Source organism: Nonomuraea sp. MTCD27 (assembly GCF_041950495.1).
Classification (GTDB): Bacteria; Actinomycetota; Actinomycetes; order Streptosporangiales; family Streptosporangiaceae; genus Nonomuraea.
Map to the genome: position 1 here is coordinate 285436 of NZ_JBGNUW010000003.1, position 449488 is coordinate 734923.

Below are 449488 nucleotides of genomic sequence, written 5' to 3' on the forward strand. Positions count from 1 at the left end.
GTCGCGCTTGAAGATCAGCGGGTTGGAGGTCGAGGCGTTGGCCTCCCGTACCAGGGTCCGGCGGGCGTCGGCGAGCGCGTGCCGCAGCCCGGCCATGATGTGCGGCGCCGCCCGTACCGACACCGCGTCCTGGACGCGCGGGTGGTAGTTCGCCGGGTCGAGGCGCTTGCGGCCCTCCTCCGTCATCCAGCGCGAGCCCGCCACCATCGCGCGGAGCCGCGCGGCGACCGCGTTCTGCTCGGGGATGCGGCGCTCCCGGTGCGTACGCGCGTCCAGCGACCCGCGCTCGGCCCTGGTCGCCTCCATGAACAGGGCGAAGGCGCCCTCCGCCTGGTCGGCCAGCACGCTGGCCCGGTACACGGCGTGCATCAGCGAGGCGGCCAGCACGGTGCTGCCGCTGATGACCGGCAGCGCCTCCCCGGCCTGGAACACGAAGTCCCTGGGAAGCCCGGCCTTGGGCAGCAGCACCGAGGCGGGCCCCACCTCGCCCCGGTAGCGCACCGGCGCGTCCTCGCCGAGCGCCGCCAGGCCCGCCGCCGCCTGGGGCTGCAGGTCCCCGGTGCCGAGCGAGCCGATCTGCGGCATCAGCGGCACGACGCCGGCGTTGACCATGGCCAGCAACCGCTGGGGCACCTCGGGCCGTACGCCGACCGTCCCCCTGGCCATCTGGTTCGCCTTGAGGATCATGGCCAGCCTGACCACGTCGTCGGGCAGCGGCTCCCCGACCCCGGCGGCGTGCGAGCGCAGGACGTTGCGCTGGAACTGCTCCGCCTGCGGCGACGAGAGCGGGAGGTCCTTCAGCGGCCCGAGTGCCTGGTTCCAGCCGTACACCCGCTGGTCGTCCAGGACCGCCAGCGCACCCGCCCGCGTCCTGGCCATGTTCGCCCGCGCGGCCGGCGAGAGCCGCGCGGCGACCGGACGGCCCGAGAGGATGGCGAAGGCGTCGCGGAGGGAGAACGAGTCGCCGTCCAGCTCCAGGCTCAGCACCGGCGGCGCGGGTGGCAGGGCCGGCTCCGCGACCGCCTGGCCCGGCACGCACAGGGCGGCGAGCAGGGCCAGGCCGGTGGCGGTCCGTCGTACGCTGGTCATCAACATGCCCCCCGGCGAAGATCGATGCCGTCCGTTATAGCCGGGGGCCGTGGCGGGCCGGAGACGGCTCAGCGCCGGTGTGACGAGTGCTGACCCGGTCTCGACCGGCCCGATGGCGGGCGATTACCCACAGTTACCCACAGTTACCCGCAGTTGCCGCGGTTTCGCTAAGTCCGGCCGTTCAGGGTGTCGAGGAAGCGCTGCTCGAACGCGGCGGTGCCGGCCGTCGTGCCGTACCTGAGCGGGCGCCCCGACGGCGACAGGAACGTGCGCCCGGCGGAGGGGCCGCTCGGCACCACGTCGATCCGTCCGGAGGTGAACCCGACGTGCCCGGGGTGGACGGCGCTCATCGCGGCCAGCGGGTCCCACCAGTAGAGCAGGCCGGCCGCGATCAGGGGCTGGACCTCGGGATGCGTGACGATCTCCAGCACGGTGTCGGCGGCCGCGGTGCGGTGGTCGGCGCCGAGCCGGTCCAGGAAAGCGCCGGTGATCAGCACCTCGTTGGCGGCGTCCAGCGGCACCATCCGCACCGCGCCCCGGCTCCGGGCCAGCACCTCGCGCACGGCCGCCGGGTCGAGCCAGTAGTTGAACTCCTGCGTCCCGTCGAACTCGGGCGGCGTGCCGCAGCACAGGTTGCCGGGGACGTTCACGGCGCCGCCCATGGAGGTCAGCCGGGAGGCCGAGTACGGCAGCGCGCCGGCCAGGTTGGTCAGCGGTCCGGTCGCGATGATCTCGGTCGAGGGGTCGGCGCGCAGCACCTTCCTGATCAGGTCCGGGGCGCGCACCTTCGACGGCGTCTCGTCCCCGGAGCAGCCGGGCGTGGCCGCCGTGAGCACCCGGTCGAAGAGCTGCCTCAGCTCGGCGGGGAAGGAGTTGGCCCCCGTGGCGGTGCCGTCGGCGATCTGCACGGAGCGCAGCCCCAGGCGCTCGGCCAGGCACCTCGCGTGCCGGATCGCCCGGCCGGGTAAGCCGGCGCCGCTGCTCGTCACCGTGATCGCGCGCAGGTCGATGCGCCCGGCCCGGTGCTCCTGCGCGAGATAGGCCAGCGTGGCCGCGTCGTCGAAGTCCATGTCGGTGTCGAAGATGACGGCGGGCGGCCGGGTGTGGGCCACCGCCGGAGCGGCCGCCAGGGGGGTGGCCACGGCCAGGACGAGGGAGAGCAGGAGCCTTCTCATGGGTTTCCCGGGGGTGAGGCGATGCGGTCAGGGCTCCAGTCAAACCCGGATCGGCCGTTGTGGAGAATACCCTATAGGGGTATATTCCGGGGTGGAGGTGAGACATCGTGAAGGTCGAGGGGTTCGTCACTGACGGGTACGAGGCGGTGCGCGAGGTCTTCCAGAAACTGGTGGACGAGGGCAGGGAGACGGGCGCGGGCGTGTCCGTCTGGAAGGACGGGCGGGAGGTCGTCCGGCTCGACGGAGGGTGGGCCGATGCCGGGCGCAGCCGTCCCTGGGAGGCGAGCACGCTCGTGCAGCCGTACTCGCTGTCGAAGGCGTTCGTGACCATCGCCGCCCTGGTCGCGGTGCGCGACGGCGCGCTGGCCCTGGACGAGCCGGTGGCCACCTACTGGCCCGCGTACGGCGCCAACGGCAAGGAGGCCACCACGCTGCGCCACGTGCTCACGCACCGGGCGGGCCAGCCCCGGTTCCCCGCCACGGCCGCCGGCCTGGACCTGCTGGACGACGCCGGGCTGCGCGCGAGCCTGGTGGGGGCGGCGCCGGAGTACGCGCCGGGGACGTCGTTAGGGGAGCACGCGCTGACCTACGGGCACCTGGTCGACGGCATCCTGCGCGCGGGCGCCGGCACGACGCTGGGGGAGGTGCACGCCGAGGTGGTGCGGCCCGCGCTGGGCCTGGACGCCTGGTTCGGGGTGCCGGACGGCGAGCTGGACCGCGTCGCCGACCTGGAATACGCCGACCCCGCGTGGCCGCGCCTGCTGCACGCGGCCCCGTGGCTGCAGATCCCCGACGGGACCCTCGACGTCGAGCGGGCGAACTCCAGGGCCTGGCGGCAGTCCGTCTTCGGCGCGGTCAACCTGCACACGACCGCCACCGCCATGGCACGGTTCTTCTCGGAGCTGACCTGCGCGGACGGCCGCGTGCGCGCGCTGCTCGGCCCGCACCTGCACGCCGAGCTGCTCGCCTCGCAGGTCACCGACTTCGACGAGGTCTTCGGCACCAGGCTCACCTGGACGCTGGGCTTCGTCCGCGACCGCGGCAAGATCGCCAAGGGCGGGATCGGCGGCTCGGCCGCCTGGTGGTCGCTCCGGCACCACCACGGCTGCGCCTACCTGACGCGCCGCCTGGACGACCACTCCCGCGCCGCGGAGATCGCGGCCGCGCTGGGCGACGACCTCGCCGTGGTGGGCGAGGACTGAGCCGGCGCCCGAGGCACGCCGGCCACCGGCTCCTCGTGCGGGCTCGCTCGGGGAGGCCCGCTCCAAGAGGGCGGCTTGGCCGGGATGGCGCGGGGCCGGGCGGCGCGGGGCTGAACGGCGCGGGCTGGGCTGGGCGGGGCGGCGCGGGCGGTGTGTTGAGGCAGCGGCCGGGCCCCCGAGGAGCCCGGCCGGGGTCGAAGGGCCCGGCCGGGGAAAGGCCGTCAGCGGGTCGCGCGGGACCCGTCGGCGACCGAGCCGGAAAGAGCCGTCAGGAGGCCGTCCGGGACCCGTCGCCGATCGGCCGGCCGGCGGCCAGGTCGGTGAACAGATCGTTCCAGAGCGGCATGACGACGTGCGGGGTGTAGCCGTGGGCGGTCTCCGCCGCCGCGGCGCCCATGCGCTGCCGCAGCTCGCGGTCGGCCATCACCCGCCCGAGCGCCTCGCCCAGCGCGTCGACGTCGCGGGGCGGCACCAGCACCCCGTCCTTGCCGGGGGTGAGCACGTCGGCGGGGCCGGTGGGGCAGTCGAAGGCGACGATCGGCAGGGCGTGGCCCATGGCCTCGATCATCGCCATCGGCAGCCCCTCGATCCGCGAGCTCAGCGCGTAGATCGACGCCTTGGCCAGCTCCTCGTGGATGCGGTTGCTACGGCCCATCAGCCGGATGCGATCGCCCAGGCCCGCCTCGTCGATGCGGGCCTGCAGCCGCTCCTTCGACGGCCCGGTGCCGAAGATGCGCAGCTTCCACTCGGGGTGCTCGCGGGTCGCGGCGCCGAAGGCGGGGATGAGCATGTCGAAGCCCTTTTGGGGCACCAGCCGGCCCACCGCGATCACCAGCGGGTTGCTCTGGTCGGAGTGCTTGCGCCCGTCCATGTGGACCGCGTTGGGGATGCGCACCACCGGGGTGCCGGGCACCAGCGCGTGGTATTCGCGGCGGCTGGTCTCGGTCAGCACGGCGATGGCGTCGAACGCGCCGTAGTGGCGGCCGATCTGCTCGCGTACGGCCTCGTGGTAGGAGGCCACGTTCATGTGCTCCTGGGCGACCCGGATGACGCCGGACGGGGCGCGGCGGGCCGAGATGAGGTTGAGCGCGGGCCGGGTGGTGACCAGGATGCCGTCGCGCAGGCCGGAGACGTAGTCGATGACGGCCGACTCCACCCGCTCGGTGAAGTATTCGGCGGCGAACTCGCCGTACGGGACGATCTTGCCGCGGGCGCGCCGCCACACCTTGCGGGCCAGGGAGTCGGCCTCGATGCCGGAGCGCTGGTCCACCAGCGCCGAGAGCGTGATCCGCCGGTCGATGGCGAACTGGGGCTCGTCCCGGCGGCGCACGACGCTGACGATCTCGACGTCGTGCCCCGCCTCCGCCATCGCGGTGGCCTGGTTGACCACGGTGCGGATGGTGCCGCCCATCCCGTAGGCGTGCAGGAGCATGTAGCGGATCTTCACGAGAGGTACCCCCAGCTCCGGCACATGCTCTTCAGCACGTCGGGGACCTCCTCCGGGCGGGGCAGCTCGCGCCCCCGCTGCACCGTGCCCGACTGGATCTTGTCCTTCCAGTCGCCCAGGCCCTTGGTCACGACCTCCGGCTTGCCGTAGGAGAGCAGCTCGGGTGCCCAGGGCAGCTTGAGGAAGTCGCAGATGCCGCGCCCGATCTTCTCGGGCTCGGCGGTCAGCTCCTCGTAGCGGACGGTCAGGCCGGGCAACGCCGTACGTGCCCGCTGCACGGCCTTCATGTACCGCAGGGCGTCGGCGGCGGCCTCGGCCGGGGTGCGTTTGTCGGGGCTGGCCTCGTGCCAGGAGGTCGCGATCGAGGCGGGGTGGCGCAGCAGGAACACGAACCGGGCGTCCGGCCAGCACGTGGCCAGCCGCTCGTACGCGAACGCGTTGGCCGGGGTCTTCTCCACGATGAACCGCTTGCCGCTGCGTACCAGCTCGCGGTGGAGCACCCGGTCCCAGAGCAGATGCTCCAGGTCGGCCTTGTTGTGTCCCAGGGCCGCCATCGCCCTCTCGGCCAGCGAGGTATCGAATTCCACTCTCAGCCGGCGTACGTGCAGCTCGTGGGGAGCATGCAGGTCCGGGTGAGCGTTCAGCATCGCCCGCAGCAGCGTCGAGCCCGACCGGACCGGCGAGATGATGAAGACCGGCGCCGTCAGCAGGCGATCGGTCCCCGGATCCGCCGGCGGCCGGAAAGGCGTTTCCGGTCGCTTCTCCGGCACCGCCTTAGCCGCTTGTCCTGCTTTACCTACTCGGTTGACCTGGAATCCTGTATACCTGGCCAGCGCGCCGTTGAATGTGCGCTGCCACTTCATGCCGTGTGAGATTACCTGTCGTACCTGGAAATTGGCTGGAAGCGTGAGAATCGGAATCCTCGCAGCTCAGACCCTACCTCTCGCGGGGGACGATCGGGAGGGTGACGAAGGAGGAGGAGAAGACCCGCTGGTGCTGCACGACGAGGTCGGCCTCGGTGGCTCGGGCGGCGGGGCGGCCGGTGCCGGGGTTGCGGTCGAAGCGGGGGAAGTTCGAGCTGGAGATCTCCACCCGGATGCGGTGGCCGGCCTTGAAGACCTGGCTGGTGGCGACCAGATCGACGGTGTACGTCCCGGACGGCGTCGAGGTGCGTACGATGCCGTCGATCACGCTCATCGCCCGGCCGTCGGGATGGACGTTCACCAGCTTGGCCGTCCAGTCGGTGGCGGCCCCCGAGGTCTCGGCGCGCAGGGTCACGGACACCGGCCCGGTCACCTCGACGTCGGAGTCCAGCGCCTCGGTGGTGTAGCAGAGCACGTCGGGCCGCAGCTCGACGTCGCGCTGGTCCTGCGGGCCGGCGTTGGTCGGGTCGGACAGCAGCGTCGGGCCGCCGACGGTCGGGACCGGGTCGCGCGGGTCGAAGGTGAAGGCGGCCGGCTCGTCCGCGGCGGGCGGCTCGGGGGAGAGCAGGCCGCCGGCGTGCAGGTGGTAGCGGGTCTCGACGGCGCGGGCCAGTGGCCAGGCCTCCTCGTCCCGCCACACGTCGTCGCCCATCACGAAGATCCGCACCGCGGGCCCGGTGTCCCGGCCCCGCAGGAAGGCGAGCTGCCGCTGCTCCAGCTGGATCGCCTGCCCCGAGGCGGCGAACCCGAAGTCCAGCCGCCCGGTGCCGGAGGCGCCCGTGGTCAGGTGGGACCAGGGGCCGATGATCAGCGGCCCGCCCAGGCGGCGGTGGTTCTCCAGCGTCCCGGCCAGGAACAGGTCGAACCAGCCCGCCACGTGCATGACCGGCGCCTCGATCCGGTCGTGCCGCAGCGTCTCGGCCAGCTCCTCCCAGTACGCGTCGCGCTCCGGGTGCGAGATCCAGTCCCGCCACCACGGGATGCCCTCGATCGAGTCCAGCGGCAGCGTCCGCACGGCGGCGGCCTGGTCGCCCAGCACCGGGAGCAGCGCGCCGAACGCCGCCCCGACGTCCTCGCCCGCCTCCGCCGCGTGCATCAGCCCGAGCGCCGCCTGCATCGCGCCCCAGTTGAGCGCGGAGCCCAGCGCGAGCGCCCCGCCGTGGTACTTGAGGCCGTCGTGGAAGTCGTGCGGCGTCATGGAGGCCACCACCGCCTTGAGCCCCGGCGGGCGGGTGGCCGCCGCCTGGAGGGCACACCCGGCCAGGTACGACATGCCGGTCATCACGACCTCGCCGTTCGACCAGGGCTGCGAGGTGATCCAGACGATCGTGTCGTGGCCGTCGGCCCCCTCGTCCCGCCACGGCCGGAACTCGCCGTCGCTGCTCCCGCGCCCCCGGCAGTGCTGCAGCACCACCGCGAACCCGGCCTCCAGTGCCGCGGCCACCGGGATCATCCGGAACGAGCCCTCACCGTACGGCGTGCGCGCCAGCAGCGTGGGGTACGGCCCGCCCTCGGCCCGGCGGTGGACCGAGCCGCGCAGGACGCTGCCGTCGCGCATCGGCATCGGCGTGTCGTACTCGGCGGTGACGCGCAGCGGGGAGCGGTTCAGCTTCGGCATCGGGTCTCCAGCGAGGCGGGGGTCGGGTCCGGGGTCAAGCCCGAGATCAGGTCACGCTGTAGGCGTCGTAGCGGACGGCGGCGGCGGCGCGGGCGGCCGACGCGACGGCCAGCGTACGGTTGAGCCAGCGATAGCGCTCGTCGCCGGTCTCGAAGCGGCAGAACAGCCGGAAGTAGTAATCCGACGGGTCCACCTCCTCGCCCCGCGCGAGCCGGTCGAGCACCTCCGGCGCGCCGTACCGGACCCCGCTGGTGGCGATGTAGAGCAGCGCGCCGTCGTGGGTGCGCAGCGTGTAGCGGGTGTCGATGCTGATCGTGCCGTCGGCGTGCAGGACCTGCCAGTCGGCGCCGCCGGGCAGCACGGCGCCCGACAGGCGGGGGCCGTCGAACCTGCCGCCCACGATGTTGATCACGCGGCGCCGGCCCCAGTGCGAGTCGCCGAGGTCGAGGATGGGGTCGAGCTCGACGTGGAAGGTGGCGAGCGGTTCCAGGTTCACGACGCCGGGCTCCGATCTGCGCTCCGGGACGTGCGGGTGGCGTCCCAGGACGGGCGCTCGCTCAGCGCGGCCGGGTCGAATCCGGCCGTGCGCTTGTAGGAGGCGGCGATCTCGGCCCGCTCGGCGTAGGGGACGACCTGCTCGATGTCGTCGAACCCGCCGGGCGCGCGCTCGTGCGCCAGCTTCATGACGACCTCCGGGCCCATCTCCCGGTTGGACAGCTGCAGCGCCGTCGTGGCGGGCCGCCGCTGCGCCTCGTACGCGTCCAGGTCGTCGTGGGCGAGCGCGTGAGCCAGCACCCGGGCGTCGATGATCGCCTGGGAGGCGCCGTTGGAGCCGATCGGGTACATGGCGTGCGCCGCGTCGCCGAGCAGCGTGACGTTCCCGTACGTCCAGCGGGGGAGGGGGTCGCGGTCCACCATCGGGTACTCGTAGGCCGCCTCCGCCCCGGCGATGACGGCCGGCACGTCCAGCCAGTCGAAGCGCCAGTCCGCGAAGTGCCGGCCGACCCCGGCCGGGTCGGCGGGGCGGTTCCAGTTGCCGCGCTCCGGGGCCGCACCCTCCAGCGGCTGTTCGGCGATCCAGTTGATCAGGGTGCGGTCGCCGGTCTCGATCGGGTAGGCGACGAACTTCTTCGTCCCGTCCCCTGCCATGATCATGGATCGGCCGGTCAGGAACGGCTCCCCGTACGTCATGCCGCGCCACAGGACCAGGCCGTTCCACGGTGGCGGGCCCTCGCCGGGGTGCAGGTGGGCGCGGACGGCCGAGTTGATCCCGTCCGCGCCGATCAGCAGGTCCTCCGTCCCGGGCCCGGTGATCCGGCTCCCGGTCCGTACGCTGTCCGGCCCCAGCCGCTCGATCACCGCCTCCAGCAGGAGGTGCTGCAGGCGGCCCCGGTGCACGGAGTACTGCGGCCAGGCGTACCCGGCGGCGAGTCCCCGGGGCTCGGACCAGATCGGCGTGCCGTACCGGTTGAAGTAGGCCAGCTCGGCCGTGGCCACGCCGATCCCCGCCAGCCGGTCGGCCAGGCCCAGCTCGGTCAGCTCGCGCACGGCGTGGGGGAGGAGGTTGATGCCGACGCCGAGCGGCCGGATCTCGGGGACCGCCTCGTGCACGGTCACGTCCTCGAACCCGGCGGCGTGCAGGCTCAGGGCGGCGGCCAGCCCGCCGATGCCGGCTCCGGCAATGACGATGCGCACAGACCCCTCCCGAGGGTTGTTATGGCCATAACAATATTTCGGAAGGTGTCCGGCTGCGCAAGACTTGACCCGTGAGAAGAGCCGGCCACAGTGCGGAGACCCGGGCGAACGGCGTGCCCCCGGACCTCGAGTACGCCGCGTACGCGCGCGAGCGCCTGGCCGCCATGCCACCTCCGGCCGACCCCGAGGCGTTCGCGCTGGCCTACCACCTGCTCCAGCTCGCCTACCTGCTCGTGACGGACCTGGAGACCCGCATCCACCGCCCGCGCGGCTGGACGCTGCCCGGTTTCCGGCTGATGTTCAAGCTCTGGCTGCTGGGCCCCACCCAGCCCGTCCGGCTCGCCGAGATCTCGGCCATGTCCCGGTCGGCCGTGACCAACGCGGTCAACACGCTGGAACGCGGCGGCCTCGTCGAGCGCCGGTCGATGCCGGAGGACGGCCGCGCGGTGGTGATCGCGCTGACGCCGGCCGGCGAGACGGCCGTGCGGGAGGCGTTCGCCGATCAGGCCCTCAGGGAGCGGCAGTGGTTCGCGTCCCTGGACGACGACGAGCGCGAGCGGCTGACCGGGCTGCTCACCCGCATCCTGCGCGCCCGCCCGTCCGACCTGCCCTGAGGCGGGCGGTCAGGGGGCGCAGGCGACGGAGAACCACACGACCTTGCCGCCGTCCGCCGCCGCGACCCCCCAGTCGTCGGCGATCGCCGCGACGATCTGCAGCCCCCGGCCCGAGATCGCGTCGGCGTCGGGGGAGCGCCGGCGGGGCACGCCGCCGCCCGGGTCGAAGACCTCGCCGTAGAGGCGGCCGTCGCGGTCCTCCAGGCGCAGCGCGTACGCCGACCCGCCGTGCCGGACGACGTTCGTGATCAGTTCGCTGACGATGAGCAGGCAGTCGTCCACGCTGCTCGTGAGGCCCCAGCGGGTGAGTTCCGCGCGGACCAGGGAGCGCGCCTCGCCCACACCCGCGGGCACGGAGGGCAGCAGGTATTCGACCGTGCGGATCGGCGGGGCGGACAGGGACCCGGGGCGGAGGGGCATGTGCATCACATCTCTCGGGGGGTTGGGAGCGCTCCCAATTCCCACGATAAGCGCTCTCCTTCACTTTTGTGAATCCGCACTTTGAAATTCTCCGGAGGAGAGATCCTCAGGCCAGGTCCGCGGCGGCGAGCCAGGCGGTGATGGAGCGGTGCCGGGGACGCCAGCCGAGCAGGTCGCGGGCGCGGGTCGCGCGTACGCGGCTGTTCGATCCCAGGGCGTGCCGGGCGAACTCGTGGTTCCAGACGTTGTCCGGCGCGTCCGGGTCCCATGACCGCGGGCCCGGCAGGCCGAGGGAGCGGGCGATCGCCCCCGCCATCGCGCCGAACGACTCCTCGCCGCCCTCGACGAAGTAGAAGGTGCCGGGCGGGGACTTCTCCAGGGCGAGCAGGTACAGGTCGGCCAGGTCGTCGACGTGGACGTTCGACCAGAGGTTGGCGCCCGCGCCGACGTGCCGGACGACACCGCCGGCGCGGGCCTGGCCGACCAGGGCGGCGATCAGCACGCTGTCGCGCCCCAGGCCGCGGCCCCGCCCGTAGACCAGGCTGTTGCACAGGACCGCGGAGCGCACGTCCCGGTCGGCGGCGGACAGGACCAGGCGGTCGATGTCCAGCCGCGCCGTGCGGAGGGGGTGGGCGGGCACCCAGCCGGAGTCGAGGACGTCCTCGGTGAAGACCTCGTCCGACCGCTCCCCGGTGGTGCCGGTGGCCACGATGCTGGAGCCGCTGGTGTGGATCAGGGCCTTGCCGGTGCCGGCCAGGGCGGCGACGAGGGTCTCGACGGCCGGACGGTGATCGCTGTCGGCCGCGTTGACGACGGCGTCGGCGCGGGCGGCCTGCCCGGCGAGCACGCCGGCGTCGTCCAGCGTGCCCACCACGGGCTCGATGCCCAGGCCGGCGAGGGCCGCGGCCTTGGTGTGATCGCGGGTCAGGCCGGTGACGGTGTGACCGGCCGCCAGCAGGCGCATGGCGACGGTGCCGCCGATGAGGCCGCTCGCTCCGGTGACGAAGACGTTCATCAGATATCCCATCTGCTCGGGTCGGACGAGCTTCGGCCCGGAGGGTGAATGGCCTCAACTTCGTTTGCCGTTACGGCAAAGCCGGGCGCGCATAGCCGATATCGACATCCTGTTATCATCGATTCATGGGTGATCGGGAAGAGGTCCGGCGGCGCATCGTCGATGCCACGACCAAGCTGCTTCGGGACAAAGGCCGCGAAGGAGTGACGACGCGGACCGTCAGCGCGGCGGCCGGAGTGCAGGCACCCACGATCTACCGCCTGTTCACCGACATGAACGGGCTGCTCGAAGCGGTCGCGGCCGATGGGTTCGCGCGCTACCTCGCGCAGAAGCACGGCCAGACGCTCTCCGACGACCCCGTGGACGACCTGCGCCGCGGCTGGGACACGCACATCGGCTTCGGCCTGGAGAACCCGGCCCACTACCTGCTCATGTACGGCCAGCCCACGCCCGGGTCCCGGAGCCGCGCCGCGGAGCAGGGGCTGGAGCGGCTGCGCATGCTGGTCGGACGCATCGCCGTCGCGGGCCGGCTCTCGGTCGGCGTCGAGGCCGCCGTCAGCATGGTGCACGCCGCCGGTGTCGGCCTCACGCTCAACCTCATCGGCACTCCTCCCGAGGAGCGCGATCCGGCCCTCCCCGACCGCCTGCGCGAGGCCATGATCGCGTCGATCACCACGGCGGGCCCGGCCGGCGCCCCCGGCGCGGCCCAGCGGGCCGTGGCCTTGAAGGCCGTTCTCGGCGAGGTGGCGGACCTGTACAGCCCGGGCGAGCGGGCCCTGCTGAACGAACTCCTCGACCGCGCCGCGGACCACGCCCCCGCCCGCTGATCCGGCAGGCCGGCGCCGGCAGATGGACGTCGGTTCCGGGCGTCCGTCCCCTGCCGGCGCGTACGGTGATCAGAGCAGCTTGTCCTGGGTGAAGGGGACGTCCCTGAGGCGGCGGCCGATGGCGTGGTAGATCGCGTTGCCGATGGCCGCGGGCACGCCCGTCCCCGGCGTCTCGCCGAATCCGCGGACGCCGAGCAGCCTGCCGTCCGGCTCCGACCGGTCCACGAACAACGCCTCCACCGACGGCGTGTCCGCGCAGACCGGAACCAGGTAGGTGGACAGGTTCGGGTTGACGACCCGCGCCGTGTTCGGGTCCACCATCGTGTGCTCCATCAGCGCGAAGCCGATCCCCCACGTCACGCCGCCGATGACCTGCCCGCGCGCGGTCCGGCGGTTGAGCACCCGGCCCAGGTCGTGCGCGGTCACCACGCGGGTCACGCGCAACCTGCCCAGCCTCGGCTGGATCCGTACCTCCAGGAACACCGCGCCGAAGGAGTGCCCGGCCGTGTTGTCCTGGCGTCCGGTCACCTCGACGGAGCTGCCGTGGCGGGTCACGACGTCGCGGTAGGTGTCCCTGCGATCCCGGTCGTTCCGGGCGAACAGGTGGCCGTTCCCGGTCACGACCTCCTCGGCGGGCACGCCGTGCAGCGGGGAGCGCGGGTCGGCGACGGCGAGCGCGATCACGGCGTCCCGCGCGCGCCGCGCCGCGTCGGCCGCCGGGCCGGCCACGCTGGGCATCGTGGACGACCCCGCCGACAGGGACGCGTCGGGGTACGTGGTGTCGCCGAGCAGCGTCGTGACCTGGCCGAGCGGCATGCCGAGCCCCTCGGCGACGACCTGGGTGAGCACGGTGTAGGTGCCGGTGCCGATCTCCTGGGTGGCTGCCCGCAGGGTGGCCCGCCCGTCGGGGCCGATCGCGAGGTGGGCCTGCGACGGGATGTAGCCGTAGGTGTGGGTCTCGGTGGCCATGCCCCACCCGACGTACTCGTCGCCGTCCCTGGTTGTGCCCGGCCTGGGGTTGCGCCGGGCCCAGCCGAACGCCTCGGCCGCGGTCCGGTAGCACTCCAGCAGTTGCTTGCCGGCGTAGGCCTGGCCGGTCTCGCTCTGCTGGTCGATCTCGGTGTGGTTGCGGATCCGGAGTTCCACCGGGTCGATGCCGAGCTCGTGGCTCAGCTCGTCCATGGCGGTCTCGAGGCCGAAGTGCGCGGTCGTCTCCGGTGAGCGCATGTAGCTCGACGTCGGCAGGTCCAGCCGCACGCCCAGCTGCCGCACGTGGACGTTCGGGCAGGCGTACAGGCGGAGCGTGGAGTCGCTGCCGTTGTAGATGTTCTCGTCTATGCGGGTCACCTGGGCCGTCGAGGTGTCGACGATGGCGGTCAGCGTGCCCTGCCGGGTGGCGCCGAGCCGGAGGTGGTGGCGGTACTCGGCGCGGTGGCCGTTGGAGGTGTACATCTGCGCGCGCGACAGCACCAGCTTCACCGGCCGGCCGGCGAGTTGCGCCGCCGCCGCGGTGAGCAGCGTGTGCGGATAGGTGGGGCCCTTGGCACCAAAACCACCGCCCAGGTAGGGCGAGATGACCCGGACGCTCCCCTGACCCTTGCCGAACGCGAACGCCACGGCGTTGCGGGCGAAGACCACGCCCTGGGTGCTCTCGTACAGGATCAGCGTGCCGTCCTCCCAGACGGCGGTGGTGGTGTGCGGTTCGATCGGGTTGTGGTGCTGCATCGGGCTGCTGTAGGTCTGGTCGATGCGCACCTCGGCCTGTTCGAGCGCCGCGGCGGCGTCGCCGCGGGCGGCCTCGTTGGGCCTGTTGCGGAACTTCTCCGGCAGGAACGCCTCGCCGAGCACGTCCGCCATCCGCGCGACCGGATCCTCCGCCCGGTAGCGCACCTTCACCAGGTTCGCGGCCTCCTGCGCCTGCTCCAGGGTCTGGGCCAGGACGTACGCGACCGGCTGCCCGTGGTGGTGCACCCGCGTGTCCTGCATGGGAACGAACGGCCTGTTGTAGGGAAAGCTCGGCAGTCTCAGCCTCGGCATGTCGGCGTGGGTGTAGACCGCGACGACGCCCGGATGCGCCAGCGCCGCCCTCGTGTCGATCTCCACGACCTCGCCGCGGGCGATCGTGCTCATCACCAGGAAGCCGTGCAGCACGCCGGCCACCTCGTTGTCCGCGGCGTAGCGGGCCGCGCCGGTGACCTTCGCCCGGCCGTCCACCCGCGCCACGCCCTGCCCCACCAGCCCGCTCATCGAAGCCCTCCCAGATCGCTGAGGATGCTCACCAGCGCCCGCTGGACGAGCTCGACCTTGAACCTGTTCCCTTCGCGCGGCTCGGCGTCCCTGACCAGGAGCCGGCCCGCCTCGGCGATCGCCTGCCCGGTGAGCGGCCGGCCCCGCAGCGCCGCCTCGACCCGGACGTCACGCCACGGACGGGTGCCCACGCCGCCGAACGCCAGCCGTACGTCCTGCACCACGCGCCCCCTCGTCCGCAGCGCCGCCGCCACCGACACCACCGCGAACTCGAACGTGGCCCGGTCGCGCAGCTTCAGGTAGCGCGACTCCCCGGCCAGGGCTGTGCGCGGCACGTCCACCCAGGTGATCAGCTCGCCCGGCCGCATCGCGGTCTCCCGGTCCGGCGTGGACCCGGGGAGGAGATGGAAGTCGGCGATCGGGACGGCCCGCTCGCCACCCGGGCCGAGCAGGTGCACGGTCGCGTCCAGCGCGACCAGCGCCACCGCCAGGTCCGAGGGGTGCGTGGCGATGCAGTGGTCGCTCCCGCCCAGGATCGCGTGTCCCCGGGTGTGCCCCGTGATCGCCGGGCAACCGCTGCCCGGGACCCGCTTGTTGCACGCCGAGGCCGCGTCCCGGAAATAGCCGCACCTCGTGCGCTGCAACAGGTTCCCGCCGATCGAGGCCATGTTCCGTACCTGAGGGGAGGCCGAGGCCAGCAGCGCCTCCGACAGCACGGGGAACTCCCGCCGCACCCTGGGGTGCTCGGCGACTTGGCGCATCCTGGCCGATCCTCCGACGCGCAACCGCCTGGAGTCGACGGTGACACCGTCGGTGCCGAGGCGGTTGACGTCGACCAGGTGGTCATGGGCCTCCGCGCCGTCCCGCATCAGGTTCAGCAGATCGGTGCCGCCCGCCACGAAGGTCGACTCGGGGGTGCTCGCGGCGATCCGTACCGCCTCGGCCGGGCTGCCCGCGACCGTGTAACCGAAGGCCCTCATCGTCGCACCTCCTTCGCGGCGTCGGCGACGGCGGCGACGATGTTCTGGTACGCCGCGCACCGGCACAGGTTCCCGCTCATCCACTCGCGGATCTCCGCCTCGGAACCCGCATGCCCCTCGTCGATGCAGGCCACGGCGGACATGAGCTGACCGGGAGTGCACGCCCCGCACTGGAACGCGTCGTGCCGGATGAACGCCTCCTGCACCGGATGCAACTCCTCGCCCCGCGCCAGCCCCTCCACCGTGGTGACCTCGGCCCCCTGCCGCATCACCGCCAGCGTCAGGCACGACTTGACCCGCTCGCCGTCGACCAGCACCGTGCACGCCCCGCACTCGCCCCGGTCACAGCCCTTCTTGGTGCCGGTCAGGCTCAGCCGCTCGCGCAACGCGTCCAGCAGCGTCACCCTCGGCTCCAGGACGACCTTGCGCAGCTGCCCGTTGACCGTCATGGCGACCTCCACCGACGCACCGGGGGCGACGGCGTACGCCTGAGCGGCGGCGGTCCGGGGAGCCGCGGCAGCGGGAGCGGCGGCGATGCCCGTCCCCCCGGCGGCGGCCGTCCCCGCCGCGGTCACCGCGATGGCCTTGAGCACGGTACGGCGGGTGTGCACGGGCCCCTCGGGTAAGGGATCGTGCTCCGCCGGTGGCTCCAGGAGGCGTTGACGCAGCTCGTTGATCCGCGCGGCCGTCCCCGGATTCGGGTCGTCGGTCAGGTCGAAGGAGACGACCTCCTCGACCAGCGGCAGTGCGGTCCGGTCGGCGCGGCGGCGCGCGGGATGCGTCAGATACTCGCGGTAGCCGTCCAGGTCTTCGATCACGAAGATGGCGCCCCATTCGTAGGCGCCGCTCCCGTCGCGACCGACGGCGAAGGATCTCACCGACGGGATGGCCCTGCCCTGCTCACGCAGGCTTTCGAGAGCCTCCGCCCGCTGGCGCGGTGTCGTATCCGGCCTGAAGGTGAACCGGCTGCCGTGGTAGATCATCTCGCTCCCTTCTTCGTACGGATCGGTCTGGCGGCATGCGAAAGCCCCCGTGGTGCGGATCAGCCGGGCTCAGGTGCCTTCTCGGGCGAGCGGGAGAGGCGTCGCTAGCGTTGGTAGCAGTATTCCGTTATCAATTATCCATTGTCAACCAGTGCTAACGGAAATGTGTTAGCGCAGGGCTATCCCGGGCGCGAACCTCATGCGGCCGGGAGCGTCAGTCCAGGCAGAACTCGTTGCCCTCGGGGTCGGCCATCACGATGAACCCGCCGCTCATCGGGGGCTCGGGCTCGTGGCGGCTGATCCGCGTCGCCCCCAGGGCGACGAGCCGCTCGCACTCGGCCTCCAGCGCGGCCATCCGCTCGTCTCCCTGCAGCCCGGGAGCCGCGCGGACGTCGAGGTGGACGCGGTTCTTGGCCACCTTGTCCTCCGGCACCTGCTGGAAGAACAGCCGGGGGCCGTGCCCGGCCGGGTCCTCGATGGCCGACCTCGTGTTGCGCTGCTCCTTCGGTACGCCGACCCGATCGAGGAAGTCGTCCCACGCGGCCAGCGGGTCGGCGCCCTCGGGCAGGTCGACCCCGGGCGGGCCGGGGTGGACGTAGCCCAGGACGTCGCGCCAGAAGGACGACAGCGCCTGCGGGTCGTGGGCGTCGAAGGTGACCTGGATGTGGCGGCTCATCGGGTTGCTCCGTTCGTCGGGGTGTTCGTGTGCAGGTAGAGGTCGCGCAGCAGGCAGACCTCGGACAGATGGTGGATCAGCTCGCGGTTGACGTGCAGCACCAGGTCGGCCATCGGCGCGTCGGGGTAGGGCTCCTTCTCGCCGACCGGGGCCCGGAGCTCGGCCTCGCCGAGGCCGCGCACCCCCGCCAGCCAGCGGTCGAGCTGGGTCTCGAGCTGGCCGAGCGCGGTGGCCGCGCTGCCGGCGTACTCCCAGCTCTCGTACGACGCCGCCGGCGCGCCGAAGTGGGCCGCGTTCCGCGCGGCGAGCACGCCGACGACGACGTGACCGAGCCGCCAGGCGATCGTGGTGAAGGCCGCGGGGACCGGCTCGGGGTGGGCGTAGTCGATCGTGAAGTCCCCGGCGCCGGCCTGTACGGGAGCCGTCGAGCTGCCGCGCGGCCGTACGCTCCAGGCGCCCGGCACCGGCGACCAGAAGTACTCGTCGTCGGTGAGGCCGTCGAGCCTGGCCCGGAGCTGATGGCTCCAGTGGAACTCGAACTGCTCGCGCAGCGTCCGGTTCCAGTCGAGTTCGTCTGCGTCCATGGAGCCACTCTCACACCCATGGCGGACAGGATCGGTCCGCTATCTCTGGCAAGGTGAGTGTCATGGGAGCGGCGAGCGGTGAGGAGCGGGGCACGACGGAGCGGGTGCTCACCCTGCTCGGGCTGCTGCAGCAGCGCCAGGTCTGGACCGGCCCCGAGCTCGCCGACCGGCTCGGGGTCACGTCGCGCACGGTGCGCCGCGACGTCGAGCGGCTGCGCGCGCTCGGCTATCCGGTGCATTCCGGCCAGGGCGTCGGCGGCGGCTACCAGCTCGGCCCGGGGCAGGACCTGCCGCCGCTGCTGCTCGACGACGAGGAGGCGATCGCCACCGCGGTCTCGCTGCTCGCCGGGGCGGGTGGTGCGGTCGCCGGTGCCGGCGACGCCGCGCTGCGGGCGCTGACCAAGCTCGACCGGGTGCTGCCGGTCCGGCTGCGGCACGAGGTGCGCGCGCTCTCCGGCTCGGTGGAGTCCTTCGGCGGCGGTCGCACGCCGGTCGACCCCGAGGTGCTCATGACGCTGGCCAGGGCCTGCCGCGACGAGGTCGAGGCCGCCTTCGGCTACCCGTCCGGGGGCGAGGTGCGACAGCGGCGGGTCGAGCCCTACCGGCTGGTGGCCTCCGACCGGCGCTGGTATTTGCTCGCCTACGACCTCGACCGCGACGACTGGCGCAACTTCCGCGTGGACCGGATGACCGGGGTGATCGCACGGACCTGGCGCTTCCGCCCGCGCGCGGCGCCGGACGCGGCGGCGTACGTGCAGGAGAACGTGGCCAGCCGGGTCTACCCGCACCAGGCGCGCTTCCTGGTGCACGCGCCGGCCGACACGGTACGCGCGCAGATCCCGGCGTCGGCGGGCGTCGTACGGGAGCGCGGGAGCGAGCGCTGCGAGGTGCTCAGCGGCGCCGGCAGCCTCGACCGCGTGCTGGTCCACATGCTCCTGCTGGGGCACGACTTCGAGGTGCTCGACCCGCCGGAGCTCCGGGGGCGCTGCCGCGAGCTGGCCGGGAAGCTGCTGTCGGCCGGCGCCGGCGCGGAGGAGCCGTGAGCCGCGGACCCGGCCCGGGTCAGGGGATGCGGGCCACGGCCCCGTAGTTGCCCGACGTGCTCGGCTCGTCCCCGCAGGCCAGGTCGCCGCCGGCGGGGCGCCACTGGGGCACCCAGACCAGCCCGGGTTCGACCAGGTCGAGCCCTTCGAGCAGGGCCGCCACCTCCTCGCGGGAGCGGATCGCGAGATGGGGCAGGGTCATGGCGAGCAGGTCGCGGATGGCGGGCAGGAGCTCCGGCGGGATGCCGTCGAACGTGGTGTGCAGCAGGCAGAGGAAGCTGTCCGCCGGCGCCGTGTGCCGGATGCGCTTGACGACGTAGTGGGCGTGCTCGTCGTCGTCGAGGCTGTAGGCCGACAGCACCAGCACGGCCATGGGCCGGTCCCAGTCGAGGAACGTCTGCACCACGTGGTCCCGGAGCATCTCGTCGATCTCCCGGATGTCGCCCTCCACCACGCGCACCAGGTCGGTGAAGGGCTCGATGGTGGCCTGGGCCATGGCCACCACCATCGGGTTGCTCTCGACGTACAGGACCCGCGGGGCCGGGCCGGCGGCGTTGCGCGCCATGTCGTGCAGGCGGTGCCCCGCCGAAAGGCCGCTGGGGATCCCGCTGCCCACGATCATGAATTGGTCGACGCCTTCGCCGGCTAAATGGCTAATCACCCGGGAGAGGAACTCGAGCACCGAGCGGGCCGCTGTCGTGAGGGCGGGGGCCGCTTGATCGAAATGGCGTACCGTGTCCTTGTCGACCAAGAAGTTGTTCTTGCCACCGGCCGCCGCGTCGAATATCCGCGTGATTCTGGCCTGCGTGGTTTCGAGCTTGGCCAAGTTTCGGACAGCACGCTGGTGCATGAGCGTTGCCCCTTTCCCCTCGCCGCCGACCTTTTCTCGGTTAGCGATCTATGGACCTCACTCGATGACTCGAACCATATGTTCCAACAATTCCAGTCAATGACAACACGATAGACCGGTTATCTTGGGAAATGTTTGTTACCAGAATCGCCGTGGCAGGATACGATGACCGGCTTCCCATGTCAGGCCGCCTGCTTGTCCACGGTCGGCACCACGGCGGCGGCGCCGCCCGGATCCGGTCCCCGAGCTCCGCGGCCCCGCACCGGTAGGAGGGGCCGGTCACGGCGGCTCCGAGCGCGGTGGCCGGCCGATCGGAGATCAGGTGCCGGAACCGTACGGCGGCAGGCGCCACGCCGGTCGCGGCCGGCCGGGACGCCCATAGCGGCCGGTCGTTGAGCGCCGGCAGGCCCACGGCGGGGACACCGGCCCGCAGCCCGGCCTCCCGCGGCGCGCGTACCGCGAGGCCGGTGAGGTGATCGGCGCGTCCGGCCGCCCGGTTTCCGCACCTGCGGCCGGTCGGCTCCACCGGCTGCGGGCGCATGCTCGGCACGCCCATGGCCCCGGCGACGTGAAAGCCGGCGGAGGCGGGCACGTCCCCCCGGGTGCCCACTCCGACGATCAGGATTCGCATACGGCACTCCCGCCTCGTTGCTCGCATGGTAGAGCGGCGGAGTGCCGTTTCCCTAGGGCCGGTACCGGCATCGCTATGGCTGACACCGGCTTTTCCCGGCGCGACACCGGCCTTCCTCGGACCGGAACCGGCCATCCCCGGGACCGGAACCGGCTTTCCCCGGATCGGACCGGTCGACCGGTGCCGCCCTGGGCGGGCTGGGGTCGACCGGTGCCGCCTTGGGCGGGCGGGGGTCGGTCGGTTCCGATCCGGGAGGGCGGGGGGTCAGTCGGTGCCGGCCTCCATGGCCGCGTGGTCGAGCAGCTCGTCGTCCTCGGCGGCCTCGCCGCGGGAGGCGATCGCCTCGGCGCCGCCCTCGGGCATGGCGCCGATGAGCCCGGTCGGCGCGGCCTGCGTGGCGCCCAGCAGGGTCGCGTGCGGGCTGCCGACCATGCCGAGCCCCGCGTACTGCTCCAGCTTCGCGCGGGAGTCGGCGATGTCGAGGTTGCGCATGGTGAGCTGGCCGATGCGGTCGAGCGGCCCGAAGGCGGAGTCCTCGGTGCGCTCCATCGACAGCTTGTCCGGGTGGTAGCTGAACGCCGGCCCCGAGGTGTCCAGGATCGAGTAGTCCTCGCCGCGCCGCAGCCGCAGCGTCACCTCGCCGGTGACGGCCGCCCCGACCCAGCGCTGCAGCGACTCGCGCACCATCAGCGCCTGCGGGTCGAGCCAGCGGCCCTCGTACAGCAGCCGGCCCAGCTTCCGCCCCTCGGTGTGGTAGCCGGCCAGGGTGTCCTCGTTGTGGATCGCGTTGACCAGCCGCTCGTAGGCCGCGTGCAGCAGCGCCATGCCCGGCGCCTCGTAGATGCCCCGGCTCTTGGCCTCGATGATCCGGTTCTCGATCTGGTCGGACATGCCCAGGCCGTGCCGGCCGCCGATGGCGTTGGCCTCCAGGACCAGGTCGATCGCCGAGGCGAACTCCTTGCCGTTGATCGTCACCGGCCGCCCCTGCTCGAAGCCGATGGTGACGTCTTCGGCGGGGATCTCGATCTCGGGGTCCCAGAACCGCACGCCCATGATCGGCTCGACGATCTCGATGCCCGCGTCGAGGTGCTCGAGCGACTTGGCCTCGTGGGTCGCGCCCCAGATGTTGGCGTCGGTGGAGTAGGCCTTCTCCGTGCTGGACCGGTAGGGCAGGTCACGGGCGAGCAGCCACTCGGACATCTCCTTGCGGCCGCCGAGCTCGCTGACGAAGTCGGCGTCCAGCCACGGCTTGTAGATCCGCAGGGACGGGTTGGCCAGCAGGCCGTAGCGGTAGAACCGCTCGATGTCGTTGCCCTTGAAGGTCGAGCCGTCACCCCAGATCAGCACGCCGTCGTCGAGCATCGCGCGCACCAGCAGGGTGCCGGTGACGGCCCGCCCGAGCGGGGTGGTGTTGAAGTAGGTCCGGCCGCCGGAGCGGATGTGGAACGCCCCGCAGGCCAGGGCCGCGAGCCCCTCCTCGACGAGGGCGGCCCGGCAGTCGACGAGCCGGGCGACCTCCGCGCCGTACGCCGTGGCGCGCCCGGGCACCGAGGCGATGTCGGGCTCGTCGTACTGGCCGATGTCGGCGGTGTAGGTGCACGGCACGGCACCCTTCTCGCGCATCCAGGCGACCGCCACAGAGGTGTCGAGGCCGCCGGAGAAGGCGATCCCGACGCGTTCGCCGACAGGGAGGGAGGTGAGCATCTTGGACACGAGTAGAAGTATATACATACGACTGCATGACCATTCAAAGCCGGGGGGCCCGCGTGTCGCCACGGTGCAGGTGGGGCTATCCGGACAAGATTGTCCGGTTGGTACGATGGCCGCCATGCCTGCCGAGCGCCGACCCAACAGGGGACCCAGTGCCGCCGCCGAGAACCGGGCGGCGCTGATGGCGGCGGCTCGCGAGGTCTTCGCCACCGCCGGCTACGAAGCGCCGCTCAGCACGGTCGCCCGGGAGGCCGGGGTCGGGCAGGGCAGCCTCTACCGGCACTTCCCCGATCGCATCAGCCTCGCGCTGGCCGTGTTCGAGGAGAGCGTCGCCGAGCTGGAGGCGCTGGCCGCCACGCCCGGCTCGACCCTCGACGACGTGCTGACCGTGATCACCGAGCAGACCATCGCCTCGACCGCGTTCATCACGATGGTGAGCGTGCCGGACCGGCCCGACCCGCGCGTCATCGAGGTGCGTGACCGGGTGGCGCGGGTGCTGGAGGGCAAGCTGCCGCAGGCGCGCGCCGCCGGCCGCGTCCGCGCGGACGTGACGGCCGACGACCTGGTCCTGGTCGTCGGCATGCTGGCCAGCCTGCTGTCGAAGCTGCCGGCACCGGAGCGGGTCGTGACCGCCGGGCGGCTGTGGGACCTGCTCCGCCGGGGGATCGACGGCGCGGCGGCGCGGCGGGGCTGAGAGAGCCGCCCGTCACCTGGTGAGGCCTAGTGGTGGTGGAGGGCGGGCGCCAGCAGGTACTGGTAGAGCTCGTAACCTGCGAACGCGACCACCGGCAGGCCGACCGCGATCAGCAGGCGGCGCGGCAGCGGCGGACGGCCGGCGGGCAGGTCGATGTCCTTGATCGGCATGATCGGCACCTCGGCCAGCGGCTTAGGATCGGGCGCCGCCGTCAGCTCCGGGTGGCGCGCCAGGTAACCCGACGGGAACGAGGTGAGATGGAAGGCGCCGCACGCCGGGCAGCTCGTCCCCGACCAGGGCGGCTGCACGGGCACTCCGGAGCTGAGCCAGATCTCGACCTCGTTGCCGTGATCGTCGGACAGGTGGCGGACGACGTAGTCCTCCTCCCAGACGTACAGGCAGCGCAGGCATTCGAAGGGCCAGGATTCGCGGGATTCGAACCCGTCGCGCACGAGGAACCACCCCCGGGCAGGCGAAGAGCGTTCGACTCGAGTGTCCGCCCCGCCCCGTGCCCCCATGCAAGACGGGGGTTGTGCCACTTCCCGCCACAGAATGCTCACCTGGTGTCAGGTTAGGAGGCCGTCCCGCGTCCTCAGCCGGCGCGCACCCCGGACTGGATGTTCTCCACCACCTCCTGCGGGCTGATGTCCGCCGCCTGGGCGGCGCTCTGCAGGTCCTGCGCGGTGATGTTGGCGGCGTTGCCGTGATCCTCGTTGGGCTCCCCGCAGCCACAGCTCAGACACATGTCTGTCTCCCTTCTCCTGGCGGGCGTTATAGCCGGGCAGCCGGGGCCGAAACGGGCACGTGTCCCACCCGTACCAGAAGTTTGCCGGTGAAGGGGTCAGGATCCGTCACCGTCGATCACTATCTAAACTGGCTCGGTGCAGCCCGACGAGATCACGCTGACCGATCAGCACGACGAACACTGCCATCCCGAGATGGTCCCCGAGCCGCTGGCACGGTCAGAGGCCGAGCGGCTCGCGGGTGCGCTGAAGGCGGTCGCGGATCCGACCCGGCTCCAGCTGCTCAGCATGATCAGCGGCAGCGCCGCGGGGGAGGCGTGCGTCTGCGATCTCACCGCGCCCCTCGGGCTGACGCAGCCCACGGTCAGCCACCATCTGAAGATCCTCGTCGACGCCGGGCTACTGACGCGGGAGAAGCGCGGCAAGTGGGCGTGGTACTCGATCGTTCCCGAGCGGCTCGACGCCCTGCGCGGCCTGATCCCCTGACTCCCGCGTGGCGTCGCGACAGGCCATCAGGCGGGCGAACAGCTCCCGTCCTTCCGCCGTGGCGCGGTGGCCGAGCGGGGCGCTCCCGCCGCACGGCTCGATCAGGTTCGCCTCTCGCAGGATCTCCAGGTGATGCTGCTCGGAGCCGCAGGAGTCACCGTCCTGGCCGGCGAGCACGAGGCTGAGCAGGCGCAGCCGTACGGGGTCCGCCACGGCCTGCAGGCGCCGGGCGTACGCGATGGCGGTGGTCCGGGGAATGGGCCGGCCCGGTCGCGGGCCGGCGCATCCGCCGGTGGGAAGGAGGGGCAGCGACCCCTCTTTCATAGACACATGTCTATCTTTGTGGGCCCCGAGGGGGTTGTCCAGCCGCGGTTACAGCGGCCCGCGGTGCCAGGGGCCGCGGATGGCGTACGTACGGCCCGGCGGGTCCAGCGCGGCCGTGTCGCCGAGCTGGTTGACGAACAGGACCGAGCCGTCCGGGCTGAAGCACGCTCCCGCGAACTCGCTGTCGTCGGCGATGTTGACCGCGAACTCGAACGGCTGTCCCCTCCGCGGGTCCAGCCCGATCAGCCGGTTGACGTTGACCAGGCCGGGAGCCAGCGGGTGCGGGTCCGCGTCGGTCGGGCCGGCGTCGTCCTCGCACAGCACGATGCCGCCCCGGGGCGTGAACGTGAGGTTGTCCGGCGAGTCCAGCTCCTTGCGGCCGGGCGACTCGTACACGAGCACGAGCGTGCCCCCGTCCCGCCGGCCAGGGATGTACTGCCAGACCTGGCCGTAGCCCTCCAGGTAGCCGTCGGCGTTGGGCGGGTCGCCGTTCTTGACGTCGCCGCCGCTGGTGGAGTTGAAGAAGACGCTGCCGTCGCCGTACCAGCAGCCTTCGAGGCGGTTGAACTTCGCGCCGCCCTTGGCCAGGCCCTGCTGGGTGCAGGTCGGTGCGCCGCCTTCGAGGTCGGGGTCGGGGTCGTCGATGCGCACCCACTCGACCGGCAGGCGGGCGCCCATGGTCTGGCCCTCGCGGCAGTCGTAGCCGTCGACGCCCTTGATCTTGAGCATCTCCAGCACGCCGCCTTCGGCCAGGTCACGCGGGTCGCGGGGGCGGAAGCGGTAGAAGCCGTCGGGCTTGCCGGAGTCGTCCTCGGTCTCGTAGACGTACCCGGTGCGCGGGTCCACCGCGACGGCCTCGTGGGAGAAGCGGCCCATCGCCGTCAGCGGCTGGGAGGGCGCGGGGTGGCCGGGCCGGGGGCCGTGCAGGGGCACCTCGAAGATGTAGCCGTGCTTGCGCTGCCAGCCCTGCGCGGGGCCGGCGGTCGTCTCCTCGCAGGTCAGCCAGCCACGGTCGTGCAACATCCGGCCGCCCGCGCAGTTGATGATCGTGCCGTTGAGGCTCACGAAGTGGCGCAGCACCTCGCCGCTGCGTAAGTCCACCTCGAGGGTGGTGGTGCCGGCCACGCCCAGCTCGTCGTAGCGCTCCGAGCCCTCGACGTGCACGCGGCCGAGCGGCGAGCCGGGGGCGGTGCGCACCTCGTGGTTGCGGATCAGGCGGGCGGTGTGGCGGTGGGTGCCGGGGAAGGCGGCCATGCCGTCGTGGGCGATGGGGGTGGCGACGCCGTCGGTCATGGGGGTGCCGGTCCTGCCCAGCACGACGTACGAGAAGCCCGCGGGGAGGGCGAGCAGTTCCTCGCCGGTGTTCTTGGAGGGGGTGCGGCGCAGCGGGCCGTACCCCGTCTCGCCGGGGTCGGCGGCGGGGCGGCCGCCGTCGGCCCAGGACGCGTGCGCGGCCAGCGTCTGGATGGCGACGCCGCTGGCCAGCACACCGCCGGTGGTGGCCAGGCCGCGGCCGAGGAAGGATCGTCGATCAAGCTCGGTCATGGTGCTCCCCTCGGGGCGACTTATAGACATGTATCTATATGTCGCATGGGATGAACGAGTGCTTACGAAAGCGTAAACGGCGTCTTACGCGCAGAGGGGGCCCATTTATCCCGTTCGTCCGGCAGACCCGCCCCCGGCCTGCCGTTGGGCGGGGGCGGGCGAGTGAACGTCAGCGGCGCGCACGCACCAGCGCGACGAGCGCCGGGAGGAAGGGGATCGCCCCGGCGGCGAGCGCGGCGGCCACGGACACCAGCAGCGGCGGCAGGAACAGGGCTCCGGCGGCGCACCCCGCGCCCACCGCCGTCATGGCCAGCCCGCCCAGGCGCTGCGCCCGCCCCCACCCCGGCACGGGGAGCCGGGCACTGATCCTGGGCAGGGCCAGGCCCAGGCCGGCCAGCAGGAGCCCGATCGCGACGGCCATCCCCCGCTCCAGGGGGACGTCGTGGCCGGCGGTGCGCAGCAGCAGGCCGCCGTGCAGAACGGTCAGGAACGGCGGCAGCAGGACGAAGAGGACGTTCATCGACCTCGTCTGCCGGCTCGGGGACGCGACGAGCAGCGGAGGGAGGTGCGGGCGCAGCCGGTCCGCGACCGCGGTCGCGCCCGCCATGACGATGCCGATCACCACCAGGGTCGCCGGCAGCGCCGCCGCCAGGACGAGCCTCGGCACCCGGAAACCGGCCCGGCGCGGGGTGGCCTCCCGGGTCGTCACGAGCTCAGGCAGCGAATCCCACACCGCCCAGGAGATCGCGATCATCGCGACCAGGCTGAGCGAGGACACCATGATGCCGGGCCACGGTGCCCGGAGCCGTTCTGCGGTACGCATGCGGTGATCGTAAATTTGGCGATCAGGGCCGAACATCCCGCGCGGGGCACGTACCGGTCATGTCCGTGAGCATGACCCGGGTCATGCTCACGGACATGACCATCGGCACGCTGCCCTGCGGGAACGGAATGGTTATGCTCCCGCATATGCGGCAGGTGCGATCGATCCGGGACCTGGACGGCTGGGTGGGATTCTCCGGCGGCCGCCCGCCCCTCGTGTTCGGGCTCTTCTTCTGGGTCTCGGTCGCCGTCAGCGCCGCGGTGTTCGCCGGCGCCCTCCCGGTCGTGGGCGACCTGCCGCCGGACAGCCGGCTGCTGCACCAGGTGCTCTTCTACGCGGGCACCGCCGCCCTGTTGCCCGGCGCCGTCCTGTGGACGCTGCTGCCGTGGCGGCCGAGGGCGCCGCTCGCGCGCAGGGCGGTGACCGTGGCGTTCCTGGCCGTGTCGCTGCTGCTCATGTCGGCGGGCGGGGCCGCGGCCCTGCTGATCGTGGGGCTGGCGGTCGCGAACGCGCTGGTCGTGCTCGGGCTGCGCGGCGCCCTCGGCTACGCCGTCGTCGCCGCCCTGCTCAACGTCGTGGTCGGGCTGCTCAACCCCCGCCAGTCCGTGCTCGCGGCGGTCGCCGACGGCACGGTCATGCTGCTGCTGTGCCTGGTGCTCCTCGTGGCCGTGGTCGCGATGTTCGACTCTCAGCGCCGGGCGGAGGAGACCCGCCGCCTGCTGGCCGACCTCGAGCGGGCCCACGCCGAGCTGGGCCGGCACGCGGCGCGCTCGCGCGAGCTGGCCGTCGCCGAGGAGCGCGCGCGGATGGCGCGCGACATGCACGACTCGGTGGGCCACTACCTCACCGTCATCAACGTGGGCCTGGAGAACGCCCGGCGCTACCGCACCGTACGCCCGGAGGACGCCTGGGACGAGGTCGGCCAGGCGCAGGCCCTCACCCGGGAGGCGCTGACCGACACCCGCCGCTGGGTACGCGCGCTCAAGCCGCTGCGCATGGACGGCCTCACCGGACCCGCCGCCCTGCGGGCACTGACCGAGTCGTTCGGTTCGGGGGACACCGGCGTCGCCTTCACGGTGACGGGCACCTGGCCGGACGTGGACGAGAACCGCGCGCTGGTCTGCTATCGGGTCGTCCAGGAGGGGCTCACGAACGCCCTGCGCCATTCCCGTGCCCGGCACATCGAGGTCGCGCTCGACTGCACGGCCGAGCGGCTGGAGGTGACGGTCTCCGACGACGGCACAGGCGCGGAGCCCGGGGCCACCGAGCACGGGTTCGGGCTGCACGGCCTGCGCGAACGCCTGCGGGACGTGGGCGGGGTGCTGGACGTGGTCGGCGCCCGCGGCGAGGGGTTCACGCTCAAGGCGACGGTGCCGGTGTGATGGCGACGGCGATCCGCGTCCTGCTGGTGGACGACCACATCCTCATGCGCGAGGGCCTGCGCAAGCTCCTGGAGATCGAGCCCGGCATCGAGGTCGCCGCCGCCGCGGCCGGCGGCGAGGAGGCGCTGAGCTGGCTGGCCGGGGCCGCCGTGCGGCCGCAGGTGGCCCTCGTCGACGCCCGCATGCCGGGGATGGACGGCGTGGCGCTGGTCGCCCGGCTGCGGGCGGAGTTCCCCGAGGTCGCGCCGGTGATCCTGACCACGTTCGACGACGACGACTACATCTTCGGCGGGCTCCGCGCCGGCGCGAAGGGCTACCTGCTGAAGGACACGCCGCCGGACGAGCTGGTGGCCGCGATCAGGCGGGCCGCGCGGGGGGAGACCGTGCTGGGCGGGGCGGCGACCGAGCGGCTCGTCAGCGCGCTGCGCAAGACGACCGCCCCCGTCCCCGGGCGGGAGCCGGACGCGGCGGAGCCGCCGTGCGGCCTGTCCGCACGCGAGTACGAGATCGCGCTGCTCATCGGCACCGGCGCGGCCAACCGGGAGATCGCGCGCCGGCTGCACATCACCGAGGGCACCGCCAAGAACCACATCTCGAACTGCCTGCGCAAGCTCGGCCTGCGCGACCGCACCCAGCTCGCGGTCTGGGTGTCCCGGCACCCTCACCCGTAACCCGGATCGGGCCCGCGCGTATCGTGGCCGCATGGCTGACGCGATCTTCGAACACCCCCGGCTGGCCGCCGTCTACGACCCGCTGGACCCCGACCGCGGCGACCTGGAGGTCTACGCCGCGATCGCCGCCGAGCTCGGCGCGCGCAGCGTGCTCGACGTCGGCTGCGGCACCGGCACGTTCGCGCTGCTGCTGGCCGGCCGCGGCCTCGAGGTGACGGGGGTGGACCCGGCCGCGGCCTCGCTCGACGTCGCACGGGGCAAGCCCGGCGCCGAGCGCGTGCGCTGGATCCACGGCGACGCCACGACCCTCCCGCCGATGCGGGCCGACCTGGCCACGATGACCGCGAACGTGGCCCAGGCGATCGTCGAGCCGGCGGACTGGCGGGCCACGCTGGCCGCCGTGCGTGCGTCGCTGCGGCCCGGCGGGCACCTGGTGTTCGAGACCCGCGACCCGGCCAGGAAGGCCTGGCTGGAGTGGAACCGGGCGGCGACGTACCAGGTCGCCGAGCTGCCGGGGCTGGGCCGGGTGGAGCAGTGGTACGACCTGCTCGACGTCAGCGGGCCGCTGGTGACCTTCCGCGGCACGTGGGTGTTCGCCTCCGACGGGCAGGTGCTCACGTCGGACTCCACGCTGCGCTTCCGCGAGCGCGACGAGGTCGAGGCGGACCTGTCGGCCGGCGGCTACACCCTGGAGGAGGTACGCGACGCGCCGGACCGGCCCGGCCGGGAGTTCGTGTTCCTGGCCCGGCGCCCCGAGGACTGATCGGGGAGAACCCCTACGCCGCCGGGCGCAGCCCGCGATGGGCCGCCCGGCGGACGCGCGCCCACGGGTGCGGCGGGGATTCTGGGGGCTCACCGTCCCATCCCAGAACGGGGTCACCATGTTCCGTCTATTCGTCGCAGGCGTCCTGGCCGCGACCCCTGCCGCCACCCCTGCCGCCACTCCGGCCGCCCACCCGGAGGTCGTCGACTGGCTCAGGCAGAACGCCCGGCCGCAGGTCACCCGGGAGATGATCGGCGACGCGACCGTCGTCGGCCTGGGGGAGTCGTCCCACGGCACCCACGAGGAGTCCACGCTCAAGTTCCGCACCCTGCGCCTCCTGGTGACGGAGCTGGGGTTCCGCTCCATCGCCTGGGAGGAGGACTGGACGACGGGCGTGCGGGTCAACCGGTACGTCCTGACCGGCGAGGGCGACCTCGACGCCCTGATGCGCGAGCTGACGACCACCTGGCAGACGGCCGAGGTCCGCGAGGTGCTGGCCTGGCTGCGCGCGTACAACGCCGGCCACGACGACAAGGTCCAGTTTGTCGGCGTGGAGTACTACGCCACCCGCTCCCTCGCCTACGACGCCGTCTCCTCCTACGTGACGAAGGCCGCCCCCGCCCTGCTCGGCAGGCTGGGCCGGCACCTGGAGCCCATCCGCCCCCGCCACGAGGACACGCACCGGAACCTGATGTGGTACCTGGACGTGACCGACAAGCGCCCCTACATCCGGCACGCTCGCGAGGTGTACGAGCTGGTCGCGCGCCTGCCCCGGACCAGGGAGCAGCGACTGGCCGTGCAGCACGCCCGGCAGATCCTGTCCTGGTACGAGGGCTTCAGCCTCCGGGACAACTACGCCTACCGCGACAGCCGCGCGGCGGAGAACCTGCGCTGGTGGCAGCGCCACACGGGCGACAAGGTGGCCTACTGGGCGGCCTCCGCGCACACGGCCGCCGCGCCGCGCCTGCGGGTGACGCTCGGCGGGGAGGCGATCACGTTCGACAGCGCCGGCTCCCACCTGCGCCGCTGGTACGGCGACCGCTACCGGTCCGTCGGCGTCCTGTTCGACCACGGGACGCTGAACGCGGGACGCGGCTGCGGCACCGCCCCGGCGCCGGTGCCGCGCCCGGACCCCGGCTTCGCCAACCGCGTCTTCGGCGCCGCCGGCCTCGACGAGTACGCGGTGGACCTGCGCGCCGACGCCCCGGAGCCGGTGCGCGAGTGGCTGCGCGGGCCGGCGAAGGTGCGCGGGTACGCGGCCTACGAACCGGCGCGGCCGCAGGGCTCGTACATGTCCGGCGGCTCGCTGGCGGGGTGGTTCGACGTGATCGTGCACCGCCAGGTGATCACGCCCTGTACGCCCCTGCCTGCGCGGCCTTGAGAACCCGGCCTTAAGAACATCGTCGGGATTCGGTAAGCGGCTCGGGCCAGGCTACATTCCATCAGCCAGGCCGACCGAGAAGGAGACCACCATGAGGAAGCTCGTCGAATCGACGTTCGTCACGCTGGACGGGGTCATCGGTGACCCGCACGTCTGGGGTGCGCCCTACTGGGACGAGGAGCACCAGGGCTACGGCGCGAAGCTGCTGTTCGGGGCCGACGCGCTGCTGCTGGGCCGCGAGACGTACGAGGGGTTCGCCCAGGTCTGGCCCGGCCGCTCCGGCGACCCGTACACGGACCGGATCAACGGCATGCCCAAGTACGTCGCCTCCACCACGCTCAAGGACGCCGACGCCTGGAACGGCACCCTCATCCAGGGGGACGTCGCCGCCGCCGTCGCCGAGCTGAAGCGGCAGCCGGGGGAGAACATCCTGAAGTTCGGCACCGGCTCGCTCGACCGCACGCTGATCGAGAACCGGCTGGTCGACGAGTTCCACTTCTGGATGTTCCCCACCATCGCCGGCGGTGGCGACCGGCTGCTCGACGGCCTGGTGGACCTCACGCACCTCGACCTGCTGGAGACGACCCGCTTCAAGTCGGGCATCATCGTCCTCACCTACGGGCTCAAGCCCTAGGCCGGCCGGCGGCGGTGTACTAATATCCGCTGCACGGCGGCCCTCTCCCGCCGAACCTCCAGAGCGGGTCCCCACGCGACCCGCCCGACGCGGGGGCAAAGGGGACGTCAGGCGCCTCGGGAGCCGCGCTCCGACCGGTCCGCGTTCTTTCGCGGCCGCCACGGGCCGCGGGCGTGGGCCGGGCCCTGGCGATGGCCGCGGGAAGAGCCGTACATGACCAGCAAGAAGCAGCTCAAGGCGCGCATCCGGGCGCGGATGGCCAAGACGGGCGAGAGCTACACCACGGCCCGCCACCACGTCGTCGGCCCTGCGGTCGGTGCCGCCGCGACGGCCGCCGACGGCGGATGGCGCTTCTCGGGCGGGCGGCACCCGTCCAGCGCCGCGATCGCCGCCGTCCTGCTCAACCAGGGCGCCGTCGTCAGCGAGCCGCTGGTGTTCCTGGCGGGCGGGGGCATCGGAGCCGGGTACATCCTGTGGGAGTTCAAGCACGACGGGGCCCGGCACGTGACGCTGGGCTTCCGCAACCAGTGGCAGTACCACGACCGCTGGATGGCCAAGACGCTCGGCCGCCTCGGGGTGCCGTACGAGGAGCACCGCACGTCCGGGGTCCGCGCGGCGAGCCGGCGGCTGGCCGCGGAGCTGGACGCCGGCCGGCCCTGCGTGGTCCTGCCCGACCGCTACCACCTGGGCTACTGGCACCTGCCCGCCTCCCTGGACGGGCACGGCGGCCACCCGGTGGTCGCCTACCGGCGCGACGCGGACGGGGTGTTCCTGGACGACCGGGGCCAGGCGCCGATCCACATCCCCCAGGAGCGGTTCGACGCCGCGCGGGCCCGGGTCGGCTCGTACGGGAACGTGCTGCACGTGCTCGGCGAGGCCGAGCCGGACGAGGCCAACCTGGCGGGCGCCGCCCGCGAGGGGCTGCGCGACTGCGCCGAGCACCTGTCGGCCGCCTCCGACTCCTTCTCGCTGCCCGCCTGGCGCAAGTGGGCCCGGCTGCTGACCGACACCCGCAACGCCAAGGCGTGGCCGAAGGTCTTCGCCGACCGGCAGGGGCTGGCGGACGCCCTGCTGTCGGTCTGGGAGGGGGCGGAGCCGGTGGGCATGGACGGCGGGAACCTGCGCGACCTGTTCGCCGACGCGCTGGACGAGGCCGCCACGCTGCTGGAGCGGCCCGCGCTGGAGGAGCTGGCCGGCCGGTTCCGGGAGATCCACGCGCTCTGGCACGACCTGGCGGAGACCGCGCTGCCCGCCGAGGTGCCGGAGTTCGCGCGGATCCGGGAGCTGACCGCCGCGATCAAGGAGAGCGTCATGGCGGACGGCACCGCCGGCGACCCGGCCGCCGCGCGGGCGTCCCGCGAGCTGTGGGCGGCCCGCGCCGCCGCGAACGACTCCCTCGCCGCGGCCGGCGACCCGGCCCCGCTCTTCGCGGCTCTCGGCACCCGCCTGGGCGCCGTCCACGAGGCCGAACGGGCGGCCGTCGCCCGCCTGGCCGAACTGACGGCCTGACGGGGACGGGGCGGGCGTGCCGTTCCGGCACGGGGCCGGCACGCCCGCCACGATCCCGCCGAACTCGCGGCGTGCCGGTGGACGGGCGGCTACTACGGCTGCTCGTAGGGTCGCTGCTGCTAGGAGGCGTGGCCCTTGGGCGGGTAGACGCGCAGGGCCGCCTCCAGGGCGCCGGCCTCCTCGGGCGTGAGCCGTTCGAGGAAGTGCACCAGCGTGGCCGCCCGGTTGCCGCTCCTGGCCAGCGACTCGCGCATCATCTCGGCGGTGTACGCCTCCTTCGACGAGACCGCCTCGTAGATGTAGGCCCGGCCCACCGCCTCGCGCTTGAGCAGGCCCTTCGTGTGGAGCTTGTCCATCACGGTCATCACCGTCGTGTACGCGAGGGTGCGCTCCCGGCGCAGGTGCTCCAGGACGTCCCTGACCGAGGCGGGCTGCTTGGTGGCCCACAGGTGATCCATGATCGTGGACTCGAGCTCTCCCAGGCCGCGCGCCATGTGACAGGCCCCCCTCCAACCGCGCTGCGCCCAATGCTACCGGCGATCGTAGACGTCCGCCGGGACCTGCGGTTGACACCGAAACCAACCAAGCGCATGCTTCGGTACGGCGAGGGGGCCACCAGGCTCTCCCAGAGGTGAGGGGATCGATCGATGGGACCTGCCGTGCCGGCCCCCGAGGGCCTGACCGCCGCCGGGCACAGCCGCCGCACCCTGCTCGTCGCGGGCGGGATCCTGGTGACCGGAGCGGCGCTCGGGCAGACGCCCGCGTACGCCGAGGCCGACTACGACGTCGTGGTCGTCGGGGCGGGGGCCGCGGGGATGACCGCCGCGCTCACCGCGGCCAAGCGCGGCCTGCGCACCGTCGTGCTGGAGAAGGCCCCCACCTTCGGCGGCTCCGCGGCCCGGTCGGGCGCGGGCATCTGGATCCCGTGCAACGAGGTGATCCTCGCCGCCGGCGTGCCGGACACCCCCGCCAAGGCCGCCGCCTACCTCGCGCGCGTCGTGGGCGGCACGGTGCCGGTCGAGCGGCAGCAGGCGTTCCTCGCCGCCGGACCGGCCATGATCTCGTTCGTCATGCGCAACAGCCCGCTGCGGTTCCGGTTCATGCAGGGCTACTCCGACTACTATCCCGAGTTCCCCGGCGGGATGCCGGACGGGCGCTCCATCGAGCCGGACCAGCTCGACGGCCGCGTCCTCGGCGCCGAGCTCGCCCGCCTCAACCCGCCGTACATCCCCACCCCGGCCGGCATGGTCGTCTTCAGCGCCGACTACAAGTGGCTGACGCTCAGCGCGGTCCACCCGAAGGGGATCGAGGTGTCCGCCGCGTGCCTGCTGCGGGGCACCGAAGCCGCGCTGCGCGGGGAGCAGCCGCTCACCATGGGGCAGGCGCTGGCCGGCGGCCTCCGGGCCGGGCTGCTCGCGGCCGGGGTGCCGGTGTGGCTCAACACGCCCCTGCTCGACCTGCACGTCGAGGCGGGCCGGGTCGCGGGCGTGGTCACGTCCGCCGGCCTGGTCAGGGCGCGGCGCGGGGTGATCGTGGGGTCGGGCGGGTTCGAGCACAGCGCGGCGATGCGGGCCGAGTTCCAGCGCCAGCCCATCGGCACCGACTGGACGATCGGCGCCAAGGAGAACACCGGCGCCGGCATCGAGGCCGGCGAGCGGGCCGGCGCCGCGCTGGACCTGATGGACGACGCCTGGTGGGGCCCGGTGATCCCGCTGCCCGACGAGCCGTACTTCTGCCTGGCCGAGCGCACCCTGCCGGGCTGCGTCATGGTCAACGGCAACGGCGTGCGCTTCGCCAACGAGGGGGCGCCGTACAGCGACATCGTGCACACCATGTACGACCGCAACACCCCGTCCGCGCCGCACATCCCCGCCTGGCTGATCGTCGACCAGAACTACCGCAACCGCTACCTGTTCAAGGACGTCGCGCCGCTGCTGCCCTTCCCCGACGCCTGGTACGACAGCGGCGCCGTGCACCGCGCCTGGTCCATCGAGCAGCTCGCCGACCGGATCGGGGTGCCGAGGGCGGCCCTGCGCGCCACGATCACCCGCTTCAACGGGTTCGCGCTGGCGGGCCGGGACGCCGACTTCCACCGCGGCGACAGCGCCTACGACCGCTACTACGCCGACCCGTACGTCAAGCCCAACCCCTGCCTGGCGCCCCTGTGGCTGCCGCCCTTCTACGCCTTCAAGATCGTCCCCGGCGACCTGGGCACCAAGGGCGGCATGCGCACCGACGCCCGTGCCCGCGTGCTGCGGGCGGACGGCTCGGTGATCCCCGGCCTGTACGCGGCCGGGAACGCCAGCGGCGCCGTCATGGGCCACAGCTACGCCGGCTCCGGCTCCACCCTCGGACCGGCCATGACCTTCGGGTACGTCGCGGCGAACGACCTCGCCGGCACCCCCGTCGCCTGAAAACCACACGACTTCGGACCTGACCTCCCAGTAGCGTCGATCGACGGGGTGCGCCGTCCGCCCGCCGGAGGCAGGTCATGAAGTCCACCAGGGTCGTCGTCACCGGGTCCGCGAGCGGGATCCGGCGCGTGCCGGGCTGACGGGCGTGTGCATGGGCGTGGGCACGGGCATGGGCGCGGCGCGGACGTTCCTGCTCTGGACGTTCCTGCGGGCCATGTCCCACCGGGGCTACGTGCTCGCCTCCAGCCTCTACTTCGTCGTCGTCGCCCGGCTCTCCGCCGGAGAGCTGATCCTTCTCGGCACGGTCGTGGCCGCCACGATGCTGGTCTCCGACATCCCCGCGGGCGCCTGGTCGGACACCGTCAGCCGCCGGTGGTCGCTGGTCGCCGGGCACGGGCTGCTGGCCGCCGGCATGGTGATGACCGGCTTCGTGACCGCCTTCCCGTGGATCGTGGTGACGCAGGTGCTGTGGGGGCTGGGCTGGGCGCTGTCGGCCGGCGCCGACGTCGCGTGGCTCACCGACGAGCTCACCGGGCCGGACCGCGCCGCCGGTCGGCCCGCCGGCGACCCTGCCCGGCGGCCCGCCGGCGACCCCGCCGGGCGGCCCGCCGGCGACCCCGCCGGGCCGGACGGGATCGCGCGGGTGCTGGCCGCCGCGGCTCGCTGGGAGCTGGCCGGTGGGGCGGCGGGGATGGTGGTGTTCGGGGTGCTCGGCTGGGCGGCCGGTCTGTGGGTGGCGATCGTCGTCTCGGGCGCGGGCGTCGCGCTGGCCGGCCTGTACGTCGCCGCCCGCTTCACCGAGCGCGGCTTCACCCCCGTGACCCACCGCCGGCGGGCCGCCTCGCTGTCGACCCTCCGGCGCGGTCTCGCCCTCGCCCGCCGGGACCGCGAGATCCGGCTCGTGCTCGCCGCCACGATGATCGTCAACGGGGCCACGATGATCACCTGGATCTTCCCCAGGCAGCTCGTCGCCCTCGGATTCCCGGCCGGCGATCCCACGCTCTGGTACACGGGTCTCGGGATCCTCGCCTCGCTGGCCGGGGTCGTCGCGCTGCGGGCCGTCGAGGGCCGGATCGGCGGCGCGGGCGTCGTACGACGGGCCTACGTGCTCGCCTGCCTCGCCGGCGTGCTGGGCCTGCTCGTGCTCGCCTGGGCGCCGGTCGCGCTGCTCGGCGGGCTCGGCATGCTGCTCGTGACCGGGATCTGCGACCCCCTCACCCGGGTCGCGAGCGTGGTCTGGGTCAACCGGCGCACCACGAGCGACGTGCGGGCCACCGTGCAGTCGTTCCTCTCGCAGGCCGAGACCGGCGGCGAGATCGTCGGCGGGCTGGCGCTGGCCGCCCTCGCCCAGAGCGCCGGCCCGGTCACCGCCCTGCTGGCCGCGGGCCTGCTCATCGCCTGCGCGGGCGCCGTGATCGGTCCGCGGGCATCGAGGCGCCCTTCGACGCCGGACGGGCTAGGGTGAGCCCCGAAGGGAGGGGGTCCATGCGCACCAGGCTGCCCGCCGCGCTGCTCCTCCTCCTGTCCTGGTTCCTGCCGGCCGCCGCCCACGCGCAGACGGTCCAGCAGGTGACCGCCGCGCAGACCGCGACCTGGCGGGCCGAGCAGCAACATTCCGGGGTGCGGCAGGTCCCGCACCCGGCCCCCGCCGTACGCGCCTGGGCCGGCCCGAACACCGTGACCGGCGCGGCCGCCGCGCCCGGGTCCGGGTTGCCCGGCTTCCGGTCCCCGTGGGCCGTCCTCGTCCCCGACCGGGGCGCCGACGCCCCCGAGGCCCGCAGGCCGCCCGCCGCGGCGGCGCGGGCGCCTCCCTCCACAGTGCGCTGAAGATCCCTTTTCCGCACTTCCGAGCCTGTGGAGGCTTCCATGTTCCGTGCGCCGTTCTGGCGTGCGGTGGCGGCGTGTGCCGTCATCGCGATCTCATTAGCGATCACCCTTACCGCCGCCCCGCGCCTGGGCCTCGACCTGCGCGGCGGCACCCAGCTCGTCTTCGAGACGAGGGACTCGCCGACCGTCGGGGCCGACGCCGCCGCCACCGACCGGGCGCTCGACGTGCTGCGCCGGCGGGCGGACGCGCTCGGCGTGGTCGACCCCACCCTGGTCCGCTCCGGCGAGCGGCGGATCATCGTCGAGCTGCCCGGCGTGCTCGACCCGCGGCAGGCGGCCGAGGTCATCGGCCGTACCGCGCAGCTCGCCTTCCACCCCGTGCTCGGCGCGGCCGAGCCGGGCGACCGGTCGGCGTTCCGCGACGAGAACGGCGGCCTGCTGAAGCTCGGGCCCGCGGCCATCACCGGCGACGGGGTGAGCGACGCCGCCGAGCGGAGCGACCCCCAGCGCGGCCCCGGCTGGTGGGTGAGCATCGACTTCCGTGATGAGGGGGCCTGGCAGCGGCTGACCGGGGAGGCGGCCTGCCAACCTCCAGACGACCCGCGGCGCAGGGTCGCCATCGTGCTCGACAAGGAGGTCATCTCCTCGCCGCCGCTCGATCCGTCCGTGCCCTGCCGTACCGGGATCCCGGGCGGCAGCGCCGACATCACCGGCTCGTTCACGCACGAGGAGGCGCGCGACCTGGCCGTGCTGATCAAGGGCGGCGCGCTGCCGGTGCCGCTCCAGCTCGTCGAGCAGCGGACGGTCGGCCCGACGCTCGGCGCGGCGGCCATCGACGCCAGCGCCAGGGCGGCGGTCGCCGGGCTGGTCCTGACCGCCGTCTTCATCGTGGCCGCCTACCGCCTGGCCGGGCTGCTGTCGGTGCTCGCGCTGGCCTGCTACGGCCTGATCTCGTACGCGGCGCTGGTGGCGATGGGCGCGACCTTCACGCTGCCGGGGCTGGCCGGGTTCGTGCTGGCCATCGGCATGGCGATCGACGCCAACGTGCTGGTCTTCGAGCGGGCCAGGGAGGAGTACCAGCAGGCGCCCCGCCGCGGGCTGCGGGCGGCGCTCGACCGGGGCTTCCGGAACGCCTGGAGCGCGATCGCCGACTCCAACGTCACCACCCTTATCGCCGCCGGGCTGCTGTTCTGGCTGGCCTCGGGCCCGGTCAAGGGCTTCGGCGTGACCCTGGCCGTCGGCGTGCTCGCCTCGCTCGTCTCGGCCCTGCTCATCACCCGCGTGCTCGTCCAGGCCGTCATCGGCCGGATCCGGCCGCGCGTGTCGGGGCTCGGCTCGGCCGGGACCGTCCGGACGTGGCTGGCGGGCCGGAACCCGCAGCTCATGCGGGCCGGGAAGGTGTGGCTGGGGATCGCGGGCGGGCTGGCGGCGGTGGCCGTGGCCGGGCTGGTCGCCCGCGGCCTGAACTTCGGCGTCGAGTTCACCGGCGGGCGGCTGGTCGAGTTCGCCACCTCCAGGCCGATCTCGGCCGACGCCGCCGGGCAGGCGGTGGCGCGGGCCGGGTTCCCGACGGCGGTGGTGCAGGCGGGCGACGACGGGGTCTCGGTACGCGCCACGCGGCTCGGCATCGAGGACGTGGCCGGGATCGAGCGGGCGCTCGAAGGCCAGGCGGGCGAGGTGACCAAGCGGCGCGAGGAGTTCATCGGCCCGAGCCTGGGCGAGGAGCTGCGCCGCAACGCCCTCGTCGCGCTCGGCGTGGCCGTGGCGATGCAGCTGGTGTACCTGGCGGCCAGGTTCCGGTGGACGTTCGGCGTGGCGGCCGTGCTGGCCCTGCTGGTGGACGTGGCCGTGGTGGCGGGGCTGTTCGCGTGGCTGGGCAAGCCGGTCGGCGGCGTGTTCCTGGCCGCGACGCTGACCGTCGTCGGCTACTCGGTCAACGACAAGGTGGTGGTGTTCGACCGGGTCAGGGAGTTGTGGACGGCCCGCGTGCCGTTCGCGGCGGCGGTCGACGGGGCGATCCTGCAGACGCTGCCGCGTACCGTCAACACCGGGCTCGGGGCGCTGTTCATCCTGCTCGCGCTGATGGCCTTCGGGGGCGACTCGCTGCGTGACTTCGCGCTGGCGCTGGTGGCCGGGATCGTGACGGGCACGTTGTCGTCGGCCTTCGTGGCCGGGCCGGCGGCGATCCTGCTCGGCAGGTTCGACCGGCGCCCCCCGCCCGCGTCCGCGAAGCCGCAGGTGCCGCGGGGCGCGGTGGTGTGATGGCACCCGGCCCGAGCTCCGGACCGGGCCCCGGCGTCCCTGGCCGGCGGCGCGCATCCCGGGCCGTGATCAGGGAACAGGTCCGGCATGGAGGTGCTGAGCAGCCGCGTGCTGCTGCGCCCGGGTGACCCCGCGCGCAGCCGCCGCTTCTACGCCGAGACCCTCGGCCTGGCCGTCTATCGCGAGTTCGGCCCGCCCGACCATCCGGGCGTGGTCTTCTTCCTCGGGCAGGGCTTCCTGGAGCTCTCCGGGGCCGCGCGGGACGGTGCCGGGCCGGGGGTCTCGCTCTGGCTGCAGGTACGCGACGTGGCGCGCGAGGAGGAGCGGCTGCGGGCGGCGGGCGTCACCGTGCTGCGCGAGGCCCGCCTGGAGCCGTGGGGGCTGGTCGAGCTGTGGATCGCCGATCCCGACGGCCACCGCATCGTCCTGGTGCAGGTCCCGCCCGATCACCCCTTGCGCCGCGACACCCGCTGACCGCCGCGGACGGGGGTCACCAGGTCCACATCCCCACCCGTACCGGGACCCCGGAGGAGGCGTGCACGACGGGAGGGCCCTGCGGGGCGGGCAGGCCGGCGGCCTGGACCAGGTCCTGGTCGAGGCGGGTGAGCTCGGCCCGGCGCAGCGGCCAGGGCGGGTGCTCCACCCGCGCCCGGGCCGTCCGGCCCGCCACGACCGTGAACAGCCGGTAGCGGGCGGTCAGGAACAGCGCCAGCTCGTCCACCTCGCCGGCCGGCAGCAGCGGGCCCGTCGCCACCTCCGCGTCGCACCGGGCCCCGTTCCCATGACGCCGGCACCTGTACCGGACGCGGCCCCCGCCCACCCGCACCGACATGTCGGACCAGAAGTACGGCAGCCAGAAGCCCGCCCGGCCGCCCAGCGCCGCAGTCAGGCGCCCGGCGTCCAGCGACAGGAACCAGATCCCGCGGCGGCCCAGATCGTCGCGTACGTACGTCCGCACGTTCGTCTCCGGGAACCTCGACAACCACGGCACGGCGGGCAGGCCGGGCACCCGCACCCCCTCCATGAGGAACGGCGTCAGCCCCACCCAGGCGGACCCGTCGAAGGTCTCGACCGTGAGCGAGCCCGGCACCAGCGCCTGCACGACGGCCGGCGGACAACGCCAGTGGAGGAAGGTGATCTCCGACCACTGGTGGTACATCACCGGCCGGGCGACGTGAAGAGACGATGGCGCTCGCACACCCCGGCCCCTGCCCCCGGCGGCGCCCGGCATTCTGCCCGGGCGGCAAGCGGCGTACTGACGAGTTCCGTAAGCTTTCATGACACGAGCGGAGCGCAAGGAGGATCATGCCCCCCAAGATCACCACTGCCCTGGCCGTGGCCGCGTCCATCGCCCTCACCCCCGTCGCCGCCCACCTGACCGCCACGGGCGCGTCCGCCGCGGCCAAGCCCAACCTGCGCGCCTGCTACGACGGCAGGTGCGAGCTCACCCTCACCAAGAGCGTGTCGTTCCGGGTCAGCCCCCGCTTCGGCATCACCAGGCTGGCCATCGCCTTCACCGCCGGCACCGTGCGCGTGAAGGGCACCGGGCCGGGCGTGATGTCGCAGGCGCAGCTCGGCGAGGGCACGTCGGGGTCGGTCAACGGCATCGGCGTGCGCGTGGTCTCGCTGTCCTCGGGGAAGGCGGTGCTGCGCCTGGCTCCCGGGCGGTGATCAGGGCCTCCCGTCCGGGTGCGTGAAGGCGTCCCGCAGGAGGAGCACCGCGATGTCGTCCGTACGCCGCTCGATGGTGGCGGATTCGACGAGTGACTCCGCCAGACGGTGCAAGGGCTGCCCGGGCGTCGGGGCGAAGCGGGCGGCCAGGGCGGCGATGGCGTCGCCCAGGTCGAGCCCCGGCTCCTCGATGAGGCCGTCGGTGTAGAGGGCCATCACCGAGCCGGGTGGAAGGGACAGGTCCGTGGTCGCGTACTCGGCGTCGGGGTCGATGCCGAGCAGCAGGCCGGGGGAGGTGTCGATGACCCGGCCGGGGCCGCCGGGCGGGCCCAGCACCGGCGGCAGGTGCCCCGCGCTGGCCAGGCACGCGGCGTGCCGGCGCAGGTCGAAGCTGACGTACAGGCAGCTCGTGAAGCGGTCGGGGGCCAGCTCGGTGAGCAGCCGGTTGGTGTGCGCCAGCACGTCGCCGGGGGAGGCCCCCGCGGTGGCGTGGGCGCGGATGGCCGTCCGCACCTGCCCCATGAGCGCGGCGGCGGTCACGTCGTGGCCCTGCACGTCGCCGATGACCGCCGCGGCCATGGTGTCGCTGAGGCGGATCAGGTCGTAGAAGTCGCCGCCGATGTCCATGCCGGGGGTGGCGGGCAGGTATGTGGCGGCGACGTCCAGGCCGGGGATCTGGGGCAGGGTGTGCGGCAGCAGGCTGGACTGCAGGCACTGGGCGAGCTGGTGCTTGACGTCGTAGAGGCGGGCGCGCTCGAACGCCTGGGCGATCAGCCCGGCCAGCGCGGTGAGCGTGGCGCGCTCGTCGGTCCTGAACTCGTGCGGGCGGTCGTAGGCGAGGATGCAGGTGCCGATCGGCCGGCCCGAGGTCACCAGCGGCAGGAACGCCCAGGCGCACATGTCGTCGGAGCGGAGGGCGTCCGGGTAGGTGGCGCGCAGCTCGTCCCAGGTCGAGAAGAACGCCGGCTTGCCCGCGTCGAACGCCCGGCCGGCGGGGATCGCCGGGATGGCCGGGCGGCCGTCGAACTCGTCGATGGCCCGCCGGCTGTAACCGCGCGAGGCGGCGACCCGCAGCCGGCCGCCCTTCGAGGTGAGGATGGCCAGCGCCTGCACGTCGTAGACGGGCATGACGTGGTCGGCGACCAGGTCGATCACCTCCTGGGCGGTCACCGCCCGCGCGAGTGTGGTGGCCAGCTGCAGGATCTCGTGCACCGCGATGACCTTCGGCCCCTCGGGCGCGTCCGGTGCGGGGGCGCGCGACGCGGTGCCGGGGGAGATGCGCACGGTGATGCCGGTCAGCCCGGGATACATCCAGAAGGTGAGCTGCCGGCCCACGGGGTTGCGGGCGACGAAGTGGGTGACCTGCCGGCCCAGGACCGCGGCCCGGTAGCGGTCCTCGTACGACGGGTCGGCCAGCCACGGCAGCATCTCCCACGGGCGCCGGCCGATCAGCTCGGACGGGCTGCTGACGAGCAGGTCGGCGGCCGGCGCGCTGAGGAGGGTCACGCACCCGTCCACGTCCAGCGCCAGATAGCCCTCGGGCAGGCGGTTGAGGCATTCGAGCGCCACGAGGTCGGCCCTCGGGTCCCCCTCGGGCGTGCGGCGCGGGCCGAGGATGCGGGGCCGGGGCTCGGCGGCGATCGGCCGGCCGCGCTCGGCCGCCCGACACAGCACGTGGCCGAGCGCGGCGCAGGCCTCGTTGATGATGTCGATCTGGCGGGGGGTGAGCTCCGACACGTGGCCGGACGGCCACAGCAGCAGGACCCCGCCCCAGACGGCGCCCGCGGCGCAGATGGGGGACAGGGCCGCCGCGAAGTGGTACGGCAGGGCCAGCGCCGACCCCGGGAACTCGTTGGCCAGGTGCTCGCGACCGGAGAGCCAGATCAGCCGCTCCTCGCGGACCGCCGCGGCGATCGGCACCGGGTCCTGCTTCCTGACCCTGGCCCACGCCCTGGCGACGGGCGCCGGCATGCCGATCTCGGCCGCCATGTGCAGGACCTCGCCGTGCGCCTCCAGGAGGTACAGGGCGCCTATGTGGGCTCCGGAGCTGCTGACGGCTTCGACCAGCAGCGTGTCGAGGCGGGACGACTCGCTCGCCGCGCCGGGGATCAGCGTGTCCTCGTCCCGCACCGCCTCAGCACGCTCCGCTCACGCGACGTGAGCGCCATCGGCATCCGAAACCTCCCATATGGGCAGAATACACGCATTAGTGTAGTGAATTAGTTACGTTCCGCTTATTTCCACACAGCCTATGGGGCGGTGGCGGGCCCCCCGGGCTCCGGCTCGGGCAGGTCCAGCGCGCGGCCGAGCATCAGGTGCATGTGCGCGCGGAACCGCCCGAGCTGGCGGACGTCCTCGACACCGCACCGGTGGCCGGTCCCGTCGAGCACCCCGCTCAGCGCGAACCCGTGGATGCACCAGATCAGCGTGTACGTGGTGTGCAGCGGGTCGGCGCCGGCCGGGCGGGCGACCGTGGCGACGCTGTCGACGGCGAACTGGATGAGCGGCTGCGTGCTGTTGTCCTCCACGTCGGCGATGTCGCTGGCGTCGGACAACCAGCGGTGCATCCACAGGGCGGGCGCCTCCGGATGCGCCACGCACATGTCGAGGTACTCGTCGATGAACCGGTGCAGCGCCTCCGGCCGCCGCTCGGGCGGCGCGTTCAGCAGCTCACCGGCCCCCGCCTCGACGACGCACCCCAGGAGACCGCGGGCCTGCTCCATGACCTCCAGGTAGATCTCACGCTTGGTGGCGAAGTGCACGTGGACGTCCGCCGGTTCCCTGCCCGCCGAGTCGGCGATCTGCGCGATGGAGGTGCCGTCGTAGCCGAGAGCGGCGAACAGCCTGGTGGCCGCCCGGACGATCGGCTCCCGGCCGTCTTCTGGAGACTCCATGGTCGTGACCATAGGCGCGAAGGGCCGCGGGGCCTATCACTCGACCGACAAAGCCGGGTAAAAACGCGCCCCGGCCGCAGGCGGCTGCGAAAGGTTCGGTATTGTGCCGAAAATTTCGACTACCGAGTGGAGCCGTCTTCATGGGGGGATCGCCGAGCCTGCCGGCCGGTCACTGGGTCACGACGTGGACGGCGATGCCCCAGCTCACCGAGCCCGGCAACATGCCGCCTCCGCCGTACGCCAAGGAGGGGCTGGTGCTGGCCGACACGACGCTGCGGCAGACCGTGCGGGTGTCGGCGGGCGGGCGGTGGGTGCGGCTGCGCCTGTCCAACGCGTTCGGCGGGGCGCCGCTGCCGATCACCCGCGTGGCGGTGGCGCTGCCGGAAGGCGGGGCGGCGGGGGTGAGCGCCATCCGGCCGGGCAGCTCCCGGCCCGTGACGTTCTCCGGCCGTACGTCGTTCGTCGTCCCGATGGGAGCGCACGCCGTGTCCGACCCGCTGGAGCTCGACCTGGCACCCGGCTCGGTCCTGACGGTGACGGTCCGTCTCGACCGGGGACAGCCCTCCTCCGAGCTCACCTCGCACCCCGGCTCCAGGACCACCTCCTACCTCGCCACCGGCGACCACGTGGACGCCTCCGACCTGCCCGATGCCACCGCCGTCGACCACTGGTACCTCCTCTCCGGCGTCGAGGTCCGGGCCGGGCGCGACACCGGGACGCTCGTCCTGCTCGGCGACTCCCTGACCGACGGCCGGGGATCCACCACCAACGGCAACGACCGCTGGCCGGACCGGCTCTTCGACCGGCTCCCGGGCGGGGTCGCCGTCGCGAACCAGGGGGCGGGCGGCAACCGGGTGCTCGACGACGGGCTCGGCCCGAGCGCCCTGGCCCGGCTGGACCGCGACGTCCTCGCCCAGCCGGCCGCCCGGTGGCTCCTGGTCTTCGAGGGCGTCAACGACCTCGGCACCGCCGAGCCCACCCGGGACGCCCAGGAACGCACCGCCGCCGACCTCATCGCCGCCTACGAGCAGATCATCGTCCGGGCCCAGGCACGCGACCTCCTGGTGTACGGCGCCACCCTGACCCCCTTCGGCGGCCACGACCCGTACGACGACCCCCACGGCTTCCGGGAGTCGGCCCGGCAGGCGGTCAACGCCTGGATCCGCACGGCGGGGCGGTACGACGCGGTGATCGACTTCGACCGCGCCGTCCTGGACCCGGCCGCGCCGGGGCGGCTCTCGGCCGCGTACGACGGGGGCGACCACCTGCACCTGAGCCCCGCCGGCTACCACGCCCTCGCCACAGCCGTGCCCGCGACGCTCTTCACCTGACCCGCCCTCCGGCCGCCCCGCGCCAGCCCCGCCGCTTCGGGAACGCCGCACACCCGGCGCCCGCGTACGGCGCCCGCGCACGGGACGGGTGGAGGCGTGCCCGGGGTCAGATCTGGATGTAGTCGATGTCCAGCAGGTGGGCGAGGGCCTTCAGCTCGGCGCCGCGGTGGCCGGTGCCGAGCGCCCAGTGGTGGGACATGCCGGTGGCACTCCAGTCGTCGGTCCACTCGCCGGGATCCCGCCCGAAGTCGACGCGGCTGGTCGTGTTGCCGATCCGCAGGTGCGGGCCGTCCACCGTCTCGCCCTCCGAGGCCAGGAAGGCGAACTCGCCGCCGCGGCGCTGGATGATGCCGAACGCGGTGACCGGGCCGTGCCGGACGTCGAACTCGACGGAGACGCCCCAGCCCCGCTTGCCGTGGTAGACGCCCAGACCGCGCAGGAGCGGCTTGCGGGCGCTGATGGCCAGGTGGGCGGGCCCGTCGTGGCCCATCTCGACGTGGCCGCGCAGGAAGTCGAGCGCCTGGAACTCGGTGAAGGAGCCGCCCGCGCCCAGGCGGTCCATGATGAGCATGGCCAGGCTGGTGCGGAGCTCGTACTCGCCGGCGGCGGGGATGCCGCGGGCGGTGAGCAGGGAGGCGCCGAGGATCATGCCGGCGCCGAGCCGCTCGTGCGTCTCGCCGTCCAGGCCGCGGTGGTAGTAGGCGAGGCTGTCCAGGTCGAAGTCGGCCACCAGCCGGTCGAGGCCGACGGCGACGCGGCAGGCCCAGTCGAGGTCGGTCTCGTTGACGCTGTCGGCGAAGTCGAAGATCTTCTCGGTCTCGGCGCGCTTGTCGGCGGCCTCGGCGTCGGTGACCCGCTCCACGCGCACCCGAAGGTCGTCGAACTCCAGCACCTCCACGTGCCCGCCGAAGTTGGCCGGCACCAGCGTGAGGTCGGTGGAGACGTCCAGCATGCCCGGGTAGAGGTGGCCCATCAGGCCGTGCCGGCCGTGCCGCAACACCGCCCGGGCGGCCGCCGCGCGTACCCAGCCGCCGATCTTCGTCCAGGCGCGCTCGTCCTCCAGGTAGCCCGACACCGAGCGGAACGGGATGCCGCAGCGCTGGAAGGCGTTGGCCATCTCCGGCAGCGGGCAGGCGCCGCAGTAGGCCAGCCACTGGCCGGTGTCGAACGTCTCGTGGTCCATCGACTCGGTCGGCTGCAGGTTGATCAGCAGGACGGGCGCGCCGCTGCGCTGCGCGATCGGGACGAGCATGGTGGCGGTCATGTACGTGGTCAGGAAGCCGACGATGAGGTCGCAGTCGGCGGCCCGCAATCGCTCGGCCGCGGCCGCGCCCTCCTGGGCGTCGGAGATGAAGCCGACGTCCACGATCTCCGCGTCGAGCTCCCGCATCCGCTCGGAGACGCGGGTGGCCGAGCGCTGGAGCTGGGGGAGGAGGTCGGGGAACTGGGGCCAGTAGGCGCCCAGCCCTCCGGCGACGAGCCCGACGCGTACCTTCCTGGTGTTCGCCATGGTGCAGCCCTTCGATGCGCGCATCGCAAAAAACGTTTTAGAACGAACGTCTGTTGGGACGGTAATTGGGGCGCGCTGGATCGTCAAGATCGGCCGGTCTTCGCCTTTATACGTTTTAACGAATCAGGGTGGCTCGCCGGGCCACGGACCCGGGGAAGGCGTCTACGCGTGCGCCGGTGGCACGGACGTGGACTCGCGGACCACGAGCCGGCACGGATGCGCGTGCCTGCCGGGTGCGGGGTCGCCGTTGATGGCGGCCAGCAGCATCTCGGCCGCCACCCGGCCGAGCCCTTCGAGGTCCATGTCGACGCTGGTCAGCGGCGGCTGGCTGGCCTCGGTCATGACGCCCCAGTTGTCGAACCCGACCAGCGCCACGTCCTGCGGCACCCGCCGCCCCACCGACCGCAGCGCCTCGGCCACACCCCGCGCGATCTGGTCGCTGCCGCAGAACACCGCGTCGAACTCCGTCCCACCGGCCAGCAGCATCCCCACCGCCTGCCGCCCCCAGACCTCGCTCCACGCCCCGAACAACGCCGGCCCGGCCGGCGAGAGCCCCGCCTCGGCGAGCCGGTCCGCGGCCGCGGCGGCGCGGACCTGGGCCGAGTAGTGGTGCTCGGGCCCGGTGACGTGCGCGATGCGGCCGCGGCCGACGGCCAGCAGGTGCTCGACGGCCTTGCGCGCGCCACCCGCCTCGTCGGGCACCACCGAGCAGTCGTCGGGATCGGTCGAGCTGATGAACGCGTACACCACCGGCACGGGCAGCGACGCGGCGATCGGGGCGCGGGCCTGGGTACGCCGGCCGGTCACGATGATGCCGTCCACCCGCCGCCCGATCAACGTCTTGACGTGATACTGCTCCCGGATCGGATCATCGCGCCCGTCACACAGGAACACCGACATCTGCCCCGCCCCCAGCGCGTCCTCCGCACCCATCAGCACCGGGATGCTGAACCGCCCGATCGTATCCGTGGTGATCATGCCCACCGTGTACGTACGCCCCGAATGCAGACTCCGCGCCCCCGCGTTCACCTCGAAGTTCAACTGCCGGGCCGCCTCCCGCACCCGCACCCGCGTCTCCTCCCGCAGCGAACCACGACCGTTGAGAGCCTTGGAGGCCGTGCCCACCGACACCCCCGCCAGCGCCGCGACGTCGGTGATCGTGGCGTGCCGCGCCGGCTTTCCCATCGCCTTCCTCCGCCCCGCTGCCCGAAGACCCGCTACCCGAAGCCCTGCCGCCCGAAGCCCTGCCGCCCGAAGCCCTGCTGCCCGAAGCCCTGCTGCCCGGAGACCCGCTGCTCGAATGAGCCACCCGGATGCGCCGCCCCTGCGAGTCTCCCACGCCGCTCAGGGACGGGCGGCCGAGTCGAGCAGCGGTGCCAGCTCGGTGACCACCGTCTCCAGCGGCCCGGCGTCCCGGCGTATCCGGGCCCACATGATCGCACCCTCCAGCGCGCTGATCATCAGCGTCGCCAGCGCGTCCGCCCGCCCCGCCGGCACGCCCATCCGCGCCAGCTCGGCCGCCACCGCGTGCCCCCAGCCCTCCAGCGCGGCGCGTACGTGCCCGTTGACCGCCGAGTCGCCGCCCGCCAGGTCGGCGGCCGTGGCCATCACGGGACAGCCGCGCTCGAACCCCCGGGCCGTGAACTCCGCCTTCCACCCCTCCACCATGTGGGCGAAGAGCCCGGCCGGCGTCGGGTCGTCGGTGGTGGCCGGGTAGGAGGCGGCGCGCCGCTCCGCGAACCCGCCCGCCCACTCCAGTGCCTCGCCCACCAGCTGGTCCTTGCCGCCGGGGAAGTAGTGCTGGAACGAGCCGCGGGGCGCGCCGGCGCGCGCGACCACGTCGCGGATGCCGGTCGCCGTCGCCCCCCGCGCCCGCAGCAGCTGGGCCGCGCTGTAGACCATGCGCTCTCTCGGACTCCACGTTTCGCTCTGCATGAGACGACACCCTCTTGCTCGATATGACGCTTGTCATAGTATGGAGCCCGTGGACGTGGGTTTCATCGGGCTCGGTGTCATGGGCCGGCCCATGGCGCTCAATCTGGCCAGGGCGGGCACGCCGCTCGTCGTCTGGAACCGTACCGCCGGGCGGGCCGGGCCGGTGCGGGCGGCCGGGGCGCGCGTCGCCGGCAGCCCCGGCGAGGTGTTCGAGCGGGCGCGGGTGGTGTTCCTCATGCTCTCCGGCGACGCGGCGATCGACGCGACGTTGGAGCGCGGCACGCCCCGCTTCGCGGCCCACGTCGCCGGGCGCGTGATCGTCCACATGGGCACGACCTCGCCCGAATACTCGCGCGCGCTCGAGGACGACGTGCGCGCGGCCGGGGGAGGTTACGTCGAGGCGCCCGTCTCCGGCTCGCGCAAGCCCGCCGAGGCGGGCCGGCTGGTGGGCATGCTGGCCGGGGACCCGGCGCTCACCGCCGAGGTGCGCCCGCTGCTGCGGCCCATGTGCCATGAGAGCGTCGACTGCGGGCCGGTGCCGAACGCGCTGCTCATGAAGCAGGCGGTCAACCTGTTCCTGATCACGATGGTCACCGGGCTCGCCGAGGCGGCGCACTTCGCCGACCGGCACGGCCTGGACATGCGGCGCTTCCTGGAGGTGCTCGACGCGGGGCCGATGGCCAGCAGCGTGTCACGGGTGAAGGCGCTCAAACTGCTCGCCCGCGACTTCGACGTGCAGGCGTCGATCTCCGACGTGCTGGAGAACAACTGCCGCCTGATCGCCGAGACGGCGCGCAAGACCGGCATCGCCTCGCCGCTGCTCGACGTCTGTCACGAGCTGTTCGGCGAGAGCGCGGCCCTCGGGCTCGGGGGGACGGACATGGTGGCGGTGATCCAGGCGATCGAGCGGCGCAGCGCCGGCCTCGCGTGAGCCGGCGTAGTTAGTACCGTCCGGTACGATCCGGGGCATGCCCGTACCCAAAGGCGCCTCCCTCGACCCGGCGCAGACCCGCGCCACCATCCTCGGCGCCGCCACCCGCCTGCTCTACGAGCGCGGCATCGACGGCATCGGCGTGGCCGAGCTGTGCGCGGCCGTCGGGGCGTCCAAGGAGACGCTGTACCGGCATTTCGGCTCCAAGGACGGGCTCGTCCAGGCGGTGCTGGAGGCGCGCAGCGACCGGGTCGTGCGGTGGCTGCGCGAGGCGGCGGACTCGGCGGGGGAGGACCCCGCCGAGCAGCTCGCCGCCGTCTTCGACGCGCTCGGCCGCTGGTACGCCGAGCCCGGCTTCCGCGGCTGCGCGATCGTCAACGCGGCCGCGCAGCGGCACGACGGCGGCCCGCGGGCCGTGGCCGCCCGCCACCTCGGCCGCCACCTCGACCTGCTGACCGGCATCGCCCGCCGGGCCGGCGCGGCCGACCCGGACCGGCTGGGCAAGCAGCTCCTGGCGCTGGTCGAGGGCGCGACCGTGCTCGCCGACCACTACGCCGGCACCGATGCCCAGAAAGGTGCCGATACCGGCGCCGCGGGCCTGGCCAAGCACGCCGCCCTCGCCCTCCTCCGCCAGGAGACCGCGCCGGCGTCATCGTGAGGCCGCCTCGCCGTGTTGGGGCCGTCAGCGGGGTGGCGGGAGGGTGTGCAGGTTGCGCGGCGTGACCGAGCGCGCCAGCCGGTACGCCGCCTCCGCGTTCACCAGCCCCGACCCGGTGGGCCCGTCGTAGCCGTCGCCGGCCACCTGCCCCATCGCGCTCTTGCCGTCCACCACGTCCCGCGCCGACGCCTTGAGCACGGCCTTGACGAGGGCGGGCGACAGCCCCGGCTGCGCCTGCTTGAGCAGCGCGCACACCCCGGCCACCTGGGGAGAGGCCGCGCTGGTGCCGCTGATCACGGCCCAGCCGTCGTTGGGCGCCGTGCCGTCCTTGGTGGGGTACCCGGTCCCGGCCAGGCTGGTGTCGATCTCGTCGCCCGGTTCGACGGGCAGCATGATGTAGATGGCCCGAGGGGTCTTGCCGACCAGGCCGCACACGTCGGGCACGTGCCGCCCGGCGTAGATGAGGCTGTCGAAGCTGCTGGCGTAGTCGGACGCCTCCAGTCTGAACTCCCCGTTGACCTGGGTCTCGTCCACGAACACGCCGCCGACGGAGATCACGTCCGGCATCATCCCCGGGAAGGCGACGTGCCCGTTGCCCGCGGAGAAGCAGACGGTGATGCCGCGCTCGCGTACCGCCTCGATGACCGCCATCTCCAGCGGGCGCAGGAAGTTCGGCAGCGTGGTCACGCCGGGCAGGTGGTAGCCCCAGCTGTTGGTCATGACGGCCGGCGCCAGGTCGGAGGCCGTCTTGAAGGCGAGCGTGGCGTTGGCGCCCATCTTGACGCCGACGAAGTCGACGTCGCGGGCGCTGGCGAAGATGTTCGCCGCCTCTGCGGTGCCGTGCCCGTGCTCGTCGTGCTGCACGGCGGTGGCGTCGGGGGCGAGGGTGGCGTTGTAGTTGTAGCCGTGGTGGTCGTAGAAGGGGTGCCGGTAGAAGCCGGTGTCGGGCATCGCGACCAGCACGCCGCGCCCGGTCACGCCACGGTCGTGCACCTGGTGCGAGCGCAGGAGGAGCGCGACGTCGTCGGGCACCCGCAGGTGGTGGTAGCCGACGCGGGGCGGGATCGGGGAGGCGAAGAAGCGCGGGGGCGGCTGCGGGTAGGCCCGCTCGATGTACGGCTCCAGGTCCGGCGGCATCGTGAACGGCTCGCCGCTCACGTGCGCCAGGTACGGCACCTGCGTGCCCGGGGTGGCGGTCACGTCCGGCGGCCGTCCCTCCAGGTCGGCCTGGCGCACCTCGACGTGCGTGCCGAACGTGCTCTCCCACAGCGACCTCGGGCCTTCCGCGCTGATCGAGAAGGTGCCGACGTGCCGCACGGTGAAGCCCTTGGCCTGCAGCGCGCCGGCGGTGCGCTCGGCGAGCCCCGGGGCCGGCTTCAACTGGTCGAGTCCGGCGTTCTGCGTCGCGGAGGATTCGGCGAACATCGAGGCGCCGCTGTCCGGCCGCAGGGCCGCCTCGAAGTAGACGGTGTCCTCGCGTCGCTCGGTCATCGTGGTCATGTCGCTCCTTTGCGAGATGAGACCAGAAATGGACGTCAAAGGGGGTGGAAGTCGGGTGGCTCCGCGAGGTGGACGGCGACCACGAGCTCGCTCAGCTCCCCGGGGACCTCCACCTGGGGCAGGCCGAACACCCGCTCCCAGACCTCCCTGGGCGCGCTCACGCTGGTCGTCGTCCCGATGTGGAGCACCTTGAAACCGAGGCGCGTCAGGGCGGCCGCCGCCTGCTGCTGCCTGCCAGGCGCCGCTTCGACCTCGGCCGAGAGAACGTCACCCTCAGCGGCCATGCCCCAAGGGTCGCCCGTCCGGGGCGCCCGCGACACAGGGAGCGACCCAGGGATTACCCCAGGGGCGGGTGCGGCCGGACGTGCCCCCGCCAGGGGCCGGGGCCGTTTGGCGGCCGGTCGGCGGGTAGGGGCGGGATCGGTGGGCGACCGGGGGGTGCACCATGCGGATCGAGGACTACGCGCTGATCGGCGACATGCACACCGCCGCCCTGGTGGGCCGGAACGGCTCGATCGACTGGCTGTGCCTGCCCCGCTTCGACTCGGCGGCCTGCTTCGCCGCGCTGCTCGGCGACGCGCAGGCGGGCCGCTGGCTGCTGGCCCCCGCCGACGGGCAGGCCAGGGCCGCCCGCCGTTACCGGGAGGGCACGCTCATCCTGGAGACCACGTGGGAGGCGGACGGCGGGAGCGTGCGGGTGCTCGACTTCATGCCGCCGCGCGTGGAGGCGCCCGACGTCGTACGGATCGTCGAGGGGGTGCGCGGCCGCGTCGAGATGCGTACGGAGCTGGCGCTGCGCTTCGACTACGGCAGCATCGTCCCCTGGACCCGCTACGACGGCGGGGAGCTGGCGGCCGTGGCCGGCCCCGACTCCGCCTGGCTGGCCTCCCCCGTCCCGCTCGACGAGCGCGACGGCACCACCGCCGCCCGCTTCGCCGTCTCGGAGGGCGACCGGCTGCCGTTCGTGCTGACCTGGCAGCAGTCCTGGTTGCCCCGTCCGGCCGGCGTGGACCCCTTCACCGCGCTGGACGACACCGAGCGCACGTGGACCGGCTGGCTGGACTGCTGCGCGTACCGGGGAGGGTACGGCGAGGCCGTGCGGCGCAGCCTGCTCACCCTCAAGGCCCTCACGTACGCCCCCACCGGCGGCCTGGTCGCCGCGGCCACCACCTCGCTGCCGGAGCTGCTCGGCGGCGCCCGCAACTGGGACTACCGCTACAGCTGGCTGCGCGACGCGGCGTTCACCCTGCGCGCCATGCTGGCGACCGGCTACGAGGAGGAGGCCAGGGCCTGGCGCGACTGGCTGCTGCGCGCGGTCGCGGGCGACCCGGGCGACCTGCAGATCATGTACACCCTCGACGGCACCCGCCGCATCCCCGAGTGGCGCGTCGAGTGGCTGGGCGGCTACGAGGGCTCACGGCCCGTACGCGTGGGCAACGCCGCGTACGCCCAGATCCAGCTCGACGTCTACGGCGAGGTGCTGGACTGCCTGTACCAGGGCAGGCAGTCCGGCCTCTACCACGACGACGACGCCTGGGACCTGCAGCGCTCCCTCATGGACTACCTGGAGGGCCACTGGCAGGAGCCCGACCACGGCCTGTGGGAGGTCCGCGGCCCCCGCCGCCACTTCGTCCACTCCAAGGTCCTGGCCTGGGTCGCCGCGGACCGCATGATCCGCACCGTCGAGGGGCGCGACCACGCCGGCCCCGCCGGCCGATGGCGGGCACTGCGGGACGAGATCCACCGCGAGGTGTGCGAGCGCGGCTACGACGCCGGCCGCAACACCTTCACCCAGTTCTACGGCTCGCAGGGGCTGGACGCGGCCCTGCTCCTCATCCCCAGGCTCGGCTTCCTGCCCCCGTCGGACCCGCGCGTGGCCGGCACCGTCGAGGCCGTGCGGCGCGAGCTCGGCCAGGACGGCCTGGTGCTGCGCCACCGCCACGACCTGGACAACCTCGACGAGCTCACCGGGGGCGAGGGCACGTTCCTGGCCTGCTCGTTCTGGCTGGCCGACGCGCTGGCGCTGCTCGGCCGCGGCGGCGAGGCGCGCGAGCTGTTCGAGCGGCTGCTGGACCTGCGCAACGACGTCGGGCTGCTCGCCGAGGAGTACGACACCCAGCGAGGCCGCCAGGTCGGCAACTTCCCGCAGGCCTACAGCCACGTGGCCGTGGTGAACACCGCCGCCGCGCTGGCGGGATGATTCGCGGCTTTTGCCACTGAACGATAACGATTACCTATGAAAGTCTCCTCCGGCTGTCCCCCTGTAAGCCCGCCCATGGAACGCTACGAGCGGCATGCACAGCGTCGGAATCGGGTGAGGATCGGGTGGGATCGACTACCGGGGGATCGTTCTGGCGGCGGCTCGGCCGGGTGACCGCCTCGGCCGCGGGAGCCACCGCCCTGGCCGTGGTCGTGGCGAGCTGCGGGCCCGCGGGGCAGCCGGAGCAGGGGGCTCCGGAGCCGCGCGAATCCTCCGCCGCGCCGCAGGAGCAGACACAGGCGGCGAGCCCGGCGGTCACGCCGCCCGAGGTGGACGAGGGCTGGCCCCGTTGGGGCTTCACGCACACGGGGATCAGCGCGAACAACATCACCCAGGAGTTCGAGCAGGACGTGGCCGGGTCGCTCGCCCGCACGCCGATGCTGCAGAACCAGCACATCATGGGCTTCGGCGCGCTGAACCCCGAGCCGTACCCGGGGCGGTACTTCTGGGAGGACCTCGACAGCCGGATGAACCTCATGCGGCTGTCCAAGGGCACGCCGATCATCACGCTGTGCTGTGCGCCCGACTGGATGAAGGGCGGCCCCGAGGGGCCCACCGAGGACTCCGCCTGGGCGGAGCACCTGGAGGACGCGCCCTACCCCGAGTACTTCGACGACTTCGCCAAGCTGTCGGCGGCGGTGGCCGCGCGGTACAAGGACGTCAAGTACTTCATGGTGTGGAACGAGTTCAAGGGCTTCTGGAAGGACCACTCCAAGCCGGCGGACTACAAGGGCTACACCGAGATGTACAACAAGGTCTACGACGCCGTTAAGGCGGTCCGGCCGGACGCCGAGATCGGCGGCCCGTACATCGGCTTCGACAGCAACCGGACGGGCGACTCGGAGCTGCGCGGCGACTGGGGGGTCGTCAACCAGAACGTCCTGGACGCCTTCAACTACTGGTTCGAGAACAAGAAGGGCGCCGACTTCATCGTGGTGGACGGCGCCTCGGTCACCGACGCGCACGAGCTGCTGCCGGACGAGTTCGGGGCGCTGACCAAGTTCTCCGCGGTCACCGAGTGGCTGCGGAAGAAGACCGACATGCCGGTCTGGTGGTCGGAGTGGTACTTCGTGCCCGAGGACGGAACCAAGTGGGCCGAGCCCAAGCGGCTCGCCGTGCAGGCCGCGTCGATGATGGAGTTCGCCCGCAGCGGCGCCGCCACCGCGCTCTACTGGAACCCGCAGGCCAAGGAGGGCGCCTGCCCGGCCTGCCTGTGGGCGCCGCGCACCGGGGACGAGACGGGTACGGGCCGTCTCGTGAGCGGCTTCGCCAAGTGGTTCCCGGCGGGGGCGCAGATCGAGGACGTCGCCTCCTCCGACCCGGCGGTCCGGGTGCTGGCACAGCCGGAGCAGCTGCTGCTGGTCAACACGACCGACGGCGAGGTCACCACGACCGTGGACGGCAAGGAGTTCACGCTCAAGGCGTACGAGATCAAGTGGAGCGGCCGCTGACCGGGTGACGGGTCCGTGGCCGGGCGCCGCCGACCCTTCACCCGATTTTTCGGGCGATCTTTCGAGGCTCGTCCCCACAAGTCCTGACTTCGGGGGAAGGGCGCCCTTTCGGCGTGGTACGCGCGGACGGGACCGGGCTGGTGTTCGCGATCAAGGACGCGGGCAGGTTCACCGCGCGGCTGCGCCGCCTGCCCGTGGGCGCGACGGTGCCGGCCGACGGCCCGTACGGTGCCTTCACCTGGGAGGCCCAGCTCGACGACCGGCCCGCCGTGCTGGTGGCGGGCGGGATCGGCGTCACCCCGTTCGTGCACCTGGCCCTGCGCCACCCGGACGCCACCCTCTTCCACGCCGCCCGCCACCGCGACGAGGCCCTTGTACGCCCGCGACCTCGTACGCCGCGTACTTCCTCTGCGGCGGCCCCGGGTTCGTGACGTCGATGGTCCGGGACCTGCGGGCGCACGGCGTTCCGGGGGGACCGGCTGCTCAGCGAGCGCTTCGAGTGGTGATCTCCGGGAAGGTCCGATGTGATCCATATCTCAGCCTTCGCCTGCTCCGGACCTGAGCCGTCGCGGCCCCTACGATGATCAACGATCATCCTGAGGGAGCGGGGTCCGTTGTCAGGCCAAGAACGTGTCCGGGCCGTACTGGAGAGCAGTCTCGCGCAGCGGGCCGTCATCCTGGTCATCGTCGTCAACGCCGTCACCATCGGCTGCGAGACCAGCGCGTACCTGATGGAGCGGGCCGGCGGCCTGCTGCACGCCATCGACCGGATCGCGCTGGCGGTCTTCACCGCCGAGATCGCCGCCCGCCTCTACGCCTACCGCGGGAAGTTCTTCACCGACCCCTGGAACTGGTTCGACAGCATCATCGTGGTCGTCGCGCTCATCCCGGCCTCCGGGCCGACGTCGGTGCTGCGCGCGCTGCGGATCCTGCGGGCGCTGCGGCTGGTCTCGGCCGTGCCCAGCATGCGGCGCGTGGTCGGGGCGCTGCTGGCGGCCGTGCCCGGGATGGCCTCCATCATCGGCCTGCTCGTCCTGATGATCTACATCGCGGCGGTCATCGCGACCAAGCTGTTCGGCGACATCGTGCCCGAGCGCTTCGACGAGCTGCCGCGCTCGCTGTTCACCCTCTTCCAGATCATGACCGGCGACGACTGGGGGAACGTCGCCCAGGAGGTCATGGAGGAGAAGCCGTGGGCGTGGATCTTCTTCATCGTCTACATCCTGATGTCCACATTCGTGGCCCTGAACCTGTTCATCGCGGTCGTGGTCAACGCCATGAACGACGTCGACCCCGCCGAGGCCGACCCGCGTACGGAGCTCGAATCGGTCAAGCAGGAGCTGGCGGCCGTGAACGCGAAGCTGGATCAGCTGCTCATGAGGGAGCGGCCGCCGGAACTCCGGTCCCGGGTCGATCGTTGACGCGGGCGGCACACCATCGATCTTCGACTTTTCGACAGGAGAACAGAGCCGTGGTCTTCAAGAGGATGCTGGGTGCGTTCGGCGTGGGCGCTCCCTCGGTGGACACCGTTCTGTCCACCTCGCGTACCCGGCCGGGCGGCACGCTGGAGGGGGAGGTACGGCTCAAGGGCGGCGACTTCGACGCCGAGATCGAGCACATCACCCTCGGCCTGGTGGCCCGGGTGGAGATCGAGCACGGCGACGGCGAGGCGGCGGGGCTCAGCCAGTTCTCCAGCGCCCGCGTGTCCGGCCCCTTCACGCTGCGCAAGGGCGAGGAGCGCACCGTCGACTTCCGCATCCCGGTCCCGTGGGAGTCGCCGATCAGCGAGATCGGCGGGCAGCCGCTGACCGGCATGGCGGTGGGCGTACGCACCGAGCTGGCCATCGCCAAGGCCGTCGACAAGGGCGACCTCGACATGGTGGCGATCGAGCCGCTGCCGTCGCAGCTGCGGATCCTGGAGGCGCTCCTGCAGCTCGGGTTCGGCTTCAAGTCGGCCGACCTGGAGGCCGGGCACCTGTACGGGGTGCGGCAGGAGCTGCCGTTCTACCAGGAGATCGAGTTCTACCCGTCCGGCCGGTACGCCGGGCTGGTGGGCGAGATCGAGGTGACCTTCGTGGCCGACCCCGCCGGGCTGGCGGTGGTTCTGGAGGCCGACAAGCGCAGCGGCCGCTACTCCTCCAGCGACGCCATCGGCCGTTTCCACGTCAGCCACGACGACGCCCTGCGTACCGACTGGGCCGCGGAGCTCGGCCGCTGGCTCGACGGCCTCTCCCAGCACTCGGCGCCGGGCCACCACGCCCACTACGGTGACCACCACGGCGGGCACCACGGAGGTCACCACGGAGGTCACCACGGCGGTCGCCACGGCGGGCCGGGCCTGGGCATGGTGGCCGCGGCCGGCGCCGCCGGCGTGGTGGGCGGTCTCGTGGCCGGCGAGGTGGTCGATGAGGTCGTGGAGGAGTTCTTCGAGGGCGACGAGGGCGGCGGCGACGAGTGGTGACCCACCCCTGAAGGGCGACGAGGGGCGGCGGCGACGAGTGGCGACCCACCCCTGACGACCCCAGCCCGCCGCTGACTCCCGGCCACGGCCCGGCACCGATGCTCCGCAACCCGCCGCCGCACTTCCGCGCCGCGGCACGCACCGCGCCCGTGCGCCGGGCCGCCGCGCCGGCGGTGCTGCGCCGTCCTGCGCTGCGCCGAGGTTCGCGCCGCGTCCGGGCGCTGGGCCACCGTGCCGCGCCGTGCCGCGCCACGCTGCGCCGCGGATCGCAACCCTCCGCGCCGCAGCTCGCACCGCGCCTGGCGCTGTGCTGTGCTGTGCTGTGCTGTGCTGCGTCGCGGGTCGCACCTCTTCGCGTCGTGGGTCGCACCGCGTCGGTTGCTGGACGGCCGCCCGTGCTGCGCCGCCTGTGCTGCGCTGCGCCGTGCTGCGCTGCGCCGTGCTGCGCTGCGCCGTGCTGCGCTGCGCCGTGCTGCGCCGTCCGTGCTGGTCACGGCGACGCGGCGCTCGCTGTGCCGGTCGGTCGTGTGCCCGGCCGGGAGGGCCGGCGGTAGCGGCGCGATCGCGATGCTCGCGCCTAGCCCGCCCAGCCACGCCGCCGGCACGTCCAGCTCGATCGCCCGGTACGACGTCGTCGGCCGCAGCTCCAACGTCACCACCCGCGTGAGCGCCGAATGGGCCAGCAGTACGGCCGACGCGTGCCGCCGCTCAGACAGCGGCACGCAGACGTGCGGAGGGCGTCGGCTCCGCCATAACGCGCAAAACAAATATGACCGTATATCCGGGCAGATCGCAGCCACTCCCGTCATGGCGGCGCCCGCGTATTGAAACACGTTGCAGTTCATCCCTAGGCTGGCGGCATGATCCTGGACCGATTCCAGATTCCCGGCGCCGCGGCCGTCGTCACCGGGGCGGGCCGGGGCATCGGCGCCGCCACCGCGATCGCGCTCGCGCAGGCGGGCGCGGACGTGGCGCTCTGCGCCCGTACCGAGGAGCAGCTCCGCGCGGTCGCGGACCAGGTGGAGAAGGCGGGCAGGCGAGCCCTGATCGTCCCGGCCGACCTGGCCGAGCCGGGCGCCGCCGAGGCGCTCGCCGAGCGGGCCGCGCAGGCGTTCGGGCGGCTGGACGTGGTGGTCAACAACGTGGGCGGGGCGCTGCCCCGGGCCTTCATGGACACCAGCCGGGCGCATCTGCAGAACGCGTTCCAGTTCAACGTCGGCATCATGCACGAGCTGACCAGGGCCGCGGTGCCCCGCCTGCTCGAGACCGGTGGCGCGGTCGTGAACATCTCCTCCGCCATGGGCCGCCTGTCCGCCCGGGGCTACCTGGCGTACGGCACCGCCAAGGCCGCGGTCGCCCACTACACGCGGCTGGCCGCACAGGACCTGGCGCCCCGCGTACGCGTCAACGCGGTCGCCGTCGGCGCGGTGGCCACCTCAGCCCTGGACATCGTCATGAAGGACGAGGGCCTGCGCACCCGCATGGAGCAGGCCACGCCGCTGCGCCGGATCGGGGAGCCCGAGGACGTCGCGGCCGCCGTCCTCTACCTGTCCTCCCCGGCCGCCCGGTACGTGACGGGCACGGTGCTGGAGGTGGACGGCGGCATCGAGCAGCCCAACCTCGACCTCGGCCTCCCCGACCTGACGTAATCCGAGCATTCTTCGCAACCGTGCAATCGGACTGTAAGTCAGGAGAAAGCCACCGGAATAGGTTGACTCACTGCCCGATCGAGTCGACCCCAAGGAGCCGACGTAATCAGCCCGACTGTGTGGAGTGAGTTGCGTATGACCTCCGCGCCTCAGCTGTCCATCTCGATCTCCCCGCACCTCACGGCCCTGGCGGTGATCACCGACGCTCTCGCGGGCCGCCGCCGCGGCCTGCCCGAGCCGTGGCGCGCGGCCGTCGGCTCGCGCGTCGGCCGGCCAGGACACCAGGCGGTACGCCCGCTCGCCGCCCCCGGCTACTCCGTGGTCCCCGACAGCCTCGTCCCCCTCACTCCCGTAGGAGCCGACGTCTCCGTCGAAGCCCAGGTCAGCGCGCTGCACGAGCTGCCGCCCGACCGCCTGATCACGGACCTGGAGCAGGCGTTCGGCCCGGGCCCGCTGCCCGCCCACTGGCGCTCGGCCGCCGAGCGGCCCGCGAGCTGGTTCCACGGCTACGCCGGCGCCCTCGCCGACGTCTGGAGCACCGTCGAACCCCTGTGGAAGCGCGCCCGCGCCCTGCTGGACAGGGAGGTGCGGCGGGTGGGCGTCGCGAGCGTCCGCGGCGGCCCCGAGCTGCTGCTCGGCGCGCTCAACCAGCGCATCGTGCACGGCGGGAGCGGGCTGCTCATCGCCGACGTCGAGGCCAGCGCGTACGACCTGGGCGACCGGCGGATCGTCCTGGTCCCGATGCTGGCCGGCAAGGACGCGGTCATCGTCAGCCTGGACAACGAGGAGGCCGTCTGGATCGCGTACCCGGTGCCCGGCGCGGAGACGCTGTGGAGCCGGCCCGCCGCGCCCGCGCAGGACGAGCTGTCGGCGCTGATGGGCCCGGTGCGCGCCGGGCTGCTGTGCGCGATCGGCCGGCCGATGACCATGAGCATGCTGGCCGCGGACCTGAAGATCGCGCCCAGCAGCATCACGTACCACTGCGACCGGCTGCGGGCCGCGCGGCTCATCACCAGGGAGCGCCGCGGGCGCGAGGTGTGGGTGGGCCGCACCCACCGGGCCGAGGAGTTGCTGGAGCTGTTCCGCCGGTCGTGAGGGCGGGCGAGCCGGGCGTGAGGGCGGGCGAGCCGGGCGCCCGCCCTGATCGAGACGCCGGCCAAGCCAACAGCGGGAGATCATGACCAGAGATCACTTCGACGAACGTGGAAGGGACGCCGATCAGGCGGTGGGAACGTCGTCGATCGTCCCGTCCGGCCAGCCGATCTTCCCGTCCTCGACCGACGGCGCCGCGTCGCCGTGCCCGAGCAGCAGCGCGGCGGTGTACCAGCGGCCCGGCTCGGCCGCGCCCGGCGTCGCGCACCACGGGACCAGCGTGCGCTCGCCCAGCGGGGTGGCGGCCACGGCCGTGCCGGACTCGGTCAGCCCCGGCCCGCCGACCACGCGGGTGACGGCATCGCCCTCGGGTGACGGCCAGCCGCCCACCCGCAGCCTGCCGGGCTCCCCGGTCAGCCGGACGAACCGTACCTCCCACGCCCCGCGCACGGCGGAGACCACCTCCACCTCGGGCCCGTGCCGCATCTCCGCGCCCGCCCGGGCGTAGCCGTGGTCGGGCCCGGGGCCCTGCTCGCCCCAGTGCGCCCGCCACCGGGACGAGCCGGCCAGCGTGCCCGACGGCAGCGCGCGCACCGGCCCGGAGGTGAACCCGGTCCGGTGGCTGGCCCGTCCCTCCCCGTCCAGGACCACGACCGACTGGTCCAGCGGGTCGCCGGACAGCAGCGGGAAGGTGGCCGTGGAGTAGCCCAGCCGCGCGTAGAGGGGCGCGTCGGCCAGGTCGGAGCCCGGGTGCGAGTGGTCGGTGCCGTGGTTGACGACCCGGACGATCCCGTCCGCCCGCGTGCCGCTCACCAGCCACCCGGGGGCGCGTACCACCCGCCCGAAGTCGCCCGTCTCCACCGGCAGCGGCTCCTCCACCGCGGTCCACACCGGGTGATCGGCGGGCAGCGACAGCCCGAAGAGCCCCTTCGCGGCCCAGTACGGCGAGCCGGGGCCCGAATAGTCCTGCGCGATCGCCCGCCAGGGCCCGTGCCAGCCCAGGGTCAGCAGGCCGTCGCCGTCGGGCGCGCCACGGTCGGCGAAGTGCCGCACGATGCCGGACGCGGCCCGGCGCAGCAGCCCCGGCGAGCCCACCCCCGCCCTGGCGCCGACCCAGAACGGCGTCGCGGCGGCGAAGCGGTAGGCGAGGCTGCGGCCCTGGACCAGCGGCGAGCCGTCGGCGCCGACCAGGTGGACCGCGTCGTCCAGGAAGCGTTCGAGACGCGACAGGTAGACCGGGTCCGGCGCCACCCCGGCCATCTCGCTCCACAGCAGCGGATAGAAGTGCAGCGCCCAGCCGGCGTAGTGGTCGTAGGCGCGCTCGGGGCCGTCGGCGTACCAGCCGTCCGCGCGCTCGAAGCCGGCGGCCAGGGTGAGCCCGGCGTCGATGTCCTCCTGCGCGTACGGCCCCCCGACCGAGGCGAGGAACTGCTCCACGACGATCTGGAACCAGACCCAGTTGATCGGCGGGTAGTCCGAGCCGATCGCCGGCGCCAGATAGTCCACCACCTGCTCCCGCACCAGCGGCGTCAGCCGGTCCCACAGCCAGGGCCTGGTCAGGTGCAGGACGAGCGCGATGGAGGCGGCCTCCACCTTGGCCTGGCCGTGCTCGTCCAGGCGTACCCAGCGCTCGGGGGAGTGCGGGTCGGTGCCGGCGGCGATGCCCTCGGCGTACCACTCCATGAGGCCGAGCGGGTCGCGCCCGCCCTCGCCCGCGACGCGGAAGCCGGCCGCGAGGAACGTCCGCGCGAAGCCCTCCAGGGCGTCGACGTCCGGGCCGTAGCCGCCGGGCGGGCCGGGGAAGCTGATGCGCGCGTGGGAGGGGGAGGCGAAGGGGCGCGCCGACAGGAGCAGCCGGTCGGCCAGGCCCGCCCAGTGCTCCCTGGTCCAGCCCGAGTAGGGGGAGATCACCAAGCCAAGGAAACACACCACGGCCGCATCCCACAAGAAGCCGGTTGACAGGACCTCCCGCACCCCATGAAACTCTCCCGAAACAACAGGCCCATACGGTAAACGTTTACAGGAGCGGTCGATGCCCTTTCCCCGATGGATCGCCGCCGGCGCGTTAGCCGTCCTGACCGCGATCGGCCTGCAGGCCGTGCCCGGCGAGACGGACGTACGGGCGGGCGGGACCCTCACCACCGGCGAGGCCCCGTCGAGCGCCTTGGGCGAGAAGATCGCCTACAACGTCTACCTGCCCGCCGGATACGGCCGGGGCACCGCCCGCCACCCCGTGCTCTACCTCCTGCACGGCCGGGGCGACACCATGCAGGCGTGGACGAGGGTGCGGACGACGCTGGACGACATGATCCGGACCAGGCGGATCCCGCCCGTCATCGCCGTCATGCCGGACGCGCCGTGGAACGAGCGCGGCAACTGGTACGTGGACTCCCGCCACACCGACGGCCGGCCGGTCGAGACGGCGCTGACCCGGGACCTGGTCGCGCACGTGGACGCCACGTACCGTACGGCGCCCATCCGGCAGGCCCGCCTGGTCGGCGGCTACTCGATGGGCGGCGCGGGCGCGCTGCGGTTCGCGCTCGCGCACCAGGACCTGTTCGGCGCGGCCGCCGTGCTGAGCCCCGCGGTCTACACGCCGCTGCCCCCGTCCGACTCCTCGGCCCGCGATTACGGCGCGTTCGGCGACGGCGGCGAGAAGTTCTCCGACGAGGTCTACCGCGAGCTCAACTACCCGGCCCTGCTCCCGGACCTGGACCCGGACCTGCCCGTCCGGCTGTTCGTGGCGGTCGGCGACGACGAGTACGCCAACCCCGACCCCGCCGACGCCCGCCACGACATCGACTTCGAGTCCGCCGCCCTGTACAACGCCGCCAGGCGCTCGCCCGCGATCTCCGCCCAGCTCCGCGTCATGGACGGCGGTCACGACTGGACGGTCTGGGCCCCCGCCTTCGAGCAGGCCATGGCCGAGCTGGGCCCGGGCCTGAGCGTCACCCCGCCGGCCGGGCTGCCCGCCCCGCTGCACGGCACGCCCGCCACCGACTGGGCCGGCGGCGTCGCGGCCCACGCGGACGGCTCCCTGACCATCGGGTACGCCGCCGGCGGTCCCGTGAGCGGCCAGGAGCACGCGGGCCGGCTGGACGCCGTGGTGACCCGTACCGGGGGCTGGACCAGGCAGTTCGGCACGGCGGCGGACGAGCGCCTGTACGGCGTCGCGCCCCTGCCGGACGGGGGCGTCCTCGCGGCCGGCTACACCAAGGGCGACCTCGACGGCCGCCACGCCGGGAACGCCGCGGACGACGCGTTCGTGGCCAGGCTCGACGCGAGCGGCGAGGTCCGCTGGATCACCCAGTTCGGCGCCCCGGAGGCGGCCGACCGCCTGTACGGCCTGGCCGCCGCGCCCGACGGGGGCGCGTACGTGACGGGCTACACCAAGGGCGCGCTCGACGGCCCCAACAGCGGCGACAAGGACGCCCTGCTCGCCCGCCTCACCCCGGACGGCGAGGTGTCCTGGATCCGCCAGTACGGAGGCCCCGGGGAGGACAAGGCGTACGGCATCGCCGCGGACGCCACCACCCTCTACGTGACCGGCGGCGCCACCGCCGCCCTGCCCGGCACGACCGCGCTCGGCGGCCTGGACGCCTGGATCGCCGCCTACACCCCGGACGGCACCAGGACGTGGGCCACCACCGCCGGAGGGCCGGGCGACGACCGGCTGAACGCGGTCACGGTCACCACCACCGGCCTCGCCGTCGCCACGGGCGCCACGGCGGGCGACGCGCTCACCGTCGCCTACACCGCCCAGGGCAGGCAGCGCTGGCGGCACACCCTGGCCACGCCGGCCGCCGACGAGGGCGCCGCGGTGACCCCGCTGCCGGGCGGGGAGGTGGCGGTCGCCGGCTACACCCGGGGCCGCGTCGGGGTGCAGGCGGGCGGGGCCGACGTCCTGACCCTCCGGCTGGACGCCAAGGGCGCCCAGCGTGCCGCCGCCCAGCTCGGCACGGCCCGCGACGACGCCGTCGACCCGTTCGCCGAGCCGAACCTGTACGCCACCACGACGGCCTCGGGCCAGGTGGCGATCACGGGCCTGACGTACGGGACGCCGGAGGGCGGCCAGGCCCCGGGCAACGGCGACGTCTTCCTGACCACCCGGCCGAGCTGAAGGGCCCGTGGCGCGGCGACACACTCGTGCCGCGCGAAGGTGAGCACTACCTGACCCCGCGGCCCTCGCACGGCCACCGCGACCCTGAGCATGCTTGGCGGATAGCCGGAACCGGGGGGCGGAGTCGTGGATTGGATGGCGGCCGCGGGGCTGGGCGCCGTCGGGGGAGCGGTCATAGAGGTCCTGTACGTGTGGAGCTCGCTGACGGCGTGGCAGCAGGCCCGCAGGAAGGCCAGGGCGAAGAAGAAGGGCGCGAAGCTACCGCGGCTGGACGAATACCTCGATCCGGTCGCGGACTCGCTCGTGGCCGTGACCAGGCTGGGGCTCGGGGCGGCCGCGTGCCTGCTGTTCCGGGACCAGATCACCGGCACCATGGCGGCCATCGCGGTCGGCGCCTCCGCCCCCGCGCTGCTGCGCCAGGTCGGCACCCTGCGCGGCCTGCGCCCCGCCCCGGAGACGGCGCCGCAGGACGGGCCGCCGGACAGGGCGCGGGAAGCGACGCCATGACGGAGCGGCGCTCCCTCGCCCGCCGCTACTGGCAGGCCCTCATCGACACCAGGGCCTTCGAGCTGGACGACCGGGCGCTGCGCCCGTACCGGGACCTGAGCCTGTGGCAGCGCTACCGGGCCTCGCTCCTCGGCCTGCCGCCGTCCCCCGCCCGCGCGCCCCGCGGGCGCCGGAACTGGGCGGTGACGTTCAACCGGGTCCTGCTCCCGGTGGCGGTGGCCGGGATGGCGGTCGCCGTGGGCACCGTCGTGCTGCGGCTGCCCCCGTCCACCGACCCCATCGGCGCGGCCCCCGCCACGACGGCCGCGAGCCGGCACCCGCGGACGACCGGCAGGCAGCCCCTCTACCGCGGCACGGTGTCCCTGCCGCTCCCGGCGGACGGGAAGCTCCTGGGGTTCTGGATGCTCACCCGGCAGGGCCCACGGTCCGCCGAGGCGGACGACGCCGACTTCGCCCTCTCCGCGTACGGCTCCGGCGCCTACGTGGACATGACCCGCAGCCGCGTCGGCGCCACCCTGGCCCAGTGCCTCGCGAGCCCGCCGGAGACCGGCGGCCCCGCGGACCGGGCCGGGCCCGCGGAGCCGCTGTGCCTGCTGACCCGGGCCGGCGACCTGGCGTACCTGGTCCTCGGCGAGCCGGCCGGCGGGCACGTGCGGGCCGACATCCGGCTCTGGGAGAGCGCCTAGAACGTCACGAGCGGGTCGCCGATGAAGTCGGCGATGAAGTTGACGAAGAAGAAGCCGAAGAACAGGAAGTTGAGCACGAGGATGACGTAGTGCCACGGGCGCGGGCGGGCCGGGCGCGGGAGCTTGCTGTTCAGGTACATCAGCATGAACGGATACAGCAGCGCGCCCAGGTTGGACATGTTGGCCGACCATTCGACCAGGCCCACCGGCAGCGACTGGAAGATGATGATCGAGATGATGACCAGCAGCAGGAGCATGAACGGGTAGTAGAAGCGGCGCGGATCGCCCTCGATCAGCCGGCGCAGGCGCGGGCTGGTGGCGTTGGCCGCGTCCGTCGTCACCCGAACCATCGCCTCGAAGATGCCGAGCTGCGTGGAGAACAGGATCAGCACCCCCATCACGAGCGCGACGTAGAAGACCACCTGCCCGTACTCGTCGCCGAGCGCGCTGGCCACGAACGTCGGCACGTTCGCCCGGGTGGGCTTCTCGCCCGCCAGCGTGACCGCCTGTGCCATGAGGATCGTGGGCAGCAGCATGCCGAGGATGGCGCCGACGAAGAACACGCCCCACATGTCCACCATGAGCAGCCGGTACCAGCGCCGCCACAGGCCGCGGTTGAGCTCGTTGTCGGGGAAGGTGACGCCGCTGGCCAGGATCGGGCGCCGATCGCCGCGCAGGCCCGAGATGTAGCCGACGCGGTGGCCCATGCCGTAGCCCTTGTCGCGGTAGTGGCCCATGATGTACCAGTTCAGGCCGGAGGCCAGCGCGGTGAACCCGGCCAGGGCGCCGAGCTGGGTCGCGGTGATGCCGGCGGGCGGGGCGGCCGGGGTGACGAAGCCGCGGATGCCCTCCCACCACTGGCTGAACGGCACGACGAGCAGGTCCACGGCCAGCAGGGCGAGCAGGATGGTGCCGACCATCACCCAGTTGGCCAGCTCCAGGGCGCGGCTGATCCGGCGGGCGGCGGCGCAGATGAGGAAGACCAGCACCAGCAGGCCGATGGCCCACCAGCGCGGCTCGGCGTCCGTGGCCGCCGGTGGTACGCCGTGGACCAGCGCGTACACGCCCTGCCCCGCCGACGCGGCCCAGCCGCCCGCGATGAACGCGAAGATCACGATGAGGACCGACAGGGGCACCCACAGGGCCCAGCCCGGCGGTACCCGCCCCCAGCCGACCACCGGCGTCTCGCCGGTCGCGAGGACGTAGCGGGAGCATTCGACGTTGTAGAACGTCTGCAGCAGGGCCGACACCAGGATGACCCAGCCGACGCCGACAAATCCGTACTGCCCCACACTGAGGGGGCCGAGCAGCCACTCACCGCTGCCGATCGAGATGCCCAGGGCGATCAGGCTCGGGCCGACGGCGTATTTGACCAGTTCCTTGGGGCCGATCTTGGAGACCTTGAAGACCTCCTCCGGCGTGGGCAGGTCGATGACTTCGAGATCCGGACGGCTGACTCCGAGTGGGTGCGACATGTCACTGCCTCCTGCCGTTCAGGGTGATCCCGAAGGGCGGCCGCTACAAGACCCAATTGCCGCACACCGGGAGCTCCTGATCAGGCGTACTGGAGGTCGGCCCGGCCCACGCGCCCGTCCCGGACCGTGAAGTCGTAGTGCGCCCGCCACCCGTCGGAGCCCGCCGGAGCCCAGTGGACCAGCAGCTTCTGCCCGTCCGCCCGGTTCTCGGCGATCGAGACGACCCGCAGCGTCCCGCCGACCACCTCGTTGCCGGCCCACTCCCGGATGGCGTCGTGCCCCCGGATGCTCCGGGAGACGTCGACGATCTCGGCGTCGGGGGCGAACGCGGCGACGAGGGCGTCGAGGTCGCGCGCGTTCACGGCGTCCACGTACGCCCGCGCCGCCGCGGCCACCCCGGCCGGCGTCGAGGGTGCGGTCGAGGGTGCGGTCGAGGGTGCCGGCGCGGGCTGCGGCTCGGCGGCGGTGGCGCCGCACGCGGTCGCGACCAGGAGCGCGACGGCCGCGAGCAGGGCCGCCCACCTCCGGGTCGGGACGGAGCCGGAATGGGAACGTGCGGGCCGGGAGGGCTGCGTGCTCATGCCGACGATGATCCGGTTCCGGCGCCGGAAACGTCCAAGACCTGCGGCCATAACCAATGGCTATGCCCCCATGAACCCCGCATCGGGGCGGGACCGACAAAGGGGCGAGACGTTCCGGGCGTGGCGTTACGCGACGTTACGGGAGCGACTACGTACAGTGATGAACTGTTGTCACAAGGTGACTACAGGGGGAGATCATGAAAGGTAAGCTCATAGCGGCAGGTGGCGCGCTCGCCACCGCCGCCACGTTCATCGCGATGGCCACGCCGGCCAGTGCCGGTACGGCCCACTGCGACCTGAGCGTGGCGGACATGACGCACTCGCTGCGCATCGACAGCTGGGGTGTCTACGCCGGCCGCCGCGACGCGGATGCCTGCCAGGGCAAGCGCGACGAGAAGAAGGAAGAAAGCTGGAAGCCTGACTGGAAGCCCAGTCACGACGACAGCCACGACACCACCTGGAACGGCCACGGCTGGAACGGCCACGGCTGGAACGGCAACGGCTGGAACGGCAACAGCTGGGACAACGAGCACGACAACGGCTACCACTCCGACACGGTCTGGCCGGGTCACCACTGGGGCGTCGGGACCTATGGCGACCACACCCGTGGTGCCTGGGGCTCGCGCGGCTGGGACGGCTACGGCTGGCCCGGCACCTGGCTTGACCGGTTCTAGGACTCGGCACGGCCGGCTCTGAACATCAGTCCGGTTCGGTCCCGGGACACTGCCACGGTGACCCGGGACCCCTGGCCGGCCCTCGTGCCACCAACCATTCATGACCCCTCCTCACCCCTCCACCAACACCCCTCCACCACGCGCCGCTTTGGGCCGCGCCGCTTTGAGGGCCGCGCCGCTTCGAGGGCTGCGCTGCCTTGGACCCGCGCTGTCTTCGGGTACCGCTGCGTTCCCGCGCCACCGCGCCACCGCGCCACCGCGCCACCGCGCCACCGCGCCACCGCGCCACCGCGCCACCGCGCCACCGCGCCACCGCGCCACCGCGCCACCGCGCCACCGCGCCGAGTTCGGGCTGTGCCGCGCCTTCCGCCTCCCCGCCTCGGGGCCGTGCTGCGCTTGAGTCGTTTCGCGCGTGGGCGCGCGCGGCTTCCCACTGCGCCGCCCTAGGATCACGCCTCTTCCCGGCCACACCGCTTCCTGCCACGCCACTTCGGGGCCGTGCTGCGCGCGGCGTCGCGCTCGGCCGCGCTCCGCCGCCTCCGCCGCACAGCTTCCCCGCCGCGCTCCCTTCGGTCCTACTGCGCTTGGGCCGCGTCGCCGTTCAGGCTGCGCGGCTTTCCGCTGCGTCGCCTCCTACGGTGCCGACTTGGGTGCGCGGTCTTCGCGGTGAGTCGCTTCGCGGTGTGCTGCCTCGGCGCGCCCTTGGGTGCAGGGGCTGTCGCAGGTGGCGTCGATCGACCGGGGCCAAGCCGTGTGGCCGCGCTTGGACTCGGGCGGACGTCTGCAGTGGACGCGTGCGCTGGTCGGTAGCCGGACGGTCGGGAGGCGTCGCGGCCCGAGCGCGGCACCGCTGAGCGCGGCACCGCTGAGCGCGGCACCGCCGAGCGGGCACAGCCCGAAGGCGATGTGACGCCAAGGTGGCGCACCCAGGGCGACGTGACGCCAACGCGGCCCCAGGGTGACGTGACGCGAGAGCGGTGTGGCTCCAAGGCGACGTGACGCCCACGCGGCCCACCCCGAGGCATCCATCGGGCCGGGTGGGCGGGGTGGGCCGGGAACTCTCCGGGGATCGGCGAACCGGCCCCCGGAGGTGGTCAGCGGTCTACGATCTCGTTCTTCCCGATGACCACGACCCCGCCCCGCGTCAGCGCGAACCGGGTGCGGTCGTAGTCGAGGTCGAAGCCGATCCGGGCCCCGTCCGGGATCACCACGTTCTTGTCGATGATCGCCTTGCGGACGATCGCCCCCCGCCCGACCTTGACGTTCTCCATCAGCACCGAGTCCTCCACCAGCGAGTGCGAGTGGAGCACCACCTTGGGCGACAGGATCGACCGGATCGCGGTCCCGCCGGAGACGATCACGCCGGGGGAGACCAGCGAGTCGATCGCCCGCCCCACCCGGTCGCCGTCGTTGTGCACGAACTTGGCCGGCGGCAGCGGGTCGTGCCCGGTGAAGATGGGCCACTTGTCGTTGTACAGGTTGAACACGGGATGCGCCGAGATGAGGTCCATGTGGGCCTCGTAGTAGGCGTCCAGCGTCCCCACGTCGCGCCAGTAGCCCCGGTCGCGCTCGCTGGAGCCCGGCACGACGTTGTTGGCGAAGTCGTAGACGTCGGCGCCGCCCGACTTGACCAGCATCGGGATGATGTTGCCGCCCAGGTCGTGCTTGCTGGTGGGGTCGAGCGCGTCTTCTCGCAGCGCGTCGATCATCGACTGCGTCTTGAACACGTAGTTGCCCATCGAGGCGTACACCTCGTCGGGGGAGTCGGCCAGCCCCACCGCGTCCTTCGGCTTCTCCCGGAACGCCACGATCCGGCGCCCCTCGGGGTCGGTCTCGATCACGCCGAACTGGTCGGCCAGCGACAGCGGCTGCCTGATCGCCGCCACCGTCACGTCGGCGCCGGAGTCTTCGTGCTGCTCGACCATCTGCCGCGGATCCATCCGGTAGATGTGGTCGGCGCCGAACACGATCACGTGCTCCGGCATCTCGTCGTAGATCAGGTTCAGGTTCTGGAACAGGGCGTCCGCGGAGCCGGAGAACCAGCGCGGCCCGAGCCGCTGCTGCGCGGGCACCGGGGTGACGTAGTTGCCCAGCATCGCCGACAGCCGCCAGGTCCGCGAGACGTGCCGGTCGAGGCTGTGGTTCTTGTACTGCGTCAGTACGACGATCTTCAAGAACCCGCCGTTCGCGAGATTGGACAGCACGAAATCGATGAGCCGATACATCCCCCCGAACGGCACCGCCGGTTTCGCCCGATCCGCCGTGAGCGGCATGAGCCTCTTGCCCTCTCCACCTGCCAGCACAACCGCAAGCACCCTCCGGGACCTCATGTCCAGGACGCTACCCTCAAATGGCCGATCTATCGACGAAACCCCGCACGGTGAACTTCCTGCGTGTCCGGATTTGGTGCTCAATGTACGAAGCGGAGTTGCCGACGTTGGGCTTGTCGAAGTGTTCCAGGCGCTCCGGTTGATCGTAAGGTCTTCTCATGCGCGTTGATCTGCTCAGCCGGGAATACCCGCCCGAGGTGTACGGCGGTGCCGGGGTCCACATGGAATACCTGGCCAGAGAGCTGCGGAAGCTGGCCGACGTACGCGTGCGCTGCTTCGGGGCCGGCCGCGACGAGCCGGGCGTCTCGGCTTACCGCGTGCCGGGCGGGCTGGAGGGCGCCAACCCCGCGCTCCAGGTGCTCGGCGTGGACCTGGAGATGGCCGCAGCCTGCGAGGGCGCCGACGTCGTCCACTCCCACACCTGGTACGCCAACTTCGCCGGGCATGTCGCGAAGATGCTGCACGGCGTGCCGCACGTGATCACCACGCACAGCCTGGAGCCGCTGCGCCCGTGGAAGGCGGAGCAACTCGGTGGCGGCTACACGATCTCGTCCTGGGCCGAGCGCACCGCCCTGGCCGCCGCCGACGCGGTGATCGCGGTGTCGGAGGGCATGCGGCGCGACGTCCTGGCCGCCTACCCCGAGATCCCGCCGGAGCGGGTCAGCGTGATCCACAACGGCATCGACACCGCCCAGTACGCTCCCGACCCGGGTCTCGACGTCCTGGAGAAGCACGGGGTCGACCCGCGCAGGCCGTACATCGTCTTCGTCGGCCGCATCACCCGCCAGAAGGGCCTGGTCCACCTCCTGCACGCGGCGCGGGCCTTCGACCCCGGAGCGCAGCTCGTGCTGTGCGCGGGCGCGCCCGACACGCCGGAGATCGCGGCCGAGGTGACGGAGCTGGTGCGCGGCCTCGACCGCGACGGGGTGTTCTGGATCCAGGAGATGCTGCCCAAGCCCGAGGTGATCCAGCTCCTGACGCACGCCACGGTGTTCGTGTGCCCGTCCGTCTACGAGCCGATGGGGATCGTGAACCTGGAGGCGATGGCCTGCGAGACGGCCGTGGTGGCGACGGCGACCGGCGGCATCCCCGAGGTGGTGGCCGACGGCGAGACGGGGCTGCTCGTGCCGATCGACCAGGGCGCCGACGGCACCCCGCACGACCCCGAGCGCTTCGCCGCCGACCTGGCCGAACGCGTCAACGCCGTGCTGGGCGATCCCGGCCGGGCCAGGGAGATGGGCAGGGCCGGCCGGGCCAGGGCCGTCGAGCACTTCTCGTGGGAGCGCATCGCCCGGCGCACCACGGAGCTGTACGCGAGCCTGCGGGCCTGACGTCGTCGCCTGAGCCGCGCAGGAGGCCGTGCAGGGAGACCGTGCAGGTAGACCGTGCAGGAGGCCGTGCACGGGGGCGCCTCAGACGAGGCCCCGGCGGCTGGCCTGGGCGCCGGCCTGGAAGCGGGTCTCCGCGTTGAGCTCGTCCAGGAGATGGCGCAGGCGGCGGCGGAGGCTGCGCGGGCTGGTGCCGAGCTGGCGGGCGATGGCGTCGTCCTTGAGCCCGGCCGCCAGCAGCGCCAGCAGCCTGCGGTCCTCCAGGACGAGGTCCGTCGCCGGCTCCTCCTCCTGGGCGGGCTCGGGCGAGCTGTCGTGCGACCACAGCTCGGGGCGCACCGGCAGCGCCTCCCGCCACAGGCGCTCGAACAGCTCCACCAGCGCCACGACCATGGTGGACCCCCTGATGAGCACGCCGCGCGTCAGCGGCGGGTCCATGTACAGCGGCATGACCGCCCGCCGCCGGTCCACGAGCGCCATCTTGAACGGCAGCGAGGGCAGGATCCGCGCCTCCTCGCCCGCCCTGATCAGGCTGCCCACCTCGTCGAGCGCCCCGGTGTGGTCGAAGGCCTCCGGCACGTAGATGGTGCGGTAGCGCACGCCGTTGCGGAGCAGGTCGGTCTGCAGCGGGTTGTGGTAGTCCAGCACGTACGGGGGCCGGTCGAAGGTCAGCACCTCCTCCTTGGCCTCCTGCTGCAGCCGGACGTACCAGCGGGCCTGCTCCTCGGGCCCGGCCAGCACCTCGAACTGCCCGCTCCCCTCGGGGTCCGTGCCGACGTTGCGGAAGGCCGTCTCCAGCTCGTCGGCCGTGTCGGTGAGCAGGTCCAGCTCGCTCTGCATGCCCCGGACCAGCGCGCGGATCGCGGTGCCCGGGTTCGTCGCCGTCCAGCGGGGAGAGCGCCCCCACAGGCGGCTGACCAGGCCCTTGGCGCGGAGCCTGCTCAGCGACGACTGGACGCGCCCCGCGTTCTCGCCGCTCCTCATGACCAGCTCCTGCACCGTGATGCCGGGGCAGGCCAGCACGCCCCGGTAGATGCGCTCGTCGAACGCGCTGATGCCGACGATCTCCAGTGCGCGGGCGTCTTCTAGCATGGCCCCGATCTTGGCCATTTCCGGCAGTTGCCGCAATAGGCCACATCAACCACCTTGTCCCCAAAATTCACCGACAGTTAGAAAGCGGGGTGTGCAACAGAGAATCGCCCTTCTGGGCGCCGTGCTACTGGCCGTCACAACGGCAGCCGTACCGGCTCAGGCGGCACCCACTCCGCCCCCCGCCCAGGTAGAGCCCGCGAAGACGATCACCCTCATCACCGGGGACAAGGTCACCCTCCGCGCGCTTGCCGACAAGCAGACCCAGCTCGACATCGCTCCCGGCCCCGGCCGGGAGAAGATCGACTTCGTGCACCGCCGGTCCACCGACGGGCTCAGCATCGTGCCCGCGGACGCGATGCCCCTCCTGGCGGCGGGCACGCTGGACCCCCGGCTGTTCAACGTCACCCGGCTGGCCGAGCTCGGCTACGACGACGCCGCCAGCCCGCAGCTCCCGCTCATCGTGACGTACCCGGAGCAGGCCGATGCCGGCACGCTCCGCGCCGCCGGCGGGCGCCCGCTGCCCGCGATCAACGGCGTGGCCAGGAGCGAGCCCCGTACCGGCGCGCTGTGGAAGACGCTGACCGCGCAGGCGAGGACGGCGGCCGCGCCGGCCAAGATCTGGCTGGACGGCAAGGCCAAGGTGTCGCTCGACGTGAGCGTCCCGCACATCGGCGCGCCCACAGCGTGGGCGGCCGGCCACACCGGCAAGGACGTCCCCGTCGCGGTCCTCGACACCGGCTACGACCCCGGGCACCCGGACCTCCAGGGCTTGGTCGTCAAGGCCCAGAACTTCACCGCCGAGCCGGACACGGCCGACCTCCACGGCCACGGCACCCACGTCGCCGCCACGATCGCCGGCTCCGGTGCCGCCTCGGGCGGCAAGAACAAGGGCGTGGCCCCCGGCGCCAAGCTGATGGTCGGCAAGATCTGCGACCAGGGCGGGTTCTGCACCGACTCCGCCATCATCGAGGGCATGACGTGGGCGGCGGAGAACGGCGCCCGCGTCGCCAACCTCAGCCTCGGCGGCCCCGACGCGCCCGGAACCGACCCGCTGGAGCAGGCCGTCGACAGCCTCACCGAGCAGTACGGCACGCTGTTCGTGATCGCCGCGGGCAACGACGGGCCCCAGAACCTGGGCTCCCCGGGTGCGGCCGACCGCGCGCTGACGGTCGGCGCCTCCAACCGCGACGCGGACTCGGTCGCGAACTTCAGCAGCACCGGCCCGCGCGCCGGCGACGCCGCCGTCAAGCCCGACCTGGTCGCCCCGGGCGTCGGCATCGTCGCCGCCAGGGCCGCCGGCACCTGGGCCGGGATCCCGGTCGACGACTCCTACACGGCGATGAGCGGCACGTCCATGGCCACCCCGCACGTGGCGGGGGCGGCGGCGATCGTCGCCGGCCTGCACCCCGACTGGAAGGCCGACCGCATCAAGGCGGCTCTCATGGCCTCCACCGCTCCCGGCGCCGAGCTGGGCGCCTACGTCCAGGGCTCCGGCCGGGTGGACGTCGCCCGGGCCGTCACCCAGCAGGTCACCGCCGAGCCCGCCTCGCTCTCCATGGGAGAGGTCGAGCTGCCCGACAACGAGCCCAAGGAGCGCACGCTCACCTACCGCAACGACGGCGACGCCGCCGTCCGGCTGGAGCTGGAGGTGACGGCCAAGGACGCCCACGGCGAGCCGGCGACGCCGTTCACCCTCGGCGCCACCTCGGTCGAGGTGCCCGCCCACGGCACCGCGCAGGTCACGGTGACCGCCCGGCCGGGGGCGACCGGCATGTACAGCGGCACGGTCGTGGCCAAGGGCGGCGACGTCACCGTACGCACCGGCATCGGCATGCGCGTCCAGCCGGAGAGGCACGGCCTCAAGCTCGCCTTCACCGGCTCGGACGGGCAGCCCACCAAGCTCGCCTTCGCCGGCCTGATCGACCTCGACACCAAGGAACAGACCAACTACGACGTCGCCGGCGGCACCCTGGACCTGCGGCTGGAGAAGGGCCACCGGTACACGGTCGTCATCCTGATGGAGGACCACGACGGCACGCTGGTGATGGCGGCCGAGCCGGAGTTCACCCTCGACGCCGACCGCACCGTCACCGCCGACGCCCGCCGCGCCAAGCCGGTGGACGTGCGTACGGAGGAGCCGACCGCGCGGCTGGCCATCGGCATGCTGGGCATGCTGCAGCTGATCGAGGGGAAGCAGCCCCTCGGCGTGGACGTCGACCTGAACTCCATGTGGGGCGCCGACCGCGTCGAAGGCATCAAGGCCATCCCGACGACCCGGACGGCCAGCAAGAACTTCGCCTACTACCGCTGGACCCAGTGGGCCAAGCCGAACGGCGAGGGCCGCTTTGACGCCAGCCCGTACTTCTACCACCTGATGAAGGCCGAGCCGGGCATCCCCGCCGACCCCGGTTACCGGCCGAGCCGCCGCGACCTGGCCGAGGTCACCTCCACGTACGCCGCCCAGCAGGACGGCAAGCTCGGCGAGCACATGGCGCTGCCCGTGCTGTACGGGAAGGAGCTGGCCTGGATGCCGTACAGCCACGTGTCCCGCTTCCCGCTCCCGTTCCACCGGACCGAGTACTACTCGCCGGGTGACACCGGCTGGTACCCGTCCTTCGTCCAGTACAGGGACCCGCCGGAGGGGCTCAACGACCTCGACCAGTTCTTCTTCGGCCAGACCACCACCTACCGCGCCGGCCAGAAGACCACCGACCGCTGGAACAACGGCGTCTTCGGGGCCGGGCTCAACCCCGACAGCGACTACAGCTGGCGGGAGGAGAACATGCTCCAGTTCGCGGTGGGCATGTTCGAGGACCCGACGCTCGACCGGCACTCCGTCGGCGACTACTTCGCACCGCAGGCCAAGCTCTACCGCGACGGCAAGGAGATCCACTCCGCCGAGTTCCTGCCCGGCTGGGTCGACGTGCCCGCCGAGCAGAACGAGAGCGACTACCGGCTCACGATGACCGCCGACCGCGCGCCGACCCTGACCAAGTTCTCCACGCGGGTCAGCGCTGAGTGGCGGTTCCGGTCGAAGACCCCCGAGCCGGGCACCCGGCCGGCGCTGCCGCTGCTGACCGTCAAGGCCAGTCCGGAGCTCGACGACCGCAACCGGGCGGCCGCGGGCCACGCGCGCATCCCGCTCCGCGTCCAGCGCCAGGACGGCTCGCCCGACCTGAAGCTGCGCACGCTCAGCATGGACATCTCCTACGACGACGGCCGCACCTGGCTGCCCACGCTGGTGCACCCGTCGGCCAAGGGCGGCTGGTCCGCCGACACCTGGCACCCGGCCGGGGCGCGCGGGAAGTTCGCCTCGCTGCGGATCAAGGCCGTCGACACCGGCGGCAACGCCTTCGCCCAGACCGTCATCAGGGCGTACGAGATCGCCTGACGCGAATCAGGCCTGACGCGAATCAGGCCTGACGCAATCAGGCCTGACGCAATCAGGCCTGACGCGACCAGGCCCGCGACACAAGCCTGCAACCAGGAAGGCCCCGCCACGGCGGGGCCTTCCGTCCGCGGATCCCGGAGGACGTCAGCGGACGCGTTCGAGCACGACGACCGGGATCTCCCGGTCGGTCTTCTGCTGGTATTCGTCGTAGTCGGGCCAGGTCGCCGCCATCACCCGCCACATCTCCGGCTTCTCCTCCGGGCCGGCGGTGCGGGCACGGGCCTTGAACTTGTCGCCCTTCACCTGCACTTCGACGTCGGGCGCGGCCTGGAGGTTCTTGTACCACTGCGGGTGGTCCGGATCGCCGCCCTTGGACGCCACCACGAGGTAGTCGTCGCCGAAGCGCTGGTAGATGAGGGGCGTCGTGAAGGGCCGGCCGGACTTGCGGCCCTTCGTGGTCAGGAGCAGGACGACGGTGTTGTTCCAGTCGTGTCCTTCGGCGCCGTCGGTCTCCTGGTAACGCCGGACATGTTCCTTGCCATAGAGCATGCCCGTCTGACTACCCAGCGGTGGCGTGACCTCACCGTTACTCGACGGGGTCTGTACGAGAAGTTAACACGGCTGGCACACTGCATTTGTGTAAGCGCTTACAGCAGGCAAGGATGAAAGCGCTTACACGAAGGGAAGACACAGGCTCATGGACGTGACCATCTACGAAGTGGCCAAGCGGGCGGGCGTGTCGATCGCGACCGTGTCCAGAGCCCTGCGCGGCACCGGCCCCGTGGCCGCCAGGACGCGGGAGAAGGTGCTCCAGGCCGTCGAGGAGCTCAACTTCACGCCCAGCCGCCTGGGAGTCAGCCTCGCCGAGGGCCGCCACGCCGCCAACGGCATCGTCTTCCCCGACCTCGCGGGTCCCTACTACACGGAGGTCCTGCTCGGCTACGAGGAGGTCGCCTCGGAGCTGGGCCGGTCGGTGGTCATCCTGTCCACGAAGGGCCGCACCCGGGTCAACGACCTGGTCAAGGACCTGGCCGGGCGGGTCGACGGCATGCTGATCTTCGGTCACACCGTGCCCGATCCGCTGGTCGCCGAGCTGGTGCGGCTGGGCGTGCGGCTGGTGTTCATCTCCCGCGACCCGTTGCCCGGCGCCGACACCCTGCGCAGTGAGAACGCCGGCTCCGCGCACGCGCTCGCCCGCCACCTGACCGGCCACGGCTACGAGCGATTCGCCTTCCTCGGAGCGCCGCTGACCAGCCGGGACGACGTGGACGAGCGCTGGCAGGGCGTCCGGGCCGCGCTCGGCGGCGCCATCGACGCCGTGGACACCCGCCACTACACCGTGGAGTGCGGCTTCGAGGCCGCCGTCAGGCTGCTCAAGAGCAGGGGCAGGCCGCGGGCCATCGTCTGCTCCGACGACGAGGTGGCGCTGGGGGCGCTGCTCGCCGCCGAGGAGCTGGGCCTCGACGTGCCCGGCGACGTGGCCGTCACCGGCTGGGACGACATCATGGCCGCCCGGCACGCGCGGCCGGCGCTGACCACCGTACGTCAGCCGATGCGCGAGCTCGGCGCCCGCGCCGCCCGCGCCCTCGACGAGCTGATCACGGGGGTCCGCGACACCCCGAGCAACCTCATCCTGCCCACCGAGCTGGTCATCCGCTCCAGCTGCGGTCACCACCCCCAGGAGGCACGAACATGAACACCACCACCCGGCGCGCCGCCGTGGGCGTGCTGGCTCTCGCGATCCTGGCCGCGGGCTGCGGCCGCAGCGCGGAGCGGGCGCCCGAGCAGGCGCAGGACGTCACGACCGGCAAGATCACGGGGGAGGTCACGGTCTGGGCGATGGGGGAGGAGGGCAAGGCGCTCGGCGCGTTCGTCAAGGACTTCGAGAGCGCCAACCCCGGAGTGAAGGTCAACGTGACGGCCATCGGCTGGGACGTGGCGCACGACAAGATCACCGCGGCCATCGCGGGCGGCGCCACCCCCGACGTGAGCATGATCGGCTCCACCTGGTCGGGAGAGCTGGCCAAGACCGGCGCGCTGGAGCCGACGCCGGGCAACCTGGTCGACAAGGCGGCGTTCTTCCCCGGCGCCTGGCAGACCGTGGACGTCAACGGCACCGCGTACGGCGTCCCCTGGTACGTCGAGACCCGCGTCCTCTACTACCGCACCGACCTGGCCAGGAAGGCGGGGGTCGAGCCGCCGGGGACCTGGCAGGAGTTCACCGCGTTCGCCAAGGCGCTCAAGGAGAAGGGCGGCGCCGCGGACGGCTTCAACCAGAGCTACACCCTCGGCGCCTCCTGGCAGGAGGTGCTGCCGCTGATCTGGCAGGCCGGCGGCGAGATCGTCAAGGACGGGAAGTACACCTTCGACACCCCCGAGGCGGTGACCGCGCTCAAGCAGTACGAGTCGCTGTTCCGGCAGAAGCTGGCCCCCACCGACACCCCCGCCAACGCCTTCCCGCAGACGTTCATCAAGGGCCGGGTCGGCGGCTTCTTCTCCGGCCCGTGGATGATCGGCGTGCTCAACAACGACGGCGGCCCCGGTTTCGCGGACAAGTTCGACGTCGCCCCCTACCCGAAGGGGCCGGTGTCGGCGACGAGCTTCGTCGGCGGGGCCGACATGGCGGTGTTCAAGAAGGCGAAGAACCGCGACGCGGCCTGGAAGTTCATCCAGTGGCTGAGCGAGCCGCAGGTGCAGGCCAAGTGGTACACCACGGTCAAGGCCCTGCCGGCCGTGCAGTCGGCCTGGCAGCAGCCCGAGCTGACCGCGGACAAGCAGCTCGCGGTCTTCGGCGAGCAGCTCAAGGACGCCAAGACGCCGCCGCCGTTCCCCACCTGGGAGCAGGTGGCCCGGGTCCTGGAGGCCGAGCTGGAGAAGCTGGCCCGCGGCCGGTCCACGCCCGAGCAGACGGCCAAGGCGATCCAGTCGCAGGCCGACACGATCGGGACCGGCCTGTAGTGCCATGACGGTCCTCACGAGGCAGGCACCGGCCGCCCCGCCCCCGGTGAAGGTCAGGAGCGCGTTACGCCGGTCGGGCATCGGCTGGGTCTTCATCCTGCCGTTCGTGGTGCTGTTCGCGGTGTTCTACCTGGGGCCGCTGCTCGTCGGCATCGGGATGAGCTTCACCGACATGCGCAGCACCGACGTGGCCGACCCGCTGGCCGTCAACGTGGTCGGGATCGACAACTACCTGCGGCTCATCAACGACGGCGCCATGCGCAGGGCGGCGGTCAACACCGTCGTGTTCGTGGTCACGGCGCTGCCGCTGACCATCGGGCTCGGGCTGGCCGCCGCCGTGCTGCTCAACTCCGGCATCGCCCGCCTGCCCGCCGCCTTCTTCCGGCTCGGCTACTACCTGCCCAACATCACCAGCATCATCGGCATCGCCGTGGCCTGGAAGTTCCTGCTGGAGCCGGAGGCCGGGCTGGTCAACCGGCTGCTGGAGCTGGTCGGCATCCAGGGGCACAACTGGCTGGAGAGCGAGAGCACCGCGCTGCCGGCGATCATCGTGATGACGGCCTGGCGCAGCTTCGGCTTCGACATGGTCGTGCTGCTGGCGGCGCTGCAGAGCATCCCGAGGGAGCTGTACGAGGCGGCGGAGGTGGACGGCGCCGGCCGCTGGGCCAAGTTCCACTCGGTCACCGTGCCCTCGCTCCGCCCGGTCCTGCTGTTCTGCACGGTCTACAGCTCGGTGGGCTTCATGCAGTTCCTGGAGGAGCCGCTGGTCATGACCAGGGGCGGGCCGCTCGACGCCACGCTGTCGGCCTCCCTGGCCATCTTCAACCACTTCGGGGTCGGCAACTACGGCTACGCCGGGGCCGCCTCGACCGTGCTGTTCACCGTGATCGTGGCGCTCGCCGTACTGCAGCTCAGGCTGGGGAGGAACAGGTGAGAAGGACCCGCCGCCAGCGCGCGGTGATCTACCTCGGGCTCTCCCTGGGGCTGGCCCTGGTCGCCGGGCCGTTCCTGTGGACGGCGCTCAGCTCGCTCAAGCCGGAGCGGGAGATCAGGCGCGACCCGCCGACGTTCTGGCCGGAGACGTGGACGCCGGCCAACTTCACCGAGCTGTTCGAGCGGGTCAGCCTCGGCACCGCGTTCGCCAACAGCCTGATCATCGCGCTCGTCCTGGTCGCCACCAACCTGCTGTTCTGCTCGATGGTCGGATACGCCTTCGCCAAGCTCTCCTTCCGCGGCAAGAACCTGGCCTTCGGCCTGGTGCTGGTGCAGCTCGCGATCCCGGCGATCGTGCTCGTGGTGCCGCAGTTCGTGCTGATCGCGAAGCTCGGCATGGTCAACACCTTCATCGGGATCATCCTGCCGACCGTGGTGACGCCGCTGGGCGTGTTCATGATGCGGCAGTTCATCTCCGACCTCCCCGACGAGCTGATCGACGCGGCCAGGGTCGACGGCGCCAGGGAGTTCCGGATCTTCTTCACGGTCGTCCTGCCGCTGTGCGGGCCGCCGCTGGCCACGCTGGGGCTGATCACGTTCCTCGGCGCGTGGAACAACTTCCTCTGGCCGGCCGTGGTCGCCCAGAGCGAGGACATGTACACCCTCCCGGTCGCGCTGAACATCCTCAACGGCTTCGAGGGCACCCACTACAACCTGCTGGTCGCCGGATCGGTCGTGGTGATCGCGCCGATCCTGTTCCTGTTCGTCTTCCTGCAGCGCTTCTTCATCCAGGGCATCGCCACCACCGGCCTCAAGTAGAGGAGCACCTCCATGCGCAAGACGGTCCTGCTCGTGACGTCCTTAGCCGTGTCCGTCGCCGCGGCGCCGGCCCTGCCCGCGAACGCCGACAGCACGCTCCACCGCTACGCCAAGGACACCTGGAGATCGATGGCCGCCATGGTGGAGCCGGCCACCGGCCTGCCCGCCGACAAGGTGACCGGCGACCTCAGGACGCGGGCCAAGGTCACCTCGCCCACCAACATCGGCACGTACCTGTGGAGCACGCTCGTCGCCCGCGACCTGCGCCTGATCAGCGGCCGGGACGCCACCGACCGGGTCGGCAGGGTGCTCGGGGCCCTGGAGCGGATGGAGCGCGACACCCCCACCGGCCAGTACTACAACTGGTACGACCCCGCCACCCTCCAGCTCGTCCACACCTTCCCCGACTCCGGCGACCCGGTACGGCTGTTCGCCTCCAGCGTGGACAACGGCTGGCTGGCCACCGCGCTCATGATGGTCCGCAACGCCGTGCCCGCCCACGCCCGGGCCGCCGATCGCCTCGTGACCTCGATGGACTTCACGTCGTACTACGACCCCGCCGCCCGCCCCGACGCCGGCACCGGCCTGCTGCGCGGCGGCTTCTGGCCGGAGCGGCCGCCGGACGGCTGTTTCGTCGAGAGCGACTACGCCGGCACCGGCACGACCGTCTACTCGACCTGCCACCACTACGGCGCCCCCGCCGAGACCCGCATCGGCCAGTACGTGGGCATCGCGCTCGGCCAGCTCCCGCGCGAGAGCTACTTCGGCCCCTACCGCACCTTCCCGGACAACGCCTGCGACTTCGGCTGGCAGGAGCAGAAGCCGGTCGGGTCCTGGAAGCGGTACCTGGGCGTCAACGTCTGGGAGGGCACGTACGAGTACCGCGGCATGCGGTACGTCCCCAACTGGGGCGGCTCCATGTTCGAGGCCCTCATGCCCGACCTGGTGGTGCCCGAGGCCAAGTGGGCGCCCCGGAGCTGGGGCCGCAACCACCCGGTGTTCGTCCGGGCCCAGATCGAGCACGGCCTGAAGGAGGCCAGGTACGGCTACTGGGGCTTCTCGCCGTCCAACGACCCGCACGGCGGCTACCGCGTCTACGGCGTGGACCAGCTCGGCATGGACGAGCCCGGCTACACCTCCGACCGCGAGGAGACCCGCACCGACCCCGGCTACGAGGGCTGCCGCCCCGCCCAGCCGGCGCCCGAGACGTTCGGGGACGGCATCGTGACGCCGCACGCGAGCTTCCTGGCGCTGCCGTACGCGAAGGCCGCGGCGCTGGACAATCTGGCCCGGCTGCGCCGCGACTTCGACGCCTACGGCCCCGGCGGCTTCTACGACGCGATCGCGGTGCGCTCCGGGGTCGTGTCCAAGTGGTACCTGGCACTCGACCAGGGCATGGCCATGGCGGCCCTGGGCAACCTGCTCACGGGCGGCAACCTGCACCGGTACTTCGCCGGCTCCGGCGTGGAGGCCACGCTGCGGCCGGTGATGCAGCTAGAGGAATGGGACGTGCGATGAAACGGGGAAGCTCTTGATGGACCCTTCGACGGTCACCCCCTCGACCAGGCCCGCGCTGGAGGCCCCGTCCGGTCTCCGCGCGGTCCCGGGGGCCGGCCATGTGACGCTGACCTGGGATCCCGTGCCCGGCGCCATCGGTTACCTGGTGCACCGGGACGGGGTGCCGGCCGTGCTCCCGGACGTGGACGTGCCCGCCGTGCCCGCCTGCCGGTTCGTGGACACCGGGCACGGGGCGGCGGCGTACACCGTGGCCGCCGTCGCCGCCATGGACGCGACAGGCCCCTTCTCCCCGGCCGTCGAGGCGGCCCCCCTGCCCGCCGCGGCGGCCACGGTGTCGCTACGGGTGGACGCGCGGCGGGTGACCCGGGACCTGCCGCGGCCGTGGGCGTACATGGTGGGGTCCGAACACCTGTCACACCTGCTCAGCACCGACGAGACCGGCGGCCGCCCGATCGGCGAGGAGCTCGCGCGGGCGCTGCGGACGGTGCACGAGGAGCTCGGCGTCCGCACGGTCAGGGCGCACGCCATCCTCGGCGACGACCTCGGCGTGTACAAGGACGGCGCCTACGACTTCTCCGGCGTGGACGCGGTCTACGATCGCGTCGTCTCGCTCGGCCTGCGGCCCATCGTGGAGCTCGGCTACATGCCCCGCGACCTGGCCTCGGACCCGTCCGAGACCGTCTTCCAGTACGAGGCCGTCATCTCGCCGCCCAAGGACTTCGAGGCGTGGAGCGACCTGGTCAGGGCGCTGGTCGAGCACCTGGCGGACCGGTACGGCGTGCACGAGCTGATCGAGCACTGGGCCTTCGAGGTCTGGAACGAGCCGAACCTGGCGGTGTTCTGGTCCGGCACGCGGGAGGAGTACTTCCTGCTCTACGACGTCACCGCCGCCGCCGTGAAGAACGTGCACCCGGACCTGCGCGTCGGCGGGCCCTCCTCGGCCGCCAACGGCTGGGTGGAGGAGCTGCTCGCCCACGTCGCGGAGTCGGGCGCGGCGCTCGACTTCGTCTCCACCCACACGTACGGGAACGCGCCGCTCGACTGGCGGCCCACCCTGGCCAGGTACGGGCGGGACGTACCGATCTGGTGGACCGAGTGGGGGCCCACGCCGACCCACTTCCACGGCATCGGCGACGGCCCGTTCGGGGCGGCGTTCGTGCTGCACGGCATGAAGTCGGCGGCCGGCCGGATCGCGGCGCTGTCGCACTGGGTGGCCTCGGACCACTTCGAGGAGCTGGGCCGGCCGCCCCGGCTGTTCCACGGCGGGTTCGGGCTGCTGACCGTCGGCAACCTGCGCAAGCCCCGCTTCCACGCCCTCAGCCTGGCCAACCGGCTGGGCGACGCCGAGCTGGCGGCCGAGCTCGCCGGGGACGTGGCCGGCGTCGAGGCGTGGGCGGCGCGGCACGACGACGGCCGGGTCGGCGTGCTCGTCTGGAACGGCACCCTCAACGGCGCCCAGGCGGAGGGCGCCCCCGAGCTGACCCGTACGGTGGAGCTCACCGTCGAGGGGCTGGCCGGCACGTACACGCTCACCCACCACCGCATCGACCGCGACCACACCAACGTGGAGGCGGCCTGGGAGGCGATGGGCGGCGGCGACTGGCCGGTCGGCGGGCAGTGGGACGAGCTCCGGGCGGCCGACGGCCTCGACGAGCTCACCCCGCCCGCCAGCGTCACGGGCCCGTCGCTCACCCTGGCGTTCGATCTTCCCATGCCGGGCGTCTCGTTCGTCGAGCTGACCCCCAGCTGACCCCGATCTGATCCCGAGCTGGCCCCGAGCTGGCACTGCGGGCGGACTCGGGCCGGTGGTCCTGTACGGAGGGGCACGCCCGGTGAGAGTGTGTGCCCATGACGGATCCGGCCGTGGCGCTGGCGGCCCGCATCGAGCGGTTCGAGCGGGCCGCGGATCCCGAGCTGATCTGGGACCCCGCGGCCCTCTCGGAGGCCGAGCAGGCGATGCGGGCCTGCGCCGGGGACCGGTCCGACGCCACCACCTGGCGGCTGATCGGGATGCTGCACCTGGCCCGCTACCGGCTCGACCAGCGGACCACGCGGGACGCCGCGGTGGCGGGCGCCTTCTTCGCCGCCGTGGCCGTGGCGGACCCGGGCCGGCTGCCGGAGAAGCTGCGCGGCTCCAGGGTGCCGCCGGGCGAGTCGGCCGAGACCTGGGCCGGGCTGATCGAAGAGGTGTTCCGGCACGTGGACCCGGCCGCGTACCGGCATGTGGGGCTGCTGATCCAGGCGCTGGTCCGCCGCGCCATGGCGCACCCGACGCCGGAGGCGGCGGACCGGCTCGGGCAGTTCCTGCTGCAGGAGTCGATGCGCTCGCCCGACCCCTCCTGGGCGCCCGGCGCGCTGGGGCTGCTGGGCTCGGGTCTGGTGCGCCTGTACGGGCTGACCGGGGATCGGGACGTCATCGACGACGCGGTGCACGTGCTGCTGCGGGCGGCGCTGGGCGGGGACGGTGAGGCGGCCCCCGCCGGGGAGCTGGCCGCGGCGCTGGGGCTGGCGGCGCCCGACGACGAGGAGCTGGTCAGGGCGTACCTGGCGGCGGTCGAGACGCCGGCCGGCCGGGACCGGTCGCGGGCGCTGCAGGCGCTGGTCGACCTCACCGGGGCGCGGGCGGCCGCCTCCTGTGCGGACGCCGACCTGCTGGCGTTCATCAGGGTGGGGCAGTGCGCGCTGGACTTCTGGCACGAGCAGTGGGCGCATCCGGGGGTGCTGGCGCCGTACGCGGCGGGGCTGATCGAGTGGTACGTCGTCACGGGGAACGAGCGCTCGCTCGAAGCCGGCGTGGAGATGCTGGAGGCCCTGCACGTCACACCCGACGAGACGGCCCCGGGGCTCGGGACCGATCCCGTCGTACGGCTCCGGCTGCTGGGCGAGCGCCGCCGGCGCCGCTACGGCGTCACCGGCGACCCGGCCGACCTCGACGCGGCCGTGGACGTCATGCGCGACGCCGTCCGGCTCGCCCCCTCCGGTCATCCCGACCGGGCCGGGCTCCTGGCCGACCTGGCGAACGCGCTGCTGCGACGCGCCGTCGTGACGGGCGACGACCCGGCGGAGCCCGTCGCGCTCGCCCGCGCCGCCCTGACCGTCCTCGCCGACCACGACCCGGCCAGACCCGCCACCCTCCTGCTTCTCGCCCGGGCCCTCGCCCAAGCCCTCCCCACCACCCCCGTGGTGGCGAGTGAGGCCCCCGGCGCTCCTCCGCCTCTCACCGCCGCCGCGGCCGGTCACGCGGGCGTCGCCGTCGCCGACGAAGCCGTCGCCGTGCTGCGGGAGGCTCTTTCCGCCGGTGAGCGGCCGGACTTCCAGGTGGCGGCGTACGGGCTCGTCTCCGAGGTCCTGTGCTGGCGTGCCGTGCGGGTGGCGGGCGAGCGGCGGGCCGAGGACCTGCGCGAGGCGGTGCTCGCCGCGCGCCAGGGAGCGGAGCTGGCGCTGAAGGCCTCCCACGACCAGGTGCCCGCCCAGCGGGCGCTGTGCCGGGCCCTGCTGGCCCGTCATGCGGCGCAGGGCGACCCCCGCGACCTGACCGAGGCGCTGACCCTGGCCGGGGACGGCGACCCCGGCCTCCTCGCGGAGCTGAGCGCGACCCTCGACACCGTCCTGGACCCGGGTCGCACCCCCGGCCCGGGTGGCGGGTCGGGGGTGGATGAGCAGCTCGCGCTGGTCGCGACCGAGCTGGCGCTGCAGACACCGGACGAGGACGTGGCGCTCAAGCTGCTGCGTGTGGCGGAGCAGCAAGGGGCCGAGGCGCCGGGCGAGCGGGGTGAGTTCCTGCTCGGGGCGGCCGGGCGGCTGGCCGAGGCGGGCCGCGGGCGGATCGCGGGCGACGTGCTGGAACGGGCGGTACGGGCGTTCGAGGCGGCCGGGTCGCGGTCGCGGGCGGCGTACGCGCTGGCCCGCCTGGGCGGCGACCACGAGGACCAGGGGCGGCCGGAGCAGGCGCTGGCCGCGTACGCGCGCTCGGCGGCCGTCCACCACGACCTGGGCGACCCACGCTCGGAGGCGGCCCAGCTCGCCGCCATGGGCCTGGTACACCTGCGAACCGGCGACCCCGCCCGAGCCGTCGAGCACCACCTGCGCGCCATCGCCCTGTGCGAGGCGGCCGGGCTGGCCGCGGACGAGGCCGCCCACCAGGCACACGCGGCCGAGGCGTACCTCGCGGCCGGCGACCCCGCCGCCGCCGTCACCTGCGCGGCCCGGGCCCGGGACCTGCACCTGGAGCTCGGGCAGACCCGGGCCGCCGCCCTGGCGCTCGTCCACGCCGCCACGGCGGCCGTCGACCAGGACGACCTCACCGCGGCCGGGGAACGCATCGCCGCCTGCGCCATCGAGCTGGAGGCCGCCGGCGCCTGGGAGGACGCCTGCCGTGCGCTCGACGCGCACGCCGTCCTCCTCGCCCGGCGCGGCCACCCGGGCCAGGCCGCCGCCTGCGAGACCAGGCTGGTGGAGATCGTGCGGCGCCGCGGGCGCCGGCGCGAGCCGGCCGACGAGTGGTACCGCATCGCGCAGCGCCGCCGCGGCCACGGCGACACCGGCGGGGCCCGGATCGCCTTCGAGCTGGCCAGGCGCGAGTACGAGGCCCTCGGCCACCGCGACGGCGCCGCGTCCGTGGGGTACAACCTGGGCGCCCTCGCGTACGCGGAGGGGGATCCGGAGTGGGCGCTGGAGGAGCTGGGGGCGGCGGGGGAGACGTTCGCCGGGCTGCGGGCGCGGGCGAAGGAGGCGATGGCGCTGACCATGCGCGCCGCCTGCCTGACCGCCCTGGGCCGCGTCGACGACGCCCTGACCGACCTGGACCGGGCCCTGGAGCTGGCCGCCGGGCAGGGCGACCTGGAGGCGCTGCTGATCGCCACGCTCGGGCGCGCCGCGGTGGACGTGGAGCTGGGGGAGCTCCAGGAGGCGGAGGAACGGCTGTACTCGGCGCTCGGCCTGGCCGCCGGGGACGCGCTCAAGGAAGCCGTCGTACGCGACCGGCTGGCGGCGCTCGCGGGCCGTACCAGGGATTTGGGGGCGCGGGCGGAGGCGCTGGAGGCGGCCCTCGCGGGCTTCCGCGACGCGGGCCAGGACCGGCTGGCCGCCCTCGCCTCGATCAAGCTCGGCTTCACCTTGGAGGCACGCGGGGAGTTCCGCCGGGCCCGGGCCGCGCTGGAGGAGGGCCTCGCGGGTCTGGAGAAGGCGCCGGACCTCGGGACGGCCGGAGCGCCGTTCGAGGTGGTGGCGGCCATGGCCGGGGACCCGGACGGTACGGTCCTGGCTCGGGTGGCCGCCATCCAGCTCACGCTCGGCGACCCCACCCGAGGCCGCGCCACCCTCACTCAGGCCCTGGCGTCCCTGCGGGCCGGCGGACGGCGGAGGGACGAGGTGGAGCGGCTGGAGCGCCGGCTGCGCATGGAGGAGGCGCAGGCGGCGGGCGACCTGGAGACGGCCCGCGCCCTCGCCGAACAGGCCCTCGACCGGCCGGTGCCCGGGGAGCCGGACGACCGGTCCTACCTGCTGGCCAGGCTCTCGACGTACTGCCGCCGCCTGGGCGACCTGGCCGCAGCCTACGAGTACGCCGCCCGCGGGCACGAGTTACGCGACAGGCGCGTGATCGAGCACCTGCGCAACCTGGGCGCCGCCGCCGTCGGACTCGGCCGGGCGGAGACGGCGGTCAGGCATCTGACCAGGGCCGTCGAGCTGGCCCGCGACTCGGACTCCGCGCTCCCCGCCCAGCTCGTCCAGTCCCTCGGCCTGCTCGCCGCCGCCCTCACCGACGTGGCCCGCTGGCGAGAGGCCGCCCAGGCGTACGAGGAGGGGCTCGCCCTGGTCGAGGCCCCCGTCTGGCGGGCGCTGCGAGCCCCTTTGCTGGCCGGTCGCGCCGCCCTCCACCTCATGCTGGGGGAGCTGGACGCGGCCGGATCCCGCTACCGGGAGGCCATCGCGATCGGCGAGGAGCTGGGCCGCCGCGAGGACCTCGCCGCCGCCTACGCCGACCTGGGGCTGGTCCACGAGCTGCGCGGCGAGCCCGCCGAGGCCAGGCGGTTCGTGGAGCGGGCCCTCGACCTGGAACGCTCGCACGGCCGGGGCCGCGGCACGGTGCCGGCCCTGATCGCGCTCGCCGGCCTGGAGCGATCGGCCCTGGCGACGCCCGCCCAGGCCCGGCTGGAGGAGGCGCTCGCCCTGGCGCGGGAGCTCGGCTTCCGGGCGGGGGAGGCCGTGGCGCTGAGCCGCCTCGGCGCCCTCGACCTCGCCACCGCCTCCTACGCCCGCGCCCGGCGGCGGCTGACGGCGGCCATCGACCTGCTCGCCGGCCTCGGGCACGACCTGGAGCTCGCCACCGCCTGCCACCACCGGTCGATCGTCGCGGAGGAACTGGGCGACCTGCCCGGCGCGCTCGCCGACGCCGAGCGCGCCTGCGCCCTGGGCCAGGAGTCCGCCCGCGACCGGGCGGTCAGGCTCGCCGTACGCCTGGGCCTGGGGATGACCGCCTGGACGCACGCCGAACACGCCAAGCTCGACGCCTTGACGGCCCAGCTCGGCCACCGGCCCGATCCCGCGCCGCCCGGCGTGCCCGCCGACCTCCTGGAGGCCGAGCAGCGCGGCCTCGACGCCGTACGGACCCTCAGGTCGGCCGCCCGCAACACCCGCGACCCGGAGCGGGCCGCCCGGCTCCTCCAGCGCGCCCGCACCGCCCGGGCCGAGCTGGAGGAGCTGTGGCGGCGCATGGAACCCCTGGCCCCCGACCACGTCGCCACGCGCCTGGCCACCCCGCCCACCAGGGCACAGCTCGACGCCCTCGTCAGCGTCCCCGAGACCGGCGGAGGGGCGGTCGCGCTGCTGGGGTTCCACGTCTGCGCCGGTGAGGGGGAACTCGGCGGAGGCGGCACTCCCGGCGGTGGCGAGGCGGGGGACGGGGCTCCTGGCGGTGGCGAGGCGGGGGACGGGGCTGCCGGCGGTGGCGGGGGGAGCGTGGTCGTGCTCGCGCACCGTACCGGCTGGCCCGAGCCGCGCGCCTTCCTCACCACCGTGGACCGCGCCCTCCTGACCGACTTCCTCGGCACCGCCGACGGCCGCCGGCCGGACCTGCTGGACATCGAGGCCCGCCGCCGCCGCGCCGACCTCTGGGGCCGCCTGGCCGACCGCCTGCTCTCGCCGGCCCTCCAAGCCCTCGGCGACGACGTCAGCCTGCTCCACCTGTTCCCGCACGCCGAGCTCCACCGCGTCCCGCTCCACGCCCTCTCCCCGGGCGGACGCCCGCTGCTCGAACGCTGCCCCGTGGCCTACGCCCCCTCCGCCGCCGTCCTGGCCCGCCTGACGCGCAGGCCCGCGGCCCGGGGACGCGGCTCCCTGGTGCTCGGCCACACCCCGGACGCCGCCGCGCGACCCGTCGTGGCGGCCGAGGCCGGGGACGTCGCCACCCTGCTCGGCACCCCGCCGCGCACGGGGGAGGACGCCACGTCGGCCCTGCTGCCCGGCTCGTGGGACGTGGTCCATCTGGCCTGCCCCGGCGTGTTCGACGACGCCGACCCGCTCGGCTCGGGGATCCGCCTCTCCGACGGCCTGCTCACCGCCCGCCGGCTCATGGGCATGAGCGTGGACGCCGGCCTCGTGCTGGTAACCGCGCACGAGCCCGGCACGCCGGAGAACGGCCCGCGGGACGGGAGCGGGGTGGCCGCCCTGGGGCACGCCCTGCTGCGCGCGGGCGCCAGATCAGCCGTGCTCGCCCTCTGGCCCGTCTCTCCCGAGATCACCCGCGCCCTCATGCGCGACCTCCACGCCAGGCTCCGCGCCGGCGACGGAGGCGGCCAGGCCCTGCGCGCCGCCGTGCTCGGGCTGCGCGAGCTCTACGGCTCCGCCGAGCCCGAACTCTGGGCGTCGTACGTGCTCGTGGGCCTGCCGGACGGCTCGCCCGTCCACTTCGAGCCGGGCAGCAGCGTGACCAGCACCAGATAGCCGAAGAAACCCAGGGCCAGCCCCACCGCGTAGCCCCCGAACACCTCGGGCAGCTCCAGCGTCGCCGCCACCAGGCCCCCTCCGACCGTGGCCAGCACCGCCGCCAGGTCGGCCAGCCCCGCGCTGGTCTGCCTGCGGCGCATCGTCCCGTAGGAGATCCAGCCGATCACCAGCCCGAAGCAGATCGCGCCGAGCACCGCCATACGAGGGCCTCCAACTTCGCCGGGAGAGATCGCCGTTCACGATCGCACGCGCGGGGCCGAACTGGCTAGAGGAAGGAGCGGCATGCCCGGTCAGAGGTAGGACTTGGTCGCGCTCACCAGTTCGGCCGCGGCGTCGCGCGTGTCGACGTAGAGGGCGGACTCGGGGGTGCGCTCGCGCACGTCCTGGTCGCGGATGGCGAACACGGCCGGGGCCACGCCCACGTCGCCGTAGTGCTCGGCGACGGCCTTCCCGATCGCCTGCCGCACGTCGCCGACCACCTCGCGCGAGGTGTGGCCGGTCCCGGAGGCGGCGAGGTAGCCCAGCATCCCGGCGAAGCGCAGCTCGCCCTCGCCCGCCGGGCGCGGGTCGGGCTGGTCGAGCCAGAACACCTTGCCCGCCAGGAACGCCTCGTAGCCTGCGCCCTCGCGACCCAGCACGCGGGCCGTCTCGGCGAGCAACTCCCCGAACTCGGCCAGCTCCGCCGAAGGCGGCAGGTCCGTGGTGACGAACAAGGGCACGATCAGCGAGTCGAGCATGTGACTATCCCTCCGTGAGGTGCCTCATCGTAGGATGCCGCACCGACAATCCCCGCGCCCGCCACGCGTGCCGACCGGTAAGGTCACCGGCATGGCGGCGGCTCTCCTGATCACCGGCACCGTCGGCGCCGGCAAGACCTCCGTGGCCGAAGCGGCGGGAGACCTGCTGGCCGCCGCGGCCGTGCCCCACGCGGTCATCGACCTCGACTGGCTCCGCCGGGCCTGGCCCGCGCCCCCGGACGACCCGTTCAACGGCGGCCTCACCATGCGCGACCTGCGCGCCGTGGCCGCCGACTTCACGGCGGCGGGCGCCGAGCGGCTGGTGCCGGCCGGGGTCGTCGAGAGCCGGGCGGAGCGGCGGGCTCACGAGGAGGTGCTCGGCGTCCCTCTCGCGGTCTGCCGCGTCCACGTCGAACTTCGAGAAGTGCACCGGCGGCTGCGGGCCCGCCACTCGCTCGACCCCCAGGGGCTTGACCGGCACCTCAAAAGGGCGCGGGAATTGGCGTCCATCCTGGACGAGGCGCGGGTGGCGGACTTCGCCGTGGACGGCACCGAGGGCCTCCCCGCGCAGGTGGCGGCCAGAGTCGTCGAAGCCTGGCAGGCGGGCTAACGCTGCGTCCACTCGTCCTCGAGCGCCGAGTGCACGATCGAGTCACGCCACCCGTGCGGCGTGTGCACGTGGTGCCGGATGCGGCCCTCCTCGACCATCCCGGCGGTCAGCATCGCGAGCTGGGCGGGCAGGTTGGCGGGGGAGCGGGCGCCCCAGATGCGGTGCAGCCCGAGCTGCTTGAACCCGAACGCCAGCAGCAGGCGTACGAGGTCCGTGCCGATGCCCCGGCCCCACTGATCATGGCGCAGCCCGAACCCGATCTCCGCGCTGTGCGGATGGTCGGTCTCGATCTGCAGGCGGGCCACCCCGATGACGTCATGGCGGTCGGCGTCGACCACGGCCAGCACGTAGAGGTGGCGCGGCTCGGCGGCGGCGGCCTCCAGGGCGCGGTCGACGAGCACGGCCACCTCCTGCGGGCTGCGCGGGGCGAACGGCAGGTGCTGGGTGGTGGCGGGGTCGCCGTAGACGGCGTGCAGGGCGGGCACGTCGGCCTCCGTCACCTCACGGAGGCCGAGCCGCTCACCCTTGCAGACCACTCGGCGCATGCGCCGAAGGTAACGCGAGTCCCGCGATCTCTACAAGCCCTTGTCAAGTCGCGAGTTGACTCCCGTAAGCGCGCGCGACAAGTTCGGCGACAGCGCTGTGGGCGCCGAGCGGCTCGGCGTGGCCGGCGTTGATCGACGCCGCGGCCTGCCCCACGATGCCCTGCGGGGCCTCGTGGCCGATCATGCAGGGCGCGATGGCCAGGCGCTCCGCGCCCGCGCCCCGCAGCCGCTGGGCGGCCATGCCGACGCCGGGCTCGCTGTCCAGCGAGGCGGCCACGACCGGCAGCGTGAGCCTGGACGCCAGGAGCACCGCGGTGGCCTGCACGGCGTGCACCGCCCGCTCGCCGCCCACCGTGGCGAGGATGACGGCGTCCACGGGGCTGGAGACGTTCAGCAGGCGTACGCGGTCGGCCCGGGCCAGGCCGCGCTCGGCCAGCCGGATGTGCAGGGCCTCGGCCAGCAGCGGGTGCGGCCCGAGCGCCTCGGTCACGACGGCCCCCGAGCCGCTGGCGGCGACGGCCTTGCCGATCTCCGCCATGATGGCGGGATCTTCCCAGGTGAGCAGCGGGACGACGACGGCGTCCCGGCCGGCGGGCAGGGAGTCCGCCAGGTCGGTGATGCTGGTCAGCCGCACCTCGATCTGCGGGTTGTCCACGCGTACCACGGCCGCGATCTCCTCGGCCACGCCATCGGTGCCGCCGGGGGTGGCGAGCACGAGCATGGGGGCGTCCGGCGGCAAGGACGTGGGCACGGGACGGCGGTGTCGGCCGCCACCCGGCCGGGGGGAACGTTCTCGTACAGGCAGGCTCACAGGCGCGCAGTTTATGCCTATTCGGGGGCGGTTGTTCTGTGAATCGATGGCGATTGCGTCACAACGCCCGGCGTGTGACCGAGATTACATCGTGATCCCTGAGAACGTTGACTTATCTACACAAAACGGAAACCCTGGAGCAACTAGAAACGCGTTCTAGAGCGACAGCCACAGGACCGTCCCCGGAGGATGGGAATGAAGCCGTTCTATGTCCGCGAACTGAGCGTCTACCCGGTCGGCCGCCGGCGGATCCTGCTGCTGGCGGTGGCCGTGCTCGCCAGCCTGGTGGCCAACTTCGAGACCACGCTCGCCACGATCCTGCCGCTCCTCATGTCGGACCTCGACATGTCCCTCACCGTCTACGGGCAGCTCGCTGCGTTGTCGGTGCTGGTGGGCGGGCTCTCGGCGGGGTTCGGCGGCATCCTGTCCGACCGGTGGGGGCGGGTCACGATCCTCGTGCCGACCCTGACGATCACGGCCGCCTGCAACTTCCTGCTGGCCACCGTGGACAGCGTGGCGGGGCTGTTCTGGGTGCGCTGCCTGATGCTGTTCATCGAGGGCGCGGGCATCACGATCACCGCGTCGCTGGTGCGGGACTTCTCGCCGCGGCTGGGGCGGGCGCAGGCGTTCGCCTTCTGGACGTGGGGGCCGGTCGGGGCGTCGTTCCTGGCCTCGTTCATCGCGGGGTTCACGCTGCCGCTGTTCGGCAACGCGTGGCAGTCGCAGGCGATCATCATGGGCGTCGTGTCGCTGGTGATGTGCGCGGTCATCATCTGGAAGATCGCCGAGCCGTCGGCGGCGCTGCGGGCGCAGGTGATGGAGGCCGAGCAGGAGCTGGTGGTGGAGGAGGACGTCCGCCACGGCCGCGTACGCGAGCTGTTCAGGCACCCGCACCTGTGGGCCCACGTCCTCGGCAACACCGGCTGGCAGGTGCTCTACTGGACGTTCGCGATCTTCGGGCAGACCATCCTGGCCTCGGCCTTCGGCATGGACCCGGCCGCGGCCAACCGCGTGGTGGCGCTGGGCATCGTGCTCAACGCCCTGGCCGTGGTGGTCGTCGGGCGGCTGTCGGACCGGCTGCGGCTGCGCAAGCCGTTCACCGCCGCGGGCACCGTGCTCACCGCGGCGGCGCTGGCGTACTTCATCGCGCTGATCGGGCCGGGCGTGGCCACCGGGCACGTCACCGCCGTGTACGCGCTGCTCTTCCTGTTCATGGGCATCGCGTACGTGCCGTGGATGGCCAACTTCTCCGAGGACGCCGAGGACGTCGAATCCCGGCTGCAGGGCTCCGCGCTGGGTATCTGGGGCATGGTCGTCCGGGTCATGATCGTGGTCCTGCTGGTCGTCTCCCCGATGGTGGTGGAGTCGGGGGGCTGGCAGCTCTGGCTGGGCGTGGCGCTCGGCGGCCAGATCGTGTTCCTGGTCTCGATGGTGGCCTTCCGGGGCCGGTGGCGGCCCGCCAGGCCGGTGGCGCCGCCGAAGGTGCCGGTGTAGGCGCAGGTGTAGGCGCAGGTGCGCCCCGCGCGGGCGGCGTTGGCAGCCGCCGCCCGCGACTTCCGCGGCGTTTCCTGCGGAGATCAGGCGAAGGGTCCCACCTGCGGGGCCCTCCGGGTGGGTCCGGGCGTGGTGTCGGCCAGGTCGAGGTCGCGGGTCTCGGGGGCGATGGCCAGGCCCACGGCGGTGACGGCCAAGGCGATGACCACGTAGACGGAGACCGCGACCGTCGACCGGTACGACTCGAAGAGCTGGATCGCGATGATCGGGGCGAGCGCCCCGCCGACGATCCCGGCGACCTGGTAGCCCATGGAGGCGCCGCTGTAGCGCAGCCGCGTGCTGAACAACTCGGCGATGAAGGCCGCCTGCGGGCCGTACATCGCGGCGTGGGTGACCAGCGCCACGACGGCGGCCAGCGCGATCAGCGGGAACGACTTGGTGTCGAGCAGCGGGAAGAACACGAACACCCACACCGCCGCGCCGACCACGCCCGCGAAGTAGACCGGGCGGCGGCCGTACCGGTCGGACATGGCGCCGGCCAGCGGGATCAGCACGAGTTGCAGCGCCGAGCCGATGAGCACGGCGTTCAGCGCGTACGAGCGGGGCAGGTCCAGCACGCCGGTGATGTAGACGATGATGTAGGCGGTGAAGGTGTAGAACGCCACGTCCACCCCGATCCGCGCGGTGAAGGCCGACAGCAGCGCGCGCGGGTGCGTGCGCAGCACCTCGACCAGCGGCATCCTCGCCTTGGCGCCCTTCTGCTCGACCTCGGCGAACAGCGGCGACTCGGTGATCCTCAGCCGGACCCACAGGCCCACGAACACCAGCGCGCCCGACAGCAGGAACGGCACCCGCCAGCCCCATGACAGGAAGGCGGCGTCGGTCAGCGTGAAGGACAGGATGGTCAGCAGGCCGGTGGCCAGCACGTAGCCGGCGGGCACGCCGACCTGCGGCCAGCTCGCGTTGAAGCCGCGGCGCCGGCCGTCGCCGTGCTCCAGCGACATGATCACCGCGCCGCCCCACTCGCCGCCGAGCCCCAGGCCCTGCACGAACCGCAGCAGCGCCAGCAGGGCCGGGGCCAGCACGCCCACGCTGGCGTAGCCGGGCAGCACGCCGATGAGGAACGTCGCGACGCCCATCACCAGGAGCGTCACCACCAGCACGGTCTTGCGGCCCACGCGGTCGCCGAAGTGGCCGAACACGATGCCGCCGAGCGGCCTGGCCACGAACGCCACGGCATTGGTGGTCAGCGAGGCCAGCGTCGCGCTGACCGGGTCGAGGGAGGGGAAGAACAGCTTGGGGAAGACCAGGGTCGCCGCGGTGGTGTAGAGGAAGAAGTCGTACCACTCCAGCGACGTGCCGATCAGGCTGGCGAGGATCACCCGCCGGGTCTGTTGCGCGGAGCCTGACATCCGATCGCTCCTTGTAGTCGAGGGGGGATAATTATCAACGTAAGGATCGTTGAACAATTCGACAAGAGGTTTGCTCCATGATTCCCTGTTAAATGTGGATGACGCGGTTGCTGATCTCTCCCAGGACCGGCCCCGACTGGGACGCAGCAGCACGGCCGAGCGGGTGGCCGACATCCTGCGCGACCGCATCAGCGAGGGCTTCTTCCAGCCCGGTCAGCGGTTGTCGGAGGAGTCCATCTCGGAGGCGCTCGGCGTGTCGCGCAACACCCTGCGCGAGGCGTTCCGGCTCCTGAGCCACGAGCGGCTGCTCGACCACCGGCTCAACCGGGGCGTGTTCGTCCGCCTCCCGTCCGCCGCGGACGTGATCGACCTCTACCGCGTGCGCCGCGTGCTCGAAGGGGCGGCCGTGCGGCGCACCCCGCCCGAGCAGGCGCTGGCCCTGATCAAGGAGACGGTGCTCGACGCCGAGCGGGCCGCCGCCCAGGACGACTGGCAGGGCGTCGGCACCGCCAACATCCGCTTCCACCAGGCCCTGGTCTCCATGAACGAGAGCCCCAGGATCGACGAGACCATGCGCCAGCTCCTGGCCGAGCTGCGGCTCGTCTTCCACGTGATGGAGAACCCGCGGGCCCTCCACGAGCCGTTCGTCGACCGCAACCGCATCCTGCTCGGGCTGATCGAGTCGGGGCCGCCCGAGAAGGCCGCCGCCTATCTGGACGACTATCTCGACCACGCCGAGCGGCTGCTCGTCCACGCCTACGGGCCGAACCGCTAACGTTTGCGCATGGACCGGACCTTCACCCTGGACGAGGCCCGCGCGCTGCTCCCCGCCGTCATGGAACAGGCGGCCGAGGTGATCGCGGCCCGCGCCGACCTTGCCGAGATCGACTTCGAGCGGCGCTCCGGGGGCCGGTCCGAGCTCGGCGGCCTGCCCGAGCTCAAGGGGCTGCAGGCCCGCATCGAGGAGATCCTGAGCGGGTGGAGCGAGCTGGGGATCGAGGTCAAGGGCATCGCGCCGGTGCTCGTCGACTTCCCCTCGGTGCTCGACGGGGTGTCGGTCCGGCTGTGCTGGATCGAGGGGGAGCGGGAGCTCGCCTGGTATCACCGTACGGAGCTGGGCTTCGCCGGTCGCCGGCCCCTGTAGTTCCCGGTACGCCCTCGACGCGGCGGGCGGCAGGGAGTCCATGGACCGGCTCGCCGCGCTCGTGGCCGATCTGTGACCAACCGGCCACGAGGGGTGCGTGTCTAAGGGGGTGAGTGAAAGGACACGACCATGAGCCACTCCTCAGCGGCCGCCGCGCTCCTCGCGCCCGCGGTCGCCGGCGCGCTGGGACTCGCCCCCGCCGCCGCACACGCCCAGAACGCCCCACCGGCGGCCCGCGCCGCCTGGATCAAGGCGTGCTACGACAGGAAGCACCAGGAGTCCCTGCCCTGCGGCCACTGGCGGCTGCGGCTGCGCGACGGCCGCGATGCCGTCGTCCGCGGCGCGGCCGGGCGCGGGATCGACGGGAAGGGACGGGCCGGCGCCTTCGCCGGGGTGTTCGCGATCAGCGCGGACGGCCGCGTGATGGCCTACGAGCGGGCCGGTGACCACCGCCTGGTCGTCCGGCGCACCGCCGGCGGGCCGGTCACGGAGCTGCCGCGGGCGGCCAGGCCCAAGGGCGTCGGCAGCGACGAGATCGACCTCTCGCTGTCCCCGTCGGGCGACCGCGTGCTGATCGACTACTTCGACGCGCCCGACCGCCTGCCCACCAAGGTCATCACCGTCGCCACGGGGGCGATCACGGCGCTGTCCCCCAAGCACGGGGCGCTCGGCTTCAGCGCCGACGGCGACGAGGTGCTGACCACGCGCACGGTGAGCGACAACACCACCGCCATGTACGCCCACCGGCTCGGCGGCGGCGTCATCAGGCGGACACCGCCCACGCTCGTCATGAACGCCGCCACCCACGCGCTGGCCGCCGACGGCACCACCGTGGCGCTGTTCACGACGAGCGAGCAGAAGCCGCCCCGGGTGCGCACGTACGACCTGGCGACCGGGCGGCTCTCGGCGGGCGCGGAGCTGCCGCTCAAGCCGGACGCGACGCCGTACCTGGCCTGGTGGGACGCCGGGGGGCGGCTCACGGCCACGGTCAGGACCGGCGAGGAGGGGAAGGCGGCGGTGGTACGGGTGCTCACCGTCGACCCCGAGACCGGCACGGCCACGCAGGCCGACAAGTACACGATCGGCTCCAAGGGCAGCACATTCGTTCTGGCGGGGGAGTGAACGGCATGCGCGCGAAGATCCTCGTGGTCCTGGCCACGGCACTGGCGTTCTCGTGGCCGGCCACCGCCCACGCGGAGCCGCACGGCTCCCACTCCGGCTCCCACTCCGGCTCCCACTCTGGCTTCCACTCCGGCGACACGATCCGCTACGCCTCCATCAAGAGCTGCCCGGTCAAGGGCGGCGGCACCAGGGCGTGCGGCGACTGGCGGCTCGTCATGCACAGCGGCGAGCGGACGACCCTGCCCGACGCCCAGGGTGTCGCGCGCGAGGCCGACGGCTCCTCCAACGGCTACGTCCCGGCGGCCATCGCGGTCAGCGGGAACGGGCGGCGGGTGGCGTACTTCACCAAGAAGGGCCGCCTGGCCGTGCGGACGCTGGGTGGCGGGGTCAGGCAGTTCGCGCGGGACGCGCTGCCGAAGGCGGCCCAGTACGAGGTGACCCTGCTGCTCTCCGACGACGGCGCCCGGCTGGCGGCGGTCATCGGCGGCGAGCGGCCCGCCGACACCCGCGTCTTCGACACCGCGACCGGTGACCTGCTCGGCACCATCCCGGACGAGGTGTCGGTGCTGGGCTTCAGCGGCGACGGCGACGAGGTGTTCACCAGCGTCCCGGCCGACGAGTCCGTCACCGACCTGGTCGTCCACGGCCTCACCGGGGAGGAACTGCGCCGGGCCACGCCGCCGCAGGTCATCGAGGCCAACGTGCCGCAGGCGCTGGCGGCCGACGGGCGTACCGTGGCGAGCCTCGTGACCGGGTCCAAGGCGGAGCTGGTGACGTACGACATGGACGGCGACCAGATCACCGGCCGCAAGAAGGTCAGGCTGCCGGCCGGGGACCTGCACATGCTGGACTGGACCGGGGAGACGCAGGTGACGGCCCACCTGGCCGGCCACTCGTCGGGGGCCACCAGGGTGACGATCGTGCAGATCGACACGGTGACGGGGCAGGTCCGGGTCAGGGACCGGTACACCGTGCTGCGCGACTCGTACGTCTTCGCGGCCTGCGGCGGCTGAGGACCGCCGCGCCGGGCGGGCATACGCTGCTGGGGTGGAGGTTCACTCGACCAAGGCGATGGCCGCGCGGGCCGTCGACCTGTGCGTGGCGCTGCTGCACGAGCAGCCGTCGATCGAGTCGGTCTCGCGGGTCCTGCGCGAGCACGGCGAACTCGGCGACCTCGACCTGGGCGCGGACGACGTGACGGCGATGCGCGCGGCGGCGGCGCGCCTGCGGGAGGTGCTGGGCTCGGCCACCGTCGAGGAGGCGGTGGCCCGGCTCAACCGCCTGCTCTCGGGAGCGGCCCACGCCCCCCGGCTGACCAGCCACGGGGGCACGACGAGCTGGCACGTCCACGTCGACAGCGCGGACGACGCTCCGTGGGGGGAGTGGTTCCTGACCTCGTCGGCGATGGCACTGGCGGTGCTGCTCGCCGACCACCAGCGGGTGCCGGGCGGGCTGTGCGCCTCGGCGAGCTGCGGGCGGCCGTACCTGGACTTCGGCGGCGGCAGCCCGCGCCGCTACTGCAGCACCCGCTGCGCCACCCGCGAACGCGTGGCCGCACACCGCTCACGCACCTCCTCCACCATCGGCGACTGACCTCTGAGGAGCGTCGGGGGCAGGTCGCCGGGAGAGGAGGACGGCGAGCGCCAGCGCCTGCAGCGCCGCGCCGGCCAGCAGGGCGGCACCGACCGAGTACGCGGCCAGCGGCCCGGCCAGCGCGGCCCCGATCGCGTACGAGGTGATCTTCAGGCTGGCGCCCGTGGTGAACACCTGGCTGCGCAGCCGGGCGGGGGCCTCGCGGTGCCGTACCGCGAAGAGCGCGGTGAGCTGCGGCCCCTCGCCCAATCCGGCGACGGCGGCGGCCACCACCGCCGTCCAGAACGCCGTCGAGACGGCGGCCAGCACCATGCCGGCCCCCAACACCGCCGTCCCGGCCACCAGCACCACATCCCACCGCCGCTCCGGGGGCGTGGTGGCGGGCGCCGCATCCGGCCCGCGCCCGCGCGGCAGGGCGGCGAGTGCCGCGTTGGCGGCGAGACCGCAGGCGGCGGTGACGGCCAGGAGCAGCGTGCCGTGGCCGCTCTCACCGGTCAGCCGGGCGCCGAGCACGGGCGCGGACACGACCAGCATGGCCAGGCCGCAACACGACACCATCGACCCGAGGGTGGCCCGCCGCAACGCACCGTTCCGGACGATGGCCGCGAACCCCGCACCCATCTCGGCCCGGATCCCCCGCCCTCCACCCGGCCGTTCGCCCGGCCCTCCACCCCGTCCACCACCGGGCCCGGGGCCGCGGGCGGGGAGGCGCCAGGCGGCGGGCAGGGCGGCGAGCAGCAGCCCGGCGCACGCCAGCACCGTCGCCGGCCCGCCGCTCGCGGCCGCCAGCACCCCCACCACGGCGGGCCCAGCCAGCCCCGCCGCGTTGTAGCTCATCGAGTCGAGCGCCGTGGCCCTGCCCAGCCGCGCGGGCCCGGCCACCAGGGGCAGCTGGGCCGTCCAGCCACCCGTGAGCGCCGGCCCCAGCAGGCCGGTCACGACCGCAAGCCCGACCAGGACCACGTCCGGCGCCCGCACCTGCCCGCCCGGGACCAGCAGCCCGAGGAGGAGCAGGAGCCCGGCCGCGTACCCGAGCAGGCACGCCGCCAGCAGCCGGCCCGGCCGCCGGGCCCGGTCGAGCAGCACCCCGAGCAGCGGCCCCCCGGCGGCGGCCGACACGGTGAGCCCCGCCAGCAGCCACGAGGCCAGCAGCGGCGACCCTGTGACGGCCAGCCCCGTGACCAGGAGCGCGGGTCCGGACATCTCATCACCGGTACGGGCGGCGAGGGCCCCGGTCATGTAACGGGCTAACACCTTCAAGACGTTACAGGAAAGTGCCCTGGCGTGTTAGGAGTGCGGGCCATCGGGAAGAAGTACCCGCAGTCACACTCCTGAGCTGGGAAAATGGCTCACGCCGGGGAGGGTCGGCCTGCGCGAACTGCGTGCGTGCAGGCCGACCGGCTATCCACCGCGGCCGGGGCCGCCGCCGCTCAGGCCGAGCTGGTGATGACCGCAAACCGGGCGCCGAAGGGGTCGGCGAGGAACGCCATCCGCCCGACCCCCTCCGTCGACATCGGCGGAGCGTGCGTCGTGCCCCCGAGCCGCTGCGCCAGGGCCACCGTGGCATCGCAGTCGGGCACCTCGAAGTACGGCAGCCAGTGCGGGCTGTCGCCGGCCTGAAGCTGGGCGAGGCCGGCCATCGCCGACGACTCGCCGCCCTCGGCGGGGGAGATCACGGGGTACGACGCGTCGCCCATCGGCAGGTCCTCGATCCGCCAGCCGAAGACCGCCTGGTAGAAGGGGCGGATGCCGGCGGGGTCGGGGGTGTGGAGCTCGACCCAGCCGAGCGAGCCCGCCTCGGTGACCAGGCCGAGCCCCTTGGTCCGGCCCGGCTGCCAGACGGCGAACGCGGCCCCGGCCGGATCGGCGAACACCGCCATCCCGCCCTGCCCCTCGATGTCGATCGGCGGTGACAGGACCGTGCCGCCCGCCTGCTCGATCGTCTTCGCGATGACGCCGGCGTCGGGCGCCTGGAAGTACGTCAGCCACGCCGGAGCCCCTCGCCCCGGGGTCTCCGTGCTGATCCCGGCGACCGTCCGGCCGCCGACCTGGCAGAACCGGTAGTGCCTGTGCTCGGGCCCCAGCGAGATGGAATCCCAGCCGAACAGCCCGGTGTAGAAGGCGTCCGACGCCTCCGTGTCGGGGCTGCTGACGTCGATCCAGCAAGGGGTGCCCGGAACGTAGTCGGTGGTGAGCATGGCCTGCTCCTTCGCGTGACGAAGCGGTGGGTGGCCTCTTCACCTCTGGCGCGGTTGGAGGGCGATGCCACTCTTGTCCGGCGTCTCACAGCCTGGCACGTCCGGTGGGTGGAAGGCGACCCTTGACAGCAGTCGAATATGTGTTTGAACGATGGCGTAGACTCGGCACCATGACAGCCGCGTTCCAAGCATCATTGCTCGGCCTCGACGAGGAGCTCGGGCTCGGACCGCTCGCCGGCGCCGTGCGCAGGACGCACCTCGACCACGGCGCCTGGATCGACCTGCGGCCGGGCTGGCTGACGGGTGCCGACACGCTGTTCGAACGGCTGGCGGAGCGGGTGCCGTGGCGGGCCGAGCGGCGGCGCATGTACGACAAGGTCGTGGACGTGCCCCGGCTGCTGAAGTTCTACGACGAGGGCGAGCGGCTGCCCGACCCGGTGCTCGACGACGCCAGGAGGGCCCTCGACGCCCACTACGGGGCGGAGCTGGGCGAGCCGTTCCGTACGGCCGGGCTCTGCTTCTACCGCGACGGCCGCGACAGCGTGGCCTGGCACGGTGACACGATCGGGCGGGGCAGCACCGAGGACACCATGGTCGCGATCATCTCGGTCGGCAGCCCCCGCCCGCTCCTGCTCCGCCCACGCGGCGGCGGCCCCTCGATCCGCCGCGACCTCGGCCACGGCGACCTGATCGTGATGGGCGGAAGCTGCCAGCGCACCTGGGAGCACGCCATCCCGAAGACCGCCCGCCCGGCGGGCCCCCGGATCAGCATCCAGTTCCGCCCCCACGACGTCCGCTAACCCTCGCCCACCGACCGGATCCGCCCCACCGATCGGGTCCGCCCCACCGATCGGGTCCGCCCCACCGACCGGGTCCGCCCCACCGACCGGGTGCGGCCCGCTTATCGGGTCCGCCCCACCGATTGGGTCCGGCGCGCCGATCGAGTGCGGCCCGCTGATTCGTTGCGGCACGCCCGCAGGGGCGTAGCCGCGTAGGGCGGGTTGGCTCGCCGTCCGGCTTCCGGTGCTGATCGGACGGGCGCGTCCGACCCGGTGCGGCGCGCCCGTCCGGGCCGACCCGCCCATCGGAGTCCGCTCTGCCGATCCGCGTGGGCGTGCCGATCGCGTCCGGCCCGCCCAAAGCGCCCGGCCGCCTATCCGGGCCGCCCGCCAATCTGGTTCGGCCCGCCCAAGCAGGGCCGCCCGTCCTATCCGGTCCGGCACGCCCACAGGGGCGTGGCCCGCGTCTTATCCCGTTCGGGTTGGTGTGCTGGTCGGGTGGGGGGTGGGGTCGGGCGGTTGCCGGAGTACGAGCCCGCCCGGTGCGGCTTCGAGCGGGTTACCGCAGTACGAGCCGCCCGACGCGGCCCTGTTCGCCGGCGGCCCAGCACGAGCGGTCGTGTGCGCACGACACCGTGTCGAACGATCCGCCGTCGAACGTCTCCCAGCTCCGCCCGCCCGAATACGTCACGTCACTGCCGGTCGGCCCCACCGCGACGGCGGCGAAGGGCAGGTGCGGCAGCCAGGTCACGCCCGACCGGTACGCGGGCGGCGGCGCGGCGGCCGGTTGCCAGGTGGTGCCGCCGTCCCTGCTGACCGCCCCCGCGCTGGGCGACTGCTGCTCCGGCCGGTAGTCGCCGCCGACCGCGATGCCCCGGTGCCGGTCGCGGAAGGCCAGGCCGAAGACGCCGCGCGCCGGGTCCCCGGCCGGGATGGGCGTGTCGGCCACCGTCCACGTACGTCCCCGGTCGCCCGAGTGGAACACCCGCGACCGTTCCGCCCCGCCGGTGGCCAGCCAGACGTCCCGCCCGCCGGCCGTGACGAGGCACTGCCCGCTCGCCGCGAAGCCGGCCTCGCCCGGCAGCGCCGGCGGCATCCCGTCCGGGGGCAGCACCCGCCAGCTCCGCCCGCCGTCCTCCGTGGCCAGGATCCGGAACCTGCCGTCCACGGGGTCGCTCATGGCCAGCCCGTGCCGCCGGTCGAAGAAGGCCATGCAGTCGTAGAACGCCCGGGGCTCGTCGTTCCTGAACGTCTCCGCCCACGTACGCCCCCCGTCCTCCGTCCGGTAGACGCGCGAGTCCGTGCCCTGGCCGATGGACAGCGCCACGGCCCGGTCGGAGTCGAACGCCTCGATGTCGCGGAACTGGAGCGCGGCCGTGTCGGGCGGGGAGACGTTCTGCCAGCTCCGCCCGCCGTCCACGGTCCTCAGCACGGTGCCGCCCGAGCCCGAGGCCCACACCACGTTCCGGCTGACGGGCGACAGGCCGCGCAGGCGCGCCGTCACCCCGGTCTCCTTGAGCTCCCAGCTCAGCTTGGGCATGCCCGCTTGGGCGGGCAGAGGGGCGGCGAGCACGAGGGCGGCTGACAGCGCGCCCAACGCGATGCGAAGCTTCATGTCGGGCAAACTAGCCCAAAGGATCAACACCGTCCATGGCGTCGAGGAACTCGGGTCAGCCGTCGTCGGCGACGGCGCGGTGGGCACTCCATCGCAGCCACAGCGCGGGCAGCTCCTTCTCAAGGAACCTGTAGAGCTCGTGCACGTTCTCCAGCCGTTCCCGGCGCTCGGCCGGGCCGTCGGCGAGCACCCGCAGCCCGGCCTCGGTGAACTCCCGGAACGCGGACGTCTTCGCGTAGCGGGCGGCGAGCATCCGGCTCCACCCGTCGGGGGCCATGCGGAAGAGCTCCTGCCGCTCGCCCCGCCGCCGGACCCCCTCGATCAGGCCGCTCGGCGCCAGGAGCCGGGTCGCGCTGCTGATCGAGCTCCGGCTGACCCGCAGCACGTCGGCGAGCTCGGCGGCGCTCTGCTCCGGCGGGTCGCTGATGAGCAGCCAGCCGACCACCCGCCCGGCGATCAACGGCATGCCGTCCCGTGCGAAGAAGACCGCGACGTCGTCGACGAACTCGAGCTCGGCGTCCGTTGGGGTGATCATGTTCGGATATTACGGTCATTGCAGTAATGGCTGCTATGGCCGGAATCGGCGGGCGGGTCAGGCGGCCTGGCGGGAGGCTCCCCAGGACAGCAGTTCCTCGGCCGTGCTGAAGCGGCGGCTGGAGACGGACTCGTCGAGCAGCACGCCGACCAGCACCCGGCCGTCGGACTCCCCGGCGAACGCCAGGCAGTAGCCCGCCGCCCGGGTGAAGCCGGTCTTCAGCCCGATCGCGCCGGGCGTGCCGAGCAGCCGGTTGGTGTTGCGCCACTCGTACGAGCGGTGCCCGTCGCCGGCGTCGAGGTCGTGCCGGCGGGTCCCGGCCACCTGCTTGATCAGCGGCACCCGCAGCGCCTTGGCGGCCAGGAGGGCCTGGTCCCTGGCGGTGGAGTAGCCGTCACTGCCGGGCATGGGCAGGCCGTCGGCGTTGACGTACTCGGTGTCGTTCATGCCCAGCTCGCGGGCCGTGGCGTTCATCTTGGCCACGAAGCCCTTGACGCCGGGGCCGTACGTGCGGGCCAGCGCGTGGGCCGCGTCGGCGCCGGAGGGGAGCATCAGGCCGTACATGAGCTCGCCGACCGTGAGGCGGTCGCCGGGGCGCAGGTCCGCGGTGGTGCCGCCGCCGTCCTCGGCGTACTCGACGTCCTCGCGCGCGATCCGCACCACGTCCGTGGGCTTGGCGGTCTTCAGCACGACGTACGCGGTCATGGTCTTGGTCAGGCTGGCGATCGGCATCCGTTCGGTGCCGTCCTTGTCCAGGAGCACGTCGCCGGACGAGGCGTCCATCAAATAGGCGGCCCGGCCGTACACGGCGGGAGTGTCGGCGGACACGGCGGGCGCGGTCGTCGCCGTGGCATGCGCCGGCGCGGTGAGCCCTGTGACCAGGGCAAGTGCGCCTGCCATGGCAGTCAGAAAAGCTTTCCCGATACGCATGGCCCACAGACTGCCGCGCGTCTTGGGGTGCGTTTGACGAAATAACCGAAATTTCGTGACAAACTGGGCGGAAACCCCCATGTAGCCGGAAGATCTGGCTTGGTAAATCTTTAGCGAGATATACCGGAAGTCGGGGGATCGGCGGTCAATGGAGCTTCAGCGGGGGTTCCAGAAGTTGTCGGCCACCCGCTCGCCCGCCGCCAGCTCCGAGAACAGGTCCTCCCACAGCGGCATCACCTGCTCGGGCCCGTAGGCGCGCAACGCCCTCGCCGCCGCCCTCCCCATGCGCACCCGCAGGTCACGGTCGGCGATGACCCGGTTCAGGGCGGCGGCCAGCGCGTCCACGTCCCTGGGCGGCACCAGCACGCCGTCCACGCCGTCGGTCAGCACGTCCCCCGGACCGGTCGGGCAGTCGAAGGCCACCACGGGCAGCGCGTGCGTCATCGCCTCGATCATCACCATCGGCAGCCCCTCGAAGCGGGAGCTCAGCGCGTACACGGAGGCGTCGGTCAGCTCCCTCTCCAGCCGGTCGGTACGCCCCGGCAGCGACACGTGCTCGCCCAGCCCGTACTGCTCGACGAGCCCGGCGAGCTGCCCCCTGCGCGGCCCGGTGCCGAAGATGCGCAGCCGCCACTCCGGATGCTCGGGCACCACCTGCGCGAACGCCTGGACGAGCAGGTCGAACCCCTTCTGCGGCACCAGCCGCCCGGCCGCGATCACCACGGGATTCGCCTGCTGGGAACGTTCCTGCTCGACCTTGTGCACCGCGTTCGGGATCTGCACGATCGGGGTGCGCGGCAGCAGGCGCTGGTACTCCAGCCGGTTGGTCCGTGTCAGCACCGTGATCGCGTCGAACCGGTCGTAGCGGCGGGCGATCTCCCTGCGGATCGTGTCGGGGTAGGCCGACAGGTTCATGTGCTCCTGGGCGACCCGGATGACGCTCCTGGGGGCCCGGCGGGCGGCGATCAGGTTGAGCGCGGGCCGGGTCGTCACCAGGATGCCGTCGCGCAGCTTGGAGACGTACTCCATGGCGGCCCACTCCACGCGCTCGGTGAAGTAGTCGGCCGCGAACTCGCCGCGCGGCACGATCTTCCCGCGCACCCTGCGCCAGGCGCGGCGGCCGATCGAGTCCGGCCGGCGGCCGTCCCGCTGGTCCACCAGCGTGGTGACGGTGATCCCGGGGTCCAGCCCGAACCGGGGGTTGTCGCGCCGCCGTACGAGGCTGACCAGCTCGACGTCGTGGCCGGCGGCGGCCATCGCGTTCGCCTGGTTGACCACCGTGCGGATGGTGCCGCCCATGCCGTAGGCGTGCAGCATGAGGTAGCGGATCTTCACGCGGCCGGCCTCGTGCGCGGACGCGGCGATCGACCCGGGACGGCGCGGCAGGAAGGCGAATTCATGCCGAGGCAGACTACCTCGGGTTCCTGGCAGTTCCCTGGGAGAGCGAACGATGATCAAGAGCGTTAGCCTGGCAGGTGTCGAGGCGCGCGATTTCGGACCGAGGAGTGGGGCATGGACGGCGTACGGCCGGCGGACGACGTGGTTCTGGGCATGGTCGCCGAACAGCTGAGCACGGCCATGGGCCGCCCCTGGGAGGTCCGCGACGGCATGGCGAAGGGCCCCGGCACGGTCGCGGTGCGGCTGGGCGCCGACCACACCGGCAGCGCCAGCCACCTCGACCTCGACTTCGTGCTCAACGTCGAACGCCCGGAGGACACCACGATCAGCGACTGCGTGGCCGGCTACGGCGCCACCACCGAGGAGGCCCTCGACCGGGCCGTCCAGGTGTGGCTGGGCACGACCGGCAGCGCCCTGCTCGAACTTGTCGTCCAGGACGGCTCGCACGCCGCCCACTTCGCGCCCGGCGACCCCGACGGCTTCCCCGCCTGGCACGCCATCCACGGCGGCATCACCGGCTGGGGCACCGGCGACGACCACGACGCCGTGCAGCGCTGGGCGGTCCAGCACGTCCTCCTGCCGCACCTGGCCCCGGCGCTGAAGGGCACGCTCGAACGCGGACAGCTGGTCGGGGTGAAGGCGTTCTTCGGCGGGGGAGAGGGCGGGGAGACCGCCGAGATCCGGGTCGACGGCGCCTACCACGAGGCGGGCTCGCGGGCCCTGGCGGAGCTGGACTGGCCGCGACCGGCGACCGGCGTCTCGTACGCCCGCACGTTCGTGCTCCTCGTCCACCAGGAAGGCGACTGACCTCAGAGCCCCCGGCCGGCCCCCGCGCCTCGTCCGGGGATCCGGCCGCAAGACGATCCGCTGCTCGGGTCCGCGTAGCGGGCGGCGAATAATGATCGCGCGCTCGCCCCCTCCGCCTGTTAGCGTTACCGCTGAGGGGGTGAGCCGCGGTGAAATCCAAACCCGGCAGGCCTGCGGTGCTCATGGACGTCGCCGTGCTCGCCGGAGTCTCCACCATGACCGTTTCGCGCGTGCTCAACACGCCCGACCTCGTCCGCGCCGAGACCAGGGCCCGCGTGCTGGCCGCCGTGCGCGAGCTGGACTACCGGCCCAACCAGGCCGCCCGCCAGCTGGTCACCGGCCGCTCCGGCGTGCTCGGCGTGGTCAGCATCGACACCACCCTCTACGGCCCGGCCTCCACCCTCTACTGCATCGAGCAGGCCGCCAGGCACGCCGGCTACAACGTCAGCATCGCCAGCCTCAGCTCGCTCAACCGCAGGTCGATGGAGGAGGGCTTGCAGCGGCTGCGCACCCAGGCCGTCGACGGCGTGATCATCGTGGCGCCCCATGAGTCGGCCGCCGACGGGCTGCGCCACCTGCCGCCCGAGATGCCGGTGGTGGCGGTGGACGCCGGTGACGACATCCCCGTCCCCGTGGCCAAGGTGGACCAGAAGGCCGGGGCCGTCCGCGTCACCAGACACCTGCTCAGCCTCGGCCACCGGAGCGTGTGGCACGTGGCGGGCCCGGCCGACTGGCTCGACGCCAACGACCGCATCGAGGGCTGGCGCGGCGTCCTGGAGGAGGCCGGGCGAGAGGTGCCCGAGGTCCTGCGGGGCGACTGGAGCGCCCGCTCCGGCTACCAGCTCGGCCGCCGCCTCGCCGGGGATCACGAGGTCAGCGCCGTGTTCGTGGCCAACGACCAGATGGCGCTCGGCGTGCTGCGGGCGCTGCGCGAGGCCGGGCGACGGGTGCCGGAGGACGTGAGCGTGGCGGGGTTCGACGACATCCCCGAGGCCGCGTACTTCTGGCCGCCGCTGACGACCGTGCGCCAGGACTTCCGCGAGGTCGGCAGGCACGCCTTCCACATGTTGCTGGACCGGATGGCCGGCGTCGAGCCGGAGGCCCGGCGCCTGGTGGAGCCCGAGCTGGTCGTACGCGAGAGCACCGGCCCGGTCAGCCCAGCCTGATCACGTTCCACGACACCGGGGGCAGCAGGACGCGCATCGGGTCGTGCTCGACGTCGGCGTTCGGCCTGGGCGCGATGCGGCCGGGGTCGTCGGCGGTGTTGCGGGCGTAGACGTCGGGGTCGGTCAGCGTGGTGACCTCGACGATGCGCGCGCCGCCCAGCGCCCGCGCGTCGATCTCCAGCGACACCGGCCCGTCGGTCGAGCGGTTGACGGCGAACAGCGTCGTGCCGTCCTCCGAGTGCGTGGCCACCGCGTCCAGCAGCGGCACCTCGCCGTACAGCTTCGTCTCGTACGACGGCGACACCGGCTCCACGCGCAGCACGTCACCGGCGGCGTGCCGGGACGCCTGGGCGAACGGGTGGAAGGTCGTCTGCCGCCACGCCCGCCCGCCCGGCTCCGTCATGATCGGCGCGATCACGTTCACGAGCTGGGCCAGCGACGCGGCGGTCACCCGGTCGCTGTTGCGCAGCAGGCTGATCAGCAGCCCGCCGAACGCCACCGCGTCGGCCAGGTGGTAGTGGTCCTCCAGCAGCGGCGGCGCGACCGGCCAGTCGGCGGGCGGCTCGGCGTTCTGGAAGCGCGACAGGTACCAGACGTTCCACTCGTCGAACGAGATGTTGATCTTCTTGCGCGACTTCAGCCGGGCCGCGACGTGGTCGGCGCTGGCCACGACGGAGGCGATGAAGTAGTCCATGTTGACGGAACTGGCCAGGAAGCTGCCGAGGTCGCCGTCCTGCTCCTCGTAGTAGGCGTGGCAGGAGATGTAGTCCACCAGGTCGTAGGTCTCCTCCAGCACCGTGGCCTCCCACGCGCCGAACGTCGGCTCGTGGGAGCTGGAGCTGCCGCACGCGACCAGCTCCAGCTTGGGGTCCACCATGCGCATGGCGCGGGCGGTCTCGGCGGCGAGCCGGCCGTACTCGCGGGCCGTCTTGTGGCCGGTCTGCCAGGGGCCGTCCATCTCGTTGCCCAGGCACCACATGCGGATGTCGTGCGGCTCCTTGGCGCCGTTGGCGACGCGCAGGTCGGACAGGGCCGTGCCCGCCGGGTGGTTGCAGTATTCGAGCAGGTCGAGGGCCTCGGCGATGCCGCGGGTGCCCAGGTTGAGCGCCATCATGGGCTCGACGCCGGCCTTGCGGCACCAGCGGACGAACTCGTCCACGCCCACCTCGTTCGTCTCCGTGCTGTGCCAGGCCAGGTCGAGCCGGCGCGGCCGCTGGGAGACCGGGCCGATGCCGTCCTCCCATCTGTAGCCGGAGACGAAGTTGCCGCCCGGGTAGCGGACGGTGGAGATGCCCAGCTCCCTGGTCAGGTCGAGCACGTCGCGGCGGAAGCCGTCGTCGTCGGCCGAGGGGTGCCCCGGCTCGTAGATGCCGGTGTAGACGCAGCGCCCGAGATGCTCCACGAACGTGCCGAAGGTGCGCCGGTGCACCGGGGCGACCTTGAACGCGGGATCGAGGGTCAGCTTGGCCTGATGCACGGGGCTTCTCCTGTTTCGCGGGCGTTACGTGGTTCCCGATTGTTAGCGTTACCACCTACTCGGTCAAGGGGCCGGAGCTCCCGGCCACCCCTTGCCAGGGGCCCTTGACAGGCAGCTTGTTACCGCTAACACTCGGGTAACCCCGCCGAAACAACGGGGTACGCGCGGCGACCTCCGTGACCCCGGACGGCTCGCTCTGTCGCCTCTGTGAGAGGCCCCGTTAACGGCTGCCCTGAACCTCCTGGATGTTAGCGAGAACATGGCCAAGCGATAGCTCGGTGAAAGAAGAGGCCACAGTGCACGGTCCCCCCGACATAACCCGCCGGCATCTTCTTGCCGGCAGCCTCGCACTGCTCGGCGCCGCCGCCACGGGTTGCGCCATCCCCGTGGGGCTCGGCTCGTCCCAGACCCGCGTCCAGTACTGGCACTTCCTCGGCGCGAGCGACGGCATCATCATGAACCAGATGGTCGGGGCGTTCGCCAAGGACAACCCCGACATCTTCGTCGAGGAGAACGTGCTCGCCTGGGGCGAGCCGTACTACACGAAGATCGCGATGGCCGGCGCCGGCGGCCGCTCGCCCGACCTGGCCACCTTCCACCTGGCCCGGCTGGCCGGGATGGGCGCCGGGCGGATCCTCGACCCCATCGACGTGAAGCTGCTGGAGGAGGCCGGCCTGACGGCCGCCGATTTCAGCCCGCCGATCTGGGAGCGGGCCCATCTCGACGGCGTCCTGTACGCGATCCCCTTCGACGCCCACCCGATGGTGCAGTACTACAACACCGACATCTGCGGCAAGGCCGGATTGCTCGGCCCCGACGGGAAGCTCACCCCCACCAAGGGCGTGGACCAGCTGATCGCCCAGCTCACCAAGGCCAGGGAGGTGATGGGCGGCAAGCCGCCGCTGGCCTTCGACGCGCTCGGCCTGGGCACCGTGGGGCCGTGGCGCGTGTGGTGGACGCTCTACTCGCAGAGCGGCGGCACCCTGCTGTCGGACGACGGCACCAAGATCACCATCGACGACACGAAGGCGCTGGAGGGGCTGCGGCTCATGCAGCGGCTCGGCAAGGAAGGGCTGTGCGACTGGCGTACCGACTACGGCGCCTCCGTCGCCAACTTCACCAACGGGCAGGCGGCGTTCCTGTGGAACGGCGACTGGGAGACCACCGGGCTCAAGGAACGCAAGACGCCGTTCAGCATGACGCGCTTCCCCAGCGTCTTCGGCGGCTGGTCGGCGCAGGCCGACTGCCACGCGTTCGTCCTGCCGCACCAGCGGGTCCGGGATCCCGAGGTGGAGCGGGCCACGTACCGGTTCATCGCCTACCTCGTCAAGAACAGCGCCGACTGGGCGGTGGCCGGGCACGTGCCCGCGTACCTGCCCGCGCTGGAGGAGCCCGACTACCTCGCGCTGCAGCCGCAGTCGGAGTACCGCTCGGTCATCACCGACGTCGCCCTCGACCCGCAGGTGTGGTTCACCGGGTCGGCCTCGCGGTTGTGGATCGAGTTCGGTGAGGCGTTCTCCCCGGTCATCAGCGGGCAGCGCACGCCCGAGGAGGGCCTGGCGGCGGCCAAGGCCTCGCTGACCCGGCTGCTGGACGCCCCGAACCCCTTCCCCGACGAGGAGCGCTAATGACCGAGCTTGTCGAGGTCATCAATGAGCACAGCACCTTGGTCATGGGACCGACGAAGGAGGGAGCATGACTACGACCGTCGCGGCCCCCGCGACCGCCGCCCCTCTCGCCGAGGCGAAGGTGAAGCGCGGCTGGACCCAGCACGGCCTGCTGTTCGTGGCGCCGTTCCTGCTGGTCTACGTGGCCTTCCTGGTGTGGCCGACCGTGCTCGGCTTCCAGATGAGCCTGTCGAGCGTGAACATCGCCGGCGGCAACGACCAGCTCGTCGGGTTCGCGAACTACGCCGAGGCGTTCGCCGACCCGCGCATGTGGCGCTCGTTGTGGAACACGCTCGTCTTCACCGTCTTGAGCACGATCCCGCTGGTGTTCCTCGGCCTGGTGTTCGCGCTGCTGGTGCACAACCTGCGCTTCGTGCAGTGGTTGTGGCGGCTGTCGTTCTTCGGGCCGTTCCTGCTGCCCTCCGCCGTGGTGTCCATCCTCTGGCTGCAGATGATCTACCCGCCCGACTACGGCCTGCTCAACGGCACGCTCGGCACCGACGTGCTGTGGCTGGGCGACCCGTCCGTGGCCATGTGGTCGATGGTGCTGACCACGGTGTGGTGGACGGTCGGCTTCAACTTCCTGCTCTACCTCGCCGCCCTCCAGTCCATCCCGACGCACCTGTACGAGGCCGCCGACATCGACGGCGCCTCGGGCTGGGCCAAGCTGCGCTCCATCACCCTGCCGCTGCTCGGCCGCACCACGGCGCTCATCGTGGTGCTGCAGCTGGTGGCCTCGCTCAAGGTGTTCGACCAGATCTACCTGATGACGGGCGGCGGCCCGCAGGACTCCACCCGGCCGATCATCGAGTACGCCTACGACGTCGGTTTCACCGGTTACCGCATCGGTTACGCGTCGGCCGTGTCGTACATCCTGTTCGTCCTGATCGTCATCGTCTCCCTGGCGCAGCTCCGGCTGTTCCGCAAGCGTGAGGAGGTCGCGTCGTGACCAAGCGGTTCAGCTTCAGCCAGCTCGTCCTGCTGGTGGCCGCGGTGGTGCTGGCGGCGATCTGGCTCGCCCCCATCGCGTGGGCCGTGGCCACCTCGCTCAAGCCCGAGGACGAGACGACCAAGCTCCCGTTGGAGTGGATCGGCAGCGAGATCACGTTCGACTCCTACGAGCTGGTCCTGGGGACCGGCGGGATCGTGAAGTGGGCGATCAACTCGACGGTGACCGCCGTCATCGTGACGTTCCTGACCGTGCTGTTCTCGGCGATGGCGGCGTACGGGTTCGCGCGCACCCAGTTCAGGGGACAGCGGGCGCTGCTGGCGCTGATCCTGGCCGGGATCATGGTGCCCCCGCAGGTGCTGATCGCGCCGCTGTTCGCCGAGATGGTCGCCCTCGGCCTGGTGGACACCTGGTGGGCGATCATCCTGCCGCAGGTGGCGGCGCCGCTGATCGTCTACATCCTGTTCAAGTTCTTCCAGGACGTGCCGCCGGAGCTGGAACAGGCCGCCTTCGTGGACGGGGCCGGGCGGTGGCGGGTGTTCTTCACCATCGTGCTGCCGCTGTCGCGGCCGGTGCTGGCGGCGGTGTCGATCTTCACGTTCATCAACACCTGGAACAACTTCCTCTGGCCGTTCCTGGTGTCCACCGACCCGAACACGATGACGCTGCCGGTGGGGCTGGCCAACGTGGTGCAGGGGACGTTCGGCCTGCGGTACGCCCAGATCATGGCCTCGGTGGTGCTCGCCGGGCTGCCGCTGCTGGTGGTGTTCATCCTCTTCCAGCGGCAGATCATCCGGGGCGTGGCCCACACGGGCCTGGCCGGTCAGTGACGCTGCCGCGGACGAGCAGCTCGACGACCCGGCTGCCCGGGGAAAGCGAAGAAGCCCCGGCCGTCATGGGCCCGGGGCTTCCTTCGAGGTGGTGGACGATACTGGGATTGAACCAGTGACCTCTTCCGTGTCAGGGAAGCGCTCTCCCGCTGAGCTAATCGTCCTTGGAGGTGGCGACGGGATTTGAACCCGTGTGGACGGCTTTGCAGGCCGCTGCCTCGCCTCTCGGCCACGCCACCGAGTCAAACCTCATCTCCGAGCGGAAGACGGGATTCGAACCCGCGACCCTCACCTTGGCAAGGTGATGCTCTACCACTGAGCCACTTCCGCGTTGCTGCGTGGTTAACAATAGCGCGTTTCCGGACCAGATGCTTACTCGTGGCCGGCGCTAGCGTCCGTCCTTGCGGAGTTGGCGGGCCACGCTGCGCTCGGTGGCGGGCAGGCTGAGGAAGATCTCCAGGATCCTGGTGAGGCGGTGGACCTCGATGCGGTGGAAGGCGGGGCCCTCCGAGCGGGCCAGGAGCAGGGAGAGGGCCAGGGGCGGCAGCGGGGCGTGGATGAGGTGCAGGTCGCCGTCGAGGGTCAGGGCCGTGGGGCGGGCGGGCGTCTCCTCCGGGATGACGATCTCCTGCGGCGCCCGCCAGCTCGCGTAGACCACGCGGCGCTCCGCCGTCGTGGCCGCCCAGTCGGCGCTGAACAGCACCGGGAGCGAGTCGATCAGCGTGGTCAGGGCCCGGTCGCCGGCCGTGGTGATGTATTTGAGTATCTCCAGCTCCGGGTAGGTGCCGGGCGCCTCGCGGGTGGTCCAGATGCCTTCGACCGCGACGTTCTCGACGCTCTGCAGGCTCTTGACCAGGGCCTGCCGGGGCGTGCTGTCCGGGCAGAAGATGGTGATGTCGTCCACCGCCCGGCCCGCGCCCCGGTCGAGCACGGTCACCTGCGTGATGTCGGCCCCCGCCACCCCCAGGACCTTGGTCACCTGTGCCAGGGAACCCGGCCGGTCGGGCAGCGCGACGCGTACACGAAGAAGCATCCATCCCCCTCAACCGAAGATGCCGATCACAGACTATCCGCGAAATACCGGTTGCGGCCTGACCTGCGCTACAACTAAGTGAGTGAAGATTGGGCCGATTGGGGTGTGGCCGCCGGTGGTGCTCGCACCGATGGCGGGCATCACGAACGCGCCGTTCCGGGTGTTGTGCCGGGAGCAGGGCGCGGGGTTGTTCGTGTGCGAGATGATCACGACACGGGCGCTCGTCGAGCGCAATCCGAAGACGCTGCGGATGATCAGGTTCGCCGAGTCGGAGCACCCCAGGAGCATCCAGCTGTACGGCGTGGATCCCGACGTGGTGGGGCGGGCGGCGCGGATGATCGCCGAGGAGGACCTGGCCGACCACATCGACCTGAACTTCGGCTGCCCGGTGCCCAAGGTGACCAGGCGCGGGGGCGGGTCGGCGCTGCCGTACAAGCGGAACCTGCTGCGCCGGATCCTGCGGGAGGCGGTGGCGAACGCGGGGTCGTTGCCCGTGACGATGAAGATGCGCAAGGGCATCGACGACGACCACCTGACCTACCTGGACGCGGGCCGGATCGCGGCCGAGGAGGGGGTCGCCGCGATCGCGCTGCACGCCCGCACCGCCAAGCAGCACTACGGCGGCGTGGCCGACTGGGAGGCCATCGCGCGGCTGAAGGAGGCCGTGCCGGAGATCCCCGTGCTGGGCAACGGGGACATCTGGTGCGCCGACGACGCCGTCAGGATGGTGGCCCGCACGGGATGCGACGGCGTCGTGGTCGGGCGGGGCTGCCTGGGGCGGCCCTGGTTGTTCCGGGACCTGGAAAACGCGTTCAACGGCAGCCCCGAGCGGGTCCGGCCGACGCTCGGCGAGGTCGCCGAGGTGATGGCCAGGCACGCCGAGGGGCTGACCGAGTGCTTCGACATCGAGCGGTACGCGGTGGCCGACTTCCGCAAGCACGTCGGGTGGTACCTGAAGGGGTTCACGGTCGGGAGCGAGCTGCGGCGCGAGCTGGCCACGGCCGAGTCGCTCGACGGGCTGCGGGAGGGGCTGGCGAAGCTGGAGCGGGACCAGCCGTGGCCGCCGAACACCGACACGCCCCGGGGGAAGTCGGGGGAGCGGTCCAAGGTGCTCCTGCCCGACGGGTGGCTGGACGACCCGTGGGACTGCCCGGTCCCCGGTGACGAGGCCGAGTCGGACATCTCCGGCGGCTGACCGCCTCCCCCTCAGTGGGGGCCGATGATCTCCGTGCCGCAGGGGCCGCCGCCGACCGCCGCCTCGAGCCGGACGGGCTCGCCCGACATCGTCAGCGTCGGGTAGTACTCGGCGATCCGCTCCGCCGAGCGGCCGACGTAGTGGCAGATGAAGCTGCGCCGGAAGCGGTCCTCCGTGCTGTTCGGCTCCGAGCCGTGCACCAGGCTGCCGTTGAAGAAGAGCACGTCGCCCGGGTTCATGTCGACGGGCACCTTCTCCAGGCCGGGGGGCGGGGGGACGTACTCGCGGGTGAACGAGACGTCCTGGTCGGCCTCCTCCGGGCAGAACAGGTCCATCAGGTGCGTGCCCGGGACGACCTCGAGGCCGCCGTTGGCCCGGTCGACGCGGTCGAGCGCCACCCAGGCGGCCACGCAGGTGCCCGGCTCCACCCGCAGGTAGAAGTTGTCCTGGTGCAGCGCCTGGCCCCTGGCGCCCGGGGGCTTGAAGTAGAACATGCTCTGGGCTGCTATCGGCTCCTCGCCCAGGAGGTCGCGGAGTATCGCGGCGAAGCGCGTGTCGAGCAGGTAGCGCCGGGCCACGTCGTTCACCTGGTGGGGGTGCATGATCCGGGGATAGTCGCGCAGAATGTCGTACGGCTGCCCCGGTTCCTGCGGCTGCGGCGAGAAGTGACCCGGGATCGGGCCCCGGGCGTGCAGCGCCATGAACTCCTCGCGCAGCTCGGCCACCTCCTCCGGGGCGAGGAGAGCGGGCACCAGCACGTACCCCTGATCGTGGAAGTCGTTGAGCCTCATGTCTCTCACGCTAGAGAGCCGGATCGTGCAACGGTATGCCCATGACCGCTGAGGACCTGTCTGTTCCTGCTGCCGACCTGATGATCGTGGGCCACTACGACAAGGCGCCCGGCTACGCCACGCGCCGGGCGGGCGGGTCTCCCAGCTGGCTGCTGCTGTGGACCGAGGCGGGGGCCGGGTACGTCGCGCAGGGCGGCGCGTCGCGCGAGGTGGGGCCGGGTGACCTGGTGGTGCTGGGGTCGGGGGTGGCCCAGCACTACCGGGTGCCGCCGGGGGCGGAGCGGTGGCGGTTCTGGTGGGTGCACTTCCAGCCGCGGGCGTCCTGGGCGGCGTGGCTGGCGCCGTATGCCGGGGACGACGGCTGCCATGTGGTGGCGGGCGTGCCGCAGACCGTGCACGGGCGGATCGACCTGGCGTTCCGGCGGGCGCTCCGGGACGCGCGGTGGACGCCCGACACGCCGGTTCCCGCCGCGCCGCGCGGCCCGGCCGTCGTGGTCGGCGGGGCCGCGCGGGAGCTGGTCATGGGGGCCGTGGAGGAGGTGCTGGTGCTGGCCACCGCCTCGGCGCGGCCCGCGGGGCGGGGCGAGGAGGGGGACGAGCGGGTGCGCCGCGTGCTGGCGATCATCGCGGCCGAGCCGGGGGCGCCGCACTCGGTCGCCTCGCTCGCGCGCACGGTCGCGCTCTCGCCCTCCCGCTTCGCCCACCTGTTCGCCGAGGAGACCGGCCAGACGCCCATGCAGGCCGTGCGCCGGGCCCGGGTGCGGCACGCCGCGAGCCTGCTGGAGGTGACGGACATGGACGTCGGGCAGGTGGCGGCGGCCTCGGGCTTCGTCAGCCCGTTCCACTTCAGCCGGGCCTTCAGGAAGGAGTACGGCCTGCCGCCCCGCGACTACCGCGCCCGCGTCCGCCCCTGAGGCCACGCAAGGCTCTGACCTCGAAGGTTAACCAGAACTTCAGCGGAATGTCCCCCCGCGAACGCTCTGCGCAACCGGGCGCCCGTCAGGCTGTCGCCGCAGGTTACGCCACCCCCACGTAAGGACCCCCATGATCACCCGGCGTGCGCTTCTCGCCGGGGGCCTCGGCCTGGCCACCTTCGCCGCGACGGGCGAGAGCCCCGTGCGCGCGGCGGCCCGGCGCGTCCCCCTGACCGACCCCTTCCAGCTCGGCGTCGCCTCGGGTGAGCCCACGCACGACGGCGTGGTGTTGTGGACCCGGCTCGCCACGGATCCGCTCGCGCCCGACGGCCTGGGCGGCATGCCGGATCGCCGGGTGCCGGTGCAGTGGCAGCTCGCCCGAGACGAGAACTTCCGGCATGTCGTACGACGCGGCGTCCAAGAGGCCCGCCCCGGCGCGGCCCACAGCGTGCACGTCGAGCTCGACGGCCTCGACCCCGGCGCCGAGTACTTCTACCGCTTCCGGGCCGACCGCGAGATCAGCCCCGTCGGCCGCACCCGCACCACCCCCGCTCCCGGCACCCGCGGCACGCCGCTCAACCTGTCGTTCGCCTCGTGCGCCGACTACCAGTCCGGCTGGTTCACCGCCTACCGCAGGATGGCCGAGGACCAGCCCGACCTGATCGCCTTCCTCGGCGACTACGTCTACGAGTACGGCGACTACCGGCACCCCGTCCGCGACCAGGCCGGCGGCGAGTGCCTCGACCTGGCCGGATACCGCCTGCGCCACGCCCAGCACAAGGCCGACCCGGACACCCGGCTGGCCCACGCCGTCGCCCCCTGGGTGGTGGTGTGGGACGACCACGACGTGGAGAACGCCTGGGCCGGGGAGGTGCCCGAGCAGCCCGACGCGTCGTTCCTGGAGCGCCGGGCCGCGGCGTTCCGCGCGTACTACGAGAACATGCCGCTGCGCCGCGCGCAGAGGCCGGACGGGGCGGCGCTCAGGATGTACCGGAGCATCCGGTGGGGCGCGGTCGCCAACCTGCACCTGCTCGACACCCGCCAGTACCGCGACGTGTACGCCTGCACCGGCAAGAGCGGCACGGTCGGCCCCGACTGCCAGGAGCGTTTCGCGCCGAACAGGACCATCCTCGGCCGGGAGCAGGAGACCTGGCTCGACGAGCGGCTCAGACGCTCGCGCGCCACCTGGGACCTGCTCGGCCAGCAGGTCTTCCTCATGGAGATGGACTGGATCAACGGCGAGGGCAAGGGCTACTCGAACGAGGGCTGGGACGGCTACGTCGCCTCCCGCGACCGCCTGACCGCCGCCATCGAGGGCCACGGCCGCAACGCGGTCGTGCTGACCGGCGACGTGCACTCCCACTGGGCCGGCGAGGTCAAGCGCGACTACCGGGACCCCGGGTCCGCCTCCGTCGCCGTCGAGCTGGTCACCACGTCCGTGACGAGCGCGGGCGACGGCCTCGACGAGTACCCGAACACGGGCACCCTGCTGGCGGAGAACCCGCACGTGAAGTTCTTCAACGGCCGCCGCGGTTACGTGCGCGCCAGACTCACCCAGCAGGAGATGAGCGTCGACTTCCGCTCGGTGTCCCGGGTCAGCGAGCCCGGCGCCCCCGCGTACACCTCCGGCTCCTTCGTCATCGAGCCCGGCAGCCCCGTCCTCAACCTCGCCTAAGAGCCCGCCCAGACGTCCACGTGGCCGCCGCTGCGCCAGTAGACGTTGCCCTCACGTGACAGCAGGTCCTCGTCCACCAGGTAGCGGCGCAGCGCGGCGTAGTCGTCGTGGAAGGCGCGCAGGGCCACGTTCACGTCCTTCTCCGCGTAGCGGACGCCGGGCTCGAAGACCGTCGCGATGTAGCGCAGCACGACGAGCCGCTTGTCGCGCCGCATCGCCAGGGTCGTCAGCCGCCCGTCCACCAGGAACGTGCGCAGCACCCGCTCCTCGGGGCTCAGCTCCTGCGCCGGCTCGGCCCGCGCCCGCAGCAGGTCGCGGAAGCGCTCGGGCGTGGCCCGCCACGCGCCGCTCTCGTCGCACTCCGCCAGGCCGCCGCCGGCCAGCTTCCGCAGCGACTTCGGGGAGAGGTCGTCGGTGACGCCGAGCACCAGGGAGGCGAAAGTCCTTAGTGTGTCGTCCTGGTAGAGCAGCCCCAGGACGCGCCTGATCTCTTCGTCATTCACCCCTACCATTTTGTCCCATGATCACAGCATTAGTGCTGGCGGCCTCGCTCGCCGTCCCGAACAACTTCCTGCTGTACGAGAAGGCCGCCGCCAAGAAGGACAACGACCCCGAGACGAGCTGGTCGGCCAGCGGCAAGACGTCGGCCCGGCTGGTCGTCAACCCGTGCCAGAAGGCCAGGCTGGGCCAGGCGGGGCGGACGTCGGCCAGGACGCTCATCCACACGGCGGTGCCCGACTACTCCAAGTCGGAGCAGGTGATCCTCTACGCGTCGGCGGCCGCCGCGGGCAAGGCCATGCGTGACCTGGAGGCCGCCGTACGCGCCTGCGGGACCTCCGGCTACCGCTACTCCGCCGTCGCGATCAAGCTGGGCGACAAGGGACTGTCGGTCATCGGCCAGGCGTATCAGGGCAAGAAGCCGGCCATCGGTGGCGAGCGGGCCATCGTGACCCGCCGGGCGAACGCCCTGATCCTCTACACCGTGTCGGGCGAGTGGGGCAAGCCGGCCGCGGCCGACTTCAAGCGGCAGACGCAGGACAGCAAGCGCATGCTCGCCAAGGTCTGCACCATCGCCGACTGCTGATTGCCGGGAATGTCTCGATCTTGGGACATTGTCATGACACGACCCCGACGTTTCTCGGTCGAAACTGAATCGACAGGCCTGTGCCGGAACGCCCTTGCCAGTCCGTTCCGGCACACGGCTTGTCGCTCTTCCTACAGCCGGTTCATCCCCTGGACGTGCAGGACCGCGCGGCCCTCCTCGTCGGAGGCGGCCAGGTCGACCTGGGCGTCGATGCCCCAGTCACCGTCGCCGGCCGGATCCTTGATCGTCTGTCGCACCTTCCACAGCCCGCTCTCCTCCTCGATGCGCAGCAGCGCGGGCCCGCGCGCGTCGGCGTCGGTGAAGATCTCCTCGTGGTCGGCGTAGTAGGCGTCCAGCGCCGCGCCCCAGTCGACGTCGGGAGCGAGCTCCGCCAGCTCCTCCTCCTTCTCCACGGCGCACAGCTCGACCAGCCGGAACATCGCGTTGCGCACCAGCACCCGGAAGGCCCGCGGGTTGGCGGTGACCGGCCGCACCTTGGCCTCGAGCTGCTGCTGATCCTCCAGCGCCGCCGCCGGGTTGGTCAGCTTCTCCCACTCGTCGATCAGCGAGGAGTCGACCTGGCGGACCAGCTCGCCGAGCCACTCGATCAGGTCGACCAGGTCGTCGGTCTTGAGGTGCTCGGGCACCGTGCGCGACAGCGTCCGGTAGGCGTCGGCCAGGTAGCGCAGCACCGTGCCCTCGGAGCGGGCCAGCTCGTAGACCTGGATGTACTCGCTGAACGTCATGGCCCGCTCGAACATGTCGCGTACCACGGACTTCGGGCTCACCGTGTAGTCGCCCACCCACGGGTGGCCCCGCCGGTAGGTCTCGTAGGCGCCGAGCAGCAGGTCGTCGAGCGGCATCGGGTACATCACCTCTGCCAGCTGCTCCATGCGCTCCTCGTATTCGATCCCGTCGGCCTTCATCTGCGCGACGGCCTCGCCCCTGGCCTTCTTGAGCTGGGCGGACAGGATCTGGCGCGGATCGTCGAGGATCGACTCCACGATCGAGACCACGTCGAGGGCATAGGAGGGCGACTCGCGGTCGAGCAGGTCGAACGCCGCCAGCGCGAACGTGGACAGCGCCTGGTTGAGCGCGAAGTCCTCCTGCAGGTCGATCGTCAGCCGGGCCCGCCTGCCCTGCTCGTCGGGCTCGGTGAACTGCTCCACGATGCCGCCGGCCAGCAGCGACCGGTAGATGGCGATGGCCTGGCTGATGTGCCGCCGCTGCCACTTGCGGTCCTCGTGGTTGTCGGTCAGCAGGTGCTTCATCGCCTGGAAGCAGTCGCCGGGGCGGTTGATCACCGCGAGCAGCATGGCGTTGCTGACCTTGAACCGGGAGTTGAGCGGCTCGGGCTCGGCATCCTGGAGCTTCTGGAACGTGTCCTCGCTCCAGCCGACGAACCCCTCCGGCGGCTTCTTGCGGGCGTAGCCGCGCCGCCGCTTGGGGTCGTCGCCGATCTTGGCCAGCGCCTTGGCGTTCTCGATGTCGTGCTCGGGGGCCTGGCAGGCGACGTAGCCGATGGTGTCGAACCCGGCGCGGCCGGCCCGGCCGGCGATCTGGTGGAACTCGCGGGCGCGCAGCCGGCGCACCTTGTTGCCGTCGTACTTCGACAGGGCGGTGAACAGCACCGTGCGGATCGGCACGTTGACGCCGACGCCCAGCGTGTCGGTGCCGCAGATGACCTTCAGCAGCCCGGCCTGGGCCAGCCGCTCGACCAGCCGCCGGTATTTCGGCAGCATGCCCGCGTGGTGCACGCCGATGCCGTGGCGGACCAGCCGCGACAGGGCTCGGCCGAAGCGGGTGGTGAAGCGGAAGCCGCCGATCATGGCGGCGATGGCCTCTTTCTCGGCCTTGGTCGCCATGTTGATCGACATCAGGGCCTGGGCCCGCTCCATGGCCGCGGCCTGCGTGAAGTGCACGACGTAGACGGGCGCCTGGCCGGTCGAGAGCATCTCCTCCAGCGTCTCGTGCAGCGGGGTCATCCGGTAGGAGTAGACCAGCGGCACCGGCCGCTCGGCGTGCTTGACCACCGAGGTCGGCCGCCCGGTGCGCCGGGTCAGGTCGCGCTCGAACATCGACACGTCGCCGAGCGTGGCCGACATCAGGATGAACTGCACGTTGGGCAGCTCGAGCAGCGGCACCTGCCACGCCCAGCCGCGGTCGGGCTCGGCGTAGAAGTGGAACTCGTCCATCACGACCTGGCCGATGTCGGCCCCCGCGCCGTCGCGCAGCGCCACGTTGGCCAGGATCTCGGCCGTGCAGCAGATGATCGGCGCGCCCGGGTTGACGCTGGCGTCGCCGGTCATCATGCCGACGTTCTCGGTGCCGAAGACGGCGCACAGGTCGAAGAACTTCTCCGAGACCAGCGCCTTGATCGGCGCGGTGTAGAACGTGCGCTGGTCGCGCGTCAGCGCGGCGAAGTGGGCGCCCGCGGCCACCAGCGACTTGCCCGAGCCCGTCGGCGTGGCCAGGATCAGGTTGCTCCCGGAGACCACCTCGATGAGGGCCTCCTCCTGGGCCGGATAGAGCGTGAGCCCCCGCTCGGCGTTCCAGGCGACGAACGCGTCGAAGATTGCGTCGGGGTCGGCGTCGATCTCTTCGGGCAGGCGGTCAACGAGTAGGCTCACACACCTATCCTGCCGAAGTTTGCCGGGTGGTCGAACCGGTGGCGGCGAAGTTCGTAAAGGTCTGTGCCAGATCGAGCTGGAGCAGCGCGGTGTCGATCCACCGCCCGTGCTTGAACCCGACGGCCGTCAACCGGCCCACCGGCTGGAAACCGAACTTCTCGTGCAGCCGCGTCGAGGACGGGTCGCCCGAGTCGGCGATCACCGCGATGAGCTGGCGGGCCGGGGTCTCGCGGGCCCGCTCGACCAGCGCGCCGAGCAGCAACCGCCCGAGCCCCCGCCCGGTGTGGCCGGGGGCCAGGTAGATGGTGTCCTCCAGGGTGTGGCGGTAGGCGGGCTTGGGGCGATATTGGGCGAGGTAGGCGAATCCGGCCACCTCGCCGTCCGCCTCGGCCACCAGGAACGGCAGCCCGGCCCCGGTGATGCCCGCCGCCTTGGCCCGCCAGTCGTCGAGCGAGAGCGGCGTCTCGTCGAACGTGGCCACGGTGGTGGTCACGTAGTGGGAGTAGATGTCGGCGACGGCCGGGAGGTCGGTTCCGGCGAGGGCACGGATCTTCGTCATGCCGCAATTTTCCTCAACGGGAGATGACGCGCGTGTTTCCGGGTCCTCACGGGGTCGCGGTGGGCACCTCCCATTCGAGGAGGCCGGCGGAGAAGTCGTTCCGCAGGCGGGCCACGATCCGCAGGCCCTGCGTGGTGACCGGGTCGAAGGTGACGCGGTTGACCGTGTCCGGGGCCACGCCGTAGCCGGAGGGGGAGGTGACCGGGCGCCACTGGTCGCCGTCGAGCCAGCGCAGCTCCCACGACGCCGGGACGCGGCAGCGGCCGATGCCCGTGTCGTCGAACCAGTAGACCGCGCAGCCGGCGATCCGCCTGGGCTCCCGGTAGGCGTACTGCACCCACTCCTCGGTGCCCAGGTGGTCCCACCAGGTGAAGCGGGGGATGCCGTGGTCGGCGGAGCTGCTGGGCCACCTGCCGTCGTACAGGGCGAGCATGGAGCCCTCGGCGTGCGAGGCGGACGCCTCGAACTCGGGCAGCGTCCACTCGTGCGCGTCCGGGCCGTTCCCGGCGACCGGGAACGAGGTGATGCGCAGGCGGGCGGCGCCCATGGGGATCAGCCGGACCTCCTCCACCGGGCTGTCCGTGCGCGCCGGGCTGTCCTGCAGCTCGCGGACCACGCCCTGCGGGTCCGCCTGCCAGTTCCCGATCCTCCTGGCGCGGGCGCGCAGCTCCAGCGGGGCCGTCCGGGGCGTGAAGGGGTTGTCGGGGAGCGGGCCGCGCCGCCGCACCAGGCGCAGGCGGCCGGGCTGAGGCCGGTCGAGCGCGTAGTTCCAGGCCGTCTCGGGGAAGACCTCGAACTCGGGCCAGTCCGGCGTGCCGCCGGTGCGCCGCCAGCTCTCGCCGATCGCCAGGGAGAAGGTCAGCGGGCCGTGGTCCACCGAGACGGAGCCGTGGTTGCGCGTCCAGGTGCGTACGGACGTGCGCATCGGCAGCGTCAGCTCCACCCGGTCGCCCGCGCGCCAGGTGCGCTCGACGACGACGTAACCCGCGCCGTCCGTGGCGACCGGCTGGGCGCGCCCGGCCACGCGCAGCGCGGGGTTCCGGCACCAGCCGGGGATCCGCAGGTAGAGGGGGAAGGCGACGGGCTCGGCGGTGGCCACGGTGAGCCGGATCGTCTCGTCGAACGGGTAGCCGGTGCGCTGGTCGATCGTCACCTCCTGGCCGCCGGCGACGCGGGCGGTGACCGTGGAGTCGGCGTACATCGAGGCCGCCAGGCCCCGGTCGTGCGTGGCGAGCCAGAGCTCCTCGGCGTAGTAGGGCCAGCCCATGCCGTAGTTGTGCGGGCAGCAGCGGTAGTCGTGCACGCCCGGCAGGTACGCCTCCATGCCGAAGCCGTTCTGGAACTGGCCGTAGAGCTTGGCCGTCCGGTCGAGCCGGACGCTGTTGGCGCTGGTGATGTAGTGGACCGACTTCTGCTCGGGGTCGAAGGCGGCGGGCATGGAGTTGATCGCCAGCTCCTCGCACCTGTCGGCCCACACCGGGTCGCCGGTGAAGCGCGTCAGCATCTCGAAGCTGTGCATGAACTCGACGATCCCGCAGGTCTCGAAGCCCTGCCGGGGGTCGTCGAAGCCGTCCCTGGTGTTCTCGTCGCCGGCGAACCCGCCCCCGGGGAACTGCCCGAACTGCCCCATGACGGTGGCGTAGTTCCGGTACGTGGCCTGGGCGAGGGCCGGGTCGCCGGCGAGCAGGCCGTACTGGAGCGGCTCGCGGAAGCCCTGCGCGATGTTGACGTTGTGCCGGGTCGGCAGCCCGTTCACGTAGTCGGCCGAGCCGGAGTGCATCTTGCGCACCAGGTCCAGCAGCCAGCCCTCGCCGGTGCGGTTGTAGAGCCAGTAGACGCTGTCGATGTTGTCGCCCCAGCGGAAGGCGCCCCAGCTCCGGTTGAAGACCTCGGCGGGCTGGGCGGCCTGGAGCCGGAAGTATCCGGTCATGAAGGGCAGCACCCGCTCGTCGCCCGCGTACTCGTGCCAGGAGCGGAACGCCGACAGCAGCGGCATCCCCGGCCAGAAGTCCGGCCCGCCCTCCAGCGAGGTACGCAGCCGCGCCGGCCCGAACCAGCCGTCCGGCTGCTGGGTGGCGATGATCCCCGTCAGCCACCGCTCGGTCTTGGCCAGGGCGGCGGCGTCGCCGGTCACGTACGCCAGGTCGCCGAACCCGCGCAGCCAGTACGGCAGCTCCTCCCCGGCCCCCCTGTCCGGGTGCACCCAGCCGCAGGTGTCGTAGGCCAGGAAGTCGGAGACCTCGTCGTAGCGTCCGCAGAGCCCGCCGAGCTGTAACCGGAGCTGATGTCCCAGCCAGCCGCGTGCCCGCACGGCGCCGGGCGGCAGCTTGAGGAACGGGGTGGGGGAGAGGGGCGCGCGGTTCGGGGCGTACAGTCCGCCGCCGGTGGAGGCGGCCGGCCGTTTGACGAACCGGACCCGCGTGCCGTCTCCGGGTCCCTCCGCCAGGGCGGGGCCGCCGGCCGCCAGTGCCGCCGCCGTGACCCCGCCCGTGACGAGGAACCTGCGCCGCCCGATCGATGCGTCGTGCTCCATGTGGCCTCCCGCGCCTCGCTGAACCGCTCGACCGCAGGAAATATCAGAGAAACGATCTAGTCAAGACCGAACCGATCTGATTCAGTCAGAAACGTGCGGAAAGCGCCGACCGAGTATGTCCATAAGCGATCGCTATCCCCGTGTCCGCGGCACCGTCATCAGCAGCCCGCCGAGCAGCGCGAGCACCGCCAGGAACGGCCCGCCGCCGGGCGCGAAGCCGCCGACCGTCAGCGTCAGCACCCCGCCCCCGACCAGCCCGGTCGCCACGAGCGCGGCGCGCGGCCCCCCGGTCCCGTACGGCAGCGCCGGCGGCGTCTCGAACCGGGCGAACCCCTTCACCAGCGGCCACAGGACCAGGCACAGCAGCCCGAACCAGACCGGCCAGCCGGCGAACCACAACACGCTGCCCGGCCGCGGCGTGTCCACGCCCAGCAGCACCACCGTCACCCCGGTCACCGCGAACAGGGCCGGCATGTGCCACAGGTACACCGTCATGATCCGCGGGCTCGCCCAGGCCAGCAGCCGGGCCGTGGGCAGCCGGAGCAGCGCCGGGCGCAGCAGCGTGGCCAGGCCGATCTGACCGAGGCCGACGGCGAGCATGGCGAGCGTGGGCGGGGCCATGTTGGACACCTCGGCGCCCGGCAGGCCGATCATGCTGCCCGGGTACGGGCCCTGGGTCACCAGCAGCGCGGCCGCGCCGAACCCGCCCACCACCAGCAGCCACGGCCGCCGCAGGCGCCCCTCGGCGTAGAAGAAGCCGAGCTGGTGCACGGCCAGCCAGACGAACAGCACGTTCAGGTAGCCCACGGCCTCGAACCCGGTCGCGAAGCGGGCCACGTCCACCAGCACCGCCCCGGCCGCCAGCACGGCGGGCACCCGCCAGCCGTACCGCTCGTGCAGGCGCAGCGCGTACGGGGTGGCCGTGACGGCGATCAGGTACACGGCCAGGAACCACAACAGCTGGCCCGTGAGCTTGGCGCCCACGTCGAGCGGCTGCTCCGGCACCCCCAGCGTGAGCAGGATGTGCGGCAGCGGGATCCACACCGCCGCCAGCGGCAGCAGCGGCCAGGCCAGCCGGCGCAGCCGGACCGCCAGCCACAGCGGCGCGGCCTTGTCCGACCGGCCGAAGCTGATCGCGTTCGCCGCGCCGCCCGCGAAGAACACCAGCGGCATCACCTGGCTGATCCACGTCACCACCCACACGCCGGGCGTCGACAGCGCGTTGCCCGTGGTCAGCCGGTCGCCGTCGTAGGACAGCACGGGTATCGTCCAGTGCTGGAAGACGATGAGCGCCATGCCGAGCACGCGCAGCAGGTCGATGAACGGATCGCGGCCCGCCGGACGCGCACCTGCCGTACGGCGCGGCTCCGCGGGAGCGGCGATCGGGCGGTCCAGCAGGACGGTCATGGGAGCCTCGCTTCACGGGGGGAGCTGATGCCTCAAGGCTTCCGTCCGGGGCCTGCGCGCACATTGCCGCGAGCCGCCGTTCTCGTGTCCAGGACCCACCACCGGGCCAGGTAGGGCTGGCCCTACCCCCGCACACCTGCGCACCCGCTCGTGCCGCTCGCGGCGACGTCATACCGTTGGGCCATGCGCTCCCTGATGAGGCGTGTCCTCCTCGACACCCGCTACACCCTGGTCGGCCTGCCGACGACGCTCATCGGCTTCGTGCTCATGATCGCGGGCTTCGCCGCCGGCCTGGGCACCGCGGTCGTGTGGATAGGCGTGCCGCTGCTGGCGGGCACGCTGATGCTCGCGCGGGGTTTCGCCGACGCGGAGCGCGGCTGGCTGTCCGACGTGCTCAAGCGGCCCCCCGTACGGCCGCGCTACCGGCCCGCCCCGCCCGGCGCCGGCCGGTTCCGCCGGCTCGTCAACCCGCTGATGAGCGGGCAGTCCTGGCTCGACCTGCTGCACGGCATCCTCAACCTGCCGTTCGCGATCCTCGCGTTCGTGCTGACCGTCGTGTTCTGGTCGATCCCCCTGGCGGGGCTCACCTGGCCCCTGTACGGCATCATCACCTCGCGCATCCCCGGCAACTCCGAGCTGCCCGAGCTGCTCGGCATGGGCGACGGCTACCTGGTCAACTCGATCTTCTACGTGTCCCTCGGCGCCGTCTTCGCGCTGATCATGCCCTTCGCGGTGCGCGGCGCCGCGCTGCTGCGGGCCGGGCTGGGCCGGGCGCTGCTGACCGGTGTGGCCGAGCTGCAGGAGCGCATCGACGACCTGGCGGAGGGCCGCGCCGCCGCCGTCTCCGCCGAGGCCAACGCGCTGCGCAAGCTGGAGCGCGACATCCACGACGGGCCGCAGCAGCGGCTGGTATCCCTGGCCATGGAGCTGTCGAGGGCGCAGCGCCAGCTCGCCAAGGACCCCGAGGCCGCCCAGGCCACGATCAAGTCCGCGATCACCGCCACCCGCGAGACGCTCGACGAGCTGCGTGCCCTCTCCCGCGGCATCGCCCCGCCGATCCTGTCCGACCGCGGTCTGGCGCCCGCGCTGGCCGCCCTGGCCGGGCGCTGCACGGTCCCCGTCGACCTCGACGTGCAGACCGTGGAGCGCTACCAGGCCGCCGTCGAGAACGCTATCTACTTCGTCTGCGCCGAGACCCTCACCAACGTGGCCAAGCACAGCCGGGCCACCGTCTGCACGGTCCAGCTGACCCGCATCGGTGGCGTCCTCATGCTCTCCATCGGGGATGATGGGGTCGGCGGCGCACACGTCGCCAAGGGACATGGGCTCGCCGGGCTGGCCGACCGGCTCCGCGCCGTCGACGGGGAGCTGAGCGTGCACTCGCCCGACGGCGGGCCCACATTGATCGTGGCGGAGGTGCCGTGCGGGTAGTCGTGGCCGATGACGCGGTCCTGATCAGGGAGGGCCTGGTCAGGCTGCTTGAGGAGTTCGGCTGCGAGGTGGTGGCCACCGTGGGTGACGGCGACGCCCTCGTCGAGGCGATCGCCGAGCACAGGCCGGACGTGTCGGTGGTGGACGTGCGGATGCCGCCGTCCTTCACCGACGAGGGGCTCAAGGCGGCCGTGGAGGCCCGGCGCCGGGTGCCGGGGGCGCCCGTGCTGATCCTGTCGCAGTACGTCGAGGTGTCCTACGCCGACGACCTGCTCGCCGACGCCAGGGGCGCGGTGGGCTATCTGCTGAAGGACCGGGTCGTCGACGTCGACGAGTTCCTGGAGGGCCTGCGGCGGGTGGCCGCGGGCGGGACCGTGTTCGATCCCCAGGTGGTGTCCCAGTTGATGGTGCGCAGGCGCAAGGACGACCCGCTGGCACAGCTCACGCCGCGCGAGCGCGAGGTGCTCGGGCTGATGGCCGAGGGGAAGTCGAATCCGGCCATCGGACGGCAGCTCGTGATCAGTGACGGGGCCGTGGAGAAGCACATCCGGAGCATCTTCAACAAGCTCGGCCTCTACGCGGAGGACAGTGACCAGCATCGCCGGGTGCTCGCCGTACTGACCTACCTGCGTTCCTGACTCTTGAGTTGTGCTGACCCCTCGGGCTGGCCCGCCGTCGAGCGGGGCGGCTCCGCTCGGCGGTCCCTCCTTGCCAGTGAGGGGTCGCTGGCCGGTCCGCGCGGCATCGCGCGCGGACCTGGCCGCTCGGGGTTCTAGCCGAGCGCGTCGACCAGCTTCTTGCGCTGCTGGGCGCCCAGGCCGCCGAGGCGGCGCTTCTCGTCGACGCCCGCCTCCTCCATCAGCGCGGTGGCCTTGGCCGGACCCACGCCCTTGACGGCGCGGAGCGCCTGGGAGACCTTGATCTTCTTCGCGATGTCGTCGTCGCGCTCGAGCAGCTGAGCGAACGTCAGCTCGCCCGCCTTGACCTTGGCCAGGAGGGCCGTGCGCGCGGCACGGGCCTCGGCGGCCTTGGCCAGAGCGGCTTGACGCTGCTCGGGGGTGAGAGTGGGAAGTGCCATCTCAGTTCTCTCCTCGGGGAGTTACGTTCGGGTTCTTGTTACCCGTGGTGCAGTGGCTAATCATGGCGGATACCAGCGGTTCGTGTTGCGGAAAGCGCCCGCTCAGCGTGCAGACCACACCGACGCGGCCGCTTCGGCACAGGCCACGTCCTGCGTGACGGTGCCTCCGCTGACCCCTATGCCGCCGACCACGCGTTCTTCCTCACCGTAGCCCGACCAGAGCGGGACGCCACCTCCGAAGCACACGAAACGGCCGCCCGCCAGGCCCGACAGCTCCCCTCCCGGAGCGGTCAGCGCGGGCAGGTCGGAGGTGGGCCGGCGCAGGGCCACGGAGGTGTACGCCTTGCCCTGCGCGAGCACCGGCCCGGAGATCTCCGCACCGTCCATACGCTGGAAAGACACCAGATTCCCGCCCTCGTCCACGACCGCGACGGAGATCGACGCGCCCTCGCGGAACGCCTGCTTCAAGGCCGCCTCCGTCATGCGGAGCGCGAGTTCGAGATTCACGCGTGCATCCCTCTGGTCATGATTTGTTTCGCGCATTGGACCCTTCCATGCGTACCGTCCGCGGCCGGGCCCGGCAAGATCATCAAGGTGACCTTCTGGTCGGAGGCGTTATAGCGGCCTTTATCCCTCCAAGGTGGAATGCGTCACACTTTGCTGCTCGGGCGTGTCGCGACCCTGGTCAGGGTGGCTTTTCCGCCAGAGTTCGAGGCCCTCGGTCGTGAGGAAAGCGTCGAAGACCGACTCCATGGCGCCGAGGAGCGAGCCGCGCCAGCCGAGCGCCGAACCCTCGATCCTGGGCGGCCGGTCGCGGCGGATCGCCATGAGGCCCGGCTCGTACGCCTCCAGGAGGGCCCGCCCGGCCCGCTCCCACAGCTGCACGCCGTGCCCGGACAGGGTGACCACCTCGGGGTCGTGGGCGTTCACGAGGGCGGCGATGCCGCGTCCCAGCGCCCTGGCGGTGGCCTCGACCGACTCCGGGCTCGTGGCCAGCACGTGCTCGGCCTGCTCGCGTCCCCTGCCGCCGCCGTAGGCGAGGCCGACCTGGCGGAGCAGGGCGTTCGCGCCGACGTCCATGCCCCAGCAGCCGACCGCGCCGCACGGGCAGAGGCGGTCGCCGCCGGTCAGCGGCATGTGGCCGAACTCGGCGCCGGTGCCGCCCGCCCCGGCGACCGGCCGGCCGTCCACGACCAGCACGCCGCCCAGGTCGAAGTCGACGTGCAGGTGCAGGCCCACCCCGACGCCCTGCAACCGGCCCCGCCGCGCCTCGGCCAGGGCGGCCAGCGCGGTGTCGTTGCCGACGACGGGCGCGCCGAGACCTTCGGGCGCTACGTCCCCGCCGGGGGAGGGGGCGGTCAGGAGGGCGGGGACGTCGACCGCGCGCCAGCCCAGGTGGGCGATGTCCACCAGGTCGCCGTGGCGGACCGGGCCGGCCAGCGCGACCCCGACGCCGATCACCCGGTGCCCGAGGCGGCGTCCGTGGGTGGCGATGGCCGCGCCGAGGGTGCCGAGCGCGCCCTGCGGCGTCCCGTCGTGCGGGCGCACCTCCAGCACCGTGACCCGCCCGCCCAGCTCGCACGCCGCCAGCTCCCACGCGTCCTCCCGCACGTCCACGGCCAGCGCGACCGGCCCGTACGGATGCGGCCCCGGCACCTGCGTCGGCCGCCCGCGCGTGTGCTCCGGGGCCGGCTCCTCGTGCAGCAGCCCGTCCTCCACCAGCCCCGCGACGAGCACCGAGGCCGTGCCCCTGGCCAGGTGCAGGTCGCGGGTGAGCTGGGACCTGGTGCGGGCGGCCCCGCAGTCGTGGACCGCGCGCAGCAGCCTGACCCGGTTGTGCGCGCGAAGCTCGCCACTCGTCGTAGCTCCATTCACGAACACAGTTTATGCTCTAGCCGTGAACAAAAGCCTCACTGATGCCAGACGAGCACGTGTCGCAGTTTTTGGGTTCTTCTTCCTTGCCGGTTTTGTCATGGGTTTGTGGGCGGCCGGGCTGCCGTCGCTGAACGACCGGCTCGAGCTCGGCCCCGCCCGGCTGGGCAGCGTCCTGCTGCTCATCTCGGGCGGGGCGCTCGTGTCGATGCTGGTGGCCGGGCCGCTGGTCGACCGGTGGTCGAGCCGGCGGGTGTGCTGGTTCGCCGGTCCGTTCTCCGGCCTGGTGCTGCTCGGGCCCGCGCTCGCGCCCTCGTACTGGGCGCTGGCGGCGCTCGCGGTGCTGTTCGGGATGGGGCTGGGGGTGACCGAGGTCGCCATGAACGCCCACTCCGTCGAGGTCGAGCGCCGCTACGGGCGGCCGATCATCTCGGCCTTCCACGGCACGTGGAGCCTCGGCGGCGCGGCGGGGGGCGGGCTCACCTCCCTCGTGCTGCAGGCCGGGCTGGACCCGCAGGCCCTGCTGATCGCGGCGGCGCTCGTGGTGCCGTTCCTATACGTCCCGGCGGCGCGCCTGCTGCTGCCCGACCCGCCCGAGCACGCCGCCTCCGCCGAGTCCGCCTCCGGCTCGGGGAACTCGCTGCGCTGGGGGCTGATCGCGCTGCTGGGGCTGGCCGCGTTCGCCGGGCACCTGAGCGAGGGGGCGGCCATCGACTGGGCCGCGCTGCACGCCCGCTGGGTGCTGGAGACCGATCCGGCCATGGCGCCGCTGGCGTACACGATCTTCTCGGTGGCCATGACCACCGTGCGGCTGCTCGGCGACCCCATCAGGGCCCGGCTCGGGTCCGTGCGGACGATCCAGCTCGCGGGGCTGTTCGCCACCGCCGGCTACGTCCTGGTGCTCGTCTCGCCGCTGGCGGGGGAGAGCCTGCGGGTGGCGTGCGCGTGGACCGGGTGGGCGCTGGCCGGGGTCGGGCTGGCCACCGTGGTGCCCGTGCTGTTCAGCGCCGTGGGGGCGGCCGGTGGCCGGGTCGGGCGGGCGCTGGCCATGGTGACCGCCTTCGGGTACAGCGGGTTGTTGCTGGGGCCGGCCGTGCTGGGGTACGTGGCCGAGGCGACGTCGTTGCCGGTGGCGCTGATCATCCCGGCCGTGCTGGCCGCCGTGGTCACGCTCACCGGCTCCCCGGCCATCCGCGCGCTGCTCCGCCTCTCCGCCCCGGCCGCCGCCGGTCCGGGCGCGGTCTCCGGTGCCGCCGCCGGGCGGGATCCGGGTGCCAGCAGCGAACGCGGGCACGAGGTCGCACCCGAGCCCGCTCGCGACTGACCCGCCTGGCAGGTCCCGCCGCCGCCCGTCCGCGTCCCCGTCGCGGGGCGGGTGGCGGTGGAGGCGGCGGGGTCCTTTACCTGCCGTAATTTGCCAACATGGCCCCTGAGCTGGTGTTATGCGATCGTGACTTGACCTGCAAGTTACATCCAGGTTTCATGTCCCCCACACGGTAAACGTTTACAGATTGCCTTCCGTAAACGTTTACACCTCAGGGAAGGACAGTCTTGGCCGACGGACCCACGATCAACACGATCGCCGAGCGCGCCGGTGTCTCGATCGCCTCCGTCTCGCGGGTGCTGAACGGCCTGCCGACCAGGCAGGAGACCGTGCGCAAGGTGATGGCCGCCGCCGACGAGCTCGGCTACGTGCGCAACGCCGTGGCCAGGTCGCTCAAGTCGCGCCGCACCCACCAGGTCGCCTTCGCCATGGCGGACGTCGGCAACCCCGCCTACCTGGCCATGCTCCGCGAGATCCAGCCGGTGCTGAAGGCCGCCGGATACCGCCTCGTCCTGCACTCCACCGACGCCGTCGTGGCCGACGAGATCGACGTGCTGCACAGCCTGGGCGAGCGGTACGTGGACGGGCTGATCATGAGCCCCCTGCGCGTCACCGAGGCCCACCTCGAGATGCTGGCCGCGGCCAGGGCGCCCGTCGTGATCATCGGCTCGGTCCCCGAGGGGACGCGCGTGGACAACGTACGCGCCGACTCGCGGACCGGCGTCAGGCTGGCGGTCGATCACCTCTACTCGCTCGGCCGCCGCCGCATCGCCATGATCAACGGCCCCCTCGACACCGTGCCCGGCGCCGCCCGCGGGGCCGCGTACCGGGAGGCGCTGGCCGACCTCGGCCTGGCCTACGACGAGAACCTCGTGCAGATCGGCGACTTCTACCGCGCGGAAGGGGGCCGGGCGGTGGCGGAATTGCTCGCCCGGGTGCCCGACGTGGACGCGCTGATGTGCGCCAACGACCTGATCGCGCTCGGCGCCCTCGACGTGCTGCGCGCCGCGGGCAAGCGGGTGCCGGAGGACGTGGCGGTGGTCGGCATGGACGACACCGACCTGGCCGCGGCCTCGTGGCCGTCGCTGACCAGCGTCTCGCTGGGCTCCGCCGAGCGCGGCAAGGCCGCCGCCGAGCTGCTGCTCGACCGGCTGCAGGGCGGCGACCGCGAACCCCGCCTGGTCACGGTGCCGCCGCGCCTCGTCGTACGGGCGTCCACGGCCGGGTCCGAGGCCATCGAGTACGAGCGCACGGATCGGAAGGAGGGCGGGGCGTGACGGCGACCGTGACGAGACCGGCGCCCCCGCGGAGACCGCGGGCCAAGCGCCGCGGGATCTCGCGCGAGACGCGGGAGATGTGGCTGCTGATGCTCCCGGCGATGGTGCCGGTGCTGCTGTTCAGCGTGGGCCCGCTGCTGTACGGCATCGGCCTGGCGTTCACCGACGCCCGCAACACCCGCGTCCACGAGACGAGCTTCGTGGGCCTGGAGAACTTCGTCCAGCTGCTGTCCGACGACGACTTCTGGTCCTCGTTCCGGATCGGCGCGATCTGGGCGGTGTCGGTGACCGTACTGCAGTTCCTGGCCGCGCTCGGCCTGGCGCTGCTGCTCAACCAGAACCTGCGCTTCAGGAGCGTGGCCCGGGTGCTGGCGGTGGTGCCGTGGGCGATGCCGCCGGTGGTCATCGGCCTGATGTGGAAGCTCGTCTACCACCCCGACGCGGGCATCCTCAACGACGTGCTCGGCACCGACATCAACTGGCTCGCCGACTTCTCGCTCGCGCTGCCCGCGATCATCGTGGTCGGCATCTGGACCGGCATGCCGCAGACCACGGTCGTGCTGCTGGCGGGCCTGCAGGGTGTCCCCAAGGAGCTCTACGAGGCGGGCGAGGTGGACGGCGCCGGTCGGTGGCGGCGGTTCTGGAACATCACGCTGCCCCAGCTCCGCCCCGTCATCGTGGCGATCACCTCGCTGGACTTCGTCTGGAACATCAACCAGTTCGGCCTGGTCTACGTGCTCACGCAGGGCGGGCCCGGCGGCCAGACCCGGCTGCCGATGTTGTTCGCCTACGAGGAGGCGTTCAGGTATCGCTTCGCCGGTTACGCCTCGATGCTCGGCCTCGCGATGGCGATCGTCGTGCTGGCGGTGCTCGGGCTCTACCTGTGGCGGCAGATGAGGGAGGCCAAGTGATGGGGCGCGTCTCACAGTACGCGGCGCTGCTGGCGTACATCGTCTTCCTGGCGTTCCCGCTGGTCTGGCTGCTGTCCACGGCGCTGAAGACGCCGCAGGAGATGGCCATGGCGGATCCCACCTGGATCCCGCGCGACCCCACGCTGGCCAACTTCAGCGACGCGTTCGGCGAGCAGGACCTCGTCGGCGCGGCCACGCGGAGCCTGGTCGTGGCGTTGTTCAGCAGCGTGATCACGGTGCTGATCTCGCTGCCCGCCTCCTACGCGATGGCGCGCTACCGCAGCCTGGTCAACAAGATCGCGATCGGGTGGGTGCTGGTCAGCCAGGTGTTCCCGTTCATCCTGATCATCATCCCGCTCTTCATGATCCTGCGCGACCTGGAGCTGGTGAACACGCTGCCGGGCCTGGTGGTCGTGCACGTGACGTTCACGCTGCCGTTCGCGCTGTGGATGCTGCAGGGATACGTGCGCGCGGTGCCGCGCGAGCTGGAGGAGGCGGCGTCCGTGGACGGCGCGACCCGGCTGCGCGCGATCGTCAGCGTGGTCGCCCCGCTGCTCGCGCCCGGCGTGGTGGCGACGTTGCTGTTCTCGTTCATCTCGTCCTGGAACGAGTTCATGTTCGCGCTCGTGATCCTCCAGGACCCCGACGTCATGACGCTCCCGCTCACGCTGGTGAGGTTCACCGGCCCGGAGGGAGTGGCCAGGCTCGGACCGCTGGCCGCGGCGTCGCTCATGGCGACGATCCCGAGCCTGATCTTCTTCGCAATCATCCAGCGGCGATTGAAGTCCGGCCTGATGGCCGGCGCCGTCAAGGGCTAGGAGGCTCATATGCGAATCAAGTCCGCTTTGGCGGCGGCGGCGCTCCTCACGCTGGCCGCCGCGTGCGGCGGGGGAGGCGGTGGCGAGCCGTCGTCCGCGCCCAACGAGCCAGTCAAGCTCAATTTCCTCAGCCTGGCGTGGCAGAAGGAATCCGTCGCCGCGAACAAGCAGCTCGTGGACGAGTGGAACAAGGCCAACCCCACCATCCAGGTGACCTACGTCCAGGGCAGCTGGGACAACGTCAACGACCAGCTTGTCACCCAGTTCGCCGGTGGCACGGCGCCCGACGTCATCCACAACGACTCGCCCGCGCTGTCCGGCTTCGCCAGTGACGGCTACCTGCTCGACCTGAGCGACAAGCTGCCCGCCGAGCTCAAGAGCGACATCCCGCAGTCCGCCTGGGACACCGTCACCTTCGACGGCGGCAAGGGCGAGCAGGGCGTCTACGGCGTGCCGTTCCTGCAGGAGTCGCAGGTCATCATCGCCAACAAGAAGCTGCTGGACGAGGCCCAGGTACGCGTCCCCACTGCGGACAACCCGTGGACGTGGGACGAGTTCTCCGAGGCCGCCAAGAAGATGACCAAGGGCGGCGCCTTCGGCGTGGCGTGGCCGATGAAGTCGCCGGTCAACAAGACGCTCAACCTGGCGCTCAACTTCGGCGGCACGTTCTTCCAGACGGCCGAGGGCAAGACCACCGTCAAGGTCGGCCCCGAGGAGCGCGAGGTGCTCCAGCGCATCCACGACCAGCTCTACAAGGACAAGTCCGCCGACCCGGCCGCCCTCGGCCAGGGCACCGCGGACCCGCTGCCCGCGTTCTACAAGGGCAAGTTCGCGCTGCTCCCGGCCGGCGTCTACCTGCGCCAGCAGGTCGTCGAGCAGGCTCCCGAGGGGTTCGAGTGGGTCACCCTGCCCGCGCCCAAGGGCACCAGCGCCCAGCAGGGCGCGGTCTCGCAGACGCTGTCGATCGCGCAGGACAGCAAGCACCCCGACGAGGCGATGAAGTTCATCTCGTTCTTCCTGAACGGGCCGAACCAGGCCAAGCTCGCCAAGGGCGACTGGCTGCTGCCGACTTCCCAGACGGCCGCCGCCGACCCGGCGATGACCACGAAGGACAACGGCTGGGACGTGGCCACCGCCTCCGCGAAGAACCTGGTCGTGGCGCCGTTCCTGAAGGTGAACGGGTTCGACGAGTGGAAGAGCAAGGTCGCCACTCCGGTGCTGCAGGAGTACTTCGCCAATAAGATCACCATCGACGAGGCGGCCACGAAGCTCGTCCAGGAGGGCAACGAGGTGTTGGAGCGGTACCAGCGTTGACTTCGTTGAGGGAGAGAGCCCGGGGGTGCCTGCTCGGCCTGGCGGCCGGCGACGCCCTCGGGGCCCCGGCCGAGAACCTGTCGCCGGCGGAGATCCGCCGGCGGTGGGGCAGGCTCACCGAGATCGAGGGCGGGGGCACCGATGACACGGAATACGCCATCTTCGCGGCCTCGCTGCTGGTACGGCACGGCCACGCGCTGACCGCCGCGGACGTGGCGGCGGCGTACCGGGAGGAGATCATCCCCCGGGTGACGGGCCCGATGCGCGGCGCCGGCTTCTCCGAGCTGGGCACCATCGAAGCGCTTCGCCGCGGGCTGGAGCCGCCGCTGACCGGGCTGGTGCACTCGCACGGCTGGTCCGACGGGCTCGCGATGCGGGCCGCGCCCTACGGGATCTTCTGCCCGGGCGATCCGGCGGAGGCCGCCCGGCTGGTCGAGCAGGACGGGCTGGTCAGCGGGTCGGGCGAGGGCATACTCGGCGGCCGCGCGGTCGCCGGGGCGGTGGCCGCCGCGATGGGCGGGGCCGCGCCCGGCGAGGTGGTGTCGGCGGCGCTGTCGGTGATCCCGGCGGACTCGTGGACGGCACGGAACCTCGTACGCGCCCGCGCGGCGCTCGGCCCGTCCCCGGACCCCGGCGACCCCGACGTCATCGAGGCCCTGCACGAGGCCGTCGTGGTCAGGCACTACCCCTGGACCGACGTCGCGCCCGAGGCCGTCGCGCTGGCCCTGGCCGCCTTCCTGGCCGCGGACGGCGACGTCGAGACGTCCGTGACCTTCGGCGTGAGCCTGGGCCGCGACGCCGACACGATCGGCGCCATCGCCGGTGCCGTGGCCGGGGCCGGGCGGGGAGAGGGCGGCGTGCCCGCCCGCTGGGCCGCCAGGATCGGGGCCGTGACGGGCAAATGCCTGCCCGTCGTGGCCGGAAGACACGTGCTGGACACCGCCGACGAGCTCGCCGACGAACTCGCCGACGAACCGGCGGGAGGGCTGTAGATCGCAATGTCGGGGGACAGAATCAGGGGAGCCTTCGCCGGGCTCGCCACCGGCGACGCGGCCGGGTGGCCGGCGGCCAGGCACCGGGCGGCGCTGCACGCGCCCTGGAGCCGCCGCCTGCACCGCGAGCTGGACGCGTTCGCCGAGGAGCACCGGGTCACCACGTTGCCGGTGCCGTTCGCGCTGAACCAGCCGGTCGCGCCGCTGCGGATCGGGCCGTCCGACGACGCCGAGTGGCTCGCGTGGACGGCGCTCACCATCGACCGGCCCAGGGCCGGGGCCTTCAGGGAGCTGATCGCCCCGGACGGGGAGTCGCCGCGCGTCAGGGCGCGCATCTCCGTGGCGACCGCGCTGGACAACCTGGCCAGGGGCGTCGAGCCGCCCGCTTCCGGGCACGACAACCCGCACCACTTCGACGACGCCGCCGCCGTCAGGGCCGTCGCGTTCGGGGCCCTGGGAAGGGACCCCGCGCCGGACGCCCAGGTGACGAACGCCGGCGACGGCGTGCTGGGCGCCCTGGCCATGGCCGCAGCGGTGGCCGAGGCCGTGGCATCGGGCTCGGTGGCGGGCGCGGTCGAGGCGGCGCTGGCCGTCCTGCCCGAGGACACCGCCATCGGCCACAACGCCCGCCTGGCGCTGGCCGTCGCGCGGAAGGCGGGCGACCCGTTCGGCGCGATCCCCGCGCTCGACGGCGCCCTGCTCGACCACGTCTACAGCTACGGCGTGGGCGCCGCGCAGACGGTGCCCGTGGCGCTGGCGCTGGCCGAGGTTTCCGGCGGCGAGCTGGGCAGGGCCGTGCCCGCCGCGGCGTGCCTGGCCTCGCTGGCCGACTCGGCGCCCGCGCTCACGGGGGCGCTGGCCGGGGCCTGCGGCGGGTACGAGGCGATCCCGGAGGGGTGGACCGCCTCGACCCGTACGCTGGCCGGTTGTTGCCTGCCTGATCTGGCGGGCCGAGATTTGATCCAACTATTGGAGGACATAGCATGACGCCGCTTGAAGACAGGGCCACCGGCTGCGTGGCGGGGGCGGCGGTCGGTGACGCGCTGGGCGGCGCGACCGAGGGCTGGACTCCCGAGCAGATCGTGCAGCGGTACGGGGGCCGCGTCGAGGGCATCGTGCCGCCGTTCAACGAGGACTGGCGCAACGCCCGCCCCATCGCCCCGTACCACAAGGGCGACGGCCACATCACCGACGACACCTTGATGACGCACGCCCTGATCCGCGTGTACGAGAAGGCCGGCGGTCACCTGGACGCCTACTCGATGGCCGAGCACCTGGTGCCCGAGCTGATGGGCGAGCGGCGGTGGATCCCCGAGCTGGAGGCCGAGGCGCTGCCGCTGCAGCGGATCTTCCTGGCCGAGAAGTGGATCGTGGCCCGCCTGCACTACGGGCACGCCGACCCGCGCGAGGCCGGCGTCGGCAACATCGTGAACTGCGGCGCCGCCATGTACGTCGCCCCCGTCGGCATCGTCAACGCCGCCGACCCCGACGCCGCCTACGCCGAGGCCGTCGACCTGGCCGGGGCGCACCAGTCCAGCTACGGCCGCGAGGCCGCGGGCGTCATGGCCGCCGCCGTCGCCGAGGCCATGCGGCCGGGCGCCACCGCCGACTCCGTGGTGGCGGCCTGCCTGCGCCTGGCCAAGGACGGCACCCGGGCCGCCATCGAGGCGGTCTGCGAGACCGCGGCCGGGCTGGGGCACTGGGACGGCTCGTTCGAGGCGCTGCGCGCCGCCGTCCGGCCCTTCGACACGGTCGCCGACACCTACCGCGACCAGGGGCTGGGGGCGCGCCGGCCGAGCCGGGTGCACAGCATCGAGGAGCTGCCGCTGGCGCTCGGGTTCCTGGTGATCGCCAAGGGCGACTTCCGCGACACGGTGCTGGGCGGGGTGAACTACGGGCGCGACGCCGACTCGATCGCCTCCATGGGCGGCGCCATCGCGGGCGCGCTCGGCGGGCTGGCCTCCGTGCCGCCGGAGTGGGTGGAGAGGGTGGCGGCGGCCAGCCGTACGGACCTGGTGGCTCCCGGGCTCGCGATCGCCGGGGTGGCGCGCCGGGTGCACGCCGACGACCTCGTACGGCGCCGCGCCCACGAGTCCGCCTTCGCCGGCCTCGATCACGCATGATCCCCCGCACCCGCGCGACGCGCATGATCCACCGCACCCGCACCCGATTCGAGGAGCGCGCATGATCCGCCTCACCTGGGTGCAGCCGGAGGACCTCGTCGGGCACGAGCTGCGCCAGGCCGCCGAGGACGGCCGCGACGTGAGCGAGATCGCCGCCCGGTGGCACGCGGCGGGCGGCCACGACGCCCCGCCGCGCGCCGGCGCCTCCGAGCCGGGCGCCGCGCGGCTGCGCGGCCTGGCGGAGGAGCTGCTGGACGAGCTGGCCGCCGTCCCGTCCCCGCTGCCCGAGCCGTCGGACCTGGCGGGCATCATCGCGGCCTGCCCCGACTGGCCGGAGCCGCGCCCCCGGGAGGTCGCCGTCGACCCCGGCCGGGTGCTGGGCGCGTGGCTGGGCCGGGCGGCCGGCTGCGTGCTCGGCAAGCCCGTCGAGAAGATCCCGCGCGCGGGCATCAGGCAGATCGCCGAGGCCACCGGCAACTGGCCCATCCGCGGCTGGTTCACCGCGAAGGGCCTGCCGGACGACATCGCCCGCCGCTGGCCGTGGAACCGCCGCAGCGCCGTCAACTCCCTGGCCGAGAACATCGACGGCGTCCCCGAGGACGACGACCTCAACTACCCGCTGCTGGCGCTGTCGGTCCTGGAGCGCCACGGGCGCGCGTTCACCACCGAGGACGTGGCCCGGCTGTGGCTGGACGAGCTGCCCGCGGGCCGTACGTTCACCGCCGAGCGCGTCGCGTACCGCAACCTCCTGGACGGCGTCGAGCCCCCGGCCACGGCCACCTACCGCAACCCGTTCCGCGAGTGGATCGGCGCGCTGATCAGGACCGACGTCTACGGCTGGGTCAATCCCGGCGACCCGGCCACGGCGGCCGAGCACGCCTGGCGCGACGCCCGGCTCACGCACACCGCCAACGGGATCTACGGGGCCATGTTCGCGGCCGCGATGTGCGCCGCCTCGATGGTCGCCGGTTCGGCGGAGGAGGTCGTGCGGGCGGGGCTGTCCGTGGTGCCGCGGGGCTCGCGGTTGCACGAGGCCGTACGCCTGGCCGTCGCCGACGCCGCCCGCGAGGACGACTTCGAGCGCGTCATCGACCTGCTCCACGAGCGCCACGGCAACCTGCACTGGGTGCACACGATCAACAACGCGGCCCTCGTCGCCGCCACGCTGATCCACGGCCGGGGCGACTTCACCGCCACGATCGCCGGGGCGGTGGCCGGCGGCTGGGACACCGACTCCGCCGGGGCCACGGCCGGGTCCGTCGCGGGCGCGCTGAACGGCGGGGTGCCGGAGCGCTGGCGCATGCGTGACAGCCTGGCCAGCAGCCTGACCGGCTTCGACGGGGTGGGTCTTGCCGCCCTGGCGGCGCGTACACAGGAGATGATGAAGTCATGATCTCGGTTTTCGGCAGCGCCAACATGGACCTCGTCGCCTACGTCTCCGAAGCCCCCAAACTGGGCGAAACGGTCACCGGTCACCGGTTCCGCACCGTGCCCGGCGGCAAGGGCGCGAACCAGGCGATCGCCGCCGCCCGCGCGGGCAGCGAGGTGGCGTTCCTGGGGGCGGTGGGCGACGACGGGTTCGGCGCGGAGATGCGCGCCACGCTGGCTGAGGCCGGGGTCGACGTCCGCGGGCTGCGCCAGGTGCCCGGGCCCAGCGGCATCGCGCACATCGTGGTGGACGACACCGGCGGCAACTCGATCATCGTCGTCCCCGGCGCGAACGGCACCGTCACCGGCCCCTCGGGCGAGGACCTGGCCGCGATCGCCAGGTCACAGGTGCTGCTGCTCCAGCTGGAGCTGCCGATGGCGGCGGTCGTGGCCGCGGCGCAGGCCGCCCAGGTGTCCGGCGTGCCGGTGTTCCTCACCCCGGCGCCCGCCCAGCCGTTGCCCGCCGAGCTGCTGGACGCGGTCACCACCATCGTCCCGAACGAGCACGAGGCCGCCGCCATCACCGGCGTGACGGGTGCCGACGCGGCCATGGACGCGCTGCTGGAGCTGGTCGACGAGGCGGTGATCACGCTGGGCTCGGAGGGCGCGCTGTACGGGTCGCGGTCGGGGGAGCGGGTGCGGGTGCCCGCGGTGAAGGTGGACGCGGTGGACACCACGGCGGCCGGCGACACGTTCGTGGGGGCGCTGGCCGTGGCGCGGTCGGAGGGGCTGGCCGTGGCGCAGGCCCTGCACTTCGCCTCCGTGGCGGCGGCGCTGTCGGTGCAGCGGGAGGGCGCCAGCACGTCGATGCCGACCCGCCGGCAGATCGAGGACGCGCTCACCTGATGCCCCCGGAGACCACCCTGCCGGGCCGGGACGCCGCCCCGCCCGGCTCGCCCGCGTCCGGCTCCCGGCCGGGTTCGCACGCGGCCGGCTTCCGGCCGGCGGAGCCGCGGCCGCGGGAGATCGACCTACCGGCGCGGGTGCCGCTGGACGGCGGGGACCTCGGCGGGCTCGATCGGGCCAAGATCCTCGCCGCCCCCGGCGACCCGGGCGACCGTGACGCCTGGCGGGCGGCGCTGGCCCGATGGCGGGAGGAGGCCCGCGCGCGGCTGCCCCGCCGGGGCGCGTACCCCGGCTGGACCCGCCGCTGCTTCTCGGTCTGCGTGGCCTGGCTCTGGGACGACCTGCTCCGGGACGGCGACCGGTTCACGCCCGAGCGGTTCCTCGCGCACGGGGAGCGCGAGTTCGGCGGGTACGACGCCGTCGTCCTCTGGCACGCCTACCCCGTGATCGGCATCGACGGCCGCAACCAGTTCGACCTCTACCGCGACGTCCCGGGCATCGACGAGCTCGTACGCGACCTGCGCGCCGCCGGGGTCCGCGTGCTGCTCGACTACAACCCCTGGGACACCGGCACCCGCCCCGAGGACCACCGGACCGGGCTCGGCGAGGTGGTGGACCGGCTGCGGCCCGACGGGCTGTTCCTCGACACGCTGAAGGCGGGCGACGCCTGGCTGTCGGAGTACGGCGTGGCGCTGGAGAGCGAGTCCTCGGTCCCTCTCGACCGGGTGGCCGACCACGCGATGTCGTGGGCGCAGTGGTTCGCGGACTCCGAGTGGCCGGGCGTGATCAAGACCAAGTGGTTCGAGCGGCGGCACATGCTGCACCACACCCGGCGCTGGCACCGCGACCACTCCGAAGAGCTGCACTCCGCCTGGATGAACGGCTGCGGGATGCTGGTCTGGGAGAACGTGTTCGGCTCCTGGGTGGGGTGGAACGCCAGGGACCGGGCGATCCTGCGGGCCATGCTGCCGGTGCAGCGGGCGTACGCGGAGCTGTTCGCCGAGGGGGAGTGGACGCCGCTGGTGGACGAGGCCGCCCCGAGCCTGCCCGCGTCCCGCTGGTCGGGCGACGGCGTGACGTTGTGGACGATCGTCAACCGCTCGGCCGAGGCGTACCGCGGCCCCCTCCTCGATATCCCGAAAAATCGGGAGCTGAGGTATTACGACCTGATCCACGGGGTCGAGCTGGACGACGACCTGCACGGCACGGTCCCGGGCCGGGGGGTCGCGGCGGTGCTGGCCGTACCGGAGGAGCTGGATCTGGAGCCCCGGGATCCGGGGTGGAGCGACGACACCACGTTCCCCGCGCGGACGCCCCGCCGCACGACGCCGCTGGAGGGCGCGCCCGCGACGGCCGAGATCACCTACCGCGTACGGGAGTGCGGCTTCGACGGCGAGGCCCCGTTCGTGGACGAGTGGAAGCCGCTCCCGCCCCGCCTGCACGCCATGCGCACCGAGACCCGCCAGGTCAGGCGGGCCGCCACGGCCGCGGAACGCGAGGTCACCAACGCCGAGTTCGCCAGGTTCGCCCCCGGCCACCCCTGGCTGGGGGACCCGGACGCGCCCGTCACCCACGTCACCCTGGAGGAGGCCCGCGCCTATGCCGCGTGGGCGGGGGCGCGGCTGCCCACCGAGTACGAGTGGTCCGGCCCGGCCACGCTGTGGAACCTCACCGACAGCGAGCACACCGACGGGCGCACCAGGTTCCTGATCCTCAAAGGGCCCGGCCCGGTGGCGACCGGCTCGGAGTGGTACGTGGCCGCCGACGACACCGTCAAGCTCCTGCGTACCCACCCCGACCTGGAACGCTCCCCGAACATCGGCTTCCGCGTCGCTCGCTAGCGGGTCCACCGGAGCCGGGCCGGGGTCGCCGGCCGTTCCCCGGCGAGCAGGCCGGGCAGGAGGGCGGCCAGGCCGGGCGGGAAGACCAGCTCGTCCGTGGCGGCCAGCTCGGCGGCGCTCCACCAGCGGTTGCCCAGGAGCGCCTCCGCCCGCTCGTACTCCTCCAGCGCGGTCGGGGTGACGGTGCACGACTGGACGCGGGCGAAGAAGTAGGTGTGCACCGTGTAGAAGTGGCGGCCCTGGTTGGACCACGGGCCCTCGTTCGTGGCCACGGGCCGGCCGAGGGCGGAGGGGTCGAGCACGTGGCCGGTCTCTTCGAGCGCCTCGCGGGCCGCCGCCTGCGCCGGGGTCTCGCCCGCCTCGATCCCGCCGCCCGGCAGGTGCCAGGCGGGCTCGCTCGGCCACGGCTCGGGCGGGACGAACCGGAGCAGCAGCACCCGGTCGTCGGGGGCGGCCAGGATGACGCGCGCGGTGGGGCGCTGGGTGCGGGTGGTCACCCCCGGACGGTAACAAACGGTCCTCGTGGGGCAGGTGGGTGACTATGAGCGAGACATCCGATGAGCTGCCGGAGGCGATCGGGGGCGTGGACGGGGAGAGCGACGTGGTCGCCGAACGATCCGGCGCCAGCACCCCGAAGTCGCGCCGCCCCGTGCCCGCCGACCCGCCCGACGAACAGGACGAACCCGAGCCGGAGGAGGAGCTGGACGCGGACGAGGAGGACAGCGAGATCCGCCCGGACGTGGGCCCCACCGGCTGACGCCCCGCCCGCCCGGCACCCGCTCGGTCGCGCCCGACCGCCCGGTGCCCGCCCGGCCGCGCCCGACCGATCGGCGTCTGACCGACCGGCGCCTGACCGGCACGACCGGCGTCTGCCCGGCTGCGCCCAGGTGGGCTGGCGTTCCGATGGCGCTGGCGACGGCGGCGGCGCTATCGACAGGGCGGCGGACGCCGGGTTTGCGGAGCCGATGAGCCGAGGGTCAGGGGTGGGGGTGAGTGCCCAGCGGGCCCGGGTGAGCGCTTGGCGTGCAGGTGGGTGAGCGTCTGCTCCAGCTCCGCCTGCAAGATCCCCCCGGCCGCCGCCCCGTCCCCCTCCCGGATGGCCGCCACCAGGGCGGCATGCGTGTCATGCCCCGGATTGCGGTGGTGCTCCCGCAACCCCAGCAACTCCACCAGATCGATCAGCCGCCCCCGCAAGGCGGGCGCGAACTCCGCGAACAGGTCGGAGAGCACCGGGTTGCCCGCCGCCGCCACGACGGCCGCGTGCAGCGCGATGTCGGCGTCCACGAAGGCCGCGTCGTCCCCTTCCGCCCCCCGCTCCCGCGCCTCCAGCGCCGCCTCCAGGGCGGCCATGTCCTCCTCGGTACGCCGCCCCGCCGCCAGCACGGCCGCCTGCGTCTCGACGATCATGCGGACCTCGTAGACGTCGGTGATGGCGGCCCGCCGCAGCCGGGCGGCCCAGCTCTCGGCCGGCTCGGCGGCGCCGGCCGTGGCGATCACGAACACCCCCGACCCCTGCCGGGCCTGCACCAGCCCCGCCCCGGCCAGCGCCCGCAGCGCCTCGCGCACCGTCGAGCGCCCCACGCCGAGGGCCTTGGCCAGCGCGTTCTCCCCGGGCAGCCGGGTGCCCACCGGCCACTCGCCCTGGGTGATCTGCTCGCGCAGGTGCTCGGTGGCCTGCTCGACGAGCGGGCTGGGATGGAGGGAGCCAAGCGGCATCGCGGTCAACCTCTCAGGTTGTCTGAGGACCTGTGTTGTGGTTAGTGTAGCGCCCATGACGTCGTACGGTCTGCTCCTTCCCGGCCGCGGCGGGGCCTGACCGGACCGGCACCCCGCCGCGGTGGCCCGGGTGCCCGCCGGTCTCTCCACCTCAAGACGGAAGAGCAGCCACGTGTACGAATGGAACCGGCAACGCCCCAGCAGCATGCCGTACCACCGCTACAAGCCCGCCCACGAGCGCGTCGAGGTGCCGCTGACCGGCGGCCGCGACTGGCCGGCCCGGCGCATCACCGCATCCCCCCTGTGGGTGCCCGTCGACCTGCGCGACGGCAACCAGGCCCTGGCCGAGCCGATGGACCCGGCCCGCAAGCGCCGCATGTTCGACCTGCTCACGGCCATGGGCTTCAAGGAGATCGAGGTCGGCTACCCCTCCGCCAGCCAGACCGACTTCGACTTCGTCCGCCACCTCGCCACGCCGGGCGCCGTGCCGGACGACGTGACCGTGGTGGTGTTCACGCCCGCCCGGCACGACCTGATCGAGCGCACCTTCGACTCCGTCGAGGGCATGTCCCGCGTGGTCGTGCACCTCTACACCCCCACCGCCCCCACCTGGCGGAACGTGGTCCTCGGCCACGACCGGCCCGCCCTGCGCGCCCTGATCAGGGACGCCGCCGAGCACCTCGCCCGCCTCGCCGGCGACCGTGACCTCCGCTTCGAGTTCTCTCCGGAGGTGTTCAACCTCACCGAGCCGGACTACGTGCTGGAGGTCTGCAACGACCTGACGGCCCTGTGGGACGCCTCCCCGGACCGCCCCGTGATCCACAACCTGCCCGCGACGGTCGAGGTGGCCACCCCCAACGTGTACGCCGACCAGATCGAGTACATGCACCGCCACCTCGACCGCAGGGACGCGGTGATCCTCTCCGTGCACCCGCACAACGACCGCGGCACCGGCGTGGCCTGCGCCGAGCTGGCCCTGCTGGCCGGGGCGCAGCGGGTCGAGGGCTGCCTGTTCGGCAACGGCGAGCGCACCGGGAACGTGGACCTGGTGACGCTCGCGCTCAACCTGCACTCCCAGGGCGTGGACCCCATGCTGGACCTGTCCGACATCGACGAGGTGCGCCGGGTCGTCGAGCACTGCAACCGCCTGCCGGTGCCCGACCGCCACCCGTACGCCGGAGACCTCGTCTACACCGCCTTCTCCGGCACCCACCAGGACGCCATCGGCAAGGGCCTGGCCCACCACGCCAAGCGGGCCGCGGATCTGGGCGTGCCGCCGGAGCAGGCACCGTGGGAGGTGCCGTACCTGCCGATCGACCCGGCCGACGTGGGCCGCGACTACCAGGCCGTCATCCGCGTCAACAGCCAGTCGGGCAAGGGCGGCGTCGCCTACCTCCTGAACACCCGCTACGGCCTCGAGCTGCCCCGCCGCCTGCAGATCGACTTCTCCTCGGTCGTCCAGCGGGCCACCGACGGCAGCGGCGAGGAGATCACCGCCGAGCAGCTCTGGGAGCTCTTCCACGCCACCTACCTGGCGCCGGGGGAGACCAGCGCGCTGGCCGACTGGAGCACGGTGGAGACCGCGCCGGGCGTGCACGAGTTCGGCGGCACGCTGCGCAGCGGGCGGCGGCTGCACGGGACCGGCAACGGCCCGCTGTCGGCGCTGACCGGCGCGCTCGCCGCCGACGGGATCGACGTGGACATCCTGCACTACGCCGAGCACGCCCTCGACCCGGGGCGGGGCAGCCGGGCCATCGCCTACGTCGAGGCCCGTGTCGGCGGCACCACCTGCTGGGGCGCGGCCCAGGACACCTCGGTCCTGACCGCGTCGGTGCACGCGGTGCTGGCCGCCGTGAACCGGGTCATCGAACCGGCCGCCCGCGGCGCCGTCTGACGCCCTCGGCCTCCGCATGAGCCGCCGGGACCGGCAGGTGCGCCGGTCCCGGATCGCGAGGGGGCCTCGCTCGAGTACGATCACCTCTTCGTACGCCGTGCCGACTCGCCCGAGCCGGTACGGAATCGCCCGGTGGAGGGATGCGGATGTTCGCGGAAGGCGCGGTCCTGGACGTGCTGGCGGCCCTGGAGACGGCGGGCTGCGCCGTCTGGGTCGCCGGCGGGTGGGGCATCGACGCGCTCGTCGGCCGCGTCACCAGGGAGCACCACGACCTCGACCTCCTCCACCGGGCCGAGCAGGAGCCCGCCGCGATCGCCGCGCTGGAGGCCCTGGGCTACGCCGAGCGCCTGGAGGGAGTCGTGCCGGGGCGGCCGGCCCGCTTCGTCATGGCCGGTCCGGGCGGGCGCGAGCTGGACCTGCACCCGCTGCGCTTCCGGCCCGACGGCTCCGCCGTCCAGCGGCTCGACGACCAGGGCGGCGCCCTCACCTATCCGGCGGACGCCTTCGCCTCCGGCGTGATCGGGGGAGTGCGGGTGCCGTGCCTGTCAGCGGCCCAGCAGATCGCCTTCCACCAGGGCTACCGGCCCCGGGAACGCGACCTGCACGACATGGCCGTGCTCCGGGAGGCGTTCGGGTCGGAGACTCACTTCTGAGAGGCGACCCCGGACAGGTGGGCGGCGCACTCGTCGCGGTAGTGGAGCGTGCGGGTGCGCAGCCGCTTCGGGTCGGCCAGCACGGCCCTGGACACCGACGGCACCACCGCGTGCCGTACGGACCCGAACAGCCGGGCCACGTCGGCGGGCGTGGCGCCCTGGGCGCCCAGGCCCGGGGCCAGGATGGGCCCGTTGAGGTCGGCGAGCGAGTCTTCCAGCGCGGGCAGCGTGGCGCCCATGACCACCCCGACCGGCCCGAACGGCGAATGCCCCGCGTTCGCCCTGGCGGCCCCGGCCAGCACCTGGCCGGCCACGAGCCGCTGCAGCCCGGCCGCCTCCGGGTTGGAGGTGCGGGCCAGCACGAACACGCCCGCGTCGTTGGCCACCGCCGACGTGATCGCCCCCTCCAGCGACCCGAACCCCAGGTAGGGGCTCAGCGTCACGGCGTCGGCGGCCAGCGGGCTGCCCCTGTCGAGGTAGGCCTCGGCGTAGGCGGCCATCGTGCTGTCGATGTCGCCCCGCTTGACGTCGAGCAGCACCAGCGTGCCCGCCTCGCGCAGGTCGGCGATGGTGCGTTCCAGTACGGCGATGCCGCGGCTGCCCCAGCGCTCGAAGAAGGCCGACTGCGGCTTGACCACGGCGGCCACGTCGGCCACCGCGTCCACGACGGTGCGGCAGAACCGTTCCAGACCGGCGGGGGAGTCGTCGAGGCCCCAGGCGTGGAGCAGGGCCGGGCTCGGGTCGATGCCCACACAGAGCGGCCCCCGCTCGTCGAGCCTGGCTCGCAGACGGGTCCCGAAGGAATCGTTCATCTGTGCGCTCCCAGTAGGCACCGTGGGCACGAAAGGTTCTCCGGCGACGATATGGTACCGAGGCTCTGTTGCCTAACCGGTGCCGGGCCGAGTCTTCCAGGAGTGGCCTTGGGGGTAGATCAGCAGACATGTACGAGATCGCCCACCGGATGCTGGTGCTGCGTACCGATCCGCCGCGCGACGTCGTGGTCGCGCTCGGCGTGCCTTACGAGGAACCGACGGGTGAGTGGTCGTGCCCGTACCGCATCGACGGGCTCGACGGGTGGGAGCACGAGCGGAAGGTCACCGGGCTCGACTCGTTCGAGGCGGTGGAGCTGGCGATGGCCATGGTCCGGACGGCCCTCGCGGGCTCGCACGAGGCCAAGGGAGGGCTGCTGGCCTGGGACGACGCGCCGGAGGGGAAGCGGGCGCGGACGGTGTACGTGAGTGTCGACGAGGACCGGAATATCGCATATATCGGGATGAAGCACGAAATAGTGCCAGGCGAGGCCGTACGCCAGGTCGTGGCCGAGGACGTCGTCCTCGACTACGGCGACTCCGGGCAGCTCCTGGGCGTGGAGCTCACCGACGCCGACAGGCAGCTCCCCTCCGAGATGCGGATCTAACGCGACACGAGCCACCGCCAGCGCGGCAGCTCCAGCACCACCGTCACCACGGCCAGCACGGACACCAGCGCGGCGGCGACCGCGTGCCAGGCCACCCACGCCGCCGCCACCGCGGCCAGCACGTGCAGGACGACCAGCGCGATGGTCACGTGACCCGGCACGGCCACGATCACGTTCCGCTTGTCGCCCGGGGTGGAGAAGATCGTCGGCAGCCCGATCAGCACCACCACGGACAGCACGGCCAGCGGCACGGAGTGCGGGGCGAGCGCCCACGGGGTCGCGACCCACGCCACCAGCTCGGTGGCGAAGCGGAACGCGGACGCGGCGCGGTCGTCCGGCCGGGCAGTTGAGGACACCCGCGTACCTTACAAGAACCCCTATGTCGGGATAATCGCCCCTGTGAGCACCGTGACCTTCCCGCGCATCGTGGCCACCGATCTCGACGGCACCCTCCTCACCTCCGACGGCACCGTCTCCCCCCGCACCAGGAAGGCGCTGCGGGCCGCCCGCACGGCCGGCGCCGACATCGTCTTCGTCACCGCCCGGGCGCCCCGCGGCATCCGCGAGATCGCCGGGCAGGCGGGCGTCACCGGCACCGCCATCTGCAGCAACGGCGCCATCGTGTACGACCTGGCCACCGACGAGATCACCGCCAGCAGCCCGCTCGACCCGCGGGCGGCGCGCGAGGTCGCCCAGGCGCTCGCGCAGGCGCTGCCCGGCATCGGCCTGGCCGTGGAGACCGGCAGGAACGTGCTGACCGAGGCCGCCTACACCAGGCGGGTGGAGCACGACCTGGCCTTCTACCGCGAGGTGGGCTCCGTCTTCGACGAGGACCAGCCCATCGTCAAGCTGCTCGCCCTGTCACCGGCGCACACGGCGGACGAGATGTACGCGGCCGTGTCGGCGGCGATCGGGCACCTGGCCGAGGTCACGTACTCGGGCGTGGAGGGCCTGCTGGAGATCAGCGCCCCGGGGGTGACCAAGGCGGTCACGCTCGACCGGCTCTGCCGGGAGCGGGGTTTCGGGGCCGGCGACGTGGTGGCGTTCGGCGACATGCCCAACGACCTGGCCGTGCTGATGTACGCGGGCGCCGGCTACGCGATGGCCAACGCCCACCCCCTGGTGTTGTCGGCCGCGGCGTACCGGACGCTGTCCAACGACGAGGACGGCGTGGCCGTGGTGCTGGAGAGCCTCCTGGCCTGACGGGACCGGTGCCCGCCCACCCCCGGGGGCGGGCACATGCGGCCTCACGCGTCGTCGTCCGAGACCCGCGACGTGCCCTCGCAGGTGGTGGGCGACTTGCTGAGCAGCGGCACCAGACCACCGCACGTGCTCAGCGGCAACGACACCGGCTCCACGATCTCGTCGTTGAAGATGATCACGTCGCCGATCAGGGGAGCGGGGCCGGGCTTCGCGGCGGCGTCGTCGTCGGCGTACGCGCCGGTGCAGCAGAGCAGCGCCGCGGTGACGGCCCCGAGTCCCGCGAACGCGGCGCCCTTCACCCCCATCAGGTGCTCCACCCCCGGCATCGCCACGGCCCGAGCCGCCAGGCTAGGCGGCCATCCGCTCCGGCTGCCGCTCGGCAGGGTGCACCCCGTCGCCTGCGCCCTGCTGCGGCCGTCCACCCGCCATGATGCGGTCGATCAGGGCGAGCGCCAGCGCCGAGACGACGAAGGTCAGGTGGATGAGGGTTTTCCATATCAGCTCCCGGTCGGTGATGGTCGGTCGCGCCGCGTTGATGAAGATCTGGAGGAGGTGGATGGAGGAGATGCCGATGATCGCCATGGCCAGCTTGACCTTCAGCACGTTGGCGTTGACGTGCGAAAGCCATTGGGGCTGGTCGGGGTGTCCCTCGATGCGCAGCCGCGAGACGAACGTCTCGTAGCCGCCGATGATGACCATGATGAGCAGGTTCGAGATCATCACCACGTCCACGAGGCCGAGGACGATCAGCATGACGGTGGTCTCCGGCGGCGTGCCGCCGAAACCCAGATGGACCAGGTGGAGCAGCTCCACCATGAACCGCCACACGTACACGACCTGCGCGACGATCAGCCCCAGGTAGAGCGGCACCTGGATCCATCGGCTGAGGAACATGACGTAGCCGACGCGCGTCAGCGGTGTCCGTGGCCCGGCCGGCGTGTCGGCCACGGACAGCTGCGCGATCCGCACTAGGACGTCAGGACGTTGATGTGCTGGACCCAGGTCTGGACCTCGACGAGCGGGGGCTCGTTCGTGCCGAGGCCGTCGAGGATAAGGGGGGGTGCGCCGCCCGCCAGCGCGAGAGTGGCGAAAACTGCCAGGGCTCGGACCTTCAACGGAACTCCTTGCTGCTGCTCTTCGGTGGGTGGGACCGGGCGGTGCGAGGGGGCGCCGCCTGTGCCGGTGTCGAGGGGTGGTCCCGTGCCGGTGTCCCGGAGGCGTGGATCAGGGGGTGAGGCAGTGTGTCACCGGGAGCTCGCCCGAGGTGACGGTGGCCGGATCGAGGAGCGCGGTCGGGTCGGCGGGTGTCTCCGCCAGGCAGGTGAGGGCGTGGACGGGGTCCACGACGGCATGCGCGGCGGGGGCGGTGACCAGGATCAGGCCGCCGGCGGAGATCGCGGCGGCGGCGATCCGGCGGGGGGTGAAGAGCATGAAACCTCCTGGGTGACGGTAATGAACAACCCTCGACTAGCTACCCAGAGTAGTTATTCGGTAACACTTCGTCTAAGTAAAGAGTTCGGAGCGCGTACGCCCTGAGGTGTAGCGGCGATCGCGACGGCCGGCGGATGCCCGTCCGGGGGCCAGGAAAGATCCTGGAGACCTTCCTTCGAGAGGAGTGGTCCTGTGGTTACCGAGGTCGCCAAGGGGAGCGGGTACGCGACCGCGTTCAAGGCCGTCACCGCGCTCAACACGCTGGCCGTGCTCGCCCAGGCGGTCACCGCCGGGCAGCTCATGAGCGGGGGAGGGGCGGACCTGCACGGGCTCGGGGCGGGCGCGGTGCACGCGCTGGGCCTGCTGCAGCTCATCGGGGCGATCCTGCTCTGGCGGCCGGCGCGGGGGCCCGGCTGGCCGGCACTGGCGAGCCTGGCGGTGCTGCTGCTCGGGTTCGTGCAGTCCGCGCTGGGCGGGTCGGGCGCGGTGGCCGCGCACGTGCCGCTCGGGATGACCCTCTTCGGGCTCAGCGTGTGGCTGCTGGTGTGGTCCTGGCGGCGCTGACCGCTACGGGCCCGGGTGGCGGGCCAGGTGGTCGGCGTGGCGGACGGGCTCGGGGAGCCGGTAGCGGGCGGCCAGGCGCAGGACCTGGTCCGTGGCGGTGTCCAGCGAGATGCGGTGGCCCTGCGAGACGTACACGGGCTTGACCCCGGGCTGCGTGCGCAGGGCCCGGCCGACCGTGACGCCGTCGTGGACGATCGGCGTCCAGGCCCCGCGCTCGGGCCCCGGCGGCTCGTGCGTCCCGACGAACGGCGTCTTGCCCACCCCCACCGACGGCAGCCCGGTCAGCACGCCCAGATGGCAGGCCAGGCCGAAGCCGCGCGGGTGGGCCAGCCCGTAACCGTCGCAGACCAGCAGGTCGGGCGTCACCGCGAGCCGTTCGAGCGCCGTCACCAGGGCGGGCAGCTCGCGGAAGGCGAACAGGCCGGGCACGTACGGGAAGGCCGCCGCACCGTGCGCCACCACCTGCTCCACCGGCGCGAGCGTGGCGGCGTCGAGGACGACCACCGCGGCCGTCACCTCGTCGTCGCCGTGGTAGTGCACGTCCAGGCCCGCCACCAGGGTGAACGTGGTGGGTCCGGTCAGCTCGACCTGGGGGCGGAGCCGGTCCTGGATGGCCTCCGCCTCGGCGACGCCGGAGGGCCAGGGGTGAAGCTGCTTCACATGCACCCGGCCAAAGGTATCGCGTCACGCCGGTGCCTCGCCTGGACATATACCGCACCCCGCCGTACGAAGGAGAGATGGAAGTCACGATCGTCGGCGCCGGCCTCGTCGGCTGCCTGCTCGCCTGCTTCCTGGCCCACCGCGGCCACCACGTCACCGTGTACGAGCGCCGCCCCGACCCCCGCCGGCACGGCCGGGAAGGCGGGCGGTCGATCAACCTGGCCCTCTCCGCCCGCGGCATCGACGCCCTGCGCCGCCTCGGTCTCGACGGCAAGGTCCTCGACGCCGCCATCCCCATGCCGGGCCGGATGATGCACGCGCCCGACGGCGCCCTCACCTTCCAGCCCTACAGCGCCGACCGCACCCAGGCGATCAACTCCATCGGCCGCGCCGACCTCAACCGGCGGCTCCTGGACGCGGCGGACGCCATGCCGGGCGTGGATCTCCGGTTCGGGCGCCGGCTCATCGGCCTGGACGAGCGTACGGGCAGGCTGGAGTTCGAGGACGGCAAGGAGGACGGCGCCCGGGTGGTGATCGGGGCGGACGGGGCGTACAGCGCGGTCAGGGCCAGGCTGCAGCAGCTGCCAGGGGTGAGCTTCAGCCAGGACTACCTGGACTACGGCTACAAGGAGCTGCCGCTGCCGGCCAGGAACGGCGAGTACGCGATGGACCCGGGCGCGCTGCACATCTGGCCCCGTGGCCGCTCGATGATGATCGCCCTGCCGAACCCCGACCGCTCGTTCACCTGCACCGTGTTCTGGCCGCACGACACGCTGGCCGCGCTGGACACGCCGGGGAAGGTCAGGGCGTACTTCGCCGCGCACTACCCGGACGCGTTCGAGCTGATGCCCGACCTGGTCCCGGCCTACCGGGACAACCCGGTCGGCCACCTGGTCACCATGCGCTGCGCGCCCTGGCACGTCACCACCGGGGCCGCCACGGTCGGGCTCGTCGGCGACGCCGCGCACGCCATCGTCCCCTTCTACGGGCAGGGCGCCAACTGCGGCTTCGAGGACTGCGTCGCGCTGGACCGCTGCCTGGACGAGGCCGGCGACGACTTCCCGAGGGCGCTGGAGCTGTTCGAGCGCCGCCGGGCCGACACCGACGTGATCGCCCGGCTGGCCCTGGAGAACTTCGTGGAGATGCGCGACAAGGTCGGCTCCCGGCTGTTCCTGGCGGGCAAGCGCCTGGAGCACGCGCTGGAGCGGGCGCTGCCCGGCTACGTCTCCCGCTACGAGCTGGTGTCGTTCTCGACCACCCCGTACTCGCAGGTGGAGCGGCGCATCACGCGCCAGCGGCTGGCCGCGGCGGCGGCGGGCGCCGCGCTCGTGGCGGCCGGGTTCGCGGCGCGTCGCGGCCGGGGTCTGGTGCGTACGCCGGGCGGCGAATGACACTGTGGGCATGCTGTCGTACTCCAGCGCCACCGCCGACACCCCCCTGCTGGGCGAGACCATCGGCGAGAACCTCGAACGCACCGTGGCCCGCTTCGGCGACCGGGAAGCCCTCGTCGACGTGCCGTCCGGCCGCAGGTGGACCTACACCGAGCTCAACGCCGACGTGGCCGCCCTGGCCAGGTCCCTGCTGGCCAGGGGCATCGCGAAGGGCGACAGGGTGGGCATCTGGGCGCCCAACCGCGCCGAGTGGGTGCTCGTCCAGTACGCCACCGCCAAGATCGGCGCGATCCTCGTCAACGTCAACCCGGCCTACCGCACCCACGAGCTGCGCTACGTGGTCGAGCAGTCGGGCATGCGGCTGCTGATCAGCGCCCTGGAGCACAAGGGCAGCGACTACCGGAAGATGGTCGAGGAGACCGGCTTCGAGAACGTCGTCTACCTGGACGACCCCACCTGGGCCGCCCTGGCCGAGCGCCGCGCGGACCCGGCGCAGCTGACGGCCCGCATGGCGGAGCTGGCCTTCGACGACCCGATCAACATCCAGTACACCTCCGGCACCACCGGCTTCCCCAAGGGCGCGACCCTGTCGCACCACAACATCCTCAACAACGGCTATTTCGTCGGCGAGCTGATCCACTACACCGAGGCGGACCGGGTCTGCCTGCCGGTGCCGTTCTACCACTGCTTCGGCATGGTCATGGGCAACCTGGGCGCGACCACGCACGGCTCCTGCATCGTGATCCCGTCACCGGGCTTCGACCCGGAGGCGACGCTGCGCGCCGTGCAGGAGGAGCGGTGCACGTCCCTGTACGGGGTGCCGACGATGTTCATCGCCGAGCTGGCGCAGGCCGCGAAGTTCGACCTGTCGTCGCTCAGGACCGGCATCATGGCCGGCTCCCCGTGCCCGGTGGAGGTGATGAAGCGGGTCGTCGGCGAGATGAACATGCGCGAGGTCGCCATCTGCTACGGCATGACCGAGACCTCGCCCGTGTCCACGATGACCAGGGCCGACGACGACCTGGCGCGCAGGACCGAGACCGTGGGCCGGGTGATGCCGCACGTCGAGGTGAAGATCGTGCACCCGGAGACCCGGCTCACCGTGCCCAGGGGCGAGCCCGGCGAGCTGTGCACGCGCGGCTACTCGGTCATGCTCGGCTACTGGAACGAGCCGGCCAAGACCGCCGAGGCCATCGACGAGGCCCGGTGGATGCGTACCGGGGACCTGGCCACCATGGACGACGACGGCTACGTCAACGTGGTCGGCCGGATCAAGGACATGATCATCAGGGGTGGGGAGAACGTCTACCCGCGCGAGATCGAGGAGTTCCTCTACAGCCATCCGGACATCGCCGACGTGCAGGTCATCGGGGTGCCGGACGAGAAGTACGGCGAGGAGGTCATGGCGTGGGTCGTCATGCGGCCGGGCGCCGAGCCGCTGACGGCCGAGCGGGTCAGGGAGTTCTGCGCGGGACGGCTGGCGCACTACAAGATCCCCCGGTACGTGCACGTCGCCGACGCGTTCCCGCTCACGGTGACCGGGAAGATCAGGAAGGTGGAGATGCGGGAACGGTCGGTGGAGCTGCTGGGGCTGCGGGCGGCGGCCGGGATCCGCAACGCCTGACGCTCACGCCGCGTCGGCGGGCAGGCCCGCCCGTTCGGTGACGAGCGCGGCGAAGCGGCCGGTCACCCGGTGCCAGATGGGCGTGGACACCGGCTCGTCCGCCACCGCCCGCGCGTACACCTCGGCGGGGTCGAAGCCGTCGGCCCGCCACTCCCGGATGCGCGCGGGCCGCACCTCCGGGTGGAACTGCACGCCCCACGCCCGCTCGCCCATCCGGAACGCCTGGTAGGGGCACCTCTCGGTCTCGGCCAGGTGCACCGCGCCGGCCGGGAGCCTGGTGATGGCGTCCTTGTGGTGCTCGATCGCGGGCACCACCGGCGGCAGCCCGTGGAAGAGCGGGTCGGCGGCGGCCTCGGGCCTGATCGTGAGCGGCAGGCTGCCGTTCTCGGGCGCGCCGGTGTCGCCGGTCACCTCGCCGCCGGCGACCTGGGCGAGCATCTGGCCGCCCAGGCAGATGCCGAGCAGCGGCACCCCTTCCGCCAGCGCCTGGCCCATCAGCCGCCGGGCGTCGCGCAGCCACGGGGCGCGGTCGTCGTCGCCGGGCAGGTAGCCGCCGCCGAGCATGATCATGGCGTCGTGTTCCAGCCGGGCGGGCAGGGGAGCGCCCTCGTGGGCGAGCACGACGTCGAGCTCCAGCCCGGCCTCCGCCAGCCAGTCGCCCACGCGGCCCGGCCCGCCGCTCCTGCTGTTCTGGACGACGAGGATGTCAGCCATCATGGACCTCCGCCATGAAGTCGAGGATGCGCTCGTCCACGTCTTCGACGCGGGTGAGCTCCAAGGAGTGCGCTGCGGGGCGGATCCACCGCGTCACGGCAGGTTCGCCGCCCTGGCGGTGTGGCGCAGCAGCAGGGCGGTGGTCACCGGGCCGACGCCGCCGGGCACCGGGGTGAGCGCGCCGGCCACCTCCGCGACCGCGTCGAAGTCGACGTCGCCGGTCAGCCCGCCGTCGTCGGTCGGGTTGGTGCCGACGTCGATCACCACCGCGCCGGGCGCCACGTGCCCGGCGCCGATCAGCCCCGCCCGGCCGGCGGCCGCGACCAGCACCTCGGCCTCGGCGGTGACCGAGGCCAGGTCGCGGGTGCGCGAGTGGCAGACGGTGACGGTGGCGTGGCGGTCGAGCAGCAGGTGCGCCAGCGGCTTGCCCACCACCGTGGAGCGGCCGACCACCACGGCCCGCCGGCCGAGCAGCTCCACCTCGTAGTGGTCGAGCAGCGCCATCACGGCCGCCGCCGTGGCGGGCGGGAACGCGGGCAGCCCGGCCGCCAGCCGGCCCAGGGAGAGCGGGTTGGCGCCGTCGACGTCCTTGCGCGGGTCGATGGCCGCGGCCAGCTCCTGCGCGGACGCGCCGGCGGGCAGCGGGGTCTGCAGCAGCACGCCGTGGACGCCGGTGTCGGCGCTGAGCCTGACCAGCATCTCGCCGATCTGCTCGGGGGCGGCCTCGGGGCCCAGGTCGACCACGTCGCAGGCGATGCCGACGCCGGCCGCCGCCTTGGCGATCGAGCGGACGTACCACAGGCTCGCCTCGTCGGCGGTGGCCACCACCACGGCCAGCCGGGGCTGCGGGCCGGCCGCCGCCTCGGCCTGCGCCTGCGCCTTGATGGCCGTGGCCAGCTCCTTGCCGGTCAGCGTCTTCACGGGTTGATCTCCTCGCGTACTTCGGCGGTCACCCAGTCTGCCCTGGCGACGGCCGCGTCGACGCCGGAGAGGCGGATGTTCAGCTCTTCGCGTACTCGCTCGTCCTTGATGCCGCCCAGGTTGACCTCCACGTTCACCCGGGCCGTGGTGAGGGCGGCGCGCGCCGCTTCCGCGGCGGCGGCCACGTCGGTGGTGACGTTGCGGTTGGCGATCGGCAGCAGCAGCTCGCACAGCTCGATCACGCGGGTGGCGGCCTCGACCACGCGGGCGGGCGGTTCGGCGGCGCCGGCCAGCGCGCGGGCGATGGCGGCGCTGCGCTCCTCGCCCTTGGGCAGCCGGTAGGCGTCGGTGACCGCGGTGAACGCCGCCGCGTCCTCCTCGGCGAGTCTCAGCGCGCGGGCCCGCAGGGTGTCGGTCTCGGCGATCAGGGCGACGACGGTCTCGGCGTGGCCGGCGTATTTCTCCCCGGTGGTGTAGCGGGCCACCATGCCGAGCAGCGCGGCGGCCTGTGCGGCGTGCAGGGCGGCGGTGGCGCCGCCGCCGGGCGCGGGCACCCGGTCGGCCAGCTCGGTCAGGAAGTCGACGATCGTCAAGTCGCGCATGGCGGCATTCTGCCAGCCCGCGCGCGGCTCATTCGCGGTACATCGGCCGCGTGGCGTCCTCGGAGCCGCTGTGCGGGCTGTGGGGCAGGTAATGCTGCGACTGCTGCGCCGGCGTCCAGGGGTCCTGGTACTCCTCCACGGGCTCGGCCGACCGGCGGCCCCGCCAGCGCGACGGGAAGAGCGAGACCACCAGCAGCGTCACGCCGAGCAGGAACTGCAGCCCCGAGAAGCCGAGGGTCGTGTACCCGTTGCGCAGGAACCCGGGCAGCAGGTCGACGCTCACCAGCCGGACGCCGAAGGCGATCTCCAGGAAGGGCGCGATCCCCAGCGCGGTGAACGCCAGGCCGCCGAGCAGCGAGGCCACGGGCGACAGGCGCGAGCCGGCCAGGAAGGCCAGCACGATCGCGGCCGCGGCGATCGCTCCGGCGCCGGTCCACGAGATCCGGAGCGCCTGCTGGGCCTGGAGGGTGAGCTCGCCGACGCCGTACCACAACCCGGCGAGCACGAGTGGAGGGAGGAGCAGGCCGGCGACCACTCCCAGAGCATGACGGGCACCGTTTGACATAACTACACCCCGTTTGTTCGGCTCTGTCCCAACCTACTCGCTGGGATCCCTCAGCGCGGGGTGGTCTCGGAGTCGAGCCAGGCGTCGATGAGCTTGGTGAAGTTACGGCCGGTGTGCTCCTTGAGCCACCTGGTGAAGGACGCCCGGTCCTGGGTGGTGTTGCGGTGCTCCTGGGCCCACGCCCTGGTCATCGCGAAGAACTTCCGGTCGCCGAGCCGCTTCCTGATCTCGTGCAGCATGATCGCCGGGCCGTAGTAGACGTTGCTCTGGGCGAAGGAGTCGCGCCGGTACCTGCCCGGCGGGCCGTTCTCGCGGCGCAGCTCGGGGTCGAAGCGGCGGATGTTGGCGACGAACTCGTCGATCGTGCCGTCCTCGTGGTCGGCGTACCACTGCATCTCGAAGTACATGGCGAAGCCCTCGTTCAGCCACAGGTCGCGCCACGTGCGCGGGGTGACGGTGTCGCCGAACCAGTGGTGCGCCAGCTCGTGCGCCACGACCGACGGCTCCATGTAGCGCGGGCCGAGCGCGATCATCTGCTGCGTCTCCATGCCGGAGTCGCTCGTGGCCACCAGCCCGGCGCTCGGGAACGGGTACGGCCCGAGCTTCTTCTCCAGCCACCGGATGATCGACGGCATCCGCTTGGCCACCGGAAGCTGCTTGGCCACGTCGCGGGGCCGGATCCAGTACGTGATCGGGATCCCGCGCGGCCCCTTGTCCCTGAACATCCGGAACCTGTCGGCCGCGAACACCGTCAGGTAGCTGGCCACGGGATCGGTGGACTGCCATGTGAACGTGCTCGTGCGCCCGGCCGACGTCTTCCCCTTGTACGTGCCGTGCGCGACCCCCGACCACCCCTTCGGCACGGTGATCGCCACGTCGTACAGCGCCTCGTCCGACGGGTGGTCGTTGACCGGGAACCAGGTGAACGACCCGAACGGCTCCTGCAGCGCCCACGCGGCGCCCCCGCCCTCGATGTGGAAGCCGAGCATGGCGATGTCCTTGCGCCGCTGCTTGGCGTCCACGGGCTTCGGCCTGCCGTGGTAGCGCACGGTGACGACGGTGCCCTCGTCGGCGGCCAGCGGCTCGGCCAGCGGGACGGTGAGGTCGTCGTACTTGCGCGTCGCTCTGACCTTGGCGCCGTCCACCGTGACCTCGTCCACCTTGAGCGCGCGGCCGAAGTCGAGCCGCACGCGGGTGAGGGGCCTGGCCGCGCGGATCGTCAGCTTCGCCGTGCCGGTCAGCGTGCGGGCACCGGGCTTCCAGGCCAGCTCCAGGTCGTAGTGGAGCACGTCGATCGACGGGTTGCCGTAGGCGGGATAGAGCGGGTCGGGGACGGGCCGCGACCGGCCGGCCTCGAAGGCGCTCAGGTCGACGGCGGGCCGCTGCTCGGCCACGGCCGGGCTGGCCGCCCCCGCCGGCGTCGTGGCGGGGGAAGCCGGAGCCGGCGGCTGGGGCGCGCTGCAGGCCGAGGCGGCCAGGGCGACGGTCATGAGGGATAAGAGGGGCCTCCGCATTCGCGCCAAGGTAGTGACGGCCGCCGATGATCCACAAGGCGTTTTCCGTACCGTGATGGGGAAGGCGGCGCTTTCCGATCCTGTCCGGGCAGGCACCGGAGATTGCTGAAAACTCCCTGTGAAGCCCTTTCTGGGTCTTTGCCGCGACCGGCCACCCGGGCATCGTGGGCCGCATGAGATCCGCGATCCTGAAGACCGCACTCGGCGCACTCGTCGTGGTCATGCTCGGCGGCGTGCCGGCGCAGGCCGCGACGAAGCCCGATACGTTCCCGCTGCCCAACGGCTTCCAGCCGGAGGGCATAGCGATCGGGCCGGGGCCGTACGCCTACTTCGGCTCACGCGCGACCGGCGACATCTACCGGGCCGACCTGCGCACCGGCAAGGGGGCCGTCATCAGCAAGGGGCCGGGCACGCAGTCGCTCGGGCTCAAGACCGACGGGCGCGGGCGGCTGTTCGTGGCCGGGGGCAACGCCGGCAACGCGCGGGTGGTCGACCTGCGTACCGGCCAGGTCCTCAAGTCGTACCAGTTCGCCACCGGGACGTCGTTCGTCAACGACGTCATCCTCGTCGGCGGCGCGGCCTACTTCACCGACTCCGCCAACCCGGTCCTGTACAAGCTGGACCTCGGCCGGGGCGGCGCGCTGCCCGACGAGGTCGTCAAGATCCCGCTCAGCGGCGCCATCCAGTACACGACCGGCAACAACGCCAACGGCATCGCCCCCAGCCCCGACCGCAGGTCGCTGCTGATCGTCCAGTCCAACACCGGCAAGCTGTTCGAGGTGGACCCGTCCTCCGGCGTCACCACCGAGGTGAACCTGGGCGGCGAGCTGCTGACCAACGGCGACGGCCTGCTGCTGTCCGGCCGCACCCTGTACGCCGTCCAGAACCGCCTGAACACGGTCGCCGTGATCGGCCTGGCCCGCGACAGCTCCTCGGGCAAGGTCGTCCGGCGCCTGACCGACCCCAGGTTCGACGTGCCCACGACGGTCGCCGCCTACGGCCACCGCCTCTACCTGCCCAACGCCCGCTTCACCACGACCCCGACCCCCGACACCACGTACGACGTGGTCGCCATCAAGCCCTGACCCCGGGTCGCGCGCTCCGGGGGCCGCCCGTCCCGGAGCGCGCTCCTCACTTCTTGATCGTGTAGCTGTCGCCGTACACCTTCCAGGTCAGCGGCGGGTTCAGGTCGAGGTTGCCGTTCTTCAGGAACACCCGCTGCATCGTGTCCACGCGGGTCGTGTCCTCGTGCGCCTCCTCGGCCCGCATCGCCGCCTTGCGCGCGTCCAGGAACGCGTTCAGGTACGTCACCTCGTTCCCGCCCTGCGCCGGCGGCTTGGCCTTGGCCAGGGCGGACTTCCTGATGCCGCCGAAGCTCAGCCGGCTCGTGCCGGGGCCGTGCATGACGATGGCGTCGTAGTAGGCGAACTGGCCGAGCGCCCGCAGCCCGTCCTGCTCGGCCTGCCGGACGGCCGGGCCGAAGTAGACGCGGTCGCGCTCGTCGTTCTGGGCCTGCTGGAAGGCGGGGTCCTTGGCGGCCGTCCGCCAGTCCTTCATGAAGTTCGGCTCCAGGCCCTGGTGGGAGTCGGTGCCGTTGACCGCGCGCAGGGCGGGCAGGTATCTGGCCAGGACGTTGCCGGGCTTGCGCCTGGTGTAGAGCTCGACCAGCTCCAGCATGTCGCCGGTGCCGGAGCAGAAGCCGATGATGCCGGCCGTGTAGCCGCGCTCGTCCTCGATGTCCTCGATGTAGCCGTACTGGGCCTTCCAGTCGAGCGAGGAGTTCTCCGCGCTCGACACCAGCCGCATGGCGATGTCCTTCTTGTGCGGGTCGGTGAGGTCCACCGGTGCGGTGCCGGTCAAGGGGCCGGTGCCGGTGAGGGTGAGGGCGAGGCTGAGCAGAGTCGCGGTCAGCACGTGGGCTCCCTGCTTTCGTTAGGAAAGGTTCCTAACGGACCTTACTCCTCCGGGCGCGGCCCACGCCGGTGAACCTAGTCGACCGGGCGCAGGGCCGCGAGCTGCTGCTCGAACGGGACGATCTCCTCCGGCTGCTCCACCCGGCCGGGCGCGCGGTGCAGCAGCAGGTCGGCCAGCTCGTCCGCGGCGCGGGCGATGCGCTCGCCCAGCCCGTCCGTGAAGGCGTCGCGGCCGCCGCCCCAGTCCTCCGACGCGGCGTACACGGCGGTCGGGACGACCACGGCGCGCAGGTACGCGAACAGCGGCCGGAGCGCGTGCTCCAGCGCCAGCGAGTGCCGGGCGGTGCCGCCCGTCGCCGCGATGAGCACGGGCTTGCCCGTCAGCGCGGTGTTGTCGAGCACGTCGAAGAACGACTTGAACATGCCGCTGTACGAGCCGCTGAAGATCGGCGTGACCGCGATGAGCGCGTCGGCCTCCGTCACGGCCGCGATCACCTCGCGGAGCCTGCCGTTCGGGAATCCGGTCACGAAGTTGTTGGCGATGTCCACGGCCAGGTCGCGCAGCTCGATCACGCGGACCTCCACCTCCGCCCGCCGCGCGACCGCCTCGGCCAGGCGGTCGGCGAGCAGGCGGGAGGAGGAGGGCTGGGTCAGCCCCGCCGTGACGACGACGAGCTTCATGGGGGTCGATCTCCTTCCGGGCGTTTCAGGCGCCCACGTGCTCCGAAGCGTTCTTGTCGGCGGGTGCGTTCTTCTTCGCCAGCAGGGACGCGTGCGTCGGCGCGCCGGGCACCTCCGCCGGCCGGTCCTTCGCGAGCTCCTTGCGCAGCACGGGCACGACCTCCTCGCCGAGGATGTCGAGCTGCTCCAGCACGGTCTTCAGCGGCAGGCCCGCGTGGTCCATGAGGAAGAGCTGGCGCTGGTAGTCGCCGAAGAACTCCCTGAACTCCAGCGTCCGGTCGATGACCTGCTGCGGGCTGCCCACGGTGAGCGGCGTCTCCGCGGTGAACTCCTCCAGCGACGGCCCGTGGCCGTAGACGGGGGCGTTGTCGAAGTACGGGCGGAACTCGCGTACCGCGTCCTGGGAGTTCTTGCGCATGAACACCTGGCCGCCCAGGCCCACGACGGCCTGCTCGGGGGTGCCGTGGCCGTAGTGGGCGTACCGCTGGCGGTAGAGGTTGATCAGGCGCATGAAGTGCTCCTTCGGCCAGAAGATGTTGTTGGCGAAGAAGCCGTCACCGTAGTAGGCGGCCTGCTCGGCGATCTCCGGGCTGCGGATCGAGCCGTGCCAGACGAACGGCGGCACCCCGTCGAGCGGGCGCGGCGTGCTCGTGAACCCCTGCAGCGGGGTGCGGAAGCGGCCCTCCCAGTCGACGACGTCCTCGCGCCACAGCTTGTGCAGCAGCGCGTAGTTCTCGATGGCCAGCGGGATGCCCTGCCGGATGTCCTGCCCGAACCACGGGTACACCGGCCCGGTGTTGCCCCGGCCCAGCATGAGGTCCACCCGGCCGTCCGCCAGGTGCTGCAGCATGGCGAAGTCCTCGGCGATCTTCACCGGGTCGTTCGTGGTGATCAGCGTCGTGGCGGTGGAGAGCTGCAGGCGCTCCGTCCTGGCCGCGATGTAGCCGAGCATGGTGGTCGGGGAGGACGGCACGAAGGGCGGGTTGTGGTGCTCGCCCGTCGCGAACACGTCCAGCCCGACCTCCTCCGCCTTGAGCGCGATCGCCACCATCGCCTTGATCCGCTCGTGCTCGGTCGGGGTCCTGCCGTTGGTGGGATCGGTGGTCACGTCGCCCACGCTGAAGAGTCCGAACTGCACTTTAGTCACCATCCATGACTGTTGAATCTTTGACGGCTACGGTAGCGCTGAGGCCCTCGGGGATATTCCATCATCCGGCATGCCCGATGCCGCCCGCCCCTCGGGGCCGCGGGCGGGGGTCGGGGCGTCAGTGGTGCCGGCGGGCGCGGAAGGCGGCCGCCTTGGCGCGGTTGCCGCAGCCGCGCATGTCGCACCAGCGGCGCGTGCGGCGGTGCGAGGCGTCGATGTAGAGGCGCGTGCAGGGGTCGGCCTCGCACTCCCTGATCAGCGCGGCCTGCGCGCCGCCGAGCAGCTCGGCGGCGGCGCGGGCGGTGCTGGACAGCGCGGCCGGCAGGTCGCCGCCGCGCTCCAGGCCGTCCTCGCCGAGCAGCACGCTCGCGGGCGCGCGGCCGGCGGCCCGGTTGAGCGTCTCGCGGTCGGCCGCCTCGAACGGCGCTCCGGTGCGGGCCGCCGACGCCAGCCGGTAGATCGCCTCGCGCAGCGCCACCGTCCGGGCGAGGTCGTCGTCGCTCACGGCGGGCGGGGTGTCGAGGAGCCCGGCGGCGACCGTCCAGCGGGCCAGGTCGCCGGGGGCCGCCAGCAGGTCGATGCGCTCGCCCCGGCGGTGGCCGACGGTGCCGGCCAGGTCGAGCCCGAGGTTCCCGCTGACGAAGGTGAAGTCCATGGCCTCATCGTAACCGGGTTGACAAGTTACTTTTGGAGCTGCCAGGGTCGGTAACCGCTAAGTCCGGTTATTTCGTGAAAGGTGCGCGTCGTGACGACGTTGGCTTCCACCGCCGACAGCTCCCCCGCCGGGGCGGGACGGCGTTCGTACGGGGCGCGGCACCGGTGGGTGGTGCTCGCCGTGGGCGTCGGGGCGCAGGGCAGCTTCTCGGCGATGTTCTCCGGCATCCCGGTCACCGGCATCACGATGCGCGCCGACTACCACCTGTCGACGGGGGCGCTCGGCCTGGTGCTGGCCTGCCTGGGGCTCGGGGTGGCGGCCTCCGACATCGTGTGGGGGCTGCTGACCGACCGCTTCGGCGACCGGCGCGTCCTGCTCACCGGATTGACGGCCACGGCCGCGCTGCTCGCCGTGATGGCCGTGGCCGTGACTCCCGGGGACGGGGCCGGGGTCGGCCTGCTGGCGGTGTGCATGGCGGTCGCGGGCGCGCTGGGCGGCAGCGTCAACGGGGCCTCGGGGCGGGCGGTCATGACCTGGTTCGGGGAGGGGGAGCGGGGGTTCGCGATGAGCATCCGCCAGACGGCGATCCCGGTGGGCGGGGCGGTGGGGGTGGCGCTGCTGCCGTGGCTCGCCCAGTCGTACGGCTTCCGCGCCGTCTACGCCGTACCCGCCGCCTTCTGCCTCACCGCCGCGGCCGCCACCTGGCGCTGGCTCCACAACCCCACCCCACCCGCCACCTCCTTGCTGGAGAAGACCGGCCGCGGCGAGCGGAACCTTTCACCGAAGGGGCGCTCCCCGCTCCGCCGCTGGGACGTGTGGCGGGTGGCCCTGGCCGGGGCGCTGCTCACCGTCCCCCAGTTCGCCGTCCTCTCCTTCACCGCGATCTTCCTGCACGACGTCAAGGGCGAGGGCGCCACGCTGGCGAGCGTCACCGTCCTGATCGCCCAGCTGGGAGGCGGCGCGGCGCGCATCTGGACCGGCCGCCGCACCGACCGCCGGGGCAACCGCCGCACCTACCTGCGCGGCATCGGCGCCCTGGCCGGGATCGCCATGGCGGCCGCGGCGGTGCTCACCGACGCCCCCACCCCGCTCACCGTCACCGCCCTCGCCGTCGGCGGCCTGCTCGCCAACTCCTGGCACGGCGTCGCCTACACCGAGATCGCCGCCATGGCCGGCCCCGACCGGGCCGGAACCGCCCTGGGCCTCCTGGGCACCGCCCTGTTCGCGGTGGGTTTCCTCACCCCGCTGCTCATTCCCGTCGTCATCGCCCACGCCTCCTGGGCGGCGGTCTGGGGCCTGGCCGCGGCGGCCTCGTTCCTCGCCATCCCCCTGGCGCCAGGGACGATCAGAGCGCGTTGATGTCCGCGGGCCCGAGGATCCGCTTCGGCGCCCCGCGCTCGGCGACCGCGATCATCGCCTGCCCGATCCGCTCCGTCGTCGTCACCCCAGACGCGAAGAACCGCCGCAGCACCGGGTAGAGCGGCCGGGTGACCACGTACGCCACCCGGTAGAGCCGCGTGCGCGAGGTGACGCCGTGCATGGGCTGGATGTAGCCGGGCCGGAACATGTACGCCTCCAGCGGCAACGCCAGCAGCGCGTTCTCGGTCAGCCCCTTCACCCTGGCCCACATGGCCCGACCCTGCGCGTCGGTCCCGACGCCGGACACGTATATGAACGTGGAGCCGGGACTCAGCCGCGCCAGCGTCTCCCCGGCCGCCAGCGTGAAGTCGTACGTGACGCGCCGGTAGTCCCGCTCGCTCATCCCGGCCGAGGAGACCCCCAGGCAGAAGAAGCACGCGTCGTAACCGCCCAGCTCACCCTCGACGGGGGACAGGTCGAGCAGGTCATCGTGCCGGATCTCGCGCAACTTGGGATGCGAAACCCCCGTCGCGGAGCGCCCGACCGCGAGCACGGCCGTGACCCGCTCGTCGAGCAGGCACTCCCTGAGCACCCCCCGCCCGATCATCCCGGTCGCCCCGAACAGGATCACCCTCATTCCACACCCGCTCCGATCGTCTCCGCGAATCCGTCCGTCACCGGGTACGGCCGTTCGACCGGTACCGGCGCCTCATGCCCCACCCTCGCTCAGGATCCCACTGGATCCGCACCGGGCTGCGCCGCACCCGCCGGGCCCACCCCGGGCGCCCGTCGCCGCGGCTGAGGCAGGAGTGCGCCGGCACGCCGCTCCTGGCCCGGCCAGCACCGGCCGGCCACCGGTCAAGCCAGGTCCCGTACGGCCTCCGCCAGACGGATGCGGGCGATCTGGGGGATCGACAGGCCGCGGGCCGAGATGCCGATCGCCCACTGCGTGCCGGGCACGATCGCGCCCGCGCAGGCCACCTCCTCCCTGAACTGCCCGTGCTCCTCCACCACCTGCCCCGGCCGCAGCCGCGCCAGCTCCTCCTCCAGGTCCTCCACGCTGACGGGGGTCGAGGAGGTGAAGCGGCGCAGGCCGTACCCGGTCAGGATGGCGCGCCTGGCGCGGGACGTGAGGGACAGCAGCAGCGCCTTGCCGAGCGCGGTGGCGTGCGGGGCGGTCTCCAGGCCCGCCTGCAGGTCCTCCAGCCACGGCGAGCGCGGCCCCTCGGCCACGTCCACCACGACCAGCCGTCCCCCGGACAGCTGCGCCAGATAGGCCGTGTGGCCGGAGACGGCGGCCAGGTGCCGCAGCACCGCCGTGGCGCGGGGCGGCCGCTCGAAGGTGTCCAGCATCTCGTGGAACCGCTCGGCCACCTGCGAGCCGAGCAGGTAGTCGCCGTCGGGCTGCCGGTGCAGGTAGCCCTCGTAGCAAAGAGTGCGGACCAGGTGGTAGGAGGTGGACAGGTTGAGGCCGCATCGGCGGGCGATGACCTTGACCGACAGCGGCCGGTCGGCCCGCGAGACCTCCTCCAGCACGCGAAGCGCTCGGGAGACGCTGCGGATCAGATCGCTGGGTTGTTCGCCGGTCATCCATCCAGCATCTGCGCTATCTGAAAATCGGACGCCTACCCCAAGCGGCACACCCGTCCGACGATGAGGCCATGCCGGAGATACCGCAGTGGGCCAGTCAGGCACTGTCCGGGGTCTACGACCCGTGCTGCAGGGAGAAGGGCATTTCCGTCGTGGAGATGGGCCTCGTCAGGTCGGTCGAGGTCGAGGAGGGCCGGGCCCGGGTGGAGTTGCTGCTGACCTCGGGCTGGTGCCCGTTCGCCGCGAGGGTCCTCACCGAGGTACGCGACCGCATCGAGGAGCAGCCCGGCATCCGCGAGGCGGAGGTCGAGATCGTGTGGGACGAGGCGTGGACCGTGGACCGGCTCTCCCCGAGGGCGGCCCGCCTGCTGCGCTTCCTGCCCGCTCCCGCGCAGGTGCCCGACAAGGCCGCCTACATAAGGAGGAATCAGGCACATGATCGATGACTTCTTCGTGTTCGACAGCGTGGCCCACGTGTTCAACTTCGAGGCCAAGAACGCCTACGGCTCCGCGGGCCAGATGTTCTCCAACCACCTGTACGCCTTCCACACCACCCTCACCCCCGAGGGCGAGACCAAGCTGCCCCCCGAGGAGTTCCTGCGGCAGTGGACGATCGACGACATCCGCCGCATGGTCTACGAGGAGTCCGACACGGACATGCTGGTCGCCATGCCGCTGCCGCTCACCGACCTCTACCATGACGGCCTGTCGCCGTGGCAGGAGTGCGCCGAGCTGGCCGCCCGCGACCCGGACCGGACGATCTTCTGGGGCACGGTCAACCCGCTGGAGGGCCGCAAGGCGCTCGACCTGATGGAACGCCAGGTGGGGGAGTTCAACGCGCGCGCGTTCAAGCTGTACAACGTCCGCTACGACTACGGCTCGCCGTACCCGTGGCGCATGGACGATCCGCGGGTGGCCTTCCCGATCTTCGAGAAGGCCAGGGACCTGGGCATCGACCTGATCGGCGTGCACAAGGGCGTCCCGCTGGGCCCGCAGCCGATCGAGCACACGCAGACGTGGGACATGGACGGGGCCGCCGCGAACTTCCCCGACATCAACTTCGTCATCTTCCACGTCGGCCTGCCGTTCCTGGACGAGACCTGCTGGCAGCTCATCCGCTACCCCAACCTGTACGCCGACCTGGCGGCCACGATCAACTTCATCGTCCGGGCGCCCAGGATGTTCGCCGAGATCATCGGCAAGCTGCTCTTCTGGTGCGGCGAGGACAAGATCATCTACGGTTCGGAGGCGCCGATCTTCCACCCGCAGTGGGCGCTGAGGGCGTTCAGGGACTTCACCATCCCGCAGGACCTCTGCGACGGGTACGGCTACCCGCAGCTCACCGACCAGGCCAAGCGCAAGATCCTGGGCGAGAACCTGCTACGGCTGCATGGACTTGGTCCGGTGAACCGCCTGTAGCAGCCCGACGGCCAGCAGCCCGGCGACCGTGGCCGAGCCGCCGTAGGAGACGAACGGCAGCGGCACGCCCACGATCGGCATGAGACCCACGGTCATGCCCACGTTCACGAAGGTCTGGAAGGCGATCCACGACACCACCGCGCCCGCCAGCACGGCTCCGTACGGCGAGGCGCTGTGCCGCGCGATCGACAGCCCGCGCCACAGCAGCGCGCACACGGCCAGCACGATGAGCGCGGCCCCGGCGAAACCGAGCTCCTCGCCCGCGACGGTGAAGATGAAGTCGGTGTGCTGCTCGGGCACGAAGTGGCCGGCCGTCTGCTCGCCGTTGAACAGCCCCTTGCCGTAGAGGCCGCCGGAGCCGATCGCGATGCGCGCCTGGGCGGCGTTGTAGCCCACGCCGCCCGGGTCGGCCCCGGGATCGGCCAGCACGAGCAGCCGTTCGAGCTGGTACGGCCGGACGAGCCCGAGCTTCCACGCCGCCGCCCCCGCCCCCACCGCGCCCAGGAGGAGCACCAGCAGCCAGCGCTTGGGCGCCCCCGACACCAGCAGCGCCCCCGCCACCATGGCCGCGAACACCAGCATCGTGCCCAGGTCCGGCTGCAGCGCGATCAGCCCGATCGGCACCGCGGCCAGCACCAGCGCCACCAGCACCCCGCCGAACCCCGGCCGGTGCTGCCCGTCGCGCAGCTCTCCCAGGGGCACCGCGAACGCCAGCGCGAGTGCCACCTTGGCGAACTCCGACGGCTGGAACTGCACGCCGGGCGCCAGCACGATCCACGAGTGCGCGCCGTTCACCCGCACGCCCAGCGGGCTCAGCACCGCGGCCAGCGACAGCAGCGTCAGCACGTACGCCAGCGGCACGTACGCCCGCAGCACCCGCAGATCGACCCGCGACACCAGCCACATCAGCACCAGCCCGCCGCCGACGGCCACCGCCTGCCGCACCAGCAGCCCGTTGTCGTCCTGCATGCGCGTGGCCGACCACACCAGCAGCAGCCCGGTCGCGGACAGGGCCAGCGCCAGCAGCGTCAGCACCCGGTCGGGCGCGCCCAGGGAGGGCGCCCACACGACCCGCCGCCTGCCCGAAACAGCGATCATCGCCGCTCCCTCAGCCCGAGGATGCCTTCCCAGATGTCGCGGGCCGCCGGAGCCGCGCCCTCCGCGCCCCGGCCGCCCTCCGACAGCACGACCACCACGGTGTAGGCGGGGTCGGGGGCGAACGAGGCGAACCAGGAGGTGTCCCGGTGCCCGAACGACTCCGCCGTGCCCGTCTTCCCGGCCACGGCGATCTTGCCGAACGGGAACCCCTTGAAGGCGCCCTCCGCCGTCCCCGACCGGGGCACCTGGGTGAGGGCCTGCCGGATGAAGCGCAGCGTCTCGGCCGAGGCGGGCAGCCGGCCGGCCACCGGCGGCGTGATCGTCCTGACCGCCGACCCGTCCGGGCGGACGACGCGCAGCCCCACGCGCGGGCTGTGCAGCGTGCCGCCGTTGGCGATGGCCGCGTACGCCCGCGCCAGCTGCAGCGGCGTGACCAGCACCCCGCCCTGCCCGATGGAGAAGTTGGCCGCGTCGCCGCCGCGCCACACGCCGCCGCCCCGGCAGTTCTCCCGGGCGATCGCCGTCAGGTAGGCCGCCCGTCCCCGGTCTGCCATCTCGGGGTAGCCCTTCCCGGCCCGGCGGCAGCTCTCCGCGCGCGTCGCCCGCCACAGCGCCTTCTTCGACGCCGGGTCGGGCACCGCCCCGGCCGCCTCGCCCGGCAGGTCCACGCCGGTCGGCCGGCCGAAGCCGAACCCGCGGGCGGTCTTCTGCAGGGCGTCGGAGCCGCGCTGCCAGAGCTGGTCGGCGAGCCGGTAGAAGATCGTGTCGCACGACTGCACGAGCGCCCCGTGCATGGTCATCAGGCCCAGGTCGGCGCTGCCGAAGTTCCGGAACACCCGGTTGCCCACCGTGTAGCCGCTCGGGCAGTCGTAGGTGGCGCCGAGCCCGTACCCGGCCGTCACGGCGGCGGCCGCCGAGGCGACCTTCCACGTCGAACCGGGCGCCCACTCACCCTGTACGGCCTGCGACAGCAGCGGCAGCGCCTTGTACTCGCGGGCGGTCACGCCGTCGGTCCACACGGCCGGGTCGTAGGCCGGCCGCCCGGCCAGCGCGACCACCCGGCCCGTCTCCGACTCCAGCACCACGGCCGCGCCCGAGGAGCCGCCGCTGCTCGTCAGCGCCCGGCCCAGCGCCTGCTCGGCGATGGCCTGGATGCGCGAGTCGATGCTGGTCACGAGCGTGTTCCCGGGGACCGGCGGGTCCTGGCGGATGATCCTGGTGACCTGGCCGGTGTTGTCCACGGCCACGTCCCGGCGCCCCGCCCGCCCGGCCAGCTCCCGGTCGTAGACGCCTTCGAGGCCGTCGCGGCCCTTGGCGCCCTGCACGTACCCGAGGGTGTGGGCCGCCGCCGCGCCCCCCGGGTGGACGCGGACCGGGCGCAGGTCCGTACGCACGCCGGGGAAGTCCTGCTGCCGCTCGCCGATCTGCAGCGCGACCGGCACGGTGACACCCTCGGCCACGGGGATCGGCTCGTACGGCGAGCCCTGCCAGCACGGCTGCCGCACCTGCGGCGCGCACAGCCGCACCTTCTCCGCGATCTGCCCGTACGGCCGGCCCAGCAGCTTCCCCAGCCGCGTCAGCACCTCCCGGCCGCCGTCCGGCTGGTGGGCCAGCGCTATGGCGTCCACCGTGACCACCGGCCGGGTCCGGTTCGTCACCAGGGGACGCCCGGCCACGTCGAGGATCTGCCCCCGGGTCGGCGGCAGCGCCACGGTCCTGATCCGCACGTCGGCCGCCGCGCGGACGTACTCGTCCCCGCTGACGACCTGGAGGAACCACAGCCGCCCCACCAGCGTGGCCAGCATCGCCGTGACGACCAGCCGCAACACGAACAACCTGGCCCTAGACACGGCGCGGCACCTCCGCGGGTGGCCGCCGCCGGACGAGAACGGCGCCCACGACGGCCCCGAGCGGCACCGTCCACGCCAGCACCAGCGGCAGCCCGGTCACCGCCGAGCGCCACGGCTCGTCCCCGAGCGCCACCGCGGCGGCGGCCTGCAGCACCGTCCCCAGGGCGGCCGCGGCGGCGGCCACCAGCAACGGCCTGCGCTCGCGCCAGTGCCCCGCCAGCAGCCCCGTCACCGACAGCACGAGCGCCGCGCGCCCCACGGTGCCGTCGGCGGGCGGCGTCACGTCGGCGGCCAGCCCGGCCACCAGCCCGGCCACGCAGCCCCAGACCGGACCCCTGGCCAGCGCCAGCCACACCACGGCCAGCGTCACCAGGTCGGGCCCGCCCCACGGGGACCGATTGACCAGCAGCACCTGCAACAGCGGCGCCGCGAGCAGCAGCAACACCAGGCCCACGACGTCACCTCCCCGGGGGTGGCACGATCACGGCGACCAGGTCGAGCGCGGACAGCCGGGCGGCGGGCCGCACCAGCGCCGTACGCGTGGCCGCCCCCGGCACGTCCTCGATCGCGGTGACGGTGCCGATGGGCACCCCGGCCACGTACGGCCGCGCGCCCGCCGAGCCCAGCGTCTCCACCACGTCACCGACCTTCAGCGGCGCGTTCGGGTCGAACAGGCTGAGCCGCAGCCGCCCCTCGCCCGGCACCCCGGTCACCACCCCCAGCTCGCCCGACTCCGTCATGCGCGCCCCCACGGAGGAGGCGGCGTCGGTGACGAGGGAGACCGACGCCGTCGCGGCGCCCGTCCAGGTGACCTTGCCGACCAGGCCGTCGGCGTTCAGGACGGTCACGTCGCGCACCACTCCGGACGAGCTCCCGGCGTCGATGGTGACCTTCTGGCCCCGGCCGAACCCGACCACGTGCGCGGCCACGCCCCGGTGCCGGGCCGGCACCGCGGCGGTGCCGCTCGCTGGGCCACTCATTGAGCCGGTCGCCGGGCCGCCCGCTGGACCGCCCGCCGGGCCGCCCGCCGCGCGGGCGCCGGAGGACAGCAGGTCGGCGCGGAGCGCGGCGTTCTCCCGCTCCAGGGCCCGCAACCGCCCCTCGCCGCCGAACGACCTGGTCACCGTGCCGAACGCGCTCTGCGCCGTGCCGTACACGGTCGCGCCCGCCTCCCGCAGCGGGGCCAGCGGCGCCAGCGTACGGTCGATCACGACGAGCAGGACGGCGGTGGCGAGCACGAGCAGGACGAACGCCCGCTTCACCGGCGCGACCAATCGGGCAGCAGCACGTCGCGCATGGCCTGGAAGCGCTCGACGCAGCGGCCCGCGCCCAGCGCCACCGAGTACAACGGCTTGTCCACGACCCGGATGGGCATGCCGGTGGCCTCGCCCATCCGCTCGGCCAGGCCGCGTAGCAGGGCGCCGCCGCCGGTCAGCACGATGCCGTTGTCCAGCAGGTCGCCGGCCAGCTCGGCCGGGCACTGGTCGAGCGTCGTCTGCACCGCGTCGATGATGGCCTGCACCTCGTTCTCGATGGCCTCGCTGATCTGCTCGGCGGTGATGGTCGCGGTCTTCGGCAGGCCGCTGACGAGGTCGCGCCCGCGTACCGGGGCCGACGCCTTCGGCTCCAGCGGGCGCGGCGCGGCGGCCGGCGTCCCGCTCTCTGGCTTCGGCCGGGACCGGAACGGGTTCCAGCCGCGCGGCGCGGGCGGCGCCGGCGGCTCCTCGTCCTCCGCCGCGATCGGCTCGCCGTCCTCCGTCACGGTGACCACGCCGACCCGGTGCCGGCCCTTGGGGACGGGATCGGCGTCGCGGGCGGTCACGGGCGCGGGCCGCGCCATGCCCAGGTCGATCTTCAGCCGCTCGGCGGTACGGTCTCCGAGCAGCAGCGCGTGCTCCTTCTTGATGTGGGTGATGATCGCCTCGTCGAGCTCGTCACCGCCGACCCGCAGCGACTTGGCCACCACGACGCCGCTCATCGAGACGATGGCGACCTCCGTGGTGCCGCCGCCGATGTCGACGACCATGTTGCCGGTGGCCTCGCCGACCTTCAGCCCGGCGCCGATCGCCGCGGCCATCGGCTCCTCGATGATGTGCACGCGCCGCGCGCCCGCCTCGTACGCGGCCTCCTTGACCGCCCGCTGCTCGATCGAGGTGGTGCCGCTCGGGACCGCCACGACGATGCGCGGCTTGGCCAGGAACCGGCTCGGGTGCGCCCTCTGGATGAACATGCGCAACATCCGCTCCGCAGCGTCCAGATCCGCGATCACGCCGTCCTTGAGCGGCCTGATCGTGGCGATGTGCGGGGGAGTACGGCCCATCATGCGCTTGGCCGCCTTCCCGACGGCCACGACGGTGTTCTTGTGCAGGTTGATCGCTATGACGGAGGGCTCGTTCAGCACGATGCCCTTCCTGCGGACGTACACGAGTGTGTTGGCTGTTCCGAGATCGACCGCTATGTCATGACCGAGAAGAGCCCATGCGAACGCCATTACCGCACAGCCTTTCGACCGGGAAGGGCAGGGGGACACTGCCCGCCTTCGCGCTGCCCGAGGCGATCTAGCCACAAACGCGATAAATCTGTATCCGCCGTCGTCCGCGCAGGTCAGCCGGGGTCGTAGGAGCAGCGCACGCCGGTGCGGACGGTCGCGCGCAGCTCGGCCCCGATGACGGGATCGGCTGCCGCGATGCGATCCACGGCCCGCCGGATGGCCTTGCCCACGGCCGTACGGGCCCGCTCCCCGCCGGGCGCCAGCGTGCGTGCCCGCCCGCTCAGCCCGGTCGCCGAGGCCAGCTCGGTGATCAGCCAGTCGCGCTCGGCCCGCCGCCCGTGCGCCTGCTGGCGCTGGTGGTTGGACTCCAGCTCCTGGATCTCCGCGTCGAGCTGCGCCAGCCGGTTCTTGTACGCCCGGCCCGCCGGCCCGTCCAGCAGCCGCTGCGCGGACTCCGGCCCCGTCGCCGGGCCGGCCGAACCGGCGGCCAGGTCGGCGGCCGGGATCTCCCTGCCGGGGTCGGCCAGCAGGGCCGCCAGGTGCAGCATGCCCACGCAGTGGTCGACGAGCGCCGTCCGCGCGCCGAGCTCCACCCGCCAGCGCGGCCCCGACGGGCGGCAGGTCACCCGGCCGGCGACCTGGCGGGGCAGCGCCATGCCCAGCGCCCTGGCCTCCTGCTCGGCCAGCGCGAGCTGCCTGCGCGCCGCCTCCTGCCTGGGGCCGTCGCGCAGCACCAACGCCTGGCCCAGGCGCGAGCGGGACAGGGCGACGGCGGGCCAGTGGCCCAGCGCCAGGTTGTCGTCCACGGCCCGGCGCAGGTGTCCGATCGCCCGGTCGAGGTCGCCCGTGGTGATCGCGGCCACGCCCAGGCTGTGGCGGGCGGAGCCGAAGCAGGCGATGCCGGGGCCGGTCATGACCGGCAGCTCCGCGTACGGGGCCAGCAGCGCCCCCGCCCTGGCCGCCAGCTCCGTGTCGGCCAGCAGGTCGGCCGCCTCCACGACCGCGTACATCGAGACCAGCCAGGTTCCCGTGCGCGGCCCGTCGGCCAGGACGCTGCCACGCAGCCTGGCCAGCATGCTTCCGGCCAGCCGACGATCCCCGGCCGCGGCGGCGGCCACCGCCAGGCACGCGTACGGGGAGTCGTCCGCGCCGAGCATGGGAGAGTTCAGCAGATTGGTGAGCCGGGGGACGAGCTCGCCGATCCGGCCCTGGTACCAGCGGACGGCGGCGAGCTGGCAGCCGTGCCGGCCGGTAGCCTCGTGATCGCCGGCCGCCACGCCCCGCTCGTGCCAGGCCGCGGCGCGCTCCTCGGCCTGCCCGAACCGGCCGGCGCGCAGGTCGAGCATCACCTCGATCCCGCCCAGCACGACCTCGACGGCCTGGTGCCCTTCCCCGTCCAGCGCGTCGCGCAGCTCGCCCAGGGCCCGCTCGGCGTGCGGGTCGGCCGCCAGGAGCAGGTCCACGGCGTACCAGAGCAGGCCGGTCAGCAGGTCGGAGCGGCGGCCCGTACGGGAGGCCACCCCGATCAGCTCCCTGGCCAGCTCCAGCCGCGCGGCTCCGTGCTCGGGGCCCGGCGCGCACTGGTGGGCCAGGCTCAGCGCCTCGGCCAGCGCCACCGGATCGCCCGCGGCCCTGGTCTCGGACACCATCGCCAGGATCGCGTCGTGGCCGCCGCCGCGGTGGTCGTCCTCGGCGGCCAGCCTGATCCGCAACCGCAGCGCGACCGGCGAGTCCGCGTCGAGCAGGAACAGCGCCTCCCGCTGGCGCATCCGTACCATGGCCGCCCCCGCGGCGGTCCGGTGCTCGTGCACCCACATCCCGCCCAGGCCCAGCGCGGCCCGGGCCGTCGCGGGCCGGTCGCCCCGCCGCACGGCCTCGTGGTAGGCGACGTGGAAGAGTTCGCGCGCCCGCCGCAGGTCTCCCTCGACGAGCAGCGCGTGCTCTCCGTCCAGAAGTGCACGTTCCAGCGCTTCGATCACTGGCCCTACCCCCGTGGCAAGCCGGAATCCTCTCGCAACACCTGTGGGGCGGCGGGCTCCCCTCCGCTTCCCCCATGCCGATGAACGCAGCCGATGAACGCCCGGGTGGACAATCCCGACGACGGCTCCCATCCGTCGTCGGTTCAATTCCACCGCAATCCGGTAATTTCCGAAACCTAATTAGTAAGAGGGTTCAGCGCGCGGTGCGCCAGCTCTGCTCCTCCACCAGCTCGGTGCTGCGCCACCCGTCGGGGGTGCGGAGCATGAGGTGGTGGTACCAGCCGCCGCCGTGCAGGAACCCCTCGGTACGCGCGGCGACCATCTCCCGGGTCGGGGCCAGGGTGTCGGTGAAGGGGGCGCTCACGCGGGCCCGCGTGCCGTCGAGGAAGTCGATGTGCGCGGCCCCGACCAGGTGGAGGCGGGCCGGCCAGTGCGCCAGCACCTGGGCCAGCCAGCCCTTGACCTCGTCGCGTGAGCCCCTGATGCCGCCGGAGGAGCTGTAGTCGATGACCGCGTCCTGGCAGAACACCTCGTCGAGCAGGTCCCACTGCCCGGTGTCGATGGCATGGGTGTAGCGGGCCAGCAGCGCGATGATCTCTAATCGGTCGCCGATCTCCTGAGTGTCCATGAGCTGATCGTCGCGCTAAGAGAGCTCGATGACCAGATCGGCCAGCGGCAGCCGTCCCTGGGGGATGGCGGGCGTCCCGCCCGGGGCCGGGGCGGGGCGGCCCAGCGAGATGCCCGTACGGATCCGCCACGGCTCCCCGAGCCCCGCGAGCGCGGTGGCCGCGCGGGCCTTGGCGGCGGGGAAGAACGAGGCGGGGCAGCTGCCCAGGCCGAGCGCGTGGGCGGCGATCATGAGGTTCTGGGCCGCCCGCCCGGCGTCGAACTCGGCGTCCTCGGTGCTCAGCGTGGCGTCCACGGCCAGCAGGACCGCCACCGGCGCCCCCGCCAGGTGCCCGGCGTAGGCGCCGAGCCGGCTCAGCTCGCCCAGCAGGCCCCGGTCGCGTACGACGACGAACCGCCACGGCTGCCGGTTGCGCGCGGACCCCGCCCACCGCGCGGCCTCCAGGACCGCCGTCACCTGCTCGCGTGTGACGGGAGCGGAGGTGAAGGCACGCGTCGCCCTGAGGCTCGTGATCAGTTCCAGGCCCATGCGGGAAGGCTAGCGGCGCAGCAGCCCGGTCATCCTCCCGTCCGGCACCCGCACCGTGAACGGGGAGCAGGGGGTGCAGAAGTAGTCGCGTCCGAACGTGAACTCCACCGCTCCCACGGCCAGGTTGACCAGCAGGCGGTCGCTGTCCACGCTCACGGTCCTGGGGTTCTGGCCCTTGGGCATGAGGGGCCGCAGTGCGTCGGCCATCTGCCGTCGCCCGGCGGGCGTGAAGGCGTGCGGCACGAAGAGGTCCCGCACGGTGAGCACCTCGCCCGCCGCCACGTCGTACGTGACCGCCCGCCCGATCTCGCCCGCCAGCGCGTAACGTACGGAGACGACCTCGGCGTCGGCGCGCACGACCACGAAGCTGCCGGTCACCGCGCCGGGGCCGGCTCCTTCGCGATGCCGCCGCAGCGCCTCGTCCACGTACGCCTTCACCGGCGCCATCAGCGCCGCGTCGACCCGGGCGGTGTCCGGCCCGCCCCTGGCCCGCGGGTAGGAGACGTCGATGACGAGCCCGGGGAGCCGCTCCCGCCAGGCCCCCGGGACGACCGCGACCGGCTCGCGCGGCGGGGCACCCCGTACGAGCGGTGCCAGCGCCACCAGGACGAGCACCACGCCCCCGGCCAGCAACACCCGCCGGCGCGCCGCCACCACCAGCCCCGCCACCGCGAACGGCCCGGCGAGCAGCCCGAGCTGCATCCCCGCGGGCGTGGCGAGCGCCGCCGCCGCTCCCGCCACCACGGACAACCCCCACACGGTCAGCCAGACCGACCAGCGGCGCTCCTGGAGGTTCACCTTCGTCAGCGCCGCGTAGACCAGCCCGGCCAGCAGGACGAGGTAGAGCGCGCCGGTCAGGTTCTCGGCCGCCGGAACCCCGGCGGACAGCACGGGTGCGGCCAGGAACACCCCGCTCCCCGGCAGCTCGGCCTGCCCGCCGCCGCCGAACGCGCGTACCGCCCCCGCCGCCACGGCGAGCACCAGCGCGCCCCCGGCCGCCCGCGCCGCGATCAGCCCGCGCTCGCGCCTGCCCGGCACGTGCCCGCTCACCTGCTCCTTCCACGTCCGGTACCGCTCGGTCACCTTCTCCCACGTCTGCTCGCCCTCCAGCTCCACGATCCCGGCGAACCTGGACACCCCCACCTGCGAGTGCACGATGAACAGCAGCGCCCCGAACACCGGCACCACGAAGGCGCAGAACTCGGCCGCCTCCGCCGCGGGCGAGATCCCGAGCGGCCGCTCCCCGGTCAGGGCGTGGCCGATCACGCTGCCCGCGTTCCACGCCAGGGCCGTGGCCAGCGCGAGCGCCGCGACCAGCACCAGGTAGGACGTCGCCGGGAAGACCCGGACGAGCTGCCCCCGCACCGCGACGTACACGAGCACCGCCGCCGACACCCCGAACACCGCCGCGACCGCCCATAACCACACCACCACGGTCCGGCCCAGCGCCGGGTCGGGCGGGGCGAGCAGGGCCAGCGCCCGCACCATCACGGGCGTCTCCGCGTCGAACGTCCGCCGCGTCAGCAGCGGGAACCGCGACGTCACGGCCAGGCAGAAGTACGTCAGCGCGACCGCCGCCCCCGCCACCAGCAGGCTCCAGCGCCGGTCGGTCCGCACCGGATCCGGCTCGGCGGGCGGCCCCTGCCGGTGCGGCAGCGCCTGCTGCACGCCGGTGGCGACCAGCGCGAGCAGCAGCGGGGGCACGGCGACCTGGGCGGGCTGGGCCACCAGGGCGGCCGTCATGTCGCCGGCGTACTCGGCCACCCACGCCGCGCTCAGCGGCCGGGCCAGCAGCAGCTCCCGCATGCCCCGGTCGATGGCGACGACGGCCGCGTACACGACGGGGGCCACGGACAACGAGATCCACGCCAGCACGAACGCCCGCCCGGGCCGCCCCTCGACGGGCAGCCGACGCCGCAACACCCCTTCGAGCGACCCGGCCGCGATGGTCGCCAGCACGACGGCCACCTGGTCGAAGTAGTTGAGCGACAGCGGCAGCCAGGCCAGCAGCGGCTGTTCCGCGCGCAGGAGGACGCTCCAGACGATCGCCCACCCGGCCGCCAGGCACGGCAACACCCACGAACGGGGCCGGAACGACCACCGGCTCTCGGCGGCGGAGGCCCCCTCAGGTCCGGCCGCGGGCTCCTTCCCGCCGGCCGGCTTCGCGCTGGAGACCCGGACCGCGCCCGCCTTCGCGCTGCCCGCCTTCGTGGTGCCCGTCTTCGTGGTGCCCGCTTTCGTGGTGCTCGCTTTCGTGGTGGCCGTCTTCCCGGCAGCGGCGGGCTGCTTGACGGTGGCGGGGGGCTTCTTGGGTGCGGTGGCGGGGTCCTTCCTGACGGGCTTCACGGGTTCCCCGGAGCCGGCGGGGGTGCCGGGGGCCTTCGGGGCGGGGGTCGCGGGTAACACCCGGGTCGCGGCCAGTGCCAGCAGCGCGGCCAGCAGGGCGGTGGCCATGCCCCACGAGGCCGCGTACCGGGCGTACGCGTCGAACGGCACCCCGTGCCACCGCACCCAGGCCAGCACCGCCACCACCCCGGCCGGCCCGCCCGCCAGCCCCCAGCACACCAGCAGCCCGATCCGGGACGCGCCGAACCCGGACCACCTGAACGCGAGGTAGGCCAGGCCGGTCAGCCCGACGGAGAAGGCCGCGAGCGCGCCGGCCGTCGCCACCGCCGGCCCCTGGCCCAGCCCGGGGAACACCAGCGCGGCCGCGATCGCCCGCCCCAGCAGGAACCCGCCGACGGGCGGGAGCGCGCACAGGGCGGAGATGCCCAGCGCGGAGGTCAAAGCAGCGAGCAGAAACGTCCGGGTCGTCTTCGCCACACCCCGTCCTCTGCCCCCCACGGGCCGTCCCGCACGGCGGTCACCGTGAAGTGACCACCAGGTGACCGCCCGCCAGCACCCACCGCCGACCCAGCACCCCACCGACCCCGGCACTACCGCCCGCCCGGCACCGCACCGCCCATCAAGGCACCCCCACCGCCCGCCCGGCACCGCATCGCCGATCCGGCCCCGCACCGCCGATCCGGGCACCGCACCGCCCTGCCGGACGCGGCGCCTGCCTGGACACCGGGGCGGGGCACAGCGTTGGCGAGGCGATCGGCGGCGGCGGCAGCCGTTACGGCGTCACTGAGCGCGCGACCGTCCTGAAGTCGCGCCCGTCCCTGAAGGCCCGCGCAAACAGAAAAAGGCCGGGCCCGCGATCTCGCGAACCCGACCTCTCACCTACCGCCGGAACCTGGTGGACGATACTGGGATTGAACCAGTGACCTCTTCCGTGTCAGGGAAGCGCTCTCCCGCTGAGCTAATCGTCCTTGCAGAGGTGGCGACGGGATTTGAACCCGTGTGGACGGCTTTGCAGGCCGCTGCCTCGCCTCTCGGCCACGCCACCGAGCCGGAAGCTCCGAGCGGAAGACGGGATTCGAACCCGCGACCCTCACCTTGGCAAGGTGATGCTCTACCACTGAGCCACTTCCGCATCCGCCCCGGCGACTGCCGGGCGACGAGAGAACTCTAGCGAATCCTGGCCGAGTCCCCAAACTGGATTGCGCCCGCCCGGGTCACGTGTGGCCACCGTTGACGGTGATGCGCTGGCCGGTGACGAACGCTCCGCCGTCCGAGGCCAGGTACGACACCGCCGCCGCCACGTCCTCCGGCGTGCCCATCCGTCCCAGCGGCACCTCCGCGAGATATTCGCTCTCGTCCAGCCCCGCGTGCCGTTCCACCGGGATCCAGCCGGGCGCGACCACGTTCACCGTGACCCCGTACGGCCCCAGCTCCCTCGCCCACACCTCGGAAATCGCGTGCTGGGCCCCCTTGGCGGCGATGTAGGCGGACATGCCGGGCAGGTTGCGGTCCACGATGTCGGAGCCGATCTGCACGACCCGCCCGCCGCCCCGCTTCTTCATGCCGGGCAGCACCGCCTGCACGAGCAGCGTCGGGCTCTTGACGAAGAACGTGAGCTGGTCGAGGTGCGCCTGCCAGGTGAGGTCCTCGAACGGGACGGACGGCTGCGGCCCGGTCGCGTTGAGCACCAGGACGTCCACCGGCCCGAGCCGCTCTGCGACGGCGGCGGCCAGGCCCGTCACGGCGGCCTCGTCCGTGACGTCGGCCGCGAACGCCTCGGCGGTGCCTCCGGCGGCGCGGATGCCGCTCACCACCCGCTCGGCCCCGGCCCGGTCGGAGTGGTAGTTGACGGCCACGGCCAGGCCGTCGGCGGCCAGCCTGCGGGCGATCACGGCCCCGAGGCCGCGCGAGGCCCCGGTGACGAGGGCGACTGATGGCGAAGGGGTCATGGGGCCCGACTCTAGCGACCGTGCCCCGCCGCGCAGAGGTCCACTCCCGGGTCTAACGGCTGAGTTGCAGGCCCGCCGGGTGCGGCCCCTCCGTCTCAAGCCGGTACTCCCGCCCCGAGATCGCCCGGTTGTCGTCGATGACCTGCTCCGACGGCGGCTTCTCCCCGCCCATGACCGCCTCCTGCATCCGGGTGAAGCGCTCGTGCGCCTCGCGCACGTACCCCGTGCCCAGCGTCGTGCAGTCGATCTGGGTGGCGAGCAGCTCGCGGATGTAGCCCTTGTTCGGCTCGAACGTCACCGGCGGCGGCAGCGCGGGGGCGAGCACCTGGTCCGGATCGCGCCCGTCGAACCGCTTGAACAGCTCGGCGGCCAGCCGCAGGTGCTCCAGCTCCATGTTGAGGTGCAGCTCCCAGATGTTCTTCACCTTGGGATCCGACTCGGTCTCCATGAACGAGTAGTAGAGGTAGCACTCGTTGTACTCGTGGTTGAGCAGCTGCTCCCACAGGCTCTCGCCCGGGTCGACGAGGGACTCGTAGTGGGTGACGTGCTCCTCCTCGATGAGGCCGATCTCCTGGTAGAGCCGGCGCGCGATGGGCTCCATGTGCATGGGCCCGACGTTCATGTAGAAGTTCATGGTCTGCTGCTCGGCCGACATGATCGTCAGGGCGTGCAGCCGGGACAGCGGCTCGGTGACGCTGCGGTCGTACGGCTGGCGCACGTTGTCCATCGGGTCGCGGTGGTGCAGGTAGGTCGGGCGGCCCGGCATGACCTCGGTGAGCTGGTCGACGATCTTCTCCGCCTTGCGGCGCTCGATCATCTCGTACAGGTTGGCGTAGCGGTAGAGGTGGTCGAAGTCCTCCAGCACGCCGAACTGGTAGGCCTGCGTCAGGTACGAGTCCGGCTCCATCCGCGCCACCCACGCGGTCAGGTCCACCGCCACCTGCTCGTAGGCGATCGTCGTCTCCAGCACCGACGACACCCCCGGCAGCAGCCAGTTGACCACCTTCTGCTGCTGGGCCTCGATGTAGCGGACCCGGGCCAGCTGCTGCTTGATCTCCAGGTCCGGACAGTGCCGGGCGAGCTGGTGGCTGAACAGGATCGCCTCCACCTCGATCCCGTTCATCGTGATGATCCGGCACCGCGTGTACGGATCGGCATGATCGGGATCGATCGGCGTGACGTTCAGCTCGCGCCAGTTCCGCAGCTGCTCGTCCAGCGGGATACCCCGCTCCTGGAGTGGGTCGAAGGCCATGTCGCTGCGCGTACCCGCGGCCGGGCCGGGCAACCTCCGCGTTCGGTCCTCGAACGGCCCGCGTTCGGTAAGGGGGCGCGTGCCGGCCGACGGGCCGGGGTACGGGCGCTGACGTGGCTGAACAAGATGTCATCGAGCTCCTGATGGCCCAGCACGGGCAGATCAGGGACCTGTTCGACGAGGTGGAGCAGGCGCCTCCGGACAAGGTCGGCGAGGCGTTCGCGCGGCTGACGCGCATGCTGTCGGTGCACGAGACCGCCGAGGAGGAGATCGTCCACCCGTACGCGCGCAGGAAGCTCGACAACGGCCAGGGCGTGGTGGCCGACCGGCTGACCGAGGAGAACAAGGCCAAGCGCCTGCTCCTCGACCTGCACCAGCGGGGCGTGGACCACCCGGGGTTCTGGGACGGCCTGGCCGAGCTGCGCGCCGCCGTGAGCGCGCACGCGCGCAGCGAGGAGCGGTACGAGTTCGCCAGGCTGCGCGCGCACACCTCCACCGTGGAGCGGCGGGCCATGGCGGCGGCGGTGCGGGCGGCCGAGTCGCTCGCCCCGACGCGCCCGCATCCCGGCACGGAGTCCATGACCAAGAACGTGCTCATAGGCACGCCCGTCGCGGTGATGGACCGGGCGCGCGACCTGATCCGCAAGGCCCTGGGCAAGCGCTGACATCAGCAGGCGCCCGTCGGGCAGGGGCGGCGACGTGCCCGGGCCGGTCCGTCAGGCCCCGGGCGGCCCGCCTGGGGACCCTTCGACGCGCGGCGAAATGTCGGGGTATTAGCGTCGGAGACATGGAGTACATCGCTCGTGACGCCGACATCGCGCCCGTCGCCGCCCTGATCGCGGACCCCACGCGGGCGGCGATCCTGACCGCCCTGCTCGGCGGGCGGGCGCTGGCGGCCGGGGAGCTGGCCAGGATGGCCGGCGTGAGCCCGGCCACGGCGAGCTCCCACCTGTCCAGGCTGCTCGACGGCCGGCTCGTGGACGTCGTACGCCAGGGCCGCCACCGCTACTACCGCCTGGCCGGGCACGAGGTGGCCGAGGTGCTGGAGGTGCTGGCCGGGATCAGCGCCCGGCCGCCGGTGCGCTCGCTGCGCCAGTCCCGGCAGGCCCGGCAGCTGGAGGAGGCCCGCACCTGCTACGACCACCTCGCCGGGAAGGCCGGGGTGGGGCTGCTGGACCGGCTCAGGGAGGGTGGCTACTACACCGGGCACGACCTGACCGAGGCGGGGGAGCGGCTGCTGTCGGGGCTGGGCGTGGACGTGCCGGGCGCGCGCGGCTCGAGGCGCCGGTTCGCGCCCGAGTGCCTGGACTGGACCGAGCGCCGCGCGCACCTGGGCGGGGCGCTGGGGGCGGCGATCACGGAGGTGCTGTTCGAGCGGGGCTGGTACCGGCGGGGGAACGTGCCCAGGGCGGTCGTCCTCACCGACGAGGGCAGGGAGGGGCTGGCGAAGCTGTTCTCCGGTAAGGAGCTAACATCGGTTACGCCGGTTACCTAAGTGAGAGAGACGCAACATGCGCGACAACGGAGTCGTGAACGTCGGTCCGGAGCCGCTGACCTTCGACGACGTCATCAGGGTGGCCCGCCACGGAGCCCCCGTCCAGCTCACCGACGACGCCATCGCCGCCGTCTCGGCGGCCCGCCAGCGGGTGGACGAGCTGGCCGAGAGCCCGACGCCCGCGTACGGGATCTCGACCGGGTTCGGGGCCCTGGCCACCCGCCACATCGACCCGGCGCTGCGGGCGCAGCTGCAGCGCTCGCTGGTGCGCTCGCACGCGGCCGGCAGCGGGCCCGAGGTGGAGACCGAGGTGGTGCGCGCGCTCATGCTGCTGCGCCTGCACACCCTCGCCACCGGCCACACCGGCATCAGGCCGACCACGGCCAAGACCCTGGCCGCGCTGATCAGCGCGGGCATCACGCCGATAGTGCACGAGTACGGCAGCCTCGGCTGCTCCGGCGACCTGGCCCCGCTGGCGCACGTGGCGCTCACGCTGATGGGCGAGGGCGTCGTACGCGACGCGTCCGGGAATTTCCAGTCGGCCGCCGAGGCGCTCAAGCAGGCCAGGATCGACCCCGTCGAGCTGGCCGCCAAGGAGGGCCTGGCGCTGATCAACGGCACGGACGGCATGCTCGGCATGCTCATCCTGGCCATCGACGACCTCACCAGGCTCGTCAGGACCGCCGACGTGAGCGCCTCGATGAGCGTGGAGGCGCTGCTGGGCACCGACCGGGTGTTCGCCCCCGAGCTGCAGGCGCTGCGGCCGCACCCGGGCCAGGCGCTCTCCGCCGCGAACATGGTCTCGATCCTGCGCGGTTCGGGCATCATGGCCAGCCACCGCGACCCGGCCGCCTGCACCCGGGTCCAGGACGCCTACTCCCTGCGCTGCGCTCCCCAGGTCGCCGGGGCCGCCCGCGACACGATCGCGCACGCCGCCACCGTGGCCGGGTGGGAGCTGGCCAGCGCCGTCGACAACCCGGCCGTGCTGGCCGACGGCCGGGTCGAGTCCAACGGCAACTTCCACGGCGCGCCCGTCGCGTACGTCCTGGACTTCCTCGCCGTCGTGGCCGCCGACCTGGCCTCGATGTCCGAGCGCCGTACCGACCGCTTCCTCGACGTGGCCCGCAATCACGGGCTGCCCGCGTTCCTGGCCCACGACCCCGGCGTGGACTCCGGGCACATGATCGCCCAGTACACGCAGGCGGCGATCGTCTCGGAGCTCAAGCGGCTGGCCGTGCCCGCCAGCGTGGACTCCATCCCCAGCTCGGCCATGCAGGAGGACCACGTGTCCATGGGCTGGTCGGCCGCGCGCAAGCTGCGCAGGTCGGTGGACGGGCTCACCAGGGTGCTGGCCGTCGAGGTGCTCACGGCCGCCCGGGCGCTCGACCTGCGGGCCCCGCTGGAGCCGGCGCCCGCGACGGCGGCCGTGGTCAGGGCGCTGCGCGAGACCGTGCCCGCGCCGGGCCCCGACCGGTTCCTGGCGCCGGAGATCGACTCCGCGGTGCGCCTGGTGGCCGAGGGCGGCGTGGTGTCGGCGGTGGAGTCGGTGACCGGCCCGCTCGCCTGAGTCAGGCGCGGGCGGGGAGCGCCACGATCAGGTCCACCTCCAGCAGCAGCCCCGGCATGAACAGCTTCGACACCTCCACGGTCGTGCTGGCCGGGGCGGTGCCGGTGATGTACTTGCGGCGCACCCGCCCGTACGCGACCCGGTCCGCCATGTCCGTCAGGTAGGTCCTGATGAACGCGATGTCCTCGAACGTCGCCCCCTGGTCGGCCAGGATGCGGGAGATGACCTGGAAGACGTGCTCGGCCTGGGCCTCCATGGAGCCCTCGCCGACCACGTTCCCCTGCTCGTCGAAGGCGGCCTGGCCGGAGACGTAGAGCATGTCGCCGACGCGGACGGCGTGCGAGTAGAAGCCGTTCGTGGCCGGGATGGTGGCGAGGTTGAGCGGCACGGCCCGCCGCGCGACAGGCCCCGCCACGTGCTCGGCGATGGCCGTCAGGTCGCGCTCGCCAAGCCCGGCCGCCCGCGCCTGCCCCAGCCTGGCCCGCGCCGCCGCGGCCATCGAGGCCCCCTCCCACGCGCCCAGCTCCAGGTCCTTGGCCGCGTGCGCCAGCGAGTACCGGGTCTCGGCCGACGGCACCCGCAGCCGCTCGGCCAGCGTGCCCAGCGGGGTGCCCGACAGCACGTCGATCAGCGCGCCGCGGTCCACGCCGTGCGCCTCCCCGTACGCGAACGTCTCCGCCAGCAGCACCTGGGCGGGCACGAGCGCGCTCATGACGGCGAGCTTCATGGCCGCGCCGGACCCCAGCGGCCCCAGCTCGCGCACCTGCCCGAACACCGACAGCACCGCGCGGCACCCCGACACGTCCCCGCCGGCCAGCACGGTCAGCGTCCCTTCGGCGGCGGGCCCCACGCTGCCCAGCACGGGCGCGTCCACCAGCCCCACCGACTCCGGCAGCAGCCCGCGCAGCTCGCGCACCGCCTCCGGGCCGATCGTGGACATCTCCACCACCGTCGCCCCCGGCCGCAGCCCCGGCAGCGCCGCCGCCAGCACCTCCCGCACGGCAGCCGGATCGCTGAGCATCGTGATGACCAGCTCGGTGCCCGCCACCGCCTCGGCCGGCGGAACCCCGGTCCCGCGCCGCCACGTCGTCACCTGGTGCCCGGCCGCCATCAGCCGCCGGGCCATCGGGACGCCCATGCGTCCCTGTCCGAGAAAAGTAATCACGGGCCCCAGTGAACCCGGACGCGAGACATTCCACCACCGACTAGATTGCATGCCAGCCATGCCTGACACGAATGCCTTTGACACCGCCACGCTCCGGCTCTTCGACGAGGTCGCCAGGAGCGGCTCGTTCACCGCCGCCGCCGAGCTGCTCGGCTACACGCAGTCGGCGGTCTCCCGCCGCGTCGCCGCGCTGGAGCGCGCCTCCGGAGGGCCGCTGTTCGAGCGCCTGGCCCGCGGCGTACGCCTGACGCCCGCCGGAGCGGCGCTGCACCGCCACGCCGTCGCCGTGCTCGACCGGCTCGACCGCGCGGGCGAGGAGCTGGCCGCCATCCACGGCGGGCGCGGCGGCACGCTGCGGATCGGGGCGTTCGCCACGGCCAACGTCGATCTGGTGCCCGGCACGCTCAAGCGGTTCGCGCACCGGCATCCGGGCGTCGAGCTGCGGCTGACCGAGGGGCTCACGCCCCGGCTGCTGGACCGGCTGGGGGCGGGCGCGCTCGACGTGGCCGTGATCAGCGACTACCCGGCCGGGCTGCCCGCCGACGGGGCGCGTACGGTGCTCCTGCGCGAGGACCGGCTGCTGGTCGCGCTGCCCGCCGGGCACCGCCTGTCCGCCGAGCCGGACGTGGACCTGCGCGACCTGGCCGGCGAGACCTGGATCGAGGCCGCCCCGCGCGGCCAGCCGACGCTGCTGGTCACGGCGTGCGCGGCGGCCGGGTTCACGCCGCGCGGCGGGCTGCGGGTGGCGGAGTGGTCGGGCAAGTTCGGATTCGTCGCCGCCGGGCTCGGGGTGACGCTGGTGCCGGAGCTGGCGGCGCGGGCCGTACCGGCGGATCTGGTGCTCCGGCCGCTGCGCGGGATGGCCCCCGCGCGCAAGGTGTACGCGGCCCTTCCCGAGGCGCCACTGACCGCTGCGTTGGAGCTTGTCCAGATGCTGGGAGAATGGGAGGTGTGTACGACGGTTTCGCCTACTTAGGTCACCACCTCGCCACCGGCCTGCGTGACGTGACCTCCGACCTCGCCGCGCTCGACGGCGAGGGCTGGTGGGCCGTCGTCGTCGACTACGAGGGCAAGGTGACGTGCGCCCGGTTCGACCGGGTGCGCCGCTCGCCCCTGCCCGCGCCCGCCGCCCCCTGGCACGGGCCCCACCCCGGCCAGTGGCGCAGCTCGCTCGACCGGGCCGCCTACGAGCGCGGCGTGCGCGCCATCCGCGACTACATCGAGCAGGGCGAGGTCTACCAGGCCAACCTCTGCCGGATCCTGACCGCCCCCGTGCCCCACGACGCCGAGCCGCTGGCGCTGGCGGCCCGGCTGGCCGAGGGCAACCCGGCGCCCTACTCCGCGCTGATCCAGGTCCCGGGGCTGAGCGTGGTGTCGGCCTCGCCGGAGCTCTACCTGTCGCGCGACGGCGACGTCGTGGAGTCCCGGCCCATCAAGGGCACCGGCGCGACCGCCGACGACCTCCTCGACAAGGACTACGCCGAGAACGTCATGATCGTCGACCTCGTCCGCAACGACCTCGGCCGGGTGGCGGCGGTCGGCTCGGTCGAGGTGCCGTCGCTGTGCGCGATCGAGGAGCACCCCGGGCTCGTCCACCTCGTCTCCACCGTCCGCGCCAGGCTCGCCCCGGGGGCGGGCTGGCCGGAGCTCTTCGCGGCCACTTTCCCGCCCGGATCTGTCACGGGCGCGCCCAAGTCGTCCGCCCTGCGCATCATCAATGAGCTCGAAACCGCACCTCGGGGCCCGTACTGTGGGGCCGTGGGCTGGGTCGACGCCGACCGGCGAAGGGCGGCGCTGGCCGTAGGCATCAGGACATTCTGGATCTCGGCAGGCGAGATCCGGTTCGGCACGGGAGCGGGCATCACCTGGGGCAGCGACCCCGGGCGCGAATGGCTCGAGACCGAGCTCAAAGCAGCCAGGCTGATAGCGCTGGCATCCACAGGAGGAATCTGAATGAACATCCCTGTCTGGGTCAACGGGGAGCTGATCGACCCCGCGCAGGCCACGGTCTCCGTGTTCGACCACGGAGTGATGGTCGGCGACGGCGTCTTCGAGACCATCAAGATCGTGAACGGGAAGTCGTTCGCGCTCACCCGGCACCTCGACCGGCTCACGCTCTCCGCCCAGCGCATGGACCTGCCCGAACCCGACGTGGAGGCCATCGCCGACGGCATCGCCAAGCTCCTGGACGCCGCGCCCGCCTGGCCGCTGGGCCGCATCCGGGTCACCTACACCAGCGGCCCCGGCCCGCTCGGCTCCGACCGCGGCGACCAGGGCACCACCTCGATCGTCATCGTGGACGAGCAGAAGCCGTTCCCGGCCGCCGCCAACGTGACCGTCGTCCCGTGGCCGCGCAACGAGCGCGGCGCCCTGGCGGGCGTCAAGAGCACCTCGTACGGCGACAACGCCAAGGCCCTGCTGCACGCCAAGAAGCGCGGCGGCGGCGAGGCCATCTTCGGCAACCTCGCCGGCAACCTGTGCGAGGGCACCGGCTCCAACGTCTTCATCGTCCGCGACGGCCGCCTGCTCACCCCGACCCTCGCCTCCGGCTGCCTGGCCGGCGTCACCCGGGCCCTGGTGCTCGAATGGTGCGGCGGCGAGGAGACCGACGTCCCGCTCCAGGCGCTGTACGACGCCGAGGAGGCGTTCCTCACCTCCACCACCCGCGACATCCAGCCGATCAAGCTGGTGGACGACACCGAGCTCCCGGTCGCCCCCGGCCCGATCACCACGAAGGCCATGCGGATCTTCGCCGAGCGCTCCGCCACGGACCTCAACCCGTGACCTAATCGCGGTTCCGCCCGTTCCGCCCGTTCCGCCCGTTCCGCCCGTTCCGCTTGATCGCAGGCCGCCCGTCCCGTCCTCCGCCGAAGGTCCGCGCGGTCGGGCGTGGCGGCGGGCGGAACCCCGGGGCCGGTCCCGGGCCTCACACCCGAACCCGCGAGGCGAACGTGGCAGTGCCGCCGCCGTTCTGGCGCGACACGTTCGCCGCCGCGGCGTACCGGATCCTGCACGGCGAGCCCGACCTGGGCGACTTACCCGAGCCGCTGCGCGGGATCGTGGCGCGGTGCCTGGCCAAGGAGCCCGAGCGGCGGCCCAGCGCCCGCTCGGTGCTGCTGGAGCTGCTCGGCGAGCCCCCGGACGCGCCGCCCACCGCCCAGGTGGCCTCGGGCGCTGCTGGTCGCCGCCCTCCAGCCCCCGGGATCGACTCCGACAGCGCCACCGCCCGTATTGCGGCCTCCGGCGGCGCGCCGAGCCCCGCCACCGGCTCCGAGCCGCCGGTGATCCGCCCGGACCCGACGGGCAGGAGATCACGATCGCGATGGAGAGCGCGATCACGGTGAAGCCCATGGGCGGACCTCACCTTCCAGGGCGGCCCGACGGAGAGCTCCTTCGTCGCGACGGCCCGCGGCCGAGCGCGCTCCCAGCCGGACAGGGGCTACGGCCCGGGCGACTGCGACTTCATGTCGGGCATCGGGGTCATCCTCGATCTCGTCGCCGGCACCACGGGCGTGAGCCGGGCCGGGCGCCGCCACGCCGGCGGACCGGTCGACTGGCGGGAGGGCCGAACCCCCGCACCCCCGCCAGGCGTGTCCTATATTCGTCCTACATTTTCCCGGTTCCACTCCCGGCCTCGCGGAAAGCGGCGTTACGCTTCCCAGCAGAATCGCCCGAACCCGAAGTGAGTTCGATATGAGTGGGGATGGCGGCGCACCGGTGCCGCCGATTTCGAGAATGGGCGCGATCGTCACCGTGGAGCGCGTGCTCGCACGCACTCCGGCTCTCGTCGTCCTGCTGCCGATGATCCAGGCGTACGACGTCGGTTGCCTGCTGAACCTCGACGTCGTGGCCCGCAACGACGCCGCGCCGCGCGGCCTGGCACTGCAGCTCGACGCGGCCTTCTCCGGCGAGGAGAGCACGTCGCTGCACGTCGCCCTGCGCTATCCGAACGGTCTCGAAGTCGCCTCCGGCGACGACCGTGACTGCGCGCCGCCCTGCCTTTCCTGGTTTCCCGGGGGCGTGCGCGGCGATGCGAGACTCACGCTTTATCAGATGCCACTGTGGCTGTTTCCGCTGCCGCCCGCCGCGGATCTCCTGCTCACCGTGGAATGGCCGTGGGCACGCATCGCGCCCACGGCCATCACGCTCGACGGCGCCGCCATCACGGGGGCGGCGGCGCGGTCGGCCGCACACTGGCCCGTATAGGGCCGGTCAGTAGGACTTCTGGGTCTGGACGTTGAAGTCGTCCATCTTGACCTGCTTGGCCGGGTCGGTCAGCGGGTCGTCGATCTCCAGGACGTCCAGGCCCTCGGTCATGTCGCTGGAATAGATGTAGCCGTTGTAGTAGTAGGCCGACCAGGTGCCCGCGATGCCGGCGCCCTCTTGCGGGCCGCGCTCGAAGAAGCCGATCTCCTTCGGGTTCGCCGAGTCGGTGAAGTCCCAGATCGACACCCCGCCCTGGTACCAGGACTGCACCATGATGTCCTTGCCCGGCACCGGGATCAGGGAGCCGTTGTGGGCCACGCAGTTCTCGTTCGGCTGCTGCTCCCTCGGGATCTTGAAGTAGCCGCGCCTCTCCAGCTTGCCGTCCACCAGCTCGTAGACGGCGTTCGCGCCCTTCGTGACCGGTGTGTTGCGGTCGCAGGTGGCCTGGCCGCCGCCGCCCAGCTCGTCGCCGAACACGACCTTCGTCCCGTCGTTGTTGAACGTCGCCGAGTGCCAGATCTGGAAGTTCTCGAGGTCCGTGAGCTGCTGGAGCACCTTCGGCCGGATCGGGTCGCTGATGTCGAGCAGCACGCCGTCGCCGAAGCAGGCGGCCGCGGCCAGCTTCTTCTCCGGGTAGGCAGTGATGTCGTGGCAGCCGGAGGCGAGCTCGGAGTGCTGGCGCTCGGGGAAGATATCCGGCTTCGCCACGATTTTTGCGGACTGAGGTGACTTCGTCGGGATTTCTACGATCTGGATGAGTTCGTGCGGTGCTGGGCAGGTCGCCGAGTCGGGCTCCGGGCCGGGCGAGGAGACGTACACGTAGAGCGTGTCCCCGTCGGGGACCATCGTGTGCGTGTGGGAGCCGCATTCGGTCTTGACGGCGCCGACGTACTGAGGGCTCTTCTTGTCGCTGACGTCGAAGATCCGCAGGCCCTCCCACTCGCGGCCGCCCTCGCCGGAGTCGCACTCCTCGCCGGCCTGCGGCTCGTCGATCGAGAGGACCAGCAGGTCCCCGTAGATCGTCACGTCGTTCTGTTGCGCCGGGCAGGACACCTGGCTGACCAGCTCGGGCTTCGTCGGGTCGCTGATGTCATAGATCGTGAAACCGCCGAAGTTCCCGACATAGGCGTAGTCGCCCTGGAAGGCCAGGTCGGTGTTGAAGGCGCCCTCCCCGTTGAACGGGGCCGTCCTCGGCATGTTGGCGACCTGCTTGACGTTGTCGCTCATCATCACGTCGCCCGAGGGTGGCGCGGCGCGCGTGCCGGCTGGAGCGCTGGTCTCCTGCGGAGAGGTGGCGGGCGGCTGCTCCCCGGTGGCCGGCGACTCCGCGGCACACGCGGAAGCCAGCAGCAGCACCGTACACAACAACGCTCCGCGCAACTTGGCAGAGATCAACGCGCATTCCCCTTTGTCTCGTAGCTCACTATGGAAGTTATGTCAGCAGGTTCGCGGCCGCGTACGGTCTTCATCACAGTTATGGCGACATTTGCTCTTACAGCCTGCTCTCAGCAGTCCACCGAGCCCTCAGGGCCGTCCCCCGTGGGCACGGGGGCGCCGGTCATCGTGCCGGGCAGCCCGGGCGCGGCAGCCCGTACGGCGACGCCGGGGGAGCGGGTCGGCCGGCCGGCCGCCGCGACGGTGGCCTCGGACGTACGCTTCGCGGAGGGGATGATCCCGCATCACCGGCAGGCCCTGGAGATGACCTCCCTGGTGGAGGCGCGTACGACCACGGAGACCATCCGCGCGTTCGCCCGCCAGATCGCCGCCGCCCAGACACCGGAGATCAAGGCCATGAGCGCCTGGCTGACCGAGCTGGGCCGCCCGATCCCGGCCGAGCACGCCCACGAGCAGGCGACCGGCTACGGGATGGCCACCCAGGAGGAGCTGAATGCCCTGCGCGGCGCCAGGGGAGGCGCCTTCGACCGCCTGTTCCTCCAGCTCATGATCAGGCACCACGAGGGGGCGGTGAAGATGGCGGGGGAGGAGCTGGCCGGCGGCCGGGACCAGCGCATGCGGATGATGGCCAAGGACGTCTATTCCGGCCAGAGCATCGAGATCGCCCGGATGCGCCAGGCCCTGGAGAAGCTCCCGGCGTAGGGCGTAGGCCGTAGGGCTTAGGGCGTAGGCCGGCGGGCAGGGGCAGGGGCCGGCACCCCCTGGAACGCCGCCGGGGAAGGCCCCGGCGACGGAACCTCCCCCTGCATGATCGCGTCCGGCCTCTTCTGGAGACTGCCGGACGGCTCGTGCGACTGCGCCGCTGCTAGGACGGCCAGAGCATGTTGGTCAACTCGGCGTCCAGATCCATGAAGTCTGTCTCCCGCCCCGCCGGCACCTTCTCGTAGGTCCGGTGGAGGAACTCGGTGAGCGGGGCCAGCGGTACTTCGAAGAGTGCTTGTCCGAACGGCGACGTGAGGCTGATGTGCAGCGTGCGTTCGCCGTCGGCGCGTGCGGGCCACACCTGCACGTCGCCGTCGCCGACACGCCTCACGATGCCTACTGTCAGCAGTTCGCGAGCAAAGATCCACTCGACCGGCTCGTCGTTCCCTACGTGGAAGGCCATGCGGATGGCGTACGGATCGTCGGCTGTGTAACTCAGTCCGGCGAGCAGGGGGACGGTAGTACGGTCGGGGACCACAAGCCGAAGGCCAAGCTCGGCGGAGACGGTGGTGCTGTTCATCGTCAGCCAAACCTTTTCGTCGTAGGTCCCCTCTTCGGGGCTTTCACTGCTCTGACGGACTTCGTCCTGAGCTATGACGCGGAACGAAGAAACCTGTAGGAAAGATTCCGCTTCCAGGGCCTTCTGTAACGCACATCACAGCTGGACATTTAGGCATCTACCAGGCTAAACGGCATCAATCGGGTCGTATTTACAAGGGTTTTGCGTGCTGTGGAGCCTGCCCCGGACGGGCCGTCCATGAACGTTTCTCGTCAAAAGATCGTGGCCGATACCTTCCGGGACACGACGATGGTATGCCACGGGCGTGCCGTGCCGATGGGCAACCGCCGCGTTTCACCCGAATCCCTCTGGCGGGCCCTCCCGGCGCCCCCATGATCGCCCCCAGGCCTATTCGCTTCGCCAGCACCCCCCGGAGTGCGGTATGGTTTTCCCCGTCGGCACCGCGAGGAGCCGGCAGGGCGGGCGATTAGCTCAGCGGGAGAGCGCTTCGTTCACACCGAAGAGGTCACTGGTTCGATCCCAGTATCGCCCACCAGCGGAAACACCCCCGGAGAGAGATCAAACTCCGGGGGTTTCGCGCTTTCACGGGACGGCGTGCGTTGTACGTGCGTGATCGTCGCGAGTGGCCCACGCGCGACGCACCGCGTCATGCGCCCCCGGCATCAGATGGGCGTAACGCTGCGTAGTGCGTGGATCTTCGTGGCCGAGCAACATCTGTACTTCGTAAAGGGACACGCCCGCTTGCACCAACCAGCTGGCCGCGGTGTGTCGCATCACATGCGGCGACCACCGAGGGATCATGTGCGCCCGCACATCGCACCACTCCGGCCGGCAGCCCGGCGGCTCATCCGCCCACGGCGAGTCCTGAGACGCACGGTGCCCGCAGATGCGCGCCCGCTCCACCCCGGCATACCAGACCCGGTCCCGGAAGTTGCCGTCGTCGATCGGGCCGCCCTCCGGCGCCGGGAACATCAAGGCCGGGCATGGGCCGCGCCCCTCCCGGACGGTGCCGTCCTGCAAAATCGTGCGGCAGGTGCAGTCGGCCGCCCACGCCGCCTCCGACACCAGCGGCGCCAACCGCTCCATGATCGGCGGCGGCACCGGCACCACCCGATGCGACATCTTCGACTTGGGGTATGGCCGCAGCCCGTGCCGGGTCATCACGTGCACGACCGCGACCTGCTGCCGCAGCACGTCCACCTGATCGGCATGCAACCCGAAAATCTCGCCCTGCCGCAGGCCGACATCCATGCCGAGCTCGACCAGCAGCCGAGACCGCGGCCCCGACCGGCGCTCCACCGCCGCGTACAGCGCAGCAGCCTGGCGACGCTCATAAAACTTGACCTCGCCGCGTTCGATCTTCGGCAGGGGCAGCCGCTCGAACGGGTTGTAGCTCACCACCGGCGGATTCTGCTCCATCGCCATCTTGTACAGGGCGGTCATCACGAACGCGATGTCGTGGATCGTCCGCGGCGCCAGCAGCGGCGCGGGCCCGACCCGGTTGCGGCTGACGTTGGCGCGGCGCTTCGACCGCAGCCCCTTCGCCCACGCCACCGCCTCATCCCGCTTGACGGCGTTGAGCGGCCAGTCGCCCCACGCCGGCTCGCAGTGCGTCCGCCACAGCGAGCCCTGCTTGTCCAGGGTGGGCAGTTCGCCGCCGCCGAGCTCCAAGCATTTGGCGTACCAGTCGCGGATGAGGATTTCGCCCGCCTTCGGGTCGCGCAGTTCGCCGCGGTCGTACTTCGCCTCAAGGTCTTTCGCCCACGCCTGGACGACCGATTTGAGCCGGTTCGACTGGGTGACCCGAGTCCCGTCCGGCTTGTACACGGTGGCCTGCCACTTCCCGGACGGAAGCTTCCGGTAGTACGCCATGGGGTCTCCTTAGCCGAGGAGGCAGACGTCGATGCCGGGCAGGTCGCCGACGTCCACCTGGACGCCGATTCCGCCGCACCCGGCCGCCGAGGGCTCCGGTTCGGGTTCGGGGCGCGGCTGCGGGTCGGGGGTTGGCGGATCAGGCACGTCGGGCAGATCCACTGTAGGCGGATCCGGCTCTTCGGCGGCGCCTGCCGGACGTGATTCCCGCTCCGAGGGTTCCCGGTGGCGGGTCTCCTCGACGTCCACCTGCTTCGTGCTCGCTTCGGCGGCAGCTTCCGCTTCGGTGGGGCGCGGCCTGCTGCGGGACGGTGACGGTTCCGGGGTTGGCCGTCGAGGTTGGGCGGTGGCCTGCGGCGGGTGTTCGGGCGGGCCGGCGTCGGCCGGCTCGGCGCGGTCGTCGCGCGGCGGCGTCCCGCCGCGGTCGGCGTCGCGGGTGCGGGTCGGGGTCGGCGGCGTGGCCGTGGACGGCAGGGGATCCTGGGCGATGATGTTCGTCCGAACCGCTGTGATCGCCGCCCGCGGGGGCGGCTCGGCGGGCCGGCCGATCCCGGAGGTGGTGAGGGTTGCCATGCCGACGGCGGCCGCTGTGGTGGCGCTGGCGACTGCGGCCGCGGCCTTCTGGTGTTCCCGCATGGCGCGGGCGCCCGCGTCCATCATCAGGGCGAGCAGCGGCACCGGTAAGAGGGCGCGTTCGCCGCGGCGGAACAGTTCCAGGGCGGTGTTGATCGCTTCGGAACGTTCCCGGCCGTGCAGCCGCTCGTCGACTTCGACGACGACTTTGCCGTTGTCTTGGCGGCGGGCGACGGCTGGGGCGATGGCGTTCGACACTTCGCGGATCTCGTACTCGGGTACGCCGCGGCGGTGCCGGCTCACCGGTCATCTCCACGCCCGTAGTGCTGGACGATCCGCCGGTAGGTGCGGTCGGGGTCGTCGAATCCGTCGGGTGGCGCGACGACGACCACGTCTTGCCCGTTGACGGTGACGGGCACCCCGTGCATGCTGCCGGTGCGGACGGTCATGGCGTGCCGGACTTCGGGCGGGGGTCCGAGCTCGCTGAGCATCGTCTCGTAGGCGCGGATGGTGTGGGCCATGCTGCGGACGAACCGGTTGGCCGCCTTGAGTTCGTCGGCCATGATGCGGAAGCGGCGGCGGCAGAACTCGGGGTCCCGGATTTCGGCGTCGGTGAAGTCGTGGAGTTCGTTGGCCTCGTCGCCGAGGAGAGCGTCGGCGGCTGCGTCGTATCGATCCGTGCGGGTGGTGCTGGCTGGGTTTTGGTCAACTCCGTCGTTGATCGTTGTCACCCCCTGGTTTGGCTGCGCCTGGGCCCGCGCAGTGCAGATGTTGCGAGCCATGCTCGCATTGGACCCCTCGCCCCCACAGACACAATTCGCTCACTTGGTGCATACGGCAAGACGCTTACTGTGATGTTTCGGAATCGTGACATGTAGCCTGTCGACGCAAACGTTCGCTCGAACGCGCGCGTGCAGGCGCAGTCTGACGTGCAGTGTCTCGCCGGTGGCATGCCGGGGCGGGCCGGATGGTTCGCCAATCGCGTGGCCGCCCCCACAGCGCCGCGCACGGTCCGCAACACCTTTAACGGTCCCACCCCGGCCGCGACCCGTCACGGCGATCGGAGGATTCCGACGCCGGCGAACGCCTCCGGCGACTCCTCCGGGTACGGGTCACCGTCGCGAGGCCGCCACTCGTGCAGCGGCACCAGGCCCGGCTCCACGAGGGCGAAACCGTCCAGCAGCGCCTCGATCTGCTCGCGGCTGCGGGCCTTCACCGGGTTCGTGGTCCGCTTGTACAGCGCCTCCCCGGCCCGGATCTGGGCGGGCGTCAGGTTTTCGGTGCACGCGTGCGACAGAGCCAGATAGGAGCCGGGCGCGAGGGCGGCGCGCAGCTCGGCCGGCGCCGGCGCCAGGTGTTCGTCCCCGACGAAATGCCAGACGGCCACGGTCAGCACGCCCACCGGCCTGCTGAAGTCGATCATGTCGCGCACCCCCGGGTTGTTCAGGAAACTGGCCGGGGCGCGCAAATCCCCCTCGACGGTGATCACGCCGTCCTCGTCGCGCAGCGCTTGGCCCTTGGCGATCGCGACCGGGTCGTTGTCCACGTACACCACGCGGGCGCCCGGGCGTACCTCGTGCACGATCTGGTGGACGTTCGGCGTGGTGGGGATACCGGCGCCGACGTCAAGGATCTGGTCGAAGCCCTGCTCGGCCAGGTACCGGGCGGCCCGCAACGCGAACCCTCTGGTCGCGCGCGCGCTGTTCCGCGCGTTCGGGAGCGCTGTCACGAACGCTTCACCGGCCTGCCGGTCGCACTCGTAGTTGTCCGTCCCGCCGAGCAGGTAGTCGTAGATGCGTGAGGCTGATGGCATCGAAGCGTCGAACGTCTTGGTCACCGATGTTCTCCTAGTTTGCGGCGGATGCGGGCGAGAATGTGCGGGGTGTCGGCTCGGCCGCGGGCGACACCGATGAACTGGTCCCAGAGCAGGCCGTAACGTTCCACGGCGACCAGGTCGGTGATGTCGTTGGTGTAGTGGCGGATCGCGAGGATCTGCGGTTTCCCCGGCGCCCGGAAAATCGTGAACGGCGCGCTGCAGGGCACGAGCGGCGAATCGCCCGGCAGGATCTGCACGGTGATGTCGCGGGCTCCGGTGGCGGCGATGAGCGCGTCGAGCTGCCGCAGGTGCATGGCGACGTCGCCGGCGATCGGCCGCCACAGGACGGGTTCGTCGATGACGGCCCACAGGCGCGCGATCCGTGCTTGCTGCCGGCGCAGCACGTTCTTCACCGCGGTCTCGGTCGCGTCCGACAGGGGGGCCGGGTGGTGGCGGGCCAGCTGGGCGGCGCGCGCGTACTCCTCGGCTTGCAGCAGGTCGGGCAGTTGGAGCGGGTCGTAGGTGCGGATCAGGTCGGCGGCCTGTTCGTGCGCCCACAGCACGGTGTGTTCGAGGGGCACGTCCTGGTCGTCCCACCAGGCGGGGGAGCGTTCGCCGACGGCTACGGAGATGAGCACTTCGCGTTGGGCGGGGTCGGTGACGCCGTACAGGGTGAGCAGGGCGGTCAGGGTAGGGCGTCGAAGGTGTGTAACGCCGTGCTCTAGTCGGCTGATCGCGGGAACCGATTTGCCGATGGCGCGGGCGACGGCGTCTTGGGTGAGGTTGGCGGTGAGGCGCATCTGCTGCAGCCGGGCGCCGACCATCCGCCGGATCTGGATGTCGCCGCTGCCCACGCCGCCCCCCTGGAAGTGCCGTTTCGCGCGGTACCCCCCCGGCTTCCAGCGCTTGGCGAGAGTAAGCGCGGGCGTCAACCTTTGTCCAGCGTCGATCACACTCTGTAAGATCACAGAATTTCCATTTTGGGCTTGTGGAGGGCCCTAAATTTCCACACCGCCTGTGACCTGCACGTTCACAAGCGTGAATCGATGCGAAAAGTATCCGCGTTGTAGCCGTGAGGTTAGCTCGTTAGCGTTAACGGAGGTTACAGCGGGTTATCTGATGGGTGCCCGTCTTGACTTCGGCGCGACCATGTGTCGCGGCTCCAGGTTCACCGGCCGCCTGGTGGCCGCCGATAGTGGTCGAAGACGATCAGCAGGGCGTAGAGGGTGCCGCAGCCCCACGCCGACACCGCCAGGATCGGCATGTACGGGTCGTGGTCGCGGATCCGCCACATCAGGAACCCGCACAGCGTCGGCAGGATGAACAGCATCCACTTCGTCACCCGGTCGAACCGGGATCCTGGCCCACTGTCCACCGTCACGTCCCTCCGTCGCGGTCGCCTTCATCGTCGGACGATCGGTGGTGGTAGACGTACATCAGGATGATCGCGAATGCGGCGGCGAACATCCACGACATGTAGGCGAATTCGACCGGGTACTGGGGCTGCTTGGCCCAGACGACGCAACCGTTGATGGCAGGCAGGATGAACAGCGACCAGAGCCCCGCCCACTCCAGTTTCGACGTAGGTCGATAACCCATGCAGGTCCTCCCGTTTGTGATGGTGAAGGAGGAGACGCATGGGGCGCGTTATGGGTTGACGTGCTCGGTGTAGCCATTCGGTCTGATTGGCGACCAGTCGATTCGGTTATGACCGTCGCCGACATTGATCCTCGGTGATCGGAGACAGCAGTGAGCTACTTGAAGCCTGCGGGCGAATACGCGGAGAGCGCCTACGAGATGGTCGACAGCAAGCCGGACCGTGCGACGGTGTTCGCCATCCTCGCGCTGGCCTCCGCCATGAACCGGCTCGCCGAAGCGTGCGAGCGCAGCCAGTCGTAGAATTCCTGCCGATCCTCGCTCGGTAGCTCCATGTGACCGTCCAGAGACATGGCGGCGCCGGGCCGGGCTTCCCGCCCAAGGCGTGACCAGCTACTAATGATGTGTGAGGCATCTCTGCTGGGACCTCGGAGAAACCGGAGCCGGCGCCGACTTTGAGGTGGACTGGGACGGCTCGACCGCCCGTGTCTGCCTCATGGACAGCGAGGAGTACCAGGCCTACCTCGACGATGAGGCGTACGAGTACCACGGCGGCTTCTACGACTACAGCCCCATCGTCTTGCAGGTGCCCTACGACGACTACTGGTACCTGATCATGGACAGTTACGACCGAGTCAAGAACGCCACTGTCGAGCAGCTCTTCGACGACTGACTGGACGACTCCCAGGAAGATCCCGTCGCCTCAGGCCAGCGAAGGGGCGCCGTATGAGATCCGCTTCCGGTCAACTTCGGGTGTCACGTCCCCGGCCCAGTCGAATGCCGCGTTCTGGTCATCCATCGGGATGTCGGTGGTGAAGTAGGCGGGCGGTCCGCCGTCACCGGCGCGCCGCACAGCCCATCCGCCGGCTTCCCGTGCCAGCACCCAATGGGCCATTGGAGGCGCCTCCTTCGCGGGGGCGGGCCGTACGACGCGGGCCAGCGCCCGGGGCAGGGCCTGCCACCGTGCCGCGTACCGGGCTCGCCTGGTACGGCCGGCGGATGCGTAGCCGAGAACGCCGCGGCGCGGCCGGCCGGTCGCTGCCATCCGGAGCGTATCCAAGAGCTCAACCAACGCGGCCCGACGCCCGCGCGGCTCAGCCGGCGTCGCAGTCATCGGCGGTCACCACCCTCTCCGGACTATCCTTCTGCGCCGGCTCGTACTCCTTCACCCTGCCATCGCTGGCCCGGAGCGCGCCAACCGCGGTGCCGCGCGCCCGCCACAAACCGGGAAAGCACGGCGCTGCAGCGGTCAGCGTCCGCTTCGCCGATGTGGGGACTTGCCGGTCGTCCTGCTGATCCATGGTCACCCATCGGCCGTTGGTGTCGCGCAGTTGTAACCGTAGCGAGGTTCTCTGCCGGACCGGCGGCGTATCGCACCAGTACCGGAGGGTGGCGCCGATCCCGGCCGGGGAGACGCTGACGCCGTCGTGCAGCACCTCCATGAAGCAGGTCGGATCGGGGACGCGTCCTTGCTCCCCGGTGGGGCTCTCGTCGCACCCGGTGGGCGTGGCCAGGAGTGCGGCAATCATGCAGGCGGCGAACGGTGTTTTCACCTGGGGCTCCCCGGGAGGCTACTCGCTCTGCGCCTGGTAGGAGGTGACCAGGTCGCGCAGTTCGTCGAGGTAGGTGCGGACCTCGGGGCTGCGGCGGTGCTCGTCTCCAACCTGGTCGATCAGTTCGCGCGACGACATGATCAGGTGCGGGACGGATTTGCGTTCGTGCTGCAACGACTGCCGGCCGTAGCTGATGGCCTGCTCTACATCGCCGCGGCGGGCCGCAACCACGCCGAGCGTGAGTCGCGCCTCAGAGATGCGCATGGGGGCGAGTTCGGTGCCGTCGCTGGCCGTGTGCGCCCGGATGACCTCATCCGCGTAGAGTTCGGCTCGCTCGTTCTCGCCGAGGATCCGATACGAGTCCATCGTGTAGAAGTCGAACTTGAGCGGGTCGATCGTGAAGTGATTGTCGAGGTTGTCCGGCTGAGGCAGGTGCTCCAGGATCGTTCGGCCGCGGTCGAGCGCGACTTCGACCTGCCGCCTGTCCCCTATGCGGGCCCAGGCTTTCGCCTTCTGTGCTTCCAGCTGGACGCCGACGGCGAGCCCGCCGGCGACTGCGAGTCCACGATCAGAGGCGGCGATGACTTCCTGGTAGTCGCCGCGGGTGAGGGCGAACCATGCGCTCATTTCGTGCGCCCATGCTTGGATGGCGCCGTTCTCCGCCTCGTGTCCGAGGGAGAGCGCGGCGCGGCGTGTCGCTTCGGCTCCGCGCTCGTTGCCGATGTCCGCTTCGACGCATCCAATAAGGAGCGCGAGCCAGCCGGCAAGCGTGAGGATCTCGCGGTGCTGCGACAAGGACAGCCGGTGGTCGAAGAGCATAGTGATCCGGGTAAGCCAGCGGCGCCCTTCGGCCAGGAGCTGGTCGGACGCGAGGTGGGGGTAGTCGCAGCAGAGCTGCTCGACCGTCCACTGCAGCCCTTCGATGGTGGCGGCGTCCACGGTGGAGGCGCGTAGCCGCTCGAGGATTTCCGGCGTGCCGAGGTCGGCGGCGTGCCGCGTGCTGCTGCTGGTGAGCGGGAACATGGCGGCGGTGACGGTGCCGAAGGTGGCGGCGATGATCGGCTGGTAGAAGCTGTCGGGGCGCACCCCGGCTTCCCATCGTTTCCAGTTCCTCTTGAGGGATGCCAGGTCGGGGAGTGGCGTCGTCGAGTGGGCCGCGAGCGCTTGTGCGGCCTGGTCTTGGGTCCAGCCGCGCGCTTCGCGTTCGGCTCGGATGCGTCGTGCCCACGATGGTTTGTCGGCCATGTCGCGCCTTCTCAGGTCGGGGACTCCGGTCGTGTTCTACCCGATCGCTTTCGGCCGGGGCTGTGCCGCGCGGGTGACACCTGGGGGACAGTGCCGCGATTCTCCTAGTCAGCCGGTACGCATGGTCGGATCGTTTGGCTATGGCGCATGCCCAGGCTTACCAGTACGCCGACGAGACGGACACCGGCCGCCGATGCGCGCCGTGGTGCGTCCAAGACGTCTACGCCGACGATGGCATCGCCCAATGTTGTGGTGAGGATTTGCCAACGTACTGCGCGGAGAGCGGCATGCCGGGCTATGTCGGTCTTCGGCGCTTCGAAGGTTCGGACAGTCATATCGTGCTGGCGCCCCGCGGGGTCGAAGACGACATTCTGACGATCGACGAAGCAGAGCAAGTGGCCCGTCAGATATTGCGGCAGGTTGCAGCGGCTCGGAAGGGCGCTATGACTCCGCGTCCTGCTGGTAGAGCACCTCGAAGAGATGGCCGCCCTTGACGAGGATCGACACCTCGACTGGCATGTTGTCGTCGCTGTAGATCACGCGGAATTGCCGGATCACCGGCACCTCGGCGGGGAGATCTAGGCTCTCGATTTCTTCCGTCCGTGGCTGGCGGACCGAAACGCGGTCTTCAAGTCGTCGTTCCGGGAATCCGAGGTCGGCGAGTACCCGCGGCGCGCCGCCTTTGATCTTTCCGCGTCCGGCCAGCGGCGTTCCGGCGGCGATCCTCAGCGGGTAGTACGACCACGACAGTTCGATGGGGTCGCTGGCGTGCCGCAACACCCGATGCCGTTCGACGGCCTTTTCGTTCTCTTCGAGGCCGAGCGCATGTGCGATGTCAACGGGCGGTTGCACCTCCTTCACGTGCAGGAGGTCGTAGCTGTAGCCGCCTGGTGACGGCGTCTTGTATGCGGTGGCTGTCACGACGAAGAGTTGCCGGTGGCGGACGAAGACGCCCTTGCCGGGGCGCCCCTCGATGAACCCTTCGTCCTTGAGGAGTTTGATTGCCCCCTGCACGGTTGCGGTGGCGCACTCGTACCGTTCGGCGATCTGCGGGGTTGAGGGCAGTTGTTCGTCTGCCCGTAGGAGCCCGGCCATGATCTGGGCGCGCAAGTCTGCGGCTACTTGCTGGTGGCGGGGTCGGCTATCAATCCGTCGCGGCAAGGTCAGCCTTCCCCGTGTAGTTCGTATTGGAGTTCGCGGCCATCCGCCACCATGGTCATCACGGAGCATTCGAAGGGGGTTCCGTCCGCGGTGCGTGTTACACGCCTCAGGATGAGAACCCAGTCCGTGACGTTGAGGTTGAGGAGATCACGCTCATCCGCGGTTGATGGTCGCGCTGAGATTCTCTCCAGCATGCTGGCTGTCGTGTAGCCGAGTTCGGCGAGAAGGGTGACGGCGCCACCTCGAATTTTCCCTTGGTCTGCCAGCGCTGTCCCCCGAGCGATGAAGGCAGGGAAGTAGGAGTCAGCGAGTTCGATCGGCTCACCGTCGAGGAGCACCAGCCGGCGTCGGACGATCACTGTTTCGCCGGGGTTCACGTGTAGATCGTTGGCGACGTCGGCGGGCGGCGTTATCTCCGCGACCTCGCGGACTTGGTTTGTGCCCACGCGGCCATGTTGAGCGGCCTCCTCCGCCCATGCCTCGGGTTCTCCCCGATGCCTGGGCCGGACGTAGGGCGCAGAGGTGCTGATCCAGCGCGCCGCATTCATAGTGCCACTCCGGTGGTCGACTCCTCCTGCTCCATCACCTTACTGGCACGGCAGTAAGGCTGTCGATCAACGATAGTGCACCTCAACCACCGAGGAACCTTGTCGCCATATTATTTTGGCAGTACGGTTGGAGCGCCGAGAGCCTCAGGAACCGTTGGGAGCGGCAGTGAGCGACAAGAGCGCTGAGAGCGGTCGGACGGATCGTCGGCGGGCTCTCCCCATCCCCGAAGTGGCCGAAATTCTCGGCGTCTCAGCCATCACAGTCCGGCGCGCAGTCGAGACGGGCGAGTTTCCCCACGTCCCTGTGCGCAGCAAGAAGCAGGTTCCGCGCGCGTTCGTGGAGGCGCTGCTCGCCGCGCCGAAGTGGGGCGCCGAACCGGACGAGGTCGCGGTCTGATGCGCGCGACCACCCCGGACATGCCGAGGGCGACCCCCATCCGCCAAGACCAGGGTCGCCCGCTTCTGCATGCCCACCAGTCGGACCAACGACAGAGGGACATCCCCATGATGCATGACACCCCGGACATTCGCATCCCGGGCCAGCGGCCGGCCGAGCGGCAGCACCAGCCGTGGTGCGACCTCGACGAGCACGTCGACGACACCTGTTTCTCCGCCGACATGGTCGTGCCGCCCCTGATGGTGCGGCTCACGTGGAGCCCCGGCCAGGACGTGCGCGCCGACGTCGCCACCAGCGAGGTCGTCGAGGTGATCACGCTCGACGCGTTGGAGCAGCGGGCGCTCGCCATGCTCACCACCGCGCTGCTCGGCCGCGGCGTCACCCCGCCCGCCAACGCGATCGCGGCGGTGACGTCATGACGTACGTGACCGCCTACCGGTACGCGCAGACGCTCATCACCGCCGGCGCCGACCGCGACTTCCTCACCGTCCGCGCCAACCGCTACGACGACGACATGGAGTACGGCGCAGCGCAGGCGTTCCGAGACGTCGCCGACATCCACGCCACACACCCCACCGAGGCTCTCGCGGAGGCGACACCGTGAAGACCACCCTGAGCCGCCCGCTCACCCTGTGGAACGCGGCCCGGCACGGCGACCAGCCGCACGCCGCCACCATCACCTTCCGCCGCGACGACCCGTTCGCCGTCGAGATCATCCTCCCGCTGTGGGACATCGACATGGTCACCAACGACGGGCTGCGCGTCGACCCGGACTCCCGCGACGACATGGTGTCGGTGCTCATCCCGTTCAGTCGGGCCCTGCTCATCGACGGGTTGGAAGACCCGTCTGGAGAGGGGGCGGTACGGGTTGAACCGCACATCGTCGACTCCGGATACATCACGTTCACGCTGCCGTTGACCGCCGACGGCGTTGAGTTCTACACCGAGCGCGCCCCGTTGGAGTCGTTCGTGGACGCCGCCCTGCGGATGGTGCCGCTCGGCGGCGAGATGCCCCTGGCCGACCGGGAGTTGGACTGCTGGCTGGCCGAGGTGACCGCATGAACCTCCTCGACACGCTGCTGCCCGTCATCGGCCTGCTGGTCACGCTGGGCGCCCCGACCGTGGGCGTCGTCTTCTCCTACCGGGCCAACCGGCCGTACAAGGTTGTCGGCCACAGCTTCGAGCTCGGCATGACGGCTGTGCGCTGGCGTGACGACCCGAACCGTACGCACTGGTACACCCCTGATCATCTCGCCCAGCAGATCGGACAGCACCGATGACCATCACCGACCAGACCGCCGCCGAGCGGGCCGCCACGGTTACCGAGCAGGCCGCTGTCCTGCTCGACCGGAGTGTCTCCTATGCGGCGCACACGCCCTCCCAGGCGATGCCGTACGCGGTCGCGGGTGTCGGCAAGGCGCTGCTCGCGGTCGCCGCCGAACTTGCCGCCCTGCGCGCCGAGCACCGCGAGGAGTCTCGATGACGACGGCCGACCCGTTCACCACGCCGGACGAGGCCGACCGCGAGGCCTGCGCCGAGCAGGCGAACGACCTGCTGGCGTACGCGGCTCACGACCACCACTTCTACAACCCGTACCTGGACGACGACCTCCCTGCGATCATCATGGAGCGGCACGCCGCCAGCGTGCTGTACGCCTCCCAGGCAGCGACCGCCCACGCGACGCTCGCGGTTCACGCCAACCTGGACCGGATCGCGGCCGCGCTGGAGGCGATGGCCAAGACGCCCGCCGCCATCCAGCTTCTCGCCGACCACGTGTCCGCCCTCGAGGACACGCTCGGCGGCGGGCTGGCCGAGCTCGTAGAGGCGGTGCACAAGCACAGCCTGGGCGTGAGCGACGACCAGTGCGAGATCGTCAAGGCGATCAACGGGCACGCCGACACGGTGTGCGACGCGGTCGGCAACGTCGCCGAGGTGATCGACCGGGTCCGCTGGTGGCAGTGGCGGCGCCGCTGGTTCAACCGCCGCCAGCGAGCCGCCGCTGTAGCGGGCGAACCACCGTCCCCGCAGGAGGAGAGCCCCGCCGAGGTGCACGCGTTCCTGGTGGAGGTTCGCCAGGACTGTCCGCCGTGGGCGCTGGCATCCAACGAGGTGCTGGGGCGCGTCCGGTTCTACGCCGAGCCGCACGCCGCCTGCGACACGGCCGACACGATGCTGCCCGGCCTGTGCGCCCAACTGGCCGCCGTTGTGGAGCCGGGCCGGCCGATACACGGGCTGGTCTACCGCTGCGACCCGGACCCGGACGGTCCCGAGGACGGCTACGTCGGCAGCGTGTTCCTGCCCGGCGCCGCCGTTGTCGAGCCCTCTCCCGACGGTTCCTGACGCTGCCGCTCTGTCCGGCCGTCCGGACCCGATCCGGACGGCTCACAGAACGACAGACCCCGCGCACATCGACGACGAAGACGGAGACCGATACCGATGAACGAGACGCTCGCGGTGGAGCCGCCGCGCGAGCCGGCCGACCACCCGGCCGAGGGCGTCCCGACGCCCAGCCGGTGGAGTCGCTTCAAGGCGCGACTCCGCCACGCCGACACCACGCCCAAACCGCTGGCGCCCGCCGTCGAGACGCCCCGGCAGCCGCCGGCGCCGGAAGTTCGGGACACCCCCGCAACGGTGTCCCAGACCTCGGTGGCCCGGCGCACCGCCGTCGTCCTGGCGATCCTCCTCGCCGCCGTCATCGCGGTCGCGTTCCGCGGGTCGTGGACGTCCCAGTCGGATGCGGCGCGGGCCGCCCACTTCGACCCGACCGGCGCCTTTTTGTACCCGTTCGCCCCCGATGGGCTAATCGTTTTGGCCCTGGTCGGCGCCGTGGTGCTGAGGCACAAATTCGGGCCGCGCCTGTACTGCCTGACCGTCGTCGTCCTGTTCACGATCACCTCGTACGTGGTCAACCATCTGCACGGCATGGGCACGTTCGTCATGGTCGGAGACGGTGAGGACGCGATCCTGGTGAAGGAGTTGCCCGGCGAGGTGGTCGGTCTCATTGCCGGCCAGCTTGTCGGCAGCATCGCTTTCGGGTCGCACATTTTGATGCACGTCTTCCGGCACCTATTCCCTGCGGCGCTCGACGGGGCGGTGCGCACGATCGCCGCCCCGGCCACCGTCCATGCCGGTCCGCAGAACGGTCCGGGACACCCGGCTGACGGTGTCCCGGCCGATCCGGAGGCGGAGCGGGAGGAGCGCAAGGCGTGGGCTGCGATCACCGTGCGGATGCTCTTCGACAACGGGATCAAGCCGAAGCGGAAGCTGCTCGCGGATCAGTACGGGATCAGCGAGCGGCAGGTGTCCTACGTGATCGCCGACGTGGAGCGTGAGCGGGAGACCGGAGCCGACGAGGAGCCGCCCGCCCACGCCGTCGGACGGACTGCCGGGGCCCCTTCGGTGCCTGTCCTGGCCGGGGCCGGATCGGTGAACGGACACGTCCCGGGAGGGGGCAACTGATGGCCGATTCCTCTTTCGATCAGCGGTGGTCCGGCGACAGGCTGAACCAGCCCCTAGCCGTGCAGGCGTTCACCGATCAACTGCGGCGGCACCTGTCGGAGTCGGCCATGTGGGTGGCCCGGATCCGGCGGGACGCCGAAGCGATGTGGAAAGAGAACCCGCCCGACGGCTACTCCAGCTTCGAGGCGTGGTGGCGGCACGGCCGGGTCACGTCCCCGTTCGCTGAAATCCAGGAACACCTGGAAGAGGCGGCCCGGTTGACGTTCCGGCTGGAGGCCCGCTACCGCAAGCACCGCCACGAGATCCCGGAGAAGCGGCAGGCCGTCGCGGAGGCCAGGCAGCAGCAGGCGGCACTGCCGCACGCCGGTGTTCCGCCCGAGCGGACGGCCGTCCAGCAGCGCAAGCCGCCCGCTGCGAAACGGCAGGACGACGACTTCTGGGGTTCAATCCAGCGCGGCAAGTCCGCGTGAGCCACGAGGAGACGATGTGAACCACCCGGCGACCCGAGTACAGTCCGCCGCCGGCAACAGGCGGCGGCACTGGGAAGAGCGGCGCGAGCAGAACGCGGCACTCGGACCGAGAGGCGTCGCTCTCGCCTGGTCAGACCAGGCAAGGGCGACCGCCACCGCCCAAGCCCGCCGCGGCGACCACGGCGGGTGGAGCGACCTGGTGGCGACGCTGCAAACGTTCTGCTCCCGGTTCACGCCCGCCGACACCCGGCGCGCGGAGAACCAGCGCCGCCACTGGGAACGAAAGCTGGCCGCCCTGGAAGGGGCAAGTTCGAAGGTCATCGCGTTGGCGTGGTGGGATCGGGCGCGCGCGGTCGCCGGCGACCAAGCCGACGACGCCGGCTGGAACGACCTGGCGTTGACGCTCTCCAACTATTGCCAGCGTCACGGGGCGTGATGTTCATGTTCATCTTCATTCGCTGCGTCTGCCTCACGCGCATTATGCGGACGCACGGACGCGGTCGCGCGCGGACGCGTGCGCGCGAAGGTAACGGTCACGGTCCGTCAACACAAAAGAGGGGGGCGGGTCATGGCCGATGATGACGCCAACGTGGTGAGTTTCCGGCCGCGTTCGGAGAGTTCTTCGGTGCCGTTGCCGCCGTTGCCGCCCGACCTGTCCCCTCGGATCCCCGTCATGGCCGGAGCGTCCGTCGTAGAGGACAGCGGCGGTGTGCCTTCGGGTGTGTGGCCGGGCTTGCCGTCTGTGGACGACATGAGGCCGCCCGCCGCGGCGTTCGCCATGCCCGGCCTGCCAGAGCAGGCCGGAGACGACGGGGACGATGAGGGGTTGTTCACCCCGCCGCAGCCGGAGGATCCCGAGAACCCGACCGCCCGCGACACCCTCGCCGTCTGCATGGCCCTCGTCACCGCGCTGGGCGTGGCCGCGGCGCAGGGCATGTGGCATCGAGCCCGGCGCCGGTCGGCCCTCGCCGACGAGGCGCGCGCCAGCGCCGACCGGGCCCAGGCGAAAGCTGCCGGCGCACGGGACGGGGCAAAGGCGAGGCAGGGCGGCAAGCGTACGCCTCTGCTCGACCCCGGCGGCCGAGGGAAGGGTTCCCGGCCGGGCAGCCGGACGCGGGGCGACGGGGCCGGCAAGGACCCCGGCTCGCGCAAAGGTCCGCGCCGCGGCGGCAGCCCGACAGGCCCGAAGGCGCGCCGCGCCGGGAAGACGTCACGGAAGGACTGGGACGAGCCGAAGCGGCGCAGGGACCGGCCGACAGGGCGGAAGCGCCGCGCCGCCGACGAGCGCGGCAAGACGCCGAAACGGCCCGACCACAAGCAACCGAAGACGCCCAAGACTCCGAAGGGCGGCACGTCGAAGCAGCGGCGCAAGAGCTGGCCGAAGGGCTGGACCCGCAAGCCGGGCGGCGATCGCAAGGTTTCGAAGCGGCAGCGGTCGAAGGGGTCGAAGGGCAGGCCCGACTGGCTCCAGTGGAAGGCGTCGAAGCGGAAGCCGGGCCCGGACCAGGGCAACGCCATTACCGGGCGGAAGCGCTGGGCCGGACGCGGCAGCGTGCCGGCGGCCAAGCGACGGAAGGCGTGGTCCCGGAAGGCGTGGAAGCGGGGGCGCAGGTGGGTGAGGCAGTGGACGCGCCGCCAGCCGACATCCCGGCACCCCCGGGTGTGGCGGGTGCGGTTGGGGTGGACGGCGTTCCGGTGCCGCCCCGGTCGGCACCGCGCCGCTGGGTGGAAGCGCGCATGGTCAAGCCGCACTTGGGCCGGCGCCCCAGGCTACGAAGGTGCGCCACCTCCTCCGCCTCCCGGGTGGGGGATGCGGCCTCCGCCCGGCGCCGACCGGACGGTGCGGGTTGAGTATGCGGAGCGGGTCGACAACCCGGCCCGTGGCCACCGCGCGGAACCCGCGGGCCTCACCGGCGCTCCGGCTGCCGGATGGCCAGAGCTTCCCCCCGGCTCCGCAGCACCGACGACGTCCCGCAGTTCCGGCGGCGGTCCGACGCCGAGCGGCCCCCCGACCCCGATGAACGGAGCCCGGCCCGTGGCCAACGTCCCGACCACCCAATACGGCGACGCCGAGGTCACCATCTACGACGTGATCGAAGCCGACGCCGACATGGCCGAGGAGATCACGGCGGGCGGCGGCGAGGCGCGGGCGACCGCCGACGGCTGCGAGCAGCTGTACACGCGGCTGGAAACCGTCCACGCCAAGGTCGTCGAGTTGAAGGTGCCCGGCCTGCTGGCGGGATGGCTGATCCAACTGATGGAGAAGACCGGCACCGTCCGCGCCCGCGCGCTGGCGATCGCCGACGGGCTGCCCGCCGCGGCCGAAGCCATCTCCGTCGCCGGGTCCAACGCGGCCGCCATCTACCGGCCGCCGGCCGACGTCACCCGCGACTACGGCCACACCCGGCCCGCCGAGCGCGACTACCACAACGAGTAGGAGGCCCCGACATGCACGAAATTGAAGGCGGACGCACCGGCGAGGTGGTCGCCGCCAGTGGCGGGCTCATCGAGAAGGCGGTCCGGTACACCATCGTCGTCGCCCAGCTCACCATGGCCAGCATCAAACTGCGCGGCTTGGCCGAGCAGGTGCGCTCCACCTACCGGTACGTGGAGGGCTGCTCAACCAGCGTGGACAGGCTGGCCGAGCAGATGGCCAGCCTCGAAGTCGACCCGGACACGGTGGGCGAGCACCACCAGGCCGCCGCCGTCATGCGCGGCGTCCTCGGACTTGCCGACGCGATGGCCGCCGAAACCGAGGACCTGTCGGCCATGTTCCAGCGGGCGTCCGACGCCCACCAGGCCGACTACGGGCCGGTCGCCGACGCCATCCACGCCATGCCGGTGCCGATGCCGCATGCCGAGTTCCTCAGCAACCGCTGAGCTGAAGGGAGACGATCGTGGCCCGTTCTGCTGCTCCGCCGCCGCTGGCGAAGGTCGAGGTGCCGTTCCCGGCTGACTGGGCCGCCCTCAACCGGGCGCGTCGCCGCGTCGACGTGGTGCGCAGCGCGACGGGCCGCCTGGCCACGCTCGCAGGCGCCGCGGCGGCAGCGGCCGGGCTGTTCACCGGGGACGTGACCGGCGTCGGCCTGATGGGCACGGCGGCACTCACCCTGGGTGGGCTGGTCAGCCTGCGGTTGTGGAAGCCGGACGGCCATCAGAAGGCGACCGCGACCGTCCTGTACCTGATGCCCGGGACCAGCCTGGCCGCGCTCCTCGTTGTCGAGCAGTTCACCCCCGGCATCCACCCCGTGGCCACGCCCGTCGAGGCCGCCGCGCTCGCGGTGTGGACGGCCGGGGTGTGGGCGTTGCGCCCGGCCTGGGTCGGTCGCCGCATGGTGTCGCCGCCCCGGTCCCGCTCCCTCGAGGTGGCTGCGCCGCCCGCGCCGGAGCCGGGGTGCGACCACCCGGCCGCCGGCTGGTGGGCCCACACCGTGGCCATCGCGGGCGGGCCCGGGCCCGCCACGGCGCTGGAGGCCGTGGAGCGGACCGGCGAGACGGCGATGCGCGCCATCATCCGATCCACCATGCCCGGCAAGCCGGTACCGAACATTCCGATCAAGGATTTGAGCGCGCTGATGGACGTCCCCGAAGACGACATCTCGATCGGGCCGGTGCCCGGCCGCGGCGCCGGCGTCCGGCTGCTGCAGGTAGGCCAACCGGACGAGGACCGCGGCCCGGCCGCCGTGTGGGCCAACCGGATCGCCCCCACCGCGATGCCCGGCACCGTGCTGACGGGCGTGCGCACCGGCCGGCCCGCCGTCCACCCGGACGAGGAGGGCTGAGACGTGGCCGTGGTCGCGATCCCCGAGGGCGAGATCGTCGAGCTGATGCTGGAGGCGCCGCCCGGCCAGATCGTCAAGTTCAACCACGAGGCGCTGTGCTCGGCGCTGGGCGTCACGGACGACCCGGCCCGCGTCGTCGTCGAAACCTCCGGCAGCCGCGCCATTGTCACCGTCTACCCGTCCAACCCGCTCGCCGTCATGCCGCCGCCGTCGCCCGCCGACATGCTGATGGACCGGTACGGCCGGATCGTGGTCGGCCGCCACCACAACGGCCGCCCCGCCCACCGCAGGCTGTTCGACAAGCGCACCGGCTCCGCGCAGCGGGCGTTCGTCATCGGCACCACCGGCGCCGGCAAGTCCCGCACCGTCCAGTACACGCTCGCCTGCGAGAAGCGCAACCGGATCGTGTCCCTGTACGGCGACCTGAAGGGCGGCCAGTCCGCCCCCGAATCTGAGGGCCAGGTCGACTGGCGTGCCACCAGCCAGGAGGAGGTCATCCTGATGCTGCGGTCGGCGGTCGCCGTCGGCGAGGCCCGGCAGCGCAGGTATGCGGCGCTGGGCCGCAACGCCTTCCTGATCGGCGACCCGGACCCGCTCATGTCGGTGCGGATCGATGAGGCCAACCGGCTGCTGGAGCGGGGCGCCCCGTACCGCGATGAAGGCACCTACCTGGTCAAAGAGCTGGGCCGTACGGGGCGCAGCGTCGGTATCGGCATCGAGCTGGACGCCCAGGCCAGCCACTTGGAAGAGCTCGGCGGCTCCGACACCTTGCGGGGGATGCTGAAAGAGGGCGAGGTCGTCCTGCTGCGCTGGTCGTCGTCAATGATGGCCCAGCTGGTCGCGGACGGCCTGCTGCAGCCCGGGGTGCAACCCACGCCGATCCCTAAGCAGTTCAAGCCCGTCCTGTTGCGCAGCCAGTTTGACCAGCAAGTCGACGACGATGACGACTTCTGCGACACGCAAGGCACCGCGTACCTGCTATCCAGCTCGACGCCGACCAGCCTGATGCGGCACTGGCGGATCGGCTCCATCGAACCGTTGCCCGGGTTGGACCCGGAGATCCTCGCCTTGTACGGGCCGGGGGAGCCGGCCCGGCTGGAAGAGACGTCGTGGGATGCGGCGGGGCCAGCGTACGCCGCCCGCCACGACCCGGCCGCTATGGCGGTGTTGTGCCAGGCGCTGCGCGACGAGTACGCCGAGAAGCAGCAGGCCGCCAAGGCGACCTCCGGCGGAGGCGGCGGAGGGAAACCGCGGACGCCGGACCGGGTCCTGGACGCCTTGGGCACTACCGAGGAGCCGTTGACCGCGGAGGAGATCCTCGACCTCGTCAACCAGGACGGCGGACGAGAGGTCAAGGTCGGCACGGTCCGCAACGCTCTCGGCGAGCTCATCGACGTAGACGGCGCCGTGCTGCGCGCCGGCCGCAACTTGTACACCCTGAACCGCTGACGGAGGAAACAGATGACCTTCGCATGCCTCATCGCGGGCGCCGCCCTCGCGGTCCTGTCCTGCCTCGGGATCCGGGGGCTGGTGTGGCTCGCCGGCGCGTCCCAGCCCCGCTGGCCGGCCAGCAGCCACGCCTCGAACGCGGGCATGCGCGCTGGCCGGGCGTTGCGGCTGCGGCTCCCGCACCTGATGGTCGCCATCCAGTCGCCCCCAGCCGCACGCGAAAGGACCACCCGATGAGGATGCTCACCCTGGCCGTGCTCGCCATGTCGCTGTCCACACCGCCGGCCTGCCCGCCGCCCGCGTCGCTCACCGACCCGGCAGGGGTCGTCATGGGAGTGAAATACCCGACCCGGGGCGGGCCGACGCTAATGGTCGGCGTGCTCAACCGGCCGTCCGCGTTCGAGCGGACGGTAACGCCGGGCCAGGTCGACGCCTGCACGCGCTGGCGGTCGATGGCGTACCCGGCGTGCCTGAAAGGGGCGCGCACCGAGTCGCGGCCGTCGTAGCGGCGGCTGCGGGCGACCGCCCGGCTCCCCGGGGTCGGGCGGTCGCCCGGAGCCTCCGCACAAGCGGAGCCCACCCATCTCAACGAAGGAGAACACCGTGAACAAGCAGGAACTCGCCGCCAAGGTGGCCGACCGCGCCGACCTCGACCCGAAGCAGGCCGCCGCCGCAGTCTCCGCCACCCTGAACATCATCCAGGAAACCCTCGCGGCCGGCGGCCAGGTCGCGATCACCGGGTTCGGCGGCTTCAAGACGCGGGCGACGCCGGCCAAGTCGCGGTTCAACCATCTGGCCGGCCGGGTCGTCGACACGCCGGCGAAGACGGTCGTCACGTTCAAGCCGGGCAGCAACTTGGCTGCCGCCGTCAACACCGCGACCGCGAAGGCCGCATAGCCGGGACGGAGGTGCGCCGCGGCGGACGAACAGCCACCCGCCGCGGCCGCGCCCCCTCTCTCATCTCTCGAAGGAGGATCCCCGTGGGGAAGCATCAGCAGCCCTGCCCGCGCTGCCTGACGGCGCTCGACGAAGGGCCCGTCATGTACCGGTGCAACCACTGCCGGCGCGCTGTACCGGCCGCCGACCTGGACACCGAATATCGCGCATCCAAGCCTGTTCTGGCCGCCTGAGGAGGCTCTGTGTGTCGAGCCAAGGACGAAGGCGGCCGCCGCTGCCCGGGCGGGCACAGCGCCACCCGGGAGGCGCAGGCCGCCCGGCAGAGGCTGTGCAGGGCACGCAAAGCCCTCGCCGCTGTAGGCGCCACCCAACCAGCTGTCACGTCCCTCAACCAAGCCGCCGCCCCCACGACGGCGGAAGCCAGCCCCTCAGGGAGGACCGGCATGGGTGACACGTCTACCTGCACCGCCAAGTCGGTTGCCGCGCGGTTGGGCGTCAGCGTCGGCACCGTCTACCAGTGGCTGAAGACGGGCGACATCGAGCAGCACGGCTACACCGGCCGAAAGGAGGGTGGCCGGTGGGTGCTCACCCCGATCGCCGCCGCGGCCGCCGAACCCGCCAAACCTCGCCCGGCGGCAGTGAAGGACCGGATCCGCGAGGCGTACGCCAGCATCGCAACGCCGAACGCGTGGGACCCCGAATGGTGCAGCATCGCCAAGCTGCGCGCCCAGCTCGCCGGATTGGACCGCGACCTGGTGGACGACACCCTGCGGGCGATGGAGCGCGCCGGCGAGGTCTACATCGCGCCCGAGGCCGACCAGAAGATGCTCACCGACGCCGACCGGGAGGCCGCGATCGTGATCGGCGGCAAGCCGAAGCACCTGTTCTGTATCCACGGCTAAAGGGACGTGACAGTCCTCTCGATCTCCGGGGGCGGTTGTGCGGCGCGGCCAGCCGCCCCCGGGCCCAACCGTCAAAGGAAAGGCTGCAATGGAGACTGCGATACCCGCTTTCGAGCAGATCGGCGGCGTTGACCTGACGTCCTGGCGCGTGGTGCCCGGCGAGGCCAACCCGCACAAGGATGAGCAAGGATCCTGGGCGATCGTCGGCGGTGACGAGAACGACCTGCACATCGAGGTTCTCGACGCAGGCAATAGCCCCAGGCGGGTTGCCGAGTTCATCGTCGAAGCCGTCCAGGAGCACGCCACCAAGCTGAGGCGAAGCGCCGCCTACGACGACATCTCGCGGGAGCGCGACAAGCTCAGCGGCCGGCCTCGCGGCGCCGACCTGTACGAGCTGGAGCGGCCTCGCGTCGTGGCCATGATGGGCGTGCTCGGCAAGCTCGCGGAGGAGGCGTACGAGCCGGCGCCCGCGGCCGTGCGCGACGAGCAGGAGCGGCGCATCTACGGGGAGGTCACCTGCCTGGCGGCGCTGGCGGTGTGCTGGATGGAGGCGTTCCACGCCCGCTACAACATGCCGCCCGACCTGTAAACCGCCGTGATCTACGTTCGGGCCTCGGTCGCGCCCTCGCCGCGCGGCCGGGGCCCTTCTACGCGGACTCCTCGCCCGCCTGCTCGGGGGCCCGCAAATCCGCCAGGTTGACGATCTCCTGCAGCTGGTCGAGCTGGAAATACCCGCCGCCGACCGCAGCCCCGCCGCGGGTCACCCGGTACCAGACCTCGCCCGGCCGGGCGGCCGGTTCCACCATGCGGGCGAAAATCCAGTGGGCCGAGCCGGGCGTGAGCTGGACGGGTTCGACGCGCAGCCCGTCCGGCCCGACCAGGTATTCGCCCATGCCGGCCACGCTACGCCGCATCCTTCGGCCCGTCACCGCCGCCTGCCACGGATGGCCCACAGCGCCGCCGTGGCTTCATGCTGCCGGGCCTGCGCCTGCGCGAGCGCCACCCACGGCTCCTCGGAGATGCCCGCCTTCCCGGTTGCGATGTCGGCACCGGTCGGCAGGAGGGCGAGCATCTGTTCAACTTCGGCGGTGGCGGCCTCGAACGCGCGCCATGCTGCGATCAGGTCTTCTGGGATGTCCATGAGCGCCCCAGGTGGTACAGGTGGAAACCCGATCGTAGACCAGGCCCGGTCACTCGGTGATGGCGTCCAGCGCCTTCCGCGCCGCCTTCCGGTCGGGCGCCTTCGCCCAGTACGGGTGCCGGTCGATCTCGAGAGCCAGGCGTCGGCACTCCTCCTGCAGCGCCCGCCACTCCTGCAACTGCTCCTCGCTGGCCGGCTCTGCTTCGAGCGCCATCACGGCAGCATGCGCGGGTATCGCTCGGCCGGCAGCGGAGAGCCGGGCTTGAGCGGCGAGGAAGTCCTTCCGCAGTTGGATCAGGTCGTCAGGCAGTGTGATGTCGTCGGCCATGGCTCTCCCCGTTCGTGGTCCGACCCCGGATCCTAGACCGCACACCTGTACGAACCGAGCACCGGCCCGCCGTGCTCAACAGGGGATTTTTCCGACACGCCTGCCAGCGATCACGCACCGGGGCCACCATGTGCGGATGAACAGCGAGCAGGCACCCCACGAAGACCTCCGCCAGGTGTGGGCGGACATGGACCCGGCAGAGCGGCTACTACTGCTCCTCGCGGCGGGAGAGCAGCCTCCGGAGTGGATGCGGCAGGAAGTGCGGCAGATGCATGCGGAGCTGGCGCATCCAGGAAATGGAAGCGCTCCGTGACAACCTGATCACGGATTAGGGAGTCTCAACTCCTGTCACGTTCCATCCCCGCCACGTACAGGAGTGCACGTTGCTCAAGCGCATCGCTCTAGCCGTCCTCGCCACCGCATGCCTCACCGCTTGCGGCAACGGCACTTCGCCGGCCGCCCCCGTAGAGACCGTCACGGCGACCGTACAGGCCACGCCAACCGCCGCCACCAGCCCCGACGAGACTGACGCGCCCAAGCAGGACGCGGCCCCGAGCGAGGCCCCGGTAGCGAAGAAGAAGTTGCCGAACGTGGTCGGCATGAACCTCCAGGAAGGCCAGGACACGCTGCAGGCGGCAGGCTTCTACGTGCTGGACGACCAGGACGCCACCGGGCAGAACCGGCTGCAGGTGTACGACCGCAACTGGGTCGTCACCAAGCAGTCGCCTGCGGCGGGGCGGAAGGTAGGCACGGACACGCTGGTCACCCTGTACGCCAAAAAGATCGGCGAATAGCGCACAACACGAAGATGCCCCACCCGCCCCGGAGGGCAGGTGGGGCATTCCTTGTGTCCGCCGCCGGACCGTGAGTCCCGTCAACAGTCCGGCGGCGGACGATCCCGCGCGCGCAGAGTTGTGGGCAAGGCGGCGCGGGACGCTTCTACAGCGACGGCAGATCCTGGCCCGCGTGCACGCCCCTGCCGACCGGCGGATTCGGCGTCGACGTCTGCCGGATCCACGCCGTGACGCCCATGCTGACGAGCAACATCACCGCCGCCGTCTGCTTGTCGCTGGCGTCCCAGCCGAACGCGATCGCCACCGACATCACCGCCTGCACGAAGCCCAGCAGCGCCGCCTTGATGGAGCCGCCGCCATCCACGGCGCGGGTCTTGAACGCCACCCAGACGCCCGCCGCGGCGAGCACCGCAGCGTTGATGAGCACAACGTGATTGTCGGTGAGCGGCAGGAAGAATGCGGCGGCGGCCTGCACGACGGCTGCGACGAACGCCGCGTAGACGGCGGGCTCGCCGGTGAGCTCCGACTTGTTCTCGGACAGATCGCTAGTGGGATTGGACATGTCCCCTCCCAAAGGGGTGAAGGCTCATTTGAGGGTGGAAATGAGGAACCCGCAGCCCCGGGAGACACGGAAGGGCTGCGGGCGCATAGAGGGCGGCCAGGCCGGTCAGTTGACGGTGTAGCCGCGAGAGAAGTTGTACGACTTCGACTCGGACGCGCCGGCGAGGTTCATCCACACGGTGTCCCACGGCGCGCCGCGATCCTTCTGCGCCGAGTTGTTGAGGAAGTGGCCGTAGTAGCCGCACCCCGTGTTGTGGTTCATGTAGACGGCGTGGATCATGCCGTCGCCGAACACCGCCGGGGTGCCGGTGCCTGCGTAGACGCGGATCGTGTGGCCCGGCTGCAGCAGCACCTTGTCGTCGACGACGGTCACCCCGGGCAGGGACGTGACGGTGAAGTTGTTGCACTGGCCGGCTCCGTCGCCGCGGCCGTGCGCCCACGCGTCCTCGACGCGCAGACCCTTCACATTCACCGGCTCGGCGCTGCCGTTGCGGATGTCGATGAACTCCTGGTTGCGATTCCACGGCCGATCCGGGCCGTACGCGTTGTAGCCGATCTGGCCGAACTCCAGTCCGGCAACGTCGGCGGCGGCCGCCGGTGTGGCCGCGGCCACGCTGAAAACGAGGGCGAGGCCAGCCAGTACGGCCAGCAGTTTGGTGCGCACGAGGTTCTCCTCGGGGTTGGGTGCATGAAAAAGCGGAGACCAGCACGGGTCTCCGCAGGGTGGGCCGGGCTCGGGGGCCGGCCAGCCAGAGGGGGAAGCCGGGGCTACTTCACGCGCAGCAGCGCAGCCCAGGTGCGAGGCCCGACAACGCCGTCCACCTTCAACTTCTTCGACCGCTGAAACGCCTTCACATCCGAATCCAAGGCGGCATCGAAGTCTTTCCGCTCCAGCCACTCCTGCAGCCCTTCCGGGTCGCCGTAGCTGGCCGGGTTAAGGCCGCCGCGGGCGAACAGGCAGCCGCGGACCGTTTTGACGTCGAAGCTGTCGGCGCCCTTCGACAGCACGGGCAGCTTGGCCACGAGATCCTCCGAGACGGTCGCCGCCGCCGGCGGGGCGGACGGTTTGCTGCTGGTCTTGTACGGCGGGTTCCAGAACCCGGCGATCACGTCGGCCGCCCGGACTCGGCGTTTGCACACGTCGCCGGTGTTGCCTTCGATCGTGATGACCCGGCCGTCGTCGAGCACTTCTTCGATCAGCCCGACGTGGTCGATGGCGCCGATGGTGTTGGTGCCGGCCCAGTCGAAGTACACGATGCCGCCCGGCCGGGCATGCCGTTTCAGGTTGGTCGCGGTGCCGGAATGCCACAGGCCGCGATCCTTGCCGTCTTCGGCGTGCCACACCGTGTACGCCCTGTCCCCGGCGGGCAGGACGGCGTTCATGTTGCCGGATTTGCGCGCCCACCAGGTGATTGCCATGTTGCACCAGGGCGCGGCGAGGAAGGCGGGTCCGTGCCGTTCGGCGTAGTCCCGGGTGATCCGGTTGGGCCGCCCGGCCAGGCCGAGGTCGGCGCGGGCGACGGCCAGCATGCTCGCCGCGGTCACCTCAGTTCACCCCGGTAGATGCCGTCTGCGTCCGGCTCGCCGAACCGCTGCTCGAGCACCTGCTCTTCGTCGGCCTCTGTCGGGCCGGGCTCGCGCCGGTTGACGCGGGCCACGACTAGTTCGGCTTCGTTCTGCCTCATCGGCGCCCCTTCCTTTCATCGGTAAGGTGTTGGGCCGCGCCGAGGTCACGGCCTCTTATGGCCCGCTCAGGGGCTGTCGTCGGGAACGCTCACCGGCACCAGACCAGCCCGGGTGATCTGGTCGCCCCACGCGCTGATGATCCGCTCCTGTCGGTTGACCTTGCGTTGCAGCCTGCCGATCTGCACCGCCTGCTGGTCGATCTCCCGCTGCATCTGCTGCGCCTGACGCGTGAGCTCCGCCTTCATGCCAGCGAGGGTGGACTCGTAGAACTCTTTGGCCCGGCCGAACGCCCCTGCCTCGATCTGCTGGAGCGCCACCCGCTCCTCGGAGTCGGTCTTCCTCATCGCCGCCTTGGTTGCCGCCCGCGCGGAGAACCATGCTCCGACGATGCCGGAGAGCCCTACGACGATCGCGACCACGACGCTCGAATCCATCACACTCCTCGGCGAGGTGGTTCCTGCCAGCCGGCGATGACTTGCACGAACGCCGCGAATGCCAGCCAGACAGCGGCGGCGACGTAGCCGCGTGGAATCTCGCCGAACATCCATCCGAGGAGTTGTGTCAGCCCCCACACGACTTTGAGCGCGGAGGCGGCGGCGAATGCCACCCGGTCGGTGACAACGAATGCCTGGATTGCGCACAGGCCTCCGACGCAGGCCCAAATGCTGGCCCACGTGGAGAGTGGCATCAGCGAATCAAGGAACAGGTACGGGCCGTTGGGTGGGGCGGTGGTGAGGCTGGCGGCGTAGATGATGTCGAGGAGGGCGAAGAAGAGGAGGGCGGCTCCGCGTCGGCCGACACGCTGTCGGAGCGCCTGGAGGTGTCGCACGTCGCCCCTCTTCCTGCCGGTGGGTGTGCCGCCCGCTCCCAGCACCCTCGACGAGCGGGCGGCACGGCACTGGGGTGTCCGCATCCGGACAGGTGATCTTTGCCAACCGGGCGCATGCTTGGAACGTCCCACAGCGTCCGCTCACATCTCTGGAGTCGCACCATGGGCTATCCGTCCCAGCCGCAAGACCCGTACGGTCAGCAGCCCCCATCTCAGCCCTACGGGTACAGCGGCCCCCAGCAGCCCGGGTACGGCTACCAGCCGCCCACCCCGCCGCCGCCTCCGAAGCGCAGCAACCTTGGGCTGATCCTCGCCCTCGCGATCGGAATCCCGCTTCTGCTGCTCGGCGGGTGCGCCGCCGTGGTGCTGGTTCTGGCCGACTCCGGCGGCCGGGAGAGCATCGTGACCGAGGCCGACTCGCCCAACATGACTGTGCCGTCCCGGGCGCCCGGCTCCAGTCCGCCGGCCGCCGTCGAGAACACAACCGCGCCGCCGCAGCAGCAGGAACAGTCCGAACCGGCGCAGCAGGAGCAGCTCACGGCCACGGTCGGCGGGTCGATCACTTTGGAGGGCATGGACCCTGGGCTGAAGATGCAGGTGACCGTGACCCGCGTTGTTGACCCGGCCACGGGCGACCAGTTCTCGAAGCCTCAGACGGGTAACCGGCTCGTTGCCGTCGAGTTGACGTTGGCGAATGCCGGTGACGCGGTGTACAGCGACTCTCCGACGAACGGGGCGATGCTGATCGACGGTGAGGGCCAGCAGTATCGGACGACGTTCCGCACGGTGCAGGAGGGGCAGTCGTTCGGCGGCTCGGCGACGATCAACAAGGGGGATTCGCGCAAGGGTGTGATCGTGTTCGAGGTTCCGGAGGGTGCGAAGTTGGCGAAGCTGCAGTTTGGGTTGGACAGTGGTTTCGCGAAGCAGAAGGGCGAGTGGACGCTTAGTTGACCGCGTCGGCGCGGAGCTTGTCCAGTTCGGCGGCGAGCTGGTCGCGTTCGGCCATCATCTGCTGGGCGAGCGCCTGCCACTGGGCGGCCTGATCCAGCGCGGCGTTGCGCTGGTCGGCGATGGCCTGGGCGACCGCTTCGACGGGGACGGAGAGCTGGTTATCCACGGGACTCCTTCGGGATTGCGTACCGGTACGGGCCGTCCCCGTACACGTCGATCTCGTCGCGGCGAGGCTCGACCACCATGTCCGCGTCGGCGCGGATCGCCTTCACCAGCCAGGTGACGCGCAGCCCGGGCCCGCCGTGAATCATGAACTTGCCGTCCTGTGGGTAGGTGGCGGACGCGTTGCGGATCCCGTCCGAGCATGTGTTGACGGCCACGTACCGGCCGTCCTTCTTCGTGAGCGCCTCGAAGTAGCCGGGCAGTTCGACCACGGCGCACCCGTCGCCGTCGAGCACGGTTTCGCCCCAGTACTCGACGCCTGGTACTGGACTCTCGGTGCAGGCGTGCACCAGATAGCGGTCCGCGTGAACGGGGTGGTCGATGACGAACGACTTGATCGACGCCCCGTCCACCCTCCAACCGGCGTCCGTACAGGTGAGGTTGTGGTCGTTCGCCGACGAGGCGATGCCGCGCCAGTTGAACCTGATCTCGTCGTTCTTCAAGAACATCTCGGACTGGTAGTCGCCGCCGGACGTGGACCGCATCTGCGCTGCGTAGAAGAAGTTGGGGGCGACCTGGTAGACCGATTTGTCGTTGGTGATGGAGTCGGTGGACGACTCCGCATACATGGTGACGTTGTTGTTCGTGGCGGGCTGGCTTTGGATGCTGGCGTAGTTGGTGCCCGTCGCAGGGGCGAAATAGATGGACGGCCAAGGCGATCCGGTCGGGTTGAAGATGATCCGGTTGCCGGAGAACCCAGTGGAGATCTGGCCAACGAACGTCGGCGCCCCGGTGGACGCTGGGATGTTGACCGTCTGCTGGTTGCTGCTGTTGTAGGCGTAGAAGCCTGTCCCGTCCAGGTGGATGCGTGATCCGGACGCCGCAGATCGGATCTCAAACGAGCCGTCCACGTCGAGGTGAACCGTTCGAGTGCCGCCTGCATCGAACGCCTGGAAGCCAGTGACGGTGGAGAAGTCGAATCTGGCCCCGGTCGTCGCCGACCGCAGGAAGAAGACGCCGGTCGGCGCCAGGCTGACCAGCTGTGTTCCGGCCGCGTTGAACATCTGGACGCCGTTGGTGTTCATCTCGACGCGCTGGCCCGTGTCGGCCGTCTTGATGCGGGCGCCGAGCACGATGTCGGCGTTCAACGTCCCGGCCAGCAGCTTGGACACGGTCAGGTTCGAGATGTGGGCGTCGTCGATCAACTGGGCGGTCGCCGTCACCGCGCTCGACGCCGCAGACCGGTTACCGGCCTCATCCACCGCAACCACCCTCACCCATCGCGCCGTCGTCTCCGCCACCGGAACCGTGCCCACCGCCGGAATCCCGGCGGCGATCATCCCCGCGCGCGCGCTGACCGAGCCCTTCAACGTGGTCGAATCCGCCGTGAAACCGGCGGTCGCACCCACATGCACCTCAAGGTGGTGCAAGTCCAGTTCCAGGTTGTAGGTGCCGCCCGTGCTCTTGCCGAGGGTGTGCGTGATTTGCACGGCGATCAAAGATCCGGCCACTGACGGCGGCGCCGGAGTGGACGGGGCGATGGTGTCGGCGTTGGTTTGCTCCGTCTGCGTCACGCTCCACGCGCCCTGGTTCCCGCTGGAGTCGACGGCGCGGATGCGGAAGTCGTAGTCGATGCCCGGCGTCAAATCCTGGACCATAGCCTGAAGGTCGCCCCACGGCGCGTACGCCGTCTGCCACTCACCGGCGGCCGGGCTGACCGCGTACTGCACCTCGTAGTGGTCGCCGTCCAGGATCGTCGACCCGTCCACGTTCAACGGCAGATCCCAGCGGACCAGCATCCGCGCGCGCGTACTGCCGTCGCTGCCCAGGTAGACGCCCGACTCGAACGGCAGATCCCACGACACCACGCCCGGGATCGTCGAGTCGGGTATCGGCCTGGGCCCGACCGGCTCCACGCCGCCGTCCGACAGCGCACGCAGCAGGTCCCCGACCGTGACAGTCGTCTCCCCGCCCTCGAACTGCACGTACGGCGTCAGATCCAGCCAGCCGCCGTCCTTGTCCCGGTACGCGACCGTCATACCGCGCCGCACAGGCCAGCTCGCCCCGACCATCCGCAACCTGATCGGATTCAGCCGTTCACCACGAAACGTGACCTCGACACCCGGATCCACCAGACCGGACTCCGGATCGTAGACGTACGCCCAATCGCCGATCGCGAACGCGCCGCTCACGTCGTAGTCGTCAGTGGTCAGCGTCATCGCCGCGCGCGGCGTCACATACTTGCCGAGCTGGTAGTCCGCGCGAGCCTGAGCATTCCCCGGCGCGGTCGTAGACTCCGAGATCACCCGCACTCGCCGCACCAGCTGGCCGCGCAGATCACGGTACGGCACAGCAGGATTCGTGGCCGTGGCCGTCGCGATCGCCGTGCCCTCACCCTCCGCCAAGAGGATGACCTTGCTCGTCCAGTCCTTGACGTCCTCCGCGACGCCCATGTCCCCGCGCAGGCCGTGAATGGTTAGGTCATCGCCATCCGTATGACGATTCGGACGACGCCGGACGATGACGGTGTCCGGCACCTCGTTGTACAGATCCTCCGCCAGGCCGGCATCCAGTTCGGCGCGGTTGTTCACCCGCCACTCGGCGTTCTTCGACTTGCAGATGAAGTCGACCGCCTTGCGCTTGGACTCGAAGACGTGCGTGCCGCTGTAGGTGCCGGGCACTGAGTAGAGGGTGCCTTCGATGACGTCGGTGCCGGCGCCCAGGATCTCCCGGATTGCGTTCGGGAACGTTTCGCTGGTGATGACGACGGGTGTCTCCAGGACGTCGCCTTTGCCGTCCGAGTCGGCGAGCCACACGTTCATGCCCTGGCCGGACACGACCTTGCGGATGTGATCGACCGACTTGCCCATGACGACGCCGACGTACCGGGCCATGTCGAGCAGCTCGTCGCCGTACTGGGCGGGTTCGACGCGGCCCGGGATAAAGGCGATGTGGCCGAAATAGGCGATCTGGTCGAGTACCGTCTTGGGGGTTTCGTCGATCAGCTCGATGTTCCACGAGCCGAGTTCCATGAGCTTCTCGTTGACGGGCACGGCGTCACCTCCTCACGGCCGCGACGACCTCGGGCAAGGCGCCGATGTAAGCGTCCCTCAGGTTGGTGGCTTGGTCGCCGCTGACGGCGCCGGAGCCGCCGGCCACGACGCCGAGCCAGAAGTCGAGCGCCGTGTTCGACGTGCGCGTCAGGCCTCCTGAGGCGTGCGGGTCGAAGTTGCGTGCGCTGCCCGCGATCACCCGGTTGCCGTCGCCGTCGTTCGTGCTCCGCACCACGTAGCTCGTGGAGTCGGTGAGCGTCTCCAACGTCGCCAGGTAAACGGACAAGTTGCCGGAGTCGCCGCGCTGCAGATAGCCCTCCACGAACCGGGAGCCCCGCCGCAACGTCAAATCCAGGTATGCCCGCCCGACCGGGGATCGGGCCACCGTGAGCCGCACCGTGCAGCGCTCCAAGTCGTTTTGCAGCACGCTGGCCGAATCCCACGAAGTGACCTGCGCGCCGCCGACATCCACCCACCACGCTTTCGGCCGCCACGCGCCGCCCGTGAAGGCGGCCACCTCCAGCGTGCCGGCCGAGGCCAGCGGGCGGACCCGTACGAGGCCGTTGCTCAACTCCCACTGGCCGGCCTGGAGCGGGTGCGCCGCCCCCACCCGCTCGACGCCGGCGTTCAACACCCGCACCCGGCCCCTGAGGTAGTCCTCCACCGGGCAGCCCCACCGCGGCGACACCCCAGCCGGGACTCCGCGGTACACGGTGATGATGCCGTCCGCTGAGGCGCGGGTGAGGATGCTGGGCAGGGTGGCGCCGGTGTAGTAGGCGTAGTGCCCAATCGGCGGGGCACTCCAGCGCTCGCCGGTAAGCGAAAAGTCGTTGGCGCGGACGGCGCCGGCCAGCCGCGATTCGAGGTCGACGTCGCTGTCGGGGCCGTGCCGCTGAAGGCTGATCTTCCAGGCGATCTCTGTGATGCCCTGCCGTTTCCGGTCTTTCACCTCGCCCGACGCCGAGCTCACGGTGTAGTAGCCGTTGCGTTCCGACTTCTCCTCGAAGACCACGTTGACCAGGCCGCCCTGCCCGCCGAGCACGCCGTCGAAGCGGTCCCACGTCTCCTGCCGGGTGAGCATCGGGCACACTTCGACGCCCTCGATGTGCATGCTCCACCCCTGATACGCGCTCTCCGTGAAATGCTGCGTCTCCCTGAGCACCAGGCGGCCGAGCTGGAGGCTGCTAGGCATTCGCGTACTCCTCCTCCTCCAGCTCGCGGATCGCCTCGCGCAGCCGCTCCACCGTCCGCCGGTACGACACGGGGCTGGTCGGATCGAACACGCCTTGCAGGTTGAGGTTCTCGATCACAATGGTGCGCTGCCCGGCCACGACGCCAGGCGGAGACGCCGCCGCGCCGAACGAGCCGGCGAAGTCCGGCGCCGGGCTGGCCCCGCCCATCGTCGCCAACGGCACGTTCAACCCCGCCCCGAGCGTCGATGCTCCGGCCTTCAGCACGCTGTCGAGCGCCCCAGTGACCGCCGCCCGCTGGCCCAGGATGCCCTCGGCCAAGCCCGCCATCATCGACGCGCCAGAGTAGGTAACCCAACCGCGCCCCGAAAACGGACCCTCTCGCGCGGGGCTGAAGGGGAACAGGTCGCGGATCCTGTTGAGGATGTCGGCGGCGGCGTTGTAGGCGTCCTGCAACTTGCTGTACAGACCGTCGATCAGCCCTTGCACGACGCTGCGCCCGGAGTCCCACAGCAGGCTGCCGAGATTCCCCAGGGCGCCAGTGATGCGGCCGGGTATGCCGCGGATGGTGCCGAGCATGTCGTCGATCTTGCCGCTGACGGCCGTCTTGATCTCGTTCCACTTGTCGGAGACGAACGTCTTGAGCCCGTTCCAGATGTCGGACCACTTCTGCCGGATCTGGTCCAGCACGTCGGCGATCTTGGTCTTGATCTCGTCGATTTTCGCCGCGATCGCGTTCTTGATCTCGTGCCACTTCGCTTGCACCCGGTCAACCAGGGTGCCGAGCCACGCGCCGATCATCTCGGGCAGCCGGCCGAACCACGACACGATGTCCCCGACCCACTGCACCCCCTTGCGGAACCAGTCCGTCATCCCGTTGATCAGATCGGGGATGATGCTGTGCCCCACGAGGACGTCGTACATCCGCTGGAAGAACCCGATGAACCGCTCAATGTGGGGTGCCACATCCGCCACCAGCTGGGCCAGCACGATGCCCATGCGGGTGAACTCCAGCGACATCTTGGCCAGCTCGGGCAGCATCGGCAGCAGCGCGGGCAGGATGTCCTCGACGAACTTGACGGCGAAGTCCGCCAGCAGCGGGATCAGTGGCTTGAGCTCCTCGGCGAGCCGCACGAACGCCGGAATCAAGCTGTCGATCATGGTGGGGATCAGGTTGAGGATCGGTGGCAGCAACTGTGTGATCAACGCGGCGCCGATGTCTCCGAACGCCTTATAGACCGGCTCCATCAGCGGGATCAGCAGATTCAGGGCACGGGAGATCGCGTCAAGGGCGGGCGCCATCGCCTCACCCAGCGCCTTGACGAGCGGGCCCAGCGCGGCGCTCAGATTCGTCACCGCGCCGCCGAGCAACTGCAGCAGGATGCCCGCAACCTGCGTGATGATCGGGATCAGCGGTGCTGCGGCGACCAGCAGGTCGGAGATGCCCTTGCCCAGCGCGAGCAGCCCGTTCTGCACCGCCTCGGTCCCGAACGCCTTGGCGAGGTTCTCGGCGATGGCGACCAGGCCGGGCCCGAGCGCGGCCAGCGCCGGCCCGAGTGCGCGCAGCGCAGCCCCCAACGCCGGGGCGAGAGCGAGAGCGATCTTCGCCACCTCGGGGACGACCAGCGCCAGCGCGTTGCCGAGCTCGCCGAACATGTCGCCGATCGCCGCGCCAAGCGGCTCCAGAGGGCCGATCGCGGTCACCATGCGGCCGAACGCCTCGACCATCCCCACCAGGCCGGGACCCATGGCCGCGATCCCCTTGCCCAGCACCGTGACCGCCTGCGCCAGCACCGGCCCGAGCGCGGTCGCCACCTTGGCCGCTTCGGGGGCGATCGCGGCGATAGCGCCACCGAGTGCCGCGATGACTGGTGTCAGCGCCCGGCCCACAGCGTCCAACGCCTTGAACACGGTGACCAGCACCTCTTGGCCCTGCGCGCTGTTCACCCACTCGTTGAACTTGCCGACAAGTTGCCCGAGCACGCCGAGCGCCCCGGTCCCGGCATCCCGGGCAGCGCCGAAGACGCCGGTCAGGATGGCACCGAGATCCTTGGCGACCCCGCCGAGCGCGATGAGGACCATGCGGGCGTTGTCCATCCACGCCCACGCCTGGCCCGACTCGGCCACCCGAGTCATCCACTCGCCGAACTTCGTCAGGTTCTCCGCCAGGCCTCCCGACAGGCTGGCCAGCCACGACGAGCCGACCGTGCCCAGATCGAGGAACCCTTTCAGCAGCGGCTGAAGGGCGTCGTTGACCGCGGCGACCAGGCTGCGCGTGTTGGCAAACACGCCGCCGAGCCGCGAGATGGTGCGCTCCGACGTGCCGAAGTCGAGGAACCCGCGAACCAAGGTCCCCATCTCGGACGCCAGCCCGCTGATCGCGGGCTGCAGACGGAGAACGCCCTGCAGCCACCGATCCAGATGGCCCGAAAGCTCTGACAGGAAGGTGCCCTGCACCTCGGCCTGAAACTCGCGGAGCCGCTGCGCGACGGTCCAGAACTCGCGGGCGAACGTCTTGCCCGCTTCGGACAGGTCAAGGATTTCGGTGGCGAACTTCTCGTAGTCGCCGGACAGCGCAGCCGACATGACGTCGCCCAGCCCGGCCGTGGCCAGCTTCCACGTCGTCATGGCCGCAGCCCCGGTCAGCAGCACCCCAGGCAGCGCGGCCAGCAGCCCAGCCGCGGGCGCCAGCTCGGCGGCGAGCACGGTCACGAAGCCAGCCGACGACGCCGCGGCGGCGCCCAGCCCGGCTATGCCGGCGGCCACGCTGCCCGCCACGGCGGCCGTCGACCCCAGCCCGGCCGTCAGCTTGCCCAACGACGGCAGCATCGTCTCCAGCGCCTGCCGGCCTACCTCGCCCAGCCGGCGCATAGCGTTGCCGAACCCGTCGGAGTCCCGGACGCCCTGCTGCATTCCGCGGCCGAACCCGCGGGAGAACCCGCGCCCCGACTCCTCGCCGGTCGCCTCCGCAGTAGAGACGAACCGGCCGCGCTCGTCATGCCAACGCCCGAGCGCGTCCTGCGTGTACCGCCTGGCGAACGCCTGCCCGGCCGCCGACCCGGCCTCGTCGCCGATACGGCGCCCCGCTTCAACGAACCGCCCCGAACTGCCGGCGAAGGCGACCGAGCCTTGGCCGCCCATCTCGTTGCCGAGCTCGTGGCCGCCAGCCTTCCCGGCGTCGCCGCCGATGTCGCGTCCCACCTTGACGAAGGTGTTGCCGTCGTCGCCGAGCTGGACGGCGCCCTGCTCGGCCATGCCGCGGCCGAACGCCTCGCCCGCCGCGCTGCCGGCCGCCTCGCCGACGTCGCTGCCGGCGGAGGCGAATCGGCCGCGCTCGTCCCGCAGCCGGGCGGCGGCCTCTTGCGAGAACTGCTTGCCGAACTGGTCGCCGAGCCCGGCGAAGCCCTTCTCGACGTCGGGCTTGAACCGGTCGGTGAGTGCCCTGACCCGGACGTACGCTTCTGCCAGCGGGGTCGCCATGACACCCCCCGGCAGCGTTTCGTGTGGGTGTCAGCGGGCGAGAGAGGCGACGATCCGCCGCCGCTCCTCCGGGTCCTGCTCTGGCGCAGGCGCCGTCGCGGGCCGCGCAGGAGTGCCGTACAGGTCGTCGAGGGCGGCGTGGGCGTCCGGCTCGACCTCTTTCAACTGCCCGGCCAGCACGAGCAGCGCGGTCGTCTGGACGGTCTGCTCCCGCCAGTCGACCCAGCATGCGTGGATGACGTCGAGCAGGTCAGCCAGCGGCAGGTCGGTCAGCCGTAGGAGACCACCGGCGGAGTCTCCTCCACCGGCTTCTCCTCCACGGTGGCCTTGGAGAAGGAAACGACCGTCACAGTAGCCGGGGCGTTCGGCGGCCCATCGGAGGAGTCCGAGGACCTGCCGGTAGGGCGGCCGGTCTTCTCCTCGCTCTCCTCGGCGGCGAGGTCACCGATGATGCTCAGCAACGTTTCGCCGTCGGTGCCGTGCTTGCGGCAGTGGGCGCGGAACCGCTGATACTCCGATTCGCCGAGCAGCGCGTGGTAGATGTCGGCGATGATCGCCCCCGCCCGGGGGTCCTGGGTGTCGGTGCCGAGGGTGGCCAGCCGGGCGAACTCGGACAGGTCCATGACGCTGACGGAGCCGTCGCCGGTGAAGGTGACGCCGTCGATCTCGAACTCCAGCCGCGGCACATCCGTGTTCTGCCGGCGGCCCTTGGAGGTGTAGGAACGCATCTACGCGGCCCTCGCCGTCGCCATGATCGCCTTGAAGCTTTTGGCCAGCGCCGGGCGTTCCAGCTTGAACTCGCAACTGATGGTGGCCTTGGCGGCGCCCTTCGCCCGCGACATCTCCATGGAGCCGACCTGCAAACACTTGCGGTACACCCAGCGCTCGGTGTGGTCCTCGGACTCCCAGCCGAGCATCGTCCGCACCTCCTCGCCCAAGTCGGGCGGCTCGAACGTGACGATCCCCGTACCTGCGACGATGCTGCCGCCGTTCAACGCGCGCTTCAGGTTCGCCGCGGTGATCTCGGCCAGGGCCATGCTGAGGGACAGTTCGCGGGAGGTGAGGGCGACCGCGATCGGGTCGAGCTCTTCGGCGACCTCAACGTTTTCGGAGTCGACGCTGTAGTTGAACGTCGAGCCCTCATCCGTGTAGCCGAGCTGAATCCAGTTCGTGGACACGCTCGCCCACGGCGTGACCAGGTCGGCGGGCTCGGGCGTGCCGAGCACCGCGATGTACAGCGAGCCGGGGCCCAGGGCCAAGTTGGCGGGATTTCCGCGAGCCATCAGGCGTCACCCTTTCCTTCGGTGGTGGCCTGGCCGGTGGGGGTCTCAGGCTCGTCGTTGCTGGGCTTGGCGGGCATCTCGTAGCCGTCCGGGGCGCGGACCTGGTCGTGCCAGCCGTGCTCGTCGACGTGGCCGGGCGGCACGTGGTCGCCCGGGTTGAAGGCGCGGGCGAACTGGCTGCCGCCGATGAACAGCGGCGCGGTCGCGATGTAGTACGGCGGCGGCTCCTGGCCGGGCGTCTTGTCGCCGGTCTGCTTGCTGGTGCGGGCGGCCACGGTCAGGACGCCTTGAAAACGCCGACGGTCAGCGACGTGACGCCGGAGTAGGTGATGGCGCACTGCCCGTCCGCCGCCGCAAACAGGCGCGGTACCGGGATCTTCCAGCGTTCCCCGGCGGGCACGATCACCGCCCGGTCCGCGATGGCCAGCCCCTCGTAGAGGCCGGGCGTAACCAGGGTGATCGTGATGGGGGCGCCGGAGCCGTTGAGCGCTTCGAGGAAGACGCCGTCGCCGGCGGGGCAGGTGTCGCCGCCGCCGGCCGCGGCGACGAGGGTGGACGCTGAGCCGCCAGGCACCAGCGTCTGGAGGGTGAGAGCCGCCATGAAAACCTCCAGGTCAGGGCAGGCGGGAGAGCGTGTTATTGCAGGTAGAAGCTGCTGTCGACGAGGTATTGGTATTGCTCGCGGTCGCTGTCGTGGTTGTCGACGAGCAGGGGGCCGACCACGTCGTCGGCGACCAGAAACCGGTGGCCGTCAACGGCGGCGGGCGTGCCGGTGAGGGACGTGACAGCGTTGGCGTAGGCGACCGCCGCCAGTTCGGCGGCCTCGTCGGTGCCGGCGTAGATGGAGGCGGAGATGCGCGGGCTGTCCAGGACGTCTTCGGCGACCAGGTCGGCGGCGCGGCCGATCCGGGACAGCAGCACGTACGCGCCTTGGCCGGGGGAGCGCGGATGCTGCCGGAACGCGCCCAACGCGATCGGACGGCCGGGGCCGACCAGGTCGGGTTGTGCGGTGATCCAGGCGCGGACGATGGTGACCGCGGCCACATATCCGGGCATCAGGCGCCGCGCAGGTCTTCGAGGGCCGGGCGCAGGTGCGGGTACGGCCTGGTGCCGGGATGGTTGACTTTCTTCGCGAAATGCACCCGGCCGTCGGAGCCGATCCAACGCAGCCAGCCGTTCGGGTTGCGCGGCCGGATCACGTGAGCGCGCGTTCCGACCTCCATGAACAACCCGACGGGCTCACCATGGACCGTGCGGGCGGGGCTGGAGATGTCGCGGTACTGGCCGATAGGGTCACGCCCCCGGTCCCACCGGATCTTCGACTTGGTGTAGCCGGGCGGGCGGCCGTCGGAGCCTGCCGCGGAGACGGGTGCGCGCCGTTGGGCGCCGCGCTTCACCTTCTCGCCGAGGACGTCCATGTGGCGGCCGACCGGCCCCTCATACGATTTGAGCAGCCGGAACACTTCGGGCTCGTTCCACACCCAGGTCACGTCCGCCACCGCCGCCTCCTATAGGGGGTAGTCGCCCCACCAGGGCGGGTCGGGCATCGCCCACACGGGCAGCAGGGATCCTTCGGTGCCGGAGCCTTGGTCGTTGACGGCGTCGATCAACCGCTGCAAGGCGGCGTCGGCGCGGGTGTTCAACTGCTCGTACACGCTGACGTCGGCTTGCCGGTCGGGGTAGGCGAGTTCGATCGTGGCGGCAGCCCTGAGCGCGGCCGCGTCCGTAGCCATCCCGGGCAGGAAGGTGGGGGTGGCCGGGAGGGTGCCGCCGATGGCGGCGAGCACTTCGCGGCAGGCGGCGTTGATGTGCCGTTGGGCTTGCTCCCCGGTCGGCGTGGTGGACGCGTTGAACGTCCCCAAGAGGGTGTCGTCGCTGGGGGTGTCCTTGTCTCGGGTGCGGGTGGGGATGTGGTCGGCGACCTGCTCCAGCAGCGGCGCCCAAGCTTCAGCCACCACCCCACCCCTCTCGCGTTTGTGGTGGCCTGGCCGGCGGCGACAGGGGAGGCCCGCCGGCCAGGGCCACGCCTTTACTGCTGCTGACGGACGTACCGGCCCAGCAGTTGGTCGCGGGTCAACTCGGCCAGCGCCTCGGGGGTGCCGTCGCCGTTGGCGACCCCGTAGGCGATCAGGTCGGCTTTCGATGAGCGGGAGTTGACCGTGGGGACGCCGTCGCCGGGCGGCGACTCTGCCGGGTCCTGGCCGCCCTGCGCGGGATCCTGCCCAGCCTCAGACTCGGCCTCGGGCTCGGATCCGGGCTCGTCGACGGCACGGATCATGCCGTTGGCGAGCAGATGGTCGAGCTTGTCCTGCGGCACACCGTCGGGCAGGACCGCGTCCTTGTAGAAGGTTCCGAGGGCGGGCCCGGCCGCGGTGACGGTGGGGATGTGGACGACGCACGGCGCCGTCACCTGGTAGAAGGTCACAGCAACCTCACGTGCCGGTGATCTTGCGGCCTGCGCCGGGCTCCTGCACGACCGGCACCGTCAGGCGGCGGCCGCGCAGCTCCCAGGTGTCGCGGCTGCCGAGGCGTTCGGTGGCGACCTGGACGGCCATGTCGCCCACCGTGTAGCCGGGGTCGGCTTCGGCTTCGTCGGCCATGCCGCCCAACTGCTGCGAGTCGAGCACCCACACGTCGTCGGACGGCAGCGCCGAGACGGGGGCGACCACCACGGTCAGATCGTCGATGACGTCGATCTTCCCGGTGTAGACCGGGTTGTCCGTCGTCTCTCGGCGCCGCAGGTTGGCGATGTTGGGGTCGGACGCCATGTACGCGTACTTGGTGGACGACAGCAGGATCGTGTCGGGCATGTAGCCCTGGTTGAGGTCGACGATCGCAGCCTTCGCCAGTTCGATGTCGCGCAGGATCGTCGCCGTGGTGGCGTTCGACCAGACGGCGGTGGCCGCGCCGGACGCGGTGACCGCCGAGCCGACCGCCGACATGGTGATCGAGTCGACCTGCTTGATGATGCTGTTGATCACCTTGCGGAGCGCCCTGTCGAGAGCGTCCCCCATGTACACCGACCGCTTGAGTTCCTCGTCGGTCAGGTCGACGGCCTGACCCCACTTCTGGATTGCGGCCACGGCGGCGGTGCCGGTGCCGGGCACGTCCTTCGGGTAGGTGCTGCCGGGCGAGACGGACTCGACCGGGCGGGCGTTGACGATCGGCTCCGACACCTCGTACATGACCGCGCCGCCGCTACTGCGGAAACGCTGGGTGAGGATCTGGTCGGAGACGAACCGCAGGTCGGTGAAGGTGCGCAGCCGCCTGCGGATGGCGGTCGGCTGCTGCAGGAGGCGGCTGATCGTGAGCAGATCGCCCGAAAGGCTCGGGGGTGCCGCCGGGTAGGTACCAGGCATGTCCTGACGTCCTTTCGGGGGTTAGCGGCCGATCCAGCGGCACTTGTTGCCGCCGGTCGCGGTCGAGGTGGCGGTGCCGATCAGCGTGCCCGCGGCGGCGAGCGTGGCGAGCGTGCCGGAATCGACGCCGCCCGCGGCGGCGGAGGCGAGCGCGGCACCGGCGGTGACGCCGGCCGGGGTGGTGGTTTCGTGCATGACGCCGGTCACGGGCCACACGGTGACTCGCTGGCCGGAGGTGGCGTCGTGGGCGGCGACGCCGACGATGGCGCCGTTGGCTCCCGCGGTGGGGGCGACGGTGCCGACGCCGGACGCGAACAGCACCTGGCCGCCGACGATGGTGGCGGAGGCGGTCATGGAGAACGGCTCGGTGCCGCCGTAGTAGACGGGCGCGTAGTCAGCCATCGGTTAGCCCACCTTCCTGGAGAAGAGGCCGTCGAACTCCGACTCGGTGTCGGAGGTGTCGGGGTCGCCGCCGGGCTCGCCCAAGTCCTCGAGCGGGACGAGGCCGGGCGCGAGGGAGGCGAGCATCTGGCGGGTGCCGTCGGGGTCGGCGGCCCACGCCTGCTGCCAGTGCTCGCGGCGGGCGGGCAGCGTCTTGCCTGCGCGGATGGCGTCTTCGATGGCGCGGTCGCGGTCCTCGGTGAGCTGGCGGGCGCGGGCGGCGACGCCCTGCTCGGCCTTCTCGCGCAGGTCTGCGAGGGTGGCTTCGTCGACGGCGACGGTGCCGGGCGGCAGCGACGCGGCGACCGGCACAGGCGGCTCGACCGGCGCGGGCGGGGCGGTCAGTTCGGCGAGCGTCTCGTCGAGCTTCGCCAGGATCGCGGCCTCGTCAGCGTCGGCTTCGAGGCCGAGCCGCTCACGCAGGCCCTCGTCCAGAGCCATGGATGCTCCTTCGGGTGGTGGGGTGGGCCCCGCGGCCGGCTCGACCCGGGGAGAATCAGGGGCGGCCTTCGCCGCCGCGGACGCGGTGTCGCCGGCGAGCTCGAGCAGAGACTCAGGCGGATCCTCGTCCAGCTCGTTGCGGTAGAGGCCGACCAGCTTTTTGGCGGCGGCCTTCACGTCGTCGGCGGGCACATCCTTGAGCTGGCCGATCCGTCCGGCTGCGGCGTGCACGGCGTTGCGGTTGAGCGTGCCGCCGGGCTCGCGCACCGGCAGCTTGCAGTCGGACTTCGATTCGGGGTCGCCGTCGTGGGTGTGGATGAGGCAGGCGGCATGCCACTGGGCGACGTCGTAGTCGGCCTGCGTAAAGTCCGACCATGCGGTGTCCGATACGGCGGCCGCCAGGGCGGGGCGGGGGCCGGGCCTGGATTCGGCGCGCGACGCGAACACCAGCACCGACGCCGCGGCGGCGGGCGTGCCGTCGCCGGGCACATCCTCGTAGCGGATCTTCACTTCGACCTTGTCACCGAAGGTGAAGCTGTCTTCGCCGTCGACTTGGACGGGCACCCGGTAGTAGCTGTCGGACGTGTCGTCCACCACGATGAGCTGCAGCGGGGAGAGCTGCATTTCGCAGATCCACTCCTGCCAGGGGGCGTGCTCGTAGTAGGCGCGGCGCACATCCTCGCTGGACACTCCGGCGGCGACCTGGGCCGGTCGCGGGTTGGGCATGACAGCTCCCTTGCTGGCGTGGATGGTGACGACGACCGGCTGGCCGGTGCCCACTTCGGCGGTGACCTGGTAGAGGGCGGCCACGTCCTGCAGCGACCGGAGGGTGCCGACGCCGGGCGCGACCACGCCGAGCAGGGCGACGGCGCTGATCACGAACGGGTGGGTGTGGCCGAGCTGGCACGGCCAGTCGAAGTACGCTTCGATGCTGCGGTCGGGGTATGCGGAGGGCAGGATGTCGGCGAGCCAGCCGGGCATGCCGACGTAGTCGCCGACGATGGTGTGGCCGGAGTCGGCGAGCGCCATGTTGTCGATCCATCCGACTGCGGGTTCGCCGTCCCACCGCATGCCGCGCTCGTCCGGGTCCGGTTCGGAATGGCCGAGCTTCAACACGGGCCGTCGGATGGCGGGGCAGTCGAGGGCGCCGACCGCGGCCGCCAAGTCGTCGCGGCTGAACGTGACGGTGCCGGTGGACAGATTCCACTGCCCGGCCTGCACGAGTTCGACGCCGTGCACGGCCGACAGCGGGGATGCGGCCGGCACGGTCAGGTCGGCCATCAGGTGAGCCGCAGTATGAGGAGCACGAGGATGGCGATGGCCAGGATGAGCAGGACGATGCCCAGTGCGCGTTCTGCAGTCATCGGGGTCAGGCCTCCTTACGGCCAGATGGCGTAGACGGTGCCGCGGCAGCGGATGCCGCCTTGGCAGTGGATGTAGGAGCCGGTCCCGTATGCGGCTTCGGCGGCGGCCAGGTTGTCGAAGGTGGTGCCGTCGATGTCGCGGCACGGTTCACAGGTTCCGGAGTCGAGAACCTCCGACGCGTGCAGGCTGGCCTTCGGCGCGGCATGAAGGACGGCGAACCTTCCGGACGCCTGCGCCTGGGAGAGGGCGGCGCCGAGTTGGTCGCGCAGGAACCGATCCGAAAGCGAAGTTAGGAACGTCACCACCGCGGCGGCCAACATCGCGGACGTAGCCCCGGGCACGGCCAGGCGCAGCGCTTCGCGCGCCGCGGCGCCGGCCAGCCAGACGGCCAGCAGCGTGGCGATCACGGTGGCGACCGCGCCGAGGCCTTCCTCATCCACCGGCGGCGGATCCACCTGGACGCCTTGCGATGCTGCTTCGGCCGCCATCTGCTCGCCCGCGGTTCCGGCCAGAGCCACCATGGCGGCGGCCAGGAGCGTCGCGGCCACGGCGCTGTCGAGAGTGAGCGTGCTCAGCGCTTCGATGTCGCCGTCTTCGAGCGCCTGCCCGATCTGCTCGCCCAGGTCGGTCCGCCACGCCTCGCTGATGTCCTGCCAGTCGGCGAGCAACCCGTCGAGGGTGTTCTGCCAGGCGTCTTGGATGGCGGCAGGGTCCATGCCGGAGGCGTCTTCAGCCAGGGTGAGTTGGCGTCGGACGCCCTCCTCGGACGTGGCAGCCCGGGCCCGGGTGGTGCGGCGTCGGCGGGGGCGTGACGCCGCCTGCGTCTGCGCCGGAACCGGCGAGGGAGGCGGCGGGCTGTCGGCGCGGGCGGGCAGCTTCCACGCGTTGCGCACGTACGCTTCGAGCTCGGCGTCGGGGGTGATGGCGCCGGACCGGATCAGTTGGTCGAGCGCTTCGGCGGTCACCTCCTGCCGGGAGCCGACGTCCTGCACGACGATGCGCGGGGCGGGCTCGGTGTCGCCCCAGTTGTAGTCGACCAGCTGGGTGACGATGCCGGGGATACCCGGGACGCCGGAGGTGGCGGTGTCGGCGATCTCGTCTGCGACCGCCTGCAGCGACAGCAGGAACAGGTCGAGGAAGGAGGCTCCGAGCGCGCGGGATCCGTTGCTGGTGTCGCCCAGGTCCATGAGCCCGGCCAGCGCGGAGCGGGACATCTGCTGGTCGAGGTAGTGGATGTAGGCCATCGCGTCCGGGGCGCTGCCGGTCATGCCGGTGATGTTCAGTTTGAACCCGGCGGGCAGGCCGACACCGGACTGGTCGCCGACCCGCATGGAGCTGGCCAGCCGTTGCGCTTCGATGATCTGGGCGGGGATGGCGCCGGGCGGCGCCTCCACGTTGGGGACGCCCATGCCGAAACGGCGGATGCTGGTGGCGTGGACGCGCCAAATTTCGTGCTTGAGCAGCCACGCGCCGTAGGAGGAGCGCAGCATGGACCGGCCCGCCCAGTTGGCGCCCTCGCGTTCCCGGCAGTACCAGACCAGCCGGTCCGCGCTGATCGGCTTGGAGCCGGGCACCAAGTCCTGTTGGATGGATTCGATGGTGCCGTCGCGGCGCAGCTGGATGTCGCCGATGGTGTGCGGCAGCCGCTCCCCGAGGTTGACGAGGCGGGCCATGCCGTCGCGGATCTCGTAGCGGCGTTCGAACGGCATGAACCCGTAGGTGAGCGCGCCGAGGGCGAGCCGGATGTGGTCGGCCCAGCGGACGCCGCGTCGCCTCGCCGGGCCGGGCTTGTTGTCGGCGCCGAGGATGGGCAGGCCGAGGTCGTCGGCGACGACTTGGACGACCTGGTCGCGGCACCCGGCCGGGTCGACCGCCCACGTGGCGCGGCGGATGGGGAGGGTGTAGGCGGCGAGGACGGCGGTGAGCTGCGGGTCGTAGCGCATCCGCGCGTACGTTTGAACGGATTGCGGCCAGATCAGGTCGGGGATGGTTTCGAGCCATTCGCCCAACCAGAGGCCGAAGGAGGCGTCGAGGTGGCCGAGATCCCTGGTGGGGGCGCTAGCCGCCATCGGTGGCCCCCTTGTCGAATTCGTCGGCGGCGGAGCGCAGCAGTTCGGCGATGCCGTGCCGGAATTCGGCGTGGTCGACGTGGAAGTCGACGTGCCACAGCCCGGCCGCGTCACGTCCCGCCGGGGTGGCGATAAGGGGTAGATCTACGGCGCCGAGGTCGGCGATGCTGCTGCCGATGTGCAGGGTGACGGGGACGGCGGCGGGCTTGGCCATGGCGATCACCCCGCTTCGTCGTCGTTGTTGTTGTGCTGGCCGTCTCGCCGCTGCGGGTTGGCGAGTGCCCCGCCCAGCGCCGGACGCCATCCGGCTTAAAAGGCGCATCCGGCCAGCAGCCGGAAGGGCGCGAACGAGACAGCCAGCAGGTTCTCAGGTGAGCGCGGATAGGTCAGCGAGCGCCTGCGGCCAGGACTCGAACCGGATGCCCCGGTCGTCGATGTACGCCACCGCTGCGAGTTTCCGGTTCGTGACCAGCAGGGAACCCATGTCATTCCAGAACGGCCCGTCGTGGCCGATCCGGCATGGCATCCCGCGATTGATCAGCCACTCGGCCACGTCCTCGACTGTTCGGGTCGTGAAGACGAAGAACTGCGTACTCCTTCATGAGCGAGCGCAGAGCATCGAGCGCGCCCGGCACGGGCTCGTCGTAGATGCTGCCGTCGTGCCAGCCCTTCCCGTACGTGTGGATCACGCCGTCGAAGTCCACCGCAATCGTCGCCATGGCCCATCCCCGTTCAATAGTTGATCGACATGAGGTCGAGGCCGGTCGCGTTGCCGGTCGCCGCCGCGTACGCCTGCTCAATCACCGCGTCGTCGTAACCCGACACACCCGGCCTCCGCTGCGTCTCCGCCGGCACCCAATGCGCCCCAGCCACCCGGGCGGCGTAGGCCACCACGTCAGGCACGTCATCGTGCACCCCGTTCGGGAACGCGAGCAGCTCGTCCTGCCAGTCCTGCCAGGCTGGGAACCGGTCCTCCGGCGGGAACCACAGCCGGCCCGAATCCGCCCGGGCCGTGGCAGGCAACGCCCTGGTCAGCTTGTCGGCGTCGGCGTGCAACTCCTGCACCGGGACGCCCGCTTTGGCCGCCTCGTAGACGAGGGTGGTGCCGAACATGCGCGACTCGACGAACACCACGTCCGCCGACCAACGCTCGCGCAGCGAGCGGACGGCGGGCCAGTGCCCGGCCGGGTCCAGGCGTACCCGGATGCCGTCGAGCATCACCAGGTCCCCGTCGGGGGCGATCGCCCACACCGCCGCCACCGTGTAGTCCGCCGACGTGCGCACGCTGGCGGCGAGGTCGACGGTGAGGAACCGCCAGCAGTCCCGCAGATCCACGATGCGGCCGTCGAGGAGGAGCCGTTCGGCGGCGCCCTTCGTCCAGTGCCGCAGCGTGCTGCGTTTGAACAGGCCGCCGTCGGCGGGGGCGGGCCGCTGCTGGTAGAGCGCGGCCCACACGTACTCGCCGACGCTCTGCCGGATCCGACCCCAGTCCCGCTCCCCCCGAGCGGAGATCATCGGTTCGCCGATCGACCGGCCGAGCGGGTCGTCGTCGACCTCCGCGATCGCAGGGATACGTACCACGCGCCACCGCTCAGGCTCGTGAGCAAGCAGCCGGCCGGCAGGATCGTTTTCGTGCCAGCGGGTGGTGACCAGCACAACCCGCGATCCCGGGCCGAGGCGGGGGACTGCGACGGCCTGCCAGAACCGCCACGCCCGCTCCCGGTAGGAGGCGGACTGGGCCTGCTCCAGGTCCTTGAGCGGGTCATCCCAGAGGAGCACGTCGACGGGTTTACCAGCGAGCGCGCCGCCGACGCCGACGCAGTAGACGCCGCCCTTGCGGCCTTCGATCTGCCAGCGGCCCGCGGCGCGGGAGTCAGTGCGCAGCCGGATGCCGAGGTCGATGGTGTCGTCTTCGCCGTTGAACGTTTGGGCGTCCAGCTTGATGTCGGAGCCCCACCGGCGGGCGATCTCGTCGGCGTAGGAGACGATCGCGATGCGCAGGTCGGGGTCGTGGACGAGCAGCCACTCGGCGAACCGGTGCGAGATGCGGGAACTTTTTCCTTCCTGCGGCGGCATGCAGACCATCAGCCGGTCGTTGTCGCCGTCGGCGAGGGCGACGAGTTCGCGGTCGATGACGTCCAGCGCCGGGGTTTGCACAGTGGTCGGGTCGAGGGCGCAAGCCAAGTCGCCCGGGCTCGCCCACCTGCGGGGTTTGGGCTCGAATGCGCGGGCGGCGAACTCCCACGGGGACGTGACGGTCACGGGTTGCCGACGGTGAGCACGCCGGAGCGGCGAACCGGCCGCCGGTCGCCGATGGTGACCCGCGACCAGATCACGTACACGCCCGGCTCCAGCTCCAGGTCAGTTCCGGCGCCCACATGCAGGGACGCTTCGCCGTCGATCCAGGTCGCGTTCCGGTAGTCGGCGTCGACCGGCTCTCCCGCCGTCGCGGGTACGACGGCGATCTGGGCGGGCTGGCCGACCGCGTCCGGGCCCCACGGCACGAACACGTCCTCGTTCGAGGATGCGGGCATGGACGCCATGTCAGACCCTCCCCACCCTCGGTGGACGGACACCCCTGCGGGGCACCCGCACCGTGCCGACCGACCATCCTGTTTGCGGCGGCCCCGCCGTCGGCACGACGACCGGCCCGGTGTCCGTGGCGTATGCGAGATGGGCGGCGAGTGCGAGCTCTGCCCGGGCGGTCACGGCGATGCGGCGAGTGCCGGCTGCCGCCGCGGCGAGCCCCACCAGGGATAGGCCCGCCGCGGACGCTTTGTGCGCCGCCCCGCCACGCCCGGACAGGACGGTGCAGCAGGACGCGGCAACGATGATCCGGCGCCCGGTGCCGGCCCAGGCGGTGAGCGCCGGCCCGGCGGTGCTGGCTGCGGCTGTGATCCGGCGAGCGACCGGCACACCGGCCAGCAGCAGCACCGGTCGGCCGGCCCCGGCCGCGGTCTTCCGTGCGGCGGCCTGGCTTGTGAGGCCGAGCCGCGATGTTGCGGTGACGGCGCGGATGATGGCCTGCGAGTGGCGGGCCGCCAACGCAAGCGCCCCGGCTCCTGCGGCCGGTGCCCGTTTCGCCGCGGTGTCCACGCTCGCGGCGGCCAGCATGCCGGTGCCGCCCGCGCGCACGGTTTTGCTGGTGGCGCCGCGGGCCGCGAAGGCGAACCCGGTGTGGGCGGCGACGGCGATGGTGGCGACACCGCCGGCAACACCCGAGGTTCGGAACGCGAGCGGCGCCCGGCCTTGCGCCGGAGCCTTCTTCGCCGCGCCGACCCGAGCTGCGGCGGCCAGGAGCCCGTTCACTGCGGCGGTGCCGTGGTGTACGGCGGCGGCGTGGCTGATGGTGGCGGACGCGGATCGGGCCGCGGCCGGGAGGCGTTTCGCTGCGGCGGCCCGCCCCAGGGCGGCGACCGGCGCCACCACTGTCGAGGCTGTCTGCTTGCGGGCGGCCAGGGTGGCGTCGTACGCGGCTGTGCTGGCCGCTGACGCCGGTTTACGGGCTGCCGCGACTCCTGTGCTCGACAGCACACTGTTCGCGGCTGTGGAGGCCGCTACAGCCTTCCGCGTGCTGCCGGTCGCAGCCGTTGCGGCGGCCGCGGTCGCGGAGGCTGACGCCGTGTGGGTGCCGGATGCCCGTGCTGCCAGGGCTGATGCGGCGCGGACTGTCGGTGTCGCGGTCTTCCCGGTGGCGGCGTACCCGGATGCGGCGACCGCGCCGGTTGTGCTGGCCCGCACAGCCTTGCGGGCGGCGAGCAGAACGGCGGCGGCCAGCGGCGTGCGGGCGGCGACGGTGGCGGCCTTGCGTGCCGTGGCGGCGGCCGTGGTTACGGCGGCGGCCCGGCTGCTGGGGGTGGACACCTTGCGTACGGTCGCGGTGGACGTGCTGGCGGCTGATGCCCGGGCGGTGGAAGGGGTCGTCTTGCGTGCGCCCCCGGCCGCTGCGATGCCGACGCTCGAGACGGCGACGACCCGGGCCACCTTGACCGGCTGCGCCCGCCCGGCCAGGCCGAGCGGTGAGGCGCCTGCCACGGCGACGGTCGGCGCCCCGGACGCGGACTGCGGCAGCAGCAGGACCGGCACGCCCGCCCCCTCCTAGAACAGCTTCAACATCAGGGCAGGCATCCCATTGGCGACGTTCGCAGGCGTCAGAGCCGGGGCGACATCGGCAAGCGCGCCAGTGCCCTGCGAGGCGAGCTGGTAGCCGCAGCCGAGCAGGACAAGGCCGGTCGTCTGGTTGACGTTCGGCAGCTGGAACGCTGACGGCCCGTTGAGCTTGGCGACGGCCTGGGTGCCGGGGTGGGTGATGCACTTGATCGACAGCCAGTACAGGCCAGGGTCAAGGGTGATGTTGAGGCTTCCCGCCCCGCCGGTTGGTGAGGCGGCGATGACGCCCGCGGTCGGCGGGATCGTGAACACGCCGCCGCTCGTGACTTCGGTGACGAGGGTTTGCGGGTAGCCGAGCCATCCGACGTCGTCATAAATGCCCCACCGGATCGTGTCGCCGGTGGTGCCGCCCGTGGTGACGGGGATGCCGATCTGGATGTAGCGTTCCCGCCCCTGAGAGATGATCCACGGCAGCCAGTACTGGGTTTGGACCGTCATCACCCCGGCGGTGCCCTGCGAGGTGTGCTCCGGCGCGTACCAGATGCCGGTGATCCGGTTGCGGATCACCGCGCCTTGCCGAGGGGACGGCGGGTTGAAGTTTGCGGCGATGCCGTACTCGGTGGTGGGCGTCATGCGGCGCAGCGCCGTCATGCAGGCGTCGGCGCAGCGGGCCGCGCCGAGCTCGTTGGGGTGCAGGCCGTCCCACAGGTAGGCGGCGTTCTTGTTGATCGCACCGTCGAGGTCGGCGATCTGTACCATGGCGTCGAACTCGGCGGCCAGCGCGACGATGTCGCTGTTGAGGTCCAGCACTTCCTGGTCCTTGGCGGCCTCGCTGCCAGTCCAGTTGCTGTAGATGGCGTATCCGGTGGCGGTAAGCCGGGCCACGTTACAGACGATGATCGGCGGGGCGGCTTTGGCTTCCAGCCACCACGCATCGAAGGATACGGAACCGCCTGCGTCGAGCGCCGTCACCGTGACGGTAATGGTCTGCCCGGCGTTGGCGGAGGTCAGGTTCGTGATCCGGCGGACGCACTTGGAGTGGTTGAACAGCACGTTGTTGATGTTGGAGACGCTGAAGGTGCCGGTCACCCCGGCGGTCCCGCCGAACGTCACCGTCCCGCCATTGGTGGACTGCCCGTCGAAGCAGACCGCCACCACTTCACCGGCGTAATCCGCCGGGAGGGTAATCGTCAGGTTGGCGTTGGTCAGCGCCGTCGCGGTGTGCGTGCTGTTCCCGAGACTCCATTCCGAGGTGCCGTTGACCTGCGTGAACCCGGCGCCATAGGCGATGCCGGACGCGGCGGTGTTATCCCAGACGCGGGCCGCCCGCCACAGCGAGATGCACGCCCGCATCGTGTGGATGAAGTTGGTGCGCAGCGCTGCGAACGTGGACGGCCCGGTGCCGTTCCCGCCCAGGTCGTTGATGCCGTAGCACATGAGCAGCGCGCCGCCATCGGCGGTGTATGGGGCGCCGCGGCCCGTGTTTTTGCCGCACTCCTGGAACAGCCGGCCGAACCCCCCGAGTTTGCGGCCCTGCAGAATCAGCTGGGCGCCGGAGACGGCCCTGTTGCGCCAGTTGGTGTACTCGATGTCGAGCATGGCCCGGAAGATGGCGTCGAACCGGCCGGTCTGATCCACCGACCCGCCGGTGAAGGCGAGGTAGCTGTGCCCGGCCGTGTTCCACATGTCCGGATTCGAGTACAGGGTGCGAGGGAAGACGCCCATGTCAGCTAGCCGTGGCCAGGGTGGACAGGATGGTGCCGCCGGCGGACTGTCCGAGCATGCTGATCGCCAGCGTGGCCAGCTCGGGCGGGACTTCGTACCGGTCGCCCGGGTCCAGATACCAGTGGTGGGCCGCGGCGGTGGGCGCGGTCGAGTCGAACCGCAGAAAGACGCGGGTGGGGGCGAGGGACACCATGACGACGGTGACCCTCCCCGCGTCGGCGGCGATCTGGCTGGTCGACGCGGTCGTGCTGACCGTCCACGTGTTGGTGGTGATCGCGGTGGCGCGGGCTTCGCGGACGATCTGTTGGTGGTCGCCGCCCGTGATCTGGAAGGTGTCGATGTTCGCGCCGCTGCCGGGCGTGATCGGGACTGCGCTATCGGCCACGACACCCTCCGCGAACGTCCAGACGAGGCGGCGGGTACGGCGCGGCAGCGTGGAGGCCGGCCCGAACAGCGGCATCAGCCATCACAGCTCTCGAACCCACAGCGTGCCCGAGAACACGGCGTCATCCGCCAGCGCGGTCAACAGGCGGACGCACAGCATCGCGTCTGCCTGGTCGGCGCGGGGGCGCATCGCGTCCGGGAAAATCTCGTGCAGGCCCCCACGCACGTTGAAGCAGTCGGCGATCACCGTGAGCGGCGTTCCGACCGTGGCGGGGGTGGAGGCGACGGTTTCGGCGGTGAACCCGGCCGCGCCGGCCCGCGGGTCGAGCGGGCGCGGAGTGGCGGTGGTGCCGTTGCCGGTGGTGGCGTTGTCGGTGACGACCGACCAGGCAATCTGCTCCTCTTGGGCGTCGCCGAGCTCCGACTTGCAGGTGATCCACACGGCGACGAGTTCGACGGGCCGGTCGTCGGCGGGGGTGATCTCGAAAAAGTCGTGGTCGCCGCTGGCTGCCGCCACCGTCTGCTGGTCGAAGACGACCGTGTACACGTCCCGCTGCGCACCCATCACGTCCCCCTCACAACTGGAGTAGCGCACCCATCAAGGGGCGGCGAACAAGCGGCGGGCCGGGGACGGCGGCGCTGGTGGTGCCGACCAGGGCGCCCATCCACACGCAGCGTTTGTCGGAGCCGGTACATGATCCGGTCACAGGACCGGTGCTGCCTTCCGTGGGGAACGGGGCGTCGCAGATGGTGACGAGGCCGAAGCCGCCCTGCGCCCGCTTCACGAAGCCGGCCGGGCTGGCAGGCGCAGTCCAGGTGCCGCCGGACCAGTTCGTCGCCGCCCACACGACCAGCCGGTCCGGGCCCAGCGTGGTCACGTCGACAGCAGGCGTCACGGTGTTGCTGGCGATGTCGGTGGCGGTGTCGGTCGGCGAGTCGAACGGTGTGCCCGCAGCCACCACGGGGCTGTACAGGGTGGCGACGGCTTCCACGTAGCGGGACGCCCCGAGGGCGAATGTGTAGGTGCCGGCGTCGGCCCCGGTCAGCCTTTTCACCCACACGAACAGCGAGTGGGCGCCGGAGCCCGCCGCGATCTGCGACGGTGCCCCCTCCGCATCCGCGAAACCTGCGTCCGGTGTAGGTGTAAGGGCGGCGCCGTCCACGAACATGGAGACGGCCACCAGCTTCCCGGCCGCCGTCCCGGACGGCACGGTCACTGCGGGCGACGCGGTCTCCTGCGCCAGATACGTGCCGGCCGCCTCGAAGACGGGCGCAGCCATGAGCGGTCAGATGCCGGTGGCGTCGAGCACGAGCGCGCCCACCGCGACCGTGATCTGGCCCTGACTGCCGAACGTTTCCGGGATCACCTTCTGGAAGAACAGTTCGCCGCTGCCGGTGATGTTGACCGACGCGCCGCCACTGGTGAGCGACACTTCGAACGTGTCCGTCGCCGCGGTGACCACGTGGTAGATGACGCCTTCGGTCAACCCTGCCGGGAGGGATTCGGCGAACACGTTGAACAGCATCACCCGGTCGCCGTCGACGAGGCCGTGCCCGGCGGACTGGATGGCGTCCGCGGTCACCCCGGCGGTGTCGACGGTGCCGAACCCTTTCACGGTGCCGTTGATGGGGGCGTAGCCGAGAAAGTTGTTGGTGTTGCCGGTGCCGCCGGTGTTCCAGAACGTGAGGAAGCCGTAGGTGCCGGCGGGCACGTCGAAGGTGAGCGCGCCGGTGTTGGCGACTTGGCCGCTGGCCGGGGTGCCGAACGTGACCGCCTGCCGGGCGTAGGCGGGGGAGCCGCCGGTGGCTTCGCCGGCGTTGGCGTTCGTGCCGGTCCCAGGGTCGGTGAGCGTGTGCACGCCGATGTGGGTGATGATCGACGCGACGCCGCCGCCCGTCCCCGACTTGAGGCTGCTGTTTTTGCCGAGGTCGTTGAACGGCACGGTGTACCTCCGATGGGGTTCGCGGACGCGTGCCGCACAAGTGGGGAGAGAAGGGGCGGGGGTTATCCGGCGGGCATGGTGACGGTGCCGGACACCAGGTCGACCGCCACCCCGACAGAGATCGTGAGCGTGTTGAGGTTCATGTCGGCGCCGGACGTGCCGACCGAGCCGTCGAACACTGTGGCGCCGGTGGAGTCCTTGGCGCGGAACCATCCGGCCGTACCGGCTGCGCTGCCGGTGGTGGAGCGCGGGGTGAGCAGCAGGGCGGCGACTCCGCCGGTAGCAGCACCGAACGCCGGATCCGCCAGGGTGAACGTGGCGAGCACCGTGCCGCCCGCGGCGTCGTTGGCGCTGGCCGGCTGGGAACCGGACCGCACTTCGATGGTGGCGGCGCCGACGCCGGCGTCGAGGGCGTCGACGATGGCGTCGGCGGCTGCGTTGCGCACGCTGGTGGGGATCCTGAACGCCATCGGCCCGCCCCTTTCCTTAGCTGATGTGCAGGTCGAACGGGCCAAGCACGGGCACCTCAGGCGACGATGTGATCTTCACCCAGATGCCGTACGTGACGCCTTTGGCGAGCGGCAGCGGGGTGGCCGGGCCGACCAGCACGGCCGCCGACGGGCCGACCCAGGTGGCTGCTTTCCAATCCCCGGAAACCGGGTCCTGGCCTTGCGGGATGACCGCCATCTGCACCGTCAACGAGGTCAGATTGGCCGGGCCGTCGACGATCGGGATTTTCACGTATTCGACCGACAGGCTGGGGATCGTCAACACCGCGTCGCACCCCCTCGGCTGTCAGGTGGTCGGCGGCCCGGCAGTCCAGCCGCGGCGGCCGGCGCCGGCGCCCCACGTGGGGCCCTCCGCCGCCGCCCATCCGCGCACAGGCTCCGACGCCGTAACGGTGATGTCGTTGGCCGGAATCTCCACCTCGCCGGCGAACAGTCCGGCCGCGGCAGGTAGAACGCCGGCCGCGGCCGCCGACACTTTGACCGTGCCGGCCATGGCGGCGGTCGCGGCGGGCAGAATCCCGGCAAGGTGGTTGGTGTCGACGTCGCCGGCCAGACTCGCCGCAGCAGCGGGGGCGACCCCGATGAGCGTCCCGGACACTCTGACCATGCCGGTTGTGGTCGCAGTCGCAGCGGGCAGCACGCCGGCGAGGTCGCCGGTGACGGGCGGCAGCGCGGCCGGGATGACGATGCGGTGGCGGGCGGTGCTCCAAGCGATCGGCGGCCCGTCGTCCTGCGCCGCTCCGGTGCCGCCGGACAGGGTTTGCCCGCCGCCGCTGTAGTCGACCGTGGAGGGGGCCAGCAGCGGATACCAGACGCGCAGGTTGGAGGTGCGTTGCGGCTGGTAGGTCCAGGATTCTTTTTCGAGTTCTTCGGCGGTGAGGGCGGCATCCCACATGCGGACGCCGCAGATGGATCCGTTGAACCAGTCGCTGGCGGCCGTGTTGCCGAGCCTGATCGTGTTGGCGGAGACGGTGACGTTCGATTGGCTGGGTGTGCCGCCGATGAACGTGGCCGTTCCTGCGGTTCGGATGCGGACCCGCGCCAGACCTGGGTTGGTTGTGGCGGACAGGCCGATGAACACCCACTGGTCGGCGGCGAGGGTGTGGCCCATCAGCCCGAACCATGCCGATGATTGCGTCTGGAAGGCGAGGGCGGTGCCGTTCCAGGCGGAGACGCGCAGGTAGCTGGTGCCGCTGCCGTCGTCGATCTGCCAGATGATGGAGGCGACTGTCCGGTCGACGGCGAGTTTGGCCCAGCAGCACGCCGACCAGTCCGTCACCGATCCGAGGGTGATCGCCCGCGTGTAGTGCTCTCCTGACGCGTCGAAACGCACCGCCACCAGGGTCCTCCTAGGTGTCGGAGTAGGAGAGCCGGACGCTGGTGAGGATCACGTCGGCGGTGGAGGTGTCGCCGGCGTCGCCGGGCAGCCGGGAGATGCGGAGCCACGCCTCGTCTCCGGCGGCGACCGCGTCGAGGTTGGTGATGGTGATGGTGGCGCGTTGCAGCCGTTGCGCGGTGGTGCCCGGGTGGGTTTTGGTGACCTGCTGGGCGGTGGCGAACGCTTTGGTTTCGACGTCCTGGCTGTCGGTTTCCGGGGTGATCGCGGCGAGCGCGGCTTCCCACACGCATGCGCCGGCGGTGGAGGAGTCGTTGTAGAAGACGATGTCGCAGGTGATGTTGCCGGAGCCGTAGGCGGCTGGCTCGAATTTCCAGTAGGCGCGTTCGGCGGAGGATCCGGCGCCGTCGTAGGCGAGCCCGCTGACCGGGAAGTTGGTGCCCTGGTTCACTTTGAACTGGGGGAACGCGGTGGCGGCGAGTTGGGCTTCTTCGGGGGTGAGGTAGAGGCGGACGGTGGCCACATCGTCACCCCCGCCTCGACTGCAGCCGAACAGATGTACGAGAATGGTGGGATGGTGGTGACGCCCGGTACCTGCACGATGTGGCATCAGAACCCGCGCCCGATGCTGCGCGCCGCCCTGTTGGATGAGGGCGGGCCGCAGCGCAGCGTGAAACCGCGCCAGCCTGTTGAGGTGTTGTGCGATGACGGGCGGTGGCATGCCGCCGTGCTGGAAGCTTGGCATCAGGGGGCGGCCGGGTTGGAGTGTTTCATCTCCTGGTATGCGGCGCCGGCCAGGCTGTATATGGGCTGGTTCGGCTACAGTCCGGCCGGGATCCGCCAGGTGGGGGAGAGTGGTTAGGCGGCGTTCTGCCAGCGGGTGCGGAGTGTGTCGCGCAGCCGGTCGCGGCCTTCTGCCGTGTCGGGCACGTTTTCGCCGCGCGCCATGCAGCCGTCGATGGTGGCCAGGTCGTTCCAGTCGTAGTAGGTGCGGCGTTCGATGCTGCCGAGCTTGCGCGCGCCGTAGCGGCTGCCCCAGGAGCGGATGGTGGCCGGGTCTTTGCCGAGGCGGCGGGCGGCGTCTGCGGCGGTGATCGGCTCGGGGTCCATGGTGCACCCCCGTAAAGCAGTAATGCCCTCCGCTTGTCGCGTGAGGGCATTCGTGTGCTGTCTGCGTGAAGTGTGGCACAGCAGGTCAGGAGGGTGTCAAGTCGAAGGGTCGATCAATGACGCGTTCGGGCGCGCCACCAGTTCTAGATTCATTTGCTCAGTGAGTCGATCGGCTGCCGCTCGCATGGCTGCACGCTTGGTGTCCTGCTCTTGCCTGACCTCGGCGCGGCTTTTGCCTCGAGGGTCCTCGTCCTCGTTCCGCCTGAGCCACTTGTGGTTCTTGATGAGCGTCTGAACGTGCCCATTCCATTCCTCGTGCAGTTCGCGTGTCTTCCGCGTGCCGTAGAGCGCGACCTTCGCGCGGGCGGCCACCTGCTCGTCCGGCGAGGGGAACGGCGAATCCTCCGGCTGCTGAACGTGGATGACGGCTGTGGTGTAGTTGACTACCCCGGTGACGGCGTAGACGGACCTGAGAATGTCGAGGTAGGCGTCTGCGCGGCGGGCTTCCCTGGCTTGGTCGAGAGACGCGGACGTGGTCTGTATGGCCACCGTCTCGGCGTGCCGACGGCCCTGGTGCCCGGCCCACCATGTGAATGCGGCTCCGGCGATACCGGTCAGCCCGGTTGCCACGGGTGCGACCCATTCCCACGCCATCGCCCCAGTATGGGCCGTGCGGACGCTTACGGCTTTCCACTCTTCCCGATATCCGTCCATGTCGGCGTACGGCGTGGCCAGCAACTTGACCGCCGTGAGCAGCCCGTGCAGTTCGCCTGCTGGCGCGGTGTTCTGCCCGTAGTAGGCGCTGGCCTCGACATACTCGTCGAGGATGCGCTGCTTGGCTTCCAGGTCGCGGTCCATGCCGTCGGCGATCCCGACCAGATGCGTCCCTGTGCTGGCGGACACGAGCTTCGACAAGGTGCGGAGCATGCTCGCCTGCTCGGCTGTCTCGCGCCAGCGCACCTTCAGGAACGCGGACAGGTCATCCACGCTGCTCAACCTTCCCCCTCTCCCGCCTAGCGATCTCGGCGTACATGTCCGACAGCAGATATGCGCCGCTCGACGTCCACACCTCCGCAGGAACGCCCACCAGGAAGTCGTACGCCTCCTCAGGAGCCCGAGCGATCAGGTCGTTGCGCAGGGACTGCCCCATCCGCTGCGCCTGCAGCAGCAGGTCGGCGTTGGCGGCGAGGTGGCGGGCGCGCTCCTCGATGCGGATGTTCAGGCTGGCCATGGTGGCGCGCAGCGTTTCGGCGAGCGCGGCGACTTCGGCCAGGTCGCCTTCAGTCATGCTGGCCTTCTCTCCGGAGCCTGGTGACGACGTGCCCGTAGCAGAGCGCCATCCCGTCCACGACGGTGATCGCCCAGAAGATTTGCGGCTCTTGCTCGCCGCTGTGTCGCGCCGCGTCGATGCACTGCCAGCACAGCAGCCCCGACTGGTTGGCTTCGCGCAGAAACTTTTTGAGATCGAAATCAGGTTCGGGATCACTCGCCACGGTCGCGCACCTCCAACTCGCGCACCCTCGCGGCGAGCCGACGCAGTTCGGCGGGCGCTTGCTGCATGAACTCGACGACCGCATGTGCGTCGGGGTCGTCGGCCATGTGCACCTTGTCGTCGATCCACAGCCAGTCGCGGTAGTACTCCTCGTCGCCCACGTGCGTGACCTTGGTCCAGTCGATGCGTTCGACGGCGGCCAGCGGCGCGTCAAGGTCGGTCATGGTGATCAGCTCCCCGTTCTCGTCGATGCCGAGGTGGTCGCAAAGCTCCCGGACGGCTTCGACGTTCGGGCCAGCACCCTTGACGCCGCACGTGCACCACCAGGTGCTGTGGCCGGTCGCGCGGGTGACGAGGTTGCCGTCGTCATCGAAGGTCTCGTACTCGCCCTGATCAACGGCCACCTCGTGGCCGCCGACGGTGATCGAGTTCCTCATGCGGTGCTCAACTCTTCCCACTCCGCCTTGTAACCGAGCTTGACGCGCAGCCGCCCCGGATCGACCTTCATCACCGTCTTCAACGGCAGCCAGCCGCCCGCGCGCCGCTGGATACCAGCCGCGTCGAGCGCGCCTTGCAGGATCCTGTCCGGGTGGTAGTCCACCTCAAGCCGTCGGAACGCGCTCCCGACGTGGGGCTCCGTCTCGACGGCCTTGGCCCAACTGGCGTGCTCGTCGCGGAGCATCTCCAGGATCGCCTGTTCCAGGTGTGTGGCGAACGCTTCGACCTGTTCGGCGGTCACTGTGGCCGTGGACATGGAACGGGCACCGAGGGTGAGGATCTCCTGCATGGCGTCGCCGGTGCGTACGTCGCCGTCGGCCGTGAGGTGGTTGGCCCACCAGCGTGCTGCGGCGTGTGCTTCGCGGGTTCCGTCGTTCATCTGGTGCTCAGCTCCTCGTCGGCCAGGGCCGCCAGCATCGACGCGGCGGCGGACAGCTCGCGCAGCTGCTCGGGCTGCATGGTGGCGAGCGCCTGCAACGTCCCCGTCAGGTCCCCCCGATACGCGTGCTCCATCGCCTGCCGGGCCGCCTCAACATGCTCTGCCTGGGCCACCCCTCGGGGCTCGGTGATGCCAGCGAGGCGCAGCCCTTCAGCGAGGTCGATGTTGAGCGCCTGGCACAGCTTGTGGACGGTTCGAGTGATCGGCGGTCGGAGTTCGGTGGCGAGGCGGTTGTAGGTGACTCGGCCGATGCCTGCGCGGCGGGCAAGTTCTTCTTTGGTCCAGCCGCGTTGGGTCCGTTCTTGTTCGGCGCGCTGGTGGAGCGGGGCGGCTGGGGGAAGGTTGCCCATGCTGCTCATCCTCGTCTCACCCTCCTGCGGCTGCGTCTGGCGTACTCGGTCTTCATCGCCCGCCGGCGGATCTGTTGCGCCTCGGCGAGCTCGCGCATCTGTGAGCTGTTCGCGATCGTGGCGAACGCCTGGACGACCGCCCCCACGTCGCGCAGCATCTGCTCGGCGAACGGCGTGAACGCATCGACGAACGCCTGCACTTGACGGCCCAGGTCGGCGAAGGCGCGTTGGGCCGCCTCAGGGTCGATCTGCAGGACGGGCCGCTTGGATGATTCGGCGGTCCACACCATGGCGTCCTCGGTGCAGCCGTCCCAGGCGATGACGTCGTCGATCCGCTCGAGGATGTCGAGTTGCGGCTGATCAGACATCAGTCCTCCGGCGCGAACGTGATCGCGATGACGGTATCGAGACCAAAGTTGTGCTCGCGCACTTTGCCCGTCTCGGGATCGTGTTCATCCATCCTGACCAGGTCCATGTCTAAGCTCACCACGATGCCGCTGAATGCGGCTCCACTGGTCAGGTACACCGTCACGTTCCGGGATCGGGTGCGGGCCATGTTCAGGATCTTGCGCCAGTCGGTAAAGGTCACGTCTCTTCGCCCCTCGGTCTTGGCTTCGCGTCCCACGGTAGGTGGGCGCCCTGTTGCGGGGGTAGGCCGCTTCAGTTGTTCGGCGGGTCTTCGCCCACGTACAGCACATCGCCGCCCACCACCATCACCGCCGCCACCGACTCCTCCGAATACGGATCACCCGACGCCTTCACCGCCGAAATCATGTCGATGACCGGCCGCAACGCAGCGCCGACAGCCTCGACCACCTCCCGCAGGTGAGGGCTCTCCTTCTCCCGCAAGCACACATCATCGACCTTGGCCATCGCCTCGGCCATGCTGACGCCCTGACGCTCGGCGAGATGCTTGGCGACGACCCGGCGCGTCCCCTCATCGGACTCGATCATGCCCCAACCCCCTGGCCGTCCTCTTGATCCTGGTCCACGGTCGACTCATCCCACGAGTAGCCGCAGCGCAGGCACACCCGCACCAGCCGGTCACCCCACAGCCCGTTACGCGGGTTGCGCTCGCTGAACGTCGAAGACGCGCCCACGTTGCCGCACTTCGGGCAGGTCGGGTCGTCGCCGGAGAACGGCGGAAGGTGGCTCACGCACCCACCTCCTGCCGCTGATGGTCGTGCTCGTCCGCCTGCTCGGCGTACTCCCGGTCATGCTCCTGCTGGGTGAGCAGCCGGCCGCACACACACTCGAAGTAGCCGTCATCACGCCTCGACACCTGCCGTTCCTTACAGCGCGGGCAGCGGATCGGCGACCCCTTCGCCACCGGATCCGCCTTCGCCATGACGCGCAGACGGCGCTGCCACCTGAGCACCCCCAACCCGAACTCGACGCTGCCCGAATGGAGAAGGATGTCGTCCAACTGGTCGAGCAGCCAGCCGACGGTGACAGCCCGGGCGTGCGCGCCGCGCGCCCGACGCGGCCGGGCCGGATAGCGGCGGGCTTCCCGCCACTGGTCTTCGACTTCGACCAGGAACCCGAACGCCTCGTCCAACGTGTCGATGATCGTCTTATGGTCGGGAGCGGACGCGCCGTTCGGGCCGGCCAGGGCCGCGCCGCGATGCCCGTCTACGGCGGCGGAGAGAAGGGCGGCGGTGTCGTCGAGCTCGGCCAGGGCGACGCGGATGGTGCGGCAGCAGCGTCCACACCAGGCTGGGGCGGCAACCGCGTACGGCACTGTCGGGGGCGCGGGTGGTTCCGGTTTCGGGCCGCGCTCTTCGGGCCGGGCGGCGACCCATTTGAGGATCGCCTCGACGTGTTCGGCGGCGGCCAGGTCGTAGTCTGTCCAGGCTTCCCGGTAGCGGCGGTTGCATTTTCCGGGGCACGAGTCGGGGCTGATCGGCACGGTGCTATTCCCCCTCGGTGAACGTGATGTACGGCAGTCGCTGGCCGCGTCCGGCGCGGGTGCAAGTAGGGCAGATCGCGGTGTCGCCGGTGCCGTCTGGTTTCGGGGTGGCGGCGATCATGCCGTTGGTGTCGCGCCATTCGTGGCCGCCGAACTCTCGGCCGCAGAGCGGGCAGGGTGTCCAGAAGTAGCCGAGGATGTCGGCGAACGCGCGGTGCGCCCGGCGCCACGACTCGGGTACAAGCAGCGCGAACGGATGTGGGCGACTCATCGGTGTGCCTCCCTGACAAGGTCGTAGAAGATCAGAGACGGTACGGCGTACGCCGCAAGGAGGGCGGCGAGAGCGATCGCGCCGAGAATGACGAAGTCGATCGTCTTGAACGTTTGCTCGCGGTGGTTGAGCAGAAAGATGAGGCGTCCGCTCACCAGATGTCCGACCGCGCAAACCAGCAGGGCGATGCTGACCCAGAGAGCGGTCATCGGCGTGCCTGTTCGTTGGCGGGCGGCAGGAACAGCTTGGCGGGCCAGTGGCCGTCCATGGTTTGGGTGCGGTGTTCGCCGCAGTCGCAGACGGTGAGGATGATGGTGGCCGGGCCGGGCACGATGGCGTATTCGCCGTGGGCTACCGACTTTGCGGTCCAGCGGTGGCGGTGGAAGAGGCGGCGCAGACGGTTCACAGGCGCCCCTCCAGTACGTCGATCGTGAACGGCTGGTCCTTGAACATCCAGATCTCGCCCTCGGGCACCAGCTTGTGCCCGATCACCCGCACGTCCGGGTGGTTCTCGCACCAGGCGGTGACGCTCTCGACGTCGGCGGGCGGGCAGAAGACGGTGACGCGCGGCTGAAGCCGTCGCCACGCTTCGAGGATGCCGGCGGCGGTGACCTCGGGTTCGGGGTAGTTGAGGCCGTCGTCGATGATGCTGCCGGGCGGTGCGATCCACACTCGCGGTTGATCCACAGGTCAGTCCTCCACTTCGTCCATGTCGAAGCTCATGCAGTGCGCCGCCGTCAACTCGTACGGCATCTCCGACCCGTTCACGGCGGCGAGCACGTGCTGCAGGACGACGGCGCCGGCGGCTGGCGTGCGGAAGGTGAGGGTGAGGCTCACGTGCGGGTCAGCCACGCTGGCCTCCTTCGAGGGCGTCGCGTACGCGCTGCGCGGCAGCCGGATACTCGGCCACGCGCTGCGGGTCGCCGGCGTGGTTCATCACCAGGTCGAGGTCGGCCAGGAGGACGGCCACGTACCTGCCGGCCGGGCCCGTGAGGGCCTCGCTCAGGTCGCGCAGCACCTGCCGGCCCCACGCCCGGTCGACGGCGTTGGCGGCGTGGACGGCTCCGTACGCGTAGGCGTCGGCCACGGTGCGGACTCGGGTGAGGACGCCGTGCACGTGGGCGAGCTCGGCCTGCGCGCCGTCGTGGTCGGCCATCATGCAGCGGCTGGCGTCGGCCCTGTCGGCGATGATCTGCTCGGCCCAGGTGTGTCGTCGTTCGGGGGTGAGGTCGTTCCAGCGGCGGATCCACTGGGCTGGTGTGGGTCGGACGCCTTCGGCGGCGGGTTGGTCGGATTCGCCGGCGCGGAGGCGGGCTACTTCCGCGCGCAGCTGGTTGAGTTCGTCCGTCGCGATCAGGGTCATGTCCGTGGCGGGCGGGTCGTAGTGGACGAGTCTGGTGATGTGGCGGCCGTTTTCGTCCACTGCTTCGACGATCTCGTGGTCGAGCTCATCCACGATCGGCCTCCGTGTTGGTGAGGGCGGTGCGGATGTGGTCGGCGCACGCCTGGTAGCCGCGCTGGTACTCGGTGGTCTCCTGGCTGATGTTGAGCCGGATGGTGACGCGGGCACGGGCGATCGCGGTCTCAGCGCGGGTGGCGCGCTTGTGGAGGACGTCGTTCTGCCTTCCCATCTCCGCCTGCAGGTCGGTGAAGCGTTGCCGCCAGTGGTCGCGCTCCTGCTCGGCCGTGGCGATGTGCTCGGCCGCCTCCTGCCGGGCGGCAGCGATCTCCGGCGCGGCCTTCTCAGCGGCGCGCTGCTCGATGTGCTGTTCGAGGCGGTCGATGCTGTTGAACAGGGTCTCGCCGAGCCGGTCGAGCTGACGGTCAAGGAAGCTGGGGACGCGGGCACCGGCCACGAGGTCGGCGGTGGGCGGGACGTTCGGCCAGGTGTAGGTGACGTCCCCGTTGGGTTCCCTGATGGCGAGGCGGCTCCACTGGCCGCTCGACTTCGGCGTGGGCGGCGCATCGTTCACGCGGGTGATGCGGAAGGACTGCGGGATGCAGAACCGGGTGCCGTCGTCCTCGTCGATGACAGCGCAGGGCTCGTCGCCAAGGGCTGCGAGTGTGCCGGTCCACGAGCTGCCGGTGTGGGGGTTGGTGATGGTGACGCGGTGGCCGAGGAGCGCCATCAGGTCTTCACGCACGGTCGGCCTCCTCGCCAGGGATCCAGCCGAACCACTCGGCGGTGTTCCGGAGGATCTGCTCCAGTTGCGGGCTGAGCCCGAACCGGTGGCGCTGGATCTCCAGGCTCTCGGCCAGGTCGCCGTCGTCGTGCCGCTCGGTGGCTGCCTTCCAGTCGGCGAGCATCTCGATCAGGTCCACGAGGGTCATGTCGTTGACGCCGTTGCGGAAGTGTTCGGGGTGGTGCCGGTTCACGGCGTAGTGGTGCTGGAGTGCCGGGCCCATGGCGTCGAGGAAGCCCTTGTACTCGTCGCTGCCGTACGTGGAGTGCTTCAGCTTGGGCGTGTACTCGTTGAAGATCTCCAGCTCGGGCGGCTCGGTCTTGGACAGGTCGTGCCTGGTCGAGCGCTGCACAAGTTCGGTGATCGCCTGGCCCATGAGGGTGCCGACGCGGAGGGAGTGCTTGAGGGTGTCGGCGGTGCTGTCGTAGGTGCTCTCAGGCATTGCGTGCCTCGTCTCGGATCGCGTTCAGCAGGGCTCGCTCGTAGGTGGTCTTGTAGCTGTTCACGGTGTCGAATTCGGGCTCTCGGCCGCCCGCAGCCTGCATGTAGTGATCGATGACGACACGCCAGCATTCGCTTGTCATGCCGTGATGGGTGAGGTGCATCAGGCAGTCGCCGAGCATCTCGGGCTCAGTCGTGGTGTCACGCTCGGGGTTCGCCACGATCGCCTCCTATCCGTGCCAGTCGGGGGACTGCATGTCGACGATCCGCGCCTCTTCGGCAGCATCAACCTGTTCTGTGTCGCACAGCATCCCGTTGAATGCTTCTCTACGCCGCCCAGTTGAAGCGTGAGCGGCTTTCACGCCGGGGCCGGTATCCGTGGACGCCGAGTCGGCAGAATCGCGTACAGGGCCGCGCGCACGGGTTCGGGTCGTCGAACAGACCGCGCAGCGTTGCGTCACCACACGGCCGATCTGCTCGACGGTGATCCAACGGTGACGGTGCATCAGCGGCCACCCGCCTCTACACGGTCACGCTGCCGAACAACGACGAGCACGACATACAGCCACACCGCGTCGCTCAACCGAGGCAGAGACCACGACCACTCGACCCCGAGCGAGGGGCCGAACACAAGGCCGAGCACCAGGCCGAGCACGGAGGCGACGGCCCACACCGGGACGGCGAGGCGGAGAACGCCCGCGGTCCTGGACAGCGGCGGAGCGGCGATCACACGCCAGGCGCGACGAACCATCATGATCCTTCCCTGGCGGGCAGCCGAGAAGCCAGGGCTTGAATTCCGGCACGACCCCGCTCGGTGACCTGGTAGTAGCGGCGGAGCGGACGGCCCAGCAGGTGCGGATCGGTCGCCTCCCACCGGGAGGTGAGCCAGCCGCCGCGTTCGAGGCGGGCCAGGATCGGGTACAGGCAGCCGCTGCGCAGCCCGGTCGCCGCCGTGATCTGCGCGCCGTACACCTCGCCCTCCGTGCCCGCGAGGTGGGCGAGGACGATCGCGGTGGAGCGGGTGAGACGAACCGCCCGGCGTCACGTCCCCGCCCCCAAATTCAGCCGGGCCAGCGCACTGTCGGCCGCCCGCCGAACCCTGTCCTCCGCATCCGCCACGTCGCGGGCCCGCCGCTGAAGTGCCACATGCTCCCGGCAGTACTCGCCGAGCGCAGCCACCACCTCATCCACCGAGAAGCGGCGATCGTCCACGCGGGACACCCACTCGCGCAGACCCACACCCATCGCCGCCTCGAACTTTGCGAGCAGGGCGAGCTGATCTTGCGTCTCGAAGTCGAGCTTCGACGCACCCACCTCTGCGCGAATCTTGCCCTCCAGGGCGAACATCTCGTTGCGGTGGTCCTGCTTGAGAAGCCAGATCTCGTGCGCACGAATGTTGTCAGCCCTGCCGACCAGGTCCGCGAGCAGAGGAATGGTCAGCTTCGGGGCGCGCTCGGCGGGCTTGACGATCACCTTGAAACGGCGGCGGTTCGCTGCGGCGGGTGGCTCCATGAGCCCCCACCCGGACGGCACCTCATCGGGACTGATCATTTTCGGCGGGGCGACCACCCAGAAGCGGCTGGAGTACGGCCACCACGCTTCCGCTTTGGCCGGGTCGTCGAGTTCTCGCAGCCAGTCGGACCGGGACGTTTTGAGCTCGTGCACGTCGATGCCGTGGCCGCGCGATGCCCACACGCCGATGCGCAGCAGATCGCAGCGGCGGTTCGACCCAGGCGCCACCACCTCCGGCAGCAGCACCTCGCCGTCCTGGGTGGTGCCGGGCTTGCGGTAGTGGCCGATCAGCGCATCCATCAATTGCTGAGTCGATGTCACGGCACACTCCAGGGGATCGGTTCGAGGTGGGCGGGCTGGTAGAGCGGATGCACCGGCTGGCCATCCCGGGCAGCCCGTAAACACACCGGCCCCAGCGGGGCCAGCAGGGCGGCGGCGCGGCGCCAGCGGTCGCCGGCCAGACGCGGCCAACGCCCGGTACCCCACGCGGCGACGACCCCGGTTACGCCGTCCCAGCGACTCAGCCATTCCTCGTTGTCGGGGCCGACCGGGTCGGCGGCGTCGAGCAGTTGGCGCGGGCTGGTGGCGCGGAAGGCGAACAGGTTGCGGACGACGATCCCGCCGAACCCCCACCGGCGGGCAAAGCCGACACACCGCCTGATCGTCGGATCGTCTGCGCAGGCGTCGGCGGTGGACGGGTTGAGCATCACCCAGCCGCACACCGGCAGGCGGCCGTCCCATGTGCGCCACAGCGTGTACCGGTACGGACCGTCGATCACCGCGCCCGACGCGGTGTCGTCGGCGAACAGCGGCTCTTGGGCGAGTGTCACGTCCCCACCTCCTGGCCGATGATCGGCGGCAGGCCCGACACCGCCACGCTGTACGGCTGACGCGCGGCCATCACGCACGACCGAGGCCGGTGCGGATGATCGCGCTCGCAGTACGGCAGCCCGCGCTCGTCGAGCAGGAACTCCCACACCCGCACCGACGGGCAGTCGATCAGGTGGACCTCGAACCGCCACACAGCGCCAGGGTTGAGGCCGTTGGCGCGCATCCAGGCGAGCATGTGCAGGTGCATGTCGTCGTCGTAGAATCCGTGGCGGTCGGCCGGGTCGCGGCTGTAGACGTCGAACACGTACACCGGTTCTGTCGCGGCGGCCATCACAGCACCGTCCCCCGAAGCTCGGCGCGGCGGGCCATCAGCAGCGCACCCAACCAGTTCGCACCCGACCGGGAACACGCCGCCCGACCGCATCGGCAGTCGCCCCAATGCTGGTCATGCCACCGGTTCCCCTCCACCAGCGTCGCGTCGCCGGTGGACAGCAGGACGGCGCCCGCCCGGCTGCCCGGCGTGAACTTGGCTTCGAGCACCATCCGCATGGCGGCGTACCGAATCTGCTCGTCCCAGCCCGGGCGCAATGTCGCACGCCGGCCCAACCGCTTCGCCTCGCCCGGCGTGGGCGCGGCCAAGATGGCGGCCCGCTCCGCCAGATTCACGGTCTTCGCCGCGTTGAACGCGTGCTCCCCGGTCGAATACGTCACCTCGCGCCCTTCGAGCTGCGAAAAGATGGTGACCGGGATGGGGGCGAAGTTTGACAGCGCCACCCACTCGCCCCGAAAGTCGCTGATGATCCGTTGCGTTGTGGTCATGCGATCACCTCTCCGGTGATGGTTCGCAGCACGCGCGGCACAATCTCCGGCACCCGTGCCTGCTGGCCAGACGTGAGTTCGAGCTCGGTCAGGATCTGGCGGATCGCGCCGGCCAGCAGAGCGCCCTGGCTCTCAGCAAGGCGGATCTCGCGTTCGGCGATCCCCATGTCGTGGGCGACCTTCGCGTAACGGACCGTCCGATCCCGCTCCTCCGCCTCCAGCTTCGTCAACCCGCGGGCCGCCTCACCCGACACGTACACGCCCACCGACGGCGACGCAGACCGGGTATGCCCGATCAGGCCGGCACCCGGGCCGAGCGCCGGATCATCCGACCGGACCCCACCCGAACCCGCCCCGTCCCGCCGCGCCTCCTCCTGCGCCTCCTCCACCTGCCGTTCAAGCAGCGACGAGTAGAAGCGCGACCGGGCGAAACTCATCTGCAGCATCGCCATCACCGCAATGGACGGCGGCACGTCCTGCCGGCCCGGCACCGCACGCCACGCCGACATCGCAGCGCCCTTCGCTCGCGCCACCGCCGTCGACACGCCGGCATGCGTGTAGCAGGCCGCCGTGCCCTTCACCGCCAGGGCGTGGCACGGGCCCTTCGACCGCTTCGACGTCTTCGTGCACTCCCAGCGTTCATGCTGGTCACACCACTTAGCGCCCGCCGAACGCATGAGGTCATCGCCAGCCAAGAGGGCCGTCACGACGCACTCTCAGGGGTGCATTCGTGGTCGCGGGTGCCGGGCTCGTACAGGCCCGACCGCATGCCTTCGACGCCGCACACCTCCCACGCCTCACGCCTCGCCATCTCGCACAGCGCGGTGATGGCATGGTCGGGCGGCCATGCTTCGGCGGCGGCTTGGGTGAACAGTTGGAGTTCGCCGGACTCGGGTTCGAGGTTGAGCCACGGATACCCGTCGGGGTCGGTGACACCTTCCAGCGCGGCGAGGCGGGGGTCGCCGTCGGCGACGGTGGCGCGGACGTGTTCGGCGACCTGGTGGAGGTATCCGGTGAGATGGGGCTGCGGGTGGAGACTGGGGCAGGGCGGGTGGGCGCTCCAGGAGGCGAGCGCTTCGAGGGCGTCGGCGAGCCGGCATGGGGCGGGCAGGGTCACGGGGTGCTCCGTTCGGGGGTGTGGATGATGTCGGTCTCGTTGGTGGCGGAGAGGATGCGGAGCGCTTCGGTCCACATCCAGCCCTCGCTGGTGGGGAAGGTGGCGATCAGGCGTGCAGAGAGACGCTCCATCTCGGCGGTGTCTCCGCGGAGCTCCGAAGCGACAAGCGCCTGTTGCGCCGCCAGAAGGTTGGTTGGGGCGACGCTGACCGCCCGCCATCGGCCTGCGTTGATCGCGATGTCTTCGTCGTGGGCGAGGCCGTGCGCCCAGAGCCAGTGCGCAGCGATTGCTGCGAGGCGTTCATGGACAGCGGCGACACGCGCGGGTACGGCGTAAGGCTGGTTCGTGTAGTGCAGTTCGAGGGCAAGGTCGTCGCGGTTGATGTAGACGCGGATGTGGTCGCCGCGATGTTCGGTGTCGAGATAGGCGCCATTGGGGAGCAGTCGGTGTTCCCATCCAGGGGTGGCGGGCTGCTCTTGGTCGGCGCGGCCGGCGATGTTGTGGCGCGGGTTTTCGGTTCGGATGGCGGTGAGCTCGGCGTCGAGTGCGGCTTCGCGGGTGGGGTGGTGCTCGAGCGTGATGCGTGCGACCTGGCCCCACCATGGCTTTTCGGCTCGGTGTTGTTCGAAGCGGCGGCCGGGGTTGCCTGCGACGCCGACGTAGAGCAGCCGGTCGGCGGTGTCGTAGAGCCGGTACAGCGTGGTCGGCTGGGTCACTGGGTCTCCTCGGGCAGGTGGACGATGTAGGGCTGGCGGCAGGGTCCGATCCGGTAGGCGCGGCCGGGGGCGGGCTGGTGCCAGTGGGTGCCGTCGCAGTGCGGGCAGGCGATGACGGCGTAGGGGCCGATGCGGCGGGCCGGCAGCGTCAACATGACGAGGCAGACCTCGACGGGGCCGGTCTTGGCGGGGCGTCCGCAGACGACGGCGCAGCCGTGCTGGCACACGCCTTCGCCTTCGATCTGGTCGCAGACGAGGCACGTCATGGCGCAGGGAACGTGTTTCGGCCATGGCCGGGGCAGGTCGAGTACGTGGTTGCGGAGCCGCCGTTTGGCGGGCTGGGGTTGGCGGTGTGGGGACAACGGCGGCGGGTGTTGCCGGCTCGGGTTCGTCCCAGAGGGTGGGTTGTTGGTCGAGGAGCGCGCTGCGGCGGACGATCATCGCGCACCGCCGAAGGTGTACAAGGTGTAGGTGTACATCGGGTTGGGGGTGAAAAAACAGTTTCCTACAAACCTACTACAACTCTCTGACCTGGGATTATGAGTTTCAAAATGCACTTCGCGCGTTGCAGATAGACCTACCCCCCGTGTACATGTACACGTGTACACGCTTTTCCTGGGGTTTTCTCCGACGGTGTACACCTTCATGACGGCCTCGCATCCCCCGGCGACACCTGGTCGCCGTCGCCAGAAATCCACCCGAGCGCCTCAGCAAGATTCAGCGCCGCAGGCAACAAGTCGCGGTCCCGATACGCGATCGCCTTCAACAGCGCACCCCGCGTCATCCCACCCGCCTCATGCACCCGCTTCGCGGCGCGCCGAGCCACCCGCTCAATGTTGCGATCCGAGCTCGCCTTCGCCGTGTGCGCCCGCAACTCCCGGTCCACGTGCAGCTTGGTGCGCTTCTCGTTCTCCTCGGCCGCGTGCCGGGCCGCGTACTCGAGCAGCGCGTCCCGCAGCTCGCACGAGGTGGCCCACACCTGCTCGGCGAGCTGCCAGTCCTCCACGGTCACGTCGAGCCGGTCGTCGAGGATCGCGAACAGCACGCTGAGCTTCACCAGCATGAGCGGCTTGTGCGAATCCAGCGGCGGCAGTTTGAGTTCGCCGGTGGCGCGGGCCCGGTCGTCGAACCTGATTTGGCGGAGCAGCGGCACCGCGAACGTCGCCTTCGGGGTTTCGCCGAAGCCGCGCCGCATCAACGTGAGGTCGAGCGGGCCCGGCTCGTCGACCACGTCTTCGGGGATGGCCGGGTCGATGCTGGAGCACCACAGGAACCGTTGCGGCGTGCCCGCGGGCGCGTCTTCCAGGAGCGGCAGCGCGGTTTCGGGCTGGAAGCCGACGACCATGCCGAGGCTGTAGGTGCCGGATTCGATAACGCGGGTGTTGACTTTGTGGCCGTTGAACTGGCCGATGGTGCCGCCAGTCCAGGCTCGGCGCAGCGATTCGCCGACGGTGGCGCCGAGCCGGCCGAACAACTGCTTGGTGAGGGATTCGCCCTCGTCGGCGTAGAACAGGGCGTTGTGCCGCACTTGCATGCGGACGACCTCGGTTTTGCGTTCCCCTTTCTTGGGTCCGCTGCGGAAGACTTCGTCGGTTTCGACGTGCTGTTCGCCCATGTACGCCTCGGCGATGCCTTCGCCGGAGCCGAGGGGGAGTTCGTCGAGGAAGTCGATGCGGGCTGGTGCGGGGAGGAGTCGGCGGGGAATCCACGCGGCGGAGCTTTTCCCGCTGCCGGAGGCGCCGAGCAGGATGACGAACATGTTCATGCAGGCGGGGGAGCCGACGCCGGTGTCTGCGCGGAGCTCGGGCGGCAGGAGGCTGGACAGCCGGGCGAGGAGGCCGCCGAGGACGATGTCGCCGGAGCGTGCCCGGGCGTGGGCGGCTTGCCGGATGTGGCGGAGGGTGGGGCGGGCTTCCCAGAAGTCGTCGGGGAGGAGTCCGCGGCGCCGGGCTGGTACAGCCTCCCAGCCTTCGTCGTCGCCGACGGCTGCGGGGTCGTCGGCGGGGTCGTCGGCGGGGTGCGGCGGCAGGTCCTCCGGGGCGGCGTCGCGCACGTCGGTGGCGGCGGGCGCCGGTCGCGGGGTTCGGTCGGGCAGGGGGCTGCCGTACCCTTCGGCTCGCAACGCTTTGGCGGCGCGCTTGCACGTCTCGGGCGTGATGGAGCCTTCGGTGATGAGCGTGTATGCGGCGAATTTGTCGTACGGCTTCTCCGCTTCGAAGATCGTGCTGGTGGAGAACACGTACAGCCGGTCGGCGGCGTTGCGGCCGGTGGTGGCGGAGATGCCGCGGTCGTCTTTGCCTGCCCGCCGCCAGTAGGTGACGCCGCCGCGCCAGTACACCTTGGTCCAGCCGAGCATGCTGGCGAGGATGTCGTCCCAGGTGGCGCGCTGGTTGTAGTCGTCGCCGGGCCGGAGTTCGCCGGATCCGTTGAGTTGCCGTGTCCGCGGCTCGGTGGTGGGTGGCTGTTCGTCTTTGATGGGCATCTGGTCGAGGGCGCCGGCGAGGTGGTGGAGGGCGTCGCGGTCTTCGGCGGAGATGAGCGGGATGGTGGCTGGCCCGCCGGCGCGGAGTTCCCACGCGCCCCCGTTGGCGTGGGTGCGGCCGGCGGATGGGGCGATGACGACGAATCCGCCTTCGCCGCGGGTTTCGATGAGCACCTGCGGCAGGTCGGAGGGGTCGGTCAGTTTGTCGTGGTTTTCCTGCTTGCGGGCGCGTTCGAACGCGTCTTCTTCGGCGTCGATGGCTTCCTGGAGTTTCGCCTTGTGGGCGGCGAATTCTTCGGCGGTGGCGGGCCGGCGGGCGAGTTTGGTGTTGCCTGCGACGCCGCCGATGACCCGGTACAGGATGTGGATGCCGCCGCTGGGGGTGACTTCGAGGTATCCGCTGGTGACGGTGTGCCATAGGTCGCCGAGCCCGGATGCTTCGGCGATGTCGACGAGTTCGTTGAGGACGCCTTCGGCGATGGCGCGGCCTTCGAATTCGAGCATTTCGAGGCCGCCGGAGACGCGTCCGCAGACGACGCCGAGCCCGTCGTAGCGGTGTCCTGCGAACCAGGCGTCGAGCTGGTCGACGGTGGGTTGCGTCTGCCGGAAGTGCTTCCATTTGGCGCCGTCGGGCCAGGGCTGTTTGGTGCCGTTGGTGGCGGCGGGGATGACGCACAGGCCGTGTAGGTGGGCGTTGCGTGCGGCGTGTTGGAGCTCGCTCACGCCGCCCCCTGGCGTGCGTGCGGGGTTCCGCTGCGGCTGGCCGCTGGTGTTTCAGGGTCCTGCTGGGTGTTCAACGGTCCCCCTGGTGGTTCGGTGGTGCTCGAGCGGGAGGTCTTGCAGGGGTGGGGCGGGTGCGGTGTCAGCGGCGCAGCGTCAGAACAGCGGGTCCTGGGCTCGGTCCTCGAGTTCTTCCTCGACGACGGGCCCGGCTTTCTCGGCGAGGCGGCGGTGGCGCGGCGCGCAGTCGTCGCAGGTGAGGGCGCTGTAGCAGGTGCGGCCGGGCACCCGGCCGGTGATGATGCGGGTGGCCGGGCGTTTGCATGTAGAGCATCGGCTTATCCACATCCGTCACCCGCCTCCGCGGTGTCGGCTTCGATGGTGAGGGTGATGCCGGGGCCAATGCGGATCGGTGCCTGGACGGCTGCGTAGCTGCGGGCGATGACGGACGCGGCGGCGGGGTTGAACCCGGCGTCGCACAGCCTCCGCATCAGGTCGGCGGCTTGCAGCTCGGTCTGGGGCCATTCGCGCGGCGTGCCGTGCCCGCGCATGATGGGGTTCAGGTAGCCGCGGTCCACCCAGTAGGCGACCGCTCGGAGCGGCAGCCCGCGGTCGATGACCTGCTGGAACGTGAGCTGCTCTACCCGCTGCCCGAACTCGTCGGCCACTTCCGGGCACGTTTTGAGATGCCCGAGGAACACGAGTTTGCTGTCGGCCGGGCAGGTGCAGCGCGGTGTCTTGCGGGCCATCACACGACCGCCTCGTCTGTGGGCTGTGCGGCGATGATGGGCGGGACAGCGGGCTTGAGGAGTCCCATCGCTTCCCACGTGGAGAAGAGGTCCGGCTGGTCGGAGCGCTGCGGGACGCACTTGCGGCAGAGCCGCCCCGCCGGTTCGGCGCTGTCGACGGCGCCCGGGGGCCGCTTGCCCCACTTGCATGCGGCGATCCCGGCCGCCTCCACCCGCTTCTCCAAGGAGCGGATCCGGTAGGCGGCCTTCGGGTAGAAGAACTCGATCTCCTCCAGTTCGCCTTCCTTGGAGAAGCAGCCGCACAAGCATTCGCCGGACATGTGGAGGTGCTCGGAGACCGGGTTCCGCGGCAGGTTGAACCGGGTCCGGTATTCGGCCATCTGGGCGTTGGTGAAGTGCACGATGGGTGAGCACCAGATGATGCCGCCGTCGGGGTCGATCTCTTCGGCGTTGCGCATGCGCCGATCCGATTCGTCCCACCGCATCCCCGCCAGGTAGAGCACCTTCTGGCTGCGGCCCTTGTTACCGACGATGGCGGCCCGATTGCGCTGCAAGGGTTCGTCTTTGAGCCGCCGGTACATGACCTTGTGGGAGTCGCCACCGGGCCCCGGCAGACCGATCCATACGGGCCTGCCGATGTTGGGGCCGGTGCGTGCGAGAACCCGACCGAGTACGAGGTCGTCGTAGCTGTCACGCGGGTGCAGCTCATGCAGGGGTAGCCCGTAGTTGCTCACAACGTCGCGGACGTGCTCGCGAGTTTCGTCGATGCCGATGCCGGTGTTGACGTGCAGAACGGCGTCGTTTTCGCTGGTGTCGAGGTAGCCGCGCACGAGGTGCAGGAGGACCGAGGAGTCGTTGCCGCCGGAGAAGAGTGCTTGGCGGGCGATGATGGGGTACCGGTCGAGGGCTTCAGCGATGATCTCGTGGCTGCGTGCGATGGCCTCGTCGAGGGTGCGCATCGGTGGCGGTGCCGCGGCCTTCGCTGGCTGCCCAGTGATCGCATCGGGCATCCCGGGGAGAGGGGCCTGCAGCTCGGTTCGACGTCCCATGAGGCTCCGCCCTTTCGTGTTTGAGGTTGTGCTGGTGGTCGTCATGCGGTGGCCGTGGGCGTGGATGGTGCGTGCGGCCAGATGGGTCGGACGGGGATGCCGGCGGCGGAGGCTTGGGCCATGCAGTGGCGGGTGCCGTTGCCGTTGCCGGGGAAGGCGACGCATTCGTCGGCGCCGAGTTTGGCCATCTCCGTGTTGCGGATGAGCCCTGCGCCTCGTCCGTGCGTCTTCCAGTCGGCCGGGTGTATTTCCTCGGTGACGTCCGGGTTGCGTTTACACCACAGGTGGATGAGCCAGTCGGCGGACCGGTCCGGCCTGGTGCCGCGCTCGGGTCGCGGGTAGGCGCCGCCGTGGACGACGGTGAGCCGCGGGTGGACGGCCAGGATTTTGTCGAATTCGGTCCAGATGCGCGGCTTGTCGGTGCGGTCGCGTCCGCCGGTGGCGAGGACGCGCCACGGCTGCTGCTGCCACGCCCAGGTGGCGCACCGGGCGTTCTCGAGGCACAGGTGGCGGAGTGGGGCGCAGGCGCCTTCCCGGGGTTCCTGCTGGCCTTTCAGTGCTGCGGGGGTGTGGGCGGCGCACCGCCAGCCGTTGACGTACAGGCGGGCGGGTTCTGCGCCGCACAGTGTGGTGCGTCCGGTGACGAAGGACGCGCAGGGTTGCGGCATGCGCGGTGCTGGCGGGGTGAAGGTGCGCGGCGGTGCGGGGGCGGCGGCGGGGTCGCTGGTTCGCGCCTTGCACGTGCATCCGGGGTGGGAGCACCATCCGGATGCGCGCATCCACACGTCGTCGTAGATGGGCCAGCCCCACCGCGGCCTTTCGGTTCCGGTGTGGACGCCGTTTTGGTGGTTGCAGCGGGTGCACCACTGCTCGAGCTCGTCCAGGGTGACGGGCAGACGAAGATTCATGGTCTGGCCCCCTTGACGGTGTAGCTACACCCATCTACGGTGTAGCTACACCCATTGAGGAGGGCCACATGGCCAGCACCCAGACCGCATGCGTGATCTGCGACTACCCCACTGACAGCACCCAGCAGGCCAGCATCGGAGACAAGACTGGTCCGTGCTGCTCTGACTGCGCCGAATGGTGCGACGGCAACCTCATCGAGGCCTGACGTGCCGGGGAAGCGCGCCGACGGGGTGCACATGCGCGGCATCCCCGTGCACGATGACCTGTGGACCTCCGCCATGGCCAAGGCCAAGGCGGAGGGGGTCTCGCTGTACGCGCTCATCCGGCAGTGGTTGCGGGAGTACGTCGCCAAGTAGGTCACGGGGCGACCTCGCCCACCTCGAACAGGGCGGGCGGCTGCTCACGGTCGACATCCGCCGCGGCGGCCGCCAGGTTCTTGACCGCCTGCCGGTAGTAGGACGGCTTCAACTCCACCCCGACACCGAACCGGCCGGCCCGGACCGCGGCGTACACCTCGGAGCCGACGCCCGCGAACGGTGTGAGCACCCGCTCGCCCGGGTTGGACCACAGGACCAGGCAGCGGTCGATGACGTCGAGCTGGAGCGGGTGGACGTGCTTCTCGTCCTCTTCGTCGCGGGCCTCCCGGTACGGCAGCACCCGGTCCAGCCGGACGTCGTCCCAGAACGCGGACGCGTACTGCCGCCAGATCCAATGCGAGTACCGGTTCTCGGTCTGCTTGCCTTCCCAGCCGCGGTAGCGCAGCAGCTCGGCGGGCGGCTTACGTTCGCCGGCGTACTCGGTGAGGCCGACCGGGTGGGCGATCGGAACCGGGTTGTCTCCGTGGCGCCGGAAGATGAGCAGGTAGTCCGCGCTCGCCACGCTGCAGCGGGAGGAGTCGTCGACGATCGTCCGGTGCGCGAGGCTCTTCATCAGGGTGCGGTTGCGGACGGTCAGGGGCTCCTTCCACACCGAGTAGCGGCCGGCGTAGCCGAAGCCGTGCCGCTCGTGCAGGCGGATGATGTCGCCCGGGAAGTCGAGCAGAGCGTCGCCGCGGCCGCTGTTCGACTTCGGGATGTCCATGCAGTGCACCGCAGTGATCCGGCCGGGCATGGTGAGCCGGGCGATCTCGGCGACGACGTACCCGTAGTGCTCGAGGAACTCGTCGTAGGAGCGGCTGTTGGACAGGTCGCGCTCGCTGGAGGAGTACTGGTAGAGCCCGGCGAAGGGCGGCGAGTAGATGGACAGGTGCACGCTGCCGTCGGGGTAGGCGGGCAGCACTTCGAGGCAGTCGCCCAGGTGGAGGGCGTACTTGTCGGTGACGGTCTGGTCGAGAACGCCCATTACCTGTTCCTCCAGTGTGTGGGACCGACGGGCATCAGGCCTGTTTCGCAGGCGTGGCGGACGTTCTCCTGCCGCGTGGCCCATTCGAGGTTGGTGACGTGGTTGTTGGTCTTGTCGCCGTCAAGGTGATTCACCTCGGGGCGCTGTTCGGGGTTTGGCAAGAAGGCCGCAGCGACAAGGCGGTGTATCCGCGCATTGGTCGAGCGGGCGTTCTTGGAGAGGATCACGAAGAGGTAGCCGTTCGAGCCGGTGCCGGGACGGAGAATGCGCCCGGAGACCTTGGTCGGAAGTCCGCCCCGACCCGCTCGAAATCGAGGCAGCGAACGGATCTGCCCATGGTCCGAGACCTGGTAGTGGCCTTCGTATCCGGCGATGTCTATCCACGTCTCAGAGGTCAGCTCGCCCATGCGGGGACCTCCACGGGGTGCGGGTAGTCGATGGTGCGGCGGACCGCCGTGGCGTCGCGCATGTGCGCCACGAGGGCGTCGAACATGGCGTCCGCCTGGGCGGCCTTGCGCTGCAGGTTGGCCAGGACGCGGGCGCCGCCCTCGGTGGTGACGATGTCGACGGTGACGGGGTGCTGCTGGCCGTACCGCCAGCAGCGGCGCACCGCCTGATACCACTGCTCGTAGGAGTGGGAGGGGAAGAACGTCATGCGGTGGCAGTGCTGCCAGTTGAGCCCCCACCCGGCGATCGACGGCTTGGTGACGAGCACCCGGATGTCGCCGCGGGAGAACGCCGCGAGTGCCTCCTCTTTGGCGTCGACCGGGTCGGAGCCTTTCACCTGCACGGCGCCGTCGATCAGCTTGGTGAGCAGGTCGCCTTCGTCGTTGAGCTGGCACCAGGCGATGCCGTGCTCGGCGTCGGCCAGCAGCTCGGCGGCGGCCTCGCAGCGTTCGGCGAGGGTGCGGCGGGCCTCCTCCCGCTCCTCTTGCAGGCTGGCCGCGGGCACGTCGAACAGGGCGTTCTCCGGCGGGCGGGAGGCCTTGACGACGTGCTCGCGCTGCACCAGCTCGGGCAGCACGAACCCGTCGTCGGAGTGGCCGTAGTCGGAGGGGCGGCGCATGGCGCGGGCCCACGAGGCGACCCACCGCCAGAACGGTTGCTCGGCGTGGCCTTTGAACCGCCAGGCGTTCCGCTGCCCGAGGTAGCCGCGGCCGGTGGAGGCGTTGCGCTGCTCGTTGACGAAGAACTTGCCGAGCATGTCCATGTAGCCGAGCTCGCCGAGCGCCTCGGAGCTGGTGCCGAGTTCGATGTAGTCGTTGGGCGCCGCGGTGGCGGTGGCGAGCAGCCGGTACGGCGTCTTGCGCATGAAGTCGGTGACGAGCGCCCGGCGGGCGCCGTCGAACGCCTTGATCGCCGAGGATTCGTCGCACACGACGCCCGCGTAGTCGACTGGGTTGAACAGGTGGAGCCGGTCGTAGTTGGTGATGGTGATCGGCCCGGCGGGGCGGCCGCCGCGGGAGATGGCCGCCTCGATGCCGAACTTGGCGGCCTCGTCGGCGGTCTGGTAGGCGACGGCGAGCGGGGTGGCCACGAGTACGGGCCGGCCGGCGTGATGGTGAACGAGGTCGGCCCAGACGAGTTCCATCGGGGTTTTGCCGAGCCCGCAGTCGGCGAAGACTGCTGACCGTCCCTTGCGGAGCGCCCACTGCACGAGGTCGTGCTGGAAGCCGTACAGGAAGCCGGGCAGCTCTTGGGGGTCGAATCCGTGGTCGCCGCCGAGCTGGGTGCGGCGCTCGAGGAAGGTGGCGTAGCTCATGTGAGCCTCAGCGCCATCACGGTCTGCTGGTGGCTGCCGTCCTCGGAGGCGAAGTGGGCGGGGTTGGCCGGCCCGGTCATGCCGATGCGGGCGGGCCCGTCGATGGCGCCGAGCGCGTCGAGCAGGAATTGGGATTGGAACGCGATCTCGATGGGGTCGCCGTCGAGTTTGCTGTCGAGGGTTTCGTTGCCGCGGCCGTAGTCGTCCGCGCCCGCGCGCACTGTCACCTCGTCGGGGGCGAAGTGGAGGCGGATCGCGGTCGTCTGGCGGTCGGCGACGAGGGCGACCCGCTTCACTGCGGCGGCGAGGGCGGCGGCGTCGACGGTGGCGGTGATGGCGGCTTCGTACTTGAGGCGGGCCCGGTAGTCGATGAACTGGTTGTCGAGCAGCCGGACGGTGGTTTGCCGGTCGCCGGTGGTGAAGGCGGCCATGCTGTCGTTGAGGCCGATGTGGACGGGGCCGGTTCCGAACCCTTTGGCGGCGTCGTGGAGGTGCCGGCCGGGGATGAGCGCGGTGAGGTTGCCGACTTCGCCGCGGTAGTGGTCGCCTGCCCACGCGCTGGCGTCCGGGGTCCAGGTGGTGTCGGTAGCGGCGATCCGGTACCGGTCGGTGGCGGCGAGGGTGAGTTTGTCGCCGTCGGTGTCGAGTTTGATGCCGGTGAGGAGGATGGTCGCGTCGTCGCCGCTGACCGCGGGGTGGACTTGTGCGATGGCGGCGGCGAGGGTGGCGGCGTCGATGGTTCCGGCGGGTGGCGGCGGGCTGGGCAGGTTCGGGTAGTCGCCGACGGGGAGTAGGCGGAGGGTGAAGTCGGCGCGCCCGCAGGTGAGGGTGGTTTCGGTGTCGGTGGCGGCGATGTTGACGAATGAGGTGGTGGGGAGGGCTCGGGCGACTTCGGCGAGCATGTGGCCGGGGATGAGGATTTTGCCGGGTTCGGCGATTTCGCAGGGGATGGCGGCTTGAGCGGAGGCGTCGTAGTCGAAGGCGCTGACGGTGACCTGGTCGTTGTCGGTTTGGAGGAGGAGGCCGGCGAGGGCGGGGATGGTGGGGCGGCGGGGGATGGCGCGGGCGGCCCAGGCGACGGTTTCGGCGAGGATTTTGGGGTCGATGGCGAGCTTCACGCGGAGGTCCTCTCGGGCGTGGCGTTGAGGAGGGCCGCGAGGCGCGGGCCGCGCCGGGCCAGGTGCCGGTTGAGGGCGGTGCGGGCGGTGGTGGTGTCGCCGGTGATGGTGGCGAGGGCGACGAGCGCGGTGACGGTCACGTCGCACAGTTCGGCGGCGACGTCGTCGAGGGTGTGGGTGACGCCTTTGCGCGGGTTCTGGCCGACCATGCCGATGTAGGCGGCGGCCACCTCGCTGGTCTCCTCGACCAGTTTGAGCAGGCGGAGCGTCTTCTCGTGGTCGTCGCGGCCGTTCGCCTGGTCGACCCAGTCGAGGGCGGCGCCGACGTGCTTCCACAGGCGGTCTTCGCTGGCGCTCATGCGGCTGCTCTCTTCTGCTTGACGGGGCGGGTGCCGCCGCCGTCGCAGCGGGCTTCGGATACGGGCTGCTTTTCGCGGCGGGAGTGGCCGACGAGCAGCCCGTTTTTGCGCAGCGGGATGGATGCGCGCCAGCAGTGGCGGCACTGCCCGTACTGGCGTTTCGCGTGCAGGTTGGCCACGTTGGCGGGTTTCGGCGGGAGGATGCCGAGCGCGTCGAGCACGTCGGAGAGTGCGTCGGCGTCGGCGTCGAGCCCGGCGGCGACGCCTGCGACTACGGCGCGGATGTGGGTTTCCTCGTCGGGGGTGAGCGGCGCGGTGTCGGCGAAGACGAGCGTGTCGATCGGCTGGGATTTGGGGGGCCGGCGCCGCCACTTGTCGTAGAGGGCTTCGTTGATGGCGAGGACGCGTTCGATCTGTAGTTGCGGGTCGAGGTTGGAGGTCAGCACGGGTTCACCTCGCTGGGGTGCAGGTCGATGCGGCAGCCGATCGCGGCCAGGTAGCGGTCGATGGTGGGGAGTTGGAGGCGTCCGCCGCCGGCGGCCCGGGATTCGATGTTGCTGAGGCAGGCCAGGTGGAGTCGTCTGGTGACGTCGTTGCGGCTGTAGCCGAGGGTGCGGCGCAGGCTGCCGAGCTTGGGCAGCACGTCTTGCAGGTCGCCGATGAGTTGGCCGTTGCGGGTGACGATGAGCCGGTGGTTGAGTGCGGTGGCCCAGGCGGCGGCGTGGTGGGTGCGTGGTGTTCTGTGGCCGTTCTCCCAGTTGGAGATGGATGGTTGGGCGACGCCGATGGCTGCGGCGATCTCGTTTTGGTCGCGGCCTTGGGTTTCGCGGAGGGCGCGGAATCGCTGGCGTAGAGGCGCGGTCATGCGGCACGCTCCCGGGACGCCAGGAACGCGGTCAGCGCCTGCCCGATCCACAGCCCGTACGCGGGCGGTAGTGCTTCCCGTAGCGCGAAGTGGTCGCTGGACCAGTCGATGCCTTTCGCAGCCTGCATCTCGGCGACGGTGGCCTTGCCGCCGCCCTTGCCATAGGCGGCGACGTACGGGCCGTCGAAGTAGGTGCCGTGCCGCCAGCCGCGCACGCGACCTCGATGCTTCGGGTGGGCCGGCCGTTCGGTCGTCCAGCGGCCGAGCTCGAAGTAGCGGTGCATGAGCACGTCGAGCCCGAACATCTCGCCGCACAGCGTGATGTCCTTGCGGACGCTGGAGCCTGCGACGTTCTCGATCACGTACGGGATGCCGATCCTCTTCAGAGCGGCCCTGGTTGGATCGATCAGGCGGGGGTGCGGGTTGCCGCGCGCCGCGTTCGTGCCCTTGGCCGGAGCGCCTTCGCCCTGGCAGGGAGGGGAAGCGTGTGCGGCGACGAAGCCTTGCCGCTGGATCCACGAGGTGTTCCAGCGCAGGAACTTGAGTGCGTCGGCTTGGATGAACAGGTCGCCCGCATAGTCGGGCTGCGGGTTGATGTCCACGCCGATCACGCGAAAACCGGCCTCCTGGTAGCCGCGAGCGACGCCACCAATGCAGCAGAACAGGTCGAGGATCATGGGCTTCATGACGCGACCGCCGTTTCCGGCCAGGCCACCTTGCCGAGGGCGTCCCGCTGCGCCTTCGGCAGTTCGACGACCGCGTGCCCGAGCGCGTCGAGGCCCATGGCGCGCAGCCACCACGCGTCGCATTCGTCCTCAGTGGGGAAGAGGAGCCCGGCCCGGCCTTGCGCGCTGGTGGCCATCTGGCTCTTGGTCGCTTTGCCGCTGCCGGTGGCGTAGATCTTTAGGTGCATGACGTTGACGAGCGCCATCTGGGCGCCCGCGCGGTGGCAGGCGAGGCGTACGACGCCGCCGACTTCGGCGAGTCGGTGGACGGGGTTGCCTCGGATGCCGCTGGCGTAGTCCTCGATGACGATGAGGTGCGGCTGGTAGGTGTTGAGTAGCGCGGTGATGGTGGCTTCGATGTGGTCGAGCCGGTTGAGGTCGTCGGCGAGGGTGCGCGTCTTACTGGCCGCCTTGGGCGCCTTGATGATTGTGGTGCCCTCGGGTGTGGCCACGCCGGATTGCTCGGCGGCGAGGTCGAGGCCGATTACGCACGGTCCGCTGGCGGCGTCAGTGCCGGCGCTGCCCGCTATCTGTGTTGCGGTCATCGCGCACCGTCCCCGTTGATGGCGTGGGCGATGGCGAGCGCGTGTTCCGGCGTGCACGCCCCTTGCTTGTCCTCGGGGATCTGCTCGTAGATGGTGGCCTCGAAGGTGAGCCAGGCTGCGAGGGGTTCGGCGATGCCGGGGTGGGCGAACGCCATCCACTGCCAGTTGGCGTCGGAGACGCGGAACATGTCCGATTCGTCCTCGCTGATGCGTGCTACGTCGTCGTTGTAGCCGTGCTCGTCGCGTTCGCCTTCGCTGAGGATCCAGCGCGGGTACAGTTCGCAGTCTCCGATCAGCCATGGGCCGCGTGAGGTGTTCCTGGCCATCTCGCGGAGGGCGGCTGCGGCTTTGCGTAGTTCGTCGGCGGGTGTGGTGGTGGTGTTGGCGGATGTGCTGGTTGCGTTCACGGTTATGCCTCCAGCAGGCGGGTGAGGTGGACGGTGGTTGGGGCGGGTTCGGGCTGGTAGGTGGCGGCCAGGTAGAGGCCGATGGCGAGCAGGAGTAGGCCGACGGTGGCGGCGAGGATCCACAGGCACAGCCAGTTGCGGCCGTGGGCGACGGTGAGGATGTCGTTGAGGCAGTCGCGCGGCTCCAGCCGGCCGACCTCTCTGTGGAGGGCGGCGGCCAGCGCCTGCTCGTGGTCGACGGCGGCGGTGTCGCTCATCGGGCGCCTCCGCGCGGCTGCTTGGTGTGGCCGGCGACGAACTCGTCCCACAGGCCGGGCCGGGAGGCGTACAGCAGGTCGACGGTGAGGTCGATGCCTCGGGTGCGTTCGCGCTGCACGTGGGCGGCCAGGTCGTCGGCGCGCTGCTGCTGCAGGTCGCAGATCACCTGGTCGCGGAGCGTCCGCCGAAGCGTCTGCTGGCGTTCGGCGGCTTGCCGGCGGCGGCGCAGGGCGGGCCGGACGACGAACTGGCCGACTGCGGCGGCGGCGAGTGCGACGGCGACGGGGGCGGTGATCAGGATGTGGGTGCCCACGACGACCTCCCGTCGATGGCGTGGCGGGCTTGTGCGGCGACGGTGTCGAGCCGGTCGGGCCGGTGTTCGATCGCGTCGACGAATTCGCCGACGACCTTGAGGAGGGTGTCGCGGTCGTTGGCGAGGGCGGTGGCCCGGTGTTCGAGTTGGGCGGTCCGGGTGTTGCGGGAGGTTTGGTGTAGGTGGTGGGTGATGGCGGCGCCGATGAGCGCGGCGGCGAGTATGAGGCCGGGGGTGATGAGCGCGGTCAGGTCAGGCATCGGCGGCCACCGCCTGCCGCGTGTTGCGCTCGCGGATGGCGGTGCGGGTGGCTTTCCTGATCGCTTCCTGGAGTTGGCCGGGGATGGCGCACAGCTCGGCGATGTGGAAGGTGTCCCGCTCGGCGTCGGGGGCGAGGATCATCACCTCGGGCGGCGGTTTGCGCGGTTCCCAGGTGCGGCGGCTGCAGCATTCGGCCGCGTCGTCCTGGCTGTAGCGGCCGGCGGTCAGCCAGTTGGTGGTGTAGCCGGACTTGTTCGGCCCCCAGTAGGCGTGGTGGTGGTTCGACCAGACGAGGTAGACGCTCACGACGAGGCCACCGCCTCTCGCGTGGCGTCCTGCGCGGCGTCGTACGCGGCGATCCCGTGGACGACGGCGTGGCACTGCCAGAGGTACTGCCAGTGGAAGTCCTGGAACGGCCGCTCCCACTTCTCGGGGAAGGCCAGTCGTACACCCTCGTGCCGGAAGGCCGCGACGGCGTACCGGGCGGTCTCCTCGTAGTCGGTGCCGTGCTCGTCGCTGTAGAGGATCTGGTCGCGGACCGCGTTCTGCATGCCGGGGTGCTGCGACTCCTGGTCGGCAGCCTCCTGCGCCACCCACGCACGGAACGCGTCCTCCGACCAGGCATTCACCTCGCCAGCGCGAACCTTCTCCGCCCAGTAGTGCGGGTTGATGCGCCGCCCTGCCGCGACTGCGCGGAACAGGACGAACATGTCCTTGGTGTCATCACCGAATCGACAGAAGTGGTAGGAGCCGTGGGAGCCGTTGACGATCAGGTTGTACGGCCAGGTGATGAGGTCGAACCAGTCGAGGCTGCCGGGCGCGGTGAACCGGATCTGCCGGTAGATGCCGTCGTCGTGGAGGGTTTCGAGGCGGTGGTTGGCGGTGTCGCGGGCGAACTGTGCGGCGATGTCCTGGAGGCGACTCATGCGGCTTCGCCTCCGTTCTGCGCCTGCTCGGCGGCGATGTCCCGCAGCGTGGCGACGACGTGTTCGTCGCTGTGCTCGTCGGACCAGCGGCCGATCGACTCGTCCCAGGCGACGACCGGGTCCAGGGCGAGCCGGTCGATGAGCAGGTCGGCCACTTCGCGGACGGGCCGGAACTCGCCGAGGTCGGCGGTGGGGCTGTTCCAGGTGTCGGGGTGGAATCCGGCGGCGACGGCGATGGCGCCGAGCACGCAGACGGCGCAGGCGCGCGGGTCGTCGTCGAGACCCTCGGGGGTGTAGTAGTCGTTGCGGGCGATGCCGTTCGTCTCGATCAGCTCGGCGGCCCGGCCGAGGATCGCCCCGTAGGACAGATCCAAGGTGGTGGTGTCACTCATGACGTTGGTCCTTCGCGGATGGCGCACCCGGCGCGCGGGTGCGCGGTCTAAAGAGGCGGGACTCAGGCGGCGGGCGGGTACGGGTTGCCGCCGTCAGGGACACATGCGTTGCAGCGCTGCGGCGGGATCTGTCGGCCGCCCGTGATCGCTTCCGCTTCGGCGGCGGTCGCCTCCCGCAGCGCCTTGCCGCAGCCGGCACACGCCAGATGCGGGGTGTCGGAGCCGTTCAGGTGGACGAGCGGGTACCGGGTGCGCTGCCGCGGGAACAGCACCGTCTGGACGCTGCCCTGGTCGTCGATCGGGTCGCCGAGCAGGCCGCCGGTCTCCACGGTTTCCAGGTCGAGGAGGCGCCTCCACCGCTGCTCGCGCAGCCTGCACTCCATCGCCAGGTCTTCGAGGCGTTTCGCCTCCTGCCGGTGCCGGGAGGCGTCGGCGGCGAACCGGTCTGCCTGCTGTCGTTCTTGGGTGGCGTTGTGGCGGATGGTGGCGGTCACCGGGTCGGTTTCTTCGACGACTTCGGCTTCGACGGTGTCGTGGAGTTGCATGGTCATGATGCGATCGCCTCCTGGGCTTCCTGGGTGGTGCCTTCCTGTCGTGCTGGCGCGGCTTGTACGGGCCAGGCGCCGTCGATGACGGCGGCCGGGTCCTGCTTGTCGCCCGCCTTGGGCGAGCGCAGATAGGTCTGGTAGGAGGCGGCCTGCTCGCGCGCCCACTGCCGCTGCTTGCGGAACAGGGCGGGCAGGTCGCACAGGAGGTCGTCGAACAGGTGCCGTTCGTCCTGCCGGCCCGCCTGTACGAAGGGGCGTTGTTCGCGGGGGAGGGCGGCGATGGCGCCCATCCGCCACGCGACCCGGGCGGAGATCAACGCGTCGTAGCGGGCGCCGTGCGCCTCGTCATCCACCCACGGGATGCCGAACACTTGGGCGCACGTCTTCAACGCGTGAGCGCCCTGCTTCTCGTTGACCCGCGGACGCCACTTGTCTATGTGCTTGCTGATCGTTTTGGTGTCGATGACGGGGCCGTAGGAGCCGCCCATCAGGTCGATGAGCGGCCCGAACCCGTGCCGCACCATCTCCGCGTTGAGGAGGGTGAGGTCGTAGCCGCCGATGTTGTGGCCGACCAGCGGGATGCCGTCGGACCAGACGGCCTTGACTGCGGTGACGATCCGGCCGATCCCCTCCACCGGCTCGACGCCGAGCTCGCGCAGGAATTCGTCGGTGTAGCCGTGGATGTCGGCGGCTTCGGCCGGCATCGGCACGCCGGGCGAGATAAAGAGCGGCTTCCGGTCGATCGGGGGCTGGCCACCGCCGACGAGGCCGATGTACGCCTCGACGATGCGGGCCTCGTGCGGGTTCGTCCCCGTACTCTCGAAGTCCAGGCTGGCGAGCCTGCCGGTCCACCAGGTCATATGGTCCACTCCGGCGAGTCGTCGCGGCAGTGGCAGGAGGCGGTGATGTCGCGGATCATGTTGACGGGGCATTCGGTGAGGTGCCGCTCCCAGCACGAGCACGCCGTCCCCTGTCCGATGCGCAGGTCGCAGGTGGACCAGTGCCGGGCGAGGTCGGCGATGTCGTCGGGCAGGTCGTTGATGAGCGCCTGGTAGAGAGGCGTGGCGCGTAGCCAGCCCTCCGGGTCGTCGAACCGGTCGTCGTAGGGTTCGGAGAGGTCCACCTCGTGAGGCATTTCGACGTACACCAGGTCGCCGGTGTCCATGTCGCGGCCGAGAGGTTCGGCCATGATCAACCCCTCGCCGTACGAGTAGGCGACGACGAGGTTGGACACGCGCTTGATCAGCCAGTTCGCGGCGTTGAACCGCCACGCCGGGTCCATGTCGGCGATCAGAGTGGGGACGCCGGTGGCGGGGACCCAGGTGGTGTCCTGGTTGAGGTGCCGGTACCAGGCGCGGGCCTGCCGCCTGGTGTCGTTGACGGTGGCGTTCACTGCCCCTCCTGGTGCTGGGAGGCGGCGCGCACTTCGGCGGCCAGCTGTTCGTCGCCGAGGTCGCCGAGCGCGTGCCGGGCGTGCGCCGCGGCGGTGTTGTCCAGGTATCCGGACTCCGCCGCCGACGTGATCCATGCGAGCCCGGCCTCCCGATCCTTCGAGAGCTGCTCGTAGCCGTGCAGGATGAGGACGAGGGGGGAGACCGGGATGGTGATCGCGTCGCCGCCGGAGGCGCGGACGGCTTCGACGGCCGCCCTCCATTCGGCGGCGATCTGGTCGTAGTAGGCGCGGCTCATCAGGCTGCCTCGCCCTGCTCGCCGGTGTCGCCGTCGGCCGGCTGGTTGACCTTGGCCGCCGCTTCCTGGTCGAGCGCGTCGATGACTCGGGAGGCTTCGTCGAGGGTGAGCTCGTTGCGGGACGTGACCGGGTTGTCGGTGTCGCGCTCCAGTACCGCGTTGACGAAGGCGAGCGCGGAGTCGCGGTCGGTGAGGCCCGCCTCTCGCAGCGCGGTGCCCATCTTTTTGAGCTGCGCATCCGAGATCATCCGCTCGGCGACGTGTCCCGTCACCGGCTCAACGGGCGCTTCCGGCTGCTGCTGCTGGGGGGCGACCGCTTCGCGGATACTCCGGCCAGGCGTGTTCGGCCGCGCCGTGGTGACCACGATCGAACCGTCGCCGTTGACCTCGGCGCCGAGCTCTTCCGGCGTGTAGCCGACCCCGGACAGTTCCTCTTCGCAGGCTTCGCGGGCGACCTCGGAGATGGCGCGCGCCTTGAGCATCGCCTCCGGGTAGTTCTTCCACACCTGCTTGCCGGCGAGGCCGGCCGCCTGCGCGCGCCCCATGGTCCAGGTGGCGCGAAACTCGAAGTCGGGGTCGTCCTTGCGCACGATCGTCGCGACCGCGGCGACAAGGGAGCCCGCGCTGTCGCGTTCCACCCAGACGCGCAGCCGGTGGCCCGCGCGCCGGACCAGCGCGGAGATGAGCCCGGACGATGCGGACGCCCGGCCTTCGATGATGTGGACGCCGAGGATGGCGGCCATGGTGGAGATGCCGAGGGACTGGCCGAACTCGACGGCGTACAGGACGTTGCCGGGCTGGCCCTGGTACTGCTTGGGCAGCAGGTTCGACACGGACAGCGCCTTGGCGTACTCCTGCCGTTCGGGCAGCGAGTCGACGACGCGTTCGGCGGGCAGGGTGGCGAGCGTCATGCTGCGGCTCCAGTCAGCTTGGTCGGGTCGGGGAGGTTGCGGCCGGCCACCAGGTAGGCGGCGCCGCCGTTCTTGCTCTGCCGGGTGGCGAGGGTGCGCCCGTTCCAGCGGGCGCGCTGTGCGGTGCCCATCGCGTGGGCGAGCCGGGTGCGCGCCTGCGCCAGCCGCTTCTCGGCGGCGGCACCGTCGGCGGTGGCGGCGAGGAACTCCGACGCCAGGTCGTCGGGCACGTCGAAGTCCTGCTTCGGGGTGATGTCGGGGCGCAGGCGTTTGACGGCTTCGTAGGTGGCGGGGTGGCCGTCGAGGGCGGGCATTTCGCCCCACAGCAGCGAGTCCAGGAAGTCGTCGGCGGCGGCCCGCATGAGGGCGGCGTCGGCCGGGTCGTAGTCGACGACGTATTCGCGGAATTCGAGCCGGTCGCCGAGGACTGCGATGTAGGCGCGCGGCAGTCCGAGCACGTCCATGTACCACTGGACTTGGGTGCGGTAGTAGACGGGGATTTCGTCGGTGCCGGGCTCGCCCCAGCCGGACCCGTCGGCGTCGGTTTTGATCTCCAGGAGGGCGGAGACCTCCAGGGTGTACCAGCCGACGGGCATGTTGTCGGACAGGTGGTAGCGGATGAGCCGGTCGGGGTTGGCCAGCTGCCAGTTGCGGTTCTGGTGGACCCAGGTGCCGGTTTCGAACAGGTGCCACTCGGGGTGTTGGTCGGCGAACCAGGAGGCGACGGCGGGTTCGAGGTAGTGTCCGCGGTCTTGCTGCTTGGTGGCTGGCGTGGGCTGGATGAGGCCGGCCATCTCGCACCAGGTGGAGTGCGGGGAAGCCCAGGGGGAGAGCCCGAGGATGGCGGCCATGCGGGAGCCGCTGACTCGCTTGGCGCGGGCGGCGTGCCATTGGGGGCTGTCGGTGGGCCAGGTTCCGATGTAGCGGCCGGCAGGCGTGTACAGGAAGGTGTCGGGTTCGCCGTCGCTGTCCCAGCGGGTGCTCATGGGGCGTCGTCCTGTCCGTCGCGGAATTCGCGGTCTGCCTCGTAGCCGATGTGGGGTCCGCCGCCGACGGGCGCCCGACGGGTCTGTTGGGCGAGGTGGGCGGCGTAGGCGGTGACGTCGGCGCGGGCGAGCCGCACCCGGCCGTTGATCCGCACGGTGGGGATGCCGCTGCAGATGAGGAGCGGGATGGCGTGGGCGGTGGGGATGGCGAGCTGGTCGGCGAGTACGGCGAGGGCGCGGTGTACGCCGATGAATTCGAAACTGGCGGCGGTCTTCATTGGCCACCGCCTTCGAGGGCGATGACCCAGCAGATCTGGTCGCCGCAGGGTGCGTGCTGGTCGATCCTGAGCTGCTCGCCCGATCGGGTGCGCTCGAAGTGCAGGACGACCTGGCGTCGCGTGTCGTCGTTGCGTGCGGCGGCCTGGTCGGCGGTGGTGGTGGAGATGCCCCACACGCCGTAGCTGTCGTGCACCCACAGGTGCACGTACGGGGTGCCGTCGTCGAGCGGCTCGCTGCTGGTGTGGATCTTCTTGGCGGTTTGGCTGGTGCGGACTTCGGGGCGGAGCCCGGACATTTCGTGGGTGGCGACCCAGGTGAACCTTTGCCCGTCGCCGATCAGTGCGCGGATGCGGGCCGTGACCAGGTTGAAGTTGTCGTGGGCGAGGAGTCCGTGCCAGGGCAGCCCGTCGGCGAGACGCCGGTATTCGCGCTTCACGGTGGCCGTCATGATCCGCCGTCCTCTCGCAGGTAGAGGCCGCTACTGGCGTTGAAGGCGCGGTCGAGCCGTTCGGCCATGACGGCGGCGTCGGTGCGCAGCAGGTCGAGTTGCCGCCGCACGCTGGCGACTACCTGGAACGGGTCGCCGTGGGTGTCGCCGATACGGTCCTGCACGGCCATGGAGCGGAGCCGGTCGTCGAGTTGGCGGAAGAGCTGGTCCATGCGCTGGACGCCGTCGCGGAGGCTGCCGAGCACGTCGTGCACGGTGGCCGGGTACTTGACCGCGTCCGGGTCGCGGGTGGCGTGGTTGAGGACGCGCACGCACTCCGCCATGGCCGACGCGGTCTGCCTGATGCTGTCGTCGTCGTGCGGCCCGTCAACGTTGAGGTGCAGATCCATCACGCACCCCCAGCCAGGGCGGTGGCGCGGCGGCTGGCGAGCCAGTCGGCCTTGCGGACGCACTCGACGGTGCCGCCAGCAGGGACGTCGAGGGTGCCGAGGTCGTCCACGCCCGGCGGCGGCACGTCGATCAGCACGTAGTTGAAGTGGTAGTTGCTGCAACTGAAGCCGTTGTCGAAGGTGACAGGCGGGACCGCTTTGAGGATCTTGGCGGTGTATCCGTCCACGACGGCCAGGTGGTCGGGGCGGACCTTGTCGACGTCGACGGGGACGGTGGGAAGCGTCACAGCGCCACCGCCACAGGCTGCTCGCCGTACTCGGCGGCCATCTGCTCATACCCGACAGCCGCGATCAGCGCCTCCACCTGCTCATCCGCCGCCCGCCGCGCCACATCCGAGATCGGCGACGGGTCGCCGTGGCTGATCTCGGCGACGATCGTGGCCAGCACCCACCCGAGCAGCCCGGAAACGCTGGTGTCGCGGGCGGCCCGGGCGGCGATGATGCGCAACGCCCGATCCAGCGGAGACTGCACCTGCGGGACGGCCGGCCCGTCAGCGTCGAGGTAGGCGCGGGCGGTCACCATCTCGGCGTCCGCCACCTGCGGCACCTCCTGGGCGGGGATGCCGGGCTTGCCTACGCGGATCACCGTCTCCAGGGCGCCGTGCAGGAGGTTGTGGCCGGGCTCGCCGGTTCGGCCGGCTGCGTAACTGGCGACCGCTGTGATGATCTGGTCGACCACGCACGGGGTTTCGCGGTCGCGGGCGGCGAGCCACGCGTCCGTCTCCTCCAGGGTGACCGGCGGCAGCAGGTTAACCAGGGACAGCAGGTGGTCTGCGACCTCGCTGGTGGCCGGGAGTGTCACGTCGATCCGGGTCGGGTCGGCGAGCCAGGAGACGAGGATGCGGGAGGTGGGTGGCAGGCCGGGCCAGTAGGTGAGCAGGGAGAGCGCCTGCCGGTCCTGGGCGGTGAGTGTGGTGGTGTCGGCGGCGGCGGCGTTGTTGATCGCGCAGGTGATGTCGAGGATGTCGAACGCGGTCAGCACGCCCATGGTGCGACGCTGCTGGATGACGCGCTTCCATTCGGCGGTCAGGTCTGCCCACACCGACGCTTCCACGTCGTCGCCGTTCGGGCTGTCGGGGCAGGCGAACCCGTGCTCGACCATGACGGGGGCGTTCGGGTGCTGGTAGGCGTCGAGGCCGAACAGGTAGTCGGCGCCGTACTCGTACGGGTCGTCCCATGCGGCGAAGATCTGGCCGAGCACGCACTGGTCGTCGAAGCGGATGTTGAGGGTGTCGAGGTCGATGTGCTGTTCCCAGCCGGGCAATTTCACGTCGAGGAGGGCGGCGCCCTGCGCGACGCGGTCCGCGAGGGAGCGAGGGATTGCCGTCATGCCGGGGATGGCGTGGTTCGCGAAGTAGGTGTCCTCGTCGGCGGGGGTGACGGCGGGGAGCCGCCAGGCCAGCTGGTAGAGGAGGCGGGTGCACCGCTGGTTGAGCGGTAGCGGCAGGCTGCCGTCGAGAATCTTGCGGATGAGGAGCGCGGTGAGGGGCTTGCAGCCGGGCCAGTAGGTGGCGACGGTGAGCGCCTGCCGGTCCTCGGCGTTCGGGGCCGTGCCGTGGTAGGCGACGTTGTGGACGGCGCGTTCGATGGCGAGCACGTCGGCCGGGGTCAGCTGTTCGGCGGGCTGCGGCTGGGGGGTGGTTGTGGTAGTGGTGGTCATGTCCGTGTCCCTTGCTAGTGGGGATGTCGGATGGTGAGCGGGGCTCGTCCGGTGGCTCGGATGAGCCCTGCGGGCTTTGTCAGGGGGAGTGCACGCTGGGGCGGCTGGCGATGAACGCGTTGAGGGCGTCGGCCGGGACGCGCAGCTTGGTCGTCTTGGCGCCGGGCCGGGCGATGTCGATCGCCTTGAGGTCGCCGTCGCGGATGTACTCGTAGACCGTGTCGCGGTGCACCCGCAGCAGGTCGGCGGTCTCCGGGATGGTGAACACGAGCGGCTGGCTGACCGGCTTGCGCCCGTTCGCGGCGGTCATGAGGCGACCGGTTCGCGGGCGTCGAGCTCGATGTCGAGGTACTGGCGGAGGAAGTCGCGGACGCTGTCGTCGCCGAACGCCCACAGGATGCCGACGACGTAGGGGCCGGACAGTTCCTCTGTCTTGCCGGTCAGCACCCGGTTGTGGATGGAGACGTGGACGCCGATGGCGTCGGCCTGGGCGACCTGGGTCAGGAGGCCGAGTTCGGCTGCCCGCTTGTCGAATTTGGTGCGGCGCAACCGGACGACGTGCGCCATCGGACACCTCCTGGTTGAAGTACGAACTTTGCTTCTGAGAGAAGCTGTGCCCTGGAATCTAGTCTTTGCTTCTGAGAGAAGCAATAGCCTGTTCAAGATTCTTTGCGCCCGAAATCAGGGCTTTCACGTGGGTAAACCCGAACAGTCAGATTTCGCTCTCTAGAGAGGGCATGGTTCCTGGCTGATCACGGAGGTATCATCTTTGCTCGTGGGCAAAACTGCTGGTCAGCCCGGCGACTGGTTGCGTCAGGAGCTGACTCGACGCGGCTACGACCTCCGATACGGGGGCCAGTCGCAGTTTGCGCGCGAGGCGGACATGCACGTGAGCATCGTGAACCGTGCCCTCCAGGGCAAGGGAGTCACGCTGGATGTCCTACGCCGGATGGGCAAGGCGCTCGGCTACAACGTGGGGGAGATGCTCGTCATCTCCGGCCAAGTCGAGCGTGACGAACTGCCGATCCGGCCACCCGAGGAGCTGGAGGACACGCCGTCCCCGGAACCCGACACGAACCCGTACACCGACCCGCAAGAGCGGCAGATCTGGGCGATCGACGGACTGTCGGATGATCTGAAGCGGATGCTCATCACATTCTTGAAGACGATGCGTGCCGACGTAGGCGCGGACGAGGAGCCGGCCGCTCGCGTGACGGAGCTTCGCCGCCGCCCTTCCTGAGTGCACGCCTGTGGCCCCGCTCCGGCCCGGCCGGTGCGGGGTTGCTTTCTGTAGCCGCCTTGTGGATCGCCGTGGTGCGTTGTACGTGCGTTGTGAAGACCCGACAGCCCCCGACAGCGGCCGACAATACTCGACCGTTTCCGCAGGTAAACGGCTTCATGAGTAGGGCTCACCTGCAAGTCCGTCTTCGTTCACACCGAAGAGGTCACTGGTTCGATCCCAGTATCGCCCACCAAGGTCAAAGGCCACCTTCCCATGCGGGAGGTGGCCTTTTTCGATCTTTGTGCAGCGGTTTCCCAAGAACCCAAGCTGCCATCCAGGCGCCTGAGAGCTTTCCTGGTGGCCTCGTTCGGCGCCTCGCTGGAGATCACGGCGCACCTGAGGCGATTGCTGTCGGTCCTTTGCCGGCCCTCGCCGCCTGGCGGGTCGACGTGGCGAAAGGGGTCGCGGCCGACCCCGCCAAGCCGGCAGGGCTCGCCCTGCGGTGGACGCTCGGAGTCCCGTGCCGGTGCCTGCTGTTGCTCGTGGTTCCTGATGACGGTGGCTCGCGAGGGCGTCGCGGTGAATTATGGGGTACCTCGACGGGCCTAAGGCGGAGTGTTGGTGCGTGAAAGCGTGAAATGTCCGGACTGTGGGGCGATGTTGTCCGGGACCGGGGTTCAGGAGCCGGTGGCCGAATGCCCGGGGTGTGCGCTGCCTCTGCAGGGACCCGCGGCGCAGGAGCTCTGGCAGGTGGAGCAGGCTCTCGCCGGGCTGAGGGATCAGCAGGTCCGGTTGCAGGCTCGGCGTACGGAACTGCTCGGTGTTCTGCGTGCCGGCGCGGCGGGTGCGGGTGTGGTGCCTCCGTGGGTGGGTGCGGTGGCGCCGTATCCGGGGGTGGCGGCCGGACCGCCCGGTGTCGCGGTGAGGGAGGTCTCGCCGGGAGCCGCGAAGAACGTTCTGCTCATTCTCGGCGGCCTGCTGCTGACGGTGGCGGCGGTGGTGTTCACCGTGGTGAGCTGGGGGCGGCTGGGCATGGGCGGGCGGGCGGCCGTGCTGGCCGGGTTCACCGCGCTGGTCATGCTGGCGCCGGTCGTGCTGACCCGGCGCAGGCTCAACGCGACGGCCGAGACCGTGGCCGGGTTCGCGGTCGCGCTGCTGCTGCTCGACGGCTACGCGACCAGGCAGGTGGGGCTTCTCGGGGTTGACGGCCTCGACGTGCTGCACTACACGGCGGGGGTGCTCGGGCTCACCGCGCTCATCCTGGTGGCCTATGCCCGGGTCACCCGGCTTCGCGGACCCGCTCCGGTCGCCGTGGTGCTGGCGCAGCCGGTCCTGCCGCTCCTGGGCAGCGAATGGCCGGCGACCTGGCTGGTGGCCATGCTGGTGGTCACGGCGGCGCTGGACGTCGCCCTGGTCCGCTACGGCCGGGGGACGGTGCGGGTGACGGCCGCCCTGGCGGGCAGCGGGGTGGCGACTCTCGCTCTCCTGGTCGGCGCGCCGTACGCGCTGGGGTCCCCGTCGGTCGGTCAGGCCCTGGTCAGATCGGTGCCGCTGGCCGCGCTGGCGCTGCTCGGCGGGCTCGTGACATGGCTGCTGGTCAGGCCGGGCAAGGCTCAGGGGGAGATCTGGGCCGGCGCGGTCACCATCGGGACCGCGCTCGCGCTGATCGCCGTGCCGGCCGCGCTGGCGCAGCCCGCGCTGGACGGACCGGGTACGGACTGGCGTTCCCTGGCCTACCTCGTCCCGGCACTCGCCGTGGTGCTCGGCGCCGCCCGGTTGCCCTGGCGGAGGGTACGGCTGGCGGGCATGGCCACCGGCGGGCTGGTGGCGCTGGTGACCGTGCTGACGTTGCTGCCTCGGCTCGTGGCCACCCTGGCGGCACCCTTCGCCTGGCTGGACGTGCTCTGGACGGGGACGTGGGACGGACGGCGGTGGCAGCCGTTCGAGATGGTGGCGTGGCCGGCGGACGTGGTGGCGCTGGGTGCGGTGGCGGCAAGCCTCCTGGTGATGGCCGTGTGCGGCACCGGCGGGTCGCCGTTGAAGGCGGCGGACGTGCGTGGCACCGGTGGGCGGTCGATGCAGGCGGCGGTCGTGCGTGGCGCCGGTGGGTGGTCGTTGAAGGCGGCGGACGTGCGTGGCGCCGGCGGGTGGCCGGTGCAGGCGGCGGCGGCCGGTGCTCTGGTGTCCGGGGCGGTCATGGTCGCGGTCTTCCCCCAAGCCTTCGCGATGCCCTACCCGGCAGCGGTGGCGGTGCAGGTGGTGGCGGCCGTCGCGGCGGCGGTGGGCGCCGCACTGGGCCGGGCGCCCTGGTGGGCGGTCGCATGCGCGCTCGTCGCCGGTCCGGCCTCGGTACGGGCGGCGGCGTACGCGTTCGGCAGCGAGCCGGCGACGCTGATCGTGCTGCCGATCCTGGCGGTGGCCGCCGCCGTCGTGGCTCTGGTGGCCAGGCTGCGGAAACTCCGGAACTGGGGACTGGGCTTCGCCGCGCTGTTCCTCGGGCTGGAGGCGGTGGCGGTGGGGTTCTCGCTGGGCATGCGCGTCCTGGTCGCGGCGAGCGTGGGGTTCGCCGTGGCGGGGGTGCTGGTGCTCCTCATGTCGCTGCGGGCGGGGTCCGCCGGCCGAGGCGGTGTGAACGCCACGGCCGGCCGAGGCGGTGTGAACGCCCCCGCCGGCGGAGGCGGTGTGAAGGGCCTCAGGTACTCGGGTGCCGTCCTGCTGTTGCTGGCCTCGTGGCTGCGGCTGGGGGCCGACGAGGTCACCGTCGTCGAGGCGTACACGGTGCCGTGCTCGCTGGCCCTGCTGGTGTCCGGCTGGTGGCGGCGGCGTGGTGCACCGGTGCCGTCATGGGCGGCCTATGGTGCGGGCCTGTCCTTCACGATGCTGCCCAGCCTGGTGGCGGTCTACGCGGACACGGAGTGGCGGCGGTCGCTCGCGCTCGGGGTGCTGGCGCTCGCGGTGTTGTTCGCCGGAGCCCGGTTCCGGCTCCAGGCGCCCACGGCGATCGGAGCGGTCGTGGTCGCCGGGGTCGCGGTGCGGGAATTGGCCCCGTACGTGTCGGAGATGCTCCTCATGGTGCCGCGCTGGGTGCCGATCGCCGTGGGCGGGCTGCTGCTCGTGGTGGTCGGGGCGACGTACGAGGCACGCATGCGGGACCTGCGCCGGCTGCGCGACACCCTGACGGCGATGGGCTGACGGCCGCCGCCGGAACCACAGCCCCCGGCCGGTGGCGGATTGTGTCGTATGAGGCGGCTCGCCCCGGCTTCGGGAAAGTACCCTTGGCTGATGTTCTCGCCCCAAGGCCCGTCGCTGCGTGAGCTGGCGGTCCAGGCACTGTCCTCGGTCGAGCGCGGTTACGACCTGCTTGCGACGAAGTTCGACCACACGCCTTTCCGCACCCCCGACGGCGTTCTTGACGCGACCGCCGACGCTCTGCGTCCGCTCGGGCCGTTCGAGCGGGGGCTGGACGTGTGCTGCGGCACCGGCGCGGGAGTGCGGGTCCTCGAACCCCTGTGCCGAGGACAGGTCACGGGAGTCGACTTCAGCGCCGGCATGCTCGCGCAGGCGCGCCGGGCACACCCGGACGCCGCGTGGGTACGGGCCGACGTTCGAGCCCTGCCCTTCACCGAGTCCTTCGACCTCGCGGTCAGCTTCGGAGCGCTCGGACACTTCCTGCCCGCCGAACGACCCGCGCTCTTCGCCGGGGTCCACCGTGCGTTACGACCTGACGGGCTCTTCGCCTTCCCGATCGGCGCGCCCCCGCCCATCAGGTCGGGCCGGTACTGGGCGATGCTCGGATTCGACCTGGCCATGCGGGTGCGGAACGCCGTGTGGCGTCCCCCCTTCGTCATGTACTACGGCACCTGCCCGCCACACGCGGTCCGCACCGACCTGGTGGCGGCCGGATTCACCGTGGAGACAGTCCCCTTGACGGCCCTGGGCCGGCGCGAGGACGGCAGCCCGCGGTGCGGGCTCGTCCTCGCGCGGAAAACTCGGGCGTACAGGCACCGGTGACCTCGAAAAGAGCCGGCGCAGCACGATGGACGGTCGGTCAGATCGTCAGCCCGTGATCGCTGCGGAACGCAGGGCGGCGCGGATGCTGGTGACCGGATCGCCGTGGTGGTAGATCCGCTCCGACGGTTCGATGCCGTCCAGGAACTCCTGGTAGCGGACGGCGTAGGTGAGGTCGGACAGCGGCCCGGCGATCGCGAGCGCCCGGGCCGGGTCGCAGCCGGGCAGGTGGGTGGTCCAGGCATCGATCCAGGCCTTGGCGGCGGCGGGTCGTTCGGCGGGGGGAAGCCAGTCGCGGGGCCGTAGCCCGTCCAGCACCGGGTTGCCGAGGTGCGCGTCGGCGAAGTCGACCACGGCCGGCGGGCCGCCGTCGCTGCGCCAGTTTCCCGGGTGGAAGTCGCCGTGCACGACCGTGTCGGGCAGGCCGCACTCGGCCAGCAGGGGCCACCGTTCGACCAGCTCGTACGCGCCCGCCAGTTCCTCGGCGGTCAGCTCGCCGCCCACGTCACCGGCGAGCAGGTCGCGAACCTGATCGGCGATGACGGGTCCGCGCCGGTCCGGCAACCCGGGCGGGATCGCGCCCGTCAGGCTGGCCTGTGCGGCGACCAGTCGCGTCACCGCGCCGGCGACGATCCCGGCGGAGGCGTCCCAGCAGTCCTCGCCGGGAAGGTGCTCCAGCAGGACCCGCCCCGGCCCCGACGCCACGACCGGGGGAACCAGGCTCGGGTCCAGGGCTGCGAACGCGTCGAGGACGGTGGCCTCGTCGGTGGCGAAGTGGGGTGTGGCCTTCAGCCATACCGGCCCCCGGGCGGTGGGCAGGAGGAACAGCCCGGCCAGATTCCAGGTCCGGCGTTGCCGGATCGGCCCGGTCAGCGGTCGCCCGGCCGCACTCAGCGCGTCCGCCGCCCAGCTCAACAGCTCCCGAAGCCCGTCGATCCGCGCCCACGGCGCACGCAGCGGCTCGGGTCTGTCCAGCACCGCGTGGTCGGCCGGCAGCGGAGCCGTCAGCCGCCCGGGCGCAGGCCGCTCCAGCGCTTCGACGTGATAGGTCACATGACCCCCGCGGCCTCCTTCGCCGCCGTCCACGTCCAGCAGGCGCAGCACCAGCACGTCCACGCCGAGCGCCTGGCGCAGGTGGGCGACGACCGGCTGCACGTCGGCCCACCACGGCACGTCCACCGCGAACGGGCCGACGACACCGAGCCGATCCGCACCCGAGGTGATCCATGCGCTGACCGTCCTGTCCATCCGCTCAGTGTGATCGCTCCCTCGCGACCTCCGCCACGCAATATCCGGCCGCCCAGTGCCCGGTGCGGCGCGTGTTCCGGACGCGGGCACCCGCTGCCGAGACCGGCGACGGGACTCTACGCAAAACGGACAAATGCGTACAAGCTGGACGTGGTGGGTAGGGGATGGGGGAGGGATCGATTGCCCCATCCCTCGGACGCCCTGGCTGTGGGAAGTGGTCGGGGCGTCCGAACGTCCGCGAACGGGGGTTCGTCCGGATCGGGCCGGATGCGCGATGGGGTGACGGCCGCGTGAGAGCGTGGTGAACACTTCTCGCGTGCCCTGTCCGGTTTGGTGGTCGGGTCAGCACAATGGCCGCCATGATCCGATTTCCTCTGACACGTTTGCGTGCCCTGATGATGGCCGGCCTGATGGCGGCCGGGCTGGTGGTGTCCCTCTCCGGCGTCGCCATGGCCGACACCCCGCCGTCGCAGGACGCGGCGCGGCCGCCGTACTCGCTGCTCCAGATGAACCTCTGCCTGAGCGGCTATGCCGGCTGCTATCCCAGGACCCAGTACCCGAAGATCGTCGATGAGGCCGTGGAGCGCATCCAGGCCAACGACGTCAACGCGGTCACCCTCAACGAGGCGTGCAGCGGCGACGTGGCGGAGATCGCCGAGCGCACCGGCTACCACTACCGGTTCGCCACGGTCATCTACAACGGCGCCCCGCTGGCCTGCAAGACGCCGGCCGGGCGGGGCGAGTTCGGCAACGCCGTGCTGACCAAGGAGGCGATCCGGGCTTCCGAGGACGCGCCGTACTCGGTGTTCAGCGGGGTGGAGCAGCGGCGCTGGCTCTGCGTGACGACCGCCCGCGGCGTGGACGTGTGCACCAGCCACCTCTCCACCGACGGCGAGGCGCCCGGGACCGCCAACTCGATCCAGTGCGCCGAGCTCGCCCAGGTGCTCGCCTCCCGCGGCCGGCCGACCATCTTCGCGGGTGACGTCAACCGCCGCTCGTCGTGCGCCCCGCAGGGCCAGTGGACGCTGACCGACGCGGCCGCCACCCAGGCTCCCGGCATCCAGCACGCCTACGGCACCCTCACGGCTCCCACGCTGGAGCTCGAGCGGACCACGTACACCGACCACGACGCGCTCGTGATCCGCGCCGGCCTGCGGAAGTGACCTGACCGGGTGGTCCGGGGTTTTGCTCACGGACCACCCATCTAGGTGGAGGTGCTGCTGGGGGTGTGTCAGTCGGGCGGGCTCAGAAGTCGCGGGAGCGGCGCAGGGCGGGCGGGCGGCCGTCCGGGTCCACCGCCCACCGGTAGAGCGGCAGCGCCAGCAGCTTCTGCAGCCGCGACAGGTGCGGCGCCGGATGGGGGCGCAGGCGGCCCGGCGGGCGCGGCCCCGTACGGCCGGACGTGTGCCACGTCTCCAGCGCCGACGCCGAGCGGGCGAACGCGTCGAAGGCGGCCACCGGGTCGCACAGGTCGTCGTACCGCTCGGCCGGCAGGTCCAGGTGCTCGGCCATGAGGGACAGACGCAGCTCCCTGGCGAAGCGCAGCGCCCCGGCCGGCGGCCTGGGGTCCTCCCGCTCGTCCAGCACGGCGCAGCTCAGCTCCGAGTCGTACGTCCACGACCGCAGGTTGACGTTGTCCGAGCCGACCGTGGCCCACACGTCGTCCACCACGCAGACCTTCGCGTGCACGTAGACCGGGACGCCCTGGTGGTTCTCCAGGTCGTAGACGGCCACCCGGTCGCCGCCCGCCCGGCGCAGGCGGCGCAGCGCGTCAGCGCGCCCGATGAGGCTCGCGGGCCCGGCCAGCCAGCCGTCCTGGTCGGGGTGGCGCGGCACGACGACGATCATCCGCAGCTCCGGCTCGCGCTCCAGGGCCCGGGCGAACGGCTCGATCACGTCGGTGGACCACAGGTACTGGTCCTCCAGGTAGATCAGCGAGCGGGCGCGGGTCAGGACCTTGCGGTAGGCGTGGGCGATGCTGCGCTCCCCGTCCGGCGCGAAGGGGTAGCCGTGCCGCCTGGCCGGGTACGTGCGCAGGAGCTGCACGCGGTGGTGGCCGGCCGGCGGCGGGGGCGGGCCGGGGCGTGGCAGGGCGGGGGCGTCGTCGAGGCGGCCGAGGTGGTCGCGCAGGCGCCGCAGCGGGTCGCGGGTCTCGGGCGCCGGGTCGTCCCAGCGCTCGCAGAACACCCGCTCCACCTGCTCGACGGCGGGGCCGCGGACGGCGAGCTGGATGTCGTGCCAGGGCGGGCGCGGGCCGTACACGTCGGGCATCGGGGCGCGCTGCGGGTCGCCCGCGTGGGAGGCGTCGTCGCGGCGGCTGTGGCACAGGTCGATGCCGCCGACGAAGGCCACGTCCCGCTCGGGGTCGCGGTCGTGGCGCAGGATGACGAACTTCTGGTGGTGCGAGCCGCCCACGGCGGTACGCGTGTCGAGCAGGGCCTGGCCGCCGGTGTTCTCGATCTCCTGGCCGAGGTGGCGGTTCTCGGCGGAGCTGAAGCGCAGCAGGTCGAGGTGGGAGCGCCAGATCAGGCCGCGTACGAGGGCGCCGCGCCCGGCGGCGGCCGCCATCGCCGCGCCCACGCTCGGCCCCTCCGGGGTCAGGCGCTCGTCCGGGTCACCGCGCCAGTCGGCGAACAGCAGCAGGTCGTCCTTGCCCAGCTGCTCCAGACAGGTGTGCAGCTCGGCGAAGTAGGCCGCGCCGTGGACCAGCGGGCGCACCTCGTTGCCCTCCGACCACGGCTCGAGGTCGGTCGCGGCATTGCCGCGCTCCTCCCCGGTGAGGAACCAGTCCTGGATGCGCATCCGATCCTGGCTACCCCGGCAGCGGGGGCTGATACCTCTGCCACGCCGGTTCCGGGGCCGGCTCGGCGGTCGTGCCGGTGGGGTCGGCGGGCAGCCGTACGGTGAACGTCGCCCCGCCGCCCGGCCGGCCGTCGGCGGCGATCGTGCCGTCGTGGCCGTCCACCACCTCCCGTACGAGCGCCAGCCCCAGCCCGAACCCCGTCCCCTCGAACCTGGCGAAGAGCCGCTCGGCGTCCTCGGGGTCCAGGCCCGAGCCGTCGTCCCGGACGGTGAGCTCGACCACGGACGGCTCCCTGGACAGCGTCACCCAGATGTGCCCGCCGGCGCTGGTGTGGCCGAGCGCGTTGTCCAGGAGTGCCGAGATCACCCGCCGCAGGGCCGACTCCACCCCGCTCACGACGTGGTCGCCCGGCCCGTCGCAGCGCACCTCGACGGCCACCCCCCGGATGGCGGCCCTGGCCTCCTCCGCCTCGGCCAGCTCGGCGGCCAGCACGGCCAGGTCCACCGGCCCGAACGGCCGGCGCAGCTGCTTGAACTGGGCGGACCTGAGCAGGTCCTCGACCACCTCGCCGAGCTGCCTGGTGCCGGCCACGAGCTGGTCCACCTCGTCGATGAGCAGGATCGGGTCGGTCCCCCCGCGCAGCCGCCGCGACAGGAGCTGGGCGCGGGTGTGCAGGCGGGTCAGCGGGGTGCGCAGCTCGTGGCTGACGTCGGCGGCGAAGCGGCGCTGGCGGGCCAGGGCCTCGCCCAGGGGCGCGATCGCGCGCCGGGAGACGACCTGGCCGACCAGCAGCGCGGCCAGCAGCCCGGCGATCTCCGCGCCGGCGAGCGTGCGCAGCAGCCGCTGCCGCTCGGCGGCCGGGTGACGCAGGTCCAGCACGGCCTGGACCGTCGTGTAGCCGCGCCCGCGCGTGTGGACCAGGTAGTCGCGCCCGGCCACCCGCACCTGCGCGAGCCGCGGCCCGCCGCCGGCGGCCACCTGGTCGAGGGACGCCCGGACGGGGAGCGACGCCGGGGCGCCGGGGGAGGCGCGGACGGTGCCGTCGGCGTGCAGCTCGAAGAGCCACATGCAGGGTGGCGGCTGCCCGACGGGCGAGCCCTCGGCGGCGGCGGCCAGCTCGCGCCTGGCCGCGTCGTCCTGGCTGTGCACCATGGCGCAGTAGACGAGCACGCCCACCAGCGCCAGGACCACGGAGATCGCGCCCGCCACCTGCACGGTGAGCCGGCGCCGGGCGCGGACGAGCAGCCGCCGGTCGGGATCGGGCCGCCGGCTCCGGTCCGGGCCCGCCGGGCCGCGCCAGGGCGTGGTGAGGCTCATAGCCGCCCCAGGCGGTAGCCCACCCCTCGCACGGTGTACACGACCCCGGAGCCCAGCTTGTTGCGCAGGTAGTAGACGTAGGTGTCCACGATCGATTCCTTGTTCGCCCCGTCGAAGACCCGCTGGCGCAGCGACCTGCGGGTGTGCACCTGCCGGGGGCGGGCGGCCAGCGCGCTGAGCAGCCGGCACTCCTGCCCCGACAGCGTCACCTGCTCCCCGGTCGGCAGCCGTACGATGTGGGACTCGGCGTCCAGCCAGCCCGCGCCCAGCGGCAGCAGCCGGGCCAGGTCGATGTTGCGGCGGTGCAGCGCGCGCACCCTGGCCAGCAGCTCGTCGATCTCGAACGGCTTGACGAGGTAGTCCTCCGCGCCCGCGTCCAGCCCGGCGACCCGGTCGGCGACCGAGCCGAAGGCGGTGAGCACGAGCACCGGCACGGTGACCGCCTGCCGCCGCAGCCGCCGCAGCAGGTCGATGCCGTCGAGCGAGGGCAGGCCGCGGTCGACGATGAGCACGTCGTACGCGCGGCTCAGGCCCAGATGCAGCCCCCGCTGCCCCTCCAGCGCCAGATCGACCGTGTAGCCCTGTTCGGTGAACAGGTCGACCAGCATGTTCCCCAGTTCGCGATCGTCTTCGACGAGCAGCAGCCGACGGGAGGGCAGGTCGGCCGTGCCCGATGTCCCAGCCACGAGACCACCGTTACACCACTGCCGGGGATTTACCAGGTCCACTGAACCATTGGCCCCGCCCGCGAACCGGCCACTCCCCGCCCACCTGCGCGATCACGAGGAATTGGACCTGACTTCGACCGGTGGATCGACGGGTGCCACGGTCTTGGCGTCGCGTTCGAGGCGGTCGGGCAGGGCGAGCTTGTACAGGGGCAGGGCGGCCGCGGTGGTCAGCACGGCCACGAGCACGAGCATGGCGAACAGCTCCTGCGTGATCATGCCCTGGGCCAGGCCGATGTTGATGAAGATGAGGATCATCAGCCCCCGGGCGTTCATCAGCGCCCCCACCGCGTACGACTCGCGCCGGCCGAACCCGAGCCCCCTCATCGCCAGCGAGCACCCGAAGTACTTCCCGGCGAACCCGGCCAGCAGGATCACCCCGAACGCCAGCAGCATGGCCCCGCCCGCGATGCCGCCGAGCTGGGTGTTCAGCCCGGAGAAGGTGAAGAACGTGGGCAGCAGCAACGTCGAGACGACCTCCATCATCCGGCCGTGCAGGGCCTGGCGGAAGGCGGGGTCGCGGGGCATGGCCAGGCCGGCGAAGAAGCCGCCGAAGACCGCGTACACGCCGATCCAGTCCGTCAGCCAGCCGGCCGCGAGCGGGATGAGGATGACGGCGTACATGGCGCCGGGGCCGAGCCGGCCGGTGCGCGCGACGGTCCGGCCCATCGGGCGCAGCATGGGGGCGACCACCTTCAGCATCACGACGGCGAACAGCGCGGTCAGCAGGATGGTGGGCAGCGCGCCGGTGGCGCCGTCGCCGAGGTGCATGGCCGACAGGACGGCCAGGAGGCACCAGGCCAGGGCGTCGTCGATGGAGGCGGCCAGCAGGGTGAGCCGGCCGACGGGGCTGTTCTCCAGGCCCCGCTCGTACAGGATCCTGGCCAGCATGGGGAACGCGGTCAGCGACAGGGCGCCCCCGACGAACAGGGCGAACTGGAACGGGGGCACGTCCGGGCGGGACAGCAGGTCGTACACGAGGAGGCCGGCGCCGAAGCCGAGCAGCAGCGAGGGGACGATCCCCGACGCGGCCAGCACGGACGCCTTGCGGACCTCGCCGGGCGTCTGGGCGCTGTGGTCGAGGCCGGCCCCGACCAGGAACATGTAGAGGGTCAGACCGATGGTGCTCAGCACGTACAGGATCGGCCGGACCTCCGGCGGGAACAGGGCCGCCTGCGCCTCCGGGAAGAGCCAGCCGAACAGCGTGGGCCCGAGCAGGACACCGGCGACCATCTCGCCGAGCACGCGCGGTTGCATCACCATGAGGGCCAGCCGCCCGCAGATCGCCGCGGCGATCAGGATGACGACGAGTGCGGGCAGGACCTTCAGGATGAGGGCGAGGTTCGGGTCAGGAGCCGTGACGAGAGTCAGGGCGGGAGTCAGAACGGGCATGCCGGTTCTCCGGTTCAGAGGTGAAGTGGTGTTCGCACAGCCGCTGCCGGCGCGCGTCCCAGACCATGTAGCTGCCGAGGACGAGCTGCACCAGGCCGCGCCAGACGTCCTCCCAGCGGTCGCGCACCCGCAGGTACGCCAGGGCGAGGCGGGGGCGGTGCGGAGCGTCGAGAGGGGTGAGCAGGCAGGGCCCCCGGCTGGGCAGGGACCTGGTGTGGGAGACGGAGGAGTCCAGGACGTAGCGGTCGAGCACCTCCCGGGCCACCGCCCGCATGGCGATCGGCGCCAGCCGCCAGGCCGGGCAGGGCCGGTTGGCAGCCACGCCGAACGGGATGTGGTTGAGCTCCTTGACCGGCCGCTCGGAGCGGGCGGGGTCGAAGCGGTCCGGGTCGAAGCGGCCCGGGTCGGTGAAGCCGGCGCGGTGGAACTCCGGGTAGTTGAAGCAGAGCACCGAACCGGTGGGGATCGTGGTGCGCTCGTCGAGGCGGATGTCGCCGGTGGTGATGCGGTGGGCGATGCCGAACAGCGGGTAGAGCCGCATCGTCTCGGCGATCACCTGGTCGAGGTAGCGGGCGTCGCCCGTACGCGCCCTGTGCTGCACGTCCGGGTGCCGGGCCAGGACCAGCAGCAGGTGGGCCATGGCCTCCGACATCTGCACGACGGCGGTGTTGAAGAAGGCGCCCTGCAGGTAGTGCGCCTGCTGCAGGGGCGTCAGGCCGGGCGGGAGCGGCACGCGCACCCGGGACAGCCGGCCGAGGAGATACCGGGTCAGGCGCTCCCGGCGGCCCATGTGCCGCAGGCCCGTGCACTTGAGCGAGGTGACGACGTCGTTCGCGTTGGCGGCGATCAGGTCGCGGGCCGCGCGCGGGCAGGGCTCGGCGAAGACCAGCTCGTACGAGAACTCCGCCCACAGCGGCATCATCAGGTCCCGCAGCCGCACCAGGCCGCGCACGCCGTCGAGCGTCCGGGCCGCGCAGCGGCGGGCGAGCTCCTCGGCCTCGGCCCGTGGCACGGCGAGCAGGGCGCGGGTGACGCGGGCCACGGCGTCGTAGCGCTCGCCCGCCTCCAGGTGCTCCTGGTGCATCTCGGGGCCGGGCGACAGCCAGTACCAGAACAGGTCCGACAGCGCGGCCCCCTCGCTGCGCCCGCCGGCGGCCGGGTGCGAGTAGACCTCCCTGAACCGGTCCACCCCGACCAGGTCGCCGGGCACGGGGATGCCCTCGTCGCCGTTGATCCGGGCGAACACCCGCGCCCGCAGCGCCACGATCCGGTCCGGCAGCCACCACGGCAGGCTCACCACGACGACGAGCAGGGCCGGCGTGCCCAGCACGATCAGCGTGGTCAGCACGGCCGTCGCACCATGCCCGGCTCAAGGTCGTGGATCGAGGCGCAGCCGCACAGCGTGAGGGCGTGCTCGACCTCCGCGCGCAGCAGCTCCAGCACGGCCGTCACGCCCCGCTCGCCGTCCGCCGCCAGGCCCCAGACCACCGGGCGGCCGACCGCGACGGCGGCGGCGCCGAGCGCCAGCGCCTTCAGCACGTCGGTGCCGCGCCGCACGCCGCCGTCCAGCAGCACGGGCACGGCCCCGCCGACCTCCGCCACGATGTCCGGCAGCAGGTCGATCGTGGCCGCGACGCCGTCGAGCTGCCGCCCGCCGTGGTTCGACACCATGATCGCCGAGGCGCCGTGATCGAGCGCGAGCCGCGCGTCGGCCGGGTGCGTGATGCCCTTGAGCACGATCGGCAGATCCGTCATGCGCCCGAGCGCGCCGAGGTGCTCCCAGGACAGCTCCGGCCACATGACGATCGGGCGCACCCGGTCCCCGCGAGCCCCGTCACGCAGGTTCTCGCAGCACAGGTGGTCGGGCAGGTCGTGGAAGCCGTTGCGCAGGTCCCGCTCCCGCCGGCCGAGGACCGGCGAGTCCACGGTGACCACCAGCGCCCTGCAGCCGGCCGCCTCGGCGCGGCGGACGAGCCGCTCGGTGAAGGCCAGGTCCGGCTGCATGTAGAGCTGGAACCACAGCTCGGCGCCGGGCGCCGCGGCCGCCACGTCCCCGATCGCGACCGTGGCGGCCATGCTCACGATCATGATCGTCTCGGTGGCGGCCGCGGCCCGCGCGGTGGCCCGCTCGCCCTCGGGGTCGGCGAGGCGGTGGAACGCCGTCGGCGCCACCAGCACGGGAGCCGCCGCGCGGCTCTCCAGCAGGGTCAGGTCGGTCTGGAGCTTGCCGGTGCCGCGCAGCACCCGGGGCACCAGCCCGAGCCGCCCGAACGCGGCCTCGTTGGCCCGCACGGTGACCTCGTCACCGGCACCGCCCGCGAAGTAGTCGTAGTGCGCGGGGTCGAGGCGCTCGCGGGCGGCGGCCTCGAACTCGCGCAGGTTCCGCCGGTCCATCAGGCCGGCACGGAGGACGTACGGTCGGCGAAGAAGGCCCGGAGCGGCTCCACGTGGACCTCCGGGGAGTCCCACTCGTTCTCCAGGTTCTCCGTGATGTGGTGGGCCACGGGGGGCTCGCCGGGGAGGTGGTGGCGTACGACGGGATGCAGGTAGTGGCCCTCGTGCGCGCGGGCCGAGTCGCTCTGGCTGATGCGGCCGACCTCGATGTCGAACGGGTCGACCTGGTCGTGCTCGGGCCCGTACTCCAGGGTGATCGTGAAGTGGCCGCGGTCGCCGATCGGCGGGCCCTGGAGGTCGTGCGGCAGCTCCTCCAGGTAACGGGCGGTGTCGCCGTCGACGACGATCACGTCGGCCAGCAGACCGAACTGCTGCCACAGGGCCGAGGTCCGGTTGACCCGCCCGATGACCGCCTCCGCGAGCGCCGCCGGGTTCGCCGGGAGCACCCGCGCGGGCCAGGGGACGTCGTGGTGGCGGGACTCCAGGACGCGGTGCAGGGCGCGGGCGCCGTAGCGGAAGCCGTGGATGAAGCCGCTGGTGCCGTGCCGGAAGTCGCGCGACTGGGTGATGGTGCCGGCGAAGTACAGGTCCGGCACGTTGACCGACTCGTACGCGGGCGTGAGCGCCGGGAACCTGCCGTTGATCACCAGGTCGGGCCGGCACTCGTCGGCGAAGATCGAGGCGTCGAAGCGGAACCCGGTGCAGACGATCACGCGGTCGTACGGGATGTCCTTGGTGACCTCGTTGACCCGGGCGAAGGCCACCGTCACCAGGTACGTGCCGTCCGGCTGCCGCTCGATCCGCCTGACGTCGCCGTCGAGCAGCGCGTTCTGGGACTTGAGCTGGTAGGTGTCGAGCAGGCCGTTGTTGACCGCCCGCAGGTGCCCCACGTAGTGCGTGCGCCAGGCCATGCGCAGCGAGTGCGGGCCGGACACGTGGATGACCGCGGCCGTCTCGATCAGGTTGTCGGCCGTCTCGAACCCCGAGTTGCCCTTGCCGATGATGAGCACCCGCTGGTTGACGTAGTCGGCCGGGTCGGTGGAGGCGGTGCCGTACGTGTCGGCCGTCTCGATGCCCGGGATGGGCGGGATGTTGGGCCTGGTCACACCGGTCGCCACGACGAGCCGGTGGGCCTCGTACGTGCGGCCGTGGTCGTCGGTCACCCGGAACGGCCCGGTCGACGGGCCGGGCCGGTCCACCCGGACCACCGGCGAGTCATAGGAGATCCGCAGCCCGCACTTCCCGGCGAAGTCGCCGAGGTAGCGGACCATGTCGTCGGCGTGCGGGAAGTACCGGTCGCTGTAGCGCGTGAACAGCAGGCCGGGATCGTCCGACAGCAGCGAGTTCCAGTCCATGCGCAGGTTGAGCTCGGGATCGTCCCAGCCGGTGTGCTTCTTGTTGATCGAGATGAGCGTGCGATGGCGCGGGAAGGTGCGGAAGAACTGGCCCGGTTCCGGACCCGCCTCCAGGATCCGGTACGTCCGGCCCGCCCGGTGCAGGAAGTAGCCGAGCTGCAGGCCCGCGGGCCCGGCGCCGATCACCAGGTAGTCCAGGGTGTTGTCCGGCACTGACGCCTCCGTCACAGCGAAGTGGTTGAAATGACAACATCAGTGTTGGCGGGCAATTCTCAGAGATTGCTCAGAACGCCCCGCCGCCGTGCAGGGCGAGGAGGGCGCGTTTGTCGGGCTTGCCGCTGGTGGCGACCGGGACGCCGGGCACCATCGTGATCGTCTTGGGCACGCTGTCCGCGCCCAGCTCGGCGCGTACCAGCGCGGACAGGGCGGCGGGGTCGGGGACGCGGCCCGGCGCGGGCACCACGAACGCGTGCACGGCCTCCCCGGTGCCCTCGTCCGGCGTGCCGGCCACGTACGCCTCGTCGACGTCGGGGTGACCGGTCAGCACGCGCTCGATCGGGCCCGCGTACACCACCATCGCGTTGACCATGACCACGTCCCGGGTGCGGCCCTCCAGGTGCAGGAACCCGTCCTCGTCGACGTGGCCGAGGTCGCGGGTGCGCAGCCAGCCGTCCCGCAGGGTGTCGCGGGTCTCCTCCTCGTCGTCCCAGTAACCCGCCATGACGTACGGGCTGCGCACGTGGAGCTCGCCCGTCCGCCCGGCGGGCAGCTCGGTGCCGTCCTCGTCGCGCACGCTGAGCTCGACCCCGGGATGCGGCCGGCCGACCGGGGCCACGACGCCCGCGGCGATGTGCTCGGGGGTGAGCATGGCGATGTTGCCCGCCTCGGTCTGGCCGTACCCCTGGTAGACGACCGGGCCGAGCCGCGCGGCCGCCGCCGCCAGCCGCCGCGGGCCGATCGGCGAGCCCGACACCATCAGCGCCCGCAGGCTCGACAGGTCGGCCGTGTCCGCCAGCTCCAGGAGCTGGAACAGCCGGGGCACGGTGATGATCGTCCCGGTGATCCGGTAGCGCTCGATCGCGTACGGGAACAGCGGCCGCCCGTCGTCCTCCGGGATCACCGCGGTGCCCCCGCCCAGCAGGCACGGCGCCAGGAACTCCAGCACCACCATGCTCGCCAGCGTGCCGAACAGCAGGTAGCGCTCGAAGCCCCGGGCGAGGGCGGTCGCGACCGGCGACCACACGCGCGGCTGCCACGTCCAGTGCTCGCCCAGCGCCCCGTACGTGATCGCGCAGCCCTTGGGCCGCCCGGTGCTGCCGCTGGTGAAGGTCAGGGCGGCCACGTCGCCGGGCCGGGCGGTCACGGTGAGCGGCCGGCCGCCGTCCGGGTGGGCCAGCAGGTCGGCCGCGCCGCTCACGGGGCCGAGCGAGAGCGGCGTGCCCGCGCCCAGCAGCCGCGGCGTGGCCGTCGCCGGGTCCACGAGCACGGCGTCCACGCCCATGCCGAGCACGTGGTCGAGCTGGGCCGGCGGGTACCCGGGCCGGATGCCGACGACGCGGCAGCCCAGCGTGTGCGCGGCCATGTGCGCGGCGAACGCCTCCGGCGTGACCTCCGTACGGACGGCGACCGCCCGGCCGGGGCCCAGGCCGGCGTCGCGCAGGGCGCCCGCCAGCCGCCGGATCAGCTCCAGCAACTCGCCGCGCGAGACGGTCCTGTCGCCGTGCTCGAAGGCCGGGCTCGCCGGGGTTGCGCGCAGCGCGTCGAGAAGAGGGGTCGGGAAGAGCATGGTCGGCTCCTCTGCGTGTTAGTGGCCGTTCCCGATTGCGATTTGCCGTCATATAACGGGATTCACATCAGAGACGGATCAGAGACGGGCATGACGTGAAGGTCATCGGCGCCGGATTCGGCCGCACGGGTACGAGATCGCTCAAGGCCGCGCTCGAACAGCTGGGCTTCGGGCCCTGCTACCACATGTCGTCGGTCATCGCCGAGCCGTACCGGGTGCGGCAGTGGCTCGACGTCGGCGAAGGGCGCTCCCGGGACTGGGACGCGCTGTTCGCCGGATTCGGGTCCGCGCTCGACTGGCCCGCCTCGGCGTACTGGCGGGAGCTGGCCGCGCACTATCCCGACGCCAAGGTCATCCTCACCGTCCGCGACCCCGGGCGCTGGTACGACAGCGTCAGCGAGACCATCTTCCGCAGCGCGCTGGAGCAGCGGCGCGGGTTGCCGCCGCACCGCCGGCTGATCCGCTGGCTGGTGGCGCGGCGGGCCCCGGACTTCGCCCTCTACCCGCGCATGGCCAGGGCGACCTTCATCGACCCGGTCTTCGACGGCCGCATCGACGACCGCGACCACGTCATCGACGTCTTCCAACGGCACGTCGCCGAGGTGCGGGCGGCGATCCCGGCCGAGCGGCTGCTGGTGTTCGAGCCGGGGGACGGGTGGGAGCCGCTGTGCGCGTTCCTCGGGGTGCCGGTGCCGGAGGTAGCGTACCCGCAGGTCAACGAGCGGGCGGCGTTCCGGCGCAAGCGCCCGCGCCGGCTGACCCGCCTCATCCTGCGCGGCCGCTGAGATCCGTCAGGGCCGCTCCCGGCCGGGGCCTCGTGGGTTCGTCAGGGCTGCTCCCGAGCGGTTCCCGGTGCGGCGGTGAGCCAGCCTTCCCGCCTGGCGACCCTGCGCGCCGTCCTGACCAGGGTCATCACGGCGGGGGAGGGGTTGCGCTGCCAGGACACCCGCAGCTCGATCGGCGGCAGCCGGTCCTTGAGCCGCAGGCAGGCGATCCCGCCGGGGAGCTGGCCGCACAGGGAGCGGGGCAGCAGCATGTACCCGCTGTCGCTCAGGCTGACGTTGAGGTTGCGCAGGCCCGGCAGCGGGTTCTCCCAGACGTCGAACTCCTCGCCCGTACTCCTCATACTCGCCAGCACCCGGTCGTAGTAGAGGGGCGCGAAGCGGCGCGGGAAGAAGCGCAACGTCTCCCCGCGCAAGTCGCGCAGGCTCACCCCGGCCCGCCCCGCCAGCCGGTGGCCGGCCCCCACGACCACGACGAACTCCTCCGAGCGCAGCACCGCCGACAACCACTCCGCCGGCACGGCCAGATGCCTGCCCAGCAGCACGTCCAGCTCGCCGTCCGCCGCGGCGCCGGTCAGCTCGGAGTCCCACGCCTCGCGGGCCTCGACCCGGATCCCGGGATGGCGGGCGCGCATCGCCGCGAACACCTTCGGCATCTCGTCGAACGCCGTCGTCACCGTGTACCCGACCCGGGCCGCCCCGTGATCGACCCCGGCCGCCCGCCGGGTCCGCTCGACGGCCTGCTCCGCCCCCGCCAGCACCTCCCGCGCCGCCTCCACGAACACCCGGCCCGCCTCGGTGAGCCGGGTGGGCCGCCGGTGGAAGAGGTTGACGCCCAGCTCGCGCTCCAGGTCGCGGATCTGGCGGCTGAGCGGCGGCTGGGTCATGTGCAGCCGCTCGGCCGCGGCCTCGAAGCTGCCCGCCTCCGCCACCGCGATCACGTAGCGCATCATGCGCAGATCAACCGGCATACAGGAAAGGTATGTCGCCGGGCGTCAGGAGAGCGTCCGTTCGCCCTCCTGCCCGGCGATCCCGGCGCTCAACGCGACCGGGAACCCGGCCAGGGTCACCGCCTGCCCCATCCTGCCGCCCCACCCCGCCGTTGGACGGCGCCACCCCCGCTGTTGGACGGCGCCACCCCGCCGTTGGACGGCGCTGCCCCGCCCCCGCCTGCGGCCCCCGCCGGCCGGGAGCCGGCTACCCGCCCCCGCTGGTCGGCCACTCGCCCACGACTGGTCGGCCACTCGCCCACGACTGGTCGGCTACTTGCCCACGTCCGGTCGGCTACCCGCCCACGCCTGTAGGCTGCCCGGCCGCGCCTGTGGGCTGCCCGGCCGCGTCGGTGGGCTGACCCGCCAGGCCGCCGGGCGGCTCGCTGGCCACGCCTTCCGCCGGCTGCTGGTTCGGCACGGGCTCGCGGGACGGCATGACCATGTTCGGCGCCCCGGCCTCGGTGGCCACCGTGCCCTGGCCGGTGTCCGTCAGGACCATGACCACCGCCGCGCCACCGCCCAGGAGGATCAGGGGAAGGCCGACCGCGAGCAGGACGATCAGCCCGAGGTTCTCCCGGGACGACCACGCTTGGGGCGGGGGCGACTGGTGTCCCTGCGGACCCTGCTGGGCCGCCACCCCCTGCCGCATGCCCTGGACAGACGGAGGGCCCTGGGTCATGGGCTGGGTGCGCCACGGGTCCTGCGGCATGGGCTGGGTGGGCCATGGGCTCTGCGGCATGCCCTGCGCGGACCACGGGATCGGTGGCATGGGCTGGGTGGGCCAGGGATCGTGCGGCGGCGGCATGCGCTGCGTGGGCCAGGGGCTCTGGGCGGTGTGCTGCGCCGGCGGAGGAGCGTGTGGAGCGTGCCGGGGCGCGGGGCCCTGTGGACCGTGCTGAGGTGCGCGACCTGGTGGCACGGGCTGGCGCGCAGGGCCGTGCGGCGGCCCGGGATGCTGTGCCCCGTGCTGGGGCGCGGGACGCTGTGCCCCGTGCTGGGGCGCGGGATGCTGTGCCGGGTATGGGGGTGCGGAGCGTTGTGCGCCGGGGTGGGGTGCGGAATGGTGCGGGTGCCCGCCGGGGCCGTAGGGCTGTGGCTGGTGCGGCCGGCCGTACGGCCCTTGCGGCTGGGGCGGGTATCCCATGGCGTGACTCCAGTTAGGGGACGGGAGTATTGGGACGTTCCATACCCGCATCCGGTTGACCTTGATCACGTACCGGATTCCGGACCCCCACCTGCGAGGCCCGCCCCCGGATACCCGCGCGGTATGCCACCGGTCCGAACCGGACTTGGCCTTCCGGGCGTTTCCCGAGCAACCATCCCGATATGCAGAACAATCTCTCGTGGACGCCCACGCGGCGGCAGCTGATGCAGGCGGGCGGGCTCGGCGCGCTCCCGGTGGGGACGGCGGGCGCCGCCGTGGCCGAGCCGGACGACGACCTGATCACCCGTACGGTGCCCGGCACGAACGAGCGGCTGCCCGCGATCGGGCTCGGCACGTTCATGACCTTCGACACCCTCTCCGACCGGCAGCGCGTCCGGGAGGTGGTCAGGCGGCACTGGCGGGCGGGCGGCAGGGTGTTCGACTGCTCGCCGCTGTACGGCAGGTCGGAGGTGAACCTGGGCGAGGTCGCCGCCGACCTGCGCATCGGCGACCGCATGTTCCTGGCCGGCAAGATCTGGTCGACCGGCGAGCATCTCTGGGACGACAGCCATGCCGAGGCCAGCCGGCGGCGTACGGTCGAGCGCATGTCACTCGACCGGCCGGTGGACCTGATGCAGTGCCACAGCCTGGTCAACGTGGACGTGATCGTCCCCCTCCTGCACGCGTGGAAGAAGGAGGGCCGCATCCGGCACCTCGGCGTGACCCACCACGAGCCCGCGTACTTCCCGCTGGTGGAGAGCTGGGTCGAGCGGGCCGCGCCGGACTTCGTACAGGTGCACTACTCGATCCACACCCGCGCGGCCGAGGAGCGGCTCATCCCGGCGGCGGCGGCGAACGGCACGGCGGTGCTCGTGAACATGCCGCTGGAGAAGGCGCGCCTGCACCAGATCGTGGCGGGCCGCCCGCTGCCCGGCTTCGCCAGAGAACTGGGCATCAGCACCTGGTCGCAATATTTCCTGAAATGGGTGATCTCCAACCCCGCCGTCACCTGCGCCCTGCCCGCCACCTCGAACCCCGCCCACGTGGCCGAGAACGTCGCCGCCATGCGCGGCCCGCTCCCCGACACCGCCACGCGCCGGCGCATGGTCCAGCACATGGAGACCATCCCCGGCTTCGACCGGATCGCCACGATGCCGTGGTATCCCGGCAAGCGCTACCCGGGCCTCGTCTCCCGCGCCCAGGCCGCCATCCGCGAACGCAGCCCCTGGTGGCCCTCATAACCCGCCCTGCCCGGCCCGCCGCCCTGCCCGGCCCGCCGCCCTGCCCGGCCCGCCGCCCTGCCCGGCCCGCCGCCCTGCCCGGCCAGTCCGCCGGTCTCGGCCCGCGAGCCCCGCCTCAACCGCCCGAGCAGGCGGAGCGTAGGGCGTCGATCCGGGCGAGTGTCAGCGGCTGGTCGAGCATCGTGCCGAGCCGGGCCCGGGCCCGGGACCGGTTCTCCGCCGACTCCAGCGGCGACAGCGCCCGCCGGGCGTAGAACTCCAGCAGGTGCCCCTGCACGGCGATGGCCATCGAGAAATCGGCCCGCTCCGCGATCACCCCGGGCCCGCCCTCGGCCCGGTAAGCCCGGTAGGCCACCACTGCGCCCTGGAGCGAGAGGTCGGTCAGGATCGAGGCCAGCTCGTACGCCGGCTGGCCCGTGCCGCAGTTCTCCCAGTCCAGCACCACCACACCGCCGTCGCGCGCCCGCCGTACGTTCTCCACGTTGACGTCGCGGTGGCACGTGGCGAGGGACCCGGGATCGGGCGGCACCACCAGGGCGTCGAGCGCGACCAGCTCGGGCAGCAGCCGCGCCAGCGCGGGCCCCCACGCCCCGCCCGCCCCTGTGCCCGCCGCTGTGCCCGCCGCTGTGCCTGCCGCTGTGCCCGCCCCCGTGTCGGCCTCTGCCAGCGCCTCCCACCGGTCCCGGCCGATCGGCTCGGAGAACCACGGGATCGCCGGACCGCCGGGCGGATGTCCGAGCCGGTGCAACCGCGCCGTCACAGCACCCAGCTCCGCCGCCGTGACCATCTCGCCGTCCACCAGATCCACCCACTCGTAGACCCGGCACACCCCGAACAGCACCGCCCCGGCCGAGGTCAGCCGCGGCCGTGGCAGCCGGATGCCCGCGTCCGCGGCGGCCAGCTGGTACGCGTGGTCCGCCCGCACGTCGCCCTCCTCGACGGGTACGAGCGACTCCTTGACCGCCCACGAGCCGCGGTCGGTGTCGAGCCGCCAGACCCGGCCCAGCTCGCCGCGAGCCGCGTACACCGGGGGCCGGAGCGGCTCGCCCAGCTCGTACGCCCGCGCCACTTCCGCGGTCAGGCCGGCGGGGAACTCGGTCAAGGTCGGCTCCTGGTAGCGAGGGCGTCGACCATCGTAGGGTGACGAGGGCTGCCGGACCCAGAGGAGGGCCGATGAGCCGGAACGTCCTCGATCTCGTACACCGCCACAAGACCGGCGAGACCACCGTCACCGAGACGGTCCGGGACGTGCTGGAGCGGCTGGAGGGCCTGCACGCCCGGATCGGCGCGGTGGCCGCGATCGACCCCGGGCCGAGCCTGACCGAGGCGGCCCGGGCCGACCGGCGGTTGCGTGCGGGCGCGGGCCGGCTCCTGGAGGGCGTGCCGATCACGGTCAAGGACTGGATCGACGTGGCCGGCTGGCCCGTCACGGGGGCCACGGGCACCTCGCGCGGCATCCCCGGACGGCGCCCGGCCGCCGACGCCACGGCGGTCGCCCGGCTCCGGGAGGCGGGGGCGATCGTGGTGGCGATCAGCGCGGCCATGGCGGACAACGCCGTGTACGGTCCCACCAGGAACCCGCTCGACCCCAGCCGCGCGCCCGGCGGCTCCTCGTCCGGCACGGCGGCCCTGGTGGCGGCCGGAGCCGTGCCGCTGGGGCTGGGCAGCGACTCGGGCGGCAGCGTACGCCTGCCCGCCGCGTGGTGCGGGATCGCGGGGCTCAAGCCGACCTTCGGACGGGTGCCCCTGACGGGCCACTTCCCGCGCTGCGGCGCCCTGGAGGACGGCAGGACCGCCATCGGCCCGCTGGCCACCTGCGTCCGCGACCTGGCCCTCGCGCTCGCGGTGATCGCCGGCCCGGACGGCCTGGACGCCGGCGTCGCCCCCGTCCCCTTGGGCGACCCGGACACGGTGTCCCTGGCCGGGCTCCGCGTGGGCGTCATGACCCCGGCCTCCGACTGGTCCCCGCCGCCTGTGCGCCTGCCCGCCCCCGGTCGCTCACCGTCCGACCCCGGCCACGCGCCCGCCCCGTCCGGCCCGCCCGCAGAGCGGACGGCGCCGCGAGCCGACCGCTCCGCTCCGGAGAGGCCGGTGGGAGCCGAGCAGGCCGGGCCCATGGCGGCGGAGCGGCCGGACGCGGGAGGCGCTGTGCCGGAGGCCTGGCCGGTGGAACGGGAAGGGCGCGGACGGATGGCGCCGGGACAGGCGGTGGAGGGGGCGACGTCAGGACGGATGGCGGCGGGGCGCCCGGTGGAGGGGGAGACGGCGGGACGGGCGGTGGAGGGAGAGACGGCGGGACGGGCGGCGGTGCGGAAGGAGGCGGGCGACCTCATGCGGGAGGTGAAGGAGGCGGGGGACCTCGCGCGGATGAGGACGGGGGCGGGGGACCTCGTGCGGGTCGGGAATGAAGCGGGGAACCTCGCGCGGGTGGGGCCGGATCGGGCGGAGGATCCGGTGCGGGCGGCGGTGGAGGTGCTGGCCGAGGCGGGGGCCGTGGTCGTGGAGGAGCCGGTGCCGGACGTCCGCGAAGAGGCGCTGGAGCTGACCCGCCGCCACTGGGGACGGGCCGGGCTGTCGGGCGCGGAGCACGCATGGCTGCTGTGGGACTGGGACCGCTTCCGCAGGCGTATGCTCGCCGCCACCGCCCACCTGGACCTGCTCATCACCCCGGCCGCCCCGTCGCCTCCACCGCCCTGGCGCGAATCGACCGAGTCCGACTACGTCTGGACCCTGCCCTGGAGTCTCACGGGCGCCCCCGTGGTCGTCGTCCCGTCGGGCACGGCCGGCGGCCGGCCCGGCGCGGTCCAGGTCGTCGCCCGCCCCTGGGAGGACCACGTGGCCCTGGCCGCCGCGCTGCTGATCGAGCGGGGGCACCCCACCGGGACCCGTGCGGAGCCGATCCCCTAGGGTGCGGTGGATGAGCGGACGTGGAGTTCTGGTCACCGGCGCGTCGAGAGGCATCGGACGGGCGGTAGCGGCGGCCTTCGCCGCGCAGGGGGACCGGGTCGCGATCCATCACCGCGACTCCGCCAAGGAGGCCGAAAGCCTGCTCGGCGAGCTGCCGGGTGAAGGACACGCCGTCGTCCAGGCCGACCTGGCCGACCCCGCGGACGTCAGGAGCATGGTGGACGCGGCGGCCGGGGCGCTCGGCGGGGCGATCGACGTCCTGGTGAACAACGCGGGCGTGTTCCTGCACCACCCCATCGCCGAGACGTCGTACGAGGAGTGGCAGGACGCCTGGCGCCGCACGCTCGACGTCAACCTGGTGGGCCCGGCCAACGCCACCTGGTGCGCCCTGCGCCACATGCCCGCCGGCGGCCGCGTCATCAACGTCACCTCGCGCGGCGCCTTCCGCGGCGAGCCCGACAGCCCGGCCTACGGCGCGAGCAAGGCGGCGCTGAACGCGCTGGGCCAGTCGCTGGCCATCGCCCTGGCCCCGCGCGGCGTCGCGGTGGCCAGCGTGGCGCCGGGCTTCGTCGAGACGGACATGACGAACGAGCACCTCAAGGCCCCGCGCGGCGACGCGATCCGCGCGCAGAGCCCGTTCGGCCGGGTGGCGCGGCCGGAGGAGATCGCCGCGGCCGTCGTGTACCTGGCCTCGCCGGCCGCCGAATGGGCCAGCGGTGCCGTGCTCGATCTGAACGGAGCTTCCTACCTCCGCTGACCCGTGATCTTCCCGCCTCTCCGGGCTATTGTGAACTCTCGGGCACTTCGGGACTCGCTCAGAGGGGGACGGTGTGGCCAAGGTCCGTGCCTACGCGTTCTTATCGGTCGCGATCTGCGCGGCGGTCCTGCTGGCCGGCCTCGTCCTGTACGGGACGGCGGGGCTCTCGGGCATCCTGTTCGCCCTGCTGCTCGTCCCGGTCGGCCTGTGCGCGTTCGTGGTCGCGCACGACGTGTTCCGCCGCCGGGACCTGGTCACCGCCGAGCGGCACCTGCTCGCCCACGAGCGCGACCACGTCAGGCGTACGGTGGACTTCGTCGCGGACCCGGACCTGACCGAGCAGGAGCGCCTGGCCGTCATCGACTCCTTCATCCCGAGGCTGCGCGGTTCGAGCCGGCCGAGCAGGGACCGGTTCGTGCTGGTGCCCGAGCTCTCCCCGCCCGCCCGGGCCCTGCTGGAACGCGCCAGGACGGCCGTCATGTCCGTCTACACCTCGCAGGTCATGCAGAAACGCCTGCTGGACGGGCTGGCCAACGAGGTGCTGCTGCCCCGGCAGATCTGGGAGATCGCGCTGCTGCTGCGGGTCCAGACGCACCTGCAGCAGGAGCAGGCCCGCGCCATGCGGGGCGTCGTGACCGCCGAGCTGATGGCCGTGCTGGAGCCGCAGCAGGAGGCCCTGCGCCGCTCCGTGGCGAGCGTGACGGCCAGGGTGGAGGGGCTGGAGGGGTACGCCCGCCGCGTCCAGGAGGCCGACGCCGCGCTGCGGGCGCAGGAGGCGCTGGGCAACAACGAGAAGTACCGGGCGCTGCTGGCGCACACCGACGACACCGACGGCCTGCGCGACCTCGAGACCCGCGGCGAGGCGCTGCGGGAGACGCTGGCCAGGAGCGTGCGCGAGGCCATCGAGGCGGGTCAGACCCTGAGCCTGCGCCCCGCCCACTGACGTCACCCACCGGGCCGCGCCGTGTCCGGGCAGCGCGGCCGCGCAGCGCGGCCGCGCCGAGGCCGAGCCGGGTCGCCCGGTGCCCTGCCAGGCTAAGCAGGCAGCCGCCGGTCCAGCAGCAGCGCTCCCCGACCGGCCAGCAATGACCGGCACCACTCGCGCAGATCCGCCGGCTTGGGCCCGCCGACGCCGCCCGCGTCGAGCAGATCGGCCCAGTCGAGCAGGGACTCGGCGAGCATGAGCGGCACCGCGCGCCGCTCGTGCACCTCGGCCGCGGCCTCGAAGTGCTCGGCGGCCCGTCCCAGGTCGCCCATCGCCACGCACAGGTGGGCCAGGTAGTGGTGCCCGCAGTGGTGGGCCACGGCGCCGTGGCCGAAGGTCTCCCCGCCGGTGGACAACGAGTCGTACAACCGCCCGGCCAGCTCGGCCCGCCCCAGCCGCGCGGCGGCCAGGGCGAGGTTGTCGAGGGCGGACCGGTGCGCCATGTTGCGCGGCGGCGCGGCGCCCCCGTACGCCAGGATGCGGTCGAGCAGGGGAGCGGCCTCCTCGTCGGCCAGCTCGCACAGATAGCGCAGCACCGCGTGCACCGGGTCCACGCGGGGAGCCTGACCGGCGCGGCGCAGCCGGTCGCGCAGCTCCCACAGCCGCCCCTGCAGGCGCCGGATCTCGGCGATCTGCTCGGCGTAGATGGCCACGGCCTCCAGGCGGCGGCCGATCTCCGAGCCCAGCCGCAGGGCCGCCTCCGCCTCCGACTCGGCCTGCGCCAGGTCGCCCTGCATGAGGGTCAGCCCGGCCTTGGAGTAGCCGATCAGCCAGTTGAGGTGCGGCTGCCCGAGCCGGCGGGCCAGCTCGTCGGCCTGGTCGAGCAGCATGGCGGCCCTGGTGGCGTCGCCGCTGTCCAGCACCGGGGGAGTGCGCTGCACGTACGCGTGGAACAGCACCAGGTCGTCGCCCGTGCGGCGGGCCGCCTCCAGCATCTCGTCGCCGTCGCGGTGCCGCTGGTGCAGCGGGTCGGCGGGGACGATGGTCAGGCTGCGCATGCCCAGCACGCTGGCCAGCGTGCGGGGGTCGCCGGACTTGCGGGCCAGCGCCACCGCCTCGTCGCTCAGCGCGAAGCGCCGCTCCCCGTCGGGCGCCCAGATGAGCTCCGAGGCTAGCTGGGCGGCCAGCAGCGCCCGGGTGCTGACGTCGGTGGAGTCGACCACCCTGCGCGCCTCGGTCAGCAGCGCGATGCGCTCAAGGTCGGGCGTCACCGAGATGCTGCCGCGGTCGCCGCCGAGCGCCGCGGTGACGATCAGGTCGTGCCGCTCGCACTCCCGGGCCAGGTCGGCGGCGTCCAGCAGGGTCCGCCGGGCCTCCGGGTGCCCGGCCAGCCACATCGCCCGGCCGCACTCCACCAGCAGCTCGGCCCGCCGCTCCAGCGTGCTGTGGGGGTGGTCGCGCAGCAGGTCGAGCACCCGCTGGTACCAGGTGACGGCCTCGCGGTGGGCCAGCCCGGCCAGCGCGTGCTGGGCCGCGTGCACCGCCGCGTCGGCCGCCGCGCTCACCCGGACCGGGTCGCGGCCGTGCTCGGCGGCGGCCAGCAGGTGGGTGGCCACCACGTACGGCCGCGACTCCATCGCCTTCGGGTCCGTCTCGCACAGCGCGTCGGCCACCCGCCCGTGCAGCAGCGCGGCGCGCGGCGCGGAGAGCATGCCGTAGAGGGCGTTCCTGGTGAGCTCGTGGGAGAACTGGCAGGACCCGTCGTCCAGCATGGTCACCAGGCCCGCGCCCATCGCCTCCTCCACCGCGGCCACGAACCGGGCCTCGTCGAGGCCCTGCTCGTGGCCGAGGCCGCGCCGCAGCGCGGCGGAGTCCATCCGCTCGCCGACGGCCAGCAGGCTGACCAGGTCTCTGGCGTCGGGGTGGAGCTGGGCCAGGCGGGCCATGACCATCCGGGTGACCGAGTCGGGCACGGCCAGCGAGTCGAGGTCCTTGCCCGCGGCCAGCTCCCTGATCACCTCGCTGATCAGGAACGCGTTGCCGCCCGTGATCCGGTGCAGCAGCTGGGGGTCGCCGCTCGCGCGCGCCTCCGCCAGCGCGTGCGAGACCTCGTCCAGCCCGAACGACGGCACCTGGATGACCCGGCCGTCGGCGGTGAGCTTGTGCAGCTCCGGCATGGCCGACTCGACCGGCACGGGACGCGACAGGGCCAGGACGAGCAGCGGCAGCGCGTCGGCGTCCCACATGAGCGCGTTGAGCATCTGCAGCGACTCCAGCGTGGCCCACTGCAGGTCGTCGACGACCAGCAGCACGGGCCGCACGGTGGCCAGGCGCTCGATCAGCGTACGGGCCGCGGCCATCAGGTGGTAGCGCTCGGACACCGGTTCGGTGGCCGGCGGCACCTCCAGCGACAGCGGCGGCGCGGCCAGCGACGGCGCCAGGCGTACGAGCTGGCCGCACTGCTGGTCCACCCCGGCCCGCAGCAGCAGCGCGGGCGAGGTGCGGGCCAGCCGCTCCACGGCGCCGGCGATCGGCTCGTACGCCTGCCGCGCCGGATCCGTGCACCGCCCCGCCAGCACCGTGAACTGCCGCTTGAGCGCCCGCCGGGCCACCTCGGAGGCCAGCCGGGTCTTGCCCACCCCGGACTCGCCCTCCAGGATCACCAGCCCGCTGCCGAACTCGGCCGCCGCCAGCTCCTGGTCCAGCGCCCGCAGCTCCTCCTGCCTGCCCACGAACGGCAGCAGCGGGCCGTCGTCCAGCCACGGCGCCAGCCCGCCGGCGAGGTGGTGGTCGGCGCTCTGCCAGTGCAGCTCGTACGTGTGCAGCGGCTCGCGCAGCCCCTTGCCCGGCAGCCGCCCGAGGTCCTTGAACTCGTGCCTGCTGCGCCCCTGCGCCAGCCGCCGCACCAGATCGGTGCAGAGCACCTGCCCGCCCTCGGCCACCGCCACCAGGCGGGCCGCCTCCACCGTGGGCAGCCCGCTCACGTCGTCGTGCCCCCAGCACACGTCGCCGGCCGCCAGCGCGGCCCTGATGGAGATCTTCTCCAGGGCGCGCTCGTTCTCGTCGGCCACCGCCTGCTGCACCGCGATGATCGCGTCCAGCCCGGCCGTGGCGGAGTCGAACACGGCCATCAGCCCGTCGCCCAGGCTCTTGGTGAACGACGAGCCGCTGGCCGTCACCACCGAGCGCAGGAGCTGGTAGAGGCGGCGGAAGACGACGTTGGCCCGCTCCTCGCCGAGTCTGATCCGCAGGGCGGTGGAGCTCACCACGTCGGTGAACAGGATGGTCGCCGTGGTGAGCGTGCCCGGCTCGTGCGGGGGCTCTTGGGGGGCAGTCACTGGCGCGGCCCTTTCAGCGCCCGCGCGGGCGCTCGTAGCTTGCTGCGGACTGTGCGGCGGATCTCGCGGGTCTTCACCGCGGGGTTCGACTGCTTGATCCGCCACGCGTGGGCCAGCTCCCCGGGGATCCTGAACGCCGCCTGCCCGTCGGAGTGGCGGTCGATCAGGGCGACCACGATGTGCCGCCCGGCCTTGCGTACCAGCCAGCGAACCACACCGTCCACCGGCCCGGCCAGCCACGAATGCCGGTGGGCGGAACGCGCCGCCGCGAAGATCGCGGTGAACCACCAGGCCGGCTTCGGCACTCCGAGCAGCTCGGGCACCCGGTCGGCGCCGTGCTCGGCGTGCCGGAAGATCCAGTGCACCAGGCTGCGCGGCATCTTGCGCCAGCCCAGCGGCATGAAGGCCTCCATCTCCTGCAGCAGCATGGCCATCAGGCGGCGGCCCTCGTCGCTGGGCTCGAGCAGGCGGCCCAGGCGCGCGCTGATCGGCTCGACGTCGTCGAGCGTGAGGGGGCCGTCGCGGCAGACCTCGATGCCCATGAGGTGGCCGAAGACGCTCCAGGTGTAGAGGTTGGCGGTGCGCTCCTCGTCGCTCAGCAGCACGCCCATGGTCTCCATCGCCTCCCACGTCACCACGGAGAAGTCGAAGAGCGTGGCCAGCAGCAGCTCCTGGTTGACCGGCGGGCCGTACCGCTCGGTGTCCCAGCGGTCGGCGTACTTCTCGTCGACCAGGGCGCGCACGAACGAGTGCAGGATCCGCAGCCCGATCGCCGTCGTGTGCCCGGGACGGCCCGGCTGCAGGCTGTCGGCGGCCTTCAGCCCCATCACGTCCACCAGCATCTGCCCGGTCTCCGCCACCCGGCGGGTGAGGCTGTGCGTGGCCAGCTTGGAGACGCCGCCCAGCACCTTGGCGCTGGACATCTCCGCGTACGCCATCGGCAGGCAGGCGAAGAACAGCGCGGCCGACTGGTACAGCCCGTGGTCGGCGAAGACGGCCTGCCCCCGGGCCAGCAGCTCCCGGTCGTCCCCCCACTCCGGCAGGTCCCTCACGAAGTCGAGCGCGTCGAAGATCTCGGAGGCCGGCGGCTCGCCCGAGGGGGCCCTGGCCTCCCGCTTGGCCGCCCCCAGCTCGGCGACCACGGCCTTGACCAGATCCAGCGCGCCCGTCCCCGCGGGCTGCGCCTGGAGGTACTCGGCCACCACCTTGTCGATGTCCGGGTCGGCCTGCTGCCGCAGCTGCCGGAACCTCTCCTCCGGCCAGCGCTCGTCATGAACGTTCATCTACCCCGTACTCTCCAGTTCGTTCAGAGGCCGCCCCGTTTCCGGAGGGCGGCGACATCCAGCAGCGTGATCGTTCGGCCTTTGACGGCGATGAGGTTCCTCGCCACGAGTGACTGCAGCGCCCGGTTGACCGCCGGCCGCGACGCGCCGATCAGCGCGGCGAGGTCGGACTGGGTCAGCCCCGGCAGGTCCACCACCCCGGCGTCCTGGCCGTGCTTGTCGGCCAGCTGCAGCAGCAGCTTGGCCAGGCGGCCCCCGAGATCGAGGAAGGCCAGGTCGGCCGCCTGGTCGGTGAGCCTGCGCACCATCCGGCCGAGCAGGCGCAGGAACTCGTCGGCCAGCCCCGGGTGCTCCCGCATCAGCTCCAGCAGCCGCGCCCTGGGCAGCACGAACACCCAGGCGGGCCGCACGGTCACGATGGAGGCCGAGCGGGGCGAGCCGTCGAGCAGTGCCATCTCGCCGAAGGTGTCGCCGCGGCCCAGCATGTTGAGGACGATCTCGTCGCCGTGCTCGGTGGTGAACACCACCTTCACCAGCCCGTCCAGCAGCACGTACAGCGACTCTCCCGGGTCCCCCTGGTGGAAGATGATCTGCCCGGACCGGTATCTGCGCGCCAGCCCGGCCCGTGCCGTGCTCTGGATGCCGCTCTCTCCGAGTACGCGGAACAACGGGATCTCCGCCAGCACGGCGGCGACCGGCTCGACGTCGTGTGGAAGCCCGCTGCGAGCGTTCATGCAAGAACTCTAGGCCGCATTCCGCGGGCCGACAGCCTGTGGTTACCGATCTCCGAAATGTGATGCGGAACACACCTGGACTGTCACGTTCGAGACAGCCTTTTCGGATCACTGGGCGCACCGTGAGGGAGCCGGCCGGAAATGACCCCCCGAGTGCCCGGGCCGGCGGGGAGAACGACATGCAGTTGGAGACCATCGAACGCCCTGACACCGCCGCCCTGGTGTCCGCCGCGCAGGACGGCGACGCCATGGCGTGGGAGCGGCTGGTCGAGGAGTTCAGCCCGATGCTCAGGGCCCGCATCCGCCGCTTCCGGCTCAGCCACGAGGACGCCCAGGACGTGCTCCAGACGACCTGGCTGCTGGCCTGGCAGAACCTGCGCAGCGTGGAGGACGGCCAGCGCATGGCGGGCTGGCTGGCCACGATCGCCTTCCGCGAGTGCCTGAAGCTCACCAGGCGGACGAAGGAGATCTGCACACCGGACCTCGACTCGCTGGGCAGCACGGACGACGTGGACAGGGAACTTGCCAGGATCTGGCTGGCCGGCACGCTGGAGGAGCTGGTCGAGAAGCTGCCGGCAGCGCAGCGGGTCCTGTTCAGGGCGCTCACGGAAACCTCCGAGCCGCACTACGTGGACGTGGCGCGCAGGCTGGGCAGGCCGGTCGGGAGCATCGGGCCCACCCGAGCCCGCTGTTTCGCGAAGCTACGCGGGCTTCTCCAGGCCCGCGAGATCACGCGCGACTTCCTGGACTGATCTACTTCGTGGCCGGGTCAAGCTGGATCGCCTCCAGGAACGGCTCGAAGTCGAAGTGCGCCATCTCGTGGGCGTCCGGATCGGTCTCCGCGGGATAGGCGTAGAACCTCGTGCGCCGCTCGCGCAGCCCCGGCCTGCTGCCGAACATGCCGCTGATGGCGTCGGGGACGAACCCCCGGCGCATCTCCTCGGCGAGCCCTTCGGCGACCTGCTGGTCGAACGGCACCCGGTAGAGCGCGTCCACCCGCTGGTAGACCCGGAAATAGCTGACGATGAACCGCATCCGGTCCCGGTAGGACACCCAGTCGGTCACCCCGGCCGTGGAGGCCTCCTGGTCCTCGGTGATGAACTCCTCGGCGAGCTTGCGTACCTTCTCGTTCTGGATCGGCGCCCACGCCTTCGCCATGTCCACGCCCGCCGGCGGCGTCAGCGGCCGGCCGACCTTGATGTCGCTGAGCGGCGTCCGCACGGCGAACAGGTGGCGGGTGTAGAGCGAGGACCACAGGTCCTCCAGCTTGCGGGTCAGCCACGGCTGGTCCGCGTGCGCGGCGGCGTAGAGGCGGAAGCGGGCGAAGCGCCTGCGGGTGACCAGCGAGCGCAGCGACCGCCAGGACACCCGGGTCAGCCACCGGACCGGCCGGTAGAGCACCAGCTCGAGCGCAGCCTGCGCGCGAGCCTGCTCGTACGCCGACAGCGCGATGTTCGCGCCCAGCATCAGCTCGGCCCGCACCTCGGGGTCGTCGGCCGCGGCGGCCTCGACCATGAGCTGGGCGGCGTCCTTCAGATAGCGCGCGTCGGCCGGCGACAGCAGGTTGGTCAGGAACTCCGGCGGCGTCGGCGTCAGGTCGGACTCCGGGCTCACCCGGAGGAAGCGGTCAGGGCTGTCGTTCCACAGGTTGACCGCCAGGCTGGCGGTCTCCAGGAAGATGGCGCGGTTGGCCAGCGCCAGCCCGAGCTGGTAGCTGGGCCCGAGCAGCGTGAGCAACGCGGCCCTGAACACCCGCTTGAAGCGCTGCGGCACCCGCAGGCGGCGGCCGAAGTCCTCGATGAACGGGGAGTCCGGGCCGAGGTCGAGGCTCTCGCCGACGGCCTTGGACGTCCAGGTGGCGTAGCAGTACCAGTTGTTCGCCTCCCGGCCCAGCCGGGTGGCGAGGTCGGCGGCCACGCGATGGTAGCTGTAGGCGATGACCATGGCTTCCAGCGCCGCGCTCCGGTCCTTGTAGGCCGCGATGCGCAGCACGTCGTCCGCGGTCATCGGAGTGTCGGACATGGGTTCTCCCGTTGTGGTCCCGTCGCCTCGAGGAATGCTCACGAGTAAAGAGAGCCTCCAGCGGCGTCAGATACAGTCCGGCGGCCGCATTGCCCCGTGACCGCCAGGGCTGGAGCGTAGGAGCCGTCACTTGCGACGGGCTTGCAGCGCGCCGCCCCGGGCGGCCGGCCCGGGGCGGCGGTCCTCATTCCTTGACCATAATCTTGCTGATCACGACGAATCCGCCGAGCGCCCCCGCGGTGCCGGCGGCCGTCGTCGTGGTGAGATTGACCACCAGGTCATATGTGCCGGGGACGAGCTGGCCGCGCATGGGGACGGAAGCGGTATATCTGCCGGAGCCGGGTGTGAAGGTCATCTCCACCGGGGGTGATGGATGCCTTGTCTCGCCACCCCCCAGCAGATCGGCGATGATCTCCAATTGCCAGCGGCCCGCCAGCCAGTCGACGAGCTCACCGGTGACCTCCCAGCTCACGTCCACGGTCCAACCCTCGCCCTGATGAACGACGTTCGTGGGATGAGCTCCGGGATCGACAACCTGACCGTGCAGAATGCCGGTCAACTGCTCGGCCGGCACTTTCATCAGTTGAAATTCTCCGGTTGCCATTTCGATCTCCTCTCCGCGGGACAGGTCCCCGTGTGAAGGAGCAGAGCGACGACACCGGTGGCGAAATACGCGTCCTTTCTGATGATGAATAGGTGATTTTTTCTAGTTTCCTGGACCGCCGATCCTGACGAGGTCCCCGGGGCCCGTGGCGCCGACGCGTACGCCGTTCAACCGCACGCTGGCCTCCACGGCGCAGTCGAGGTAGGCGTTGAGCCCCTTGACCACCATGTCGCCGAGCCGCCCGCCGGCCAGGCGCAGCACCGCGCCGCCGCCTTCCGCGGCGACGACCTCGACGGTCCCGTACGGGGTCCGCAGGCCGATCGGGCCCTCGTTGCCCGTCTGGACGAGCACCGTGAGGTAGTGGACGTCCCGGCCGGGGTGGCTGCGCAGGAACGCGTCGGCCTCCCCGTACAGGACGAGGCCCTCGCCGGCCTCCGGCGGGGGAGCGGGGGAGGGGGCGAGCAGCGCGCACGGCCTCAGCCGCTCGTCGAGCTCGGGCACGGGCCCGTCCACCAGCACCCGGCCGCCCGCCGCGGCGTAGTTGGCCAGAAGCTCCTGAACGCGCCGGTGCATGAACGGCCCGCCGGGCACGGTGACCGTCCGGTACGCGGCCAGCTCCTCCGGCGTCACGCTCTCCAGCTCGACCAGCCCGTAGTCCAGGCCCCGCGCCCGCATCCGCTCGTGGAAGGCCAGCAGCGCCCGGCCGCAGCCGGGGCCGCCGGGGCCGGACAGCGCGGCGATCCCGGCGTAGGGGAGGTACAGCCCGAACGCGTCCCGCCGCACCCCGGCGCACTCCAGGAACTCGGCGCCGTGCGCGGCGAAGAAGTCCGCCAGTGCCCGCACCACCGGCGCCTTCCCGGTGGCCGCGCCGCCCGCGTCGATGGGCGCGCAGTCCGGGTACGGCCCCGCGTGCGCCGCGTCCAGCTCCGGCGCCCAGCCCGAGGTGGCCACCCCGGTGTAGACGTTGAAGCCGGTCGCGCCCGCCGCCATCGCCAGCAGCGACTGGTGGAAGCTGGTCGCCCCGTCGATGTAGGCCGGGTCGTAGAGCTCGGAGAAGCCCCAGTTCTCCTCCAGGTTGGGGCCGGGCGCGCGCTTGGCGGCGATCACGTAGCGGGCCTGCGCGCCGGGGTCGGCCGACACGACGCCCATCCAGTTGGTGAACCCGTAGGAGATGCCGTCCCACAGCTCCGGCCTGACCCTGGCCAGCCAGTCGTCCAGCTCCGGCACGGTCGGCGGGTTCAGGTTGACGACGACCGGCAGGTCGGAGCCGACGGCCTGGGTCCAGACGCGGTACACCTCGGCCAGGTAGTCGGCGTGGAAGCGCCCCCAGTCGGCGAGGGCGAGCAGGCCGGTGACCGGGGGCCCGACCTCCGCCCAGTCGCCGAACGCGGTGCCGTGCACCTCGTTGTACGCCTGCGGCGTCCCGTACCAGGCCCGCAGCCGGTCCCGGTAGAACGCCACCCCGGAGGCGCTGTAGTCGTAGGCCGTCAGCGGCAGCGCCCCGCTGGTGTAGATGCCCTCGTTCGCGATCTGCACCGCGATCACCGCCTCCGCGCCGGCCAGCACCTCCTTGCCGACCGCCGAGAGCCACTGCGTCGCCCTGGTCAGGAACGCGGGCCCGAGCGGCGCCGGCAGCGTGCGGGTCGCGGCGCCGTCACCCCAGCGCGAGGGCGCGCCGGCGGCGTCGAGCAGCGGCTCGATCGACGGGTCGGCGTCCGGGCACACCCAGTCCGGCAGGCCGCCGTAGCTGACCTCGGCGTGGATGAACGGCCCCGGCTTGGCGACCACCCGCAGCCCCAGCTCGTGGCAGAGCGCCAGGAAGCCGGTGACGTCCCTGGCGGGATGGGTGACGCCGGTGAAGTCGGGGGCCGTGCCCGCCTCGGGCTGGTGGTGCCGCCAGGGCAGGTAGCAGGTGACCACCTCGATCCCGAGCTCGTCCCGTACGGCCCGCAGCCGGTCGGCCCACACGGCCGGATCGTCGCGGTAGTACGGATAGTCGGCGGTGACGAGCACCCGCGGCACGCCGTCGACGACGGCGACCCCGTCGCGGACCTCGATGACCACGCTTGTCCTCCTAAGCTTTCAGACCGGTGAATGCGATGCCCTGCAGGATGCGGCGCTGGAAGACCAGCAGCACGGCGATCACGGGCAGGACGGCGAGCGTGGCGCCCGCCATGATGTAGTACGCGCGCCCGCCGTCGGGGCTGGCCACGAGCTGCTGCAACGCCAGCGGCAGGGTGTAGAGCTCGGGGTCGTTGGTGACCAGCAGCGGCCACACCAGGTCGTTCCAGTGGAACAGGAAGCTGGTGATGGTGACGACCGCGAGCACGGGCTTCGACAGCGGCAGCACGATCCGCCAGAAGATCTGCATCCGGCCGGCCCCGTCGATCAGCGCGGCCTCCTCCAGCTCGCCGGGCAGCGACAGGAAGAACTGCCGCAGCAGGAAGATGTCGAGCACCGAGGCGATGTTCGGGACGATCAGCCCCCACCCGGTGTCGAACATGCCCAGCGACTGGGTGACGTGGATGCGCGGCACCAGCAGCGTGATCGCGGGCACCATCATGCCGCCCAGCATGATCACGAACAGCTTGTCGCGGCCGGGGAACGGGATCCGCGCGAACGCGTACGCGGCCAGCGCGTCCACCAGCAGCTTCGCCGGCACCAGGATCGCGCAGACCCACACGCTGTTCACGAACGCGTTGCCCAGCCCGCCGACGCCCAGCACGTAGTCGTAGTTGTCCAGCGTCGCCGCCCACTCGCCGGTCTTCCTGTCCAGCGGCAGCAGGTTGGGCACCTTGCTGTAGATGTCCTGGCCGTGCTTGACCGAGGTGGCCAGCATCCACAGGAACGGCACCACCGACACGGCCGCCAGCAGCACCAGCGCCACGTACATGGACGCCTTCCTCATGACGCCTCCTGCTTGACGAACCTGAACTGCAGCGCGGTGACGATCATGATGAAGACGAGCAGGATGAACGACATCGCGCAGGCCGCCCCCATCGCGTCGTAGCGGAAGGCGAACAGGTAGAGGTGCAGCACGTACGTCAGCCCCGACTGCTCGGGCCCGCCGGTGACGCTGCGCCCGTTGCCGGAGAAGATCACATAGACCAGGCCGAACACCTGCAGCGCCGCGATCACCCCGGTCACCAGCAGGTAGAACGTGGTCGGTCGGAGCATCGGGAACGTCACCCGCCAGAACCGCTGCCACGGCCCGGCCCCGTCGATGATCGCCGCCTCCTGGATGGCGCCGGGGATGCCCTTCAGGCCCGCCAGGTAGATGATCATCGAGATGCCGCACTGCCAGGCCGCGATGAACGCCAGCGCCGGGATGACCAGCTCGGGGGTGTTGAGCCAGTTCTGCCCCGGGATGCCGACCAGGCCGAGCAGCGTGTTGATCAGGCCGTACTGCGGATCGTAGAGCCAGCGCCAGATCGCGCCGACCGCCGCCTCCGCCGTGACGACCGGCAGGAACAGCAGCAGCCTGAACAGGTTCGCCCCGCGCCTGATCGCGTTCACCAGCAGCGCCTGCACCAGCGCGGCCACCAGGGTCAGCGGCACGGCGATCAGCGTGTACTGCAAGGTGACCTGCACCGACTTCCAGAAGTGCGGGTATTTGACGTCGTCGAAGAGCAGGTCCGTGTAGTTGGCCAGGCCCACCCAGTTCGCGTCGGTGCGCAGGTTCCAGTCGGTGAAGCTGTAGTAGAGCGCCGACAGGGCCGGGTACAGCAGGAAGACCAGGAAGTAGACGAGCGCCGGGGTGACCAGGAGCCAGCCGATCACGTGGTCGCGGCGGCGTGGCGGGCGGCGGCGGGCACGTCTCCCAGGCCCCGCCGCCACCCGCCGGTCCGCCAGTACGGGTGCCGTCACGTCAGCTGTTCCAGCCGAGCAGGGAGCGGGTCTTGGCCGCCGCGTCCGCCAGCGCCTGCTGGGCCGTGACCTTGCCGGTCAGCGCCGACTCGATCGCCGGGGCGATGATCTCGTCGTTGACCTGGATCCACTGCGGCACCGCGGGGCGCGCGTGCGCCACCTTGAGCTGCTCCAGGAACGCCGCCTGCTCCGGGCCGCCCGCGACGACCTTCGCCTTGAGGTGGACGGGGAACCCGCCGAGCGCGTCGGCGACGACGCCGTTGTTGTCCGCGTTGCCGAGGAAGGCCAGCCACTTCCACGCCAGGTCCGGGTTCTTGCTGGTGGAGAAGACGACCGAGTCCTCGCCGCCGATGTTGCCGGCCGGCTCGCTCTTGTACGGCAGCGGCGCCACGCCGAAGTCGAGGTCGGGGAACTGCTCGCGGATCGTCGGCACGTCCCACGGGCCGGAGATCGTCATGGCGGCCAGGCCGTTCTCGAAGGGCTTGTCCGAGTCGGTGATCTTGCGCGGCGACGACTTCTGCAGGTCCACCCAGAGCTGCAGCGCCTCCACGGCGGGCGGCTGGTCGAACAGCACCTTCTTGCCGGCGTCGTCCACCATCTCGCCGCCCGCGCCGTGCACGATGCCGGGGAACATCCAGGCGCCGTAGCCGTCGCCCTTGGGCACGTTCATGCCGGCCACGTTCGCGTCGGCGGCGTGCACCCGGTCCGCGGTCTGCTTCAGCTCGTCCCACGTCTTGGGCGGGGTCGGGACCAGCTTCTTGTTGTAGAAGAGCGCGACGGTCGTCTGGTCCTGGGGCAGGCCGTAGAGCTTGCCGCCGGCGCGGTTGGTGTCCAGCGCGCCCTTGTAGTAGTCGGCCTCGGTGATGAGCCCGGCGGGCACCTCCTTGATCGTGCCGTCGAGGGCGTACTTGGAGACCAGCGGCTGGTCGAGGATGCCCGCGTCGGGGGCGCTCTTGCTGGCCACGGCGCTGCCGAGCTTGGTGTTGTAGTCGTCCTTCGGGATCTTGACGAGCTTGACGGTGACACCGGGGTTGGCCTTCTCGAAGTCCTGGCGGACCTTCTCGATGACCTGGCCCGCCTGCGGGGTGCGGTCCTGGTACATCCAGAAGGTCAACTCCTTGGCGTCGCCCTGGCCACCGCCGCCGCCACCGCCGCCGCACGCGGCCAGGCCGCTCGCCAGCATCGCCACGACGGCGCCTCGCACAAGTCCTCGGCTCATTGTCGTCTCCTCATCGGGGGGATGGCCAGACCATAATCTAAGGTCCGAAAGAAGTCAGGAGTTGCCGGGAAACGCTTCGGTAACGCCGTGGACATCCGGGCGGCCCGCGCTCACCCTTCGGGCCGTGAACTAACATGGCGGCGGGTTTCAGGAGAGGAACGGGGACGAGGATGGGCACGTCAGGGCGCAGGACCGTACGAGATCTTCGCCGGGGCAACCGGGCGATGCTGCTGCGCGCGCTCTACTTCGGCGGCCCCGCCAGCCGCAACGAGCTGTCCGCCGAGACCGGCCTCAGCGCGGCCACGGTCAGCACGATGACCGGCGACCTGCTGGCCGACAATGTCATCGTCGAGGCGGGCCAGGTCGACTCCGACGGCGGCCGGCCCCGCGTCCTGCTCAAGGTCAACCCGGCCTTCGGCTACGCGGTGGGCGTGGACGTGGGCGAGACCCAGGTCAAGGTCGAGCTGTTCGACCTGGAGATGAACGTGCGGGCCAGGGCCCACTACGCGGTCCGGTCGGCCAAGCACGACCCCGAGCTGGTCGCCCGCCACATCCTGACCGGCGTGGACGCGGTCATCGCCGAGGGCGAGGTGGCCGCCGGGCAGGTGCTCGGCGTGGGCGTCGGCGTGCCCGGCATCGTCGAGCCGGGGCCGGACGCGCTGGTGCGGGCCAAGACGTTCGGCTGGGAGGCGGTGCCGCTGGGCGCGCTGCTGCGGGCCGGCACCGCGCTGCCGCTGTTCGTGGACAACGGCGCCAAGACCATGGGGCAGGCCGAGCTGTGGTTCGGGTCCGGCCGGGGCACCCGCGACGCGATCATCCTGCTCGTGGGGTCCGGCGTGGGCGGGACCGTGGTGAGTGACGGGCGGATCTACCGCGGCGCGGGCAAGGCCGCGGGCGAGGTGGGGCACCTGAAGATCGTCGCCGGGGGGCGGGTCTGCCGGTGCGGGGCGCGCGGGTGCCTGGAGGCGTACCTGGGGGCCGAGGCCATCCTCGACCGGGCCGGCGTGGTGGCCGACTCCGCCGACGAGGAGGCGGCGCTGGCCAGGCTGCTGGAGGAGGGCTCGCCGGTGATCGGGGAGAGCGTCGAGCTGCTCGGCGTGGGCCTGTCGAGCCTGGTGCACCTGTTCAACCCCGAGCGCATCGTGATCGGGGGGTGGGCGGGCCTCATGCTGGGCGGCCGGCTGCTGGCCGACATCCGCGCCGCCACCGCGGCCAACACGCAGGCGCAGCCGTTCCAGCCGGAGATGGTCGTGCTCGGCCGCCTCGGGCCCGACGCGGTCGCGCTGGGCGCGGCCACGCTGGTGATCGAGCCCTTCTTCGGTGACGCAGCGTTTCCGGAAGTGGTCACCACTATTGCGTAGGCGTTAAATCAAGCATTGACAGAAGTGCCGGGCGCAGGCACGCTCTGCTCGATAGAGCGCTCTCTCACTACCCCCCTGTTCGTGAGGAGTTCGCAGTGCACCCGCCCCGAAGTACCGCCCTCGTCGTGGCGTCACTCGCCGCCCTGATCCTGTCCTTCCTGGTCGCCGGGCCCGCGCGGGCGGCCGACCCGCTCCTGTCGCAGGGCCGGACCGTGACCGCCTCGTCCTCCGAGAGCGCCGGCACCCCCGCCTCGGCCGCCGTGGACGGCGACACCGGGACCCGCTGGTCCAGCGCGTTCGGCGATCCGCAGTGGCTCCAGGTGGACCTGGGCGCCACCGCCACCGTGTCCGGCGTGGTGCTGCGGTGGGAGGCCGCGTACGCCACCGCGTTCCGCCTCCAGGTCTCCGCCGACGCCGCCACCTGGACCGACATCTACTCGACCACCACCGGAACCGGCGGCACGCAGACGCTCACCGTGTCCGGCACCGGCCGCTACCTCCGCCTGTACGGCACCGCCCGCGCCACCGCGTACGGCTACTCGCTGTGGGAGCTCCAGGTCTACGGCACCACGGGCACCACGGCCTGCGGCACCGCCAACGCCGCGCTCAACCGCCCGGCCACCGCCTCCTCGTCCGAGGGCGCCGCCACCTCCGCCCCGGCCGCCGTGGACGGCGACACCGGGACCCGCTGGTCCAGCCTGTTCGCCGACCCGCAGTGGCTCCAGGTCGACCTCGGCTCGGTCCGGCAGATCTGCCAGGTGGTGCTCCAGTGGGAGGCCGCCTACGCCAGGTCCTTCCGCGTCCAGGTCTCCGACAACGCCTCGACCTGGACCGACATCCACTCCACCACGACCGGCACGGGCGGCACGCAGACCCTGAACGTCTCAGGCGCCGGCCGCTACCTCCGCGTGCACGGCACGGTCAGGGCCACCGCGTACGGCTACTCGCTCTGGGAGCTCACCGTGCGCACCACCGGCACGACCGACCCGCAGCCCGGCGGCGACCTCGGCCCCAACGTGCACGTCTTCGACCCGTCGATGCCGGCCTCCACCATCCAGTCCACGCTGGACTCGGTGTTCACCCAGATGGAGTCCAACCAGTTCGGGCTGCAGCGGCACGCCCTGCTGTTCAAGCCCGGCAGCTACAACGTCAACGCGAACATCGGCTTCTACACCTCGATCATGGGCCTGGGCCGCAACCCCGACGACGTCACCATCAACGGCCAGGTCAGGGTGGACGCGGGCTGGTTCGGCGGCAACGCCACGCAGAACTTCTGGCGCTCGGCCGAGAACCTGTCGATCACGCCGACCGGCGGCACCAACCAGTGGGCGGTCTCGCAGGCGGCGCCGTTCCGGCGGATGCACGTCAGGGGCAACCTCAACCTGGCGCCCAGCGGGTACGGGTGGGCCAGCGGCGGCTACATCGCCGACAGCCGGATCGACGGGACCGTGCAGCCGTACTCGCAGCAGCAGTGGTTCACCCGCGACAGCACCATCGGCGGCTGGCTCAACGGCGTGTGGAACATGGTCTTCTCCGGCGTCGCCGGTGCCCCCGCCCAGTCCTTCCCCGAGCCGCCGTACACGACGCTCGACACCAGCCCGGTGACCAGGGAGAAGCCCTACCTGTACGTGGACTCCGCGGGCGCCTACCAGGTGTTCGTGCCCGCCCTGCGGCAGAACTCGCGCGGCGCGAGCTGGCCCGGCACCGGCACCTCCATCCCGCTGAACCGCTTCTACGTCGCCAAGCCGGCCGACACCGCCGCCACGATCAACGCCGCCCTCGCCGCCGGCCTGAACCTGCTCTTCACGCCCGGCATCTATCACGTCGGCCAGACCATCAACGTGACCAGGCCCGACACGGTCGTGCTCGGCCTCGGCTACGCCACGATCATCCCCGACAACGGCGTGGTGCCGATGCGGGTCGCCGACGTGGACGGCGTCAAGGTGGCCGGGCTGCTCTTCGACGCCGGGCCGGTCAACTCGCCCATCCTCATGGAGGTCGGCCCGTCCGGCTCCTCGGCCTCGCACGCCGCCAACCCCATCTCGATCCAGGACGTGTTCTTCCGCATCGGCGGCAGCCACGCGGGCAAGGCCACGACCAGCCTCGTCATCAACAGCGACCACACGATCATCGACCACATCTGGGCCTGGCGCGGCGACCACGGCACCGGCATCGGCTGGACCGTCAACACCGCCGACACCGGGCTGATCGTCAACGGCGACGACGTCACCGCGTACGGGCTGTTCGTCGAGCACTACCAGAAGTACCAGGTCATCTGGAACGGGCAACGCGGCCGGACGATCTTCTTCCAGAACGAGATGCCCTACGACCCGCCGAACCAGGCCGCCTGGATGAACGGCTCCACCCGCGGCTACGCCGCCTACAAGGTCGCCGACTCCGTCACCTCGCACGAGGCGTGGGGGCTGGGGGCGTACTGCTACTTCAACGTCGACCCGAGCATCGTGGCCGAACGCGGCTTCGAGACGCCGGTCAACCCGAACGTGCGCTTCCACGACCTGCTCACCGTCTCCCTCGGGGGCAACGGCACGATCGCCCACGTCGTCAACAACACGGGAGGCCCCGCCCAGGGCACGGACACGATCCCGGTGAAGGTCGTCACCTTCCCCTGAGCCGTACGACGTCGGGGCCCAGGCCCTCGACGCCGCCCACGCCCAGCAGCTGCAGGGTACGGACGAGCTCGGCGTGCAGCAGGTCCAGCACCCGCCGCACGCCGGGCTCGCCGCCGGCCATCAGGCCGTACAGGTAGGCGCGGCCGACGAAGCACGCCCGGGCGCCCAGCGCGACCGCGGCGGCGACGTCGGCCCCGCTCCGCACCCCTCCGTCGAGGAACACCTCCGTGCGGTCCCCCACGGCCGCCACCACCTCGGGCAGCAGCTCCAGCGGCGTGGGGGAGCGGTCGAGCTGGCGCCCGCCGTGGTTGGACACCACGATCCCGTCCACCCCGACGGCGGCCAGGTCCTTCGCGTCGTCCACCCGCTGCACCCCCTTGACCAGCAGCCGGCCCTGCCACGCGGACCTGATCCACTCCAGGTCGCGGATCGTCACGGACGGGTCGAACATCAGGTTCGTCAGGCCCGCGAGGTCGGCGGGCGCCCCCTCCACGGTGGCGAACCTGAGCGGCTCGCTGGTGAGGAAGTCGAACCACCACGCCGGGTGCCGCAGCACCTCCAGCGCGCCGCGCCAGCGCAGGGCGGGCGGGATCGTCAGCCCGTGCCGCACGTCCCGCAGCCGCGCCCCGGCCACCGGCACGTCCACGGTCACCACCAGCACGTCCATGCCCGCATCGGCGGCCATGGCCAGCGACTCCAGGTTGCGGGCGCGGTCGCGGACCACGTACAGCTGGAACCAGTTCCACCCGCCGGGCGCCGCCGCGGCCACGTCCCGCGCCGTCGTGGTGCCCATGGTGGACAGCGTGTACGGGATCGACGCCCCTTCCGCCGCCCGCGCCACCGCCCGCTCGCCCTCGCGGTGCATCATCCGGGTGAACCCGGTCGGGCCGAGCACCACCGGCATCCCGATCCGCCGCCCCAGGACCTCGACCGCCGTCGGAGCCTCGGCGACGTCCCGCAACACGCGCGGGGCGAACTCCACCCGCTCGAACGCCGCCACCGCCCTGGCCATCGACCGCTCACCCTCGGCCGCGCCGTCCACGTAGTCGAACACCATGCGCGGGGCGCGCTTCCTGGCCAGCAGCCGCAGATCCGCCACATCGGCCGCCGCCGCCACCCTCGCCGCCCGCGCCCACCGGGGCCGCCCGGGCATGACGGCCCGCAGCTCCCGCCAGCGGGGCAGGCGCCGCGGCTCCTTGCCTGTCGTCCCGATGCCCAGAAGTTACCACTACGGTGGAACCGTGATCGACGACTGGCCCGCACCGGACAACGACACCCCCACCGCCGCCCCTCCCCAGAGCGAGGCCTCGGGCGTCGGCGGGCCTTTCGAGACCGGGGTCTCGGGCGTCGGCGGGGTGGCTGAGGACTGGACCTCACGCGAACGCTGGGCGGAGCTCGCGGACGGCTCGCCCGCCTCCCTGGCGGTCCGCGCGGAGCTCCTCGCCCGCTGGTCCGAGCCGCACCGCAGATACCACACCCGCACCCACCTGGCCGCCGTCCTGGCCGCCATCGAACCGCTCGCCACCGAGGCCGAGGACGCGACGGCCGTACGGCTCGCGGCCTGGTTCCACGACGCCGTCTACGACGGCCGCCCCGGCTGGGACGAGGAACGCAGCGCCCAGCTCGCCCAGTCCCGCCTCCCCGGATGCGGCGTCCCCGCCGGCCGGGTCGCCACGGTCGCCCGGCTGGTACGCCTCACGGCCGCCCACGACACGCTCGAACCCGGCGACCATGACGGCGCCGTCCTGTGCGACGCCGACCTCGCCATCCTCGCCAGCCCCGCCTACCCGGCCTACGCGCACGCCATCCGCCAGGAATACGCCCACGTCCCCGACCCCGCGTTCGCCCGGGGCCGCTCGCAGGTGCTGCGCCGCCTGCTCGCCACCCCGTCTCTCTACCGCACCCCACGAGCCAGAGAGCTGTGGGAGGCCCCCGCCAGAACCAACATGACCGCCGAACTCGCCACCCTGACCACCGACTGACCACCCCGGCACGACCCCGCCTTCTCCCTCTCCCCCAAGGACACCAGCCGTAGTGCGGTGGGAGAGCGAGGAGCCGGGATCGGAGCCGAGAACCAGCCCGGACAGGCCCTAACCGACCCGGTGCCGCTTGCGGCGGCGCAGCCCGCCCGCGATCAGCCGCCGCAGCAGCTCCCGAGAACCGACCGCCTCGGCCCCCAGCTCCACGGCCCGCGCATGCACGGTCTCCGGCACGTCATAGTGGTCCCGGTCGAACGCCCGCTCCGGCACCCCCAACCGCACGGCGAAGGCGTGCAACTCCTCCAGCGAGCTGTCGCTGACGAGATGCGACCACATCAGGCCACGCGGCCCCGGCCAGTTGGGCGGATCGATCAGAACGGTCACGCCCTCAAGGGTAGAACCCTTCCCAGCACCCCCAGATCCCCCAGATCGGGCACCACGACGTCCGCACCGGTCCCGTCGCCGTCCCGGGCCACCGCGGCGACCAGCCCGAACCCGCCCTTCTTGCCCGCCTCGATCCCCGGCAGCGCGGACACCACCACCGCGACCTTGGCCGCGGGCAGGTTCAGCCGCCGGGCCGCCTCCAGGTAGAGCGCGGGGTCGGGCGTGCCGGGCAGGTTCATCAGCGCGGCGTCGTTGCCGTCCACCAGCAGGTCGAACAGGTGCATGACCCCGGCCGAGCCGACCAGCTTGCGGCCGTGCAGGCTGGCGGAGACGGCCGCCGTACGGGCGCCGCGCTGCCGCAGCTCGTGCAGCAGCGCCACCGTGGACGGGAACGCGGCCACCCCGTACTTGTCCACCTGCTCCATGAACAGGCGGTCCTTGGCCAGGCCGAGCCCGTGTACGGTCGGCGCGCCGGGCTCGTCGTCGGGCGATCCCTCGGGCACCGTGATGCCGCGAGCGGTCAGGAACGTACGGATGCCGTCGAGGCGCGGGCGCCCGTCCACGTGCCGCAGATAGTCGTCGCGGATGTCGAACGGTGCCGAGCGGCCGCGCAGGAACGCGTCGAAGACGTGCTTCCAGGCGGCCGCGTGCCCCCGAGCGGTGTCGGTGACCACGCCGTCGGTGTCGAACACGACGGCGCTGATCGCGGTCAGGTCGATGACAGGCTCGTTCACATTGCGAACGTAACCGCTCTACCAGGCGACGGGTAGTTCTTTGACCCCGTAGACGATGGCGAGTTCCCGGAACGGCACCTCGCCCGCGACGTGCAGGCCGGGGAAGCGGCGCAGCAGCGCGGGGAAGGCGATGCGCATCTCCATCTGGGCCAGCGGCGCGCCGATGCAGCGGTGGATGCCGTGGCCGAACGCCATGTGCGAGCCCGCCGTCGCCCGGCCCGGCCGTACCTCGTCCATGTTCTCGCCCAGGGCGGGGTCGCGGTTGGCGCCGGTCAGCGAGCACAGCACCATCTCGCCCTTCTTGATCGGTACGCCGTGCAGCTCCAGGTCGTCGCGGGCGAAGCGCGGGAAGGCGACCTGCACGACCGTCATGTACCGCAGCAGTTCCTCGACCACGTCCACGACGTAGCCGTCCACCTCGCGCACCTTGGCGGCCTGCTCGGGGTTGCGCAGCAGCCACAGGGAGCCGAGCGCGAGCATGCTGGTGCTGGTGTCGTGCCCGCCGGTCAGCAGCCCGTCGGCCATGCTGGCGAGCGTACGGTCGTCGAGCTCGTCGCCGTGCTCGCGCAGCAACTGCCCGAGCAGCCCGTCACCCGGATTCTGCCGCTCCCTGGCCACGAGGTCCGTCAGGTACGTCATCGCGTCGTTGATGGCCTGCAGGGACGCCTCGGGCCCGGCGGTGAAGTCGAACCGGTCCTTGCTGATCTTCACGAAGTCGGCGCGCTCCTCGAACGGGACGCCGAGCAGCTCGCACACGACCAGCGACGGGATCGGCAGCGCGAACTCCTCCACCAGGTCCACCGGCATGCCCTCGGCGCCCTTGGCCTCGATGCGGTCGAGGTACTCCTCGACCATGGCCTCGATGCGCGGCTCCAGCCTGCGCAGACGGCGCATGGTGAACTCGGGCGTCAGGTACTTGCGCAGCCGAGTGTGCTCGGGCGGGTCGCGGAACCCCAGGCCGCCGGGGTCCTCCTGGTTGGAGCCGAGCCCGATCACGCCGGCGAAGTCGTTGCTGAAACGCTCGTGGTCGCCGAGCACACCGCGTACGTCATCCCAGCGGGTGACGAGGTACACGGTCTGACCGCCCGGGATCTCCATGGGGAAGACCGGGTGCTCGGTCCGGATGCGCCCGAGCTCGCCCACGGGGTCGAACCCGTCACGCATGAACTGGACGAGCGGGAACTCTTCTGTATCTGACATCGATATCCGTCCTGCTGGGATACATCACACCATGTTGGGATAAATCCCTACGTAGATGGTCCCATCCGGATTGGTGAATGGTGCCCTCCGAAAGGACGAATTTACATCTCACCCCTGCCGCCCTCCCAGCCGGTGGGTGCAGTTGGACTCGACCCGGGGACGGCCTCACCTGCCGGCCAACGCCCTGGTCACCTCGTCGGGCGGCGGCTGGGTGCGGTCGCGGGCGCGGATGAGCGGCTCGGGCAGCGGAGCCTCGGCCGACAGGGCGGGCGGGGCGGGCTTGGGCCTGCGCGGCTCGCGCACGCCGCCCTCGCCTCCTTGCGGATCGTCGAACGGGAAGTCGTCGCCTTCGGTCCAGTGGGGCTCCCCGGGGCCGAAGCCGGGGGGCCAGGCGGGCGCGCCGCTGGGTAGAGCACGGCGTCTGCGCGATCGCTTGCTCACAGTCCCTCCTCGCGTCCCATTGTGCGCCCGCCGCCCATGACCGACCACCCCGTATCACCCCTGTCACCACCACGGCACCCACCCGACCGGCACCCACCCGACCGACGCCCACCCGGCCGGTTGCGCGCGCGGCCCCCGTGCCGTAAGCCCCGCTCCTGGGCTCAGCCGGACTGCGTGCCCTGGTTGGCCGCCGGGGTGGGGTCGCCCGTCGCCGTGGCCTGCGGGTGCGGGTCGGTGGGCGCCTGGGGTGTGGCCGTGCCCGCCGGTGTCGAGACCTGGCGGACGAACGCCGCCCCCACCACCGCCACGAAGGCCATGATGGACGCCGTCTGCTGCTCCGTCAGCTCCACCCCGAACACCAGCCCCAGCGTGACCGCCGCCTGCGCGAACCCCAGCGCCGCCGCCTTGATGGACCTGCCCCCGTCCAGGTTCCGCGTGGCGAACGCCGTCCAGACGCCCAGTCCCGCGGCCGCTATCGCGTTGATCGCCGCCACCTGCGTGCTGGTCAGCGGCAGGAACGTCGCCGTCACCATCTGCACGCCAGCGCTCGCCAGTCCGAGGACGAGCGCCGGCTCACCGCCGAAGATCTTCATGAGCCCCTCCCTGAGTCGAACCCCCTGTGACCGCAGAGCACGCTCCGCCGCGCCTGATACACCCTCCGTCAAGAGCCTCGAACAGTAGTGAAACGTGGGCAAAATGGTGCAGCAGACGGCGTTTGGCGTACAAGATGGCGACATTCTGCGATGATCTCGTCGCATAGAGCCGGAGTTTGAGCCTCACGGATAGTGACTGATGCCGACATTTGAGGAAATAACAGCCTTCGTCACGGAGAAGCCGCTCGCCACCGCTGTCATCGCGCTGCTGAGCCTGGCCGGGCTGGTGCTCGCGTTCCTGGTGCTCAGGATCGCCTGGCGCGTCGTCTCCTGGGTGTTCACCAGGTACGTCGCCCCGCGTCCCGTCGAGGACGTGCTGACCGTCGTGGCCGCCTCCATCGCCACGGGCGTGTCCGCGCAGGGCATGTGGCGTTTCTCCGGGGACGTGCTGGGCCTCGACGGGCCGCTCAGGTTACTGCTGTTCGCGTTCATCGAGGTCGCGATCATCACCTCCGCCGTACGCGCCCGCCGCAACATGCGCGAGAACTTCTCCGCCGGCATCGACGGCATCGCCGTGTGGGCGCTGACGTGCCTGACCGCCGTCCTGTCCAGCATGGACGCGCGCAGCCTGCCCGAGGCGGTGTTCAGGCTGGCCGCCCCGCTGGTGGCCGCCTGGCTGTGGGAGCGCGGCATGGCCATCGAGCGCCACCGCATCCGCGGCACCGGCCGCATCAACTGGCGGCTGACCCCCGAGCGGCTGCTGGTCAGGATGGGGCTGGCCGAGGTCAGCGACCGTACGGCGAGCGAGGTCGACGCCCACCGCAGGCTGACCAGGGTCGCCCTGGCGGCCAAGCGGGCCAAGGCGCTGCGCGAGGGCGGCGCGTCGGAGCGGAAGATGCGCGCCGCGCTGGCCAAGCTCGACAAGGCCATGGACCAGGCCGTCGAGCACACCGGCCTGGCGGTGGACCAGTCCCGCCAGGAGGCGCTGCTGGCCCAGATCGCCGCCCTGTACAACACCTCGGCGCTCATCGACGCCGACCCCCGCGTGCCGTGGGAGCCCGAGGCCGACCATCACCCGGTGCCGGCCCGCCCGGCGCTGCCGCCCGCGCTGGCCGAGCTGGTCGACGACGAGGACGAGGACGCCGAGGTGCTCGACACCACCCCGCAGGTCATCAGCACGGCCGAGCGCGCGGCGCGGATGCGGTCCGCCCGCGAGTACTGGGACCGGCAGATCGCCAAGGGCATCGTGCCGCGTACGGTGGACATCGCCCAGGAGATCGGCATCTCGCTGGCCACGGCGCGCGAGTATCGTGCCCTGTGGAAGCTGGAGCCGCAGGCGCACGCCCTCATCGAGGCGCTGTACCAGCAGCACGGCATCGTGGACACCGGCGCCTTCCCGATCATCGCCGACGACGGGCGGGTGCTGACGACCAAGTCTTAGGGGAGAGTGCCGTTGCGGGAGCGGACGCTCGATCGCGTCAGGAAACTGCTGGCCAAGGCCGAACGCACCGACAACGAGCACGAGCGGGCCACGTTCATGGCCGCCGCGTCGGCGCTGATGGCCAAGCACGGCATCGACTCGCTGCCGCCCGCCGGCACCCGCCAGACCCCCGGCGACCGCGTCGTCACCCTCCCCGCCCCCTGGGCCAGGGAGAAGGCGCGCCTGGTCAGCCTGGTGGCGCAGGCGGTGCGGTGCCGGCCGCTGCTGATCGGGCGCGGCGACGGCGGGCAGCGCGTGCACGTGTTCGGGTTCGCGGCCGACCTGGAGCGCGCCGACCTGCTGGCCACCTCGCTGCTGCTGCAGATGGCCTCGGGGCTGGCCCGGGTGCGGCCGCCCGAGCACGTCACGGCGGTGCGGGCGTACCGGAGGTCGTGGCTGCTGGGGTTCACCGACGAGGTCTACCGGCTGCTGTGCGCGGCCGAGTCCCGCGCCGAGACCGAATCAGCCGGCACGGGGTCCGCCGTGGTCCTGGCCGACCGGCGGGCCGAGGTCGAGCGGGCGGTCGCCGCCCACTACCCCGACATCCGCATGAGCGTGCCCCGGACCAGCGGCACCGGCTACCGCGACGGCGTCGCGGCGGGCCGCCGGGCCGACCTGGGCCGTACCGGGATGACCACCGCCACGGCGCCGGAACTGGCGCGGTAAGCCCTTTCCCGAGACCTGTTTGGCGGGGCCGGAAACGGGCATAAGCGCGCACACGGAACGCAGTCCTGCCGAAGCGAGACAGGTCACCGTGAACGCAGCCGTACGTGTCCTCGCCGCCGACCTCCACGTACTCGCCCGAGACCTCCTGACCGCCGCCGGCGTGCCCGCCGGCACGGCGGCCACGGTCGCCGAGTCCCTGGTGGAGGCCGACCTCGCCGGGCACGGCTCGCACGGCGTACGGCGGATCAAGCCGTACCTCGACCGGATCGAGGCGGGCGTCATCGTGCCCGCCGCCCGCCCCGAGGTGGTCTCGCGCCGTGGCGCGAGCGCCGTCGTGTCGGGGCGGCGCGGCTTCGGGCAGGTCGCCGCCCGCCTGGCCACCGAGGAGGCGGCCGAACTGGCCGCCGGGCACGGCGTCGGCGTGGTCGCCATCAGCGAGTGCAACCACGTCGGCCGGCTCGGCGAGTACGCGGAGAAGCTGGCGGGCCGGGGCCTGATCGCGCAGGTCGTCGGCAACGCCGACCCCACCGTGGCGCCGTACGCCGGGCACCGCAGGATGCTCGGCACCAACCCCATGGCCTGGGCCGTGCCGCGCGCCGGCGGTGCGGCCGTCGTCATGGACTGGGCGACCGCCGCGATGGCCGAGGGCAAGCTGGGCCTCCTGAACGCCGCCGGGGCGCCGGCCCCCGAAGGGGTGCTGGTCGACCCGGACGGCCGCCCGTCCACCGACCCGGCCGACTTCTACCGGGGCGGGGCGCTGCTGCCGTTCGGCGGCCACAAGGGGTACGGCCTGAGCGTCCTCATCGAGCTCGTCGGCGGCCTGCTCACGGGCACCGGCACCGCCTGCTCGCCCGAGTACGACGGCACGTTCGGCACGGTGATCACCGCGATCGACATCTCCGCCTTCGTCCCGCTGGAGACCTATGTCGCCCAGGTCGAATCCTTCTGCGAGGCCCTGCGCGCCTCCGGCCCCGGCGTGGTCGTGCCGGGGGAGCCCGAGGCCGGCACGCGCGCGGAGCACCTGAGGGAGGGCGTCCCGGTGTCCGTGCCGGTGTGGGAGGAGCTGGGCGGGCTCGCCGCGCGGCTCGGCGTTCCGCGGCCTCACACGCCCCCTGGAGGTTAGATGCCCGCCACACCCGAATTACGGCGCGTCGTCCTGGGTGCCCTCGTCGGCACCGCCCTGGAGTGGTACGACTTCTTCATCTACGGCACCGCCGCCGCCCTCGTCTTCAACCGCCTGTTCTTCACCGAGTCCGACCCGGCCACGGGCACGATCGTCGCGTTCGCCACGTTCGGCGTGGGGTTCGTGGTCCGGCCGTTCGGCGGCGTCCTGTTCGGCCACCTGGGCGACAAGATCGGCCGCCGCTCCACCCTGATCATCACCACCGTGATCATGGGCGTGTCCACCGGGCTGATCGGCCTGCTGCCCACCTACCCCGCCATCGGCGTCTGGGCGCCGATCCTGCTCACGCTGCTGCGCGTCTGCCAGGGGCTCGGCGCGGGCGCCGAGTTCGGCGGCGCGGCGACGCTGCTGGCCGAGCACGCGCCGCCCGGCCGGCGCGGCTACTACGCCTCCTACGCCCAGACCGGCGTGCAGATCGGGCTGGTGCTGGGCACCTCGGCGTTCCTGCTGGTCCAGCTCCTGCCGGAGGAGGACTTCGTGGCGTGGGGCTGGCGGGTGCCGTTCCTGGTGAGCTTCGCGCTGATCGGGGTGGCGCTGTACGTGCGGCTGCGGGTCGCCGAGTCGCCGGTGTTCCGCGAGATGGCGCGGACCCGGGAGATCGTCAAGCTGCCGATCAGGGACGCGCTGGCCCGCTACCCGCGCAACTTCCTCGTCGGCGTCGGCGCGCACATCTGCGACACCGCCGTGGTCTACACGCTGGCCACCTTCAGCGTCGCCTACGCCACGAACCAGCTCGGCCTGACCAACCGGGCGGCGCTGCTGGGGGTGATCCTGTTCGGGCTGACCGTCATCGTGCTCCAGCCCATCTACGGCAACCTGTCGGACCGGATCGGGCGGCGGCCGCTCAACCTGTTCAGCGTGGTGTTCGTGGCGGCGTACGTCTATCCGTACTTCCTGCTGGTCAACACCGGGGTCACCTGGCTGGTGTGGCTGGCGATGATGATCATGGGCGCCTTCGGCTTCGCCCCGCAGGTGGCCGTGCAGCCGGTGTTCTACGCCGAGCTGTTCGGGGCGCGCGTGCGCTACACCGGGTTCGCCGCCTCGCGGGAGCTGGGGGCGGCCCTGGCCGGCTTCTCGCCGCTGATCGGCGCGGCGCTGGCGGCGCGGCTGGGCGGGGCGCCGTGGCTGGTGGCGGCGTTCCTGGTCGGCACGGCGGTGATCTCGTTCGCGGCCTTCTACGCCTCGCGTGAGAGCAAGGACATCGACATCGCGGCCTTCGACCCGCTGAAGGAGTAAGGGCATGGACATCAACGGCACGGTCACCGTGATCACCGGCGGCGGCACCGGCATCGGCGCGGCCGTCGCGGAGGGCCTGGCCAGGAAGGGCGCGGCGGCCGTGGTGCTCAACTACTCGCGCTCGGCCACCGAGGCCCAGGCCACGGTGGCGCGGCTGGAGAGCCTGGGCTGCAAGGCCGAGGCCGTGGCCGCCGACGTGTCGGACGACGCCGCCGTACGCAGGATGGCCGAGCGCGTGCGGGCCACCTACGGCCGGGTGGACGCGCTGGTGTGCAACGCGGGCACGACCAGGTGGGTGCCGTTCCCCGACCTGGAGGGGCTCACCGACGACGTGTGGCGGCAGATCATGGGCGTCAACCTCATGGGCGCCTTCTACTGCGCCCGCGCGTTCGCCCCCGACCTGCGGGCGGCGCGCGGCGCGATCGTCAACGTGGCCTCCGTGGCCGGGCTGCTGGCCACGGGCTCCTCGATCGCGTACGGGGTGAGCAAGGCCGCCCTGCTCCACCTCACCCGCGACCTGGCCGTGGCGCTCGGGCCCGAGGTCAGGGTGAACGCGGTCGCCCCCGGCATCGTGGCCACCCGGTGGCACATCGACCGGGTGGGGGAGCAGGTGTTCTCCGAGATGGCGGCGAAGGAGGAGATGAAGGCGCCGCTGCGGCGCACGGCGCGGCCGGAGCACATCGCGCAGATGGTGACCGCGCTGCTGGAGTCGGACCTGGTGACGGGGGAGGTCCTGGTCGGCGACGGCGGCCGCCACCTCGGCTACTGAGCCCCGGTCGCCGGCCCGGCCCGCTCGCTCACCCCAGGGCGGCCGACACCAGCGAGCGGGCCTCCTCCTGCACCTTGGCCAGGTGGTCGGGGCCCTTGAAGGACTCGGCGTAGATCTTGTAGACGTCCTCGGTGCCGGACGGCCGGGCCGCGAACCAGGCGCTCTCCGTCGAGACCTTCACCCCGCCCAGCGAGGCCCCGTTGCCGGGGGCCGACGTCTGCACCGCCGTGATCGGCTCGCCCGCCAGCGAGGAGGCCGTCACCTGCTCGGCCGACAGCTTGCCGAGCACGGCCTTCTCCTCGCGGGTGGCCGGCGCGTCCACCCGCGCGTACGCGGGCTCGCCGAAGCGCCGGACCAGGTCCCGGTAGCGGGCGCTGGGGGACTCTCCGGTGACGGCCAAAATCTCCGAGGCCAGCAGGGCCAGGATGATGCCGTCCTTGTCGGTCGACCAGACCGAGCCGTCGCGCCGCAGGAAGGACGCGCCCGCGCTCTCCTCGCCGCCGAACCCCAGCGACCCGTCCAGCAGCCCCGGCACGAACCACTTGAAGCCCACCGGCACCTCGTAGAGCCGCCGGCCCAGGGACTTGGCCACCCGGTCGATGATCCCGCTGCTGACCATGGTCTTGCCCACCCCGGCGTCGGAGGGCCAGCCGTCGCGGTGCGTGCAGAGGTAGGAGATGGCCACGGCGAGGTAGTGGTTGGGGTTCATCAGGCCGCCGTCGGGCGTGACGACGCCGTGCCGGTCGGCGTCGGCGTCGTTGCCCGTGGAGATGTCGTACCTGTCGCGGTTGGCGATGAGCGAGGCCATCGCGTACGCCGACGAGCAGTCCATCCGGATCTTGCCGTCCCAGTCGAGCGTCATGAACCGCCACGTCGGATCGACGAGGGGGTTGACCACGGTCAGCTCCAGCCGGTGCCGCTCGGCGATCTCCCCCCAGTAGGCCACGCTCGCCCCGCCCAGCGGGTCGGCCCCGATCCGCACCCCGGCCGCCCGGATCGCGTCGAGGTCCACCACGGACGGCAGGTCGTCGACGTAGGTCCCCAGGAAGTCGTAGCGCCCCGCCCCGCCCAGCGCCCTCGCGTACGGCACCCGCCGCACGCTCTTGAGCCCGTCGTGCAGCAGCCGGTTGGCGCGGTCCTGGATCCACGTGGTCGCGTCGGTGTCGGCGGGACCGCCGTGCGGCGGGTTGTACTTGAAACCGCCGTCGCCCGGCGGGTTGTGCGACGGCGTGACCACGACGCCGTCGGCCAGCCCGGTCGTGCGGCCCCGGTTGTGCCGCAGGATGGCGTGGGAGACGGCCGGGGTGGGCGTGTAGCCGTCGCGCGAGTCGATGAGCACCTCGACCCCGTTGGCCGCCAGCACCTCCAGCGCCGAGACCCGCGCGGGCTCCGACAGCGCATGCGTGTCGATGCCCAGGAACAGCGGCCCGTCCGTGCCCTGCAGCTGCCGGTATTCGCAGATGGCCTGGCTCGTGGCCAGGATGTGGTCCTCGTTGAAGGCCGTCCTCAGCGACGACCCCCGGTGCCCCGACGTGCCGAACGCCACCCGCTGCGCCACCTCGCCGACGTCCGGACTGAGGGCGTAGTAGGACGTCACGAGCCTGGCGACGTCGACCAGATCGGAAGGCTGAGCGGGCTGTCCTGCGCGTTCGTGCGTCATGTAGGCCACTTTACAAATCACCTCCGGCCCGGCGGGTGAGCGCGTGGCGGCGCGGGGAGATACATTCGCGTCAGTCACCAGAATGGAGTTCTGTTCCATGCGCTACGGATACTTCCTGGCCGAGCCCCAAGGGGATGACCCCATCGGCGGCCTGCGCGACCAGATCGCCCAGGCGGCCGAGGACGGTTTCTCCTCCGCCTGGCTCTCCCACATCTTCGGCCTCGACGCCATCACCGCCCTGGCGGTGGCCGGCGCGCAGGCACCGCCCCTGGAGCTCGGCACCGCGGTCGTGCCGACCTACCCGCGCCACCCGGCCGCGCTCGCCCAGCAGGCCATGACGGCCAGCGCCGCGCTCGGCGGGCGGTTCGCGCTCGGCATCGGCCTGTCGCACCAGGTCGTCATCGAGAACATGTTCGGCTACAGCTTCGACCGCCCCGGCCGGCACATGAAGGAATACCTCGACATCCTCATCCCGGCCTCGCGGGGCGAGCAGGTCGAATACACGGGCGAGACGCTCAAGGCCAACGTGCGCCTCAGCACGCCGGGGGCGGGCTTCCCCGTCCTGGTGGCCGCGCTCGGCCCGCGCATGCTCAAGCTGGCCGGCACCGTGGCCGACGGCACCGTGCTGTGGATGACCGGCCCCAAGACGGTCGCCGAGCACATCGCGCCCACCATCAAGGCGGCCGCGGCCGAGGCGGGCCGCGAGGCGCCCAGGATCGTCTGCGCGCTGCCCATCAGCGTCACCGACGACCCCGCCGGCGCGGTCGAGCGCGCCAACGAGATCTTCTCGGTGTACGGGCAACTGCCCTCCTACCGTGCGATGCTCGACAGGGAGGGCGCGGCCGGGCCGGGCAACGTGGCCATCGTCGGCGACGAGGACACGGTGCTGGCCAAGCTCGACGAGCTGAAGCAGGCCGGCGTGACCGATTTCGTGGGATCCCCGTTCGCCAACCGGGAACGCACCCGCAACCTGCTGATCGGCGCGGCGAAGGGCTGATCCGGAGACATCTCAATAAAATCCGACAAGGTGAAGCGCGTGCTACAGGGCATTGATGTGTCGAACTGGCAGGGCACCGTCGACTGGGCCGACCACGCCGAGGCCGGGGTGGCCTTCGCGTTCGCCAAGGCGACGGAGGGTGGCGACTACACCGACAAATGGTTCGCGCGCAACTGGAACGGCATGCGCGAGAGCTGGATCGTCTGCGGCGCCTACCACTTCGCCAGGCCCAAGGGCGACCCCATCGAGCAGGCACGCCACTTCCTGGGCGTGATCAGGTCGGCGGGCGGGCTGCGCCGCGGCGACCTGATCGCGCTCGACCTGGAGACCAACGACGGCCTGCGGCCCGAGCAGGTCGCCCGCTACGCCCGCCGCTGGTGCCACCACGTCGAGCGGCACGCGGGCGTGCGGCCCTTCATCTACACCTTCCACGCGTTCGCCCGCGGCGGGCACTGCGCCGGGCTGGCCGAATATCCGCTCTGGCTCGCCAGCCCGGAGTCCCCGCGCGGGCGCCCCCCGGTGCCCAGACCCTGGCGCGACTGGACCATCCACCAGTACGCCAACAGCCCGGTCGACCGCAACGTCTTCCACGGGACCCGGCAGGAGCTGACAAAGCTGGGGTTTCACCCGCGATAGCATCGGGGTTCACCATCGAACCTTGCCTCGGTGCCGGGCATCGAGCGCGATCCACGAGGAGTCACCGTGTCAGCCGAGCTACGCATCACCCTCGCCGGAGCCGAGCGTGTGGTCGCGGCCGGCACGACGGCCGGGGAGGCGCTCGAGGCGGACGGCCGCACCGTCATCGCCGCCAGGGTCAACGGCGTGCCGCGCGACCTGGCCCACCCGCTGGAGCAGGACGACACGGTCGAGCCGATCGAGGTCTCCAGCGAGGACGGCCGGGCGATCGTGCGCCACTCCACCGCCCACGTCATGGCGCAGGCGGTGCAGGAGCTGTTCCCCGAGGCCAAGCTGGGCATCGGGCCGCCCGTGGAAAACGGGTTCTACTACGACTTCGACGTCGAGCAGGCGTTCCACCCCGACGACCTCAAGCGCATCGAGAAGCGGATGCGGGAGATCGTCAAGCAGGGGCAGCTCTTCTCCCGCCGGGCCGTCTCCGACGACGAGGCCCGCGAGGAGCTGGCGGCGGAGCCGTACAAGCTGGAGCTGATCGGCCTCAAGGGCGGGGCCGCGGAAGAGGAGTCCGTCGAGGTGGGGGCCGGGCAGCTCACCATCTACGACAACCTCGACCCCAAGTCCGGTGAGCTGCGGTGGAAGGACCTGTGCCGGGGGCCGCACGTGCCCTCCACCCGGTCCATCCCGGCGTTCAAGCTCATGCGCTCCGGCGGCGCCTACTGGCGGGGCAGCGAGAAGAACCCGCAGCTCCAGCGCATCTACGGCACCGCGTGGGAGTCCCGCGACAAGCAGGACGAATATCTCAAGCTGCTGGAGGAGGCCGAGAAGCGCGACCACCGCAAGCTGGGCGCGGAGCTCGACCTGTTCAGCTTCCCGCCGGAGCTGGGCAGCGGCCTGCCGATCTTCCATCCCAAGGGCGGGATCATCCGCAAGGAGATGGAAGACTACATGCGGCGGCGGCAGGCCGAGGCGGGCTACGAGTTCGTCAACACCCCGCACATCACCAAGTCCTCGCTCTTCGAGACCTCGGGCCACCTTCCGTGGTACGCCGACGACATGTTCCCGGCCTTCGAGCTGGAGGGCATCGAATACCGCGTCAAGCCGATGAACTGCCCGATGCACAACCTGATCTTCAGGGCGCGCGGGCGGTCCTACCGCGAGCTGCCGCTGCGGCTGTGCGAGTTCGGCTCGGTCTACCGCTACGAGAAGTCGGGCGTGGTGCACGGGCTCACCCGCGTGCGCGGCATGACGCAGGACGACGCGCACATCTACACCACCCGCGAGCAGATGGCCGACGAGATCAAGTCGCTGCTGCGGTTCGTGCTCAGCGTGCTGCGCGACTTCGGCCTGCCGGACTTCTACCTGGAGCTGTCGACCCGCGACGAGTCCGAGAAGTTCATCGGCGACCCCGCCGAGTGGGAGGAGGCGACCGCGGCGCTGCGCCAGGTCGCCACCGAGTCGGGGCTGAAGCTGGTGGACGACCCGGGCGGCGCGGCCTTCTACGGGCCGAAGATCTCGGTGCAGGCCAAGGACGCCATCGGCCGCACCTGGCAGCTGTCCACCATCCAGCTCGACCTCAACCAGCCCAAGCGCTTCGGCCTGGAATACCAGGCGGCCGACGGCTCGCGGCAGACCCCGGTCATGATCCACCGGGCGCTGTTCGGCTCCGTCGAGCGCTTCCTCGGCGTGCTCACCGAGCACTACGCCGGCGCCTTCCCGCCCTGGCTGGCCCCGGTGCAGGTGGTGGGCATCCCGATCGCCGAGGCGCACGTGGCCTACCTGCAGGACGTCGCGAAGAAGCTGCGCGCGAGCGGGATCCGGATCGAGGTCGACGCGGCCGACGACCGGATGCAGAAGAAGATCCGCAACGCGCAGAAGGCCAAGGTGCCCTTCATGCTGCTGGCCGGTGACGACGACATCGCCAACGGCGCGGTGTCGTTCCGCTACCGCAGCGGTGAGCAGAAGAACGGCGTCCCGGTCGAGGAGGCGATCGCCGAGATCGTCAACGCCGTGGAGCGGCGCGTCCAGGTGTGAGTCAACGCGGCGGGGCCGGCGCCTTCGCCGGGCACAGGCCCCGCCGTGCGCACGCCCCGCCCAGCGACGCCCCGCCCAACTCAGGCCCGCCCAGCGCGGCAGGGCCGCCCAGCGCAGGGCCGCCCAGCGCAGGGCCGTCTCGTGAGTACGGCGGAGCGGCCTCGTGATGGCCGGCTCCGCCGTTCCTCCGCTGCCCGCTACCGCTACTTGGCCAGCGGCTGACCCTGCTTGTCGGTGAACTTCCCGATGAGGATCATGATGAAGTCGATCAGCACCCACACGCCGAGGCCGCCGAGGGTGACGATCATGAGGATGCCCGTCCCGATCTTCCCGACGTAGAAGCGGTGCACGCCCAGCGCGCCGAGGAAGAAGCAGAGTAAGACAGCCACGAGCCATGACTTGGCCATGAGGATTCGCCTTTCGGTTCAGGGGATCGGCCGGGCGCAGGGCATGGCGCGCCCGACCGGCAGGCTCTGCGGGAAGGATCACCGCAGGGCACCGAACCCTAGCAAGGCCCCCGGGCTGTCGCAGACGCTTTCCTGACGATGCGTCTAATATCCGGCAATGGGTGGAAGATGCTGATATATCCGCGATTGGTGAATTAAAGGGGGAATAGTCGGAAGGTGACTGCGGGGCGGCCGCCGAAGCGCTTGGCCTCCTCCCCGGCGAAGCCCTCGATCAGGTTCCGGGCGTACGCCTCCGGGTCCTCCGTGGTCAGGGCCTCGATGTAGGCGCGGTGCTCCATGAGCGAGCGCACCCCGCGCTCCAGGCCGTCCGTGACGTCCACCGCGTGGGTGGGCGAGTCGACGCCGGCGACGGCGACCCAGCGGACGCCGCTCCAGGGCTCGGCCTCAGTGTCCGGAAATATCCATCGGTTTCCGGCGTCCCCGGCAGCGTCCATCACGGCCCGTCCCACGGCGCGGTGGTCGGGGGTGTTCCAGTGCGTGCCCGCCCAGGTGTCGTCGAAGTTCAGGGTGATGAGGAGCTCGGGGCGGTGCCTGCGGATGGCGGCGGCCAGGTCTCTCCGCAACGCGGTGCCGTACTCGATGACCCCGTCGGTGTGGTCGAGGAACTCCACGCTCGTCACCCCGACGACGGCCGCGCTGGCTCGCTCCTCGCGCTCGCGCAGCGGCCCGGCCGCTCCGGGGTCGAGGGTGTCGATGCCCGCCTCGCCCCTGGTGGCGATCAGGTAGGAGACCTCGCGCCCGGCATCCGTCCAGACGGCCACCGCCGCCGCGCAGCCGTACTCGAGGTCGTCGGGGTGGGCGACGACGGCCAGCGCGCGCTGCCAGTCGTCCGGCATGGGCTCAAGCTGATCTGTCATGGCTATCATCCTGGCAGGCGCGACCGGACGGGGAGAGGTGCGGTGGATGGGCGCTGGGGACGACGTCGCGGGCGGCGCGCGGGCCGGTGGCCGCGCCGGGGACAACGGCGGGCCGGCCGCCAAGGCGCGTGGCCTGGGAGACGGTGAGCGGGCTGCCGACGCTCGGGGCCGGGGAGACGGCGAGCGGGGCGGGTTCGCCGAGCTGGCCGAGGCTCACCGGCACGAGTTGCAGGTGCACTGCTACCGGATGCTGGGCTCGTTCACCGATGCCGAGGACATGGTGCAGGAGACGATGCTGCGTGCCTGGCGCCGGCGGGAGACGTTCGAGGGGCGCTCGACGCTGCGGGCCTGGCTCTACCGCATCGCCACCAACGCCTGCCTCGACCTGCTGTCCGGGCCCGCCCGCGCGCGCGAGATCGCGGTCGGGATGGAGAGCGGGTCACGCTCGCCGTTCGCCGAGGTGCCGTGGCTGCAGCCGTACCCCGACCGCCTGCTCGACCTGGCCGCTCCCGACGCCGGCCGGCCGGACGCGGTGACGGTCGAGCGCGAGACGGTGGAGCTGGCCTACCTGGCCGCCATCCAGCACCTGCCGCCGCGCCAGCGCGCGGTGCTGATCCTGCGCGACGTGGCGGGCTGGTCCGCCGAGGAGACCTCGGGGGCGCTGGAGCTGAGCGTGCCGGCCGTCAAGAGCGCGCTGCAGCGGGCCCGCGCCACGCTGCGCATGCACCTGCCGGCGCAGCGCGCGCAGTGGGGCCCCGTCACCGCCCCGAGCGAGGAGGAACGCGCCGTGCTGCGCCGCTACATGGACGCCTCCGTGGAGGGCGACCTGTCTGCGCTGGCCGCCCTGTTGCGCGAGGACGCGCGGCAGACGATGCCGCCGGCGTCCCTGGTGTACGACGGGCGCACGGCCATCCTGGACATGTGGGGCCCCGTCATGGCCGGACCCGAGGCGTGGGGCACCTGGAAGGCCCTGGCGACGTACGCCAACCGCCGCCCGGCCGTCGCCAACTACGTACGCCGCCCCGGCGAGAGCCGCTACACGGCCGTCAACCTCGACGTGCTCCGCGTCGAGAACGGCCTGATCGCCGAGATCACCACGTTCGGCCCCGAGCTGAACGCCGCCTTCGGCCTGCCCGCCGAAATCTGATGAGAAATCTCGCCCAGGACCGATTCCTTTCCCGGCACCGTCCCGTCATACAGGCGTAACCGACTCACCGAGACAGAGGAGCGATCATGACCGAGCACGTCGACACCCAGCTCAAGGCCCTGGACCGGCTCGTCGGCACCTGGAAGCTCAGCGGCGACGTCGGGGGCACGGTGACCTACCGCTGGATGGAGGGCGGGCATTTCCTCATCCAGGAGGTGGACATCCTCAGCGAGGGCAGCCGGACCAGGGGCACGGAGTTCATCGGCAGGAAGCGGCCGTACGGCGCCGAGGGGCCGAGCCAGGACATCCACTCCTGGTACTTCGACAACCAGGGCGCCACCCTGGCCTACGTGTACGAGGTCGACGGCGACACGCTGACGATCTGGGCCCACAAGAGGGACTCGGGGGCCTACTACCGCGGCACGTTCAACGCCGACGGGACCAGCGTCACCGGCGCCTGGGTCTACCCGGGGGGCGGCGGCTACCGCTCCGACATGACCAGGGTGGCCTGAGCTCAGGAGGGCTCGCCGTCGTCCTCGGCGGGGTCGCGGGTCGCCGTGCGGCCCTCGCCGGGGAGCCGGACGTCGTCGACGGTCACGTTGACCTCCATGACGCGCATGCCCAGCATGCGGCTGACGGTCTGGGCCACGTTCGTCTTGACCTCGGAGGCGACCTCCATGACGACGTGGCCGTACTCGACCACGATCGTCAGGCTCACCGCCACCTGGCGGTCCTGGATCTGCGCGCTGACGCCCTGGGTGCCGCGCCGGGAGCCGATGCCGATGCGGTCGCGTACGGACTCGAAGGCCCGCGCCAGGTCGCCGCCCATGTCGGCGACCCCGGCCACCTCGAGCGCGGCCAGCGCCGCGACCTTCTCGACCACCTCGTCGGCGACCTTGATCCGGCCCTTGACCGCCGCGTCGGCGGTGGGCGCCTCGATGTACGAGGGCGTGGCGGGTTCGGCCGGCGGGTCTCCGGCGGAGTCGGCGGGCGGGGTGTGCTGCTCGGCTAACGCTTCACTCATCGCGGCCTCCTGTTGGCGGTGCTCAGGATTGTGCCGGAAGAGCACCCGGTTTGTCCGGGGTCCTATGCTGCTAGTTATGCACGATCAGGCAGGGGCCGGGGCCCCGGACAACTTCCAGCGTCTGTGGACCCCGCATCGCATGGCCTACATCAAGGGCGAGAACAAGCCGACCGGCACCGGTCCCGGCGACGGGTGCCCGTTCGACGCGATCCCCAAGATGAGCGACGAGGACGGCCTGATCGTGGCTCGGGGTGAGGCGGTCTACACCGTGCTCAACCTCTACCCGTACAACTCGGGCCACCTGATGGTCGTGCCCTACCGGCACGTGTCCGAATACGACGAGCTCGACGCGGCCGAGGTGGCCGAGCTGGGGGAGTTCACCCAGAAGTCGCTGCGGGCGCTGCGCAGGGCCAGCGGCGCGCAGGGCTTCAACGTCGGCATGAACCTGGGCCACGTCGCCGGCGCGGGCATCGCCGCGCACCTGCACCAGCACGTGGTGCCCCGGTGGGGCGGCGACACGAACTTCATGCCGGTCGTCGCCCAGACCAAGGTGCTGCCGCAGCTACTTCGTGACACCCGCCAGCTTCTCGCCGACGCCTGGAACTGACTCGGGGGCGCGCGACATCGCGCCGATGCCCGTGGCCAGCAGCAGCGGCACGGCCAGCGCCAGCGCCATGGACAGCACGGCCGCGCCGGAGTCGTTGACCAGCATGCCGACCACGCCGCTGACCAGCGTGCCGATCAGCCCGGCCCGCAGCGCGGGGGAGTGCTCGAACGCGGCCGGCACCACGCCCGCCGAGGCCTGCTCGGGCCGCAGGATCGCGTAGACCAGGAACGCCACGGCCGCGATCACGATCGGCATCAGGTTGGGGTTGAGCAGGGTGCCGAGCATGGCCTGCAGCTTGCGCCAGATGACGTCGAACGCCTCCCCGGTCAGCACCTGCCCCACGAACCTGCCCAGGTGCGTCTGCTCGGCGGGCGGCCGCAGGTAGTTGAGCCACGCGAAGCCCATCACGATCACGCCGCCGGCCACGCAGAACGCGCCCAGCTTCAGCAGCGAGACCCGCTTGCCCGACAGGATCAGCGCGGTTACCGCGATGCCCGGCACGAACGCGATCACGCCGCCGAAGTCGCTGCCCATCCCGGATCCGCCCAGCACCATCGCGAACGTGCCCAGCCCCACGATCGCCGCCAGCCCCACCTTGCCCGGCCACCGGTGCGCGATGACCGTGGTGACCAGCAGCGTGCCGGTGGCCAGCAGCGCGAAGGGGATGTTGCCCAGGCCGAAGTAGCGGGCCCCCTGCTCGGCGCTGTAACCCATGAAGCTGTTGAGCTGGAGCGTGGTGCCGGTGAGCAGGTCACCGGCGAGCGTCAGCGCGGTGACGCCGGCGACCACGGCCAGCGGGCCGAGCGGCCTGCGCCGCCACGGCCCGGCGAGCGCCAGGGTGGTGATCGCGGCCCACCAGGCCAGCATGCCGCCGAACAGCTCCAGGTGGGTGGACCACGGCAGGAGGTTCACCAGGAACGAGGTGACCGGCAGGGCCGCCAGGGCCACGGCGGCGCCGCGTACCCAGGACAGGGTCTTGCGGCGGCGCAGCAGCAGGAAGGCCGCCACGTAGAACCCGACCTGGAGCACGGCCAGGGCGGTGAAGTAGGGGCCCTTCGCCGAGCGCATGGTCTGGGCGGTGGCGTCGGCGCGCGCGAGCCGCTCGAACGCCGCGCCCTGCTCGCCCACCCGCAGCGGCTCGCCGATCCGCATCGGCACGCCCACCACCGTGCTCGGCACCGGCACGCCCAGCTCGGTCAGCACGGTGGAGGTCACGTCGGGCAGGATCGAGATGTCCTCGCGTCGGGTCGAGGCCGCGCCGAGCAGGCGCCCCTCGGCGCCCGGCTCGCGCAGCGCGGCCACCCGCAGGTGCGGCACGGAGCCGTGGTCGGACAGCCCCGCCAGCAGCACCGTGGTGCCGGCCGGGAGGACCGACAGCAGCGCGCCCGCCTTGGCGTCGGCCAGCCGCAGCGCGTCGCGGCGCTCGGCCGGGGCGAGCTGGTCGGGCACCTTGGGCAGCCGGTCGCCGGTCAGGTAGGGCAGGACGAGGTCGTCCACGTCCATGGCGACCATCGGGCACTTCTCCAGGTCGGCGGTCGTGACCTGGAGCGGCGAGGCGTGGTAGCCGGCCACCGCGCCCTGCCGGTCGGCCAGCGCCAGCGCGGCGCCCGGGCCGATCGCGATCGAGCAGCGGCCGGCCGCCTTGAGCGACTCGCCCAGCGTGCCCGCGTTGCGCTGCCCGGCCACGTCGATGAGGTAGCGGTAGTCGGGGATGACGGCGCCCGTGCCCGCGGCCTCGGGCCTGGGCGGCGCGCCGCAACCGTAGCCGACGGCCGACCTGGTGCCCGCCGACACGGTCAGCCACCCGTCGTAGGGGCAGGTCACGTTGCCGACCGTGCGGACCGACAGCGACCCGACCGCGCCGGCCTCGGCCAGCTCCCACAGGTTGGGCGTGTCGGACGGGGTCAGGTCGTTCCAGTGCAGGCCGGGCACCCCGATGAGCGCCACCCGCCCGGGGGCCTGATCGACGCCTCGATCCGCCCCGGCGGGCCCGGCGAGCAGGCCCTGGCCCAGCATCATCTGTCCGACCAGCACGGCCAGCACGATCAGCGCGCGCCTCACCCCGATGACCTCCTGTGGTCGCCGATTTTCCGTGGCACGGCAGAGCAAGGTCGTGCCCCGGCGCCACCAGATCCCGACTACCCTCTCATGCGCCGAGTGTGCGTCGGGCCGACTCGGATCATCAGGCCGCCACCGGCGTGAGCCAGTGCCGGTAACGCTCGTCCCGGCCGTGCACCGCGTCGTCGTAGGCGTCGGTCAGCTTGGCGGTCACCGGTCCCGGGCCGCCGCCGAGCTCGCGTCCGTCGATGGAGGCGACGTGCGCGATCCCGGCCCCGGTGCCGCAGACGAAGATCTCGTCGGCCGCGTACAGGTCCGAACGCATCAGCTCCTGCCTGACCGCCCGCAGGCCCAGGTCGGCGGCCAGCCGCTCGACCGTGTCCTGGGTGATGCCCTCCAGCGCGCCCGCACTGGAGGGAGGCGTGGCCAGCAGCCCGTCGCGGACCACGAAGAGGTTGGCGCCGGTGCACTCGCTGACATGACCGGCGGCGTTCAGCAGCACGGCCTCGTCGTAGCCGGCCCGCAGGGCCTCGTCCTTGGCCAGGACGGAGTTGAGGTAGGGGCCGGTGGCCTTGGCCGCGGTGGGCACCACCATGTGGTCGTTGCGCCGCCACGAGCTGGTCATCAGCCGCACGCCGGCGCCGAGCAGCGCGCCCCAGCTCCAGGACGCGATGGACACGTCGGTGGGGCAGCCGCGCGCCGCGATGCCCATCTCGCCGTAACCGCGGGAGACGAGGTGGCGGATGTAGCACGCCGGGTGCCCGTTGGCGGCCACCGTCCGCAGCGTGGCCGTCCGGAGCTCGTCCAGCGTGTACGGCAGCGCCAGCCCGATCATCCGGGCACTGCGCACCAGCCGCTCCAGGTGATCGTCGAGCCGGAACACGGCCGGCCCCTCCGGCGTCCCGAACGCCCTGGTGCCCTCGAGGACGGCGGTGCCGTAGTGCAGGGCGTGCGAAAGCACGTGCACCCGGGCCTTGCCCCACGGCACCAGTGCCCCGTTCATCCAGATGTACGTGGCCTCCTCCACCCGCGCTCCTCTCCTCGGTGGCCCTGTTCGATCACGATTGCTGGGCCAATTTCACGATGAGTGGCACATTATCGAGATAATGGTGGCATGGGAAGGGAAGACAACCTCGTCACGCTCGTCCGGGACCGCCTCCGCCTCCAGCAGGGCACGCCCAGCCGCCGCCTGGCCGGCGCGCTCGCCGACCTCACCCAGGCGGGCCTCATCACCCCCGGCACCCGGCTCCCGTCGGAACGCGACCTCGCGCAGGCCGTGGGGGTCAGCAGGGGGACCGTGGCGGCGGCCTTCAACGCGCTGTGCGAGGAGGGGTTGTGCGAGCGGCGCCACGGGAGCGGCACGTACGTGCTCGGCACGCCCTCGTTCGGCGGCCTGCTGCAGGCGGGGGCGGTGCGTGCGGACCTGTCCACGTCGGTCGTCCCCGACCCGTCACACCTGGTCCTCCCGCCCCTGGACCCGGCCGACCTCCTGCGGGTACCCAGCGGGCACGGCTACGACGCGATGGGCGACCCCCGCCTGAGAGCCCTCCTGGCGACCCCGGCGACCCTCGCCCCCGAGACCGGCACGACGGGAGTGGCGGGTGTTCGGCCCAGGGGCGGCGAGGCGGGACACGGCTATGAGGGGGCGGGCGTGCTGCCTGGGGAGATCCTGGTCACCGCGGGGGCGCAGCAGGGCATCGACCTGGCCGCGCGGGCGCTGGTGCGGCCGGGCGACCGGGTCCTGGTGGGCGATCCGGCCTACGGGGGCGCGCTGAGCGTGTTCCGGCGGGCGGGAGCGCACGTGGTGGCTGTGGACCTCACCTCGCCGGCCGCCGTCGAGGAGGCGCTCGCCCGGCACCGCCCCGCCGCCGTCTACGTGGTCAGCGTGGACAACCCCACCGGCTCGGTCCCGCCGCTGCGGCACGTCGCCGAGCTGGCCGCGGGCGCCGACGTGCCGGTGGTCGAGGACCGTACGCTGGCGGCGCTGGTGTACGACGGCACGCCGCCGCCCGAGCCGCTGGCCGGGCTGCACCCGTACGGGACGGTGACCGTCGGGTCGCTGTCGAAGGTGCTGTGGGGCGGGCTCCGGGTGGGCTGGGTGACGGCGGCGGAGCCGCTGCTGGCCCGGCTGGTGGAGGCCAAGCTGGACGCCGACCTGGCGACCAGCGCGGTGTCGCAGCGCCTGGCGGCCGACCTGCTGGAACGCAACCCGGTGGAGCCCTGGCGCGCCGAGCTGGCCCGGCGCCGGGACCACTGCCTGGCCGCCCTCGCCGCGTACCTCCCCGAATGGACCTGGACCCGGCCGGCCGGCGGGCTGTCGGTGTGGGCGCGCCTGCCCGGCACGGACACGGACCGGTTCGCCGCCGTGGCCCGGGAGCACGGGGTCGCGGTCGCGCCCGGCTCCCTGTTCTCCCCGGACGGCCGCCACCGCGACCGCCTCCGGCTCAGCTTCGCCCTCCCACCCGCCCTGACGGACCAGGCGGTGGCAGGCCTGACCCAGGCCTGGCGGTCCTACCACCACTGACACCCCGACGCCCCTGCCAGTGACACGACGTCGCCGTCGGGCACCCCTCGGCGGCCCTTGTGGCGCGGCGCCATCAGTGGCCCTGTGGGGCGGTGCCCTCAGCGACCCGCTCCCGCCCCGGCGTGGCGGCGTGGTCCGCTGGGCCCCGGCTGCCGGCCCCGCCGGCGTGCGTGCGGAGACGACGAAGGGCCGGCCCCAGGTGGGACCGGCCCCGGTGGCGGGCGGGGGTCAGACCGCGTCCACCTTCACCTTGACCGCCTTGCTCTCGTGGTGCAGCCGGTCGAGCGAGGTCACCAGGTAGGTGCCCGCCGACTTCGCCGCGTAGGACGGATCGCTCACCACCGCCACCAGGTTCCGGGCGTCGGTGGTGTGGCAGTCCTTGCCCGACTTGGGCAGCTGGTACACCGCGTAGGCCCGCGCCCCCGAGGAGGGCGTCCAGGACAGCTGCGACCCGGCCGCCTTGACGCCGGCGGGCGCCGCCGGGGCCTGGCCGCCGCGGTCCTCGGCCAGCGGCAGCAGCGCCGGACGGCTGTAGTAGGTCTTGGCGACCCGGTCCATCGCGCCCAGCGGGTTGGTCAGGAGCTGCTTGGCGCTGAAGTAGACGGCGCCGTCGACCTGCTTGCTGGCGCGGTTGACGCCGATCTGCCCGGCGAGCTCGCCCGGCTTGGTCCAGGTCCGGTCGTCCGTGGTGCCGACCCGGTAGAGGCCCTCGCCGATGTAGAGCTGCACGTCGCTGCCCTTGACCTCGTTGGACCACCAGCGGACCAGCGTGTTGTAGTCGGCCAGCTTGTGCCCGCGCGGCCAGTAGAGCTGCGGCAGCACGTAGTCGACCGTGCCGGCCTTGATCCAGGCCCGCGCGTCGGCGTAGATCGAGTCGTACGCCGACATGCCCGATGTGTTCGACCCGGTCGGGTCGTTGGACTTGTTACGCCAGATGCCGAACGGGCTGATGCCGAACTTCACGTGGTTCTTGGCCTGGTGGACGGCCTTGTCGACGCCGGCCACGAGCGTGTTGACGTTGCCGCGCCGCCACTCGGCCAGGCTCTGGCCCTTGCCGTATTTGCGGAAGGCCGCGGTGTCGTCGAACTTCGCCCCCGCCACGGGGTAGGGGTAGAAGTAGTCGTCGAAGTGGATCCCGTCGACGTCGTAACGGTCGACCACGTCGGTGATGACCTTGGTCACGTGGTCGCGCACGGCGGGCAGGCCCGGGTTGTAGTAGAGGCGGCCGCCGTATTTGATCGTCCAGTCCGGGTGCTTGCGCGCCGGGTGGCCGGCGGGCAGCTTGGCGGTGCTGTCGCCGTAGGAGGCGCGGTAGGGGTTGAACCAGGCGTGGAACTCCATGCCGCGCTTGTGCGCCTCCTCGACGAGGAAGGGCAGCGGGTCCCAACCGGGGTCCTTGCCCGGCGTGCCGGTCAGGTATTGCGACCAGGGCTCGAGCGAGGACTTGTAGAGCGCGTCGGAGGCGGGCCGCACCTGGACGAAGACCGCGTTGAGGTTGCGCTTGGCGGCGCTGTCCAGGATCTTGACGTATTCGGCCTTCTGCCTGTCCGCGCCGAGGCCGGCCTTGGAGGGCCAGTCGATGTTCTGGGTGGTGGCAATCCACACCCCGCGCAGCTCTCGCTTGGGATAGCGGGCGTCAGCCTTGCAGGCCGCGGGGGGTGCGGCGACGGTCGTCTTCTTCTCGCTCGCTGCGGGGCTCTCCCCGGCACCGGGGCCGAAGACGTAGGCGGCCGTGGTGGTCACGACAGCGAGAGCAGCAGCGGCTAGGAGTGGGCGTCCAGTTCGCATAATGCCACCCAGTGTGACAGCTGCTCCGGCGTGCTCGGTACGAAAAATCGAAATCGAGTCGTGATTCCTTTGTGACAAAAGCACATTGCTGGGCCGGGAGGGACATATCCCTCCCGGCTCCTCCGAGGCCTCAATCCGCGGCTGTCACCTTGTTCACGAGGTTCGGCGGCAGCGGTTCGTAGCGCAGGAACGTCCGGTGGAAAGTTCCCGTTCCGTGTGACATAGATCTCAGGTCGATGGCGTACCTCGTTATCTCCAGCTCGGGCACCTCCGCCTTGACCAGCGTGCGGCCGGTGCCGACCGGCTCGGTGCCGAGCACCCGCCCGCGCCGCGACGACAGGTCGGACATCACCGACCCGACGTAGTCGTCGGCCACCAGCACCGACAGCTCGTCCACGGGCTCGAGCAGCAGCGTCGAGACCTTCGACGCAGCCTCCTTGAGCGCGAGCTGCCCCGCGATCTGGAAGGCCATGTCGGAGGAGTCGACGGAGTGGGCCTTGCCGTCGTACAGCGTGACGCGCACGTCCACCATCGGGTAGCCGGCGACCACGCCCCGCTCCATCTGGGCCCGCACGCCCTTCTCCACCGACGGGATGAACTGCCGCGGCACCACGCCGCCCACGATCTTGTCCACGAACTCGAAGCCCCCGCCGGACGGCAGCGGCTCGACCTCGAGGTGGCAGATCGCGTACTGGCCGTGGCCGCCGGTCTGCTTGACGTTGCGGCCCATCGCCTTGCACTTGCCGCCGAACGTCTCGCGCAGCGGCACCCGCAGCTCGATCCGCTCGACCTCGACGCCGTGGCGCTTGGCCAGGCGGTCGAGCAGCACGTCGGTGTGCGCCTCTCCCATGCACCACAGGACGAGCTGCCGGGTCTCGGCGTTGTTCTCCAGGCGCAGCGTCGGGTCCTCGGCCACCAGCCGGCCGAGCGCCTGCGACAGCTTGTCCTCGTCGGCCTTGGACTTGGCCGTGATCGCCACGGGCAGCAGCGGGTCGGGCATGTCCCAGGCCGTCATCAGCAGCGGGTGGTCCACGTCCGACAGCGTGTCGCCGGTCTCGGCGCGCGACAGCTTGGCCACGGCCACGATGTCGCCGGCCATGCCCTTGGCCGCGCCGCGCTGCTGCTTGCCCAGCGGGCAGGTCAGGGTGCCGATGCGCTCGTCCACGTCGTGGTCCTCGTGCCCGCGGTCGGCCAGGCCGTGCCCGGACACGTGCACGGTCATGTCGGGCCGCAGGCTGCCGGAGAAGACGCGTACGAGGCTGATGCGGCCCACGTACGGGTCGCTGGTGGTCTTGACGATCTCGGCCACGAGCGGCCCGTTCGGGTCGCACGTGATGCCCTTGACCGGCTTGCCGGACAGGTCGGTGATCTCCGGCATCGGGTGTTCGAGGGGCGACGGGAAGCCCTGCGTCACCAGCTCCAGGATCTCCTGCGCGCCCACCCCGATGCCGCTGCACAGCACCGGGTAGAAGCTGCCGCGGGCGACGGCCTTCTCCAGGTCGTCGATGAGCACCTTGGTGTCGATGGGCTCGCCCTCGAGGTATCGCTCCATGAGCGACTCGTCCTCGCTCTCCTGGATGATGCCCTCGATCAGCACCCCGCGGTGCTCCTCGATCTGCGCTTCGTACTCCGCGCCCGGCTCCTTCTCCGTACGGGTGCCCGTGGCGTAGTTGTAGAACTTCTGCGACAGCAGCCCGATCAGGCCGTTCACGTGACCATTGGTGATCACCGGAAGATAGAGCGGCGCGACGCCGTCACCGAAGATGTCCTGGCAGGTGGCGAGCACCTCGTCGAAGTCGGCCCGCTGGTGGTCGATCTTGGTGATCACGACCGCCCGCGGCATGCCGACCTGGGAGCACTCCTCCCAGAGCATCTGGGTGAGCCCGTCGACCCCGTCGGACGCCGACACGACGAACAGCGCGGCGTCGGCCGCGCGCAGCCCCGCGCGCAGGTCGCCCACGAAGTCGGCGTAGCCGGGGGTGTCCAGAAGGTTGATCTTGATGCCGTTGTGCACCAGGGGCGCCACGGCGAGGTTGACGGACCGTTGTTGCCGGACCTCGACCTCGTCGTAGTCGCTGACCGTGTTGCCGTCCTCCACCCGTCCCGGGCGCTGAATGGTGCCCGTCGCGGCCAGCAGCTGCTCGACGAGGGTCGTCTTACCCGCTCCTGAGTGGCCGACCAGCACGACATTGCGTATCGCATCCGCCCTGTCGGCCGCGGGTGCCCTGCCCGCGGCTCCCACGGCGCCTCCCGAATGTCTTTCCGCCACATCGCCTCCCGCGTCGTCGGTCTGTTTGCCAACGCCGCGCCCGCGCGGAGGGTGATGGAAACCGCATGGACGCGGTGTGTTCACCAAATACCCCTGTGGCGGATATCACAAGAGGGGAGGGGCAAAGAAAGTTGTCAGGCTCGTCATGGCCTACGATCGGACCGCGATGCTCAAACTCCTGCGCCCGGCCATGACCCGGATACTCACCCCGCTGGGCAGGGCCCTCGTCGGCCGCGGGATCGGCCCGAACGCCGTCACGGCGGTCGGCACCCTCGGCACCGTCGTGTCCGCCCTGCTCTTCTTCCCCCTGGGGCACCTCACCTGGGGTGCCCTCGTGATCACTGTCTTCGTGCTGTTCGACCTGCTCGACGGCGTGGTGGCCCGGCTCGGCGGGAAGGGGGGCAGCACCTGGGGGGCCTTCCTCGACTCCACGCTCGACCGGGTCGCCGACGCCGCCATCTTCGCCGGCCTGATCCTGTATTTCATCTCCGTGGACGACACTCTGATGGCCGCGGTGACGCTGGTGTGCCTGATAGCGGGCACCCTCGTCTCCTATGCCAAGGCCAGGGCCGAGGGGCTCGGGCTCACGGCCGACGTCGGGCTGGCCGAGCGGCCGGAGCGGCTGGTGGTGGCCCTGGTCGCGGCCTGTTTCTCGGGGCTCGGAGTTCCGTACATCCTGCCTGTGGGCATGTGGCTGCTGGCGGTGGCCAGCGTGATCACCGTGGGGCAGCGCGTGGTGGCCGTCTACCAGCAGACGAGGGAGAGATGAGCGAGAAGGTGTCGTTCGGCGACCGGATCGTGGCCGCCGGGTTCGCGGCCGGGTGGAAGCTCGTGCCGCTGCTGCCCGAGCGCCCGACGGCCGCGGTCTTCCGCTTCCTGGCCGACCGGGTCTGGAGCCGGCGGGGCAAGTCCGTGCTCAGGCTGGAGTCCAACCTCGCCAGGGTGACCGGTCTCGACCCCGGCAGCCGCGAGGTGCGCGAGCTGGGCAGGGCCGGGATGCGCTCCTACTTCCGCTACTTCCACGAGATCTTCCGGCTCCCGTCGATGCGCACCGAGGAGGTCGTGCGCCGCACCCACGTCATCGGGGCCGAGCACATCCACACCAACGTGGCGGCCGGCCGGGGCGTGGTGCTGGCGCTGCCGCACATGGGCAACTGGGACCAGGCCGGGGCGTGGCTGGTGGGCGTGGGCCATCCGTTCACCACCGTGGCCGAGCGGCTCAAGCCCGAGTCGCTGTTCCGGCGCTACGTCGCCTTCCGCGAGGGGCTCGGCATGGAGGTGCTGCCGCTCACCGGCGGCGACGGGCACAACTTCGGCACGCTGGCCATGCGGGTGCGCAAGGGCGGCGTGGTGTGCCTGCCCGCCGAGCGCGACCTGACCAAGAGCGGCATCGAGGTGCGCTTCTTCGGCGCGGCCACCAAGGTGCCGGCCGGGCCGCCGCTGCTGGCCGTGCAGACCGGGGCCGCGCTGCTGCCCGCCACCGTCTACTTCGAGGGCGACGACTGGGGCATCCACATCCACGAGGAGGTCCCCGTCCCGGAGGAGGGCACCAGGCAGGAGAAGGTCGCCGCGGTGGCGCAGCACCTGGCCGACGTGTTCGAGAAGGGCATCTCCGAGCACCCGGAGGACTGGCACATGTTGCAGCGGCTCTGGCTGGACGACCTGCCACCCGGCCGGGAACCTCGATGAGAGTCGGCATCGTCTGCCCCTACTCCTGGGACATGCCGGGCGGGGTCAAGCAGCACATCGACGACCTGGCCCAGGCGCTCGTGGCACAGGGGCACGACGTGTCGGTGATCGCGCCGGCGGCCGACGACGACGAGCTGCCCCCCTATGTGACGGGCGCGGGCAGGGCGGTGCCGGTGCCGTACAACGGGTCGGTGGCCAGGATGTCGTTCGGGTTCCTGTCGGCCGCGCGGGTGCGGCGCTGGGTCCGTACGGGCGGGTTCGACGTGCTGCACATCCACGAGCCGCTGATCCCGAGCCTGGGCGTGCTGGCCTGCTGGGCGGCCAAGGGGCCGATCGTGGCCACCTTCCACGCCTCGTTCTCGCGCTCGCGGGCGATCGCGGTGGCCGAGCCGCTGCTGCGCAGCGCGCTGGAGAAGCTGAGCGGCCGCATCGCGGTCTCCGACGCGGCCCGCAAGAGCCTGGTCGAGCAGTTCGGCGGCGACACGGTCCTCATCCCGAACGGCGTCACCGTCGCCCGCTACACCGAGGCTGAGCCGCTCGACGGCTGGGGGCCCGACGGGGCCACGCTCGGCTTCCTCGGCCGCATGGACGAGGAGCGCAAGGGCCTGCCGATCCTGCTCGACGCGTTCAACACCCTGGCCGCCGAGCGGCCGGAGGTGAAGCTGCTGATCGCCGGGCCCGGCGACGCCAAGGACGTCTACGAGCGGGTGCGCAAGCAGTTCCGCGACCGGGTGACGGTGCTGGGCATGGTGAGCGAGGCCGACAAGATCCGCGCCTACCACTCGGTGGACGTGTTCTGCGCGCCGAACACGCGCGGGGAGAGCTTCGGCATCGTGCTGGCCGAGGCCATGGCCTCCGGCGCGACCGTGCTGGCCAGCGACATCCCCGCCTTCCGCAAGGTGCTGGGCGAGGGGCAGGCGGGCGCGCTGTTCGCCAACGGCGACCCCGGCTCGCTGGCGCGCGAGGCCGGCGCGCTGCTCGACGCGCCGGAGCGCAGGGCCAAGCTGGCGGCCGAGGCGCTGGTGGCGGTCCGGAAGTACGACTGGTCCACGGTGGCGCGCGACGTCGTACGCGTCTACGAGACCGTCACCACGAGCGGCGCGGGGCGCGTCGAAGAGGACCTGTGAGGTAGGTAGGGCCTGTGACATCCACCATGATCGTGCTGATCGTGGGCATCGTCGTGGTGCTCACGGCCGTGTACATCTCCTGGCGCGCCGGCCGGCTCGACCGGCTGCACATCCGGCTGGAGCTGGCCCAGGAGTCGCTGGACGCCGCGCTCATGCGGCGCCGCGCGGTGGTGCTGGAGCTGGCCGGCTCGCGCCTGCTCGACCCCGCCACGTCGCTGGTGCTGGCCGCGGCGGCGCACGAGGCCAGGTCGGCCGGGCCGGAGGAGCGCGAGCACGCCGAGAGCGACCTGTCGCGGGCGCTGCGGGCGGTGGTGGACCAGGAGCGGTTCAGGGAGAAGCTGTCGGAGTCGCCCGGCGGCCGCGCGCTGCTGGAGGAGCTCGACACGGCGGTGGCCAAGGTCGTCTACTCGCGGCGGTTCTACAACAACTCCGTCGGCGTCACGCGTACGGCCCAGCGCCGCTGGCTGGCCAGGACCCTGCGCCTGGCCGGGCACACCGAATACCCGCAATTCTTCGAGATTGATGACAATCCGCCTGCGGCTATGGCAACTGAATGACCTGATTTGGGGAAGCCAGTAAGCTTCATCCCGTTTTCGGGCTGAAGCGAGGAGAGTTACACGTGCGGCTACCCCGGATGATCACGCTCTGGCTGGCCGGAGCGGCCGTGCTGCTGCCCGTCGCCGCCTGCTCGTCGGAAGAACCGGCCCCCGGCAAGGCGCCCCAGGCCGCCACGGCCGCGCCCAGCGAGGAGCCGGAGGAGGTCAACGCGCACCCGTTCACCGGCAAGCCGTACCAGAGCCTCAAGCCGGTGCTGGCCGTGAAGATCGAGAACACCGCGGCCGGCAAGCCGCAGCTCGGGCTCAAGAGCGCGGACATCGTCTACGTCGAGCAGGTCGAGGCCGGGCTGACCCGGCTCATGGCGATCTTCTCCTCCAAGCTGCCGCCCAAGGTGGGCCCCGTGCGCAGCGCCCGCATCTCCGACCTGCACATCGCGCCGCAGTTCGGCAAGCCGGCCTTCTCCTACTCGGGCGCGCAGACCAAGATGCTGCCGTTCATCGCCGAGGCGTCGCTGTTCGACGTGGGCGACACGCGCAACCCCGGCGCGTACTTCCGCCAGCCCGGCCGCTTCGCCCCCTACAACCTGTTCGCCAACACCAAGCAGCTCCTGGCCAAGGCGCCCAAGGCGACCAAGGCCAAGGACATCGGCTTCACGTTCGGCGAGGCCCCGGCCGAGGGCGGGGTCGAGCGCAAGTCGTACACCGTCAAGTGGCCCGCCGCGCGCTTCACCTTCGCCTGGTCGGAGGAGCGCAAGCAGTGGATGATCTGGCAGGACGGCAAGAAGGACATGGCCGCCGAGGGCGGCCAGCTCGGCGCGCCGACGATCGTCGTCCAGTACACCAAGACCGAGCGTTCGGAGTTCCACGACAAGAACGACAGCTACACACCGCTGGTGCACACCACGGGCAAGGGCTCGGCCATCGTGCTGCGCGACGGTAAAGCTTTCAAGGCGCGCTGGGAACGGGAATCGGAGGAGTCCGGCACGACGTTCACCACTGAGAGCGGCGAGCCGATGAACTTCGCCCCCGGCCAGGTTTGGGTGGCCCTCGCCAGCCGCAAGCCCGTCATCCCGTAGCGCCTACCTGTATCGGTATGGCGGTAAAACCTGACATCCTGGCATGTCGGGGGAGGGGTCCTCCAGGACCTACGATGGGCTTGATAACTTACCGATCCGCCGTTGAGAGCCCGTGAGGATGACCGTGTCCAGCAGCACGCCAGAAAGCACCCCCGTCACCGGAACCGCCCGCGTCAAGCGCGGCATGGCCGAGATGCTCAAGGGCGGCGTCATCATGGACGTCGTCACGCCGGACCAGGCCAAGATCGCTGAGGACGCCGGCGCGGTGGCCGTCATGGCCCTGGAGCGCGTGCCCGCCGACATCCGCGCGCAGGGTGGCGTGTCCCGGATGAGCGACCCCGACATGATCGACGGCATCGTCGACGCCGTCTCGATCCCCGTCATGGCCAAGGCCCGCATCGGCCACTTCGTCGAGGCCAGGGTGCTGCAGGCGCTCGGCGTCGACTACGTGGACGAGTCGGAGGTGCTGACCCCGGCCGACTACGCCAACCACATCGACAAGTGGCAGTTCACCGTGCCGTTCGTGTGCGGGGCCACCAACCTGGGCGAGGCCATGCGCCGCATCACCGAGGGCGCGGCCATGATCCGCTCCAAGGGCGAGGCCGGCACCGGCGACGTCTCCAACGCCGTCACCCACATGCGCACGATCCGCGCCGAGATCAAGCGGCTCACCTCGCTGCCCGAGGACGAGCTGTACGTCGCCGCCAAGGAGCTGCAGGCCCCCTACGAGCTGGTCGTCGAGGTCGCCAAGACCGGCAAGCTGCCGGTCGTGCTGTTCACCGCGGGCGGCATCGCCACCCCGGCCGACGCGGCGATGATGATGCAGCTCGGCGCCGAGGGCGTGTTCGTGGGCTCGGGCATCTTCAAGTCGGGCGACCCGGCCAAGCGCGCCGCGGCCATTGTCAAGGCCACGACGTTCTACGACGACCCCGACGTCATCGCCAAGGTCTCGCGCGGCCTGGGCGAGGCCATGGTCGGCATCAACGTCGACGAGATCCCGCAGCCGCACCGCCTGGCCGAGCGCGGTTGGTAAGGCGGCGCGTCGTTGCAGGTCACAGACTTGCCGGCGTGAGACGATCACCTCTGGCAGGCCGGTGACGGCCTGGCGGGGGCGCCACAATGTGACGGTGGAAATTGCCGGAGAAGGCGACATCCGCGAAGGATGTCGCCTTTTTCGTGTTGTGTGGTGTTCACCACGTAGTCATGATTCTCAGTCAGGCTACGGGGCGTCCCTCACCCTTGATCGTCCAGGAGCGCCGCATGTCCCTCAACCGCAGGCATTTCCTCGTCACCGGGTTAGCGGCAGGCGCCGCCGCGGCCATCCCCGCCACCGCCGCGCACGCCGAGCCCGACCCCGCCGCCGAGACGGCCCAGAGCCTGGCCTCGCGCGGTCTGCGCACCGACCCCTTCACCCTCGGCGTCGCCTCCGGCGACCCCGACCACGAGGGCTTCGTCCTGTGGACCAGGCTCGCCCAGGAGCCCATGGCCGAGGACGGGCTCGGCGGCATGCCGCAGCGGCCCTTCCCCGTGCAGTGGCAGATCTACGGCGACGAGCGCGGGCGCCGGGTCGTCCGCACGGGCGTCACCGTCGCCGCCCCCGAGTGGGGTCACAGCGTCCACGTCGAGGTCCAGGGGCTGAGCTCCGACCGCGAGTACTGGTACCGCTTCCGCGTCGGCCCGTACGTCTCGCCGGTCGGCCGCGCCCGCACCGCCCCGCACCCCCTGTCGTACGGCGGCGCCCTGGCCATGGCCTTCGTCTCGTGCGCCCAGTACGAGCACGGCTACTTCACCTCCTACCGCCGCCTCGCCGAGGAGCACCCCGACCTGGTCCTGCACCTGGGCGACTACCAGTACGAGTACACCAGGGACACCTACACCATCCCCGGCGGCAACGTCCGCCACCACGAGGGCCCCGAGACCGAGACCCTGGCCAACTACCGCCAGCGGCACGCCCAGTACAAGGCCGACCCCGACCTCCAGGCCGCGCACGCCGCCGCGCCGTGGCTGGTGGTGTGGGACGACCACGAGCTGGACAACAACTGGGCCGACGAGGTGCCCGAGCGCCCCGAGACCCCCCAGCCGAACTTCCTGACCCGGCGCGAGGCCGCCTTCCGCGCGTACTACGAGAACATGCCGCTGCGCCGCACCTCGATCCCGCGCGGCATCGACATGCAGCTCTACCGGCGCATCCGGTGGGGCCGGATGGCCACGTTCCACATGCTCGACACCCGCCAGTACCGCGACGACCAGGGTTGCGGCGACGGCTACCGCGACTGCCCGGCCGCGGTGGACCCGGCCCGCTCGATCACCGGCGCCGCGCAGGAGGAGTGGCTGCTGAACGGCTTCCGCCACTCGCGGGCGCAGTGGGACATCCTGGGCCAGCAGGTCTTCTTCGCCCAGCGCGACAACAACGCCGGGCCCGCCAAGATCACCTCGCAGGACGCCTGGGACGGCTACGTCGCTTCCCGGCAGCGCATCACCCAGGGCTGGATCGACGCCGAGGTGCGCAACCCGGTGGTGCTGACCGGCGACGTGCACGCGCACTGGGCCAGCGACCTCAAGCTCGACTACGACGACCCGACCGGGCCCACGGTGGGGTCGGAGCTGGTGGCCACGTCGATCTCGACGGGCGGCAACGGGGCCGACTCGGACCCGGCGCAGCACCCGTTCCTGGCGATCAACCCGCACCTGAAGTTCTACAACAACCAGCGCGGCTACGTGCTGACGAAGATCGAGCGGGACCTGATGACGGCCGACTTCAAGGTCGTGCCGCAGGTCCAGACGCCCGGGTCCGAGGTGTACACCAAGGCCACGTTCGTCATCGAGGACCGCGCGCCCGGGGTCAAGCAGACGTACCTGCGCCCGCTCGACCCGGCGATGCGCATCGGTCAGCAGATGACGGTGGAGGAGACGGTCCGCCTGGAGACCGAGCGTCCGTAACCCCTCGTCGAAGGACCCGGTCTCCTCGGGAGGCCGGGTCCTTGCGTTTCCCTGGGCCGGAATATTAGCCAGGCTAAGTTAGTTTGGCCAACCATGAGGGACGATCCCACCCACCTGGCCGAGCAGGTCTCCGCGGTGCTGCGGCACCTGGTCCTCCTGCTCAGGCGCACCGTCGCCGGCCAACCCGTCACCAGCCAGCAGTACGGCGTCCTCGGCTCGCTCGAGCACGGCCCCCGCCGGATGACCGCGCTGGCCGAGGAGCACGCCGTACAGCTCCCCACCATGACCGTCCAGATCAACCGCCTGGAGGACGCGGGCCTGGTGACCCGCGGGTCCGACCCCGACGACGCGCGGGTCAGGACGGTCGAGCTCACCGGCGAGGGGCGCGACCGGCTGCGCGCCGTACGCCAGGCCAGGATCGGCCACCTCACCCGGGAGCTGGCCGCGCTCACCGAGGAGGAGCGCGCCACGCTCGCGGCCGCCCTGCCCGTGCTGGCCAAGCTCGGCCGCTCGTAGAAAGGAACGGCATGCAAACCTGGACGCCACCCCCAGCCAGGTCTCCCTGCTGTTCACCAGCTACTTCCTGGTTACGGCCGTGGCCATGCTCGTCACCGGCTGGGTCTCCAGCCGCATCGGCGGCAAGCGGACGCTGCTGGCCGGGCTGGCGCTGGTGATGGTGTTCGCCGCGCTGGCCGGCACCTCCACCAGCGTCGCCGAGCTCGTCGGCTTCCGCGCCGGCTGGGGCCTGGGCAACGCGCTGTTCGTGGCCACGGCGCTGGCCGTCATCGTCGGCGCCGCCGGCGGCGGCGCGGAGTCGGCCATCATCCTGTACGAGGCCGCGCTCGGCCTGGGCATCTCCGCCGGCCCCCTCGTCGGCGCGCTGCTCGGCGACTGGAACTGGCGAGCCCCGTTCTTCGGCGCCGCCACGCTCATGGCCGTCGGCTTCGTGCTGATCGTCACCCTGCTCAAGGCCCCCGCCAGGCCCGCGGTGCCGACCAGGCTGAGCGCCCCCATCAGGGCCCTGGCCCACGGCGGCCTGTCCACGACCGCCTTCACCGCGCTGTTCTACAACTTCGCCTTCTTCACGATCCTCGCCTTCACCCCGTTCATCCTGCACATGTCCCCGTACGGCATCGGCGCCGTCTTCTTCGGCTGGGGCGTCTGCGTGGCGCTGGCCTCGGTCTTCGGCGCGCCGCCGCTGCGGCGCAGGATCGGCTCGGTCAACGTGCTGCACCTGTCGCTGGCCCTGCTCGCCGTCCTCCAGACCGGCATCGCGCTGTCCGGGCACGCGGGCATCGTCGTGTTCACCGTCCTGTCCGGCATCCCCATCGGCCTCGGCAACACCGTCTTCACCGAGTCGGCCATGGAGGTCTCCGACGCCCCCAGGCCGGTCGCCTAGGCGGGCTACAACTTCGTGCGCTGGATGGGCGGCGCGCTCGCCCCGTTCGTCGCCACCGAGCTCGGCGAGGAGGTCGGCGTCGCCGTGCCGTACGCGCTCGGGGCGGTCTGCTGCGCCATCGGCATGGCCATCCTGTACACCCGGCGCCACCACCTGCGCTCCCTGGCCCGCGTGGACGCCGGCCACGCCACGCACGACACCGCGCCCGCTGTGGTTTGATGTCCCACCATGGTGGGACACGTGCTGCTGCTCGTGGCGGGGCTGCTCGCGGCGCCCGTACGCACGGAGTTATCCGTCATGACGTGGAACGTCTGCACCGGCACCAACTCCGACTGCCGCCTCTACCGCGCCGGCGCCGTCGAGCTGGCCGAGAACATCGGCCGGCAGGCGCTCTCCCGGACCGCCCGGCCCGGCGTCATCTTCCTGCAGGAGTTCTGCACCGGAGCGACGGGCACCCTCGAACTCTGGCTCGAGCGGCGCACCGGCCGTAGCTGGACCGTCGGCTCCTGGGGCCTGACCACTCACGACGGCAAGCCGTACGCCTGCCACCCCGACCGCCTCGGCCGCCCGCGCGGCGCGCAGAGCATCGCGGTCGCGGTGGCCGGCGAGGCCACGTTCGAGACCCACCCGCTGCCCGCCCCGCCCTGGTACGTCCGGCGCGCCGCCCTCTGCGCCACCGTGGCCGCCCCCAAGGTCCGCGCCTGCGGCACCCACCTGTCCTCCGGCGCCCAGTACGACGACCGCCAACCGGGCGCCCCCTACCGCACCCGGCAGCTCCAACGCCTGCTGGAGGTGGCCGCCAGGCCCGGCTACCGGACGATCGTCGGCGGCGACCTCAACGTCTCGCCGCCCGACGGCGGTTACGGCAGCGCCGCCGGCCGCCGGGCCGTCGCCCCGTTCTACCGCGCGTACCAGGAGTGCGACCAGCGCGGCGCGCGGCGCATGGGAGGCCGGACCCGCGAGGACAAGAAGCTCGACTACCTGTTCGCCCCCAAGGGCAGCGTGCGGAGCTGCCACGTGGCGCGCGAGGTGACCCTGTCGGACCACAAGCCCGTCCACATGGAAGTGGCCTTGCGGCCCTGACCTGCGCGAGTTCGCCGGACGCGGCCCCCAGGCGGAAGATGTCGGCGCATCCTGGTGTTGAATTGGCGGAATCCGTACCCGGACGAAAGGATCGGCTGTGCCCAAGATCGGTGTACTCGCCCTCCAAGGAGACGTGCGCGAGCATGCGCGCATGCTTCAGGAGGCGGGCGCGACGGCCACCGCCGTACGCCGCCCCGCCGAGCTGGACGCGGTCGACGGCCTGGTCATCCCCGGCGGCGAGTCGACCACGATGTGGAAGCTGGCCGAGACCTTCGACATGCTGCAGCCGCTGCGGATGCGGATCAAGGAGGGCATGCCCGCCTACGGCTCCTGCGCCGGCATGATCATGCTGGCCGACCGGATCGAGGACGGCATCGCCGGCCAGCAGACCATCGGCGGCATCGACATGGTGGTCAGGCGCAACGCGTTCGGCCGCCAGGTGGACTCCTTCGAGTCCGACCTGCGCTTCGCCGGGGAGCAGGTGCACGCCGTCTTCATCCGCGCCCCCTGGGTCGAATCCGTGGGCGCGGACGTCGAAGTGCTGGGCAGGGCCGAGCCTGGGGATAGGATCGTCGCGGTCCGTCAAGGGCCGTTGCTCGCTACGTCGTTCCACCCCGAGCTCACCGGGGACGTACGCGTGCACCGTTACTTCGTAGACATGGTGAGGGAGCTCTAGGTAATGTCCGGCCACTCCAAATGGGCGACGACGAAGCACAAGAAGGCCGCGCTCGACGCCAAGCGCGGCAAGCTTTTCGCCAAGCTCATCAAGAACATCGAGGTGGCGGCCCGGACCGGTGGCCCTGACCCGGACGCCAACCCCACCCTCTTCGACGCCATCTTCAAGGCGAAGAAGAACTCCGTGCCCAACGACAACATCGAGCGGGCGCGCAAGCGCGGCGGCGGCCTGGAGGCCGGCGGCGCCGACTGGCAGACGATCATGTACGAGGGCTACGCGCCCGGCGGCGTCGCGGTGCTCATCGAGTGCCTCACCGACAACCGCAACCGCGCGGCCTCCGAGGTGCGCGTGGCGCTGACCCGCAACGGCGGCTCGCTGGCCGACCCCGGCTCCGTGTCCTACATGTTCAACCGCAAGGGCGTCGTGATCGTGCCCAAGAACGGGCTCGACGAGGACACCGTGCTGATGGCCGTGCTCGACGCCGGCGCCGAGGAGGTCAACGACCTCGGCGAGTCCTTCGAGGTCGTCTCCGAGGCGGGCGACCTGGTGCCGGTGCGCAAGGCGCTGCAGGAGGCCGGGATCGACTACGACTCGGCCGAGTCCAGCTTCCTGCCGACGATGAGCGTGCCGCTCGACGAGGAGGGCGCCAAGAAGGTGTTCCGCCTCATCGACGCGCTGGAGGACAGCGACGACGTGCAGAACGTCTTCGCCAACTTCGACGTCTCCGACGACGTGCTGGCGGCGCTGGACTAGCGGCTCCGCCACCTGGAGGGTCCGGTTCGCCCGCCGGGCCCTCGTTCGCGCGTACCCGCCGGGCTTGGTCGTGCGCACCCGGCGCCGCCCGGGACGCGCGCGTTTCTTCGCGTGCGCGAGGGGCCGGGGCAGCGTAGGGTCTGGCGACGTGACTTCCCCCACCCCTCCTCCGGCCTACTCACCCGCGCTCGGCTGGCTGCTCGCCGTACCGGCGCTGCTCGGCACCCTCATCTCCCTGGTGCTGCCGACCGTCCAGACGATCTGGCTCAGCCTCCAGAGCGGCGGCGTCATGCGTGAGAGCTCCTACGTGGGGATGTCCAACTACACCGAGTTGCTGGGTGAGGGCGACTTCTGGCGGGCTCTGGGCTTCACGCTCTCGCTGACCGTGATCCCGCTGCTGGTGGCCGTGGTGGTGGGGCCGCTGCTGGCCCTGGCGCTCGACCGGGCGGGCACGTGGCCCAGGCGCGCCGGGCGGGTCGTGCTCTCGCTGGCCGTCGTCACCTTCTCGCCCGTCGCGGTCGCGGGGGCCTGGATGCAGGGGCTGAGACAGGACGCGTCCGGCCTGGTAGCCCTGGCCGAGGGGCTGCGCGAGCCCGCGACGGCGCCTGGAACGCTCCGGCTCGTCGTCGCCGCCGCCACGTTCGGGGTCGTGTGCGCGCTGGCCGTGATCACGTTCCTGCCCGCCCTGCGCGGGGGCACCGCCGGACCCGCGACGTTCGCCGTCGGGGCGCTCGTCGCGCTCGCCACGGTCGCCGTCGGGCTCCAGGCGTTCTCCATCGGCCTGGTGCTCACCAGGGGAGGCCCTCAGCGCTCCACAGAGACGCTCGCGGGCCTGCAGTACCACTACGCCTTCCGGCTGGCCGAGTTCGGTCCTGGTGCGGCCGTCGCGGCCCTCACGGGGGTGATCCTCGGCGTGCTGGGCATCGTCGCCACGGTCATCGCGGTCGCCACCCGCCTCCGCCTCTCCGTCACCCCGCGCACCGCCACGCCCACCGGCCCCTTGGGTCCCCCGGCCGCGCACGACGGGTCGGGGCCGCCGCACCGCGGTACCCCCGGGGTGGCGGGGGTGGCCGTCGGGGTCGTGGCGCTGGTCGTCGTCGTGGCCGTCGCGCTCCTGTGCGCCTGGCCCTGGGCCGACGGCGTGCTGGCCTCCCCGGACACCCCGGCCGGCGACCTGCGCGCGCAGGTCAACACCTGGGTCCCCGCCCTGGCGGGGGCCCTGGTCTCGGTCGGCGTGGCCTACCTGGCGGCACTCGGCATCGGCGGCCTGCGCCCGCTCGGGCGGGGCAGCGAGTGGCTGCTCCTGGCCTTCGCCCCCTGGCTGTTCGTCGGCCCCGGCCCCCTCGGCGTCGCCAACTGGCAGAACATCCGCAACCTGGGCCTCATCGACTCCCTGCCCGCCCTGATCCCGCCCCTCCTCGTGAGCGTGCCCGCCCTGTTCGTGCTCACGCTGCTGTGCAAGGGGCTGGCCGAGCGCACCGACCGGGACTTCTTCGGCGGCGTGTTCCTGCCGTCGCTCCCCATGGCGGGCGTCCTCACCGGCGCCGTCACCCTCGTTAACGCGCACGACCTGCTCTGGCCGATGCTGGTGGTCCAGAACCCCGCCCTGTTCACCGCCCCCGTCGCCCAGGTGAACCAGCTCAGCGGCTTCAACACCTCCGTCCCCGACATCGGCGCCGCCACCCCGCTGCTCGTCGTCGCCGTCGCGCTGGCCGCCCTCGTGGCCGCCCAGCTGCTCTACCTCGACAGGCTCGCCATCACGACAAATGACTCGCGGGTCCGCACGCGCGCTGCGTAGGTTTGCTGCCTGTGGACATACGTGACCTGACTCCCGAAGACCTCGACGACGTCCTCGACCTGCGCAAGCGCTCGTTCGGCCCGATCCCCGCGGCCGACCGGGACAGGTGGCGCCAGGCGGTGCTCCCCGTGCTGGGTGAGGGCCGTTACCTGGGGGTGTTCGACGGCACCCGGCTGGCGGCGGCGGCCCGGGTGCGCCGGTTCACGCAGTGGTGGCACGGCACGCCGCAGCCGATGGCCGGGATCGCGGGGGTCACCGTCAACCCGGAGGACCGCGGGCGCGGCGTCGGCACCACCCTCATGCGGGCCGTCATCGGCCGCGCGGCGGAGCTGGGCGACGCGGTCTCGGCGCTCTATCCGGCCACCACGCCCATCTACCGCAGGGTCGGCTACGAGCACGCCGGAGCCCGGCACAACGTCCGGCTGCCCGCCGAGTCGCTGCGCAGGATCCGGCCGTCCGGGCAGGTCAAGCTGCGCAGGATGGGGCCGGGCGACGCCGCGGAGCTCGTCTCGGTGCTGCACCGCGTACACACCGCCGCCCGGTCGAGCGGGCCCGTCTCCTGGGACGAGGCCACCTGGAACCTGTGGCTCGGCAACGAGGACGACTTCCTCTACCTCGCCGACGACGGCTACGTCATCTACCGGTGGAAGGGCGACGACATGCAGGTCGAGAACCTCGTCGCCACCTCCCCGGAGACCCTGCGGGCGCTGTGGTCGCTGGTCGGCAGCGCGTCCTCGATCGCCCGCGAGGTCGTCGCCTCCGTGGCGCCGGACGACCCGGTGCTGTGGCTGCTCGGCGAGCGCTCGGAGGAGCAGGTCAAGCAGGCGCGGTGGATGTTCAGGGTGCTGGACGTGGCGGCGGCGGTGGAGCGGCGCGGCTATCCGGCGAACGTGGCCTGCGACGCCGTCGTCACCGTGGACGACCCGGTCAGGGGCGGGGGCACGTGGCGCCTGGAGATCTCGGGCAGATCGGGCACCGCCACGCCGGCCGCCGAGGGCGGCGTCACGCTCTCGGTGAACGGCTTCTCCGCCCTGTACGCCGGGATCCCGCCGTACACGCTGCGGCTCGCGGGACTCATGTCCGGAGATGACCGGTACGACCAGGCGCTCGAGGCGGCCTTCGCGGCGAAGCCGTACATGCTCGACTACTTCTAGCGGCCGTTTCCCGATGCACGGCCACCTCAACCGGGGTAAAGTCTCGTGCCGAACAGATGTTCGGCCGGGCGGGAGGGCATGCCGGTGCGCGTGATGGGCGTCGACCCGGGGCTGACCCGGTGCGGCCTGGGTGCTGTCGAGGGGCGCCCGGGCGCGCCGCTGACGCTGGTTTCCGTCGGGGTGGTGCGCACGGGCTCCGACGAGGAGCTCGGCGCCCGGCTCGTCGGCATCGAGGCCGGCATCGAGCAGTGGCTCGACGACGTGCGCCCCGACGCGGTCGCGGTGGAGCGCGTCTTCAGCCAGCACAACGTGCGCACCGTGATGGGCACCGCCCAGGCGGCGGGCATCGCGGTGCTGTGCGCCGCCAGGCGCGGGCTGCCGGTGGCCCTGCACACGCCCTCCGAGGTCAAGGCCGCCATCACGGGCAGCGGCACGGCCGACAAGAAGCAGATCGGCGCCATGGTCACCCGCCTGCTGCGGCTCACGGAGATGCCCAAGCCCGCCGACGCCGCCGACGCGCTGGCCCTGGCCATCTGCCACATCTGGCGCGGCGGCGCCCAGCACCGCCTGGCCGAGGCCCTGGCCCGAGCCACCCGCCCGAGTCCCAGGCGATGACCCCTGACCACCCCACGCGGCTCCCCGCCGCGCAGGGCACCACCGAACCTGACGCCGCCGCCCGGCCCTCCGTCCCACGCCATGCCGCCTGCCGGGACGCCTCCTCGCGGGGCGCTGTCGGCCGGGGCACCGCCTGCCGACGCTCCGCTCACGGCATGCCCTCGGAGGGGGCCCGCCTCGCGGTGCTCCGCCGGCCGGGATGCCGTCTCGCGGCACGCCACGGACCGGCGGCCGCCTCGTGGCCCGTCACCGGTTGCGGGGACGCGGAATGCCCCCAGGGGCGGTTCGACGGTTGGGCCGAGCCTGCGGAGGCGGCGCGCCCGCAACGCGTCGTGGCCCCCAGCGGCCCGGAGACGGCAGAGGTGGAGCGCCGCGAAGACAGCATGGGCACAGCATGGGGAGAGCGGAAAAGCGGGCTCCGAGCGCCCGGATGTGCGCTATGACAGGAGCCGGTGATGAGAACCGGTGAGGTGAGCCGCGCAACGGCGGGGCCAGGGACGGCAGGAGGACGGGCGTGATCGCGTCAGTGGCGGGCAAGGTGACGGCGATAGCGCCCGACGGGGCGGTGATCGAGGTCGGCGGCGTCGGCATCCTCACCCACTGCACCCCCGGCACCCTGGCGACGCTGCGCATGGGCGAGGCAGCGCGCCTGTCCACGTCGCTGGTGGTGCGCGAGGAATCACTCACCCTGTACGGCTTCGCCACCGACGATGAGCGTGCCGTGTTCGAGCTGCTCCAGACGGCCAGCGGTGTGGGCCCCAAGCTGGCGCTGGCGATGCTCGCCGTGCACACCCCCAACGCGCTGCGCGTGGCCGTGGCCAGTGCCGACCTCAAGGCGCTCACGCAGGTGCCGGGGATCGGGCAGAAGGGGGCACAGCGGATCGTGCTGGAGCTCAAGGACCGGCTCGGCACGCCCGAGGAGGCCGTCAACGCCGCCCTCAACGGCGAGCGCCGGGTGGCGGTGTGGCGGGAGCAGGTCCACTCGGGCCTGGTCGGGCTGGGCTACTCCAGCAAGGACGCCGACGAGGCCATCGCCGTGGTGGAGCCGGACGCCGACGCCGAAGTCGCCGCCGGCCGCCAGCCCCAGGTCGCCGCCCTCCTGAAGGCCGCACTCCGCTCCCTGAGCGTCCGATGACCACCGCCTCCCGCCCTCCACGAGCGCGGACGTCGAGAGGAACGCCGGTGATCGCGGCGCTGGGGGGCGCCCGCCGGGACGGCGTCGGAAGAAGGCCGGGGGAACGTCGGTGATGCGTGATAGGCAAGTCGGAAGAGCCGACACCCAGGTGCCGGGCGGGGAGAGGAGGTGCCGGCGTGGGCTTTGAGAGGGAGATCCTGTCACCCGACGCCGGGGGCGACGAGCTGCAGATCGAGGCCGCGCTCCGGCCCAAGCGCCTCGGCGAGTTCATCGGCCAGGGGCGCGTGCGCGAGCAGCTGTCCCTGGTCCTCGAGAGCGCCCTGCGCCGGCAGCGCCCGCCCGACCACGTGCTCATGAGCGGCTCCCCGGGCCTCGGCAAGACCACCCTGGCCATGATCATCGCGGCCGAGCTGAACGCGCCGCTCCGGATCACCTCGGGCCCCGCCCTGGAGCGCGCGGGCGACCTCGCGGCCATCCTGTCCACGCTGGCCGAGGGCGAGGTGCTGTTCATCGACGAGATCCACCGGATGGCCAGGCCCGCCGAGGAGATGCTCTACCTCGCCATGGAGGACTTCCGGGTCGACATCGTCGTCGGCAAGGGCCCGGGCGCCACCGCCATCCCGCTCGACATCGCCCCGTTCACGCTGGTCGGCGCCACCACCCGCGCCGGGCTGCTGCCCGCGCCGCTGCGCGACCGGTTCGGCTTCACCGCCCACATGGACTTCTACGAGGTCGGCGAGCTGGAGCAGGTGCTCTACCGCTCGGCCAGGCTGCTGGGCGTCACGCTGCCGGGGGAGGCCGCCCACGAGATCGCCCGGCGTTCCCGGGGCACGCCGCGCATCGCGAACCGCCTGCTCAGGCGCGTGCGCGACTTCGCCGACGTGCGGGCCGACGGCATGATCGACCGCGACATCGCCTCGGCCGCGCTCAATCTCTACGAGGTCGACGCCGAAGGGCTCGACCGGCTCGACCGGGCGGTGCTCGGGGCGCTGCTGAGGAAGTTCGGCGGCGGGCCGGTCGGCCTGTCCACGCTGGCGGTGGCCGTGGGGGAGGAGCCGGAGACGGTCGAGGTGGTGGCCGAGCCGTTCCTCGTACGCCAGGGGCTGCTGGCCAGGACCCCGCGCGGCCGGGTCGCCACCGCGGCCGCCTGGACCCACCTCGGCATGACGCCGCCACCCGACGCGTTCGGAGCGTCACTTTTCGACTGATCACAGAACGGTTGCAACCATTTCAAAATGGGAACTTCCCCGCGCGCCGAAACGCTGCCTCGTTGCCGCGTTTCGCAACAAGCGCCTACACTCCGTGGCTTGGCTGGCTGTGTAGGCTGACGGGCTGAGCGGCGCGGCCCGAAGCAACGCACGGAATTTCCGGCGCGAGGCCGGTGTCAACTTCTTGTACGACAATGGAAGGTCGCCCCTTATGGACATGGGACAACTCGGAAGCATCCTGCCGCTGATCCTTCTGGTGGTGGTGTTCTACTTCCTGCTGATCCGCCCTCAGCGCAAGCGCCAGCAAGAGGCGATCCAGATGCAGAACTCCCTGACCCCGGGCGCGCGGGTCATGACCACGACCGGCCTGTTCGGCACCGTCGTCGCGGTGGACAACGAGGACGTCGTCCTCGAGGTCGCGCCGGGGATCGAGACCCGCTGGGTGAAGGCCGCCATCGGCCGCGTCGTCACGCCGGGCGACGCCCCGGCGAGCGATGACGAGCCGGTCGCTCACGAGGCCGAGCTCGGCGAGGAGGGCAAGACGGAGTCCGAGGCCACCGTGGAGCGCAACGGCGACCAGGGCTCCAGTAGCAAGAAGTCCTGACTAAGCTCTGCGACAAACCCCTAATCTGAAAGAACTGACGACCAGTGGCCCGATCGACCAGCCGCCACAGCCGCCCGGGGCGTACGCTCCTGGTGCTTCTGGCGCTCATCCTCGCCCTGGGCGGGACGATGCTCCTGCAGAGGGCGTTCACGCCCAAGCTGGGGCTCGACCTCGCCGGCGGCACGACGGTGACTCTGTCTCCCGTGACCCAGAACAACGCGGCGCCCCCCGAGGAGATCCTCGACCGGGCGGTCAACATCATCCGCGATCGGGTCAACGGCACCGGAATCTCCGACGCGGAGGTCGCCAAGTCCGGCGACAACATCATCATCTCCATCCCGGGCGTCGGGCAGAGCGAGGCCATCAAGCTGGTCGCCACCACCGCGGAGCTGCGCTTCCGCCAGGTGCTCGCCATGGCGGCCACGCAGATACCTCAGGACCTGGCCACCAACGCGCCGACGCCGTCCGCCAGCCCCACCGGCTCCGCCAACCCCTCGGCCAAGCCGACGACCTCGCAGTCGGCCGGCACACCACAGCCGAGCGCCTCCCCGACGGGCAAGGCGCTTTCGTCCGCGCTGACCGCCCCGACGCCCGCGCCGTCCGCGCAGGCGTCCACGCAGGCGTCCGCTGAGCCGTCCGCGCAGCCGTCCGACGGCCGGCAGAACGGGCAGAAGCAGGACTCCAAGAAGGGCCAGGAGGCCAAGACGTCGCCGTCGGGCAGCCCGACGGCCCAGGCCAGCACGCCGCCCCTGCAGGACCCCAACGCCGGCATCGACACCTCGGGCATCGACCCGGCGGTGCTGGCCCAGTTCAACAAGCTCGACTGCGCCGACCCGGCCAACCGCGGCCAGGGCGTCCAGGACGACCCGAACAAGCAGTACGCGGGCTGCGAGACCGACGGCAGCTTCAAGTACGTCCTCGACGTCGCCAAGGTGGTCGGCACCGACATCGACACGGCCTCGGCCGGCGTGCGCCAGGGCACCACCGAGTGGATCGTCCAGCTCGACTTCAAGAGCAAGGGCGCGGGCGAGTGGAGCAAGCTCACCACCACCGCCTACAACTCGCCCGAGCCGCGCAACAAGGTCGCGGTCGTGCTCGACGGCGTCGTCATCACCGCGCCCAACATCATCAGCCCGATCCCCGGCGGCCGGGCCGAGATCACCGGCGGGTTCGACCAGGCCAGCGCCACCAACCTGGCCGACCAGCTCAAGTACGGCGCGCTGCCGCTGAAGTTCAACCGCAGCTCGATCGACACGGTGTCGTCGACGCTGGGCCAGGACCAGCTGGAGGGCGGCCTGGTCGCGGGCCTCATCGGCCTGGCGCTCGTGGTCCTCTACTGCCTGCTCTACTACCGGGGCCTGGGCATCGTGGCGGTGCTGAGCCTCGTGGTGGCCACGGTCATCACGTACACGTCGGTGGTCGTGCTCGGCCACAACGCCAACTTCCGGCTCTCGCTGCCGCACATCATCGGCTTGGTGGTCTCGATCGGCATCACCGCCGACTCCTTCATCGTGTACTTCGAACGCATACGTGATGAGATGAAGGAAGGGCGGCGGACGCTCCGCGCGGCCGTCGAGGTGGCCTGGGTCCGTGCGCGACGCACGATCCTGATCGCCGACGCCGTCATGTTCATCGCCGCGATCGTGCTCTACTTCCTGGCGGTGGGCGGTGTGGCCGGGTTCGCGTTCGCGATGGGCCTGACCACGCTGATCGACATCGTGGTGGTGTTCCTGTTCACCAAGCCGTTCATCGCCCTGCTGGCGAAGATGAAGTTCTTCGCCAAGGGGCACCCGCTGTCGGGTCTCGACGCCGAGCGCATGAGCGAGGCGACGGCCCCCGGCCGCACGACCACTCCGCAGGAGGCCTGAGATGGGACTGGGGCGTCGCCTCTATCGCGGCGAGATCGACGTCGACTTCGTCGGCAAGTGGAGGCTCTGGTACAGCCTGTCCGGCCTGCTGCTCGTCGTCTCGCTGGCCGGCCTGCTGATCAACGGGCTCAACCTGGGCGTCGAGTTCAGGGGCGGATCGGTCTTCTCGTTCAAGGCGCCGAGCGCCAGCATCGAGCAGGTCCGGGAGACCTTCCAGGAAGAGGGCGTGCACCAGCCGATCGTGCAGACCGCCGGCGACCGCTGGCGGGTCACGACCGAGACGCTCTCGGAAGGCACCATGAACGAGGTGCAGTCCGCCATCTCCAAGGACTACAGCGTCCCGACGAACCAGGTGGACATCCAGTCGATCGGCGCGTCCTGGGGCGGTGAGGTCTCCCAGAAGGCCTGGATCGGCCTGGGCGTGTTCATGCTGGCGATCATCCTGTACCTGTCGATGGCGTTCGAGCCGAAGATGGCGCTGGCCGCCATCGTCGCGCTCATCCACGACCTCGTCATCACGGCCGGCATCTACGCCTGGTCGGGCTTCGAGGTCACGCCCGCGACGCTGCTGGGCTTCCTGACCATCCTCGGTTATTCGCTCTACGACGCGGTCGTGGTGTTCGACATGATCAAGGAGGTCACGGCCAAGCTCGGCCACACGTCGAAGCAGACCTACTCGATGGCGGCCAACAACGCGCTCAACCACACGCTGATCCGGTCGCTGAACACCTCGCTGGTCGCCATCCTGCCGGTGGCGGCGATCCTGTTCATCGGCACCACGCTGCTCGGCGCGGGCACGCTGAAGGACCTGTCGCTGGCGCTGTTCGTCGGCATGATCGTCGGCACGTACTCGTCGCTGTGCGTCGCCACGCCGCTGCTGGTGACGCTGAAGGAGCGCGAGCCGAAATACCAGGCCATCGCCAGGAGGCTGGCCTCCACGGGAGGCGGCAAGGGATCGAAGGGTTCCAAAAGCGCGGCCGTAGCCAAGGGATAGCCGCCCGCGGGCTCCGTACGACGCCCTCGCCCCTCGCCGGGGCGGGGGCGTCGTCCGTGTCCGCCCCGGCGATGTGCGGCGCCCAGCGGGCGTCTGAGAGCCTCCCGTACGGTGCGGGCGCGCGATGCACCATCATGGAGCCCGGCAGAGGGCCGGTGGAGAGATGCGAGGAAAGCCATGACCGAGCTGAGCACGACGATCCTGGACCGGATCAGGGACGTGCCCGACTATCCCAAGCCGGGAGTCATGTTCAAGGACATCACCCCGCTCCTGGCCGACCCGGTCGCGATGGCGGCCGTGGTGGACGCGCTGGCCGACCTCCACCAGGTGGACAAGATCGTGGGGATCGAGGCGCGCGGGTTCATCCTCGCCGCGCCGGTGGCCTACCGGGCGGCCGCCGGGTTCGTGCCCGTGCGCAAGAAGGGGAAACTGCCCGCCGCGACCCTGGAAGAGTCCTACGATCTGGAGTACGGCTCCGCCACCATCGAGGTCCACCGTGACGCCTTCGCGCCCGGTGACCGGGTTCTGATCGTCGACGACGTGCTGGCCACGGGAGGCACCGCGAGGGCCACCGTTGACCTGGTGGAGAGGGCCGGAGCCGAGGTCGTCGGCATCGCCGTGCTGATGGAACTGGCTTTCCTCAACGGGCGTGAGCGACTGCGGGGTGTGGAGCTGCACTCCCTCGTGATCGTCTGAGTCCGGCCCACGGCAGGCCAGGTTTGCCACCTGGATACACTGGGGGGATCTGGACTCGAACGTGAGGAGCCACTGCGTGAGGAGTCTGTGTGCCCCGTGATGTGGTCGCGCCCGACGTGACCGACTCTGGCAACGCCGAGGCGCCCGGCGTTCCAGCGGTGCGTCGAAGGCGGTTTGGGGGTGGGGCCATGAATCCGGTGCTGGAGCCGTTGTTCCGGACGGTGCGCGCCACCCATCCCAAGGCCGACCTGCGGGTGATCGAGCGTGCCTACGACGTCGCCGCCTATCACCACCGTGACCAGAAGCGGAAGTCCGGCGACCCGTACATCACCCATCCGCTGGCCGTGGCGACGATCCTGGCCGAGCTGGGCACCGACGACGAGACCCTCTGCGCGGCCCTGCTGCACGACACGGTGGAGGACACCGCCTACAGCCTCGACGAGCTGCGCGGCGACTTCGGCGACACGATCGGGTCACTGGTCGACGGCGTCACCAAGCTGGACAAGGTCAAGTTCGGCGACGCCGCGCAGGCCGAGACGGTCCGCAAGATGGTCGTCGCCATGTCGCGCGACATCCGCGTGCTGATCATCAAGCTGGCCGACCGCCTGCACAACATGCGCACCATGCGCTACCTGCCGGAGCACAAGCGCCACCAGAAGTCGCGCGAGACGCTGGAGATCTTCGCCCCGCTGGCCCACCGCCTGGGCATGAACACGATCAAGTGGGAGCTGGAAGACCTCGCCTTCGCCATGCTCTACCCCAAGCGCTACGACGAGATCGCGCGCATGGTGTCGGAGCGGGCGCCGCGCCGCGACCTGTTCCTGCAGGAGGTCATCGAGAAGGTCTCCGGCGACCTGCGCGAGGCGAAGATCCGCGCGGTGGTCAAGGGCCGGCCGAAGCACTACTACTCGGTCTACCAGAAGATGATCGCCAGGGACGTCGCGTTCGACGACATCTACGACCTCGTGGGCATCCGCGTGCTGGTCGACAGCGTGCGCGACTGCTATGCCGCGCTCGGCACCATCCACGCCCGGTGGAACCCGGTGCCCGGGCGGTTCAAAGACTACATAGCGATGCCCAAGTTCAACATGTACCAGTCGCTGCACACCACGGTGATCGGTCCCGAGGGCAAGCCGGTGGAGCTGCAGATCCGCACCCACGCGATGCACCACAGGGCCGAATACGGCGTGGCCGCGCACTGGAAGTACAAAGAGGAGGTCGGCGCCCCCGGCCCCACGGGCAAGGTCAAGCCGGGCAGCGACATGGCCTGGCTGCGCCAGCTCCTCGACTGGCAGAAGGAGACCTCCGACCCGGGCGAGTTCCTGGAGTCGCTGCGGTTCGACCTGTCGGTCTCCGAGGTCTACGTGTTCACCCCGAAGGGCCAGGTCATCGCCCTGCCCGAGGGGGCCACGCCGGTCGACTTCGCCTACGCGGTGCACACCGAGGTGGGCCACCGCTGCATCGGCGCGCGGGTCAACGGGCGGCTGGTGCCGCTGGAGTCGCGGCTCGGCAACGGCGACACGGTCGAGATCTTCACCTCCAAGTCGCCGGACGCCGGGCCGTCGCGCGACTGGCTGAAGTTCGTCAAGTCGGGCCGTGCCCGCAACAAGATCCGTCAGTGGTTCTCCAAGGAGCGCCGCGAGACCGCGATCGAGGCGGGCAAGGAGGCCATCGGGCGGGCCATGCGCAAGCAGGGCCTGCCGCTGCAGCGGCTGATGTCCGGCGAGGCGCTGCTGGCGCTGGCCCGCGACCTGCGCTACCCCGACGTCTCCGCGCTCTACGCGGCCGTGGGCGAGGGGCACATCGCGGCCCAGTCCGTGGTGCAGAAGCTGGTGGCCTCGATCGGCGGGGTCGACAGCGCCGAGGAGGACATCGCCGAGACCTCGCTGCCCACCCGGCTGCGCGGCCGTCCCCGTGGGGGTGGCGGCGCGGGCGTGGTCGTGGCGGGCGACGCCGACGTGTGGGTACGCCTGTCGAAGTGCTGCACCCCGGTGCCCGGCGACGAGATCGTCGGTTTCGTCACCCGGGGCCACGGCGTCTCGGTGCACCGGGCCGACTGCACCAACGTGCAGCAGCTCAAGGCGCAGCCGGACCGCCTGGTGGAGGTGAGCTGGTCGCCGAGCGACGACAGCGTGTTCCTGGTGGCCATCCAGGTCGAGGCGCTCGACCGGCCGCGCCTGCTGTCCGACGTCACCCGCACGCTGTCCGACCAGCACGTCAACATCCTCAGCGCCTCGGTCACGACCTCGCGCGACCGGGTGGCGATCAGCAAGTTCACCTTCGAGATGGGCGATCCCAAGCACCTGGGCCACGTGCTGAAGGCCGTGCGCAGCATCCAGGGCGTCTTCGACGTCTACCGCGTGAGCGGCGCCGGCGGCTGAGGCCCCCTCGACCTGCGCTCTCCGAGCCGACGCACTTCGGGCCTGGCAGGCGGGCGCGGGCCCGCCCTGCGATCAGCAGGCGGGTCTAGCCGGACAGGCTGGGCAGGTTGACCACGATGGCCTCCTGGGTGCTGCGCGCGATCACCACGACGGCCTCGCGCGACGGGTCCGGGTTCTCCTCCCGGTGCGGCACGTACGGCGGCACGAACACGTAGTCGCCGGGCCCCGCGTCGATGCGGGTCTCCTCGCCCTCCTCCAGGAAGACGAACGACGGCGTGCCGCTCACCACGTAGATCGCCGTCTCCGAGGCCCCGTGGTGGTGGTCCGACGAGCGGGTGGCGGGGGCGACGTGGGTCTGGCCCATCCACAGGCGCGCCGACCCGGTCGTGGCGCCGCTGACGGCGGCCAGCCGCCGCATGCCCGAGCTCTGCGCCGTGTCGCCCGAGAGCTCTCCTGAGGCGACGTGACGCAGGATCTGGTGGAAGGGATCCCCCTCGCTCCGGTAACCCTCCCAGAGGCGCCCTCCGGCCCGTTCCAGCACCTCCGTGGCCACCGCGGCCAGCCGGGCGGGGTCGTCGTGGGCGGTCAGCAGCTCATCGGCCAGGGCAGGATCGTGCGCGCGCAGCTCGCGCAGCAGCCACTTGCCGCTGCCCTGCCACCTGCGTCCCAGGCCCAGCGCCGTCCTGGCGGCGGCCTGCACGACCTCCCAGCCGATGAACGCCTGCTCACCCGGATCCGACGCGCCCGCCAGGTCGTCCAGCAGGTCGGACAGCACGTATCTCGCCCGGTCGGCCTGGCCGGGCGTCTGCCCGCCGGGACCGGCCGACACGCGCTCGCCCAGCGCGCTCTGCAGGTCGCTGGCCCGGCCGCCCGTGCGGTCGGCCAGCACTGCGCCCTCGGAGCAGATGCGCGCGAGGATCGGCAGCCGCTGCTCGAAGCCGCGCTCGATGTAGGCGGCCAGGCTGGTCTCGCTGTGCGCGAACAGCTCGACCGGCCACCCGTGCCAGCGCAGCGTCTCGCGATAGGGGCGGTCGAGACCGTCGAGCACCACCACGATGTCGAGGTCGGAGGTGTCGGTGCGGCGTTCGGTGAGCACGCTGCCGCCGACGAAGGCGTACAGGGCGCCGGGGAACATCTCCTCGACGAGGGAACGCGCGGCGGCGACGGGGTCCATGCCGGACAGCCTAGATCAGGCGCCGTCGCTCGCCGCCCGATTCGGCGACGGCTCCCGGAAGGTGGCGACCGCTCCCGGATGGCCCGGCATGGGGCCGGCCGGGCGGAGTCGCCCCGACGGTCCGGCGTGGGGCCTGGCGGCGGCCCCGCGCCGGACTAGCTGAACTCGGTCAGCGTGCGCTCGGCCTCCGCCAGCCACGAACGGCGGGCGGTCAGGGCCTCCTCGGCCTCCTTGACGTCCTTGGCGCGCCCGGCGGCCTGCGCCTTGGACAGCCGCTTCTCCAGCTGCTCGATCGAGGTGCGCAGCTGCTCGACCGTGCTCTGGGCACGGGCCCTGGCCTCGGGGTTGGAGCGCTTCCACTCCGCGTCCTCGGCCTTGCGCACGGCCTCGTCGACCTTGCGCAGCCCGCCCTCCAGCCGGTCGCGCTGCTCGCGCGGCACGGGGCCGGCGGCCTCCCACCGCTCCAGGATGTGCCGCAGGGCCGCCCTGGCCGTGCGTACGTCGGTGACCGGCAGGATCTTCTCGGCCTCGGCGAGCAGCACCTCCTTGACCTCCGCGTTGGCGGCCAGCGAGGCGTCACGCTCGGCGAAGACCGCCGAACGGGCCTGGAAGAACTGGTCCTGGGCGCCCTTGAAGCGGGCCCACAGCTCGTCCTCGGCCTCGCGCGAGGCGCGCCCCGCGCTCTTCCACTGCTGCATCAGCTCGCGGTAGATCGCCGCGGTCGCGCCCCAGTCGGTCGAGTCGGCGATCGCCTCGGCCTCGGCGACGATGCGCTCCTTGGCCGCCCGCACGCCCTCGCGCTGCTCGTCGAGCCCCGCGAAGTACTGCTTGCGCCGCTTGGCGAACGCCGTGCGCGCGGCCGACAGCCGCTTCCACAGCGCCGCCTCGGTGACCCGGTCGATGCGGTCGGCGGCCTTCCACTCCTCGACCAGCTGGCGCAGCCGCTCGCCACCCGACTTCCAGTGGGTCGTCTCGTCCGCGATGCGCTCGGCCTCGCCGACGATGCGCTCCTTGACCGTCCTGGCCTCGGCCCTGGCGTGCTCGCGAGCGGCCTTGACCTCCTCGCGGCGCTGGGCGACGAGCTCGGTCAGGCCGTCGAGCCGGGCCGTCAGCGCGGCCAGGTCCCCGATGGCGTGGGCGTCGGCGACGGCCTCGCGCAGCTTGGCGATGTTCGCCTCCGCCTGGGCCGGAGCCAGGTCGGTGCCCCTGACGCGCTGCTCCAGCAGCTGCACCTGACCGGCCAGCTCGTCGTACTTGCGATGGAAGTAGGCCAGTGCCTCTTCGGGTTCACCGGCCTGCCAGGAGCCGACGGCCCGCTCTCCCTCAGCCGTACGCACGTAGACGGTGCCGTCGTCGTCTACCCGGCCCCACGGGTCGGTGCTCACCGTGTCCTCCCGCACTATCCATCAGACCCTTCGGGACTACTTCGTCCCTAGTTTGTATTACGTCAGCTCTTGCCGGCGATTGTCACGTCTTTGATTTCGACGGTTTGCTTTGGTGCTCCAGTCCCATCTCCCATGTCGGTGATGACGCCTGCTTTGTTCACCTTGTCCAGGATGTCGAGCCCCTTGGTGATCGTACCCACCGGCGTGTAATCCGGGGTGAGCCCGATGTCCCCGTAAACGAGGAAGAACTGGCTGCCCGTGCTGCCCGGAGCCTGGGTCTTGGCCATGGCCATCACGCCGCGCTTGTACTGGGCGCCCTGGAGGTTCTCCTCGGCCATCACGTAGCCGGGGCCGCCCGAGCCGTCCTGGCTCTTGCCGTCGGCCTTGGCGGCCGGGTCGCCGCACTGCAGCATCGGGAACTTGTCGCTGCCGAGCCGGTGGCACTTGCTGCCGTCGTAGTACTTCTTGCCCGCCAGGAACTCCAGCGAGTTCGTCGTGCAGGGCGCCTTGGCGTTGTTCAGCTCGACCACGATGTCGCCCAGGTTCGTCTTGAACGTCATCGTCTTCGTGGCGGGCTTGGTCTTCACCTTCGTCGGCGGCATGCCGACGTCCTTGACCTGACCCCCGGAGGCGTCCTTGACGTAGTCGCAGGTGCCCGTCGCCGCGTTGTACGGCTTCGGCCCCGCCGGAGCCGACGCCGACGCCGACGCCGATGCCGACGCGGTGTCGGCGGGCGTCGCCGAGGGCGAGGCCGCCGCCTCCGTTCCCGGGTCGTTGCCCCCCAGCAGCGCGACCGCGGCCACGATGCCTCCGACCACGATCACCACGCCCACGGTGGAGCCGATGATCGCCGTGCGCTTGGCCTGCTGCTCGCGCTCGATGCGGCGCTGCATCTGCCGCTCGTAGTGCTCGCGCGCCAGCTGCTTCTGCCGGTCCTTCCCCGTGGCCACCGCTTTGCCTCCCATAGTCAATCAACTGAGGTGGGCGAATCGTATCGGCCAACGGGTAATGATTCGCAGCCCGGCGACCCGCACCGGTACCCTTCGGTTACATTCCCATTGGCTTTTCGACGAGATCACCTGAGGCAGATGCTCATCGCCGGCTTCCCCGCAGGGGCCTTCCAGACCAATTGTTACGTCGTCGCGCCTGCCGCCGGCGAGGAGTGCGTGATCGTCGATCCAGGTCAGGACGCGACCGAGGGAGTCGACGAGCTGCTGCGCGAGCACCGGCTCAAGCCCGTCGCGGTTCTGCTCACCCACGGCCACCTCGACCACGTCTGGTCGGTGGCCCCGGTCTGCGGCGCGCGTGACGTCCCCGCGTGGATCCACCCGGACGACCGTCACCTGCTGAGCGATCCGGCCGCCGGCTGGTCCGACACGAGCGCCTCGCTGTTCGGCGGGATCACCCTGAGCGAGCCCGACGACGTGCGCGAGCTGTCCGACGGCGCCGTGCTGAAGCTCGCCGGCCTCGAGCTCGTGGTCGACCACACTCCCGGCCATACCAGGGGGTCGGTGAGCTTCCGGCTGCCCGGTGACGAGATCATGTTCTCGGGCGACCTGCTGTTCGCCGGCTCCATCGGCCGCTCCGACCTTCCCGGTGGCGACTACACGACCATCCTGCGCAGCCTGGCTACCAAGTGTCTGCCGCTGCCTGACGATACGGTCGTCCTGCCGGGCCACGGACCACAGACGACGATCGGCCGCGAGCGCGCGACGAATCCATACCTGAAGGAAGCAGCGCCGCACGCCGGTCCCACACGAGGGATCTAATGACTTTCCAAGCACCCAAAGGCGTCAAGGAATACGTTCCACCGCAGGCTTCTACGTTCTACGCGATCCGCGGGGCGTTCGCGGAGACGGCGAGGCGTGCGGGCTACGCCTACCTGGAGACCGCGGTCTTCGAGGACACGCAGCTGTTCGCGCGCGGGGTCGGTGAGTCCACCGACGTCGTGAGCAAGGAGATGTACACCTTCACCGACCGCGGCGGCAGGTCGCTGACGCTGCGCCCGGAGTTCACCGCGGGCGTGCTGCGCGCGGTCCTGGAATATGGCCTGCACCGCGGCCAGCTCCCGGTCAAGGTCTGGACCGACGGGCCGGTGTTCCGTGCCGAGGCGCCCCAGGAGGGCCGCTACCGCCAGTTCTACCAGCTCGACCTGGAGGCGATCGGCAGCGAGGACCCGGCGGTGGACGCCGAGACCGTGGCGCTGGCCTGGCAGTGGTACACCTCGCTCGGTCTCACCCAGGTGCGGCTGCTGCTCAACTCGCTGGGCTGCTCGGAGTGCCGTCCGGTCTACCGGGCCCGGCTGCAGGAGTTCCTGCGCAAGCTCGATCTCGACGAGGCCACCAGGGCGCGCATCGAGATCAATCCGTTGCGGGTGCTCGACGACCGGCGTCCCGAGGTCCGCGCGCAGCTCGAGGAGGCGCCCCTCATCGGCGACCACCTCTGCGCCGACTGCCAGGCCTACCACGACCGGGTCAAGCAGCTCCTGGCCGACCTGGACATCCCGTGGGAGGACGCGCCCCGGCTGGTGCGCGGGCTCGACTACTACACCCGCACCACGTTCGAGTTCGACCACCCGCTGCTCGGCGCGCAGTCGGGCATCGGCGGCGGCGGCCGCTACGACGGGCTCTCCGAGGCCATCGGCGGGCCGCGCCTGCCCGGCATCGGCTTCGGCCTCGGCCTCGACCGCACCGTCATCGCCCTGGAGCGGGAAGGCGTCGCTCTCGACGTCCCGGCCCGTTGCGAGGTGTACGGTGTGGCGCTGGGCGACGAGGCGGCGCGCGCGATGTTCAGGCTTCTGAGCGAGTTGCGCGCGGCCGGTGTCGCCGCCGACATGGCCTTCGGCGGCAAGGGGCTCAAGGGCGCGATGAAGGGGGCCGACCGTTCCGGCGCCCGCTTCGCGCTGATCCTCGGCGAGCGTGACCTCGCGGCCGCGGCCGTGCAGGTGAAGGACCTGGTCACCGCCGAGCAGACCGAGGTGCCGCTGGTCCAGGTCGTCAAAGTCTTGAAGGGAAAGATGCAGTGATCCGCAGGTCAGCGCGTGCCGGATCGCCGCCGCCCTTCTCCTCCTATCCGCATGAAGGGAAAGTGCAGTGATCCGCACGCATACCGCCGGGTCGCTCCGCGAGGAGCACGCCGGGCAGCAGGTGACGCTCGCAGGATGGGTGGCGCGCCGCCGTGACCACGGCGGCGTCGTCTTCATCGACCTGCGTGACGCCTCCGGCTCGGCGCAGGTGGTCTTCCGCGAGGAGGACCACGCCCACGACCTGCGCGCCGAATACTGCGTGCAGGTCGTCGGCCAGGTCAGGGTGCGCCCCGAGGGCAACGAGAACCCCGACCTGCCCACCGGCGCGATCGAAGTGGTGGCCGAGCGGGTCGAGGTGCTGAGCGAGTCCGCGCCGCTGCCGTTCCCGATCGAGGGCAACGTGGGGGTGTCGGAGGAGGCGCGGCTCAAATACCGCTACCTCGACATCCGCCGTCAGCAGGTGGCCAACGCGATGCGCACCCGCTCCAAGGCCACCTACCTGGCCAACGAGGTGATGCACGAGCTCGGCTTCGTCTACGTCGAGACGCCCACGCTGACCCGCTCCACGCCCGAGGGCGCGCGCGACTTCCTGGTGCCGGTGCGCCTGCAGCCCGCCAACTGGTACGCGCTGCCGCAGTCGCCGCAGCTGTTCAAGCAGCTCCTGCAGGTGGCCGGGCTCGAGCGCTACTACCAGCTGGCCAAGTGCTACCGCGACGAGGACCTGCGGGCCGACCGGCAGCCGGAGTTCACGCAGATCGACGTCGAGATGTCCTTCGTGGACCAGGAGGACGTCATCGAGGTCGGCGAGAAGCTGATCAGCCGGCTGTGGAAGGAGATCGTCGGCTACGAGCTGGCGACGCCGCTGCCGCGCATGACGTACGCCGACGCCATGTCCCGCTTCGGCTCCGACAAGCCGGACCTGCGCTTCGGCCAGGAGCTGGTCGAGATGACCGGCTACTTCGCCAACACCTCCTTCCGCGTCTTCCAGGCCGACTACGTGGGCGCGGTCGTCATGCCCGGCGGGGCCTCGCAGACCCGCAAGGAGCTCGACGGCTGGCAGGAGTGGGCCCGCTCGCGCGGCGCCAAGGGTCTGGCCTACGTGCTCGTCCAGGAGGACGGCACGCTCGGCGGCCCGGTCGCCAAGAACCTGTCGGAGGAGGAGCTGTCCGGGCTGGCCGCCAAGGTCGGGGCCGAGCCGGGCGACGCGATCTTCTTCGCCGCCGGGGCCAGGAGCTCCTCCCGCGACCTGCTGGGCGCGGCCCGGCTGGAGATCGGCCGGCGCTGCGACCTGATCGACGAGTCGCAGTGGTCGTTCCTGTGGGTCGTCGACGCGCCCATGTTCGAGGAGGACGGTGAGGGCGGCTGGACGGCCGTGCACCACCCGTTCACCGGGCCGAAGCCGGAGTGGGCCGACAACTTCCAGGACCACCCGGGCGAGGCGCTCGCCTACGCGTACGACATGGTCTGCAACGGCATGGAGATCGGCGGCGGCTCCATCCGTATCCACCGGGCCGAGATGCAGCAGCGCGTGTTCGACGTGCTGGGCATCTCCAAGGAGGAGGCGGAGAGCAAGTTCGGCTTCCTGCTGGAGGCGTTCAAGTACGGCCCGCCCCCGCACGGCGGCATCGCCTACGGCTGGGACCGGATCTGCATGCTGCTGTCCGGCGGCGACTCGATCCGTGACGTGATCGCGTTCCCGAAGACGGCCTCCGGCTTCGACCCGCTCACGGGCGCGCCCACGCCGATCACGGCCGAGCAGCGCAAGGAGGCGGGCGTCGACGCCAAGCCCAAGGTCGAGGCGTAGACACCAGGCCACAGACGAAAGCGGCGGGCACCGTCCGGTGCCCGCCGCTTCGCGTTGGTCCCCTACTTGAGGGTGACCTTCTTGATGATGATCGGGTTCTTCGGCGCGGTGGAGCCGCCGTCGCCGGTGATGTCGTCGGGGTTGACGATCACGCCGTCCTTGGCGACCTTCTCGATGATCTCCAGGCCGGACTTGACCATGCCCAGGACCGAGTACTGCGGCTCCAGCTGGGAGTTCTCGTCCGAGAGCGAGATGGCGAACTGGCTGCTGTTCTGCCCGGCCGCGTCCAGCGGCTGCGTCAGGAAGACCACGCCCCTGGTGTAGGGGATGGCGCCCACGGCCTCGTCCCGGAAGACGTACCCGGCGTTGCCCTGGCCGTCCGTGGGGTTCTTGCCGTCGGCCTTGGCCTGCGGGTCGCCGCACTGCAGCAGGAACAGGCCGGAGGTCTCGGGCAGGGCCAGGCGGTGGCACTTGTTGCCCTCGTAGAAGCCCTTCTTCGCCAGGAAGGCCATCGAGTTGACCGAGCACGGGGTGGCGTTGGGGTCCACCTCGATGACGATGTCGCCGTGGTTGGTGCTGACGGTCATCGTCGACAGCTTCATGTTGGGCTTCTTGCCCGGCAGGCCCACGTACTTGTGCGGGACCGAGTCGTCACGCTTGTACGTGCACGAGACGTTCGTCGCCTTCTGCGGCGGCGTGGTGGTCGGCAGCTCCGTGGGCGCCGAGGGGGAGGCGGACGCCGAGGCGGAGGCGGACGGCGTGCTCTGGGCCGAGGCCGTACCGGCGCCGTCGTTGCCGACCAGAGTGGTCGCGGCGAAGATGCCGCCGGCGACCACGACGACGGCCACAGCCGCGCCGATGAAGGTGTTCCGCCTCGCCTTGGCGCTCTGCTCGGCCGCGCGCTTCGCCTGCCGTTCCTTGTGCTCCCGCGCCAGCTCTGCCTGGCGGTCCTCTTCGTTCTGGCGGTCGTCGCCGCTCACCGCTATGTCCTCTCGTCTTTGCCAAGGTATGACCAAACAACTCCGCGCATGCTACCGGCCCTCGATATGTGACGGACGTAAGTGGCGAAAGCCGCATGTGCGACGGCTGAGGTCGCGAACCATATGGTGCTGGCATTCGTAGTTGAAATGAGAACTAAGGAGCCCGCCATGTTCGACGAGATCATGGGCTTGCCGGCCCATCCCCTGATCATCCACTTCGCCGTGGTGCTGACCCCGCTGCTCGTCGCCGTCGCCGTCGCGTACGCGCTGCTCCCGCGCCTGCGTACCTACGTGGCATGGGCGGTGGTGCTGCTCTCGCTCGCCGCGCCCGTGGCGGTCTTCGCGGCCAGGCAGAGCGGCGAGAACCTCAAGGCCGCCCGGTTCGGCACGGCGGAGGGCGAGATCGCGGCCCGCATCTCCACCCACCAGAGCTTCGCCACCCCGCTGCTGCTGTCGGTGCTCGGGCTCGGCGTGGCCGCCCTGCTGCTCGTGTACGCCACCCGCCCCTCCCGCGACTCCGTCGGCCGCGACCGGTTCGGCCGGCCCGTCTCGATGATCCTCTCGGCGCTCACCGTGGTGCTGGCGGCCGTGGCCGGCTATTTCGTCTTCCGGGCCGGGGACTCGGGCGCGCGGGCCGTGTGGTCGTGAGCCCCGGACGTGGGCCGGCGAGGGCGGCTCAGCGTGTAATCTCTCGTTGTGGACAGCCTGTTCGACTCGGCGGCTGAGGAGGCCACCCCGCAGCCTCTCGCGGTGCGCATGCGCCCGCGCTCGCTCGACGAGGTGATCGGCCAGCGGCACCTGCTCGGCCCGGGCACCCCGCTGCGGCGCCTGGTCGAGAGCGAGGCTCCCATGTCGCTCTTCCTGTGGGGGCCGCCGGGCACCGGCAAGACCACGCTGGCCTACGTGGTCTCCAACGTCACCAAGCGCCGCTTCGTCGAGGTCTCCGCCGTGTCGGCCGGGGTCAAGGACGTGCGGGCGGCCATCGACACCGCCCGCCGCGAGCTGGGCATGACGGGCCGCCAGACGGTGCTGTTCGTGGACGAGGTGCACCGCTTCAACAAGGCCCAGCAGGACGCCCTGCTGCCCGCCGTGGAGAACCGCTGGGTCACCTTCATCGGCGCCACCACGGAAAACCCGTTCTTCTCGGTCATCTCGCCGCTGCTGTCGCGCTCGCTGCTGCTCACGCTGGAGTCGCTGTCCGACGACGACGTGCGCACGGTGCTGGAGCGGGCCGTGTCCGACCCGCGCGGCCTGGGCGGGCGCAACACGCTCGCCCCGCAGGCCCTGGAGCATCTCGTACGCCTGGCGGGCGGCGACGCGCGCAGGTCGCTGACCTACCTGGAGGCGGCGGCGCTGCTGGCCGACGACATCACGGTGGAGGTGGTGGAGAAGGCCGTCGACAAGGCCGCCGTGCGCTATGACCGGCAGGGCGACCAGCACTACGACGTGATCAGCGCGTTCATCAAGTCGATGCGCGGATCCGACGCCGACGCCGCGCTCCACTACCTGGCCCGCATGATCGAGGCCGGCGAGGACCCGCGCTTCATCGCCCGCCGCATCGTCATCTTCGCCTCCGAGGACGTGGGCATGGCCGATCCGACGTGCCTGCAGACCGCGGTGGCCGCCGCGCAGGCGGTGCAGCTCATCGGGCTGCCGGAGGGGCAGATCAACCTGGCCCACGCGGTCATCCACTGCGCCATGGCGCCCAAGTCCAACGCCGTCGTCAAGGCCATCGGGGCGGCCGTCGGCGACGTGCGGAAGGGGCTGATCGGGCAGGTGCCCGGTCACCTGCGCGACGCCCACTACCCCGGGGCGGCCAAGCTCGGCCACGGCGACGGCTACAAATACCCGCACGACTTCGACCACGGGCTGGTGCGCCAGGACTACGCGCCGGAGCAGGTGCGCGAGCGGCGCTACTACGAGCCCACGCGGCACGGGGCGGAGGCGCCGGTGGCCGAGCGGTGGGCGAAGATCCGCGACTTCCTGCGCGGATCCTGACCGGTCCCCACAGCCGGAGCTCGTTGATCGTCGCGATAGGTTGATCGTGACATGACCGACTACCGGGCCTCCTTCGACGCCGCCATCGCCTTCGGCAACGGCGGCGATCTGACCGTGCACGGGTTCCGCGTGGACCTGCCCGGCCCCGACACCCCGGAAGCGGAGATCGCGGCGCTGTTCGTGGCCTCGCTGGGCCTGCTCATGACCGACACCGTCGAGCTGGCCAACGTGCGGATCTTCCCGGAGGCGCACAAGGGCACCAGGGGCGGGCCGTCCGACCGCGGCCGCGAGGCGGCCGGCGCCGCCCGGGAGCGGGGCAGGCTGGTGGAGCTCAACCACCTCCCGCGCGAGGGAGGCACCTACTTCGAGGCGCCCCGCGGCGACCTCGGCGCCGTCCCGCTGGCGCGGTCCGTCGACGTGCCCGCCGTGGTCGTACGCGTGGCGGGCGCCGAGCGGCGGCCCGTCGGGGTCGGCTCGCTGGCCCCCTTCGACGTACGCGACCACGCCGTCCTGCTGCACACCGGCGTGCGCGAGGGCCACTGCCTGGCCCCCGAGGCCGCCGCCTGGCTGGTGGAGCGCGGCGCCGCGCTGGTCGGCACCGACGCCGACCTGCTCGACGACGGCGCGCATGAGGCGCGTCCCGCGCGGGAGGCGCTGCTCGGCGCGGGCGTCCCCGTGGTCGAGAGGCTGACCGGCCTGGAGGGGCTGCCCCCGACCGGCGCCCTGTTCACGGCCGCGCCCCCGCGCCTCCTTGGTGTCGGCCGCGTCCCGGTGCGCGCCTACGCCCGCGTGCCCGACTGAGCCGCGGGGCCCAGCAGAACGTTCGCCGCCGGACCGTGCAAAGTTGTACTAAGCACGCGATCTCGGGGAATCACCTTCGTGTGAAGGCGACTGTTACCCCCGGCGGCGGCCTTTTCGGGCCCCGGTCGATCACCTGGCGAGTGCACACCGAGACGCCCGGCTGGCCGGCCGTCGTACGCGCCTTCCAGCTGCAGGCCCTGCACCCCCGCACCATCCGCGGCATCGCCCAGAACTGCCTCCTCGACGACCCGGAGGTGGCCCGCGCCCGGCTGCGGCGCCAGCTCGACTTCGTCGCCGTACGCACCTTCGGCACCCGCGAGCAGGCCGAGCACGCCGGGGAGCGGGCCCGCCGCGTGCACGCCCGCCTCATCGGCCTCGACACCGACACGGGCACCCTGTTCCGCCTGGACGAGGAGGAGAACCTGCGCTGGGCCCACTGCGTGGAGGTGTCCTCGCACCTGGAGGTGGCCGGGCGCTCCGGCGTGCCGCTCACCCCGGCGGAGCGGGACGCGTACGTGGCCGAGCAGCGGCGCAGCGCCCGTCTCGTCGGCCTCGGCGACGTCCCCTGCGACACGGCCGAGCTCGACGACTACCTCACCGGCATGCGCCCGTACCTGGCCGCCACCGTCGAGGCCCGCGACGCGCTGCGCCGCAGCGTGAGCCCCCAGCTGTCGCTGCGGCTGGCCTTCCTCGCGCCGCCGCTCGCGCTCGGCTCGCTGCCCGCCGCCGGCGCGCTGGCCTTCGCGACCCTGCCCGGGTGGGCCAGGCAGATGTACGGCTGCCGCGGCTACCGGGCGGCCGGATACGCCGCCGACGCGGCGCTCAGGGCGCTGCGCGCCGGGGCCATGGCGCTGCCGGAACGGCTGGTGTCACCCGAGATCAGAGCGGCGCGCGGCCTGATGCGGGCGGCCACGGAAGCGCCGGGGGCCGACGTGGCTGCCTGATCGAGGGAGGTTTCCGCACTAACGTTGTCACTCGAACGCGATAGGGTCTTGCCGTTCCGGCCCAGCGTACGAGGGAGATGCGCGGATGCTTACCGCTGGAGAGGTCGCCGGGCTGATCGCGGCCACGGGCTGGATAGTCCTGGTCTGCGTGATGGTCATGGTGCTCGTCAAGCTCGCCAGGCTGCTCACCGAGACCACCAAGGCGGTCTCCGACCTCAACAACCGCCTCGCGCCGCTGCTCGACGACGTCAGCGTCACGGTCAACGAGACCAACCGGCAGCTGGTCGCGGTCGAGGCGATCGCCAAGGACGTCAAGCAGGTCAGCGGTCACGCGGCCAAGCTGAGCGCGGTGACGCAGACGATCTTCACCGGTCCGCTGATCAAGGTCTCCGCCATCGGCCACGGCGTGCGCCGCGCCATCGAGGCCCGCCGGCCGAGCAGGCCGGGGCCGCGCGTCCGGCAGGGGCGTCCGCGATGATCAGGCGGCTGTTCTACCTGTCGCTCGGCGCGTTCCTCGCCTTCTGGGTGATGCGCAGGCTGCAGGCGCTGCACCCCGACCACATCGCCCGCAGGACCGCCGACGGCGCGGCGGGCATGGTCCGGCGGGTGAGAGACTTTACCCACGACGCCCTCGGCGAGGCCGCGGAGCGCGAAACGGAGTTGCGAGCACGCTTCGGGCTCGACAACGCTGAAGACAACAACTGAAGACACAACTGAAGACGACAACGACTGACTAACAGCAAAGGATGGCCACAAATGGAGTCGGCAGAGATCGCCCGCCGCTTCCTACGCTTCTTCGAGGAGCGTGGGCACAAGGTCGTGCCCTCGGCCAGCCTGATCGCTGAGGACCCGACGCTTCTCCTGGTCAACGCGGGTATGGTGCCGTTCAAGCCGTACTTCCTGGGGCAGCGCAGGCCTCCGGGGTCACGGCTGGCCACCGCGCAGAAGTGCGTGCGCACCCCCGACATCGAAGAGGTCGGCAAGACCACCCGGCACGCGACGTTCTTCCAGATGCTGGGCAACTTCTCCTTCGGCGACTACTTCAAGGCCGAAGTGATCCCCTTCGCGTGGGAGCTGCTGACCAGGTCCGAGTCCGACGGGGGCTTCGGCTTCCCCGAGGACAAGCTGTGGGCGACGGTCTACCTCGAGGACGACGAGGCCTACGACATCTGGCGCAACAAGGTCGGCCTGCCCGAGCACCGGATCCAGCGCCGCGACCTCGAGGACAACTACTGGCACATGGGCGTGCCGGGCCCCGGCGGCCCCTGCTCGGAGATCTACTACGACCGCGGCGCCGAATACGGCAAGGAGGGCGGTCCGGTCGCCGACGAGGACCGCTACCTCGAGGTGTGGAACCTCGTCTTCATGCAGTACCAGCTGAGCCAGGTCCGCTCCAAGACCGACTTCGACATCTCGGGCGAGCTGCCGAGCAAGAACATCGACACCGGCATGGGCCTGGAGCGCATGGCGGCGATCCTGCAGGGCGTCGACAACATCTACGAGATCGACACCACGTACAAGATCCTCGACAAGGCGGCCGAGCTCACCAAGACCCGCTACGGCCGTGACCACCGCTCCGACGTGAGCCTGCGCGTCATCGCCGACCACGTCCGCACCGGCACCATGCTGGTCGCCGACGGCGTCCTGCCCGGCAACGAGGGCCGCGGCTACGTGCTGCGCCGCATCCTGCGCCGCTCGATCCGCAACCTGCGGCTGCTCGGCTCCGGCGACGAGCGCTACATGCACGAGCTGACCGACGTCGCGATCAACGTCATGGGCGAGCAGTACGAGCAGCTCAAGGCCGACGCGCCGCAGATCCACGGGGTCATCGACGCGGAGGAGGCCTCGTTCCTGGGCACGCTGCGCACCGGCACCGCGATCTTCGACGTGGCCGTCGAGGAGACCAAGCGCAAGTCCGGCACCACGATCCCGGGTGACCAGGCGTTCAAGCTGCACGACACCTACGGCTTCCCGATCGACCTGACGCTGGAGATGGCGGCCGAGCACGGGCTCAAGGTCGACGAGGAGGGCTTCCGCCGCCTCATGAAGGAGCAGCGGGCGGCCGCCAAGGCCGACGCGGCGGCGAAGAAGACCGGCAACGCCGACATCTCCGTGTTCGGGCAGCTCCTGGAGGCGGGCGGCCGGGTCGAGTTCCTCGGCTACGACCAGACCGAGGCCGACACCAGCGTGGTCGGCATCCTCGTCGACGGCGTGTCCGTCCCGGCGGCGGACGCGGGCACCACGGTGGAGGTCGTGCTCCAGCGCACCCCGTTCTACGCCGAGGGCGGTGGCCAGCTCGCCGACCAGGGCGTGATCCGCACCAGCGGCGCCGAGGTCGAGATCACCGACGTGCAGGCGCCCCTCACGGGGCTCGTCGTGCACCGCGGCAAGATCCGCAGCGGTGAGCTCAAGGTCGGCGACGAGGCGCAGGCGGAGATCGACATCGAGCGCCGCCGCGCGATCTCGCGCAGCCACAGCGCCACCCACCTCGTCCACCGCGGCTTCAAGAACGCGCTCGGCGAGACGGCGGCGCAGGCCGGCTCGGAGAACTCGCCCGGCCGCTTCCGCTTCGACTTCACCGCGGCGGGCGCGGTGCCGCCGAGCGTGCTGCGCGACGTCGAGGACGAGGTCAACGCCGTGCTCATCAACGACCTCAAGGTTAACGCCTTCTACACCTCGCAGGCGGAGGCCAGGGCGATGGGCGCGCTGGCGATGTTCGGCGAGAAATACGGCGACGAGGTCCGCGTGGTCGAGATCGGCGACTACTCGCGCGAGCTCTGCGGCGGCACCCACGTCCACAGCTCCGGCCAGCTCGGCCTGGTCAAGGTGCTGGGCGAGCAGTCGGTCGGCGCCGGTGTGCGCCGGGTCGAGGCGCTCGTCGGCATCGACGCCTTCCGCTTCCTGGCGCGCGAGAGCGTCCTGGTCGCGCAGCTCACCGAGCAGCTCAAGGCGCGCCGCGAGGAGCTGCCCGAGCGCATCGAGGGCATCGTCACCCGGCTGCGCACGGCGGAGAAGGAGCTGGAGAAGGTCCGCTCGGCCCAGGTGCTCCAGGTGGCCGGCGATCTGGTGTCGCAGGCGCGTGACCTGCAGGGTGTCTCCGTCGTGACACACCGCGCGCCTGATGGAACCGGTGCCGATGACCTGCGTAAGCTCGCGCTTGATGTGCGTGGCAGGTTCCCGGCCGACCGGCCGGCGGTCGTCGTGATCGCTGGTGCCCCCTCCGACCGGCCCGTGGTGGTTGCCGCGGTCAACGAGGCGGGGCGCGAGCGGGGGCTCAAGGCCGGACAGCTGGTCGGCGTCGCCGCCAAGGCTCTTGGGGGTGGCGGTGGCGGCAAGGACGATGTCGCACAAGGCGGCGGCACGCGACCGGAGGCGATCGGCGACGCGCTGCGCCTGGTCGAAGAGGCGATTTCGGGGCAGCTCGGCTGACATGAGGTTCGGTGCACGGATCGGCGTGGACGTCGGCTCCGTACGTGTCGGCGTGGCCCGCAGCGACCCTTCCGGGATGCTGGCCACGCCGGTCGAGACTGTCAGGCGGGGCAAGGGCGACCTCAACCGCATCGCCGCGATCGTCGCCGAGCACGAGGCGATCGAGGTCGTGGTGGGGTTGCCCACGTCGCTGTCGGGGCGTGAGGGAGCGGCGGCCGGGCTGGCGCGCGAGTTCGCCGTCAAGCTGGCGGCCCGGCTGGCGCCCACGCCCGTACGACTGTTCGACGAGCGGCTGACCACGGTCACGGCGCAGCAGGGCCTTCGGGCCAGCGGCGTACGCGCCAAGAAGCAGCGGGGCGTCGTCGACCAGGCGGCGGCCGTCGTGCTGCTGCAGGACGCGCTCGACTCCGAGCGCGCCACGGAGAGACCACCAGGCAGGCCCGTCGAACCGCCCCCAGCGGCCGACGGACCTGCCTCATGAGCGCGCCCGCGAAGGAGTGCCGGGGCATCGCCGGTGGGGTGGTCACATGAACGGGACACCCGAGGACGAGGACGACATCGGCGATGTGATCCCGTTCCGGTCCGGGGAGCCGGCGGAGGACGAGACCGAGCCGTCGGCCGGCGATGAGCGGCCGATAAGCGGTGGGTCGCCGAGTGGTGGTGACTCGCCTAGCGGTGGCTCAGCGAGCGGTGGCTCGCCGAGTGGTGACTCGTGGGCCGGTGATTCGCCGAGCGGTGGCTCGCCGAGTGGTGACTCGCGGGCCGGTGACTCGCCGGTTGGTGGGTCGCCGACCGCTGGCGAGCAGCCGTCCGGCGACGAGCGGCCGTCCGGCGGTGACCGGCTGACCGGCGGTGAGCGGCTGACCGGCGGTGAGCGACCCGCCGGGGATGAGTGGCCCGTCGGCGGTGAGCGGCAGGTCGATGGGGAGCGGCCTGCGGCGGCGGATGCCGAGGCGGACGTCATCCCGCTGCCCGCGCGGCGGCAACGGGCCCTGCGCAAGGTCGGGCTGCTCTCGCTGAGCCTGCTCGCCGGGGTGCTGGCCCTGGGCGGTGGGGCGATCGCGGTGCTCAAGCCGTACCTCAGCCCGGACGACTTCGAAGGGCCGGGCAGCGGCGCCGTGACCGTGCGGATCGCGCCCGGCTCCAGCGCGCAGGCCATCGGCTCGGCGCTGGCCGACGCCGGGGTGGTGGCCAGCGTCCAGTCGTTCGTGAACGTGACGGAGGACCGCGCCGTGAGCGACCGGCTGCGGCCCGGCCACTACCGGCTGCGCAAGGGCATGGCGGCGGGAGCGGCGCTCGACCTGCTGCTCACCCCCTCCTCACGGATCGTGCGGCGGGTGACGGTGCCGGAGGGCATGCGGGTGCGGGAGGTGCTGAGCCGCGTGGCCAAGCTGGCCGGCCTGCCGATCGAGGCGCTGCGGAACGTGGACAACGCCCTGGTCGGGCTGCCCTCGTACGCCAAGGGGCTGGAGGGGTTCCTGTTCCCCGCCACGTACGAGATCGAGCCCGGCGACACTGCCGTGGACGTGCTGGCGGCCATGGCAGAGCGCTTCGCCGTCGCGGCCCGGCACGTGGGCCTGGAGGAGCAGGCGTCGCGGGTGAACCTGACCCCGCTGCAGGTCGTCACGGTGGCCAGCCTGATCCAGGCCGAGGGCGGGACCGACGAGGACTACCCGAAGATCTCCAGAGTGATCTACAACCGCCTGGCGAAGGGCACGCCGCTGGAGATCGACAGCACCGTGCTGTACGCGCAGAACCGCAGGACCCTGAAGGTGACGGAGAGCGATACCAAGGTGAACTCTCCTTACAACACCTATCGCCACAAAGGACTGCCGCCCGGCCCCATCGCCAATCCTGGAGAGAAGGCGCTGATGGCGGCCCTCAACCCCGCAGAAGGTGATTGGCACTGGTTTGTGACGACGGATCCGGCGCATAGAATCACCAAATTCACCAACAAAGAGAGCGAGTTCGTGAGATACCGGGAAGAGTTGAACAAGAACCTCGGGACGAGCTGATGTTCGACGGGACCCCCTCTCTCCCCGCGCAAAAGCCCCAAAGTGGGGCACGCGCCCTCTTTTCATCCTCTAGCATGGCTACCCAGAGTGATCTCCGCCTGTCGTGGCAGCGCCACGCGCGGCGGCTCCCCCAGTTTCGCTCGGTGACCCCAGCCGGTTGGGCAGTTCCGCTTGACGCCCGGCGGGCGGTACCGGGAGATTGGCCAGCGCACCTATGAACGATCTCGATCTGAACACCTTGCTCGGCGCCGAGGACGACGAAGGCTCAAGTCGGCGCCGCACTCGGGGCTCCGGTAAACGCGGCGGCGGGCGCAGGCGGCGCCGGCGTCGCAACCGGGGCGGATTCATGGCGCCACTGCTCGCCTTCGTCGTCCTGGCGGGCATCATCGGCGGCGGCGGTTACTTCGGCTACCTGTGGCTCAGCGACGCGCTCGTGCCCGACGACTACACCGGTCAGGGCACCGGCCAGGTCGTCATCGAGATCAAGCCGGGCCAGAGCGCCTCGGAGGTGGCCCAGGAGCTGGAGCGGCAGGGGGTCGTCGCCAGCGCCAGGGCGTTCACCAACGCGATCGCCAACGCCAACATGAGCGACAAGCTGCAGCCCGGCGAGTACAAGCTGCGCAAGGAGATGTCGGCCGCCAGCGCGGTCGCGCTGCTCGTCCCGGGGAACCAGCTGCTCGCCAAGGTGGGGCTCAAGGAAGGCCTGCGGCTGTCGCAGACGTACGCCGAGCTGGCCGCGAAGACCGGCAAACCGGTCAAGGACTTCGCCGCCGCGGCCAAGGACGCCGAGGCCCTGGACCTGCCGCCGTACGCCAAGGGCAGGCTCGAGGGGTACGCCTTCCCCGCCACGTACGATTTCCAGCCCAAGACCACGCCCAAGGAGATGCTGGCGGCGATGGTCAAGCGGTTCAAGCAGACGGCCGAGCAGCTGGACCTCGAAGGCGGCGCCAAGGCGCTGGACCGCACGCCGCACGAGATCATCGTCATCGCCAGCATCGTGCAGGCCGAGGCCGGCCGGAAGGAGGACATGGGGAAGATCGCCCGTGTCATCTACAACCGGCTCGACCTCAAGCCGCCGATGAAGCTGCAGATGGACAGCACGGTGATGTACGCGCTGGGCAAGTTCCGCACCACCGCCACCATCCCGGAGACGCGGACCAAGCACCCGTACAACACGTACATGAATCTGGGCCTGCCGCCCGGCGCGATCACCAACCCGGGTGACGACGCCATCGAGGCGGCGCTGAACCCGGAGAAGGGGAGCTGGCTCTACTTCGTGGCCACCGACCCCAAGAGCAACGTCACCAAGTTCGCCACCACGGACGCCGAGTTCCAGCGGCTCCTGGCGGAGTTCAAGGCGAACGGCGGCGGCTGACGCCTGCACGCGACCGCTTCGCGCGGTCGCCTCTCACGGCCACCTCTCACGGCCGCCCGGCGAGCGTCCGGGCGGCCGTGCGGTGTTCCGGCGAGCGCTTGGGCGGCCGTGCGGTGTCCGGCGATCCCCGGGCGGCCGTGTGCCGGCTTGGCGATAGGGTCGTCCTGTTCGGAAGGAGTGGGGATGCGGGCTGCGGTGATGGGGTCTCCCATCGGCCATTCGCTCTCGCCCTACCTGCACAGGGCCGCCTACCACGCGATGGGGCTCGGCGGGTGGAGCTACGAGGCGTTCGAGTGCGACGAGGCGCGCCTGCCGGGGCTGCTGGCCGAGCTGACGCCCGTGCGCGGGCAGGCCGGCGCCGGTGCGGACGCGTGGGCGGGGCTCTCGCTGACGATGCCGCTCAAGCGGGCCGTGCTGCCCCTGCTCGACACCGTCTCCGGGACGGCCGTCGAGGTCGGCGGGGCCAACACCGTGGTGTTCCGCGACGGGCGGCGACACGGCGACAACACCGACGTCTACGGCATCGAGCAGGCGCTGGCCGAGGCCGGCGTGCCCGCGCCGCGATCGGCGACCGTGCTGGGCGGCGGGGCCACGGCGGCCTCCACGCTGGCGGCGCTGCGCAACCTGGGCCTGTTCTCGGCCACGCTGCTGGTGCGCGATCCCGCGCGGGCGGGGGAGACGGGCGAGGTGGCCGAGCGGCTGGGGGTGGCCCTGGCGGTGGAGACGTTCGACAAGCTCGACGCCCTCACGGGGGTGGACCTGGTGGTGTCCACGCTGCCGGGCGGGGCGGCCGACGCGTTCGCGGACCGGCTGGCGCGGGTGCCCGCGCTCTTCGACGTGGTCTACTCGCCCTGGCCGACCAGGGCGGCGACGGCCGTACGCGCGGCGGGCGGCACCGTGGTCGGGGGGTTCGAGATGCTGCTGCACCAGGCGGTGCGGCAGGTGCGGCTGATGACCGGCGTCACGGAGGTGCCGGTGGAGGCCATGCGGGCAGCCGGGGAGGCCGAGATCCTCAGGCGATCGGTCAGCCGAACGGGTTGAGCGTCCTCACGCCGGGCCTGACGCCGGGCCTGACGCGTGCCGAGCGTGGGGCCGGGCGGGAAGATTCGAGGATGTCCCGGCGTTGTGGTAATGTAGCTCTCTGATCGGTCCGGCATGCCTTGCTGGACGCGCAAGCGGAGGTCTCCCTCCCACCTGAGTCACCGAAAGGTGGCCGGGTCCAGGATCACGCCGGACTACTCCGGGGAGCTCGAGGCCACGAAGCCAAAGAGCTCAGTGGCCCCGCATGCGCGACGTGCGGGGCTTTTCGCGTCTCGGCGGAAGGCTCCCGGCACGACGAGCACGTAGGGATCGCAAACCTAGGAGGCCCCATCAGCACTGAGCCCCGCATCAACGAGCGTATCCGAGTTCCCGAGGTTCGCCTCGTGGGCCCGAACGGCGAGCAGGTAGGCATCGTGTCCATTCACGATGCGCTCAAGCTCGCCCAGGAGGCCGACCTCGACCTTGTTGAGGTCGCGGCCACGGCTCGACCGCCCGTGTGCAAGCTCATGGACTACGGAAAGTTCAAGTACGAGTCCGCGATGAAGGCGCGCGAGGCGCGCAAGAATCAGGCGCACACGATCATCAAGGAGATCAAGCTCCGGCCGAAGATCGACCCGCACGACTACGAGACCAAGAAGGGTCACGTGGTGCGGTTCCTCAAGGCGGGGGACAAGGTCAAAGTCACGATCATGTTCCGCGGACGCGAGCAGTCCCGGCCGGAGCTCGGCTTCCGGCTGCTGCAGCGGCTGGCGGACGACGTCCAGGAGCTCGGCTTCGTGGAGTCCCACGCCAAGCAGGACGGCCGTAACATGATCATGGTGATCGGTCCGCACAAGAAGAAGGCCGAGGCAAAGGCCGAAAAGGCCGCTGCCAAGGCGCAGCGTGGCGGCGAGGAGCCTTCCCCACCGGAAGCGTGACCCGCAGTTGGGGTTAGCCTTACAGCACCCCAGCAGCCACCGGCAGACGAAGACGCCGCTACCGGGCCGGCCAGCACCGGCCCGGCCAGTGGCACGACCGAAACGAGGAGAGACGGCGCCATGCCGAAGATGAAGACGCACAGCGGTGCGAAGAAGCGGTTCCGGGTCACCGGCACCGGCAAGATCAAGCGTCGCCGTGCCAACCGCGCGCACTACAACGAGTGGAAGTCGTCCACGCTGACGCGCCGTCTCAAGAACGAGGTCGTCCTTTCCGACGCCGACTCTAAGAAGATCAAGAAGCTGCTCGCCAAGTAGCGCGAACCCCCGGGGAGAAGAAACATGGCACGCGTGAAGCGGGCGCTCAACGCCAAGAAGAAGCGCAAGGTCGTCCTCGAAAGGGCGAGCGGTTACCGTGGTCAGCGGTCGCGTCTTTACCGCAAGGCCAAGGAGCAGATGCTCCACTCGATGACGTACGCCTACCGGGACCGCAAGGACCGCAAGGGCGCTTTCCGTCGTCTGTGGATTCAGCGCATCAACGCTGCCGCCCGGCAGAACGGCATCACCTACAACCGTTTGATCCAGGGCCTGCGTCTTGCCAACATCGAGGTTGACCGCAAGATCCTCGCTGACCTCGCGGTCAACGACAGCCAGACCTTCGCCACGCTCGTCGAGGCCGCCAGGAAGGCGCTCCCGGCCAACGTGAACGCTCCGGCCGCGAGCTGAAGCGATTGATTTGCAGGGCCCACCGATGACGGTGGGCCCTTTGCTGTTCGTACGAGTGGGGGAAGACGACGATGGGCGGGTCCGAGCTGACCAACGTGAGGTCGCCACGGGTGAAGGCCGCCAGGCGGCTCACCAAGCGGGCCTTCCGGGACCAGGACCGCAAGTTCCTGGCCGAGGGGCCGCAGGCGGTACGCGAGGCGCTCAAGCTCGACGGCGTGACGCTGGAGCTGTTCAGCACGGCGGAGGCCGAGCTGCGTCACCCCGAGCTCATCAGCGACGCCGCGCTCAAGGGCATCCCCGTGCACCGCGCCAGCGGTGAGGTCATGTCGGAGCTGTCGCAGACCGTGACCCCGCAGGGGCTGGTGGCCGTCTGCGGGCTCGTGCACGTGCCGCTGGAGAAGGCGCTGGCCGGTGCGCCGCGCCTGGTCGCGGTGCTGGCGCACGTGCGCGATCCGGGCAACGCCGGGACCGTCATGCGCGCGGCCGACGCCGCCGGCGCCGACTCCGTGGTCTTCACCGACGCCTCCGTGGACCCGTACAACGGCAAGTGCGTACGCGCCAGCGCCGGCAGCCTGTTCCACTTGCCCGTCACCATCGGTGCACCGGTCGGCGCCGCCGTGCGTCAACTAAAGGAGCGGGGCCTGCGCGTGCTGGCGGCCGACGGCGCGGGCAAGCACACGCTCGACGATGTGGATCTCTCGGGACCCACCGCGTGGATCTTCGGCAACGAGGCCTGGGGACTGCCGGAGGAGATACTCGCTGAGGCGGATGATGTGGTCAGAGTACCCATCTACGGACAGGCTGAAAGTCTGAACCTGGCCACCGCCGCGGCGGTATGCCTTTACTCCTCGGCCAGGGCGCAGCGAGTGTCCTAGGCGGCTGGAAACCCGCTATTGTCGGCGTTGTAGGCGGAGGAGGCGAGGTCGTGCACGGCGCAGACACCGACGGGCGAGTAGTGGCCGCCGCGTGCACGATAGCCATCGACGACCTTCCTGACGGCCTTATCGTGGCTGACCGATATGGGTGTGTGACGGCCGTCAACCGGGCCGCCGCGCGGCTCACCGGAGTCGCGATGGAGCGCGCCGTCGGCAGGCACATGAATGACGTGTTCCCCTTCCGCGACCACGACGGGCGCGACTGGTGGAAGGCGCTCGACCCCGAGGGCGGGCTGCGGTCCAGGAGCCGGGTCCCCGAGCGGCCGCTGCACCTGCCGGGAGGCCAGGAGCTCTACGTCGCGGCCAGGCTCGTACGCGAGCCGGAGCGCGGCGGCGAGGTCGAGCGCGTCGCGATCACCCTGCGCGACGGCGGCGCCCGCGCCCGGCTGGAGCGCAGCCGCGCCGACCTGGTCTCCACCGTGGCCCACGAGCTGCGCTCGCCGCTGACCAGCGTCAAAGGGTTCACCGCGACGCTGCTGGCCAAGTGGACCCGCTTCACCGACGAGCAGAAGCGCGTCATGCTCGAGACCGTCAACAACGACGCCGACCGCGTGACCCGGCTCATCACCGAGCTGCTCGACGTCTCGCGCATCGAGTCCGGCCGGCTGGAGGTGCGCCGCCAGGTGGTCGACCTGCCGGCCAGGGCGCGCCGGCTCATCGCGGGCCGGGTGGCGGCCGGCGACACCGACGACCGCTACCGCCTCATCGTGGGCGACCATCTGCCGGAAATGTGGCTTGACCAGGACAAGATCGACCAGATCCTGGGTAACCTGGTGGAAAACGCGGTGCGTCACGGGCGCGGAACCGTGACAATCGAGATCGAGTCCGTCGGATGGGGAGTTGCCGTGTCGGTGCGCGACGAGGGTGAGGGCATCGAGCCCGAGCTGGCTCCGCGCGTCTTCAGGCAGTTCTGGCGGGGCGGCAACAGCCGCCGCCGCGGCGGCACCGGGCTCGGCCTGTTCATCGTCAAGGGTCTGGTCGAGGCGCACGGTGGCACGATCACCGTGCAGCGGGCGCCCGAAGGCGGGGCGGAGTTCCGATTTACCGTGCCCACCGGCACGCCCGACTTCGCCGCCGTCTGAGGCGGAATTCGGGCCCGGTGGGCGGGGCCCACTAGACTCTTTCCGCTCAAGCCCTGGATACGGAGCTCACTCTTGTCTGACTACGACCCCGTCGAGGTGACACCGTTGCATGCCGACGAGGTGTCCCGCATGGAGGCCGCCGCCATCGAGGCGATCAAGGCGGCCGCCGACCTCGACGCACTCAAGCAGGCCAGGCTGGCGCACGCGGGTGACCGCTCGCCCATCGCCCTGGCCAACCGCGAGATCGGCGCCCTGCCCCCGGCCGCCCGCGCCGAGGCCGGCAAGCGCATCGGCGGCGCCCGCAAGGCGATCAACGAGGCGCTGGCCGCCCGCCAGGCCGAGCTGGAGGCCGAGCGCGACGCCCGGGTGCTCGTCGAGGAGGCCGTCGACGTCACCCTGCCCTGGGACCGGCGGCCGCGCGGCGCCCGCCACCCGCTCACCACGCTGCAGGAGCGCATCGCCGACGCGTTCGTCGCGATGGGCTACGAGGTGGCGGAGGGGCCCGAGCTCGAAGGCGAGTGGTTCAACTTCGACGCGCTCAACATCGCCAAGGACCACCCGGCCCGCTCCGACCACGACACGTTCTTCGTGGACTCGACGAACTCCGGGATGGTGCTGCGGACCCAGACCTCGCCGGTGCAGATCCGCGCGCTGCTCCAGCGCGAGCTGCCGGTCTACGTGATCTCGCCGGGCAAGACGTTCCGCACCGACGAGCTCGACGCCACCCATACCCCGGTCTTCCACCAGACCGAGGGCCTGGCCGTGGACGAGGGCCTGACGATGGCCCACCTCAAGGGCACGCTCGACCGGTTCGCGGAGGTGATGTTCGGCAAGGGCATCACGACCCGGTTCCGGCCCAACTACTTCCCGTTCACCGAGCCGTCCGCCGAGATGGACCTCAAGTGCTTCGTCTGCCGCGGCGCCTCGGCGATCCCCGGCAACCCGCCCTGCCGCACCTGCAAGTCGGAGGGCTGGATCGAGTGGGGCGGCTGCGGCATGGTCAACCCGCGCGTGCTCGTCGCGTGCGGCGTGGACCCCTCGCGCTACTCCGGGTTCGCGTTCGGGATGGGCATCGAGCGGACGCTGATGTTCCGTCACAACGCCGAGGACATGCGTGACATGGTCGAGGGAGACGTGCGCTTCACGCTCCCGTTCGGAATGGAGATCTGATGAGGGTCCCGCTTTCCTGGCTGCGGGAGTATGTCGATCTCCCGGCGGTGACCGCCCACGAGGTGGCCGACAAGCTGACCGCGGCCGGGCTGAAGCTCGAGTCGATCACTTCGCACGGCCACGACGTCAAGAACGTCGTCGTCGGCGAGGTGCTCGAGATCGAGGAGCTGACCGGCTTCAAGAAGCCGATCCGGCACTGCAGGGTCGAGGTGGGGGAGGCGACGCCGCGCGAGATCGTCTGCGGCGCCACGAACTTCGCCGCCGGTGACCGGGTGCCGGTCGTGCTGCCCGGGGGCGTGCTGCCGGGCGGGTTCGAGGTCGGGGCGCGCAAGACGTACGGGCGCATGTCCGAGGGCATGATCTGCTCCGAGCGGGAGCTCGGGCTGGGCGACGACCACAACGGCATCATGGTGCTGCCCGCCGGCACGCCCATCGGCACCGACGTGGTCGAGCTGCTCGGGCTGCGCGACGACGTGATCGAGCTGGAGATCACGCCCGACATCGGCTACGCGCTGTCGATCAGGGGCGTGGCGCGCGAGGCGGCGACGGCGTTCGGGGTGGACTTCCGCGACCCCGCCGACGTCGAGCTCCCCGCCGAGACCGGCCCGTCGTGGCCGGCCTCCATCGCCGACCCGACGGCGTGCGACCGCTTCGTGCTGCGTGAGGTACGCGGTTTCGACCCGGCCGCCGAGAGCCCGCTGTGGATGCGCGTACGCCTCGCCCGGGCCGGCATGCGTCCCGTGTCCCTGGCCGTGGACATCACCAACTACCTGATGCTGGAGCTCGGGCAGCCGCTGCACGCGTTCGACCGGGCCAAGCTGACCGGCGAGATCGTCGTACGCCGGGCCGCGGCCGGCGAGCGCCTGGAGACGCTCGACCACGTGGTGCGCGAGCTCGACCCCGACGACATCCTCATCACCGACCAGTCGGGGCCGATCTCGATGGCCGGCACGATGGGCGGCCTGGAGACCGAGATCTCCGACGGCTCGACCGACATCGTCATCGAGGCCGCCCACTTCTCCGCGACCGGCATCTCGCGCGAGTCGCGCCGGCACGGGCTCGTGTCCGAGGCGTCCAAGCGGTTCGAGCGGGGCGTGGACCGGGAGCTGCCGCTCGTCGCCTCGTGGCGGGCGGTGCAGCTGCTGGCCGAGCTGGGCGGCGCGACCGTGCAGCCCGGGGTCACCCACGCCGAGGTCGAGGTGTCGCCCGCGCGCATCGCGATCCCGGCGGGCCACCCGGGCCGGGTGGCCGGCGTGGCCTACTCCAAGGACACCGTGGTCGCGCGGCTGGAGCAGGTCGGCTGCGTCGTGACCGACGGCGACGACCCGGCCGTGCGCAAGGGCGGCGTGGCCCCGACCGGGGTCGTGACCGGCGGCGCGCTGGCGGCCAGGCTGGCCGTCACCGGCGACGACATGATCACGGTGACGCCGCCGTCCTGGCGGCCCGACCTCACCGACCCCAACGACCTGGCGGAGGAGGTCATCCGGCTGGAGGGCTACGAGAGCCTGCCGTCGGTGCTGCCCTCCGCCCCCGCCGGCGCGGGGCTCACCGAGGCGCAGCGGCTGCGCCGCCGGGTCGGCCGGGCGCTGGCCGAGGGCGGCCACGTCGAGGTGCTCAGCTACCCGTTCATCAGCGCGGACGACTTCGACCGGCTGCAGCTGCCCGCCGAGGACGCGCGGCGCCACGCCATGCGGCTGGCCAACCCGCTGTCCGAGGACGAGCCGCTGATGCGCACGACGCTGCTGCCGGGGCTGCTCAAGACCCTGGTGCGCAACGTCGGGCGCGGCTTCACGGACGTGGCGCTGTTCGAGACGGGCCCGGTCTACCGGCCGCGCGAGGGCGCGCCCGGGGTGGCGCCGGTGCTCGGGGTAGAGCGGCGACCGACCGCCGAGGAGCTGGCCTCGATCGAGGCGGCGCTGCCCGACCAGCCGCTGCGGGTCGCGGTGGTGCTGGCCGGGGAGTTCGAGCGGTCCGGCTGGTGGGGCGGCGGGCGCGCGGCCTCGTGGGCCGACGCGGTGCAGGCCGCCCGGCTGGTGGCGGCCGAGGCGGGGGTGGAGCTGTCCATCAGCGCCGACCAGCACGAGCCCTGGCACCCCGGCCGGTGCGCGGCCCTCTACGTGGGCGACACGCTGGTGGGGCACGCCGGGGAGCTGCATCCGCGGGCGATCGAGGCGTACGGGCTGCCGGCCCGCACGTCGGCGATGGAGCTGGAGCTGTCGCGGCTGGAAGCGGTGATGCCGGGGCCGGTCGAGACGCCGGCGGTGTCCGCCTACCCGGTGGCCACGCAGGACGTCGCGCTGATCGTGCCCGACTTCACGCCGGTGGCCGACGTGGAGGCGGCGCTGCGCGACGGGGCCGGGGAGCTGCTGGAGTCGATCCGGCTGTTCGACGTGTACGCCGGGGAGCAGGTGGGCGAGGGGAACAAGTCGCTCGCCTACTCGATGCGGTTCCGGGCGGCGGATCGTACGCTGACGGTCGAGGAGACCACGGCGGCCCGGGACGCGGCTGTGGCGATGGCGGCCGATCGGGTGGGGGCTCAGCTCCGCGGCTGACGGGTCTTCCGGGGGCCGGTGCGGCGGATGCCGTGCCGGCCCCTTCTAGCGGGTGCGGCTCTTGTAGAGCGTGGTGAGGTCGATGTCGATGTCGAACGGGACCGTGAGCTTCAGCCGGTCATGATGGATGCCGGTCCTGCCGTAGGACTTCGTGGCCCGGTCGAGTTCGTAGACGAAGACGGCGGGCTGGGCGTTGACCTCTTCGATGCGCCAGAAGTGCGGGATTCCCGCCTCGGCGTTGATGACAGGCTTCCGCTCCCTGTCTCGCAGCTCGGATGCCCTTGAGACCACCTCGACGGCGAGCACGACGTCCGCGGCATCGAAGCAGGTGACCTCGGGGCCCGCAGGTGCGTTGGGGCCCACCACGATGAGGTCGGGCTCTGAGCGCTGCTGTGGACCCAGCTTGACCGTCATGTTCCCGAGCACTTCGTGATCTTCGGGCGTCAATTCTTCCAATGCGATGCGCAGCCGGTGGATGACCGTTGAATGGAAGCGTCGCTGGGGGCTCACGAAGACCAAGCTTCCATCAATCAACTCTGTGTGCGCAGGCAAATCCGGAATGTGATCGAGATCTTCTGCTACGAAGCCCTCCGGTGGCGGAAAGACCCAGTCGGGGAGCGAGGAAGGCGTCATGCTAACGATCACCGCTTCGGCTGTCATGGCTCAACGCTACCAATCTATTGTGCTCACACTCGGTAAACGTCAAGACACGGTAGGGAAGAAAAGAAGGGCTTCTATGGCGCTGCTGCTGGTTTTCGGTGAGAGGGATGACGCCGAGGAGGTCGCTGAGACGTTGGGGGAGTGGTTTCCGGGTCTGGGGGTGCCGCGGGTGGTGCGGGAGACGCTGGCCGGGGAGGACGATGCCGAGGACGCTCAGTGGCTGGTGGTCGTGGAGGGGCTGGACGAAGGGGCCCTGGGGAAGGTGGATGAGCTGGTGGAGCGGTATGACGGGTGGCGGGAGGGTGGGTGAGGGGTTCGCCGGGGCCCATGCCGGTGGAGACGCTCGACCTGCTGGTCTCGCTGGGGGAGCGGGCTCTGTGGTTGAGCGGGAACGCCGATCGGGAGCTGGTGGAGGTGGCCGGAGGGAAGGCGAGTCCCTATCCGTCGTCCCAGTGGGCCGCCGGGCGGTTGCGGGAGGATCAGGTCGCGCTGCTGGCGGGGCTGCCGGAGCGGCAGGTGCTGGAGCTGGGGCGGCTGGGCGAGACGTTGTTCGTGCATGCCACGCCGCGCAGCGACGAGGAGATGATCCTCGTCGACAGCTCGCTGGAGCGGTGGGGTGAGGTGCTGGCGGGGGAGAGTGCCGACACCGTGGTGGTGGGGAACACGCACATGCCGTTCGTGCGGCTGGCCGACCGGGTGCTGGTGGTGAATCCCGGGTCCGTGGGGATGCCTTATGGGCGGTATGGGGCGCAGTGGGCGTTGCTGGATGGGGAGAGCGGGGCGGTGACGTTGCGGTGCACCCCGCTCGATGCCCGTGAGGTGGGGGAGCGGCTGGTCGCCGAGAGCGGGTTCGAGGGGATCGAGGGCTGGGTGGATGAATACGTGACCAGCGTCTATTCCGACGCCGACGCGCTCACGGCGTTCGCCGAGGCCGAGGACCGGCGGTGATCAGGTGGTGGCCTCGGCCGCCACCTCCCGGCGGGCCTTCTCGGCCAGGGCGTGCTCGCTGGTCCTGGCGTCGTACCGGCGGAACTTCGGCAGGGCGGCGGCCAGCGCGAGGACGGCGCCCACGCACAGCAGGCCGCCCGCGCCGAGCGAGAAGCGGGTGCCGCCGACGTCGGCCATGAGGCCGGCCCGGGCGTTGCCCAGCATGGGGCCGCTGGCGTAGGAGAGGAGCTCGATGCCGGCCAGGCGGCCGCGCAGCTCCGGCGGGATCGTCTGGTTCCACATCGTCATGCGGAAGATGCCGCTGACCATGTCGGCGGCGCCCGCGAGCGCGATGCAGACGAAGACCAGCCAGACGTTCGGGGCCAGGGCGGTCAGGGCCACCGCCACGCCCCAGAGCGCGGCCGCGATGATCACGCCGAGGCCCTGGCGCTGCACCCGCGCCGTCCAGCGGCCGGTGACGGAGGCGATCAGGGCGCCGACCGCGGCGGCCGAATAGAGCAGCCCGAGCGCCTCCGGCGCCCGCAGCTCGTCGGCCAGGAAGGGATACAGCGCCGTCGCCATGGCGAACACCATCGCGGCGATGTCCACCAGGTACGTGCCCATCAGGTCGCGGCGCCCCACCGCGTACCGCACGCCCTCGACCAGCGAGCTGAGCGACGCGGGCGCGGCGTCCGCAGCGGGCGGGATCGACCTGACCCGCCACAGCAGCGCGAGCGACAGCACGAAGGTCAGCGTGTCCAGGGCGTACGCGGACGCCGTGCCCCACGCCGTCAGCATGAGGCCGCCCAGGGCCGGGGCCACGATGGCGCCGAAGTTCCAGCGCAGGCTCGACAGCACCGCGGCGGCGCTCTGCTGCTCGTGCTTGACGACCTGCTGGATCGCCGCCTCCAGGCTCGGCCGTTGCAGGGAGCCCATGCCGGTGGCGAGGGCGCCCATCACGTACAGGACCCAGATCTGCGGCTCGGGCAGCATCGCGTTGATCATCAGGGCCGCGGAGGTCACCAGGAGGCCCACCTCGCTCAGAAAGATGATCTTACGGCGGTCGAGCGCGTCCGCGATGGTGCCGCCCCACAGCCCGCACACCACCATCGGCACGAACTCCGCCAGGCTCACCAGGCCGACCGCCAGGTAGGAGTTCGTCAGCTCCTTCATCTGGTACGGCACCGCGACCATGGAGATCATCGTGCCGAACATGGTGATGACCCCGGACCCGAAGAGCAACCGGTAGTCGCGCGAATCGCGCAGCGGGCTCAGGTCCAGCGAAAGGTGACGAAGAAGGCGTCTCACTCCAGGCAGCACGAGTGGAAATTGTCCGACAGACGTAGTGTCTGGGGCAAATCATTTCCCGCGCACGAAAGCGGCCCCCGGAATCCGTTCCGGGGGCCGCCTGCGGGAAGGTCAGGACGGGACCTTGTCCAGGAAGCCGAGGGCCTTGCGGATCCTGCCGTCCTCGGCCAGCTCCACCACGTCGAACCCGACCGCGACCGGCTCCCCGCCCGCCGGGCCCAGGTGCCAGGTGAAGCGGGCGGTGTGGTGGTGGGCGTCGTACACCTCGCCGGGGGCGAAGACCAGGCCGGGGAACATGCCCTGCGCGCCCTCGATCACGGCGGCGATCCCGGCGTGGCCGGCGACGTCCGCGAGGGGGTCGGTGTAGGTGGCGTCCTCGGTCCACAGCTCGGCCACGGCCTTGGCGCGGGCCTCGGGGTCGGTCTGGTTCCAGCAGGCGACGTAACGGTCGATGAGGTTCACGGTGGTTTCCTTCTCGGTACGTGGTTCGGCGGGTTACTTGACGCGGCTCTTGCGCAGGCCGGTGATCTGCAGCTCGGCGAAGCCGGCCACCACCAGGGCCTGGGCGATGGCCCAGATGGCGCCGATCGTGGTGAACTCCGCGGCTCCGGTGACGACGGCGGCGACGCTGCCCAGGGTCCAGATGATGTTCAGGGCGATCACGGCCCTGGTGCCGCCGGCGCTGATCTGCCGGCGGCTCGCCAGGAATCCGACCGCGGCGCCGTACACGAGCAGGAAGACGCCGATCCCGCGCAGCAGGCCCGTGTCGGGGCCGAGCAGGGTGCTCACGGGGCCGGCGAAGGCGAGGTAGGTCAGCCCGTTGCCGCCGGTTATGACGGCGTCGGCGGCCAGCGAGAGGCGCAGGAACTTCGTCCGGTCGGTGGTAACGGTCAGGGCGGTCATCTCGGGCTCCTTGGTCGGCCTCGGTGCGAACACCTGAAAGATGTCAGGCCGGGGGTAGGGGCCGCGATTACGCGCCAGGTAATGAGGGGTCGCGATTCCCGTTGCCACCAGGGGGAACGCGGGCTTTGTGAAGGGCGTCACATGGTGAGCGTCGCCGGCTCTCCGTGCGTGACGGGCCGCCGGACGGGCCGCCGGCTGGGCTGCTAGACCGGCTCGCCGCCGCCGGTGACGGACACGGCGGCGGCGAGCGGGATGAGCATGTCAGGCGAGGGGAGGAGCACGTCAGGTGCCCAGGACCTCCCGGCGCAGGTGCGTCTTGAGGATCTTGCCGCCGGGGTTGCGGGGCAGCTCGCCATCCCGGAACCAGACGTGCACCGGGATCTTGAACTTGGCGATCCGGTCCGCCAGGAACGCCTGCAGCTCCTCGGTGGTGACCGACTGGCCGGGGGCCAGGCGGATGACCGCCCCGACCTCCTCGCCCAGCTCGTCGTGCGGCACGCCGATCACCGCGGCGTCGTCGACCGCCGGGTGCTCGAACAGCGCGGCCTCCACCTCGGCGCAGTAGACGTTCTCGCCACCCCGGATGACCATGTCCTTGGCCCGGTCCACGATGTAGACGAAGCCCTCTTCGTCGATCTTGGCCAGGTCGCCCGTGTGCAGCCAGCCGCCGACGAACGTCTGCGCGGTGGCCTCCGGCTTGTTCCAGTAGCCGAGGATGACGTTCGGGCCGCGTACGCACAGCTCGCCGACCTCGCCGGGCGGCAGCTCGGTGCCCATGGGGTCCACCACGCGCACGTCGACCACGGCCGAGGGCACGCCGATGCTGTCGGGCTTGGCCTGGTAGTCGGCGCCGCCGTTGCCGATCGCCAGGGCGGTCGTCTCGGTCATGCCGTAGCCGTTGGAGGGGGCGCGGTTGGGGAGGTTCTCGGTGATGCGCTCCAGCAGCTTGGGCGGGGCCGGGGCGCCGCCGTAGCCGAGGGTGGTCAGGGACGACAGGTCGTACTTGCCGAAGTCGGGGTGGGACATGAGCTGCCAGGCGTTGGTCGGCACGCCGATCATCGCGCTGACCCGCTCCCGCTCGATCAGCCGCAGGGCCTGCTCGGGGTCCCACTTGTACATCAGCACCAGGCCGCCGCCGCTGAACATCGTGGTCGTCATGGCCGAGAAGCAGCCGGTGACGTGGAAGAGCGGGACGGTCAGGAGCGTGATGCGGCGGGTCCCGGCCGCCGCCGAGAGGTCCTTGCCGGCCATGGCGGTCGCGCGCATGAGTCCGTACGCGACCGTCATGGGGGACTGTCCGAGGTTGCGGTGGCTGCCCAGGGCGCCCTTGGGGTTGCCGGTCGTGCCCGAGGTGTAGAAGATCGTGGCCGGGTCCTCGGGGGACAGCTCGACCTGGGGGAGCTTCGGGTCGGCCGGGATCTCGCCCATCACCTCGTCGAACGCGCGCGCCCCGGCCGGAGCCTCGCCTCTGGTGACGATCATGGGTACGCCCGTCGAGGCCAGCCTGACCGCGCGCTCACCGTCCGCGATCAGCACCTTGGCGCCGGAGTCGCGCACGCCGTAGGCCAGCTCGGCCTCCGTCCACCAGGCGTTCAGCGGTACGGCGATGGCCCCGGCCGCCAGCACCGCCGAGAAGGAGACGACCCATTCGGGGTAGTTGCGCATGGCGATGGCCACGCGGTCGCCCTTGGTCACGCCGTACTCGTCGACCAGGCGGTTGGCGAGGGTGGCGGCGCGGGCGAAGTGGTCCTTGAACGTGATGTGCTCGTCCTCGTACACCAGGAAGACCTGGTCGCCGTGGAACCAGCTGGTCTCCAGCAGGGCACGGAAGTGGGCGGGTGCGTGCTTCCATGTTCGTACGCCGGTGTCGCCGATCTCCTCTATCTCGAACAACTGGCCGGGGCCGGTGAGCTGGGCCTGGACCTGGGCGTGCGAAAGAGACATGCGCAGAACTCCCGCAGTGGACGATTATTCCGGATAAATCACAGTACCGACCGGTAGGTACGTCGCGCTAGAGACCCGCGTGCAGGTGGGTTGTCCGTGAAAGTTTCATCTACTTGCCGATAGTTTCTGCCTTCCAACTGCTGCTTTAGCACTGTTGTGAGGCCGCCATTGACCGTGCACGAGCATGTCAATACCGTCTGCGATGCGGTCCTATCGGGGCCGAAAACTTTCGGAATCGAGTGCCTGCCTCCGGAGGTAGATGTCCGTGCATTCGTCCTCGCTCCTCAGAGCCCTCACGTTGGTGGGGATGCTCGCAACCTTCCTCCTGCCCGCCGTCTCGGCAGAAGCGTCCGCGTCCCTGCGCACGCACGCCGCCGCGCGGGGCAAGTTCATCGGTGCGGCGCTCGCCACCAGCCCGCTGTCCAATGAGACCTCCTACCGCAACATCGCGGCCACCGAGTTCAGCCAGGTGACCGCCGAGAACGCGATGAAGTGGGAGTCCACCCAGCCCAGCCAGGGCCAGTTCAACTTCTCCGGCGCCGACGCCATCGTCAACTTCGCCACCCAGAACGACCAGCAGGTCCACGGCCACACGCTGGTGTGGCACAGTCAGACGCCGGGCTGGGTGCAGAGCCTCAGCGCCACCGCGATGCGCACGGCCATGCAGAACCACATCAGCCAGGTCGTCGGCCGCTACGCGAACAACCCGGCCGTGGTCTCGTGGGACGTCGTGAACGAGGTGTTCGACGAGAACGGCGGCATGCGCTCGTCGTTCTGGTACAACACGCTGGGCCAGAGCTTCATCGCCGACGCCTTCCGCGCCGCCCGCGCCGCCGACTCCAACGCCCGGCTGTGCATCAACGACTACAACGTCGAGGGCATCAACGCCAAGAGCACCGCGATGTACAACCTGGTCTCGTCGCTGCGCCAGCAGGGCGTGCCGGTGGACTGCGTGGGCTTCCAGGGCCACCTGTCCATCCAGTACGGCTTCCCGAACGACCTGCAGCAGAACCTCCAGCGCTTCGCCGACCTCGGCGTCCAGGTGCGGATCACCGAGCTCGACGTGCGCATGCAGACGCCCAGGAACGCCACCAAGGACGCCACCCAGGCCACCTACTACCGCAACGTCATCAACGCCTGCAACGCCGTCACCGCCTGCGCCGGGGTGACGATCTGGGGCTTCACCGACAAGTACTCCTGGGTGCCGGACACCTTCCCCGGTGAGGGCGCCGCGCTGATCTACAACGAGAGCTACCAGCAGAAGCCCGCGTACACCGCCGTGCACGACGCGCTCGCGGGCGGCACCCCCACCGACCCCACCCCGCCGACCACGCCCGGCACGCCGACCTCCGGCAACGTCACCTCCAACTCCGCCACGCTGACCTGGACCGCCTCGACCGACTCCGGCGGCAGCGGGCTGGCCGGGTACAACGTCTACCGCGAGCAGGGGACGACGGACACGCAGCTCGGCCAGAGCACGACCAACTCGATCACGCTGACGGGGCTGACCCCGAACACCCAGTACCAGGTGTACGTGCGGGCGCGCGACGGGGCCGGGAACCTGTCGGCCAACTCGCCACTGGCCACGTTCACGACCACTGAGGGTCCCGGCGGCGGTGGCGGTTGCACCGCGGCGGGCACCGTGCAGACCCAGTGGAACAACGGCTACGTCGTCCAGCCCGTGACCGTCACCAACACCGGCACGTCGGCCATCACCGGCTGGACCGTCACCTTCACCCTCCCCGCCGGCCACACCCTGGCCGGGTCGTGGAACGCCACCCTGACCGTCAGCGGTCAGACCGTGACCGCCAGGAGCGCCGGCTACAACGGCAACCTGGCGCCGAACGCCAGCACCAGCTTCGGGTTCCAGGTCAGCCGCCCGAGCGGCAACACGCAGACGCCCTCCGGCTACACCTGCGCATGAGCGGGGATCCCCTGGGACCTGCCCGCCTGCCCGCCCGGCACCCGGTCCCGTCCCAGGGGATTCTCTCCAATGGGAATATTGACTTTTAAACCGTTGAGGTCTGTCGTTCGCCGTAGGAGGTGAACGGCATGAATGAATGGGATGCCACCTCGTACGCGGGGAAGGAAACCATCCTGCGGGTCGTCCAGGACGAGGCCGAGCGGCTGTTCGCGCTGGCCGAGCCCGAGGAGGCCTGGGAGGCTCCGACCGCCTGCACGGGCTGGACGACGCGTGACGTGGTCGCGCACATCGTGGACACGACGGAGGGGTACTTCGCGGCCTTCGACGCCGCCCGGGGCGGGGGCGATCTCGGCACGGCGTACGGGCTGACCGGGATGGGGACCCGGGTCAACGAGCAGGCCGTGGCGCTGCGCGGGATCCCGCAGAAGGAGCTGCTCGACCGGCTCAGGACGGACTTCGCCCGGATGCAGGCGATCCTGCGCGACCTCGGCGAGGACGAATGGGACGGGCTGACCGTCCCGCACTTCTACATGGGGCCGCTGCCCGCGTACTTCTACGCGGCCGGGCAGCTCATGGACTACGCCGTGCACTCGTGGGACATCCGCCAGGGCACCGGCCGGGCGCACGGGCTCTCGGGGGAGGCGGCCGACCTGCTCGTGCCGTTCATGTTCGTGCTGTGGCAGTCGACGATCCGGCAGGGGGCGGACCTGACGCCGTTCGAGCTCGGGATCCGGGTGGGCGGCGTCAACGGGGGTGACTTCCACGTCTCGGTGGGGCCGGGCGGGATGACGTACGCCCCGGGCGGTCTGGACGGGCTGCCGGCCGTGATCGAGTTCGACGCGGGGAGCATGGTGCTGACGACGTTCGGGCGGAGCAACGCGGGGACGGTGCGCGGCGACCTGGCGATCGCCGACCGGTACCTGAACCTGTTCTTCCGGATCTAGCGCCGGCCTGGGGCTCGGTGACCTGCTGGTGTGCGGGCCGGCAGGTCACCGAGCCGCGTCATGGTCCGTCAGGCGAAGATGGCGTTCACCGCCTTGCTCACCTCCGCGAGGCGGACTTTCTCACGCCGGCGTTCGAAGGTGATCCACTCCTTGCCCTCCGCGGCGACCCCCTCCAGGACGTGCAGGGCGTTGTCGAGTCCCGCCGTGTCGAGGGTCCTCTGCGACGCGCCCAGCGGGGTCTCGTCCTCATGCTTGGTGACGTCTGTGGGTGGATCGGTCACCTTGACCTTGATCGGATCGCCGTTGGTCAGCGTCAGCTCGAAGACGTTCTCTCCGTTGTCGGTCTGGGCCACCTGGACGGAGGTGAACGCGTCGTAGCGGTAGTTGGTGCGTGCCCGGCTGCGGAAGGTGGCCTGCTGGAAGTCGAGGTGCACGGTGTACTGCCGCACACCGTCCTTGGTGAGCAGGAAAAGCAGGATCTTGTACTTCGAATAGCGCCATGGCCCGTTCTCGATGCGTGCCCTGTCGTAGGAGGGCGTGGCGGGCGCCTCGATGAAGGCGTGGGCGAGCACGTCCTGCCGCTTCAGCCGGTAGAGGCTCATCGCCTGCTCCATCAGCGCCTTGCGGTCGCACTCCAGCCAGCGGGCCATCTCGAGATCGTCCGGTCTGTCGGCGAGTTTGCGCTTCCACCGGTCGAAAGCCGCCTGCCGGCCGGCCAGCAGGATCTTCTTCTCCGCCTTGTCGGCGGAGTGCCTCTTGTGCTCCGTGGCGATGCGCAGCCAGACGCGAGCCGCGCACCAGACGGAGGCCATGGCGACGAGCGCGGCCAGCGACACGATGACCGGATCGACGTGCGCGCCGCTCCAGACCAGGAAGGCGCCTGCCGCGGCTGCCGCGATCGCGGCGAGCACGCACATCGCCTTCCTGGACAACGGGACGCGCAACTCCTTGCGATAGTCCCGCAGCTTGCCCGCCTGCCAGCGCCGCGCGACGTCGGCGACCAGGTATCTGGTGAGCCAGGCGACTTGCTTGGCGTTGACCGTGCTCTCCCGGTAGATGGTGACGACCTCGTCACGCAAGGCCCGGCGGACGCCCGCCGTCTCGGAGAGCCAGCGGGCCTTGTTCACGCCGTGCGGGGTGTACAGCGCGAAATAATGGTTGAACTGGTGGTCGATCTTGCTCGCGAAACCGTCGCCGCGCGGGGTGGCGGCCGGCCGGCGCTGATACTCGTGGTCCTTCGCCTGGCGGCGCTCCTTCCTGCACCGCCACTCAGCGCCGCTGCGCACGCTCCCGTAGCAGCCCGCCGCGAGAGCCAGCAGGGCGGACACCGCCGCCGCCCCGGTGTGCTGCCATGCCGTGGCGCCGATGAAGCCGACGGTCACCAGGGCCAGCGCGGTGGTCGCCGTAGCTCCGGTCCAGGTGCCGAGGCCGATGAGGACGGGGTCCGCCGGCCGTACCCGTGCGCCGACGGGCTCCGGCTGGAAGAACTTCCAGGCCCGGCGCGTCCGGTCATTGGCGTAACGGTCCCTCCTGGCCGCGTCGAAGGCGCGCGCCCAGAGGGCGTCCTCGGCGGAGCTGTCCAGGAACATCTCCAAGTGCTGGAGGACGTCGTTGCGCTGCTCGTCGGCCAAGTGCTGGAGCTCCTGGTCCAGGCCGACAGCCCCGCCCTCCGTGGGACGGGACGTCAGGAGGTGGTCGACCAGCTTGATCGCGCCGGCCCATTCGTCGTCGCTTTTGACGGCGCCGCGCACTCGGCGAAGCATGGCGATCTCCTTTGGAGGCACCTGCTGCAGGGTGCGTCCGCTGAGCAGGGCCAGCAGCAGGTAGAAGCAGGAGTGGCCGTTGACGTAGTTGCCCTTGACCACGGCGTTGCTGATATGAACGCGCGCCTCCGGAGCCATCCCGGCGCGCAGCGAATTGAGCCCCGCCGCGAAGGTCACCTCGGGTGAGGGGGTGGCCTCGACCTGGTAGACGTTGACCGGCCCGTGGATGGCCTCCGCCTGGACGGCGACGTTCGCCGAGTCCGTGGCGAGGTTGGTCGGGCCGGAGTGGGAATCGCTCACAGGACGCCCCTGACGGCCGCGATGACGGCCGACACGTGCGCCGCCAGCTCCGCCACGTCCGCCAGGAGACCGCGGAGTTTCCTGAGCGCGATCACCGCCTTGCTCCTGCCCTCCTCGGTGCTCTCGGACAGCGACTCGGCGGCGACGGCGATCTCCGCCTCCGCCGCGGTGAACGTCTCCTCGTCCACCTCCTGAGCCTTACGCGCCCGGGCAAGCCGGTCGCGCAGCTCGGCGAGCTGGACGGCCGGGGCGGATGCCTGGGTCTGGGACGGGTTGCCGATGGTGACATCGCCGTGGATGTGCCCGGCCTGCACGCCCACCCGGGCGTTGTCGCGGGCGACGTTCTTCACGCTGTCGGTCATGAGCTTCGCCTCTCTCGCCTGCCTCGCCTTGCTCGCCGGATGGTTCTCGTGCTCCACGGCCAGTTCCTGAGCGAGGGCCACGGCGAAGGCCGCGGCGTTGGCCGCCGCCCTCGGCTGCCAGCTCAGGCCGTCGGTCGCGGTCTTGGTGCCGTCGGCGCGGTCGCTGATGCCGCGCACCACGGCCATGGGCAGCGACCTGTTGTGATGGGCGGCCTGCGCCACGCCGGCCGACTCCATCTCGATCGCGAGCGCGTCGTTGTAGGTCTGGCGCACCCACCGGGCGTGCGCGGAGATCGAGGAGTCCTGCACGACCTCGCCGGCCGCGATCGGGCCGAAGCGCACCGCGGGCACGGCCGCGCCCGCGGGCAGGTGGCGGGTCCAGGTCTCGGTGCGGTAGAGGTGGCGGGCGATCTGGTCGGTCTCGTGGGCGATCTCCCAGACGCGCGGGCGGGCTTTGAGGCCGTCGTCCTCGCTGGTGCCGCCGTGGTAGGCGTACACGTGCGTGGCCACCACCACGTCGCCCAGGCCGATGCCGGGCCACAGGGCCCCGGCGACCCCCACGAACAGCAGCGCCGACGGCGAGAACTCGGCGATCGCCCGCTCGGTGATCACCGCCGCAGGATGGTTGCCCTTGCCGACCAGCCCCAGGGCCACCCGGCGCCCGTCGCCGGCGAGGCGGCCGAGCTCGAAACGGGTGCCGGCGGTGTGGCGGTGCACGCGCGGGTCGGTCAGGTGCCCGCGGACGGCCTGATACTCCAGATCCAGCGCTGTGAGGATCACGATCATGACCATCGACCTCCTAAGGCCGAGTCATCGGGGGATTGAGGACGTGGACCGGACCCGCCTTGAAGAGCCGGGCGGGCCGCCCGTTCGGGGTCTTGCGCATCGGGCCGCCGGCGACGATGAAGCCGCGGGCACCCTGGACCTTGCGGTAGAAGTTGCGGGGATCGAGGCGGACGCCCCAGACCGCCTCGTACACCTGCTGGAGCTCCGAGATGGTGAAGGTCTCGGCGCAGAACGCGGTGGCCAGGGCGGTGTGCTCCAGCTTGGCACGCGCGCGCTCGATCCCGTCGATGAGGATGCGGCGATGGTCGAACGCCAGCTCGGTGCCCGGGCTCAGGGCGTCGTCCACGGAAGTCCAGGAGGCGGCGGCGGCGTCGGTGCCGGCGACCGGCTCCGGCAGGCGGGGGGCGATGGCCAGGTAGGCGACGGACACGACGCGGCCGCGCGGGTCGCGGCCCGGCTCGCCGTACACGGCCAGGGGCTCCAGGTGCACGTCGGACAGCCCCGCCTCCTCCGACAGCTCGCGCCGCGCCGCCGCCTCGATGTCCTCGTGCTCGTCGCGCAGGAAGCCGCCCGGCAGGGCGAGGGCCCCTCGGAACGGGTCGATGCCGCGTTCCACGAGCAGGACGTGCAGGCGCGTGTCGCGCAGGGTCAGGATCACCAGGTCGACCGCGAGCAGGATGCGCGGCGGCTGCCATGGGTCGTCGGGCATGAGTCCACCCTAGCTTTTTGTCAGATCGACAGGAAGTCCTCTGCCGAGCTGCAGCGTGACGCCCATGCGCTTTCTGGTCTGGGGCCGTGAATCCCGTTGTTTTCGCTAAATGGTGATGTTTCTGCCCTTTATGAGAAGCCAGAGCATGAGCAGAGCCTCGCCGACGAAGGTGAACATGGATGCCGTGGGTGCGAAGCCCGGGACGAGGATCACGCCGAGGCTGTCGACGAGGTAGCCGAGGCCCGCGATCACCAGCAGGACACCCAGCAGCCGCGGCGCGTAGCCCGAGCGGTAGGCCAGGTGGCCCAGCAGGACCAGGTGGACGCCGAAGAGGAGGAGTCCGGCCTGCCAGATGTCGTGGAAGGTGTCGATCTTCGCTGACGCCTGAGCCGGATCGGCTCCGGGGACTCCGGCGAGCTGGGCGATGGCGACGGCGAACACGCCCGCGTACACCGCTCTGAGCCAGGCGGCGAGGGTGGCGATGCCCTCGTGGGCGGGCCGGAAGAAGGCCAGGAGCGCCCAGGCCGCGACCACGTCGAGGACGGCGACCAGGAGCAGGCCGGCCACGCCGGAGCGGAACAGGCCCTCGGCGGCGCGGATGTCCGCGGCCGTCCTGGCGGCGTCGCCGGGCGTGACGAGGCGTTCCAGGACGCCGAAGTTGGCCAGCGCCGCCAGGACGGCCAGGGCCAGGAGCGAGAGGCCCGCCACCAGGGCGGCCGACCGGATGTGGTGGGGCGTGGGGTGGGACGTGGTCATGTTCTCCCCTGCGAGGCGGCCGGGCGCGCCAGGGCGCCGCGCATCGGCGATGTATAAAATCTTTGACATCCGTCAATGTAATGAATCATTGACGTGATGTCTAGAATTTTTTACATCGCCGGGCGGGGTGAGCGGCAGCCGGAGCGAAGGGGAGTCAGGGGGTCAGGGGGTCAGGGGTCCAGGGTGATCCCCTCGCGTCGGAGGTCCTCGATGATGCCGTCCACCAGGCGGGTGGCGACCGTGTGGCGCAGCCGGCCCTCGTCGCGCAGCTCGCGCACGGCGGGTACGGGGTCGGGGTCGGCGAACAGGCGCTCGTCGGCGTAGTCCACCGGCCGGCCGGTCGGGTCGACCGTCCACCAGGACGCCTCCATCGCGATGCCGTTGGGGTCGCTGAAGTAGATCGAGCGCAGGAAGCCGTGGTCGATGACGTCGGTCACCTCGCAGCCGTGCGCCTTGAGCCGGTCGCGCAGCCGGATGAGCGCGTCCTCGTCAGGCAGGTGCAGGGACAGGTGGTCGAACTGCGCCGCCTTCGCGTACGGCACGCCGGCGGGCTTGGCGAAGCTGTCGAGTTGCTGGTCGGTGTACTCGAAGAAGGCGACGGTGTTACCCGTGCCCACCTCGAAGAAGTAGTGCTTGAAGGCGGGCAGGGCAAGGGTGGTGACGAGGCGGGCGTCGAGCACGCCGTGCCAGAAGCGCACGGTGGCGTCCATATCCGAGGTCACCAGGGCGAGATGGTGCACGCCGCGCCAGTGCACCGTTTCCGGGGTCGCAGCCATGGGTCAACCGTATGCCTTTCAACTATCTCCGTTAAGCCACTGCTTCGTGACGGTGGCCGGCTTCAGGTCGTGGCTGGGGTCCTCCGGGCGAGGTGCCGGGGCTCGGCGGGTCAGGGAGTCCAGGTGACGGTGCTCGCAGGGCGATCTGAGCTCCTCGTCATGGCCGGGTCACAGCCGGTCGAGTACGGCGTCGATCCCCCTGGCCGCGAGGTGGGCGGGGTCGCCGGCGCGGGCAGCGGGCACGATGGCGAGCGGGCCGGACTCGCGCAGCCGCACCCACTCGGCGTGGAAGGCGCTGCCGGGCGCGACCTCGGCGCGGCGCTCCGGCTCGGACCTGAGGTCCACCTCGCACACCAGCGCCGGCCGGTGCCGGGCGGGGGCGTGCGGGCGGCCGGCGGCGGCGGCGAGCTCCCTGGCGGCGGGCTTGATCCGGTGGTCCACGGTGAACAGGCCGAGGTCGTACTCGCGCTCGGGGAAGTCGGCCAGCGAGCGGTCGAGGTCGTGGGAGCACCACCAGGTGACGCCCCACAGGGCCGGGTTGGGGGTGACCGCGTCCAGCAGGCGGCGGACGAACTCGGGGGCGTCGGCCTCGGGCACGTCGGGCCGGGGCGCGCCGACCTCCTGGAGCCAGACCGGGCGCGCCGGGTCGGGCGAGGTGGCGGCGGCCAGCTCCACCAGGTAGTCGGCGTGGGTGACGGTGGCGGGGCCGAGCGGGCCGTCCAAGGCGGAGACGCCGTTGAACACCCACGAGTGCACGGTCGTCAGGTCGCCGAGGTCGACGTTGTCGGCCGGGTGGAAGGGGTGCTCGGGGTCGTACCAGGTGGCGTCGTACAGGGAGTGCAGGGTGAGCAGGCCGGGGGCGGCGGCGCGGGCGACGCCGAGCAGCTCGGCGGCCCACTCCCGGGCCGCACCGGGGGTGGCGGGGCTGGCCGGGTAGAGGTTGTTGACCTCGTTGCCCAGGGTCACCGCGAACACGTTGTCGCGGGTGGCGACGGCGCGGGTGAGCGTGTCCACGTACGTGACCAGGCCCGCGCGCACCTCCGGATCGGTGAACACGCCACGCCGGTGCCAGGTGAGCACCCACGACGGCAGGAAGTCGAAGCTCGACAGGTGGCCCTGCAGCAGGTCCACCGCCACCGACAGGCCGAACTCGGCGGCGGCGTCGATCACGGCGAGCAGGTCGGCCACGCCGCGCCGCCTGATCAGCGTGCGGTTGGGCTGGATCCAGGGCCAGACCGGGAAGATCCGCACGTGGTCGAGCCCGATCCCGGCCAGGTCCTCGAAGTCGCGGCGGGCGGCCTCGGCGGGGTCGTCGAGCCAGCCGTAGAACCAGCCGGCGGAGGGGACGTGGTTGGCCCCGAAGCGGGGCCGCGCGGGAGGATGGGGCACGGGCTGGACTCTAAACCGCTTTAGTGTCCTTGCCAAGAGCCGGCGGCGCGGTGCTCCCCCGGACGACCAGCCGGGGGGTGGCGGTCTTCACGTCGCGCCTGGCCGCCGGATCGGCGATCACCTCGAGCATGACCTCGGCCACCTGCCCGCCGAGCGCGAACGTGTCCCGCGACAGCGAGGTGATGCTCGGGTGCGTGACCCGGGTCAGCACGGAGTCGTCGAAGGCCACGACGGACAGCTCGTCCGGCACGCGCACGCCCATCTCCATCGCCACGCCAAGGCCGGCCAGGGCCATCACGTCGCTGTCGTACACGATCGCGGTCGGCCGGCGGCCCCGGGACAGGAGCGTCCTGGTCGCCGCCGCGCCCTCGGCGTCGCTGAAGTCGGTCGGCACGGACACGGCGTCCACCAGGCCGAGCCGCTTGACGGAGTCGCGCAGCGCGCGCATGCGCCGCTGCGTGTGCCGCAACCCCGGCAGCCCCGCGACGTGCGTGATCCGCCGGTGCCCGAGCGCGGCCAGGTAGTCGACGACCGACAGCATCGCCTCCCGGTCGTCGGCCCACACGCTGGCCAGCGAGCCGTGCCCGCCGGGCCCGCCGAGCACGACGGCCGGCACGTCCAGCTCCTCCAGCGCGGCGAAGCGCGGGTCGCGGACCTTGGGGTCGACCAGGATGAACCCGTCCACCCGGTGGGCCGAGGTCCACTCCCGGTAGACCTCGATCTCGGCCTCGGAGTCCTCCACGACGAGCAGGTGCATCGCCACCTGCTGCTCCGACAGCCGGGCCTGCAGCCCCGACAGGAGCTGGGCGAAGAACGGCTCCACGCCCAGCGTGCTGGCCGGGCGGGCGATCACCAGCCCGACCGCCTCCGCCCTGGCGCCGCCGAGCGCCCGGGCGGCGCTGTGCGGGCGCCAGTTCATCTCCCTGGCCACCTCGAGGATGCGGGCCCTGGTCGCCTCGCTGACGCCGGGCCGCCCGTTGAGCGCGAACGACACCGCGCCCTTGGACACCCCGACCCGCTGCGCGATGTCGGCGATCGTCGGTCGGCCCAACGCGTGCTCCTTCTCCGAGGCCCCTATTGACAGCGGAGTCTAGCCCGGTGAATAGTCCGGCAACTAGAGCGGTTTAGTGCCGAAGGAGAGCGCCATGCGAAAGTACTGGGCAGGACTGGCCGTGGTGGTCGCCACGATGGCGGGATGCGGGCTCGGCGGCCCGGACTCCGCCACGGGGTCCGGGGCGGCCGCGCCGGCCGCGAGCGCGGGCGGCCAGGTGAAGGGCAAGGTGAGCCTGCAGACGTGGGCGCTCAAGCCGAAGTTCACCGAGTACGTGCAGGGCGTCATCGACGGCTTCGAGAAGAAGTACCCGGGCACCGAGGTCGAGTGGCTCGACCAGCCCGCCGAGGGCTACTCGGACAAGGTCCTCACCCAGGCGGCCGGCGGCACGCTGCCCGACGTCGTCAACCTGCCGCCGGACTTCGCGGTGCCGCTCATCAGGCAGGGCCTCCTGCTCGACGTCGCCCAGGCCGACCCGGCGCTGGCCACCGAGTACGTCCCCGGCGCCCTCGCCGCCTACGCCTACCCCGGCGTCCAGGGCACCTACGGCTACCCCTGGTACCTCAACACCGACGTCAACTACTGGAACACCGAGCTGCTCACCAAGCACGGCCTCGACCCGGACAAGCCCCCGGCCACCCTGGACGAGCTCATCACCCAGGCCAGGACCATGAAGGAGAAGTCCGGCGGCAAGGTCTACCTGATGAGCCGCCGCCCCGAGCTGGGCGACCTGACCAACGCGGGCGTGCCCATCATGTCCCCCGACGGCGCCCGGTTCACCTTCAACACCCCGGAGGCGGTCGCCCTGCTCGACCGGTACCGGGACGCGTTCAAGGAGGGCCTGCTGCCCCGCGACGTGCTCACCGACACCTACGCGGGCAACGCCAAGCTGTTCAACGAGGGCACGGTCGCCTGGACGACCGGCGGCGGCAACTACATCACGAGCCTGGCCACCGACAACCCGACGCTCGCGCCCAAGGTCGTCCCGTCGCCCGCGATGGGCACCCCGCCGCTGTACGTCCAGGGCCTGTCGATCCCGAAGCAGACGAAGAACGCCCCCGCCGCGCTCGCCCTGGCCCGCTGGGTGACCAGCGCGGAGAACCAGGCCGCCTTCGCCCACCTGGTCAACATCTTCCCCAGCACGAAGTCCTCGGCGAACGACCCGTTCTTCAGCAAGAGCGACGGGACCAGCTCCGGCGACGCCAAGGTGATCGCGTTCGAGTCGCTGGCCAGGGCGAAGGTGCTGGAGCCGGTCCAGGTCACCGAGGCGATGAAGAAGCTCGTCAGGCAGCAGTTCGCGCTGGCCGTCAGCGGTGACGTCACCTCGAAGGAGGCGCTGGACGCCGCCGTGGCCAAGTGCGACGAGCTGCTGAAGAACTGATGGGTCACCATCGCTGGTTCACGCCGTGGGTGCTGGTGGCGCCCGCCGCGGTCTGGCTGTTCATGTTCTCGGTGTGGCCGTCGATCAACACGGTGGTGCTGGCGTTCACCGACGCCAAGCCGCTCGGCGGCGGCCACTTCACCGGCCTGGCCAACTTCCGGCGCGTGCTGGACGACGACCAGCTCGTGGACGCGCTGGTCAACAGCATCGTGTTCATGCTGGTCTGCCTGCCGCTGCTGACGGTGCTGCCGCTGCTGATCGCGATCCTGGTGGAGAAGAAGCTGCCCGGCATCACGTTCTTCCGCACCGCCTTCTACACGCCGGTGGTGGCCTCGGCCGTGGTGGTGGCGCTGATCTGGGGCTGGCTGCTGGACGACCGGGGGCTGGTGAACGGCTTCGCGCAGTGGCTGGGCTGGGTGAGCGGGCCGGTGCCGTTCCTGACCGACCGGTGGCTGCTGCTGTTCAGCGCGATCAGCCTGACCGTCTGGAAGGGCCTCGGCTACTACATGATCATCTATCTGTCGGCGCTCGGGAACGTCCGGCGCGAGCTGCACGAGGCCGCCGCCGTGGACGGCGCGGGCCCGGTGCGCCGCTTCCTGAGCGTCACCGTGCCCGGCGTGCGCAACACGATGCTGCTGGTCTCGGTGCTGGTGTCGGTCTCGGCGCTGCGCGTGTTCTCGGAGCTGTACGTGCTCTCGAACGGCACCGGCGGCCCCGGCGGCCGGGACATGTCGCTGGTGATGCTCATCCAGCTCTACAGCCGCGGCTTCACCGGTCACCTCGGCTACGCCTCCGCGCTCAGCCTGGTGCTGCTGGCCGTCACGATCGGCCCGATGCTCGCGCTGCTGCGGCTCAACAGGAAGGCGGCCTGACATCAACAGAGTCACCGCGCGCGAGCGGGCCCTGAGGTACGTCCTGCTCCTGCTCGTGCTGGCCGTCACCGTCTCGCCGTTCCTGTGGCAGCTGTCCACCTCGCTCAAGAGCCTCCAGGAGGACATCTACACCGGCACGCCGGGCCTCCTGCCCAGCCGGCCGACGCTGTCGAACTACGCCGAGGTCGCCGAGACCATCCCCGTCTGGTCGTACGCCGTCAACTCGCTGATCGTGGCCGCCATCGTGGTCGCGGGCAACGCGGCGGGCGCCACGGCCGCCGGGTTCGCCCTGGCCAAGCTCCGCTTCAGGGGCGCGAAACTGCTGCTCGGGCTGTTCCTGGCGACGCTGGTGCTGCCCGGCGAGGTGACGATCGTCTCCCAGTACGTCACGGTCCGCTCGCTGGGCCTGGCCGACACGTTGCTGGGCGTGGCGTTGCCGGGGGCCATCGGGATGCTTAACGTGCTGTTGATGCGTACCGCGTTCCAGGCGATTCCTCCGGAGATGGACGAAGCCGCGATCATCGACGGGGCGACGACGTGGCAGCGGCTGCGGCACATCGGCCTGCCGAACGTGCGCGGCATGCTCAGCGTGGTCACGATCTTCGCCTTCATCGGTGCCTGGGACGACTTCCTCTGGCCGCTGATCGTCCTGACCGATCCCGACAACTACACGCTCACCGTCGGCCTGCAATACCTCAACGGCACCTTCAGCGCGAACCCACGGCTGATCGCGGCCGGGACGATGATCTCGTTCCTGCCGATCGTGATCGTGTTCGCCGCGCTCCAGCGCTTCTTCTTCAAGGGCGTGGAGGAAGGCGCCATCAAAGGCTGATAAATCACCATCTGCTGAGGAGCTCACCTGATGCATGACGACCGCGACCTGGTCGAAGCCCGCCTGAAGCGCGTCCTGGACGAGCGGATCCGCCCGGCGATCTACCCCGAGTCCGTTCCGCTGGAGGTGGCCGTCTGGCACGCGCCCGGCGAGCCCGTGCCGGTGGCGGAGGGGTTGGCCGCGGAGCCCGGGCCGATCGCGGTGGGCCAGGCGTGGGGCGCGCCGTGGGGCACCAGCTGGTTCACCGTCACCGGCACCGTCCCCATGGAGTGGAGCGGCCGGATCGTCGAGGCGATCCTGGACCTCGGCTTCGACGAGAACATGCCGGGCTTCCAGTGCGAGGGCCTGGTCTACCGGCCCGACGGCACGCCGGTGAAGGGCCTCAACCCGCGCAACCAGTGGGTCCGCGTGGGCTCCCCCGCCGAGGGCGGCGAGCGGGTGCGGCTGCACGTCGAGGCCGCCTCCAACCCGGTCATCCTCGACTATCACCCCTTCCTGCCGACCCGGATGGGCGACAAGGAGACGGCCGGCACCGACCCGCTGTACCGGCTGGCCCGCATGGACCTGGCCGTCTTCGACCAGACGGTGTGGGAGCTGGTGATGGACCTGGAGGTGCTCGGCGAGCTGATGCTGGAGCTGCCCGTGGACGGCGCCCGCCGCTGGGAGCTGCTGCGGGCCCTGGAGCGGGCGCTGGACGCGGTCGACCTCCAGGACGTGGGCGGCACGGCGGCGGCCGCCCGGGCCGAGCTGACCGGGGTGCTGTCGTCCCCGGCCGTGCCCTCGGCGCACCGGATCAGCGCGGTCGGGCACGCGCACATCGACTCGGCCTGGTTGTGGCCGCTGCGCGAGACCGTGCGCAAGGTGGCCCGCACCACCTCGAACATGACCGCGCTGCTGGAGGACGAGCCGGACTTCGTGTTCGCGATGTCGCAGGCCCAGCAGTGGGCGTGGGTCAAGGAGCACCGGCCCGAGGTGTGGGCGAAGGTGACCAAGGCGGTGGCGGCCGGCAGGTTCGTGCCCGCGGGCGGCATGTGGGTGGAGTCCGACACGAACATGCCCGGCTCGGAGGCCATGGCCCGGCAGTTCGTGCACGGCAAGAGGTTCTTCATCGACGAGTTCGGCGTGGACAACGAGGAGGTGTGGCTGCCGGACACGTTCGGCTTCGCGGCCGGGCTGCCGCAGATCATCAAGGCCGCCGGGGCGAAGCGGCTGCTCACGCAGAAGATCTCGTGGAGCCAGACCAACAGGTTCCCGCACCACACGTTCCTGTGGGAGGGCATCGACGGCACGCGGATCTTCACGCACTTCCCGCCGGTGGACACCTACAACTGCTCGATGCGGGGGCGCGAGCTGGCGCACGCGGCACGCAACTTCAAGGACAAGGGCGTGGCGCGGCACTCGCTGGCCCCGACGGGGTGGGGCGACGGGGGCGGCGGCACGACGCGGGAGATGGTGGCCAAGGCGGCCCGGGTCCGCGACCTGGAGGGCTCGCCCAAGGTCGCGTGGGAGACGCCGGCCGAGTTCTTCGCCAAGGCCGAGGCCGAGTACCCGCACCCGCCGGTGTGGGTGGGGGAGCTCTACCTGGAGCTGCACCGGGGCACGCTGACCAGCCAGGCCAAGACCAAGCAGGGAAACCGGCGCAGCGAGGCGTTGCTGCGGGAGGCCGAGCTGTGGTCGGCGACGGCGGCGGTGCGCGCGGGCGTGGACTATCCGTACGAGCGGCTGGACCGGATCTGGAAGACGGTGCTGCTGCACCAGTTCCACGACATCCTGCCCGGCTCGTCGATCGCGTGGGTGCACCGGGAGGCGCGCAGGACGTACGAGCTGGTGGCGGAGGAGCTGAACGCGATCATCGGCGACGCCCAGGACGCGCTGGCGGCGGGCCAGGCCACCGGCCTGTGCTTCAACGGTTCGCCGCATGCGCGCCTCGGCGTCCCGGCCGGTGGCGCCGCGTCCGCCCGCGTGCGGCCGGCGACCTGCACGGAGCGGGCGGGCGGCGGCTACGTGCTGGAGGGCCCGCTGCTCAGGGCGGAGATCGACGCCCGCGGGCTGGTCGTCTCGCTCCGGGACCTGGAGACGGGCAGGGAGGCGGTCGCGCCGGGCCGGGCGGCCAACCTGCTGCAGCTCCACCCCGACTTCCCCAACAAGTGGGACGCCTGGGACGTGGACGCCTTCTACCGCAACACGGTCACCGACCTCACCGAGGCCGACCGGGTGATCAGCGACGGGGGGCGCGTGGAGATCAGGCGCTCGTTCGGGTCCTCGACGGTGACCCAGTGGATCAGCCTCGACGAGGGACGGCTGGACATCGAGACGGAGGTGGACTGGCACGAGACGGAGAAGATCCTCAAGCTGGCCTTCCCGCTCGACGTACGCGCCGACCGGTACGCCTCCGAGAGCCAGTACGGCCACGTCTTCCGCCCCACGCACACCAACACGAGCTGGGAGGCGGCCAAGTTCGAGGCGTGCAACCACCGCTTCGTGCACGTGGAGGAGCCGGGCTGGGGAGTGGCGCTGGTGACCGACTCCACCTACGGCCACGACGTCACCCGCGACGTGGACGGGACCGGCACGACCACGACGCTGCGCGCCTCGCTGCTGCGCGCCCCGCGCTTCCCCGACCCCGAGACCGACCAGGGCGTGCACCGCTTCCGGCACGGGCTGGTGCCGAACGCGTCCATCGGCGACGCGGTCCGCGAGGGCTACTTCGTCAACCAGCCCGTGCGCGCCGGGTCCGGCGCCGCCGAGGTGGTCGAGCCGCTGGTCGCGGTGGACGACGACGCCGTGGTGGTGAGCGCGGTCAAGCTGGCCGACGACAGGAGCGGCGACGTGATCGTACGGTGCTACGAGTCCAGGGGCGGCCGGGCCCGGGCCACCCTGCGGGCCGGCTTCCCCGTGGCGGAGGTCGTCACCACCGACCTGCTGGAGCGGCCCACGGGCGAGCCGCAGCGCCCGGGCGACGGCATCCCCGTGACGCTGCGGCCGTTCGAGCTGGTCACGCTGCGGATGAAGCGCGCCTGATCACCCTCGGGGGCTACTCGCGCACGCTCCCCTCCGTGAGTCAGGCGCGCCAGAACCGCTGCGGCGCGCCGGACCGCACGATCAGCGGGATCACCGACACCGGCGCGCCCACCACGGTCAGCGTCCGCAGGATCGGCCGGCGGAACAGCCGCGGGCCCGCGAACCACAGGGTCCCGTGCGGGCCGAGCAGCCCGGAGCGCTCCACCCGGGTGAGGCTCTGCACCAGCGCTTAGCCGATCGGCGCCACAAAAAACGCCGAGAGCAGGACCGGGAACGGGGCCAGGATGGCGTGGTCGCAGCCGCGCAGCGGCCCGCCACCTGCCCAGCGACTCGGGGGCGTCCGGGCTGGTCGGCTCGGCATGCCAGAGGTCGTCCTGGGCGTTGTTCCAGGGAGTCCCGATAGTAGAGCGCCATGGGTCCGGTCGCCTGCTCCGCCCGGTCGGCCTGTGTGAGGTAGGGCCGCAGGCGCTGATTAGCACCATCACCACCGCGGCCAAGTCGAGGCGGGGGATCCTCAGACGATGTGGCTGAATTTTCGTAAAATACGATTTATCACCATCGGAAGACGGATGGAAGGGGTGACGCCGCATGAGCTATCCAAGGCGAGGCATGCACGGTGAGGTCGTCGAAGATCTCGGCCGCCGGATCGTGAGCGGGGATCCCGAGGCCACCGGCCATCTCGACCCCGTCGAGCTCGGCCGCCGCTACCACGTCAGCCATACCGTGGTCAGGGAGGCGCTCAAGACGCTGGCGGCCAAGGGGCTGGTGGACGCCCGGCCGAAGCGCGGCACGTTCGTGCGGCCGCGGGGCGACTGGTCGCTGCTCGACCCCGACGTGCTGCGCTGGCGCTTCGAGCAGCGGGGTGACTCCGACATGTTGCGCGACCTGGCCGAGGTACGGGCCGTGGTGGAGCCGGCGGGGGCGCGGCTGGCGGCCGCCCGGCGTACGGAGGCGGACGTGGCGGCGCTGGAGGCGGCGTTCGAGCGGATGGGGGCCACGGCGGCCGACCCGGTGGCGCACACCGAGGCGGACGTGGTCTTCCACCGGGTGCTGCTGGCCGCCTCGCGCAACGAGCTGCTGGAGTGCCTGGAGGTGGTGATCGCGGCCGCGCTGTCGGCCCGGGACCGGCTGGTGCACTCGACCGGCGAGCGCCCCGGGTTCGCCGTGACCCATCGGGCGGTGCTGGACGCCGTACGCGACGGTGACGCGGACGCTGCAGAGGCGGCCATGCGGGACCTGCTGGCGCGGGCGGACCGGGACGAGGCGGCCCTCTAGCCGTTACATCTGGCGGCTCGGCAGCGTGCCCAGGCGGGGCGCGTAGGTGGCGTGGAAGACCAGCGAGGCCGCACCGATCGCCGCGGCGTCGGCCGCGATCGGCGAGGTCTCCACCCGGACCGCGTGCAGCCGCCTGGCCAGCGTCCGGCCCGACACGGCCCGCGCGATCACCGCCCGGTAGATCTCCCCGACCTCCCTGAGCGCGGGCCCGCCGAGCACGAGCAGGTCGATGTCCAGCATGTTCACCAGGCTCACGGCGGCGTCGGCCAGCCGGCCCGCCACCCGCTCGATCACCCGCCGCGCCCGCGGCTCCCCGGCCGCGGCCGCCGCGCAGATGGCGGCGTGGTCAGCATGGTCGGCATGGTCGGAGCGGCCCCCGGCCCCGGACGCCCGCATGGCCGCCTCGATGGCGCTCGGGCAGCACACGGCCTCCACGCACCCCCGGTTGCCGCAGTAGCACTCGGGCCCGTCGGGCTCCACCGTGATGTGCCCGAACTCGGCGGCGTTCAGCGACCTGCCCCGGTAGACCTGGTTGTCCAGGAAGAGCCCGCCGCCGATCCCGGTCCCTAGATAGAGGTAGGCGAAGCTGGGCGTGGAGCGGGCGATCCCGGCCCACCGCTCCCCGATCGCGGCCGCCGTGGCGTCGTTGTCCACGGTCACCGGGAAGCGGGTGTACTCCCGCAGGAGCCCCTCGATCGGCACCCGGTCCCACCCCGGCAGCCGGGGCGGCGAGACCATCACCCCTGCCCCGTCGAAGGGCCCCGGGCAGGCCAGCCCCACGCCGAGGACCTTGGCGTCCGGCACCCCGGCCTCGCGCAGGATCCTGCGGGAGGCCCTGGCCATCTGGCGGATCACCGTGTCGGGCCGGGCCCCCGGGCGTACCGGCTGGTGCAGCCGGGCGACCGGCCGTCCCGCCAGGTCGGCCAGCACGAACGAGAGCTCCTGCGGGTCGAAGTGCACGCCCACCGCGTATCCGGCGCGGGCCTCGACGCGCAGGATCGTGCGCGGCTTGCCGCCGCTCGACGGCGCGGAGCCGTCCTCGACGACCAGGCCCTCCTCCAGCAACCTGCGCACGATCACGGACACGGTCTGGGCGGTGAGCCCGGTCACGGCGGCGATCTGCACCCGGCTGATGCCGTCCGACGCCTGGATCGCCTCCAGGACCACGGCCCGGTTGTAGCTACCGACCTTGGGCAGGTTCGTGCCCTGCTGCATGTGAGCAATGTCACCACAGAGTGTTGACTTAGTAAATCAAAAAGATTTACGTTCGCGTCAACCCAGGGAAAACAAGGGGAGGCCGTGATGAACCGTAGCCTGGCCGGTTCCCTCCTGCTGTTGACAGCGCTGACAGCCGCCGGTTGCGGCAGCGACGCCGCGCAGGAATCCTCCGGAGCCAAGGAACTCGAGGTCCTCTACAAGGTCGAGCCGACGTGGCCGCATCTGGAGAAGATGCTCGGCGACGCCAAGAAGCAGTACGAAGCCGCCCACCCCGGTGTCACCATCAAGCTGACCCCGGTGCAGGGCAACAACGAGGCCTACTACACGAAGCTGGCCCTGCTCAACCGATCTCCCGACTCGGCGCCCGACCTCTACTACCATGACACGTTCCAGGTCAACGCGGACGTCGCGGCGGGCAAGCTGGCCCCGCTCGACGACTACCTGGCCAAGTGGCCCGACTGGAGCACGCAGTTCCCCGACTCGGTCAAGCAGGCCGCCAAGGGCGGTGACGGCAAGATCTACGGCGTGCCGATCAGCACGGACACGCGCGGCCTCTGGTACCACAAGGACGTCTTCGCCAAGGCCGGCCTCCCCGTCCCGTGGGAGCCGAAGACCTGGAACGACGTCCTGACCGCCGCCCGGACGATCAAGCAGAAGGTGCCCGGCACGGTCCCGTTCAGCATGTACTCCACGAAGGTCCACGGCGAGGCGTCGACCATGCAGGGCTTCGAGATGCTCCTGTACGGCACCCCCGGCGGCACCCTCTACGACGACGCGCAGAAGAAGTGGGTGGCCGGCGGCAAGAACTTCACCGACGCCCTGACCTTCATCAACACGATCTACCGGGAGGAGCTCGGCCCCAAGCAGGCCGACGCGCACAACGCCAAGCTCGCCGACAAGGTCAACCTGGAGTGGTTCCCCGCGGGCAAGGTCGGCATCTCGCTCGACGGCGCGTGGACCGCGGCGGCCTGGAAGCCGACCAGCACCAAGCCGTGGCCGCAGTGGCAGGAGAAGATCGGCTGGACGGCCATGCCGACGCAGAACGGCGAGGCGCCCGGGGCGATCAGCATGTCGGGCGGCTGGGTGATGGCGATGAGCTCCTACACCAAGCTCAAGCAGGAGGCCTTCGACTTCATCACGGTGGCCACCAACAAGGAGAACTCCATGACGTACTCGGTGAGCACGGGCGACCTGGCTCCCCGCAAGGACGTCGCGGCCGACCCGAAGTACACCGCCGACAACCCGAGCGTCAAGTTCTTCACCGACCTGGCCTCGGTGACCCGCTACCGGCCGGCGTACGAGGCGTACCCGAAGGTGTCGGCCCAGGTCCAGGAGGCCATGGAGGCGGTCACCACCGGCTCCAGGACCCCTGAGGAGGCCACCGCGGCCTACGTCAAGGCACTGCCCACGGCCGTCGGAGGCGCCGACAAGGTTCTGGCCCGATGACGATCGCCACAGCACCGTCCCCGCCCGTGACGAGCTCGCCCCCGGGCGGCCCGTCACGGCGGCGGCGGGTCCTGCGCTGGCTGCTGCCCCTGGGCCCCGCGCTGGTGCTGCTGGCGCTCTTCCTGGCGGGGCCCATCCTGTGGAGCGTCTACATCGCCTTCACCAACGAGACCCTGACCGGCTCGGCCTCGGTGAACTCCCAGTTCGTGGGCTTCGCGAACTTCGTCAAGCTCTTCGGCGACCCGAACTTCCTCAACTCCTTCCTGCTCACCTTCGTCTTCGTCATCGGCTCGGCCGTCATCGGCCAGAACACCCTCGGCCTGATCATCGCCCTCCTCCAGCGCGGCCGCGGCCGGGTGACCCGCAGCGTGGTCAACGGCGTGGTCATCGGAGCCTGGGTGATGCCCGAGGTCGTGGCGGCGGCCTGCTGGTTCGCGTTCCTGGCGGAGGACGGCACGCTGAACGCGGTGCTCGGCATCTCGCAGGAGTGGCTCTACACGGCCCCGATGGTCGCGGTCATCCTGGCCAACATCTGGCGCGGCACGGCCTTCTCGATGCTGGTGTACTCGGCCGCGCTGTCGGAGGTGCCCAGTGACCTGGTGGAGGCGGCCGCGGTGGACGGGGCCGGCCCGGTCCGCCGGCTCGTGCACATCACGCTGCCGCTGATCCGCCGCTCGATCATGGCCAACCTCATGCTGATCACGCTGCAGACGCTGGCCAGCTTCGGCCTCATCTACGCCCTGACGGGCGGCGGACCGGGCACCGCCAGCCAGACCACCCCGCTCTACATGTACGAGCAGGCGTTCCGCTACTTCGAGATCGGCTACGGCTCGGCCATCGCCCTGGTCATGCTCGTGATCGGCGCCCTGTTCTCGCTGGTCTACCTTCGGCTGATCAAGGTGGAGGACGCATGACCAGGCTCGCCGCGAGGGGCGCGGCCTCGCTCGCCCTCCTGCTCATCGCGCTGGCCTTCCTGGGCCCGTTCGTGTGGGTGCTGATCGCCTCGGTGCAGCCGGAGGCCACGCTGGCCGCCGCGCCGGCGCCCACGTTCTCCCTGGACAACTTCAAGGCGGTGCTGACCTGGGAGACGATCATCCTGCCGCTGATCAACTCGATCGTCATCTCGGGCTCGACGGCGATCCTGACGGTCCTGGTGGCCGGCCTGGCCGCGTACCCGCTCTCGCGCTACCAGCTCCGCTACCGCCGCCACTTCATGCTGACGCTGCTGTTCACCACCGGCCTGCCGGTGACGGCGATCCTCGTCCCGGTCTACGCGATGTTCTTCCGGTTCAACCTCTACGGCTCGGTGCCGGCGATGGTGCTGTTCCTGACGGCCAGCTCGCTGCCGTTCTCGATCTGGATGATGAAGAACTTCATGGACGGGGTGCCGGTGAGCCTGGAGGAGGCGGCCTGGGTGGACGGGGCCGGCTGGGTGCAGTCGCTGCGGGCCGTGGTGGGCCCCCTGATGGCGCCGGGCATCGCGGTGGTGGCCATCTTCGTCTTCGTCGGCCAGTGGGGCAACTTCTTCGCCCCGTTCGTGCTGCTGGACGCCCCGGAGAAGCAGCCGGCCGCCGTCACCGTCTACACGTTCTTCTCGCAGTACGGGCAGGTGGCCTACGGGCAGTTGGCCGCCTTCTCCATCCTCTACACGGCCCCGGCGGTGGTCCTCTACGTGGCGGTCAACAAGTATCTGGCCGGGTCGTTCAACTTCGCCGGCTCGGTGAAGGGTTAGGCGGCCAGGCGGTCGTGCAGCGCCCGGGCGAACTCGGCCGGGCTGCGCAGGTAGCCGACGTGGTCGCCGGGCAGCTCCACGGCCTGCCTGCCGAGCAGCTCGGCCACGGCGAGCGTGGCGCGGTGGAAGACGCCGCCCCGGTCGTCGGCACCGTACGCCACGTCGATCGGGGCCCCGCGCAGCGCCGCCGCGTCGGGGACGTAGGCGCTGAACGGGCGCAGCTCGTAACGGAGGTTCGTCTCCCTGTTGGCCGTCATCCTGGTCAGCATGTCGCGCACCCACTGCGGCAGGCCGGGATCGGGCGTGCCGGGCGGCATCATGCCGGTCTCCTTGCCGAGCCTGCGCACGGCAGGCCCGGCGCCCTCGCGCTCGTAGAGGTCCAGGGCCTCGCGCGTCAGCCGCCGCCAGTGCTCGGCGTCGGGCAGCAGCTCGAAGGCGGGCGGCTCGTGCGCCACCAGCCGCCGCACCCGCTCCGGGCGGCGGGCCAGCAGGTCGAGCGCGATCAGCGCGCCCGCGTGGGTGGCGAACACGTGGCCGGGGTCCGCGCCGGCCGCCTCCAGCAGGCACAGCGCGTCGTCGGCGTGCTCCTCGATCCGCTGCTCCCCGGGCGGCCCGGTCAGCGGGCTGCGGGTGGCGGCGCGCCGGTCGTAGGTGATGACCGTGTAGCGGCCGGACAGGGCCTCGGCGAGCGGGGCGGCCATCGCGGCGTCGGCGCCCCCGCCGAGGATCACCAGTAGCACCGGACCGGAGCCGCGTACCTCGTAATAGAGCCTGGCGCCCGGGACGTCGAGCATTCCTGTGTCCATGGTCCGCTCACTGTAGACGGGCCTGATCGGGCCGCCAACCCCGCGCTGGCGGGTTTACGACAAGTCAGGATCTAGCCACGCCTATCTCATAGACAGCGCAGTTCAGGATGACTAGGAATTCGGTATTCGTGCTTACCGATTCTCTGGAGGTCGTCCATGCTGCGCGGCTTAAGGCGAGGGACGGTGATGGCCGCCTCGGCGGTCATGGCGGCCTCGCTGCTCTCGGTTCCCGGCGCGGACGCGGTCACCGCTCCGCCCACGGAATTCACGGCCGGGGCGGCGAGCGGCGAGATCACCCTGATCACCGGTGACCGGGTACAGGTCCGCGCCGTGGAGGGCGAGCACAAGGCCGTGACGGTCACCCCCGTGCCCCGGGCGGACGGCTCCGTGCCGACGTTCCAGGTGCTGGAGTCCGAGCGCGGGGTCACGGTCATCCCCGACGACGTCGCCACGCTGGTCCCCGAGCGGCTCGACACCGCGCTCTTCAACGTGACGGAGCTGGCCGAGCAGCGGTACGGCGCCGCCATCCCGCTCATCCTCACCTACGCCGCCAACGCGACCAAGGCCGCGGTGCCGGCCGCCAAGCAGGTCCGCACGCTGGAGAGCATCGGCGGCGCGGGCGTGTCGGTGGCGGCCGCGGACGCGGCGGCGTTCGGGGCGGAGCTGGCCAGGCTGGCCTCCCCGTCCCCGCAGGTGCGCGCGGCCGGGCCGCTGGCGGGCGTGACCAAGATCTGGCTCGACCGCAAGGTGGCGCCGGTGCTGGCGGACAGCGTGCCGCAGATCGGCGCGCCCGAGGCGTGGGCGGCCGGGTACGACGGCACCGGCACCACCGTGGCCGTCCTCGACACCGGCGTCGACGCCACCCACCCCGAGCTTGCGGGCAAGGTCGCCGACCAGCGCGACTTCACCGGCGAGAACGTCACCGGCGACCCCCACGGCCACGGCACCCACGTGGCCGGCACCATCGCCGGAGCCGGCACGGACAGCGGCACGGAGAGCGGCACGGGCGGCGGCACTGGCGGCGGCACGGGCGGCGGCACGGGCGGCAAGGGCGTCGCGCCCGGCGCGAAGCTGCTCAACGGCCGCGTGCTGGCCGCCGACGGCTACGGCCAGCTGTCCTGGATCATCGACGGCATGGAGTGGGCGGCCGGCGAGAAGCGCGCCGAGGTCGTCAACATGAGCCTGGGCAGCCCCGAGGCGGGCGGCCCGCTCACCGAGGCGGTGTCCAGGCTCACCGAGCAGTACGGGACGCTGTTCGTGGTCGCCGCGGGCAACGACGGCTGCGACTCGTGCGTGGGCGCCCCCGGCGACGCCCCCGAGGCGCTCACCGTCGGCGCGGTGGACAAGCAGGACCGGCTCGCGGACTTCTCCAGCAGGGGCCCAATCCTGGCCGACCAGGCCGTCAAGCCCGACGTCACCGCGCCCGGCGTGGACATCTCCGCCGCGCGCACCGGCGGGGGCCGGATCGCGATGTCCGGCACCTCCATGGCCACCCCGCACGTCGCCGGCGCGGCGGCGCTGCTGCGCCAGGCCCGCCCGGAGCTGACCGGCTCCGAGCTGAAGTCCCTGCTCATGACCACCGCCAGGCCCGGTCAGGACATCCCCGTGGACGCGCAGGGCGCCGGCCGGATCGACGTGGCCGCCGCGCTCAAGAGCCCGGTCGTGGCCTCGGCCGGCTCGCTCAACTTCGGCAAGCTCACCCTCGGCGAGGAGAAGACGCTCACCGTCGGCTACCGCAACCCCGGCCAGGCGCCCGCCGAGCTGGAGCTGTCCGGCGGCGACGCGTTCACCGTCGAGCCTGCCAGGCTCACCGTGCCCGCCGGCGGCACCGCCGAGGCGAAGGTCACGCTCAAGGCGGCCCGGGCGGGAGCGCTGCGCCAGGAGCTGACGGCGGCGGGCACGCGCACGCTGCTGACGGCGAGCGTCGAGGAGAAGCGGGTCGAGCTGCGCGTACGCGGCATCGCCAGGGACGGCCGCACCGGCCGCGGCGGCTTCACCGTGCTGAACCTGGACGAGGGCACCCTGGTCGGCCGCGTGCTCCCCGGCGACCCGGCCCAGCCCTGCACGGACGCCAAGTACGGCTCCGGAACCTGCCTGCTCGTCAAGCCCGGCACCTACTCCGTGCTCGGCCACATCTTCACCATGCCCGCCACGCAGTCCAGCACCGAGAGCGGCAAGCCGCTCAACGAGAGCCTGCTCGGCGACCCGGAGATGGAGATCACCGAGAACACCGAGGTCGTCCTGGACGCCCGCGAAGCCGTGGAGGTCGAGGTCGAGACGCCCGACCACAGGACCAAGCGGAACACGGGGGCGGCCGCCGCCCTCATGTGGTACCGCGCCGGCGAGCAGGGCACGGCGCTGCGCGGCGGCACCACCATCTCGCCCGGCGGGCAGATCGAGGAGCGCCTGTTCGTCCAGCCGACGAGGAAGGTCACCAAGGGCACGTTCGTGGTCGCCACCCGCTGGCGGCTGAAGGCCCCCGAGATCGCCTTCTCCACCCTCGGCCTGGAGCTGGAGCCCGAGTACGTCGACCCGGTCCAGTTCAGCGACTTCGCCACCGAGTACCCGCGCCTGGACGGCACCCGCCTGCTCATGGCGGTGGACGCCGGCCGGGGCAGCGCGGAGGAGATCAGGGCCCGCGACCTGCGCGGCAGGCTCGCCGTCATCCGCCGCACCGACGGCGTGCCGGTCTCCGCCCAGGCCAACGCGGCGGCGGCGGCCGGGGCGGCGATGGTGGCCGTCTACAGCGACCGGCCCGGCGCCGACGTCACCACGGGCGGCAACCGGGTCAAGCTCGCGGTCCCGACCGTGCGGCTGACCCACGAGCAGGGGCTGAAGCTGGTCGAGCGGCTGCGCCGCCTGCCGGTGCCGATCGTGGCCAAGGGCATCGTGGCCAGCCCGTACGTCTACGACCTGTACCTGCGGGAGAAGGGCCGGGTCCGCGAGTCCCTCGACTACGTGGTCCGCGCGAGGTCGCTGGCCAGGATCGACACCGGCTACCACAGCCAGCTGGCCGACGACGTGACCGTCAACGAGGCCCGCTACGTCTTCGAGCCCTGGGACACCCTGTCGATCTCGACCAACCACCCGATGGCCAGGACGCCGCGCACCCGGACCGACTACGTCACCCCCGACCCCGAGTTGCGGTGGAGCACGTCGGCGAGCACGCCGGAGCGACCGTACAACAACCTGTGGCCGCACCCGGACACGGTGCGCGTGGGGGTGTCGTCGCCGGAGTTCCGGCCGTACGAGGCGGGGGAGCGGGCCGCCCGCAGCGTGTTCAAGCAGCCGCTGCTGCCGGGCACCAACCCGCGCAACCCGGTACGCCGGGAGGGTGACAAGCTCCGGATCTCGATGCAGGGCTTCGTGGACGCGCAGGGCAACTACGGCGAGGCCTACACCAGCCTGTTCGAGCGCGGCATGAAGACCGACTTCCGGCTCTACCAGGGCGACACGCTGCTGTGGCAGACGGACTACCTGCCCGCCGGGTCGGGCACGCTGCCGGCGGAGAAGGGCACGTACCGGATCGAGTACGACCTGACGAACGAGTCGGACTGGGCGAAGCTGTCCACCCGCACCCGTGGCGTGTGGACGTTCACCTCGGAGCGGGCCGCGGAGACGACCGTGGTGCCGCTGCTGCTGGCCGCCTTCGACGCGCCCGTGGACCTGAAGAACCAGGCCACGTCCCGCAGGCTGGGCCTGTCGCTGCGCCACCAGGAGGGGGCGGAGCAGAGCGCGATCAAGGACGTCGCGCTGGAGGTGTCGTACGACGACGGCGCCACCTGGAAGCCCGCCCGCCTGCGTGACAAGGGAAAGCGGGCCTACGAGACGACGCTCGACCGCGCGCCGTCCGGGTTCGTCTCGCTGCGCCTGAACGCCTCCGACGTCAACGGCAACACGCTCACGCAGGAGGTGATCCGCGCCTACGCCGTGCGCTGAACGCCGTGCATGAGGGTGTCGATCACCCTCGTGGCGAGCGCGTCAGGATCCCTGCCTGACGCCGGGCTGGACTCTGGGCCCGAAGCTGGGCCCGATGCTGGGGGAGTGCCGTGCGCGGCCTCCCCCAGCAGCGCGAGGTAGACCTGCCTGGCCCAGGCGATGTCGGAGTCCGGGCCCAGCAGCTTGCCCAGGACGGCCTCGCACAGCCCCATCACCTCCGCCTGCACGGCCTGGGCCTCCTGGCTGAGGGGCACCGGCCGGGCCAGGGTGAAGCGCCAGCAGGGCTTGATCTGCAGGATGTTGGCGGTGGCCTGGTGCAGCGTGACGAGCGGGGGCGCGGTGTGCGGGCGGGCGGCGAGCACCGCCTCCAGGATCTCCCGCCACGCGGCCACCTCCATGGCCTCGATCAGCGCCTCCCGGCTGGCGAACCTGCGGTGGATGGTGGCCCTGGCCACGCCGGCCGCCTCGGCTATCTGCTCCATCGTGGCCACCGGGCTGGCGCTCAGCACGTCTTCCGCCGCCGCCATGATCGCCCGCATGCTGCGCTCGGCGTCGGACCGCAGTTTTCCCATGAAGGAGACGTTACTGGGTTTAACTGCGACTAATTGCCGCAGATATGGATTGATCTGATACTTTCTAGTTCATGACAACCAAGGGAACCGCTCTCGTGACCGGCGCCTCCTCCGGCATCGGCGCGGAGTTCGCCCGGCAGCTGGCCGCCCAGGGCCACGACCTGGTGCTGGTCGCCAGGTCCGCGCCGGCCCTCGAAGCGCTCGCCGACGGCCTGCGCGCCCGCTACGACGTGCGCGCGGACGTGATCGTCCAGGACCTGTCGGCGCCCGACGCGGCCACGCGGGTCGCGGGGGAGTGCGCCGCCCGCGGCATCACGGTCGAGCTGCTGGTCAACAACGCCGGCTTCGGCACGGCGGGCCAGTTCGCCCGGATCGCGCCCGAGCGCGAGCACGACGAGCTCATGGTCAACGTCGTCGCGCTGGTGGGCCTGACGCACGCGTTCCTGCCGGGGATGCTCGACCGGGGCGCCGGCGGGGTGATCAACGTGGGCTCCACGGCCGGCTTCAACATCACCCCGTACTTCGCGACGTACGGCGCGTCCAAGACGTTCGTCCTCAACTTCAGCCTGGCCCTGTGGAGCGAGCTGCGCGGCCGCGGGGTGAAGGTCCTCGCCGTCACGCCCGGCCCGGTCGAGACGGCCTTCTTCGACCGGATCGGCACCCGCAAGGCCGCCATCGGGGCCAGGATCGCCACCCCGGAGTCCGTCGTCGCCTCCGCCTTGCGGGCATACGAGAGCGACCGGGGTTACGTGGTCCCCGGTCGCGGCAATCTCGCGATGGCCCACCTCATGCCGCGCCGGCCGCGCAAGCTCATCGCCCTCATCGGCCGGCTGGTCACGCGGCAGGTGGCGGACGAGCTCACGCCCAGCGTGGCTCGCTGACGGAGGGGTAGGCGGGGGCGCGGGTCAGCATGGCCTGGGCGACGCTCGCCTTGATCAGCGCCGCGCCGCGCACGACCGGCACCAGCGTCAGCGCGAACAGCACGCCGACCAGGGTGTTGAAGCCGACGAACGCCAGGTCGCCGTCCCCGAGCCCGAGCAGGGCCGGCCATCCGCCGTCCACCTCCGGGATGCGGGCCAGGACCCAGCCGTAGATCGGGAAGGTCAGGCCGGCGATCGCGCCCGCCCACCACACGGCGGTGACGACGGCGGCGGCCAGCGCGATCGGGAAGGCGACGATGCCGTGCAGCAGGTCCAGCCATGCCTGGCCGCTGGTCAGCGGGTTCATCACGCGGCGGAACCAGCCCGCGCCGGCGGGGGTGGTGCCGTAGTGGGGGCGGGCGACGGGCCGGTCGAGCACGTCGGGGAGCGCGACCCGTTCGAAGTCGGCCAGGTTCCTGGCCATGAGGGCGGTGCCGGCCAGGATGGGCAGGCCGACGAACGCGACCGCGCTGCCCAGCCCGGCCGAGACCCCGGCCACGACCACGGTGAAGTGGGCGACGGCCGTGGGCAGGCCGAGCAGGGTGTAGCGGGTGTCGGTGGCGAGGCGGCGCCGGAGGGTTCTCATGGGAAGAACGCTACGAGCCGGGCCCGCGCCGATCGACCCTGCTCGCGGCCCTATGGAGGGTAGGGCCAGCCCTACCGGAACCCGCGCTCGGCGCGGTCGTTCCGGAAGGCGTCCAGCCGGTCGAAGTCGAGGTCGTGGGCCGAGACGGGCGCGTCGGGCGGGCCGGTGAAGAAGCCGGAGTGCGTCTCGGGGCACGGGTTGGCCAATCCGGTGACCCCGGCGCAGGGGTGGCCGCGGTAGGTGGTCTCGTGGTGCCAGTCGCTGACCGCCACGTACGTCATGAACTCGTACGCCCGCGCCACGCTCATGTGCTGCCATAACTCCCGGGCCGGGGCGGGGCCGTCCCAGCGGGTGACGGAGAAGGCGGGCACCAGGACCGCGTCGAGCGCGTCGTGCCCGGCCAGGCTCGCCGAATACCACAGGTCCGCGCAGAGCAGCACGCGCAGGCGGCGGCCGGCCAGCTCGAAGCCGCCGCTCGGCCGGCCGGGGCGGACGCCGGAGCGCAGCTCCACCCCGTACGGGTGCACCTTGTCGTACTCCAGCAGCAGCGTGCCCCCGGCGTCGAACACCGCCCCCCGGTTGACCGCGCCGTCGTAGTGGGAGCCCCCGACGACCGCCGTCCCCGACCCCACGGCCAGGGCACGCACCCTGGCCAGGTAGTCGGCGCGCGGCAGGCTGGAGCCCGCGAGCTCGGGCAGCAGGACGACGTCCGCGGACGAGCCGGGCAGCAGCTCTTCGACGGCGTCGAAGTTGGCGTGGCCGTCGGGGGACCAGTGAGGGGGCTGAACCAGAAGGATCTTCACGTGTCTACTGTGACCCCGTGCACGTGGAGCGCAGTCATCTCCTCGGGGCGCACGGGCTCCTGGCAGCGCGCGCACACCGTGACCGGCTCCAGGACCTCGCCGCAGGAGTGGGCCCAGACCGTGGGCGGCTCGCCCTCGGTGACGTAGCGGTCGCCCCAGGCCATCAGCGTCAGCAGCACCGAGTGCAGCGCCTGGCCGGGCTCGGTCAGCACGTATTCGTAGCGCGGCGGGTGGGATTCGTACTGGTGGCGCTCCAGCAGCCCGGCCTCCTCCAGCTTGCGCAGCCGCGCGGTGAGGATGTCGCGGCTGGCGCCGGTGTTGCGGGCGATCTGGTCGAAGCGCCGCACACCCAGGAAGATCTCCCGCAGGGCCAGCAGGCTCCACCGCTCGCCGACGACCGCCAGCGCGTTGGCGATCGAGCATTCTCTGGGCATGACGGCGCCTCCTAAGTCCAGATTTCCAACTTACCGGCTGCCGGGGATCGCCGCGAGCAGCTCGCGGGTGTAGTCGTCCGACGGGTGGTCGAAGATCTCCTCCGCCGTGCCGCTCTCCACGATCCGCCCGGCGCGCATGACGTGCACCGCGTGGGAGATCATCCGGACCACGGCCAGGTCGTGGCTGATGAACAGGTAGCTGAGCCCCAGCTCCCGCTGCAGCCCGGCGAGCAGCTCCAGGATCTGCGCCTGCACCAGCACGTCCAGCGCGGAGACGGCCTCGTCGAGCACGACCAGCTCGGGCGACAGGGCCAGGGCGCGGGCGATGGCCACCCGCTGGCGCTGGCCGCCGGACAGCTCGTGCGGCAGCCGCTCGGCCATCGACGCGGGCAGCGACACCTTGTCCAGCAGCTCGGCGGCCGTCTTCCGCCGCTCGGCCGGGGTGCCGACGCGGTGCACGCGCAGCGGCTCGGTGATCGACTTCTCCACCGTGTAGCGGGGGTCGAGGGAGGCGTACGGGTTCTGGAAGACCGGCTGCACCCTCCTGCGGAAGGCGAACAGCTCCCGCCTGCCGAGCGCGGTCAGGTCCGTGCCGTCGAAGCGGATGCTGCCCGAGGTCAGGTCGTCCAGGCCGAGCAGCAGGTTCGCGGTCGTCGACTTGCCGGAGCCGGACTCGCCCACGATCGAGACGGTACGCCCGCGCGGCACGCTGAACGACACCCCGTCCACCGCCGTGAACTCCTCGCCGGTGCCCCTGCCCGGGAACACCTTGCGCAGGCCGTCCACCACGACCAGCGGCTCGCCGGAGTCGCCGGGCGGCTCGCTCACGCGTACCGACGACAGGCTCGGCACGGCCTTCAGCAGCCGGCGCGTGTACTCGTGCCCGGGATCGGCCAGGATCCCGGCCGCCGGCCCCGTCTCCACGATCTCGCCCTGGTACATGACGGCCACCACGTCGGCCCGCTCCGCCGCCAGCGCCAGGTCGTGCGTGATGAGGAAGACGGCCGTGCCCATCTCGGCGGTGAGCTGCTCCAGCTGGTCGAGGATGCGCCGCTGCACGGTCACGTCGAGCGCGGAGGTCGGCTCGTCGGCGATGAGCAGCTTCGGCCGGCAGGCCAGTCCCATGGCGATCAGCGCGCGCTGCCGCATGCCGCCGGAGAACTCGTGCGGGTACTGGGCGACCCGCCGCGCCGGGTCCGGGATGCCCACCATGTCCAGCAGCTCCACCACGCGGGCTCGCGCGGCCCGGCCGGTGGCGACCCCGTGCACCTCCAGCGCCTCGGCGATCTGGTCGCCGATGCGCATGAGCGGGTTGAGGTTCGACATCGGGTCCTGCGGGACCAGGCCGATGCCCGCGCCGCGGATCGCGGTCATCTCGCGCTCGCTCGCCGTCGCCAGGTCGCGCCCGTCGAACAGCACCTGCCCGCCGGTGATGCGGCCGTTGTCGGGCAGCAGCCGGTTGACCGCGGCCGCCGTGGTCGACTTGCCCGAGCCGGACTCGCCGACCACGGCGACGGTCTGGCCGGGCAGGATCTCCATCGAGACGTTCCTGACGACGGTGACGTCCTGCTTGCGGGTGCGGAAGGCGACCGAGAGGTCTCGGATCTCCAGGAGCGGGGTCATGCGGTCCTCGATCGGTGTTCGGTGGCCTGCAGCAGGTCGTGCCAGAGGGCGTCGGTGGGCGTCGGGGCGCCCTCGACGAGCAGGCGGTTGCTCGCCAGGGCCAGGGCGATGTCGCGGCCGGGCACGAAGCCGACCGCGCAGCCGACGTAGCCGGGGTGGCCGAGGACGGTGACGGTCTCGCCGGGCAGCTCCAGCGCGTACCTGCGGAAGCCGAGCGCCTGCTCGGGGTCGGGGCCGGGGGCGAAGAACTCCCGTACGACCTCGGGCCGCCACAGGTGGTCGTACTCCTCGTA

General features: G+C 71.7%; 468 protein-coding genes, 7 tRNA genes and 2 pseudogenes (2 of these 477 running past the window's edge). 205 read left to right on the forward strand and 272 right to left on the reverse strand.

From position 1 onward, the window contains the following. Both hutH (ACBJ59_RS09375) and ACBJ59_RS09380 read right to left on the reverse strand, forming a co-directional pair. On the reverse strand, positions 1-1089 hold the 5' portion of the coding sequence (hutH, locus tag ACBJ59_RS09375; protein WP_375109754.1) for a histidine ammonia-lyase. Its footprint begins 717 nt before the window's first position; the window shows 1089 of its 1806 coding nt (coding positions 1-1089); it begins with the start codon at positions 1087-1089; its stop codon lies off the left edge, out of view. A 167-nt stretch (positions 1090-1256) separates the two neighbouring features. Beyond that, positions 1257-2264: a nucleoside hydrolase gene (locus ACBJ59_RS09380; RefSeq protein ID WP_375109755.1), complete on the reverse strand. Its 1008-nt coding sequence runs from the start codon at positions 2262-2264 to the stop codon at positions 1257-1259. Positions 2265-2371: 107 nt separating this feature from the next. Here ACBJ59_RS09380 and ACBJ59_RS09385 point away from each other — a divergent pair, with 107 nt between their 5' ends. After that, positions 2372-3466 carry a serine hydrolase domain-containing protein gene (locus ACBJ59_RS09385; protein ID WP_375109756.1) on the forward strand — a complete coding sequence of 365 codons (1095 nt, stop codon included), beginning with the start codon at positions 2372-2374 and terminating at the stop codon, positions 3464-3466. A 268-nt stretch (positions 3467-3734) separates the two neighbouring features. Here ACBJ59_RS09385 and ACBJ59_RS09390 read toward each other — a convergent pair whose 3' ends face one another. The 5 genes from ACBJ59_RS09390 to ACBJ59_RS09410 all read right to left on the reverse strand — a co-directional run bounded on the left by ACBJ59_RS09390 (position 3735) and on the right by ACBJ59_RS09410 (position 9149). Further along, the gene (locus ACBJ59_RS09390; RefSeq protein WP_375109757.1) at positions 3735-4913 is read right to left on the reverse strand and encodes a glycosyltransferase family 4 protein; all 1179 of its coding nucleotides are present in this window, start codon (positions 4911-4913) and stop codon (positions 3735-3737) included. Continuing rightward, positions 4910-5776 (reverse strand): sulfotransferase, encoded by an 867-nt coding sequence (locus ACBJ59_RS09395; protein ID WP_375109758.1) that lies wholly within the window; start codon positions 5774-5776, stop codon positions 4910-4912. The genes ACBJ59_RS09390 and ACBJ59_RS09395 overlap by 4 nt, the downstream gene beginning before the upstream one ends. 73 nt (positions 5777-5849) lie before the next feature. Beyond that, a complete protein-coding gene (locus ACBJ59_RS09400) occupies positions 5850-7454 on the reverse strand; it encodes a CocE/NonD family hydrolase (RefSeq protein ID WP_375109759.1) in 1605 nt (534 codons plus the stop codon). Between the two features lie 46 nt (positions 7455-7500). Next, a complete protein-coding gene (locus ACBJ59_RS09405; RefSeq protein WP_375109760.1) occupies positions 7501-7950 on the reverse strand; it encodes a DUF3237 domain-containing protein in 450 nt (149 codons plus the stop codon). Continuing rightward, a complete protein-coding gene (locus tag ACBJ59_RS09410) occupies positions 7947-9149 on the reverse strand; it encodes a flavin-dependent oxidoreductase (protein ID WP_375109761.1) in 1203 nt (400 codons plus the stop codon). The genes ACBJ59_RS09405 and ACBJ59_RS09410 overlap by 4 nt, the downstream gene beginning before the upstream one ends. Positions 9150-9220: 71 nt before the next feature. On the opposite strand from ACBJ59_RS09410, the gene ACBJ59_RS09415 reads away from it, so the two are divergent. Then, a complete protein-coding gene (locus ACBJ59_RS09415; protein WP_375109762.1) occupies positions 9221-9763 on the forward strand; it encodes a MarR family winged helix-turn-helix transcriptional regulator in 543 nt (180 codons plus the stop codon). A 9-nt stretch (positions 9764-9772) separates the two neighbouring features. Here the strand turns inward: ACBJ59_RS09415 and ACBJ59_RS09420 are convergent, their stop codons facing one another. Both ACBJ59_RS09420 and ACBJ59_RS09425 read right to left on the reverse strand, forming a co-directional pair. Beyond that, positions 9773-10183 carry an ATP-binding protein gene (locus ACBJ59_RS09420; protein ID WP_375109763.1) on the reverse strand — a complete coding sequence of 137 codons (411 nt, stop codon included), beginning with the start codon at positions 10181-10183 and terminating at the stop codon, positions 9773-9775. A 106-nt stretch (positions 10184-10289) separates the two neighbouring features. Continuing rightward, positions 10290-11198, reverse strand: coding sequence for an NAD-dependent epimerase/dehydratase family protein (locus tag ACBJ59_RS09425; protein WP_375109764.1), 909 nt, complete (start codon positions 11196-11198; stop codon positions 10290-10292). Positions 11199-11323: 125 nt separating this feature from the next. On the opposite strand from ACBJ59_RS09425, the gene ACBJ59_RS09430 reads away from it, so the two are divergent. Continuing rightward, positions 11324-12025: a TetR/AcrR family transcriptional regulator gene (locus ACBJ59_RS09430; RefSeq protein ID WP_375109765.1), complete on the forward strand. Its 702-nt coding sequence runs from the start codon at positions 11324-11326 to the stop codon at positions 12023-12025. A 69-nt stretch (positions 12026-12094) separates the two neighbouring features. Here ACBJ59_RS09430 and ACBJ59_RS09435 read toward each other — a convergent pair whose 3' ends face one another. The 6 genes and pseudogenes from ACBJ59_RS09435 to ACBJ59_RS09460 form a co-directional block, all read right to left on the reverse strand. After that, positions 12095-14272 carry a xanthine dehydrogenase family protein molybdopterin-binding subunit gene (locus tag ACBJ59_RS09435; RefSeq protein ID WP_375109766.1) on the reverse strand — a complete coding sequence of 726 codons (2178 nt, stop codon included), beginning with the start codon at positions 14270-14272 and terminating at the stop codon, positions 12095-12097. Continuing rightward, positions 14269-15252, reverse strand: coding sequence for an FAD binding domain-containing protein (locus ACBJ59_RS09440; RefSeq protein ID WP_375109767.1), 984 nt, complete (start codon positions 15250-15252; stop codon positions 14269-14271). Before ACBJ59_RS09440 ends, ACBJ59_RS09435 begins: the two co-directional genes overlap by 4 nt. Next, complete coding sequence (locus ACBJ59_RS09445; protein WP_364125757.1) at positions 15249-15701, reverse strand: (2Fe-2S)-binding protein; 453 nt, start codon at positions 15699-15701, stop codon at positions 15249-15251. Before ACBJ59_RS09445 ends, ACBJ59_RS09440 begins: the two co-directional genes overlap by 4 nt. Positions 15702-15971: 270 nt before the next feature. Continuing rightward, positions 15972-16235, reverse strand: a pseudogene (locus tag ACBJ59_RS09450) (Dabb family protein); the annotation flags it as partial. Between the two features lie 214 nt (positions 16236-16449). After that, positions 16450-16911: a VOC family protein gene (locus ACBJ59_RS09455; RefSeq protein ID WP_375109768.1), complete on the reverse strand. Its 462-nt coding sequence runs from the start codon at positions 16909-16911 to the stop codon at positions 16450-16452. Beyond that, positions 16908-17495 (reverse strand): DinB family protein, encoded by a 588-nt coding sequence (locus tag ACBJ59_RS09460; protein ID WP_375109769.1) that lies wholly within the window; start codon positions 17493-17495, stop codon positions 16908-16910. The genes ACBJ59_RS09455 and ACBJ59_RS09460 overlap by 4 nt, the downstream gene beginning before the upstream one ends. A 62-nt stretch (positions 17496-17557) precedes the next feature. Between ACBJ59_RS09460 and ACBJ59_RS09465 the strand changes: the two genes are divergently transcribed. After that, complete coding sequence (locus ACBJ59_RS09465; protein WP_375109770.1) at positions 17558-18538, forward strand: helix-turn-helix transcriptional regulator; 981 nt, start codon at positions 17558-17560, stop codon at positions 18536-18538. Between the two features lie 19 nt (positions 18539-18557). Here ACBJ59_RS09465 and ACBJ59_RS09470 read toward each other — a convergent pair whose 3' ends face one another. Both ACBJ59_RS09470 and argG read right to left on the reverse strand, forming a co-directional pair. Further along, complete coding sequence (locus ACBJ59_RS09470) at positions 18558-19364, reverse strand: SAM-dependent methyltransferase (protein ID WP_375109771.1); 807 nt, start codon at positions 19362-19364, stop codon at positions 18558-18560. Between the two features lie 919 nt (positions 19365-20283). After that, positions 20284-21732: an argininosuccinate synthase gene (gene argG / locus ACBJ59_RS09475; RefSeq protein ID WP_375109772.1), complete on the reverse strand. Its 1449-nt coding sequence runs from the start codon at positions 21730-21732 to the stop codon at positions 20284-20286. Positions 21733-21847: 115 nt separating this feature from the next. Here argG and ACBJ59_RS09480 point away from each other — a divergent pair, with 115 nt between their 5' ends. Beyond that, positions 21848-22423: a TetR family transcriptional regulator gene (locus ACBJ59_RS09480; RefSeq protein ID WP_375109773.1), complete on the forward strand. Its 576-nt coding sequence runs from the start codon at positions 21848-21850 to the stop codon at positions 22421-22423. Between the two features lie 26 nt (positions 22424-22449). Here the strand turns inward: ACBJ59_RS09480 and ACBJ59_RS09485 are convergent, their stop codons facing one another. Both ACBJ59_RS09485 and ACBJ59_RS09490 read right to left on the reverse strand, forming a co-directional pair. Then, a complete protein-coding gene (locus ACBJ59_RS09485) occupies positions 22450-22875 on the reverse strand; it encodes a hypothetical protein (RefSeq protein ID WP_375109774.1) in 426 nt (141 codons plus the stop codon). Between the two features lie 140 nt (positions 22876-23015). Continuing rightward, on the reverse strand, positions 23016-23168 hold the full coding sequence (locus tag ACBJ59_RS09490) for a hypothetical protein (RefSeq protein WP_375109775.1): 153 nt from the start codon (positions 23166-23168) through the stop codon (positions 23016-23018). A 136-nt stretch (positions 23169-23304) separates the two neighbouring features. Here ACBJ59_RS09490 and ACBJ59_RS09495 point away from each other — a divergent pair, with 136 nt between their 5' ends. Continuing rightward, entirely contained in the window at positions 23305-23652 is a 348-nt protein-coding gene (locus ACBJ59_RS09495; protein WP_375109776.1) for an ArsR/SmtB family transcription factor, read from the forward strand. Between the two features lie 372 nt (positions 23653-24024). On the opposite strand, the gene ACBJ59_RS09500 is transcribed toward ACBJ59_RS09495, so the two are convergent. Together ACBJ59_RS09500 and ACBJ59_RS09505 are read right to left on the reverse strand one after the other, a co-directional pair. Then, positions 24025-25521, reverse strand: coding sequence for an alkaline phosphatase PhoX (locus ACBJ59_RS09500; RefSeq protein ID WP_375109777.1), 1497 nt, complete (start codon positions 25519-25521; stop codon positions 24025-24027). 169 nt (positions 25522-25690) lie between these two features. Next, a complete protein-coding gene (locus ACBJ59_RS09505) occupies positions 25691-26344 on the reverse strand; it encodes a hypothetical protein (protein WP_375109778.1) in 654 nt (217 codons plus the stop codon). Between the two features lie 146 nt (positions 26345-26490). Between ACBJ59_RS09505 and ACBJ59_RS09510 the strand changes: the two genes are divergently transcribed. From ACBJ59_RS09510 to ACBJ59_RS09535, 6 genes are all read left to right on the forward strand, one after another. Continuing rightward, a complete protein-coding gene (locus ACBJ59_RS09510) occupies positions 26491-27726 on the forward strand; it encodes a sensor histidine kinase (RefSeq protein WP_375109779.1) in 1236 nt (411 codons plus the stop codon). Continuing rightward, positions 27726-28397: a response regulator gene (locus ACBJ59_RS09515; RefSeq protein WP_375109780.1), complete on the forward strand. Its 672-nt coding sequence runs from the start codon at positions 27726-27728 to the stop codon at positions 28395-28397. Before ACBJ59_RS09510 ends, ACBJ59_RS09515 begins: the two co-directional genes overlap by 1 nt. Positions 28398-28428: 31 nt before the next feature. Beyond that, positions 28429-29160, forward strand: a complete 732-nt coding sequence (locus tag ACBJ59_RS09520; RefSeq protein WP_375109781.1) for a class I SAM-dependent methyltransferase — start codon at positions 28429-28431, stop codon at positions 29158-29160. Between the two features lie 118 nt (positions 29161-29278). After that, positions 29279-30541, forward strand: coding sequence for an erythromycin esterase family protein (locus ACBJ59_RS09525; protein WP_375109782.1), 1263 nt, complete (start codon positions 29279-29281; stop codon positions 30539-30541). A 91-nt stretch (positions 30542-30632) separates the two neighbouring features. Further along, positions 30633-31175 carry a dihydrofolate reductase family protein gene (locus tag ACBJ59_RS09530; RefSeq protein ID WP_375109783.1) on the forward strand — a complete coding sequence of 181 codons (543 nt, stop codon included), beginning with the start codon at positions 30633-30635 and terminating at the stop codon, positions 31173-31175. Positions 31176-31388: 213 nt separating this feature from the next. Further along, positions 31389-32684, forward strand: a complete 1296-nt coding sequence (locus ACBJ59_RS09535; protein ID WP_375109784.1) for a BtrH N-terminal domain-containing protein — start codon at positions 31389-31391, stop codon at positions 32682-32684. 119 nt (positions 32685-32803) lie between these two features. Here the strand turns inward: ACBJ59_RS09535 and ACBJ59_RS09540 are convergent, their stop codons facing one another. Beyond that, a complete protein-coding gene (locus ACBJ59_RS09540; RefSeq protein WP_375109785.1) occupies positions 32804-33178 on the reverse strand; it encodes a BlaI/MecI/CopY family transcriptional regulator in 375 nt (124 codons plus the stop codon). A 153-nt stretch (positions 33179-33331) separates the two neighbouring features. Here ACBJ59_RS09540 and kstD point away from each other — a divergent pair, with 153 nt between their 5' ends. The 5 genes from kstD to ACBJ59_RS09565 all read left to right on the forward strand — a co-directional run bounded on the left by kstD (position 33332) and on the right by ACBJ59_RS09565 (position 39661). Continuing rightward, complete coding sequence (gene kstD / locus ACBJ59_RS09545) at positions 33332-35098, forward strand: 3-oxosteroid 1-dehydrogenase (RefSeq protein ID WP_375109786.1); 1767 nt, start codon at positions 33332-33334, stop codon at positions 35096-35098. Positions 35099-35249: 151 nt separating this feature from the next. Then, the gene (locus tag ACBJ59_RS09550) at positions 35250-36563 is read left to right on the forward strand and encodes an MFS transporter (protein WP_375109787.1); all 1314 of its coding nucleotides are present in this window, start codon (positions 35250-35252) and stop codon (positions 36561-36563) included. A 20-nt stretch (positions 36564-36583) separates the two neighbouring features. After that, positions 36584-36925: a hypothetical protein gene (locus ACBJ59_RS09555; protein ID WP_375109788.1), complete on the forward strand. Its 342-nt coding sequence runs from the start codon at positions 36584-36586 to the stop codon at positions 36923-36925. 39 nt (positions 36926-36964) lie between these two features. Continuing rightward, on the forward strand, positions 36965-39187 hold the full coding sequence (secD, locus tag ACBJ59_RS09560; protein ID WP_375109789.1) for a protein translocase subunit SecD: 2223 nt from the start codon (positions 36965-36967) through the stop codon (positions 39185-39187). Between the two features lie 87 nt (positions 39188-39274). Then, positions 39275-39661 (forward strand): VOC family protein, encoded by a 387-nt coding sequence (locus tag ACBJ59_RS09565; protein ID WP_364125606.1) that lies wholly within the window; start codon positions 39275-39277, stop codon positions 39659-39661. Between the two features lie 16 nt (positions 39662-39677). Here the strand turns inward: ACBJ59_RS09565 and ACBJ59_RS09570 are convergent, their stop codons facing one another. Continuing rightward, positions 39678-40385: a DUF2071 domain-containing protein gene (locus tag ACBJ59_RS09570; protein WP_364125609.1), complete on the reverse strand. Its 708-nt coding sequence runs from the start codon at positions 40383-40385 to the stop codon at positions 39678-39680. A 107-nt stretch (positions 40386-40492) separates the two neighbouring features. Between ACBJ59_RS09570 and ACBJ59_RS09575 the strand changes: the two genes are divergently transcribed. Continuing rightward, positions 40493-40858 (forward strand): hypothetical protein, encoded by a 366-nt coding sequence (locus tag ACBJ59_RS09575; protein WP_375109790.1) that lies wholly within the window; start codon positions 40493-40495, stop codon positions 40856-40858. Here the strand turns inward: ACBJ59_RS09575 and ACBJ59_RS09580 are convergent, their stop codons facing one another. Together ACBJ59_RS09580 and ACBJ59_RS09585 are read right to left on the reverse strand one after the other, a co-directional pair. Continuing rightward, the gene (locus ACBJ59_RS09580) at positions 40859-42988 is read right to left on the reverse strand and encodes a SpoIIE family protein phosphatase (protein ID WP_375109791.1); all 2130 of its coding nucleotides are present in this window, start codon (positions 42986-42988) and stop codon (positions 40859-40861) included. A gap of 119 nt (positions 42989-43107) precedes the next feature. Then, entirely contained in the window at positions 43108-43752 is a 645-nt protein-coding gene (locus ACBJ59_RS09585) for a TetR/AcrR family transcriptional regulator (RefSeq protein ID WP_375109792.1), read from the reverse strand. A gap of 140 nt (positions 43753-43892) precedes the next feature. Here ACBJ59_RS09585 and ACBJ59_RS09590 point away from each other — a divergent pair, with 140 nt between their 5' ends. Further along, positions 43893-45083, forward strand: a complete 1191-nt coding sequence (locus ACBJ59_RS09590) for an SGNH/GDSL hydrolase family protein (protein WP_375109793.1) — start codon at positions 43893-43895, stop codon at positions 45081-45083. Positions 45084-45189: 106 nt separating this feature from the next. Here ACBJ59_RS09590 and ACBJ59_RS09595 read toward each other — a convergent pair whose 3' ends face one another. The 3 genes from ACBJ59_RS09595 to ACBJ59_RS09605 form a co-directional block, all read right to left on the reverse strand. After that, positions 45190-46617 carry an arabinose isomerase gene (locus tag ACBJ59_RS09595; protein ID WP_375109794.1) on the reverse strand — a complete coding sequence of 476 codons (1428 nt, stop codon included), beginning with the start codon at positions 46615-46617 and terminating at the stop codon, positions 45190-45192. Positions 46618-46755: 138 nt separating this feature from the next. Continuing rightward, positions 46756-47778 carry a LacI family DNA-binding transcriptional regulator gene (locus tag ACBJ59_RS09600; protein ID WP_375109795.1) on the reverse strand — a complete coding sequence of 341 codons (1023 nt, stop codon included), beginning with the start codon at positions 47776-47778 and terminating at the stop codon, positions 46756-46758. A gap of 159 nt (positions 47779-47937) precedes the next feature. Then, positions 47938-48528, reverse strand: a complete 591-nt coding sequence (locus ACBJ59_RS09605; RefSeq protein WP_375109796.1) for a TetR/AcrR family transcriptional regulator — start codon at positions 48526-48528, stop codon at positions 47938-47940. 49 nt (positions 48529-48577) lie between these two features. Here ACBJ59_RS09605 and ACBJ59_RS09610 point away from each other — a divergent pair, with 49 nt between their 5' ends. Continuing rightward, positions 48578-49459 (forward strand): NAD(P)-dependent oxidoreductase, encoded by an 882-nt coding sequence (locus ACBJ59_RS09610; RefSeq protein ID WP_375109797.1) that lies wholly within the window; start codon positions 48578-48580, stop codon positions 49457-49459. A gap of 37 nt (positions 49460-49496) precedes the next feature. Further along, positions 49497-50117, forward strand: coding sequence for a TetR/AcrR family transcriptional regulator (locus ACBJ59_RS09615; protein WP_375109798.1), 621 nt, complete (start codon positions 49497-49499; stop codon positions 50115-50117). Between the two features lie 24 nt (positions 50118-50141). On the opposite strand, the gene ACBJ59_RS09620 is transcribed toward ACBJ59_RS09615, so the two are convergent. Further along, positions 50142-51617 (reverse strand): S8 family serine peptidase, encoded by a 1476-nt coding sequence (locus ACBJ59_RS09620; RefSeq protein ID WP_375109799.1) that lies wholly within the window; start codon positions 51615-51617, stop codon positions 50142-50144. A 35-nt stretch (positions 51618-51652) separates the two neighbouring features. Further along, positions 51653-51901 (reverse strand): hypothetical protein, encoded by a 249-nt coding sequence (locus tag ACBJ59_RS09625; protein ID WP_375109800.1) that lies wholly within the window; start codon positions 51899-51901, stop codon positions 51653-51655. Positions 51902-52044: 143 nt separating this feature from the next. Here ACBJ59_RS09625 and ACBJ59_RS09630 point away from each other — a divergent pair. The 7 genes and pseudogenes from ACBJ59_RS09630 to ACBJ59_RS09660 all read left to right on the forward strand — a co-directional run. Continuing rightward, positions 52045-53817 (forward strand): annotated as a pseudogene (locus ACBJ59_RS09630) (glycoside hydrolase family 15 protein); the annotation flags it as partial. A gap of 125 nt (positions 53818-53942) precedes the next feature. Next, the gene (locus tag ACBJ59_RS09635) at positions 53943-55328 is read left to right on the forward strand and encodes a xylan 1,4-beta-xylosidase (protein WP_375109801.1); all 1386 of its coding nucleotides are present in this window, start codon (positions 53943-53945) and stop codon (positions 55326-55328) included. Positions 55329-55441: 113 nt separating this feature from the next. Next, positions 55442-55759, forward strand: coding sequence for a hypothetical protein (locus ACBJ59_RS09640; RefSeq protein ID WP_375109802.1), 318 nt, complete (start codon positions 55442-55444; stop codon positions 55757-55759). 183 nt (positions 55760-55942) lie between these two features. Further along, positions 55943-56749: an ion transporter gene (locus ACBJ59_RS09645; protein ID WP_375109803.1), complete on the forward strand. Its 807-nt coding sequence runs from the start codon at positions 55943-55945 to the stop codon at positions 56747-56749. A 50-nt stretch (positions 56750-56799) separates the two neighbouring features. Beyond that, the gene (locus ACBJ59_RS09650) at positions 56800-57789 is read left to right on the forward strand and encodes a sporulation protein (RefSeq protein ID WP_375109804.1); all 990 of its coding nucleotides are present in this window, start codon (positions 56800-56802) and stop codon (positions 57787-57789) included. Between the two features lie 860 nt (positions 57790-58649). Next, a complete protein-coding gene (locus ACBJ59_RS09655; protein WP_375109805.1) occupies positions 58650-59438 on the forward strand; it encodes an SDR family oxidoreductase in 789 nt (262 codons plus the stop codon). A gap of 135 nt (positions 59439-59573) precedes the next feature. Beyond that, positions 59574-60533 (forward strand): ArsR/SmtB family transcription factor, encoded by a 960-nt coding sequence (locus tag ACBJ59_RS09660; RefSeq protein ID WP_375109806.1) that lies wholly within the window; start codon positions 59574-59576, stop codon positions 60531-60533. Positions 60534-60656: 123 nt separating this feature from the next. Here ACBJ59_RS09660 and ACBJ59_RS09665 read toward each other — a convergent pair whose 3' ends face one another. Then, positions 60657-62441 carry a DUF2264 domain-containing protein gene (locus ACBJ59_RS09665; protein WP_375109807.1) on the reverse strand — a complete coding sequence of 595 codons (1785 nt, stop codon included), beginning with the start codon at positions 62439-62441 and terminating at the stop codon, positions 60657-60659. 121 nt (positions 62442-62562) lie between these two features. Between ACBJ59_RS09665 and ACBJ59_RS09670 the strand changes: the two genes are divergently transcribed. The 3 genes from ACBJ59_RS09670 (at position 62563) to ACBJ59_RS09680 (ending at position 65843) form a co-directional block, all read left to right on the forward strand. Then, the gene (locus ACBJ59_RS09670) at positions 62563-64650 is read left to right on the forward strand and encodes an alpha/beta hydrolase-fold protein (RefSeq protein ID WP_375109808.1); all 2088 of its coding nucleotides are present in this window, start codon (positions 62563-62565) and stop codon (positions 64648-64650) included. 126 nt (positions 64651-64776) lie between these two features. After that, positions 64777-65157, forward strand: coding sequence for a hypothetical protein (locus ACBJ59_RS09675; RefSeq protein WP_375109809.1), 381 nt, complete (start codon positions 64777-64779; stop codon positions 65155-65157). After that, positions 65154-65843 (forward strand): hypothetical protein, encoded by a 690-nt coding sequence (locus ACBJ59_RS09680; protein ID WP_375109810.1) that lies wholly within the window; start codon positions 65154-65156, stop codon positions 65841-65843. Before ACBJ59_RS09675 ends, ACBJ59_RS09680 begins: the two co-directional genes overlap by 4 nt. Here the strand turns inward: ACBJ59_RS09680 and ACBJ59_RS09685 are convergent. After that, positions 65840-67318: an Nramp family divalent metal transporter gene (locus ACBJ59_RS09685; RefSeq protein ID WP_375109811.1), complete on the reverse strand. Its 1479-nt coding sequence runs from the start codon at positions 67316-67318 to the stop codon at positions 65840-65842. The genes ACBJ59_RS09680 and ACBJ59_RS09685 overlap by 4 nt on opposite strands. 80 nt (positions 67319-67398) lie before the next feature. Continuing rightward, the gene (locus ACBJ59_RS09690) at positions 67399-67899 is read right to left on the reverse strand and encodes a nuclear transport factor 2 family protein (protein ID WP_375109812.1); all 501 of its coding nucleotides are present in this window, start codon (positions 67897-67899) and stop codon (positions 67399-67401) included. A gap of 197 nt (positions 67900-68096) precedes the next feature. Between ACBJ59_RS09690 and ACBJ59_RS09695 the strand changes: the two genes are divergently transcribed. Beyond that, positions 68097-68573: a hypothetical protein gene (locus ACBJ59_RS09695; RefSeq protein WP_375109813.1), complete on the forward strand. Its 477-nt coding sequence runs from the start codon at positions 68097-68099 to the stop codon at positions 68571-68573. Between the two features lie 1094 nt (positions 68574-69667). Here the strand turns inward: ACBJ59_RS09695 and glgC are convergent. Then, positions 69668-70903, reverse strand: coding sequence for a glucose-1-phosphate adenylyltransferase (gene glgC / locus ACBJ59_RS09700; protein WP_364125687.1), 1236 nt, complete (start codon positions 70901-70903; stop codon positions 69668-69670). Between the two features lie 158 nt (positions 70904-71061). Between glgC and glgA the strand changes: the two genes are divergently transcribed. Next, positions 71062-72234 (forward strand): glycogen synthase, encoded by a 1173-nt coding sequence (gene glgA, locus ACBJ59_RS09705; RefSeq protein WP_375109814.1) that lies wholly within the window; start codon positions 71062-71064, stop codon positions 72232-72234. Positions 72235-72315: 81 nt separating this feature from the next. Here the strand turns inward: glgA and ACBJ59_RS09710 are convergent, their stop codons facing one another. Beyond that, positions 72316-73323 (reverse strand): TrmB family transcriptional regulator, encoded by a 1008-nt coding sequence (locus tag ACBJ59_RS09710; RefSeq protein WP_375109815.1) that lies wholly within the window; start codon positions 73321-73323, stop codon positions 72316-72318. A 91-nt stretch (positions 73324-73414) separates the two neighbouring features. On the opposite strand from ACBJ59_RS09710, the gene ACBJ59_RS09715 reads away from it, so the two are divergent. Then, positions 73415-76714 (forward strand): S8 family serine peptidase, encoded by a 3300-nt coding sequence (locus tag ACBJ59_RS09715; protein ID WP_375109816.1) that lies wholly within the window; start codon positions 73415-73417, stop codon positions 76712-76714. Between the two features lie 144 nt (positions 76715-76858). Here the strand turns inward: ACBJ59_RS09715 and ACBJ59_RS09720 are convergent, their stop codons facing one another. Next, the gene (locus ACBJ59_RS09720; RefSeq protein ID WP_375109817.1) at positions 76859-77263 is read right to left on the reverse strand and encodes a nitroreductase family deazaflavin-dependent oxidoreductase; all 405 of its coding nucleotides are present in this window, start codon (positions 77261-77263) and stop codon (positions 76859-76861) included. A 154-nt stretch (positions 77264-77417) separates the two neighbouring features. Between ACBJ59_RS09720 and ACBJ59_RS09725 the strand changes: the two genes are divergently transcribed. From ACBJ59_RS09725 to ACBJ59_RS09755, 7 genes are all read left to right on the forward strand, one after another. Next, on the forward strand, positions 77418-78410 hold the full coding sequence (locus ACBJ59_RS09725) for a LacI family DNA-binding transcriptional regulator (RefSeq protein ID WP_375109818.1): 993 nt from the start codon (positions 77418-77420) through the stop codon (positions 78408-78410). Then, the gene (locus ACBJ59_RS09730) at positions 78407-79672 is read left to right on the forward strand and encodes a sugar ABC transporter substrate-binding protein (protein WP_375109819.1); all 1266 of its coding nucleotides are present in this window, start codon (positions 78407-78409) and stop codon (positions 79670-79672) included. The genes ACBJ59_RS09725 and ACBJ59_RS09730 overlap by 4 nt, the downstream gene beginning before the upstream one ends. Before the next feature lie 4 nt (positions 79673-79676). After that, on the forward strand, positions 79677-80606 hold the full coding sequence (locus tag ACBJ59_RS09735; RefSeq protein ID WP_375109820.1) for a carbohydrate ABC transporter permease: 930 nt from the start codon (positions 79677-79679) through the stop codon (positions 80604-80606). Continuing rightward, positions 80603-81424: a carbohydrate ABC transporter permease gene (locus tag ACBJ59_RS09740; RefSeq protein ID WP_375109821.1), complete on the forward strand. Its 822-nt coding sequence runs from the start codon at positions 80603-80605 to the stop codon at positions 81422-81424. The genes ACBJ59_RS09735 and ACBJ59_RS09740 overlap by 4 nt, the downstream gene beginning before the upstream one ends. A 12-nt stretch (positions 81425-81436) precedes the next feature. Next, positions 81437-82942 carry a glucoamylase family protein gene (locus tag ACBJ59_RS09745; protein ID WP_375109822.1) on the forward strand — a complete coding sequence of 502 codons (1506 nt, stop codon included), beginning with the start codon at positions 81437-81439 and terminating at the stop codon, positions 82940-82942. A gap of 16 nt (positions 82943-82958) precedes the next feature. Next, the gene (locus ACBJ59_RS09750) at positions 82959-84692 is read left to right on the forward strand and encodes a hypothetical protein (protein WP_375109823.1); all 1734 of its coding nucleotides are present in this window, start codon (positions 82959-82961) and stop codon (positions 84690-84692) included. A gap of 98 nt (positions 84693-84790) precedes the next feature. Next, positions 84791-90883: a CHAT domain-containing protein gene (locus tag ACBJ59_RS09755; RefSeq protein ID WP_375109824.1), complete on the forward strand. Its 6093-nt coding sequence runs from the start codon at positions 84791-84793 to the stop codon at positions 90881-90883. Here ACBJ59_RS09755 and ACBJ59_RS09760 read toward each other — a convergent pair. Both ACBJ59_RS09760 and ACBJ59_RS09765 read right to left on the reverse strand, forming a co-directional pair. After that, the gene (locus ACBJ59_RS09760; RefSeq protein ID WP_375109825.1) at positions 90775-91086 is read right to left on the reverse strand and encodes a hypothetical protein; all 312 of its coding nucleotides are present in this window, start codon (positions 91084-91086) and stop codon (positions 90775-90777) included. The genes ACBJ59_RS09755 and ACBJ59_RS09760 overlap by 109 nt on opposite strands. Positions 91087-91176: 90 nt before the next feature. Beyond that, positions 91177-91623: a hypothetical protein gene (locus ACBJ59_RS09765; protein ID WP_375109826.1), complete on the reverse strand. Its 447-nt coding sequence runs from the start codon at positions 91621-91623 to the stop codon at positions 91177-91179. Positions 91624-91714: 91 nt separating this feature from the next. Between ACBJ59_RS09765 and ACBJ59_RS09770 the strand changes: the two genes are divergently transcribed. Continuing rightward, positions 91715-92233 carry a hypothetical protein gene (locus ACBJ59_RS09770; protein WP_375109827.1) on the forward strand — a complete coding sequence of 173 codons (519 nt, stop codon included), beginning with the start codon at positions 91715-91717 and terminating at the stop codon, positions 92231-92233. Here ACBJ59_RS09770 and ACBJ59_RS09775 read toward each other — a convergent pair. Together ACBJ59_RS09775 and ACBJ59_RS09780 are read right to left on the reverse strand one after the other, a co-directional pair. Next, positions 92230-92778, reverse strand: a complete 549-nt coding sequence (locus ACBJ59_RS09775; protein WP_375109828.1) for a GNAT family N-acetyltransferase — start codon at positions 92776-92778, stop codon at positions 92230-92232. The two genes, ACBJ59_RS09770 and ACBJ59_RS09775, sit on opposite strands and share 4 nt — an antisense overlap. Positions 92779-92821: 43 nt before the next feature. Continuing rightward, complete coding sequence (locus ACBJ59_RS09780; protein WP_375109829.1) at positions 92822-93529, reverse strand: sirohydrochlorin chelatase; 708 nt, start codon at positions 93527-93529, stop codon at positions 92822-92824. Positions 93530-93784: 255 nt separating this feature from the next. On the opposite strand from ACBJ59_RS09780, the gene ACBJ59_RS09785 reads away from it, so the two are divergent. After that, positions 93785-95083 carry an MFS transporter gene (locus ACBJ59_RS09785; RefSeq protein WP_375109830.1) on the forward strand — a complete coding sequence of 433 codons (1299 nt, stop codon included), beginning with the start codon at positions 93785-93787 and terminating at the stop codon, positions 95081-95083. 83 nt (positions 95084-95166) lie between these two features. On the opposite strand, the gene ACBJ59_RS09790 is transcribed toward ACBJ59_RS09785, so the two are convergent. Then, positions 95167-96495, reverse strand: a complete 1329-nt coding sequence (locus ACBJ59_RS09790; RefSeq protein WP_375109831.1) for an MFS transporter — start codon at positions 96493-96495, stop codon at positions 95167-95169. Between the two features lie 94 nt (positions 96496-96589). Here ACBJ59_RS09790 and ACBJ59_RS09795 point away from each other — a divergent pair, with 94 nt between their 5' ends. From ACBJ59_RS09795 to ACBJ59_RS09815, 5 genes are all read left to right on the forward strand, one after another. Next, positions 96590-97270, forward strand: coding sequence for a GntR family transcriptional regulator (locus ACBJ59_RS09795; RefSeq protein ID WP_375109832.1), 681 nt, complete (start codon positions 96590-96592; stop codon positions 97268-97270). A gap of 9 nt (positions 97271-97279) precedes the next feature. Continuing rightward, on the forward strand, positions 97280-97639 hold the full coding sequence (locus ACBJ59_RS09800) for a DUF2203 domain-containing protein (protein ID WP_375109833.1): 360 nt from the start codon (positions 97280-97282) through the stop codon (positions 97637-97639). Positions 97640-97768: 129 nt separating this feature from the next. After that, a complete protein-coding gene (locus ACBJ59_RS09805; RefSeq protein ID WP_375109834.1) occupies positions 97769-98761 on the forward strand; it encodes a hypothetical protein in 993 nt (330 codons plus the stop codon). A 5-nt stretch (positions 98762-98766) separates the two neighbouring features. Then, positions 98767-99774, forward strand: coding sequence for a hypothetical protein (locus ACBJ59_RS09810; protein ID WP_375109835.1), 1008 nt, complete (start codon positions 98767-98769; stop codon positions 99772-99774). A gap of 34 nt (positions 99775-99808) precedes the next feature. Continuing rightward, complete coding sequence (locus tag ACBJ59_RS09815; protein ID WP_375109836.1) at positions 99809-100354, forward strand: CGNR zinc finger domain-containing protein; 546 nt, start codon at positions 99809-99811, stop codon at positions 100352-100354. On the opposite strand, the gene ACBJ59_RS09820 is transcribed toward ACBJ59_RS09815, so the two are convergent. Together ACBJ59_RS09820 and ACBJ59_RS09825 are read right to left on the reverse strand one after the other, a co-directional pair. Then, a complete protein-coding gene (locus ACBJ59_RS09820) occupies positions 100325-101593 on the reverse strand; it encodes an MFS transporter (RefSeq protein ID WP_375109837.1) in 1269 nt (422 codons plus the stop codon). The two genes, ACBJ59_RS09815 and ACBJ59_RS09820, sit on opposite strands and share 30 nt — an antisense overlap. A gap of 191 nt (positions 101594-101784) precedes the next feature. Continuing rightward, entirely contained in the window at positions 101785-102552 is a 768-nt protein-coding gene (locus tag ACBJ59_RS09825) for a VOC family protein (RefSeq protein ID WP_375109838.1), read from the reverse strand. Between the two features lie 170 nt (positions 102553-102722). On the opposite strand from ACBJ59_RS09825, the gene ACBJ59_RS09830 reads away from it, so the two are divergent. Beyond that, positions 102723-103352 (forward strand): alpha-ketoglutarate-dependent dioxygenase AlkB, encoded by a 630-nt coding sequence (locus tag ACBJ59_RS09830; RefSeq protein WP_375109839.1) that lies wholly within the window; start codon positions 102723-102725, stop codon positions 103350-103352. 538 nt (positions 103353-103890) lie between these two features. Here ACBJ59_RS09830 and ACBJ59_RS09835 read toward each other — a convergent pair. The 4 genes from ACBJ59_RS09835 to ACBJ59_RS09850 form a co-directional block, all read right to left on the reverse strand. Continuing rightward, positions 103891-104946: a WD40/YVTN/BNR-like repeat-containing protein gene (locus tag ACBJ59_RS09835; RefSeq protein ID WP_375109840.1), complete on the reverse strand. Its 1056-nt coding sequence runs from the start codon at positions 104944-104946 to the stop codon at positions 103891-103893. A 55-nt stretch (positions 104947-105001) separates the two neighbouring features. Then, a complete protein-coding gene (locus tag ACBJ59_RS09840) occupies positions 105002-105481 on the reverse strand; it encodes a GbsR/MarR family transcriptional regulator (protein WP_375109841.1) in 480 nt (159 codons plus the stop codon). A gap of 57 nt (positions 105482-105538) precedes the next feature. Further along, positions 105539-106381, reverse strand: a complete 843-nt coding sequence (locus ACBJ59_RS09845) for a D-alanyl-D-alanine carboxypeptidase family protein (protein ID WP_375109842.1) — start codon at positions 106379-106381, stop codon at positions 105539-105541. Between the two features lie 186 nt (positions 106382-106567). Further along, positions 106568-107746, reverse strand: a complete 1179-nt coding sequence (locus tag ACBJ59_RS09850) for a glycosyltransferase family 4 protein (RefSeq protein WP_375109843.1) — start codon at positions 107744-107746, stop codon at positions 106568-106570. A 177-nt stretch (positions 107747-107923) separates the two neighbouring features. Here ACBJ59_RS09850 and ACBJ59_RS09855 point away from each other — a divergent pair, with 177 nt between their 5' ends. Next, a complete protein-coding gene (locus ACBJ59_RS09855) occupies positions 107924-108616 on the forward strand; it encodes a DUF6348 family protein (protein ID WP_375109844.1) in 693 nt (230 codons plus the stop codon). Between the two features lie 182 nt (positions 108617-108798). Continuing rightward, on the forward strand, positions 108799-109782 hold the full coding sequence (locus ACBJ59_RS09860; protein ID WP_375110214.1) for a LacI family DNA-binding transcriptional regulator: 984 nt from the start codon (positions 108799-108801) through the stop codon (positions 109780-109782). Here ACBJ59_RS09860 and ACBJ59_RS09865 read toward each other — a convergent pair. Then, a complete protein-coding gene (locus ACBJ59_RS09865; RefSeq protein WP_375109845.1) occupies positions 109769-111259 on the reverse strand; it encodes an alpha-N-arabinofuranosidase in 1491 nt (496 codons plus the stop codon). The genes ACBJ59_RS09860 and ACBJ59_RS09865 overlap by 14 nt on opposite strands. Positions 111260-111555: 296 nt before the next feature. Between ACBJ59_RS09865 and ACBJ59_RS09870 the strand changes: the two genes are divergently transcribed. The 3 genes from ACBJ59_RS09870 to ACBJ59_RS09880 all read left to right on the forward strand — a co-directional run bounded on the left by ACBJ59_RS09870 (position 111556) and on the right by ACBJ59_RS09880 (position 114705). Next, positions 111556-112887 (forward strand): extracellular solute-binding protein, encoded by a 1332-nt coding sequence (locus ACBJ59_RS09870; protein ID WP_375109846.1) that lies wholly within the window; start codon positions 111556-111558, stop codon positions 112885-112887. A 67-nt stretch (positions 112888-112954) separates the two neighbouring features. Further along, positions 112955-113875 carry a carbohydrate ABC transporter permease gene (locus ACBJ59_RS09875; RefSeq protein WP_375109847.1) on the forward strand — a complete coding sequence of 307 codons (921 nt, stop codon included), beginning with the start codon at positions 112955-112957 and terminating at the stop codon, positions 113873-113875. Next, complete coding sequence (locus ACBJ59_RS09880; protein WP_375109848.1) at positions 113872-114705, forward strand: carbohydrate ABC transporter permease; 834 nt, start codon at positions 113872-113874, stop codon at positions 114703-114705. The genes ACBJ59_RS09875 and ACBJ59_RS09880 overlap by 4 nt, the downstream gene beginning before the upstream one ends. Before the next feature lie 89 nt (positions 114706-114794). Here the strand turns inward: ACBJ59_RS09880 and ACBJ59_RS09885 are convergent. The 4 genes from ACBJ59_RS09885 to ACBJ59_RS09900 all read right to left on the reverse strand — a co-directional run bounded on the left by ACBJ59_RS09885 (position 114795) and on the right by ACBJ59_RS09900 (position 115738). After that, positions 114795-114869, reverse strand: a tRNA-Val gene (locus ACBJ59_RS09885). Between the two features lies 1 nt (position 114870). Continuing rightward, positions 114871-114944, reverse strand: a tRNA-Cys gene (locus ACBJ59_RS09890). 19 nt (positions 114945-114963) lie between these two features. Further along, a tRNA-Gly gene (locus tag ACBJ59_RS09895) sits at positions 114964-115035 on the reverse strand. 58 nt (positions 115036-115093) lie between these two features. Then, positions 115094-115738, reverse strand: coding sequence for an ACT domain-containing protein (locus tag ACBJ59_RS09900; protein ID WP_364129588.1), 645 nt, complete (start codon positions 115736-115738; stop codon positions 115094-115096). An 82-nt stretch (positions 115739-115820) separates the two neighbouring features. Here ACBJ59_RS09900 and dusB point away from each other — a divergent pair, with 82 nt between their 5' ends. Further along, positions 115821-116933 carry a tRNA dihydrouridine synthase DusB gene (gene dusB / locus ACBJ59_RS09905; RefSeq protein ID WP_375109849.1) on the forward strand — a complete coding sequence of 371 codons (1113 nt, stop codon included), beginning with the start codon at positions 115821-115823 and terminating at the stop codon, positions 116931-116933. A gap of 11 nt (positions 116934-116944) precedes the next feature. On the opposite strand, the gene ACBJ59_RS09910 is transcribed toward dusB, so the two are convergent. After that, positions 116945-117724 (reverse strand): phytanoyl-CoA dioxygenase family protein, encoded by a 780-nt coding sequence (locus ACBJ59_RS09910; RefSeq protein ID WP_375109850.1) that lies wholly within the window; start codon positions 117722-117724, stop codon positions 116945-116947. A 41-nt stretch (positions 117725-117765) separates the two neighbouring features. On the opposite strand from ACBJ59_RS09910, the gene ACBJ59_RS09915 reads away from it, so the two are divergent. Both ACBJ59_RS09915 and ACBJ59_RS09920 read left to right on the forward strand, forming a co-directional pair. Beyond that, complete coding sequence (locus ACBJ59_RS09915) at positions 117766-118638, forward strand: helix-turn-helix domain-containing protein (RefSeq protein ID WP_375109851.1); 873 nt, start codon at positions 117766-117768, stop codon at positions 118636-118638. A gap of 130 nt (positions 118639-118768) precedes the next feature. Further along, the gene (locus ACBJ59_RS09920) at positions 118769-120313 is read left to right on the forward strand and encodes an alkaline phosphatase D family protein (RefSeq protein WP_375109852.1); all 1545 of its coding nucleotides are present in this window, start codon (positions 118769-118771) and stop codon (positions 120311-120313) included. On the opposite strand, the gene ACBJ59_RS09925 is transcribed toward ACBJ59_RS09920, so the two are convergent. Then, on the reverse strand, positions 120310-120816 hold the full coding sequence (locus ACBJ59_RS09925) for a DUF2087 domain-containing protein (protein WP_364129577.1): 507 nt from the start codon (positions 120814-120816) through the stop codon (positions 120310-120312). The two genes, ACBJ59_RS09920 and ACBJ59_RS09925, sit on opposite strands and share 4 nt — an antisense overlap. A gap of 17 nt (positions 120817-120833) precedes the next feature. Between ACBJ59_RS09925 and ACBJ59_RS09930 the strand changes: the two genes are divergently transcribed. Then, positions 120834-121397 carry a hypothetical protein gene (locus tag ACBJ59_RS09930; RefSeq protein WP_375109853.1) on the forward strand — a complete coding sequence of 188 codons (564 nt, stop codon included), beginning with the start codon at positions 120834-120836 and terminating at the stop codon, positions 121395-121397. A 131-nt stretch (positions 121398-121528) separates the two neighbouring features. Here the strand turns inward: ACBJ59_RS09930 and ACBJ59_RS09935 are convergent, their stop codons facing one another. The 4 genes from ACBJ59_RS09935 to ACBJ59_RS09950 form a co-directional block, all read right to left on the reverse strand. Continuing rightward, positions 121529-124027 carry a DEAD/DEAH box helicase gene (locus ACBJ59_RS09935; protein WP_375109854.1) on the reverse strand — a complete coding sequence of 833 codons (2499 nt, stop codon included), beginning with the start codon at positions 124025-124027 and terminating at the stop codon, positions 121529-121531. 4 nt (positions 124028-124031) lie between these two features. After that, positions 124032-124586, reverse strand: a complete 555-nt coding sequence (locus tag ACBJ59_RS09940) for a GNAT family N-acetyltransferase (RefSeq protein WP_375109855.1) — start codon at positions 124584-124586, stop codon at positions 124032-124034. Between the two features lie 46 nt (positions 124587-124632). Further along, a complete protein-coding gene (locus ACBJ59_RS09945; protein WP_375109856.1) occupies positions 124633-127119 on the reverse strand; it encodes a beta-L-arabinofuranosidase domain-containing protein in 2487 nt (828 codons plus the stop codon). A gap of 132 nt (positions 127120-127251) precedes the next feature. Beyond that, positions 127252-128526 carry an acyltransferase gene (locus ACBJ59_RS09950; RefSeq protein WP_375109857.1) on the reverse strand — a complete coding sequence of 425 codons (1275 nt, stop codon included), beginning with the start codon at positions 128524-128526 and terminating at the stop codon, positions 127252-127254. 183 nt (positions 128527-128709) lie between these two features. On the opposite strand from ACBJ59_RS09950, the gene ACBJ59_RS09955 reads away from it, so the two are divergent. Beyond that, complete coding sequence (locus ACBJ59_RS09955) at positions 128710-129957, forward strand: sensor histidine kinase (RefSeq protein ID WP_375109858.1); 1248 nt, start codon at positions 128710-128712, stop codon at positions 129955-129957. Continuing rightward, positions 129948-130595: a response regulator gene (locus ACBJ59_RS09960; RefSeq protein WP_375109859.1), complete on the forward strand. Its 648-nt coding sequence runs from the start codon at positions 129948-129950 to the stop codon at positions 130593-130595. Before ACBJ59_RS09955 ends, ACBJ59_RS09960 begins: the two co-directional genes overlap by 10 nt. Before the next feature lie 134 nt (positions 130596-130729). On the opposite strand, the gene mihF is transcribed toward ACBJ59_RS09960, so the two are convergent. From mihF to ACBJ59_RS09975, 3 genes are all read right to left on the reverse strand, one after another. Continuing rightward, the gene (gene mihF, locus ACBJ59_RS09965) at positions 130730-131035 is read right to left on the reverse strand and encodes an integration host factor, actinobacterial type (RefSeq protein ID WP_043641121.1); all 306 of its coding nucleotides are present in this window, start codon (positions 131033-131035) and stop codon (positions 130730-130732) included. A 102-nt stretch (positions 131036-131137) separates the two neighbouring features. Beyond that, positions 131138-131542, reverse strand: a complete 405-nt coding sequence (locus ACBJ59_RS09970; protein WP_375109860.1) for a heme-binding protein — start codon at positions 131540-131542, stop codon at positions 131138-131140. 120 nt (positions 131543-131662) lie between these two features. Next, the gene (locus ACBJ59_RS09975; RefSeq protein ID WP_375109861.1) at positions 131663-132910 is read right to left on the reverse strand and encodes an ROK family protein; all 1248 of its coding nucleotides are present in this window, start codon (positions 132908-132910) and stop codon (positions 131663-131665) included. Positions 132911-132932: 22 nt separating this feature from the next. Here ACBJ59_RS09975 and ACBJ59_RS09980 point away from each other — a divergent pair, with 22 nt between their 5' ends. From ACBJ59_RS09980 to ACBJ59_RS10030, 11 genes are all read left to right on the forward strand, one after another. Further along, on the forward strand, positions 132933-134231 hold the full coding sequence (locus tag ACBJ59_RS09980) for an MFS transporter (RefSeq protein WP_375109862.1): 1299 nt from the start codon (positions 132933-132935) through the stop codon (positions 134229-134231). 227 nt (positions 134232-134458) lie between these two features. Continuing rightward, a complete protein-coding gene (locus tag ACBJ59_RS09985; RefSeq protein ID WP_375109863.1) occupies positions 134459-135508 on the forward strand; it encodes a LacI family DNA-binding transcriptional regulator in 1050 nt (349 codons plus the stop codon). Continuing rightward, entirely contained in the window at positions 135505-136419 is a 915-nt protein-coding gene (locus ACBJ59_RS09990; protein WP_375109864.1) for a carbohydrate ABC transporter permease, read from the forward strand. The genes ACBJ59_RS09985 and ACBJ59_RS09990 overlap by 4 nt, the downstream gene beginning before the upstream one ends. Next, entirely contained in the window at positions 136419-137237 is an 819-nt protein-coding gene (locus ACBJ59_RS09995; protein ID WP_375109865.1) for a carbohydrate ABC transporter permease, read from the forward strand. The genes ACBJ59_RS09990 and ACBJ59_RS09995 overlap by 1 nt, the downstream gene beginning before the upstream one ends. 9 nt (positions 137238-137246) lie before the next feature. Further along, positions 137247-138551 (forward strand): ABC transporter substrate-binding protein, encoded by a 1305-nt coding sequence (locus ACBJ59_RS10000; protein WP_375109866.1) that lies wholly within the window; start codon positions 137247-137249, stop codon positions 138549-138551. A 5-nt stretch (positions 138552-138556) separates the two neighbouring features. Next, complete coding sequence (locus tag ACBJ59_RS10005; protein ID WP_375109867.1) at positions 138557-139543, forward strand: ADP-ribosylglycohydrolase family protein; 987 nt, start codon at positions 138557-138559, stop codon at positions 139541-139543. A 6-nt stretch (positions 139544-139549) separates the two neighbouring features. Further along, positions 139550-140530, forward strand: coding sequence for an ADP-ribosylglycohydrolase family protein (locus ACBJ59_RS10010; RefSeq protein ID WP_375109868.1), 981 nt, complete (start codon positions 139550-139552; stop codon positions 140528-140530). Beyond that, positions 140527-141666, forward strand: a complete 1140-nt coding sequence (locus ACBJ59_RS10015) for an ADP-ribosylglycohydrolase family protein (RefSeq protein WP_375109869.1) — start codon at positions 140527-140529, stop codon at positions 141664-141666. The genes ACBJ59_RS10010 and ACBJ59_RS10015 overlap by 4 nt, the downstream gene beginning before the upstream one ends. Positions 141667-141727: 61 nt before the next feature. Further along, a complete protein-coding gene (locus ACBJ59_RS10020; protein ID WP_375109870.1) occupies positions 141728-143059 on the forward strand; it encodes an ADP-ribosylglycohydrolase family protein in 1332 nt (443 codons plus the stop codon). Further along, positions 143056-143940 carry a ribokinase gene (gene rbsK, locus ACBJ59_RS10025; RefSeq protein ID WP_375109871.1) on the forward strand — a complete coding sequence of 295 codons (885 nt, stop codon included), beginning with the start codon at positions 143056-143058 and terminating at the stop codon, positions 143938-143940. The genes ACBJ59_RS10020 and rbsK overlap by 4 nt, the downstream gene beginning before the upstream one ends. After that, entirely contained in the window at positions 143940-145781 is a 1842-nt protein-coding gene (locus tag ACBJ59_RS10030; RefSeq protein WP_375109872.1) for an SUMF1/EgtB/PvdO family nonheme iron enzyme, read from the forward strand. The genes rbsK and ACBJ59_RS10030 overlap by 1 nt, the downstream gene beginning before the upstream one ends. On the opposite strand, the gene ACBJ59_RS10035 is transcribed toward ACBJ59_RS10030, so the two are convergent. Continuing rightward, positions 145778-146278, reverse strand: coding sequence for an NUDIX hydrolase (locus tag ACBJ59_RS10035; protein WP_375109873.1), 501 nt, complete (start codon positions 146276-146278; stop codon positions 145778-145780). The genes ACBJ59_RS10030 and ACBJ59_RS10035 overlap by 4 nt on opposite strands. A gap of 44 nt (positions 146279-146322) precedes the next feature. On the opposite strand from ACBJ59_RS10035, the gene ACBJ59_RS10040 reads away from it, so the two are divergent. Beyond that, the gene (locus ACBJ59_RS10040) at positions 146323-146538 is read left to right on the forward strand and encodes a hypothetical protein (RefSeq protein WP_375109874.1); all 216 of its coding nucleotides are present in this window, start codon (positions 146323-146325) and stop codon (positions 146536-146538) included. Between the two features lie 170 nt (positions 146539-146708). Here ACBJ59_RS10040 and ACBJ59_RS10045 read toward each other — a convergent pair whose 3' ends face one another. Beyond that, positions 146709-147497, reverse strand: a complete 789-nt coding sequence (locus ACBJ59_RS10045) for a FadR/GntR family transcriptional regulator (RefSeq protein WP_375109875.1) — start codon at positions 147495-147497, stop codon at positions 146709-146711. Between the two features lie 205 nt (positions 147498-147702). Here ACBJ59_RS10045 and leuA point away from each other — a divergent pair, with 205 nt between their 5' ends. Further along, positions 147703-149391 (forward strand): 2-isopropylmalate synthase, encoded by a 1689-nt coding sequence (gene leuA / locus ACBJ59_RS10050; RefSeq protein WP_375110215.1) that lies wholly within the window; start codon positions 147703-147705, stop codon positions 149389-149391. Positions 149392-149537: 146 nt separating this feature from the next. Beyond that, positions 149538-150044 (forward strand): nucleotidyltransferase domain-containing protein, encoded by a 507-nt coding sequence (locus ACBJ59_RS10055; protein ID WP_375109876.1) that lies wholly within the window; start codon positions 149538-149540, stop codon positions 150042-150044. On the opposite strand, the gene pyrF is transcribed toward ACBJ59_RS10055, so the two are convergent. Next, positions 150035-150856, reverse strand: coding sequence for an orotidine-5'-phosphate decarboxylase (pyrF, locus tag ACBJ59_RS10060; RefSeq protein WP_375109877.1), 822 nt, complete (start codon positions 150854-150856; stop codon positions 150035-150037). The two genes, ACBJ59_RS10055 and pyrF, sit on opposite strands and share 10 nt — an antisense overlap. A 128-nt stretch (positions 150857-150984) precedes the next feature. Between pyrF and ACBJ59_RS10065 the strand changes: the two genes are divergently transcribed. Further along, a complete protein-coding gene (locus tag ACBJ59_RS10065) occupies positions 150985-151461 on the forward strand; it encodes a DUF6968 family protein (RefSeq protein WP_375109878.1) in 477 nt (158 codons plus the stop codon). Here the strand turns inward: ACBJ59_RS10065 and ACBJ59_RS10070 are convergent. Then, on the reverse strand, positions 151458-151817 hold the full coding sequence (locus ACBJ59_RS10070; RefSeq protein WP_375109879.1) for a hypothetical protein: 360 nt from the start codon (positions 151815-151817) through the stop codon (positions 151458-151460). The genes ACBJ59_RS10065 and ACBJ59_RS10070 overlap by 4 nt on opposite strands. 43 nt (positions 151818-151860) lie before the next feature. Between ACBJ59_RS10070 and ACBJ59_RS10075 the strand changes: the two genes are divergently transcribed. Then, positions 151861-152664 (forward strand): HAD family hydrolase, encoded by an 804-nt coding sequence (locus ACBJ59_RS10075; RefSeq protein ID WP_375109880.1) that lies wholly within the window; start codon positions 151861-151863, stop codon positions 152662-152664. 44 nt (positions 152665-152708) lie between these two features. On the opposite strand, the gene ACBJ59_RS10080 is transcribed toward ACBJ59_RS10075, so the two are convergent. The 4 genes from ACBJ59_RS10080 to ACBJ59_RS10095 all read right to left on the reverse strand — a co-directional run bounded on the left by ACBJ59_RS10080 (position 152709) and on the right by ACBJ59_RS10095 (position 154095). Then, positions 152709-152996 carry a hypothetical protein gene (locus tag ACBJ59_RS10080; protein WP_364137004.1) on the reverse strand — a complete coding sequence of 96 codons (288 nt, stop codon included), beginning with the start codon at positions 152994-152996 and terminating at the stop codon, positions 152709-152711. A gap of 16 nt (positions 152997-153012) precedes the next feature. After that, positions 153013-153633 carry a TIGR00645 family protein gene (locus ACBJ59_RS10085; protein WP_375109881.1) on the reverse strand — a complete coding sequence of 207 codons (621 nt, stop codon included), beginning with the start codon at positions 153631-153633 and terminating at the stop codon, positions 153013-153015. Then, positions 153633-153779, reverse strand: a complete 147-nt coding sequence (locus tag ACBJ59_RS10090) for a hypothetical protein (RefSeq protein WP_375109882.1) — start codon at positions 153777-153779, stop codon at positions 153633-153635. Before ACBJ59_RS10090 ends, ACBJ59_RS10085 begins: the two co-directional genes overlap by 1 nt. A gap of 109 nt (positions 153780-153888) precedes the next feature. After that, positions 153889-154095 (reverse strand): hypothetical protein, encoded by a 207-nt coding sequence (locus ACBJ59_RS10095; protein WP_375109883.1) that lies wholly within the window; start codon positions 154093-154095, stop codon positions 153889-153891. A 192-nt stretch (positions 154096-154287) separates the two neighbouring features. Here ACBJ59_RS10095 and ACBJ59_RS10100 point away from each other — a divergent pair, with 192 nt between their 5' ends. Beyond that, positions 154288-154659 (forward strand): hypothetical protein, encoded by a 372-nt coding sequence (locus ACBJ59_RS10100; RefSeq protein ID WP_375109884.1) that lies wholly within the window; start codon positions 154288-154290, stop codon positions 154657-154659. Positions 154660-154662: 3 nt separating this feature from the next. On the opposite strand, the gene ACBJ59_RS10105 is transcribed toward ACBJ59_RS10100, so the two are convergent. Then, positions 154663-155325, reverse strand: a complete 663-nt coding sequence (locus ACBJ59_RS10105) for an endonuclease V (RefSeq protein ID WP_375109885.1) — start codon at positions 155323-155325, stop codon at positions 154663-154665. 71 nt (positions 155326-155396) lie between these two features. Here ACBJ59_RS10105 and ACBJ59_RS10110 point away from each other — a divergent pair, with 71 nt between their 5' ends. Continuing rightward, the gene (locus ACBJ59_RS10110) at positions 155397-156710 is read left to right on the forward strand and encodes an FAD-dependent oxidoreductase (protein ID WP_375109886.1); all 1314 of its coding nucleotides are present in this window, start codon (positions 155397-155399) and stop codon (positions 156708-156710) included. A 10-nt stretch (positions 156711-156720) separates the two neighbouring features. Beyond that, positions 156721-158334, forward strand: coding sequence for an AMP-binding protein (locus ACBJ59_RS10115; protein WP_375109887.1), 1614 nt, complete (start codon positions 156721-156723; stop codon positions 158332-158334). Between the two features lie 3 nt (positions 158335-158337). Here the strand turns inward: ACBJ59_RS10115 and ACBJ59_RS10120 are convergent, their stop codons facing one another. From ACBJ59_RS10120 to ACBJ59_RS10140, 5 genes are all read right to left on the reverse strand, one after another. Further along, on the reverse strand, positions 158338-159051 hold the full coding sequence (locus tag ACBJ59_RS10120) for a type 1 glutamine amidotransferase (RefSeq protein WP_375109888.1): 714 nt from the start codon (positions 159049-159051) through the stop codon (positions 158338-158340). Between the two features lie 90 nt (positions 159052-159141). Beyond that, positions 159142-159969 carry a bifunctional 5,10-methylenetetrahydrofolate dehydrogenase/5,10-methenyltetrahydrofolate cyclohydrolase gene (locus ACBJ59_RS10125; protein ID WP_375109889.1) on the reverse strand — a complete coding sequence of 276 codons (828 nt, stop codon included), beginning with the start codon at positions 159967-159969 and terminating at the stop codon, positions 159142-159144. After that, the gene (locus tag ACBJ59_RS10130) at positions 159966-160571 is read right to left on the reverse strand and encodes a cyclodeaminase/cyclohydrolase family protein (RefSeq protein WP_364136985.1); all 606 of its coding nucleotides are present in this window, start codon (positions 160569-160571) and stop codon (positions 159966-159968) included. Before ACBJ59_RS10130 ends, ACBJ59_RS10125 begins: the two co-directional genes overlap by 4 nt. A 28-nt stretch (positions 160572-160599) precedes the next feature. Further along, positions 160600-161136: a hypothetical protein gene (locus ACBJ59_RS10135; protein ID WP_375109890.1), complete on the reverse strand. Its 537-nt coding sequence runs from the start codon at positions 161134-161136 to the stop codon at positions 160600-160602. A gap of 50 nt (positions 161137-161186) precedes the next feature. Continuing rightward, positions 161187-162650, reverse strand: coding sequence for a M1 family metallopeptidase (locus ACBJ59_RS10140; RefSeq protein ID WP_375109891.1), 1464 nt, complete (start codon positions 162648-162650; stop codon positions 161187-161189). 173 nt (positions 162651-162823) lie between these two features. Between ACBJ59_RS10140 and ACBJ59_RS10145 the strand changes: the two genes are divergently transcribed. Beyond that, positions 162824-163735 carry a superoxide dismutase gene (locus ACBJ59_RS10145; RefSeq protein ID WP_375109892.1) on the forward strand — a complete coding sequence of 304 codons (912 nt, stop codon included), beginning with the start codon at positions 162824-162826 and terminating at the stop codon, positions 163733-163735. Positions 163736-163781: 46 nt separating this feature from the next. Here ACBJ59_RS10145 and ACBJ59_RS10150 read toward each other — a convergent pair whose 3' ends face one another. The 4 genes from ACBJ59_RS10150 to ACBJ59_RS10165 form a co-directional block, all read right to left on the reverse strand. Next, a complete protein-coding gene (locus ACBJ59_RS10150; protein ID WP_375109893.1) occupies positions 163782-164564 on the reverse strand; it encodes a chitosanase in 783 nt (260 codons plus the stop codon). 74 nt (positions 164565-164638) lie between these two features. Continuing rightward, a complete protein-coding gene (locus ACBJ59_RS10155) occupies positions 164639-165244 on the reverse strand; it encodes an FMN reductase (protein ID WP_375109894.1) in 606 nt (201 codons plus the stop codon). Between the two features lie 25 nt (positions 165245-165269). After that, complete coding sequence (locus ACBJ59_RS10160) at positions 165270-166382, reverse strand: LLM class flavin-dependent oxidoreductase (protein WP_375109895.1); 1113 nt, start codon at positions 166380-166382, stop codon at positions 165270-165272. Between the two features lie 127 nt (positions 166383-166509). Beyond that, positions 166510-167046 carry a CGNR zinc finger domain-containing protein gene (locus ACBJ59_RS10165; protein ID WP_375109896.1) on the reverse strand — a complete coding sequence of 179 codons (537 nt, stop codon included), beginning with the start codon at positions 167044-167046 and terminating at the stop codon, positions 166510-166512. 90 nt (positions 167047-167136) lie between these two features. On the opposite strand from ACBJ59_RS10165, the gene ACBJ59_RS10170 reads away from it, so the two are divergent. After that, the gene (locus ACBJ59_RS10170; RefSeq protein ID WP_375109897.1) at positions 167137-168405 is read left to right on the forward strand and encodes an MFS transporter; all 1269 of its coding nucleotides are present in this window, start codon (positions 167137-167139) and stop codon (positions 168403-168405) included. On the opposite strand, the gene ACBJ59_RS10175 is transcribed toward ACBJ59_RS10170, so the two are convergent. Further along, complete coding sequence (locus ACBJ59_RS10175; protein ID WP_375109898.1) at positions 168392-169042, reverse strand: epimerase; 651 nt, start codon at positions 169040-169042, stop codon at positions 168392-168394. The two genes, ACBJ59_RS10170 and ACBJ59_RS10175, sit on opposite strands and share 14 nt — an antisense overlap. A gap of 221 nt (positions 169043-169263) precedes the next feature. Continuing rightward, positions 169264-169995: a helix-turn-helix domain-containing protein gene (locus tag ACBJ59_RS10180; protein ID WP_364116320.1), complete on the reverse strand. Its 732-nt coding sequence runs from the start codon at positions 169993-169995 to the stop codon at positions 169264-169266. A 71-nt stretch (positions 169996-170066) separates the two neighbouring features. Here ACBJ59_RS10180 and ACBJ59_RS10185 point away from each other — a divergent pair, with 71 nt between their 5' ends. Together ACBJ59_RS10185 and ACBJ59_RS10190 are read left to right on the forward strand one after the other, a co-directional pair. Further along, positions 170067-170441 carry a metal-sulfur cluster assembly factor gene (locus ACBJ59_RS10185; RefSeq protein WP_375109899.1) on the forward strand — a complete coding sequence of 125 codons (375 nt, stop codon included), beginning with the start codon at positions 170067-170069 and terminating at the stop codon, positions 170439-170441. After that, positions 170431-171414, forward strand: a complete 984-nt coding sequence (locus ACBJ59_RS10190) for an amidohydrolase family protein (RefSeq protein WP_375109900.1) — start codon at positions 170431-170433, stop codon at positions 171412-171414. The genes ACBJ59_RS10185 and ACBJ59_RS10190 overlap by 11 nt, the downstream gene beginning before the upstream one ends. Here the strand turns inward: ACBJ59_RS10190 and rodA are convergent. From rodA to ACBJ59_RS10230, 8 genes are all read right to left on the reverse strand, one after another. Next, complete coding sequence (gene rodA, locus ACBJ59_RS10195; protein WP_375109901.1) at positions 171376-172512, reverse strand: rod shape-determining protein RodA; 1137 nt, start codon at positions 172510-172512, stop codon at positions 171376-171378. The genes ACBJ59_RS10190 and rodA overlap by 39 nt on opposite strands. Further along, positions 172509-174362: a penicillin-binding protein 2 gene (gene mrdA / locus ACBJ59_RS10200; RefSeq protein WP_375109902.1), complete on the reverse strand. Its 1854-nt coding sequence runs from the start codon at positions 174360-174362 to the stop codon at positions 172509-172511. Before mrdA ends, rodA begins: the two co-directional genes overlap by 4 nt. After that, a complete protein-coding gene (locus tag ACBJ59_RS10205; protein WP_375109903.1) occupies positions 174355-174816 on the reverse strand; it encodes a rod shape-determining protein MreD in 462 nt (153 codons plus the stop codon). The genes mrdA and ACBJ59_RS10205 overlap by 8 nt, the downstream gene beginning before the upstream one ends. 4 nt (positions 174817-174820) lie before the next feature. Further along, positions 174821-175624, reverse strand: coding sequence for a rod shape-determining protein MreC (mreC, locus tag ACBJ59_RS10210; protein ID WP_375109904.1), 804 nt, complete (start codon positions 175622-175624; stop codon positions 174821-174823). Continuing rightward, on the reverse strand, positions 175621-176853 hold the full coding sequence (locus ACBJ59_RS10215; RefSeq protein WP_375109905.1) for a rod shape-determining protein: 1233 nt from the start codon (positions 176851-176853) through the stop codon (positions 175621-175623). Before ACBJ59_RS10215 ends, mreC begins: the two co-directional genes overlap by 4 nt. Before the next feature lie 113 nt (positions 176854-176966). Beyond that, a complete protein-coding gene (locus ACBJ59_RS10220; RefSeq protein ID WP_375109906.1) occupies positions 176967-178832 on the reverse strand; it encodes a hypothetical protein in 1866 nt (621 codons plus the stop codon). A gap of 193 nt (positions 178833-179025) precedes the next feature. Next, a complete protein-coding gene (locus ACBJ59_RS10225; protein WP_375109907.1) occupies positions 179026-179460 on the reverse strand; it encodes a nuclear transport factor 2 family protein in 435 nt (144 codons plus the stop codon). 15 nt (positions 179461-179475) lie between these two features. Beyond that, complete coding sequence (locus tag ACBJ59_RS10230) at positions 179476-179988, reverse strand: nitroreductase family protein (RefSeq protein WP_375109908.1); 513 nt, start codon at positions 179986-179988, stop codon at positions 179476-179478. Between the two features lie 1647 nt (positions 179989-181635). On the opposite strand from ACBJ59_RS10230, the gene ACBJ59_RS10235 reads away from it, so the two are divergent. Then, positions 181636-182391 carry a pentapeptide repeat-containing protein gene (locus tag ACBJ59_RS10235; RefSeq protein ID WP_375110216.1) on the forward strand — a complete coding sequence of 252 codons (756 nt, stop codon included), beginning with the start codon at positions 181636-181638 and terminating at the stop codon, positions 182389-182391. 836 nt (positions 182392-183227) lie between these two features. Here the strand turns inward: ACBJ59_RS10235 and ACBJ59_RS10240 are convergent. From ACBJ59_RS10240 to ACBJ59_RS10260, 5 genes are all read right to left on the reverse strand, one after another. Beyond that, a tRNA-Val gene (locus ACBJ59_RS10240) sits at positions 183228-183302 on the reverse strand. Positions 183303-183308: 6 nt separating this feature from the next. Next, a tRNA-Cys gene (locus tag ACBJ59_RS10245) sits at positions 183309-183379 on the reverse strand. 15 nt (positions 183380-183394) lie between these two features. Beyond that, positions 183395-183466 (reverse strand) — tRNA-Gly (locus tag ACBJ59_RS10250). 82 nt (positions 183467-183548) lie between these two features. Beyond that, complete coding sequence (locus ACBJ59_RS10255; protein WP_375109909.1) at positions 183549-184283, reverse strand: SDR family NAD(P)-dependent oxidoreductase; 735 nt, start codon at positions 184281-184283, stop codon at positions 183549-183551. Positions 184284-184335: 52 nt separating this feature from the next. Continuing rightward, entirely contained in the window at positions 184336-185535 is a 1200-nt protein-coding gene (locus ACBJ59_RS10260) for a ferritin-like domain-containing protein (RefSeq protein ID WP_375109910.1), read from the reverse strand. Between the two features lie 113 nt (positions 185536-185648). On the opposite strand from ACBJ59_RS10260, the gene ACBJ59_RS10265 reads away from it, so the two are divergent. The 3 genes from ACBJ59_RS10265 (at position 185649) to hutH (ACBJ59_RS10275) (ending at position 188597) form a co-directional block, all read left to right on the forward strand. Next, on the forward strand, positions 185649-186200 hold the full coding sequence (locus tag ACBJ59_RS10265; RefSeq protein ID WP_375109911.1) for a hemerythrin domain-containing protein: 552 nt from the start codon (positions 185649-185651) through the stop codon (positions 186198-186200). 122 nt (positions 186201-186322) lie between these two features. Beyond that, complete coding sequence (locus ACBJ59_RS10270; RefSeq protein WP_375109912.1) at positions 186323-187030, forward strand: ArsR/SmtB family transcription factor; 708 nt, start codon at positions 186323-186325, stop codon at positions 187028-187030. A gap of 16 nt (positions 187031-187046) precedes the next feature. Then, positions 187047-188597: a histidine ammonia-lyase gene (gene hutH / locus ACBJ59_RS10275; protein ID WP_375109913.1), complete on the forward strand. Its 1551-nt coding sequence runs from the start codon at positions 187047-187049 to the stop codon at positions 188595-188597. A 1-nt stretch (position 188598) separates the two neighbouring features. Here hutH (ACBJ59_RS10275) and ACBJ59_RS10280 read toward each other — a convergent pair whose 3' ends face one another. Then, positions 188599-189762 carry a Rid family hydrolase gene (locus ACBJ59_RS10280; RefSeq protein WP_375109914.1) on the reverse strand — a complete coding sequence of 388 codons (1164 nt, stop codon included), beginning with the start codon at positions 189760-189762 and terminating at the stop codon, positions 188599-188601. Between the two features lie 58 nt (positions 189763-189820). Between ACBJ59_RS10280 and ACBJ59_RS10285 the strand changes: the two genes are divergently transcribed. The 5 genes from ACBJ59_RS10285 to ACBJ59_RS10305 all read left to right on the forward strand — a co-directional run bounded on the left by ACBJ59_RS10285 (position 189821) and on the right by ACBJ59_RS10305 (position 193968). After that, positions 189821-190738 (forward strand): LysR family transcriptional regulator, encoded by a 918-nt coding sequence (locus ACBJ59_RS10285; RefSeq protein WP_375109915.1) that lies wholly within the window; start codon positions 189821-189823, stop codon positions 190736-190738. Continuing rightward, entirely contained in the window at positions 190705-191715 is a 1011-nt protein-coding gene (locus ACBJ59_RS10290) for a chorismate-binding protein (protein WP_375109916.1), read from the forward strand. The genes ACBJ59_RS10285 and ACBJ59_RS10290 overlap by 34 nt, the downstream gene beginning before the upstream one ends. Next, entirely contained in the window at positions 191716-192546 is an 831-nt protein-coding gene (locus ACBJ59_RS10295) for an aminotransferase class IV (RefSeq protein ID WP_375109917.1), read from the forward strand. A 167-nt stretch (positions 192547-192713) separates the two neighbouring features. Next, the gene (locus tag ACBJ59_RS10300; RefSeq protein WP_375109918.1) at positions 192714-193106 is read left to right on the forward strand and encodes a hypothetical protein; all 393 of its coding nucleotides are present in this window, start codon (positions 192714-192716) and stop codon (positions 193104-193106) included. Positions 193107-193497: 391 nt separating this feature from the next. Then, positions 193498-193968 (forward strand): hypothetical protein, encoded by a 471-nt coding sequence (locus ACBJ59_RS10305; RefSeq protein WP_375109919.1) that lies wholly within the window; start codon positions 193498-193500, stop codon positions 193966-193968. Between the two features lie 6 nt (positions 193969-193974). Here ACBJ59_RS10305 and ACBJ59_RS10310 read toward each other — a convergent pair whose 3' ends face one another. After that, the gene (locus ACBJ59_RS10310) at positions 193975-195363 is read right to left on the reverse strand and encodes an LVIVD repeat-containing protein (RefSeq protein ID WP_375109920.1); all 1389 of its coding nucleotides are present in this window, start codon (positions 195361-195363) and stop codon (positions 193975-193977) included. 144 nt (positions 195364-195507) lie between these two features. Here ACBJ59_RS10310 and ACBJ59_RS10315 point away from each other — a divergent pair, with 144 nt between their 5' ends. Next, positions 195508-196065, forward strand: a complete 558-nt coding sequence (locus tag ACBJ59_RS10315) for a DUF305 domain-containing protein (RefSeq protein ID WP_375109921.1) — start codon at positions 195508-195510, stop codon at positions 196063-196065. 163 nt (positions 196066-196228) lie between these two features. Here ACBJ59_RS10315 and ACBJ59_RS10320 read toward each other — a convergent pair whose 3' ends face one another. Then, positions 196229-196645: an SsgA family sporulation/cell division regulator gene (locus ACBJ59_RS10320; protein ID WP_020547189.1), complete on the reverse strand. Its 417-nt coding sequence runs from the start codon at positions 196643-196645 to the stop codon at positions 196229-196231. A 460-nt stretch (positions 196646-197105) separates the two neighbouring features. On the opposite strand from ACBJ59_RS10320, the gene ACBJ59_RS10325 reads away from it, so the two are divergent. After that, a tRNA-Val gene (locus tag ACBJ59_RS10325) sits at positions 197106-197180 on the forward strand. Positions 197181-197227: 47 nt separating this feature from the next. Here ACBJ59_RS10325 and ACBJ59_RS10330 read toward each other — a convergent pair. The 7 genes from ACBJ59_RS10330 to ACBJ59_RS10360 all read right to left on the reverse strand — a co-directional run bounded on the left by ACBJ59_RS10330 (position 197228) and on the right by ACBJ59_RS10360 (position 202505). Continuing rightward, positions 197228-198517 (reverse strand): tyrosine-type recombinase/integrase, encoded by a 1290-nt coding sequence (locus tag ACBJ59_RS10330; protein ID WP_375109922.1) that lies wholly within the window; start codon positions 198515-198517, stop codon positions 197228-197230. A 9-nt stretch (positions 198518-198526) separates the two neighbouring features. After that, positions 198527-199393 carry a hypothetical protein gene (locus ACBJ59_RS10335; RefSeq protein ID WP_375109923.1) on the reverse strand — a complete coding sequence of 289 codons (867 nt, stop codon included), beginning with the start codon at positions 199391-199393 and terminating at the stop codon, positions 198527-198529. After that, on the reverse strand, positions 199390-199872 hold the full coding sequence (locus ACBJ59_RS10340) for a hypothetical protein (protein WP_375109924.1): 483 nt from the start codon (positions 199870-199872) through the stop codon (positions 199390-199392). The genes ACBJ59_RS10335 and ACBJ59_RS10340 overlap by 4 nt, the downstream gene beginning before the upstream one ends. Before the next feature lie 269 nt (positions 199873-200141). Continuing rightward, positions 200142-200927 carry an SAM-dependent methyltransferase gene (locus ACBJ59_RS10345; protein ID WP_375109925.1) on the reverse strand — a complete coding sequence of 262 codons (786 nt, stop codon included), beginning with the start codon at positions 200925-200927 and terminating at the stop codon, positions 200142-200144. Next, a complete protein-coding gene (locus tag ACBJ59_RS10350) occupies positions 200924-201760 on the reverse strand; it encodes a helix-turn-helix domain-containing protein (RefSeq protein ID WP_375109926.1) in 837 nt (278 codons plus the stop codon). The genes ACBJ59_RS10345 and ACBJ59_RS10350 overlap by 4 nt, the downstream gene beginning before the upstream one ends. A 314-nt stretch (positions 201761-202074) precedes the next feature. Next, on the reverse strand, positions 202075-202287 hold the full coding sequence (locus ACBJ59_RS10355) for a hypothetical protein (RefSeq protein ID WP_375109927.1): 213 nt from the start codon (positions 202285-202287) through the stop codon (positions 202075-202077). Next, the gene (locus ACBJ59_RS10360; protein ID WP_375109928.1) at positions 202284-202505 is read right to left on the reverse strand and encodes a hypothetical protein; all 222 of its coding nucleotides are present in this window, start codon (positions 202503-202505) and stop codon (positions 202284-202286) included. Before ACBJ59_RS10360 ends, ACBJ59_RS10355 begins: the two co-directional genes overlap by 4 nt. 150 nt (positions 202506-202655) lie before the next feature. Here ACBJ59_RS10360 and ACBJ59_RS10365 point away from each other — a divergent pair, with 150 nt between their 5' ends. Together ACBJ59_RS10365 and ACBJ59_RS10370 are read left to right on the forward strand one after the other, a co-directional pair. Continuing rightward, complete coding sequence (locus tag ACBJ59_RS10365; RefSeq protein WP_375109929.1) at positions 202656-202805, forward strand: hypothetical protein; 150 nt, start codon at positions 202656-202658, stop codon at positions 202803-202805. A gap of 103 nt (positions 202806-202908) precedes the next feature. Then, a complete protein-coding gene (locus ACBJ59_RS10370; protein WP_375109930.1) occupies positions 202909-203175 on the forward strand; it encodes a DUF1883 domain-containing protein in 267 nt (88 codons plus the stop codon). Between the two features lie 30 nt (positions 203176-203205). On the opposite strand, the gene ACBJ59_RS10375 is transcribed toward ACBJ59_RS10370, so the two are convergent. From ACBJ59_RS10375 to ACBJ59_RS10395, 5 genes are all read right to left on the reverse strand, one after another. Further along, on the reverse strand, positions 203206-203397 hold the full coding sequence (locus tag ACBJ59_RS10375; protein WP_375109931.1) for a hypothetical protein: 192 nt from the start codon (positions 203395-203397) through the stop codon (positions 203206-203208). A 199-nt stretch (positions 203398-203596) separates the two neighbouring features. Then, positions 203597-204055 (reverse strand): hypothetical protein, encoded by a 459-nt coding sequence (locus ACBJ59_RS10380; RefSeq protein WP_375109932.1) that lies wholly within the window; start codon positions 204053-204055, stop codon positions 203597-203599. Positions 204056-204073: 18 nt separating this feature from the next. After that, on the reverse strand, positions 204074-205300 hold the full coding sequence (locus ACBJ59_RS10385; RefSeq protein ID WP_375109933.1) for an XRE family transcriptional regulator: 1227 nt from the start codon (positions 205298-205300) through the stop codon (positions 204074-204076). A gap of 441 nt (positions 205301-205741) precedes the next feature. Beyond that, positions 205742-206530 carry a GntR family transcriptional regulator gene (locus tag ACBJ59_RS10390; RefSeq protein ID WP_375109934.1) on the reverse strand — a complete coding sequence of 263 codons (789 nt, stop codon included), beginning with the start codon at positions 206528-206530 and terminating at the stop codon, positions 205742-205744. After that, complete coding sequence (locus tag ACBJ59_RS10395; protein WP_375109935.1) at positions 206464-206907, reverse strand: UTRA domain-containing protein; 444 nt, start codon at positions 206905-206907, stop codon at positions 206464-206466. The genes ACBJ59_RS10390 and ACBJ59_RS10395 overlap by 67 nt, the downstream gene beginning before the upstream one ends. Positions 206908-207175: 268 nt before the next feature. Here ACBJ59_RS10395 and ACBJ59_RS10400 point away from each other — a divergent pair, with 268 nt between their 5' ends. From ACBJ59_RS10400 to ACBJ59_RS10495, 20 genes are all read left to right on the forward strand, one after another. Beyond that, positions 207176-207406, forward strand: coding sequence for a helix-turn-helix domain-containing protein (locus ACBJ59_RS10400; protein WP_375109936.1), 231 nt, complete (start codon positions 207176-207178; stop codon positions 207404-207406). 107 nt (positions 207407-207513) lie between these two features. Beyond that, complete coding sequence (locus ACBJ59_RS10405) at positions 207514-207825, forward strand: hypothetical protein (protein ID WP_375109937.1); 312 nt, start codon at positions 207514-207516, stop codon at positions 207823-207825. Continuing rightward, complete coding sequence (locus ACBJ59_RS10410) at positions 207822-208010, forward strand: hypothetical protein (protein WP_375109938.1); 189 nt, start codon at positions 207822-207824, stop codon at positions 208008-208010. Before ACBJ59_RS10405 ends, ACBJ59_RS10410 begins: the two co-directional genes overlap by 4 nt. Beyond that, positions 208007-208468 (forward strand): SsgA family sporulation/cell division regulator, encoded by a 462-nt coding sequence (locus ACBJ59_RS10415; protein ID WP_375109939.1) that lies wholly within the window; start codon positions 208007-208009, stop codon positions 208466-208468. Before ACBJ59_RS10410 ends, ACBJ59_RS10415 begins: the two co-directional genes overlap by 4 nt. Then, positions 208465-208686, forward strand: a complete 222-nt coding sequence (locus ACBJ59_RS10420) for a hypothetical protein (protein WP_375109940.1) — start codon at positions 208465-208467, stop codon at positions 208684-208686. Before ACBJ59_RS10415 ends, ACBJ59_RS10420 begins: the two co-directional genes overlap by 4 nt. Beyond that, complete coding sequence (locus tag ACBJ59_RS10425; RefSeq protein ID WP_375109941.1) at positions 208683-208889, forward strand: hypothetical protein; 207 nt, start codon at positions 208683-208685, stop codon at positions 208887-208889. The genes ACBJ59_RS10420 and ACBJ59_RS10425 overlap by 4 nt, the downstream gene beginning before the upstream one ends. Next, positions 208886-209746 carry a hypothetical protein gene (locus tag ACBJ59_RS10430; protein ID WP_375109942.1) on the forward strand — a complete coding sequence of 287 codons (861 nt, stop codon included), beginning with the start codon at positions 208886-208888 and terminating at the stop codon, positions 209744-209746. The genes ACBJ59_RS10425 and ACBJ59_RS10430 overlap by 4 nt, the downstream gene beginning before the upstream one ends. Positions 209747-209842: 96 nt before the next feature. Beyond that, entirely contained in the window at positions 209843-210865 is a 1023-nt protein-coding gene (locus ACBJ59_RS10435) for a DUF2637 domain-containing protein (RefSeq protein WP_375109943.1), read from the forward strand. Then, positions 210865-211335 (forward strand): hypothetical protein, encoded by a 471-nt coding sequence (locus tag ACBJ59_RS10440; protein WP_375109944.1) that lies wholly within the window; start codon positions 210865-210867, stop codon positions 211333-211335. The genes ACBJ59_RS10435 and ACBJ59_RS10440 overlap by 1 nt, the downstream gene beginning before the upstream one ends. A gap of 199 nt (positions 211336-211534) precedes the next feature. Beyond that, a complete protein-coding gene (locus ACBJ59_RS10445) occupies positions 211535-211771 on the forward strand; it encodes a hypothetical protein (RefSeq protein WP_375109945.1) in 237 nt (78 codons plus the stop codon). 1599 nt (positions 211772-213370) lie between these two features. Continuing rightward, positions 213371-213772 carry a hypothetical protein gene (locus tag ACBJ59_RS10450; RefSeq protein ID WP_375109946.1) on the forward strand — a complete coding sequence of 134 codons (402 nt, stop codon included), beginning with the start codon at positions 213371-213373 and terminating at the stop codon, positions 213770-213772. Positions 213773-213783: 11 nt separating this feature from the next. Further along, positions 213784-214215: a hypothetical protein gene (locus ACBJ59_RS10455; protein WP_375109947.1), complete on the forward strand. Its 432-nt coding sequence runs from the start codon at positions 213784-213786 to the stop codon at positions 214213-214215. A 17-nt stretch (positions 214216-214232) separates the two neighbouring features. Beyond that, on the forward strand, positions 214233-215117 hold the full coding sequence (locus ACBJ59_RS10460; RefSeq protein ID WP_375109948.1) for a hypothetical protein: 885 nt from the start codon (positions 214233-214235) through the stop codon (positions 215115-215117). A gap of 3 nt (positions 215118-215120) precedes the next feature. Further along, positions 215121-216566, forward strand: a complete 1446-nt coding sequence (locus ACBJ59_RS10465) for a hypothetical protein (protein WP_375109949.1) — start codon at positions 215121-215123, stop codon at positions 216564-216566. Between the two features lie 12 nt (positions 216567-216578). Continuing rightward, positions 216579-216803, forward strand: coding sequence for a hypothetical protein (locus tag ACBJ59_RS10470; protein WP_375109950.1), 225 nt, complete (start codon positions 216579-216581; stop codon positions 216801-216803). After that, positions 216800-217072, forward strand: a complete 273-nt coding sequence (locus tag ACBJ59_RS10475; protein ID WP_375109951.1) for a hypothetical protein — start codon at positions 216800-216802, stop codon at positions 217070-217072. The genes ACBJ59_RS10470 and ACBJ59_RS10475 overlap by 4 nt, the downstream gene beginning before the upstream one ends. 76 nt (positions 217073-217148) lie before the next feature. Then, on the forward strand, positions 217149-217463 hold the full coding sequence (locus ACBJ59_RS10480; protein ID WP_375110217.1) for an HU family DNA-binding protein: 315 nt from the start codon (positions 217149-217151) through the stop codon (positions 217461-217463). Positions 217464-217546: 83 nt separating this feature from the next. Further along, positions 217547-217696 (forward strand): hypothetical protein, encoded by a 150-nt coding sequence (locus ACBJ59_RS10485; protein ID WP_375109952.1) that lies wholly within the window; start codon positions 217547-217549, stop codon positions 217694-217696. A 210-nt stretch (positions 217697-217906) separates the two neighbouring features. Beyond that, a complete protein-coding gene (locus tag ACBJ59_RS10490) occupies positions 217907-218365 on the forward strand; it encodes a helix-turn-helix domain-containing protein (RefSeq protein ID WP_375109953.1) in 459 nt (152 codons plus the stop codon). Between the two features lie 88 nt (positions 218366-218453). After that, positions 218454-218954, forward strand: a complete 501-nt coding sequence (locus tag ACBJ59_RS10495) for a hypothetical protein (protein WP_375109954.1) — start codon at positions 218454-218456, stop codon at positions 218952-218954. 58 nt (positions 218955-219012) lie between these two features. On the opposite strand, the gene ACBJ59_RS10500 is transcribed toward ACBJ59_RS10495, so the two are convergent. From ACBJ59_RS10500 to ACBJ59_RS10510, 3 genes are read right to left on the reverse strand one after another with little or no spacing between them, the layout of a single operon-like run. After that, positions 219013-219258, reverse strand: a complete 246-nt coding sequence (locus ACBJ59_RS10500) for a hypothetical protein (RefSeq protein WP_375109955.1) — start codon at positions 219256-219258, stop codon at positions 219013-219015. Positions 219259-219290: 32 nt separating this feature from the next. Continuing rightward, entirely contained in the window at positions 219291-219506 is a 216-nt protein-coding gene (locus tag ACBJ59_RS10505) for a hypothetical protein (RefSeq protein ID WP_375109956.1), read from the reverse strand. Positions 219507-219555: 49 nt separating this feature from the next. Continuing rightward, entirely contained in the window at positions 219556-219834 is a 279-nt protein-coding gene (locus ACBJ59_RS10510) for a hypothetical protein (RefSeq protein ID WP_375109957.1), read from the reverse strand. Positions 219835-220217: 383 nt separating this feature from the next. On the opposite strand from ACBJ59_RS10510, the gene ACBJ59_RS10515 reads away from it, so the two are divergent. Then, entirely contained in the window at positions 220218-220628 is a 411-nt protein-coding gene (locus ACBJ59_RS10515; protein WP_375109958.1) for a PASTA domain-containing protein, read from the forward strand. 145 nt (positions 220629-220773) lie between these two features. Here the strand turns inward: ACBJ59_RS10515 and ACBJ59_RS10520 are convergent, their stop codons facing one another. The 6 genes from ACBJ59_RS10520 to ACBJ59_RS10545 form a co-directional block, all read right to left on the reverse strand. Beyond that, a complete protein-coding gene (locus tag ACBJ59_RS10520) occupies positions 220774-221190 on the reverse strand; it encodes a hypothetical protein (RefSeq protein ID WP_375109959.1) in 417 nt (138 codons plus the stop codon). A gap of 105 nt (positions 221191-221295) precedes the next feature. Continuing rightward, positions 221296-221853: a hypothetical protein gene (locus ACBJ59_RS10525; RefSeq protein WP_375109960.1), complete on the reverse strand. Its 558-nt coding sequence runs from the start codon at positions 221851-221853 to the stop codon at positions 221296-221298. A 104-nt stretch (positions 221854-221957) separates the two neighbouring features. Beyond that, complete coding sequence (locus ACBJ59_RS10530) at positions 221958-222719, reverse strand: peptidoglycan-binding protein (protein WP_375109961.1); 762 nt, start codon at positions 222717-222719, stop codon at positions 221958-221960. Between the two features lie 11 nt (positions 222720-222730). Further along, entirely contained in the window at positions 222731-222874 is a 144-nt protein-coding gene (locus ACBJ59_RS10535; RefSeq protein ID WP_375109962.1) for a hypothetical protein, read from the reverse strand. A gap of 66 nt (positions 222875-222940) precedes the next feature. After that, on the reverse strand, positions 222941-223309 hold the full coding sequence (locus tag ACBJ59_RS10540) for a hypothetical protein (protein ID WP_375109963.1): 369 nt from the start codon (positions 223307-223309) through the stop codon (positions 222941-222943). Further along, on the reverse strand, positions 223309-223704 hold the full coding sequence (locus ACBJ59_RS10545) for a hypothetical protein (RefSeq protein ID WP_375109964.1): 396 nt from the start codon (positions 223702-223704) through the stop codon (positions 223309-223311). The genes ACBJ59_RS10540 and ACBJ59_RS10545 overlap by 1 nt, the downstream gene beginning before the upstream one ends. Positions 223705-223866: 162 nt before the next feature. Here ACBJ59_RS10545 and ACBJ59_RS10550 point away from each other — a divergent pair, with 162 nt between their 5' ends. Continuing rightward, the gene (locus ACBJ59_RS10550) at positions 223867-224655 is read left to right on the forward strand and encodes a DUF4352 domain-containing protein (RefSeq protein ID WP_375109965.1); all 789 of its coding nucleotides are present in this window, start codon (positions 223867-223869) and stop codon (positions 224653-224655) included. Here the strand turns inward: ACBJ59_RS10550 and ACBJ59_RS10555 are convergent. From ACBJ59_RS10555 to ACBJ59_RS10570, 4 genes are read right to left on the reverse strand one after another with little or no spacing between them, the layout of a single operon-like run. Continuing rightward, positions 224648-224821 carry a hypothetical protein gene (locus tag ACBJ59_RS10555; RefSeq protein WP_375109966.1) on the reverse strand — a complete coding sequence of 58 codons (174 nt, stop codon included), beginning with the start codon at positions 224819-224821 and terminating at the stop codon, positions 224648-224650. The two genes, ACBJ59_RS10550 and ACBJ59_RS10555, sit on opposite strands and share 8 nt — an antisense overlap. After that, positions 224814-227870 (reverse strand): hypothetical protein, encoded by a 3057-nt coding sequence (locus ACBJ59_RS10560; protein WP_375109967.1) that lies wholly within the window; start codon positions 227868-227870, stop codon positions 224814-224816. The genes ACBJ59_RS10555 and ACBJ59_RS10560 overlap by 8 nt, the downstream gene beginning before the upstream one ends. 4 nt (positions 227871-227874) lie before the next feature. Beyond that, a complete protein-coding gene (locus ACBJ59_RS10565) occupies positions 227875-229062 on the reverse strand; it encodes a hypothetical protein (protein WP_375109968.1) in 1188 nt (395 codons plus the stop codon). Beyond that, on the reverse strand, positions 229055-232540 hold the full coding sequence (locus ACBJ59_RS10570; protein WP_375109969.1) for a hypothetical protein: 3486 nt from the start codon (positions 232538-232540) through the stop codon (positions 229055-229057). Before ACBJ59_RS10570 ends, ACBJ59_RS10565 begins: the two co-directional genes overlap by 8 nt. Positions 232541-232567: 27 nt before the next feature. On the opposite strand from ACBJ59_RS10570, the gene ACBJ59_RS10575 reads away from it, so the two are divergent. Continuing rightward, positions 232568-232819 (forward strand): hypothetical protein, encoded by a 252-nt coding sequence (locus ACBJ59_RS10575; RefSeq protein WP_375109970.1) that lies wholly within the window; start codon positions 232568-232570, stop codon positions 232817-232819. On the opposite strand, the gene ACBJ59_RS10580 is transcribed toward ACBJ59_RS10575, so the two are convergent. From ACBJ59_RS10580 to ACBJ59_RS10705, 26 genes are all read right to left on the reverse strand, one after another. Continuing rightward, positions 232810-233268 (reverse strand): hypothetical protein, encoded by a 459-nt coding sequence (locus ACBJ59_RS10580; protein ID WP_375109971.1) that lies wholly within the window; start codon positions 233266-233268, stop codon positions 232810-232812. The two genes, ACBJ59_RS10575 and ACBJ59_RS10580, sit on opposite strands and share 10 nt — an antisense overlap. Next, entirely contained in the window at positions 233269-233823 is a 555-nt protein-coding gene (locus ACBJ59_RS10585) for a hypothetical protein (protein WP_375109972.1), read from the reverse strand. Then, positions 233823-234098, reverse strand: a complete 276-nt coding sequence (locus tag ACBJ59_RS10590) for a hypothetical protein (protein WP_375109973.1) — start codon at positions 234096-234098, stop codon at positions 233823-233825. Before ACBJ59_RS10590 ends, ACBJ59_RS10585 begins: the two co-directional genes overlap by 1 nt. Before the next feature lie 2 nt (positions 234099-234100). Next, complete coding sequence (locus ACBJ59_RS10595; RefSeq protein WP_375109974.1) at positions 234101-234424, reverse strand: hypothetical protein; 324 nt, start codon at positions 234422-234424, stop codon at positions 234101-234103. Between the two features lie 35 nt (positions 234425-234459). Beyond that, positions 234460-234879: a hypothetical protein gene (locus ACBJ59_RS10600; protein ID WP_375109975.1), complete on the reverse strand. Its 420-nt coding sequence runs from the start codon at positions 234877-234879 to the stop codon at positions 234460-234462. Then, on the reverse strand, positions 234879-235322 hold the full coding sequence (locus ACBJ59_RS10605; RefSeq protein WP_375109976.1) for a hypothetical protein: 444 nt from the start codon (positions 235320-235322) through the stop codon (positions 234879-234881). Before ACBJ59_RS10605 ends, ACBJ59_RS10600 begins: the two co-directional genes overlap by 1 nt. Positions 235323-235331: 9 nt before the next feature. Beyond that, positions 235332-235778: a hypothetical protein gene (locus tag ACBJ59_RS10610; RefSeq protein ID WP_375109977.1), complete on the reverse strand. Its 447-nt coding sequence runs from the start codon at positions 235776-235778 to the stop codon at positions 235332-235334. 74 nt (positions 235779-235852) lie between these two features. Next, positions 235853-236248: a hypothetical protein gene (locus ACBJ59_RS10615; RefSeq protein WP_375109978.1), complete on the reverse strand. Its 396-nt coding sequence runs from the start codon at positions 236246-236248 to the stop codon at positions 235853-235855. Positions 236249-236255: 7 nt separating this feature from the next. Then, positions 236256-237182, reverse strand: a complete 927-nt coding sequence (locus ACBJ59_RS10620) for a hypothetical protein (protein WP_375109979.1) — start codon at positions 237180-237182, stop codon at positions 236256-236258. Positions 237183-237203: 21 nt separating this feature from the next. Next, positions 237204-237584: a capsid cement protein gene (locus ACBJ59_RS10625; protein WP_375109980.1), complete on the reverse strand. Its 381-nt coding sequence runs from the start codon at positions 237582-237584 to the stop codon at positions 237204-237206. A gap of 3 nt (positions 237585-237587) precedes the next feature. Next, positions 237588-239345, reverse strand: coding sequence for a phage protease (locus ACBJ59_RS10630; RefSeq protein WP_375109981.1), 1758 nt, complete (start codon positions 239343-239345; stop codon positions 237588-237590). Positions 239346-239443: 98 nt separating this feature from the next. Continuing rightward, on the reverse strand, positions 239444-241498 hold the full coding sequence (locus ACBJ59_RS10635) for a hypothetical protein (RefSeq protein WP_375109982.1): 2055 nt from the start codon (positions 241496-241498) through the stop codon (positions 239444-239446). After that, the gene (locus ACBJ59_RS10640; protein WP_375109983.1) at positions 241488-241712 is read right to left on the reverse strand and encodes a hypothetical protein; all 225 of its coding nucleotides are present in this window, start codon (positions 241710-241712) and stop codon (positions 241488-241490) included. Before ACBJ59_RS10640 ends, ACBJ59_RS10635 begins: the two co-directional genes overlap by 11 nt. A 271-nt stretch (positions 241713-241983) precedes the next feature. Next, on the reverse strand, positions 241984-242217 hold the full coding sequence (locus ACBJ59_RS10645; protein ID WP_375109984.1) for a hypothetical protein: 234 nt from the start codon (positions 242215-242217) through the stop codon (positions 241984-241986). 13 nt (positions 242218-242230) lie between these two features. Further along, positions 242231-243760: a phage terminase large subunit gene (gene terL / locus ACBJ59_RS10650; RefSeq protein ID WP_375109985.1), complete on the reverse strand. Its 1530-nt coding sequence runs from the start codon at positions 243758-243760 to the stop codon at positions 242231-242233. After that, a complete protein-coding gene (locus ACBJ59_RS10655) occupies positions 243757-244032 on the reverse strand; it encodes a hypothetical protein (protein ID WP_375109986.1) in 276 nt (91 codons plus the stop codon). Before ACBJ59_RS10655 ends, terL begins: the two co-directional genes overlap by 4 nt. A 10-nt stretch (positions 244033-244042) precedes the next feature. Then, positions 244043-245584 (reverse strand): hypothetical protein, encoded by a 1542-nt coding sequence (locus ACBJ59_RS10660; protein WP_375109987.1) that lies wholly within the window; start codon positions 245582-245584, stop codon positions 244043-244045. 12 nt (positions 245585-245596) lie between these two features. Next, complete coding sequence (locus ACBJ59_RS10665; RefSeq protein ID WP_375109988.1) at positions 245597-247294, reverse strand: hypothetical protein; 1698 nt, start codon at positions 247292-247294, stop codon at positions 245597-245599. Positions 247295-247334: 40 nt separating this feature from the next. Next, entirely contained in the window at positions 247335-247793 is a 459-nt protein-coding gene (locus ACBJ59_RS10670; protein WP_375109989.1) for a hypothetical protein, read from the reverse strand. A 6-nt stretch (positions 247794-247799) separates the two neighbouring features. Then, entirely contained in the window at positions 247800-248264 is a 465-nt protein-coding gene (locus ACBJ59_RS10675) for a hypothetical protein (RefSeq protein ID WP_375109990.1), read from the reverse strand. 28 nt (positions 248265-248292) lie between these two features. Then, positions 248293-248997, reverse strand: coding sequence for a hypothetical protein (locus tag ACBJ59_RS10680; RefSeq protein ID WP_375109991.1), 705 nt, complete (start codon positions 248995-248997; stop codon positions 248293-248295). Between the two features lie 6 nt (positions 248998-249003). Next, the gene (locus ACBJ59_RS10685; protein WP_375109992.1) at positions 249004-249660 is read right to left on the reverse strand and encodes a hypothetical protein; all 657 of its coding nucleotides are present in this window, start codon (positions 249658-249660) and stop codon (positions 249004-249006) included. Between the two features lie 62 nt (positions 249661-249722). Continuing rightward, positions 249723-250130 carry a hypothetical protein gene (locus ACBJ59_RS10690; RefSeq protein WP_375109993.1) on the reverse strand — a complete coding sequence of 136 codons (408 nt, stop codon included), beginning with the start codon at positions 250128-250130 and terminating at the stop codon, positions 249723-249725. Between the two features lie 16 nt (positions 250131-250146). Further along, a complete protein-coding gene (locus ACBJ59_RS10695) occupies positions 250147-250434 on the reverse strand; it encodes a hypothetical protein (protein WP_375109994.1) in 288 nt (95 codons plus the stop codon). 21 nt (positions 250435-250455) lie between these two features. Further along, positions 250456-251508, reverse strand: coding sequence for a LamG-like jellyroll fold domain-containing protein (locus ACBJ59_RS10700; protein ID WP_375109995.1), 1053 nt, complete (start codon positions 251506-251508; stop codon positions 250456-250458). A gap of 10 nt (positions 251509-251518) precedes the next feature. After that, positions 251519-252028 (reverse strand): hypothetical protein, encoded by a 510-nt coding sequence (locus ACBJ59_RS10705; protein WP_375109996.1) that lies wholly within the window; start codon positions 252026-252028, stop codon positions 251519-251521. Between the two features lie 51 nt (positions 252029-252079). Between ACBJ59_RS10705 and ACBJ59_RS10710 the strand changes: the two genes are divergently transcribed. After that, positions 252080-252367: a hypothetical protein gene (locus ACBJ59_RS10710; protein WP_375109997.1), complete on the forward strand. Its 288-nt coding sequence runs from the start codon at positions 252080-252082 to the stop codon at positions 252365-252367. Here the strand turns inward: ACBJ59_RS10710 and ACBJ59_RS10715 are convergent. The 35 genes from ACBJ59_RS10715 to ACBJ59_RS10885 all read right to left on the reverse strand — a co-directional run bounded on the left by ACBJ59_RS10715 (position 252364) and on the right by ACBJ59_RS10885 (position 271101). After that, the gene (locus ACBJ59_RS10715) at positions 252364-252615 is read right to left on the reverse strand and encodes a hypothetical protein (RefSeq protein WP_375109998.1); all 252 of its coding nucleotides are present in this window, start codon (positions 252613-252615) and stop codon (positions 252364-252366) included. The genes ACBJ59_RS10710 and ACBJ59_RS10715 overlap by 4 nt on opposite strands. Positions 252616-252711: 96 nt before the next feature. After that, complete coding sequence (locus ACBJ59_RS10720) at positions 252712-253602, reverse strand: DUF6221 family protein (protein ID WP_375109999.1); 891 nt, start codon at positions 253600-253602, stop codon at positions 252712-252714. Then, positions 253595-253903 (reverse strand): hypothetical protein, encoded by a 309-nt coding sequence (locus ACBJ59_RS10725; RefSeq protein ID WP_375110000.1) that lies wholly within the window; start codon positions 253901-253903, stop codon positions 253595-253597. Before ACBJ59_RS10725 ends, ACBJ59_RS10720 begins: the two co-directional genes overlap by 8 nt. Next, positions 253896-254108 carry a hypothetical protein gene (locus ACBJ59_RS10730; RefSeq protein ID WP_375110001.1) on the reverse strand — a complete coding sequence of 71 codons (213 nt, stop codon included), beginning with the start codon at positions 254106-254108 and terminating at the stop codon, positions 253896-253898. Before ACBJ59_RS10730 ends, ACBJ59_RS10725 begins: the two co-directional genes overlap by 8 nt. Beyond that, positions 254098-254544, reverse strand: coding sequence for a hypothetical protein (locus ACBJ59_RS10735; protein WP_375110002.1), 447 nt, complete (start codon positions 254542-254544; stop codon positions 254098-254100). Before ACBJ59_RS10735 ends, ACBJ59_RS10730 begins: the two co-directional genes overlap by 11 nt. Beyond that, positions 254541-254984 (reverse strand): hypothetical protein, encoded by a 444-nt coding sequence (locus tag ACBJ59_RS10740; RefSeq protein ID WP_375110003.1) that lies wholly within the window; start codon positions 254982-254984, stop codon positions 254541-254543. Before ACBJ59_RS10740 ends, ACBJ59_RS10735 begins: the two co-directional genes overlap by 4 nt. After that, positions 254981-255394 carry a helix-turn-helix domain-containing protein gene (locus ACBJ59_RS10745; protein ID WP_375110004.1) on the reverse strand — a complete coding sequence of 138 codons (414 nt, stop codon included), beginning with the start codon at positions 255392-255394 and terminating at the stop codon, positions 254981-254983. Before ACBJ59_RS10745 ends, ACBJ59_RS10740 begins: the two co-directional genes overlap by 4 nt. Positions 255395-255399: 5 nt before the next feature. Continuing rightward, entirely contained in the window at positions 255400-255762 is a 363-nt protein-coding gene (locus ACBJ59_RS10750) for a hypothetical protein (protein ID WP_375110005.1), read from the reverse strand. Continuing rightward, on the reverse strand, positions 255762-255983 hold the full coding sequence (locus ACBJ59_RS10755) for a hypothetical protein (RefSeq protein ID WP_375110006.1): 222 nt from the start codon (positions 255981-255983) through the stop codon (positions 255762-255764). Before ACBJ59_RS10755 ends, ACBJ59_RS10750 begins: the two co-directional genes overlap by 1 nt. A gap of 71 nt (positions 255984-256054) precedes the next feature. Then, positions 256055-256348: a hypothetical protein gene (locus tag ACBJ59_RS10760; RefSeq protein ID WP_375110007.1), complete on the reverse strand. Its 294-nt coding sequence runs from the start codon at positions 256346-256348 to the stop codon at positions 256055-256057. Continuing rightward, the gene (locus ACBJ59_RS10765; RefSeq protein ID WP_375110008.1) at positions 256345-256551 is read right to left on the reverse strand and encodes a hypothetical protein; all 207 of its coding nucleotides are present in this window, start codon (positions 256549-256551) and stop codon (positions 256345-256347) included. The genes ACBJ59_RS10760 and ACBJ59_RS10765 overlap by 4 nt, the downstream gene beginning before the upstream one ends. After that, positions 256548-257303: a hypothetical protein gene (locus tag ACBJ59_RS10770; protein WP_375110009.1), complete on the reverse strand. Its 756-nt coding sequence runs from the start codon at positions 257301-257303 to the stop codon at positions 256548-256550. The genes ACBJ59_RS10765 and ACBJ59_RS10770 overlap by 4 nt, the downstream gene beginning before the upstream one ends. A 4-nt stretch (positions 257304-257307) precedes the next feature. Then, positions 257308-257574 (reverse strand): hypothetical protein, encoded by a 267-nt coding sequence (locus tag ACBJ59_RS10775; RefSeq protein WP_375110010.1) that lies wholly within the window; start codon positions 257572-257574, stop codon positions 257308-257310. Continuing rightward, positions 257571-257783 (reverse strand): hypothetical protein, encoded by a 213-nt coding sequence (locus ACBJ59_RS10780; RefSeq protein WP_375110011.1) that lies wholly within the window; start codon positions 257781-257783, stop codon positions 257571-257573. The genes ACBJ59_RS10775 and ACBJ59_RS10780 overlap by 4 nt, the downstream gene beginning before the upstream one ends. After that, the gene (locus tag ACBJ59_RS10785) at positions 257780-257980 is read right to left on the reverse strand and encodes a hypothetical protein (RefSeq protein WP_375110012.1); all 201 of its coding nucleotides are present in this window, start codon (positions 257978-257980) and stop codon (positions 257780-257782) included. The genes ACBJ59_RS10780 and ACBJ59_RS10785 overlap by 4 nt, the downstream gene beginning before the upstream one ends. Further along, positions 257977-258261, reverse strand: a complete 285-nt coding sequence (locus ACBJ59_RS10790) for a hypothetical protein (RefSeq protein WP_375110013.1) — start codon at positions 258259-258261, stop codon at positions 257977-257979. The genes ACBJ59_RS10785 and ACBJ59_RS10790 overlap by 4 nt, the downstream gene beginning before the upstream one ends. A 3-nt stretch (positions 258262-258264) precedes the next feature. Then, complete coding sequence (locus ACBJ59_RS10795; RefSeq protein WP_375110014.1) at positions 258265-258426, reverse strand: hypothetical protein; 162 nt, start codon at positions 258424-258426, stop codon at positions 258265-258267. Next, the gene (locus ACBJ59_RS10800) at positions 258419-259030 is read right to left on the reverse strand and encodes a hypothetical protein (protein WP_375110015.1); all 612 of its coding nucleotides are present in this window, start codon (positions 259028-259030) and stop codon (positions 258419-258421) included. The genes ACBJ59_RS10795 and ACBJ59_RS10800 overlap by 8 nt, the downstream gene beginning before the upstream one ends. Then, a complete protein-coding gene (locus tag ACBJ59_RS10805; RefSeq protein WP_375110016.1) occupies positions 259023-259718 on the reverse strand; it encodes a hypothetical protein in 696 nt (231 codons plus the stop codon). The genes ACBJ59_RS10800 and ACBJ59_RS10805 overlap by 8 nt, the downstream gene beginning before the upstream one ends. Next, positions 259711-260199 (reverse strand): DUF5662 family protein, encoded by a 489-nt coding sequence (locus ACBJ59_RS10810; protein ID WP_375110017.1) that lies wholly within the window; start codon positions 260197-260199, stop codon positions 259711-259713. The genes ACBJ59_RS10805 and ACBJ59_RS10810 overlap by 8 nt, the downstream gene beginning before the upstream one ends. Beyond that, the gene (locus ACBJ59_RS10815) at positions 260192-260419 is read right to left on the reverse strand and encodes a hypothetical protein (RefSeq protein WP_375110018.1); all 228 of its coding nucleotides are present in this window, start codon (positions 260417-260419) and stop codon (positions 260192-260194) included. The genes ACBJ59_RS10810 and ACBJ59_RS10815 overlap by 8 nt, the downstream gene beginning before the upstream one ends. A gap of 284 nt (positions 260420-260703) precedes the next feature. Continuing rightward, positions 260704-260952: a hypothetical protein gene (locus ACBJ59_RS10820; protein ID WP_375110019.1), complete on the reverse strand. Its 249-nt coding sequence runs from the start codon at positions 260950-260952 to the stop codon at positions 260704-260706. Beyond that, positions 260949-261206 carry a PadR family transcriptional regulator gene (locus tag ACBJ59_RS10825; protein ID WP_375110218.1) on the reverse strand — a complete coding sequence of 86 codons (258 nt, stop codon included), beginning with the start codon at positions 261204-261206 and terminating at the stop codon, positions 260949-260951. The genes ACBJ59_RS10820 and ACBJ59_RS10825 overlap by 4 nt, the downstream gene beginning before the upstream one ends. Before the next feature lie 33 nt (positions 261207-261239). Further along, positions 261240-262031, reverse strand: coding sequence for a hypothetical protein (locus ACBJ59_RS10830; protein ID WP_375110020.1), 792 nt, complete (start codon positions 262029-262031; stop codon positions 261240-261242). Then, positions 262028-262540, reverse strand: coding sequence for a DUF1643 domain-containing protein (locus tag ACBJ59_RS10835; protein WP_375110021.1), 513 nt, complete (start codon positions 262538-262540; stop codon positions 262028-262030). Before ACBJ59_RS10835 ends, ACBJ59_RS10830 begins: the two co-directional genes overlap by 4 nt. Beyond that, positions 262537-262872 (reverse strand): hypothetical protein, encoded by a 336-nt coding sequence (locus ACBJ59_RS10840; RefSeq protein ID WP_375110022.1) that lies wholly within the window; start codon positions 262870-262872, stop codon positions 262537-262539. Before ACBJ59_RS10840 ends, ACBJ59_RS10835 begins: the two co-directional genes overlap by 4 nt. After that, on the reverse strand, positions 262872-263360 hold the full coding sequence (locus tag ACBJ59_RS10845; RefSeq protein ID WP_375110023.1) for an NADAR family protein: 489 nt from the start codon (positions 263358-263360) through the stop codon (positions 262872-262874). Before ACBJ59_RS10845 ends, ACBJ59_RS10840 begins: the two co-directional genes overlap by 1 nt. Next, a complete protein-coding gene (locus ACBJ59_RS10850; RefSeq protein ID WP_375110024.1) occupies positions 263357-264067 on the reverse strand; it encodes a hypothetical protein in 711 nt (236 codons plus the stop codon). Before ACBJ59_RS10850 ends, ACBJ59_RS10845 begins: the two co-directional genes overlap by 4 nt. Then, complete coding sequence (locus ACBJ59_RS10855) at positions 264064-264477, reverse strand: hypothetical protein (protein WP_375110025.1); 414 nt, start codon at positions 264475-264477, stop codon at positions 264064-264066. The genes ACBJ59_RS10850 and ACBJ59_RS10855 overlap by 4 nt, the downstream gene beginning before the upstream one ends. Further along, entirely contained in the window at positions 264474-265193 is a 720-nt protein-coding gene (locus ACBJ59_RS10860; RefSeq protein WP_375110026.1) for a GIY-YIG nuclease family protein, read from the reverse strand. The genes ACBJ59_RS10855 and ACBJ59_RS10860 overlap by 4 nt, the downstream gene beginning before the upstream one ends. Next, complete coding sequence (locus ACBJ59_RS10865) at positions 265190-265459, reverse strand: hypothetical protein (protein ID WP_375110027.1); 270 nt, start codon at positions 265457-265459, stop codon at positions 265190-265192. Before ACBJ59_RS10865 ends, ACBJ59_RS10860 begins: the two co-directional genes overlap by 4 nt. Before the next feature lie 377 nt (positions 265460-265836). After that, complete coding sequence (locus ACBJ59_RS10870) at positions 265837-268398, reverse strand: bifunctional DNA primase/polymerase (protein WP_375110028.1); 2562 nt, start codon at positions 268396-268398, stop codon at positions 265837-265839. A gap of 335 nt (positions 268399-268733) precedes the next feature. Beyond that, positions 268734-269147 (reverse strand): hypothetical protein, encoded by a 414-nt coding sequence (locus ACBJ59_RS10875; RefSeq protein WP_375110029.1) that lies wholly within the window; start codon positions 269145-269147, stop codon positions 268734-268736. Then, positions 269144-270238 carry a phosphoadenosine phosphosulfate reductase family protein gene (locus ACBJ59_RS10880; protein ID WP_375110030.1) on the reverse strand — a complete coding sequence of 365 codons (1095 nt, stop codon included), beginning with the start codon at positions 270236-270238 and terminating at the stop codon, positions 269144-269146. The genes ACBJ59_RS10875 and ACBJ59_RS10880 overlap by 4 nt, the downstream gene beginning before the upstream one ends. Then, the gene (locus tag ACBJ59_RS10885) at positions 270235-271101 is read right to left on the reverse strand and encodes an SLOG family protein (protein ID WP_375110031.1); all 867 of its coding nucleotides are present in this window, start codon (positions 271099-271101) and stop codon (positions 270235-270237) included. The genes ACBJ59_RS10880 and ACBJ59_RS10885 overlap by 4 nt, the downstream gene beginning before the upstream one ends. 68 nt (positions 271102-271169) lie before the next feature. Here ACBJ59_RS10885 and ACBJ59_RS10890 point away from each other — a divergent pair, with 68 nt between their 5' ends. Together ACBJ59_RS10890 and ACBJ59_RS10895 are read left to right on the forward strand one after the other, a co-directional pair. Continuing rightward, positions 271170-271307 (forward strand): hypothetical protein, encoded by a 138-nt coding sequence (locus tag ACBJ59_RS10890; RefSeq protein WP_375110032.1) that lies wholly within the window; start codon positions 271170-271172, stop codon positions 271305-271307. 1 nt (position 271308) lies between these two features. Continuing rightward, on the forward strand, positions 271309-271458 hold the full coding sequence (locus tag ACBJ59_RS10895; protein WP_375110033.1) for a hypothetical protein: 150 nt from the start codon (positions 271309-271311) through the stop codon (positions 271456-271458). A gap of 1 nt (position 271459) precedes the next feature. Here ACBJ59_RS10895 and ACBJ59_RS10900 read toward each other — a convergent pair whose 3' ends face one another. The 29 genes from ACBJ59_RS10900 to ACBJ59_RS11040 form a co-directional block, all read right to left on the reverse strand. Beyond that, positions 271460-272443, reverse strand: a complete 984-nt coding sequence (locus ACBJ59_RS10900) for a DNA-methyltransferase (protein ID WP_375110034.1) — start codon at positions 272441-272443, stop codon at positions 271460-271462. Beyond that, a complete protein-coding gene (locus ACBJ59_RS10905; RefSeq protein WP_375110035.1) occupies positions 272443-272850 on the reverse strand; it encodes an NUMOD4 domain-containing protein in 408 nt (135 codons plus the stop codon). The genes ACBJ59_RS10900 and ACBJ59_RS10905 overlap by 1 nt, the downstream gene beginning before the upstream one ends. Then, positions 272838-274205 carry a hypothetical protein gene (locus ACBJ59_RS10910; protein WP_375110036.1) on the reverse strand — a complete coding sequence of 456 codons (1368 nt, stop codon included), beginning with the start codon at positions 274203-274205 and terminating at the stop codon, positions 272838-272840. The genes ACBJ59_RS10905 and ACBJ59_RS10910 overlap by 13 nt, the downstream gene beginning before the upstream one ends. Next, a complete protein-coding gene (gene dnaN, locus ACBJ59_RS10915) occupies positions 274202-275323 on the reverse strand; it encodes a DNA polymerase III subunit beta (protein ID WP_375110037.1) in 1122 nt (373 codons plus the stop codon). Before dnaN ends, ACBJ59_RS10910 begins: the two co-directional genes overlap by 4 nt. Continuing rightward, positions 275320-275682 (reverse strand): MazG-like family protein, encoded by a 363-nt coding sequence (locus tag ACBJ59_RS10920; protein WP_375110038.1) that lies wholly within the window; start codon positions 275680-275682, stop codon positions 275320-275322. The genes dnaN and ACBJ59_RS10920 overlap by 4 nt, the downstream gene beginning before the upstream one ends. Next, the gene (locus ACBJ59_RS10925) at positions 275679-276128 is read right to left on the reverse strand and encodes a hypothetical protein (protein WP_375110039.1); all 450 of its coding nucleotides are present in this window, start codon (positions 276126-276128) and stop codon (positions 275679-275681) included. Before ACBJ59_RS10925 ends, ACBJ59_RS10920 begins: the two co-directional genes overlap by 4 nt. After that, a complete protein-coding gene (locus tag ACBJ59_RS10930; protein ID WP_375110040.1) occupies positions 276122-276547 on the reverse strand; it encodes a helix-turn-helix transcriptional regulator in 426 nt (141 codons plus the stop codon). The genes ACBJ59_RS10925 and ACBJ59_RS10930 overlap by 7 nt, the downstream gene beginning before the upstream one ends. After that, positions 276544-277224: a hypothetical protein gene (locus ACBJ59_RS10935; protein ID WP_375110041.1), complete on the reverse strand. Its 681-nt coding sequence runs from the start codon at positions 277222-277224 to the stop codon at positions 276544-276546. The genes ACBJ59_RS10930 and ACBJ59_RS10935 overlap by 4 nt, the downstream gene beginning before the upstream one ends. A 5-nt stretch (positions 277225-277229) precedes the next feature. Beyond that, complete coding sequence (locus tag ACBJ59_RS10940) at positions 277230-277817, reverse strand: crossover junction endodeoxyribonuclease RuvC (RefSeq protein WP_375110042.1); 588 nt, start codon at positions 277815-277817, stop codon at positions 277230-277232. Continuing rightward, positions 277814-278224 (reverse strand): hypothetical protein, encoded by a 411-nt coding sequence (locus ACBJ59_RS10945; RefSeq protein WP_375110043.1) that lies wholly within the window; start codon positions 278222-278224, stop codon positions 277814-277816. The genes ACBJ59_RS10940 and ACBJ59_RS10945 overlap by 4 nt, the downstream gene beginning before the upstream one ends. 2 nt (positions 278225-278226) lie before the next feature. Continuing rightward, entirely contained in the window at positions 278227-278481 is a 255-nt protein-coding gene (locus tag ACBJ59_RS10950; RefSeq protein ID WP_375110044.1) for a hypothetical protein, read from the reverse strand. After that, positions 278478-278795, reverse strand: a complete 318-nt coding sequence (locus tag ACBJ59_RS10955) for a hypothetical protein (RefSeq protein ID WP_375110045.1) — start codon at positions 278793-278795, stop codon at positions 278478-278480. Before ACBJ59_RS10955 ends, ACBJ59_RS10950 begins: the two co-directional genes overlap by 4 nt. Then, a complete protein-coding gene (locus ACBJ59_RS10960) occupies positions 278777-279055 on the reverse strand; it encodes a hypothetical protein (protein WP_375110046.1) in 279 nt (92 codons plus the stop codon). The genes ACBJ59_RS10955 and ACBJ59_RS10960 overlap by 19 nt, the downstream gene beginning before the upstream one ends. Continuing rightward, positions 279048-279362 carry a hypothetical protein gene (locus ACBJ59_RS10965; protein ID WP_375110047.1) on the reverse strand — a complete coding sequence of 105 codons (315 nt, stop codon included), beginning with the start codon at positions 279360-279362 and terminating at the stop codon, positions 279048-279050. The genes ACBJ59_RS10960 and ACBJ59_RS10965 overlap by 8 nt, the downstream gene beginning before the upstream one ends. Then, entirely contained in the window at positions 279359-279982 is a 624-nt protein-coding gene (locus ACBJ59_RS10970; protein ID WP_375110048.1) for a hypothetical protein, read from the reverse strand. Before ACBJ59_RS10970 ends, ACBJ59_RS10965 begins: the two co-directional genes overlap by 4 nt. Further along, a complete protein-coding gene (locus ACBJ59_RS10975) occupies positions 279979-280374 on the reverse strand; it encodes a hypothetical protein (protein WP_375110049.1) in 396 nt (131 codons plus the stop codon). The genes ACBJ59_RS10970 and ACBJ59_RS10975 overlap by 4 nt, the downstream gene beginning before the upstream one ends. 62 nt (positions 280375-280436) lie before the next feature. Beyond that, complete coding sequence (locus ACBJ59_RS10980) at positions 280437-280925, reverse strand: hypothetical protein (protein WP_375110050.1); 489 nt, start codon at positions 280923-280925, stop codon at positions 280437-280439. Continuing rightward, the gene (locus ACBJ59_RS10985; protein WP_375110051.1) at positions 280922-281782 is read right to left on the reverse strand and encodes an exonuclease domain-containing protein; all 861 of its coding nucleotides are present in this window, start codon (positions 281780-281782) and stop codon (positions 280922-280924) included. The genes ACBJ59_RS10980 and ACBJ59_RS10985 overlap by 4 nt, the downstream gene beginning before the upstream one ends. Then, the gene (locus ACBJ59_RS10990; RefSeq protein WP_375110052.1) at positions 281779-282315 is read right to left on the reverse strand and encodes a hypothetical protein; all 537 of its coding nucleotides are present in this window, start codon (positions 282313-282315) and stop codon (positions 281779-281781) included. Before ACBJ59_RS10990 ends, ACBJ59_RS10985 begins: the two co-directional genes overlap by 4 nt. Then, on the reverse strand, positions 282312-282611 hold the full coding sequence (locus ACBJ59_RS10995) for a hypothetical protein (protein WP_375110053.1): 300 nt from the start codon (positions 282609-282611) through the stop codon (positions 282312-282314). The genes ACBJ59_RS10990 and ACBJ59_RS10995 overlap by 4 nt, the downstream gene beginning before the upstream one ends. Continuing rightward, positions 282611-283522 carry a recombinase RecT gene (locus ACBJ59_RS11000; protein ID WP_375110054.1) on the reverse strand — a complete coding sequence of 304 codons (912 nt, stop codon included), beginning with the start codon at positions 283520-283522 and terminating at the stop codon, positions 282611-282613. The genes ACBJ59_RS10995 and ACBJ59_RS11000 overlap by 1 nt, the downstream gene beginning before the upstream one ends. Continuing rightward, positions 283519-284508, reverse strand: a complete 990-nt coding sequence (locus tag ACBJ59_RS11005; RefSeq protein WP_375110055.1) for a lambda-exonuclease family protein — start codon at positions 284506-284508, stop codon at positions 283519-283521. The genes ACBJ59_RS11000 and ACBJ59_RS11005 overlap by 4 nt, the downstream gene beginning before the upstream one ends. Beyond that, positions 284505-284786, reverse strand: a complete 282-nt coding sequence (locus ACBJ59_RS11010) for a hypothetical protein (protein ID WP_375110056.1) — start codon at positions 284784-284786, stop codon at positions 284505-284507. Before ACBJ59_RS11010 ends, ACBJ59_RS11005 begins: the two co-directional genes overlap by 4 nt. Continuing rightward, positions 284783-285235 carry a hypothetical protein gene (locus ACBJ59_RS11015; RefSeq protein ID WP_375110057.1) on the reverse strand — a complete coding sequence of 151 codons (453 nt, stop codon included), beginning with the start codon at positions 285233-285235 and terminating at the stop codon, positions 284783-284785. Before ACBJ59_RS11015 ends, ACBJ59_RS11010 begins: the two co-directional genes overlap by 4 nt. Beyond that, entirely contained in the window at positions 285232-285624 is a 393-nt protein-coding gene (locus ACBJ59_RS11020; RefSeq protein ID WP_375110058.1) for a hypothetical protein, read from the reverse strand. The genes ACBJ59_RS11015 and ACBJ59_RS11020 overlap by 4 nt, the downstream gene beginning before the upstream one ends. Beyond that, positions 285624-285911 carry a hypothetical protein gene (locus ACBJ59_RS11025; protein ID WP_375110059.1) on the reverse strand — a complete coding sequence of 96 codons (288 nt, stop codon included), beginning with the start codon at positions 285909-285911 and terminating at the stop codon, positions 285624-285626. Before ACBJ59_RS11025 ends, ACBJ59_RS11020 begins: the two co-directional genes overlap by 1 nt. Continuing rightward, positions 285908-287344, reverse strand: coding sequence for a hypothetical protein (locus tag ACBJ59_RS11030; RefSeq protein WP_375110060.1), 1437 nt, complete (start codon positions 287342-287344; stop codon positions 285908-285910). The genes ACBJ59_RS11025 and ACBJ59_RS11030 overlap by 4 nt, the downstream gene beginning before the upstream one ends. Positions 287345-287423: 79 nt before the next feature. Further along, positions 287424-287654: a helix-turn-helix domain-containing protein gene (locus ACBJ59_RS11035; RefSeq protein WP_375110061.1), complete on the reverse strand. Its 231-nt coding sequence runs from the start codon at positions 287652-287654 to the stop codon at positions 287424-287426. After that, positions 287651-287911, reverse strand: a complete 261-nt coding sequence (locus ACBJ59_RS11040; RefSeq protein ID WP_375110062.1) for a hypothetical protein — start codon at positions 287909-287911, stop codon at positions 287651-287653. Before ACBJ59_RS11040 ends, ACBJ59_RS11035 begins: the two co-directional genes overlap by 4 nt. Before the next feature lie 208 nt (positions 287912-288119). Here ACBJ59_RS11040 and ACBJ59_RS11045 point away from each other — a divergent pair, with 208 nt between their 5' ends. The 3 genes from ACBJ59_RS11045 to ACBJ59_RS11055 all read left to right on the forward strand — a co-directional run bounded on the left by ACBJ59_RS11045 (position 288120) and on the right by ACBJ59_RS11055 (position 292577). Then, positions 288120-288584: a hypothetical protein gene (locus ACBJ59_RS11045; protein WP_375110063.1), complete on the forward strand. Its 465-nt coding sequence runs from the start codon at positions 288120-288122 to the stop codon at positions 288582-288584. 732 nt (positions 288585-289316) lie between these two features. Continuing rightward, on the forward strand, positions 289317-291758 hold the full coding sequence (locus ACBJ59_RS11050; protein WP_375110064.1) for an SCO7613 C-terminal domain-containing membrane protein: 2442 nt from the start codon (positions 289317-289319) through the stop codon (positions 291756-291758). 90 nt (positions 291759-291848) lie between these two features. Next, entirely contained in the window at positions 291849-292577 is a 729-nt protein-coding gene (locus ACBJ59_RS11055) for a class I SAM-dependent methyltransferase (protein WP_375110065.1), read from the forward strand. Positions 292578-292622: 45 nt separating this feature from the next. Here ACBJ59_RS11055 and ACBJ59_RS11060 read toward each other — a convergent pair whose 3' ends face one another. Continuing rightward, positions 292623-293822: an aminoglycoside phosphotransferase family protein gene (locus ACBJ59_RS11060; protein ID WP_375110066.1), complete on the reverse strand. Its 1200-nt coding sequence runs from the start codon at positions 293820-293822 to the stop codon at positions 292623-292625. Positions 293823-294181: 359 nt separating this feature from the next. Between ACBJ59_RS11060 and ACBJ59_RS11065 the strand changes: the two genes are divergently transcribed. After that, on the forward strand, positions 294182-294985 hold the full coding sequence (locus ACBJ59_RS11065) for an endonuclease/exonuclease/phosphatase family protein (protein ID WP_375110067.1): 804 nt from the start codon (positions 294182-294184) through the stop codon (positions 294983-294985). Positions 294986-295067: 82 nt separating this feature from the next. On the opposite strand, the gene ACBJ59_RS11070 is transcribed toward ACBJ59_RS11065, so the two are convergent. From ACBJ59_RS11070 to ACBJ59_RS11105, 8 genes are all read right to left on the reverse strand, one after another. Continuing rightward, positions 295068-296624, reverse strand: a complete 1557-nt coding sequence (locus ACBJ59_RS11070; RefSeq protein ID WP_375110068.1) for a phospholipase D family protein — start codon at positions 296622-296624, stop codon at positions 295068-295070. Between the two features lie 10 nt (positions 296625-296634). Further along, complete coding sequence (locus ACBJ59_RS11075; RefSeq protein ID WP_375110069.1) at positions 296635-297942, reverse strand: sensor histidine kinase; 1308 nt, start codon at positions 297940-297942, stop codon at positions 296635-296637. Next, positions 297939-298628, reverse strand: a complete 690-nt coding sequence (locus ACBJ59_RS11080) for a response regulator transcription factor (protein WP_375110070.1) — start codon at positions 298626-298628, stop codon at positions 297939-297941. Before ACBJ59_RS11080 ends, ACBJ59_RS11075 begins: the two co-directional genes overlap by 4 nt. 93 nt (positions 298629-298721) lie before the next feature. Then, positions 298722-300059: a cation:proton antiporter gene (locus ACBJ59_RS11085; RefSeq protein WP_375110071.1), complete on the reverse strand. Its 1338-nt coding sequence runs from the start codon at positions 300057-300059 to the stop codon at positions 298722-298724. Continuing rightward, positions 300016-301407 carry a cytochrome P450 gene (locus tag ACBJ59_RS11090; RefSeq protein ID WP_375110072.1) on the reverse strand — a complete coding sequence of 464 codons (1392 nt, stop codon included), beginning with the start codon at positions 301405-301407 and terminating at the stop codon, positions 300016-300018. The genes ACBJ59_RS11085 and ACBJ59_RS11090 overlap by 44 nt, the downstream gene beginning before the upstream one ends. Then, the gene (locus ACBJ59_RS11095) at positions 301401-302453 is read right to left on the reverse strand and encodes an alpha-hydroxy acid oxidase (RefSeq protein WP_375110073.1); all 1053 of its coding nucleotides are present in this window, start codon (positions 302451-302453) and stop codon (positions 301401-301403) included. Before ACBJ59_RS11095 ends, ACBJ59_RS11090 begins: the two co-directional genes overlap by 7 nt. Beyond that, complete coding sequence (locus ACBJ59_RS11100) at positions 302453-304021, reverse strand: NAD(P)-binding domain-containing protein (protein ID WP_375110074.1); 1569 nt, start codon at positions 304019-304021, stop codon at positions 302453-302455. Before ACBJ59_RS11100 ends, ACBJ59_RS11095 begins: the two co-directional genes overlap by 1 nt. Positions 304022-304091: 70 nt before the next feature. Next, positions 304092-305594, reverse strand: a complete 1503-nt coding sequence (locus ACBJ59_RS11105; protein ID WP_375110075.1) for a class I adenylate-forming enzyme family protein — start codon at positions 305592-305594, stop codon at positions 304092-304094. Between the two features lie 95 nt (positions 305595-305689). On the opposite strand from ACBJ59_RS11105, the gene ACBJ59_RS11110 reads away from it, so the two are divergent. Continuing rightward, the gene (locus tag ACBJ59_RS11110) at positions 305690-306379 is read left to right on the forward strand and encodes a sulfotransferase family protein (protein WP_375110076.1); all 690 of its coding nucleotides are present in this window, start codon (positions 305690-305692) and stop codon (positions 306377-306379) included. A 41-nt stretch (positions 306380-306420) separates the two neighbouring features. On the opposite strand, the gene ACBJ59_RS11115 is transcribed toward ACBJ59_RS11110, so the two are convergent. Both ACBJ59_RS11115 and ACBJ59_RS11120 read right to left on the reverse strand, forming a co-directional pair. Then, positions 306421-307347 (reverse strand): LysR substrate-binding domain-containing protein, encoded by a 927-nt coding sequence (locus tag ACBJ59_RS11115; RefSeq protein ID WP_375110077.1) that lies wholly within the window; start codon positions 307345-307347, stop codon positions 306421-306423. A 313-nt stretch (positions 307348-307660) separates the two neighbouring features. Next, positions 307661-308107, reverse strand: coding sequence for a hypothetical protein (locus ACBJ59_RS11120; protein WP_375110078.1), 447 nt, complete (start codon positions 308105-308107; stop codon positions 307661-307663). A 587-nt stretch (positions 308108-308694) separates the two neighbouring features. On the opposite strand from ACBJ59_RS11120, the gene ACBJ59_RS11125 reads away from it, so the two are divergent. Continuing rightward, positions 308695-309753 carry an aldo/keto reductase gene (locus tag ACBJ59_RS11125; protein ID WP_375110079.1) on the forward strand — a complete coding sequence of 353 codons (1059 nt, stop codon included), beginning with the start codon at positions 308695-308697 and terminating at the stop codon, positions 309751-309753. Between the two features lie 115 nt (positions 309754-309868). On the opposite strand, the gene ACBJ59_RS11130 is transcribed toward ACBJ59_RS11125, so the two are convergent. Beyond that, positions 309869-310855 (reverse strand): phosphotransferase enzyme family protein, encoded by a 987-nt coding sequence (locus tag ACBJ59_RS11130; RefSeq protein ID WP_375110080.1) that lies wholly within the window; start codon positions 310853-310855, stop codon positions 309869-309871. A gap of 71 nt (positions 310856-310926) precedes the next feature. Here ACBJ59_RS11130 and ACBJ59_RS11135 point away from each other — a divergent pair, with 71 nt between their 5' ends. The 3 genes from ACBJ59_RS11135 to ACBJ59_RS11145 all read left to right on the forward strand — a co-directional run bounded on the left by ACBJ59_RS11135 (position 310927) and on the right by ACBJ59_RS11145 (position 314360). Next, entirely contained in the window at positions 310927-312660 is a 1734-nt protein-coding gene (locus ACBJ59_RS11135; RefSeq protein ID WP_375110081.1) for an amidase family protein, read from the forward strand. Positions 312661-312670: 10 nt separating this feature from the next. After that, positions 312671-313417 (forward strand): SDR family NAD(P)-dependent oxidoreductase, encoded by a 747-nt coding sequence (locus ACBJ59_RS11140; RefSeq protein ID WP_375110082.1) that lies wholly within the window; start codon positions 312671-312673, stop codon positions 313415-313417. 73 nt (positions 313418-313490) lie between these two features. Continuing rightward, the gene (locus ACBJ59_RS11145) at positions 313491-314360 is read left to right on the forward strand and encodes a hypothetical protein (protein ID WP_375110083.1); all 870 of its coding nucleotides are present in this window, start codon (positions 313491-313493) and stop codon (positions 314358-314360) included. Positions 314361-314452: 92 nt separating this feature from the next. Here ACBJ59_RS11145 and ACBJ59_RS11150 read toward each other — a convergent pair whose 3' ends face one another. From ACBJ59_RS11150 to ACBJ59_RS11160, 3 genes are read right to left on the reverse strand one after another with little or no spacing between them, the layout of a single operon-like run. Then, positions 314453-317680, reverse strand: a complete 3228-nt coding sequence (locus ACBJ59_RS11150) for an AAA family ATPase (RefSeq protein WP_375110084.1) — start codon at positions 317678-317680, stop codon at positions 314453-314455. Next, positions 317677-318963, reverse strand: a complete 1287-nt coding sequence (locus ACBJ59_RS11155) for an oxygenase MpaB family protein (RefSeq protein ID WP_375110085.1) — start codon at positions 318961-318963, stop codon at positions 317677-317679. Before ACBJ59_RS11155 ends, ACBJ59_RS11150 begins: the two co-directional genes overlap by 4 nt. 23 nt (positions 318964-318986) lie before the next feature. Further along, entirely contained in the window at positions 318987-319697 is a 711-nt protein-coding gene (locus tag ACBJ59_RS11160; RefSeq protein ID WP_364116435.1) for a Crp/Fnr family transcriptional regulator, read from the reverse strand. Between the two features lie 179 nt (positions 319698-319876). Here ACBJ59_RS11160 and ACBJ59_RS11165 point away from each other — a divergent pair, with 179 nt between their 5' ends. After that, positions 319877-320449: a sigma-70 family RNA polymerase sigma factor gene (locus ACBJ59_RS11165; protein WP_364116436.1), complete on the forward strand. Its 573-nt coding sequence runs from the start codon at positions 319877-319879 to the stop codon at positions 320447-320449. A gap of 1 nt (position 320450) precedes the next feature. Here ACBJ59_RS11165 and ACBJ59_RS11170 read toward each other — a convergent pair whose 3' ends face one another. The 6 genes from ACBJ59_RS11170 to ACBJ59_RS11195 all read right to left on the reverse strand — a co-directional run bounded on the left by ACBJ59_RS11170 (position 320451) and on the right by ACBJ59_RS11195 (position 327409). Beyond that, a complete protein-coding gene (locus tag ACBJ59_RS11170) occupies positions 320451-321719 on the reverse strand; it encodes a flagellar basal body-associated FliL family protein (RefSeq protein WP_375110086.1) in 1269 nt (422 codons plus the stop codon). Positions 321720-321903: 184 nt separating this feature from the next. Beyond that, a complete protein-coding gene (locus ACBJ59_RS11175) occupies positions 321904-322323 on the reverse strand; it encodes a hypothetical protein (RefSeq protein ID WP_375110087.1) in 420 nt (139 codons plus the stop codon). A gap of 102 nt (positions 322324-322425) precedes the next feature. After that, complete coding sequence (locus ACBJ59_RS11180) at positions 322426-324387, reverse strand: beta-galactosidase (protein ID WP_375110088.1); 1962 nt, start codon at positions 324385-324387, stop codon at positions 322426-322428. 10 nt (positions 324388-324397) lie between these two features. Further along, positions 324398-325231: a carbohydrate ABC transporter permease gene (locus ACBJ59_RS11185; protein ID WP_375110089.1), complete on the reverse strand. Its 834-nt coding sequence runs from the start codon at positions 325229-325231 to the stop codon at positions 324398-324400. Next, positions 325228-326190 carry a sugar ABC transporter permease gene (locus ACBJ59_RS11190; RefSeq protein ID WP_364116446.1) on the reverse strand — a complete coding sequence of 321 codons (963 nt, stop codon included), beginning with the start codon at positions 326188-326190 and terminating at the stop codon, positions 325228-325230. The genes ACBJ59_RS11185 and ACBJ59_RS11190 overlap by 4 nt, the downstream gene beginning before the upstream one ends. Before the next feature lies 1 nt (position 326191). Beyond that, complete coding sequence (locus ACBJ59_RS11195; RefSeq protein ID WP_375110090.1) at positions 326192-327409, reverse strand: extracellular solute-binding protein; 1218 nt, start codon at positions 327407-327409, stop codon at positions 326192-326194. A gap of 170 nt (positions 327410-327579) precedes the next feature. On the opposite strand from ACBJ59_RS11195, the gene ACBJ59_RS11200 reads away from it, so the two are divergent. Together ACBJ59_RS11200 and ACBJ59_RS11205 are read left to right on the forward strand one after the other, a co-directional pair. Then, positions 327580-328770: an ROK family protein gene (locus tag ACBJ59_RS11200; RefSeq protein WP_375110091.1), complete on the forward strand. Its 1191-nt coding sequence runs from the start codon at positions 327580-327582 to the stop codon at positions 328768-328770. 125 nt (positions 328771-328895) lie between these two features. Further along, a complete protein-coding gene (locus ACBJ59_RS11205; RefSeq protein WP_375110092.1) occupies positions 328896-331400 on the forward strand; it encodes a discoidin domain-containing protein in 2505 nt (834 codons plus the stop codon). Here the strand turns inward: ACBJ59_RS11205 and ACBJ59_RS11210 are convergent. Continuing rightward, positions 331387-332553, reverse strand: coding sequence for an alpha-hydroxy acid oxidase (locus ACBJ59_RS11210; RefSeq protein WP_375110093.1), 1167 nt, complete (start codon positions 332551-332553; stop codon positions 331387-331389). The genes ACBJ59_RS11205 and ACBJ59_RS11210 overlap by 14 nt on opposite strands. An 88-nt stretch (positions 332554-332641) precedes the next feature. Between ACBJ59_RS11210 and ACBJ59_RS11215 the strand changes: the two genes are divergently transcribed. After that, positions 332642-333382, forward strand: a complete 741-nt coding sequence (locus ACBJ59_RS11215; protein WP_375110094.1) for a metal-dependent phosphohydrolase — start codon at positions 332642-332644, stop codon at positions 333380-333382. A 108-nt stretch (positions 333383-333490) separates the two neighbouring features. Here ACBJ59_RS11215 and ACBJ59_RS11220 read toward each other — a convergent pair whose 3' ends face one another. The 5 genes from ACBJ59_RS11220 to ACBJ59_RS11240 form a co-directional block, all read right to left on the reverse strand. Further along, complete coding sequence (locus ACBJ59_RS11220) at positions 333491-333763, reverse strand: DUF4031 domain-containing protein (protein WP_375110095.1); 273 nt, start codon at positions 333761-333763, stop codon at positions 333491-333493. Continuing rightward, entirely contained in the window at positions 333760-334497 is a 738-nt protein-coding gene (locus ACBJ59_RS11225; protein ID WP_375110096.1) for an HAD family hydrolase, read from the reverse strand. The genes ACBJ59_RS11220 and ACBJ59_RS11225 overlap by 4 nt, the downstream gene beginning before the upstream one ends. An 18-nt stretch (positions 334498-334515) precedes the next feature. After that, positions 334516-335697 (reverse strand): cytochrome P450, encoded by a 1182-nt coding sequence (locus ACBJ59_RS11230; RefSeq protein WP_375110097.1) that lies wholly within the window; start codon positions 335695-335697, stop codon positions 334516-334518. A gap of 165 nt (positions 335698-335862) precedes the next feature. Further along, positions 335863-336138, reverse strand: coding sequence for a hypothetical protein (locus ACBJ59_RS11235; protein ID WP_375110098.1), 276 nt, complete (start codon positions 336136-336138; stop codon positions 335863-335865). A 161-nt stretch (positions 336139-336299) separates the two neighbouring features. Beyond that, on the reverse strand, positions 336300-336731 hold the full coding sequence (locus ACBJ59_RS11240) for a hypothetical protein (protein ID WP_375110099.1): 432 nt from the start codon (positions 336729-336731) through the stop codon (positions 336300-336302). A 199-nt stretch (positions 336732-336930) separates the two neighbouring features. On the opposite strand from ACBJ59_RS11240, the gene ACBJ59_RS11245 reads away from it, so the two are divergent. The 5 genes from ACBJ59_RS11245 (at position 336931) to ACBJ59_RS11265 (ending at position 342065) form a co-directional block, all read left to right on the forward strand. Further along, entirely contained in the window at positions 336931-338172 is a 1242-nt protein-coding gene (locus ACBJ59_RS11245; RefSeq protein ID WP_375110100.1) for a hypothetical protein, read from the forward strand. Positions 338173-338184: 12 nt separating this feature from the next. Next, a complete protein-coding gene (locus tag ACBJ59_RS11250) occupies positions 338185-338877 on the forward strand; it encodes a DUF2786 domain-containing protein (RefSeq protein WP_375110101.1) in 693 nt (230 codons plus the stop codon). An 88-nt stretch (positions 338878-338965) separates the two neighbouring features. After that, on the forward strand, positions 338966-340000 hold the full coding sequence (locus ACBJ59_RS11255; RefSeq protein ID WP_375110102.1) for an Ldh family oxidoreductase: 1035 nt from the start codon (positions 338966-338968) through the stop codon (positions 339998-340000). Next, positions 340001-341296: an MFS transporter gene (locus ACBJ59_RS11260; protein WP_375110103.1), complete on the forward strand. Its 1296-nt coding sequence runs from the start codon at positions 340001-340003 to the stop codon at positions 341294-341296. Positions 341297-341300: 4 nt separating this feature from the next. Beyond that, positions 341301-342065, forward strand: coding sequence for an SDR family NAD(P)-dependent oxidoreductase (locus tag ACBJ59_RS11265; protein WP_375110104.1), 765 nt, complete (start codon positions 341301-341303; stop codon positions 342063-342065). Positions 342066-342093: 28 nt separating this feature from the next. On the opposite strand, the gene pgm is transcribed toward ACBJ59_RS11265, so the two are convergent. Further along, positions 342094-343725 (reverse strand): phosphoglucomutase (alpha-D-glucose-1,6-bisphosphate-dependent), encoded by a 1632-nt coding sequence (pgm, locus tag ACBJ59_RS11270; RefSeq protein WP_375110105.1) that lies wholly within the window; start codon positions 343723-343725, stop codon positions 342094-342096. A 97-nt stretch (positions 343726-343822) separates the two neighbouring features. Here pgm and ACBJ59_RS11275 point away from each other — a divergent pair, with 97 nt between their 5' ends. The 3 genes from ACBJ59_RS11275 to thrS all read left to right on the forward strand — a co-directional run bounded on the left by ACBJ59_RS11275 (position 343823) and on the right by thrS (position 347389). Next, complete coding sequence (locus tag ACBJ59_RS11275) at positions 343823-344722, forward strand: TIGR03564 family F420-dependent LLM class oxidoreductase (protein WP_375110106.1); 900 nt, start codon at positions 343823-343825, stop codon at positions 344720-344722. A 30-nt stretch (positions 344723-344752) separates the two neighbouring features. Next, positions 344753-345358, forward strand: a complete 606-nt coding sequence (locus tag ACBJ59_RS11280) for a glycoside hydrolase family 25 protein (protein ID WP_375110107.1) — start codon at positions 344753-344755, stop codon at positions 345356-345358. A gap of 66 nt (positions 345359-345424) precedes the next feature. Continuing rightward, entirely contained in the window at positions 345425-347389 is a 1965-nt protein-coding gene (gene thrS / locus ACBJ59_RS11285; protein ID WP_375110108.1) for a threonine--tRNA ligase, read from the forward strand. A 203-nt stretch (positions 347390-347592) separates the two neighbouring features. On the opposite strand, the gene ACBJ59_RS11290 is transcribed toward thrS, so the two are convergent. Next, a complete protein-coding gene (locus ACBJ59_RS11290; protein WP_375110109.1) occupies positions 347593-347796 on the reverse strand; it encodes a TM2 domain-containing protein in 204 nt (67 codons plus the stop codon). 194 nt (positions 347797-347990) lie between these two features. Further along, positions 347991-348713: a PIG-L deacetylase family protein gene (locus ACBJ59_RS11295; RefSeq protein ID WP_375110110.1), complete on the reverse strand. Its 723-nt coding sequence runs from the start codon at positions 348711-348713 to the stop codon at positions 347991-347993. Positions 348714-348759: 46 nt separating this feature from the next. Here ACBJ59_RS11295 and ACBJ59_RS11300 point away from each other — a divergent pair, with 46 nt between their 5' ends. Further along, on the forward strand, positions 348760-349860 hold the full coding sequence (locus ACBJ59_RS11300; protein WP_375110111.1) for an RNA polymerase subunit sigma-70: 1101 nt from the start codon (positions 348760-348762) through the stop codon (positions 349858-349860). Positions 349861-349946: 86 nt separating this feature from the next. Further along, positions 349947-350372, forward strand: coding sequence for a hypothetical protein (locus tag ACBJ59_RS11305; RefSeq protein WP_364116490.1), 426 nt, complete (start codon positions 349947-349949; stop codon positions 350370-350372). Between the two features lie 2 nt (positions 350373-350374). Here ACBJ59_RS11305 and ACBJ59_RS11310 read toward each other — a convergent pair whose 3' ends face one another. Further along, positions 350375-350884, reverse strand: coding sequence for an Asp23/Gls24 family envelope stress response protein (locus ACBJ59_RS11310; protein ID WP_375110112.1), 510 nt, complete (start codon positions 350882-350884; stop codon positions 350375-350377). 76 nt (positions 350885-350960) lie between these two features. Between ACBJ59_RS11310 and ACBJ59_RS11315 the strand changes: the two genes are divergently transcribed. Beyond that, entirely contained in the window at positions 350961-351491 is a 531-nt protein-coding gene (locus ACBJ59_RS11315; protein WP_364116494.1) for an HIT domain-containing protein, read from the forward strand. Here ACBJ59_RS11315 and ACBJ59_RS11320 read toward each other — a convergent pair. Beyond that, a complete protein-coding gene (locus ACBJ59_RS11320) occupies positions 351447-353552 on the reverse strand; it encodes a hypothetical protein (RefSeq protein ID WP_375110113.1) in 2106 nt (701 codons plus the stop codon). The genes ACBJ59_RS11315 and ACBJ59_RS11320 overlap by 45 nt on opposite strands. Positions 353553-353673: 121 nt before the next feature. Continuing rightward, positions 353674-354576 carry a branched-chain amino acid transaminase gene (locus ACBJ59_RS11325; RefSeq protein WP_375110114.1) on the reverse strand — a complete coding sequence of 301 codons (903 nt, stop codon included), beginning with the start codon at positions 354574-354576 and terminating at the stop codon, positions 353674-353676. 87 nt (positions 354577-354663) lie between these two features. Between ACBJ59_RS11325 and ACBJ59_RS11330 the strand changes: the two genes are divergently transcribed. Further along, positions 354664-356073 carry a PLP-dependent aminotransferase family protein gene (locus ACBJ59_RS11330; protein ID WP_375110115.1) on the forward strand — a complete coding sequence of 470 codons (1410 nt, stop codon included), beginning with the start codon at positions 354664-354666 and terminating at the stop codon, positions 356071-356073. A gap of 228 nt (positions 356074-356301) precedes the next feature. Here the strand turns inward: ACBJ59_RS11330 and ACBJ59_RS11335 are convergent, their stop codons facing one another. Together ACBJ59_RS11335 and ACBJ59_RS11340 are read right to left on the reverse strand one after the other, a co-directional pair. After that, positions 356302-357816, reverse strand: coding sequence for a glycoside hydrolase family 10 protein (locus tag ACBJ59_RS11335; protein ID WP_375110116.1), 1515 nt, complete (start codon positions 357814-357816; stop codon positions 356302-356304). Between the two features lie 175 nt (positions 357817-357991). Continuing rightward, positions 357992-360130: an elongation factor G-like protein EF-G2 gene (locus ACBJ59_RS11340; protein ID WP_375110117.1), complete on the reverse strand. Its 2139-nt coding sequence runs from the start codon at positions 360128-360130 to the stop codon at positions 357992-357994. A gap of 145 nt (positions 360131-360275) precedes the next feature. Between ACBJ59_RS11340 and pgsA the strand changes: the two genes are divergently transcribed. The 23 genes from pgsA to ACBJ59_RS11455 all read left to right on the forward strand — a co-directional run bounded on the left by pgsA (position 360276) and on the right by ACBJ59_RS11455 (position 383883). After that, positions 360276-360899: a phosphatidylinositol phosphate synthase gene (gene pgsA / locus ACBJ59_RS11345; protein ID WP_364116506.1), complete on the forward strand. Its 624-nt coding sequence runs from the start codon at positions 360276-360278 to the stop codon at positions 360897-360899. Next, positions 360896-361819, forward strand: a complete 924-nt coding sequence (locus ACBJ59_RS11350; protein WP_375110118.1) for a phosphatidylinositol mannoside acyltransferase — start codon at positions 360896-360898, stop codon at positions 361817-361819. Before pgsA ends, ACBJ59_RS11350 begins: the two co-directional genes overlap by 4 nt. Beyond that, complete coding sequence (locus tag ACBJ59_RS11355; protein WP_364116510.1) at positions 361816-362946, forward strand: glycosyltransferase family 4 protein; 1131 nt, start codon at positions 361816-361818, stop codon at positions 362944-362946. Before ACBJ59_RS11350 ends, ACBJ59_RS11355 begins: the two co-directional genes overlap by 4 nt. Positions 362947-362960: 14 nt before the next feature. Next, complete coding sequence (locus ACBJ59_RS11360; protein ID WP_364116512.1) at positions 362961-363503, forward strand: hypothetical protein; 543 nt, start codon at positions 362961-362963, stop codon at positions 363501-363503. 62 nt (positions 363504-363565) lie between these two features. Further along, the gene (locus ACBJ59_RS11365) at positions 363566-364579 is read left to right on the forward strand and encodes a DUF3048 domain-containing protein (RefSeq protein ID WP_375110119.1); all 1014 of its coding nucleotides are present in this window, start codon (positions 363566-363568) and stop codon (positions 364577-364579) included. 118 nt (positions 364580-364697) lie between these two features. Then, entirely contained in the window at positions 364698-365612 is a 915-nt protein-coding gene (gene pdxS, locus ACBJ59_RS11370; protein ID WP_375110219.1) for a pyridoxal 5'-phosphate synthase lyase subunit PdxS, read from the forward strand. A 227-nt stretch (positions 365613-365839) separates the two neighbouring features. Beyond that, complete coding sequence (locus tag ACBJ59_RS11375; protein ID WP_375110120.1) at positions 365840-367519, forward strand: alkaline phosphatase D family protein; 1680 nt, start codon at positions 365840-365842, stop codon at positions 367517-367519. Positions 367520-367612: 93 nt separating this feature from the next. After that, on the forward strand, positions 367613-368035 hold the full coding sequence (locus ACBJ59_RS11380) for a MarR family winged helix-turn-helix transcriptional regulator (protein ID WP_375110121.1): 423 nt from the start codon (positions 367613-367615) through the stop codon (positions 368033-368035). 19 nt (positions 368036-368054) lie between these two features. Then, the gene (locus tag ACBJ59_RS11385; RefSeq protein ID WP_375110220.1) at positions 368055-368918 is read left to right on the forward strand and encodes an MFS transporter; all 864 of its coding nucleotides are present in this window, start codon (positions 368055-368057) and stop codon (positions 368916-368918) included. A 24-nt stretch (positions 368919-368942) separates the two neighbouring features. Continuing rightward, positions 368943-369137, forward strand: coding sequence for a hypothetical protein (locus ACBJ59_RS11390; RefSeq protein ID WP_375110122.1), 195 nt, complete (start codon positions 368943-368945; stop codon positions 369135-369137). Between the two features lie 9 nt (positions 369138-369146). Then, a complete protein-coding gene (locus tag ACBJ59_RS11395; protein ID WP_375110123.1) occupies positions 369147-370001 on the forward strand; it encodes an endonuclease/exonuclease/phosphatase family protein in 855 nt (284 codons plus the stop codon). A gap of 97 nt (positions 370002-370098) precedes the next feature. Continuing rightward, complete coding sequence (pdxT, locus tag ACBJ59_RS11400) at positions 370099-370677, forward strand: pyridoxal 5'-phosphate synthase glutaminase subunit PdxT (RefSeq protein ID WP_375110124.1); 579 nt, start codon at positions 370099-370101, stop codon at positions 370675-370677. A gap of 3 nt (positions 370678-370680) precedes the next feature. Beyond that, positions 370681-371430 (forward strand): YebC/PmpR family DNA-binding transcriptional regulator, encoded by a 750-nt coding sequence (locus tag ACBJ59_RS11405; RefSeq protein ID WP_375110125.1) that lies wholly within the window; start codon positions 370681-370683, stop codon positions 371428-371430. 148 nt (positions 371431-371578) lie between these two features. Then, positions 371579-373228 carry a hypothetical protein gene (locus ACBJ59_RS11410; RefSeq protein ID WP_375110126.1) on the forward strand — a complete coding sequence of 550 codons (1650 nt, stop codon included), beginning with the start codon at positions 371579-371581 and terminating at the stop codon, positions 373226-373228. Between the two features lie 11 nt (positions 373229-373239). Next, positions 373240-374382 carry an enhanced intracellular survival protein Eis gene (gene eis, locus ACBJ59_RS11415; RefSeq protein WP_375110127.1) on the forward strand — a complete coding sequence of 381 codons (1143 nt, stop codon included), beginning with the start codon at positions 373240-373242 and terminating at the stop codon, positions 374380-374382. Positions 374383-374466: 84 nt separating this feature from the next. Next, a complete protein-coding gene (gene ruvC, locus ACBJ59_RS11420; protein ID WP_375110221.1) occupies positions 374467-374997 on the forward strand; it encodes a crossover junction endodeoxyribonuclease RuvC in 531 nt (176 codons plus the stop codon). Positions 374998-375511: 514 nt separating this feature from the next. Then, the gene (gene ruvA / locus ACBJ59_RS11425; protein ID WP_375110128.1) at positions 375512-376132 is read left to right on the forward strand and encodes a Holliday junction branch migration protein RuvA; all 621 of its coding nucleotides are present in this window, start codon (positions 375512-375514) and stop codon (positions 376130-376132) included. A gap of 176 nt (positions 376133-376308) precedes the next feature. Further along, positions 376309-377340: a Holliday junction branch migration DNA helicase RuvB gene (gene ruvB, locus ACBJ59_RS11430; RefSeq protein WP_375110129.1), complete on the forward strand. Its 1032-nt coding sequence runs from the start codon at positions 376309-376311 to the stop codon at positions 377338-377340. Positions 377341-377557: 217 nt separating this feature from the next. Beyond that, entirely contained in the window at positions 377558-377944 is a 387-nt protein-coding gene (gene yajC / locus ACBJ59_RS11435) for a preprotein translocase subunit YajC (protein ID WP_375110130.1), read from the forward strand. Positions 377945-378036: 92 nt separating this feature from the next. After that, a complete protein-coding gene (secD, locus tag ACBJ59_RS11440; protein ID WP_375110131.1) occupies positions 378037-379812 on the forward strand; it encodes a protein translocase subunit SecD in 1776 nt (591 codons plus the stop codon). 1 nt (position 379813) lies between these two features. Further along, a complete protein-coding gene (gene secF, locus ACBJ59_RS11445) occupies positions 379814-380806 on the forward strand; it encodes a protein translocase subunit SecF (RefSeq protein ID WP_364116540.1) in 993 nt (330 codons plus the stop codon). A gap of 177 nt (positions 380807-380983) precedes the next feature. Next, entirely contained in the window at positions 380984-381502 is a 519-nt protein-coding gene (locus tag ACBJ59_RS11450) for an adenine phosphoribosyltransferase (protein WP_364116542.1), read from the forward strand. Positions 381503-381690: 188 nt separating this feature from the next. After that, positions 381691-383883, forward strand: a complete 2193-nt coding sequence (locus ACBJ59_RS11455) for a bifunctional (p)ppGpp synthetase/guanosine-3',5'-bis(diphosphate) 3'-pyrophosphohydrolase (RefSeq protein ID WP_364116543.1) — start codon at positions 381691-381693, stop codon at positions 383881-383883. 85 nt (positions 383884-383968) lie between these two features. Here the strand turns inward: ACBJ59_RS11455 and ACBJ59_RS11460 are convergent, their stop codons facing one another. The 3 genes from ACBJ59_RS11460 to ACBJ59_RS11470 all read right to left on the reverse strand — a co-directional run bounded on the left by ACBJ59_RS11460 (position 383969) and on the right by ACBJ59_RS11470 (position 387392). Then, positions 383969-385057, reverse strand: coding sequence for a cupin domain-containing protein (locus ACBJ59_RS11460; protein WP_364116545.1), 1089 nt, complete (start codon positions 385055-385057; stop codon positions 383969-383971). Positions 385058-385212: 155 nt separating this feature from the next. Continuing rightward, positions 385213-386442 (reverse strand): DUF349 domain-containing protein, encoded by a 1230-nt coding sequence (locus tag ACBJ59_RS11465; RefSeq protein ID WP_375110132.1) that lies wholly within the window; start codon positions 386440-386442, stop codon positions 385213-385215. Positions 386443-386504: 62 nt separating this feature from the next. Next, positions 386505-387392 carry a peptidylprolyl isomerase gene (locus ACBJ59_RS11470; protein ID WP_375110133.1) on the reverse strand — a complete coding sequence of 296 codons (888 nt, stop codon included), beginning with the start codon at positions 387390-387392 and terminating at the stop codon, positions 386505-386507. Positions 387393-387530: 138 nt separating this feature from the next. Between ACBJ59_RS11470 and ACBJ59_RS11475 the strand changes: the two genes are divergently transcribed. The 3 genes from ACBJ59_RS11475 to aspS all read left to right on the forward strand — a co-directional run bounded on the left by ACBJ59_RS11475 (position 387531) and on the right by aspS (position 391271). Next, a complete protein-coding gene (locus ACBJ59_RS11475; RefSeq protein ID WP_364116551.1) occupies positions 387531-388211 on the forward strand; it encodes an MBL fold metallo-hydrolase in 681 nt (226 codons plus the stop codon). Continuing rightward, positions 388211-389467, forward strand: a complete 1257-nt coding sequence (gene hisS / locus ACBJ59_RS11480; protein WP_375110134.1) for a histidine--tRNA ligase — start codon at positions 388211-388213, stop codon at positions 389465-389467. Before ACBJ59_RS11475 ends, hisS begins: the two co-directional genes overlap by 1 nt. 67 nt (positions 389468-389534) lie before the next feature. Next, positions 389535-391271, forward strand: a complete 1737-nt coding sequence (gene aspS / locus ACBJ59_RS11485) for an aspartate--tRNA ligase (RefSeq protein WP_375110135.1) — start codon at positions 389535-389537, stop codon at positions 391269-391271. Between the two features lie 62 nt (positions 391272-391333). Here the strand turns inward: aspS and ACBJ59_RS11490 are convergent, their stop codons facing one another. Then, positions 391334-392251, reverse strand: coding sequence for a peptidylprolyl isomerase (locus tag ACBJ59_RS11490; RefSeq protein WP_375110136.1), 918 nt, complete (start codon positions 392249-392251; stop codon positions 391334-391336). A gap of 168 nt (positions 392252-392419) precedes the next feature. Between ACBJ59_RS11490 and ACBJ59_RS11495 the strand changes: the two genes are divergently transcribed. The 18 genes from ACBJ59_RS11495 (at position 392420) to ACBJ59_RS11580 (ending at position 411233) form a co-directional block, all read left to right on the forward strand. After that, entirely contained in the window at positions 392420-392899 is a 480-nt protein-coding gene (locus ACBJ59_RS11495) for a DUF2231 domain-containing protein (RefSeq protein WP_364116558.1), read from the forward strand. 48 nt (positions 392900-392947) lie between these two features. Beyond that, positions 392948-394249, forward strand: coding sequence for a replication-associated recombination protein A (locus tag ACBJ59_RS11500; protein WP_364116560.1), 1302 nt, complete (start codon positions 392948-392950; stop codon positions 394247-394249). 51 nt (positions 394250-394300) lie between these two features. Continuing rightward, entirely contained in the window at positions 394301-395050 is a 750-nt protein-coding gene (locus tag ACBJ59_RS11505; RefSeq protein ID WP_375110137.1) for a cyclase family protein, read from the forward strand. Between the two features lie 80 nt (positions 395051-395130). Next, a complete protein-coding gene (locus ACBJ59_RS11510; protein WP_375110138.1) occupies positions 395131-395994 on the forward strand; it encodes an oxygenase MpaB family protein in 864 nt (287 codons plus the stop codon). Between the two features lie 85 nt (positions 395995-396079). Continuing rightward, the gene (locus ACBJ59_RS11515; protein ID WP_375110139.1) at positions 396080-396472 is read left to right on the forward strand and encodes a DUF948 domain-containing protein; all 393 of its coding nucleotides are present in this window, start codon (positions 396080-396082) and stop codon (positions 396470-396472) included. Then, a complete protein-coding gene (locus tag ACBJ59_RS11520; RefSeq protein ID WP_375110140.1) occupies positions 396469-396699 on the forward strand; it encodes a hypothetical protein in 231 nt (76 codons plus the stop codon). The genes ACBJ59_RS11515 and ACBJ59_RS11520 overlap by 4 nt, the downstream gene beginning before the upstream one ends. A gap of 51 nt (positions 396700-396750) precedes the next feature. Continuing rightward, complete coding sequence (alaS, locus tag ACBJ59_RS11525) at positions 396751-399423, forward strand: alanine--tRNA ligase (RefSeq protein ID WP_375110141.1); 2673 nt, start codon at positions 396751-396753, stop codon at positions 399421-399423. Between the two features lies 1 nt (position 399424). Continuing rightward, positions 399425-399904 (forward strand): Holliday junction resolvase RuvX, encoded by a 480-nt coding sequence (gene ruvX, locus ACBJ59_RS11530; RefSeq protein ID WP_375110142.1) that lies wholly within the window; start codon positions 399425-399427, stop codon positions 399902-399904. Positions 399905-399950: 46 nt separating this feature from the next. Continuing rightward, entirely contained in the window at positions 399951-401438 is a 1488-nt protein-coding gene (gene mltG / locus ACBJ59_RS11535; protein ID WP_375110143.1) for an endolytic transglycosylase MltG, read from the forward strand. Positions 401439-401784: 346 nt separating this feature from the next. After that, positions 401785-402813 carry an endolytic transglycosylase MltG gene (gene mltG, locus ACBJ59_RS11540; protein ID WP_375110144.1) on the forward strand — a complete coding sequence of 343 codons (1029 nt, stop codon included), beginning with the start codon at positions 401785-401787 and terminating at the stop codon, positions 402811-402813. A 183-nt stretch (positions 402814-402996) separates the two neighbouring features. Further along, positions 402997-403854 (forward strand): shikimate dehydrogenase, encoded by an 858-nt coding sequence (locus ACBJ59_RS11545; protein WP_375110145.1) that lies wholly within the window; start codon positions 402997-402999, stop codon positions 403852-403854. Positions 403855-404183: 329 nt separating this feature from the next. Further along, a complete protein-coding gene (gene infC / locus ACBJ59_RS11550; RefSeq protein ID WP_364116687.1) occupies positions 404184-404771 on the forward strand; it encodes a translation initiation factor IF-3 in 588 nt (195 codons plus the stop codon). Positions 404772-404891: 120 nt separating this feature from the next. Next, positions 404892-405086 (forward strand): 50S ribosomal protein L35, encoded by a 195-nt coding sequence (rpmI, locus tag ACBJ59_RS11555; RefSeq protein ID WP_090761693.1) that lies wholly within the window; start codon positions 404892-404894, stop codon positions 405084-405086. 24 nt (positions 405087-405110) lie between these two features. Continuing rightward, a complete protein-coding gene (rplT, locus tag ACBJ59_RS11560; RefSeq protein WP_364116579.1) occupies positions 405111-405494 on the forward strand; it encodes a 50S ribosomal protein L20 in 384 nt (127 codons plus the stop codon). Positions 405495-405565: 71 nt separating this feature from the next. Beyond that, a complete protein-coding gene (locus ACBJ59_RS11565; protein WP_375110146.1) occupies positions 405566-406369 on the forward strand; it encodes a TrmH family RNA methyltransferase in 804 nt (267 codons plus the stop codon). Between the two features lie 50 nt (positions 406370-406419). Beyond that, the gene (locus tag ACBJ59_RS11570; RefSeq protein WP_364116582.1) at positions 406420-407511 is read left to right on the forward strand and encodes an ATP-binding protein; all 1092 of its coding nucleotides are present in this window, start codon (positions 406420-406422) and stop codon (positions 407509-407511) included. 129 nt (positions 407512-407640) lie between these two features. Continuing rightward, a complete protein-coding gene (gene pheS, locus ACBJ59_RS11575; RefSeq protein WP_375110222.1) occupies positions 407641-408681 on the forward strand; it encodes a phenylalanine--tRNA ligase subunit alpha in 1041 nt (346 codons plus the stop codon). Further along, complete coding sequence (locus tag ACBJ59_RS11580) at positions 408681-411233, forward strand: phenylalanine--tRNA ligase subunit beta (RefSeq protein WP_375110147.1); 2553 nt, start codon at positions 408681-408683, stop codon at positions 411231-411233. The genes pheS and ACBJ59_RS11580 overlap by 1 nt, the downstream gene beginning before the upstream one ends. Positions 411234-411278: 45 nt before the next feature. Here the strand turns inward: ACBJ59_RS11580 and ACBJ59_RS11585 are convergent, their stop codons facing one another. Beyond that, on the reverse strand, positions 411279-411893 hold the full coding sequence (locus tag ACBJ59_RS11585; RefSeq protein ID WP_375110148.1) for a Uma2 family endonuclease: 615 nt from the start codon (positions 411891-411893) through the stop codon (positions 411279-411281). A 76-nt stretch (positions 411894-411969) separates the two neighbouring features. On the opposite strand from ACBJ59_RS11585, the gene ACBJ59_RS11590 reads away from it, so the two are divergent. Both ACBJ59_RS11590 and ACBJ59_RS11595 read left to right on the forward strand, forming a co-directional pair. Continuing rightward, positions 411970-412203, forward strand: a complete 234-nt coding sequence (locus tag ACBJ59_RS11590; RefSeq protein WP_364116587.1) for a hypothetical protein — start codon at positions 411970-411972, stop codon at positions 412201-412203. After that, positions 412200-412841, forward strand: coding sequence for a metallophosphoesterase family protein (locus ACBJ59_RS11595; protein WP_375110149.1), 642 nt, complete (start codon positions 412200-412202; stop codon positions 412839-412841). Before ACBJ59_RS11590 ends, ACBJ59_RS11595 begins: the two co-directional genes overlap by 4 nt. Here the strand turns inward: ACBJ59_RS11595 and ACBJ59_RS11600 are convergent, their stop codons facing one another. The 4 genes from ACBJ59_RS11600 to ACBJ59_RS11615 all read right to left on the reverse strand — a co-directional run bounded on the left by ACBJ59_RS11600 (position 412842) and on the right by ACBJ59_RS11615 (position 416975). Continuing rightward, positions 412842-414128, reverse strand: a complete 1287-nt coding sequence (locus ACBJ59_RS11600; RefSeq protein WP_375110150.1) for an MFS transporter — start codon at positions 414126-414128, stop codon at positions 412842-412844. Between the two features lie 111 nt (positions 414129-414239). Beyond that, a complete protein-coding gene (locus tag ACBJ59_RS11605; protein ID WP_364116593.1) occupies positions 414240-414590 on the reverse strand; it encodes a nuclear transport factor 2 family protein in 351 nt (116 codons plus the stop codon). 33 nt (positions 414591-414623) lie between these two features. Beyond that, complete coding sequence (locus tag ACBJ59_RS11610; protein WP_375110151.1) at positions 414624-415031, reverse strand: hypothetical protein; 408 nt, start codon at positions 415029-415031, stop codon at positions 414624-414626. Between the two features lie 282 nt (positions 415032-415313). Continuing rightward, positions 415314-416975 carry a class I adenylate-forming enzyme family protein gene (locus ACBJ59_RS11615; RefSeq protein ID WP_375110152.1) on the reverse strand — a complete coding sequence of 554 codons (1662 nt, stop codon included), beginning with the start codon at positions 416973-416975 and terminating at the stop codon, positions 415314-415316. Between the two features lie 307 nt (positions 416976-417282). Here ACBJ59_RS11615 and ACBJ59_RS11620 point away from each other — a divergent pair, with 307 nt between their 5' ends. Then, the gene (locus ACBJ59_RS11620) at positions 417283-418899 is read left to right on the forward strand and encodes an endo-1,4-beta-xylanase (RefSeq protein ID WP_375110153.1); all 1617 of its coding nucleotides are present in this window, start codon (positions 417283-417285) and stop codon (positions 418897-418899) included. Between the two features lie 128 nt (positions 418900-419027). Further along, a complete protein-coding gene (locus ACBJ59_RS11625; protein ID WP_375110154.1) occupies positions 419028-419843 on the forward strand; it encodes a maleylpyruvate isomerase family mycothiol-dependent enzyme in 816 nt (271 codons plus the stop codon). Positions 419844-419911: 68 nt separating this feature from the next. On the opposite strand, the gene ACBJ59_RS11630 is transcribed toward ACBJ59_RS11625, so the two are convergent. The 7 genes from ACBJ59_RS11630 to ACBJ59_RS11660 form a co-directional block, all read right to left on the reverse strand. After that, positions 419912-421906, reverse strand: a complete 1995-nt coding sequence (locus ACBJ59_RS11630; RefSeq protein WP_375110155.1) for a hypothetical protein — start codon at positions 421904-421906, stop codon at positions 419912-419914. Then, complete coding sequence (locus ACBJ59_RS11635; protein WP_375110156.1) at positions 421903-423054, reverse strand: purine phosphorylase; 1152 nt, start codon at positions 423052-423054, stop codon at positions 421903-421905. Before ACBJ59_RS11635 ends, ACBJ59_RS11630 begins: the two co-directional genes overlap by 4 nt. A gap of 13 nt (positions 423055-423067) precedes the next feature. After that, positions 423068-423763 (reverse strand): NUDIX domain-containing protein, encoded by a 696-nt coding sequence (locus tag ACBJ59_RS11640; RefSeq protein WP_375110157.1) that lies wholly within the window; start codon positions 423761-423763, stop codon positions 423068-423070. Between the two features lie 105 nt (positions 423764-423868). Continuing rightward, entirely contained in the window at positions 423869-424519 is a 651-nt protein-coding gene (locus ACBJ59_RS11645) for a DUF4386 domain-containing protein (RefSeq protein WP_375110158.1), read from the reverse strand. A gap of 170 nt (positions 424520-424689) precedes the next feature. Further along, positions 424690-425295, reverse strand: a complete 606-nt coding sequence (locus ACBJ59_RS11650) for a VOC family protein (RefSeq protein WP_375110159.1) — start codon at positions 425293-425295, stop codon at positions 424690-424692. A gap of 168 nt (positions 425296-425463) precedes the next feature. Next, the gene (locus ACBJ59_RS11655) at positions 425464-426684 is read right to left on the reverse strand and encodes a glycosyl hydrolase (RefSeq protein ID WP_375110160.1); all 1221 of its coding nucleotides are present in this window, start codon (positions 426682-426684) and stop codon (positions 425464-425466) included. Positions 426685-426694: 10 nt separating this feature from the next. Continuing rightward, positions 426695-427735, reverse strand: coding sequence for a LacI family DNA-binding transcriptional regulator (locus ACBJ59_RS11660; RefSeq protein ID WP_375110161.1), 1041 nt, complete (start codon positions 427733-427735; stop codon positions 426695-426697). A 94-nt stretch (positions 427736-427829) separates the two neighbouring features. Between ACBJ59_RS11660 and ACBJ59_RS11665 the strand changes: the two genes are divergently transcribed. The 4 genes from ACBJ59_RS11665 to ACBJ59_RS11680 are packed head-to-tail and all read left to right on the forward strand — an operon-like array spanning position 427830 to position 433841. Next, positions 427830-429116, forward strand: coding sequence for an ABC transporter substrate-binding protein (locus tag ACBJ59_RS11665; RefSeq protein ID WP_375110162.1), 1287 nt, complete (start codon positions 427830-427832; stop codon positions 429114-429116). Beyond that, on the forward strand, positions 429116-429988 hold the full coding sequence (locus ACBJ59_RS11670) for a carbohydrate ABC transporter permease (protein ID WP_375110163.1): 873 nt from the start codon (positions 429116-429118) through the stop codon (positions 429986-429988). The genes ACBJ59_RS11665 and ACBJ59_RS11670 overlap by 1 nt, the downstream gene beginning before the upstream one ends. A 55-nt stretch (positions 429989-430043) precedes the next feature. Next, entirely contained in the window at positions 430044-430820 is a 777-nt protein-coding gene (locus tag ACBJ59_RS11675) for a carbohydrate ABC transporter permease (RefSeq protein WP_375110164.1), read from the forward strand. Positions 430821-430850: 30 nt separating this feature from the next. Continuing rightward, entirely contained in the window at positions 430851-433841 is a 2991-nt protein-coding gene (locus ACBJ59_RS11680) for an alpha-mannosidase (protein WP_375110165.1), read from the forward strand. Positions 433842-433881: 40 nt separating this feature from the next. On the opposite strand, the gene ACBJ59_RS11685 is transcribed toward ACBJ59_RS11680, so the two are convergent. Further along, entirely contained in the window at positions 433882-434064 is a 183-nt protein-coding gene (locus ACBJ59_RS11685; protein ID WP_375110166.1) for a hypothetical protein, read from the reverse strand. A 365-nt stretch (positions 434065-434429) separates the two neighbouring features. On the opposite strand from ACBJ59_RS11685, the gene ACBJ59_RS11690 reads away from it, so the two are divergent. After that, positions 434430-435116 (forward strand): FadR/GntR family transcriptional regulator, encoded by a 687-nt coding sequence (locus ACBJ59_RS11690; protein WP_375110167.1) that lies wholly within the window; start codon positions 434430-434432, stop codon positions 435114-435116. A 3-nt stretch (positions 435117-435119) separates the two neighbouring features. On the opposite strand, the gene ACBJ59_RS11695 is transcribed toward ACBJ59_RS11690, so the two are convergent. Continuing rightward, a complete protein-coding gene (locus ACBJ59_RS11695) occupies positions 435120-436331 on the reverse strand; it encodes an ROK family transcriptional regulator (protein ID WP_375110168.1) in 1212 nt (403 codons plus the stop codon). An 87-nt stretch (positions 436332-436418) separates the two neighbouring features. On the opposite strand from ACBJ59_RS11695, the gene ACBJ59_RS11700 reads away from it, so the two are divergent. From ACBJ59_RS11700 to ACBJ59_RS11710, 3 genes are read left to right on the forward strand one after another with little or no spacing between them, the layout of a single operon-like run. Continuing rightward, on the forward strand, positions 436419-437780 hold the full coding sequence (locus ACBJ59_RS11700; RefSeq protein WP_375110223.1) for an extracellular solute-binding protein: 1362 nt from the start codon (positions 436419-436421) through the stop codon (positions 437778-437780). Further along, positions 437777-438694, forward strand: coding sequence for a sugar ABC transporter permease (locus ACBJ59_RS11705; RefSeq protein ID WP_364116634.1), 918 nt, complete (start codon positions 437777-437779; stop codon positions 438692-438694). Before ACBJ59_RS11700 ends, ACBJ59_RS11705 begins: the two co-directional genes overlap by 4 nt. Beyond that, a complete protein-coding gene (locus tag ACBJ59_RS11710) occupies positions 438691-439512 on the forward strand; it encodes a carbohydrate ABC transporter permease (RefSeq protein WP_364116636.1) in 822 nt (273 codons plus the stop codon). Before ACBJ59_RS11705 ends, ACBJ59_RS11710 begins: the two co-directional genes overlap by 4 nt. Here ACBJ59_RS11710 and ACBJ59_RS11715 read toward each other — a convergent pair. Beyond that, positions 439509-440318 carry an alpha/beta fold hydrolase gene (locus tag ACBJ59_RS11715; RefSeq protein WP_375110169.1) on the reverse strand — a complete coding sequence of 270 codons (810 nt, stop codon included), beginning with the start codon at positions 440316-440318 and terminating at the stop codon, positions 439509-439511. The genes ACBJ59_RS11710 and ACBJ59_RS11715 overlap by 4 nt on opposite strands. 156 nt (positions 440319-440474) lie before the next feature. Here ACBJ59_RS11715 and ACBJ59_RS11720 point away from each other — a divergent pair, with 156 nt between their 5' ends. Continuing rightward, positions 440475-444257, forward strand: coding sequence for a S8 family serine peptidase (locus ACBJ59_RS11720; protein WP_375110170.1), 3783 nt, complete (start codon positions 440475-440477; stop codon positions 444255-444257). On the opposite strand, the gene ACBJ59_RS11725 is transcribed toward ACBJ59_RS11720, so the two are convergent. Further along, positions 444242-444829 (reverse strand): TetR/AcrR family transcriptional regulator, encoded by a 588-nt coding sequence (locus ACBJ59_RS11725; protein WP_375110171.1) that lies wholly within the window; start codon positions 444827-444829, stop codon positions 444242-444244. The genes ACBJ59_RS11720 and ACBJ59_RS11725 overlap by 16 nt on opposite strands. A 71-nt stretch (positions 444830-444900) precedes the next feature. Here ACBJ59_RS11725 and ACBJ59_RS11730 point away from each other — a divergent pair, with 71 nt between their 5' ends. Continuing rightward, on the forward strand, positions 444901-445710 hold the full coding sequence (locus tag ACBJ59_RS11730; protein ID WP_375110172.1) for an SDR family NAD(P)-dependent oxidoreductase: 810 nt from the start codon (positions 444901-444903) through the stop codon (positions 445708-445710). Here the strand turns inward: ACBJ59_RS11730 and ACBJ59_RS11735 are convergent. From ACBJ59_RS11735 to ACBJ59_RS11755, 5 genes are all read right to left on the reverse strand, one after another. Further along, positions 445688-446335 (reverse strand): sensor domain-containing protein, encoded by a 648-nt coding sequence (locus tag ACBJ59_RS11735; RefSeq protein WP_375110173.1) that lies wholly within the window; start codon positions 446333-446335, stop codon positions 445688-445690. The two genes, ACBJ59_RS11730 and ACBJ59_RS11735, sit on opposite strands and share 23 nt — an antisense overlap. Positions 446336-446406: 71 nt before the next feature. After that, complete coding sequence (locus ACBJ59_RS11740; protein WP_375110174.1) at positions 446407-447138, reverse strand: carbon-nitrogen hydrolase family protein; 732 nt, start codon at positions 447136-447138, stop codon at positions 446407-446409. Beyond that, a complete protein-coding gene (locus ACBJ59_RS11745; RefSeq protein ID WP_375110175.1) occupies positions 447135-447572 on the reverse strand; it encodes a winged helix-turn-helix transcriptional regulator in 438 nt (145 codons plus the stop codon). Before ACBJ59_RS11745 ends, ACBJ59_RS11740 begins: the two co-directional genes overlap by 4 nt. A 30-nt stretch (positions 447573-447602) precedes the next feature. After that, complete coding sequence (locus ACBJ59_RS11750) at positions 447603-449195, reverse strand: ABC transporter ATP-binding protein (RefSeq protein WP_375110176.1); 1593 nt, start codon at positions 449193-449195, stop codon at positions 447603-447605. Continuing rightward, a protein-coding gene (locus ACBJ59_RS11755) for a serine hydrolase domain-containing protein (RefSeq protein WP_375110177.1) crosses the window boundary here: on the reverse strand, positions 449192-449488 show its end. 762 nt of this gene lie beyond the right edge of the window; only the last 297 of its 1059 coding nucleotides appear in the window; the start codon falls outside the window, past its right edge — the gene reads right to left on this strand; its stop codon occupies positions 449192-449194. Before ACBJ59_RS11755 ends, ACBJ59_RS11750 begins: the two co-directional genes overlap by 4 nt.

Coding starts and splice junctions, on each gene's coding strand:
- ACBJ59_RS09380 (WP_375109755.1), bottom strand. CDS start 2,264: ATGAGAAGGCTCCTGCTCTCCCTCGTCCTGGCCGTGGCCACCCCCCTG.
- ACBJ59_RS09395 (WP_375109758.1), bottom strand. CDS start 5,776: ATGAAGTGGCAGCGCACATTCAACGGCGCGCTGGCCAGGTATACAGGA.
- ACBJ59_RS09400 (WP_375109759.1), bottom strand. CDS start 7,454: ATGCCGAAGCTGAACCGCTCCCCGCTGCGCGTCACCGCCGAGTACGAC.
- ACBJ59_RS09420 (WP_375109763.1), bottom strand. CDS start 10,183: ATGCCCCTCCGCCCCGGGTCCCTGTCCGCCCCGCCGATCCGCACGGTC.
- ACBJ59_RS09425 (WP_375109764.1), bottom strand. CDS start 11,198: ATGAACGTCTTCGTCACCGGAGCGAGCGGCCTCATCGGCGGCACCGTC.
- ACBJ59_RS09430 (WP_375109765.1), top strand. CDS start 11,324: ATGGGTGATCGGGAAGAGGTCCGGCGGCGCATCGTCGATGCCACGACC.
- ACBJ59_RS09435 (WP_375109766.1), bottom strand. CDS start 14,272: ATGAGCGGGCTGGTGGGGCAGGGCGTGGCGCGGGTGGACGGCCGGGCG.
- ACBJ59_RS09440 (WP_375109767.1), bottom strand. CDS start 15,252: ATGAGGGCCTTCGGTTACACGGTCGCGGGCAGCCCGGCCGAGGCGGTA.
- ACBJ59_RS09445 (WP_364125757.1), bottom strand. CDS start 15,701: ATGACGGTCAACGGGCAGCTGCGCAAGGTCGTCCTGGAGCCGAGGGTG.
- ACBJ59_RS09455 (WP_375109768.1), bottom strand. CDS start 16,911: ATGAGCCGCCACATCCAGGTCACCTTCGACGCCCACGACCCGCAGGCG.
- ACBJ59_RS09460 (WP_375109769.1), bottom strand. CDS start 17,495: ATGGACGCAGACGAACTCGACTGGAACCGGACGCTGCGCGAGCAGTTC.
- ACBJ59_RS09465 (WP_375109770.1), top strand. CDS start 17,558: ATGGGAGCGGCGAGCGGTGAGGAGCGGGGCACGACGGAGCGGGTGCTC.
- ACBJ59_RS09480 (WP_375109773.1), top strand. CDS start 21,848: ATGCCTGCCGAGCGCCGACCCAACAGGGGACCCAGTGCCGCCGCCGAG.
- ACBJ59_RS09490 (WP_375109775.1), bottom strand. CDS start 23,168: ATGTGTCTGAGCTGTGGCTGCGGGGAGCCCAACGAGGATCACGGCAAC.
- ACBJ59_RS09500 (WP_375109777.1), bottom strand. CDS start 25,521: ATGACCGAGCTTGATCGACGATCCTTCCTCGGCCGCGGCCTGGCCACC.
- ACBJ59_RS09505 (WP_375109778.1), bottom strand. CDS start 26,344: ATGCGTACCGCAGAACGGCTCCGGGCACCGTGGCCCGGCATCATGGTG.
- ACBJ59_RS09510 (WP_375109779.1), top strand. CDS start 26,491: ATGCGGCAGGTGCGATCGATCCGGGACCTGGACGGCTGGGTGGGATTC.
- ACBJ59_RS09515 (WP_375109780.1), top strand. CDS start 27,726: ATGGCGACGGCGATCCGCGTCCTGCTGGTGGACGACCACATCCTCATG.
- ACBJ59_RS09520 (WP_375109781.1), top strand. CDS start 28,429: ATGGCTGACGCGATCTTCGAACACCCCCGGCTGGCCGCCGTCTACGAC.
- ACBJ59_RS09525 (WP_375109782.1), top strand. CDS start 29,279: ATGTTCCGTCTATTCGTCGCAGGCGTCCTGGCCGCGACCCCTGCCGCC.
- ACBJ59_RS09530 (WP_375109783.1), top strand. CDS start 30,633: ATGAGGAAGCTCGTCGAATCGACGTTCGTCACGCTGGACGGGGTCATC.
- ACBJ59_RS09535 (WP_375109784.1), top strand. CDS start 31,389: ATGACCAGCAAGAAGCAGCTCAAGGCGCGCATCCGGGCGCGGATGGCC.
- ACBJ59_RS09540 (WP_375109785.1), bottom strand. CDS start 33,178: ATGGCGCGCGGCCTGGGAGAGCTCGAGTCCACGATCATGGATCACCTG.
- kstD (WP_375109786.1), top strand. CDS start 33,332: ATGGGACCTGCCGTGCCGGCCCCCGAGGGCCTGACCGCCGCCGGGCAC.
- ACBJ59_RS09550 (WP_375109787.1), top strand. CDS start 35,250: ATGGGCGTGGGCACGGGCATGGGCGCGGCGCGGACGTTCCTGCTCTGG.
- ACBJ59_RS09555 (WP_375109788.1), top strand. CDS start 36,584: ATGCGCACCAGGCTGCCCGCCGCGCTGCTCCTCCTCCTGTCCTGGTTC.
- secD (WP_375109789.1), top strand. CDS start 36,965: ATGTTCCGTGCGCCGTTCTGGCGTGCGGTGGCGGCGTGTGCCGTCATC.
- ACBJ59_RS09565 (WP_364125606.1), top strand. CDS start 39,275: ATGGAGGTGCTGAGCAGCCGCGTGCTGCTGCGCCCGGGTGACCCCGCG.
- ACBJ59_RS09575 (WP_375109790.1), top strand. CDS start 40,493: ATGCCCCCCAAGATCACCACTGCCCTGGCCGTGGCCGCGTCCATCGCC.
- ACBJ59_RS09585 (WP_375109792.1), bottom strand. CDS start 43,752: ATGGAGTCTCCAGAAGACGGCCGGGAGCCGATCGTCCGGGCGGCCACC.
- ACBJ59_RS09590 (WP_375109793.1), top strand. CDS start 43,893: ATGGGGGGATCGCCGAGCCTGCCGGCCGGTCACTGGGTCACGACGTGG.
- ACBJ59_RS09595 (WP_375109794.1), bottom strand. CDS start 46,617: ATGCGCGCATCGAAGGGCTGCACCATGGCGAACACCAGGAAGGTACGC.
- ACBJ59_RS09600 (WP_375109795.1), bottom strand. CDS start 47,778: ATGGGAAAGCCGGCGCGGCACGCCACGATCACCGACGTCGCGGCGCTG.
- ACBJ59_RS09605 (WP_375109796.1), bottom strand. CDS start 48,528: ATGCAGAGCGAAACGTGGAGTCCGAGAGAGCGCATGGTCTACAGCGCG.
- ACBJ59_RS09615 (WP_375109798.1), top strand. CDS start 49,497: ATGCCCGTACCCAAAGGCGCCTCCCTCGACCCGGCGCAGACCCGCGCC.
- ACBJ59_RS09620 (WP_375109799.1), bottom strand. CDS start 51,617: ATGACCACGATGACCGAGCGACGCGAGGACACCGTCTACTTCGAGGCG.
- ACBJ59_RS09625 (WP_375109800.1), bottom strand. CDS start 51,901: ATGGCCGCTGAGGGTGACGTTCTCTCGGCCGAGGTCGAAGCGGCGCCT.
- ACBJ59_RS09655 (WP_375109805.1), top strand. CDS start 58,650: ATGATCCTGGACCGATTCCAGATTCCCGGCGCCGCGGCCGTCGTCACC.
- ACBJ59_RS09660 (WP_375109806.1), top strand. CDS start 59,574: ATGACCTCCGCGCCTCAGCTGTCCATCTCGATCTCCCCGCACCTCACG.
- ACBJ59_RS09670 (WP_375109808.1), top strand. CDS start 62,563: ATGCCCTTTCCCCGATGGATCGCCGCCGGCGCGTTAGCCGTCCTGACC.
- ACBJ59_RS09680 (WP_375109810.1), top strand. CDS start 65,154: ATGACGGAGCGGCGCTCCCTCGCCCGCCGCTACTGGCAGGCCCTCATC.
- ACBJ59_RS09685 (WP_375109811.1), bottom strand. CDS start 67,318: ATGTCGCACCCACTCGGAGTCAGCCGTCCGGATCTCGAAGTCATCGAC.
- ACBJ59_RS09690 (WP_375109812.1), bottom strand. CDS start 67,899: ATGAGCACGCAGCCCTCCCGGCCCGCACGTTCCCATTCCGGCTCCGTC.
- ACBJ59_RS09695 (WP_375109813.1), top strand. CDS start 68,097: ATGAAAGGTAAGCTCATAGCGGCAGGTGGCGCGCTCGCCACCGCCGCC.
- glgC (WP_364125687.1), bottom strand. CDS start 70,903: ATGAGGTCCCGGAGGGTGCTTGCGGTTGTGCTGGCAGGTGGAGAGGGC.
- glgA (WP_375109814.1), top strand. CDS start 71,062: ATGCGCGTTGATCTGCTCAGCCGGGAATACCCGCCCGAGGTGTACGGC.
- ACBJ59_RS09710 (WP_375109815.1), bottom strand. CDS start 73,323: ATGCTAGAAGACGCCCGCGCACTGGAGATCGTCGGCATCAGCGCGTTC.
- ACBJ59_RS09720 (WP_375109817.1), bottom strand. CDS start 77,263: ATGCTCTATGGCAAGGAACATGTCCGGCGTTACCAGGAGACCGACGGC.
- ACBJ59_RS09730 (WP_375109819.1), top strand. CDS start 78,407: ATGAACACCACCACCCGGCGCGCCGCCGTGGGCGTGCTGGCTCTCGCG.
- ACBJ59_RS09735 (WP_375109820.1), top strand. CDS start 79,677: ATGACGGTCCTCACGAGGCAGGCACCGGCCGCCCCGCCCCCGGTGAAG.
- ACBJ59_RS09745 (WP_375109822.1), top strand. CDS start 81,437: ATGCGCAAGACGGTCCTGCTCGTGACGTCCTTAGCCGTGTCCGTCGCC.
- ACBJ59_RS09750 (WP_375109823.1), top strand. CDS start 82,959: ATGGACCCTTCGACGGTCACCCCCTCGACCAGGCCCGCGCTGGAGGCC.
- ACBJ59_RS09755 (WP_375109824.1), top strand. CDS start 84,791: ATGACGGATCCGGCCGTGGCGCTGGCGGCCCGCATCGAGCGGTTCGAG.
- ACBJ59_RS09760 (WP_375109825.1), bottom strand. CDS start 91,086: ATGGCGGTGCTCGGCGCGATCTGCTTCGGGCTGGTGATCGGCTGGATC.
- ACBJ59_RS09765 (WP_375109826.1), bottom strand. CDS start 91,623: ATGCTCGACTCGCTGATCGTGCCCTTGTTCGTCACCACGGACCTGCCG.
- ACBJ59_RS09770 (WP_375109827.1), top strand. CDS start 91,715: ATGGCGGCGGCTCTCCTGATCACCGGCACCGTCGGCGCCGGCAAGACC.
- ACBJ59_RS09775 (WP_375109828.1), bottom strand. CDS start 92,778: ATGCGCCGAGTGGTCTGCAAGGGTGAGCGGCTCGGCCTCCGTGAGGTG.
- ACBJ59_RS09785 (WP_375109830.1), top strand. CDS start 93,785: ATGAAGCCGTTCTATGTCCGCGAACTGAGCGTCTACCCGGTCGGCCGC.
- ACBJ59_RS09790 (WP_375109831.1), bottom strand. CDS start 96,495: ATGTCAGGCTCCGCGCAACAGACCCGGCGGGTGATCCTCGCCAGCCTG.
- ACBJ59_RS09800 (WP_375109833.1), top strand. CDS start 97,280: ATGGACCGGACCTTCACCCTGGACGAGGCCCGCGCGCTGCTCCCCGCC.
- ACBJ59_RS09805 (WP_375109834.1), top strand. CDS start 97,769: ATGAGCCACTCCTCAGCGGCCGCCGCGCTCCTCGCGCCCGCGGTCGCC.
- ACBJ59_RS09810 (WP_375109835.1), top strand. CDS start 98,767: ATGCGCGCGAAGATCCTCGTGGTCCTGGCCACGGCACTGGCGTTCTCG.
- ACBJ59_RS09820 (WP_375109837.1), bottom strand. CDS start 101,593: ATGACCGGGGCCCTCGCCGCCCGTACCGGTGATGAGATGTCCGGACCC.
- ACBJ59_RS09825 (WP_375109838.1), bottom strand. CDS start 102,552: ATGCTCACCACCGACTACGTTCCGGGCACCCCTTGCTGGATCGACGTC.
- ACBJ59_RS09830 (WP_375109839.1), top strand. CDS start 102,723: ATGACAGCCGCGTTCCAAGCATCATTGCTCGGCCTCGACGAGGAGCTC.
- ACBJ59_RS09835 (WP_375109840.1), bottom strand. CDS start 104,946: ATGAAGCTTCGCATCGCGTTGGGCGCGCTGTCAGCCGCCCTCGTGCTC.
- ACBJ59_RS09840 (WP_375109841.1), bottom strand. CDS start 105,481: ATGATCACCCCAACGGACGCCGAGCTCGAGTTCGTCGACGACGTCGCG.
- ACBJ59_RS09845 (WP_375109842.1), bottom strand. CDS start 106,381: ATGGCAGGCGCACTTGCCCTGGTCACAGGGCTCACCGCGCCGGCGCAT.
- ACBJ59_RS09855 (WP_375109844.1), top strand. CDS start 107,924: ATGGACGGCGTACGGCCGGCGGACGACGTGGTTCTGGGCATGGTCGCC.
- ACBJ59_RS09860 (WP_375110214.1), top strand. CDS start 108,799: ATGGACGTCGCCGTGCTCGCCGGAGTCTCCACCATGACCGTTTCGCGC.
- ACBJ59_RS09875 (WP_375109847.1), top strand. CDS start 112,955: ATGACTACGACCGTCGCGGCCCCCGCGACCGCCGCCCCTCTCGCCGAG.
- ACBJ59_RS09900 (WP_364129588.1), bottom strand. CDS start 115,738: ATGCTTCTTCGTGTACGCGTCGCGCTGCCCGACCGGCCGGGTTCCCTG.
- ACBJ59_RS09910 (WP_375109850.1), bottom strand. CDS start 117,724: ATGAGGCTCAACGACTTCCACGATCAGGGGTACGTGCTGGTGCCCGCT.
- ACBJ59_RS09915 (WP_375109851.1), top strand. CDS start 117,766: ATGACCGCTGAGGACCTGTCTGTTCCTGCTGCCGACCTGATGATCGTG.
- ACBJ59_RS09920 (WP_375109852.1), top strand. CDS start 118,769: ATGATCACCCGGCGTGCGCTTCTCGCCGGGGGCCTCGGCCTGGCCACC.
- ACBJ59_RS09930 (WP_375109853.1), top strand. CDS start 120,834: ATGATCACAGCATTAGTGCTGGCGGCCTCGCTCGCCGTCCCGAACAAC.
- ACBJ59_RS09940 (WP_375109855.1), bottom strand. CDS start 124,586: ATGACGAAGATCCGTGCCCTCGCCGGAACCGACCTCCCGGCCGTCGCC.
- ACBJ59_RS09945 (WP_375109856.1), bottom strand. CDS start 127,119: ATGGAGCACGACGCATCGATCGGGCGGCGCAGGTTCCTCGTCACGGGC.
- ACBJ59_RS09950 (WP_375109857.1), bottom strand. CDS start 128,526: ATGACCGTCCTGCTGGACCGCCCGATCGCCGCTCCCGCGGAGCCGCGC.
- ACBJ59_RS09955 (WP_375109858.1), top strand. CDS start 128,710: ATGCGCTCCCTGATGAGGCGTGTCCTCCTCGACACCCGCTACACCCTG.
- mihF (WP_043641121.1), bottom strand. CDS start 131,035: ATGGCACTTCCCACTCTCACCCCCGAGCAGCGTCAAGCCGCTCTGGCC.
- ACBJ59_RS09995 (WP_375109865.1), top strand. CDS start 136,419: ATGGGGCGCGTCTCACAGTACGCGGCGCTGCTGGCGTACATCGTCTTC.
- ACBJ59_RS10000 (WP_375109866.1), top strand. CDS start 137,247: ATGCGAATCAAGTCCGCTTTGGCGGCGGCGGCGCTCCTCACGCTGGCC.
- ACBJ59_RS10010 (WP_375109868.1), top strand. CDS start 139,550: ATGTCGGGGGACAGAATCAGGGGAGCCTTCGCCGGGCTCGCCACCGGC.
- ACBJ59_RS10015 (WP_375109869.1), top strand. CDS start 140,527: ATGACGCCGCTTGAAGACAGGGCCACCGGCTGCGTGGCGGGGGCGGCG.
- ACBJ59_RS10020 (WP_375109870.1), top strand. CDS start 141,728: ATGATCCGCCTCACCTGGGTGCAGCCGGAGGACCTCGTCGGGCACGAG.
- rbsK (WP_375109871.1), top strand. CDS start 143,056: ATGATCTCGGTTTTCGGCAGCGCCAACATGGACCTCGTCGCCTACGTC.
- ACBJ59_RS10030 (WP_375109872.1), top strand. CDS start 143,940: ATGCCCCCGGAGACCACCCTGCCGGGCCGGGACGCCGCCCCGCCCGGC.
- ACBJ59_RS10040 (WP_375109874.1), top strand. CDS start 146,323: ATGAGCGAGACATCCGATGAGCTGCCGGAGGCGATCGGGGGCGTGGAC.
- ACBJ59_RS10045 (WP_375109875.1), bottom strand. CDS start 147,497: ATGCCGCTTGGCTCCCTCCATCCCAGCCCGCTCGTCGAGCAGGCCACC.
- leuA (WP_375110215.1), top strand. CDS start 147,703: ATGCCGTACCACCGCTACAAGCCCGCCCACGAGCGCGTCGAGGTGCCG.
- ACBJ59_RS10055 (WP_375109876.1), top strand. CDS start 149,538: ATGTTCGCGGAAGGCGCGGTCCTGGACGTGCTGGCGGCCCTGGAGACG.
- pyrF (WP_375109877.1), bottom strand. CDS start 150,856: ATGAACGATTCCTTCGGGACCCGTCTGCGAGCCAGGCTCGACGAGCGG.
- ACBJ59_RS10065 (WP_375109878.1), top strand. CDS start 150,985: ATGTACGAGATCGCCCACCGGATGCTGGTGCTGCGTACCGATCCGCCG.
- ACBJ59_RS10095 (WP_375109883.1), bottom strand. CDS start 154,095: ATGCTCTTCACCCCCCGCCGGATCGCCGCCGCCGCGATCTCCGCCGGC.
- ACBJ59_RS10110 (WP_375109886.1), top strand. CDS start 155,397: ATGGAAGTCACGATCGTCGGCGCCGGCCTCGTCGGCTGCCTGCTCGCC.
- ACBJ59_RS10115 (WP_375109887.1), top strand. CDS start 156,721: ATGCTGTCGTACTCCAGCGCCACCGCCGACACCCCCCTGCTGGGCGAG.
- ACBJ59_RS10120 (WP_375109888.1), bottom strand. CDS start 159,051: ATGATGGCTGACATCCTCGTCGTCCAGAACAGCAGGAGCGGCGGGCCG.
- ACBJ59_RS10130 (WP_364136985.1), bottom strand. CDS start 160,571: ATGCGCGACTTGACGATCGTCGACTTCCTGACCGAGCTGGCCGACCGG.
- ACBJ59_RS10135 (WP_375109890.1), bottom strand. CDS start 161,136: ATGTCAAACGGTGCCCGTCATGCTCTGGGAGTGGTCGCCGGCCTGCTC.
- ACBJ59_RS10140 (WP_375109891.1), bottom strand. CDS start 162,650: ATGCGGAGGCCCCTCTTATCCCTCATGACCGTCGCCCTGGCCGCCTCG.
- ACBJ59_RS10145 (WP_375109892.1), top strand. CDS start 162,824: ATGAGATCCGCGATCCTGAAGACCGCACTCGGCGCACTCGTCGTGGTC.
- ACBJ59_RS10155 (WP_375109894.1), bottom strand. CDS start 165,244: ATGAAGCTCGTCGTCGTCACGGCGGGGCTGACCCAGCCCTCCTCCTCC.
- ACBJ59_RS10165 (WP_375109896.1), bottom strand. CDS start 167,046: ATGGACTTCACCTTCGTCAGCGGGAACCTCGGGCTCGACCTGGCCGGC.
- ACBJ59_RS10175 (WP_375109898.1), bottom strand. CDS start 169,042: ATGAGGGTGATCCTGTTCGGGGCGACCGGGATGATCGGGCGGGGGGTG.
- ACBJ59_RS10180 (WP_364116320.1), bottom strand. CDS start 169,995: ATGACCGGCGAACAACCCAGCGATCTGATCCGCAGCGTCTCCCGAGCG.
- ACBJ59_RS10185 (WP_375109899.1), top strand. CDS start 170,067: ATGCCGGAGATACCGCAGTGGGCCAGTCAGGCACTGTCCGGGGTCTAC.
- ACBJ59_RS10190 (WP_375109900.1), top strand. CDS start 170,431: ATGATCGATGACTTCTTCGTGTTCGACAGCGTGGCCCACGTGTTCAAC.
- rodA (WP_375109901.1), bottom strand. CDS start 172,512: ATGATCGCTGTTTCGGGCAGGCGGCGGGTCGTGTGGGCGCCCTCCCTG.
- ACBJ59_RS10215 (WP_375109905.1), bottom strand. CDS start 176,853: ATGGCGTTCGCATGGGCTCTTCTCGGTCATGACATAGCGGTCGATCTC.
- ACBJ59_RS10225 (WP_375109907.1), bottom strand. CDS start 179,460: ATGGACACTCAGGAGATCGGCGACCGATTAGAGATCATCGCGCTGCTG.
- ACBJ59_RS10230 (WP_375109908.1), bottom strand. CDS start 179,988: ATGGGCCTGGAACTGATCACGAGCCTCAGGGCGACGCGTGCCTTCACC.
- ACBJ59_RS10255 (WP_375109909.1), bottom strand. CDS start 184,283: ATGACCCCTTCGCCATCAGTCGCCCTCGTCACCGGGGCCTCGCGCGGC.
- ACBJ59_RS10260 (WP_375109910.1), bottom strand. CDS start 185,535: ATGGCCTTCGACCCACTCCAGGAGCGGGGTATCCCGCTGGACGAGCAG.
- ACBJ59_RS10270 (WP_375109912.1), top strand. CDS start 186,323: ATGGAGTACATCGCTCGTGACGCCGACATCGCGCCCGTCGCCGCCCTG.
- hutH (WP_375109913.1), top strand. CDS start 187,047: ATGCGCGACAACGGAGTCGTGAACGTCGGTCCGGAGCCGCTGACCTTC.
- ACBJ59_RS10285 (WP_375109915.1), top strand. CDS start 189,821: ATGCCTGACACGAATGCCTTTGACACCGCCACGCTCCGGCTCTTCGAC.
- ACBJ59_RS10290 (WP_375109916.1), top strand. CDS start 190,705: ATGGGAGGTGTGTACGACGGTTTCGCCTACTTAGGTCACCACCTCGCC.
- ACBJ59_RS10295 (WP_375109917.1), top strand. CDS start 191,716: ATGAACATCCCTGTCTGGGTCAACGGGGAGCTGATCGACCCCGCGCAG.
- ACBJ59_RS10305 (WP_375109919.1), top strand. CDS start 193,498: ATGGGCGCGATCGTCACCGTGGAGCGCGTGCTCGCACGCACTCCGGCT.
- ACBJ59_RS10320 (WP_020547189.1), bottom strand. CDS start 196,645: ATGAACAGCACCACCGTCTCCGCCGAGCTTGGCCTTCGGCTTGTGGTC.
- ACBJ59_RS10330 (WP_375109922.1), bottom strand. CDS start 198,517: ATGGCGTACTACCGGAAGCTTCCGTCCGGGAAGTGGCAGGCCACCGTG.
- ACBJ59_RS10340 (WP_375109924.1), bottom strand. CDS start 199,872: ATGGCTCGCAACATCTGCACTGCGCGGGCCCAGGCGCAGCCAAACCAG.
- ACBJ59_RS10360 (WP_375109928.1), bottom strand. CDS start 202,505: ATGGGTTATCGACCTACGTCGAAACTGGAGTGGGCGGGGCTCTGGTCG.
- ACBJ59_RS10375 (WP_375109931.1), bottom strand. CDS start 203,397: ATGGCCCATTGGGTGCTGGCACGGGAAGCCGGCGGATGGGCTGTGCGG.
- ACBJ59_RS10385 (WP_375109933.1), bottom strand. CDS start 205,300: ATGGCCGACAAACCATCGTGGGCACGACGCATCCGAGCCGAACGCGAA.
- ACBJ59_RS10390 (WP_375109934.1), bottom strand. CDS start 206,530: ATGCTCCGTGATGACCATGGTGGCGGATGGCCGCGAACTCCAATACGA.
- ACBJ59_RS10405 (WP_375109937.1), top strand. CDS start 207,514: ATGATGCATGACACCCCGGACATTCGCATCCCGGGCCAGCGGCCGGCC.
- ACBJ59_RS10410 (WP_375109938.1), top strand. CDS start 207,822: ATGACGTACGTGACCGCCTACCGGTACGCGCAGACGCTCATCACCGCC.
- ACBJ59_RS10420 (WP_375109940.1), top strand. CDS start 208,465: ATGAACCTCCTCGACACGCTGCTGCCCGTCATCGGCCTGCTGGTCACG.
- ACBJ59_RS10425 (WP_375109941.1), top strand. CDS start 208,683: ATGACCATCACCGACCAGACCGCCGCCGAGCGGGCCGCCACGGTTACC.
- ACBJ59_RS10430 (WP_375109942.1), top strand. CDS start 208,886: ATGACGACGGCCGACCCGTTCACCACGCCGGACGAGGCCGACCGCGAG.
- ACBJ59_RS10435 (WP_375109943.1), top strand. CDS start 209,843: ATGAACGAGACGCTCGCGGTGGAGCCGCCGCGCGAGCCGGCCGACCAC.
- ACBJ59_RS10440 (WP_375109944.1), top strand. CDS start 210,865: ATGGCCGATTCCTCTTTCGATCAGCGGTGGTCCGGCGACAGGCTGAAC.
- ACBJ59_RS10455 (WP_375109947.1), top strand. CDS start 213,784: ATGCACGAAATTGAAGGCGGACGCACCGGCGAGGTGGTCGCCGCCAGT.
- ACBJ59_RS10470 (WP_375109950.1), top strand. CDS start 216,579: ATGACCTTCGCATGCCTCATCGCGGGCGCCGCCCTCGCGGTCCTGTCC.
- ACBJ59_RS10475 (WP_375109951.1), top strand. CDS start 216,800: ATGAGGATGCTCACCCTGGCCGTGCTCGCCATGTCGCTGTCCACACCG.
- ACBJ59_RS10490 (WP_375109953.1), top strand. CDS start 217,907: ATGGGTGACACGTCTACCTGCACCGCCAAGTCGGTTGCCGCGCGGTTG.
- ACBJ59_RS10495 (WP_375109954.1), top strand. CDS start 218,454: ATGGAGACTGCGATACCCGCTTTCGAGCAGATCGGCGGCGTTGACCTG.
- ACBJ59_RS10500 (WP_375109955.1), bottom strand. CDS start 219,258: ATGGGCGAATACCTGGTCGGGCCGGACGGGCTGCGCGTCGAACCCGTC.
- ACBJ59_RS10505 (WP_375109956.1), bottom strand. CDS start 219,506: ATGGACATCCCAGAAGACCTGATCGCAGCATGGCGCGCGTTCGAGGCC.
- ACBJ59_RS10510 (WP_375109957.1), bottom strand. CDS start 219,834: ATGGCCGACGACATCACACTGCCTGACGACCTGATCCAACTGCGGAAG.
- ACBJ59_RS10520 (WP_375109959.1), bottom strand. CDS start 221,190: ATGTCCAATCCCACTAGCGATCTGTCCGAGAACAAGTCGGAGCTCACC.
- ACBJ59_RS10530 (WP_375109961.1), bottom strand. CDS start 222,719: ATGCTGGCCGTCGCCCGCGCCGACCTCGGCCTGGCCGGGCGGCCCAAC.
- ACBJ59_RS10535 (WP_375109962.1), bottom strand. CDS start 222,874: ATGAGGCAGAACGAAGCCGAACTAGTCGTGGCCCGCGTCAACCGGCGC.
- ACBJ59_RS10540 (WP_375109963.1), bottom strand. CDS start 223,309: ATGGATTCGAGCGTCGTGGTCGCGATCGTCGTAGGGCTCTCCGGCATC.
- ACBJ59_RS10550 (WP_375109965.1), top strand. CDS start 223,867: ATGGGCTATCCGTCCCAGCCGCAAGACCCGTACGGTCAGCAGCCCCCA.
- ACBJ59_RS10565 (WP_375109968.1), bottom strand. CDS start 229,062: ATGCCTAGCAGCCTCCAGCTCGGCCGCCTGGTGCTCAGGGAGACGCAG.
- ACBJ59_RS10570 (WP_375109969.1), bottom strand. CDS start 232,540: ATGGCGACCCCGCTGGCAGAAGCGTACGTCCGGGTCAGGGCACTCACC.
- ACBJ59_RS10580 (WP_375109971.1), bottom strand. CDS start 233,268: ATGCGTTCCTACACCTCCAAGGGCCGCCGGCAGAACACGGATGTGCCG.
- ACBJ59_RS10585 (WP_375109972.1), bottom strand. CDS start 233,823: ATGGCTCGCGGAAATCCCGCCAACTTGGCCCTGGGCCCCGGCTCGCTG.
- ACBJ59_RS10595 (WP_375109974.1), bottom strand. CDS start 234,424: ATGGCGGCTCTCACCCTCCAGACGCTGGTGCCTGGCGGCTCAGCGTCC.
- ACBJ59_RS10600 (WP_375109975.1), bottom strand. CDS start 234,879: ATGCCCGGATATGTGGCCGCGGTCACCATCGTCCGCGCCTGGATCACC.
- ACBJ59_RS10620 (WP_375109979.1), bottom strand. CDS start 237,182: ATGCCTGGTACCTACCCGGCGGCACCCCCGAGCCTTTCGGGCGATCTG.
- ACBJ59_RS10625 (WP_375109980.1), bottom strand. CDS start 237,584: ATGGCTGACTACGCGCCCGTCTACTACGGCGGCACCGAGCCGTTCTCC.
- ACBJ59_RS10630 (WP_375109981.1), bottom strand. CDS start 239,345: ATGGCCGACCTGACCGTGCCGGCCGCATCCCCGCTGTCGGCCGTGCAC.
- ACBJ59_RS10635 (WP_375109982.1), bottom strand. CDS start 241,498: ATGGCGGCTAGCGCCCCCACCAGGGATCTCGGCCACCTCGACGCCTCC.
- ACBJ59_RS10640 (WP_375109983.1), bottom strand. CDS start 241,712: ATGGCCAAGCCCGCCGCCGTCCCCGTCACCCTGCACATCGGCAGCAGC.
- ACBJ59_RS10645 (WP_375109984.1), bottom strand. CDS start 242,217: ATGGCGACGATTGCGGTGGACTTCGACGGCGTGATCCACACGTACGGG.
- ACBJ59_RS10655 (WP_375109986.1), bottom strand. CDS start 244,032: ATGCCCGCATCCTCGAACGAGGACGTGTTCGTGCCGTGGGGCCCGGAC.
- ACBJ59_RS10665 (WP_375109988.1), bottom strand. CDS start 247,294: ATGTGGAACACGGCCGGGCACAGCTACCTCGCCTTCACCGGCGGGTCG.
- ACBJ59_RS10670 (WP_375109989.1), bottom strand. CDS start 247,793: ATGCCGCTGTTCGGGCCGGCCTCCACGCTGCCGCGCCGTACCCGCCGC.
- ACBJ59_RS10680 (WP_375109991.1), bottom strand. CDS start 248,997: ATGGCTGCGCCCGTCTTCGAGGCGGCCGGCACGTATCTGGCGCAGGAG.
- ACBJ59_RS10690 (WP_375109993.1), bottom strand. CDS start 250,130: ATGGCGTTCAGGATCCCCACCAGCGTGCGCAACGCAGCCGCCGACGCC.
- ACBJ59_RS10710 (WP_375109997.1), top strand. CDS start 252,080: ATGGTGGTGACGCCCGGTACCTGCACGATGTGGCATCAGAACCCGCGC.
- ACBJ59_RS10715 (WP_375109998.1), bottom strand. CDS start 252,615: ATGGACCCCGAGCCGATCACCGCCGCAGACGCCGCCCGCCGCCTCGGC.
- ACBJ59_RS10725 (WP_375110000.1), bottom strand. CDS start 253,903: ATGACTGAAGGCGACCTGGCCGAAGTCGCCGCGCTCGCCGAAACGCTG.
- ACBJ59_RS10735 (WP_375110002.1), bottom strand. CDS start 254,544: ATGAGGAACTCGATCACCGTCGGCGGCCACGAGGTGGCCGTTGATCAG.
- ACBJ59_RS10740 (WP_375110003.1), bottom strand. CDS start 254,984: ATGAACGACGGAACCCGCGAAGCACACGCCGCAGCACGCTGGTGGGCC.
- ACBJ59_RS10745 (WP_375110004.1), bottom strand. CDS start 255,394: ATGGGCAACCTTCCCCCAGCCGCCCCGCTCCACCAGCGCGCCGAACAA.
- ACBJ59_RS10750 (WP_375110005.1), bottom strand. CDS start 255,762: ATGTCTGATCAGCCGCAACTCGACATCCTCGAGCGGATCGACGACGTC.
- ACBJ59_RS10760 (WP_375110007.1), bottom strand. CDS start 256,348: ATGATCGAGTCCGATGAGGGGACGCGCCGGGTCGTCGCCAAGCATCTC.
- ACBJ59_RS10775 (WP_375110010.1), bottom strand. CDS start 257,574: ATGAGTCGCCCACATCCGTTCGCGCTGCTTGTACCCGAGTCGTGGCGC.
- ACBJ59_RS10780 (WP_375110011.1), bottom strand. CDS start 257,783: ATGACCGCTCTCTGGGTCAGCATCGCCCTGCTGGTTTGCGCGGTCGGA.
- ACBJ59_RS10810 (WP_375110017.1), bottom strand. CDS start 260,199: ATGCCTGAGAGCACCTACGACAGCACCGCCGACACCCTCAAGCACTCC.
- ACBJ59_RS10820 (WP_375110019.1), bottom strand. CDS start 260,952: ATGATGGTTCGTCGCGCCTGGCGTGTGATCGCCGCTCCGCCGCTGTCC.
- ACBJ59_RS10840 (WP_375110022.1), bottom strand. CDS start 262,872: ATGGCCGCCGCGACAGAACCGGTGTACGTGTTCGACGTCTACAGCCGC.
- ACBJ59_RS10845 (WP_375110023.1), bottom strand. CDS start 263,360: ATGACCACAACGCAACGGATCATCAGCGACTTTCGGGGCGAGTGGGTG.
- ACBJ59_RS10865 (WP_375110027.1), bottom strand. CDS start 265,459: ATGACGTGCCTCGTCTGCGACCAGATCGAAGGCGAAGGCGTGTGCCAG.
- ACBJ59_RS10880 (WP_375110030.1), bottom strand. CDS start 270,238: ATGACGACCACCAGCACAACCTCAAACACGAAAGGGCGGAGCCTCATG.
- ACBJ59_RS10885 (WP_375110031.1), bottom strand. CDS start 271,101: ATGAATCTTCGTCTGCCCGTCACCCTGGACGAGCTCGAGCAGTGGTGC.
- ACBJ59_RS10890 (WP_375110032.1), top strand. CDS start 271,170: ATGGCCAGCACCCAGACCGCATGCGTGATCTGCGACTACCCCACTGAC.
- ACBJ59_RS10900 (WP_375110034.1), bottom strand. CDS start 272,443: ATGGGCGTTCTCGACCAGACCGTCACCGACAAGTACGCCCTCCACCTG.
- ACBJ59_RS10905 (WP_375110035.1), bottom strand. CDS start 272,850: ATGGGCGAGCTGACCTCTGAGACGTGGATAGACATCGCCGGATACGAA.
- ACBJ59_RS10910 (WP_375110036.1), bottom strand. CDS start 274,205: ATGAGCTACGCCACCTTCCTCGAGCGCCGCACCCAGCTCGGCGGCGAC.
- ACBJ59_RS10920 (WP_375110038.1), bottom strand. CDS start 275,682: ATGAGCGCCAGCGAAGACCGCCTGTGGAAGCACGTCGGCGCCGCCCTC.
- ACBJ59_RS10930 (WP_375110040.1), bottom strand. CDS start 276,547: ATGACCGCGCCTCTACGCCAGCGATTCCGCGCCCTCCGCGAAACCCAA.
- ACBJ59_RS10935 (WP_375110041.1), bottom strand. CDS start 277,224: ATGATCCTCGACCTGTTCTGCTGCATTGGTGGCGTCGCTCGCGGCTAC.
- ACBJ59_RS10940 (WP_375110042.1), bottom strand. CDS start 277,817: ATGACCGCAACACAGATAGCGGGCAGCGCCGGCACTGACGCCGCCAGC.
- ACBJ59_RS10950 (WP_375110044.1), bottom strand. CDS start 278,481: ATGAGCGACACCGCCGCCGTCGACCACGAGCAGGCGCTGGCCGCCGCC.
- ACBJ59_RS10960 (WP_375110046.1), bottom strand. CDS start 279,055: ATGCCTGACCTGACCGCGCTCATCACCCCCGGCCTCATACTCGCCGCC.
- ACBJ59_RS10970 (WP_375110048.1), bottom strand. CDS start 279,982: ATGAGTCGCCTCCAGGACATCGCCGCACAGTTCGCCCGCGACACCGCC.
- ACBJ59_RS10975 (WP_375110049.1), bottom strand. CDS start 280,374: ATGAGTGACACCACCACCTTGGATCTGTCCTACGGGGCGATCCTCGGC.
- ACBJ59_RS10980 (WP_375110050.1), bottom strand. CDS start 280,925: ATGACCATGCAACTCCACGACACCGTCGAAGCCGAAGTCGTCGAAGAA.
- ACBJ59_RS10985 (WP_375110051.1), bottom strand. CDS start 281,782: ATGACCTGGTGGACCGGCAGGCTCGCCAGCCTGGACTTCGAGAGTACG.
- ACBJ59_RS10995 (WP_375110053.1), bottom strand. CDS start 282,611: ATGAGCCGCGCCTACTACGACCAGATCGCCGCCGAATGGAGGGCGGCC.
- ACBJ59_RS11000 (WP_375110054.1), bottom strand. CDS start 283,522: ATGACGCTCGCCACCCTGCCCGCCGAACGCGTCGTCGACTCGCTGCCC.
- ACBJ59_RS11005 (WP_375110055.1), bottom strand. CDS start 284,508: ATGAGCACCCGCTGGGACAGCGACGGCGAACCCGACACCTTCCTGTAC.
- ACBJ59_RS11010 (WP_375110056.1), bottom strand. CDS start 284,786: ATGAAGACCGCCGCCAGTTTCGAATTCATCGGCGTACACCGCGCCCTC.
- ACBJ59_RS11015 (WP_375110057.1), bottom strand. CDS start 285,235: ATGACGGCCACCGTGAAGCGCGAATACCGGCGTCTCGCCGACGGGCTG.
- ACBJ59_RS11020 (WP_375110058.1), bottom strand. CDS start 285,624: ATGGATCTGCACCTCAACGTTGACGGGCCGCACGACGACGACAGCATC.
- ACBJ59_RS11030 (WP_375110060.1), bottom strand. CDS start 287,344: ATGACCACCACTACCACAACCACCCCCCAGCCGCAGCCCGCCGAACAG.
- ACBJ59_RS11035 (WP_375110061.1), bottom strand. CDS start 287,654: ATGACCGCCGCGAACGGGCGCAAGCCGGTCAGCCAGCCGCTCGTGTTC.
- ACBJ59_RS11040 (WP_375110062.1), bottom strand. CDS start 287,911: ATGGCGCACGTCGTCCGGTTGCGCCGCACCAAATTCGACAAGCGGGCA.
- ACBJ59_RS11055 (WP_375110065.1), top strand. CDS start 291,849: ATGTTCTCGCCCCAAGGCCCGTCGCTGCGTGAGCTGGCGGTCCAGGCA.
- ACBJ59_RS11060 (WP_375110066.1), bottom strand. CDS start 293,822: ATGGACAGGACGGTCAGCGCATGGATCACCTCGGGTGCGGATCGGCTC.
- ACBJ59_RS11065 (WP_375110067.1), top strand. CDS start 294,182: ATGATCCGATTTCCTCTGACACGTTTGCGTGCCCTGATGATGGCCGGC.
- ACBJ59_RS11070 (WP_375110068.1), bottom strand. CDS start 296,624: ATGCGCATCCAGGACTGGTTCCTCACCGGGGAGGAGCGCGGCAATGCC.
- ACBJ59_RS11075 (WP_375110069.1), bottom strand. CDS start 297,942: ATGAGCCTCACCACGCCCTGGCGCGGCCCGGCGGGCCCGGACCGGAGC.
- ACBJ59_RS11085 (WP_375110071.1), bottom strand. CDS start 300,059: ATGCCCGTTCTGACTCCCGCCCTGACTCTCGTCACGGCTCCTGACCCG.
- ACBJ59_RS11095 (WP_375110073.1), bottom strand. CDS start 302,453: ATGGACCGGCGGAACCTGCGCGAGTTCGAGGCCGCCGCCCGCGAGCGC.
- ACBJ59_RS11105 (WP_375110075.1), bottom strand. CDS start 305,594: ATGCTCTTCCCGACCCCTCTTCTCGACGCGCTGCGCGCAACCCCGGCG.
- ACBJ59_RS11115 (WP_375110077.1), bottom strand. CDS start 307,347: ATGCCGGTTGATCTGCGCATGATGCGCTACGTGATCGCGGTGGCGGAG.
- ACBJ59_RS11120 (WP_375110078.1), bottom strand. CDS start 308,107: ATGCCGCAGAGCCCATGGCCCACCCAGCCCATGCCGCAGGACCCGTGG.
- ACBJ59_RS11125 (WP_375110079.1), top strand. CDS start 308,695: ATGCAGAACAATCTCTCGTGGACGCCCACGCGGCGGCAGCTGATGCAG.
- ACBJ59_RS11135 (WP_375110081.1), top strand. CDS start 310,927: ATGAGCCGGAACGTCCTCGATCTCGTACACCGCCACAAGACCGGCGAG.
- ACBJ59_RS11140 (WP_375110082.1), top strand. CDS start 312,671: ATGAGCGGACGTGGAGTTCTGGTCACCGGCGCGTCGAGAGGCATCGGA.
- ACBJ59_RS11155 (WP_375110085.1), bottom strand. CDS start 318,963: ATGAACGTTCATGACGAGCGCTGGCCGGAGGAGAGGTTCCGGCAGCTG.
- ACBJ59_RS11160 (WP_364116435.1), bottom strand. CDS start 319,697: ATGAACGCTCGCAGCGGGCTTCCACACGACGTCGAGCCGGTCGCCGCC.
- ACBJ59_RS11165 (WP_364116436.1), top strand. CDS start 319,877: ATGCAGTTGGAGACCATCGAACGCCCTGACACCGCCGCCCTGGTGTCC.
- ACBJ59_RS11170 (WP_375110086.1), bottom strand. CDS start 321,719: ATGTCCGACACTCCGATGACCGCGGACGACGTGCTGCGCATCGCGGCC.
- ACBJ59_RS11175 (WP_375110087.1), bottom strand. CDS start 322,323: ATGGCAACCGGAGAATTTCAACTGATGAAAGTGCCGGCCGAGCAGTTG.
- ACBJ59_RS11185 (WP_375110089.1), bottom strand. CDS start 325,231: ATGAGGAAGGCGTCCATGTACGTGGCGCTGGTGCTGCTGGCGGCCGTG.
- ACBJ59_RS11195 (WP_375110090.1), bottom strand. CDS start 327,409: ATGAGCCGAGGACTTGTGCGAGGCGCCGTCGTGGCGATGCTGGCGAGC.
- ACBJ59_RS11200 (WP_375110091.1), top strand. CDS start 327,580: ATGGGCACGTCAGGGCGCAGGACCGTACGAGATCTTCGCCGGGGCAAC.
- ACBJ59_RS11210 (WP_375110093.1), bottom strand. CDS start 332,553: ATGCCCGGGCGGCCCCGGTGGGCGCGGGCGGCGAGGGTGGCGGCGGCG.
- ACBJ59_RS11230 (WP_375110097.1), bottom strand. CDS start 335,697: ATGTCAGATACAGAAGAGTTCCCGCTCGTCCAGTTCATGCGTGACGGG.
- ACBJ59_RS11240 (WP_375110099.1), bottom strand. CDS start 336,731: ATGAAGATCTTCGGCGGTGAGCCGGCGCTCGTCCTCGGACTGGCGAGC.
- ACBJ59_RS11245 (WP_375110100.1), top strand. CDS start 336,931: ATGCCGACATTTGAGGAAATAACAGCCTTCGTCACGGAGAAGCCGCTC.
- ACBJ59_RS11260 (WP_375110103.1), top strand. CDS start 340,001: ATGCCCGCCACACCCGAATTACGGCGCGTCGTCCTGGGTGCCCTCGTC.
- ACBJ59_RS11265 (WP_375110104.1), top strand. CDS start 341,301: ATGGACATCAACGGCACGGTCACCGTGATCACCGGCGGCGGCACCGGC.
- pgm (WP_375110105.1), bottom strand. CDS start 343,725: ATGACGCACGAACGCGCAGGACAGCCCGCTCAGCCTTCCGATCTGGTC.
- ACBJ59_RS11275 (WP_375110106.1), top strand. CDS start 343,823: ATGCGCTACGGATACTTCCTGGCCGAGCCCCAAGGGGATGACCCCATC.
- ACBJ59_RS11290 (WP_375110109.1), bottom strand. CDS start 347,796: ATGGCCAAGTCATGGCTCGTGGCTGTCTTACTCTGCTTCTTCCTCGGC.
- ACBJ59_RS11295 (WP_375110110.1), bottom strand. CDS start 348,713: ATGACAGATCAGCTTGAGCCCATGCCGGACGACTGGCAGCGCGCGCTG.
- ACBJ59_RS11300 (WP_375110111.1), top strand. CDS start 348,760: ATGGGCGCTGGGGACGACGTCGCGGGCGGCGCGCGGGCCGGTGGCCGC.
- ACBJ59_RS11305 (WP_364116490.1), top strand. CDS start 349,947: ATGACCGAGCACGTCGACACCCAGCTCAAGGCCCTGGACCGGCTCGTC.
- ACBJ59_RS11310 (WP_375110112.1), bottom strand. CDS start 350,884: ATGAGTGAAGCGTTAGCCGAGCAGCACACCCCGCCCGCCGACTCCGCC.
- ACBJ59_RS11315 (WP_364116494.1), top strand. CDS start 350,961: ATGCACGATCAGGCAGGGGCCGGGGCCCCGGACAACTTCCAGCGTCTG.
- ACBJ59_RS11330 (WP_375110115.1), top strand. CDS start 354,664: ATGGGAAGGGAAGACAACCTCGTCACGCTCGTCCGGGACCGCCTCCGC.
- pgsA (WP_364116506.1), top strand. CDS start 360,276: ATGGCCTACGATCGGACCGCGATGCTCAAACTCCTGCGCCCGGCCATG.
- ACBJ59_RS11350 (WP_375110118.1), top strand. CDS start 360,896: ATGAGCGAGAAGGTGTCGTTCGGCGACCGGATCGTGGCCGCCGGGTTC.
- ACBJ59_RS11355 (WP_364116510.1), top strand. CDS start 361,816: ATGAGAGTCGGCATCGTCTGCCCCTACTCCTGGGACATGCCGGGCGGG.
- pdxS (WP_375110219.1), top strand. CDS start 364,698: ATGACCGTGTCCAGCAGCACGCCAGAAAGCACCCCCGTCACCGGAACC.
- ACBJ59_RS11375 (WP_375110120.1), top strand. CDS start 365,840: ATGTCCCTCAACCGCAGGCATTTCCTCGTCACCGGGTTAGCGGCAGGC.
- ACBJ59_RS11380 (WP_375110121.1), top strand. CDS start 367,613: ATGAGGGACGATCCCACCCACCTGGCCGAGCAGGTCTCCGCGGTGCTG.
- ACBJ59_RS11390 (WP_375110122.1), top strand. CDS start 368,943: ATGGGCGGCGCGCTCGCCCCGTTCGTCGCCACCGAGCTCGGCGAGGAG.
- ACBJ59_RS11395 (WP_375110123.1), top strand. CDS start 369,147: ATGGTGGGACACGTGCTGCTGCTCGTGGCGGGGCTGCTCGCGGCGCCC.
- ACBJ59_RS11405 (WP_375110125.1), top strand. CDS start 370,681: ATGTCCGGCCACTCCAAATGGGCGACGACGAAGCACAAGAAGGCCGCG.
- yajC (WP_375110130.1), top strand. CDS start 377,558: ATGGGACAACTCGGAAGCATCCTGCCGCTGATCCTTCTGGTGGTGGTG.
- secF (WP_364116540.1), top strand. CDS start 379,814: ATGGGACTGGGGCGTCGCCTCTATCGCGGCGAGATCGACGTCGACTTC.
- ACBJ59_RS11450 (WP_364116542.1), top strand. CDS start 380,984: ATGACCGAGCTGAGCACGACGATCCTGGACCGGATCAGGGACGTGCCC.
- ACBJ59_RS11455 (WP_364116543.1), top strand. CDS start 381,691: ATGAATCCGGTGCTGGAGCCGTTGTTCCGGACGGTGCGCGCCACCCAT.
- ACBJ59_RS11460 (WP_364116545.1), bottom strand. CDS start 385,057: ATGGACCCCGTCGCCGCCGCGCGTTCCCTCGTCGAGGAGATGTTCCCC.
- ACBJ59_RS11475 (WP_364116551.1), top strand. CDS start 387,531: ATGCTCATCGCCGGCTTCCCCGCAGGGGCCTTCCAGACCAATTGTTAC.
- hisS (WP_375110134.1), top strand. CDS start 388,211: ATGACTTTCCAAGCACCCAAAGGCGTCAAGGAATACGTTCCACCGCAG.
- ACBJ59_RS11495 (WP_364116558.1), top strand. CDS start 392,420: ATGTTCGACGAGATCATGGGCTTGCCGGCCCATCCCCTGATCATCCAC.
- ACBJ59_RS11505 (WP_375110137.1), top strand. CDS start 394,301: ATGACCGACTACCGGGCCTCCTTCGACGCCGCCATCGCCTTCGGCAAC.
- ACBJ59_RS11515 (WP_375110139.1), top strand. CDS start 396,080: ATGCTTACCGCTGGAGAGGTCGCCGGGCTGATCGCGGCCACGGGCTGG.
- ACBJ59_RS11520 (WP_375110140.1), top strand. CDS start 396,469: ATGATCAGGCGGCTGTTCTACCTGTCGCTCGGCGCGTTCCTCGCCTTC.
- alaS (WP_375110141.1), top strand. CDS start 396,751: ATGGAGTCGGCAGAGATCGCCCGCCGCTTCCTACGCTTCTTCGAGGAG.
- ruvX (WP_375110142.1), top strand. CDS start 399,425: ATGAGGTTCGGTGCACGGATCGGCGTGGACGTCGGCTCCGTACGTGTC.
- mltG (WP_375110143.1), top strand. CDS start 399,951: ATGAACGGGACACCCGAGGACGAGGACGACATCGGCGATGTGATCCCG.
- mltG (WP_375110144.1), top strand. CDS start 401,785: ATGGCGCCACTGCTCGCCTTCGTCGTCCTGGCGGGCATCATCGGCGGC.
- ACBJ59_RS11545 (WP_375110145.1), top strand. CDS start 402,997: ATGCGGGCTGCGGTGATGGGGTCTCCCATCGGCCATTCGCTCTCGCCC.
- rpmI (WP_090761693.1), top strand. CDS start 404,892: ATGCCGAAGATGAAGACGCACAGCGGTGCGAAGAAGCGGTTCCGGGTC.
- rplT (WP_364116579.1), top strand. CDS start 405,111: ATGGCACGCGTGAAGCGGGCGCTCAACGCCAAGAAGAAGCGCAAGGTC.
- ACBJ59_RS11565 (WP_375110146.1), top strand. CDS start 405,566: ATGGGCGGGTCCGAGCTGACCAACGTGAGGTCGCCACGGGTGAAGGCC.
- pheS (WP_375110222.1), top strand. CDS start 407,641: ATGGAGGCCGCCGCCATCGAGGCGATCAAGGCGGCCGCCGACCTCGAC.
- ACBJ59_RS11580 (WP_375110147.1), top strand. CDS start 408,681: ATGAGGGTCCCGCTTTCCTGGCTGCGGGAGTATGTCGATCTCCCGGCG.
- ACBJ59_RS11585 (WP_375110148.1), bottom strand. CDS start 411,893: ATGACAGCCGAAGCGGTGATCGTTAGCATGACGCCTTCCTCGCTCCCC.
- ACBJ59_RS11590 (WP_364116587.1), top strand. CDS start 411,970: ATGGCGCTGCTGCTGGTTTTCGGTGAGAGGGATGACGCCGAGGAGGTC.
- ACBJ59_RS11610 (WP_375110151.1), bottom strand. CDS start 415,031: ATGACCGCCCTGACCGTTACCACCGACCGGACGAAGTTCCTGCGCCTC.
- ACBJ59_RS11615 (WP_375110152.1), bottom strand. CDS start 416,975: ATGTCTCTTTCGCACGCCCAGGTCCAGGCCCAGCTCACCGGCCCCGGC.
- ACBJ59_RS11620 (WP_375110153.1), top strand. CDS start 417,283: ATGCTCGCAACCTTCCTCCTGCCCGCCGTCTCGGCAGAAGCGTCCGCG.
- ACBJ59_RS11625 (WP_375110154.1), top strand. CDS start 419,028: ATGAATGAATGGGATGCCACCTCGTACGCGGGGAAGGAAACCATCCTG.
- ACBJ59_RS11635 (WP_375110156.1), bottom strand. CDS start 423,054: ATGATCGTGATCCTCACAGCGCTGGATCTGGAGTATCAGGCCGTCCGC.
- ACBJ59_RS11640 (WP_375110157.1), bottom strand. CDS start 423,763: ATGCCCGACGACCCATGGCAGCCGCCGCGCATCCTGCTCGCGGTCGAC.
- ACBJ59_RS11645 (WP_375110158.1), bottom strand. CDS start 424,519: ATGACCACGTCCCACCCCACGCCCCACCACATCCGGTCGGCCGCCCTG.
- ACBJ59_RS11650 (WP_375110159.1), bottom strand. CDS start 425,295: ATGGCTGCGACCCCGGAAACGGTGCACTGGCGCGGCGTGCACCATCTC.
- ACBJ59_RS11665 (WP_375110162.1), top strand. CDS start 427,830: ATGCGAAAGTACTGGGCAGGACTGGCCGTGGTGGTCGCCACGATGGCG.
- ACBJ59_RS11670 (WP_375110163.1), top strand. CDS start 429,116: ATGGGTCACCATCGCTGGTTCACGCCGTGGGTGCTGGTGGCGCCCGCC.
- ACBJ59_RS11680 (WP_375110165.1), top strand. CDS start 430,851: ATGCATGACGACCGCGACCTGGTCGAAGCCCGCCTGAAGCGCGTCCTG.
- ACBJ59_RS11690 (WP_375110167.1), top strand. CDS start 434,430: ATGAGCTATCCAAGGCGAGGCATGCACGGTGAGGTCGTCGAAGATCTC.
- ACBJ59_RS11695 (WP_375110168.1), bottom strand. CDS start 436,331: ATGCAGCAGGGCACGAACCTGCCCAAGGTCGGTAGCTACAACCGGGCC.
- ACBJ59_RS11700 (WP_375110223.1), top strand. CDS start 436,419: ATGAACCGTAGCCTGGCCGGTTCCCTCCTGCTGTTGACAGCGCTGACA.
- ACBJ59_RS11705 (WP_364116634.1), top strand. CDS start 437,777: ATGACGATCGCCACAGCACCGTCCCCGCCCGTGACGAGCTCGCCCCCG.
- ACBJ59_RS11710 (WP_364116636.1), top strand. CDS start 438,691: ATGACCAGGCTCGCCGCGAGGGGCGCGGCCTCGCTCGCCCTCCTGCTC.
- ACBJ59_RS11715 (WP_375110169.1), bottom strand. CDS start 440,318: ATGGACACAGGAATGCTCGACGTCCCGGGCGCCAGGCTCTATTACGAG.
- ACBJ59_RS11720 (WP_375110170.1), top strand. CDS start 440,475: ATGCTGCGCGGCTTAAGGCGAGGGACGGTGATGGCCGCCTCGGCGGTC.
- ACBJ59_RS11725 (WP_375110171.1), bottom strand. CDS start 444,829: ATGGGAAAACTGCGGTCCGACGCCGAGCGCAGCATGCGGGCGATCATG.
- ACBJ59_RS11730 (WP_375110172.1), top strand. CDS start 444,901: ATGACAACCAAGGGAACCGCTCTCGTGACCGGCGCCTCCTCCGGCATC.
- ACBJ59_RS11735 (WP_375110173.1), bottom strand. CDS start 446,335: ATGAGAACCCTCCGGCGCCGCCTCGCCACCGACACCCGCTACACCCTG.
- ACBJ59_RS11745 (WP_375110175.1), bottom strand. CDS start 447,572: ATGCCCAGAGAATGCTCGATCGCCAACGCGCTGGCGGTCGTCGGCGAG.
- ACBJ59_RS11750 (WP_375110176.1), bottom strand. CDS start 449,195: ATGACCCCGCTCCTGGAGATCCGAGACCTCTCGGTCGCCTTCCGCACC.